The sequence below is a fragment of the Thauera sedimentorum genome (assembly GCF_014489115.1).
GTDB lineage: Bacteria > Pseudomonadota > Gammaproteobacteria > Burkholderiales > Rhodocyclaceae > Pseudothauera > Pseudothauera sedimentorum.
The window spans coordinates 1,414,458-1,870,133 of the sequence record NZ_JACTAH010000001.1; the positions used below are offsets into that span (position 1 = coordinate 1,414,458).

Annotated in this window: 418 protein-coding genes, 10 tRNA genes, 1 pseudogene and 1 riboswitch (2 of these 430 running past the window's edge); of the genes and pseudogenes, 188 read left to right on the top strand and 241 right to left on the bottom strand. The window is 67.3% G+C overall.

Features of this window, described 5'->3' with window-relative positions; genetic code table 11:
- The 8 genes from ggt to IAI53_RS06385 form a co-directional block, all read right to left on the bottom strand.
- Window positions 1-552, bottom strand: partial view of a gamma-glutamyltransferase gene (gene ggt / locus IAI53_RS06350; protein ID WP_187717278.1) — the beginning only. The gene continues 1,188 nt to the left of window position 1, outside the view; only the first 552 of its 1,740 coding nucleotides appear in the window; the start codon lies at window positions 550-552; its stop codon lies off the left edge, out of view.
- A gap of 88 nt (window positions 553-640) precedes the next feature.
- Entirely contained in the window at window positions 641-1,897 is a 1,257-nt protein-coding gene (locus IAI53_RS06355) for a 6-phosphofructokinase (protein ID WP_187717279.1), read from the bottom strand.
- A gap of 96 nt (window positions 1,898-1,993) precedes the next feature.
- Window positions 1,994-2,647 carry an adenylate kinase gene (adk, locus tag IAI53_RS06360; protein ID WP_187717280.1) on the bottom strand — a complete coding sequence of 218 codons (654 nt, stop codon included), beginning with the start codon at window positions 2,645-2,647 and terminating at the stop codon, window positions 1,994-1,996.
- A gap of 57 nt (window positions 2,648-2,704) precedes the next feature.
- Window positions 2,705-3,481, bottom strand: coding sequence for a 3-deoxy-manno-octulosonate cytidylyltransferase (gene kdsB, locus IAI53_RS06365; protein WP_187717281.1), 777 nt, complete (start codon window positions 3,479-3,481; stop codon window positions 2,705-2,707).
- A 46-nt stretch (window positions 3,482-3,527) separates the two neighbouring features.
- Complete coding sequence (locus tag IAI53_RS06370) at window positions 3,528-3,716, bottom strand: Trm112 family protein (protein ID WP_187717282.1); 189 nt, start codon at window positions 3,714-3,716, stop codon at window positions 3,528-3,530.
- Window positions 3,697-4,710, bottom strand: a complete 1,014-nt coding sequence (lpxK, locus tag IAI53_RS06375) for a tetraacyldisaccharide 4'-kinase (RefSeq protein ID WP_187717283.1) — start codon at window positions 4,708-4,710, stop codon at window positions 3,697-3,699. Before lpxK ends, IAI53_RS06370 begins: the two co-directional genes overlap by 20 nt.
- A gap of 36 nt (window positions 4,711-4,746) precedes the next feature.
- Window positions 4,747-5,169 carry an ExbD/TolR family protein gene (locus IAI53_RS06380; protein WP_187717284.1) on the bottom strand — a complete coding sequence of 141 codons (423 nt, stop codon included), beginning with the start codon at window positions 5,167-5,169 and terminating at the stop codon, window positions 4,747-4,749.
- Between the two features lie 10 nt (window positions 5,170-5,179).
- On the bottom strand, window positions 5,180-5,788 hold the full coding sequence (locus tag IAI53_RS06385) for a MotA/TolQ/ExbB proton channel family protein (RefSeq protein ID WP_187717285.1): 609 nt from the start codon (window positions 5,786-5,788) through the stop codon (window positions 5,180-5,182).
- Between the two features lie 328 nt (window positions 5,789-6,116).
- Between IAI53_RS06385 and xseA the strand changes: the two genes are divergently transcribed.
- The 3 genes from xseA (at window position 6,117) to IAI53_RS06400 (ending at window position 10,126) form a co-directional block, all read left to right on the top strand.
- Entirely contained in the window at window positions 6,117-7,475 is a 1,359-nt protein-coding gene (gene xseA, locus IAI53_RS06390; protein ID WP_187717286.1) for an exodeoxyribonuclease VII large subunit, read from the top strand.
- Window positions 7,476-7,626: 151 nt separating this feature from the next.
- Window positions 7,627-8,211 carry a superoxide dismutase gene (locus tag IAI53_RS06395; RefSeq protein WP_187717287.1) on the top strand — a complete coding sequence of 195 codons (585 nt, stop codon included), beginning with the start codon at window positions 7,627-7,629 and terminating at the stop codon, window positions 8,209-8,211.
- A 286-nt stretch (window positions 8,212-8,497) separates the two neighbouring features.
- Complete coding sequence (locus tag IAI53_RS06400; RefSeq protein WP_187717288.1) at window positions 8,498-10,126, top strand: methyl-accepting chemotaxis protein; 1,629 nt, start codon at window positions 8,498-8,500, stop codon at window positions 10,124-10,126.
- Between the two features lies 1 nt (window position 10,127).
- Here IAI53_RS06400 and IAI53_RS06405 read toward each other — a convergent pair whose 3' ends face one another.
- From IAI53_RS06405 to ppx, 8 genes are all read right to left on the bottom strand, one after another.
- Window positions 10,128-10,898 carry a TatD family hydrolase gene (locus IAI53_RS06405; RefSeq protein ID WP_187717289.1) on the bottom strand — a complete coding sequence of 257 codons (771 nt, stop codon included), beginning with the start codon at window positions 10,896-10,898 and terminating at the stop codon, window positions 10,128-10,130.
- Between the two features lie 37 nt (window positions 10,899-10,935).
- Window positions 10,936-11,736, bottom strand: a complete 801-nt coding sequence (locus IAI53_RS06410) for an enoyl-CoA hydratase (protein ID WP_187717290.1) — start codon at window positions 11,734-11,736, stop codon at window positions 10,936-10,938.
- A 94-nt stretch (window positions 11,737-11,830) separates the two neighbouring features.
- Complete coding sequence (locus tag IAI53_RS06415; RefSeq protein WP_187717291.1) at window positions 11,831-13,483, bottom strand: acyl-CoA synthetase; 1,653 nt, start codon at window positions 13,481-13,483, stop codon at window positions 11,831-11,833.
- Between the two features lie 49 nt (window positions 13,484-13,532).
- Window positions 13,533-14,162 (bottom strand): ABC-type transport auxiliary lipoprotein family protein, encoded by a 630-nt coding sequence (locus tag IAI53_RS06420; protein WP_187717292.1) that lies wholly within the window; start codon window positions 14,160-14,162, stop codon window positions 13,533-13,535.
- A gap of 8 nt (window positions 14,163-14,170) precedes the next feature.
- Window positions 14,171-15,127 carry an MlaD family protein gene (locus tag IAI53_RS06425; protein ID WP_187717293.1) on the bottom strand — a complete coding sequence of 319 codons (957 nt, stop codon included), beginning with the start codon at window positions 15,125-15,127 and terminating at the stop codon, window positions 14,171-14,173.
- Window position 15,128: 1 nt separating this feature from the next.
- A complete protein-coding gene (locus IAI53_RS06430; RefSeq protein ID WP_187717294.1) occupies window positions 15,129-15,908 on the bottom strand; it encodes an ABC transporter ATP-binding protein in 780 nt (259 codons plus the stop codon).
- Window positions 15,905-17,017, bottom strand: coding sequence for an MlaE family ABC transporter permease (locus tag IAI53_RS06435; RefSeq protein ID WP_187717295.1), 1,113 nt, complete (start codon window positions 17,015-17,017; stop codon window positions 15,905-15,907). Before IAI53_RS06435 ends, IAI53_RS06430 begins: the two co-directional genes overlap by 4 nt.
- A 1-nt stretch (window position 17,018) precedes the next feature.
- Window positions 17,019-18,518 (bottom strand): exopolyphosphatase, encoded by a 1,500-nt coding sequence (gene ppx / locus IAI53_RS06440; RefSeq protein WP_187717296.1) that lies wholly within the window; start codon window positions 18,516-18,518, stop codon window positions 17,019-17,021.
- Between the two features lie 154 nt (window positions 18,519-18,672).
- Between ppx and ppk1 the strand changes: the two genes are divergently transcribed.
- Window positions 18,673-20,754 (top strand): polyphosphate kinase 1, encoded by a 2,082-nt coding sequence (ppk1, locus tag IAI53_RS06445; protein WP_187717297.1) that lies wholly within the window; start codon window positions 18,673-18,675, stop codon window positions 20,752-20,754.
- A gap of 196 nt (window positions 20,755-20,950) precedes the next feature.
- On the opposite strand, the gene IAI53_RS06450 is transcribed toward ppk1, so the two are convergent.
- Window positions 20,951-23,152: a RelA/SpoT family protein gene (locus IAI53_RS06450; RefSeq protein ID WP_187717298.1), complete on the bottom strand. Its 2,202-nt coding sequence runs from the start codon at window positions 23,150-23,152 to the stop codon at window positions 20,951-20,953.
- A gap of 197 nt (window positions 23,153-23,349) precedes the next feature.
- On the opposite strand from IAI53_RS06450, the gene IAI53_RS06455 reads away from it, so the two are divergent.
- The 3 genes from IAI53_RS06455 to IAI53_RS06465 all read left to right on the top strand — a co-directional run bounded on the left by IAI53_RS06455 (window position 23,350) and on the right by IAI53_RS06465 (window position 25,777).
- On the top strand, window positions 23,350-24,243 hold the full coding sequence (locus tag IAI53_RS06455; RefSeq protein WP_187717299.1) for a DMT family transporter: 894 nt from the start codon (window positions 23,350-23,352) through the stop codon (window positions 24,241-24,243).
- Entirely contained in the window at window positions 24,243-25,013 is a 771-nt protein-coding gene (locus IAI53_RS06460) for a M90 family metallopeptidase (RefSeq protein ID WP_187717300.1), read from the top strand. Before IAI53_RS06455 ends, IAI53_RS06460 begins: the two co-directional genes overlap by 1 nt.
- A gap of 323 nt (window positions 25,014-25,336) precedes the next feature.
- A complete protein-coding gene (locus tag IAI53_RS06465; RefSeq protein ID WP_187717301.1) occupies window positions 25,337-25,777 on the top strand; it encodes a host attachment protein in 441 nt (146 codons plus the stop codon).
- Window positions 25,778-25,868: 91 nt separating this feature from the next.
- Here the strand turns inward: IAI53_RS06465 and IAI53_RS06470 are convergent, their stop codons facing one another.
- From IAI53_RS06470 to ispD, 3 genes are all read right to left on the bottom strand, one after another.
- Entirely contained in the window at window positions 25,869-26,513 is a 645-nt protein-coding gene (locus IAI53_RS06470; RefSeq protein WP_187717302.1) for an Lcl C-terminal domain-containing protein, read from the bottom strand.
- A 79-nt stretch (window positions 26,514-26,592) separates the two neighbouring features.
- Entirely contained in the window at window positions 26,593-27,084 is a 492-nt protein-coding gene (gene ispF / locus IAI53_RS06475; protein ID WP_187717303.1) for a 2-C-methyl-D-erythritol 2,4-cyclodiphosphate synthase, read from the bottom strand.
- A 14-nt stretch (window positions 27,085-27,098) separates the two neighbouring features.
- The gene (gene ispD / locus IAI53_RS06480) at window positions 27,099-27,800 is read right to left on the bottom strand and encodes a 2-C-methyl-D-erythritol 4-phosphate cytidylyltransferase (protein WP_187717304.1); all 702 of its coding nucleotides are present in this window, start codon (window positions 27,798-27,800) and stop codon (window positions 27,099-27,101) included.
- A 124-nt stretch (window positions 27,801-27,924) separates the two neighbouring features.
- On the opposite strand from ispD, the gene IAI53_RS06485 reads away from it, so the two are divergent.
- The 10 genes from IAI53_RS06485 (at window position 27,925) to IAI53_RS06530 (ending at window position 40,035) form a co-directional block, all read left to right on the top strand.
- Entirely contained in the window at window positions 27,925-29,199 is a 1,275-nt protein-coding gene (locus IAI53_RS06485) for an MgtC/SapB family protein (RefSeq protein ID WP_187717305.1), read from the top strand.
- A 51-nt stretch (window positions 29,200-29,250) separates the two neighbouring features.
- Window positions 29,251-30,078 (top strand): AmmeMemoRadiSam system protein B, encoded by an 828-nt coding sequence (gene amrB / locus IAI53_RS06490; protein WP_187717306.1) that lies wholly within the window; start codon window positions 29,251-29,253, stop codon window positions 30,076-30,078.
- Entirely contained in the window at window positions 30,056-30,661 is a 606-nt protein-coding gene (gene amrA, locus IAI53_RS06495) for an AmmeMemoRadiSam system protein A (RefSeq protein WP_187717307.1), read from the top strand. The genes amrB and amrA overlap by 23 nt, the downstream gene beginning before the upstream one ends.
- 376 nt (window positions 30,662-31,037) lie before the next feature.
- A complete protein-coding gene (gene amrS, locus IAI53_RS06500) occupies window positions 31,038-32,108 on the top strand; it encodes an AmmeMemoRadiSam system radical SAM enzyme (protein WP_187717308.1) in 1,071 nt (356 codons plus the stop codon).
- A 78-nt stretch (window positions 32,109-32,186) separates the two neighbouring features.
- Window positions 32,187-32,873 carry a dienelactone hydrolase family protein gene (locus IAI53_RS06505; RefSeq protein WP_187717309.1) on the top strand — a complete coding sequence of 229 codons (687 nt, stop codon included), beginning with the start codon at window positions 32,187-32,189 and terminating at the stop codon, window positions 32,871-32,873.
- A 12-nt stretch (window positions 32,874-32,885) separates the two neighbouring features.
- Window positions 32,886-33,485, top strand: coding sequence for a putative metalloprotease CJM1_0395 family protein (locus tag IAI53_RS06510; protein WP_187717310.1), 600 nt, complete (start codon window positions 32,886-32,888; stop codon window positions 33,483-33,485).
- Between the two features lie 71 nt (window positions 33,486-33,556).
- Window positions 33,557-37,018 (top strand): transcription-repair coupling factor, encoded by a 3,462-nt coding sequence (gene mfd / locus IAI53_RS06515; protein ID WP_187717311.1) that lies wholly within the window; start codon window positions 33,557-33,559, stop codon window positions 37,016-37,018.
- 154 nt (window positions 37,019-37,172) lie between these two features.
- Complete coding sequence (locus IAI53_RS06520; protein WP_187717312.1) at window positions 37,173-37,583, top strand: DUF4332 domain-containing protein; 411 nt, start codon at window positions 37,173-37,175, stop codon at window positions 37,581-37,583.
- 254 nt (window positions 37,584-37,837) lie between these two features.
- Window positions 37,838-38,047, top strand: coding sequence for a transcription antiterminator/RNA stability regulator CspE (cspE, locus tag IAI53_RS06525; protein ID WP_102043175.1), 210 nt, complete (start codon window positions 37,838-37,840; stop codon window positions 38,045-38,047).
- Between the two features lie 119 nt (window positions 38,048-38,166).
- A complete protein-coding gene (locus IAI53_RS06530; protein ID WP_187717313.1) occupies window positions 38,167-40,035 on the top strand; it encodes a DEAD/DEAH box helicase in 1,869 nt (622 codons plus the stop codon).
- 76 nt (window positions 40,036-40,111) lie between these two features.
- On the opposite strand, the gene IAI53_RS06535 is transcribed toward IAI53_RS06530, so the two are convergent.
- The 3 genes from IAI53_RS06535 to yaaA all read right to left on the bottom strand — a co-directional run bounded on the left by IAI53_RS06535 (window position 40,112) and on the right by yaaA (window position 42,574).
- A complete protein-coding gene (locus tag IAI53_RS06535) occupies window positions 40,112-40,408 on the bottom strand; it encodes a hypothetical protein (RefSeq protein ID WP_222948174.1) in 297 nt (98 codons plus the stop codon).
- 231 nt (window positions 40,409-40,639) lie between these two features.
- A complete protein-coding gene (locus IAI53_RS06540) occupies window positions 40,640-41,761 on the bottom strand; it encodes a M14 family metallopeptidase (protein ID WP_187717314.1) in 1,122 nt (373 codons plus the stop codon).
- A gap of 27 nt (window positions 41,762-41,788) precedes the next feature.
- Entirely contained in the window at window positions 41,789-42,574 is a 786-nt protein-coding gene (gene yaaA / locus IAI53_RS06545) for a peroxide stress protein YaaA (RefSeq protein ID WP_187717315.1), read from the bottom strand.
- Between the two features lie 183 nt (window positions 42,575-42,757).
- Here yaaA and IAI53_RS06550 point away from each other — a divergent pair, with 183 nt between their 5' ends.
- The 5 genes from IAI53_RS06550 to bioD are packed head-to-tail and all read left to right on the top strand — an operon-like array spanning window position 42,758 to window position 47,432.
- Window positions 42,758-44,077, top strand: a complete 1,320-nt coding sequence (locus IAI53_RS06550; protein WP_187717316.1) for an adenosylmethionine--8-amino-7-oxononanoate transaminase — start codon at window positions 42,758-42,760, stop codon at window positions 44,075-44,077.
- Window positions 44,078-44,079: 2 nt separating this feature from the next.
- On the top strand, window positions 44,080-45,240 hold the full coding sequence (gene bioF, locus IAI53_RS06555) for an 8-amino-7-oxononanoate synthase (RefSeq protein ID WP_187717317.1): 1,161 nt from the start codon (window positions 44,080-44,082) through the stop codon (window positions 45,238-45,240).
- On the top strand, window positions 45,237-45,977 hold the full coding sequence (gene bioH, locus IAI53_RS06560; protein WP_187717318.1) for a pimeloyl-ACP methyl ester esterase BioH: 741 nt from the start codon (window positions 45,237-45,239) through the stop codon (window positions 45,975-45,977). Before bioF ends, bioH begins: the two co-directional genes overlap by 4 nt.
- Window positions 45,970-46,776, top strand: a complete 807-nt coding sequence (bioC, locus tag IAI53_RS06565; RefSeq protein ID WP_349771894.1) for a malonyl-ACP O-methyltransferase BioC — start codon at window positions 45,970-45,972, stop codon at window positions 46,774-46,776. Before bioH ends, bioC begins: the two co-directional genes overlap by 8 nt.
- A complete protein-coding gene (gene bioD / locus IAI53_RS06570; RefSeq protein WP_187717320.1) occupies window positions 46,749-47,432 on the top strand; it encodes a dethiobiotin synthase in 684 nt (227 codons plus the stop codon). Before bioC ends, bioD begins: the two co-directional genes overlap by 28 nt.
- Window positions 47,433-47,584: 152 nt before the next feature.
- On the opposite strand, the gene IAI53_RS06575 is transcribed toward bioD, so the two are convergent.
- From IAI53_RS06575 to rpsB, 18 genes are all read right to left on the bottom strand, one after another.
- Window positions 47,585-48,079: a hypothetical protein gene (locus IAI53_RS06575; protein ID WP_187717321.1), complete on the bottom strand. Its 495-nt coding sequence runs from the start codon at window positions 48,077-48,079 to the stop codon at window positions 47,585-47,587.
- Window positions 48,080-48,219: 140 nt separating this feature from the next.
- Window positions 48,220-49,008 (bottom strand): TrmH family RNA methyltransferase, encoded by a 789-nt coding sequence (locus tag IAI53_RS06580; protein ID WP_187717322.1) that lies wholly within the window; start codon window positions 49,006-49,008, stop codon window positions 48,220-48,222.
- The gene (locus IAI53_RS06585) at window positions 49,005-49,460 is read right to left on the bottom strand and encodes a CopD family protein (protein WP_187717323.1); all 456 of its coding nucleotides are present in this window, start codon (window positions 49,458-49,460) and stop codon (window positions 49,005-49,007) included. Before IAI53_RS06585 ends, IAI53_RS06580 begins: the two co-directional genes overlap by 4 nt.
- Window positions 49,457-50,068, bottom strand: a complete 612-nt coding sequence (rnhB, locus tag IAI53_RS06590) for a ribonuclease HII (protein ID WP_187717324.1) — start codon at window positions 50,066-50,068, stop codon at window positions 49,457-49,459. Before rnhB ends, IAI53_RS06585 begins: the two co-directional genes overlap by 4 nt.
- Window positions 50,044-51,216 carry a lipid-A-disaccharide synthase gene (gene lpxB / locus IAI53_RS06595; RefSeq protein ID WP_187717325.1) on the bottom strand — a complete coding sequence of 391 codons (1,173 nt, stop codon included), beginning with the start codon at window positions 51,214-51,216 and terminating at the stop codon, window positions 50,044-50,046. The genes rnhB and lpxB overlap by 25 nt, the downstream gene beginning before the upstream one ends.
- A 74-nt stretch (window positions 51,217-51,290) precedes the next feature.
- Complete coding sequence (gene lpxA, locus IAI53_RS06600; RefSeq protein WP_187717326.1) at window positions 51,291-52,061, bottom strand: acyl-ACP--UDP-N-acetylglucosamine O-acyltransferase; 771 nt, start codon at window positions 52,059-52,061, stop codon at window positions 51,291-51,293.
- Window positions 52,058-52,495 carry a 3-hydroxyacyl-ACP dehydratase FabZ gene (gene fabZ / locus IAI53_RS06605; RefSeq protein WP_187717327.1) on the bottom strand — a complete coding sequence of 146 codons (438 nt, stop codon included), beginning with the start codon at window positions 52,493-52,495 and terminating at the stop codon, window positions 52,058-52,060. Before fabZ ends, lpxA begins: the two co-directional genes overlap by 4 nt.
- A 6-nt stretch (window positions 52,496-52,501) precedes the next feature.
- On the bottom strand, window positions 52,502-53,524 hold the full coding sequence (lpxD, locus tag IAI53_RS06610; RefSeq protein WP_187717328.1) for a UDP-3-O-(3-hydroxymyristoyl)glucosamine N-acyltransferase: 1,023 nt from the start codon (window positions 53,522-53,524) through the stop codon (window positions 52,502-52,504).
- Window positions 53,525-53,540: 16 nt separating this feature from the next.
- Window positions 53,541-53,981 (bottom strand): OmpH/Skp family outer membrane protein, encoded by a 441-nt coding sequence (locus IAI53_RS06615; protein ID WP_222948248.1) that lies wholly within the window; start codon window positions 53,979-53,981, stop codon window positions 53,541-53,543.
- Window positions 53,982-54,079: 98 nt separating this feature from the next.
- Window positions 54,080-56,404 (bottom strand): outer membrane protein assembly factor BamA, encoded by a 2,325-nt coding sequence (gene bamA / locus IAI53_RS06620; RefSeq protein WP_187717330.1) that lies wholly within the window; start codon window positions 56,402-56,404, stop codon window positions 54,080-54,082.
- A gap of 6 nt (window positions 56,405-56,410) precedes the next feature.
- A complete protein-coding gene (rseP, locus tag IAI53_RS06625; protein ID WP_187717331.1) occupies window positions 56,411-57,775 on the bottom strand; it encodes an RIP metalloprotease RseP in 1,365 nt (454 codons plus the stop codon).
- On the bottom strand, window positions 57,772-58,962 hold the full coding sequence (ispC, locus tag IAI53_RS06630) for a 1-deoxy-D-xylulose-5-phosphate reductoisomerase (protein ID WP_187717332.1): 1,191 nt from the start codon (window positions 58,960-58,962) through the stop codon (window positions 57,772-57,774). Before ispC ends, rseP begins: the two co-directional genes overlap by 4 nt.
- Before the next feature lie 3 nt (window positions 58,963-58,965).
- On the bottom strand, window positions 58,966-59,793 hold the full coding sequence (locus tag IAI53_RS06635; RefSeq protein ID WP_187717333.1) for a phosphatidate cytidylyltransferase: 828 nt from the start codon (window positions 59,791-59,793) through the stop codon (window positions 58,966-58,968).
- Window positions 59,786-60,583 (bottom strand): undecaprenyl pyrophosphate synthase, encoded by a 798-nt coding sequence (uppS, locus tag IAI53_RS06640; RefSeq protein WP_187717334.1) that lies wholly within the window; start codon window positions 60,581-60,583, stop codon window positions 59,786-59,788. The genes IAI53_RS06635 and uppS overlap by 8 nt, the downstream gene beginning before the upstream one ends.
- 47 nt (window positions 60,584-60,630) lie before the next feature.
- Complete coding sequence (gene frr, locus IAI53_RS06645) at window positions 60,631-61,188, bottom strand: ribosome recycling factor (RefSeq protein ID WP_187717335.1); 558 nt, start codon at window positions 61,186-61,188, stop codon at window positions 60,631-60,633.
- Between the two features lie 10 nt (window positions 61,189-61,198).
- Window positions 61,199-61,915: a UMP kinase gene (gene pyrH, locus IAI53_RS06650; RefSeq protein ID WP_187717336.1), complete on the bottom strand. Its 717-nt coding sequence runs from the start codon at window positions 61,913-61,915 to the stop codon at window positions 61,199-61,201.
- A gap of 11 nt (window positions 61,916-61,926) precedes the next feature.
- Window positions 61,927-62,820: a translation elongation factor Ts gene (tsf, locus tag IAI53_RS06655; RefSeq protein ID WP_187717337.1), complete on the bottom strand. Its 894-nt coding sequence runs from the start codon at window positions 62,818-62,820 to the stop codon at window positions 61,927-61,929.
- A gap of 73 nt (window positions 62,821-62,893) precedes the next feature.
- Window positions 62,894-63,652, bottom strand: coding sequence for a 30S ribosomal protein S2 (gene rpsB / locus IAI53_RS06660; RefSeq protein WP_187717338.1), 759 nt, complete (start codon window positions 63,650-63,652; stop codon window positions 62,894-62,896).
- Between the two features lie 154 nt (window positions 63,653-63,806).
- Here rpsB and map point away from each other — a divergent pair, with 154 nt between their 5' ends.
- Both map and IAI53_RS06670 read left to right on the top strand, forming a co-directional pair.
- Window positions 63,807-64,778 carry a type I methionyl aminopeptidase gene (gene map, locus IAI53_RS06665; protein WP_349771895.1) on the top strand — a complete coding sequence of 324 codons (972 nt, stop codon included), beginning with the start codon at window positions 63,807-63,809 and terminating at the stop codon, window positions 64,776-64,778.
- Window positions 64,779-64,788: 10 nt separating this feature from the next.
- Window positions 64,789-67,377 (top strand): [protein-PII] uridylyltransferase, encoded by a 2,589-nt coding sequence (locus IAI53_RS06670; protein WP_187717340.1) that lies wholly within the window; start codon window positions 64,789-64,791, stop codon window positions 67,375-67,377.
- A gap of 48 nt (window positions 67,378-67,425) precedes the next feature.
- On the opposite strand, the gene IAI53_RS06675 is transcribed toward IAI53_RS06670, so the two are convergent.
- Window positions 67,426-67,941 carry a TIGR00645 family protein gene (locus IAI53_RS06675; RefSeq protein WP_187717341.1) on the bottom strand — a complete coding sequence of 172 codons (516 nt, stop codon included), beginning with the start codon at window positions 67,939-67,941 and terminating at the stop codon, window positions 67,426-67,428.
- Window positions 67,942-68,151: 210 nt separating this feature from the next.
- Between IAI53_RS06675 and IAI53_RS06680 the strand changes: the two genes are divergently transcribed.
- The 7 genes from IAI53_RS06680 to IAI53_RS06710 all read left to right on the top strand — a co-directional run bounded on the left by IAI53_RS06680 (window position 68,152) and on the right by IAI53_RS06710 (window position 74,976).
- The gene (locus tag IAI53_RS06680) at window positions 68,152-70,533 is read left to right on the top strand and encodes a serine/threonine protein kinase (RefSeq protein WP_187717342.1); all 2,382 of its coding nucleotides are present in this window, start codon (window positions 68,152-68,154) and stop codon (window positions 70,531-70,533) included.
- Window positions 70,534-70,703: 170 nt separating this feature from the next.
- Entirely contained in the window at window positions 70,704-71,540 is an 837-nt protein-coding gene (locus IAI53_RS06685; protein WP_187717343.1) for a diguanylate cyclase, read from the top strand.
- Between the two features lie 25 nt (window positions 71,541-71,565).
- Window positions 71,566-72,138, top strand: a complete 573-nt coding sequence (locus IAI53_RS06690) for a slr1658 family protein (RefSeq protein WP_187717344.1) — start codon at window positions 71,566-71,568, stop codon at window positions 72,136-72,138.
- Between the two features lie 14 nt (window positions 72,139-72,152).
- Window positions 72,153-72,497 (top strand): slr1659 superfamily regulator, encoded by a 345-nt coding sequence (locus tag IAI53_RS06695; RefSeq protein WP_187717345.1) that lies wholly within the window; start codon window positions 72,153-72,155, stop codon window positions 72,495-72,497.
- Between the two features lie 21 nt (window positions 72,498-72,518).
- Entirely contained in the window at window positions 72,519-74,081 is a 1,563-nt protein-coding gene (locus IAI53_RS06700) for a PP2C family protein-serine/threonine phosphatase (RefSeq protein ID WP_222948175.1), read from the top strand.
- Between the two features lie 14 nt (window positions 74,082-74,095).
- Window positions 74,096-74,854, top strand: coding sequence for a substrate-binding periplasmic protein (locus tag IAI53_RS06705; RefSeq protein WP_187717346.1), 759 nt, complete (start codon window positions 74,096-74,098; stop codon window positions 74,852-74,854).
- 37 nt (window positions 74,855-74,891) lie between these two features.
- Window positions 74,892-74,976, top strand: a tRNA-Leu gene (locus IAI53_RS06710).
- A gap of 16 nt (window positions 74,977-74,992) precedes the next feature.
- On the opposite strand, the gene IAI53_RS06715 is transcribed toward IAI53_RS06710, so the two are convergent.
- The 3 genes from IAI53_RS06715 to IAI53_RS06725 are packed head-to-tail and all read right to left on the bottom strand — an operon-like array spanning window position 74,993 to window position 79,265.
- Window positions 74,993-76,090 carry a lipocalin-like domain-containing protein gene (locus IAI53_RS06715; RefSeq protein WP_187717976.1) on the bottom strand — a complete coding sequence of 366 codons (1,098 nt, stop codon included), beginning with the start codon at window positions 76,088-76,090 and terminating at the stop codon, window positions 74,993-74,995.
- Entirely contained in the window at window positions 76,090-78,591 is a 2,502-nt protein-coding gene (locus tag IAI53_RS06720) for an FtsX-like permease family protein (protein WP_187717347.1), read from the bottom strand. The genes IAI53_RS06715 and IAI53_RS06720 overlap by 1 nt, the downstream gene beginning before the upstream one ends.
- Window positions 78,588-79,265 (bottom strand): ABC transporter ATP-binding protein, encoded by a 678-nt coding sequence (locus tag IAI53_RS06725; RefSeq protein ID WP_187717348.1) that lies wholly within the window; start codon window positions 79,263-79,265, stop codon window positions 78,588-78,590. The genes IAI53_RS06720 and IAI53_RS06725 overlap by 4 nt, the downstream gene beginning before the upstream one ends.
- 99 nt (window positions 79,266-79,364) lie before the next feature.
- Between IAI53_RS06725 and hpnC the strand changes: the two genes are divergently transcribed.
- The 4 genes from hpnC to IAI53_RS06740 are packed head-to-tail and all read left to right on the top strand — an operon-like array spanning window position 79,365 to window position 83,810.
- Window positions 79,365-80,198 carry a squalene synthase HpnC gene (hpnC, locus tag IAI53_RS06730; RefSeq protein WP_187717349.1) on the top strand — a complete coding sequence of 278 codons (834 nt, stop codon included), beginning with the start codon at window positions 79,365-79,367 and terminating at the stop codon, window positions 80,196-80,198.
- Window positions 80,195-81,028, top strand: coding sequence for a presqualene diphosphate synthase HpnD (gene hpnD / locus IAI53_RS18595; RefSeq protein WP_225433150.1), 834 nt, complete (start codon window positions 80,195-80,197; stop codon window positions 81,026-81,028). Before hpnC ends, hpnD begins: the two co-directional genes overlap by 4 nt.
- An 8-nt stretch (window positions 81,029-81,036) precedes the next feature.
- Window positions 81,037-82,347: a hydroxysqualene dehydroxylase HpnE gene (gene hpnE, locus IAI53_RS06735; protein ID WP_225433151.1), complete on the top strand. Its 1,311-nt coding sequence runs from the start codon at window positions 81,037-81,039 to the stop codon at window positions 82,345-82,347.
- Window positions 82,348-82,397: 50 nt separating this feature from the next.
- The gene (locus IAI53_RS06740; RefSeq protein ID WP_187717350.1) at window positions 82,398-83,810 is read left to right on the top strand and encodes a GGDEF domain-containing protein; all 1,413 of its coding nucleotides are present in this window, start codon (window positions 82,398-82,400) and stop codon (window positions 83,808-83,810) included.
- Window positions 83,811-83,820: 10 nt separating this feature from the next.
- Here IAI53_RS06740 and IAI53_RS06745 read toward each other — a convergent pair whose 3' ends face one another.
- Window positions 83,821-84,318 carry an HAD domain-containing protein gene (locus IAI53_RS06745; RefSeq protein WP_187717351.1) on the bottom strand — a complete coding sequence of 166 codons (498 nt, stop codon included), beginning with the start codon at window positions 84,316-84,318 and terminating at the stop codon, window positions 83,821-83,823.
- A gap of 193 nt (window positions 84,319-84,511) precedes the next feature.
- Between IAI53_RS06745 and fabI (IAI53_RS06750) the strand changes: the two genes are divergently transcribed.
- On the top strand, window positions 84,512-85,291 hold the full coding sequence (fabI, locus tag IAI53_RS06750) for an enoyl-ACP reductase FabI (RefSeq protein WP_187717352.1): 780 nt from the start codon (window positions 84,512-84,514) through the stop codon (window positions 85,289-85,291).
- A gap of 26 nt (window positions 85,292-85,317) precedes the next feature.
- Window positions 85,318-85,914, top strand: coding sequence for a hypothetical protein (locus IAI53_RS06755; protein WP_187717353.1), 597 nt, complete (start codon window positions 85,318-85,320; stop codon window positions 85,912-85,914).
- 94 nt (window positions 85,915-86,008) lie between these two features.
- Here the strand turns inward: IAI53_RS06755 and IAI53_RS06760 are convergent, their stop codons facing one another.
- From IAI53_RS06760 to IAI53_RS06775, 4 genes are all read right to left on the bottom strand, one after another.
- Window positions 86,009-86,338 (bottom strand): DUF3301 domain-containing protein, encoded by a 330-nt coding sequence (locus IAI53_RS06760; RefSeq protein ID WP_187717354.1) that lies wholly within the window; start codon window positions 86,336-86,338, stop codon window positions 86,009-86,011.
- Window positions 86,339-86,399: 61 nt separating this feature from the next.
- Window positions 86,400-87,983, bottom strand: coding sequence for an inorganic phosphate transporter (locus tag IAI53_RS06765; RefSeq protein ID WP_187717355.1), 1,584 nt, complete (start codon window positions 87,981-87,983; stop codon window positions 86,400-86,402).
- A gap of 88 nt (window positions 87,984-88,071) precedes the next feature.
- A complete protein-coding gene (locus IAI53_RS06770) occupies window positions 88,072-88,434 on the bottom strand; it encodes a nucleotide pyrophosphohydrolase (RefSeq protein WP_187717356.1) in 363 nt (120 codons plus the stop codon).
- Window positions 88,431-89,276 carry a 23S rRNA (adenine(2030)-N(6))-methyltransferase RlmJ gene (locus IAI53_RS06775; RefSeq protein WP_187717357.1) on the bottom strand — a complete coding sequence of 282 codons (846 nt, stop codon included), beginning with the start codon at window positions 89,274-89,276 and terminating at the stop codon, window positions 88,431-88,433. The genes IAI53_RS06770 and IAI53_RS06775 overlap by 4 nt, the downstream gene beginning before the upstream one ends.
- Window positions 89,277-89,462: 186 nt before the next feature.
- Between IAI53_RS06775 and IAI53_RS06780 the strand changes: the two genes are divergently transcribed.
- The 4 genes from IAI53_RS06780 to IAI53_RS06795 all read left to right on the top strand — a co-directional run bounded on the left by IAI53_RS06780 (window position 89,463) and on the right by IAI53_RS06795 (window position 92,075).
- Window positions 89,463-90,002, top strand: a complete 540-nt coding sequence (locus IAI53_RS06780) for a gamma carbonic anhydrase family protein (RefSeq protein WP_187717358.1) — start codon at window positions 89,463-89,465, stop codon at window positions 90,000-90,002.
- A gap of 95 nt (window positions 90,003-90,097) precedes the next feature.
- Window positions 90,098-90,802, top strand: a complete 705-nt coding sequence (locus IAI53_RS06785) for an SIMPL domain-containing protein (RefSeq protein ID WP_187717359.1) — start codon at window positions 90,098-90,100, stop codon at window positions 90,800-90,802.
- Window positions 90,803-90,984: 182 nt separating this feature from the next.
- Window positions 90,985-91,527 (top strand): C40 family peptidase, encoded by a 543-nt coding sequence (locus IAI53_RS06790; RefSeq protein ID WP_187717360.1) that lies wholly within the window; start codon window positions 90,985-90,987, stop codon window positions 91,525-91,527.
- Window positions 91,528-91,640: 113 nt separating this feature from the next.
- Window positions 91,641-92,075 (top strand): CBS domain-containing protein, encoded by a 435-nt coding sequence (locus IAI53_RS06795; RefSeq protein ID WP_187717361.1) that lies wholly within the window; start codon window positions 91,641-91,643, stop codon window positions 92,073-92,075.
- A gap of 57 nt (window positions 92,076-92,132) precedes the next feature.
- Here IAI53_RS06795 and ftsB read toward each other — a convergent pair whose 3' ends face one another.
- From ftsB to IAI53_RS18770, 24 genes are all read right to left on the bottom strand, one after another.
- Window positions 92,133-92,453, bottom strand: a complete 321-nt coding sequence (gene ftsB / locus IAI53_RS06800) for a cell division protein FtsB (RefSeq protein ID WP_187717362.1) — start codon at window positions 92,451-92,453, stop codon at window positions 92,133-92,135.
- 121 nt (window positions 92,454-92,574) lie between these two features.
- A complete protein-coding gene (gene eno, locus IAI53_RS06805) occupies window positions 92,575-93,864 on the bottom strand; it encodes a phosphopyruvate hydratase (RefSeq protein WP_187717363.1) in 1,290 nt (429 codons plus the stop codon).
- 33 nt (window positions 93,865-93,897) lie between these two features.
- Entirely contained in the window at window positions 93,898-94,215 is a 318-nt protein-coding gene (locus IAI53_RS06810) for a DUF1330 domain-containing protein (protein ID WP_187717364.1), read from the bottom strand.
- Window positions 94,212-95,051: a 3-deoxy-8-phosphooctulonate synthase gene (gene kdsA, locus IAI53_RS06815; RefSeq protein WP_187717365.1), complete on the bottom strand. Its 840-nt coding sequence runs from the start codon at window positions 95,049-95,051 to the stop codon at window positions 94,212-94,214. The genes IAI53_RS06810 and kdsA overlap by 4 nt, the downstream gene beginning before the upstream one ends.
- Window positions 95,052-95,062: 11 nt before the next feature.
- Window positions 95,063-96,694 carry a CTP synthase gene (gene pyrG / locus IAI53_RS06820; RefSeq protein WP_187717366.1) on the bottom strand — a complete coding sequence of 544 codons (1,632 nt, stop codon included), beginning with the start codon at window positions 96,692-96,694 and terminating at the stop codon, window positions 95,063-95,065.
- Between the two features lie 162 nt (window positions 96,695-96,856).
- The gene (gene rluB / locus IAI53_RS06825) at window positions 96,857-97,843 is read right to left on the bottom strand and encodes a 23S rRNA pseudouridine(2605) synthase RluB (RefSeq protein WP_187717367.1); all 987 of its coding nucleotides are present in this window, start codon (window positions 97,841-97,843) and stop codon (window positions 96,857-96,859) included.
- A gap of 128 nt (window positions 97,844-97,971) precedes the next feature.
- The gene (gene scpB / locus IAI53_RS06830) at window positions 97,972-98,574 is read right to left on the bottom strand and encodes an SMC-Scp complex subunit ScpB (RefSeq protein WP_187717368.1); all 603 of its coding nucleotides are present in this window, start codon (window positions 98,572-98,574) and stop codon (window positions 97,972-97,974) included.
- A complete protein-coding gene (locus IAI53_RS06835) occupies window positions 98,552-99,385 on the bottom strand; it encodes a segregation and condensation protein A (protein ID WP_187717369.1) in 834 nt (277 codons plus the stop codon). Before IAI53_RS06835 ends, scpB begins: the two co-directional genes overlap by 23 nt.
- Before the next feature lie 23 nt (window positions 99,386-99,408).
- Complete coding sequence (locus IAI53_RS06840) at window positions 99,409-100,611, bottom strand: tryptophan--tRNA ligase (protein WP_187717370.1); 1,203 nt, start codon at window positions 100,609-100,611, stop codon at window positions 99,409-99,411.
- A 3-nt stretch (window positions 100,612-100,614) separates the two neighbouring features.
- Entirely contained in the window at window positions 100,615-101,280 is a 666-nt protein-coding gene (locus tag IAI53_RS06845) for a site-2 protease family protein (protein WP_187717371.1), read from the bottom strand.
- Between the two features lie 57 nt (window positions 101,281-101,337).
- Window positions 101,338-101,970 (bottom strand): L-threonylcarbamoyladenylate synthase, encoded by a 633-nt coding sequence (locus IAI53_RS06850; protein ID WP_187717372.1) that lies wholly within the window; start codon window positions 101,968-101,970, stop codon window positions 101,338-101,340.
- A gap of 65 nt (window positions 101,971-102,035) precedes the next feature.
- On the bottom strand, window positions 102,036-102,869 hold the full coding sequence (locus IAI53_RS06855) for a 3',5'-nucleoside bisphosphate phosphatase (RefSeq protein ID WP_225433153.1): 834 nt from the start codon (window positions 102,867-102,869) through the stop codon (window positions 102,036-102,038).
- Window positions 102,870-102,994: 125 nt separating this feature from the next.
- On the bottom strand, window positions 102,995-103,699 hold the full coding sequence (gspN, locus tag IAI53_RS06860; RefSeq protein ID WP_187717374.1) for a type II secretion system protein N: 705 nt from the start codon (window positions 103,697-103,699) through the stop codon (window positions 102,995-102,997).
- Between the two features lie 44 nt (window positions 103,700-103,743).
- Window positions 103,744-104,220: a type II secretion system protein M gene (locus IAI53_RS06865; protein WP_187717375.1), complete on the bottom strand. Its 477-nt coding sequence runs from the start codon at window positions 104,218-104,220 to the stop codon at window positions 103,744-103,746.
- Window positions 104,217-105,422 carry a type II secretion system protein GspL gene (gene gspL / locus IAI53_RS06870; RefSeq protein WP_187717376.1) on the bottom strand — a complete coding sequence of 402 codons (1,206 nt, stop codon included), beginning with the start codon at window positions 105,420-105,422 and terminating at the stop codon, window positions 104,217-104,219. Before gspL ends, IAI53_RS06865 begins: the two co-directional genes overlap by 4 nt.
- Window positions 105,419-106,339, bottom strand: coding sequence for a type II secretion system minor pseudopilin GspK (gene gspK, locus IAI53_RS06875; protein WP_225433155.1), 921 nt, complete (start codon window positions 106,337-106,339; stop codon window positions 105,419-105,421). Before gspK ends, gspL begins: the two co-directional genes overlap by 4 nt.
- A complete protein-coding gene (locus tag IAI53_RS06880) occupies window positions 106,326-106,916 on the bottom strand; it encodes a type II secretion system protein GspJ (protein ID WP_225433273.1) in 591 nt (196 codons plus the stop codon). Before IAI53_RS06880 ends, gspK begins: the two co-directional genes overlap by 14 nt.
- Window positions 106,916-107,281, bottom strand: a complete 366-nt coding sequence (gene gspI / locus IAI53_RS06885; RefSeq protein ID WP_187717379.1) for a type II secretion system minor pseudopilin GspI — start codon at window positions 107,279-107,281, stop codon at window positions 106,916-106,918. Before gspI ends, IAI53_RS06880 begins: the two co-directional genes overlap by 1 nt.
- Window positions 107,278-107,826 carry a prepilin-type N-terminal cleavage/methylation domain-containing protein gene (locus tag IAI53_RS06890; protein WP_349771896.1) on the bottom strand — a complete coding sequence of 183 codons (549 nt, stop codon included), beginning with the start codon at window positions 107,824-107,826 and terminating at the stop codon, window positions 107,278-107,280. The genes gspI and IAI53_RS06890 overlap by 4 nt, the downstream gene beginning before the upstream one ends.
- Window positions 107,771-108,205, bottom strand: coding sequence for a type II secretion system major pseudopilin GspG (gspG, locus tag IAI53_RS06895; protein ID WP_187717381.1), 435 nt, complete (start codon window positions 108,203-108,205; stop codon window positions 107,771-107,773). The genes IAI53_RS06890 and gspG overlap by 56 nt, the downstream gene beginning before the upstream one ends.
- 5 nt (window positions 108,206-108,210) lie before the next feature.
- The gene (gspF, locus tag IAI53_RS06900; RefSeq protein ID WP_187717978.1) at window positions 108,211-109,413 is read right to left on the bottom strand and encodes a type II secretion system inner membrane protein GspF; all 1,203 of its coding nucleotides are present in this window, start codon (window positions 109,411-109,413) and stop codon (window positions 108,211-108,213) included.
- 4 nt (window positions 109,414-109,417) lie between these two features.
- Entirely contained in the window at window positions 109,418-110,887 is a 1,470-nt protein-coding gene (gspE, locus tag IAI53_RS06905) for a type II secretion system ATPase GspE (RefSeq protein ID WP_187717382.1), read from the bottom strand.
- Window positions 110,884-113,022, bottom strand: a complete 2,139-nt coding sequence (gene gspD / locus IAI53_RS06910) for a type II secretion system secretin GspD (protein WP_225433160.1) — start codon at window positions 113,020-113,022, stop codon at window positions 110,884-110,886. The genes gspE and gspD overlap by 4 nt, the downstream gene beginning before the upstream one ends.
- A gap of 7 nt (window positions 113,023-113,029) precedes the next feature.
- A complete protein-coding gene (locus IAI53_RS18770; RefSeq protein WP_187717383.1) occupies window positions 113,030-113,554 on the bottom strand; it encodes a type II secretion system protein N in 525 nt (174 codons plus the stop codon).
- Between the two features lie 162 nt (window positions 113,555-113,716).
- Window positions 113,717-113,802, top strand: a riboswitch (glycine riboswitch).
- A gap of 165 nt (window positions 113,803-113,967) precedes the next feature.
- On the opposite strand from IAI53_RS18770, the gene gcvT reads away from it, so the two are divergent.
- The 4 genes from gcvT (at window position 113,968) to IAI53_RS06935 (ending at window position 120,252) form a co-directional block, all read left to right on the top strand.
- Window positions 113,968-115,071, top strand: coding sequence for a glycine cleavage system aminomethyltransferase GcvT (gene gcvT, locus IAI53_RS06920; protein WP_187717384.1), 1,104 nt, complete (start codon window positions 113,968-113,970; stop codon window positions 115,069-115,071).
- 60 nt (window positions 115,072-115,131) lie between these two features.
- Window positions 115,132-115,512, top strand: coding sequence for a glycine cleavage system protein GcvH (gcvH, locus tag IAI53_RS06925; protein ID WP_187717385.1), 381 nt, complete (start codon window positions 115,132-115,134; stop codon window positions 115,510-115,512).
- Window positions 115,513-115,593: 81 nt separating this feature from the next.
- Window positions 115,594-118,488 carry an aminomethyl-transferring glycine dehydrogenase gene (gcvP, locus tag IAI53_RS06930; protein ID WP_187717386.1) on the top strand — a complete coding sequence of 965 codons (2,895 nt, stop codon included), beginning with the start codon at window positions 115,594-115,596 and terminating at the stop codon, window positions 118,486-118,488.
- 156 nt (window positions 118,489-118,644) lie between these two features.
- Window positions 118,645-120,252, top strand: a complete 1,608-nt coding sequence (locus IAI53_RS06935) for a glycoside hydrolase family 17 protein (protein ID WP_187717387.1) — start codon at window positions 118,645-118,647, stop codon at window positions 120,250-120,252.
- Here the strand turns inward: IAI53_RS06935 and IAI53_RS06940 are convergent.
- Complete coding sequence (locus tag IAI53_RS06940) at window positions 120,151-120,639, bottom strand: hypothetical protein (protein WP_225433162.1); 489 nt, start codon at window positions 120,637-120,639, stop codon at window positions 120,151-120,153. The genes IAI53_RS06935 and IAI53_RS06940 overlap by 102 nt on opposite strands.
- Window positions 120,640-120,854: 215 nt before the next feature.
- Between IAI53_RS06940 and IAI53_RS06945 the strand changes: the two genes are divergently transcribed.
- The gene (locus IAI53_RS06945) at window positions 120,855-123,497 is read left to right on the top strand and encodes a glycosyltransferase family 2 protein (RefSeq protein ID WP_187717388.1); all 2,643 of its coding nucleotides are present in this window, start codon (window positions 120,855-120,857) and stop codon (window positions 123,495-123,497) included.
- A gap of 129 nt (window positions 123,498-123,626) precedes the next feature.
- Here the strand turns inward: IAI53_RS06945 and IAI53_RS06950 are convergent, their stop codons facing one another.
- A complete protein-coding gene (locus IAI53_RS06950) occupies window positions 123,627-124,964 on the bottom strand; it encodes an SLC13 family permease (RefSeq protein ID WP_187717389.1) in 1,338 nt (445 codons plus the stop codon).
- A 19-nt stretch (window positions 124,965-124,983) separates the two neighbouring features.
- Complete coding sequence (locus IAI53_RS06955) at window positions 124,984-125,910, bottom strand: LysR family transcriptional regulator (RefSeq protein WP_187717390.1); 927 nt, start codon at window positions 125,908-125,910, stop codon at window positions 124,984-124,986.
- Between the two features lie 110 nt (window positions 125,911-126,020).
- On the opposite strand from IAI53_RS06955, the gene IAI53_RS06960 reads away from it, so the two are divergent.
- The 4 genes from IAI53_RS06960 to ettA all read left to right on the top strand — a co-directional run bounded on the left by IAI53_RS06960 (window position 126,021) and on the right by ettA (window position 132,354).
- Complete coding sequence (locus IAI53_RS06960) at window positions 126,021-126,824, top strand: ferredoxin--NADP reductase (protein ID WP_187717391.1); 804 nt, start codon at window positions 126,021-126,023, stop codon at window positions 126,822-126,824.
- A gap of 143 nt (window positions 126,825-126,967) precedes the next feature.
- Complete coding sequence (locus IAI53_RS06965; protein ID WP_349771897.1) at window positions 126,968-128,005, top strand: cytochrome-c peroxidase; 1,038 nt, start codon at window positions 126,968-126,970, stop codon at window positions 128,003-128,005.
- Window positions 128,002-130,611 (top strand): EAL domain-containing protein, encoded by a 2,610-nt coding sequence (locus IAI53_RS06970; protein WP_225433164.1) that lies wholly within the window; start codon window positions 128,002-128,004, stop codon window positions 130,609-130,611. Before IAI53_RS06965 ends, IAI53_RS06970 begins: the two co-directional genes overlap by 4 nt.
- A gap of 78 nt (window positions 130,612-130,689) precedes the next feature.
- On the top strand, window positions 130,690-132,354 hold the full coding sequence (gene ettA / locus IAI53_RS06975) for an energy-dependent translational throttle protein EttA (RefSeq protein WP_187717392.1): 1,665 nt from the start codon (window positions 130,690-130,692) through the stop codon (window positions 132,352-132,354).
- 165 nt (window positions 132,355-132,519) lie between these two features.
- On the opposite strand, the gene IAI53_RS06980 is transcribed toward ettA, so the two are convergent.
- Both IAI53_RS06980 and IAI53_RS06985 read right to left on the bottom strand, forming a co-directional pair.
- Complete coding sequence (locus IAI53_RS06980; RefSeq protein ID WP_187717393.1) at window positions 132,520-133,524, bottom strand: M48 family metallopeptidase; 1,005 nt, start codon at window positions 133,522-133,524, stop codon at window positions 132,520-132,522.
- The gene (locus IAI53_RS06985; RefSeq protein WP_187717394.1) at window positions 133,524-134,906 is read right to left on the bottom strand and encodes a YjgN family protein; all 1,383 of its coding nucleotides are present in this window, start codon (window positions 134,904-134,906) and stop codon (window positions 133,524-133,526) included. Before IAI53_RS06985 ends, IAI53_RS06980 begins: the two co-directional genes overlap by 1 nt.
- 267 nt (window positions 134,907-135,173) lie before the next feature.
- Between IAI53_RS06985 and rquA the strand changes: the two genes are divergently transcribed.
- Entirely contained in the window at window positions 135,174-135,890 is a 717-nt protein-coding gene (gene rquA, locus IAI53_RS06990) for a rhodoquinone biosynthesis methyltransferase RquA (protein WP_187717395.1), read from the top strand.
- 6 nt (window positions 135,891-135,896) lie between these two features.
- Here the strand turns inward: rquA and IAI53_RS06995 are convergent, their stop codons facing one another.
- From IAI53_RS06995 to IAI53_RS07020, 6 genes are all read right to left on the bottom strand, one after another.
- A complete protein-coding gene (locus IAI53_RS06995; protein ID WP_187717396.1) occupies window positions 135,897-138,008 on the bottom strand; it encodes a putative bifunctional diguanylate cyclase/phosphodiesterase in 2,112 nt (703 codons plus the stop codon).
- 10 nt (window positions 138,009-138,018) lie between these two features.
- The gene (locus IAI53_RS07000; RefSeq protein ID WP_187717397.1) at window positions 138,019-138,783 is read right to left on the bottom strand and encodes a substrate-binding periplasmic protein; all 765 of its coding nucleotides are present in this window, start codon (window positions 138,781-138,783) and stop codon (window positions 138,019-138,021) included.
- Between the two features lie 49 nt (window positions 138,784-138,832).
- Window positions 138,833-140,473, bottom strand: a complete 1,641-nt coding sequence (locus IAI53_RS07005) for a flagellar assembly protein A (RefSeq protein WP_187717398.1) — start codon at window positions 140,471-140,473, stop codon at window positions 138,833-138,835.
- Between the two features lie 22 nt (window positions 140,474-140,495).
- Complete coding sequence (locus tag IAI53_RS07010) at window positions 140,496-141,356, bottom strand: HDOD domain-containing protein (RefSeq protein WP_187717399.1); 861 nt, start codon at window positions 141,354-141,356, stop codon at window positions 140,496-140,498.
- A gap of 131 nt (window positions 141,357-141,487) precedes the next feature.
- On the bottom strand, window positions 141,488-142,633 hold the full coding sequence (locus IAI53_RS07015; RefSeq protein WP_187717400.1) for a PQQ-dependent sugar dehydrogenase: 1,146 nt from the start codon (window positions 142,631-142,633) through the stop codon (window positions 141,488-141,490).
- A 76-nt stretch (window positions 142,634-142,709) separates the two neighbouring features.
- The gene (locus IAI53_RS07020) at window positions 142,710-144,719 is read right to left on the bottom strand and encodes a sigma-54-dependent Fis family transcriptional regulator (RefSeq protein ID WP_187717401.1); all 2,010 of its coding nucleotides are present in this window, start codon (window positions 144,717-144,719) and stop codon (window positions 142,710-142,712) included.
- Window positions 144,720-145,084: 365 nt separating this feature from the next.
- Between IAI53_RS07020 and pedF the strand changes: the two genes are divergently transcribed.
- From pedF to IAI53_RS07035, 3 genes are all read left to right on the top strand, one after another.
- Entirely contained in the window at window positions 145,085-145,504 is a 420-nt protein-coding gene (gene pedF, locus IAI53_RS07025; protein ID WP_225433165.1) for a cytochrome c-550 PedF, read from the top strand.
- A complete protein-coding gene (locus IAI53_RS07030; protein ID WP_187717402.1) occupies window positions 145,494-146,342 on the top strand; it encodes a substrate-binding periplasmic protein in 849 nt (282 codons plus the stop codon). Before pedF ends, IAI53_RS07030 begins: the two co-directional genes overlap by 11 nt.
- A 164-nt stretch (window positions 146,343-146,506) precedes the next feature.
- Window positions 146,507-147,091: a cytochrome b gene (locus IAI53_RS07035; RefSeq protein ID WP_349771912.1), complete on the top strand. Its 585-nt coding sequence runs from the start codon at window positions 146,507-146,509 to the stop codon at window positions 147,089-147,091.
- Window positions 147,092-147,243: 152 nt separating this feature from the next.
- Here the strand turns inward: IAI53_RS07035 and IAI53_RS07040 are convergent, their stop codons facing one another.
- Both IAI53_RS07040 and exaC read right to left on the bottom strand, forming a co-directional pair.
- A complete protein-coding gene (locus IAI53_RS07040) occupies window positions 147,244-147,612 on the bottom strand; it encodes a DUF779 domain-containing protein (RefSeq protein WP_187717404.1) in 369 nt (122 codons plus the stop codon).
- 159 nt (window positions 147,613-147,771) lie between these two features.
- Window positions 147,772-149,292, bottom strand: coding sequence for an acetaldehyde dehydrogenase ExaC (gene exaC / locus IAI53_RS07045; protein ID WP_187717405.1), 1,521 nt, complete (start codon window positions 149,290-149,292; stop codon window positions 147,772-147,774).
- Between the two features lie 349 nt (window positions 149,293-149,641).
- On the opposite strand from exaC, the gene IAI53_RS07050 reads away from it, so the two are divergent.
- Complete coding sequence (locus tag IAI53_RS07050; protein WP_187717406.1) at window positions 149,642-151,252, top strand: sigma-54-dependent Fis family transcriptional regulator; 1,611 nt, start codon at window positions 149,642-149,644, stop codon at window positions 151,250-151,252.
- Window positions 151,253-151,358: 106 nt separating this feature from the next.
- Here the strand turns inward: IAI53_RS07050 and IAI53_RS07055 are convergent, their stop codons facing one another.
- Complete coding sequence (locus IAI53_RS07055) at window positions 151,359-153,755, bottom strand: TonB-dependent receptor (protein ID WP_187717407.1); 2,397 nt, start codon at window positions 153,753-153,755, stop codon at window positions 151,359-151,361.
- Window positions 153,756-154,214: 459 nt separating this feature from the next.
- Between IAI53_RS07055 and pqqA (IAI53_RS18775) the strand changes: the two genes are divergently transcribed.
- The 6 genes from pqqA (IAI53_RS18775) (at window position 154,215) to IAI53_RS07085 (ending at window position 158,507) form a co-directional block, all read left to right on the top strand.
- Window positions 154,215-154,289, top strand: a complete 75-nt coding sequence (pqqA, locus tag IAI53_RS18775; RefSeq protein ID WP_187717984.1) for a pyrroloquinoline quinone precursor peptide PqqA — start codon at window positions 154,215-154,217, stop codon at window positions 154,287-154,289.
- A gap of 114 nt (window positions 154,290-154,403) precedes the next feature.
- The gene (gene pqqD / locus IAI53_RS07065) at window positions 154,404-154,697 is read left to right on the top strand and encodes a pyrroloquinoline quinone biosynthesis peptide chaperone PqqD (protein WP_187717408.1); all 294 of its coding nucleotides are present in this window, start codon (window positions 154,404-154,406) and stop codon (window positions 154,695-154,697) included.
- Window positions 154,666-155,817, top strand: a complete 1,152-nt coding sequence (gene pqqE, locus IAI53_RS07070; protein WP_187717409.1) for a pyrroloquinoline quinone biosynthesis protein PqqE — start codon at window positions 154,666-154,668, stop codon at window positions 155,815-155,817. Before pqqD (IAI53_RS07065) ends, pqqE (IAI53_RS07070) begins: the two co-directional genes overlap by 32 nt.
- A 120-nt stretch (window positions 155,818-155,937) precedes the next feature.
- Window positions 155,938-156,444, top strand: a complete 507-nt coding sequence (locus tag IAI53_RS07075) for a hypothetical protein (RefSeq protein WP_187717410.1) — start codon at window positions 155,938-155,940, stop codon at window positions 156,442-156,444.
- Window positions 156,422-157,537 carry a 3-phosphoserine/phosphohydroxythreonine transaminase gene (serC, locus tag IAI53_RS07080; RefSeq protein ID WP_187717411.1) on the top strand — a complete coding sequence of 372 codons (1,116 nt, stop codon included), beginning with the start codon at window positions 156,422-156,424 and terminating at the stop codon, window positions 157,535-157,537. The genes IAI53_RS07075 and serC overlap by 23 nt, the downstream gene beginning before the upstream one ends.
- A 97-nt stretch (window positions 157,538-157,634) precedes the next feature.
- Entirely contained in the window at window positions 157,635-158,507 is an 873-nt protein-coding gene (locus tag IAI53_RS07085; RefSeq protein WP_187717412.1) for a beta/alpha barrel domain-containing protein, read from the top strand.
- A 51-nt stretch (window positions 158,508-158,558) separates the two neighbouring features.
- Here the strand turns inward: IAI53_RS07085 and IAI53_RS07090 are convergent, their stop codons facing one another.
- The 3 genes from IAI53_RS07090 to IAI53_RS07100 are packed head-to-tail and all read right to left on the bottom strand — an operon-like array spanning window position 158,559 to window position 161,414.
- Window positions 158,559-159,416 (bottom strand): cache domain-containing protein, encoded by an 858-nt coding sequence (locus IAI53_RS07090; protein WP_187717413.1) that lies wholly within the window; start codon window positions 159,414-159,416, stop codon window positions 158,559-158,561.
- 44 nt (window positions 159,417-159,460) lie between these two features.
- Window positions 159,461-160,117 carry a response regulator gene (locus IAI53_RS07095; RefSeq protein ID WP_187717414.1) on the bottom strand — a complete coding sequence of 219 codons (657 nt, stop codon included), beginning with the start codon at window positions 160,115-160,117 and terminating at the stop codon, window positions 159,461-159,463.
- The gene (locus tag IAI53_RS07100; RefSeq protein ID WP_187717415.1) at window positions 160,050-161,414 is read right to left on the bottom strand and encodes a sensor histidine kinase; all 1,365 of its coding nucleotides are present in this window, start codon (window positions 161,412-161,414) and stop codon (window positions 160,050-160,052) included. The genes IAI53_RS07095 and IAI53_RS07100 overlap by 68 nt, the downstream gene beginning before the upstream one ends.
- Window positions 161,415-161,613: 199 nt before the next feature.
- Here IAI53_RS07100 and IAI53_RS07105 point away from each other — a divergent pair, with 199 nt between their 5' ends.
- The 3 genes from IAI53_RS07105 to IAI53_RS07115 all read left to right on the top strand — a co-directional run bounded on the left by IAI53_RS07105 (window position 161,614) and on the right by IAI53_RS07115 (window position 164,682).
- A complete protein-coding gene (locus IAI53_RS07105) occupies window positions 161,614-163,500 on the top strand; it encodes a methanol/ethanol family PQQ-dependent dehydrogenase (protein ID WP_187717416.1) in 1,887 nt (628 codons plus the stop codon).
- A 56-nt stretch (window positions 163,501-163,556) separates the two neighbouring features.
- A complete protein-coding gene (locus IAI53_RS07110) occupies window positions 163,557-164,156 on the top strand; it encodes a pentapeptide repeat-containing protein (RefSeq protein ID WP_187717417.1) in 600 nt (199 codons plus the stop codon).
- 88 nt (window positions 164,157-164,244) lie between these two features.
- Window positions 164,245-164,682, top strand: coding sequence for a c-type cytochrome (locus IAI53_RS07115; RefSeq protein WP_187717418.1), 438 nt, complete (start codon window positions 164,245-164,247; stop codon window positions 164,680-164,682).
- 107 nt (window positions 164,683-164,789) lie between these two features.
- On the opposite strand, the gene IAI53_RS07120 is transcribed toward IAI53_RS07115, so the two are convergent.
- The gene (locus IAI53_RS07120; protein WP_225433277.1) at window positions 164,790-166,526 is read right to left on the bottom strand and encodes a methanol/ethanol family PQQ-dependent dehydrogenase; all 1,737 of its coding nucleotides are present in this window, start codon (window positions 166,524-166,526) and stop codon (window positions 164,790-164,792) included.
- A 393-nt stretch (window positions 166,527-166,919) separates the two neighbouring features.
- On the opposite strand from IAI53_RS07120, the gene IAI53_RS07125 reads away from it, so the two are divergent.
- Genes IAI53_RS07125 through IAI53_RS07140 form a run of 4 tightly spaced genes read left to right on the top strand, consistent with a single transcriptional unit; the run spans window position 166,920 to window position 170,701 of the window.
- Window positions 166,920-167,687, top strand: a complete 768-nt coding sequence (locus tag IAI53_RS07125; protein ID WP_187717420.1) for a quinoprotein dehydrogenase-associated SoxYZ-like carrier — start codon at window positions 166,920-166,922, stop codon at window positions 167,685-167,687.
- Window positions 167,684-168,634 (top strand): quinoprotein relay system zinc metallohydrolase 1, encoded by a 951-nt coding sequence (locus tag IAI53_RS07130; RefSeq protein WP_187717421.1) that lies wholly within the window; start codon window positions 167,684-167,686, stop codon window positions 168,632-168,634. The genes IAI53_RS07125 and IAI53_RS07130 overlap by 4 nt, the downstream gene beginning before the upstream one ends.
- On the top strand, window positions 168,624-170,003 hold the full coding sequence (locus IAI53_RS07135) for a HAMP domain-containing sensor histidine kinase (protein ID WP_187717422.1): 1,380 nt from the start codon (window positions 168,624-168,626) through the stop codon (window positions 170,001-170,003). The genes IAI53_RS07130 and IAI53_RS07135 overlap by 11 nt, the downstream gene beginning before the upstream one ends.
- A 47-nt stretch (window positions 170,004-170,050) precedes the next feature.
- Complete coding sequence (locus IAI53_RS07140) at window positions 170,051-170,701, top strand: response regulator (protein ID WP_187717423.1); 651 nt, start codon at window positions 170,051-170,053, stop codon at window positions 170,699-170,701.
- 82 nt (window positions 170,702-170,783) lie between these two features.
- On the opposite strand, the gene IAI53_RS07145 is transcribed toward IAI53_RS07140, so the two are convergent.
- The 14 genes from IAI53_RS07145 to IAI53_RS07210 form a co-directional block, all read right to left on the bottom strand.
- A complete protein-coding gene (locus IAI53_RS07145; RefSeq protein ID WP_187717424.1) occupies window positions 170,784-171,950 on the bottom strand; it encodes a porin in 1,167 nt (388 codons plus the stop codon).
- Window positions 171,951-172,646: 696 nt separating this feature from the next.
- Window positions 172,647-173,786, bottom strand: coding sequence for a pyrroloquinoline quinone biosynthesis protein PqqE (gene pqqE / locus IAI53_RS07150; protein ID WP_187717425.1), 1,140 nt, complete (start codon window positions 173,784-173,786; stop codon window positions 172,647-172,649).
- A 165-nt stretch (window positions 173,787-173,951) separates the two neighbouring features.
- Window positions 173,952-174,233: a pyrroloquinoline quinone biosynthesis peptide chaperone PqqD gene (gene pqqD / locus IAI53_RS07155; protein ID WP_187717426.1), complete on the bottom strand. Its 282-nt coding sequence runs from the start codon at window positions 174,231-174,233 to the stop codon at window positions 173,952-173,954.
- Window positions 174,230-174,976, bottom strand: a complete 747-nt coding sequence (pqqC, locus tag IAI53_RS07160) for a pyrroloquinoline-quinone synthase PqqC (RefSeq protein ID WP_349771898.1) — start codon at window positions 174,974-174,976, stop codon at window positions 174,230-174,232. The genes pqqD (IAI53_RS07155) and pqqC overlap by 4 nt, the downstream gene beginning before the upstream one ends.
- A complete protein-coding gene (pqqB, locus tag IAI53_RS07165) occupies window positions 174,973-175,887 on the bottom strand; it encodes a pyrroloquinoline quinone biosynthesis protein PqqB (protein ID WP_187717427.1) in 915 nt (304 codons plus the stop codon). Before pqqB ends, pqqC begins: the two co-directional genes overlap by 4 nt.
- A gap of 70 nt (window positions 175,888-175,957) precedes the next feature.
- Window positions 175,958-176,032: a pyrroloquinoline quinone precursor peptide PqqA gene (gene pqqA, locus IAI53_RS18730; RefSeq protein WP_076601006.1), complete on the bottom strand. Its 75-nt coding sequence runs from the start codon at window positions 176,030-176,032 to the stop codon at window positions 175,958-175,960.
- 195 nt (window positions 176,033-176,227) lie between these two features.
- Window positions 176,228-177,382: a GGDEF domain-containing protein gene (locus tag IAI53_RS07175; RefSeq protein WP_187717428.1), complete on the bottom strand. Its 1,155-nt coding sequence runs from the start codon at window positions 177,380-177,382 to the stop codon at window positions 176,228-176,230.
- A gap of 89 nt (window positions 177,383-177,471) precedes the next feature.
- Entirely contained in the window at window positions 177,472-178,326 is an 855-nt protein-coding gene (locus tag IAI53_RS07180; RefSeq protein ID WP_187717429.1) for an ABC transporter permease, read from the bottom strand.
- Entirely contained in the window at window positions 178,308-179,462 is a 1,155-nt protein-coding gene (locus IAI53_RS07185; RefSeq protein ID WP_187717430.1) for an ABC transporter substrate-binding protein, read from the bottom strand. Before IAI53_RS07185 ends, IAI53_RS07180 begins: the two co-directional genes overlap by 19 nt.
- 3 nt (window positions 179,463-179,465) lie before the next feature.
- The gene (locus IAI53_RS07190) at window positions 179,466-180,446 is read right to left on the bottom strand and encodes a PQQ-dependent catabolism-associated beta-propeller protein (RefSeq protein ID WP_187717431.1); all 981 of its coding nucleotides are present in this window, start codon (window positions 180,444-180,446) and stop codon (window positions 179,466-179,468) included.
- Complete coding sequence (locus tag IAI53_RS07195) at window positions 180,443-181,198, bottom strand: ABC transporter ATP-binding protein (protein ID WP_187717432.1); 756 nt, start codon at window positions 181,196-181,198, stop codon at window positions 180,443-180,445. Before IAI53_RS07195 ends, IAI53_RS07190 begins: the two co-directional genes overlap by 4 nt.
- The gene (locus tag IAI53_RS07200) at window positions 181,192-182,025 is read right to left on the bottom strand and encodes an ABC transporter ATP-binding protein (RefSeq protein WP_225433166.1); all 834 of its coding nucleotides are present in this window, start codon (window positions 182,023-182,025) and stop codon (window positions 181,192-181,194) included. Before IAI53_RS07200 ends, IAI53_RS07195 begins: the two co-directional genes overlap by 7 nt.
- A complete protein-coding gene (locus IAI53_RS07205; protein WP_187717433.1) occupies window positions 182,022-182,792 on the bottom strand; it encodes an ABC transporter permease in 771 nt (256 codons plus the stop codon). The genes IAI53_RS07200 and IAI53_RS07205 overlap by 4 nt, the downstream gene beginning before the upstream one ends.
- The gene (locus IAI53_RS07210; protein ID WP_187717434.1) at window positions 182,792-183,793 is read right to left on the bottom strand and encodes an ABC transporter substrate-binding protein; all 1,002 of its coding nucleotides are present in this window, start codon (window positions 183,791-183,793) and stop codon (window positions 182,792-182,794) included. Before IAI53_RS07210 ends, IAI53_RS07205 begins: the two co-directional genes overlap by 1 nt.
- A 190-nt stretch (window positions 183,794-183,983) precedes the next feature.
- On the opposite strand from IAI53_RS07210, the gene pip reads away from it, so the two are divergent.
- The 25 genes and pseudogenes from pip to IAI53_RS07335 all read left to right on the top strand — a co-directional run bounded on the left by pip (window position 183,984) and on the right by IAI53_RS07335 (window position 202,960).
- A complete protein-coding gene (gene pip, locus IAI53_RS07215) occupies window positions 183,984-185,012 on the top strand; it encodes a prolyl aminopeptidase (protein WP_187717435.1) in 1,029 nt (342 codons plus the stop codon).
- Window positions 185,013-185,102: 90 nt separating this feature from the next.
- On the top strand, window positions 185,103-187,226 hold the full coding sequence (locus IAI53_RS07220; RefSeq protein WP_187717436.1) for a TonB-dependent receptor family protein: 2,124 nt from the start codon (window positions 185,103-185,105) through the stop codon (window positions 187,224-187,226).
- A gap of 7 nt (window positions 187,227-187,233) precedes the next feature.
- Window positions 187,234-187,722, top strand: a complete 489-nt coding sequence (locus IAI53_RS07225; protein ID WP_222948177.1) for a DUF302 domain-containing protein — start codon at window positions 187,234-187,236, stop codon at window positions 187,720-187,722.
- 254 nt (window positions 187,723-187,976) lie between these two features.
- Window positions 187,977-188,273: a hypothetical protein gene (locus tag IAI53_RS07230; RefSeq protein WP_187717437.1), complete on the top strand. Its 297-nt coding sequence runs from the start codon at window positions 187,977-187,979 to the stop codon at window positions 188,271-188,273.
- Window positions 188,274-188,359: 86 nt separating this feature from the next.
- The gene (gene yidD / locus IAI53_RS18780) at window positions 188,360-188,692 is read left to right on the top strand and encodes a membrane protein insertion efficiency factor YidD (protein ID WP_187717438.1); all 333 of its coding nucleotides are present in this window, start codon (window positions 188,360-188,362) and stop codon (window positions 188,690-188,692) included.
- 112 nt (window positions 188,693-188,804) lie between these two features.
- The gene (locus IAI53_RS07240) at window positions 188,805-189,392 is read left to right on the top strand and encodes a DUF8453 domain-containing protein (protein ID WP_187717439.1); all 588 of its coding nucleotides are present in this window, start codon (window positions 188,805-188,807) and stop codon (window positions 189,390-189,392) included.
- Window positions 189,393-189,486: 94 nt separating this feature from the next.
- A complete protein-coding gene (locus tag IAI53_RS07245) occupies window positions 189,487-189,903 on the top strand; it encodes a hypothetical protein (RefSeq protein ID WP_187717440.1) in 417 nt (138 codons plus the stop codon).
- 90 nt (window positions 189,904-189,993) lie between these two features.
- Window positions 189,994-190,485 carry a hypothetical protein gene (locus tag IAI53_RS07250; protein ID WP_187717441.1) on the top strand — a complete coding sequence of 164 codons (492 nt, stop codon included), beginning with the start codon at window positions 189,994-189,996 and terminating at the stop codon, window positions 190,483-190,485.
- A gap of 12 nt (window positions 190,486-190,497) precedes the next feature.
- Entirely contained in the window at window positions 190,498-190,902 is a 405-nt protein-coding gene (locus IAI53_RS07255; protein WP_187717442.1) for a hypothetical protein, read from the top strand.
- A 96-nt stretch (window positions 190,903-190,998) separates the two neighbouring features.
- Entirely contained in the window at window positions 190,999-191,385 is a 387-nt protein-coding gene (locus tag IAI53_RS07260) for a hypothetical protein (RefSeq protein ID WP_187717443.1), read from the top strand.
- A gap of 108 nt (window positions 191,386-191,493) precedes the next feature.
- Window positions 191,494-192,051, top strand: coding sequence for a hypothetical protein (locus IAI53_RS07265; RefSeq protein ID WP_187717444.1), 558 nt, complete (start codon window positions 191,494-191,496; stop codon window positions 192,049-192,051).
- Window positions 192,052-192,147: 96 nt separating this feature from the next.
- Window positions 192,148-192,570: a DUF3010 family protein gene (locus IAI53_RS07270; protein WP_187717445.1), complete on the top strand. Its 423-nt coding sequence runs from the start codon at window positions 192,148-192,150 to the stop codon at window positions 192,568-192,570.
- Window positions 192,567-193,661, top strand: coding sequence for a serine/threonine protein kinase (locus IAI53_RS07275; protein ID WP_187717446.1), 1,095 nt, complete (start codon window positions 192,567-192,569; stop codon window positions 193,659-193,661). Before IAI53_RS07270 ends, IAI53_RS07275 begins: the two co-directional genes overlap by 4 nt.
- A 735-nt stretch (window positions 193,662-194,396) precedes the next feature.
- Window positions 194,397-195,242, top strand: coding sequence for a hypothetical protein (locus IAI53_RS07280; protein WP_187717447.1), 846 nt, complete (start codon window positions 194,397-194,399; stop codon window positions 195,240-195,242).
- Between the two features lie 415 nt (window positions 195,243-195,657).
- Entirely contained in the window at window positions 195,658-196,176 is a 519-nt protein-coding gene (locus IAI53_RS07285; protein ID WP_187717448.1) for a hypothetical protein, read from the top strand.
- Window positions 196,177-196,233: 57 nt separating this feature from the next.
- Window positions 196,234-196,572, top strand: coding sequence for a hypothetical protein (locus IAI53_RS07290; protein WP_222948178.1), 339 nt, complete (start codon window positions 196,234-196,236; stop codon window positions 196,570-196,572).
- 91 nt (window positions 196,573-196,663) lie between these two features.
- Window positions 196,664-196,990: a hypothetical protein gene (locus IAI53_RS07295; protein WP_187717450.1), complete on the top strand. Its 327-nt coding sequence runs from the start codon at window positions 196,664-196,666 to the stop codon at window positions 196,988-196,990.
- Between the two features lie 60 nt (window positions 196,991-197,050).
- Window positions 197,051-197,380, top strand: coding sequence for a hypothetical protein (locus IAI53_RS07300; protein ID WP_187717451.1), 330 nt, complete (start codon window positions 197,051-197,053; stop codon window positions 197,378-197,380).
- A gap of 80 nt (window positions 197,381-197,460) precedes the next feature.
- A complete protein-coding gene (locus tag IAI53_RS07305; RefSeq protein WP_187717452.1) occupies window positions 197,461-198,330 on the top strand; it encodes a transposase in 870 nt (289 codons plus the stop codon).
- Between the two features lie 183 nt (window positions 198,331-198,513).
- Window positions 198,514-198,828, top strand: coding sequence for a hypothetical protein (locus tag IAI53_RS07310; RefSeq protein ID WP_187717453.1), 315 nt, complete (start codon window positions 198,514-198,516; stop codon window positions 198,826-198,828).
- Window positions 198,829-199,518: 690 nt separating this feature from the next.
- On the top strand, window positions 199,519-199,755 hold the full coding sequence (locus IAI53_RS18735; protein WP_187717454.1) for an O-methyltransferase: 237 nt from the start codon (window positions 199,519-199,521) through the stop codon (window positions 199,753-199,755).
- A 149-nt stretch (window positions 199,756-199,904) separates the two neighbouring features.
- The gene (locus IAI53_RS07320; protein ID WP_187717455.1) at window positions 199,905-200,900 is read left to right on the top strand and encodes an NAD(P)-dependent alcohol dehydrogenase; all 996 of its coding nucleotides are present in this window, start codon (window positions 199,905-199,907) and stop codon (window positions 200,898-200,900) included.
- The gene (locus tag IAI53_RS07325) at window positions 200,900-201,595 is read left to right on the top strand and encodes an aspartate/glutamate racemase family protein (RefSeq protein WP_187717456.1); all 696 of its coding nucleotides are present in this window, start codon (window positions 200,900-200,902) and stop codon (window positions 201,593-201,595) included. The genes IAI53_RS07320 and IAI53_RS07325 overlap by 1 nt, the downstream gene beginning before the upstream one ends.
- A gap of 250 nt (window positions 201,596-201,845) precedes the next feature.
- A pseudogene (locus tag IAI53_RS07330) lies at window positions 201,846-202,055 on the top strand (MAPEG family protein); the annotation flags it as partial.
- A 449-nt stretch (window positions 202,056-202,504) separates the two neighbouring features.
- Window positions 202,505-202,960 carry a hypothetical protein gene (locus IAI53_RS07335; RefSeq protein ID WP_187717458.1) on the top strand — a complete coding sequence of 152 codons (456 nt, stop codon included), beginning with the start codon at window positions 202,505-202,507 and terminating at the stop codon, window positions 202,958-202,960.
- Window positions 202,961-203,068: 108 nt separating this feature from the next.
- On the opposite strand, the gene clpB is transcribed toward IAI53_RS07335, so the two are convergent.
- A complete protein-coding gene (clpB, locus tag IAI53_RS07340) occupies window positions 203,069-205,651 on the bottom strand; it encodes an ATP-dependent chaperone ClpB (RefSeq protein WP_187717459.1) in 2,583 nt (860 codons plus the stop codon).
- 180 nt (window positions 205,652-205,831) lie between these two features.
- Between clpB and IAI53_RS07345 the strand changes: the two genes are divergently transcribed.
- From IAI53_RS07345 to IAI53_RS07380, 8 genes are all read left to right on the top strand, one after another.
- On the top strand, window positions 205,832-206,119 hold the full coding sequence (locus IAI53_RS07345; RefSeq protein WP_187717460.1) for a DUF1330 domain-containing protein: 288 nt from the start codon (window positions 205,832-205,834) through the stop codon (window positions 206,117-206,119).
- A gap of 85 nt (window positions 206,120-206,204) precedes the next feature.
- Window positions 206,205-206,444, top strand: a complete 240-nt coding sequence (locus IAI53_RS07350; protein ID WP_187717461.1) for an AbrB/MazE/SpoVT family DNA-binding domain-containing protein — start codon at window positions 206,205-206,207, stop codon at window positions 206,442-206,444.
- Window positions 206,441-206,875 carry a putative toxin-antitoxin system toxin component, PIN family gene (locus tag IAI53_RS07355; protein WP_187717462.1) on the top strand — a complete coding sequence of 145 codons (435 nt, stop codon included), beginning with the start codon at window positions 206,441-206,443 and terminating at the stop codon, window positions 206,873-206,875. The genes IAI53_RS07350 and IAI53_RS07355 overlap by 4 nt, the downstream gene beginning before the upstream one ends.
- A gap of 7 nt (window positions 206,876-206,882) precedes the next feature.
- Entirely contained in the window at window positions 206,883-207,233 is a 351-nt protein-coding gene (gene arsC / locus IAI53_RS07360) for an arsenate reductase (glutaredoxin) (protein ID WP_187717463.1), read from the top strand.
- A gap of 13 nt (window positions 207,234-207,246) precedes the next feature.
- Entirely contained in the window at window positions 207,247-208,665 is a 1,419-nt protein-coding gene (locus tag IAI53_RS07365; RefSeq protein WP_187717464.1) for a sigma-54 interaction domain-containing protein, read from the top strand.
- 276 nt (window positions 208,666-208,941) lie between these two features.
- Window positions 208,942-209,424, top strand: coding sequence for an adenine nucleotide alpha hydrolase family protein (locus tag IAI53_RS07370; RefSeq protein ID WP_187717465.1), 483 nt, complete (start codon window positions 208,942-208,944; stop codon window positions 209,422-209,424).
- Between the two features lie 28 nt (window positions 209,425-209,452).
- Window positions 209,453-211,483 (top strand): acyl CoA:acetate/3-ketoacid CoA transferase, encoded by a 2,031-nt coding sequence (locus IAI53_RS07375; RefSeq protein WP_187717466.1) that lies wholly within the window; start codon window positions 209,453-209,455, stop codon window positions 211,481-211,483.
- A gap of 234 nt (window positions 211,484-211,717) precedes the next feature.
- Complete coding sequence (locus tag IAI53_RS07380) at window positions 211,718-212,230, top strand: phasin family protein (protein WP_187717467.1); 513 nt, start codon at window positions 211,718-211,720, stop codon at window positions 212,228-212,230.
- Between the two features lie 75 nt (window positions 212,231-212,305).
- Here IAI53_RS07380 and moaE read toward each other — a convergent pair whose 3' ends face one another.
- From moaE to IAI53_RS07415, 7 genes are all read right to left on the bottom strand, one after another.
- Complete coding sequence (moaE, locus tag IAI53_RS07385) at window positions 212,306-212,791, bottom strand: molybdopterin synthase catalytic subunit MoaE (protein ID WP_187717468.1); 486 nt, start codon at window positions 212,789-212,791, stop codon at window positions 212,306-212,308.
- Window positions 212,792-212,794: 3 nt separating this feature from the next.
- Window positions 212,795-213,052, bottom strand: coding sequence for a molybdopterin converting factor subunit 1 (moaD, locus tag IAI53_RS07390; RefSeq protein ID WP_187717469.1), 258 nt, complete (start codon window positions 213,050-213,052; stop codon window positions 212,795-212,797).
- 4 nt (window positions 213,053-213,056) lie between these two features.
- On the bottom strand, window positions 213,057-214,262 hold the full coding sequence (locus tag IAI53_RS07395) for a molybdopterin molybdotransferase MoeA (RefSeq protein ID WP_187717470.1): 1,206 nt from the start codon (window positions 214,260-214,262) through the stop codon (window positions 213,057-213,059).
- Entirely contained in the window at window positions 214,259-214,753 is a 495-nt protein-coding gene (gene mobB / locus IAI53_RS07400; protein ID WP_187717471.1) for a molybdopterin-guanine dinucleotide biosynthesis protein B, read from the bottom strand. Before mobB ends, IAI53_RS07395 begins: the two co-directional genes overlap by 4 nt.
- A 290-nt stretch (window positions 214,754-215,043) precedes the next feature.
- Window positions 215,044-216,459 carry an ABC transporter permease gene (locus IAI53_RS07405; protein WP_187717472.1) on the bottom strand — a complete coding sequence of 472 codons (1,416 nt, stop codon included), beginning with the start codon at window positions 216,457-216,459 and terminating at the stop codon, window positions 215,044-215,046.
- Between the two features lie 3 nt (window positions 216,460-216,462).
- Window positions 216,463-217,440 carry an ABC transporter permease gene (locus IAI53_RS07410; protein WP_187717473.1) on the bottom strand — a complete coding sequence of 326 codons (978 nt, stop codon included), beginning with the start codon at window positions 217,438-217,440 and terminating at the stop codon, window positions 216,463-216,465.
- 120 nt (window positions 217,441-217,560) lie between these two features.
- Window positions 217,561-219,729, bottom strand: coding sequence for an ABC transporter substrate-binding protein (locus IAI53_RS07415; RefSeq protein ID WP_187717474.1), 2,169 nt, complete (start codon window positions 219,727-219,729; stop codon window positions 217,561-217,563).
- A gap of 135 nt (window positions 219,730-219,864) precedes the next feature.
- Between IAI53_RS07415 and fabI (IAI53_RS07420) the strand changes: the two genes are divergently transcribed.
- From fabI (IAI53_RS07420) to IAI53_RS07430, 3 genes are all read left to right on the top strand, one after another.
- On the top strand, window positions 219,865-220,656 hold the full coding sequence (fabI, locus tag IAI53_RS07420) for an enoyl-ACP reductase FabI (protein ID WP_187717475.1): 792 nt from the start codon (window positions 219,865-219,867) through the stop codon (window positions 220,654-220,656).
- A gap of 369 nt (window positions 220,657-221,025) precedes the next feature.
- Window positions 221,026-222,357 (top strand): sigma-54 dependent transcriptional regulator, encoded by a 1,332-nt coding sequence (locus tag IAI53_RS07425; protein ID WP_187717476.1) that lies wholly within the window; start codon window positions 221,026-221,028, stop codon window positions 222,355-222,357.
- Between the two features lie 58 nt (window positions 222,358-222,415).
- Window positions 222,416-223,720 carry an acetate kinase gene (locus IAI53_RS07430; RefSeq protein WP_187717477.1) on the top strand — a complete coding sequence of 435 codons (1,305 nt, stop codon included), beginning with the start codon at window positions 222,416-222,418 and terminating at the stop codon, window positions 223,718-223,720.
- Window positions 223,721-223,744: 24 nt separating this feature from the next.
- On the opposite strand, the gene IAI53_RS07435 is transcribed toward IAI53_RS07430, so the two are convergent.
- From IAI53_RS07435 to IAI53_RS07475, 9 genes are all read right to left on the bottom strand, one after another.
- Window positions 223,745-224,833 carry a hypothetical protein gene (locus tag IAI53_RS07435; protein WP_187717478.1) on the bottom strand — a complete coding sequence of 363 codons (1,089 nt, stop codon included), beginning with the start codon at window positions 224,831-224,833 and terminating at the stop codon, window positions 223,745-223,747.
- 23 nt (window positions 224,834-224,856) lie between these two features.
- On the bottom strand, window positions 224,857-225,561 hold the full coding sequence (locus tag IAI53_RS07440) for a C39 family peptidase (protein WP_187717479.1): 705 nt from the start codon (window positions 225,559-225,561) through the stop codon (window positions 224,857-224,859).
- An 11-nt stretch (window positions 225,562-225,572) separates the two neighbouring features.
- Window positions 225,573-225,935 (bottom strand): hypothetical protein, encoded by a 363-nt coding sequence (locus IAI53_RS07445; protein WP_225433169.1) that lies wholly within the window; start codon window positions 225,933-225,935, stop codon window positions 225,573-225,575.
- 84 nt (window positions 225,936-226,019) lie between these two features.
- The gene (locus tag IAI53_RS07450) at window positions 226,020-227,675 is read right to left on the bottom strand and encodes a hypothetical protein (protein ID WP_187717481.1); all 1,656 of its coding nucleotides are present in this window, start codon (window positions 227,673-227,675) and stop codon (window positions 226,020-226,022) included.
- 370 nt (window positions 227,676-228,045) lie between these two features.
- Window positions 228,046-229,758: a hypothetical protein gene (locus IAI53_RS07455; RefSeq protein ID WP_187717482.1), complete on the bottom strand. Its 1,713-nt coding sequence runs from the start codon at window positions 229,756-229,758 to the stop codon at window positions 228,046-228,048.
- 296 nt (window positions 229,759-230,054) lie between these two features.
- Complete coding sequence (locus tag IAI53_RS07460; RefSeq protein ID WP_187717483.1) at window positions 230,055-232,100, bottom strand: hybrid sensor histidine kinase/response regulator; 2,046 nt, start codon at window positions 232,098-232,100, stop codon at window positions 230,055-230,057.
- A 118-nt stretch (window positions 232,101-232,218) separates the two neighbouring features.
- Entirely contained in the window at window positions 232,219-232,869 is a 651-nt protein-coding gene (locus IAI53_RS07465) for a response regulator (RefSeq protein WP_187717484.1), read from the bottom strand.
- Between the two features lie 128 nt (window positions 232,870-232,997).
- Complete coding sequence (locus IAI53_RS07470; protein ID WP_187717485.1) at window positions 232,998-233,342, bottom strand: hypothetical protein; 345 nt, start codon at window positions 233,340-233,342, stop codon at window positions 232,998-233,000.
- 164 nt (window positions 233,343-233,506) lie between these two features.
- Entirely contained in the window at window positions 233,507-235,405 is a 1,899-nt protein-coding gene (locus tag IAI53_RS07475; protein ID WP_187717486.1) for a SurA N-terminal domain-containing protein, read from the bottom strand.
- A 171-nt stretch (window positions 235,406-235,576) separates the two neighbouring features.
- Between IAI53_RS07475 and IAI53_RS07480 the strand changes: the two genes are divergently transcribed.
- Window positions 235,577-238,879, top strand: a complete 3,303-nt coding sequence (locus IAI53_RS07480) for an EAL domain-containing protein (RefSeq protein ID WP_187717487.1) — start codon at window positions 235,577-235,579, stop codon at window positions 238,877-238,879.
- A gap of 41 nt (window positions 238,880-238,920) precedes the next feature.
- On the opposite strand, the gene IAI53_RS07485 is transcribed toward IAI53_RS07480, so the two are convergent.
- From IAI53_RS07485 to IAI53_RS07495, 3 genes are all read right to left on the bottom strand, one after another.
- Entirely contained in the window at window positions 238,921-239,682 is a 762-nt protein-coding gene (locus IAI53_RS07485; RefSeq protein WP_187717488.1) for a hypothetical protein, read from the bottom strand.
- A gap of 178 nt (window positions 239,683-239,860) precedes the next feature.
- The gene (locus IAI53_RS07490; protein ID WP_187717489.1) at window positions 239,861-241,210 is read right to left on the bottom strand and encodes an HD-GYP domain-containing protein; all 1,350 of its coding nucleotides are present in this window, start codon (window positions 241,208-241,210) and stop codon (window positions 239,861-239,863) included.
- A gap of 145 nt (window positions 241,211-241,355) precedes the next feature.
- On the bottom strand, window positions 241,356-242,078 hold the full coding sequence (locus IAI53_RS07495) for an ABC transporter ATP-binding protein (RefSeq protein ID WP_187717490.1): 723 nt from the start codon (window positions 242,076-242,078) through the stop codon (window positions 241,356-241,358).
- Here IAI53_RS07495 and IAI53_RS07500 point away from each other — a divergent pair.
- Window positions 242,062-242,679, top strand: coding sequence for an arylesterase (locus tag IAI53_RS07500; protein WP_187717491.1), 618 nt, complete (start codon window positions 242,062-242,064; stop codon window positions 242,677-242,679). The two genes, IAI53_RS07495 and IAI53_RS07500, sit on opposite strands and share 17 nt — an antisense overlap.
- Here the strand turns inward: IAI53_RS07500 and selD are convergent, their stop codons facing one another.
- Window positions 242,680-243,720: a selenide, water dikinase SelD gene (gene selD / locus IAI53_RS07505; protein ID WP_187717492.1), complete on the bottom strand. Its 1,041-nt coding sequence runs from the start codon at window positions 243,718-243,720 to the stop codon at window positions 242,680-242,682. It lies immediately after the preceding gene.
- A gap of 43 nt (window positions 243,721-243,763) precedes the next feature.
- Between selD and mnmH the strand changes: the two genes are divergently transcribed.
- Entirely contained in the window at window positions 243,764-244,813 is a 1,050-nt protein-coding gene (gene mnmH, locus IAI53_RS07510) for a tRNA 2-selenouridine(34) synthase MnmH (protein ID WP_187717493.1), read from the top strand.
- Window positions 244,814-244,877: 64 nt separating this feature from the next.
- On the opposite strand, the gene IAI53_RS07515 is transcribed toward mnmH, so the two are convergent.
- Together IAI53_RS07515 and IAI53_RS07520 are read right to left on the bottom strand one after the other, a co-directional pair.
- Window positions 244,878-245,423: a class I SAM-dependent methyltransferase gene (locus IAI53_RS07515; protein ID WP_187717494.1), complete on the bottom strand. Its 546-nt coding sequence runs from the start codon at window positions 245,421-245,423 to the stop codon at window positions 244,878-244,880.
- Window positions 245,423-246,883 carry an NAD-dependent succinate-semialdehyde dehydrogenase gene (locus tag IAI53_RS07520; RefSeq protein WP_187717495.1) on the bottom strand — a complete coding sequence of 487 codons (1,461 nt, stop codon included), beginning with the start codon at window positions 246,881-246,883 and terminating at the stop codon, window positions 245,423-245,425. The genes IAI53_RS07515 and IAI53_RS07520 overlap by 1 nt, the downstream gene beginning before the upstream one ends.
- Here IAI53_RS07520 and IAI53_RS07525 point away from each other — a divergent pair.
- From IAI53_RS07525 to IAI53_RS07655, 27 genes are all read left to right on the top strand, one after another.
- On the top strand, window positions 246,873-247,082 hold the full coding sequence (locus tag IAI53_RS07525; RefSeq protein WP_187717496.1) for a hypothetical protein: 210 nt from the start codon (window positions 246,873-246,875) through the stop codon (window positions 247,080-247,082). The genes IAI53_RS07520 and IAI53_RS07525 overlap by 11 nt on opposite strands.
- 170 nt (window positions 247,083-247,252) lie before the next feature.
- Entirely contained in the window at window positions 247,253-248,503 is a 1,251-nt protein-coding gene (locus IAI53_RS07530; RefSeq protein WP_349771901.1) for a sensor histidine kinase, read from the top strand.
- A 193-nt stretch (window positions 248,504-248,696) separates the two neighbouring features.
- Window positions 248,697-251,384 (top strand): bifunctional acetate--CoA ligase family protein/GNAT family N-acetyltransferase, encoded by a 2,688-nt coding sequence (locus IAI53_RS07535; protein WP_187717498.1) that lies wholly within the window; start codon window positions 248,697-248,699, stop codon window positions 251,382-251,384.
- A 142-nt stretch (window positions 251,385-251,526) separates the two neighbouring features.
- Window positions 251,527-252,375 carry a D-hexose-6-phosphate mutarotase gene (locus tag IAI53_RS07540; RefSeq protein WP_187717499.1) on the top strand — a complete coding sequence of 283 codons (849 nt, stop codon included), beginning with the start codon at window positions 251,527-251,529 and terminating at the stop codon, window positions 252,373-252,375.
- 162 nt (window positions 252,376-252,537) lie between these two features.
- Window positions 252,538-254,856 carry a Tex family protein gene (locus IAI53_RS07545; protein WP_187717500.1) on the top strand — a complete coding sequence of 773 codons (2,319 nt, stop codon included), beginning with the start codon at window positions 252,538-252,540 and terminating at the stop codon, window positions 254,854-254,856.
- 88 nt (window positions 254,857-254,944) lie between these two features.
- Window positions 254,945-255,343, top strand: a complete 399-nt coding sequence (locus IAI53_RS07550) for an ArsC family reductase (protein ID WP_187717501.1) — start codon at window positions 254,945-254,947, stop codon at window positions 255,341-255,343.
- Window positions 255,340-256,197, top strand: a complete 858-nt coding sequence (hslO, locus tag IAI53_RS07555) for an Hsp33 family molecular chaperone HslO (protein WP_187717502.1) — start codon at window positions 255,340-255,342, stop codon at window positions 256,195-256,197. Before IAI53_RS07550 ends, hslO begins: the two co-directional genes overlap by 4 nt.
- A gap of 18 nt (window positions 256,198-256,215) precedes the next feature.
- Window positions 256,216-256,614, top strand: a complete 399-nt coding sequence (locus tag IAI53_RS07560) for a DUF4870 family protein (protein ID WP_187717503.1) — start codon at window positions 256,216-256,218, stop codon at window positions 256,612-256,614.
- A gap of 161 nt (window positions 256,615-256,775) precedes the next feature.
- Entirely contained in the window at window positions 256,776-257,549 is a 774-nt protein-coding gene (minC, locus tag IAI53_RS07565; RefSeq protein ID WP_187717504.1) for a septum site-determining protein MinC, read from the top strand.
- Window positions 257,550-257,567: 18 nt separating this feature from the next.
- On the top strand, window positions 257,568-258,380 hold the full coding sequence (minD, locus tag IAI53_RS07570; protein ID WP_187717505.1) for a septum site-determining protein MinD: 813 nt from the start codon (window positions 257,568-257,570) through the stop codon (window positions 258,378-258,380).
- A gap of 1 nt (window position 258,381) precedes the next feature.
- Entirely contained in the window at window positions 258,382-258,642 is a 261-nt protein-coding gene (minE, locus tag IAI53_RS07575) for a cell division topological specificity factor MinE (RefSeq protein ID WP_187717506.1), read from the top strand.
- A gap of 126 nt (window positions 258,643-258,768) precedes the next feature.
- On the top strand, window positions 258,769-259,887 hold the full coding sequence (locus IAI53_RS07580; RefSeq protein WP_187717507.1) for a tyrosine-type recombinase/integrase: 1,119 nt from the start codon (window positions 258,769-258,771) through the stop codon (window positions 259,885-259,887).
- A gap of 100 nt (window positions 259,888-259,987) precedes the next feature.
- Window positions 259,988-260,470: a JAB domain-containing protein gene (locus tag IAI53_RS07585; protein WP_187717508.1), complete on the top strand. Its 483-nt coding sequence runs from the start codon at window positions 259,988-259,990 to the stop codon at window positions 260,468-260,470.
- 353 nt (window positions 260,471-260,823) lie between these two features.
- Window positions 260,824-261,504, top strand: coding sequence for a hypothetical protein (locus IAI53_RS07590; protein ID WP_187717509.1), 681 nt, complete (start codon window positions 260,824-260,826; stop codon window positions 261,502-261,504).
- A gap of 373 nt (window positions 261,505-261,877) precedes the next feature.
- Complete coding sequence (locus IAI53_RS07595; RefSeq protein ID WP_187717510.1) at window positions 261,878-262,093, top strand: hypothetical protein; 216 nt, start codon at window positions 261,878-261,880, stop codon at window positions 262,091-262,093.
- A gap of 77 nt (window positions 262,094-262,170) precedes the next feature.
- Window positions 262,171-262,464, top strand: a complete 294-nt coding sequence (locus IAI53_RS07600) for a hypothetical protein (RefSeq protein WP_187717511.1) — start codon at window positions 262,171-262,173, stop codon at window positions 262,462-262,464.
- Window positions 262,461-263,723: an AAA family ATPase gene (locus IAI53_RS07605; protein ID WP_187717512.1), complete on the top strand. Its 1,263-nt coding sequence runs from the start codon at window positions 262,461-262,463 to the stop codon at window positions 263,721-263,723. The genes IAI53_RS07600 and IAI53_RS07605 overlap by 4 nt, the downstream gene beginning before the upstream one ends.
- 25 nt (window positions 263,724-263,748) lie before the next feature.
- On the top strand, window positions 263,749-264,093 hold the full coding sequence (locus IAI53_RS07610; RefSeq protein ID WP_187717513.1) for a hypothetical protein: 345 nt from the start codon (window positions 263,749-263,751) through the stop codon (window positions 264,091-264,093).
- A 145-nt stretch (window positions 264,094-264,238) separates the two neighbouring features.
- Entirely contained in the window at window positions 264,239-264,736 is a 498-nt protein-coding gene (locus tag IAI53_RS07615) for a hypothetical protein (protein ID WP_187717514.1), read from the top strand.
- Window positions 264,733-265,332, top strand: a complete 600-nt coding sequence (locus IAI53_RS07620; RefSeq protein WP_187717515.1) for a phage tail protein — start codon at window positions 264,733-264,735, stop codon at window positions 265,330-265,332. The genes IAI53_RS07615 and IAI53_RS07620 overlap by 4 nt, the downstream gene beginning before the upstream one ends.
- Window positions 265,332-265,721, top strand: a complete 390-nt coding sequence (locus IAI53_RS07625) for a helix-turn-helix domain-containing protein (RefSeq protein ID WP_187717516.1) — start codon at window positions 265,332-265,334, stop codon at window positions 265,719-265,721. The genes IAI53_RS07620 and IAI53_RS07625 overlap by 1 nt, the downstream gene beginning before the upstream one ends.
- A gap of 75 nt (window positions 265,722-265,796) precedes the next feature.
- The gene (locus IAI53_RS07630) at window positions 265,797-266,006 is read left to right on the top strand and encodes a phage head-tail joining protein (RefSeq protein WP_187717517.1); all 210 of its coding nucleotides are present in this window, start codon (window positions 265,797-265,799) and stop codon (window positions 266,004-266,006) included.
- Complete coding sequence (locus tag IAI53_RS07635) at window positions 266,006-267,481, top strand: phage portal protein (RefSeq protein ID WP_187717518.1); 1,476 nt, start codon at window positions 266,006-266,008, stop codon at window positions 267,479-267,481. Before IAI53_RS07630 ends, IAI53_RS07635 begins: the two co-directional genes overlap by 1 nt.
- Window positions 267,482-267,486: 5 nt before the next feature.
- Window positions 267,487-269,565 (top strand): phage terminase large subunit family protein, encoded by a 2,079-nt coding sequence (locus IAI53_RS07640; RefSeq protein ID WP_222948180.1) that lies wholly within the window; start codon window positions 267,487-267,489, stop codon window positions 269,563-269,565.
- A gap of 165 nt (window positions 269,566-269,730) precedes the next feature.
- A complete protein-coding gene (gene yjjJ, locus IAI53_RS07645) occupies window positions 269,731-271,047 on the top strand; it encodes a type II toxin-antitoxin system HipA family toxin YjjJ (RefSeq protein WP_187717519.1) in 1,317 nt (438 codons plus the stop codon).
- 124 nt (window positions 271,048-271,171) lie between these two features.
- Complete coding sequence (locus IAI53_RS07650; protein WP_187717520.1) at window positions 271,172-272,059, top strand: coiled-coil domain-containing protein; 888 nt, start codon at window positions 271,172-271,174, stop codon at window positions 272,057-272,059.
- A gap of 2 nt (window positions 272,060-272,061) precedes the next feature.
- On the top strand, window positions 272,062-275,964 hold the full coding sequence (locus IAI53_RS07655; protein ID WP_187717521.1) for a tape measure protein: 3,903 nt from the start codon (window positions 272,062-272,064) through the stop codon (window positions 275,962-275,964).
- A gap of 29 nt (window positions 275,965-275,993) precedes the next feature.
- Here the strand turns inward: IAI53_RS07655 and IAI53_RS07660 are convergent, their stop codons facing one another.
- From IAI53_RS07660 to IAI53_RS07680, 5 genes are all read right to left on the bottom strand, one after another.
- Window positions 275,994-276,809: a hypothetical protein gene (locus tag IAI53_RS07660; RefSeq protein WP_187717522.1), complete on the bottom strand. Its 816-nt coding sequence runs from the start codon at window positions 276,807-276,809 to the stop codon at window positions 275,994-275,996.
- Between the two features lie 56 nt (window positions 276,810-276,865).
- A tRNA-Leu gene (locus tag IAI53_RS07665) sits at window positions 276,866-276,950 on the bottom strand.
- A gap of 406 nt (window positions 276,951-277,356) precedes the next feature.
- Window positions 277,357-277,500: a hypothetical protein gene (locus IAI53_RS07670; protein ID WP_187717523.1), complete on the bottom strand. Its 144-nt coding sequence runs from the start codon at window positions 277,498-277,500 to the stop codon at window positions 277,357-277,359.
- 205 nt (window positions 277,501-277,705) lie between these two features.
- Window positions 277,706-278,563: an S-formylglutathione hydrolase gene (gene fghA, locus IAI53_RS07675; RefSeq protein WP_285891453.1), complete on the bottom strand. Its 858-nt coding sequence runs from the start codon at window positions 278,561-278,563 to the stop codon at window positions 277,706-277,708.
- Window positions 278,564-278,565: 2 nt separating this feature from the next.
- Window positions 278,566-279,678 carry an S-(hydroxymethyl)glutathione dehydrogenase/class III alcohol dehydrogenase gene (locus tag IAI53_RS07680; protein WP_187717524.1) on the bottom strand — a complete coding sequence of 371 codons (1,113 nt, stop codon included), beginning with the start codon at window positions 279,676-279,678 and terminating at the stop codon, window positions 278,566-278,568.
- Between the two features lie 113 nt (window positions 279,679-279,791).
- Here IAI53_RS07680 and IAI53_RS07685 point away from each other — a divergent pair, with 113 nt between their 5' ends.
- Together IAI53_RS07685 and IAI53_RS07690 are read left to right on the top strand one after the other, a co-directional pair.
- Window positions 279,792-280,706: a LysR substrate-binding domain-containing protein gene (locus tag IAI53_RS07685; protein ID WP_187717525.1), complete on the top strand. Its 915-nt coding sequence runs from the start codon at window positions 279,792-279,794 to the stop codon at window positions 280,704-280,706.
- Between the two features lie 200 nt (window positions 280,707-280,906).
- The gene (locus IAI53_RS07690; RefSeq protein ID WP_187717526.1) at window positions 280,907-281,371 is read left to right on the top strand and encodes a DUF1178 family protein; all 465 of its coding nucleotides are present in this window, start codon (window positions 280,907-280,909) and stop codon (window positions 281,369-281,371) included.
- Between the two features lie 39 nt (window positions 281,372-281,410).
- Here the strand turns inward: IAI53_RS07690 and IAI53_RS07695 are convergent, their stop codons facing one another.
- Both IAI53_RS07695 and IAI53_RS07700 read right to left on the bottom strand, forming a co-directional pair.
- Window positions 281,411-282,613 carry an alkaline phosphatase family protein gene (locus IAI53_RS07695; protein ID WP_187717527.1) on the bottom strand — a complete coding sequence of 401 codons (1,203 nt, stop codon included), beginning with the start codon at window positions 282,611-282,613 and terminating at the stop codon, window positions 281,411-281,413.
- Window positions 282,614-282,673: 60 nt separating this feature from the next.
- Window positions 282,674-282,749 (bottom strand) — tRNA-Gly (locus IAI53_RS07700).
- Window positions 282,750-282,981: 232 nt separating this feature from the next.
- Here IAI53_RS07700 and def point away from each other — a divergent pair.
- The gene (gene def, locus IAI53_RS07705) at window positions 282,982-283,518 is read left to right on the top strand and encodes a peptide deformylase (protein WP_187717528.1); all 537 of its coding nucleotides are present in this window, start codon (window positions 282,982-282,984) and stop codon (window positions 283,516-283,518) included.
- Window positions 283,519-283,621: 103 nt separating this feature from the next.
- On the opposite strand, the gene IAI53_RS07710 is transcribed toward def, so the two are convergent.
- Window positions 283,622-286,315, bottom strand: a complete 2,694-nt coding sequence (locus IAI53_RS07710; protein WP_225433172.1) for a cation-translocating P-type ATPase — start codon at window positions 286,313-286,315, stop codon at window positions 283,622-283,624.
- Between the two features lie 235 nt (window positions 286,316-286,550).
- Between IAI53_RS07710 and IAI53_RS07715 the strand changes: the two genes are divergently transcribed.
- Together IAI53_RS07715 and IAI53_RS07720 are read left to right on the top strand one after the other, a co-directional pair.
- Window positions 286,551-286,697, top strand: a complete 147-nt coding sequence (locus tag IAI53_RS07715; RefSeq protein ID WP_187717529.1) for a hypothetical protein — start codon at window positions 286,551-286,553, stop codon at window positions 286,695-286,697.
- A gap of 27 nt (window positions 286,698-286,724) precedes the next feature.
- Entirely contained in the window at window positions 286,725-288,128 is a 1,404-nt protein-coding gene (locus tag IAI53_RS07720; RefSeq protein WP_187717530.1) for a 3'-5' exonuclease family protein, read from the top strand.
- A 343-nt stretch (window positions 288,129-288,471) separates the two neighbouring features.
- Here the strand turns inward: IAI53_RS07720 and IAI53_RS07725 are convergent, their stop codons facing one another.
- The 21 genes from IAI53_RS07725 to rpoE all read right to left on the bottom strand — a co-directional run bounded on the left by IAI53_RS07725 (window position 288,472) and on the right by rpoE (window position 309,250).
- A complete protein-coding gene (locus IAI53_RS07725; RefSeq protein WP_187717531.1) occupies window positions 288,472-292,476 on the bottom strand; it encodes a DUF4365 domain-containing protein in 4,005 nt (1,334 codons plus the stop codon).
- Between the two features lie 545 nt (window positions 292,477-293,021).
- Window positions 293,022-294,218 carry an RtcB family protein gene (locus IAI53_RS07730; RefSeq protein WP_187717532.1) on the bottom strand — a complete coding sequence of 399 codons (1,197 nt, stop codon included), beginning with the start codon at window positions 294,216-294,218 and terminating at the stop codon, window positions 293,022-293,024.
- Window positions 294,219-294,449: 231 nt separating this feature from the next.
- Window positions 294,450-294,523: transfer RNA gene (locus tag IAI53_RS07735), tRNA-Cys, on the bottom strand.
- A 74-nt stretch (window positions 294,524-294,597) separates the two neighbouring features.
- Window positions 294,598-294,673 (bottom strand) — tRNA-Gly (locus IAI53_RS07740).
- Between the two features lie 37 nt (window positions 294,674-294,710).
- Complete coding sequence (gene pgsA, locus IAI53_RS07745) at window positions 294,711-295,298, bottom strand: CDP-diacylglycerol--glycerol-3-phosphate 3-phosphatidyltransferase (protein WP_187717533.1); 588 nt, start codon at window positions 295,296-295,298, stop codon at window positions 294,711-294,713.
- Between the two features lie 35 nt (window positions 295,299-295,333).
- Window positions 295,334-297,160, bottom strand: coding sequence for an excinuclease ABC subunit UvrC (uvrC, locus tag IAI53_RS07750; protein ID WP_187717991.1), 1,827 nt, complete (start codon window positions 297,158-297,160; stop codon window positions 295,334-295,336).
- Between the two features lie 136 nt (window positions 297,161-297,296).
- Window positions 297,297-298,403 carry a beta-N-acetylhexosaminidase gene (nagZ, locus tag IAI53_RS07755; protein WP_187717534.1) on the bottom strand — a complete coding sequence of 369 codons (1,107 nt, stop codon included), beginning with the start codon at window positions 298,401-298,403 and terminating at the stop codon, window positions 297,297-297,299.
- Window positions 298,400-298,777, bottom strand: coding sequence for a holo-ACP synthase (gene acpS, locus IAI53_RS07760; RefSeq protein WP_187717535.1), 378 nt, complete (start codon window positions 298,775-298,777; stop codon window positions 298,400-298,402). The genes nagZ and acpS overlap by 4 nt, the downstream gene beginning before the upstream one ends.
- Window positions 298,774-299,517 (bottom strand): pyridoxine 5'-phosphate synthase, encoded by a 744-nt coding sequence (locus IAI53_RS07765; RefSeq protein WP_187717536.1) that lies wholly within the window; start codon window positions 299,515-299,517, stop codon window positions 298,774-298,776. The genes acpS and IAI53_RS07765 overlap by 4 nt, the downstream gene beginning before the upstream one ends.
- Window positions 299,514-300,245: a DNA repair protein RecO gene (recO, locus tag IAI53_RS07770; RefSeq protein ID WP_187717537.1), complete on the bottom strand. Its 732-nt coding sequence runs from the start codon at window positions 300,243-300,245 to the stop codon at window positions 299,514-299,516. The genes IAI53_RS07765 and recO overlap by 4 nt, the downstream gene beginning before the upstream one ends.
- A gap of 18 nt (window positions 300,246-300,263) precedes the next feature.
- Entirely contained in the window at window positions 300,264-301,190 is a 927-nt protein-coding gene (gene era / locus IAI53_RS07775) for a GTPase Era (RefSeq protein WP_187717538.1), read from the bottom strand.
- Entirely contained in the window at window positions 301,187-301,858 is a 672-nt protein-coding gene (rnc, locus tag IAI53_RS07780; protein WP_187717539.1) for a ribonuclease III, read from the bottom strand. Before rnc ends, era begins: the two co-directional genes overlap by 4 nt.
- A gap of 5 nt (window positions 301,859-301,863) precedes the next feature.
- Window positions 301,864-302,220, bottom strand: coding sequence for a DUF4845 domain-containing protein (locus tag IAI53_RS07785; protein WP_187717540.1), 357 nt, complete (start codon window positions 302,218-302,220; stop codon window positions 301,864-301,866).
- 16 nt (window positions 302,221-302,236) lie between these two features.
- The gene (lepB, locus tag IAI53_RS07790; protein ID WP_187717541.1) at window positions 302,237-303,025 is read right to left on the bottom strand and encodes a signal peptidase I; all 789 of its coding nucleotides are present in this window, start codon (window positions 303,023-303,025) and stop codon (window positions 302,237-302,239) included.
- 43 nt (window positions 303,026-303,068) lie between these two features.
- Window positions 303,069-304,868: a translation elongation factor 4 gene (gene lepA, locus IAI53_RS07795; RefSeq protein WP_187717542.1), complete on the bottom strand. Its 1,800-nt coding sequence runs from the start codon at window positions 304,866-304,868 to the stop codon at window positions 303,069-303,071.
- Window positions 304,869-304,962: 94 nt separating this feature from the next.
- Complete coding sequence (locus tag IAI53_RS07800) at window positions 304,963-305,223, bottom strand: glutaredoxin family protein (RefSeq protein ID WP_187717543.1); 261 nt, start codon at window positions 305,221-305,223, stop codon at window positions 304,963-304,965.
- A gap of 4 nt (window positions 305,224-305,227) precedes the next feature.
- A complete protein-coding gene (locus tag IAI53_RS07805) occupies window positions 305,228-306,670 on the bottom strand; it encodes a DegQ family serine endoprotease (protein WP_432813915.1) in 1,443 nt (480 codons plus the stop codon).
- A complete protein-coding gene (locus IAI53_RS07810; RefSeq protein WP_187717544.1) occupies window positions 306,667-307,134 on the bottom strand; it encodes a SoxR reducing system RseC family protein in 468 nt (155 codons plus the stop codon). Before IAI53_RS07810 ends, IAI53_RS07805 begins: the two co-directional genes overlap by 4 nt.
- On the bottom strand, window positions 307,131-308,096 hold the full coding sequence (locus IAI53_RS07815; RefSeq protein WP_187717545.1) for a MucB/RseB C-terminal domain-containing protein: 966 nt from the start codon (window positions 308,094-308,096) through the stop codon (window positions 307,131-307,133). The genes IAI53_RS07810 and IAI53_RS07815 overlap by 4 nt, the downstream gene beginning before the upstream one ends.
- A complete protein-coding gene (locus IAI53_RS07820) occupies window positions 308,093-308,638 on the bottom strand; it encodes a sigma-E factor negative regulatory protein (RefSeq protein WP_187717546.1) in 546 nt (181 codons plus the stop codon). The genes IAI53_RS07815 and IAI53_RS07820 overlap by 4 nt, the downstream gene beginning before the upstream one ends.
- A gap of 12 nt (window positions 308,639-308,650) precedes the next feature.
- Window positions 308,651-309,250 carry an RNA polymerase sigma factor RpoE gene (gene rpoE / locus IAI53_RS07825; protein WP_187717547.1) on the bottom strand — a complete coding sequence of 200 codons (600 nt, stop codon included), beginning with the start codon at window positions 309,248-309,250 and terminating at the stop codon, window positions 308,651-308,653.
- A 214-nt stretch (window positions 309,251-309,464) separates the two neighbouring features.
- Here rpoE and nadB point away from each other — a divergent pair, with 214 nt between their 5' ends.
- Window positions 309,465-311,042: an L-aspartate oxidase gene (gene nadB, locus IAI53_RS07830; RefSeq protein ID WP_187717548.1), complete on the top strand. Its 1,578-nt coding sequence runs from the start codon at window positions 309,465-309,467 to the stop codon at window positions 311,040-311,042.
- Window positions 311,043-311,121: 79 nt separating this feature from the next.
- Here the strand turns inward: nadB and IAI53_RS07835 are convergent, their stop codons facing one another.
- The 9 genes from IAI53_RS07835 to IAI53_RS07875 form a co-directional block, all read right to left on the bottom strand.
- Window positions 311,122-311,535 (bottom strand): protein YgfX, encoded by a 414-nt coding sequence (locus IAI53_RS07835; RefSeq protein WP_187717549.1) that lies wholly within the window; start codon window positions 311,533-311,535, stop codon window positions 311,122-311,124.
- Window positions 311,536-311,566: 31 nt separating this feature from the next.
- Window positions 311,567-312,805 (bottom strand): beta-ketoacyl-ACP synthase II, encoded by a 1,239-nt coding sequence (gene fabF, locus IAI53_RS07840; RefSeq protein ID WP_187717550.1) that lies wholly within the window; start codon window positions 312,803-312,805, stop codon window positions 311,567-311,569.
- Between the two features lie 124 nt (window positions 312,806-312,929).
- Window positions 312,930-313,169, bottom strand: coding sequence for an acyl carrier protein (gene acpP, locus IAI53_RS07845; RefSeq protein WP_102246441.1), 240 nt, complete (start codon window positions 313,167-313,169; stop codon window positions 312,930-312,932).
- A 93-nt stretch (window positions 313,170-313,262) separates the two neighbouring features.
- Window positions 313,263-314,018 carry a 3-oxoacyl-ACP reductase FabG gene (fabG, locus tag IAI53_RS07850; RefSeq protein ID WP_187717551.1) on the bottom strand — a complete coding sequence of 252 codons (756 nt, stop codon included), beginning with the start codon at window positions 314,016-314,018 and terminating at the stop codon, window positions 313,263-313,265.
- Window positions 314,015-314,956: an ACP S-malonyltransferase gene (fabD, locus tag IAI53_RS07855; protein WP_187717552.1), complete on the bottom strand. Its 942-nt coding sequence runs from the start codon at window positions 314,954-314,956 to the stop codon at window positions 314,015-314,017. The genes fabG and fabD overlap by 4 nt, the downstream gene beginning before the upstream one ends.
- Window positions 314,957-315,013: 57 nt before the next feature.
- A complete protein-coding gene (locus IAI53_RS07860) occupies window positions 315,014-315,979 on the bottom strand; it encodes a beta-ketoacyl-ACP synthase III (RefSeq protein ID WP_187717553.1) in 966 nt (321 codons plus the stop codon).
- Window positions 315,976-316,989, bottom strand: a complete 1,014-nt coding sequence (gene plsX / locus IAI53_RS07865; protein ID WP_187717554.1) for a phosphate acyltransferase PlsX — start codon at window positions 316,987-316,989, stop codon at window positions 315,976-315,978. Before plsX ends, IAI53_RS07860 begins: the two co-directional genes overlap by 4 nt.
- Before the next feature lie 94 nt (window positions 316,990-317,083).
- The gene (gene rpmF, locus IAI53_RS07870) at window positions 317,084-317,263 is read right to left on the bottom strand and encodes a 50S ribosomal protein L32 (RefSeq protein ID WP_136346567.1); all 180 of its coding nucleotides are present in this window, start codon (window positions 317,261-317,263) and stop codon (window positions 317,084-317,086) included.
- Window positions 317,264-317,290: 27 nt separating this feature from the next.
- Window positions 317,291-317,806: a YceD family protein gene (locus IAI53_RS07875; RefSeq protein ID WP_187717555.1), complete on the bottom strand. Its 516-nt coding sequence runs from the start codon at window positions 317,804-317,806 to the stop codon at window positions 317,291-317,293.
- A 99-nt stretch (window positions 317,807-317,905) separates the two neighbouring features.
- Here IAI53_RS07875 and IAI53_RS07880 point away from each other — a divergent pair, with 99 nt between their 5' ends.
- Both IAI53_RS07880 and IAI53_RS07885 read left to right on the top strand, forming a co-directional pair.
- Window positions 317,906-318,481 (top strand): Maf family protein, encoded by a 576-nt coding sequence (locus IAI53_RS07880; RefSeq protein WP_187717556.1) that lies wholly within the window; start codon window positions 317,906-317,908, stop codon window positions 318,479-318,481.
- Window positions 318,478-319,194 carry an SAM-dependent methyltransferase gene (locus IAI53_RS07885; protein WP_187717557.1) on the top strand — a complete coding sequence of 239 codons (717 nt, stop codon included), beginning with the start codon at window positions 318,478-318,480 and terminating at the stop codon, window positions 319,192-319,194. The genes IAI53_RS07880 and IAI53_RS07885 overlap by 4 nt, the downstream gene beginning before the upstream one ends.
- Before the next feature lie 113 nt (window positions 319,195-319,307).
- On the opposite strand, the gene IAI53_RS07890 is transcribed toward IAI53_RS07885, so the two are convergent.
- From IAI53_RS07890 to IAI53_RS07900, 3 genes are read right to left on the bottom strand one after another with little or no spacing between them, the layout of a single operon-like run.
- Window positions 319,308-319,691, bottom strand: coding sequence for a Rieske (2Fe-2S) protein (locus IAI53_RS07890; protein ID WP_187717558.1), 384 nt, complete (start codon window positions 319,689-319,691; stop codon window positions 319,308-319,310).
- Window positions 319,670-320,326, bottom strand: coding sequence for an HAD-IA family hydrolase (locus IAI53_RS07895; protein WP_187717559.1), 657 nt, complete (start codon window positions 320,324-320,326; stop codon window positions 319,670-319,672). Before IAI53_RS07895 ends, IAI53_RS07890 begins: the two co-directional genes overlap by 22 nt.
- The gene (locus IAI53_RS07900) at window positions 320,319-321,278 is read right to left on the bottom strand and encodes an RluA family pseudouridine synthase (RefSeq protein WP_187717560.1); all 960 of its coding nucleotides are present in this window, start codon (window positions 321,276-321,278) and stop codon (window positions 320,319-320,321) included. The genes IAI53_RS07895 and IAI53_RS07900 overlap by 8 nt, the downstream gene beginning before the upstream one ends.
- A 410-nt stretch (window positions 321,279-321,688) precedes the next feature.
- Here IAI53_RS07900 and IAI53_RS07905 point away from each other — a divergent pair, with 410 nt between their 5' ends.
- Complete coding sequence (locus IAI53_RS07905) at window positions 321,689-324,610, top strand: Rne/Rng family ribonuclease (protein WP_187717561.1); 2,922 nt, start codon at window positions 321,689-321,691, stop codon at window positions 324,608-324,610.
- A gap of 105 nt (window positions 324,611-324,715) precedes the next feature.
- Window positions 324,716-325,459, top strand: coding sequence for a Mut7-C RNAse domain-containing protein (locus IAI53_RS07910; RefSeq protein WP_187717562.1), 744 nt, complete (start codon window positions 324,716-324,718; stop codon window positions 325,457-325,459).
- A gap of 24 nt (window positions 325,460-325,483) precedes the next feature.
- Here the strand turns inward: IAI53_RS07910 and IAI53_RS07915 are convergent, their stop codons facing one another.
- A complete protein-coding gene (locus IAI53_RS07915) occupies window positions 325,484-325,954 on the bottom strand; it encodes a low molecular weight protein-tyrosine-phosphatase (RefSeq protein WP_187717563.1) in 471 nt (156 codons plus the stop codon).
- Between the two features lie 20 nt (window positions 325,955-325,974).
- The gene (gene uvrB / locus IAI53_RS07920; RefSeq protein ID WP_225433175.1) at window positions 325,975-328,038 is read right to left on the bottom strand and encodes an excinuclease ABC subunit UvrB; all 2,064 of its coding nucleotides are present in this window, start codon (window positions 328,036-328,038) and stop codon (window positions 325,975-325,977) included.
- Window positions 328,039-328,197: 159 nt separating this feature from the next.
- Here uvrB and IAI53_RS07925 point away from each other — a divergent pair, with 159 nt between their 5' ends.
- From IAI53_RS07925 to IAI53_RS07940, 4 genes are all read left to right on the top strand, one after another.
- Entirely contained in the window at window positions 328,198-329,406 is a 1,209-nt protein-coding gene (locus IAI53_RS07925) for an amino acid aminotransferase (RefSeq protein WP_187717564.1), read from the top strand.
- 94 nt (window positions 329,407-329,500) lie between these two features.
- Window positions 329,501-329,576 (top strand) — tRNA-Asn (locus IAI53_RS07930).
- Between the two features lie 61 nt (window positions 329,577-329,637).
- Window positions 329,638-329,713: transfer RNA gene (locus IAI53_RS07935), tRNA-Asn, on the top strand.
- A 156-nt stretch (window positions 329,714-329,869) separates the two neighbouring features.
- Window positions 329,870-333,628 (top strand): EAL domain-containing protein, encoded by a 3,759-nt coding sequence (locus tag IAI53_RS07940; protein ID WP_225433176.1) that lies wholly within the window; start codon window positions 329,870-329,872, stop codon window positions 333,626-333,628.
- Window positions 333,629-333,776: 148 nt separating this feature from the next.
- Here the strand turns inward: IAI53_RS07940 and IAI53_RS07945 are convergent, their stop codons facing one another.
- The 12 genes from IAI53_RS07945 to IAI53_RS08000 form a co-directional block, all read right to left on the bottom strand.
- The gene (locus IAI53_RS07945) at window positions 333,777-335,234 is read right to left on the bottom strand and encodes a hemerythrin domain-containing protein (RefSeq protein WP_187717566.1); all 1,458 of its coding nucleotides are present in this window, start codon (window positions 335,232-335,234) and stop codon (window positions 333,777-333,779) included.
- Window positions 335,231-337,477, bottom strand: coding sequence for an ATPase, T2SS/T4P/T4SS family (locus tag IAI53_RS07950; RefSeq protein WP_187717567.1), 2,247 nt, complete (start codon window positions 337,475-337,477; stop codon window positions 335,231-335,233). The genes IAI53_RS07945 and IAI53_RS07950 overlap by 4 nt, the downstream gene beginning before the upstream one ends.
- A complete protein-coding gene (locus IAI53_RS07955) occupies window positions 337,474-338,706 on the bottom strand; it encodes a sensor histidine kinase (protein WP_187717568.1) in 1,233 nt (410 codons plus the stop codon). Before IAI53_RS07955 ends, IAI53_RS07950 begins: the two co-directional genes overlap by 4 nt.
- A complete protein-coding gene (locus tag IAI53_RS07960; protein WP_187717569.1) occupies window positions 338,703-339,356 on the bottom strand; it encodes a GTP-binding protein in 654 nt (217 codons plus the stop codon). Before IAI53_RS07960 ends, IAI53_RS07955 begins: the two co-directional genes overlap by 4 nt.
- Window positions 339,349-339,939: a response regulator gene (locus tag IAI53_RS07965; RefSeq protein ID WP_187717570.1), complete on the bottom strand. Its 591-nt coding sequence runs from the start codon at window positions 339,937-339,939 to the stop codon at window positions 339,349-339,351. Before IAI53_RS07965 ends, IAI53_RS07960 begins: the two co-directional genes overlap by 8 nt.
- Window positions 339,936-342,197, bottom strand: coding sequence for an ATP-binding protein (locus tag IAI53_RS18450; protein WP_222948182.1), 2,262 nt, complete (start codon window positions 342,195-342,197; stop codon window positions 339,936-339,938). The genes IAI53_RS07965 and IAI53_RS18450 overlap by 4 nt, the downstream gene beginning before the upstream one ends.
- A gap of 1 nt (window position 342,198) precedes the next feature.
- Window positions 342,199-343,491 carry a response regulator c-di-GMP phosphodiesterase, NosR family gene (gene nosR / locus IAI53_RS07975; RefSeq protein WP_349771903.1) on the bottom strand — a complete coding sequence of 431 codons (1,293 nt, stop codon included), beginning with the start codon at window positions 343,489-343,491 and terminating at the stop codon, window positions 342,199-342,201.
- A 27-nt stretch (window positions 343,492-343,518) separates the two neighbouring features.
- A complete protein-coding gene (locus IAI53_RS07980; RefSeq protein WP_187717571.1) occupies window positions 343,519-344,364 on the bottom strand; it encodes an HDOD domain-containing protein in 846 nt (281 codons plus the stop codon).
- Window positions 344,357-344,548, bottom strand: coding sequence for a hypothetical protein (locus IAI53_RS07985; RefSeq protein WP_187717572.1), 192 nt, complete (start codon window positions 344,546-344,548; stop codon window positions 344,357-344,359). Before IAI53_RS07985 ends, IAI53_RS07980 begins: the two co-directional genes overlap by 8 nt.
- Entirely contained in the window at window positions 344,545-345,366 is an 822-nt protein-coding gene (locus tag IAI53_RS07990) for a response regulator (protein ID WP_187717573.1), read from the bottom strand. Before IAI53_RS07990 ends, IAI53_RS07985 begins: the two co-directional genes overlap by 4 nt.
- A 120-nt stretch (window positions 345,367-345,486) precedes the next feature.
- Window positions 345,487-346,026 (bottom strand): response regulator transcription factor, encoded by a 540-nt coding sequence (locus IAI53_RS07995; protein WP_187717574.1) that lies wholly within the window; start codon window positions 346,024-346,026, stop codon window positions 345,487-345,489.
- Entirely contained in the window at window positions 346,023-347,291 is a 1,269-nt protein-coding gene (locus IAI53_RS08000) for an ATP-binding protein (RefSeq protein WP_187717575.1), read from the bottom strand. Before IAI53_RS08000 ends, IAI53_RS07995 begins: the two co-directional genes overlap by 4 nt.
- 228 nt (window positions 347,292-347,519) lie before the next feature.
- On the opposite strand from IAI53_RS08000, the gene nosZ reads away from it, so the two are divergent.
- From nosZ to IAI53_RS08045, 9 genes are all read left to right on the top strand, one after another.
- Window positions 347,520-349,475 (top strand): TAT-dependent nitrous-oxide reductase, encoded by a 1,956-nt coding sequence (gene nosZ, locus IAI53_RS08005; RefSeq protein ID WP_187717576.1) that lies wholly within the window; start codon window positions 347,520-347,522, stop codon window positions 349,473-349,475.
- Between the two features lie 476 nt (window positions 349,476-349,951).
- The gene (locus IAI53_RS08010) at window positions 349,952-352,138 is read left to right on the top strand and encodes a NosR/NirI family protein (RefSeq protein ID WP_187717577.1); all 2,187 of its coding nucleotides are present in this window, start codon (window positions 349,952-349,954) and stop codon (window positions 352,136-352,138) included.
- 21 nt (window positions 352,139-352,159) lie between these two features.
- Window positions 352,160-352,585, top strand: a complete 426-nt coding sequence (locus IAI53_RS08015) for a transcription regulator (RefSeq protein ID WP_187717578.1) — start codon at window positions 352,160-352,162, stop codon at window positions 352,583-352,585.
- 13 nt (window positions 352,586-352,598) lie between these two features.
- Window positions 352,599-353,891, top strand: a complete 1,293-nt coding sequence (locus IAI53_RS08020) for a nitrous oxide reductase family maturation protein NosD (RefSeq protein ID WP_187717579.1) — start codon at window positions 352,599-352,601, stop codon at window positions 353,889-353,891.
- Window positions 353,863-354,831 carry an ABC transporter ATP-binding protein gene (locus IAI53_RS08025; protein WP_432813916.1) on the top strand — a complete coding sequence of 323 codons (969 nt, stop codon included), beginning with the start codon at window positions 353,863-353,865 and terminating at the stop codon, window positions 354,829-354,831. Before IAI53_RS08020 ends, IAI53_RS08025 begins: the two co-directional genes overlap by 29 nt.
- Window positions 354,832-354,844: 13 nt before the next feature.
- Window positions 354,845-355,660: an ABC transporter permease gene (locus tag IAI53_RS08030; RefSeq protein ID WP_187717580.1), complete on the top strand. Its 816-nt coding sequence runs from the start codon at window positions 354,845-354,847 to the stop codon at window positions 355,658-355,660.
- A gap of 38 nt (window positions 355,661-355,698) precedes the next feature.
- Window positions 355,699-356,238, top strand: coding sequence for a nitrous oxide reductase accessory protein NosL (locus IAI53_RS08035; protein ID WP_187717581.1), 540 nt, complete (start codon window positions 355,699-355,701; stop codon window positions 356,236-356,238).
- Between the two features lie 4 nt (window positions 356,239-356,242).
- On the top strand, window positions 356,243-356,896 hold the full coding sequence (locus tag IAI53_RS18610; protein WP_225433179.1) for a toxin-antitoxin system TumE family protein: 654 nt from the start codon (window positions 356,243-356,245) through the stop codon (window positions 356,894-356,896).
- Window positions 356,893-357,519 (top strand): nitrous oxide reductase accessory protein NosL, encoded by a 627-nt coding sequence (locus tag IAI53_RS08045; protein WP_187717582.1) that lies wholly within the window; start codon window positions 356,893-356,895, stop codon window positions 357,517-357,519. The genes IAI53_RS18610 and IAI53_RS08045 overlap by 4 nt, the downstream gene beginning before the upstream one ends.
- 177 nt (window positions 357,520-357,696) lie before the next feature.
- Here the strand turns inward: IAI53_RS08045 and IAI53_RS08050 are convergent, their stop codons facing one another.
- Window positions 357,697-358,104 carry a c-type cytochrome gene (locus IAI53_RS08050; protein WP_187717583.1) on the bottom strand — a complete coding sequence of 136 codons (408 nt, stop codon included), beginning with the start codon at window positions 358,102-358,104 and terminating at the stop codon, window positions 357,697-357,699.
- A 239-nt stretch (window positions 358,105-358,343) separates the two neighbouring features.
- On the opposite strand from IAI53_RS08050, the gene IAI53_RS08055 reads away from it, so the two are divergent.
- Window positions 358,344-358,673, top strand: coding sequence for a c-type cytochrome (locus IAI53_RS08055; RefSeq protein WP_187717584.1), 330 nt, complete (start codon window positions 358,344-358,346; stop codon window positions 358,671-358,673).
- A 24-nt stretch (window positions 358,674-358,697) separates the two neighbouring features.
- Here IAI53_RS08055 and IAI53_RS08060 read toward each other — a convergent pair whose 3' ends face one another.
- The 6 genes from IAI53_RS08060 to IAI53_RS08085 all read right to left on the bottom strand — a co-directional run bounded on the left by IAI53_RS08060 (window position 358,698) and on the right by IAI53_RS08085 (window position 368,070).
- Window positions 358,698-362,072, bottom strand: a complete 3,375-nt coding sequence (locus tag IAI53_RS08060; RefSeq protein ID WP_187717585.1) for an EAL domain-containing protein — start codon at window positions 362,070-362,072, stop codon at window positions 358,698-358,700.
- A gap of 3 nt (window positions 362,073-362,075) precedes the next feature.
- Entirely contained in the window at window positions 362,076-362,468 is a 393-nt protein-coding gene (locus IAI53_RS08065; protein ID WP_187717586.1) for a response regulator, read from the bottom strand.
- A 2-nt stretch (window positions 362,469-362,470) separates the two neighbouring features.
- Entirely contained in the window at window positions 362,471-363,955 is a 1,485-nt protein-coding gene (locus tag IAI53_RS08070; protein WP_187717587.1) for a PAS domain-containing sensor histidine kinase, read from the bottom strand.
- Between the two features lie 178 nt (window positions 363,956-364,133).
- Entirely contained in the window at window positions 364,134-365,141 is a 1,008-nt protein-coding gene (locus IAI53_RS08075; protein WP_187717588.1) for a type I asparaginase, read from the bottom strand.
- Window positions 365,138-366,538 (bottom strand): aspartate ammonia-lyase, encoded by a 1,401-nt coding sequence (locus IAI53_RS08080; protein ID WP_187717589.1) that lies wholly within the window; start codon window positions 366,536-366,538, stop codon window positions 365,138-365,140. The genes IAI53_RS08075 and IAI53_RS08080 overlap by 4 nt, the downstream gene beginning before the upstream one ends.
- Window positions 366,539-366,612: 74 nt before the next feature.
- The gene (locus IAI53_RS08085; RefSeq protein WP_187717590.1) at window positions 366,613-368,070 is read right to left on the bottom strand and encodes an alanine/glycine:cation symporter family protein; all 1,458 of its coding nucleotides are present in this window, start codon (window positions 368,068-368,070) and stop codon (window positions 366,613-366,615) included.
- Window positions 368,071-368,335: 265 nt separating this feature from the next.
- Here IAI53_RS08085 and IAI53_RS08090 point away from each other — a divergent pair, with 265 nt between their 5' ends.
- Window positions 368,336-369,148, top strand: a complete 813-nt coding sequence (locus IAI53_RS08090) for a helix-turn-helix domain-containing protein (RefSeq protein ID WP_187717591.1) — start codon at window positions 368,336-368,338, stop codon at window positions 369,146-369,148.
- 64 nt (window positions 369,149-369,212) lie between these two features.
- Here IAI53_RS08090 and IAI53_RS08095 read toward each other — a convergent pair.
- From IAI53_RS08095 to IAI53_RS08105, 3 genes are all read right to left on the bottom strand, one after another.
- Window positions 369,213-369,288, bottom strand: a tRNA-His gene (locus tag IAI53_RS08095).
- A 49-nt stretch (window positions 369,289-369,337) separates the two neighbouring features.
- Window positions 369,338-369,414, bottom strand: a tRNA-Arg gene (locus tag IAI53_RS08100).
- A gap of 27 nt (window positions 369,415-369,441) precedes the next feature.
- Window positions 369,442-369,518 (bottom strand) — tRNA-Pro (locus IAI53_RS08105).
- A 179-nt stretch (window positions 369,519-369,697) separates the two neighbouring features.
- Here IAI53_RS08105 and dksA point away from each other — a divergent pair.
- On the top strand, window positions 369,698-370,123 hold the full coding sequence (gene dksA, locus IAI53_RS08110) for an RNA polymerase-binding protein DksA (protein WP_187717592.1): 426 nt from the start codon (window positions 369,698-369,700) through the stop codon (window positions 370,121-370,123).
- 94 nt (window positions 370,124-370,217) lie between these two features.
- Here the strand turns inward: dksA and pnp are convergent, their stop codons facing one another.
- The 10 genes from pnp to IAI53_RS08160 all read right to left on the bottom strand — a co-directional run bounded on the left by pnp (window position 370,218) and on the right by IAI53_RS08160 (window position 382,199).
- The gene (pnp, locus tag IAI53_RS08115; protein ID WP_187717593.1) at window positions 370,218-372,320 is read right to left on the bottom strand and encodes a polyribonucleotide nucleotidyltransferase; all 2,103 of its coding nucleotides are present in this window, start codon (window positions 372,318-372,320) and stop codon (window positions 370,218-370,220) included.
- Window positions 372,321-372,484: 164 nt separating this feature from the next.
- A complete protein-coding gene (gene rpsO / locus IAI53_RS08120; RefSeq protein ID WP_187717594.1) occupies window positions 372,485-372,754 on the bottom strand; it encodes a 30S ribosomal protein S15 in 270 nt (89 codons plus the stop codon).
- Between the two features lie 78 nt (window positions 372,755-372,832).
- Entirely contained in the window at window positions 372,833-373,750 is a 918-nt protein-coding gene (gene truB, locus IAI53_RS08125) for a tRNA pseudouridine(55) synthase TruB (RefSeq protein WP_187717595.1), read from the bottom strand.
- Window positions 373,751-373,823: 73 nt separating this feature from the next.
- Window positions 373,824-374,249, bottom strand: coding sequence for a 30S ribosome-binding factor RbfA (gene rbfA / locus IAI53_RS08130; protein WP_187717596.1), 426 nt, complete (start codon window positions 374,247-374,249; stop codon window positions 373,824-373,826).
- 2 nt (window positions 374,250-374,251) lie between these two features.
- A complete protein-coding gene (gene infB / locus IAI53_RS08135) occupies window positions 374,252-377,032 on the bottom strand; it encodes a translation initiation factor IF-2 (RefSeq protein ID WP_187717597.1) in 2,781 nt (926 codons plus the stop codon).
- Window positions 377,033-377,045: 13 nt separating this feature from the next.
- Window positions 377,046-378,521: a transcription termination factor NusA gene (gene nusA / locus IAI53_RS08140; RefSeq protein WP_187717598.1), complete on the bottom strand. Its 1,476-nt coding sequence runs from the start codon at window positions 378,519-378,521 to the stop codon at window positions 377,046-377,048.
- A 27-nt stretch (window positions 378,522-378,548) separates the two neighbouring features.
- On the bottom strand, window positions 378,549-378,977 hold the full coding sequence (gene rimP, locus IAI53_RS08145) for a ribosome maturation factor RimP (RefSeq protein ID WP_187717599.1): 429 nt from the start codon (window positions 378,975-378,977) through the stop codon (window positions 378,549-378,551).
- 178 nt (window positions 378,978-379,155) lie between these two features.
- Window positions 379,156-379,698: an isochorismatase family protein gene (locus IAI53_RS08150; protein WP_187717600.1), complete on the bottom strand. Its 543-nt coding sequence runs from the start codon at window positions 379,696-379,698 to the stop codon at window positions 379,156-379,158.
- Window positions 379,699-379,710: 12 nt separating this feature from the next.
- Window positions 379,711-381,672: an acetoacetate--CoA ligase gene (locus tag IAI53_RS08155; RefSeq protein WP_187717601.1), complete on the bottom strand. Its 1,962-nt coding sequence runs from the start codon at window positions 381,670-381,672 to the stop codon at window positions 379,711-379,713.
- 107 nt (window positions 381,673-381,779) lie between these two features.
- Complete coding sequence (locus IAI53_RS08160) at window positions 381,780-382,199, bottom strand: acyl-CoA thioesterase (protein WP_187717602.1); 420 nt, start codon at window positions 382,197-382,199, stop codon at window positions 381,780-381,782.
- 160 nt (window positions 382,200-382,359) lie between these two features.
- Between IAI53_RS08160 and IAI53_RS08165 the strand changes: the two genes are divergently transcribed.
- Window positions 382,360-383,997 carry an electron transfer flavoprotein-ubiquinone oxidoreductase gene (locus tag IAI53_RS08165; protein ID WP_187717603.1) on the top strand — a complete coding sequence of 546 codons (1,638 nt, stop codon included), beginning with the start codon at window positions 382,360-382,362 and terminating at the stop codon, window positions 383,995-383,997.
- Between the two features lie 55 nt (window positions 383,998-384,052).
- On the opposite strand, the gene IAI53_RS08170 is transcribed toward IAI53_RS08165, so the two are convergent.
- The 15 genes from IAI53_RS08170 to ppsA form a co-directional block, all read right to left on the bottom strand.
- A complete protein-coding gene (locus IAI53_RS08170; RefSeq protein ID WP_225433181.1) occupies window positions 384,053-384,478 on the bottom strand; it encodes an ExbD/TolR family protein in 426 nt (141 codons plus the stop codon).
- Window positions 384,479-384,488: 10 nt separating this feature from the next.
- Window positions 384,489-385,220: a MotA/TolQ/ExbB proton channel family protein gene (locus IAI53_RS08175; RefSeq protein ID WP_349771904.1), complete on the bottom strand. Its 732-nt coding sequence runs from the start codon at window positions 385,218-385,220 to the stop codon at window positions 384,489-384,491.
- Between the two features lie 51 nt (window positions 385,221-385,271).
- Entirely contained in the window at window positions 385,272-386,708 is a 1,437-nt protein-coding gene (locus IAI53_RS08180; protein WP_187717604.1) for a 4Fe-4S binding protein, read from the bottom strand.
- Window positions 386,709-386,725: 17 nt separating this feature from the next.
- On the bottom strand, window positions 386,726-388,621 hold the full coding sequence (locus IAI53_RS08185; protein WP_187717605.1) for a TonB-dependent receptor plug domain-containing protein: 1,896 nt from the start codon (window positions 388,619-388,621) through the stop codon (window positions 386,726-386,728).
- Between the two features lie 65 nt (window positions 388,622-388,686).
- Window positions 388,687-389,439: an energy transducer TonB gene (locus IAI53_RS08190; protein WP_225433183.1), complete on the bottom strand. Its 753-nt coding sequence runs from the start codon at window positions 389,437-389,439 to the stop codon at window positions 388,687-388,689.
- 156 nt (window positions 389,440-389,595) lie between these two features.
- Window positions 389,596-389,952, bottom strand: coding sequence for a DUF2946 domain-containing protein (locus IAI53_RS08195; protein ID WP_187717606.1), 357 nt, complete (start codon window positions 389,950-389,952; stop codon window positions 389,596-389,598).
- A gap of 70 nt (window positions 389,953-390,022) precedes the next feature.
- Window positions 390,023-390,487 carry a copper chaperone PCu(A)C gene (locus tag IAI53_RS08200; RefSeq protein ID WP_187717607.1) on the bottom strand — a complete coding sequence of 155 codons (465 nt, stop codon included), beginning with the start codon at window positions 390,485-390,487 and terminating at the stop codon, window positions 390,023-390,025.
- A gap of 13 nt (window positions 390,488-390,500) precedes the next feature.
- Window positions 390,501-391,106, bottom strand: coding sequence for an SCO family protein (locus IAI53_RS08205; protein ID WP_187717608.1), 606 nt, complete (start codon window positions 391,104-391,106; stop codon window positions 390,501-390,503).
- 17 nt (window positions 391,107-391,123) lie between these two features.
- Window positions 391,124-391,663 carry a Crp/Fnr family transcriptional regulator gene (locus IAI53_RS08210; protein WP_187717609.1) on the bottom strand — a complete coding sequence of 180 codons (540 nt, stop codon included), beginning with the start codon at window positions 391,661-391,663 and terminating at the stop codon, window positions 391,124-391,126.
- A 206-nt stretch (window positions 391,664-391,869) separates the two neighbouring features.
- Window positions 391,870-392,253, bottom strand: a complete 384-nt coding sequence (locus IAI53_RS08215; RefSeq protein WP_187717610.1) for a DUF2946 domain-containing protein — start codon at window positions 392,251-392,253, stop codon at window positions 391,870-391,872.
- A gap of 152 nt (window positions 392,254-392,405) precedes the next feature.
- Window positions 392,406-396,347 (bottom strand): phosphoribosylformylglycinamidine synthase, encoded by a 3,942-nt coding sequence (gene purL, locus IAI53_RS08220; protein ID WP_187717611.1) that lies wholly within the window; start codon window positions 396,345-396,347, stop codon window positions 392,406-392,408.
- A gap of 205 nt (window positions 396,348-396,552) precedes the next feature.
- Window positions 396,553-397,002: a bactofilin family protein gene (locus IAI53_RS08225; protein WP_187717612.1), complete on the bottom strand. Its 450-nt coding sequence runs from the start codon at window positions 397,000-397,002 to the stop codon at window positions 396,553-396,555.
- A 35-nt stretch (window positions 397,003-397,037) separates the two neighbouring features.
- Window positions 397,038-397,397 carry a hypothetical protein gene (locus IAI53_RS08230; protein WP_187717613.1) on the bottom strand — a complete coding sequence of 120 codons (360 nt, stop codon included), beginning with the start codon at window positions 397,395-397,397 and terminating at the stop codon, window positions 397,038-397,040.
- A gap of 7 nt (window positions 397,398-397,404) precedes the next feature.
- Window positions 397,405-398,307 carry a M23 family metallopeptidase gene (locus IAI53_RS08235; protein WP_225433186.1) on the bottom strand — a complete coding sequence of 301 codons (903 nt, stop codon included), beginning with the start codon at window positions 398,305-398,307 and terminating at the stop codon, window positions 397,405-397,407.
- 337 nt (window positions 398,308-398,644) lie between these two features.
- Complete coding sequence (gene ppsA / locus IAI53_RS08240; protein ID WP_187717615.1) at window positions 398,645-401,011, bottom strand: phosphoenolpyruvate synthase; 2,367 nt, start codon at window positions 401,009-401,011, stop codon at window positions 398,645-398,647.
- 134 nt (window positions 401,012-401,145) lie between these two features.
- On the opposite strand from ppsA, the gene ppsR reads away from it, so the two are divergent.
- The 3 genes from ppsR (at window position 401,146) to msrB (ending at window position 403,814) form a co-directional block, all read left to right on the top strand.
- Window positions 401,146-401,979: a posphoenolpyruvate synthetase regulatory kinase/phosphorylase PpsR gene (gene ppsR, locus IAI53_RS08245; protein ID WP_187717616.1), complete on the top strand. Its 834-nt coding sequence runs from the start codon at window positions 401,146-401,148 to the stop codon at window positions 401,977-401,979.
- A gap of 35 nt (window positions 401,980-402,014) precedes the next feature.
- The gene (locus IAI53_RS08250) at window positions 402,015-403,184 is read left to right on the top strand and encodes a DUF2863 family protein (protein WP_187717617.1); all 1,170 of its coding nucleotides are present in this window, start codon (window positions 402,015-402,017) and stop codon (window positions 403,182-403,184) included.
- Window positions 403,185-403,406: 222 nt separating this feature from the next.
- Window positions 403,407-403,814 carry a peptide-methionine (R)-S-oxide reductase MsrB gene (msrB, locus tag IAI53_RS08255; protein WP_187717618.1) on the top strand — a complete coding sequence of 136 codons (408 nt, stop codon included), beginning with the start codon at window positions 403,407-403,409 and terminating at the stop codon, window positions 403,812-403,814.
- A gap of 12 nt (window positions 403,815-403,826) precedes the next feature.
- Here msrB and IAI53_RS08260 read toward each other — a convergent pair whose 3' ends face one another.
- Both IAI53_RS08260 and IAI53_RS08265 read right to left on the bottom strand, forming a co-directional pair.
- Window positions 403,827-404,753, bottom strand: coding sequence for an alpha/beta fold hydrolase (locus tag IAI53_RS08260; RefSeq protein WP_187717619.1), 927 nt, complete (start codon window positions 404,751-404,753; stop codon window positions 403,827-403,829).
- 34 nt (window positions 404,754-404,787) lie between these two features.
- On the bottom strand, window positions 404,788-407,115 hold the full coding sequence (locus tag IAI53_RS08265) for a DNA internalization-related competence protein ComEC/Rec2 (protein ID WP_187717620.1): 2,328 nt from the start codon (window positions 407,113-407,115) through the stop codon (window positions 404,788-404,790).
- A gap of 156 nt (window positions 407,116-407,271) precedes the next feature.
- On the opposite strand from IAI53_RS08265, the gene IAI53_RS08270 reads away from it, so the two are divergent.
- A complete protein-coding gene (locus IAI53_RS08270) occupies window positions 407,272-407,805 on the top strand; it encodes a DUF2062 domain-containing protein (protein ID WP_187717621.1) in 534 nt (177 codons plus the stop codon).
- On the opposite strand, the gene gtfA is transcribed toward IAI53_RS08270, so the two are convergent.
- The 11 genes from gtfA to IAI53_RS08325 form a co-directional block, all read right to left on the bottom strand.
- Window positions 407,793-409,235: a sucrose phosphorylase gene (gene gtfA / locus IAI53_RS08275; protein WP_187717622.1), complete on the bottom strand. Its 1,443-nt coding sequence runs from the start codon at window positions 409,233-409,235 to the stop codon at window positions 407,793-407,795. The two genes, IAI53_RS08270 and gtfA, sit on opposite strands and share 13 nt — an antisense overlap.
- A 19-nt stretch (window positions 409,236-409,254) precedes the next feature.
- Window positions 409,255-411,297 carry a methyl-accepting chemotaxis protein gene (locus IAI53_RS08280; RefSeq protein WP_187717623.1) on the bottom strand — a complete coding sequence of 681 codons (2,043 nt, stop codon included), beginning with the start codon at window positions 411,295-411,297 and terminating at the stop codon, window positions 409,255-409,257.
- Window positions 411,298-411,481: 184 nt separating this feature from the next.
- Window positions 411,482-416,314, bottom strand: coding sequence for an NAD-glutamate dehydrogenase (locus IAI53_RS08285; protein ID WP_187717624.1), 4,833 nt, complete (start codon window positions 416,312-416,314; stop codon window positions 411,482-411,484).
- 176 nt (window positions 416,315-416,490) lie between these two features.
- Entirely contained in the window at window positions 416,491-417,192 is a 702-nt protein-coding gene (gene lolD, locus IAI53_RS08290) for a lipoprotein-releasing ABC transporter ATP-binding protein LolD (RefSeq protein WP_187717625.1), read from the bottom strand.
- The gene (locus tag IAI53_RS08295; RefSeq protein WP_187717626.1) at window positions 417,185-418,438 is read right to left on the bottom strand and encodes a lipoprotein-releasing ABC transporter permease subunit; all 1,254 of its coding nucleotides are present in this window, start codon (window positions 418,436-418,438) and stop codon (window positions 417,185-417,187) included. The genes lolD and IAI53_RS08295 overlap by 8 nt, the downstream gene beginning before the upstream one ends.
- Before the next feature lie 138 nt (window positions 418,439-418,576).
- Window positions 418,577-419,524 (bottom strand): phosphatidate cytidylyltransferase, encoded by a 948-nt coding sequence (locus tag IAI53_RS08300; protein WP_187717627.1) that lies wholly within the window; start codon window positions 419,522-419,524, stop codon window positions 418,577-418,579.
- Window positions 419,525-419,526: 2 nt separating this feature from the next.
- Window positions 419,527-420,147, bottom strand: a complete 621-nt coding sequence (locus IAI53_RS08305; protein ID WP_187717628.1) for a lysophospholipid acyltransferase family protein — start codon at window positions 420,145-420,147, stop codon at window positions 419,527-419,529.
- A gap of 37 nt (window positions 420,148-420,184) precedes the next feature.
- Window positions 420,185-420,622, bottom strand: a complete 438-nt coding sequence (locus IAI53_RS08310) for a hypothetical protein (protein WP_187717629.1) — start codon at window positions 420,620-420,622, stop codon at window positions 420,185-420,187.
- Window positions 420,619-421,989: a phosphatase PAP2/dual specificity phosphatase family protein gene (locus IAI53_RS08315; protein WP_187717630.1), complete on the bottom strand. Its 1,371-nt coding sequence runs from the start codon at window positions 421,987-421,989 to the stop codon at window positions 420,619-420,621. Before IAI53_RS08315 ends, IAI53_RS08310 begins: the two co-directional genes overlap by 4 nt.
- Entirely contained in the window at window positions 421,986-423,740 is a 1,755-nt protein-coding gene (locus tag IAI53_RS08320) for a bifunctional alpha/beta hydrolase/class I SAM-dependent methyltransferase (RefSeq protein WP_187717631.1), read from the bottom strand. The genes IAI53_RS08315 and IAI53_RS08320 overlap by 4 nt, the downstream gene beginning before the upstream one ends.
- 4 nt (window positions 423,741-423,744) lie before the next feature.
- Window positions 423,745-424,365 carry a CDP-alcohol phosphatidyltransferase family protein gene (locus IAI53_RS08325; protein ID WP_187717632.1) on the bottom strand — a complete coding sequence of 207 codons (621 nt, stop codon included), beginning with the start codon at window positions 424,363-424,365 and terminating at the stop codon, window positions 423,745-423,747.
- 153 nt (window positions 424,366-424,518) lie between these two features.
- On the opposite strand from IAI53_RS08325, the gene IAI53_RS08330 reads away from it, so the two are divergent.
- From IAI53_RS08330 to IAI53_RS08355, 6 genes are all read left to right on the top strand, one after another.
- Window positions 424,519-425,529, top strand: a complete 1,011-nt coding sequence (locus IAI53_RS08330; RefSeq protein ID WP_187717633.1) for a hypothetical protein — start codon at window positions 424,519-424,521, stop codon at window positions 425,527-425,529.
- An 8-nt stretch (window positions 425,530-425,537) separates the two neighbouring features.
- A complete protein-coding gene (recJ, locus tag IAI53_RS08335; RefSeq protein WP_187717634.1) occupies window positions 425,538-427,238 on the top strand; it encodes a single-stranded-DNA-specific exonuclease RecJ in 1,701 nt (566 codons plus the stop codon).
- Between the two features lie 336 nt (window positions 427,239-427,574).
- Window positions 427,575-428,679 (top strand): peptide chain release factor 2 gene (gene prfB / locus IAI53_RS08340; RefSeq protein ID WP_187717635.1). Its coding sequence is split into 2 segments (ribosomal slippage): window positions 427,575-427,655 and window positions 427,657-428,679, totalling 1,104 coding nucleotides; the frame shifts between segments, so codons are not numbered across the junction.
- 201 nt (window positions 428,680-428,880) lie between these two features.
- Complete coding sequence (locus IAI53_RS08345) at window positions 428,881-430,194, top strand: hypothetical protein (protein ID WP_187717636.1); 1,314 nt, start codon at window positions 428,881-428,883, stop codon at window positions 430,192-430,194.
- Complete coding sequence (locus IAI53_RS08350; protein ID WP_187717637.1) at window positions 430,194-430,901, top strand: hypothetical protein; 708 nt, start codon at window positions 430,194-430,196, stop codon at window positions 430,899-430,901. The genes IAI53_RS08345 and IAI53_RS08350 overlap by 1 nt, the downstream gene beginning before the upstream one ends.
- A 1-nt stretch (window position 430,902) precedes the next feature.
- Window positions 430,903-433,692: an AAA family ATPase gene (locus IAI53_RS08355; protein WP_187717638.1), complete on the top strand. Its 2,790-nt coding sequence runs from the start codon at window positions 430,903-430,905 to the stop codon at window positions 433,690-433,692.
- Between the two features lie 307 nt (window positions 433,693-433,999).
- Here IAI53_RS08355 and IAI53_RS08360 read toward each other — a convergent pair whose 3' ends face one another.
- On the bottom strand, window positions 434,000-434,998 hold the full coding sequence (locus tag IAI53_RS08360) for an integron integrase (RefSeq protein ID WP_187717639.1): 999 nt from the start codon (window positions 434,996-434,998) through the stop codon (window positions 434,000-434,002).
- 172 nt (window positions 434,999-435,170) lie between these two features.
- Between IAI53_RS08360 and IAI53_RS08365 the strand changes: the two genes are divergently transcribed.
- The 5 genes from IAI53_RS08365 (at window position 435,171) to IAI53_RS08385 (ending at window position 438,439) form a co-directional block, all read left to right on the top strand.
- Window positions 435,171-435,743, top strand: coding sequence for a hypothetical protein (locus IAI53_RS08365; protein WP_187717640.1), 573 nt, complete (start codon window positions 435,171-435,173; stop codon window positions 435,741-435,743).
- A 76-nt stretch (window positions 435,744-435,819) separates the two neighbouring features.
- Complete coding sequence (locus IAI53_RS08370) at window positions 435,820-436,290, top strand: hypothetical protein (protein WP_187717641.1); 471 nt, start codon at window positions 435,820-435,822, stop codon at window positions 436,288-436,290.
- Between the two features lie 122 nt (window positions 436,291-436,412).
- Window positions 436,413-436,736 (top strand): membrane protein insertion efficiency factor YidD, encoded by a 324-nt coding sequence (gene yidD, locus IAI53_RS18785; RefSeq protein ID WP_187717642.1) that lies wholly within the window; start codon window positions 436,413-436,415, stop codon window positions 436,734-436,736.
- Between the two features lie 124 nt (window positions 436,737-436,860).
- Window positions 436,861-437,607 (top strand): SAM-dependent methyltransferase, encoded by a 747-nt coding sequence (locus tag IAI53_RS08380; RefSeq protein WP_187717643.1) that lies wholly within the window; start codon window positions 436,861-436,863, stop codon window positions 437,605-437,607.
- 217 nt (window positions 437,608-437,824) lie between these two features.
- A complete protein-coding gene (locus IAI53_RS08385; RefSeq protein ID WP_187717644.1) occupies window positions 437,825-438,439 on the top strand; it encodes a LysE family translocator in 615 nt (204 codons plus the stop codon).
- Between the two features lie 84 nt (window positions 438,440-438,523).
- Here IAI53_RS08385 and IAI53_RS08390 read toward each other — a convergent pair whose 3' ends face one another.
- The 3 genes from IAI53_RS08390 to IAI53_RS08400 form a co-directional block, all read right to left on the bottom strand.
- Window positions 438,524-438,976 (bottom strand): hypothetical protein, encoded by a 453-nt coding sequence (locus IAI53_RS08390; protein ID WP_187717645.1) that lies wholly within the window; start codon window positions 438,974-438,976, stop codon window positions 438,524-438,526.
- The gene (locus tag IAI53_RS08395) at window positions 438,969-439,511 is read right to left on the bottom strand and encodes a hypothetical protein (RefSeq protein ID WP_222948183.1); all 543 of its coding nucleotides are present in this window, start codon (window positions 439,509-439,511) and stop codon (window positions 438,969-438,971) included. Before IAI53_RS08395 ends, IAI53_RS08390 begins: the two co-directional genes overlap by 8 nt.
- Before the next feature lie 83 nt (window positions 439,512-439,594).
- A complete protein-coding gene (locus tag IAI53_RS08400; RefSeq protein ID WP_187717647.1) occupies window positions 439,595-440,767 on the bottom strand; it encodes an MFS transporter in 1,173 nt (390 codons plus the stop codon).
- 127 nt (window positions 440,768-440,894) lie between these two features.
- On the opposite strand from IAI53_RS08400, the gene IAI53_RS08405 reads away from it, so the two are divergent.
- The 6 genes from IAI53_RS08405 (at window position 440,895) to IAI53_RS08430 (ending at window position 444,790) form a co-directional block, all read left to right on the top strand.
- The gene (locus IAI53_RS08405) at window positions 440,895-441,854 is read left to right on the top strand and encodes a LysR family transcriptional regulator (RefSeq protein WP_187717648.1); all 960 of its coding nucleotides are present in this window, start codon (window positions 440,895-440,897) and stop codon (window positions 441,852-441,854) included.
- 62 nt (window positions 441,855-441,916) lie between these two features.
- The gene (locus IAI53_RS08410; RefSeq protein WP_187717649.1) at window positions 441,917-442,315 is read left to right on the top strand and encodes a putative signal transducing protein; all 399 of its coding nucleotides are present in this window, start codon (window positions 441,917-441,919) and stop codon (window positions 442,313-442,315) included.
- A gap of 66 nt (window positions 442,316-442,381) precedes the next feature.
- Window positions 442,382-443,137: a class I SAM-dependent methyltransferase gene (locus IAI53_RS08415; protein ID WP_187717650.1), complete on the top strand. Its 756-nt coding sequence runs from the start codon at window positions 442,382-442,384 to the stop codon at window positions 443,135-443,137.
- Window positions 443,138-443,176: 39 nt separating this feature from the next.
- Window positions 443,177-443,806 (top strand): class I SAM-dependent methyltransferase, encoded by a 630-nt coding sequence (locus tag IAI53_RS08420; RefSeq protein ID WP_187717651.1) that lies wholly within the window; start codon window positions 443,177-443,179, stop codon window positions 443,804-443,806.
- A 34-nt stretch (window positions 443,807-443,840) separates the two neighbouring features.
- Complete coding sequence (locus tag IAI53_RS08425) at window positions 443,841-444,458, top strand: LysE family translocator (RefSeq protein ID WP_187717652.1); 618 nt, start codon at window positions 443,841-443,843, stop codon at window positions 444,456-444,458.
- A 68-nt stretch (window positions 444,459-444,526) separates the two neighbouring features.
- On the top strand, window positions 444,527-444,790 hold the full coding sequence (locus IAI53_RS08430) for a hypothetical protein (protein WP_187717653.1): 264 nt from the start codon (window positions 444,527-444,529) through the stop codon (window positions 444,788-444,790).
- Window positions 444,791-444,832: 42 nt separating this feature from the next.
- Here IAI53_RS08430 and IAI53_RS08435 read toward each other — a convergent pair whose 3' ends face one another.
- Both IAI53_RS08435 and IAI53_RS08440 read right to left on the bottom strand, forming a co-directional pair.
- Entirely contained in the window at window positions 444,833-445,420 is a 588-nt protein-coding gene (locus IAI53_RS08435; protein WP_187717654.1) for a DUF937 domain-containing protein, read from the bottom strand.
- Window positions 445,421-445,449: 29 nt separating this feature from the next.
- On the bottom strand, window positions 445,450-445,848 hold the full coding sequence (locus IAI53_RS08440) for a DUF3597 domain-containing protein (RefSeq protein WP_187717655.1): 399 nt from the start codon (window positions 445,846-445,848) through the stop codon (window positions 445,450-445,452).
- Between the two features lie 247 nt (window positions 445,849-446,095).
- Here IAI53_RS08440 and IAI53_RS08445 point away from each other — a divergent pair, with 247 nt between their 5' ends.
- Window positions 446,096-446,434, top strand: a complete 339-nt coding sequence (locus tag IAI53_RS08445; protein WP_187717656.1) for an antibiotic biosynthesis monooxygenase family protein — start codon at window positions 446,096-446,098, stop codon at window positions 446,432-446,434.
- A 31-nt stretch (window positions 446,435-446,465) separates the two neighbouring features.
- Window positions 446,466-447,158, top strand: coding sequence for a type 1 glutamine amidotransferase (locus IAI53_RS08450; RefSeq protein ID WP_187717657.1), 693 nt, complete (start codon window positions 446,466-446,468; stop codon window positions 447,156-447,158).
- Here the strand turns inward: IAI53_RS08450 and IAI53_RS08455 are convergent.
- On the bottom strand, window positions 447,112-448,254 hold the full coding sequence (locus IAI53_RS08455; RefSeq protein ID WP_187717658.1) for a polysaccharide pyruvyl transferase family protein: 1,143 nt from the start codon (window positions 448,252-448,254) through the stop codon (window positions 447,112-447,114). The two genes, IAI53_RS08450 and IAI53_RS08455, sit on opposite strands and share 47 nt — an antisense overlap.
- Before the next feature lie 136 nt (window positions 448,255-448,390).
- Between IAI53_RS08455 and IAI53_RS08460 the strand changes: the two genes are divergently transcribed.
- Both IAI53_RS08460 and IAI53_RS08465 read left to right on the top strand, forming a co-directional pair.
- The gene (locus IAI53_RS08460; RefSeq protein ID WP_187717659.1) at window positions 448,391-448,906 is read left to right on the top strand and encodes an O-acetyl-ADP-ribose deacetylase; all 516 of its coding nucleotides are present in this window, start codon (window positions 448,391-448,393) and stop codon (window positions 448,904-448,906) included.
- Window positions 448,907-448,925: 19 nt separating this feature from the next.
- Window positions 448,926-449,600, top strand: a complete 675-nt coding sequence (locus IAI53_RS08465) for a GDSL-type esterase/lipase family protein (RefSeq protein WP_222948185.1) — start codon at window positions 448,926-448,928, stop codon at window positions 449,598-449,600.
- Window positions 449,601-450,093: 493 nt separating this feature from the next.
- Here the strand turns inward: IAI53_RS08465 and IAI53_RS08470 are convergent, their stop codons facing one another.
- Complete coding sequence (locus IAI53_RS08470; RefSeq protein ID WP_187717661.1) at window positions 450,094-450,693, bottom strand: LysE family translocator; 600 nt, start codon at window positions 450,691-450,693, stop codon at window positions 450,094-450,096.
- Window positions 450,694-450,841: 148 nt separating this feature from the next.
- On the opposite strand from IAI53_RS08470, the gene IAI53_RS08475 reads away from it, so the two are divergent.
- Entirely contained in the window at window positions 450,842-452,281 is a 1,440-nt protein-coding gene (locus IAI53_RS08475; protein ID WP_187717662.1) for an aminotransferase-like domain-containing protein, read from the top strand.
- 10 nt (window positions 452,282-452,291) lie between these two features.
- Here IAI53_RS08475 and IAI53_RS08480 read toward each other — a convergent pair whose 3' ends face one another.
- The gene (locus IAI53_RS08480; protein ID WP_187717663.1) at window positions 452,292-454,088 is read right to left on the bottom strand and encodes a methyl-accepting chemotaxis protein; all 1,797 of its coding nucleotides are present in this window, start codon (window positions 454,086-454,088) and stop codon (window positions 452,292-452,294) included.
- A gap of 271 nt (window positions 454,089-454,359) precedes the next feature.
- Between IAI53_RS08480 and lysS the strand changes: the two genes are divergently transcribed.
- On the top strand, window positions 454,360-455,676 hold the 5' portion of the coding sequence (gene lysS / locus IAI53_RS08485; RefSeq protein WP_187717664.1) for a lysine--tRNA ligase. The gene runs 186 nt beyond the window's last position; only the first 1,317 of its 1,503 coding nucleotides appear in the window; it begins with the start codon at window positions 454,360-454,362; its stop codon lies off the right edge, out of view.

Here is a 455,676-nt window from a genome sequence, read left to right on the forward strand (position 1 = left end):
CGGGGAAACCGCGAAGCCGTCCTCCGCCAGTCGCACCGCCGGCATCACCAGGCGCGACCACGGCAGGCGGCCGTGCTCGGCGTGAACCGCGGCAAGCATGCGCAGCAGGCCGGGCACGCCGACCGCGCGCCCACCGACCGCAGCATCGTGGAAACCCATGCGCCCGCCGTCGGGCCGGAGAAAGAGGCCCTCGTCGACCGCGGCCGGGGCGGCTTCCCGCCCGTCCCAGGCCTGAACGCTGCGATCCTGCGCGCGGTAATGCAGCAGAAAGGCGCCGCCACCGATCCCGGAAGACTGCGGCTCCACCACGTTGAGCACCAGCGCCGCGGCAATGGCGGCATCCACCGCGCTGCCGCCGGCACGAAGCACCTCGAGCGCGACCGCGGTGGCGTGCGGGTTGGCGGTCACCGCCATGGCTTCGCGCGCGTGGACCGCCGCGCGGGGGACGAAGCCGGAGGACGCCTCCGGCTGATCCGGTGTCTGTGCGGCCGCCGGCAGCAGCCACAGGGCGGTCAGCAGAGCGCCGAGGCGCAGGAAGGAGAAAGCGGGCATGATGGCCTCCCGGCGGGCGGTGGAGCCGTCATTATGTAGCCGTGATGAGGCGAAGCGGAACCCATGCCGCCCCCGGGCGGAATGGGCGTCAGCGCTGCGGCGGAAGCTTGCGCGCCACCGGGGGCAGTTCGGGCTGAGGATAGTCAGGCAGGCCGCCGCGCCAGGGTCGCGGCACCTCCCCTTCGATCAGTGGCTGCAGGTAGCGCAGGGCCGCCTCGGTGACATGCAGGCCATCGGCACGGATGTAGTGCGCCGGCACGCAGCGCTCCAGGTTGGCGATTGCGCGCACGTCCACCGCTTCGACCCTCCAGCGATAGGGTTCGTCCGACTCGCGCACGATCGCCGGCATCACCGCGTCGCGTCCGTGCACCGCGTATTCCACCGCTGCGCTGCCGACTGCACGCGCCTGGGCAAGATCGGTGGCGGACACCAGATGCCCCGCGGCACGCTGCAGATAGTCCGGGATCGCCCAGTGGTGCTTGTAACCCAGGCGGGCGTGGATCAGCCGCGCGATGCACTGCCCGGCACCGCCCAGTTGCACATGCCCCTTGGTATCGTGATCCTGCTCCATGACCAGGCTGCCGTCGGCGCGCCGGATGCCCTCGGATACGGTGATGGTGCAATAGCCGAGCCGTTCGACGGTTTCGCGCACGCGGGCGAGGAAGACCTCGTCCTCGAACGGCACTTCGGGCAGCAGGATGATATGTGGCGGGGCGTCCTCGCGCCCGCGCGCGGCGAGCGCGGTGGCCGCGGCCAGCCAGCCGGCATTGCGCCCCATCACCTCCATGACGAACACCCGCCCCTTGCGGCCCGACATCGAGGCCAGGTCCATCCCCGCCTCCAGCATCGCAGTGGCCACGTACTTGGCGGCCGACCCGAAGCCGGGCGAGCAGTCGCTGCCCTCCAGGTCGTTGTCCACGGTCTTGGGCACGCCGATGGCGACCAGCGGGTAGCCCCGCTGCTGTGCGGCCGCCGAGATCTTGGCCACCGTATCCATGGAACCGTTGCCGCCGTTGTACAGAAGAAAGCCGATGTCGTGCGCCGCCAGCACCGCGAACAGGCGGTCGTACTGTGCGGGGTTGTCCTCGGGCGAGTCGAGATCGAAGCGGCAGGAGCCGAAGGCGCCACCCGGGGTGAGCGCGAGCGCGGCGAGTGCCGCATCGTCCAGCACGGCGGTATCGACCAGATCCTCCGCCAGGGCGCCGAGGATGCCGTGACGCGCGCCATAAACCGAGCCGATGGCCTGCGGATGGCGGCGGGCGGCTTCGATCACCGCTGCAGCGGTGGCGTTGATCACTGCGGTCACACCGCCGGATTGTGCGTAGAGCAGGTTGCGCCGGGTCATGCGGGGGATTCCGGTTCGAGCAAGGGAATGTTCAAAAGCGCACGGCCGGCACGGGCACTTGCCCGCCACCGGCCGTGAGATGCCGCATCGGGCGGATTACTTCAGCGCGTCGAAAGCGCGGGCGGTGATCTCGTCCACCGCGCCCAGACCGGCAATCTTGCGCACCTTGGGCGCCTTGGCGTCGCCGGAAGCGGCCCAGTCGCTGTAGTACTTGACCAGCGGCTTGGTCTGCGCGTGGTAGACCTCCAGGCGCTTCTTCACGGTCTCTTCACGGTCGTCGTCACGCTGGATCAGGTCCTCGCCGGTGACGTCGTCCTTGCCCTCGACCTTGGGCGGGTTGTACTTGACGTGGTAGGTGCGGCCCGAAGCCACGTGCACCCGGCGCCCGCTCATGCGCTCGACGATCTCGCTGTCGGGCACGTCGATCTCCAGCACGAAGTCGATCGGCACGCCGGCGTCCTTCATCGCGTCGGCCTGCGGGATGGTGCGCGGGAAGCCGTCGAACATGTAGCCGCTCTTGCAGTCGTCCTGCTGCAGGCGGTCCTTCACCAGGCCGATGATGATGTCGTCGGAGACCAGGCCGCCGGCGTCCATCACCTTCTTGGCCTCGATACCGAGCGGGGTGCCGGCCTTGACCGCGGCGCGCAGCATGTCGCCGGTGGAAATCTGCGGAATGCCGAACTTTTCCTTGATGAAGTTGGCCTGGGTTCCCTTGCCCGCGCCCGGCGGTCCCAACAGAATGAGTCGCATACACCCTCCCGGTGATGTCGGCCGTGTTGCCGGCCGGTTTATTGAAGAGACGGAAACTTACTCGACTGGCCCCACCCGGTCAAACGCGCGGCGCACCCGTTCCAGGTCCTCCGGGGTATCCACCCCGGCCGGCGGCGCCTCGTCCACATGGAGCACCTGGATGCGGTAACCGTGCCACATCGCGCGCAGCTGCTCCAGCGCTTCCCACTGCTCCAGCGGCGAGGCCGCGAGCCCGGCGTAGCGGCGCAGGAAGGCGACACGGTAGGCGTAGATGCCGACGTGGCGCAGCACCGGCAGGCCTTGCGGCAGGCGGCTGCGGTCGGCCGCAAAGGCATCGCGCGCCCAGGGAATGGACGCGCGGGAAAAATACATGGCCTGGCCGGCGGCATTGCACACCACCTTGACCACGTTGGGGTTGAAGACCTCGGCCGGATCGGTGAGCGGATGCGCGGCGGTGGCGATCGAAGCGTCCAGGTCGGAGGCCAGCGCACGGGCCACCGCACCGATCAGCGCCGGATCGATCAGCGGTTCGTCACCCTGCACGTTCACCACGATTTCGTCATCCGCCCAGCCCAGCTGCTCGACCACCTCGGCCAGACGGTCGGTGCCGCTCGGATGGTCGGCATGGGTCATCAGCACCTGGCCGCCGGCGGAGTGGACCGCGTCGAACACGCCCTGGTGGTCGGTGGCGACCCAGACCTCGCTCGCGCCGGAGATCTGCGCACGCTCCACCACCCGCATCACCATCGGCTTGCCGGCGATGTCGGCGAGCGGTTTGCCCGGCAGCCGGGTCGAGGCGAAGCGGGCCGGAATGATGACGCGGAAGGCAGTCATGGCAGGACGCTCCTTGCGGCGCGCGGATCTGGCGAACGGCCGCGCCTCAGCGCAGCGCGTCCACTTCCTCGGCGGACAACTGCAGCGCCTCGTCCTCCAGCATCACCGGGATGCCGTCGCGGATCGGGAAGGCCAGGCGGTCCGCCTTGCAGACCAGGTCCTGCTTGTCCTTGCGGTAATCGAGCGGCCCCTTGCAGATCGGGCACACGAGGATGTCAAGCAGTCTGGCGTCCATGCGACAGTTTCTCCAGGATACGTTCGGCCGCGCCCGCGGGGATTTCGGCGACCACCGGCAGTTCCCAGCAGTCCTCGGGCGCGAAAGGCGCGCATTTTACCGCATCCTTGCTGGTCAGGACCTTCGGCATGCCCTCGCCCGCTTGCAGGTCCGCCGCACTGTAGGCGTGGTGATCGGGGAAGGCGTGCCCCACCACCTCCAGCCCGAGGGCGCGCAGATGATCGAAGAAGCGCGCGGGCCGGCCGATGCCGGCGAAGGCGTGCACGGTGCGCCCCGCGAAATGCGCCGCGTCCACCACCTGCGCGGGCTTGCGCAGCGAACGGAAGGACTCGCCCGCCAGGCGCATCGGGAACACCGCCAGGCCCTCAAGCGCTTGCCGCAACACCGGTGACAGCTGGCCGTGCGCGAGCACCAGATCCGCATCGCGCAGCCTGCCCAGGCCTTCGCGCAGTGGCCCGGCCGGCAGGCGCCAGCGGTTGCCCAGGGTCGCCTCGTCGAGCACCACGAGTTCCACGTCGCGCGCCAGGCGGTAGTGCTGCAGACCGTCGTCGCAGACGATCACGTCGCATTCGGGATGGGCCGCCAGCAGTGCGCGCGCCGCGGCCGGGCGGTCGGCACCGACCGCGACCGGCACACCGGTGAGCCGCGCGAGCAGCACCGGCTCGTCGCCATACAGGGCCGGGTCGGCATCGCCAGGCAGCAGCGCCACGCCGGAAACCTGGCCGCCGTAGCCGCGGCTGACGATGCCCGGCCGCCAGCCCGCCGCGCGCAGCCGGCGCACCAGCCAGTCGGCGACCGGCGTCTTGCCGCTGCCGCCCACCGCGATGTTGCCGACCACGACCACCGGCACCGGGAGACGCTCCACCTTTAGCAGCCCGCTGCGGTACAGGCGGCGACGCAGGCCGGCGAGCCCCTGGAACAGGAACGAAAGCGGCAGCAGGAGCGCCGCCCTGAGGCCGCGAACGGCCCAGAATGCCGGTGCCTGGCCCGCCAACTCAGCGCACCGCGAGGCGGATGCCGGCGCCTGACATCAGTTGTCCGGCGACTGGATGGCGAAGGTGATGTGCGCGAGCCCGGCGCGCTGCGCCGCCTGCATGACGTCGACCACGCGCTGGTGCGCGGCCTTGGCATCGGCGTTGATGATCACCACCGGCTGCTCTCCGCCCTGCGGCGCGGCATTGGACAGTGCGGCAACCAGCGGTTCCAGCCCGCGCGCGCCGACCGGCACGCGATTGACCAGCACCTCGCCGGCCGCGGTGATCGCCACCACGATCTCGTTGGGCTGGGTTTCGGAGGCCGGCGCGTCGGCGGTCGGCAGGTTGATCTCCAGGCCGGACACCTTGGAGAAGGTGGTGGTGAGCATCAGGAAGATGATGATCACCAGGACCACGTCGATCAGCGGGATCAGGCTGACCTCGGGCTCCTCGTGACGGGCGCTGCGGCGGAAGTCCATCGAATCGCTCTCAGCCGCGCCGCTCGCCGTGCACCACTTCCACCAGCTTGATCGCCTGCTGCTCCATGTCGATCACGAAGCTGTCGATCAGCGCGCGGAAGTGACGCCAGAAGATGGTGGCGGGAATGGCGATGATCAGGCCCAGGCCGGTGGTGTACAGGGCAATCGAGATGCCCTGCGCGAGCTGCTGCGGATTCGCGCCACCCACGCCCTGGGAGGCGAAGATGTCGATCATGCCGACGATGGTGCCGAACAGGCCGAGCAGCGGGCTGATTGCCGCGATGGTGCCCAGCGTGGTGAGGAAGCGCTCGAGCTCGTGCAGCACTGCGCGCCCGCAGTCCTCGATGGACTCCTTCATCACCTCGCGCGAGCTGTTCACGTTGCGCAGGCCGGCGGCCAGCACCCTGCCCAGCGGCGAATGGCTGGCCACCCGGGCGATCATGTCGCCGGAGGCGCCATGCTGCTGCAGGTCGGCCAGCACCTTGTCCAGCAGGTCGCCAGGCACCACACGGGAGCGCCGCAGGCTCACCGAGCGTTCGATGATCAGCGCCACGGCGATGACGGATGCCAGCAACAACGGCCAGATCGGCCAGCCCACGGCCTGGATGATCGCGAACACGCCCTGAGACTCCCGGTTTGGAAAGGCGAAACTCTAGCCTCCCGCCACCCCGCAGGGCAAGCCGAAGTCATGCTGCAAGCGCAAAATCCTGCTGTAACAAGGGCTTCTCCGAGTCGTCCACAGAATCTGTGGATAACTTTGTGGACTACTCGTCCAAAGCGACCGGAATCGGCGTCGTTAAAGGCGCCGGGCTCCTCTGATCAAAAATTAGGCAACATTTTTCTTCTTACTTTTCAATCACTTGAATAAATCACTTATGTACTGATGGTTTCGCCCAAAAACACTTGACAAGATTTTGCGCCTGTGGAAATCCGCTACAATCCGCGCCATGTCAGAGCCCGATTTCCCGCCTTCCAGCGGCCCCGGCGGCATTCTGCCGGTGTCCACCCTGAACCGTCTCGTGCGCGAGACGCTAGAACGCAGCTTCCCGCTGATGTGGGTCGGCGGCGAGATATCGAATCTCACCCGCGCATCCTCCGGTCACCTGTACTTCACCCTCAAGGATGCGCAGGCGCAGGTCCGCTGCACCATGTGGCGCAATCGCGCGCAGCTTCTGCCCTTCCGCCCGGAGAACGGCATGCGCGTGGAAGCGCGCGCGCTGGTCACCCTGTATGAGCTGCGCGGCGACTTCCAGCTTTCGGTCGAGAACCTTAGGCGTGCCGGGGTCGGCAACCTGTTCGAAGCCTTCACCCGGTTGAAGGAACGGCTCGCCGCCGAAGGCCTGTTCGACCCGGCCGCCAGGCGGCCCCTGCCGCGCTTTCCACGCGCGGTCGGCGTCGTCACCTCTCCCGCCGCCGCCGCGCTGCGCGACGTGCTCGCCACCCTGGCGCGCCGCGCGCCCAACCTGCCGGTGGTGATCTATCCCGCGCCGGTCCAGGGCGCGGACGCGGGCGCGGCGCTGACCGGCGCGCTGGCCAAGGCCGGCGGGCGCGCGGCGGCCGACGGGGTCGACCTGATCCTGCTGGTGCGCGGCGGCGGCAGCATGGAAGACCTGTGGGCCTTCAACGACGAGGCGCTGGCGCGGGCGATCCGCGCCTGCCCGGTACCGGTGGTCAGCGGCGTCGGCCACGAGACCGACTTCACAATCGCCGATTTCGCCGCCGATCTGCGGGCGGCCACGCCCACCGTGGCTGCCGAACTGGCCAGCGCCGGCTACCATGCCGCCGCGGCCGAGCTGTCCTCGCTTGCGCGCCACCTGCAGCGCAGCCTGCAGCGCAAGATCGAGACCTGCAGCCAGCGCCTGGACCGCGCGGCCTTTCGCCTGGTGCACCCGCGCGAGCGGCTGCTGCGCACCCACAGCGGGCTCGAGTCATTGCGCGAGCGGCTCACCCGCCATGCCCGCCTGGGCGTCGAACGCCGGCAGCAGCAGGTGTCGCGGCTCGCCTTGCGGCTGCAGGCCTGCCGACCGCAACTGTCGGCGCCGCAGCGCCAGGTGGATCAGCTTGCACGGGATCTCGCACGCGGGCTGGACGCCTTCGTCACCGCCCACCGCAGCCGGCTCGCGAACCTGGAAAGCCATCTGCAGCACCTCGCGCCGCAGGCGGTGCTGGCACGCGGCTACAGCATCGCCCGCAATGCGGAAGGCCACATCCTGCGCAGCGGCGGCGAGCTCAGGCCGGGAGAGCTCGTCTCGGTGGAACTGAGCGAAGGCGGCTTCGATGCGGAAGTGCTCGACAGCCATCCCTGAGCCCGCCGCCACGCGGTTTCCAGGCCCGCCGAATATGCTTAACATTGGCGGCTGCGATTTGCGCCCGGCGCATAAACCCGACTAGAATACTCGGTCTTAGAAGAGCAATATCAACCCAACACCCGCTTCCGATCCGATACAGGAGAGACTCATGGAACACGTACTGCCCCCCTTGCCCTACGCCAAGGATGCCCTGGCCCCGCACATCTCCGCTGAGACGCTGGAGTTCCACTACGGCAAGCACCACCAGGCCTACGTCACCAACCTCAACAACCTGATCAAGGGCACCGAGTACGAGAACCTCGACCTCGAAGCCATCGTCAAGAAGGCGCCGGCCGGCGGCATCTACAACAACTCCGCCCAGGTGTGGAACCACACCTTCTTCTGGAACAGCATGAAGCCCAACGGCGGCGGCGAACCCAGCGGCGCGCTGGGCGACGCGATCAAGGCCAAGTGGGGCTCCTTCGACGACTTCAAGAAGGCTTTCCAGGCCTCCGCGGTCGGCAACTTCGGTTCCGGCTGGACCTGGCTGGTGAAGAAGGCCGACGGCTCGGTCGACATCGTGAACATGGGCGCCGCCGGCACCCCGCTGACCACCGGTGACAAGGCCCTGCTCTGTATCGACGTGTGGGAACACGCCTACTACATCGACTACCGCAACCGCCGTCCCGACTTCGTCGCCACCTTCCTCGACAAGCTGGCCAACTGGGACTTCGCGGCGCAGAACTTCGCCTGAGCCAAGAGCAAGCCAGTAATGAAGAAAGGCACCTTCGGGTGCCTTTCTTTTTTCTCCGGTGCGTCCCGCGCAGGGTCGTCATCACATCGGCATCAAGTTGTTTCGCGGATCTCCGTTATCCATAGTTCACCGATCGGCATCGCACGCCGGCACCCATCGCGGCGGTGCGGGACGATGCCAGGCAAACCGGCGCGGGCGTAGCTTCAGCGGACGCCCGGACATAAGAACCGCGAGGTCCGGACGGGACGCACGCTCGCGCAGTAGTGGAGCCATGGGGGAAACGGGCATGACACTCTTCGACAACCTTGGCATGCGGGCCAAGCTCTTCTGCTTCTCCACGCTGAGTGGCGGCATCCTGCTGCTGGCCATCGCCTTCACCCTCTGGCAGGTGCGCGCCATCGACGCCGAGACCCGATTCATGGCCGAAGAATCGCTGCCCGGCGTGGAAGCGGCGGCGGCGATGAGTCAGCTGCGCCTGCGCTACCGCGTGCGCAGCCTGGAATACCTGCTGCCCGACCCGCCCGAGAACGCAGCGCGCATAGAAAAGTCGCTCGACAAGCTCAACGAGGAACTCGGCCAGGCCATTGCCCATTACCGCAGCCTCGCCAGGACGCAGCAGGAGATCGCCATGCTCGACGCGGTGGTCGCCCGCGCCAAGGGCTACCACGAGGCGGTAAGCCAGGCGCGCGAGCGGGTGCGGGCGGGCGATCCGGATGGCGCCCAGGCGCTGCGGCGCACGGTCTGGGTCGAACAGGCCAACGCCCTGCGCGATGCCATCGACGCGCTGGTGGATCTCAACGCCGAAGAGGCCCGCGCAGCGGCCGAACGTGCAGATCAGTACGCGGAAGTGACCATGCGCTGGGGCCTCGTCGCCGCGGCGCTGGCAGCCGTGCTCACCATCGTGCTGACACTGGCTTTCGCCGCCAGCGTCAGCCGGCGACTGGAGTCGGCGGTCGGCGGGCTGCGGGCAATTGCCGATGGCAACCTCCAGGTTTCCCTGCCGCCGGCGAGCAAGGATGAGATCGGCGCCCTCGTCCGCGCGATGGGCGAGATGCAACGGGCGCTGCGTGAGACCATCTCGCGTACCAGCGAGTGCGCGACCCAGGTCGCCGGGGCGGCCCGGGAGCTGAAGGACGGGGCCGTACAGGTCGGCACCAGCACGCAGGTGCAGAGCGGCGCCGCCTCGGCCATCGCGGCCAGCGTTGAGGAACTGACCGTCTCGATTGCCCACGTCTCCGACCGCACCGCCGACGCCAGCCGTCTTGCCGGAGAGTCCGGCCGGCAGGCGCGTAACGGGCGTCAGACGGTGGACAAGCTGGTCGGCGAGATGGGCCGCGCCGGCGAGGTGGTCGGCGCCGCGGCCCAGAAGGTCGCTGCCCTGGAAACGCAGTCACGCGACATTGCGCAGATCGTCGGGGTGATCCGCGACATCGCCGAGCAGACCAACCTGCTCGCCCTCAACGCCGCAATCGAAGCGGCCCGCGCCGGCGACACCGGACGCGGCTTCGCCGTGGTGGCCGACGAGGTGCGCAAGCTCTCCGAACGCACCGCGACCGCCACCGGCGAGATCGCCACGGTGGTGCAGCAGGTACAGAGCTCGACGCAGGAAGCGGTAGCCGGCATCGAACAGGGCGTGCAGGTCGTCGAGCACAGTAGCGGCGAAGCGCGCGAGGCTGGCGCCATCATCGGTCATCTGCAGGAAATATCGCAGCAGGTGGCGGAGATCGTCGAAGAACTGGACAACGCGGTGCGCGAACAGTCGTCCGCCTCCTCCGAGGTGGCGCGCCGTATCGAGGAGATCGCCCAGCAGGCCGAGGAAACCAACGCCGCATCCGAGCACACCGCCTCGGCCGCCGGCGAACTGGACGCGGTTGCCGGGCAGATGTTGCAGGCCGTGGGGCGCTTCCGCGTCTGAATCAGCGAAGCGGGAGGCGCGGCAAGGCCGCCCGTGCATTGGCGGTGGTGACGGCGATCAGTTCGTCGACCGCCATGCCGCGCAGCTCGGCGAGCAGCGTCGCGTAGCGCGCGACGTTGGCCGGCTCGTTGCGCTGCCCCGCCGCCCACGCGGGCGGCATGTCGGGCGCGTCGGTTTCCAGCACGATGGCCTCCAGCGGCAGCGTGGCGGCCAATTCGCGGATACGCCGCGAACCCTCGTAACTCATCGCCCCGCCGAAGCCGAGCTTGAAGCCCAGCGCGATGAACATCTCTGCCTGCTGGCGGCTGCCATTGAAGGCGTGGGCAATGCCGCCGGGCACCTCGATGCGGCGCAGCTGCTTGAGGATGGCGTCCTGCGCACGGCGGATGTGCAGGATGACCGGGAGCCCGAAGCGCCGGGCGAGCTTGAGCTGCTCGACGTAGAAATAACCCTGGCGCACCGGGTCGGCGTCGGCCACGAAATTGTCCAGGCCGATCTCGCCCACCGCCACGGCGCCGCCCGCGGCGAGGCGCCCGGTGAGCAGTTCGAGATCGGACTCGAGCGCACGGTCCACGTACAGCGGATGGATGCCGAAGGCGCAGTGGACCTCCGGGTGGGCCGCCGCCAGCGCCTCGACTCGCGCGAAGCTGTCCGCGTCGACCGCAGGGACGACCAGCCCCCCTACCCCGGCGGCACGCGCCGCGGCCAGCACGGCGTCGCGATCCGGGTCGAACTCGGCGGCATCCAGGTGGCAGTGGGTGTCGATCAGCATGGCCGGGGGCGCCTCGCCGAAACGCCCCGCACGCTGCTCAGCGGCCGCGCCACTCCGGCTTGCGCTTGGCGATGAAGGCATCGATGCCCTCGGCGGCGTCCTCGGTCATCATGTTGCAGGCCATGGTCTCCGCCGCCATCTGGTAGGCAGCGTCCAGGCCCATCTCCAGCTGCTTGTAGAACATCTGCTTGCCCATCTGGATGGCCATCGGCGACTTGGCGACGATGGCCGCAGCCAGCTTGCCGACTTCCGCATCGAGTTCTTCCAGGGGCACCACGCGATTCACCAGTCCACGGCGCTGCGCTTCCGGCGCGTCGATGAAGTCGCCGGTGACCAGCATCTCGAAGGCCTCCTTGCGCCCCATATTGCGCGACAGGCCCACGCTGGGCGTGGCGCAGAACAGGCCCACGTTGATGCCCGATACGGCGAAGCGCGCCACGTCGGCGGCCACCGCGAGGTCGCACATCGACACCAGCTGGCAGCCCGCCGCGGTGGCGATGCCGTGCACCCGCGCGATCACCGGCTGCGGCAGCTCGGTGAGCTTCATCATGAACTTGCCGCACAGGCGGAAGAGATCCTGCTGGAAGGCCAGGTTGTGGTTGCCGCGCATCTCCTTCAGGTCGTGCCCGGCGCAGAAGGCCTTGCCCTCGCCGGCCAGCACCACGACGCGCACGCTGCGGTCGGCGGCGATCTCGTCGACCGCGGCGATCAGGCTCTCCAGCATGGCGCGCGACAGGGAATTGAACTGGCCGGGGCGGTTCAACGTCAGCCAGGCCACGCCGTCCTGGTCGCGGCGCAGCAGCATGGGTTCGTCGGCGGCAGTGGGTAGGGCGCTCATCGTGTCTCCTCCTGGATGTTGTTTACGTTCACGTCAACGGCAATTCATCATAACGCGCTGCCGGGGCTGCCCACCAGCCCCCGGGGCACGCCGCTCACTCGATCGCCGCTGTCGATCGTGCCTGCTCGCGCAGCACGAACTTCTGGATCTTGCCGGTCGAGGTCTTGGGCAGTTCGGTGAACACCACCTTCTTGGGAATCTTGAAACCGGCAAGGTGTTCGCGGCAATGGGTGACGATCTCTTCGGCCGTGGCGCTGGCGCCGTCGCGCAGTTCGACGAAGGCGCAAGGCACCTCGCCCCACTTGTCGTCCGGTGCGGCGACCACCGCGGCGGCCATCACCGCCGGGTGCTTGTAGAGCGCATCCTCGACCTCGATCGAGGAAATGTTCTCCCCACCGGAAATGATGATGTCCTTGGAGCGGTCCTTGATCTTCACATAGCCGTCGGGCTGCATCACCGCCAGATCGCCGGTGTGGTACCAGCCGCCGGCAAAGGCCTCGGCGCTGGCTTTTTCGTTCTTCAGGTAGCCCTTCATCACCAGGTTGCCGCGGAACATGATCTCGCCCATGGTCTCGCCGTCCCAGGGCACCGGCTGCATGGTGTTCGGATCGAGCACGGTGATCGCTTCCTGGGCGTGGTAGCGCACCCCCTGGCGGCCGTTCTTGCTCACCTGCTCGGCCAGCGGCAGTGCGGCCCATTCATCGTGCTTGGCACATACCGAGGCAGGACCATAGGTCTCGGTGAGCCCGTAGACGTGGGTGATGTCGATGCCGATCTTCGCCATGCCTTCGATGACCGCGGCCGGCGGCGGTGCGGCGGCGACCAGGCCGGACACCTTGTGGGTGATGCCCTTGCGCCATTCGGCCGGCGCGTTGGCGAGCAGGGAGTGCACGATGGGCGCACCGCAGTAGTGGGTGACGCCGTGCTCGCGGATGGCGTCGAAGATCAGCCTGGGGTCGACCCGGCGCAGGCAGATGTTCACCCCGGCGTTGGCCGCCATCGTCCATGCGAAGCACCAGCCGTTGCAGTGGAACATCGGCAGCGTCCACAGGTACACCGAATGCGGCGGCATGCCCCAGGAGACGATGTTGCTCATTGCGTTCAGGTAGGCCCCGCGGTGGTGGTACACCACGCCCTTGGGGTTGCCGGTGGTGCCCGAGGTGTAGTTCAGCGAGATGGCGTCCCACTCGTCGGCCGGGTACTCGAAGGCGAAATCCGCGCTGCCGCTCTCCAGCAAGGCTTCGTAGTCCATCTGTCCGAGGCGCTCGCCCGGGCCGGTGTATTCCGGGTCGTCCACGTCGATCACGATCATCCCCGGACGCTGGGCCAGTTCCAGGGCGCGCGCCACGCTGCGGGCGTACTCGCGGTCGGTGATCAGCACCTTCGCTTCGCCGTGATTGAGGATGAAGGCGATGGTCTCCGCGTCCAGGCGGGTATTGATGGTGTTGGCCACCGCACCGCAGGCCGGGATGCCGAAGTGGCATTCGTACATCTCGGGGGTGTTGTTCAGGATCACCGCGACCGTGTCGTTGCGCCCCACGCCGAGCTGTTTCAGGGCCGAGGCCAGCCGCCGGCTGCGCGTGTAGACCTCCCGCCAGTTGTAGCGCCGCGCGCCGTGGACCACCGCCACCCGCTCGGGGTAGATGTAGGCGCTGCGCTCCAGGAAGGTGAGCGGCGTCAGCGGCACGTAGTTGGCGGCGTTGCGTTCCAGGCCCTGCTCGTACGGCGAGTTCTTGCGCTCGGTCATGGTGTCTCCACGGTCTGGTTGAACGGGCAGCGCGCTGGCGGCCGCGGCTTCACCGTTCCGGCCGGCACCCTGCTCCGCCATTCAAACGCTGCCCGTCCGACGGGTCAAGCGTCGTGATCCAGGCAGCCAGCTCTCCGGCCAGCCGATGCACCGCCTCGCGCGTGGCCGCCACACCGCCCGGTGCGTCGGCCGACGGGGCTGCCACCTGCACGGCGACATCCCGCCCGGCCACCGGCGTCTCGCCGCGCTGGGGCAACAGGCTGGCGCGGGCGGAGATCAGCACGCGGCTCCGGGCCTCGGTATCGAACACCTGCACCAGCTCGTCGATCTGTACACGCAGCCGGCAACCGCTGCCGCCGTTGCCCGGCGCCAGCAGCGCACGGTCGAGCGCCAGTGCGAGCATCTCGGCCGGCGGCGCCACCCAGCGGCTCTCGCCGTATGCCAGGCGACGCTGCGGGTCCGCGTAGCCCAGGCGGTACTGCATGGCGCTGGTGGTCAGCCAGGACGGCGCCCGCACCTCGACCGAAACCGGACGCTGTCCGGCATCCATCGCGACCGCGTCGACCGCACCGAGATCGAACAGCGCCTGGGCCACCGGCGGCGTGCCCAGGGCACCGCAGCCGGCCAACAGCAGGGAGAACGCAGCGAGCGCCGAGAGACGCGTCAGACTTCGGAACATGGCCATCCTCATTGATGTTGGGAGGCGACCGGCGCCTCGAATCCGTTCTCGCCCGGGCCGGGCTGGCGCGCGCCGCGGCCCACCACCAGCATCTGCGGGGCGGCCTCGAGTTCGTCGATCAGCCGCCCCATGCGCCGCGAGGTGCTGACCAGCTCGGCGAGCAGTTCGTTGAGTTGCGGCAGGGTGTCGTCCAATACGCCGTCGCTGGCCGCGACCGCCGCCCGGTCGAGCCGCTCGGCCATGCCGGAGACACGCGCCATCAGGCCGCGCAGCTCGGTCATCGCCGGTCCGCTTTCCGCGCTGGCGCGTTCGAGGTTCTCCAGCGTGGCCGCGAGGCGGCGCATGTTCTGCGGGTTGAAGGTGTCGCGCACCGCGGCAAAGGCGTCGGGCGCGACCTTGAAGGTGCGATCCACGCCCACCGCCGCCGACTCCAGGCGGCTCAGGGTCTGGCTGAAGCGCTCGATGTTTTCTTCGTCGAAGAAGGCTGCGGTACGCTCGGCCACCTCGCTGAATCGCTTCACCGCCAGCAGCGCGGCGTCGGTGACCTGGTCGAGCAAGCCCGCCTGCAGAGCGATGCGCGGCAGCTTGCCATCCTCGGCACGCAGCGGCTGCGGGTCCTCCCCGGTGTCTTCGAGCTGGACGTAGGCCAGGCCGGTCACGCCCTGGTAACCCAGGCTGGCGCGCGTGCCGCGGGTCACCGGCAGTTCCTCGCGGATGCGGATGGTCACCAGGATGTGCCGCGGATCGGCCGGATCGACGCGGATGTCGACGACCTTGCCGGCCGAGATGCCGCGGTAGCGCACCTGGGCCTGCACGTTGAGCCCGGTGACGTTGCCGTTGGACACCAGCAGGTAGTCGCGGGTGGCCTCGCGTCCGTCGGAGAACCACCACAGCGCGGCGACCAGCGCGGTGCCCAGCACCAGCGCGAAGATGCCCGCCGCGAGCGCGTGAGCACGGTTTTCCATGTCAGTCTCCTCCGTTGGCGCGGGCCAGTGCCCGACGCCCGTGTTCGCCCAGGAAGAATCGCCGGACGAAGGGATGTTCCACCTTCAGCGTCTCAGCCAGCGTGGCGTAGCTGAGGATGCGCCGCTCGCCGAGCACGGCCACCCGGGACGCCAGCGCGGCGAGCGTGTCCACGTCATGGGTGACCAGCACCACGGTCAGGCCAAGGCGTTGCTGCAGCGAGCGGATGAGCGCGACGAAGGCCGCGCTGCGGTCGGGATCCAGGCCGGCGGTCGGCTCGTCGAGCAGCAGCAGTTCAGGCTCCAGCGCCAGTGCGCGCGCCAGCGCCACCCGCTTGACCATGCCGCCGGACAGCTCCGACGGCATCAGCAGCGCATGGGCCGGCTCAAGTTCCACCATCGCCAGCTTGAGCGCGACCAGGTCGCGGATCTCCGCCTCGCTCGCCACCCTGGACTCGCGCAGCGGAAAGGCGATGTTCTCGGCAACGTTGAAGGCGGAGAACAGCGCCCCCTGCTGGAACAGCACGCCGAAGCGACGCTGCAGGGCGCGCACCTGCTCCGCCGTGCCGGCCCCGAGCCGTTCGCCGAACAACCTGACCTCGCCGGCCTGAGGCCGGGTGAGGCCGATGATGTGGCGCAGCAGCGTGGTCTTGCCGCTGCCCGATCCACCGACCAGGGCGACAATCTCGCCCTGCCCGATCGCCAGATCCACGCCGTCGTGCACCAGGTTGTCACCGAAGCGGGTAACCACGCCGCGCAGCTCGATCAGCGGCGCCGCACTCATATCGGCACCCCCACCGAGCGGGTGGCAATGGCGAACACCGCGTCCACCAGGATCACCAGGGTAATCGCCGAGACCACCGACGCGGTGGTGTTGGCCGACAGGCTTTCGGTATTGGGCGCCACGCGCAGGCCGAAGTGGCAGGCCACCAGCGCAATCAGCAGACCGAACACCGCCCCCTTGGCGAGGCCGATGTACAGGTTGGCGATCGGCACCACCCGCGGCAGGGTCTCGAGGAAGAAGCCGAAGGACAGGTCCAGCTGTATCCAGGCCGACACCATGCCGCCGAACAAGGCCACGCCGGAGGTCCACAGCACCAGCAGCGGCATCGCCAGGGTGAGCGCCACCACCTTGGGCAGCACCAGGCGGATGGTGCGCGAGATGCCCATGGCCGCGAGCGCGTCGATCTCCTCGGTGACCCGCATCACGCCCAGCTGGGCGGTCATCGCCGAGCCGGAACGCCCCGCCACCAGCACCGAGACCAGCACCGGACCGAGTTCCCGGATGACCCCGAGGCCGAGGATGTTGACGATGAAGATGTCCGCGCCGAAAGCCTTCAACTGCAGCGCGGACAGATAGGACAGCACCACGCCGATCAGGAAACCGACCAGCGCGGTCACCGGCATGGCCTTGACGCCGACCTTGTGCAGGTTGGCGGAGATTTCCAGCAGGGGCCATTCGCGCGGCCGGCGGAACAGGGTCGTCAGGTCCAGCAGCAACTGCCCGAGCAGGCGCACGAAGTCGGCAAGATGCGCTGCCAGGGCGAGCACCGCGACGCCAAGCTTGACCAGCGCATCCACCACGCCGAAGCGCGGCGGCACCGGCAGCGGCCGGGATGCGGCCCGGGCGACGTCCTCGATCAGGTTGCGGTGCCCGGCGGCAAGCTCCAGCCGTTCGGGAAGGCGGCGCCCCCAGGCCTGCCAGAGCAGCGTGGCGCCGAAGCTGTCCAGCCGTTCGAGGCCGCCCAGCTGCCAGCGCGCCGAAGGCGGCACGGCGGCCAGACGCCGGCGGAGGTCGGCGAGTCCGGGGGTCAGCGCACGCAGGGTCCACTCGCCGCGGACTTCCGCCACGCCGGCGGAGCCATCGACATGCAGGAGCGGCGGCGCCCCCATCTCAGGCGGCAACCGACCCCGGCGCCGAACGCACCGCCAGCCCCCGGCCCACCGACAGCCACTGGCGCTGCTCCTCTTCCAGCGCGGCCGCGGTCAGCGGCAACTGCTTGAGCCAGCCCTGGGCCGCGACCACGACGAAGCTGCGCCCTTCCCGGCTGACGCGCAGCGGCGGAATGCCGCGCCCGTCGCGTGCACGGTGCACCACCACGGCGAGGCGCAGGCAGGCGATCAGCAGCCAGTCCGGGCTGGCCGCGTCGAGGGCGGCGACGCGCTCCAGCTTGCCGCGGTGGGCCAGCACGATGCGCGCCAGACGGCCTTGGTCCATGCGCGAGAAACCCGGCATGTCCGCGTTGCCCAGGATGTAGGCGCTGTGCTTGTGGTAGCTGGAATGCGCCACCGAGATGCCGATCTCGTGCAGCATGGCCGCCCAGCGCAGGAAACGTCCGTCGGGGTGGTCGGGCTGGGCGCGCTCCGCGTCGAGCTGCGCGAGCAGATGCAGCGCGGTGTCGGCCACCTCGCCGGCGTGGCGGCGGTCCACCCCGTAACGGGCCACGAAGGCCTCCACGGTGGCGTCGCGCAGGTCGTGGTGGTGGTAGCGGCCGAGCAGGTCGTAGAGCACGCCCTGGCGCAGCGCGCCTTCGGAGAACACCATCTGCTCCAGGCCGAACTCCTTGAATACCGCGCTCATGATGGAGAAGCCGCCCAGCAGCACCGGCAGGCGGTCGGCGCGCAGGCCCGCCAGGTCCAGCTTGTCCACGCTGCCCGCGCGTAGCAGCGCGGTGCGCAGGCGGTCGAGCCCTTCGCGGGTGATGCCGCCGTCGGAAAAACCGTTCTGCACCAGGATCTCGACCAGGGCCTTGGCCGAGCCGCTGGAGCCGACCGCCTCCTCCCAGCCCGCCTCGCGGTAGGGGTGGGCGATGGCCTGGAGCTCGCGGCGCGCGGCCATCTCGGCTTCCTTGAGGCTGCGCTTGTCGATGCGCCCGTCGGGAAAGAAGTTGAGGCTGTAGCTCACGCAGCCCATGTACAGCGACTCGAGCAGCACCGGCTCGAAGCTCTTGCCGATGATGAATTCGGTGGAGCCGCCGCCGATGTCCACCACCAGCTGGCGCTTGTGCGGGTCCGGCAGGCTGTGGGCAACGCCGACGTAGATCAGGCGGGCTTCCTCGCGGCCGGCGATGACCTCGATCGGAAAACCCAGGGCCTCCTCGGCGTGGCGCAGGAAGGACGGCGCGTTCTTCGCCACCCGCAAGGTGTTGGTGGCCACCGCGCGCACCGAATCGCCGGAGAAGCCGCTCAGGCGTTCGTTGAAGCGGCGCAGGGCGTTGATGCCGCGCAGCTGGGCGGCCTCGTCGAGCAGCTTGTCGGCCCCCAGGCCGGCCGCCAGCCGGACCGACTCCTTGAGGCCGTCCAGCGGGTAGATCTGGTCGTTCACGATGCGTCCGACCTGCAGTCGGAAGCTGTTGGAGCCGAGGTCGATCGCGGCGATCAGTTCTTGCATCATTTTCCAGGTCCGGCATTGCCCGCGGCAATCGAAGTCCGGCGCATTCTACCCTACCCGCCTTGCGCGCCGTTCGTGCACGACGCGCTTGCCCCCGTCATCCTTTTGCAACACGTTTGTCACATAATGGCAGTTCCACTGCGCTCCCGGACGAGACATGTACGCCCCGTCGAACAAGAAACGCTATCCCACCGAACACTTCTTCAACCGCGAACTGTCCCTGCTGCAGTTCCAGCGTCGCGTGCTCGCCCAGGCCGCGGACCGCGAAGTGCCGCTGCTCGAGCGCCTGCGCTTCCTGTGCATCGTGTCGAGCAACCTGGACGAGTTCTTCGAGATCCGCGTCTCCGGCATCAAGGAGCAGATCCGCCTGGGCAGCCGTGCGGCCGGCAACGACGGCCTGCCGCCCACCGAGCTGCTCGAGCGCGTCAGCAAGGAAGTGCATGACATCATCTCCGAGCAGTACGAACTGCTCAACGACGACATCCTGCCGGCGCTGGAAGCCGAAGGGGTCATCTTCCTGCGTCGCAGCCTGTGGTCCGACGCCCAGCGCGACTGGATCCGCGACTACTTCCAGCGCGAGGTCATGCCGGTGCTCACCCCGATCGGGCTGGACCCGGCCCATCCCTTCCCGCGCGTGCTCAACAAGAGCCTGAACTTCGCCATCGAACTCAAGGGCCGCGACGCCTTCGGGCGCGACTCGGGAGCCGCCATCGTGCAGGCCCCGCGCGCCCTGCCCCGCGTCATTCGCCTGCCGCGCGAGATCTGCGAGCAGGAATACACCTTCGTCTTCCTCTCCTCGGTCCTCCATGCCCATGTGGAGGAGTTGTTCTCCGGTATGGAGGTGCTGGGCTGCTACCAGTTCCGCGTCACCCGCAACTCCGACCTGTTCGTGGACGAGGAAGAGGTCAAGGACCTGCGCGCCTCGCTCAAGGGCGAGCTGCAGCAACGCCACTTCGGCGACGCGGTGCGCCTGGAGGTGGCCGACAACTGCTCGGACGAGATGTCCGACTTCCTGCTGCAGCACTTCCGCCTCGGCCGCAACGACCTCTATCGCACCCCCGGCATCGTCAACCTGGTACGCCTGATGCAGGTGCCCGACTGGGTGGACCGTCCCGAGCTGAAATACACCCCCTTCCTGCCGGGTGTTCCCAAGGCGCTGGACAAGCGGCGCGACATCTTCGTCGCCATCCGCAACAGCGACATCCTGCTGCACCACCCCTTCCAGAGCTTCAACCCGGTGATCGACCTGCTGCGCGCGGCCGCCGACGACCCTCAGGTAGTGGCGATCAAGATGACGGTGTACCGCACCGGCACCGATTCGGTGCTGATGGAGCACCTCGCCCGCGCCGCGCAGAAGGGCAAGGAAGTCACCGTGGTGCTGGAACTGATGGCGCGCTTCGACGAGGAAGCCAACATCAGCTGGGCGAACCGTCTGGAGGAAGTCGGCGTGCATGTGGTGTACGGCGTGTTCGGCTACAAGACCCACGCCAAACTGCTGATGCTGGTGCGCCGCGAGGACCAGGGCCTGCGCCGATACGTGCACCTTGGCACCGGCAACTACCACCCGCGCACCACCCGCTTCTACACCGACTTCGGCCTGCTGACCTGCAACGAGGCGATTGGCGAGGACGTCGCCGAGGTCTTCAAGCAGCTCACCGGCCTGGGCAAGGCCAGCTCCCTCAAGCACCTGTGGCAGGCGCCGTTCGCGCTGCAACCCAACGTTGTGGCGGCGATCAACGCCGAAGCCGAGATCGCGCGCGCCGGTCGCAAGGGCCGCATCATCGCCAAGATGAACGCGCTGCTGGAACCGGAGGTCATCGAGGCGCTCTACGAGGCCTCGCAGGCCGGCGTGGAGATCGACCTCATCGTGCGCGGCCCCTGCGCGCTCAAGCCGCGTGTGCCGGGCCTGTCGGACAACATCCGGGTGCGCTCGGTGATCGGCCGCTTCCTCGAGCACCACCGCATCTTCTACTTCCACGCCGACGGCAAGGACAAGATGTACCTGTCCAGCGCCGACTGGATGGACCGCAACTTCTTCCGCCGCATCGAGATCGCCTTCCCGGTGCTCGACCCGCGTCTCAAGCGCCGGGTCATGAAGGAAGGCCTGCGCGCCTACCTGCTGGACAACTGCCAGGCCTGGGAGATGCAGCCGGACGGCAGCTACCGCCGCAAGCACCCGCGCGGCGTGCGGCGCACGGCGCAGATGATCCTGCTGGGAGAACTGGTCGGGGCAACCTGAGCCCGCTGCAACGCAGGATCGCGGCCAAGGCCGCTCCTACCCGTCCCGGAACGTGCGTAGGAGCGGCCTTGGCCGCGATTCACCATCGTTCGGAAAACCAACGACCCGCACGACCCTTGTCGCCGTTGTGGGAGCGTGCTTGCCCGCGATGCGGCCTGCGCCGAACCGACGGCCGCGATCGCAACCAAGCCCGCGCCTAGCGGCGCTGCGCGTCGATCACCCCGGACACCTCGCGGATCAGCGTGATCGCACGCTGCATCTGGGTGACGCCGCCCACCTCCATGGTAAAGCGCATGTGGGCGGTGCCTTTCTTGGTGAGCGTATTCACCGCGGTGACGTTGAGCTTCTCCCGCGACAGCACTTCCGAGATGTCGCGCAGCAGGCCCTGGCGGTCGATGGCCTGTACCGCGATGTCCACCGGGAACAGCGCCTGGCGGTTGTTGTAGGCCTGGTCGCCCCACTCGGCCTCGATCACCCTTTCCGGGTGCTGCTTGGCCAGTTGCTGGAAATCATGGCAATCCACCCGGTGGATGGAGATGCCGCGCCCGCGCGTGACGAAACCTTCGATGGCATCCGGCGGTGCCGGTTTGCAGCAGCGTGACAGCGAGGTGAGCAGCTTGCCCACCCCGACGATCAGCACCTTGTCGCTGGTGTCGCCCGAGCGGCTGCGGCCGACGACGATTTCCGGCTCGGCCGGCGCTTCCGGGGCGGCTTCGGCCTCGCGCAGGGCTACCTGCACCGCACGCGGGCCGACCTCGCCGCGCCCGGCGGCAACGAACATCGCATCGGCGTTCTTGAAGCCCAGCTTGCCGGCCAGTCCCTCGATATTGGCCTGGGCGTGGCCGTCGCGCTGCATCTCGCGGGTGACGAAGCTGCGCCCGCGGGCGAGCAGGTCTTCTTCTTCCTGCTGGCTGAAGTACTGCTTGATCTTGTTGCGCGCGCGGCTGGTGGCCACGTAGCCCTGGCGCGGGTCCAGCCAGTCGCGCGAGGGGCCGCCCTCCTTGGCCGCGGTGATCTCCACCGTCTGGCCGTTGTCCAGCGCGGTGTTGAGCGGCACCAGGTGGCCGTCGACCTTGGCGCCGCGGCAGCGGTGGCCCAGGTCGGTATGCACCCGGTAGGCGAAATCCACCGGCGTGGCGCCGCGCGGCAGGTCCACCACCCTGCCCTGCGGGGTCAGCACATAGAGGGTGTCGTCCAGCGAGGCGCGCTTGAAGCGCTCCACCCAGTCGGCCGAGTCGGCCACCTCGTCGCGCCAGGACAGCAGGCTCCTCAGCAGGGCGATCTTCTCGTCGTAGTCGCCGCCGTGCTTGGCGCCTTCCTTGTAGCGCCAGTGCGCGGCCACACCGAGTTCCGCGTGGCGGTGCATCTCGTGGGTGCGGATCTGCACCTCCACCGCGCGACCGTCGCCGGCCAGCACCGCGGTGTGCAGCGACTGGTAGTTGTTGCCCTTGGGCTTGGAGATGTAGTCGTCGTATTCCTTGCTGATCGGCTGCCAGATCTGGTGCACGATGCCCAGCACGGTGTAGCAGTCGCGCACCTCGTCCACCAGCACGCGCAGCGCGCGGATGTCATAGACCTCGGAGAAGTCGAGGTGCTTCTTGCGCATCTTGTTGTAGATGCTGTAGATGTGCTTGGGCCGGCCATAGACCTCGGCCTGGATGCCCACCGCGGCGATCTCGTTGCGCAGGCGCTCGATCGCCTTGTCGATGAAGCCCTCGCGTTCCACCCGGCGCTCGTCGAGCATCTTGGCGATGCGCTTGTAGGTGTCGGGCTCGAGGAAGCGGAAGGACAGATCCTCCAGCTCCCACTTGAGCTGCCACACGCCCAGCCGGTTGGCGAGCGGCGCGTAGATGTCCAGGCTTTCGCGTGCCACGTCCAGGCGGGCGTCGTCCGGCTCGTCGGTGTAGTAGCGCAGGGTCTGGGTACGCGAGGCGAGTCGCAGCAGCACCACGCGGATGTCCTGCACCATGGCGAGCAGCATCTTGCGCAGCACCTCGGCCTGGGTGCGGATCTCCGGCGCACTGGCGGTGGCGGTCATGCGGGTGATGACGCGCAGGCCGTTGAGCTTGCGCAGGCCGTCGACCAGTTGCGCCACCGGGCCGCCGAAGTCGCGCACCAGGGTGTCGACGCCGTCGTCCAGGTAGTCGCAGGCGGCGAACAGCAGCGCGGCGATGCGGGTTTCGGCATCGAGCCGCAAGGACGCGCAGATCAGCGACATGCCCAGGGCGTGCGGCCAGACCGGCTCGCCACTGCCCAGCAGGCGGTCCTCGTAGAGGTCGAGCGCTAGGGTGACCGCCTTTTCGATCAGCGCGCGCTCGCCGGCGCTCAGGCCTTCGGCCAACGTGTCGATCGGCGGCGGTGCGTCGTCCTTGGGGAGGGCATGGGTCACGGAAACCATGGCGCGGATTATCCCATAACGGCCGCCCGTCATGATGCGCCTCCCGCAGCTAGGAGCGGCCTTGGCCGCGATGCGGCCTGCGGTGAAGCGTACGGCGCAATCGCGGGCAAGCCCGCTCCCACAGGAACGCCTCGCGCCCCAAAGGCAATGCGCTGTGCCATCATCGGCGGCTCAAAAAATAAACGGCATCCCGCGCAATGAAGCGACCCTTCGCCAACCCCTACCTGCTGCTCACCCTCACCGCGCTGTTCTGGTCCGGCAACATGGTCATCGGCCGCGGCCTGCGCGAGGCGGTGCCGCCGATCTCGCTGGCCTTCTGGCGCTGGACGATCGCGCTGGCGCTGGTGCTGCCCTTCGCCCTGCCCAAGCTGCGCGAGCAGTGGCCGACCCTGGTCCGCCACTGGCGGCCGATGCTGGTGCTGGGCGTGCTCGGCGTCGGCAGCTACAACACCTTCGCCTACATCGCGCTGCAATACACCACGGCCACCAATGCCACGCTGCTCAACTCCTTCATCCCGATCGCCACCATCGCGCTGGCCTTCGTGCTGCTGGGCAAGCGGTTGAACCGGATGGAGGCGTTCGGCGTGCTGGTCTCGCTCGCCGGGGTGATCACCATCGTCGGCCGTGGCGACCTCGGCACCCTGCTCGCCTTGAGCCTGAACACCGGCGACCTGTGGATGCTGGGCGCGGTGCTGGTCTGGGGCCTGTACACCGTGGGCCTGCAGTGGCGCCCTCAGGGCCTGGACCCGATGGTGATGCTGTTCGCCTTCACCGTGGTCGGGCTGGCGGCGCTGACGCCGTTCTACGCCTGGGAACTGGGCAGCGGACGCAGCATCGACCTGCACACCGGCTCCTTCATCGGCATCCTGTACACCGGCATCTTCCCGGGCTTTCTCGGCTATGTGTTCTACAACGCCGGCGTGGCCGCGGTGGGGCCGGCGCGCGGCTCGCTGTTCATCCACCTGATGCCGGTGTTCGGCACCATCCTGGCGGCCGTCTTCCTCGGCGAGCGGCCTCAGTGGTACCACTTTGCCGGCATCGGCCTGGTGTTCGCCGGCATCTTCCTGACCATGCGCAAACGGGCGGCCTGATGTTCGGTTGGCTCCGCCGCCTGCTCGCACGCCCGCAGCCGCAGGCCACGGTGCCGGAGCGGCTGTGGCAGCGCGTCGAGCGCCGCCTGCCCTTCCTCGACTTCCTGCCGGCCGCCGATCGCCAGCGCCTGCGGGACATGGCGATCGAGTTCCTGCGCGACAAGCAGTTCCACGGCGCGCACGGCTTCGCCGTTACCGACGAGATCATGCTGGGGATTGCGCTGCAGGCCTGCCTGCCGGTGCTCAACATCGGCCTGCAGGCCTACCGCGGCTGGGTGGGCATCGTGGTTTATCCGGGTGATTTCGTCATTCCCCGCCAGGTGATGGACGAAGACGGGGTGATGCACGAGTACGACGACGAGGTGCTCGGCGAGGCCTGGGAGGGCGGCCCGGTGCTGGTGTCGTGGTTCGACGAGGACGAGGCGCCGGAAGGCGTGAACGTGGTGATCCACGAGTTCGCCCACAAGCTGGACATGGAGAACGGCGGCGTGGACGGCTTCCCGCCGCTGCCGGCGCACATGTCGCGCAAGGCCTGGAGCGAGGCCTTCGGCAACGCCTACGAGCGCTTCTGCGAGCAGGTGGACGAGGACGAGGACACCGTGCTCGACCCTTACGCCGCGGAACACCCGGGCGAGTTCTTCGCCGTGGCCTCGGAAAGCTTCTTCCTCGATCCGCACGGCCTTCTCGAGACCTTCCCCGAGGTCTATCGCCAACTGGCCGCCTACTATCGCCTGGACCCGGCGCACGCTGGCGAGCAAACAGGACGGTAGGAGCGGCCTTGGCCGCGATGCGATCTACGGGAACCCAACGCCGCAATCGCGGCCAAAGCCGCTCCTACCGGGGTACCGCTGCGAATACCCAGCGCATAAGCGCCGGACCACCCCCTCCCGCTCGACAAGGGCCGGCGCGGGTTTGCCGCAGGGCGTCGCGGATTCTGCGATTACATTTCGCCGAATGAAACATCCCGCCCTTTGCAGCCGCGAAACCGCCTGTCTAAGCTTGAAACACCGCTGGCCCACAGCGCTCTCGAAGGCTGCGAGAACTGCGGGCTGACGGCAGGAACGCGGATCAGCCAATACTCGGAGGATGTCCCATGGCTATTACCTGGATTCTGGTTGCCAACGCCAGCTTGTGCAGACTGTACGAGAACCTGGGCCCCAACAAGGGCCTCAAGCTGGTCAAGGAACTGATCCATCCGGAGAGCAGGCAGAAGAACTCCGAACTCGTTACCGACCGCCCCGGCAGCATGGCGGTCAACGGTTCGGGCAGCGGTTCCAAGCAGCCGCAAACCCTTCCCAAGCAGCACGAGGCAAAGGTATTCGCTCAGGAGATTGCACAGGAACTGTACAAGGGACGCTCCACCAACGCTTTCCGGCGCGCCATCCTGGTCGCGCCGCCCGCCTTCATGGGCATGCTCAACTCGGTCATGGACGGACCGACCGCGCAACTGGTCTCCGACCGCTTCGAAAAGGACTACACCAAGACTCCCGAACCGCTGCTGGCCGAACGCCTGGCCGGTTGCATCTATCTGTAGGACCGTTTCTTCGAGCGTCTCCCTTCAGGAGACGATGGGACCGCCGTAGTGGCGGCCCCGAAGAGCCGCGGGGCGCTTGGCGCCCCGCTTTTCATTTGGCGGCCGGCTGGTACTGGGCGCCGCGCACCAGGCGCAGGTGTTCGCTGTCGCGCCGGTTGCCCGCGCCGGTGACCGCCGTGCTGAAGGCCACCCCCCAGGCGGTAAAGCTCATGGTGCCCGGCGTCGCGCTCCAGAACTTGAGCGCCGGCGTGGCCGGGAAGACGGCCGACAGGATGGCCGGCTGGCGGAAGCTGCCCGCGCAGGCCCCGCCCGCCCCGTCGGCATCGGTCGCAAAGCGGTGGCCGGAGGAGCACCAGGTGATGGTCAGCAGCTCGTCGCGCGTCGGCAGGCGCCAGTCGGCGTGTCCGGCGTACTCGAACGCGTCGGCGAGGGCGACCGCGGCGTCCCAGTCATGACGCTCGGCCTCGCCCGCGCAGGTCTCGCCGGTCCATTCCTGGCCGATGCTGCAGCGCATCCAGGTGAGACCGGTCGCACGATCGAGCACCAAGGCGCCGTCGCCCTGCGGTTCGAAGCGTGCGATGGCCGCACGCTCGCGCTCGGACGGTTCCGCCGCCACCGGCTCGGCCGGCGCCGGGGCGGGCGCGGCCACCTGAACGGGGGCTGCCGCTTCCTGTCCGCAGCCTGCCAGGACGAGCGCGGCGATGGAGACCGGCAGCAGATTTCTGCGAAGGCTCATTGAAAATCCATGGTTTGCAGTTCGACGGGCGGCCATTCTGGCGGTTTTCCGCCCGTGTGCCAAACCGGTTGCCGCCGCCTCACCCATCGCTGCGCGCCAGCATGGCCACCACCTGTGCGGCGATGCCCTCGCCGCGGCCGGTGAAGCCGAGCTTCTCGGTGGTCTTGCCCTTGATGTTGACGGCCTCGGGCGCACAGCCCAGGTCGGCGGCGATGTTGGCGGCCATCGCCGGCACGTGCGGCAGGATCTTCGGCGCGCGGCAGATCACTGTGGCGTCCACGTTCACCACCAGCCAGCCCGCCGCCCGCACCCGCGCCCAGGCTTCGCGCAGCAGCACACGGCTGTCGGCCCCGGCATGCGCGGGGTCGGTGTCGGGGAACAGCCTGCCGATGTCGCCCAGGCCGGCGGCACCGAGCAGTGCGTCGGTCAGCGCATGCAGCAGCACGTCGGCGTCGGAATGACCGAACAGCCCGCGCTCGAAGGGAATGGTGACGCCGCCGATGATCAGCGGCCGCCCGGGTACCAGGGCATGCACGTCGAAACCCTGGCCAATGCGGAATGGAAAGCTCACGAGCGCGGGTCCTCCTACTTGTCGCGGTTCTGCAGGATCCACTCGGCCAGATGCAGGTCGAGCGGATAGGTCACCTTGAGGTTGGTAGCGTCGCCTTCGATCAGGCGCGGATGCAGGCCCGCGGCCTCGATCGCGCTGGCCTCGTCGGTGACGCCGTGGGCCGACTCCAGCGCGCGGCGCAGCATCACGTAGCGGAACATCTGCGGCGTCTGCGCCTGCCACAGGCTGTCGCGCGGCACGGTGCGCTGCACCCGGCGCTGGCCGTCGGCCTGCTTGAGCGTGTCGGCCACCGGCACCGCGAGCAGCCCGCCGACCTCGTCGTGCGCCAGTTCGCGCACCAGCTTGTCGATGTGCCAGGGCGCCAGGCAGGGACGTGCGGCATCATGGACCAGCACCCAGTCCGACTGTGCTGCTTCGCCGGCGATCGCGCGCAGCCCGCCCAGCACGCTGTCCGCGCGGGTCGCGCCGCCGCAGAACAGCGGCACCAGTTTGGGGCCGAGCGCGGACCAGTCGTGGCGCGCCCACTCCGCATCGCCCACCGAGAGCACGACGAAGACCTTGTCGATCTCCGGTGCGGCGCACAGCACCGCCAACGAGTGGTGGATGAGCGGACGGCCGAGCAGGGGAAGATACTGCTTGGGCTTCTCGGCCCCCATACGGCTGCCGCTGCCGGCGGCGGGAACGATGGCGAAATGGCGTGGATGAAAGGTCTGCATGGCGCGCGATTCTAGCCCGGAATCGCCGCGCCGCAGCACGGCGCGGCGTCGACGGCCCACGCATCATGCATTAGAGTTGGCGACATTAGCCCAGCACCCGGCCATCTTCGCTCGCCCAACAAGCATGCCTTTCTCCGTTCCGTTCGACTCCGCGCAAGGCCAGGCTTTTCTGATCGCCATCGGCATCGGCCTGCTGATCGGCCTGGAGCGCGAGCGGGTCGCCTCGGCGCGCGCCGGACTGCGCACCTTCGGGCTGGTCGGGATGTTCGGCGCCCTGGCCGGGCTGCTGGGCCAGCATCTGGAGAGCATCGCGCCGTTGGTCGTGGGTCTGGCACTGGTGGGCATCATGATCATCGCCGCCTACCTGCGCCACCCGGACCCCACGGACCCCGGCACCACCTCGGTGGCCGCCTTGCTGGTGTGCTTCTGCCTGGGGGCCGCGGTGTGGTACGGCTACGCGCAGATCGCGGTGATGCTGGCGGTGGGCACCACCGTGCTGCTGTACTTCAAGGCGCAGCTGCGCGGCATCGCGACCCGCCTGGGGCCCAAGGACTGGATCTCCATCCTGCAGTTCGGCGTGCTCTCGCTGGTCATCCTGCCCATCCTGCCCAACGAGGAGTTCGGCCCCTACGAGGCGCTCAACCCTTATCAGGTCTGGTGGATGGTGGTGCTGATCTCCGGCGTCAGCCTGGCCGGCTACGCCGCGCTGCAGCTGGTGGGCGCCCGTTACGGCGCGGCCTTCGTCGGCATTTTCGGCGGCCTGGCCTCCAGCACCGCCACCACCATGGTGTATGCACGCAATGCCCGCTCTGCGCCCGCGATGGCGCCGATGGCGGCACTAGTGATCGTGCTGGCCAACCTGGTGATGGTGGTGCGCGTGGGCATCATTGCGCTGGTGGTCGCGCCGGGTGTGATCGTGCAGTTGCTGGCAGTCATCGTCCCGGCCCTGTTGCTCGGCCTGATCGCCCTGGTCTGGAACTGGCGACGGCTCACCGAGCGCGGCGAGGTCCTGCTGCCGGCGACCTCCAACCCCACCGAACTGCGCACCGCGCTCGGCTTCGGTGCGCTCTACGCGGTGGTGCTGTTCATCGCCGCGTGGCTCACCGAGATCGCGGGCAACCGCGGGCTCTACGTGCTCGCCGTGGTCACCGGCCTGACCGACATCGACGCCATCGCGCTGACCAGCCTGCGGTTGTTCGGACTCGAGAAGCTGGCGCTGTCGCCCACGGTGATCGTCATCGGCCTGGGCATGCTGGCGAACCTGGTCTTCAAGACCGGTCTCGCCGTGGCCATCGGCGGCCATGCGCTGGGCTCAAAGGTGATGGGCGGCATGGGTGCGGTGGCACTGGGACTGATCGGCGGCATCGCCTGGAGCGCCGTCGGGGCACAAAGCCTATAATTCACCGGTCGAAGGATAGTCGTCCCCGACTTCCCCAAACGGACCTCTCTCATGGCCAATGCTTCAGTCAGACCCCCTGCGGTCGCCGGCCAGTTCTACCCCGGCGACCCGCTGGTGCTCAGCGCCCAGCTGAGCGAGATGCTGTCCACCGCGGTCGCCCTCGAAGCCGTTCGTCCGCCCAAGGCGGTGATCGTGCCGCACGCGGGCTACATCTACTCCGGACCGGTGGCGGCAACCGCCTATAACGCGCTGGCCCCGCTGCGCGACGTGGTGCGCAAGGTGGTGATGCTCGGCCCGACCCACCGCATGGCAGTCAACGGCTTCGCCCTGCCCGCCACGCAGGCCTTCTCGACACCCTTCGGCGAGGTGCCGCTGTGCCGCAGCGACTGGGAGGCCCTGCAGCGCCGCACGGATGTGGTGGTCGATGACCGCCCGCATGCCCAAGAACACTGCCTGGAGGTGCAACTTCCCTTCCTGCAGACCGTGCTGGGTGCCTTCGAGCTGGTGCCGATACTGGTCGGCATGGCCGGCACCGAAGCGGTGGCCGATCTGATCGAGAGCCTGTGGGGCGGCCCCGAAACCCTGATCGTGATCAGTTCGGATCTCTCGCATTACCTGAGCTACGAACAGGCGCGCCATTGCGACCGCGCCACGGTGGCACAGCTCATCCGCCTGCAGGACGGCCTCAAGCACGAGCAGGCCTGCGGTGCCACGCCGATCAACGGACTGTTGCGCGCCGCTGCGCGTCACGGTCTCGAACCTCATCTGCTCGACCTGCGCAACTCCGGCGATACCGCCGGCGACCGCGGACGGGTGGTGGGCTATGCCAGCATCGCCTTCTGCGAATCGCCCGACCATGCCGCAGCCGCCCGCCACTGAGGACGACGCCCTCGGCAAGATACTCCTGATCCGCGCCCGGGCGGCCATCGCACAGGCGCTGGGCCGCGAGGACGCGGGCGCCGAGGAATCGGACCATCCCGCCCTCGCCCGCCGCGGCGCGAGCTTCGTCACGCTGAAGAAGAATGGCGAACTGCGCGGTTGCATCGGCAGCCTGCGCGCCCAGCGCCCGCTGGCCGAGGACGTCGCCAGCAACGCGGTGGCTGCAGCCACCCGCGACCCGCGCTTTCCGCCCTTGGGCGCCGACGAGCTGGCCGGGGTGGACATCGAGGTCTCCCTGCTCTCGGAGCCGGAATTCCTCGACTTCGACGACGAGCACCACCTGCTCGGCCAGCTGCGCCCCGGCACCGACGGACTGATCCTCTTCTCCGGCTGCCGCAGCGCGACCTTCCTGCCCCAGGTCTGGGAACAACTGCCCGACCCGCGAGGTTTCCTCGCCGCCCTGAAGCAGAAGGCCGGGCTCCCGCCGGAGCGGCCCGCCGCCAACCTGATGGCCGCCCGCTACCAGGTCCGCAAGTGGCGCGAGAAGCAGGCCCGAACCTCGTCCCCGGAACACGACACCTGATCCCTAGGAGCGCCTTGGCCGCGATGGCAGCGTGCGGATCGACGAAAGCCGCATCGCGGCCAAGGCCGCTCCTACACGCGCGCTGAGCTTCATTCCGGCGTCACGCGGCGATGATGCCAGCCCAAATGCCAGACGTCCCGTTTGCTCTGCGCCATGCCCTTTGCCGGCGGCTCAGCCCTCCCCCGCCCTTTCGGCCGGCGGTATCGGCTCCTGCAGGAGCGGCCTTGGCCGCGATCCGCCCGGCGAAAAATGGCCGGGCGGCACGTCCCCGGGACCACTCCCGCGAACCTGCCTCGTCGCCCCGGCTTTCCGACCCGGCGAGTGCTACGCTGAAAGCAGGCAGGACGATTGCTGCCGCCCCTGCGGGAGTACTCTCATGAACCATCCGGGACGTTACTGGCACATGCTCGACGACGGTCGCATCCAGTGCGATCTCTGTCCGCGCTACTGCAAGCTGCACGACGACCAGCGCGGTGCCTGTTTCGTGCGCATGCGCGAACACGACGCCATCGTGCTCACCACCTATGGACGCAGTTCCGGCTTCTGCATCGACCCGGTGGAGAAGAAGCCGCTCAACCACTTCTACCCCGGCACCTCCGTGTTCTCTTTTGGCACCGCCGGCTGCAACCTCGCCTGCAAGTTCTGCCAGAACTGGGACATCTCCAAGTCGCGCGACATGGACCGGCTGATGGACGCCGCCTCGCCCGCCGAGATCGCCCGCACCGCCGCGCACTGGGGTTGCCGCAGCGTGGCCTACACCTACAACGACCCGGTGATCTTCCTCGAGTACGCGGTCGACACCGCCGAGGCCTGCCACGCTGAGGGTGTGCAGAACATCGCGGTCACCGCCGGCTACATCAGCGAAGCGGCGCGTGCCGAGTTCTTCGCACCGATGGATGCGGCCAATGTCGACCTGAAGGCCTTCACCGACGACTTCTACGTGCAGCTCTGCGGCGCCCGGCTGCAGCCGGTGCTCGACACCCTGGTGTGGCTGGTGCACGAAAGCACGGTATGGGTCGAGATCACCACCCTGCTGATCCCCGGCAAGAACGATACGGACGCCGAACTGAGCGCCATGTCGCAATGGATCGCCCGCGAACTGGGCCCCACCGTTCCGCTGCACTTCACCGCCTTCCACCCCGACTTCAAGCTCACCGACATCGCGGCCACCCCGGCCGCCACCCTGCAACGTGCCCGCCGGATCGCCCTGGATGCGGGCCTGCGACACGTGTATACCGGCAACGTCCATGACCGCGACGGCGGCACCACCCGCTGCACCGGCTGCGGCGAGCCGCTGATCGTGCGCGACTGGTACGAGATCATCGACTACCGCCTCACGCCCGACGGTGCCTGCCCGGCATGTGGCACTGCGCTCGCCGGGCGGTTCGGCGCCTACGGCAAGCCTTTCGGCTCGCGGCGGATACCGGTGGCGATCCACCGCAGCTGAGGCTTGGCGTGACATGCGCGACTTGTTGCCCGACGCCACCCGTGCAATCCTCGTTCGTCCTCCCCAAGGATCGCCAACGTGAAACTGCGCCACTCGCTGATCAGCATTCCAAGCGCCCAGGTCTGGCTCGAGGCCCTGCTCTGCCACGCCCCGGACGTGCGCGGCCTTGCGCTGATCGTCCAGCCGCTGGCCACCCCGCCGGGTGCGGAGCGCGAGGACGATGTCGCCCGTATGCTGCAGGCGGCCGGCTTCGCCACGCTGACCGTGGACCTGCTCACCGACTACGAGGAAACCCGCGACCCGGACACCCGCTTCAACGTGCCGCAACTGGCGCTGCGCATCGAGGGCGTGCGCGACTGGATCGCGCATCAACCCAACCTCGGCGCCTTGCAGGTCGGCCTGCTGGCCTCGGGCACCGCGTGCGGCGCGGCCATTCGGGCCGCGGCGCGCGCCCCCGAACACTACAACGCACTGATATGCCGCGGCGGGCGCCCCGACCTAGCGGGCGCAAAGCCGCTGGCCTCGCTCACCACGCCGACCCTCTTCGCGGTCGGCGGCCAGGACCCCGGCCTGCCCATGCTGCGCCAGGCTTACGACCATCTCGTCACGCAACGAAGCTGGCAGCTCGTGCCCGAAGCCGACGACCGCTTCGACGCTCCCGGCGCCACCGCGAGCTTTGCCCGCCTGGCGAAGGACTGGCTGCTGCTTTATCCCTACGCGCCGGCCCCGACGGCGGTCGGCGAGGCGGCCACTGCCGAGCGTTGACGCCACACTGCCATGATCGCCCCGGCCAACCCTGCCAGCTACGCCTACCTCCCGCCCGGCAGGGCTACCACGGCCGATTCGCATAGCGCTCGCGCCGACGACGCCAGCCCGGCCACCGGGCCGGCATCGAACACACTGCCCCCGGAAGAGCGGCGCGAGGTCGCCGAACTGCAGAAGCGCGACCGCGAGGTCCGCGCCCATGAACTCGCTCACGTCGCCGCCGGTGCCGGCCTGGTCACCCGTGGCGCCAGCTTCACCTACGAAACCGGACCCGACGGCCAGCGCTACGCAGTGGCCGGCGAAGTCGGCATCGACACCTCCCCGGGGCGCACGCCGGAAGAGACACTGCAGCGGGCCGAACAGGTGCGCTCAGCCGCGCTCGCGCCCGCCGACCCGTCGCCGCAGGATCTCGCGGTCGCCGCCGCTGCGGCGCGCATGGCGCTGGAGGCCAGGCTGGAGATCGCCACCGAGCGCCAGAATGGCGAGACGGCGGACGCACCCGGCGCCACGCCTGCGACCGAGGCCGAACGCAGCGCCGCCACGGCCGCGCGCTTCGCGCCGGATGCGCTCAGCCCCGCGGAAACCGGGCGACTCATCGACCTGTTCGCCTGACCGGCGACTGCCCATCCCCTATAATTCAGCCCCTTCACGCGCCCCCGGCGCGGTTCTGCCGTTCACCTGCCATGCCTGCCAACGACTCCACGCCCCGTCCGCCTGCCGCCCCGATCACGCTGCTGCCTGCAGTTCCGCCGGCGCGCGCCGGCCAACGCGTGGAACTGCCCGCGCTCGCCGGCTCGGCCGACGCGCTGGCCATCGCCCAGCTGGGCGGACGCGAAGACATGCTGCTGGTGGTCACCGCCGACCCGATCGATGCCCAGCGCCTGCAGGACGAGATCGCCTGGCTGGCCCCGCAGCTGCGCCTGCACCTGCTGCCCGACTGGGAGACCCTGCCCTACGACAGTTTCTCGCCGCACCAGGACCTGATCTCCGAGCGCCTCTCGACGCTCTACGCCATCGGCCGCGGCGAGGCCGACGTGGTGCTGGTGCCGGCTACCACTGCGCTCTACCGCATGGCCCCGCCGGCCTTCCTGGCCGCCTACACCTTCTTCCTCAAGCAGGGCGAGAAGCTCGACGTGGACCAGCTGCGCGCGCAGATGGCGCTGGCCGGCTACGCCCACGTCACCCAGGTGGTGAGCCCGGGCGAATTCTCGGTACGCGGCGGGCTGATCGACCTCTACCCGATGGGTTCGCCGCTGCCCTACCGCATCGACCTGTTCGACGACGAGGTCGAGAGCATCAAGACCTTCGACCCGGACACCCAGCGCACCGTCTATCCGGTCAAGGAGATCCGCCTGCTGCCGGCGCGCGAGTTCCCGCTCGACGACAAGGGCCGCGCGCGCTTCCGCAGCCGCTTCCGCGAGACCTTCGAAGGCGACCCGACGCGCAGCCCGGTGTACAAGGACGTGTCCAACGGCATCGCCCCTGCCGGCATCGAGTACTACCTGCCGCTGTTCTTCGACGACACCGCGACCATCTTCGACTACCTGCCGGCCGACACCCCTGTGCTGCTGCACCACGACGTGCCGGCGGCGATCGCCGAGTTCTGGAGCGACACCCGCTCCCGTCATGACCTGCTCAAGGGCGACCGCACCCGCCCGGTGCTCGCGCCCGAAGCGCTGTTCCTCACCGACGAGGCCTTCTTCCTCGCACTCAAGGACCGCGCCCGCTTCCTGCTGCCCGCAGGAGTCGAGGACGGCGCACCGGCCCAGCCGTTGCCGCCTGTGGCGGTCGAAGGCAAGGCCACCGACCCGCTGCACCGCCTGAAGGCTTTCTGCGCCGGCTTCGACGGCCGCGTGCTGGTGCTCGCCGACTCCGCCGGGCGGCGCGAGACCATGGCCGAGTACTTCAACGAGTACGGCCTGCCCTTCGCGCCCAGCGCCGACTTCGCCGGCTTCGTGGACGCGGACGCCCCGCTCGCCCTCGGCACCGGTCCGCTCGCCACCGGCTTCATCCTGCCCCAGGCCCGCCTCGCGGTCGTCACCGAGGCCGAGCTCTACGCCGCCACCGCCCGCACCCGCGGCCGCCGCGACACCCGCCGCGCCTCCACCATGGAAGGCTGGCTGCGCGACCTCTCCGAGCTCAAGCCGGGCGACCCGGTGGTGCATGTCTCGCACGGCGTCGGCCGCTACATGGGCCTGGTGCACATGAACCTGGGCGAAGGCGACACCGAGTTCCTGCACCTAGAATACAACGGCGGCGACAAGCTCTATGTGCCGGTCTCGCAGCTGCACGTCATCACCCGCTACGCCGGCGCCGACCCGGAAGCGGTGGACCTGCACCGCCTGGGCTCCGGCCAGTGGGAGAAGGCCAAGCGCAAGGCCGCCCAGCAGGTGCGCGACACCGCCGCCGAGCTGCTCGCGCTCTATGCCCAGCGCGCCGCGCGCCCGGGCCACCGCTTCGACTTCAAGCAGCACGACCTCGACGCCTTTGCCGAGGGCTTCGGCTTCGAGACCACGCCCGACCAACAGGCCGCCATCGACGCGGTGATCGCCGACATGAAGGCGGGCCGCCCGATGGACCGCCTGGTATGCGGCGACGTCGGCTTCGGCAAGACCGAGGTCGCGCTGCGCGCGGCCTTCGTCGCCGTGGCCGACGGCAAGCAGGTCGCGGTGCTGTGCCCCACCACCCTGCTCGCCGAGCAGCACTGGCAGACCTTCTCCGACCGCTTCGCCGACTGGCCCATCAAGGTCGCCGAGCTGTCGCGCTTTCGCAGCGCCAAGGAGCAGAACGAAGCGCTCGCACAACTGGCCGATGGCAAGGTGGACATCATCATCGGCACCCACCGCCTGCTGCAGAAGGACGTCAAGTTCAAGCGCCTGGGGCTGGTGATCATCGACGAGGAGCACCGCTTCGGCGTGCGCCAGAAGGAGGCGCTGAAGACGCTGCGCAGCGAGGTCGACATCCTCACCCTCACCGCCACGCCCATCCCGCGCACCCTCGGCCTGTCGCTGGAAGGCCTGCGCGAGTTCTCGGTGATCGCCACCGCGCCCTCGCGCCGGCTGGCGATCAAGACCTTCGTGCAGCGCTGGTCCAAGGGCATCGTGCGCGAGGCGGTGCTGCGCGAGTTCAAGCGCGGCGGGCAGGTGTATTTCCTGCACAACGAGGTCGACACCATCGAGAACATGCGCAACAGCCTGGCCGAGATGCTGCCCGAGGCGCGCATCGTGGTCGGCCACGGGCAGATGCCGGAACGCGAGCTCGAACGGGTAATGCGCGACTTCACCCAGAAGCGCGCCAACCTGCTGTTGTGCACGACGATCATCGAAACCGGCATCGACATTCCCACCGCCAACACCATCATCATCAACCGCGCGGACCGCTTCGGCCTCGCCCAGCTGCACCAGCTGCGCGGCCGGGTCGGGCGCAGCCACCACCAGGCCTACGCCTACCTGCTCACCGACGCCGAAGCCAAGCCGACCTCGCAGGCGCAGAAGCGCCTGGAGGCGATCACCATGATGGAAGAGCTGGGCTCCGGCTTTTACCTGGCGATGCACGACCTGGAGATCCGCGGCGCCGGCGAGGTGCTGGGCGAGAACCAGTCCGGCGAGATCCAGCAGGTCGGCTTCAGCCTGTACACCGAGATGCTCAAGCGCGCGGTGCACGACCTGCAGGCCGGCCGCGAGCCGGATCTCTCCCAGCCGCTGGAAGTGGTCTCCGAAATCAACCTGCACACCCCGGCGCTGCTGCCCTCGGACTACTGCCCCGATGTGCAGGAACGCCTGACGCTCTACAAGCGCCTGGCCAACTGCGACAACGACGACGATCTGCGTGCCCTGCAGGAAGAGCTCATCGACCGCTTCGGCGAGCTGCCGCCGCAGACCCAGGCCTTGATCGAGACCCACCGCCTGCGCCTGCTGGTCAAGCCTTACGGCGTCGCCAAGCTCGACGCCTCGGAGGCACAGATCAGCGTGCAGTTCGGCCCCAACCCGGCGATCGACCCGGGCAAGGTCATCCTGCTCATCCAGCGCGACCGCAACACCCGCATGGCAGGCCCGGATCGCCTGATCCGCAAGGTGGCGGTACCGCAGCTGCGCCAGCGTGCGCAGGCGGTGAAGGAACTGCTGGAATCGGTGCGGGCAGGCTGAGCGCGGGCATAGCCCACTTTTTCACAATCCGCCACACAGCCAAGGCAGACGTCATCGTCCGGGTTCGCTAGAGTTAAGCGGCCGGCGTAGTGCGCCGGCAACTACCGGCGCACCCGCGCCGGCATCACTGCGAACGAAACCCGTGGAGGTCGAGATGGCGAACAAGAAGATCGAGGATGTCGAGGGGATTGGCGAGGCGATCGGCGCAAAACTGCGTGCCGCCGGTGTCAAGGACACCGATTCCATGCTGGCGGCGTGTACGACACCGGCACAACGCAAGCAACTGGCCGAAAAGGCCGGCCTGACCGACAAGCAGGTGCTGAAGTTCGCCAACATGGTCGATCTCTACCGCATCAACGGCGTCGGGTCGGAGTATGCCGAGCTGCTGGAGGCGGCCGGCGTCGATACGGTGCCGGAGCTGGCCCAACGCAACGCCGGCAATCTTGCCGCCGCGATGTCGAAGCTCAACGAAGAAAAGAAACTCACCCGCAGGCCGCCGAGTGAAACCGAAGTCGCCAAGTGGGTGGAGCAGGCCAAGGGGCTTCCGCGCATGCTGCAATACTGATCTCCACGCCCTCCCCGGGATCGAGGATCGCGGGGAGGGATGCGCACGGCTTTGCGATACGGGTCAAAAAAAACCCCACACCCGCTCGAAACCGTGTATTGTGCGCCCTGCAGTCGATTCAAGCAGTATGTCCTAGCGGTTTTCTGGCAGTACGTTCATCACTGAACGGTTTCGGTTCGAATTCCCTCGCACGATTCTTGATCGTTCCTGCGCCCGGGCGCCTTTGCCCACAATCTTCATATGGAACGCTAAAAATGAGCACCAAGACCGGTACCGTCAAGTGGTTCAACGACTCCAAGGGCTTCGGCTTCATCACCCCGGAAGGCGGTGGTGACGACCTGTTCGCCCACTTCAGCGAAATTCAAGGCTCGGGCTTCAAGACCCTGGCCGAGAACCAGCGCGTCGAGTTCGAAGTCAAGACCGGCCCGAAGGGCCTGCAGGCTGCGAACATCCGCGCCATCTAAGCTTCACCGCTTAGCGCAAGAACGCGGCTTCGGCCGCGTTTTTTGTTTTGGGCTGCCGATATGGATATCCCCCGCACCGGCTGCCACACTGAACCATTCTCCCGTCCGCCCCTGCTGCCATGACCGCTCCGATCGAAAGCTTCCGCGACCTCGACCTGCCCGCACCGCTGCTCACCGCACTGGCCGAGGTCGGCTACGAGACCCCGTCGCCCATCCAGGCCGCCTGCATCCCGCACCTGCTCGCGGGGCGCGACCTGCTCGGCGAGGCGCAGACCGGCACCGGCAAGACCGCCGCGTTTGCCCTGCCCGCGCTGGCGCGCCTGGAGATTGGTCTGTATCGCCCGCAGGTGCTGGTGCTTACCCCGACCCGCGAACTGGCCATCCAGGTCGCCGAAGCCTTCCAGAAGTACGCCCATCACCTGCCCGGCTTCCACGTGCTGCCGGTGTATGGCGGGCAGAGCATGGTGGTGCAGTTGCGCCAGCTCAAGCGCGGCGCGCACGTCATCGTCGGCACCCCAGGGCGGGTCATGGACCACCTGGAGCGCGGCAGCCTGGTGCTGGACGATCTGCGCACCCTGGTGCTGGACGAAGCCGACGAAATGCTGCGCATGGGCTTCATCGACGACGTCGAATGGATCCTCGAGCACACCCCGGCCGAGCGCCAGACCGCGCTGTTTTCCGCGACCATGCCGGACGCCATCCGCCGTGTGGCCCACCGCCACCTGCGCGAGCCGCAGGAAGTGAAGATCCGCGCCGCGACCGCCACCGTGGCGGCGATCCGCCAGCGCTACTGGCAGGTGCGCGGGGTGGACAAGCTCGACGCGCTGACCCGCATCCTGGAAGTCGAGGACGACTTCGACGCTGCCATCGTCTTCGTACGCACCAAGACCGCAACGGTGGAACTGGCCGAACGCCTCGAAGCCCGCGGCTACGCGGCCGCGGCGCTCAACGGCGACATGACCCAGGGCCTGCGCGAGCAGGTCATCGAGCGGCTGAAGAACGGCTCGCTCGACATCGTGGTGGCCACCGACGTGGCCGCGCGCGGCATCGACGTGCCGCGCATCAGCCATGTGATCAACTACGACATTCCGTACGACACCGAAGCCTATGTGCACCGCATCGGCCGCACCGGCCGTGCCGGTCGCCAGGGCACCGCGATCCTCTTCGTCGCGCCGCGCGAGACGCGCATGCTCAAGGCCATCGAGCGCGCCACCCGCCAGCCGATCGAAGCCATCGCGCTACCCACCCGCGAGACGGTAGCCGGGCGCCGGGTGGCGCAGTTCCGCCAGCAGATCGCCGACACGCTCGAGAAGGAGGATCTCGCCTTCTTCATGGACGTGATCAACCGCATCGAAGAGGAAGAGTGCTTCAAGGCGCATGAGATCGCCGCAGCGCTGGCTTTCCTCGCCACCCGCGAACGTCCGCTGCAGGTCGAGGAGACCGGCAAGGGCTGGGATCTCGCCACGGCCGCACCGACGCAGGCCGCCAAGGGCGAACGCCCGCCGCGCGAGAACCGCGACGAGATCCTCACCCGCCGCCGCGCCTTCTCCGAGGGCCTGTTGACCCGCTACCGCATCGAGGTCGGCCGCATGCACGGCGTCACGCCCAAGGAGATCGTCGGCGCGATCGCCAACGAGGGCGGCATCGAAGGCCGTTACATCGGCCAGATCCATCTCTTCGATGACTACAGCACCGTGGAGTTGCCCAAGGCGCTGCCGGGCGAACTGATCGGCCTGCTCAAGCGCATCCGCGTGCGCCAGCGTCCGCTGGCGATCAGGGAGCTCAGTGCCAGCGAAGCGGATCAGCTTCCGGAACGCCGTCGCCCGCCGCGTCCGGCCGGTGATCGCGACATGCAGGGCCGCGGCGAGGCGCCGCGCAAGTGGGGCGGCACCAAGCGCCCTGAGCACGGCAATGCCGACAAGCACGAGCACCGCGGACCGCCCAAGACCTACGCGGACAAGCCGGGCAAGCGCTTCCGCAAGGATTGAACCGGTACGCGCAATGAACAACGCCGGCCCTCGGGCCGGCGTTGTTCATTCTGGGGCGGCGTTCCGCCAGACCGGGTCAGTATCGCCCGCTGCCGCGGCGCTGGTGCTCGTCGCCCCAGCGGAACTCACGCGGTTCCTTCTCGAACTCGGGGAAGTGGCGATCGTGCTCCATCAGCAGGCTCATGATCGTCAGCGCATGCTCGCGCGGAAAGCCCTGGCGCGTTCCGCCGCGGGTATCCGTCATGAGTCGAAAGACATAGTCCCGGCACTCACGGGTACCCCAGATCAGATCGATCTTGCGCAGATGCGGAAAACGCTCGTAGAGCGCCCGCGTATCCGTCTCGGTCATGCCGCCGCGGGTGATTGCGTTCATCTCCGGAATATCCTTCAAAATCCATTACCTGCACCTCTGACTTATAACGCAAGTAATAGTTCTTGAAAACTGCGGATAGTACGGAGCAAACCTGCACCCACCTGCCATGCGGGACGTCGGGCGCAGGTGGAGGCTTCGCCCCTGCCTCACCGGTGCAGAAGCGGCCTTGGTCGTGATGCGTCCGCTGACAACACGACTCCGCCATCGCGGCCAAGGCCGCTCCTACACGTTCTATCCTTCGAGGTGACGTAGCAGGGGATTGAGGATCGCCGCTCCCAGCCGCTTGCTGCGCATGGCGCTCCAGCCGGTCTGCCCGTCGGGCATGTTGGCGTTGTCCTTGAACGGCATCTCCAGGGTCAGCGACAGGCAGGCGAAGTGATTGGCCACCCACTTGCTCGCCAGGCTGAGCAGTTCCTCACCGAAGCGGCCGGGCTTGTAGCCGTGCTCGGTCTGGAAATCCGGACTGGCCGCCTTGAACGCTTCCATGAAGCGCCGCTGGCTCGCCGCCAGTTCCGCGGTGAAGGCCGGCACCTCGTCGGCGGTGGAGAAGAACACGTAGGGCAGTTCCTCGTCGCCGTGGACATCGAGGAAGAGCGCGCATCCGCTGTCCATCATCGCCTGGCGGACCAGCGCGACCTCGGGCGCGGTGGCGGGATCGGGATCGCGCCATTCACGGTTCAGGTTGCGCCCCGCGGCATTGGTGCGCAGGTTGCCGCGGATCGCGCCGTCCGGGTTCATATTGGGCACGATGTAGAGCACCGCATGTTCGCGCACCCTGCGCGCCACCGGATCGGCGTTGTCCAGCAGGCGCTCGAGCAGGCCTTCCACGAACCATTCGCCCATGGTCTCGCCCGGATGCTGACGGGCGATGATCCAGACCGGCTGGCGTGCCGAACCGGGCCTGCCGACCACCACCACGTCAAGGTCGCGGCCTTCGACCGTGGCGCCGAGGTTGCGCACCTGGGCATAGGGCGACATCTCGGCCCAGCCCAGCAGGTCGAGGTGACGCTCATGCGAGTACGGCTCGAAGAAGGCGTAGTAGACGCTGTCGCGCTCGGGCGTGTGCTCGACGATCAGGCGCCCGCCCTCGAAGCAGGTGCCCGGCACCCTGAACCAGTTGCGCCGGTCGTAGGAGGCCACGCAGCGATAGCCTTCCCAGTTCGGGTAGGCTGCCTCGGCGGCGTTGTCGAACACCATCCGCAGCGCCTTGCCAGCGCCGCCCTGCAGGCGGAAGTAGAACCACTGGCGGAACTCCGCCGCGTTGTCGCTCGGCAGGCGCAGGCGGATGTCCTGCGGATCGTCGAGGGCGAGCACCTCGATGGCGCCGGCGTCGAAGTTATGGCTGACTCTCATGGCCGTCCTCTGCAATGGTGCGCGGTATCAGTCCATCCGCCGGCGGAACACCAGCGTGTCGTCACCGGAGGCTTCGGCCGCAAAGGCATAGCCCTCGCTGTCAAAGGCCTTGAGCGCGTCGACATCGGTCAGCCGATGGGTGATCGCATAGCGGCTCATCAATCCGCGCGCCCGCTTGGCGTAGAAGCTGATGATCTTGTAGCGCCCGCCCTTCCAGTCCTCGAACACCGGCGTCACCACCCGCGCGCCAAGCTTGTCCGCCTTGACCGACTTGAAGTACTCCTCGGAACCGAGATTCACCAGTACCGGCGTCTCGCCCGCCTCGCGCTGCTCGGCCAGCGTGCGCTTGAGGGCGTCGGTGATGATGTTGCCCCACCAGGCGTACAGGTTGCGGCCGCGTTCGGTGGCCAGTCGCGTGCCCATCTCCAGGCGATAGGCCTGCATCAGGTCCAGCGGACGCAGCACGCCGTACAGGCCGGAGAGGATGCGCAAGTGGTCCTGCGCCCAGGCCAGGTCGTCCTCGGACAGGCTGCCGGCGTCCAGCCCCTCGTACACGTCGCCGTTGAAGGCCAGCACCGCCTGCTTGGCGTTCGACGGATCGAAGGGGCGCGACCAGCTCGCATAGCGTGCCACGTTGAGCGTGGCCAACTGATCGGACAGATCCATCAGTTTGGCCACGTCCTGAGGCGCCAGTTCGCGCAACACGCGGATCAGCGCCTCGGCCTCGTCGAGGTGATCCGGCTGGGTGAAACGCTTGGTGGAGGGCGGGGTTTCGAAGTCGAGCGCCTTGGCGGGCGAGATGACGAACAGCATGATGGGGCGATTCCTTGTTTGCTCTTGCGGATGGAGTCTGCCGGAGATGGTAGCAAACCGGCAGGCTCAAGCGGCGGCACGGACGAAGCGCAAGGCGCGCTTTTGCGAGCGGTCTTTGGTTTGACAGCCCCCCGGCGTTTGCGCACCATTGTCCGGTTTCGCTGCTTCCATCCCGGCCGTCCCATGCCCCACCCCGACCTGCTCCAACGTTCGCTCGCCGCCGTGTGGCACCCATGCACCCAGATGAAGCGCCACGAGAGCCTGCCGCTGGTGCCCATCGTGCGCGGCGAAGGCGCCTGGCTGGTGGATGCCGACGGCCGCCGCCTGCTCGACGGCGTGAGCTCCTGGTGGGTGAATCTCTTCGGCCACTGCAACCCGCGTATCAACGCCGCGCTGCGCGCGCAGCTCGACACCCTGGAGCACGTGATGCTCGCCGGCTTCACCCACGAGCCGGTGGTGGCGCTGTCCGAACGCCTCGCCGCCCTAACCGGTCATCGCCTGGGCCACGCCTTCTACGCCTCCGACGGCGCATCGGCCACCGAGATCGCGCTGAAGATGAGCGCCCACTACTGGCGCAACCACGGCCAGCCCGCCAAGCACCGCTTCGTGAGCCTCGCCGGCAGCTACCACGGCGAAACCGTCGGCGCGCTGGCGGTGACCGACGTGGCGATCTTCCGCGACGCCTACGCCGACCTGGTCAAGCCCGGCAGCACCGTACCCTGCCCCGACGCCCGCCTCGCCGAACCCGGCGAGACGCCAGCCGACGTCGCCCGCCGCGCGGCGGCCGCGCTAGAGGCCCACCTGGCCGAACATCACGCGACCACCGCCGCGTTGATCGTCGAACCGCTGGTGCAGGGTGCGGCCGGCATGGTGATGTACGACCCCGAATACCTGCGCCTGGCACGCGACCTGTGCGACCGCTACCGGGTGCATCTGGTGGCCGACGAAATCGCTGTGGGCTGCGGGCGCACCGGTACGTTCTTCGCCTGCGAGCAGGCCGGCATCTGGCCGGATTTCCTGTGCCTGTCGAAGGGCATCTCGGGCGGCTACCTGCCGCTGTCGCTGGTGCTGTCCACCGACGACATCTACGCCGCCTTCTACGCCGACGACGCGGCGCGCGGCTTCCTGCACTCGCACTCCTATACCGGCAACCCGCTGGCCTGCCGCGCGGCGCTGGCCACGCTGGACATCTTCGCCGAGGACGACGTGCTGGCCGCCAACCAGGTGCGTGCGGCGGCCCTGCGCCGGGCGCTGGACGCGGCCTTCGCCGGGCACCCGGCGGTGCGCCACCTGCGCAGCCGCGGCATGATCCTGGCCTTCGACGTGGACGGCGCCGGGCCCGATTTCGCGCGCCGCTTCTTCAGCGCCGCACTGACCCACGGCGTGCTGCTGCGCCCGATCGGCAACACGGTGTACTTCATGCCGCCCTACATCGTCGATGAGGCCGAGATCGACCAGCTGATGCGCGGCGCCCGCGCGGCGCTGGACGAGGCGCTGGCCTGAGCATGCTGCTCGATCGGCTGCAGGCGGAGCTCGCCGCCCTCGACGACCAGGCGCTGCGCCGCACCCGACGCACGCTCGACACCCCCTGCGGCCCGCACGCCACGGTGGACGGCCGCTCCATGCTGGCCTTCTGCAGCAACGACTACCTGGGGCTGGCCGGCGATCCGCAGCTTGCCCGCGCGCTGGCCGAAGGCGCCGCGCGCTGGGGTGCGGGCTCCGGCGCCTCCCACCTGGTCAGCGGCCACTACCGGGTGCACGACGAACTGGAAGCCCGCCTCGCGGCCTTCGTCGGCATGGAGTCGGCGCTCTACCTGTCGACCGGCTACATGGCCAACCTCGGCGTAGTGCCGGCGCTGCTCGGGCGCGGCGACGCGATCTTCGCCGACCGCCTCAACCACGCCTCGCTGGTCGACGGCGCCCTGCTCTCGCGCGCCAGCTTGCAGCGCTATCCGCACCGCGACCTCGGCGCTCTGGCCCGGCTGCTGGAAGCGAGCGACGCGCCGCGCAAGGCCATCGTCACCGACAGCGTGTTCAGCATGGACGGCGACCTCGCCCCGTTGGCCGAGCTGCTGACACTGGCCGAACGGCACGACTGCTGGCTGGTCGTGGACGACGCCCACGGCTTCGGTGTGCTCGGCCCGCAGGGGCGCGGCGCGCTGGCCGCGGCCGGGCTGACAAGCTGGCGGCTGATCTATGTCGGCACCCTGGGCAAAGCCGCTGGCGTGGCGGGCGCCTTCGTCGCCGGCCAGCGCGACGTGGTCACCTGGCTGCTGCAGAAGATGCGCACCTACATCTTCACCACCGGCGCCCCGCCAGCGCTTGCCCAGGCGCTGCTCGCCAGCCTCGAGCTGATCGAACACGGCGACGAACGCCGTGCGCGGCTGAACGCCCTCATCGAACAATTCCGCGCCGAACTACAGCTCACCCGCTGGCACCTGCTGCCCTCCACCACCGCCATCCTGCCGGTGCAGGTCGGCGACAACGCCGAGACCCTGGCGCTCGCCCGCGCGCTGTGGGACGAAGGCCTGTGGGTGCCGGCGATCCGCCCGCCCACCGTGCCGCTGGGCACCGCCCGCCTGCGTGTGTCGCTCACCGCCGCGCACAGCGCGGAGGACGTGCGCCGCCTGACCGCGGCGCTGAACCGTTTGGAGTGCAGACTGTGAGCCGGCCGCTGGTGCTGCTGCACGGCTGGGGGCTGAGCGCGCGGGTGTGGACGCCTCTGCGTGCCGGACTCGGCGGCCTCGACATCCACACTCCCGACCTGCCCGGGCACGGCGCAGCACCCGCCGCCGACAACGCGACGCTCGCCGACTGGAGCGACCGTCTGGCCGCCAACCTGCCCGACGGCGCCGTAGTCTGCGGTTGGTCGCTCGGCGGCCTGATCGCGCTCGATCTGGCCGCGCGCCATCCGGCCAAAGTATCCCGGCTGGTGCTGATCGGCAGCACGCCGCGCTTCGTCGCCGGCACCGACTGGGCGCACGGACTGGCGGCCGACACCGTGGACGCCTTCCGCCGCGAATTCGCCACCGCGCCGGCCGCGGTGCTGCGCCGCTTCGTTGCGCTGCAGGCGCTGGGCGACGCACGACGGCGCGAGCTCACCCGAACGCTGGACGGTGCCCTGACTGCCACCGACCCTACCCCCATGCAGGCCGATGCACTGGCCGACGGTCTCGCCCTGCTGGCCGATACCGACCTGCGCGCAGCCATCGCGGACGTCCGGCAGCCCGCCCTGCTGATCCACGGCGAGCGCGACGCGCTGATACCGGTGGCCGCAGGCCGCTGGCTGGCCGCGACGCTGCCGGAGGCAAGGCTTGAAGTGCTCGCCGACACCGGGCATGCCCCCTTCCTGTCGCACCCCACTGAATGCGCGGCCTTGCTGGAGCGCTTCGTCCGTGCCTGAGACGCCCGACGCCAAGGCCCGCGTCCGGCAGGCCTTCCACCGCGCCGCGGGCACCTATGACCAGGCGGCCGTGGTGCAACGCGAGATCTGCCGGCACCTGGCCGACTTTGCCGCGGCGCATCCGTGTGGCCGCACGCTCGACCGCGTGCTCGATGCCGGCTGCGGCACCGGCCATGCGCTCGACCTGCTCGCAGCGACCCACCCGGGAGCGGAAGTGCTCGCGCTCGACTTCGCTCCCGGCATGCTGGCACGTGTCACCGGTCACCCGCGCGTGTGCGGCGACCTCGAGCACCTGCCGCTGGCCACCGCTTGCATGGATGCGGTGTGGTCCAGCCTCGCCGTGCAATGGTGCCGGCCCGCCGCCATGTTCGCCGAGCTCGCGCGGGTTCTGCGCCCGCAGGGAATCGCGTGGATCGCCACGCTGGGGCCGGCGACCTTGCACGAACTGCGCGACGCCTTCCGTACGGTGGACGACGCACCCCACGTCATCGATTTCCATCCGCCGGAAACCTGGCAGGCCGCCGCTGAGCGGGCTGGCCTGAAGGTCCGCGCACTCCGGCGCCGGCCCTGCGCCGCGCTGGCGCCCGACCTGCGCGGCCTGCTGCGCCACATCAAGGCGATCGGCGCCCACACCGTGAGCAACACTCCCCGGGCGCCGCTCGGCCGCGACGCCTGGCGCCGCCTTCAGGCCCGTTACGAGATCTGGCGCCGTGACGACGGCCAGTTGCCCGCCACCTACGACGTCATCCTCCTCGCAGTGGAACGCATCGAATGCAGACAGCATCCGCCTGGTTCGTGACCGGCACCGACACCGAAGTCGGCAAGACCTACGCCACCTGCGCCCTGCTGCATGCCGCGCGACGCGCGGGGCTGCGGGCGTTGGGAATGAAGCCGGTGGCCGCTGGCGCGGAACTGGTCGACGGCCGGCTGGCCAACGAGGATGCGCTGCGCCTGCTGGCCGCAGGCAGTTTCGATCCCGGGCTGGACACGCTGAACCCATACTGCCTGGCAAGCCCGATCGCGCCCCACATCGCCGCCGGCGAGGAAGGCGTGATCATCGAGACCGCACCGATCCGCGATGCGCTGGCCTGCCTGCGGGCGCAAGCCGATTGCGTGTTCGTGGAGGGCGCCGGAGGGTTTCGCGTGCCGCTTGGCCCGGACTACGACATGGCCATGCTGGCGCGAGACCTCGAGCTGCCGGTGATCCTGGTGGTCGGCATGCGGCTGGGATGCATCAACCATGCACTGCTCACCGCCGAGGCGATTGCCGCGCGCGACCTTCCGCTGGCCGGCTGGATCGCCAACCATGTCGATCCGCAGATGCTGCGGGTGGACGAAAATCTCGCGGCCCTGAGGGAACGCCTGCCCGCACCGCTACTCGGCGTGCTGCCCTTCGACCCGGGCGGCAATCCGGCCGCCGCCAGCATGGCGCTCGAACTGCCGGCCGTTCGTTGAGTCGCCGTGGCGCGTGACGTGCAGTGAAACGCTTGCCGTACGCCGGTGCGCGCCGCGTTTCCAGTAGGAGCGGCCTTGGCCGCGATAAGGTCTGTGAAGTAACAACGACCGTACGCGGCCAAGGCCGCTCCTACATACCCGACTTGAACGCGCTAGAGTACGGCCAGCAGCCGCCCTTTGAGCTCCACCGCGCGCAGCTTGCCCATCTTGGTGAGCGAAATCGACTCGAACCAGTCGTCGACCAGCGCATGCAATTCGCTCGCGCTGCGGCTGTCGTTGATGCGAGTCATCAGGTCGATGTTGCCGTAGGGTCCGTTGAAGGTGCGCAAGGAGTTGAGCATGAAGTTGCGTGCCATCTCCAGTTGCTTCGGATCGACCGGGGCGGCCGGCGCCTCGGCTTCCACACTGGCTTCGACCGGCAGCTCGGGGGCGGACGCCGCACCGCCGACCTGCTCCACGTAGCCATCCTGCAACAGCAAGTCCAGCGTCTCGTCGAGACGGGGGTCGGGCATCAGCGCGCGCACCTCGTCCAGTGGGCGCTTGCCATCAAAAAGAATCAACAGTCTTCGCGCACGGGGGCCCAGGCCTCCGCTGCGTTGTTCGATTTCTTCCTGCCCTTTGCGGGTCTTGGCGAAAATCGCGGTCATTTTGTCTCCTCGGTGCGGAATGCCTGCTTTCCGGTGCCGTCGTGCTCCTCGTTTACTTTCTTGTCAGATCCGGACGTCCGCGGACGTACCGATCGCGGAATTCTGCGCCCATATCGGCCAATGTCAATAGACTGCGCGGCTCATGACGAGCGCTGTCCCTGGCGCACCTGCTCGAACAGGCAAACCGCAGCCGCGGCCCCCACATTGAGCGACTCGATCGCGCCCTGCATCGGGATGATCACCGTCTCGCTCGCCAGCGCGGCCACCTCAGCGGAAAGCCCCTGCCCCTCCGCGCCGAACAACCACGCAACCGGCCGGGCAAGATCGGTCTGGTACAGGTTCCGCGCCCCGGCGGCCAGGGCCGTGGCGATCACCGGGCCGGGGAAGGCGGCCAGGCGCTCGGCGGCATCGACGCCCTCGTGGATGCGCAGCACGAAGTGCGCCCCCATGCCGGCGCGCAGCACGCGAGGCGCCCAGGCCTGGGCGCAGCCGGGGGTCAGCAACACGTCGGCCACACCCGCTGCGGCCGCGGTGCGCAGGATGGTGCCGAGATTGCCGGTATCCTGAACGCCGTCGAGCAGCACCACCGTGTCGCGCAAGGTTTTCACCGGCGGCGGCGCGGGCAGGTCGATCACTGCGAGCACGCCGGACGGGCTGTCGACCGGACTGACGTGAGCGAACAGCCGATCGGGTAGATGCAGGACCGGAACGCCCGCCGCACGTTCGAGCAGGCTTGCGATATCCGCCTGCGCCAGCCCATGGTCGCTGACCACCACTTCCTTGAGCGGCCACCCGACCTGGAGTGCGGCGGTCAGCAGATGGGCGCCGTCCAGCAGCGTCTCACCGTGCTTGCGGCGTTCGCGCGCCGAGCCGGCCAGGGCATGCAGGCGGCGGACCGCCGGATTGTCGCGCGAGCTGATCGCCTTCACAGGCCGAGGCCGAGCGTGGCGACGGCGATCGTCACCACCCCCAGCGCAAGGTTGAAGGCCACCCGCTGGCGGATGGCGTTGAGCGCCACCGCGCCGCTCGCCCAGTCCTCGACGCGCACCGCGCGCTGCAGGCGCACCCAGGGCCCGAACCAGATGCTGGCGAACACGCCCATCATCACCGCACCGGTGAGCAGCATCGCGTGCCAGGCGCGCGGCGCGCGCGCGAAACCGGTCTCCAGCAGCATGAAGATGCCCGACAGCGCGATCAGCGCCACCGCAGCCCAGACCAGCGGAAAGAAGCGTGAGAAGCTGGCCGCCCACAGGGGCAGGCGCTGCGCCGGCGGTAACTGCATCGCCGCCGGCCGCAGGCAGCCCCAGGCGAAGGCCATGCCGCCGACCCACACGGTCACGCCCAGCACATGCAGGAACAGCATCAGGTGGTGCACGGTCATTGCTCGCCCTCCTCGGCCCACAGCGGCGGGTTCTCCAGGATCGCCCGCACCGGGGCGAAGCTCCGCCGGTAGAAGGGCGCGACCCCGTGGCAGCGGATGGCCGCCAGGTGCGCGGCGGTGGGATAGCCCTTGTGGCCGGCCAGGCCATAGTGCGGGAACTCGGCGTCCAGCGCCACCATGGTCGCATCGCGCGCGGTTTTGGCGAGGATGGACGCGGCGGAGATCGCCGGCTCCAGCGCATCGCCCTTGACGATGGCGCGCACCGGCACGCTGAGTTGCGGGCAGCGGTTGCCGTCGACCAGCACCTCGTCCGGCACCTGGGTCAGCGCTTCGACTGCGCGGCGCATCGCCAGCATGGTGGCGTGCAGGATGTTCAGGCGGTCGATTTCCTCGACGCTGGCTTGGGCCACCGCCCAGGCCAGCGCCTGTTCGCGGATCACCGGCGCGAGCCGCTCGCGCGCCTTCTCGCTGAGCTTCTTGGAATCTGCCAGGCCGGCAATCGGCCGCGCCGGATCAAGGATCACTGCGGCGGCGACCACCGGGCCGCACAGCGGGCCGCGGCCGGCCTCGTCCACCCCGCAGATCAGGAGACCGCGCGCAGCCTGCATTCTTCGGCTCCGACCAGGTAGGGCAGGATCGCGCCGGCGGCCTTGTCGGCGGTGCCCTGGCGCAGGCTGTGGTGCAGCTCGGTGAAGCGTTCGGCCAGCGCCCGGCAGGCCGCCGGGTCGTTCAGCCAGTGCTCCAGCGCGTCGGCCAGCTTCTCCGGCGTGGCGTCGTCCTGCAGCAGCTCGGGGACCAGTGAATCCTTGCACAGGATGTTGGGCAAACCCACCCAGGGCAGGTAGGCCATGCGCTTCATCAGGCGATACTGCCACTTGCCGATGCGGTAGCTGATCACCATCGGGCGCTTGAGCAGTGCCGCCTCCAGGCTGGCGGTGCCGCTGGCCACGAGCACCGCGTCCGCGGCGGTCATGGCATCGACCGCGTGACCGAACAGCATGCGGATCGGCAGGTCCGCGGCCTGGTTGCGGTAGATCGCCTCGTCGAACAACTGCCGCGTCTCCCGGGTGGCCAGCGGCACGAGAAAGACCAGCTCGGGCTGGCGCTCGTGCAACAGGCGTGCGGTAGCGATGAAGGTGTCGGCCAGGTTGCGCACCTCGGACTGCCGGCTGCCCGGCAGCATCGCCAGCGCCCGCGCGCCCTTGGGCAGGTTCAATGTTTCACGCGCCTGCTGCCTGTTGGGCTCCAGCGGGAAGACGTCGGCCAGCGGATGGCCGACGTAGGTGACCGGCACCCCGGCCTTCTCGTAGAGCGGCGGCTCGAAGGGGAACATGCACAGCATGTGCGAGACCGAGCGGGCGATCTTGCGGATCCGTCCGCCCCGCCAGGCCCAGATCGACGGGCTGACGAAGTGGATGGCGGGCATGCCGGCGGCCTTTACCTTGCCTTCCAGCCACAGGTTGAAGTCGGGCGCGTCGACCCCGATGAAGGCGTCCGGACGCTCGCGGCGGATTCGCGCGAGCAGCGACTTGCGTATGCCCGACAGCTCACGGTAGCGCTTGAGCGCGTCCACGTAACCATGCACCGCGAGCAGTTCGCAGGGCCACAGCACCTCGAAGCCTTCGGCCTGCATCTTCGGGCCGCCGATGCCAAAGAACTGGGCATCCGGCAGATGGCGACGGATGGCGCGGATCAAATGGCTGGCGAGCAGATCCCCGGAGGCTTCCCCGGCGACCATGGCAATTCTCGGCGGCATGTGGAACTCGGACGCGGAAAAAGGAAGAAGGCGATCTGCCGGCCGGGGGCCGCGCCGCGGACCCCGAGCCGGTGCTAGCGGACGATGCCGCGCGGACTGTGGGCGATGAAATCGCGGAAGAGTTCGACTTCCGGGTGCTCCGCAGCGATCCCGCCGATTTTCTCGCGCGCTTCGTCCAGCTTGAGGCCGCTGCGGTACAGCGCGCGGTAGGCACGCTTGATCGCCATGATGCCCTCGGACGAGTAGCCGCGGCGCTTGAGCCCTTCGCTGTTGATGCCGTGCGGTTGCGCCGGATTGCCGGACACCGTGACATAGGGCGGCAGATCCTGCAGCAGTACGGTACCCACACCGCAGAAGCTGTGTGCACCGACGCGCACGAACTGGTGCACGCCGGTGAACCCGCCGAGGATCGCCCAGTCGCCGACATGGACGTGCCCCGCCAGCGTGGCGTTGTTGGCGAAGATGGTGTGGTTGCCAACCTGGCAGTCGTGCGCGACGTGCACGTAGGCCATCACCCAGTTGTCGTCGCCCATGCGGGTTACACCGGCATCCTGGCTGGTGCCGACGTTGAACGAACAGAACTCGCGGATGGTGTTGCGGTCGCCGATTTCCAACCGGGTCGGCTCCGCATCGTACTTCTTGTCCTGGGGCTGCGCGCCGATCGAGCAGAACTGGAAGATCTCGTTGTCGCGGCCGATACGGGTGTGGCCTTCGATGACCACGTGCGGACCGATACGCGTGTTGTCGCCGATCTCGACATGCTCGCCGACGATCGAGTACGGACCGATCTCGACGTTGACGCCGAGCTTCGCCCCGGGATGAACGATTGCGCTGGGATGAATCATGACTTGGTCTTGAGCGCGCACATCAGTTCGGCTTCGGTGGCGATCTGGTCGCCCACGCGAGCGACACCCTTGTACTTGTATATGTTGCGCTTGCCCTGCAGGATCTCGACGTCGAACATCAGCTGGTCGCCCGGCACCACCTGGCGCTTGAAGCGCACGTTGTCGATGCCGGCGAACAGCACCACCGAGTTCTCGTCCGGCTTCACGCCCATGGTCTTGAAGGACAGCAGTGCGGCGGCCTGCGCCATCGCCTCGACGATCAGCACGCCGGGCATTACCGGATGGTTGGGAAAGTGGCCAGGGAAGAAGGGCTCGTTCATCGTGACGTTCTTCAACGCCAGGATGCGCTTGCCTTCTTCGATCTCCAGCACCCGATCCACCAGCAGGAAGGGGTAGCGGTGCGGGAGGTATTGCAGGATTTCGTTGATGTCCATGGCGTATCAGGCAGGATCTATCTTGTCTAGGCGTTGTTCGAGGGCGCGTATTCTAGCCGCCATGTCATCCAGGTGGCGAAGATGCGCGAAGTTTTTCACCCAGTCGAGGTGGCTCTGTACCGGCAGGTTTCCGGTGTAGACACCCGCTCGGCGGATGGACTTGGTCACCAGCGTTCCGGCGGACACCACCACGTCGTCGGCGATCACCAGATGACCGATGATGCCGGCCTGCCCGCCTATCATGCAGCGCGCGCCGATCGTGGTACTGCCGGCGATCCCCACGCAACCGGCCACCGCGGTCTTGTCGCCGATGCGCACGTTGTGGGCGATCTGGATCTGATTGTCCAGCTTGACGCCGTTACCGATCACGGTGTCGTCCAGCGCGCCGCGGTCGATGGTGGTGTTTGCGCCGACCTCGACATCGTCGCCGATCACCACCCGTCCGGTTTGCGGGATCTTCACCCAGCTGCCGTCGCGTTCGCGTGCGAAGCCGAAGCCGTCTGCGCCGATCACCGCGCCGGCATGCAGGACGCAGTCCCTGCCGATCACGCAGCCGTGATAGATGGTCACGGCGGCATGCAGACGGCTGCCGTCGCCGATGACGACGTCACGCCCGACATGGCAACCGGGGCCGATGACGACGTTCTCGCCGATGCGTGCACCGGCCTCGATCGTGGAGCCCGGACCGATGCTGACCGAAGCCGGCACGGACACATCAACCACCGCAGTCTGATGCAAGCCGGCCGGCGGGTTGTCCGGCGGGCTGAAGAGTTGCGCCACACGGGCGAAGTAGACGTAGGGGTCCGCGGTGACGATACGCGGCAAGGTCGTCAGCTCACGTGCGTCAGGTGCGACGATCACCGCCGAGGCCTGGCAGTCGCCCAGGCGCGAAGCGTATTTTCGATTGGCGAGAAAGGCGAGGTCGCCCTCGCCCGCCTGATCCAGCGTCGCCACCCGGCGCACGATCACGGCGGGGTCGCCGAGCAGATCGCCACCCAACCGGGCAACCAGTTCATCTAGACGGAGCATCGACCGGCCTGTCCGCCTACTTGCCTTCGGCGAGCGCCTTGATCACCTTGTCGGTGATGTCGATGCGCGGATTCGCGTACACCGCTTCCTGGAAGATGATGTCGTAGTTCTCGCTCTCGGCGATGCGCTTGACCGCGGCGTTGGCCTTGTCGAGCACGGTGGCGAGTTCCTCGTTGCGGCGCTGGTTGAGATCCTCGCGGAATTCCCGCTGCTTGCGCTGGAAGTCACGATTCAGATCGTTGAACGCGCGCTCCTTGTTGCGGCGGTCGCCTTCGGCCATGGTCAGGCCGTTGCGCTCCAGGTCTTCCTGCATGGCCTGCAGATCCGCCGCCATGCGCTGCAGTTCCTGGTCACGGCGCTCGAACTCCTTCTCCAGGCGCTGCTGGGCACGCACCGCAGGGGCGGCCTCGCGCATCACGCGGTCGGAGTTGACGAAACCGATCTTCGATTCGGCCATCGCGCTCTGCGCCGCGAGCCCGAGGAACACTGCGGCGAGAACGGAAACGGTACGGAATTTCACTTATGCCTCCAACAAAACCGGGCCTCGCGGCCTGATCAGAATACCGAGCCCAACTGGAACTGGAAGCGCTGCACCTCGTCGCCGTCGTCCTTCTTGAGCGGGAAGCCAAGACTGAACTTGAGCGGCCCGATGGGCGAGCTCCAGGCAAAGGCAAGACCGGTACTGTAACGCAGATCGCTGAAGTTCATCTTCTGCTGTCGCCCGTTGACATCCTCGCCCCAGACATAGCCCGCGTCGAGGAAGGCCGACATGCGGAAGGAACGGTCGGTACCCGAACCCGGCAGCGGGAAGTAGAACTCCGCATTGGCGACCAGCTTGCGGGTACCGCCCAAGGCGTCGCCCTCGGCATCCTTCGGACCGATGGAGCTCTGCTCGAAACCACGCACCGAGCCCAGGCCACCGACGTAGAAGTTCTTGTAGAACGGCATCTGCTTGCCGCTCAGACCTTTGGCCCAGCCGATCTCTCCATTGAGCATCAGCGCATAGTCACGGCCAATCGGAAACCAGTGCTGATACTGATATCCCGCCTTCACGTACTCCAGTTTGCCAGGCGGAATCGCAACTTCTGCGTACACATTCTGATAGACGCCGCGCCGAGGGTGGAGAAAACTGTCGCGCCCGTCGCGCGACCATCCCGCCGATGCGACAAGACTATTTACGGTCACGGTACCGACGCCGCTTGGATCACTGCAGCCGAAATCGATGCAGAAGTCTTTGTACCGCAGCGTACTGTCGTCGTAAGTGGTGATCTCCGTACGATCGGCAGCAAGCCCGAAATTGATACGGTCATCTTCCGCGATCGGATAGCCGATGCGCAGTCCTGCACCAGTGGCCACCGTTTTATAGCGCGATACCGAGTATGACTCCGACGGATCGTAGGTTCGATGGTAGACGTCCCAGCCCAGGCTCACACCATCCACGGTGTAATAGGGATTGGTAAACGACAGCGCGTAGGTTCTATTGGTCTTGCTGGTGTTCAGGCCCAGCGTCATTGCGTTGCCGCTGCCGAACAGGTTCTGCTGCGAGACCGACGCCGACAGGGTGATCTTTTCCGAACTGGAGAACCCCGCGCCGAGCATCAGGTTGCCGGTGGCGCGCTCCTTGACGGTGAAGTCGACATCGACCTGGTCGGTGCTGCCAGGGACCGGCGGCGTCTCCACGCTCACCTCCTCGAAGAAGCCCAGGCGGTCGATCCGGTTGCGCGATTTGTTGATCGACTCGGCGTCATACCACGCACCTTCCATCTGCCGCATCTCGCGCCGCACGACCTCGTCACGCGTCTTGGTGTTGCCCCCGACGTTGATGCGGCGGACATACACCCGGCGACCCGGATCGACGATGATGGTGAACGCCACTTCACGCTTTTCCTTGTCGACCTCGGGTGCGGCATTCACGTTGGCGAAGGCGTAACCCTCGTTGCCCAACAGATCGCTGATCGCCTTGGTGGTTTCGGTAAGCCGTTCGCGCGAGAACACGTCGCCCGGGCGCAGTTTGGTGACCTCGCGATACTGAGCTTCGTCCAGCACCAGGTCGCCGGTATAGCGCACTCCGGTGACGGTATACATCTCGCCTTCGGTGATGCTGACGGTGATGTAGATGTCCTTCTTGTCCGGCGTGATCGACACCTGAGTGGAATCGATATTGAAGTCGAGATAGCCGCGGTCGAGGTAATAGGAGCGCAGCGTTTCCAGATCGGCCGACAGCTTCTGACGGGAATACTGGTCGTTCTTGGTGTACCAGGTCAGCCAGCCGGGCGTGCGCAGCTGGAGCAAGTCGAGCAGATCGTCCTGATCGAAGGCCTTCGCGCCGATGATGTTGATCTGGCGAATCTTCGCCACCTCGCCCTCATCGACGGTGAAATTCACCGCCACGCGGTTGCGCTCCAGCGGTGTGACCGTGGTGGTGATCACCGCCGAATACTTGCCGCGCGACAGATACTGGCGCTTGAGCTCCTGCTCCGCGCGCTCGACCAGGGAGCGGTCGAAGATGCGCGCTTCGGCCAGTCCCACTTCGCGCAGCCCCTTCTTGAGCGCCTCCTTGTCGAACTCCTTGACGCCGACGAAATCGATCTGTGCGATCGCCGGACGCTCGTCGATCAGCACGACCAGGACATCGTTTTCGACCTCGATGCGGACGTCGCGGAAGAAGCCGGTCGCGAACAGCGCGCGGATGGCCTCCGCGGCCTGCGCCTCGGTGAAGGTGTCGCCGACGCGCACCGGCAAGTAGTTGAAGACGGTACCGGCCTCGGTACGCTGAATGCCCTCGACGCGGATGTCCTTGACCACGAATGGATCGAACGCCATGGCCGGCGCGGACGCAAAAAGGGCCACCATCAGCCCGGAAAGGAGCTTGCGATTCATCGGGTTTCAGCCGGAAATGAGACGGGATATGTCGTTGTAGAAGGCGAACGCCATGAGCATTGCGAGCATGACAAGGCCAATCTGCTGGCCGATCTCCATCACGCGCTCGGGAACCGGGCCGCCTTTGAAAATTTCGATCGTATAGTACATCAAATGCCCACCGTCCAGCACCGGAATGGGCAGCAGGTTCAGCACCCCCAGGCTTATGCTGATCAGGGCCACGAACTTGAGGTACTGCCCCCAGCCGAGCTGCGCGGTCTGCCCCGCGTAGTCGGCGATCGTCACCGGCCCAGAGAGGTTCTTCCACGACACCTCGCCGGTAATCATCCGGCCTATCATGCGCAGGCTCAGCACACTGGTCTCCCAGGTCTGCCGCAAGGCCTTGGCGAAGCTCTCCAGCGGCCCATAGCGCACGACGGCGAACATCGCATCGTGGTCCCCGGCCGGCGGACGCGCGACCGCAACGCCGATGCGGCCGATGCGTTCGCCGCCTTCATCGGCCAGTTCCGGCACCAGGGTCACCTCGACACGGGCCTCGTCGCGTTCGAGCACCGCCGGCAGTGGTTTTCCGCCCGCAACCCGCACTCTCGCCACCAGTTCGCTCCACGAATCCAGCGGCTCGCCGCCGAGCGCAAGGAAACGGTCGCCCTCACGCACGCCGGCGCGAGCCGCCGGACCGCCATCGACCAGCTGGCCGACCACCGGATCGATGCGCGGACGCCAGGGCCGCAGACCGATACGAACGACGAGATCCTCATCCGCATCGATGGCGGTTCCCGACAGGTCGAGCGGCCGATACGCTTCCACGCCTTCGCGCGTGCGGACCTGGAGGGTTACCTGGCGCGCATCCAGCGCATGGCGCAGCAACACCCAGCGCAGCTCCTGCCAGCTCTGCACGCCCTCCCCGTCCACTGCCGTAACCAGGTCGCCGTCACGCATGCCCGCGGCGGCGGCAACCGATACGCCCTCGACGAGAGCCACCCGCGGGCGCAGTTCCTCCACGCCTGTAGCGAAGAGACCCCAGTACATGACGATCGCCAAGAGGAAGTTAGCCAGCGGCCCCGCCGCCACGATGGCGAACCGGCGGTACACCGACTGGCAGTTGAAGGCCCGATGCAACTCGTGCTGTGCGACCTCGCCCTCGCGCTCGTCCAGCATCTTCACGTAACCGCCCAGCGGGAACGCGGCCAGCGCCCACTCGGTGCGGTCGCGCCCGGCGCGCCAGGCGAGCAGCGGCTTGCCGAAACCGATCGAGAAACGCAGCACCTTCACCCCGCACCAGCGTGCGACGAGGTAATGCCCCAGCTCATGCACCAGGATGAGCAGGCCAAGCGCGGCGGCAAAGGGAATGAGGTAGTGGAGCAGGTTCATCGGCAGTTCCGGATTTCCTCTCTGGCGATCTCTCGCGCACGCTCGTCGGTCGCGAGCACTTCGTCGAGGGAGTCGACCGACAAGCCGTGCGCACGTTCCAGGGTGGCGGCGATCACGTCGGCGATTCGCCTGAACGCGAGGCCACGGTCGAGGAAGGCGGCCACCGCTTCCTCGTTGGCGGCATTGAGCACCGCGGCCGCGGCACCGCCTTCGCGCAGCGCACGATAGGCCAGCGCGAGGCAGGGGAAGCGCTCGAAATCCGGGCGCTCGAAGGTCAGGCGGGCAATCTCGAACAGATCCAGCGAGCGCACCCCGGCCTCGATGCGCTCGGGCCAGGCCAGCGCATGGGCGATAGGCGTGCGCATGTCGGGGTTGCCCAACTGGGCGAGCACCGATCCGTCCGCGTATTCCACCATCGAGTGGATCACGCTCTGCGGATGGACAACCACATCGATGCGCTCTGCCGGGGCGCCGAACAACCAGTGCGCCTCGATGACTTCCAGGCCCTTGTTCATCATGGTCGCGGAATCGACCGAGATCTTCCGCCCCATCACCCAGTTCGGATGCGCACAGGCCTGCTCGGGCGTCACCGCGTCGAGTTCCGCGAGCTTGGCGCTGCGGAACGGTCCGCCCGACGCGGTCAGCAGAATGCGGCGCACCCCGCAGGCGTCCGGATCACGCCGGTAGTCGGCGGGCAAGGCCTGGAACACGGCGTTGTGCTCGCTGTCGATCGGCAGCAGCAGCGCGCCGCTGGCCGCCACCGCATCCATGAACAGCCGCCCCGAGAGCACCAGCGCCTCCTTGTTGGCCAGCAACACCTTCTTGCCGGCACGGGCGGCAGCCAGCGCAGGCTGCAGGCCCGCCGCGCCGACAATGGCCGCCATCACCACGTCGACCTCCGGATGCTCGGCCACTTCGGCAAGCGCCCGACTGCCGGCCAGCACCTCGACGCTGCTACCGGCTTCGCGCAGACGGCTGCGCAGCAAGCCCGCAGCATTGTCATCGCCAAGCACCGCGAAACGCGGAGAGAAGCGCAGACATTGCTCGAACAAGGCATCGATCTGACGATGCGCTGTCAGCGCGAAGATCTCGAAGCGGTCCGGATGACGCTCCGCCACATCCAGGGTGGACATGCCGATCGAACCGGTGGCACCGAGTACCGTGAGGCGCTGGACGGAAGTGGTCATGACTCAGCGTACAAACCAGAGGGCCGCCAGTCCCACCAGCGGCAAGGTGGATGTGAGGCTGTCGATGCGGTCGAGCACGCCGCCGTGACCGGGCAGCAGCTTGCCGCTGTCCTTGAGGCCCGCCTGGCGCTTGAGCAGCGACTCGAACAGGTCGCCGACGACGCTGAGCCCGGTGAGGGCCACCAGCGCGACAGTTAGGAGCAGCAGGCCCGCCGGCGTCCAGGCGGGTGCGAACAGCCAGGTGATTGCGATGAATCCGTAAACGAGCACGCCGGCCACGGCACCGTAGACACCCTCCCAGGTCTTGCCCGGACTGATGCCCGGCGCAAGCTTGCGCCGCCCGAACGCCCTGCCCGAAAAGTAGGCGGCAATGTCGGCCACCCAGCAGATCGCCAGCGCCGCCAGCAGCAGCCAGGGGCCCAGCTGCCGCAGATGGGCCAGCGCCAGCGCGGGCGGGAGCAGAACGATCAGCCCCACCGCGGCAGCGGCGCCCAGACCCGAGACCTGCCACTTTCGCCGCAGCCACAGCGGCAAGGCGATGAGCCAGAACGAGGCGCTGAGCAGGTAGAGGCCGGCCAATGGCCAGGGGGCCCGCATCTGCCCGCCGCCCAGTCCGGTAGCGAGTCCCACCAACAGGCAGGCCGCACCCAGGAAAAGCGCGAGGGCCACGCGCTGGGCACGGGGCAGCCGGGTCAGCGCCCCCCACTCCCAGGCCGCCGCGACGCACACTACCGCGCAGAACAGCAGCCAGCCGGCCGGGGACAGATAGAACACGGCGCCCAACAGGGCGCCCAGCAACAGTACTGCGGTGATGATGCGCGTCTTAAGCATGCTCTCCCGGCTTTGCCGGCGACGCGCCGGCGGAGGTCTGCTGCAACTGCTCGCTGGTTCGCCCGAAGCGCCGCTCGCGCTGGCGGTACGAGGCGATCGCCTCGTCCAGCGCCTTGGCGTCGAAGTCCGGCCACAGGGTGTCGGTGAAATACAACTCAGCGTAGGCGAGCTGCCAGAGCAGGAAATTGCTGATGCGCTTCTCGCCGCCGGTGCGGATGAACAGATCCGGCTCCGGGCCGTAGTTCATCGCCAGTTCGGCGGCCAGTTCGTCCTCGGTGAAATCGCCGCGACGCTCCGGGTGACGCACCATCATGCGGTTGACCGCCTGCATGATGTCCCAGCGCCCGCCATAGTTGGCCGCCACGCTGAGAGTGAGGCCGGTGTTGCCGGCGGTCAGCGCCTCGGCACTGCGGATCATGTCGACCAGCTTGGCGTCGAAGCGCGACAGATCGCCGATGACGCGGAAACGGATGCCGTTCTTGTGCAGACGCTCGACTTCCTTCTGCAGCGAACGCATGAACAACTGCATCAGGAAGGACACCTCGTCCGCGGGACGGCGCCAGTTCTCGGAACTGAAGGCGAACAGGGTCAGGTAGGAGACGCCGCGCTCCATGCAGGCGCGGATCACCCCGCGCACCGCCTCCACCCCGCGGGCGTGGCCGGCTACCCGCGGCATCAGGCGCTTGCGCGCCCAGCGCCCGTTGCCATCCATGATGACGGCGATATGGCGCGGCACCGCGCTCACCTCGGGAATGCTGCGGGTGGAACTGACGAAGGAAGAGTCGGCCATGAGTTGCGCGCCGCGGGCCAGGAAACGATGCAGACGATCCTTGCGGATCAGATCTGCATCAGCTCCTGTTCCTTCTGCGCGAGCAGCTTGTCGATCTCGGCGACGGCACGGTCGGTCAGCTTCTGGATCTCGTCCTCGGCGCGACGCTCCTCGTCCTCGGAGATGAGCTTGTCCTTGACCGCATCCTTGAGTTGCTGGTTGGCGTCGCGGCGCAGGTTGCGCACTGCGACCTTGGCGGTTTCGCCTTCGTGACGCACGACCTTGGTCAGATCGCGACGGCGCTCTTCGGTGAGCGCAGGCATCGGTACGCGGATGATCTCGCCCTGCGTGGCCGGATTGAGTCCCAGGTCACAGTCGCGAATCGCCTTCTCGACCTTGCCGACCATGTTCTTCTCCCACGGCTGCACACCGATGGTGCGGGCGTCGATCAGGGTCACGTTGGCGACCTGATTCACCGGCACCATGGAGCCGTAGTATTCAACCATCACGTGATCGAGCAGGCCGGTATGAGCGCGGCCGGTACGCACCTTGGCCAGGTCGGCCTTGAGTACCTCGATCGACTTCTGCATCTTCTGCTCGGTCGTTTTCTTGAGTTCGGGGATCATGCTCGAGTCCTCAGGAATGAACCAGGGTGCCCTCGTCCTCGCCCATCACCACGCGCCGCAGCGCGCCGGGCTTGAAGATCGAGAACACGTTGATCGGCAGCTTCTGGTCGCGACACAGCGCGAACGCGGTAGCGTCCATCACCGCCAGGTTGCGGCCGATGGCCTCGTCGAAGCTGATGCGGTGGTAGCGCTGGGCATCCGGATCCTTCTTCGGGTCGGCGGTATACACGCCGTCCACCTTGGTGGCCTTCAGCACGATCTGCGCGCCGATTTCCGAACCGCGCAGGGCCGCTGCGGTGTCGGTGGTGAAGAAGGGATTGCCGGTGCCGGCGGCGAAGATCACCACCCGTCCCTCTTCCAGGTGACGGATGGCGCGACCGCGGATGTAGGGCTCGACCACCTGGTCGATGCGCAGCGCAGACTGCACGCGCGCCTCGAGATCGGCTCGGCGCATCGCGTCGGCAAGCGCCATGGCGTTCATCACCGTGGCCAGCATGCCCATGTAGTCCGCGGTGGCGCGGTCCATGCCGCTGGCCGCGCCCTTCATGCCGCGGAAGATGTTGCCGCCGCCGATCACCACCCCGACCTGGACCCCCAGGCGAACCACGTCACCGATCTCGGCAACGATACGACTGACGACGTCCTCGTTGATGCCGTAGGCGTCGTCGCCCATCAGGGCTTCGCCCGAGAGCTTCAGCAGGATGCGCTTGTAGGCGGCGGCACTCATGCGCACTCCTCTTACTTCTGCGCGGCAGCAGCCTGGGCGGCCACTTCGGCGGCGAAGTCGTTCACCTTCTTCTCGATACCCTCACCAACCAGGTACAGCGAGAAGCTGGCAACCGAGGCGTTGCGCGCCTTGAGCAATTGCTCGATGGTCTGCTTGCCGTCCTCGGCCTTGACGAAGACCTGGGCCAGCAGCGTCACTTCCTTGAGGAACTTCTGCACCGTGCCGTCGGCGATCTTCTCGAGCATGGCTTCCGGCTTGTTGTCGGCACGGGCCTTCTCGATGGCGACGCGGCGCTCGGTGTCGATCAGGTCCTGGGACACGCCGGAAGCATCCAGCGCCTTCGGCTTGGACGCGGCGATATGCATCGCGATGTCCTTGCCCAGCTGCTCGTCGCCGCCGACCAGATCCAGCAGCACGCCGACCTTGGCGCCGCCGTGGATGTAGGAATACAGCTGACCCTTGGCTTCGAAACGGTTGAAGCGGCGGATCGACATGTTCTCGCCGATCTTGCCGACCAGCGCGGCGCGGGTGGATTCGACGGTGCCTTCACCGAAGGGCAGCGCGGACAGCGCGGCGACGTCGGCGGGGTTCTGCGTGGTCACCAGCCCGGCGCAACCATTGACCAGCGCCAGGAAGTCGTCGTTCTTGGCGACGAAGTCGGTCTCGCAGTTGACCTCGATGATCGCACCCTGCTTGCCGTCGGCCGACACATTGACCGCGACGATGCCTTCCGCGGCCACGCGGGCGGCGGCCTTGGAGGCCTTGTTGCCCAGCTTGACGCGCAGGATTTCCTCGGCCTTGGCCATGTCGCCTGCGGCTTCGGTCAGCGCCTTCTTGCACTCCATCATCGGTGCATCGGTCTTCTCGCGCAGTTCCTTGACCATGCTTGCGGTGATTTCCGCCATGCTAACTCCTGAAATTCCGGTTAAAACCATCGCCCCGCCTGGACGGCGGGGCGTTCAATCCTTGCAGCCGTCCTCAGGCCTGCTCGCCTTCGCCGGCTTCTTCCTCGACCTCGACGAACTCGTCGCTGCCGGCGGCCACGACTTCCTGCAGGGACTGGCTACGGCCTTCCAGCACCGCATCGGCCACGCCACGGGCGTACAGGCGGATGGCGCGGGAGGAGTCGTCGTTACCCGGGATGACGTAGTCGATGCCTTCCGGCGAGTGGTTGGTGTCGACCACGGCGACGACCGGGATACCCAGCTTCTGGGCTTCGGTCACGGCGATCTTGTGGTAGCCGACGTCGATCACGAACAGCGCGTCCGGCAGGCCGCCCATTTCCTTGATGCCGCCAATCGACTTCTGCAGCTTCTCCAGCTCGCGGGAGGTCATCAGCGCTTCCTTCTTGGACAGGCGCTCGATGGAGCCGTCCTCGACCATGGCTTCCATGTCCTTCAGGCGCTTGATCGACTGCTTGACGGTCTTGAAGTTGGTCAGCATGCCGCCCAGCCAGCGCTCATCGACGAAAGGCATGCCGGCGCGAGCCGCTTCCTCGGCGACGATCTCGCGGGCCTGGCGCTTGGTGCCGACGAACATGATGTTGCCGCGGTTGGCGGCGAGCTTGCGCACGAAAGCCATGGCTTCGAGATACTTGCCCATGGTCTTTTCGAGGTTGACGATGTGGATCTTGTTGCGCTGGCCGAAGATATAGGGGGCCATGCGCGGATTCCAGAAACGGGTCTGGTGGCCGAAGTGGACGCCCGCTTCGAGCATCTGACGCATCGTGACAGTCATGGTGAAACTCCGAATTTAAGGGTTGAACCTCCGCCCGACACGGCTGCCGAACACCTGCATTGAGCACGGCGTCCGCAGCCCGAACCGTCATGGAAGTACAGCTCCCTGATGACGGACCCTTTCGGCAAGCCTTTCGACCCCCTTTGCCGGGCGTGTGGATTTTGCCTGCCAAGACGGCAGACAAGCCCGTGATGATAGCACTTGTTCATTGCCATACTCAAGGCGCAAGACGGCGGCGCATTTGCCCGCAGACCGCGCATGCGCTAGCCTTCACTCCTTTAACGGTTACGCCCCCGACCAGATGAGCATCACCATAAAGACCCCCGAAGATATCGAAAAAATGCGCGTAGCCTGCCGCCTGGCCGCCGAGGTACTCGACTACATCGAGCCCTTCGTCAAGCCCGGAGTCACCACCGGCGAACTCGACCGCCTGTGCCATGAATACATGGTCAACGTGCAGCACACCATCCCGGCACCGCTCAATTATGCGCCGCCGGGCTATACGCCCTACCCCAAGGCCATCTGCACCTCGGTCAACCATCAGGTCTGCCACGGCGTACCCGGCGACAAGGCGCTCAAGAAGGGCGACATCGTCAACCTCGACATCACCGTCATCAAGGACGGTTACCACGGCGACACCAGCCGCATGTTCATCGTCGGCGGCGACGGCCCCATCCTCGCCAAGCGACTGTGCCAGGTCACCTATGAATGCCTGTGGCTGGGCATCGCCGCGGTGCGCCCCGGCGCGCGCCTGGGCGACATCGGCCACGCCATCCAGAAGCACGCCGAGGGCAACGGCTTCTCGGTGGTGCGGGAGTTCTGCGGCCACGGCATCGGCCTGAAGTTCCACGAGGAGCCGCAGGTGCTGCACTACGGCAAGCCCGGCACCGGCGTCGCCCTGCAGCCCGGCATGATCTTCACCATCGAGCCGATGATCAACGCCGGCAAGGCGGCGATCTCCGAGCTGCCCGACGGCTGGACCATCGTCACCAAGGACCGCAGCCTGTCGGCACAGTGGGAGCACACCATTGTGGTCACCGAGACCGGCGTCGAGGTGCTCACCCTGTCGGCCAAGTGCCCGCCGCCGCCCGCCTTCGCCGCGCACCTCGTCCCAGCCGCAGCCTGATCCGGCGCCGATGAACGCGCCCGCGATCTCCATCGACGCCCTGCGCGACGCGATCGCGCAGACCCGCGAGAGCCTTGCCCAGGGCGGCGCCGCGCTGCGTGCGGCGTACGAAGCCCATCCGCGCACCGCTACCGTGCTCAAGGGCCGTGCGCGTCTGGTCGACGAGGCGATCGTGCGCCTCTGGCAGATCTGCGGCATGCCCGCGGACGCGGCCCTGGTGGCCGTCGGCGGTTACGGGCGCGGCGAGCTGTTTCCGTGCTCGGACGTCGATCTGCTGATCCTGTTGCCTGCACCGGCCGCCGGCGACCTGCAGGCCCGTCTGTCCACCCTGGTCGGGGCGCTGTGGGACGTCGGCCTGGAGATCGGTCACAGCGTCCGCACGGTCGAGGAGTGCCTGGACGCCGCGGCGCAGGACATCACCGTACAGACCAACCTGCTCGAAGCCCGCCTGCTCACCGGCGACGCTCCGCTGTTCGCCGACTTTTCCGCGCGCTACCGCGAGATGCTCGACGTGCGCGCCTTCTTCAAGGCCAAGCAGCTCGAGCAGGAACAGCGCTACGCGCGCTACAACGACACCCCTTACAGCCTGGAACCGAACTGCAAGGAAAGCCCCGGCGGCCTGCGCGACCTGCAGATGCTCGGCTGGATCTCGCGTGCGGCCGGCCTCGGACGCAGCTGGCGCGATCTCGCACGTCGACGCCTGATCACCGGCGAGGAGGCCTCGGACCTGCGCAGCGTCGAACGCTTCCTGCAGCATCTGCGCATCCGCCTGCACTACCTGACCGGCCGCGCGGAAGACCGCCTGCTCTTCGACCACCAGGAAAAGCTCGCCCGCATCCTCGGCATCGAGGCCACCGCCGCCAAGCGTGCCTCCGAAGTGCTGATGCAGCGCTACTACCTGATCGCGAAGAAGGTCACGCAGATCAACACCATCCTGCTGCAGAACTACGGCACCGAGATCTTCCCCGACCGCGGCGGCCCGGCCATCGTCATCAATCCGCGCTTCCAGGCGGTGCGCGAACTGCTCGACATCCGCCACGAACAGGTCTTCGAACAGCACCCCTCGGCGCTGCTCGAATGCTTCCTGATCCTGCAGCAGCGCTCCGAACTCAAGGGCATGACCGCGCGCACCCTGCGCGCGCTGTGGCTGGCGCGCAAGCAGATCAATGCCGCATACCGCGCCAACCCGGCCAACCGCGCACTCTTCCTGGAGATCCTCCAGCAGAAGCGCGGCATCGTGCACGAGTTCCGGCGCATGAACCAGTACGGCATCCTCAGCCGTTACCTGCCGCCCTGGCGGCGCATCATCGGCCAGATGCAGCACGACCTGTTCCACGTCTACACGGTGGATCAGCACATCCTGATGGTGCTGCGCAACGTGCGCCGCTTCACCATGGGCGAGCATGCCCACGAATACCCGCTGATGACCCGCCTGATGCTCGGTTTCGAGCGCCACTGGCTGCTCTACGTCGCGGCACTGTTCCACGACATCGCCAAGGGCCGCGGCGGCGACCACTCGCGCCTGGGCATGGTGGACGCGCGTGAATTCTGCGAACAGCACGGCCTGGCGGCCGAGGATACCGATCTGGTGATCTGGCTGGTCGAGCACCACCTGACCATGAGCCATGTCGCGCAGAAGGAAGACACCTCCGACCCCGAGGTCGTTGGCCGTTTCGCCCGCACGGTCGGCAGCGAGCGCCGCCTGACCGCCCTCTACCTGCTCACCCATGCCGATATCCGCGGCACCAGCCCCAAGGTGTGGAACGGCTGGAAGGGCAAGCTGCTGGAAGACCTCTTCTTCGCCACCCAGCGCCTGCTGCGCGGCGCCACCCCCCAGCAGGCGCTCGGTCTGGACGACCGCCAGGAAGACGCTCGCCGCCTGCTGCGCTTCCACGGTCTGCGCCCGGGCACCGAGGACGCGCTGTGGGAACAGCTCGATGCGGTCTACTTCATGCGCCACTCGCCGGAAGAGATCGCCTGGCACACCCGGGTGCTCTACTACCGCACCGATGCCGACGAGGCCGTGGTCAAGGCCCGCGTGGCCGAGGACGAGGACGGCATCCAGGTCATGGTGTTCACCCGCGACCAGGCCGATCTGTTCGTACGCCTGACCGGCTTCTTCGGACGCATGGGCTTCAGCATCCTGGACGCGAAGGTGCACACCACCCGCCACGGCTACGCGCTGGACAGCTTCATGCTGCAGAGCGCCGGGCATGACGCCCACTACCGCGACGTGGTGATCCTCATCGAGCACGAACTGACCGAACGCCTGAATCGCCCGGATGCCCCGGTCGAGCGCCCGGCGGAAGGCCGGCTGTCGCGCCAGGTCAGGCATTTTCCGATCACGCCGCAGGTCAGCATCCGCGCCGACGACGCCGGGCGCCACTACATCCTGTCGCTCACCGCCGCCGACCGCCCCGGGCTGCTGTTCGGCGTCGCCGAGGTGCTGGCCCGGTACGGCATCAGCGTGCAGACCGCCAAGATCGCCACGCTCGGCGAGCGCGTGGAGGACACCTTCCTGCTCAACGGCGGCGGCCTCTCACAGGACGCCCAGGTGGTCCGCATCGAGCGCGAGCTGCTCGACAGACTGCAGGTCTGAGACCCCGCGGGGCGCGCACAAAGGCTCGCCCCCGCAATGGCTCCCGCGTCAGTGCGCCTCGCCGCCGCCGCGCTGCAGGCGGTCCATGACCGCGTAGAGCAGACCGGAGACCACGAAGGTGACGTGGATGCCCACCATCCACGCGAGCTCACGGTCGTCGAGCTTGCCGACATCCATGAAACCCTTGAGCAGCTCGATCCCCGAGATGGCCACGATGGAGCCGATCAGCTTGATCTTCAGGTCGCTGAAGCCGATATGGCCCATCCAGTCCGGCCGATCCTTGTGGCCGTGCAGGTCTTCCATCTTCGAGACGAAGTTCTCGTAGCCGCTGAAGATGATGATGATCAGCAGGTTCATGATCAGCGCGATGTCCACCAGGGTCAGCACACCGACGATCACTTCGGACCCGGTCGCGCTGAACAGATGGCTCAGCAGCTCCCACGCCTGCTTGCCGAACTTCACCAGCAGCACCAGCATGGCCAGGATCAGGCCGAGATACACCGGCGCCATCAGCCAGCGGCTGGAGAACAGCAGGTGTTCGAAGGCGGTTTCAAATCGCTTCATCAACGGAATTCCAGTCAGATTCTGAGCGGCGGAATTCTATCCCGGAAGTGCGCTGCCCGCGCCCTGCCAGGTGCAAAGTCACCACCGCGCGGGATTCCATCGACGACAGGGAATAATGCCCGATTCGTGCGGTTTGCGCTGGACCGGCTGACACTTTTGTAATACGTTGCGCGACAGCGGCAACGCTTCATCAAACTATAAAAGAGCATCATGGGCGAACGTATCGGCCGGTTCGACATCCGGGGGGAATTGGGGCGCGGCGCCCAGAGCGTGGTCTATCTCGCCTTCGATCCGCACCTCGAGCGCGAAGTCGCGGTCAAGACCATGCACTTTTCCGCCGCCAACGACCGGCAGAACGTCGATCTGCTCGGCGAGGCCCGCATCGTCAGCAAGCTCCGCCACCCGGGCATCGTGCCGATCTTCGAAGCCGGCGAGCAGGACGGCGATCTCTATCTGGTGTTCGAGTACGTCCAGGGCGAGAGCCTCGCGAAGCTGATGAAGCGCGAGGCGCCGCTTCCCGCGGCACGCGCGGCCAGCCTGATGTCCGCCATCCTCGCCGCCATTGCCCACGCGCACAAGGAAGGCGTCATCCACCGCGACCTGAAGCCGTCGAACGTGCTGATCGACGACAGCGGCACCCCACGGGTGATGGATTTCGGCATTGCCAGGCGGGTCGACGGCGGCAGTCCGTCGAGCGGCGAACTGTCCGGCACACCGGCCTACATGGCGCCCGAATACGTAAGCGGCCGCGCGGTGAGCGAACAGACCGACGTGTTCGCAGCGGGCCTGATCCTGCTGGAGATGCTCACCGGCCGCCGCGTGTTCCAGGGCGACAACGTCCAGGCCATCATGGATCGGGTGGCCAAGGAAGCGGTTGCGCTGCCGGCCGGCGTGCATGTGGACGAGCGCCTCGGCGCGATCGCCCTGCGCGCGGTGGCGCACGATCCGGTCGACCGCTTTCGCAGCGCGGATGAGTTCCGCAAGGCACTGGAGGCTTTTCTCGCCCCGCCGGAAGAAGAGAGCGTGGACCGCGAGGCCGCCCAGAGCACGGTGGAGTTCCTGCTGCGCCGCATGCGCCACAAGAGCGACTTCCCCGCGCTGTCCGAATCGGTCAGCGCCATCAACCGCATCGCGTCGAGCGAGTCGGAATCGGTCAACAAGCTGTCGCTGTCCATCCTGCGCGACTTCTCGCTGACCAACAAGATCCTGCGACTGGTCAATTCGGTCCATTACCGCCAGGCCGGCGGCGGCAACATCAGCACCATCTCGCGCGCGGTGATCGTGCTGGGCTTCGATGCGGTACGCAACATCGCCATCACGGTACTGCTCTTCGAACACCTTCAGGACAAGGCCAACGCCAACGTGCTGAAGGAAGAGTTCCTGCGCGCCAATCTCGCCGGCATCCTCGCCAAGGACGTCACCGGCCAGCTCAAGGCGCGCGACCTGGAGCAGGCCTTCATCTGCTCGGTGTTCCACAACCTGGGACGACTGCTGGCGCAGTTTTACTTCCCCGAGGAAACCGAGGAAATCCGCAACCTGATGACGCAGAAGTCCTGCAGCGAAGCGGTGGCCGCGCAGCGCGTGCTGGGCATCGGTTTCGAGGAACTCGGCATCGGCATCGCCCGCAGCTGGGGCTTTCCGCCGCTGATCGTGAACAGCATGGAAAGACTGCCGCCGGGCGCAGTGCGCCGGCCGCGCTCGCCGGAAGAACGGCTGCGCGCGCTGTCTTCCTACTCCAACGATCTCTGCCAGGCGATCGCCACCCTGGAACCCGCCGAACGCGAGAAGGAACTCGTCCGCATCAAGGCACGCTACGGCGACACCGTGCCGCTGGACGACAAGAGCGTGCACGAGGTCATCCAGCGTTCCATCGAGGAAGTCACCGATTTCGCCCGCATCATCCGCATCAACCTCGGCCAGACCCAGTTCGGCCAGCAACTGCGGCGATACGCGCGCGGCGGCGGCGGCGCCGAGGCGCAGGACGCCGATGACACTGCGCTGGGTGGCGCGGTGCTCGAGCGCGAGTCCTCGGTCGGGCTGGATACCGGCAATTTCCCCGCCGAGGGACAGAAGGCGGCCGACGCGCAGGCGGTGCTCACCGCCGGCATCCAGGACATCAGCAACACGCTGGTGTCCGACTTCAAGCTCAACGACATCCTGCGCATCATCCTCGAGACGATGTACCGCGCCATGGGCTTCCGTCGCGTGCTGCTATGCATCAAGGACGCGCGCGCCAACACCATGCAGGGCCGTTTCGGCTTCGGTCCCGAGGCCAACGAGCTCGCACGCGCCTTCCGCTTCACGCTCAAGTTCACCCCGGACATCTTTCACGCCGCCACGTCCAAGGGCGTGGACATCCTGATCAGCGACATCGACGACGAGAAGATCGCCGAGCGCATCCCGGACTGGTACCGCAAGGCCTCGACCGCCAAGACCTTCGTGCTCTTTCCGCTCACGGTCAAGTCGAATCCGGTGGCGCTGATCTACGCCGACAAGCCGCATGCCGGCGAGATCGAGATAACCGAAAAAGAACTTCAGCTGCTGCGCACCCTGCGCAACCAGGCCCTGCTCGCGATCAAGCAGGCCACTTAACCGCCTGCGCTGCAAGCCGGCTACGAAATGTAACGGCGTAATGCTCGTCGCTTGCGGCATGGCTGCTTGTCATGGAGAATCCGCTGTTCCGACAGCCGGTTAGTCCCGGACGACGCGGCCCTGGATGCAGGCCGCAGCGCCCGGCACGTCCATCGATACCCCATCGTTCCATGCCTGGCAAGAACCCCTATGTGAAGGTCCTCGACCTCGAACAGACCCTTACGGATCTGCACGAGACGGTCGAGCGTCTTCAGCAGGAACGCAACGATCTGGAGATCGCGCTGACCACCGCCATCGAGCACGGCGACGCGATCGAATCCCAGCTGGAGATGGCCAACCGCCAGCTCCAGCAGGAGGTGCGCGAGCGCCTCACCGTGGAAAAACAGCTGCGCGATCTCGTTGCCACCATCACGCAGAAGAGCCGCGACCTGGAAGTGGTGCTGCAGACCATCACCGAGCACGCCGACCAGATCGACCTGCAGTGGCTGGGACGCTACATCGAGTCCGAAAATGCCGCCAGGCAGGATTCGCTCACCGGCCTGGCCAACCGCCGCCAGCTGGACGAAGCGATCAGCCACGAGTGGAAGCGCGCCCGCCGCGAGAACCAGCCCTTGTGCATGATCATGTGCGATGTGGACCACTTCAAGGCCTACAACGACCTCTACGGTCATCCCACCGGAGACGAATGCCTGCGGCGGCTGGCCGATCTGCTGCGCTGCGTGCTGCGCCGCGAGGGCGATCTCGCGGCCCGCTACGGCGGCGAAGAGTTCGTGCTGCTGCTGCCCAATACCGACGCCGAAGGCGGTCGGCAGGTGGCCGAGCACATCAGCCGCCTGCTCGAGGAGGCCGCCCACGCACACGACGGCTCGCCCACCGGACAGATCACCGTGAGCATGGGGCTGGCCGCCATGGTGCCCGAGGACGACAAGCAGGACCGGCTGTTCATCGAAGCCGACCGCCTGCTCTACCTGGCCAAGCAACAGGGCCGTAACCGGATCTCGGAATAATCGAGCGCATTCCAGGAGACCGCATATGACCGAAGACTTCGGCCGGATCGTCGAAATACGCCACGGGCGGGATGCCGAATCGCTCAACCTGTCGTTCTGGCCCGGCCGCGTCCCGCTCAAGCAGCGCTGGCGCAACAACGGGCTGTCGGCCGACTTCCTCGGCGACTACGTCACCACCTTCTTCCCGCTCGACGACGCGATTCCCGACACCCAGCTTCGACAGGCGGAAATCCGCGGCGCAGTCAGCTTCATCGCCAACGAACTGCTGGAGAACGCGATGAAGTACCACGACCCTGCCCTGCCCGAACCGGTCACCATACAGCTCGGACTGGACAGCAAACAGATCGTGTTTCACGCCAGCAATGGTGCCGGCGAGCAGGCCGCCGGGCGCTTCCGCGAATTCATCGCCCGCCTGCTGGACGGCGATCCGGGCGAACTCTACCTGCAGCAACTCGAGGACAACGCCCTCGCCGAACAGAGCGCGGGGCTGGGCTATCTCACCATGATCAACGACTACGGTGCCGAACTGGCATGGCGTTTCCAGGCGGGCGAAGGCGGCGGATACCGCGTCACCACCCAGGTCACGCTGACACTTTGACGGAGCATGTGCAGATGAAGTCACTCCAGGGCGAGGGCTACCAGGTCGAACTCGACGATGCGGACAACCGCGTCAGCCTGCGCGGCTCGCTGCGTCTGGGCGGCCTGACCGAGTACGCGCCGATCTCGCAGCTGCTGGACGAGGCACTCGAGGGCCGCAGCAGTCTCACGGTGGACCTGAGCGGACTCGAATTCCTCAACAGTTCCGGCATCGCCACGCTGTCCAGGTTCGTGATCAGTGCGCGCAACCGCAAGGACTGCGCGCTGGTCATCCGCGGCTCCAGCACGATCCCGTGGCAGGGCAAGTCGCTCAACAACCTCAAGCGCCTGATGCCGGCGCTCGAGCTGAACTTCGACTGAGCACCCGCACGGCCCTCGTCCATGACCGCTCCCTTGCCCGAGACCCTAGAGATGGACGAAGCCCGGGCAATGGCCGTGCGTGTTCCGCTGCTCCGCGGGATGACCTTCCGCCAGGCCGCGGTCACGCTGCTGATCGCCTTGCTGCTGGGGGTCGTCGCCGCCGCGGTCGAACTCTACGCAGACTGGCAGGCGATGCGCGGCGAGATCCGCGCGCAGACCGAACGCATCCTCAACCTGGTGCACGGGCCTTCGGCCCAGGCCGCATTCCAGTTCAATGACGAGCTTGCCATCCAGGTGGCCGACGGCCTGTTCGCCCGCCCGGAAACCCGCCAGGTGATCCTGCGCGACAACTTCGGCCGCACGATCGCGCGCCGCGAGCGTGCGGATGCGGGGCAGTCGGGACAACTCGCGGACCGCCTGTTCGGCGATCTCACCCACTACGTGCTCGATCTCAATCACGACACCGCAGCCGGTCAGCGTATCGAAGTCGGCAGCCTGGAACTCCGCCTGTCGGCCACCGAGATCGCCGCCAGCTTCTACCAGCGCGGCCGCCTGCTGGTCATCGTCGGCCTGGTCAAGGCGCTGGCGATCTCCGCCCTGGTCGTGCTGATCTTCTATTTCATCGTCACCCGCCCGCTGCTGACACTGCACTCGGCGATCACCCGCATCGACCCCACCCGCCCCGGAGGCTGGCCGCGCCCCGAGCTGCGTTTCCACCGCAAGGACGAGCTGGGGCAGATCGTGAACGGTCTGGACGAGCTCATGCGCGCCTTCCAGCGCGGGCTGGACCAGCGCGACCAGGCGCGCGACGAGAACCTCCGCCTTGGCGCCGAACTCGACGTCTCGCGCCGCATCCAGCAGATGGTCCTGCCCTCGCAGGCAGAGCTGCAGGCCGTGCCCACGCTGGATATCGCCGCCCACATGGAACCCGCGGGCGAGGTCGGCGGCGACTACTACGACATACTGCCGCACGCCGGCGGCCTGCGCATCGGCATCGGCGACGTAACCGGCCACGGGCTGGAAAGCGGCGTGGTCATGCTGATGACGCAAAGCGCGGTCCGCACCATGCTGACAGCGCAGGAAGCCGACATGGTGCGGATCATGGAAGCGCTCAACGGCACCATCTACCACAACGTCCAGCGCATGGGCTGCGGCAAGAACCTCACCCTGGCGCTGCTCGACCACCACCCGGTGGACCAAGGCACGGTGCGCGGCTGCCTGCGCATCGCCGGCCAGCATGAATCGGTGATCGTCGTGCGTACCGACGGCAGGGTGGAACTCATCGATACCGACGAGCTCGGCTTCCCGATCGGGCTGGTGGAGGAAGTGGGCGAATTCGTCGGCCAGGTGGCCATCGACCTGCACCGCGACGACGTGGTGGTGCTGTACACCGACGGCATCACCGAGGCCGCCGACGAATCGCAGCGTCTCTACGGTCTCGACCGCCTTGTCGAACTGGCCGTCGCGCACCGCCACGAAGATGCGGAGGCGATCAAGGACGCCATCGTGCGCGACGTCAAGCGACATATCGCCACCCAGACACTGTACGACGACCTCACCCTGGTGGTCCTCAAGCAGCGCTGAGCGCGGGCCCGACCATGAACGCCCGACACGGTTTCCGCCTGCTCCTGCTGTCCGCCCTCGCCTGGGCGGCGCCGTCCGGCGCCCAGGCGCAAGCCATCGACAGCCTGCTCTGGGTCAGCGAGGAGGCGCCGCCCTACCATTACCTGAAGGATGGCGTCCCCACCGGCATTGCAGTGGACGTCCTCGCACGGATGCAAGACCTGCTCGGCAGCCAGCAATCGCCACCGGACATCCGTTTCCTGCCCTGGGCACGCGCCCGCTACATGGCACTCCACCAGCCGGGCACCTGCCTGTTCGCCCAGCCCGCCTCCGACGAAGAGCGCCAAGGCCTCGCCTACGTCGGCCCGCTGCTCGACACCCGCATCGCCATCATCGTCCCCACCCAGCGGGCGGACGACGTCTCGGGTCCGCGCGACCTCGCCGCGCTGACCGTGGGCGTGGTCCGCGACAGCGCCGCCGAAGAGCTGCTCACCGCGACCGGGGTTCCGGCCAGGATCATCCGCACCGATTCGCCACGCACCCTGGTCCGCATGCTCGCCGGCGGACGTTTCGACGCCATCGCCTACCTGCCGCAGGCCGCCGCCCGCAGCCTGCAGCAGGAAGGCATCGTCACCACCGCCTATCGACCTGTATTCACGCTGCACGAAGGCACCATCGGCTACGCCTGCCACCGCGACACCGATCCGGCCCTGATCGCACGGATGCGCAATGCACTAGAACGCCTGCACACCGATGGCACGGTCGAGAACATCCGCCGGCACTACGAGCGCTGAACGCCCCGGCCGCGCGTGTATAATCCGCCGCGCCGGCGCGAGGGTGGCGGAATTGGTAGACGCACTGGATTTAGGTTCCAGCGCCGCAAGGCGTGAGAGTTCGAGTCTCTTCCCTCGCACCAACAAGCGGCCGCAACACTACATGCGCAGCCGTTCGGCGTAGCCGGTCATCTCCAGGTAGCCACGGCCGATCTCGCGGCCGTCCTCCAGCAGGCGCACCGCACCTTCCCAGTACACCGCGCCGGTCGAACGCCGGCTGTCGAGCTCCTGGTCGTCCATCAAGGGCACCACCTTCAGGGTGCGCGGCTCGCCGCCCTCGGGCGCCGCGATGTCTAGTGTCCATTCGACCGGATAATCCGCACCGGTGCGCGGCGAACGCCAGCGCCGGCCGGCTGCGAAGCGCACATCCTCCGCTCCGAAGCTGTGCAGTGCGCCGTCCGCCCCGCGCAGGCTGCCGCCGGCCCACAATGGCTGCCCGGCCTCGTCGCGCATGCGGAAGGCCATCAGGGCACCGCCCTCATGCAGGTTGATGCCGATCCAGTCCCAGCCGCGCGCGCCGGGCGGCATCAACTCGCTGGACCACTCGTGGTCCAGCCAGGCCCGCCCGCGCACCCGATGCGTGGCCTCGCGCACGCGCAGATGCCCCTCCACCGCCAGTTGCGGGCGGCTGTAGTAGTAGCTGGCGTGCTTGGGATCTGCGGCCTTGCGGCTGTAACCGCCCTCGCCGTTGATCATCGGCGGCGCCTGCGGTGCGAACCGCAGGTCGAAGGCAAAGTCCTCCGCCCTCACCTGGGTGCGGTAGCCCCCCTGCTCCAGCATCAGCGACCAGTCGCCGGTCCAGGCATGCGTGCGCCCGGTCTCGAAGCCGGCCAGCGGCGCCAGCACGCGCGCGGCGCGTTCGTCGTGCAGCAGGCGGCCCTCCTGCGGATCGGCCACCGCGGCATGTGCAAGCACCAGCTGACGGGGGGCGAAGCGGCTCGGGTTGTCCTCGCCCACGCCGGTACGCACCCGGAAGAAGGTCACCTGAAAGCCGCGCTCGGCGCCCTCCTCGTCCTCCAGCCAGCCGGTGACGTACCACCACTCGGTGCGGAATGCGGGGTGTGCCCCGGTATCCTCGGGGAAGGCCAGAGCGACGCCGGGCACGACCGGCGGATACGCGACCTCCGCCGTCCACGCGAGAGCGCCCTGCAGCATCAGCAGTGCGGCGAAAAGACTGCGCAGGCAGGCGGCCAGCATCACCAGTCCTCCCGCACCGCCAGCACCGCGGACTGGCGCATCGCCCGTGCACCGGCCAGGCGGGCGGCGAGCGCGGCCAGCGCCACCAGCGTGGCGGCGAACAGCGCCAGCCCGCCCCATGGCAGGCTCATGTCCATGCTCCAGTGGAAACTCTGGCGGTTGACCACCTCGACCAGCACCCAGGCCACCGCAGCGCCGGCTAGCAGGCCCAGGGCCACCCCCAGCGCGGCCGCCAGCGCGCCCTCGATCGCCAGCAGCCGACCGATCTCCGCGCGGGTGAGGCCGAGGTGGCGCAGCATGCCGAACTCCCGCCGCCGCGCGGTCGCCAGCGCGGCGAAGCTGGTGGCCACGCCGAACAGGCCGATCAGCACCGCCACGCCTTCCATCAGGTAGGTCACCAGGAAGCTGCGATCGAAGATCTCCAGGCTGCGCGCGCGGATTTCGCCGGGCGTGGCGACCCGCAGGGTGCGCTCGCCCAGGGTCGCGTACAAGGCCGCTGTCACGGCAGCGGGGTCCGCATCCGACTGCAGGCGGATCGCCAGGTCGTTGGTCCGCTGGTCGCCGGTCAGCGCACGGTAACGCTCGATGTCTATCGCCACCGCACCATGCTGGCGGACGTAGTCGCGCCACACGCCGGCGATGCGGAAGCGCCGCAGCTCGCCGGCCAGCGGCAGCGCCAACTCGTCGCCGGTGCGCAGGCCGTAGAGATCGACGATGGCCTCCGAGACCCATGCCGGCGGCAACGCATCGGACGCCAGATCGACGATCCGTCCTTCGACCAGCGGCAGGTCGCCCGCTGCCCGGATCTCGCGCGCCAGCAGGGTCGCCGGCGGCCGGTCGTCGGCCAGGCGCAGCTGATCGCTGCGCACCGGCGCCACCGCCGCCACCCCGGGCAGGGCCGCCACCATCGCCACCTCGTCGGGGCCCAGGTAGCCGCTGGCCGAGGATGACGAGGCCTGCAGGTAGAGGTCCGCGGGCAGCACGCGCGCCAGCCAGTCATCGACCGAGCCGCGGAAGGAGCTGACCATGATGGCCATGGCCGCGGCCAGCGCCACGCTGGCCACCACGCCGGCGCCGGCCACCACGGTCTGGCCCGGCGCCGCGCCCAGACGCGCATGCGCCAGGCGCCACAGCACCGAACGGCCTCGCGCCGGCAGGCGGGCAAGCCCCGCCGTGATGCCGGGCAGCGCCAGCACCGCTGCAGCCAGCAGGCTGGCCACCGCCGCGTAGCCCGCCAGCGGCACGCCATCGGCCGGCGGCAGCAGGCTCAGCCCGGCGGCAGCCAGCAGGCAGACAGCGGCCATGGCCCAGCGCGGACGGGTGTCCAGCGCCCCGGCATCGGCCGCGCGCAAGGCGCGGGCCGGCACCAGCGCAGCCGCCTCGCGCGCCGGCAGCCAGCTGCCCGCCAGGCCCGCAGCCGCGCCCGACAGGGCGTAAGCGGCGGTCAGCCAGGGGTGGAAACGCAGCGCGGGTTGCAGTCCCTCGAAGTAGCCCGCCCCCAGGTCGCCTCCTGCAAGGTACAAGGCGAAGGCAGCCAGCCCGTAGCCCAGGGCCACGCCGCACAGACCGCCCACCAGCCCCAGCGCGGCGCCTTCCGCCAGCAGGGCACGGCGCAGCTCGCCGCGGGTCAGGCCCAGCGCGCGCAGGAAGGCAAACTCCTGCCGGCGGCGCACCACCGACAGCAACTGAGTGGAAAAGACCAGGAAGCCACCGGTCAGCAGCGCGATCGCCGCCAGCATGCCGAGATTGACCCGGTAGGCGCGCGACAGCCCGGCCACCTGTGCCTCTGCGGCCTCCGGCGCCAGCACGCTCACCCCGGCCGGCAGCAAGGCGGCCAGCGCGCGGCGTGCCTCGTCCCGCCCGGCGCCGGGCGCCAGACGCAGGTCGATACGGCTGAGCCGGCCGATGCGGCCGAAGAGCTCCTGCGCGGCGGCGATGTCCATCACCGCCAGGCGCTGGCCGGCCCCGGCGCCCGGCACCCGTCCGACCACGGTCAGCGCGTGCTCGCCAACCCCGCTCTGTACGATCAGCGGCCCGCCCTCGGGCAGTGCCAGCGCGGCTGCCGCCGCGGTGCTGAGGAAGATCCGCCCGGGTCGCAGGGCCGCGAGCTGCTCCGCACCATCGTCGGCCACCGGCAGCAAGGCCGGCTGCACGCCGGCCAGGCGGAACACGTCCACGCCCAGCACGCGCAGCGTGTCCTCGCGACCCGGCAGGCTCGCCTGCACCTCCAGCACCGGGCTGGCCTCGGCAATCTCCGGCCGCGCGGCGATACGCGCGTACAGCGCGTCGTCGAAGCCCTCGCGCGGTCCGAGCACCTGCAGGTCGGCCTCCCCCGTCAGCACGCGCAGCCCGCGGCCGAACTCGTCCAGCGCCGCGTCGTGGATCAGATGCACCGCCAGCCCGAGCGCCACGCCGAGGGCGATGGCCAGCAGCGACAGCGCGGTGCCCAGCGGCCGGCGCCGCAGGCTGGCGAGGAAGACCCGGCGCAGCACCGCGCTCATCGCGCCACGGGCTCCGGCGCCAGCCCCGCCGAGGTGAGCCGCAGCACCCGGTCGGCGCGCGCCGCGGCCGCCGCGGAATGGGTGACCAGCACCCCGGCGGCACCGGCCTCGCGCACCGCGTCCAGCAGGAGCGCCAGCACCGCCGTGGCATGCGCCGGATCGAGGTTGCCGGTCGGCTCGTCGGCCAGGACCACCGCCGGGCGATGCACCAGCGCGCGGGCAATCGCCACGCGCTGCAGCTCACCGCCCGACAGCGTGCGCGGCCAGCCGGTGGCACGCGCGGCCAGCCCCACCCGGGCCAGCATGTCGCGCGCCCGCGCCTCGGCCTCGCCATCGGCCACGCCCTGCAGCCACAGCGGCAGGGCGACGTTCTGCACCACGGTGAGATGGGGCAGGATGTGGAAGGCCTGGAACACGAAGCCGTAGCGGCTGCGGCGCAGGCGGGCGAAGGCGTCGTCGTCCAGCCCGGCAAGCTCCTGCCCTTGCAGGCGGATGCTGCCGCCATCGACCGGCTCCAGCCCGGCGATGCAGTTGAGCAGCGTGGATTTGCCCACGCCGGATTCGCCGACGATGGCCACGCACTCGCCGGCGGCGATGTCGAGCCGCACCCCCTCGAACAGCGCCGCCGGCGCGCGAGGGTCGAAGCGTTTCGCAAGATCACGGATTTCAAGCATGCGGAATGGACCGGGAAGGACGGCGGGAAGTGCCCGACAGGCGGTTTCGCTTATACTCCGGGCGGCCCTGCGGGCCAAGCCTGCCGGACCCCTCGCCCCATGCCCGTCGATCACTACGAGAACTTCCCCGTCGCCTCCGTCCTGCTGCCGGCCCGCCTGCGCGAACCGGTGGAGGCGATCTACGCCTTTGCGCGCGGCGCCGACGACGTGGCCGACGAAGGCGAGGCGCCGCCCGCCGAACGCCTGGCGCAACTGGACGACTACCGCGCCGGCCTGGACGCCATCGAGCGCAATGAGCCGCCCCCCGCCGGACCGCTGGCGCCGATGTTCGAGCGCCTGGCGCGCAACATCCGCGCGCACGGCTTGCCGCCGCAGCTGTTCCGCGACCTGCTCGACGCCTTCAGCCAGGACGTGGTGAAGACCCGCTACGCCGACTTCACCGAGCTCACCGACTACTGCCGGCGCTCGGCCAACCCGGTCGGCCGCCTGCTGCTGCATCTCTATGACGCCACCGACGACGACAATCCCGCCTGTTCGGACAGGATCTGCACCAGCCTGCAACTGATCAACTTCTGGCAGGATGTCGCGCTGGACCGCGAAAAGCGGCGCATCTACCTGCCGGCCGAGGAGATGGCGCGCTTCGGCGTCGGCGAGGACCACATCGAACACGGCCGGGTGGACGCCGCCTGGTGCGCGCTGATGGATTTCCAGGTGCAACGTGCGCGCGCGATGATGCGCGCCGGCGCCCCGCTCGCCCGCCGCCTGCCGGGGCGCATCGGCTGGGAGCTGCGCCTGATGGTGCTGGGCGGGCTGCGCATCCTGGAGCGAATCGAGGCGGTCGGCTACGACGTCTTCAGGCACCGACCGACCCTGGGCAAGACAGACTGGCCGCTGCTCGCGTGGCGCGCCCTGAACTACGACAAGAACACATGAATCCGCACGCCTACTGCCAGGACAAGGCCGCCAAGAGCGGCTCCAGCTTCTACTACAGCTTCCTCTTCCTGCCGGCCGAGCGCCGCCAGGCGATCACCGCGCTGTACGCCTTCTGCCGCGAGGTGGACGACGTGGTCGACGAATGCCACGACCTGTCGCTGGCGCAGACCAAGCTCGAGTGGTGGCGACAGGAAGTGGCGCGCATCTACGACGGCCAGCCCACCCATCCGGTCGGCCTTGCCCTGCAGGACGTGCTCAAGGGCTTCGACCTGCCGCGCGAGCAGTTGCTGGAGATCATCGACGGCATGGCGATGGACCTGCAGCAAACCCGCTACCTCGACTTCAAGGGCCTGCAGCTCTACTGCTACCGCGTGGCCAGCGTGGTCGGCCTGCTGGCCGCGGAGATCTTCGGCTACAGCGACCGCGCCACGCTCAAGTACGCGCACGACCTGGGCATGGCCTTCCAGCTCACCAACATCATCCGCGACGTCGGCGAAGACGCCCGCCGCGGACGCATCTACCTGCCGATCGAAGACCTGCAGCGCTTCAATGTGCCGGCCGCCGAGATCCTCGAAGCGCGCTACAGCGACAACTTCCGCGCGCTGATGGAGTTTCAGGCCGAGCGCGCGCGCCAGTTCTATACCCAGGCCTTCGCCCATCTGCCCGCCATCGACCGCAAGTCCCAGCGCCCGGGGCTGGTGATGGCGGCGATCTACCGCACCCTGCTGGAAGAAATCGCCCGCGACGGCTTCCACGTGCTCGACCGCCGCACCTCGCTCACCCCGATCCGCAAGCTGTGGATCGCCTGGCGCACCTGGATCAAGGCCTGAGACGGCGCATGGTCCCGCATCAGGTCGCGATCATCGGCGCCGGCTATGCCGGGCTGGCCTGCGCAGTGGAGCTTGCCCGCCGCGGCGTGCAGGTCACCGTGTTCGAGCGCTCGCACACCTTGGGCGGGCGCGCCCGCGTGGTGGCCAAGGACGGCCACCGGGTGGACAACGGCCAGCACATCCTGCTCGGCGCCTACACCGAGCTCACCCGCCTGCTGCGCACCACCGGCGTGTCGCCCAAGACGCTCGCGCACCTGCCGCTGCTGCTGCACGTACCCGGCGCCCTTCACCTGCAGGCGGCGCGCCTGCCGGCCCCTTTCCACCTGCTGGTTGGCCTGTTGCGTGCGCGCGGCCTGGGCTGGACCGACAAGCTGGCGATGATGCGACTGATGCGCACGCTCAAGAAGCGCGCCTGGCGGGTCGACGCCACGCACACCGTGGCCGATCTGCTGCGGCTCAACCGCCAGACCGAGCAGCTGATCCGCCTGGTCTGGGAGCCCCTGTGCGTGGCCGCGCTCAACACCCCGGTGGCCGAAGCCTCCGCGCAGGTGTTCGCCAACGTGCTGCGCGACAGCCTGGCGGCGGACGCCACCGCCAGTGAGCTGCTGATCCCGCGGGTGGACCTGTCCGAACTCTTCCCGGTGCCGGCCGCACGCTTCCTGGCGGTGCGCCGAGGAAAGCTGCGCACCGGCACTGCGGTGGAAGGCATCCGCCGTGAACAGGGGCGCTTCTTCCTCGACGGCGATCCGGGCCGTGCCGGCTACCAGCAGGTGGTCATCGCCACCGCCCCGCATCACGCCGGCGCCCTGCTCGCCTCGGTGGGAGACTGCGAACGCCTGGCCGCGCAAATCGACGCCCTGCCCACCGAACCCATCGTCAGCGTCTACCTGGCCCTGGGCGACGGCGTGCGCCTGCCCCATCCGATGATCGGGCTGGCCAACGGTCCCGCCCAATGGGCCTTCGACCGCGGCCAGCTGGGCGGGCGTGCCGGGCTGCTGGTCTGCGTGATCAGCGCCCACGGCGCGCACGAGGCTCTGTCGCGCGAGGAGCTGATCCTGGCGGTGCACAAGCAGCTCGAGGACGAACTCGGGCGCCGCCTGCCGGCACCCGAATGGAGCCAGGCGATCACCGAGAAACGCGCCACCTTCGCCTGCCGCCCCGGCCTGCTGCGCCCCGGCTGCCGCACGCCGGTGCCCGGCCTGTGGCTGGCCGGCGACTACATCGAATCCGACTACCCGGCGACCCTGGAATCCGCCGCACGCTCCGGCGTTGCCGCCGCGGAGCAGGTGCTGCGCCTCGCGGCCCTGCCGAAAGGCTGACACCGAGTGGGTTCTGGCGCACAATCGTGCAGCCCCTCACGAACGCATCGATGAAGCTCACCGATTCCGCTCAGGCCGCCGCCGACTCTGCGCATCTCCAGCCCATCCCTCCACCTGTGGACCGGGGTGCCCTGCGCCTGACCCGCAGCTATGAAGCGCTGCTGCGCGTGCTGTTCGGGCTCACGCCACTCGTCGGGATCGTCTACCTGCAGCTGTTCCAGAGCCCGACGCTCACCTTCGAGCATCATCTCGCACATGAACTGGCGATTGCCGCGGCTACCGGCGTGTCGGCCTTCGTCTGCTGGGTCACTTGGCGCTGCTACCTGAGCTCCGGCGAACCCTTCCTGCGCTGGCTCACCCTCGGCTTTCTCGGCTTCACCCTGATCTACGCGCCGCACGGCCTGCTCACCCGCCTGGCCGACCACAACCTGTCGCTGTTCCTCAACTTCGGCCCGAGCTCGCGCCTGGTCATGGTGGCCTGCCTGCTCTACGGCCTGCTGCAGTACGGCAAGCCCGCCGAACGCCCGGCGGAGATCCAGGCAAGCGGCTTCTGGCGACGCTGGATAGCAGTCTTTGTGCTGATCGACCTGCTGGTGATCGCCACGGCCATGCTGCCCGCTTCGGCAGGCCAGTGGATCAGGCTGCCGCAAGAAGCCGCGGCGCTGGCGCTGGCGCTGGCCGCCATCGCGCTGATGCTGTGGCGGCGCATCGACTCGCCGCTGATGACCATCTACACCATCGCGCTGGCCTTCTTCGCCCAGTCCTCGCTGGCCTTCTTCCTCGCCCGGCCCTGGAACCACCAGTGGTGGATGGCGCACACGGTGTTCGCCGCCGGCTTCTTCGTACTCAGCTTCGGGGTGACCCGGGCCTTCCATACGACTCGCGCGTTCTCGTTGGTCTATGGCCAGGAGGAGATGATCCGCCGACTCGAGGAAGCCAATGCGCAGTTGCGCCGGCTCGCCGCCACCGACTCGCTGACCGGCGCCAGCAACCGCCGTCACTTCATGGAGCGCCTGGCCATTGAATGGGAGCGGGCGCGACGCGAGGGTATTCCGCTGTCGCTGCTGGCGATCGATCTCGACCATTTCAAGGATGTGAACGACGAGCACGGCCACCAGGCCGGCGACGAGGTGCTGCGACGTTTCGTCGCCGAAGCGCGGACCGTGCTGCGACCGGCCGACCTGCTGGGCCGCACCGGCGGCGAGGAATTCGCTGTTCTGCTGCCCGACAGCGACGCCGAACGGGCCACGGCGGTGGCCGAGCGCCTGCGCGCACGGATGGCCGACACGGTACAGAAGGTCAGGACGGAGAAACCGCTGCGGGTGACCGCGAGCATCGGCGTGGCCAGCTTCGGCCCGGATGGCGAGAGCGGCGACAAGGTCTTCCGTGCCGCCGACAAGCGCCTCTACAAGGCCAAGAACCAGGGACGCAACCGGGTAGTCGGGCCCGACGGCCCGGCCTGAGTCAGGTGGTTCAGGCCCAGCGCAGCGCGGGCTTGGGCGGCTCGATGGCCGGCGTACCGGAACGGAAGGCGGTCAACATGCGGCGCAGCGCCCCGGCGTCCTCTTCGTTGAAGCCGCGCTTGAAGTCGGTAAGGATCAACCGCGAGCGCGTGAGCCAGTTGCCTGGCGCATCGTCCAGCGCACACCAGGCCGCGGTGGCGATGTCGGCCTCGTGCTGGCCCAGCCACAGCATCGCCTCGCGCTCGCGCAGGCCGTGCAGTTCCGCGCCCTTCTTGGGGATCACGTGCGGCGTGGCGCCGACCACGCGGGGGCGGATGTCCTCCGCGAAGCGCGCGACCAGCTTGGACATGGAGAACAGCATGCGCCAATCGGAAGCGATGACGATGCGCGCCTCTTCGAAGTCGCGCACCACCGCCTCGATGGCCGGCAGACAGCGGAAGTCCTCCACCTCGCCCCAGGGGTGGGTGACGCCGTCAAAATCCATGAAGATGTAAGCGTGCTTGCTCATTGCCTGTGTGCTCGCTCCCGGAAAGACCTGACCGGAAGTACGGGTTCATCGATGCTGCAATGCAGAATATACTGTTATCACTCGCGGCGAAAGCCTTTCGCAATGCGCCGGAATGACGCGCTTTTTCTGCACTGTAATATCACCATGGTCCAATAGTGCAGCGCACACAGAACAATCCATACAGGAGCCGTCCATGAACCCGATCATCAATCTCGAAGGCAAGGTGGGCCTGATCACCGGCATCGCCAACGAAAAGTCCATCTCCACCGGCGTCGCCGAAGCCTGCGTGCAGGCCGGCGCCAAACTGGTCATCACCTACCAGAACGACAAGACCCGCGCCTTCATCGAGCCGATCATCAACCGCCTCGGCGTCGAGGACGTCTACCTGATGGACGTCACCCGCCCGGAGACCATGCAGGAGGTGTTCGCGCAGATCGACGCCCGCCACGGCAAGCTGGACTTCGCCATCCACAGCATGGCCTTCGCCAAGCGCGACGACCTGCACGGCCGCGTGGTAGACACCTCGGCCGACGGTTTCGCGCTGGCCATGGACGTGTCCACCCACTCCTTCGTGCGTCTGGCCAAGTACGCCGAACCGCTGCTGGTCAAGGCCGGCGGCGGCTCGCTGGTGACCATGACCTACCTGGGTTCCGAAAAGGTCATCCCCAACTACGGCGTCATGGGCCTGTGCAAGGCCGCGCTGGAAGCGGCCACCCGCTACCTGGCCGCCGAACTGGGCGAGAAGGCCATCCGCGTGAATGCGGTTTCGCCCGGCCCGCTGATGACCCGTGCGGCCTCCGGCATCGCCGGCTTCGACGGCCTGATGGCCGCCGCGGTGGACCGTTCGCCGATGCACAGCCTGGTCACGCCCGAGGACATCGGTGCGCTGACCGCCTTCCTGGTGTCCGACGCCGGCCGGCTGATCAGCGGCGGCGTGCACTTCGTGGACGCCGGCTACAACATCATGGGCTGACCGGCCCAAGCACGGAGCAAGCGCCGATGATCGATCTCGCCGAAGCACGCGCACGGCTGGGCCGCGAGTCCGTGGTCCTGCCCGACCCGGTGCCCGAGCACCCGCTGCTCGCCGGCAAGCGGGAGATCGGTCGCGGCGAGTACTCCATCGTGCTGGACAAGGGCGACGGCGAGCGGGTCTACAAGGTGATCAGCTCGCCGGCCGACTACTTCCTGTACACCGCGGAAGACCGCCCGCGCGGCAAGCATTTCCCGGTGATCCACGCCGATCACGGCATCATCGGGCGGGCCAGTTCCGGCTACCCCTTCCACCTGATCGAGATGGAGCGCCTCTACCCGCTGCAGCAGGACACCCCGGCGGCGGACCTCGCTTCACGGCTGATCGAGTTCTACTGGTCGGCCTGCCAGCAGTGGAGCCGGCTGGGCATGGACATGGGGCGGATCGCCCTCTACCACATGACGGTCAATCCGCTGGACGTCTCCGACAGCCTGCAGCAGGCGATCAAGGCCCTGTCGGACTTCGTCGAGGAATACCAGGTGCTGCCGGACATCCTCAACGCCAACAACCTGATGATGCGCAAGGACGGCACCCTGGTCTTCTCGGACCCGGTCTTCATCGCCTGAGCCCGAACACACCTCCCCGCGCCACCGTAGGAGCGGCCTTGGCCGCGATGCGGACTACGGAAAGATGGCGGCCGTGTCGCGGCCAAGGCCGCACCTACAATGCGGGACGCCCTGCACGGTGGTGTGCGCCCACGTCCAGCATTACCACCTCGCGCCCCTGCAGCATCAGCGAGCCGCGGTAGCGGTCGTCGCCGCTGCCGGAATACTCGAACTCGTACACCCGCAGCAGCGCGATGCGCCCATTGTCGTCGCGCGCCAAGCGCAGCGAGCGGCACACCACGGTCTCGTCGAGCAGCTGCACCGCCTCGCGCCGGCAGGCGGCGCGTGCGCCGGCCATGCCGGCCTCACGGGCCTGCAGGCTGTCGAACCAGAACCAGGCGAGTGCGACGAGCAGCAGGAGGAAGAAGAGCTCGAACCCGGACATGAGTCGGATGAGGGATGCTGGCGCGCCGGCCGCGGCATGGCGCCGCACCCGGCAGCAAGGCTCAGCCCACCATCATGCCCCGGATCATGAAGAACAGCATGGCCGCGATCAGGGCCGAGGCCGGCACGGTGATGATCCACGCCGCGGCGATGCGCATCAGGTGCGAACGCTTGACCAGCTCGCGCTTGTACACCTTGCGCAGGCCCTTGCGCTCGCCCTTGGACAGATGCAGCGGGTCCTCATGCAGCTTGGCCTTGCGCTTGAGCTCGCGCAGCATCTCGCCCTTGCGCTCCACCGAGGCCTTGGCAAACTCGGCCAGGTAGGCGTCCAGCACCTCCTGGTTGTCTTCCGGGTGGTGGGCCTTGATCTCCGCCACCATGCGGTCGTAGTTGCGCTTGAGGTATTCGCGCAGGAAGCCCACGCCGAATACCCCGCCCACCGCGATGTGGGTGGAGCTCACCGGCAGGCCGAGCTGGCTGGCGACGATCACCGTCAGCGTGGCCGCCATGGCGATGCAGTAAGCGCGCATCTGGTCGAGCTCGGTGATCTCGGAACCCACCGTACGGATCAGCTTCGGCCCGTAGAGCGCCAGGCCGAGCGCGATGCCCACCGCGCCGACCATCATCACCCACACCGGAATCGCCGCGGCGCCGCCGATCTGCGCACCTTCGTGGGTGACGATGTCGACGATGGCCGCCAGCGGACCGACCGCATTGGCCACGTCGTTGGAACCGTGGGCGAAACTCAGCAGACCGGCCGCGAAGATCAGCGGCACCGTCAGCAGGCTGTTCACGCTCTGCTTGGAGTTGCTGATCTGGCGCGAACGGCGGTCGATGATCGGCTTGACGATCAGGAACACCAGCACCGCGAACACCAGGCCGATCAGCACCGCGCCGACGAAGCTCGTCTTCCACAGCTTGCTGACGCCCTTGAGCAGGATGTAGGCACCGAAGGCCCAGGCCATGAAGGCCACCAGCAGCGGCACCATCTTGCGCGCCGCGGCCACCATGTCGGCCTTGTAGGTGATGCTGCGCTTGATCAGGTACAGGAAGCCCGCGGCGATCAGCCCCCCCATCAGCGGCGAGATCACCCAGCTGGCGGCGATGGAACTCATCACCTTCCAGTTCACCACGTCGAAGCCGCTGGCCGCGATGCCCGCGCCGAGCACCGCACCGACGATGGAATGGGTGGTGGACACCGGCGCGCCGACCGCGGTGGCGATGTTCAGCCACAAGGCGCCCGCCAGCAGCGCCGCCAGCATCAGCCAGACGAAGGTGTCGCTGTCGGGGATGCGGCTGGGGTCGATGATGCCGCTGCGGATAGTGCCGACCACCTCGCCACCGGCAATCAATGCGCCGGCCGCTTCGAAGACGGCGGCGATCAGCAGCGCCCCGCCCATGGTCAGCGCCTTGGAGCCGACCGCCGGGCCAACGTTGTTGGCCACGTCGTTGGCGCCGATGTTCATCGCCATGTAGCCGCCGATCATCGCCGCGATGACCAGCACCAGACTGGTCTGCTCGCCGCCGCGCATCGCGGCGTAGAGCATGACGCCGACCAGGAAGATCAGGCCGAGGCCCAGCCTGAAGAGTTCGGAACGACCCCGCTCGGTTGCTCGCTCGATCTCGTTGATGTGTTGGAGTTCCACGCGCTGAAGCCCGCTTTTCGCAAAAGCGCGTATTGTTTCAGAAATGCGGTGTTAACCCAAACGTAACAGCAACTTCCGCGGGCACCGCCTATTGCTTGAGGCGGTCGTACTTGTCCGCCCTGCCGCGTGCCGCCTCGGCCGGATAGCGTTGCTCGTTGATCGCCAGCTTGCGCTGCGCCGCCTGCGCAAGATCGACGTCGAGGACATCTGCAAGACGCACCAGGTAAAGCAGCACATCGGCCAGCTCCAGCGCAACCGCCTCGCGCGTCTCCTCGGGCAGCGCCGCGGACTGTTCGGGCGACAGCCACTGGAAGTGCTCGATCACCTCCCCCGCCTCGCCGGCCAGGGCCATGGCCAGGTTCTTCGGGGTATGGAACGGCTCCCACTCCCGCGCGGCGGCGAAATCGCGCAGCGCGCCGCGCAGTGCCTCCAGACTGTCCGGTTTGCTCATTCGATGTGATGCTCCAGATCGAAGCCCGCGCCATCGTCCTCCGCCAGGCGGGCGACCAGCCAGGGCATCACCGCCTCCAGGCGCTCGGGCAGCACCCAGGGCGGATTGACCACGAACATGCCGCTGCCGAACATGCCGAAGCCGTCGCGCGGTGGCGTGCGCACCATCAGGCGCACGTCCAGCCAGCTCTCGGCGCCCAGTGCGGCGAGCCGCTCGGGCAGCTGTCGCGCCTCGGGGCGGGCCAGCATCGGATACCACACCGCAAAGCAGCCGGTGGGAAACCGGCGCAGCGCATCGGCCAGGGTATCGACGGTGCGGCGGTAGTCGTCCTTGACCTCGTAGGGCGGATCGATCAGCACCAGCGCCCGGCGGCTCGGCGGCGGCAGCAGCGAGCGCAGCGCGGAGAAGCCATCGGCCTTGCGCACCGCAACGCGTTCCTGCTCACCGGCGAATGTCTTCTGCAGCAGTTCGACGTCGGCCGGATGCAGCTCGAACAGGCGCATGCGGTCCTGGGCGCGCAGGCGGGTCATCGCCAGCGCCGGCGATCCGGGGTAGAAGGTCAGCCCGCCGTGCGGGTTGAACTGCCGCACCGCCTCCACGTAAGGCCGGAGCGCCTCGGGCAGGTCCTCGCGCTGCCACAGGCGCCCGATGCCCGCGGCGTGCTCGGCGGTCTTGGCCGCATGCTCGCTGTCCAGTGCGTAGCAGCCGGCACCGGCATGGGTGTCGATGTACCACCAGGGTTTGTCCTTGCGGTTGAGGTAGTCGAGCAGTTCGACGAGCAGGAAATGCTTGAGAACGTCGGCGTGGTTGCCGGCGTGGAAGGCGTGGCGGTAGCTGAGCATCTGGGTATTGCGGCGGCTGCGATGGAGCGATCCTACCACCTGCCCCCGCAGGCCAACGGAAGTGCTTGATGCATAGGCGCCTTTTGACGCTACGGCAGGTTTTCACGCGGCGCAGCAATTGCTATGATTGCGCCCCTTTCAGCCGGCGACCCGCTGGCCGCACCCGAGAACAGAGAGACACAGACAATGGCAATCTATGCACTGGGCGACAAGGTTCCGCAGTTCGGCGAGGGCTGCTGGATCGCCGACAATGCCACGGTGATCGGCCAGGTGAATGCGGGGCGTAACGTCAACATCTGGTACAACGTGGTGATCCGCGGCGACAACGACCCGATCACCATCGGCGACGACACCAACATCCAGGACGGCTCCATCCTCCACAACGACGACGGCGTGCCGCTGGTCATCGGCTCGGAGGTGACCATCGGCCACATGGTGATGCTGCACGGCTGCACCGTGGGCGACGGCAGCCTGATCGGCATCAACGCGGTGGTGCTCAACCATGCGGTGATCGGCAAGAACTGCATCATCGGCGCCAATGCGCTGATCCCCGAAGGCAAGGTGATCCCCGACCGCTCGCTGGTGGTCGGCTCGCCCGGGCGCATCATCCGCGAGCTCACCGACGAGGACATCGCAGGCCTCAGGGCCAACGCCGCCCACTACGTGGACAACGCCCGGCTGTATGCCGCCGAACTGCGCCATATCGATCCGTTCAACGGCCGCTGAGCCGCGCGTTCACACCTCTTTACAAGCACAGGGGCCATTTCCGGGCAGGCATGCGGTATAACTTGCCGCTTCTTCCCTGTCCGGAAAAGGCCACCATGCTACCGACCTCCCGCTACCTGACGGCGCTGTTCCTTGCCGGCGCACTGATCGCCGGCCACGCCAGCGCGGAAGAAGCCGTCGCCACGCGCAGCACCACCATCGACCTGAACGCCGAGGCGCTGCGCGCCGCACCGAACGACCTCGCGGTCGCCACCGCCTACATCGAGATCACCGACATCAGCCCCGCCGCAGTCGCACGCGACGTGAACAAGGTGATCGCCGCCGCGCTCGACACCGCCGGGCGCTACGACCAGGTCAAGACGCAGTCCGGCAATACGCAGACCTGGCCGGTGTACGGCAAGAACGGCCGCCAGATCGAAGGCTGGCGGATGCGTTCCGAACTGCGCCTGGAAAGTCGCGACGTCGCCGCCATGTCCGAGCTGCTGGGCAAGCTGCAGGCCACCATGGCGGTGTCGCAGATCGGCATGGAGCCGGCCCCCGAGACCCGCCGCAAGGCGCTCGACGAAGCCACCGTGGACGCCATCCGCGCCTTCGAGCAGCGCGCGAAGCTCGTCTCTGCCACCCTCGGCAAGTCCTACCGCATCCGCCACCTGGGCATCGGTGAATCGGGCTTCCGTCCGCAGCCCATGCCGCGCATGCGCGCAGCGGTGATGTCCGCCGAGGCCGCTCCCGCGCCGCTGGAAGCGGGCGAAAGCGAGGTCGGGGTGAGCGTCAGCGGCACGATCGAACTGCTCGACTGAGGGCAGCCACTACGCTGCCTGCGGCATGGTTTCAAGCTTGGCCGTATCGCGGCCCAGGCCGCTCCTACGAGGGATGCCGTGCCCAGGCGCAAGGATCGCCTCCGCGGCATCGCGGCAACCGCGGATACGGCGAACCCGCCCCGGACTGGACGCGAGGCGCAAGGCTGGATAAGGTTCGGCCCATGCGCTTCGCCCATGCCCTCTCCGCCCGAACGCTCCTGGCCCTGCTCGCACCGCTCCTGCTGGCGGCATGCGGCACCACGCCGACGCCGCCGCCTGCAGTCAGCGCGCCGGCTCCCGCAACAACCGCCACGACCCGCTACTTTTCCCTCGACGACCCCATGCAGAGCCGCGAGGTGGTGCTCTATGCGCTCGGGCTGCTCGACATCGGCTACCGCTTCGGCGGTCGCAACCCGGAGGCAGGCCTGGACTGCAGCGGCATGGTGAGCTACGTCGTCGAACAGGTCTCCGGCCGGCGCCTGCCGCACAATGCCGCGCAGATCGCCGCCCGCACACGACCGATCGAGGTAGACGAACTGCAGCCCGGCGACCTGGTGTTCTTCAACACCCTCAACCGCCGCCACTCCCACATGGGCGTGTACATGGGCGACGGGCGCTTCATCCACGCCCCCTCCAGCCGCGGCCGCATCCGTATCGAACGGCTCGACAACCCCTACTTCGCAAAGCGCATCGACGGCGCCCGCAGCCTGCTGGCCAGCAACTGATCCGTGCCGGAAGTTGCACGACTGCGGGACAACCCTGCTTGCATGCATCGATTCCGGCGCCTAGTCTGAACGGGCCTGAAGACCAGTACGCACCTGCCTGGAGGAATCCGCACATGCCGACACGCAAGATCAGCGAGGTAGTACGCAACCAGCGCATCCTGACCACCACCGGAACCATCACGGTACGCGAGGCCTGCCGCCAGATGGCGGAGAATCGCGTCGGATCGGTGATGATCGTCGACCGGGATGGACGCCTGGCCGGCATCTTCACCGAGCGCGATGCACTCACCCGGGTGCTGGCGACGGGGCTGGACCCGGACACCACCCGGCTGGACAGCGTTATGACCGCCGATCCCTCCACCATTTCCGTCACCCTACCCCTGGGCCATGCCCTGCACCTGATGTACGACGGTGGCTTCCGCCACGTGCCGGTCGTGCAGGACGGCAAGCCGGTGGGCATGGTCTCGGCGCGGGACGCGCTCGGGCCCGAGATGGTCGCCTTCGAGGAAGAACTCGAACAGCGCGAGGTCATCACCGAGCTGCTGTAGACGGACAAGGCGGGTGCGTTCACCGCACCCGCCCTGCAAGCCAGCCAAGGGAAAGAACTACTGCCCCGGGGCTTCGCTGCCGGTCGGCTCTTCTGCCGGCTTGTCGGCGCGCCTGGGCACATGCACGTAGATCTCGCCCGGCCGGGTCAGGCCCAGTTCATAGCGCGCACGCTCTTCCACCGCCTCGTTGCCGGACTTGAGATCCTGCACTTCGGCTGCGAGCGCGGCGTTGCGCTGCTCGAGCTGATGGTTGGTGGCACGCTGCGCCTGCAGCTGCCCGTCCACCTCCCATACCCGCAGCCACCCCCCCTTGCCCAGCCAGAGCGGGTATTGCAGCGCCAGCACCAGCAGCGCGAGGATGATTACCGGCCAACGCATGTTGCGTGTTCGAGTCCCAATGCACGGAAGGCCGGCGGACTGATCCGCCGGCCTTCCATCAATCTACGCTGCGGCCGGCCATCGAGAAAGCTCAAGCCGCCGCAGCCTCACCGTCTCCGGCTCAGCGCGCCCGCAGGTTGAAGAACGCGCGACGGCCCGGGTAGCTGGCGGTATCGCCGAGATCTTCCTCGATGCGCAGCAGCTGGTTGTACTTGGAGATGCGATCCGAGCGCGACAGCGAACCGGTCTTGATCTGCATGGCGTTCAGGCCCACCGCGATGTCGGCGATGGTGGCGTCGTCGGTCTCGCCCGAGCGGTGGGAGATCACCGAGGTGTAGCCGGCGCGCTTGGCCATCTCGACCGCGGCGAAGGTCTCGGACAGGGTGCCGATCTGGTTGATCTTGATGAGGATGGAGTTGGCGATGCCCTGCTCGATGCCCTGCTCCAGGATCCTGGTGTTGGTGACGAAGAGATCGTCGCCCACCAGCTGCACCTTCTTGCCCAGCTTGTCGGTCAGGGTCTTCCAGCCGGCCCAGTCGCCTTCGGCCATGCCGTCCTCGATGGAGACGATGGGGAACTTGTCGGCCAGGGTCGCCAGGTAGTCGGCAAAGCCCTCGGCGGTCAGGCTCAGGCCTTCACCCACCAGCTCGTACTTGCCGTTCTTGTAGAACTCGCTGGAGGCGCAATCGAGCGCCAGCAGCACGTCACGGCCCGGCTCGTAGCCGGCGGCGGCGATGGCGTCCTGGATCATGTTCAGCGCCTCTTCGGTGCCGGACACGTTGGGCGCGAAGCCGCCCTCGTCACCCACGGTGGTGGGGTAGCCCTTCTTGTCGGTGAGCTTCTTCAGGTGGTGGAAGATCTCCGCGCCGCAACGCAGGGCTTCGCGGAAGCTGGTCATGGACACCGGCATGATCATGCATTCCTGGATGTCCAGGCTGTTGTTGGCGTGTGCGCCGCCGTTGATGACGTTCATCATCGGCACCGGCATGGTCATCGGGCCGGAGCCGCCGAAGTAGCGGTACAGCGGCAGGCCGGCTTCCTCGGAAGCGGCCTTGGCCACCGCCATCGACACCGCCAGCATGGCGTTGGCGCCCAGGCGGGACTTGTTCTCGGTGCCGTCCAGCTCGATCAGGGTACGGTCGATGAAGGCCTGCTCTTCGGCGTCCAGGCCGATGATGGCTTCCGAAATCTCGGTGTTCACGTTCTCGACCGCGCGCAGCACGCCCTTGCCCAGGTAGCGGCCGGCGTCGCCGTCGCGCAGCTCAATGGCCTCGCGCGAGCCGGTGGAGGCGCCGGACGGCACCGCGGCACGGCCCATCACGCCGGATTCCAGCAGCACGTCGGCTTCGACGGTGGGATTGCCGCGGGAATCCAGAATCTCGCGGGCGATCACATCAACGATTGCACTCATGGTTCTTCCTGTATCGATCGAAAACGGGGTGAATCAAACGCTGGTCGCGGGCGCTTCTTCCAGCCCTTCGCCCAGCAGCATGTCGAAGTCGGCAATCCCGGCACGCGCTTCGCGCGCGGCCCGGTATTCCGGCGAATCATAGAAACGACGGGCGGCGTCCATGGACGGAAAGGCCACGATCACCAGGCGCTGCGGCGCCCATTCGCCTTCCAGCGTCTCGGTGGCGCCGCCGCGCACCAGGTAGCGCCCGCCGAAGCGCGCCACGGCGATCTCCGCCAGTTCGCGGTAGCGCGTGATGCGCTCGGCGTCGTGCACACGGGCATCGACCACCAGGTAGGCCGGCTTGCTCATGGCTGCAGTTCGGTAAACCCGCTGGCTTTCACCAGCCGGTCGATGTCGCGCAGCACGCCGAGCAGCGCCTTCATCTTCGGCAGCGGCCAGGCGTTGGGGCCGTCGGACAGAGCCTTGGCGGGGTCAGGGTGGGTTTCCATGAAGAGGCCCGCCACGCCCGCGGCCACCGCGGCGCGCGCCAGCACCGGCACGAATTCGCGTTGCCCGCCCGAGGCGGTGCCCTGCCCGCCCGGCAGCTGCACCGAGTGGGTGGCGTCGAACACCACCGGGCAACCGGTGTCGCGCATGATCGCCAGCGAGCGCATGTCGGACACCAGGTTGTTGTAGCCGAAGGAGGCGCCGCGCTCGCACACCATGATGGTGTCCGCCCCGCCGTTGGCTTCCTTCGCCTTGTCGACCACGTTCTTCATGTCGCCCGGGGCGAGGAACTGGCCCTTCTTGATGTTCACCGGCTTGCCGGAAGCGGCCACCGCGTGGATGAAATCGGTCTGCCTGCACAGGAAGGCAGGCGTCTGCAGCACATCCACCACCGCGGCCACCTCGGGGATCTCTTCCACGGTATGCACGTCGGTAAGCACCGGCAGGCCGAGCTGGGCCTTCACCGCCGCGAGCATCTTCAGCCCGGCGTCGATGCCGTGGCCGCGAAAGCTCCTGCCGGAGCTGCGGTTGGCCTTGTCGTAGGAGGCCTTGAAGATGTACGGGATGCCCAGCTCGCCGCAGATCTCCTTCATCTGACCGGCGATGTCCAGGCACATCTGCTCGGACTCGGCCACGCAGGGCCCGGCAATCAGGAACAGCGGCCGGTCCAGGCCGGCCTCGAAACCGCACAGCTTCATCGTCAGACTCCTCAGCCCGCCTTGCGCGCCAGCGCCGCCTTCACGTAGGCGGTGAACAGCGGGTGGCCCTTGCGCGGGTTGGAGGTGAATTCCGGATGGAACTGGCAGCCGACGAACCACGGGTGCACGTCGGTGGGCAGTTCCACCATCTCGCACAGGTCGGTGACCGGCGCACGGCCGGAGACCACCAGACCCTTCTCTTCGAGTTGCGCGAGCAGGGTGTTGTTCACTTCGTAGCGGTGGCGGTGGCGCTCGATGATGTCGGCCGCGCCGTAGACCTCGCGCGCCAGCGAGCCTTCCTTGAGATGGCAGGTCTGGCCGCCCAGGCGCATGGTGCCGCCCAGGTCGGAATCCTCGCTGCGCTTCTCGATCTTGCCGCTGCGGTCCTTCCATTCGGTGATCAGGCCGATCACCGGGAAGGGGCTGGCCTTCTCGAACTCGGTCGAATGCGCGCCTTCCATGCCGGCGACGTCACGGGCGAACTCCACCACGGCGAGCTGCATCCCCAGGCAGATGCCCAGGTAGGGCACCTTGTTCTCGCGCGCAAAACGGATCGCGGCGATCTTGCCCTCGGTACCGCGCTTGCCGAAGCCGCCGGGCACCAGGATGGCGTCCATCTTCTCGAGCACCGCGCAGCCTTCCTGCTCGATGTCCTCGGAGTCGATGTAGTGGATGTTCACCTTGGAGCGGGTGTGCATGCCGGCGTGGTTGAGCGCCTCGATCAGCGACTTGTAGGACTCGGTGAGATCGACGTACTTGCCGACGAAGGCGATGTCCACCTCGCGCTGCGGATTCTCCAGCGCGAAGATCAGTTTCTCCCACACGGTGAGGTCGGCCGCGCGCGCCAGGATGCCCAGCTTGTGGCAGACGATCTCGTCGAGCATCTGGTCGTGCAGTGCCGCCGGGATCTTGTAGATGGAGTCCGCGTCCAGGCACTCGATGACCGCTTCCGGCATGACGTTGCAGAACAGCGCGATCTTGCGGCGCTCGTCGGCGGGGATGGAGCGGTCGGCACGACACAGCAGGATGTCGGGCTGGATGCCGATCTCGCGCAGTTCCTTGACCGAGTGCTGGGTCGGCTTGGTCTTCAGCTCGCCCGCGGTCGGAATGTAGGGCAGCAGCGTGAGGTGGATGAAGCAGGTGGCGTTGCGGCCTTCCTCGATGCCCATCTGGCGGATGGCTTCAAGGAAGGGCAGCGATTCGATGTCGCCCACGGTGCCGCCGACTTCGACGATGGCCACGTCGGCGCCTTCCGCGCCACGCTTGATGAAGTGCTTGATCTCGTCGGTGATGTGCGGGATCACCTGCACGGTCTTGCCGAGGTACTCGCCGCGGCGCTCCTTCTTCAGCACCGACTCGTAGATCTGGCCGGTGGTGAAGTTGTTGCGCTTGCTCATCTTGGCGCTGGTGAAGCGCTCGTAATGGCCGAGATCGAGGTCGGTCTCCGCACCGTCTTCGGTGACGAACACCTCGCCGTGCTGGAACGGGCTCATGGTGCCCGGATCGACGTTGATGTAGGGATCCAGCTTGAGGTGCGTGACCTTGATGCCGCGGGATTCCAGGATGGCCCCCAAAGAGGCCGCTGCGATGCCCTTGCCCAGGGAGGACACGACACCGCCGGTAACGAAGACGTATTTGGTCATGGGAATGCAACTGCGGGAAAGCGCGATGATAACCGATCTGCCCCTGCCGCCGGAAGCGGGCGACACCCTGTTACCGGTTGCGCGACAAGGTCCATTCGCGGCCAAGGCCGCTCCTACCAGCATGTAGGAGCGGCCTTGGCCGCGATCACGCAGTTCCCTGGATCAAGCCCGCGGGGTGGTGCGATGCACCCGCACTTCGCGCTTGCGCTCGCCGGGCTTGACCACCGGCGGCGGCAGGCCGGCGAGCTTGCAGGCGTCGGCGTCGGACATCTCCATCCACATGCCGCGCTTCAGGCGCGAGGGCAGCTCCACCGTGCCGTAGCGCACCCGGATCAGCCGACTCACGGTGAGCCCGACCGCCTCGAACATGCGCCGCACCTCGCGGTTTCGGCCTTCGGATATGGTCACCCGGTACCAGTGGTTCACCCCTTCCCCGCCAGCGTCGGAGAGGCTGTTGAAATGCGCTTCGCCGTCCTCCAGCTGAATGCCCGCCTTGAGCGATTCGATCTGCTCGTCCTCCAGCGAACCGAGCAGGCGCACCGCGTACTCGCGCTCCAGCTCGTAGCGCGGGTGCATCAGCTTGTTGGCCAGGTCGCCGTCGTTGGTGAACAGCAACAGGCCGGAGGTGTTGAAGTCCAGCCGCCCGACCGCGATCCAGCGCCCCCGGCGCAGGATGGGCAGGCGCTCGAACACCGTCGGGCGGCCGTCCGGATCCTCGCGCGAGACGATCTCGCCTTCCGGCTTGTGGTAGATCAGCACCCGCGGTGTGCGCTGGGCGTAGCGCAGCGGCACCAGCTTGCCGTTGACCTTGACCCGGTCGCCCGGACCGATCTTCTGCCCCGGCAGCGCCGGCGTGCCATTCACCTCGATGCGCCCGGCCTCGACCATGGCCTCGATCTCGCGCCGCGAACCGACGCCGGCCGCGGCCAGCACCTTCTGCAGGCGCTCGGGCTCGACCTGCGCTTCGGCCGGTTTGCCGCGTCCGGCCGGCGCACGGCCGCGCGGCGGACGCGCAGCTTCCGTGCGGGCGACCGGCTCCTCGCCCTCCTCGGCTGCCCGGGGGCGGCGCACGGGCGCCGCGGCTTCATTGCGCGTTTTCTTCTGGGTGGACGGCCGCAGCGGGCTGCGATTCTTGCGGGGTGTGGACAAGGGGGTACTTCCTGAAAGATTGGATTGCCCGCCTGCCCGGTCGGGCGGCGGTCGATGAGCGGATTATAGCGGTCGTACCTCGCCTCGACCCGGGGGACGCGCACGCCGTGGCACTTGCCCGGCATCGCTCAGGATTCGCCGTCTTCCGCCGGAGCGGCCTCCACGGCATCCACCAGGCCCGGCAGCTCCACCAGTTCCATGATGCGCTCGATCTCGGTGAGCGCCGGCAGTTCGGTGAGGCTGCGCAGCCCGAGATCGTCAAGGAAACGCCGGGTGGTGGCGAACAAGGCCGGGCGGCCGGGGGTGTCGCGGTGGCCGACTTCGTCGATCCAGCCGCGCGACTCCAGCGTTTTCAGCACGTTGGGCGACACCGCGACACCGCGGATCTCCTCGATATCCCCACGGGTCACCGGCTGGCGGTAGGCGATGATCGCCAGGGTTTCCAGCACCGCACGCGAGTACTTGGGCGGCTTCTCGTCCTTGAGCCGGTCGAGGAAGACCTGGTACTCGGGGCGGGTCTGGAAGCGCCAGCCGCCGGCGGTCTGCACCAGCTCGATGCCGCGCCCGTCCCAGTCGGCGCGCAGCTCGTCGAGCAGGCGGCGGACGAAATCGGCACCGGGGTCGTCCTCGAACAGCCGGCGCAGGGTGGTCACCGGCAGAGGCGCGGCGGCGGCCAGCAGCGCGGTCTCGATGACGCGCTTGAACTCTTCAGGCGTGCTCGGTGCTTGCATCGGCGAGCTTCACATAGATCGGGGCAAAGGCGTCGTTCTGGGTGACCTGCACCAGCTTCTCCTTGACCAGCTCCAGCATGGCGAGAAAGCTCACCACCAGCCCGGCCGGACCCAGCTTGGGATCGAACAGGCTGTCGAAGACGACAAAGGCGCCATCCGACAGCTTGCGCAGGATCTCGGTCATGTGCTCGCGCACCGAAAGCTCCTCGCGCTGGATGCGGTGATGCTGGTTGAGCCGCGCCTTCTTCATGATCTTCAGCCAGGCATGCTGCAGGTCGTGCAGGGTCACGTCGGGCAGGCGCTCGACCACCTTCTCGGCAACGAACACGCTCACCCATTCGAAGTCGCGGGCCACCCGCGGCATGGCGTCCAGGCGCGCCGCGGCCTGCTTCATCTGCTCGTATTCCAGCAGGCGGCGGACCAGTTCGGCGCGCGGATCGCCCTCCTCGCCTTCGGCCTCGCGCGGCGGGCGCGGCAGCAGCATGCGCGACTTGATCTCCAGCAGCATGGCGGCCATCAGCAGGTAGTCGGCGGCGAGTTCGAGGTTGGAGGCGCGCATCGCCTCGACGTACTCCAGGTACTGCACCGTGAGCGGCGCCATGGGGATGTCGAGGATGTCGATGTTGGACTTGCGGATCAGGTAGAGCAGCAGATCCAGCGGGCCTTCGAAGGCCTCCAGAAAGACTTCCAGCGCATGCGGCGGGATGTAGAGATCCTTGGGCAACTCCAGCATCGGCTCGCCGTACAGACGAGCCACAGCCGCCGCCTCGCGGGCGGTTTCGGCCGGCGCGAGGTCCAGCGGCATGTTCATCCTGCTTGCAGCCCCGGAGCGGCTCAGCCGTAGGACAGGCCCATGGATTCGCGCACGTCGCGCATGGTTTCCTGCGCCAGCTTGCGTGCGCGCTCGCAACCGTCGGCGATGATGTTGCGCACCAGGGTGGGGTCCTCGACGTAGGGGCGGGCGCGCTCGCGCATCTCGCCCTGTTCCTTGAGCACCGCCTCGATCACCGGTTGCTTGCACTCGATACAGCCGATGCCGGCACTGCGGCAGCCCTGCTGTACCCATTCGCGGGTGCCGTCGTCCGAGTAGATGACGTGGAACTGCCACACCGGGCACTTCTCCGGATCGCCCGGATCGGTGCGCCGCACCCGTGCCGGGTCGGTCTGCATGGTGCGGATCTTCTTGGTGACCGATTCGTCGTCCTCACGCAGGAAGATGGTGTTGCCGTAGCTCTTGGACATCTTCTGGCCGTCCAGGCCGGGCATGCGCGAGGCCTCGGTGAGCAGGGATTCCGGCTCGACCAGGATCATCTTGCCGCCGCCTTCCAGATAGCCATAGAGCCGTTCGCGGTCGCCCAGGCTGAGGTTCTGCGCTTCCTCTAGCATGGCGTGGGCCTGCTCGACCGCCGCGTCGTCGCCTTCCTGCTGGAAGCGGGTACGCAGCTCCTCGTACAGACGGGCACGCTTGGAACCGAGCTTCTTGACCGCCTCGCGCGCCTTGTCCTCGAAGCCGGGCTCACGGCCGTAGAGGTGGTTGAAACGCCGGGCGATCTCGCGGGTGAACTCGATGTGCGGGATCTGGTCCTCGCCCACCGGCACCTTGTCGGCGCGGTAGATCAGGATGTCGGCCGACTGCAGCAGCGGATAGCCGAGGAAGCCGTAGGTGGACAAATCCTTTTCCGACAGCTTTTCCTGCTGGTCCTTGTAGGTGGGCACGCGCTCCAGCCAGCCCAGCGGGCACATCATGGACAGCAGCAGGTGCAGTTCGGCGTGTTCGGGCACGCGCGACTGGATGAACAGCGTGGCCTGGGCCGGATCGACCCCGGCGGCGAGCCAGTCGATGAGCATGTCCCAGATGCTCTCCTCGATGACCTGCGGGCTGTCGTAGGCGGTGGTCAGCGCATGCCAGTCGGCGACGAAGAACAGGCAGGGGTATTCCTCCTGCAGCTTCACCCAGTTTTTCAGCACGCCATGGTAGTGGCCCAGATGCAGGCGGCCGGTCGGCCGCATGCCGGAGAGAACGCGTTCTGCGTACATGTCTTACCCGTAAAACCCGAAGATCGTTGCGAGGACAAAGCGGAACACCGCGATCAGCGGCCACAGGATGGCCCCCAGCACGCCGGTGAACAGCAGGATGAGAAGAATCGGAAAACCGTAGGGTTCCAGCCGCGCGAACTGCCAGGCCATGCGCCCGGGCAGCAGGCTGACCGCGATGCGCCCGCCGTCCAGCGGCGGAATCGGCAGCAGGTTGAGGAACATCAGCACCGCGTTGATCGTCATGCCGGCCTCGGCCATCAGCTCCAGCGGCAGGGTGTAGGCGGTCTGCGGCGTGGCGGTGGCGAACTTGAACACGATGGCCCAGCCGATGGCCATGACCAGGTTCATGAACGGCCCGGCTGCGGCGACCCACAGCATGTCGGCCTTGGGCTTGCGCAGGCGGCCGAAATCCACCGGCACCGGCTTGGCCCAGCCGAAGAGGATGCCACCACCGCCGAACAGGGTGCTGAGTGCGAGGATACCGATCGGCACCAGCACGGTGCCCACCGGGTCGATGTGCTTGAAGGGATTGAGGGTGATCCGCCCCGCCAGATGCGCCGTCGGGTCGCCGAAGTGGCGCGCCACATAGCCGTGCGCCGCCTCGTGCAAGGTGATGGCCAGCAGCACCGGCAATGCCCAGATGGCAAGCGTGGGGATCAGCGATTCCATGGATGTTCGGCTCGGAAAGCGGGCATTCTAGCAGAGCGGGATGAAGCCCCCCGCGGCTCAGTCCGCTTCCAGCCCGAAGGGCGCCAGGTCGCCGCGCCCGGCGCGCACCAGTTCCGGTGCGCCCGAGGTGAGGTCGATCACCGAGGTGGCTTCCGGCCCGCAGTAGCCGGCTTCGATGATCAGCTCCACCTGCTTCTCCAGGCGGTCGCGGATTTCCTCAGGATCGGTCAGCGGCAGATCCTCGTCCGGCAGCAGCAGGGTCGAGGTGAGCATGGGCTCGTTCAGTTCCTCGAGCAGCGCGGAGACCACCGGATGGTCCGGCACCCGCAAACCGATGGTCTTGCGCTTGGGATGCAGCACGCGGCGCGGCAGCTCCTTGGTGCCCTCCAGGATGAAGGTATAGGCGCCCGGCGTGGTCGCCTTGAGCAAGCGGTACTGGGCGTTGTCCACCCGCGCGTAGGTGGCGATCTCGGAAAGATCCCGGCACATGAGCGTGAAGTGATGGCGCTCGTCTACGCCGCGGATCTGGCGGATGCGTGCGAGCACGCTGGCGTCGCCGGTCAGCGCCGCCAGCGCATAGGCCGAGTCGGTGGGCAGGGCCACCAGGCCGCCGCCGCGCATGATCTCCGCCGCCTGGCGGATCAGGCGCGGCTGGGGGTGTTCCGGGTGCAGGGAAAAGTACTGGGCCATGATCTCGAGTGTCTTTGTTGTTTTGTCTTGCCGGGCTTGCGAACCCGCGTTCGCGTCAGCGCCCGTTACTGCAGCAGGCGCGACCACACCGGGGTCAGATCGGGCGGCAAGGGATTGCAGCGCCCCAGGTCGACCGCGCTTTCCTTCTCGCCATGGAAGTCGGAAGCGCGCGAGGCCAGCAGGCCGCGACGGCGTGCCTCGCTGGCGAAACGGGCCGCCTCCTCCGGCGTGTGGGCGCCGGACACCACCTCCACCGCCTCGCCGCCGGCCGCCTGGAAGCGGTCGAAGAGCCGCTTCATGTCGGCGGTGGACAGACGGTAGCGCGCCGGATGGGCCACCACCGCGATGCCGCCCGCGGCGCGAATCCAGCCCACCGCCTCTTCCAGTTGCGCCCATTCGTGCTCGACGAAGCCGGGCTTGCCGCGCACCAGGTAATGGTCGAAAACCGTCTTCACGTCCGGCATCACCCCGCTGGTCACCAGGAAGCGGGCGAAATGCGCGCGACTGACCAGGGCCGGATTGCCGGCAAAGCCGCGCGCGCCTTCCAGCGCGCCGCGAATGCCCACACGGGCGAGTTCCTCGCCGATGCGCGCGGCGCGGGCATCGCGCCCCTCGCGCACCTGACGCAGCCCGGCAACCAGTTCCGGGTGGCGATGATCGATGCCGAGACCGACGATATGGATGGTCTCGCCGGCAAAGGACACCGAGATCTCCACCCCCGGCACGAAGCCCAGGCCGAGCTCGGCGGCAACCGCCTGCGCCTCGTCGATGCCGCCCACTTCGTCGTGGTCGGTGAGCGCGAGCAGGTCCACCCCGTTGGCATGCGCGCGGCGCGCCACGTCGGCGGGGCTCAGCAAGCCGTCGGAGACGGTGGAATGGCAATGCAGATCAGCGTTCATCGGCTCATGGGGCATGGACTGGACACTCATTCTAACCGCTAGACCGGCATTGAATCCGGCGACTCCAGTGTATGAGACCACAGGCCACGAGGGATGATCCTCACTCATCGCCGGCACGATTGCCGCTAAGGAAGGCGCAGGCGTACCTGGCCAGGCTCCCCGGTCAATCGGGCGTGGCCGTCCATGACGTTGGGCAGCCGCCCCACCAGCTCGGGCGGACCGCTGAACAGCAGGTCGAGCGCAACCAATCGGCCGTCGGTAATCTTGCCGCCGCCATCGACACGCACATTGCCATCGAGTGTATTCACGGCAACATCGAAACTCCGCCCCATGGCGGCAAGCACTGCACGGTGCGTACCCAGCTGGTGGCCGGGGAGCAGATTCACGCCGGCATCATGCCATTCCATGGTCATTTTTCCCGCACAGACGGCATGAGCATCACAGACCAGACCGCTCGAATCGACCAGGAACCTGCCTCGCCAGCCAGCGCGTGCCGCAGGATGCCTGATCGCAGCCGACACCAGCGACGCGGGCAGGTCCAGCCCCAGCTTCTCGATCGCCAGTCCGGTTGGCGCGACCGTCAGGACAAGCTGCTCCCGACCATGCTCGGAGAGCCTCAGCCGCACGGCAAGGCGATACAACTCCAGTTCAGTACGCCATGCCACCTGCCGCGCAGCAGTCAGCCGCGGACTTACCTCCGAGGAGGCGAGCACGCCCTGACCACGCCAGACGCTGCCTTGTGTCTGAACGACTCTCAACTGCCCGTCGGTAAGATGGCGAACGCCATAGTCCACCAGCCCGGCGGGCAGCCGCACGATCACCAGCGCCATGAGTCCAAGAAGCGCAAGCGCCACAACGACCGCAGCAGACAGCCTCAAGGCAACAACACCGCGTCGAAGCGCACCGAGCGATCTTCTTTCGCCAGCGTCATACGGTTCGGACGCAAACGGCTCTCCGCCTGCACGCCGGCCAGCCACTCCATCACCGCCGGGAAACTACCGCTCCCGCTAACCTGGACACCACCGGAGACGGGCTGAACATCTACCGTAAGGCCCCGGACCCGCGCGGCGGTCTCGACCGACAGCGCCAGCGCCGCCGGATCGACCTGAGGAAGCGCGCCCCGTTCTCGATCGAGTTGCGCCAACTCAGCGGCATCATCCTGCATCTGCAACAACTGCGCCCTCGCTCTCGGGAGTTCCTGATCGAGCCTGGCGCGTTCGCGCAAAACCCACTCTACCGCAGTAGCCATGAGCGCCAAACCCACGACTGCCACCGCGGCAAGGACAAGCCGACGCTCACGCGCGGACATGACCGAAAACTTTGTACGCATCTGCTGCACCAGGCTGCTCATCGTCCGCTTCCCCGCACAATCAGCAAGGCGCCTTCCTCATCTTGCCGCAAGTGATAGCCCATCACGCCAAGCCGGCCCTCAAGGTAAGTCGAATCGAGTTGCTGCGCGTCCATCAGCCTGAGCTTGAGCTGGCCGGCTTCATACTCGATCTTCGATACCGCTCCCTTGGCACCGCTCCCGGCGCCGTCAACGAAGGCGACGAGCAAGGTCAGCAGATCGTCCTGCCTCAACAGACCCTTTCGGGAACGCGCATCATCAAGGTGGCGGCGGATCTGCAATGGCGGAGCCACCGCGGGCGTGTTCGGTACCGCAGTCTCGAAAAGCCGATGCATGCGCTGCTCTACTGCGTCGAGCTCCTGCCTTTTCCACAGAATCTCGACGATGCTCGCGAACAAGAGCATCAGGATTGCCGCGCCGGCCACCAAGGCGGGCACACGAAGCGGGCGCAACAGCCCTCCCCGCCGGCTCGCTGGCTGGAACTCGCCGTGCAAGAGATCGACTGCAGCCGGCTGGCATAACCACCAGCAGTAAGGTGCGCCTTCGACGACCGGCAGTGCAAGACGCTGTGCCAGGGCTCCCAGGTCGACGGCCGTCGCACCAACCTGGCACCGGAGTTCCAGCTTAGCCGGCGCCTTGCCTTCACGCCGGGCCTTGTCCACCAGGTGTTCGAGCAGCGGCTCGCACACCTCCTTGTCCAACGCCACGGCCGCCACGCTGCCGGGATGCAGGATGCAGTGAGCGCTACTGCCCACGGCAAGCGTCCAGCTGTCCGGCTCGGACCGATCGCCCTGCAGTTCGGAATACATCCGCGTCAGCGGACGGCCGCAGCCTTGTAGCGCTGTCACGACCGCGCGAAGGCGCGACCGGTCGCAGACCAGCACCGAGGCGACCGTACCGCCATCGGTTCTGGTCTGGCCGATCTCGGTCAGATGCTGATGATCGATATCCCCGGCAATGTGATCCTCGACCGCATAGCGCAACAGGCGTTGATGTTCGCGCCTTCCCCCTTCGGGTACCGCCACCTCGATCCAGGCACATTGCGGTGCCGACAGCACGGCTTCGCACACTTCTGCGGCAGGCCAGTATCTTGGGTCGGATTCACCCTGCTCGGCAACCTGCCCCTTGGCATCCAGTACCACCCACGGTGCGGATGGCTGGGCCGGCCAGTTCTCACCGATATAGACAATCAGTCGTTTACTCATGGGGTCCTTAGCCAAACGATCTCGGGCCACGTATCCACGCGCTCCAACAATGCCTCAACCTTTATCATCGCCCTGCCGTACCGCGCTCGACCGGTCACAAGGAAATGGGTACTCCGAACGTCCACACCGGACGCCGCGCTCAGACTGGCTCCTGCCGGCAGACGTCCTTGCAGATCCCCCAGGTTGCGAAACCATGCACGCTCCCGCTCCGCCACCAGCGCACCTGCAGTCGCAAGATCCAAGCCGGTGGTCACGGCATGGAGCACTTCAGCCGACGCAGTGTTCACATTGATCCTGCTCGGCGCCCGAACTGCTACGACAACGGGCCTCAGGCGCTCAACGATGGCGGCATCGAAACCCGGTACCGCATGCAGTTCGGCCAAGTCCAGCAGCGGTCCTCTCTCTGCGTACCCCATCCCCTGAAGGCTCGCGGTACTGGCGGACGGCGATTCTCTGACCGTTACCAGGCGCGCCAGTAGGGCACGACTCATGGCCGCCGCCCTGCCGGGCTCAATGCCCAGGGCGGCAAGCAACCGCTCAAACTGACCGGCCGCAGTGTAATCGGCCTTGCCACGAGGCGCGAGGTTGTTGAGATTAAAGCGTCCCGACCAGTCTACGATTTCACCCGAAACCTCCCCATCCTCAACGGGAATCGGGGGTACCGGCGTCGCCCACAACTCCCCGGCATGATCCACCGAGGTCCGCTTCTTGTCGTCCGCGAGTACGTTGCGCGCCCAGTCCACCGCATCGCGTGCCAGCTGGCGAGCCTGCGCCTGATCAGAAAGACCGCTACTGCCATCGATCGTACGACCAAGATCCGCGAGCAGGCTGGCTGCGATACCCGCAACCAGAAATACCGCCAGCATCGCAACGACGATCGCAGCACCACGTTGACTAGGGTGTCTAACGCAGCGCATAGATCCGGCTCACGGCACCGAGGCCGACAAGATTCAAGCGGAGTTCCACGCCGGCAGGCAATTCATCGATCGCAAGCCCCTCCGGGGGCCAAGCGGACACCCAGCCATCCGTGCCGAGAAAGCGCCAGCTCACCGTTTTCACGCCGGAAAGCAGGACGTCGGACTCTTCTCCCTGCTGCGCCTCCGGTGACTGAATGTCGTCCGAACGCCTGATCCACATCCACTGATCGCCTGCCAATCGAAAGGACACGCGCTGGACACCGGCATCGCCACTCAAGGTCCGGAAAGTCAATTCTGCCCCCCTCGGCCCATCAATCAGCGCGAACGCGGGGGCAGCCATCGCGCCCTCGGTCGCCGGGCGGGCGACCGCCTGAATCAGGTTCAGCTCCATGATCTGCAAGGCTCGATTGATCGCCCGCCAATGCTCCAGGTCCTGCGAAACCATTCGATTGGTATCGATCATCTGGCTGCTGCCGCGCCAGGTCAGCGTCCCGAGCACCGCAAACACCGCCAGAGCGACCAGTAACTCGATCAGCGTAAGCCCGGCCACTCGTCGGCGTACAAAGGCGCTCTGCATCACCGCAGCGGTCTCGCAAGAAAACCCGTCATCGTGATCAGGGGGCGCTGCTCTTGGTCGAACACCTGGACGTCCACCCGGCGGAACAGCGGGTTAGGTGTCGGCTGAACCCGCTCCCGCCATGCGAAACCCCGTCCCCCTTGCTCCGCCTGTCCTTCTCTTTGCCCAAGAGAGGGCCAGGCGCCGGTGGCGCGCAACTCCGCGAGCCGGTTCTGTGCGACCCAGCTCGCGAGCGTGCGGGTCTTCAGGGCATCCGTCGAGTTGGCCACACTACCCGCCGCGCGCAGGGACGACGTCATGGCCACGGCGAGAATTGCCAAGGCGACGACGCATTCAAGCAGTGTGAAACCCCGGTTGGTCATCATCGCGCAAGCCGCTCGATTTCCTGCAGCACTACCGCGCCGGTGACTTGGCCGAGCAGACGCACGGCGCCGTCGGGTGTATCGACGACCAGTTCAAAGCGCGGTGAGAAACTGCCGAACTTGATTCGCCCCGCCTCGGCAGACGGCTGCACGAGCGCGCCCCAGCGCACGGCGGGCGGCAACTCCCGCTCCACGAAGAGCGGCGCCTCATGAAACGGCACCCAGCGACCATCCGTGTCCAGCATATTGAATCGATAGCCGTCCGGAAGGATCTCAAACTCGATACTCTGGCCCAGCGTTCGGGCACGTTCTGCGGTCGCCTCCAAAACCATCTGCAGCCGCCGTACCGCCAGATCGGTGTCGCGACGATGGATTGCATCAAGGCCAAGACTGGCGCCGGACACGGCAACGCCCAGAATCAGCAGCACCACCAGCACTTCGATGAGCGTAAAGCCCTTTGGCGCTGCCTGCCTTCGACGGAGCGCGGCTGCGCTACAGATTCCAGGAGCCGATATCGGCATCGAAACTCTCGCCCCCTGACTTGCCATCGGCGCCAAAACTCATCACGTCCACTTCGCCTTGCAGACCCGGGTTGAGATACTGGTACGGCTTGCCCCAAGGATCCAAAGGCAGGCGCTCCAGATAGCGCTTCCAGTTCTCAGGCGTTGGGTTCCCGGCCGGACGCTCCAGCAAGGCCGACAGCCCCTGTGCGTTGCTCGGGTAATGTCGGTTATCGAGCTTGTATAGCTTCAGGGCCTGCATGATGGTCGCGATATCCTGCTTCGCAGCGACTACTCGCGCTTCGTCCGGTCGGCTCATGATGCGTGGCACCACGAGCGCAGCCAGGACACCGAGGATGACGATCACGACCATCACCTCGATCAAGGTGAAGCCGCGCTGACGTTGTACGGCAGACAAAGCAATCATTTCAACTACCTGAGCATAGTGTTGATTTCGACAATCGGCTGCATCACCGCAAGCACGATGAGTAGCACCACGCCACCCATGACCAGCAACAGTACCGGCTCCAGAAGACTGGTCAGCACTGCGACACGGTTCTCCAGTTCCTGCTGCTGCAACCGGGCGGCGCGTTCCAGCAGTTCATCCAGGCGCCCGGTGGCCTCGCCGCTTGCGATCATGTGGATCAGCAGCGGTGGAAAAACCTGCACCGATGCCAACGCCTTCGACAAGGACTGGCCTTCGCGTACGCGCTCGGTGGCATCGCGAATCGCATCCTGAACGGGCAAGCGCTCGGTCACCTCACGCCCCGCTTCCAGGGCGGCCAGCAAAGGCACCCCACTACCCGCGAGGATCGATAACGTGCTGGCAAAGCGTGTGGCATCGAGCACCCGCAAATGGCGGCCGATCAGCGGCAAGCGCAGAAGGAGTGCATGCCAGCCGCGCCTCACTGCCTTGTCTCGCAGCAACATGGCGAACCCCAGCCCACTTCCGGCGAGCACTATCAATACGGCCCAGCCCCAATCACGCAAGAAACTGGAGAAATGGATCATCAGTCGCGTCAGAAGCGGAAGCTCCTGCCGCCCTTGCTGGAAGACCGTGACGACCTGCGGAACCACGTAAGTCATCAACCCAACGACCACCAGCAATGCCACGCACGCAACGATGGCCGGATACAAGAACGCATGCTGTGTCTTCTGTCGAAGCGCAAGACGACGTTCCAGGTAACCCGCAAGCTGCTCCATCACAAGTGCCAGTTGTCCGGATTTTTCGCCCGCGGCAACAGACGCCCGGTAGATGGCGGGAAACGCAATCGGGAAACGGTCCAGCGCTGCTCGTAACGAATGACCTGCCAGGATTTCCGAACGCACGCCGGACAGCAACTGCCGTGTCGACTCGTGCTCAGCCTGCTCGATCAGTGCCACCAACGCCTGCTCAACGGTCATTCCCGCAGCCAGGAGCGTAGCCCACTGACGTGACAGCAGTACGAGTTCCATCTCCTTGAGGCGCTGACGGGCCGACGAAGCACTCGTCACGCCCCCCATGCTCGCCACCTCGAGCGGGAAGAGCTTGCGCTCGCGCAGCAAGGCCCTTGCTCCGCGCGAGGAATCGGCCTCGATCACCCCGGCAGTTTCACGCCCTTCGGCGTCCAGCGCCCGATAACGAAAAGCCGCCATGGGATCAGTCGCGGGTGACCCGTAGCAGTTCTTCAAGCGAACTGCGTCCGTCCCGGATATACCTCACACCGTCCTCACGCAAGCTCGGCGCACCGCTGCGTCTGGCATGCGCGCGCAAGGTGCTTTCGTCCGCACCGTCATGAATATGCTTCACCAGCGTTTCGTCGGGGATCATCAGCTCGTAAATTCCACTTCGCCCGTGGTATCCCGTTCCGCTGCATACGGGACAGCCCACCGGGGCCCACAGTCGCTGGATACCGGGATCTTCCAGACATTCACGTTCGGCCTGCGTAACCGGGCGATCGACGCGGCACTCCACGCAGAGACAGCGCACCAGACGCTGAGCCAACACCCCGCGCAGAGTGGAGGCCAGCAAGAACGGTTCGACCCCCATGTCAACCAACCGGGTGACGGCCGATGCTGCATCGTTGGTATGCAGTGTCGCCAGCACCAGGTGTCCCGTCAGGCTCGCCTGTACCGCAATCTGGGCTGTCTCCAGATCACGGATCTCACCGATCATGATCACGTCAGGATCCTGACGCAGGATGGAGCGGAGCGTCTTGGCAAAGCTCAGCCCGATCTGCGAGTTGACCTGAATCTGACCGACACCGGGGAGATCGTACTCCACCGGATCTTCAACGGTAACGATGTTGAGATGGGCGACGTCCATGCCCTTGAGCGCAGCGTAAAGGGTCGTACTCTTGCCGGAACCGGTAGGCCCGGTCACCAGCAGGATGCCGTGAGGTTGACGCAGCAACTCCGCAAATCGCGCCTGCGTTTCGCCTGACATCCCGATCGCATTCAACCCGAGTACGCCGCCGGCCTTGTCGAGCAGACGCAGCACCAAGCGTTCACCGTGCGTGGTCGGCAATGTAGAGACCCGCACGTCGACCTGTCTGCCAGCTATCCTCAGGCCGATTCGGCCATCCTGCGGCAGACGCTTCTCGGCGATATCAAGATTGGCCATGATCTTGATGCGCGACACCATCGCGGCGTGGAGCCCCCGGTGCGGCTGCGCGACGTCATGAAGAATCCCGTCGCGCCGAAAACGCACCATCGAGTACCGCTCGTAGGGTTCGACATGAATGTCCGATGCACCGTCGCGAAGGGCCTGGGTGAACAAAGCGTTGATCATGCGGATGATCGGCGCCTCGTCCTGGGTTTCCAGCAAATCGGCCACGGTCGGCAGATCGGTCATCAGCCGGGACAGATCCATATCCTGCCCTGCATCGGCCATGACTTCGGCCGCGGTTCCTTCGCCACCACTGTAGAGTTCCGAGAGGCGGGCCTCGAACAGTTCACGCGGAGCACGCTGCAGGCGTATTGCGCAACCCAGCTGACGCCGAACCTCCGCAATCGCCTCGGCGCCGGCGTCCTCCCTCAGCAGCAGCTCTGCGTACTCGTCACCGATGCTGGTGACCAGCACCCCATGGCTGCGGGCGAAGGCATAGGGGAGGGAAAACGCAACGCTCATTCGTCGGCTCTACCCGCCAAGCGCACCAGATCGATCTCCTGAACCGGCGCGGGAGACTGCGTCGCGGCGGGAACGGCGGGAACGGCCCCTTCACGCTCGGCCGGGGGAAGCGCCTTGAGCTTTGGCAGTTCGGGGGCGGCCGGTTCGTTCCTGAGCATCCGCACCGGCTCGGAGATCTCACGCTGCTGTCCGATCACATAGTCGTAACGCGAGCGCGACATCTCCGCATAGTCGTCCTGATCCCGGATGATCTGGGGTCGGAGAAACACGACCAGGTTGGTCTTGGCCCGTTTTCTTGAGGTGTACTTGAACAGCTCGCCCGCGAACGGAATGTCGCCCAGCAGGGGGACTTTTTCCTCACCGGCACTCATGCTGTCCTCCATCAGCCCCCCGAGCGCGATGATCGCGCCATCATCCACCAGCACGGTGGATTTGATCGACCGCTTGTTGGTCGTCGGCCCGGCCGTCGCATCGACGGTGGGCAGCACGGACGACGCCTCCTGATAGATTTCCAGCTTGATCGCCCCACCTTCCGAGATCTGCGGGCGCACCTCCAGCGTCAGGCCCACATCGCGCCGCTCAATGGTCTGGAAAGGGTTCACCGGCGTTGTTCCACCACCGGTGTTGGTATATTGCCCGGTCACGAACGGCAGGTTGCGACCCACAACGATCTTTGCTTCCTCGTTGTCCAGGGTGACGATGTTGGGAGTGGACAGGATGTTGGTCCGGCTGTCCGTTTCGAGAAAACGCGCCAGCACTCCGAGACTGAACACCTCTACCAACTCGCCATTGATCGGCACCTTGACCGTACCCTTGCCGAAGAGCAGGTTAAGCCCCTTTCCGACACTGGTAATGTCTCCCATCGCGCCAATGAGATTCTGCCCCGATCCACCGAAGTTGGTTCCACCGAACACCCCCGAACCGGACACTGGCAGGTTCGCGTTCTGCCACTGAATGCCGAACTCCGCGGCACGGTCGGATGACACTTCGGCAATCAGCGCTTCGATATAGACCTGCGCCCGGCGTCGATCGAGCTTGTCGATGACATGTCGCAGGTTGCGATACACAGCATCGGGCGCAACGATGATAAGAGCATTATTTATCGGGTCAGCCTGGATCATCCCACTACCACCATCCACGCTCACCGCTTGATCTGTCGACAATCGCGAGGAAGACGAGGACGTGGACGAGACTTCGTCGGTCTGGCTTCCGAGCGGAGCCTTGGCGCTATGGGTATTGCCCACGGATGTCGCGCCATCCTGCGACAACGCGCCGTTCAGGGTCTCCGCAACCTTGATCGCCTCGGCGTTACGGAGGTAGACGACATGGATGTTTCCGCCAGCACCCGGCTTGTCCAGCGACGCGACCAGTTGCCGCACTGCTCGCAGCCGCGCCGGATTCTCGGAGCGGACGAGCAAGCTGTTGGTTCTCGGCTCCGGCAGGACCTGCACACGCAACGCGGCGTCTCCCGGAGCACCGTTCGCAGGCGTGTTGCCGGCGTTCAGCAACTTGCCAACGGTCGTCGCAAGGTCCACTGCAATGGCATGCTTCAACTCAATGACCGCAACATCACCCTGGGGCACATCCACCGATTCGATGATGCGCGCAATGCGGTTTATGTTTTCCGCATAGTCGGTCACCACCAGCACGTTGTTTGCTGGAAAGGCGGTCACCGTATTGTTGGGCGACACCAGCGGACGCACGACCGTCAGCATCTGGGCGGCCGATTCGTGCTGCATGGGAAAAACCTGCGTCACGAGTCTGTCGCCACCGTCGACCGTTCGCCCCGAACTGACCGGCACGCCGTGCAGTTTCGCGTCCGCCTCGGGCACGATCTTGACGATGCCACCCCCTTCTACCGCCGCTATTCCCTGCATTCTCAGGGCAGACAGAAGGATCTGGTACGACAGGTCACGGCTCACGGGCGTGTTGGTGACGATATTGAGCGTACCTTTTACGCGTGGATCGACCAGGAAATTGGTGCCGGTGATCCGCCCTATCGCATCGATGACGGCGTGAATGTCAGCATTGACGAAATTGAGCGATACATCCTTGTCTTCCGTTGCCATCGCGGGCAGGATCACCGCACACGCGCCGCAAAGCAGGACACGCCTCATCCACAGGTCAAGCTTCATTCGCACGTTATCTCGGACTAGCTGAAACGGCGGGAGCGTAACCCGCCGAATGTGAAATCGAGGTTACAGGTGTGCCGGCGGGGTGCCTGCTCAACATGAGAGCCTCGCTCGTTCCGCCGTTTCCCAGTTCAACCCGATCCGCATGGATGGCGAGGACCTCCAGACCGGAAGGCAGTCGGTCACCGACCAGGAAGGGTCGCGCAGCGTCGCCGCGCTGCTGTATCAAGGCGAACGCAGTACCACCGGCAAAGCCGGTGGCGACACCGACCAGCTGCAAACCCGCAAAGCCTCCCCCCGCTTGCGCGACGGGTACCGCAGAACCGGCCACCGAGCGCATAGGTTCTGCATCCGCCAATCTCTGCGCTGCGATTCGCGGATCCGTCAGGCTGTCCGGCAGCGCGACGAGCGGCTCGGGGGTCAGGTAACGGACAAGCAACTCGGCACAAACAGCAACGAGAAGCAGCAGCGAAAGCCCCCACGCAAGCAGCGGCAGAAACCTTGCAGACTGTTCGGTCAATCGACGCATCTTCATCCAGCGGATCGGGGCGCGGCGCAATGCAAAGTGCGCATGGTACTACTGAACCTCGTCGCAGCCGACAACAAAAACCGCTCCTGCCCAGCAGGCTGCGCTGCCATCTTCGACGATTCCATCGTCCTCGGCCTTGCAGCAGCCGCAGTCGGAATGCTATCGTCCGCCCGTCGCGCGGGAGAGAACTCCCTTTGAGTCGCCGAAGGCGTAACCCCCCGGAACCGCTCAGGCAAAAGGACCGCGCACGGCAATTCAAGTCTGGAGAGCGATGCGGGCGCAAGCTGCGCCGGCGCATCCACCGAAGGGGCACCCGGCGCCATCCGCCGGAATCTCTCAGGTACAAGGGACAGATGGGGCGATGCAGGCCAGGCGGCCGGTCTCGCCCCATTTTTCGTCCACCTGCCGGAGCCCCACCGATGAGCAACGCCCAGACCACCCCCGCCAAGCGCACCGCGCTGTATCCCGCCCACCTCGCCGCCGGCGCCCGCATGGTGGACTTCGCCGGCTGGGACATGCCGGTCAACTACGGCTCGCAGATCGAGGAACACCACGCGGTGCGCCGCGACGCCGGCATGTTCGACGTTTCCCACATGCTCGGCCTGGACCTGACAGGCGCCGGGGCCACCGATTTCCTGCGCGGCCTGCTGGCCAATGACGTGGCGCGCCTGAAGACGCCTGGCAAGGCGCTCTACAGCTGCATGCTCGATGAGACCGGCGGCGTCATCGACGACCTCATCGTCTACCGCATGTCGGAGGCCGAGTATCGCGTCGTGGTCAATGCCGGCACCGCGGACAAGGACGTGGCCTGGATGCGCAAGCGCATCGCCGCCACCGGCGCCAACGTCACCCTGGACGCCCGCCGCGACCTGGCCATGATCGCAGTGCAGGGCCCCAACGCGCTGGCGCGCGCCGCGCAGGCGATTCCCGAACTCAACACCGCCAACGGCATTCCCGCCCCCTTCTCCGCAGTGCGCCTGGGCGACCTCTTCGTCGGCCGCACCGGCTACACCGGCGAAGACGGTTTCGAAGTCGCAGTCCCGGCCGGACGCGCCGTCGCCCTGTGGGATGCGCTGGCCGCCGCCGGGGTGCGCCCCTGCGGCCTGGGCGCGCGCGACACCCTGCGCCTGGAGGCGGGCATGAACCTCTACGGCCAGGACATGGACGAAACCGTCTGCCCGCTGGATGCCGGACTGGCGTGGACCATAGACCTGCGCGACGAAACGCGCGACTTCGTCGGCCGGGCAGCCCTGGAGGCCCACGGCGAGCGCAAGGCCTTCCTCGGCCTGATCCTGGAAGACCGCGGCGTGCTGCGCGCCCACATGAAGGTCGCCACCGCCCGCGGCGAGGGCGAGACCACCAGCGGCAGCTTCTCGCCCACGCTGGAGAAATCCATCGCCTTCGCCCGCCTGCCGGCCGGCACCGAGCCCGGCGAAGAGGTGCAGGTCGAGGTGCGCGGCAAGGCGCTGGCCGCCCGCACCGTGAAACTGCCCTTCGTGCGCAACGGCAAGGCGCTGGTCTGAGCGCCGCCCGCGGAATTCCCTTTACACCCGATCGCCCACTTACACGAACCGGAGCCCCTCATGAGCAACATTCCCGCCGACCTCAAGTACACCTCGTCCCACGAATGGATCCGCGTCGAAGCCGACGGCACGCTGACCATCGGCGTCACCGACCATGCCCAGGAAGCGCTGGGCGACGTGGTCTTCCTGGAACTGCCGGAAGCCGGCCGTACCGTCGCTGCCGGTGAGGCCTGCGCGGTGATCGAATCGGTCAAGGCCGCCTCCGACATCTACGCCCCGGTCGCCGGCGAGATCGTCGAGTCCAACCAGGCCGCGGTGGATGCGCCCGAGAGCGTGAACGCCGACGCCTACGGCAACTGGCTGTTCAAGCTGCGCCCGGCCGCCGGCGCCGACCTCGGTGGCCTGCTCGACGCCGCCGGCTACGCCGACGCGATCGCCTGAGCGCCGACGCCTGACGCCCGACCGACGCCGCCTGCGGGCGGCGTCACACCTTTTCCCGACCCCACGGCCCGGACCACGACCATGCAGGAACTCCTCACCGCCCCGCTCGCCCGCCTCGAACAGCGCGACGCCTTCCTTGAACGCCACATCGGCCCCAGCCCGGCCGAGATCGCCACCATGCTGGCCGCGCTTGGCGCCCCCAGCCTGGACGCGCTGATCGACCAGACCGTGCCCGCGGCGATCCGTCTGGAAAAGCCGCTGCCGCTGGCCGGCAGCCGCCCGGAACACGAGGCGCTTGCCGCGCTGGCCGCCATCGCGGCGAAGAACGTGGTGAAGAAGTCCTTCATCGGCCTGGGCTACTACGGCACCCACACCCCGGCGGTGATCCTGCGCAACGTCATGGAGAACCCGGGCTGGTACACCGCCTACACGCCCTACCAGGCCGAGATCGCCCAGGGCCGCCTGGAAGCCCTGCTCAACTTCCAGCAGATGGTGATCGACCTCACCGGCCTGGAACTGGCCAACGCCTCGCTGCTGGACGAAGCCACCGCCGCCGCCGAAGCCATGGCGATGGCGCGCCGCGTGTCCAAGGCCAAGTCCAACGCCTACTTCGTCGATGAGGCCTGCTTCCCGCAGACGCTCGACGTGGTCCGCACCCGCGCGCACTACTTCGGCTTCGAGCTGATCCTGGGGCCGGCGGCCGAAGCCGCCAGCCATGACGTGTTCGGCGCACTGCTGCAATACCCGGACGTGAATGGCGAGGTGCGCGACCTCGCCGCCCCGCTCGCCGCGCTGAAGGCCAAGGGCGCGATCAGCGCGGTGGCCTGCGACCTGATGGCCCTGCTGCTGCTCAAATCGCCCGGCGAGATGGGCGCGGACATCGCGCTCGGCTCGGCCCAGCGCTTTGGCGTGCCGATGGGCTTCGGTGGCCCGCACGCCGCCTTCTTCGCCACGCGCGAGCACTACGTGCGCGCCATGCCGGGCCGCATCATCGGCGTCTCCAAGGACCGCCACGGCAAGACCGCGCTGCGCATGACGCTGCAGACCCGCGAGCAGCACATCCGCCGCGAGAAGGCCAACTCCAACATCTGCACCTCCCAGGTGCTGCTGGCCAACATGGCGGGTTTCTACGCGGTCTATCACGGCCCGCAGGGCCTGAAGACGATCGCCGCGCGCATCCACCGCCTGGCGGCGATCTTCGCCGAAGGCCTGCGCCAGGCCGGCATCAAGGTGCTCACCGGGCAGTTCTTCGACACGGTGCTGGTGCACACCGGCGCGCGTACCGCACAACTGCTGGCCGCCGCCGAGGCCGCCGGCTTCAACCTGCGCCGCGCGGCGGACGACGCGGTCGGCGTGGCGATGGACGAGACCACCACCGCGGACGACGTCGCCGCGCTGCTCGCCCTGTTCGGCGCCGGCAGCGATCTGGCCGCGCTGGATGGTGCCGTAATCGCCGCGGGCGGCGCCCTGCCGGCCGGCCTGCTGCGCGGCGACGCGGTGCTCGCCCACCCGGTGTTCAACACCCACCACACCGAGCACGAGATGCTGCGCTATCTGAAGAAGCTGCAGAACCGCGACCTCGCGCTCGACCATTCGATGATCTCGCTGGGCAGCTGCACCATGAAGCTCAACGCCACCAGCGAGATGATCCCGGTGACCTGGCCGGCATTCGCCAACCTGCACCCCTTCGCGCCGCGCGAGCAGGCCCAGGGCTACATCGAGATGATCGACGGGCTGACCGACTACCTCAAGGCGGTCACCGGCTTCGACGCCATCAGCATGCAGCCCAACTCCGGCGCGCAGGGCGAGTACGCCGGCCTGGTGGCCATCCAGCGCTACCACGCCTCGCGCGGCGAGCACCAGCGCGAGGTCTGCCTGATCCCCAAGAGCGCCCACGGCACCAACCCGGCCACCGCGCAGATGTGCGGCATGGACGTGGTGGTGGTCAATTGCGACGACAACGGCAACGTCGACCTCGACGACCTCAAGGCCAAGGCCGCGCTGCACGGCGAACGCCTGGCCGCGCTGATGATCACCTACCCGTCCACCCACGGCGTGTTCGAGGAGAACATCCGCGAGATCTGCGCCGCGGTGCACGCCCACGGCGGGCAGGTATACATGGACGGCGCCAACCTCAACGCCCAGGTCGGCCTCACCTCGCCGGCAACCATCGGTGCGGACGTCTCGCACATGAACCTGCACAAGACCTTCTGCATCCCCCACGGCGGCGGCGGCCCGGGCATGGGCCCGATCGGCCTCAAGGCGCACCTCGCGCCCTTCATGGCCGACCACGTGGTCGCACCCACCGGCGCGCCGGATCGCGCCAACAAGGGCCAGGGCGCGGTGTCCGCCGCACCGTTCGGCTCGGCCAGCATCCTGCCGATCTCGTGGATGTACATCGCCATGATGGGCGGCGAAGGCCTCAAGCGCGCCACCGAAGTCGCCATCCTCAACGCCAACTACGTGGCGACGAAGCTCGCGCCGCACTACCCGGTGCTGTACACCGGCAGCAAGGGCCGGGTGGCGCACGAGTGCATCCTCGACATCCGCCCGCTCAAGGCCACCACCGGGGTGAGCGAGGTGGACATCGCCAAGCGCCTGATGGACTACGGCTTCCACGCCCCGACCATGTCCTTCCCGGTACCCGGCACCATCATGGTGGAGCCGACCGAATCCGAAGACCTCGCAGAGCTGGACCGCTTCATCGCCGCGATGGTCGCGATCCGCGAAGAAATCGCCCGCATCGAGCGCGGCGAGCTGCCGGCCGAGGACAACCCGCTGAAGAACGCCCCGCACACCCAGTTCGAGGTGTCGGCGGCGGAGTGGAACCACGCCTACAGCCGCGAGGAAGCCGCCTTCCCGCTGCCCTGGGTGGCAGAGAACAAGTTCTGGCCCAGCGTGGGACGCATCGACGACGTGTATGGCGACCGGAATCTGTTCTGCGCCTGCGTGCCGATGTCGGAGTACGCCGACTGAAGCAGGCCCACAGGCATCGCGGGCTATCTGATACGGGCCGACCCGCACACGGTCGGCCCGTGTTGCGTAAACCGCGCGCTGCTCGCGGCACCGCAGACAGCGCCTGAGCTAGAATCCGCGCGCGAATCTCTCCCTCCTGACGCGGGCTCCTTTCCGATGCGCCGATTGTTCGACACCCCGCCCGCGCGCTGGCGCGCGCTGCTCGCCCTCAACTTCGCCGCACTTGCCGGCCTGCTCGCCCTGATCGTGTGGCAGAGTCGCCCGGTGGCCATGCACGACCTGCATCTGGCCGAGGGCGAGAAGCTGCAGTGCGTGTCCTACGCGCCCTTCCATCTGCCCGGCCAGACGCCCTTCGACCCGGACATCCACATTCCGCGCGAGCAGATCGCCGCCGACCTCGCCGCGCTGGCGAAGATCACCGAATGCGTGCGCCTGTATTCGGTAGACCAGGGTCTGGCCGCGGTTCCTGCGGTCGCCCGCGAACTGGGCCTGAAGGTGCTGCTGGGCGCCTGGATCGGCCATGACAAGGCCAGGAACGCGGTCGAACTCGACAACGCAATCCGCCTCGCCAACGAACACCCCGACGTGGTGAGCATGCTGATCGTGGGCAACGAGGTGCTGCTGCGCCGTGAGCGCACGCCCGACGAGATGCGCGAACTGATCGCCTATGCCCAGGCGCGCACCGAAGTGCCGGTGACCTACGCCGACGTCTGGGAGTTCTGGCTGCAGAACCGCGAGCTGGCCGCCGGGGTGGACCGGGTCACGGTACACATCCTGCCCTTCTGGGAAGACGAGCCGGTACACATCGAGCATGCGGTGGAGCACGTCGGCCGCGTGCTGGAGGAAGTCAGCGCGGTGTTCGACAAGCCGGTGATGATCGGCGAGACCGGCTGGCCGAGCGCCGGCCGCCAGCGCGAGGAGTCCCTGCCCTCGCGGGTGAACCAGGCGCGCTACGTGCGCGAGTTCGTGCATCGCGCGCACGAGGAAGGCTGGCACTACAACCTGATCGAGGCCATCGACCAGCCCTGGAAGCGCGCGCTGGAGGGCACGGTGGGCGGCCACTGGGGCATGCTCGACGCCGAACTCGGCGCCAAGTTTCCGCTCGCCGGCCCGGTGGCCGAACGTGAAGACCTGCGCGCACCGCTCGCCGGCATGCTGGCCGGCGCCCTGCTCTGCCTGTGGCTGGCGCGCGGCATGCGTGCCGGCGCGCTGCACCGTGCCGCGGCAATCAGCGGCGGCGCGGTAGGCGGACTGGTCAGCTCGCTCCACCTGGAGCACGCCCTGCTCGCCTACCGCAGTCCGCTGGAATGGGGCGTGCTGGGCGTGGTGGCGCTCGCGGGTGCGCTGCTTCCGCTTACCCTTGCGCGCTGGCGGGCCGACACCCGGGTGCCGGCGGCCGCCCGCGCGTGGCGCGACATCCGCTCGGCAGCGGGCAGGGGGGATGCCGGTCCGTTGCTTGGCCTGCTGCGCGGCGTGCTGCTGTTCGCCGCAGCGGTGGCCGCCCTGCTGCTGGCGGTCGATCCGCGCTATCGCGACTTTCCGCTGGCGCTCTACCTGCTGCCGGCGCTGTATGTCGGCTTGTTCGCCTGGACCGGCGCAGACAACGGCAACGAGGAACGCCTCTGCGCTGCGGTGATCGTGCTGGCCTGCATCGCGCGCTGGTCAAGCGAGCCGGCCAACCCCCAGGCCATCGCCTGGCTTGCTACCGGACTCGCGCTCGGTCTGCCCGCGCTCGTCGTCCGCGCTGCGCCCCAGCGCCAGTAGGCTCAACATCGCCCCCACTGCGGCCGGGTCGAAGCTGTACAGCACCAGTCCGGCCATGCCGCACAACCAACCGATCCAGGCTGCCGCGCGTCGTCCTGTAACAAAACCCAAGGCACCGAAACCCAACGCCACCCAGCCCAGGCGCTGGTCCACGAAGGCTTGCACCAGCACCCATTTCAACCCGCACAAGCCGCCCAGGCCTTCGGCCACACTACCGCCGCAGTCACGCGGCAACAGGCCCGCCTCCAGCATTCCGTAACGCAAACCCAGGGACGCGCCCGGCACCGCAAGGCTCGCCACAACGAATGCTGCGCCACCGCATTTCTGCAAAATGTTTCGTCTCACCCTGCTTTTTTCCTTACGAATCAGACCTGCATCGAACGGCATACTTCCTGTTGCAAAACCAGCCGCAAAATCACTCCCAAACCCTTGAATTCAGGCGTAGACTCCGCTCCGCCGATACTGGACCTCAGCCCGCGCGCATTCTTGCACAAAGTCTCCACGCAAGGATGTTGCAGCGCGAAACGTCCCAGGCCGGCACGACGCCCACAAGGCATTGCGTACCGCAACCGGTACAACCCTGGTGACAGACAGAGGACTAGATGAAACAGACCGCATCGCTGATCTACCGACTGGTGGTCGCGTCTGCGATTGCTGCCCTGGTGGCCTATGCGCAGTACGGCCTGTGGCAGCATTTCAACCGCGGCGCCGAGCTCATCGGTACCGCGCAGAGCATCAAGGGTTTTGCCTACACCGGCTTCCAGCGCGACCAGAGCCCGCTGACCGCCACCTACCCCACCACCGAGCAGGTCGGCGCCGACATGGACCTGCTGGCCACCTCGGCCGACGCCATCCGCACCTATAGCGTGCGCGACATTCCCGCGCAGCTCACCGAAGCCGGCAAACGCGACCTGCTGGTCACCGCCGGCGCCTGGATCTCGCCGGACGAGGCGGAGAACAAGGCCGAGGTCGACGCCCTGATCGACGCCGCGCGCAAGATGCGCCACATCGAGCGCGTCATCGTCGGCAACGAAGTCCTGCTGCGCGGCGACCTGGAACTCGACCAGCTGATCGTCCACCTCGACCGCACCCGCAAGGCGCTTAAGAAGCCGGTTTCCACCGCCGAACCCTGGCACGTGTGGCTGAAGAACCCCGAGCTGGTCCGCCATGTGGACTACATCGCGGTGCACCTGCTGCCCTATCACGAAGGCATCCCGGTCGAATCCGCGCTCGACTACGCGCTGATGCGCTACGACGAACTGGCGCGCACCTTCCCCAACAAGCGCATCGTGGTCGGCGAAATCGGCTGGCCCAGCCGCGGCCCGACGCTGAAGAGCTTCGATGGCGCCACCGAGGCGGTGGCCTCGGCCGAGAACCAGGCGCGCTTCATCCGCGAACTGCTTGCCCACCCGCGCACCCCGCGCCTGGACTACTACCTGATGGAAGCCATCGACCAGCCCTGGAAGGTCGAGGTGGAAGGCTGGGCGGGCGCCTACTGGGGCCTGTACAACGCCGACCGCCAGCAGAAGTACGCACTCGAAGGCGTGGTGGTGCGCGACCCGCACTGGCAGAAGAAGGCCAGCACCGCCGCCGCGCTGGCGCTGCTGCCGATGCTGCTGATGGCCTTCTTCCTCGCCGACTGGAACGTCTTCGGCCGCGTCTTCCTCGCCGGCCTGATCCAGGCCTGCGTGTCGACGCTGATCATCGGCATCAACGTGCCGGTGGACTACTACCTCAACCAGCGCGACCTGGTCGGGCTCACCTTGCTGATCGCCGCCACCGTGCTCACCGCCGCGGTGCTGCTGTCGCACGGCTTCGAGTTCGGCGAGGTGCTGTTCAAGCGCCGCTGGCAGCGCCGCTTCATGCCGCTGCCGCCGCACGCGCCGGAGAACCAGCCCTTCGTCTCCATCCACCTGGCCTGCCACAACGAGCCGCCCGAGATGGTGATCGCCACCATCGACAGCCTGGCCAAGCTCAACTACGCCAACTTCGAAGTCCTGATCCTGGACAACAACACCAAGGACGAGGCCAAGTGGAAGCCGCTGGAAGTGCGCTGCGCCGAGCTCGGCCCGCGCTTCCGCTTCTTCCACCTGATGGACTGGCCAGGTTTCAAGGCCGGCGCGCTGAACTACGGCCTGCAGGTCACCGATCCGCGTGCCGAGGTGGTCGGCGTGGTCGATGCCGACTATGTGGTCGACCCGGACTGGCTTGCCGGCCTGATCCCGCACTTCGACAAGCCGGACGTCGCCGTGGTGCAGGCCCCGCAGGCCCACCGCGACTGGGAGACCCAGCCTTTCCGCCGCATGTGCAACTGGGAGTTCGACGGCTTCTTCCGCATCGGCATGCACCACCGCAACGAGCGCAACGCGCTGATCCAGCACGGCACCATGACCCTGGTGCGCCGCCTGGCGCTCGAAGAAGTCGGCGGCTGGTCCGAGTGGTGCATCTGCGAAGACACCGAACTCGGCCTGCGCCTGATCGAGAAGGGCTACGACACCCGCTACGTGGACCACATCTACGGCCGCGGCCTCACGCCCTCGGACTTCGCCGCGATCAAGAGCCAGCGCTTCCGCTGGGCCTTCGGCGCGATGCAGATCCTCAAGCACCACGTGCCGCAGATGGTCGGACGCAGCCGGCTCAACCTCGCACAGCGCTACCACTTCCTGACCGGCTGGTTTGCCTGGCTGGGCGATGCGCTGCAGCTGGTGTTCGCCTTTGCCAGCCTGGCGTGGACCCTGGGCATCCTGCTGTTCCCCAAGGCCTTCGGCCTGCCGGTCACCGCGCTGGCGCTGCCGGTGCTGGCCTTCATGATCTTCAAGGCGGCGCTGGGCCCCATCCTCTACCGGCGCACCATGGCGTGCCCGTGGCGCGACATCCTGGGTGCCTCCATCCTCTCGGTAGGTTTGGCGCACGCGATCGCCCGCGGCGTGTTCGCCGGCCTGTGGAAGAAGCACGGCACCTTCGTGGTCACCCCCAAGGGCTGGAAGGCCAAGGGTGCGCTGGCCTTCTTCGGCCCGATCCGCGAGGAACTCGGCCTGCTCGGCGCCCTGCTGCTGGGCATCGCCGCCATGCTGTCGATGCACGGTCTGGACCAGATCGAGACCCGTCTGTGGGTAGGCATCCTGGCATTGCAGTGCATTCCCTACGTCGCCTCGATCGCCTGCCAGGTGGCGGCCTACATGCCGGAGCGCAGCGCCCCGCAGGCCAAGACGGAAGCCAAGGGCGCCCCCGCGCTGCAGGGCTGAGCGACCGCCGGCAGGCGGTGTGTAGGAGCGGCCTTGGCCGCGATGGGGCCATCGAGGAAACCACCGCCGCATCGCGGCCAAGGCCGCTCCTACAGGTCCGGTGACGTAACCCGGAGGCAGGCCAGGCGGTCAATCCAGCCACAGGGCCAGCGCCGCAGCCGCCACCAGCACCGGGAAGGCGGCCGCAGTCAGCCCCAGGCCGCCCTTGATCATCGCGCGTTGCGGCACCCTGCCGCTGCCGAAGATGATCGCGTTGGGAGGTGTGGCCACCGGCAGCAGGAAGGCGCAGGAGGTGGCCACCGCCACCAGCACTGCCAGCGGCACGGCGTCGATCTGCGGGGCCATGCCGACGAACAGCGGGATCAGCAGCGCCGCGCTGGCGGTGTTGCTGGTGAACTCGGTCAGCGCCATCGCGAACAGCACCATCAGTGCCAGGCTCACCAATACCGGAAGCGCGGCCATCGGCTCGCCCAGTTGCAGCGCCAGCCATTCGCCCGCCCCGCTGTCGCCCAGCGCGCGGCTCAGCGTGAGGCCGCCGCCGAACAGCAGCAGCACGCCCCAGTCGGCGCTGCGCTCGATGTCCTTCCAGCTCGCCAGGTGCAGGGTATGCAGCAGCACCAGCGCCAGCAGCGCCACCGCCGCATCGTAGCCGCGGGTGAGCCCGATCGCCTTGCCGAGCGGCGCGCCGAACACCCACAGCAGCACGGTGAGCAGAAACACCAGCCCCATCGCCAGATGGGCTCCGTTCCAGCTCACCGCCACATCCGGCGGGCAGACCTCGACGTCCAGCGTCGGGCGCAGGGTGTAGCGCAGCGCCAGTTCCATCAGCGGCATCAGCACCAGTACCAACGGCAAGCCCCAGAGCATCCACTGCGCGAAGCTCAGACCGACATTGGACGCTGCAATCGCGTTCGGCGGGCTGCCCACCAGGGTGCCGATGCCGCCGATGTTGGCGGAGAAGGCCACGCCTAGCAGCACGTAGGCCCAGGTGCGGCGGTTGCGCTCGAAATCCAGCGGCGACAGCAGGCCGAGCGCCAAGGGCAGCATCATCGCCGCGGTGGCGGTGTTGCTGATCCACATCGACAGCCCGGCGGTGAGCCAGAACAGCCAGCGCGCCGCGCGGTCCAGGCGATCGCCGGCGCGGCGGATCACCCAGGCCGCCACCCACTGGTCCAGCCCCTGGCGCTGCAGGCCGGCGGCCAGCGCGAAGCCGCCGAGGAACAGGAAAATGATCGGATCGGCAAACTGGCGCACCGCCTCGTCGAAGCTGAAGATACCCAGCGCGGTGGCGAGCAGGGGCACCAGCAGCGCGGTGACGCTGACATGCAGGGCCTCGCTGATCCACAGCCAGGCGATGGTGGCCAGCAGCGCGAGTCCGGCGCCGGGCGCGCCGAGTTGCCCGCCGAGCCAGCGCTCCAGGCCGATGAACAGGGCGGCGGCAACCGCCAGATTGATGATGCGCAACACGCTCGTGTTTCCCCTCTTGCTATTTGACCGGCGGCAAGGCGATCTCGTGGCTGCGCCGCGCGCCCGCGGTCATCCGCCGGCAGGCCGCAAGAAATGCGCGGATCGCCGCGGTGTGGTACTTGCCGCGATGCCAGGCGAACTGGAAGCGGCGGCTCAGGTCCAGGCCGGGCACTTCCAGCGGCACCAGACTGCCGCGCCGGAAGGCGTCGCGCAGCGCCAGGCGGGAGATGCAGCCAATGCCCAGGCCGTTCTCCACCGCGCGCTTGACCGCCTCGGTATGCTCGAGCTCCAGCCGGACCCGCAGCCCCTCCGGCCGGTGCCGTAGCGCCCGCTCCAGGGTTTCGCGCGTGCCGGAACCCCGTTCGCGCAGGATCCACCATTCCGGTGTCAGTTCGTCGAGGCTCACCGTCTTGTGCCCGGCCAGCGGATGGGTCGGTGCGCAGAACGGCACCAGCTCGTCCTCCACCCAGGGCTCGACCTCCACCTCGGGATCGTCGGCACGGCCCTCGATCAACCCGAGGTCGATCTCGTAACGCGCCACCTGGGCGAGGATGGTGGTGGTGTTGTGCACGGTGAGCGCCACCTGCCCGGTCGGATGCTGCTGCAGGTAGTCGGCCATGATCAGCGGCGCCAGGTAGTTGCCTATGGTGAGCGTGGCGCCCACCTTCAGGCTCCCCGGGGTGTCATCCTCGCGCAGGCGCGCTTCGAGCTCCTGCGCGCGGTCGAGCAGTTCCACCGCCTGCGGCAGCAGCAGCCGGCCATGCTCGTTCAGCCGCAGGCGCTTGCCCACGCGGTCGAACAGCGGACGGTCGAACTGATGCTCCAGGTCCGCGAGCGCCGCACTGGTGGCCGACTGCGACAGCGACAGCGCCTCGGCCGCGCGCGAGACGTTCTCGCCACGGGCGATGGCGACGAAGACCTCGATCTGGCGCAGCGTGAATCGCATATCGATTTGGCAAATATGGGATAGATGGATTATCCATCAAACAGATATGCAAGGCGACCTAGAATGGTCCCCACAACAAGCCCCCCGGCCCCGCCAGACAGAGAACCGCCATGAGCAACGTCGCCCCCCAACGCATCGTCAGCAACCTAGCCACCGAGCAAGTAATCAGCGTGCATCACTGGAACGACACCCTGTTCAGCTTCCGCACCACCCGCAACCCGGGCCTGCGTTTCATCAACGGCCAGTTCGTCATGATCGGCCTGGAAACCGACGGCCGGCCGCTGACCCGCGCCTACAGCATCGCCAGCCCGAACTACGAGGAACACCTCGAGTTCTTCAGCATCAAGGTGCCCGACGGCCCGCTCACCTCGCGCCTGCAGCACCTGCGCCCGGGCGACCCCATCGTGGTCAGCAGAAAGCCCACCGGCACCCTGGTGCTCGACGACGTCCGCCCCGGCCGCAACCTCTACCTGCTGTCCACCGGCACCGGCCTGGCCCCCTTCATGAGCGTGATCCAGGACCCCGAGACCTACGAACGCTTCGAGCGCGTGATCCTCACCCACGGGGTGCGCCACGTATCGGAACTGGCCTACGCCGACTTCATCACCCGCGAGCTGCCCGAGAACGAGTTCTTCGGCGACGTGGTGCGCGAGAAGCTGCTCTATTTTCCGACCGTGACCCGCGAACCCTTCCGCAACCAGGGCCGCATCACCGACCTGCTGGACAGCGGCCGCCTGACCGAGACGCTGGGCCTGCCCCCGCTCGACCCCGAGCACGACCGCGCGATGATCTGCGGCAGCCCGGCCATGCTGCGCGACTGCCGCGCCCTGCTCGACCGCCGCGGCTTCGCGGTTTCGCGGCGCATCGGCGAGCGCGGCGATTACACCATAGAGCACGCCTTCGTCGAGCGCTGAACCCGCCTGTTACTGGCGCCGTTGCCCATTCCGGGCAACGCCGCCGGTCTTCCAAGGGCTCTGCAGGCCACCAACACGGCCTCGTGAGCAATTTCCTTGATGCGCCTCAAAATTTGCGCTTTGTCGGGCGATATCATTCGGCGGTGACTCCACGCACCATCCATCTCGCCATTCCCGCCCTGCTGTCCGCGTTTGCCGCGGCCCTGGTTTTCATGACCTGGCGCGATGCCCCGCCCGCCCCCCAGGTCGCGCCACCCAGCATCCCCATGTCGGAGGCCGTCCGCCGGCTCGAACCGATCACCCCGCTGCCGCAGGGTGCCGACCAGCTCGACGCCGGCCGCGCCGCACTGGGCGAACGGCTCTTCCACGACCCCATCCTGTCGCACGACCGCAGCATCTCCTGTGCAAGCTGCCATCCGCTCGATCGCGGGGGCATGGACGGGCTTGCGCGCTCGCGCGGCGTGGGCGACGCGCTCGGCCAGGTCAACGCCCCCACCATCTTCAACGCCCGCTTCAACTTCGCCCAGTTCTGGGACGGCCGCGCCGCGACGCTGGAAGCACAGGTGGCGGGACCGATCCACAACCCGGTCGAGATGGCCTCCGACTGGAAGGAAGTCGTCGCCCGCCTGTCGGCCGACGACACCTACCGCGAGGCCTTTGCGCGCGAGTACCCCGAGCAGGGCATCACGCCGGACACCATCGCACGCGCCATCAGCGCGTTCGAGCGCACCCTGACCACCCCGGATTCGCGCCTCGACCGCTACCTGCGCGGCGAAACGCAGGCCTTGTCGGATGACGAAAAGGAAGGCTACGCGCGCTTCAAGGCGCTGGGCTGCGCAAGCTGCCACCAGGGCGTGAACATCGGCGGCAACCTGTACCAGCGCTTCGGCGTCCTCGGCGACTACTTCGCGGATCGCGGCGAGCAGACCACGGCCGACCTGGGCCGCTTCAACGTCACCGGCGAGGAGGCGGACCGCCACGTATTCAAGGTGCCCAGCCTGCGCAACGTGGCGCTGACCGCGCCCTACTTCCACGACGCCGGGGCCGACACGCTGGAGGACGCGGTCGACATCATGGCGCGCTACCAGCTCGGCCGCAGCCTCTCGGACGAGGACAGACGCCTGCTGGTGGCCTTCCTGCACACGCTCACCGGCAACTTCCGCGGCAAGGCGCTGGAATGATGCGCCCTCCCCCCGAGCGCTTCATCCTCGGCGTCGCGCGCGCCCGCTTCCTGTGGACCCTGGCGGGCATCGCCCTGGCGGCCAGCGTGCTCAGCTGGCTGTTCCTGCAGGCGGACGCCATCGACGCACGCGCCCACCAGCTCTACAGCCGCGAACTGCGCCTGCTGCGCCAGGCCGACGCCGAACTGAACGCCGCCCTGCTCGCCAGCCGGGTGGGGCTGCAGCTCGACTTCGACTCCATCGTCACCGCCGCCGCCACGCTGGAATCCATCACTGCCAGCCTCGAGGACGTCCCTGCCTTCCTGCCCGGCGGCGACCGTCGTCACCTGCTCGAGGAGATCGCCAGTTTCCGCGCCGCACTGGCGCACAAGATGCGCCGCATCGATCTCTTCAAGCGCGAGAATGCAGTGCTGCGCAACTCGCTCGCCTACCTGCCGCAGGCCACCGACATGGTGATCGACGACCCGCAGGCCACGGTCATGGAGACCCGGCCGGTCGGCATCTTCGTGCGTGGCGTGATGACCCACGCCCATAGCGGCGATCCGGTACTGGCCGGCGAGCTCGCCGCGCGCCTCGCCGCGCTGGAGACCCGGGCCGCCGCACTGCAGGGCCCGGCGCGGCAGCGGCTGGACAGCGTGCTGCTGCACGGCCGGGTGGTGCTGGAACGCAAGCCGGTGATCGACGCCCTGACCCGCGAGATCCTCGCCATCCCCACCGCCTCGCTCGGCGAGTACCTCAACCTCGCCTACGCGCTCGGCTACGAGCGCGCCTCCAGCCACGCGCACAACTACCGCGCGGTGCTCTACGTGCTTGCCCTGGTGCTGGCCGGCTGGCTGGCCCTCACCATGCTGCGGGTGGGACGCACCTCGCGCGAACTGGCGCAGGCCAACCGCGACCTTGAGGAGCGTGTCGATGCCCTGCACCGCGCGCGCGACGACCTCAACCTGTATGCCACCGTGTTCACCAATGCCGCCGAAGGCATGACGATCACCGACGAGCGCTCGCGCATCATCGCGGTCAATCCGGCTTTCAGCCAGATCACCGGCTACACGCTGGAGGACATCGCCGGCAGCACGCCGGCGGTACTCGGTTCCGGCCGCCAGAGCGCCAGCTTCTACCGCGAGATGTGGGCGACGCTGGAGCGCGAAGGCCAGTGGCAGGGCGAGATCTGGAACCGCCGCAAGGACGGCGAGGTGTACCCGGAATGGCTGTCGATCACCGCGGTACGCAACGCGGCCGGCGAATCCAGCCACTACATCGGCATCTTCTCGGACATCACCGACCGCAAGGCCGCCGAAGCGCGCATCCACCATCTTGCGCACCACGACGCGCTCACCAACCTGCCCAACCGCACGCTGCTGCAGGACCGCCTCGAGCAGGCCATCCTGCAGTCGCGGCGCAACCGCCGCCATGCGGCGGTGCTGTTCATCGACCTCGACCGCTTCAAGCTGATCAACGACACCCTCGGCCACGACGTCGGCGACGGCTTGCTCGCCCAGGTGGCGCAGCGCTGCCTGGCCTGCGTGCGCGACACCGACACGGTCGCGCGCCAGGGCGGCGACGAGTTCGTCATCGTGCTGCCGGAGCTGGAACAGGCGCAGGACGCCGCGATGGTGGCGCGCAAGCTGGTCAGCGAGCTGGGCAAGCCCTACCTGCTGGGGGTTCATGAGCTGACCGTCACCGCCAGCGTCGGCATCGCCATCTACCCCGACGACGGGCGCAATGCCTCGATGCTGCTGCGCAATGCGGATGCCGCGATGTACGGCGCCAAGAGCGACGGCCGCAACGCCTACCAGTTCTATTCCAGCGAGCTGAACACCGCCTCGCTGGGCGAGTTGCTGCTGGAGAACCAGCTGCGCGGCGCGCTGGACCGCGGCGAGCTGCTGCTCTACTACCAGCCCAAGGTCAGCGCCGCCAGCGGCAGGATCGACGGCGCCGAAGCCCTGCTGCGCTGGCACCACCCGGAACTCGGCATGCTCGCACCCGGCCGCTTCGTGCCGGCCGCGGAGGAAGCCGGGCTGATCGTGCCGATCGGCGAATGGGTGCTGCGCACCGCCTGCCGCCAGCTGCGCGCCTGGCTGGACGCCGGCATCGAGCCGGTGAGCGTCGCCGTCAACCTCTCCGCCCAGCAGTTCGCCCACCAGGACCTCGTCGGCCTGGTGGAGAGTGTGCTGGCCGAGACCGGCCTGCCCGCCGGGCTGCTGGAACTGGAGCTCACCGAGACCATGCTGATGCGCGACGTCGACCGCGCCACCGAGGTGCTGAGCCGGCTGCGCGCGCTGGGCGTCAGGCTGTCGATCGACGACTTCGGCACCGGCTACTCCTCGCTGGCCTATCTGAAGCGCTTCGAGGTGGACGTGCTGAAGATCGACCGCAGCTTCGTGCATGACATCCGCAGCGACGGCGCGGACGGCAAGATCGCCGCGGCGGTCATCGCGCTGGCCCACAGCCTGGGCCAGCAGGTGGTGGCCGAAGGCGTCGAGACCGAATACCAGCGCGACTACCTCGCCCGCCACCGCTGCGACGTGTTCCAGGGCTACCTCTTCGGCCGGCCGATGCCGGGCGAGGATCTCTTCGCCCGCCTGGAGGCGGAGCAGCCCGCCTGAAGGCCGGGCCGCATTCGCGGCCGGCATGGCGGCGATGGTATCCTCCCGCCTTTCGTTTCACGCTCCGGATTGCCCACTATGGCCCAGTACGTCATGTCGATGCTGCGGGTGAACAAGATCGTTCCCCCGAAGCGCCAGATCATCAAGGACATCTCCCTTTCCTTCTTCCCCGGCGCCAAGATCGGCCTGCTCGGCCTCAACGGCTCGGGCAAGTCCACCGTGCTGCGCATCATGGCCGGCGCGGACAAGGAGTACGACGGCGAAGTGCAGTGGCAACCCGGCGTGCGCATCGGCTACCTGGCGCAGGAGCCCGAGCTCGACCCCGCCAAGACGGTCAAGGAAGAGGTCGAATCCGGCCTTGGCGAAATCGTCGAAGCCCGCCAGAAGCTGGAAGAGATCTACGCCGCCTACGCCGAGCCCGATGCCGACTTCGACAAGCTGGCCGAAGAACAGGCGAAGTACGAGAACATCCTGTCCACCGCCGGCGGCGACATCGAAACCCAGATGGAGATCGCCGCCGACGCGCTGCGCCTGCCGCCCTGGGACGCGGTGATCGGCAATCTCTCCGGCGGCGAGAAGCGCCGCGTGGCGCTGTGCAAGCTGTTGCTCTCGCGCCCCGACATGCTGCTGCTGGACGAACCCACCAACCACCTCGACGCCGAATCGGTCGAATGGCTGGAGCAGTTCCTAACCCGCTTCCCCGGCACCGTGGTGGCGGTGACCCACGACCGCTACTTCCTCGACAACGCCGCCGAATGGATCCTGGAACTGGACCGCGGCCACGGCATCCCCTGGAAGGGCAACTACTCCTCGTGGCTGGAGCAGAAGGGCGAGCGCCTGGCGCAGGAAGCCAAGCAGGAAGCCGCCCACATGAAGGCGATGAAGACCGAGCTGGAATGGGCGCGCTCCAACCCCAAGGCCCGCCAGGCCAAGTCCAAGGCCCGTCTGGCGCGCTACGAGGAAATGGCCAGCGTCGAATACCAGCGCCGCAACGAGACCCAGGAGATCTTCATCCCGCCGGGCGAGCGCCTGGGCGACAAGGTCATCGAATTCCACAACGTGTCCAAGGCCTTCGGCGACAAGCTGCTGATGGACAACGTGAACTTCGCCATCCCGCCGGGCGCCATCGTCGGCGTCATCGGCCCCAACGGCGCGGGTAAATCGACCCTGTTCAAGATGATCGAAGGGCGCGATACGCCGGACGCCGGCGAGGTGGTGATCGGTTCCACGGTCAAGCTCGCCGCGGTGGACCAGAGCCGCGAGGGCCTGGCCAACGACAAGACGGTGTTCGAAGCCATCGCCGACGGCGCCGACGTGCTCACCGTGGGCCGCTTCGAGATGCCCAGCCGCGCCTACATCGGCCGCTTCAACTTCAAGGGCGGCGACCAGCAGAAGATCGTCGGCAACCTCTCCGGCGGCGAGCGCGGGCGCCTGCACCTGGCCAAGACGCTGATCCAGGGCGGCAACGTGCTGCTGCTCGACGAACCGTCCAACGACCTCGACGTGGAGACCCTGCGCGCGCTGGAAGACGCGCTGCTGGAATTTGCCGGCTGCGCGCTGATCATCTCGCACGACCGCTGGTTCCTCGACCGCATCTGCACCCACATCCTGGCGGCCGAAGGCGATTCGCAATGGACCTTCTTCGCCGGCAACTACCAGGAATACGAGGAAGACAAGAAGAAGCGCCTGGGCGAGGAAGGCGCCAAGCCCAAGCGCATCCGCTACAAGCCGATCACGCGCTGAGTGACGATGCGCCCCGCAGGCGTGTAGGAGCGGCCTTGGCCGCGATGCAGCCTGCGGGGAAACGACGCCGCATCGCGGCCAAGGCTGCTCCTACGCGCGAGGATCGCGCCGCCGGCGGACGGTCGATCCACCCTGCGCTGCCTTGGTGGATCGACACCGTCCCGCTTATTGCCCCAGGATCGCGCGCACCCGTTCCGGGGTAGGTGGATGCGTGGCCAGGTAGGCGCCGTCCTCGTCCTGCAAGGGGTCCAGGCGCTGCAGGATGTCCGCGAAGCGCTGCGGCGGAATGCCCTGGGTTTGCAGCGTCTCCACCGCATGGGCATCGGCCTCGCGCTCGAAGGCCCGTGAGTAGCCCAGTTCGGTAAGGATCAGCGGCAAGGCGGTGATGGCCGAGGACACCGAGGACACGTCGCCGACCACCAGCGCGGCCAGCAGGCCCATGACCGAAGCCTGGATGGAGCCGCGCATCGCGTGGCGATGGACCACATGGCCGATCTCGTGGGCGAGCACGCCGACCAGTTCCTCGTCGTGCTGCGCAAGCTGCACCAGCTGGTCGGTGAACACGATGGTGCCGGCCGGCAGGGCCATGGCGTTGGCGCCGAGGGTGTCGCCGGCATCGCGGAACAGCACGCGTATCGCCTGAGGCCCGCCAGCCTCCTCGACCAGCGGATGGAAGACCTGCAGCAGACGCTCCTGCTCCGCCACCGACAGGCGGCTCGGCTTCAGCAGGCGGCGGTCGAGGAACTCCAGCACCAGGCGGTCGGCATGCGCGTTGACGTCGGCAGGCAGCGAGAAAGCGGCCACCCGTGCCAGGGCCGGCACGCCCCACTGCACGCTGCCCCAGACGAAGGCGATGGCCACCACCAGGCCGACGAGCACGTAGCGCAGCCTGGATTCCAGCCGGTGGGCCAGGCCGCTGACCGGGGAGCGCTGCGAGGCCAGGCGATCGACCGCGTCGTTGTCCGCGGTCTCGAAGCTCTCCCCGCCCGGAAAACGCAGGAAGCGCGGCGTATTGCCGACCCGCGAGGAGAACTTCAGCTCCGCCAGCGCTACGGCGGCGAGCACCTCGCCGCCCTCGCCTTCGACGGTGATCGAGGAGCCGTCGACCACCGCGGAGGCCGCCCGGCTGCGCGAACTGGCGCCGTCGAAGAAGCGCCCTGCAATACGCATCAGATGCCCAGATCCACGTCGAACACGTCGCCGATCTCGCCACCCAGCGCGGACACCCCGTCACGCTGGCCTGCTGCGAACTCGTCGAGATCGCCCTCGGCCACCACGCCGATGTGCTCCGCCGCATAGCGCGCGCTGCGTACCTTGGCCCACGGGTAGAACAGGCCCAGGGTCAGGGCGATGGCCAGCGTGTTGGTGATCATCAGCGCCGCATACGAGCCGAGGCGGTAGTCGGCACGCAGGCCGTGCGCGCCCAGCGCGGTGTTGTTGTAGCAGAGGTTGGTCATCATCACGTTGCCGAGCGCGAAGATGGTCAGGTAGGTGGCGATCATCACCGGCAGGCTGATCACCGGCAGCACCATGCCCACCAGGAAGGCGGCGATGCCGCCGCCGATGCCGACGCCGATGATGGCCAGCGCGATCATGTAGAAACCACCGGCGCGCCCACCGAAGCTGAATGGCGTGGTGCCGTAGCGGCTGTTGCCGATGATGAACTGCTGCTGGCGATAGATGGCGTAGGGGAACAGCAGGCCGACGGTGAGCAGGCCCAGCAGCGGCCACAGCAGGAAGACCTTGTAGGCCTCACCGATGCGCCCGTCGAAGCCGAAGCGCACGCCGCGCCAGGCCGAGTAGTAATTGCGGAAGGCCAGCCCGCGCACCATGATCCACGGGAAGGCGCAGAAGAAGACCAGCATCAGCACGGCGCCGAGCAGGGGCACGAACTGGTCGGCCAGCATGTAAAGCAACAGCAGGGCGAAGGCCACCAACCGCCCCTTGAGGATCTGCAGCGGCTCGGCGAGGTATTCGAAGCTGGCGCCGTCCAGGCTGGTGTTGCCGTAGAAGTAACGCAGCGTGCGCACCTTGGCCCAGGCCGAGTAGATGCCCAGGGTGACGATGCCGAGCAGGATGTTGACGATCCAGATGCGGAAGAACTCGAAGCCGTTGCCGGAGAACTCGAAACCCAGGTCGCGGCGCTCATCCACCGCTGCGGCGAAGGACGTGCTGCCGGACGCCGCACCGGCGCCGCCGGTGGCGGCTGCCGCGGGGGCGACGGCGTCGACCGGCGCTGCGGCCTGCGTCGCTTCCGATGTCGCCGTTCCGGCGGCGGGGGTGGCGAGCGGCTCGAGCGCCAGGGCTGCGGCCGGGGCATGCAGGGCATCGAGGCTGACCGCCATGCCGATGCCGGTCAGCCGATCCACATAGGCATCGGCGGCCGCCTGGTCGAGATTGCGCTTGAGCACCACGCGCGGGTGCCCGAAAATCTTCTCGACGTCCTCGACGCTCAGGCCGAACAGCTCGCCGAAGCGCTGCATCACCTGCTCGCGCTCGAACCCCGCCAGAATGTCGCCCTGGAAGACCAGCGCGTAACTCGCCTCAGCCATCACACCTCCGAACAATATTGAAACGCCGCGAACGGCGTTGAAACGCCGCGAACGGCGTTGAAACGCCGCGAACGGCGCGGATCTGCGGACGCCTCCGGCAGCAGCCGAGGCGCTGCGCGGAGCGGCCGGGCAGAATGACAAGATGGTAACATCCGCTTACGTTCCGTCGCCAGCGGCCGATCATGCCGGTGTCACGCGACGGGCACCGCTACCAGCATCCGACTCGCACCCGATCCACCCGCAAGCACAAGAAGGATCCCTGCCCCGATGAGCAGCCCCGATCCCGCGACCGAGACGGCGCCCAGCGCCCCGCTCCTCCCGGACTACCTCCAGCGCACCTATAGCTGGGCCTACCTGGACCGCCGCACCCTGCCCTGGCTGGACCGCCACCTGGTGGTCAACGCCATCCTGTGGGGCAATGCCGGGCGCCTGATGCGCGCGGCCTGCGCGGAGTTCACCCCCGGCCAGCGCGTGCTGCAGGCCGCCTGCGTGTACGGGCGCTTCTCGCCCATGCTGGCCCGCCGGGTCGGTCCGCAGGGCGCGCTCGACGTGGTCGATGTGGCCGAGCTGCAACTGGCCAACGCGCGACGCAAGCTCGCCGGCTTCCCGCAGGCGGGCGTGCGCCGGGCCGACCTGTGCCAGCCGCTCCACACGCACTACGACGGAGTCTGCGCCTTCTTCCTGCTGCACGAAGTACCCGCCCACCAGCGCCGGCTGATCGTGGACAACCTGCTGGCCGCGGTCGCGCCCGGCGGCAAGGCGGTGTTCGTGGACTACCACCGCCCGCGACGCTGGCATCCGCTGCGGCCGGTGATGCACTGGGTCTTCCGCCTGCTCGAACCCTACGCGCCCTCGCTGCTCGCCACCCCGATCGCCTCGCTGTCGCCGCAGGCGGCGGCGTTCGACTGGCAGGCGACGACGCTGTTCGGCGGGCTCTACCAGCATGTGGTCGCGGTGCGCCGCCCGCAGCGCCCGAAAGACTGATCCGCCTCAGCCTTGACCGGGGGGTGAGGCCGGCGCGTGCTGATGTTCCAGCAGCACCACGAAGGCGCCGGCCGGCATCGGGCGATGGAAGTGGTAGCCCTGCAGCAGGTCGCAGCCCAGTTCGCACAGGAAGGCGTGCTGGGCACCGCTCTCCACGCCCTCGGCAACCAGTTCCAGGCGCAGGCTGTGCGCCAGGCCGACGGTGGCCGCGCAGATCATGGCGTCGTTAGGGTCGCTCTCGATGTCGCTGACGAAGCCGCGATCCAGCTTCAGGCGGTCGAGCGGAAAGAGCTTGAGATAGGACAGCGACGAATAGCCGGTGCCGAAGTCGTCGATCGCCAGCGACACGCCCAGCGCCTTGAGCGCCTGCAGGTTGCCGATGGTGACCTCCGGCTGCTCCATGGCCACGCTCTCGGTCACTTCCAGTTCCAGCAAGGCCGGATCGAGCCGGTGCTGTGCCAGCAGGTGTTCGACCTCCCCCGGCAGCTGCGGGTCGCGCAACTGGCGCGCGGACAGGTTCACCGCCAGGCGGATGTTGCGGAAGCCGCGGGTCTGCCAGTCCGCCAGCTGTTCGCAGGCCGAACGCAGCACCCATGCGCCGATGGCGCTGATCAGCTCGCTCTCCTCGGCAATCGGGATGAAGGCCGCCGGCGAGATCAGCGTGCCGTCCTCTCGCTGCCAGCGGATCAGCGCCTCGGCAGCCACGATGCGCAGGCCATCCGGCGCCATCTGCGGCTGGAAGTAGAGGCGGAACTCGTTGCGCTCCAGGGCCTGGCGCAGCTCCGACTCGATGCGCAGGCGCTGGACCACCGCCTCGTTCATCGCCGCCTCGAAGAAACGGAACTGCGCCCGCCCCGCGGCCTTGGCCTGGTACATGGCGATGTCGGCATGCTTCATCAGCGTGCCGCCGTCCTGCCCGTCGTCGGGGAACAAGCAGATGCCGATCGACACCGAGGAGCGCAGTTCCAGCCCCTCGATGCGCACCGGGCGGGCGGCCGCTTCGAGCAGCTTGCGCGCCACCAGACCCGCATCCGCGCTGCCATTGATGTCGCCGAGCAGGACGACGAATTCATCCCCGCCCAGGCGTGCCACCAGATCCGCCTCACGCAGGCAGCCGGAAAGCCGGTCGGCGATGATGCGCAGCAGCGCGTCGCCGCTGGCATGGCCGAGCGAGTCGTTCACCGACTTGAAGCGGTCCAGGTCGAGGAACATCAGCGCCAGCTGCCGGCTCTGGCGGCGAGCCTGGCCGATGGCCTGCTCCAGGCGGGCCTCCAGCCCGTAGCGGTTGGACAGGCCGGTGAGCGCGTCGTACAGCGCGGCACGCTCCAGCGCCCGCTGGGTGGCGGACAGGCGGCCCACCGCCTCGACCACTTCGCCCAGCTCCTCGCTGTGCACGGTCGGCAGATTGCCCTCCACGTCCTTGCCACGACGCAGGTCGGCAAGCACGTCGGAGACCTTGAGCAGCGGCGCAAGCAGATGGCGGCGCATCAGTACCACCAGCGCCCCGCCGCCCAGGACGGCGACCAGCGCCCCGCCCAGGGTCACGGCCAGCACCACCCGCGTACCGCGCGAGATCTCGTTCGCCGCCTGCGAGATCTCGCGCACGATGCTGGCGGCCACCCGGTCCGCCGCCTCTTCCAACTGCGCGCGACGGGCCAGCCAGAACGCTTCCCTGCGTTCGGCCATGCGCGCAAGCTCGTCCGGCACCCGCGGCCGGGCGATCTCGGCCTCGCGCATGGCCAGCAGCTCGGTGGCCGTGTCGAAGGCGGTGGTGGCGCCGCCGACCTCGTCAACCAGGTCGCCCAGCGAGGGATGCAGGGCCAGGGCCTGCATGGTCAGCGCCAGCTTGCGCCAGCGCAGCGGCTCGGTCTCGGTCTGGAACTGGTCGCCCAGCGCGATCATGCGCTCCAGGTTGCCCACCGCGCGGAGCTCTTCCATGCGTGCGGTGGCAGTGTTCTGCCCGCCACGCTCGGCCAGCTCGAGCGTCGATCCGGCGATGGTGGCCACCACCCCGACGCCCAGCAGCAGCGCAAGCGCTGCCCCCAGCGCCAGCCATAGCGACAGCCGCCGTAGCGAGAGGCGGCGGACCGGCTGCGCGTCGGTGGGCGGCCTGCTCACCGGCTTCCGCTCAGAGAATGCTGAAGGGGAAGTAACGACGGGCCATGCGCTCGTGCTCGCCGGTGGCGATCAGGTGCTGCAGCGCGCGGTCGATGGCCTCACGCAGCGCGTCGTCGCCGGGGCGCACCGCCATGTGCACCGTACCGCCCAGCCCCGGCTCGCGCAGGGGGGCGCCCAGGAATGCCAGCTCCGCGCCGCGAGGGGTCTGCATGAAGGGCAGCGCCTGCATCGCGGGCAACAGCGCCACCGGACAGTCGCCGGACAACAGCGCCTCCATGACTTCCTGGTTGGAAGGCAGGTCGCGCACATTGGCGGCATGCTCGCCGGCCTGCTCCAGCAGATAGCGGTGCTGGCCGCTGGCGCCGATGGCGCACACCGGGGTGTCGCGCAGCAGTTCGCGCACCGCCTTCATCGCGAACTCCCGTTTGCCGACGAAGGCCGAAGTGGACCGCCAGTACGGCACGGTGAAGGCCACCAGGCGCTCGCGTTCGGGGGTGCGGAGAAAATTCGCGACGCCGAGATCGAAGCGCCCGGCGGCAACCGCAGGCAGGATCTCGGGGAATGGCAGCACCTCCAGCCGGCAGCTGCGCTCCAGCCGGGCACAGATGGCGCGGACGATGTCGACGTTGAAGCCGACCAGTTCGCCCTTTTCATCGAGGTAGGAAAACGGCACCGAGCGCGGCGTCAGGACCACATTGAGCACCTCGGCTTGCGCAGCGCCGCCCAGCAGGAGCCAGGACAGCGCCACTCTTGCAAGCAAAGCCCGCAATCTCATGAATTCTCCTCCATCGTGTGTTTCTGCACTTTCACGGCCGGACCGGCCGTCAGCGTGCGGCCGGGGGGGCTTCCGGCGGCAGCAGGTCGAGCGTGCCACCCACCAGGCCGATCTGCGCCGGCCCCTGGTCGCGGGCGAGCCGGTAGCGATGCGTGCCCATCAACACCGTGACCCCTTCGTACATGGCTTGTTCGGCGATCACCCGAGCCTGCTGCGAGAGCATGACGAGATCGTTCAGGCGCTGCTCCTCGTCGCGCAGCGCTTCGATCTCCGCCGACAGGTTCTTCGCCGTGGCACATGCCCGCTCGACCATCTTCGGGTCGACGCGCGACGGGTTGCGGTCGGCGAATACGAGCAGCTTGCTGATGTCCAGCAGCTGCTTCTCGTGCGCATCGCGCTCGTGGGCCAGTTCCTGCATGCGACGGTTCATCGCCGGGCTCACGCCGACCTCGAAGGCGGTGGCGATACGGTTGGGCGAGCCGAGCACCTTGCCGGTGATCGACAGCGTGGCCAGCGCCTGGCCACCGATGATGTGCCCGCGCCTTTTGTTGCCCACCCGGATGTGATTGCCGGCGGCCAGTTCGCACTGCATGGCCATGTCGTCGATGAAAATGCTGTCGCCCGCCTCCACGCGCGCCTGCTGCGCATAGCCCGCGGTGAAGCTGCCGCCGCAGCGGATCAGGCTGTCGGTGTGCTCCTTGCGCCCCACCCCGCCCAGCGCGCCGCCCTTGACGACGATGTTGCCGCCGGCCTCCAGCATGCAGGGGTCGGCGGTGCCGCCGATCTCGATGTCGCCGGTGGCCTTGATGGTCATGCCCGCGGCCACGTCGCCGCGAACCACCACGCTGCCGTCGAAGCTCACGTTGCCGCTGGCCATGTTCACCGCAGGCACGGTATACACCGGCTCGACAATCATGCCGCCGGCCACCACTACCGGCTGGCCGGCGATCTCCGCCAGCAGGCGGTTGGGGTCTGCCGGGTCGATGACCGCGCCGGCGAGCTTGCTGGCGAACATCACTTCCTTGCCGGCCACCGCCGGAATCGGCGTCCCCAGCACGGTGATGCCTTCCATCCCTGCGGTCGCCGGCACGCGGCGCATCAGCGGCTGCCCCGGGCTGACGGTGAGGATGTCGCCCAGATCGCGGAAATCGGTCTGGCCGGTCTCGGTCAGGCGCGGCACGCGCGAGCGCGCCGCCGGCAGCAGGCTTTCCAGGCGGCCATCCGCGCCATGGACCGCGGGCTTCGCGCGCGCGATCACCACGTTCTGCGCTGCGCCTGCGGCAATCGCCCGGTTGATGTCGTCCAGCAGGATGCCTTCGGTGACGCCCTTCTCGGTCAACTGGTCGAGCACATCGGCCTTGCTCACTGCCTTGCCGCCTTGCGCGGGGACGATGTTGAGCACCGCGAACATGCCGTCGCCCGAGATGGTGATCGACAGCTCTGCATCGACCACCTCGGCGATCTTCAGCGCCTCCACCGCGTTGCCCGAGTTGTATTGCGCCAGCAGGCCGGTGATCGCCATCGGCAGGTAGCGCAGCTTGTCGTAGCCTTCATCGGCCAGGTGCGCATGCAGCCAGGGTTCGTCGACCGGTTCGGCCTGCGGGTCGGGCACAACGCTGGCGAACAGTGCGGCGGCCGCGCGATCGAGCCGGAAGCTCAGGCCGGCGCCCTTGTTCGGGCTCACGTCCATGCCGTTCTCCATGTCGACGCCTTCAACCCCGCACCGCGGCGAGGATCTCCTCGCGCTCGGCGTGCGAGGCCTCCAGCAGCGCGGAAAGCTCGGCGGCATCGATGCCGAAGGCGGTACCCGCCGCCGGGCCGCGCACCGGACTGCGCCCCAGCAGGCCGTCGAAGGGATTGGGCACCTCGGACACCAGCGAGGCCAGCAGCACCACGTGGCCGAGATCGCTCGGCGGCCATTCGCCGTCGTAGGCCTGCTCGATCTCCAGGCTGTCGAGTATGGATTCCGGCATGTCGAACACTTCCAGCACCGCCACGCCCACGCTGTGGTGCAGTTCGCCCACCAGGGCTGCGAAGCGGTCGATGTTGGCCTCCATCGCCGGGTAGTCGGAGGCGCGGGCAAGCAGGAAGAACTGGCCGATGTGGGTCATCATGCCGGCCAGCAGGGCGGCGTCGGGGTTGGCCGCACGGGTCTGACGGGCGAGCGCGAAGCACCACGAGGCCACGTCCACCGATCGCCGCCACAGGCCGTAGGCCAGGGTACGCATGTTGGGCGAACGGTGGTCACCGGCCAGCTGCTCGCTGGCCACCGCCAGCGCCAGGCTGCGCAGCGAGGACAGGCCGATGCGCCGCACCGCGTCGCGCACCGTGTCGATCTGCGCGCGATACGGGTTGAGCGCCACCGTGTTGGCCATGCGGATGGTCTTGGCGCTGAGCACCGGCTCGGCCTGCACCACCGTGGCGATCTGGTCCAGCGTGGCATCCGGGTCGTCGGCCAGGCGCTTGATGCGCAGCGACACCTCCATCGACACCGGGAAGTTCAGCCGCCGTTCGGCAAGCTCGCCGGCGATGCGCTCGGCAAATGCCGCCGACTGTTCCTCGAAGCCTTGCATGACGCCTCCTCGCTTCCGTCCGGGCCGGAAGGCCCTCACGGACTTGTCGTTCTATTTATAACTAACGGCCGAGTGTAGCGCGCCCTGAAGGTCATTTGGAATACGCGGATGCCCTGAACCGGCTCGCCGGCTCAGCCGCCGGGCTCGAGACGCAGGATGTGGCCGTCGCTTTCGTCGAGCAGGTAAAGGAGTCCGTCGGGGCCCTGACGCACGTCGCGGATGCGCTGCCCCAGCTCGCGCAGCAGCCTCTCCTCACCGGCGATCCGGTTGCCGTCCAGGCTCAGGCGCACCAGCATGCTGCCGCGCAGCGCGCCGACGAACAGGCTGCCCCGCCATTGCGGGAAGGCGTCGCCGGTATAGAAGGCCATGCCGGAGGGCGCGATCGAGGGCGTCCACTGGGTGAGCGGCGGCTCGACGTCGGCGCGCGCGCTGCCTTCGCCGATGCGAAAGCCGGTGATGTACTCGCGCCCGTAGGTGATCACCGGCCAACCGTAGTTGCGCCCCGCCAGGGTGAGGTTCACCTCGTCACCGCCCTGCGGACCGTGTTCGTGGGTCCACAACGCGCCGCTCTGCGGATGCAGCGCCGCACCCTGCACGTTGCGATGGCCGTAGGACCAGATCTCGGGCATCGCCCCGGCGCGGCCGACGAAGGGATTGTCCGGCGGCACGCTGCCGTCCGCGGCGATGCGCACCACCTTGCCGAGATGGCTGCCGAGGTCCTGCGCCTGGTCGCGATAGCTGTAGCGGTCGCCGAGGGTAACGAACAGCGTGCCGTCGCGCCCGAACACCAGCCGCGAACCCCAGTGCGCGCCACCGCCGGGGTCCTCGTTCTGCGCGAACAGGCGCTCGACCCCGGTAAGGCGCAAGCCGTCGGCATCGAGCACCGCGCGCGCCACCGCAGTACGCGCCCCGCCGGGCGTGGGTTCCGCATAGGAGAAGTAGATGCGCCGGTCGCGGGCGAAGTCCGGGCCGAGCACCACGTCGAGCAGGCCGGCCTGGGAGCGCGCATGCACCGCCGGCACCCCGGCGACGGGCGCGGAGACCTGACCGTCCGGCGAGACGATGCGCATCCGCCCGGGGCGCTCGGTGACCAGCATCCGTCCGTCGGGCAGGAAGGCCAGCGACCAGGGGGTCTCCAGGCCGGCAGCCACCTCCACCACCTTCACCGCACCGGCTGCGCTACGGACGGTGGCAAGGGTGTCGCCAGGCGCGGCAGCGGCCGGAAGGCCGAGGACGGCCACCGTCAGGACAAGGGCAAGGCGCGAAATGGCGGGCATGGTGTGACCTCGATGACAAGCCGATCATGTCGGACAGACCCGCGGGCACGCGGCCTGGTTCAATCCCGCGCGGTATTCAGCTCATCCGGCCGAGCTTGCGATACAGGGTGTTGCGACTGATCCCCAGGCGTCGGGCGGCGGCGGACACGTTGCCGCCGGTATCGCGCATCGCCTGCGAGATGGCCTGCAGCTCGATCTCGTCCAGGCTGGCGGTCGCCGGCACGCCGTGGCCGCCGGCCGCGGGCCAGGATGCTTCGCGTCGCGTGTCGTCCGCCACCCCCTTGGCGCCGTCGAACTCGTCGGTGCCGAACAGGTCCTCGGGCAAATGCCTGGGCAGGATCAAGGCCTCGTCCTCGTCGAGCAGGGCCACCGCGACCCGGATCACGTTCTGCAGCTGGCGCACGTTGCCCGGCCAGGGGTAGCGCTCGAAGAAGCTCATGACCTCCTCGCTGATGCCGACCTCCCGCTCGCCCTCGCCGCCCGCTTCACAGGCCAGCAGGGACATGACGATGCGGCGGATGTCGCTGCGCTCGCGCAGCGCCGGCAGGGTTACGGTGAGGCCATTGACGCGGTAGTACAGGTCTTCGCGGAAACTGCCCTCGCGCACCAGCTCGCGCAGGGTGCGGTGGGTGGCGCAGACCAGCGAGATGTCCACCGCCACCTGGGCGCTGCCGCCCACCGGCGTGACGCTGCGCTCCTGCAACACCCGCAGCAGGCGCGCCTGCATGCCCAGCGGCATGTCGCCGATCTCGTCGAGAAAGAGCGTGCCGCCGTGTGCCTGCTGGATCTTGCCCACCGCTCCCTCGCGCCGCGCGCCGGTGAAGGCGCCGCCGCTGTAGCCGAACAGTTCGGACTCGATCAGGTTTTCGGGAATGGCCGCGCAGTTCAGCGCGACGAAGGGTCCGTCGCGGCGCGGGCCGCTGTGGTGGAAGGCGCGCGCGAACAACTCCTTGCCCACGCCCGACTCGCCCTGGATCAGCAGCGGGATGTCCTTGCCCAGGATGCGCGCACCGCGGTCCAGCGCCAGCTGCAGCTGGGCATCGCCGGTGGCCAGGTCGTCCAGCGTTACCCCTTGACACGGCTTCGCCGCGCTGCGCGGCCGTGCCGCCGGCGCGTCGGCCGCCCGCGCCGGCGCGGCCTCGACCCGCATCGGCACGGAGGTCTTGAGCCGCATGTATACCTGCTGGCCGTTGCGCAGCTCCACCGCAAGCAGCGATGCGGGATCGCGCCCCGCGCGGTCGAGCAGGGTGCCGAAGGAAAGACGGAACAGGTTGTCGAGCGTCCGCCCCGGCGACTCACCCACCGCACCGCCCAGGCATTCGCGCGCCGCACCGTTCATGCCGAGCAGCTGGCCGTCGCACGACACGGCGATCAAGCCCTCCTGCAGGCTGCCGACGTACTCGGGGCGCGTGTGGAAGGCGAGCACCAGATCGCGCGCGAAGCGGTGTTCGAACAGACGCTTCTCCAGCAACTGTACCGACAGGCGCACCAGCGCCAGCGTGTGCGGCTGGTAGTTGCGGTAGTCGCCGGAGATATCCAGCACGCCGGCCAGCCGTCCGTGGGGGTCGAACACCGGTGAGGCGCTGCAGGTCAGGAAGCCGTTGCGGTCCAGGAAGTGCTCGCCGCCGCACACTTCGATCGGAGTCTGCTCGACCAGCGCGGTGCCGATGGCGTTGGTGCCGCGCACCGCCTCACCCCAGGTGGCCCCGGGCTGCAGGGCCACGCGCTGCGCGCGGCCGACGAAATCGGGGTCGCCGAGGCTGTGCAGGATCACCCCCTCCGCGTCGGCCAGGATCACCATGCTGCCCGAGGCGCGGATCTGCTCGAACACGTGCTCCATGATGCCGCCGGCCTGCCCGAGCAGGTCGCCGCTGCGCTCGCGCAGTTCGGCCAGCATGGCGCGCCCGGCCGGGTCGCGGTCGACCGCGGCGCGGAAATCGATACCGCCCTCGGCGCACCGTGACCAGGAGCGCAGCACGAGCGAGGCCACCCCATCGACCGCATCGTCACCGCGTACGAAGAATCGCTCGCGCGCCGAGCGAACACGCGCTTCGTGCGCTTCGCGCACCACAGCCCTGCCTTCCATTCCTCTCCTCCGTGCCTGCCCCGTTCAGGTTCTTTTTTATTACTGCTTTTTTTCGGGTTGTCTCAGAACGTAGCACCTGCCACGTCTTGCAGCAATCGGGCATTTTCCCGACTGTCGAGAAATCCATGCAATTTCCTTACCAGTTTGTTACGCCCACGCGACAGGCGTGCGCTTGCACAGCATCGCACCCATCCACCGGCCGGGTGGCACACCCCTTGCAGAAGGGGCAGCGCACCGGCGACGAATCCCCGGCAAGGCGCAAGCCGCACGCACGAGGGGTTCCCGACCGGAAAGACCTGGACTTCCCCAGATGAACCAACCTGCAAGAGGAAAACAAGGTGGCTGAGATGAACCACATGGAGACAATGACCCGCAATCTTCGCTCGCTGCTGGCGGCCGCCGTGCTTGGCGGCACCGCGGTCACGGCGATTGCCCACGGCGACGTAACGCCCCAGGCGGTGGACGTATCCACGCTGAAGGCGCTCGGCGAGGAATGGCAGGCGGAGAACCCCTACCGCGGCGACAAGGAGGCGATCCGCGTCGGCGACTCGGCCTACAACCAGAACTGCGCCCGCTGTCACGGCCTGGGCGCGGTGTCAGGCGGCATCGCCCCGGACCTGCGCTACCTGCCGATCGACGCGGAGACCGACGAATACTTCATCGGCCGCGTGCGCAACGGCGTGACCCGCAACGGCGCGGTCTACATGCCGCCGTTCGAGGGCATGCTGTCGCAGGAGGCGATGTGGGCAATCCGCGCATGGCTGGACACCGTCCATGAAGAATGACCGCCGCCACTTCCTGCTCGCGGCCGGCGCGCTCTACCTCGGCAGCCTGCTGCCGGCACGCGCCGCCGCGCAACTCGAGACGCAGCAGGCCGGTGCCCTGCGCATCGCCGTGTATGCCGACTTCGCACCCTGGTCGGCGCGCGGCAAGGGCATCGACATCGCAATCGGACAGGCGCTGGCCGAGCGCCTCGGCCTGCGCGCGGAATTCGTCGAATTCATCGCCGACGAGGACATGAACGACGACCTGCGCAACATGGTGTGGCGCGGACACTACCTGGGCACCCGCCCGGCCGACGTCATGCTCCACGTGCCGGTCGATGCAAACCTCGCGCGCCGCAACGACAAGGTGAAGATCTTCGGCCCCTACCACCTGGAAACCATGGCCTTGGCGCGCGACACCGCGCGCCTGCCCGAGCCCGCGGGCTCCGCGTCCGGCCTGGAAGTGTTCACCAGCGAGAAGATCGGTGCGGAGCTGGACACCCACGCGAGCGACTTCCTGCTGCACGTGCTGGGCGGCCGCTTGCGCAACAACGTGGTCCATTTCCGCAGCACCGAACAGGCGGTGCAGGCCATGCGACAGGGCGAGATGGCCGCGGTGATGGGTTCGCGCGCGCAGCTGGAGGCCGCGCTCGGCAAGGCCGACGGCTTTGCGCTCGATCCGCTTCACATGCCGGAGATGCGCCTGCGCGGCTGGTCGGTCGGCATGGCGGTCAAGGCCGAGCACGAGACCCTCGCCGCCGCCCTTGGTGAGGCGCTGGCCGAACTGCAGCGCTCCGGCGAACTCGGCCGCATCTTCGCGCAGCACGGCGTCACCCACCAGGTCCCGGGGAGCAACTGAGCACCTTGTCCCAGGATGGCACACCTGCTCCGTAAGGGAGCAGGTGTGCGCCATCGGCAGCGGACCGGAACGAAGCGTGGGGAGCCGCGACGAAGTCGAGCCTCCCCCCGAGACATCGACCAGGAAGGGCATGCAACGTGGATGAGAGAACACGCTTGCCGGCCATTGCCCGCAAGCAGCACAGCAGGCCGCACCCTCCCGCGAACCCGCCAGACGGGCATCCACCGCGCTACGACCGCGGCGCGATGGCCCTGCACTGGGGGCATGCGGCCCTGGTGCTGGGTCTGCTCGGCTTGGGGCTGTACATGGTCGACCTGCCCAAGGGTGCCGGACGCAGCTCCGCCATCGCCTGGCACAAGTCCTTCGGCATCCTCGCCCTGCTGCTGGTGGCCGCCCGCATCGCCTGGCGCCGTTTGCACCCGCCGCCGGAGGATGCGCGGCTGGATGGCACCCAACGCCGCCTGGCCGACGCCGGCCACCGCCTGCTCTGCCTGCTGCTGGTGCTCACCCCGCTGGCGGGTTACCTGTCGAGCAGTTTCACCAAGTACCCGATGCGCGCCTTCGGCCTGTCCATACCCAAGGCAGGCTGGCCCGACGAGGCCATCAACGCATTCTTCAACGGCGCGCACGCCGTGCTTGCCTGGAGTCTTGCCGCGCTGATCGCCGCGCACATCGCGGCGGTCGTGCTGCACGCCTTGCAGGGCAGGACGGTGCTCCATCGCATGCTCCCGGGACATCGCCCGGACTGAGCGTCCATCGCAGCTGTATCGTTTCGGCACACCTGCTCCATTCCGGAGCAGGTGCGTGATCCCTCGTCTTTTCCGGAACCCCGGCGAGAGGGAGCGCGCATCTTCCGCGCCATCGCGCAGCTGATCATGCTGCGCAGCCCTTCGAACCGGCCTCAGACGAGGCCGGCGGCTTCCAGAGCCGCCCATTCGTCATCGGTGAACAGCCGTGAACTGGCATGGAAGGCCATGCCTTCCGGCCCCTCCAACGAGAAGTTGTCGCCGACGCCGGGGCGCGCATCGATGATCAGCTGGGTGTGCTTGACGTAGTCGTAGTGCGAACCCCCAACATAGACCGGACTGCCGCCGATTTCGCCGAGCAACACGTCGGTCGGCGCCACGGCGAACTCGCCGCGCGCGAAGCAATTGGGCGCACTGCCGTCGCAGCAGCCGCCCGACTGGATGAACAGCACCGGCCCGTGCTTGGCGACCAGCCGCTCGATCAGGGCCAGCGCTGCCGGCGTGGCAAGGACACGTTCGACCATGGGAACTCTCCTGCGCTTTGCGCGGCGCGGAGCCGCGCAAACCAAAAAAAATGGGCGGCCCCATCAGGCCGCCCGTGAAATCTCCCACGAGGAGGGAGAGGGAGAACAACCGTGGCCCGCAGCGGCCGCCGTGGTCCGCTGCGGACTGCCGTCACCGGCTCAGAAGAAGCCGAGCGCGTTCGGGCTGTAGCTGACCAGCAGGTTCTTGGTCTGCTGGTAGTGGTCGAGCATGACCTTGTGCGTCTCGCGGCCGATGCCCGACTCCTTGTAGCCACCGAAGGCGGCGTGCGCCGGGTAGGCGTGATAGCAGTTGGTCCACACCCGGCCGGCCTGGATGGCGCGGCCCATGCGGTAGGCGCGACTGCCGTCGCGGGTCCACACCCCGGCGCCCAGGCCGTACAGGGTGTCGTTGGCAATGGCCAGCGCTTCGGCCTCGTCCTTGAAGGTGGTCACCGCCAGCACCGGGCCGAAGATCTCCTCCTGGAAGATGCGCATCTTGTTGTGACCCTTGAACAGGGTCGGCTCGATGTAGTAGCCCTCGGCCAGTTCACCGGCCATCTTCGCGCGCTCGCCACCGATCAGCACCTGGGCGCCCTCTTCCTTGCCCAGCGCGAGATAGGTCTGGATCTTGTCCATCTGCATCTGCGAGGCCTGCGCGCCCATCATGCTGTCGGTGTCCAGCGGGCTGCCGCGCTTGATCGCCGCGACGCGGGGCAGCGCACGCTCCATGAACTTCTCGTACACCGACTCCTGGATCAGCGCGCGCGACGGGCAGGTGCACACCTCGCCCTGGTTGAAGGCGAACAGCACCAGGCCTTCGATGGCCTTGTCGAAGAACTCGTCGTCGGCGTTGGCGATGTCCTCGAAGAACACGTTGGGCGACTTGCCGCCGAGTTCCAGGGTAGCCGGAATCAGGTTGTTGGCTGCGGCCTGGGCGATCACCCGGCCGGTGGCGGTGGAGCCGGTGAAGGCGATCTTGGCGATGCGCTTGCTGGTCGCCAGCGGCATGCCGGCCTCGCGGCCGTAGCCGTTGACCACGTTGAGCACGCCCGGGGGCAGCAGGTCGGCGATCAGCTCGACCAGCACCAGGATGCTCACCGGGGTGGATTCGGCCGGCTTGAGCACCACGCAGTTGCCCGCACCCAGCGCCGGCGCCAGCTTCCACGCGGCCATCAGGATGGGGAAGTTCCACGGGATGATCTGGCCGACTACGCCCAGCGGCTCATGGAAGTGATAGGCGATGGTGTTGTGGTCGATCTCCGACAGGCTGCCTTCCTGCGAGCGCAGGCAACCGGCGAAGTAGCGGAAGTGGTCCACCGACAGCGGGATGTCGGCGTTCAGGGTTTCGCGGATCGCCTTGCCGTTATCCACGGTCTCGGCGTAGGCCAGCATCTCCAGGTTCTGTTCGATGCGGTCGGCGATCTTGAGCAGGATGTTGGCACGCTCGGCGGCGGGCGTCTTGGCCCAGCCGTCGGCGGCGGCGTGCGCGGCGTCCAGCGCCAGCTCGACGTCTTCCTCGGTCGAGCGCGCGGCCTGGGTGTACGGCTTGCCGGTGATCGGAGTGACTACGTCGAAATACTGACCTTTCACCGGCGCGACGAACTTGCCGTTGATGAAGTTGTCGTAGCGGGTCTTGTATTGAACCTTGGCGCCTGCAGTGCCGGGCAATTCGTACAGCATGAGATCTCCTCCTGTTCCGGTTTATCATGACGTCAAACGCGTCGCAGCCTCTTCTGCATATGCCGTGCCAGCACCGCCAGCGGCTTCGCCCCATGAAGCACCAATCCTTCCTCATCAATGATTTGCGCACCCATGGCGGCCACTGCCGCTCGGCCGGCCGGCCTCGCACGGGAACCGGGGTGTCACGTTTTTGCACACCTGCCCCGACGGCCGCTGCTCCGTATCACGACAAGGGCCCGGCAGGCGCAGCGCAAGGGGGCCGCAACACCGCGCCGGGCGGGCGTTTGCAGCCCGCAACGGAACCGGCGGGCGGGGATCTCCTCGGCATGATTCATGCATCGGTTTCGTCATGAACCCCGCACTACCCCGTGACCCCCCCGGGCGCGAGCTGCTCGCCTCCTGGGAACGCAGCAAGGCGTACGGCCTCACCGCCGACCAGCCCCTGCCCGACGCCACCCTGGCGCGCGTGGCGCTGGATGAACGACTGGAGGCGAACGCCCGCCTGCTGACCTTTTCCCGTCCGGTTCTGGAGAACCTCTACCGCCAGATCGGCAGCCCGGCCTCGACCGTGCTGCTCGCGGACCAGGAAGGCATGATCCTGTCCGCAGTGGGCGACACCGCCTTCCTCGACCGTGCCGCGCGCGTGGCGCTCGGCCCCGGCGCATGCTGGAGCGAGGCCGAGAAGGGCACCAACGCCATCGGCACCGCGCTGCAAGCGGGCCGCACGGTGGCCGTGCTCGGCGAGGAGCACTTCCTGCGGCGCAACCACTTCCTGAACTGCGTGGCCACCCCCATCCTCGCCCCGGGCGGTGGCGTGCTGGGCATCCTCGACGTGTCCACCGACGCGCGCGCCGACATCTCGCATGCGGACGCCCTGCTGCGCACCACCGCCGAACTCATCGAGCACCAGCTGATCCAGAGCCTGGACGACGGCTTCATGATCCTGCGTTTCCATCACCGCGCGGAGCTGCTCGGCAGCCCGCTAGAGGCGCTGATGGTGTTCGACGAGGACGGCTGCCTGATCGCCAGCAACCGCGCCGCGCGCAGCCTGCTGGCACTGGACCCCGCCCATCCGGTGGCCTTCAGTGACGACTGCTTCGCCACGCCGTGGCCGGGGCTGGTGGGCTGGGCGGCGCTGCAGCAGAACACCCCGTTTCCGCTGCGCAGCCTGCGCGGCCACACCTATGTTTCGCGCGCCACCCTGGCCCAGCGCCGCCCGCGCATGGCGAGCCGCCCCATCGTCAAGGACAGCGCGCGACTGTCGCAGCTCGACGCGATGCGCCTGGGCGACGCCCGGCTGGCAGCTGTGCTCGACCATGTCGCAGGCACCGCCCGCGAGCGCACGCCGCTGCTCATCGAAGGCGAAACCGGGAGCGGCAAGACCCATCTCGCGCGCGCCGTTCACCACGATCACGACGGCGCCGATGTGCCGCTGGTCACCCTCGACTGCCCCACGCTGGCCACCGGCGAGGCAGGCAGGCGGGAGGCGACGGCCGCCATCGCCCAGGCCGCGGGCGGCACCTTGCTGCTGAAGGAGATCGGCGCCCTGCCCGTCGCCCTGCAGGCCATGCTGGTCCGGCGTAGCGCCGACACCGACGGCGCGCGCCTGGTGGCCACCACCACCACGCCGGTGCACGATCTGGAGGCGCGGCAAGCGTTCGCCCGCGCCGACTTCGACGCCCACCGCGGCAGCACGGTCACGATCCCGCCACTGCGCGCGCGCAGCGACTTCGACGCGCTGGTGCGCCTGTTCGTGCGCGAATCCAGCACCGAGCGCAACATCTACGTCTGCCCCGACGCCCTCGCCCGCCTGCGCCAGCACGCCTGGCCGGGCAACCTGCGCGAGCTGCGCAACCAGTTGCGCCTGATCCTCGCGCTGATGGGCGACGAGGCCAACCAGCTGTGCCCCGAGGACATCCCCCCCGAGCTGTTCGACGAGGACGCACCGGGCAAGGGCTGACCTCGCCCGGCGCCGCGCCCTGCCGGTCGTGCCGCACAGGGCGTCGGCGCGAAAACGCCCTCGGCAGAGGGCGCGGGGCGGAAAGTCCGGGGCTTCCGGAGAACGCTCAGAACCGCCCGCCCGCCTTGCCGAACTCGTAGCGCACGCCGATCCACGCCGCACGGGGCGCGCCCGGAGCGACCAGCGCGGAGAACTCGTCGTCGCCGCCCATGAAGGTGCCGTCGGCTTCGAAGAAGGTCTCGCCCAGCATGCCAACGGTGTGGTACTTCCTGTCGAACAGGTTGTTGACCCGGGCGAACAGCTGCCAGCCGGTCTTGCCGAAGCTGTAGCGCGTATCCAGGTTCACAACCGTGTAGCCGCTCACCTTGCCGCCGGCGCCCTGGTGGTCGTTGTTCTCGTTGCCGTGCGAATACTGGCTGGAGAAGGCCACGATGTTGGCGCCGATGGTCCAATGCGGCAGCGCCTGCCATTCGCCGCGCAGCTTGAACTGATGACGCGGGATGCCGGGGATGCTGTCGCCCTTGCCGACGAGTATGGTGTCCCCCTCGCCGTCGCTGTCGGTATCCACCGCGCTGGAATTGACCTCGTTGGCGATCGAGAAGGCGGACTGGTAGGTGGCCTCGATGTAGCTGTAGCCGGCGAACCAGCGGAACTTGCCGATCTCGCCATTCACGCCCAGATCGATCCCCTGGCGGCGCGTCTTGCCGACGTTGGAGAAGTAGCCGGCGCCGGTTGAATTGGCGGCGATGAACTGGATGTCGTCGGTGTTCTGGGTACGGTACAGGCTGAGGCTGTAGCCGAACCGGTCCGCGACCTTGCCGCGCACGCCGCCCTCGAAGGTCTTGGACACCACCATGTCGAGCGGCGGATCGCCGGCCATGGCGTTGGGCAGCTTGCACGGCTGGTCCGGATTGGCACAGCCCAGCTCGATGGCGGTCGGCGCGCGGCTGGCTTCGTTGTAGCTGGCGTACAACGACAGCTTCCTGTTCGGGGTGATCGCCAGGCCGATCGCCGGATTGAAGCGGTGGAAGCTGTGGTCGCCGGTCAGGGATTCGGGATTTCCGGGGTCCGGGATCAGCTGGTCGCGGTTCTCCACCCGGGTGTGGTTGTAGCGCCCCGACAGGGTCAGGTGGTAGACCTCGTTGAACGAGAAGGTATCGGTCAGGAAGAAGCTCCAGCTGCGATTGACCCCGCGCAACTCGACTTCGCCCTCGTCTCCGAACACGCCGATGCCGTCCACGCCGCGGCCGGCGTTGATGGTGCCGAACTCGGTGCCCTGCTCGAAATCGGTGCGGCTGCGGTCATAGCCCAGCCCGACGATGAACAGGTTCTGGCGGCCCCACAGGTCCTGGTTGAAGTTGAGCTGCGCGCTGGCCCCGTAGCCCACGCGCCTGGACTTGCTGCGATTGAGCGCCCCGCTGCAGGAGATCTCGGCGTCGTCCTCGTCCGCCCCGGGCACGCAATCGTCCAGATCGAAACCCGGGTCGTCCGGATCGATGTCGTCGTTGGCATCGCCATTGAGGGTGCGGGTGCGCGCATTGCGGTAGTAGGCATTGCCGCTGATCATGGTGTCGTCATTGATCCAGTGGCTGGCGTTGAAGTTGAGGAAGGCGAGCTTGTTCGCGGTCTGGTCCGGCTTGGTGTTGATCGCATCCCAGCCCTGGGCGTGCAGGAACTCCCTCTGCACCAGGCCATTGCCGATCAGGTCGTTGTCGGCCAGGGACAGGCTCAGGCTGAGGTCGGTGCTGTCGTTGCGCCAGCCCAGCTGGCCGAACAGCTGGCGCACGTCGGAGGGCGAGGCATCGCGCCAGCCATCCTCCTCGAACCAGTTGCCGGCGATGAAGTAGTCCACCCCGTTGGCGGCCACCCCGCCGTACTCGGCCTGGGCGTTGTAGCGCCCCCAGGAGCCACCGGACAGCTCCACCGCAGCGCCGCGGTGGGTATGGCCGCGCTTGGTCTGCAGCGAAATGGCGCCGCCCAGGGTGTTGAGGCCGAACAGCGGGTTGGAGCCCGGAATCAAGGACATGTCGGCCAGCGCGTTGGTCGGGATCAGGTCCCAGCTCACCACGTCGCCGAACGGTTCGTTCACGCGCACGCCATCCTGGTACACCGACAGGCCCTGGGGGGTGCCGAGCAGCGGCGAGGCGGTGAAGCCGCGGAAGTTCACGTTGGGCTGGAAGGGATTGTTCTGGGTCTCATTGACGTTCACCCCGGTCATGTTCTGCGCCATGTAGTCCGCGATGGTCAGGCTGTGCTGCTCCTGCAGGGCCTCGCCCTCGACCGTCTGCACGTTGGCCGGCACCTTGCCGACGGGAAGGCCGATGCCCGGCAGCGGCGTGGTGCCGATCACGGTCACCGTCGGCGCGACATGAACGTCACCGTGCTCCTGCGCACCGGCGGCGCCGGCGCCCGCCGCGGCAACGAAGGCGATGAGCGAGAAGCGCGCGAGCGGACGGTATGCCGCCCGGGGCAAGGGTGAAAATGCGCAGGTGGAACGGATCATCGCAGCCTGTCTCCTCTGGTCTTGTCGGGGCTTGCCGATGCGCGGGGGCAGGATGCGCCCTGCACCGGTACAGCCTTCGATTCTAGGAAGCTGACGGCGCCGGAACCCGGGAAAGCGGCAACACGGACCCGGGAATTCTTCCCGAGTCCGCAGCCATGAAGACGGCCCTGAATGAACAGGTGCGTCCCCGTACCGACAGGGTCGGCAGCCGTGCCGGCCTCGGGCCCGAGCAGCCCTTCCGTAGCGGCAAGCCATCGCCAGCCGCCGCTGTCCTTAGCCTGGATCAAGAACGGCGGAGCCCGCCGCCGAATCATGATTGTCGCCATGTGCCGATCACGATTCCGTCGACGTCCGGCTCGACATCCCACGGACGGACGACAGGCGCCTTGCGGCGATCATGACCACGGACCACGCGCCTGCACCGGTCCGTTCCCACACCATCAATTGAGGAGTCTCACCATGCAATGGATTGAACCTGCCTACTGCGATATCCGCCTCGGCTTCGAAGTCACCGCTTACGTGTACGTGCGCTGAGCGTCGCCGGGCGCCCCGGGCACGGCGCTCCGCTTGCGGGGAAGTGCCCGGGGCGGTGCAACGAGCGCGGCCGGCAGCCTGCATCGCCGCCCGCGCCCAGCAAGGAGAGCAAGCATGAGCGACGCAACCCTGCCTGCGGCGCAGGACCGTTACGAGATCAATCCGATGTATCTCTTCCGCTGGGAAGACTCCCAGCAGGCCTACGTCCTTCTCTACCCGGAGGGCATCGTCAAGCTCAACCTGACGGCGGGCGAGATCATCAAGCGCTGCGACGGCCTGCGCACCGTCGGCGAGCTGGTGGCCGAACTGCAGGCCCTGTTCACCGGCGACGCGGAGAGTGTCGCCGAAGGCGTATACAAGTTTCTGGAGGTGTTCCGTGCCAAAGGATGGATCCGTCGTCAGGCTTGACGGCCAGGGCAAGCCCTTGTGGCTGGTGCTCGAGCTGACCTACCGCTGTCCCCTGAAGTGCCCCTGGTGCAGCAACCCGGTGGATTACGAGCACTGTCACGACAAGGAGCTCTCCACCGAGGAGTGGAAGCGCGTGTTGCGCGAAGGCCGCGAGCTCGGTGCCCTGCAGCTGGGCTTCACCGGCGGCGAGCCCATGCTGCGCGACGACCTGGAGGAACTCGTGGGCGAGGCCAACCGCCTCGGCTACTACACCAACCTCATCACCTCCGGCGTCGGCCTCACCGAAGAGCGCCTGGTCGCGCTCAAGGCCGCGGGGCTCAAGCAGATCCAGCTCTCGCTGCAGTCGAGCGACCGCGAACTCACCGACAGTCTGGTCGGCGCCCGCGCCTTCGACCTCAAGATCAAGGTCGCACGCATGATCAAGGCGCACGGCTTCCCGATGGTGCTCAACGTACCGGTGTTCCGCCACAACGCCGACCAGACCGCCGACATCCTGGCGCTCGCCGAGGACATCGGCGTCGACTATCTGGAGTTCGCCAACATCCAGTACTACAACTGGGCGATGGCCAACCGGGACGAGTTGCTGCCCACCCGCCAGCAGCTGGAAGCGGCGGAGCGCGGGGTCCAGGTGGCGCGCGAGCGCATCGGTGACCGCATGACGATCTACTTCGTCATTCCCGACTACTACGAGGAGCGGCCCAAGGCGTGCATGAACGGCTGGGGCTCCATCCACCTCACCGTCGCCCCCGACGGTGCCGCCCTGCCCTGCCAGGAAGCCCGCCTCATCCAGGGGCTCGATTTCCCGACGGTACGCGAGAGGAGCCTCGCCTGGCTGTGGAACGAATCGCCCACCTTCCGCAAGTTCCGCGGCGACGAATGGATGCGCGAGCCGTGCCGCTCCTGCAGCGAGAAGGAGAAGGACTTCGGCGGCTGCCGCTGTCAGGCCTTCCTCCTCACCGGCGACGCGGCCAACACCGACCCTGCCTGCGGCAGATCGCCCGCTCATCACCTCATCGGCGAGGCCGTGGCGCGCGCCCACGCACCGGGGCGCACAGTCAAGCCGCTGGTGATGCGCACCGAACGTGCCGCGCGGGAAGTGCTGGAGGCGGATCGTGGCTAGTCGTCTGCTCGACTCGGCATTGCGCACCGTGCTCCTCGGCGTCGGACTGACCGCCGTCCTCGCCCTGGCGCTGCGGCTCGCCGCCTGATCCCACCCCACCGGAAGAAGCGGGAAACGCGAATGGAAGGCATCCTCCTCGAAGTGCTGGCCCGCTGGCTGCACTTTCTCGGCGCCATCGTCTGGATCGGCCACAACTATGCCACCGCGGTGAACCGGCCACGCTACGAGCCGCTCACCGCGGCCGACCTCGCCGACCCGGACAGCCCGCGTCAGCAGGCCCTGCTCGCCCGCGAGCATGGCACCTTCCGCTACGCGTCGCTGGTTACCCTGGGCAGCGGCCTCGTCATCCTCTGGCAGCGGGGCTGGCTCGGCGACGCGCTGAGCCTGCAGGGCGGCCTCGCGCCGCTGGGCGTCGGCATATGGCTCGGCATCGCGATGGTGCTCAACCTGTGGTTGGTGCTGTGGCCCAACCAGAAACGGGTTCTCGGCTTCGTTCGCGCCCCCTTGGAAGACCGCCTGCGTGCGTCGCGGATGACCTTCCTGTCGGCGCGGGTGAACACCCTGCTGTCGATCCCCGTGCTGTTCCTGATGGCCGCCGGCGCCCATGGACTCGCCCTGTTCAGCTGAACTGCACGCCGCCGCCCGCCCGCAGCCGGCCACCGGCTACAGCTTCTCGGCCGCGAGCGGGCCGTTGCCAGCCGAGGTGCGGGCGGCGGTCGCCGAGGCTTGCATGCCACCTAACGGCGGCCGCTCCATCCTGAGCCTGCCGTTCACCTCCGACGCCTACCGCAGGCTGCAGGACGAAACCGAGGCCTGCCTGCGTCGCCTGCTCGACATCCCCGACGAGTTCCGTGTGCTCTTCCTGCAGGGCGGGGCCACGCTGCAGTTCGCCATGCTGCCCCTCAACCTGCTCGGCGGGGCGCGCCTGGCGGCCTACGTGGACACCGGCCACTGGTCGCGCCGGGCGATCGAGGAAGCCGGCCGCTACGCCGATCCCGACATCGTCGCGCGCGCCGTGGGGCACATCCCCCACGAGCACGACTGGCAACTCGACCCGCGCGCCGCCTATTGCCACATCACCACCAACGAGACCGCCGACGGCCTCCAGTTCGACCGCTTGCCGGCGATCCCCGTGCCGCTCGTCGCCGACATGAGCTCGGACCTGCTCACCAGGCCGCTCGATTTCACGCGTCTCGCGCTCGGCTACGCCGCCACCCAGAAGACCATCGGCGTGCCGGGGCTGACGGTGCTCATCCTGCGCGCCGACCTCCTCGGACGCGCCCACCCCGCCACGCCGCGGGCGATGAACTACACGGCCCAGGCCGAGGCCGCGTCGCGGGTGAACACGCCGCCGGTGTTCCCGGTGCTGGTCGCACACCGCATGCTTCACTGGATCGAGCGGCAAGGCGGAGTGGCCGCGATGGCTGCGGCCGTCGAGCGGCGCAGCGCTGCCGTCTACGCCGTCCTCGACGACAGCGGGGGCTTCTATCGCAACACGATCGCCCGAGCCCACCGGTCGCGCGTGAATCCGTGCTTCCACCTCGCCGACCAGGGTCTCACCGAGCGCTTCCTCGACGCGGCGCAGCGGGCGGGGCTGCACGACCTGCGCGGCCACCCGCGGACCGGCGGCATCCGGGTGAGTCTCTACAACGGCGTCGAGGACGAGGCGGTCGCGGCCCTGGCCGGATTCATGCGCGAGTTCGCGCGCACCCAGGGCTGACAGGCATGGCCTCCTCTCTTCGCCAAAGACCACTCGGCAGTCCGGCCGCACGCGGCCGCGCCGGGCGGCCCGGGCACCCGCCGCTGCGAGCCTTGTCATGAGCGCGACACCGAGCCCACGCGCGCTGCGCACCCGCCGGGCCCTGGCCGCGCTGCGGCGAGCAGCGGCGTCGGCGGGCAAGGACGGTGGAGGTAAGGTGTATGCGTACGCCGGCGCACCGGTTCATGCGATGGGTCTTGCCTTTCCGGGACCGCTCGGGCTGGCTGCGGGCTTCGACCGCTTCGGTCTCCTCGCCCGTACGGCACCACGACTCGGTCTGGGAGCGGTCGAGGCGGGCACCTTTTTCGGCGGCAGCGCGGGAGAGCTTGCGGTGCTGGGCAGCGGCACCGCTCGACACGGTTCGAACGCGGCGATCCGGGGCGTCAGCATCGGCAAGCGCCCTGCCACGCCCTGGTCGCGTGCCGAGGACGACTTCCTCGACGCCCTGTTCGCCTTCCACCGCGGCGCGGACTACCTCACGCTCAACCCCGGGCGCGACCACCCGCGGCCGGAACGCTTTGCCATCGTGCTGCGGGAGGTCGTCCGCGCCCGTGACGCCCTCGGCGGACGCCGGGACAGGCGGATTCCCCTGGTCGCCAAACTGCCGTTCGCCTGGACGGCCGGCCCGGAGGGGGTGGCCATCGCCACGGCCTTCGTCGCCGCGGGCGCCGACGGCTTGCTGCTCTCGGCCGAAGGCGCCGCCTGCCCTCGCCATGCCCGCGAAATCCTGCGGCGGATCGCCACGGCACTCGGACGCGAGGCGTGCATCGTCAGCGTCGGCGGCATCGACGGCGCGCGCGAAGCACGCGCGCGAATGGATGCCGGCGCGCACCTGATCCAGGTGCACCGTGGCGCCGCCGCGGGCGGCGCCCGCTTCACCCGTGCGCTCGCGCTCGAACTTTCGCTCCGGCGCTTCGGCGAGCGGCCATGATCCCGGCCTGCAAGTCCGTTCCCGGACAACAGGACCGGGCGCCGCGGGACATCACTCGAGGTAGTGACCGACACCGATCAGCGAGCCGCCGACCTTGCGCACGTAGGAACGCTTCTTCTCCACCGCGTTGGTCACCGGGTTGCGCCACACGTAGTCGACGCTCGCCTCGTCGGCGCCCTTGAGCTTCTCCACCATCTCCGCCACCAGCGCGTGGCCGGCCGCATCGTGCAGGCCGAGCGCGTCGGTGTCGGCCAGCGCCGGATTCATGCCCATGGCCTGGAAGCGGCCGCTCGCCAGGTCGACCATGAACACGTAGAGATCGTCCTTGACGAATTCGCCGCCGCGGTCATTGAAGGCTTCCGCCGCCTTGCCCACGCCTTCCGCCCCGGCGAAGGCGACTGCCCGCTCGAGCATCGCGCGGGCGTCGTCGGCGCTGGCGCGCGGCGCCGAATAGCCCACGCCGAGCACGTAACTGCCGACCTTGCGCACATAGCTCACCTTGGGCTCGACCTTGTTGGTCACCCGGTTCAGCCACATGTAGCGCACGGTGGCTTCCTGCGTCCTGCGGGTGGAGTCGATCATCTCGCGGAACAGCGGGTTGCCGGCCGCGTCGGTGGTGTTGAGCACGGTCAGGCCGACCAGCGCCTCGGGGGCGGCGCCGCTGGCGTGATAGACACCCTTGTCGTCGATCACGAACACATACAGGTCCTTGCGGACGAACTTGCCCTTCTGGTTGTTGAAGGCCGCAAAGGCGCGCTCGGCGCCGTTCTCCTGCATGTACTGCACTGCCTGCTCGAACAGGCTGCGCGCCTCGCGCGGGGTGGCACGGTCGACCGCCGCGGCCGGCAGCGCGAGCCCCGCCGCCAGCAGGGTGGCGAACACGGCCTTGGACTGGAATACGCGTTTCATTGGTTCATCTCCTCGGGTCAACAACGGATCGGCTGTCGGTCCGCCTACGCGTGGCAGGCGGCCGCGGCCGGAAAATCCACCAGGCCGTGGCGCACCGCGAGCCTGAGCAGCTTGAAATCGTTGTCGGCGTCGAGCTTCTGGCGGATCGCCGACATGTGGTTGAGCACGGTCTTCTGGCTCAGGTGCATGCACTGGGCGATGGCCGCGGCCGAATCGCCGCCGGCGGCCATGCGCAGCACCTCGAATTCGCGCGGGGTCAGGCGCGCGAGGCCTTGCTCGCCGTCGAGCGTGGCGGTGGCGAGCGACTGGGCCACCTCGGCCGACAGCGTCCGCCGCCCGCCCGCCGCGGCGCGGATGGCGTCGAACATTTCGGTGGGCTCGCAGTTCTTGGTCAGGTAGCCGAGCGCACCGGCACGCGTCGCCTGGGTAACGTAGCCGGGGTTGTCGTGCATCGACAGCACCAGCACACGCAGCTCGGGCACGCGCGCGAGCATGCGGCGGATGGCCTCGATGCCGCTGCTGCCGCGCAGGCTGATGTCCACCACCGCCACGTCCACGCCGCCGCGCTGCAGGCAGGCGTAGGCCTCGTCGCCGGTCGCCGCTTCGCCTACCACCTCGAAGCCGGGCTCGGCGTCAAGCAAGCGCCGGTAGCCATTGCGCACCACCGCATGATCGTCGAGCAGCAGGATGCGTATCGTCATTGTTGTCTCCCTCCTTCTTCAATCCGGGCAGCCACAGTTCGAGCCGCAAGCCGCCCTCGACCGCGTTGCCGAGCACCAGGCGCCCGCCGGCCATCTCGACGCGTTCGCGCATGCCCAACAGGCCGCCGCCGGGGTGGACCCGGGCGGCACGCCCGCAGCCGTCGTCGCACACCGCCAGGCACACGCCGCCCGCCTGCGCGCTCACCCGCACCCACGCGCGCCGCGCGCCGCTGTGACGCAACACGTTGGTGAGCGCTTCCTGCAAAGTGCGGTACAAGGCCAGGCCGGCGTTCGGCGCCAGGCCGGGCAGCACCTCGGGCAGGCGCGCCTCCAGGGCGATGCCGGTTTCGCGCTGGCGCCAGGCGGCGAGAACCTCGGCCAGCGCATCGACCATGCCCAGCCCCTCCAGCCCGTGGGGGCGCAATTCGGTAAGCAGCCCGCGCACATGTGCGGACATCTGCGCCACCTGGCCGCGGATGTCGCGCGCACAAGCAGTCAGGCTGCCAGGGTCGGCGCTGCCGGCATGGCGTTCGACGAAGGCCGCGGCCGCACCGATCGCGGTCAGCGACTGGCCGAATTCGTCGTGCAACTCACGTGCCAGATGGCGCCGTTCGGTCTCCTGCAGGTCGATCAGGCGTCGCGCCAGCGTGCGCTCGGCCGCGCGCGAATCGGCGAGGCTGGCGGCCAGCCGCTCGATGGCTTGTGCGATGCGGCGGAACTCGCGCAGTTCGAACTGCGGCAGCGCGGCCTGCGAGGCGCCCTGCGCGAGCTGCTGCAGACCGTCTTCCAGCGCACGCACCGGGCGCAGCGCGCGATCCACCGCGAACCACGCCGCCGTACCGCCGGCCAGCACGAAGGCCAGCAGGGCTGCGAGCATGAACACCGCGTCGCGCAGGATCTCCAGCATCTCGCTGCGCGGATTGGCGCTCACCAGCAGCACGTCCCGGCCCAGCGGAATCCGCAGCTCGGGGGCCTCGACGCCGGGCAGGCGGTCGGCCAGCCAGTCGAGGACACCGGCTGCACCTGATGCGCTCTGGAGCGACTGTTCCATTTCGGGACGCTCCAGGGATACACGCACATGACGCAGCCCGCCGTCGGCGAGCAGGCGGTCGAGCGCCGCGCGCGAGCCTTCGCGCGCCTCGTGCACCGCGAGCATCAGCTCGGCCAGACGCGTCGAGGCCTCCACCTCCTCGGCCACGTCCTCCCGCAATGCGAGTCCCACCAGCAGCACCGCGGCCGCCAGCAACGCGACCGAGAAGGCGGACAACCAGGCCACCAGGCGCCAGCGCAGATCCATGGAGCATTCCTCCGTCAGACATCCACGCTTCCCATAGCAACGCACGTGCCACGGCTCCCGGCGACGACGGGAATTCCACCCGGTACGGCCGGGGGAGCTTCCCGCGACCGCTCACCGCGCTCCGCCGGATACTGGCCTCGGCCCCGGACACGCCCCTGGCATGACCGCCGGCCGACCAGACAACGAACGGAGACATGAGATGCCTCAGAAAACCCCCAAGACGGCCAAGCCGTTGCTGAGCCTGGCGGCAATCGCGGTCGCGACCGCCTGCGCCCTCCCGGCCTCGGCCGTCACCCCGGTCACCTGGAACGACATCGCCAGCGACGGCAAGAACCCGAACAGCGTGCTGATGTACGGCATGGGCCTGAAGGGCCAGCGCTTCAGCCCGCTGACCCAGATCAACGCCAAGACGGTGGCCGGACTGGTGCCGGCGTGGTCCTTCTCCTTCGGCGGCGAGAAACAGCGCGGCCAGGAGGCCCAGCCCCTGGTCCATGACGGGGTGATCTACGTCACCTCCTCCTACTCGCGCATGTTCGCGCTCGACGCCAGGACCGGCAAGCAGCTGTGGGCCTACGAGCACCGCCTGCCCGACGACATCCGCCCGTGCTGCGACGTGATCAACCGCGGCGCCGCGATCTATGGCGACAAGGTGTTCTTCGGTACGCTGGACGCGGCCATCGTCGCGCTCGACCGCAAGACCGGCAAGGTGGTGTGGAAGGAGAAGTTCGGCGACCACAAGGTCGGCTACACCATGACCGGCGCGCCCACCATCGTGAAGGACCAGAAGACCGGCAGGATGCTGCTGGTGCACGGCAGCTCCGGCGACGAGTTCGGCGTGGTCGGCTACCTGTTCGCGCGTGACCCGGACACCGGCAAGGAAGTGTGGGCGCGTCCGCTGGTCGAAGGCCACATGGGCCGCCTCAACGGCAAGGACAGCACACCCACCGGCGACGTCAAGGCGCCCTCGTGGCCCAACGACCCGACCCGCCAGACCGGCAAGGTCGAACCCTGGAGCCATGGCGGCGGCGCCCCCTGGCAGAGCGCCACCTTCGACGCCGAGACCAACACCATCGTCATCGGCGCGGGCAACCCGGCGCCATGGAACACCTGGGCACGAACCGCCCCGGGCGACGATCCACTCAACTGGGACAGCCTGTTCACCTCCGGCCAGGCCTATGTCGACGCCAGCACCGGCGAGCTCAAGGGCTTCTACCAGCACACCCCGAACGACGCCTGGGACTTCTCGGGCAACAACGAGATCGTGCTCTTCGAGTACAAGGACCCGAAGACCGGCAAGATGGTCAAGGCCGGCGCGCACGCCGATCGCAACGGCTTCTTCTTCGTCACCGACCGCGAGAAGCTCGCCAACGGCTCGGGCTATCCCAACCGCCCGACCGCGCTGATCGCCGCCTACCCCTTCGTCGAGGGCATCACCTGGGCCAAGGGCTTCGACCTCAAGACCGGCAAGCCGATCGAGACCGGCAACCGTCCGCCGCTGCCCAAGGACGGTGCGGAGAAAGGTGAATCGGTGTTCGTCTCGCCGCCTTTCCTCGGCGGCAAGAACTGGAACCCGATGTCCTACAGCCCGGATACCGGCCTGTTCTACATCGCCGCCAACCACTGGGCGATGGACTACTGGACCGAGAAGGTGAACTACAAGGCCGGCTCCGCCTACCTCGGCCAGGGCTTCCGCATCAAGCGCCTGTTCAAGGACCACGTCGGCACGCTGCGCGCGCTCGATCCGGTGACCGGCAAGATCGTCTGGGAGAACAAGGAGGAGTTCCCGCTGTGGGCCGGCACCCTCGCCACCGCCGGCGGCCTGGTGTTCACCGGCACCTCCGACGGCTTCGTGAAGGCGCTCGACGCCAAGACGGGCAAGGAGCTGTGGAAGTTCCAGACCGGCTCCGGCATCGTCTCGGCACCGATCACCTGGGAGATGGACGGCGAGCAGTACATCGGCCTGTCCAGCGGCTACGGCGGTGCGGTACCGCTGTGGGGCGGCGACATGGCCGACCTCACCAAGCAGGTGACGCAGGGCGGTTCGTTCTGGGTCTTCAAGCTGCCCAAGCAGCTGGCGAGCCGCTGAGGAGGCTGGCGGGGCGCGCCGTCGGCGTCGCCCCGCCGCGCAAGGAGCACCAAGCCATGCGAAGAAACCGACTCATTCCCACCGCCCTGCTCGCCACCGCGCTCGCCTGCAGCGCAAAGGCCGGCACCGGCGCCACGCCGGAAGCCTCCGCGGCCGTGCCGGACATCATCAACGGCTGCGGCATCTGGCCCTACACCCGCTGTCCCGGGGTGGATCTCTCCGGCGCCTCGCTGGTGGGCCGCAATCTCGCCGGCGCCGACCTGCGCGGCGCCAATCTGCGCGGCGCGGACCTGCGCGCCGCCAACCTGGCCGGCGCCAAGCTCGACGGCGCCGACCTCGGGGGCGCCCGCCTGGACAAGGTCAATGCGCCGGTCGCGCTGTTCCGCGGCGCCAACTTCGCCGGCGCAAGCATGGAGTTCGCCCGCCTCATGCGTTCCGACTTCAGCGGCGCGGACTTCACCGGCACGACGCTCGAGGCGGCGCGCGCCAACTACGCCCGCTTCGCGAACGCCCGCTTCGTCGACACGAACCTGCAGGAGGCCAAGTTCAACAATGCCAACCTCGCCAATGCCACCATGGAGCGCTGCGTGCTGCGCTTCGCCATTTTCCCCGACGCCAACCTGGACGGCTGCAAGGGCTGTCCGGAAGGCTGGTGAGCCGGAGCACTCGTCGATGCAGCGGCCGTCCCCCGCCTCGCCCGCCACACGGCCACGCCGCGACCGGCTCCGGGGCTCCGCCGCGGCGTTGACGCTCGCCCTGCTGCTCGCCTTGCCCGGTGCCGAAGCCGCCACGCCCCTGGCGCCGACCGTCGACCTGTCCGGCCTGCCCGCCCTGGGCGACGCCTGGCGCGAGGAGAACCCTTACCGCGGCAACGCCCAGGCGATCGAGACCGGCCGCTCGCTCTACGCCCAGGCCTGCGCGCGCTGCCACGGTGCCGAGTCGCTCGAACCCGGCCCGGCCGCCAACCTGCGTCTGGTCGGGCTGTACTGCCAGCGCCTAGCCGACCCGGAGCTCGCCAGCCGCTGCACGCGCGACGCGGACTACTACTTCCGCACCACGGTACTGGAAGGCAAGGTGCGTCTCGGGGTGGAGCACATGCCACCCTGGACGGGCGTGCTGTCGCAGGAAGCGATCTGGGCGCTGCGCAGCTTCATCGAAGCCCAGCGCGGGGCCAAGCCGTGAGCGCCAGCCGGCGCGGGCAGCGGCGTATCAACGCGACGCGGCCCGGGTGCGCGAACACCCGGGCCGCGATGGCCGGATTCAGCCCCGCCGCAGCGGGGCCGGCATGCTCAGCTCTTGTGCAGCTTGAACACCCACACGGAACCGCCCTGCTCCAGGAAGTTCACGCGCTTGGCCACTTCGCCGCCCCACAGCGGCACCGCACCGCCCCAGCCGGACACCACGGCGACGAACTGCTCGCCGTTGTCCTCCCAGGTGATCGGCGGGGCGATGACGCCGGAGCCGGTCTGGAACTGCCACAACTCGTCGCCGCTCTGCGCATCGATCGCCTTGAGGTAGCCCTCGGGCGTGCCGTAGAACACCAGGTCGCCGGCGGTGGTGAGCACCCCGCCCCACAAGGGCGCGCTGTTCTTCACTTCCCAGACGATCTTGCCATTGACCGGATCGACCGCGCGCAGGGCGCCGATGTAGTCCTCGTAGAGCGGCTTGATGGTGAAGCCCGCGCCCAGGTAGGCGGCGCCGCGCTTGTAGGACACCGGCTCGTTCCAGATGTCCATGCCCCACTCGTTGGCCGGCACGTAGAAGTAGCCGGTCTTCGGGCTGTAGGCCATCGGCATCTGGTTCTTGCCACCCAGGAAGGACGGCGCGTTGAACACCACCTCGCCCTTCTTGCCGTCGCCGCCGGCGTCCTCGAAGGGGCTGCCCGGACGGTTCTGGTCCTTGTAGATCGGCCGGCCGGTCTTCAGGTCGATGCCCGAGGCCCAGTCGGTGCGGGTGACGAAGGGGAAGGCGTTGAGCAGTTTGCCGTTGGTACGGTCATTGACGAAGAAGAAGCCGTTGCGGTCGGCCTTGCCGCCGGCCTTGACCGTCTTCCCGCTCTTCGGATCCCTGTACTCGAAGGAGACGAACTCGTTCACCCCGTCGAAGTCCCAGCCGTCGTGCGGCGTGGTCTGGTAGTGCCATTCGATCTTGCCGCTGTCCGGGTCGATCGCCACGGTGGAGGACGAATACAGGTTGTCGCCCGGGCGCAGGTGGCTGTTCCACGGCGCCGGGTTGCCGGTGCCGATGAAGATCAGGTCCACCTCGGGATCGTAGTAGGCCGACAGCCAGGGGGCCGCGCCGCCGGTCTTCCAAAGGTCGCCCGGCCAGCTGGCGTTGGTCTTGCCGGTGATGCCGTTTTCGACCTGCTTGCCGTCCTTGTCGTACTTGTAGCCCATGTGGCCTTCGACCACCGGACGGGTCCACACCAGCTTGCCGGTCCTGGCGTCGCGCGCGTCCACGCGGCCGACGATGCCGAACTCGCCGCCGGAGTTGCCGGTGATCACCAGGCCCTTGACGATCTGCGGCGCCGCGGTCATCGAGTAGCCGGCCTTGTAGTCCTCGATCTTCTCCTTCCACACGACCTTGCCGGTGTCCTTGTCCAGGGCCACCAGCTGGGCGTCCAGGGTGCCGAAGATCACCAGGTTGCCGTAGATCGCCGCGCCGCGGTTGATCACGTCGCAGCAGGGCATGATGCCGTCGGGCAGGCGGTGCTCGTACTTCCACAGCTTCTCGCCGGTCTTCACGTCGAGCGCGAAGATGCGGCTGTAGGAGGCGGTGACGAACATCTTGCCGTCATGGACCAGCGGCTGCGACTGCTGGCCGCGCTGCTTCTCGCCGCCGAAGGAAAAGGACCACACCGGCACCAGGTCCTTGACGGTCTGGCGATTGACCTGCGTCAGCGGGCTGAAGCGCTGCCCCTTGGTGCCAAGGCCGTGCGTCACCACCTGGGTGGTGTCGGTGGCATCGTTCAGGATGTCGGCGTCGGTCACTTCCTTGGCCTGTACCTGTACGCTGCCCAGCGCCATCACGGCCGCGGCGATGATGCCCGGCACAATGTGGCGGCGCTTCAATGCATGGATCTGCTCCATTAGATTTTTCCTCCTTGGTCTCAGGGTGTCTTGTCCGTGGGTTGTTCTCGCCCCGGCCCACGGGGTGAGCCGGTTGGCGCACCCCCTGTCTGCAAGGCTCATGCCATCGTCCGGTCACCTGCGCTTCCCGGCACTTGCGGCCCGGTTCGCGACCGCTCATGTCGTGCGGATGGCGCAACTCGGGTGCTCCACATGTCAGCACCTGTCCCGAATCGATACACCGCGGAGCACCTTCGCCCCGTGACAACCCGGCCGGGCGCGATGGCACGCCCTTTGCAAGCTCCTGGGCAACAAATGCGCGGCAAGGACCGCGCACCAGGAGGAGACAAGATGCGCATCGTCAACACGATCGCCACCGTATTGCTGGCCGGCGCCACCGGACTGGCCACCGCCGCAGGCGCCGATCCGCTCGATTCGGCCCGCTGGCAGGACATGCGCGCGGCCTTCTTCGCCGACGCCGCGGTGGCGTTCGACGAGCGCGTGCAGGTCAGCGCCCCGGCGACCGCCGAGAACCCGCTCGACGTCCCGGTGCTGGTCGACGCCACCCGCCTGCCCGGCGTGGTGGAAGAGATCGTCGTGTTCGCCGACTTCAACCCCATCGTCAAGGTGCTCGACTTCCGCCCGCTCGGCGCGCGCGCCAGCCTGGGTTTCCGCCTCAAGCTGCAGCAGTCCTCGCCGGTGCGCGCCGCCGCCCGCACCGCGGACGGCCGCTGGCATGTGGGCGGCACCTGGGTGAACACCACCGGCGGCGGCTGCACCCTGCCCTCCACCGGCTCGGGCTCGGCCGAATGGCAGGATCGCCTCAACGAAGTGAGCGCCCGCGTATGGCCGCGCATCGACGGCGGCCAGCGCCTGCGCCTGCGCATCATCCACCCGATGGACACCGGCCTGGCCGCAGGCGTACCGGTCTTCCACATCGACACCCTCACCCTGCGCGACGCCGCCGGCACCGACCTGATGCGCATCCACCCGGCCGAGCCGGTGGCCGAGAACCCGGTGTTCACCATCGACCTGCCGCCCGGTGTCGCCGCCGGCCCGCTCGCCCTCGTCGGACGGGACAACAACGGCAACCGCATTGCCGCCGAGGTGGCGCGATGAATCGCCTCGCACGCACGCTGGCGTCCTGGGCATTCATGATGCTGTCCGTCGGCAGTGCGCCCGCCGCCGGCTTCGACTACCGCCTCGAACCGCACGCGGTGGCCGACGGCGTCTATGTGCTCACCGGCCTTCTGCAGGACTTCTCCACCAGCAACGGCGGCAACATCGTCAACACCGGCTTCATCGTCGGCCCGCGCGGCGTGGTGGTGATCGACAGCGGCCCGTCGCGGCGCTACGGCGAACAGCTACGCGCGGCCATCGCCCGCGTCACCCCGCTGCCGGTGGTGCTGGTGATCAACACCCACCACCATCCCGACCATTTCCTCGGCAACCAGGCCTTCGAGCGCGCCACGCTGGCCGCCCTGCCCGGCACCCGCGCGGGCATCGAGCGCGAGGGCGAGGCCTTCAACACCAACATGTACCGCCTGGCCGGCGACTGGATGCGCGACACCGTCGTCGCCGCGCCTACCATGGACGTCGCCCCCGGCCGCCTGGAAGCCGGCGGGCGCAGCCTGGAGCTGTTCGCCCTCGACGGCCACACCGGCGCCGACCTCGCGGTGCTCGACCGCGCCACCGGCACGCTGTTCGCCGGCGACCTGGTGTTCCACGAGCGCAGCCCGACCACCCCGCACGCCCGCATCGAAGGCTGGCTGGCCAGCCTGGACGTGCTCGAAGCCATCCCCTTCAGGGTGCTGGTGCCCGGCCATGGCGCGGTGGCGCAGGATGCCGCCCCGCTGCGCCAGACCCGCGACTACCTGCGCTGGCTCGACGACCTGCTGCGTCGCAGCGCCGCCGCCGGGCTGGACATGGCCGAGGTGCTCACCCTGCCGCTGCCGCGCATGTTCGCCCGCCTGGCGGTGGCCGAGGACGAGTATGTGCGCTCGGTCGGACACCTCTACCCCGCCATCGAGCAGGCCGTGCTGGAGGAAGGCAGTCATGCCCGCTAAGCGCACGCCGCGCCTGCGCGACCGCATCTGCCTGCTGGTCACCGCGGTCGCCGCGCTCCTGCTGCTGCTCTCCAGCCTGGGCTGGGCGCGCGCCACCCGCGAGGCCATCCACGAGGAAGTGGAAGCCGCCACCCGGGTGGCCGAGCAGTGGCTGACGGTGCTCGCCGCCGAAGGCGAGGCCGACCCCGACGGGCTCGCCGCCCGCCTGGTCGCGGTCGGCCGGCTGCGCGCCAACACGCTCGATGTGCTGGACGCCGACGGCACGCTGCTCTACCGCTCGCCCGAACCCACCTACAAGGCCGGGCGCCACGCCCCGGCGTGGTTCGCCACCCTGCTCGCTCCCGAATTCGGCGAGCGCCGCCTGCAGGCCGGCGCGCGCACCCTGGTGCTGCGCCCGGACACTTCGCGCAGCGTGCTCGACGCCTGGGACGAACTGATGCTGATCGCCGGCTGGGCCTTCGGCCTGCTGCTCCTGCTGTGGCTGGGTGCGGGCCGCGCCATCGAGCGCATGCTGGCCCCGCTCGCCGCGCTGGAAGAAGCGCTGGCGCGCGGCGCAGACGGCGCCTTCGACACCCGCCTGCCGCGCCACGGCGTGGCCGAGCTCGACCGCCTGGCCGCCAGCTACAACCGCCTCGCCACCCAGCTCGACCGCAGCCTGCTGCGCAACGCCCGCCTGGAAGAAGACCAGGCCTTTGCCCACGCGCTCAACGCCCGGCTTGAAGAAGAACGCCGCCAGCTCGCCCGCGAACTGCACGATGAACTCGGCCAGAGCGTCACCGCGGTGCGCGCGATCGCCGGCGCCATCGTCCAGCGCAGCGCCGGACAGCCCGGCCTGCACGGCAACGCCCAGGCCATCCTGGCGATGACCGGGCAGCTGCAGGACGGCGTGCGCGCCATCCTGCAGCGCCTGCGCCGCCCGGACGCGCAGCCGGTCGGCCGCCTGGGCGAGGCGCTGGCCGACTACTGCGCGCACTGGGCCGGGCTGTACCCGGCGATCACCGTCAGCCCGCAGATCGACGTGGTGGACCGCGTCCTGCGCGAGGACTACTGCCTCACCGTGCTGCGCCTGCTGCAGGAGAGCCTGACCAACGTCGCCCGCCACGCCGAGGCCGACCAGGTGGACGTCGCCCTGAGCACCGACGTCGATGGCCTGCGGCTCAGCGTGCGCGACAACGGCCGCGGCTTCGACCCCGCGCTGCGCACCGACCGCTTTGGCCTGGCCGGCATGCGCGAGCGCGTGGCGCAGTGGCACGGCGAACTGGCCATCGAGACCCTGCCCGCCGGCGGCACCCTGGTACAGGTGCGCCTGCCCTGGCCGCAGTTGGCCGATGCCACCGCAGCTCGCACCGAAACATCCGCCCACCCCTGACACTGAACTCCGCCGGCAGCGCGCCGGCCCCGACGAGGCCAACCGCCATGAACCAGCTCCCCCTCAACGGCAAACGCATCCTGATCGCCGACGACCACGCCGTGGTACGCATGGGCTTTCGCCTGCTGCTCGAAGGCGGCGGCGCCATCGTGGTGGCCGAGGCCGACAGCGGCGAGGCGGCCATCGCGCTGTACGCCGAGCACCGCCCGGACGCGCTGATGATGGACGTCACCATGCCCGGCCTGGGCGGCCTGGGCGCGCTCGAGCGCCTGCTTGCCCACCACCCGGACGCACGCGTGCTGATGCTCTCCGCGCACGAGGACGTGCAGATCCCGGGCCGGGCGCTGAAGGCCGGCGCCACCGGCTATCTCTCCAAGCGCGCCGAACCGGCCGAGATGCTGCGCGCGCTCGCCCAGGTGGCCCGCGGCCAGCGCTACATCGACCCCGCGCTCGCCCCGCAGCTCGCGCTCGCCCAACTGGGCGGCGCCAGCCACCCGGGCGACGCGCTTACCGACAAGGAGTTCGCGGTCTTCCTGCAGCTCGCGCGCGGCCGCTCGGTGAATGAAGTCGCCACCACCCAGCACCTGAGCCCGAGCACCGTGGGGACCCACCTCTACCACATCAAGCAGAAGCTCAATGCCGGCAACGCCGCGGAACTCGCGCTGATCGCGGTGCGTTCCGGGCTGATCGAGGTCTAGGGAGCACGCTTTCCCTGCAGGCGCGACACGGAAGAAGAAAGGGGCGGCCATCGGCCGCCCCTTTCGCTTCGCAGAGCGTCGATCAGAAGAAGATGATGCCGCCCAGCGACACGGTACGGGTCTTGAGATCGCCGTTGCCGCCCGAGTTGATCGCGTCGGCGCCGGTGGCGCGCTCGGTGTTGAACTCACCGACCAGGGTGACGTACTTGTTGAGCGTGTGATAGACGCCGAAGGTCACCGACTTGAACTTGTTGGTATCGGTCAGCGTACCGCCCTTGTCGCGGTTCTCGCCGTAGTTCAGGCCCACCTTGGTCTTGCCGAACTTGTAGGTGCCCTGCAGGAAGTGACCACGGCTGTCGGTTTCGCCGTTCGGCGAATGGAACAGCGCCCCCACCGTGGACAGGCCCAGGCCCTTGCCCTTGAACGCGTAAGCCACCGCCTCGAAGTTGCCGATGCCCAGCTTGGCGCCCAGTTCCAGGCCGCGCGCGCTGAAGGTGCGCACGTTGTTCAGGCCGCTGTCGGTGCGCTGGTGGATCAGGCCGCCCCACACCGAGCCGGGCATGTCGCCCTCCCAGTCGTAGCTGCCGATCGCCTGCAGGCCGGGGGTCTTGGTCTCGCCGCTGCCGATGAAATCGCTCGGCTGGAAGATGCCGACCGAGGCGGAGAAGCCGTCCATCGGCGCCGTGGTGTAGGTGATCTGCGGCTGGAAGCCGGTGTACATGTAGCCGTGGCCGATCATGCCGAAGGTGGTGTTGAACGGGGTAGCCGCATAGCTGTTGCCGCCCACGCCCAGCAGGGTCATGTCGGACAGTATGATCTTCTGGCCGAACAGGCCGATGTCGCGCCCGAATTTCAGCGTGCCCCAGTCGGCATTGCCGAACTGGAAGTACAGGTTGCGGGTGTCGATCTGGCTGTACGGTTCGCCGCCGCCGCCGATCGGCAGGCCGACCACCGAGGAGTCGTTGTTGATGCCGGGCGCGAAGCCGACGTGCGCCTTGATGTCCAGGCCCTCGACCTTGGTGGTGAACACGAAGTTGATCCAGCCCGGCAGCAGGCCGTTGGCCAAGGCCGAGTTGGTGGTCGAGCCGCGATCGTCCTTGGCATGGCGATTGACGTAAAAGCCGTTGATGGTGCCATTGATGTCCAGCGTGGCGTCCCCGTGGGTGAAGCTCACCGCCTGGGCGCTGCCGACGGTGGATGCGCAGAGCGCTGCCGCGATCGCCGTCCGCTTCAAAGAAACCTTGTGCATCGTGATCCTCCTGAGATGTGATTTGTTGTTGCGTCCGCCCGCGCTAGGCGTTCTCCATCGCTGCCCGCGGGTGGTGCTCCGTACGGCCGGCCGCAAGGCCGTCGACGACGCCGCACACCTCTTTGCAAGGTCCGGACCAGAAACGCTCCGAACAAGCTTTTCGCTACATGTTTGGCAATTTTCGTCTCACGTTAAGCGACGTTGACGTCAACTGCTGCGCCACAGCGTGACACTCCGGGCAATCCTCATTGCAGATGTGTTGCAAGTCGTGACACCGTCTGCGACCACAGAAGCATGGCGGCGCATGGCAGGACGGAGGGGTTTGGTCGCCGCGATGGCGCACCGCCAGGAGCGACCGACGCCTGGGCTCGGGCAGCGCGAGGGTGTGCGGCCTACCACGGCGAGCGCTCGTGGCACCTGCATCGGGGAGCGTCAGAAAGGTGGATAGGAAACCTGGCACGCTACCTGCATTGGATGCAGCGCCGGCGGCACGGGGGCGAGACGGGCGGATCGCCGCCGCCGGCGAATGCGTGTTTGTCTCCTCTTCCCCGGAATGCGCACCGGGACGGGGGCGCGGCGGCCGCGAGGTCGCCGCGCCCCCAACTTTTTCCAGGAGAGCGGGAATCCGCCGGCCCGGCACAGGCCGCGAAGGCGATACGGCGCGTTGCGCCCGATGCCGCGACGGCAGGAGAAAACTCAGTCCGCGCAGCCGGCCTGGCGGCGCGATTCGCGCGGGTCGCGGAAGATCAGCGGCGCGCCCGGCGTGCCGGGCTGCTGTGCGCGCGCGACCGCCGCGCTCACCTTGTCATGGGCGGGCGACTTGTCGCACACCGGATCGGCCGCGGCCGGGTCGCCGGCCAGCATGTAGGCCTGGCAGCGGCAGCCGCCGAGGTCCTTTTCCTTGTCTGGGCAGCTCCGGCAAGGGTCCTTCATCCAGGCGTCGCCGCGGTAGCGGCTGAAGCCTTCGGATTCGTACCAGATCTCGCGCAAGCCCATCTCGCGCACGTTCGGGAATGCCAGCCCGGGCAGCATCTTCGCGGTATGGCAGGGCAGCGCGGTGCCGTCCGGGGTGACGGTGAGGAAGACGTTGCCCCAGCCGTTCATGCACTTCTTCGGCCGCGTCTCGTAGTAGTCCGGCACCACGAAGAAGATCTTGATCCTGTCGCCGAGGCGCTCACGGTATTCGTTGGTGATGCGCTCGGCGCGCTGCAGTTGTTCGCGCGAGGGCAGCAGCTGGTCGCGGTTCAAGAGCGCCCAGGAGTAGTACTGGCTGTTGGCCAGTTCCAGGTATTCGGCGCCCAGCGCCACCGCCATGTCGATGATCTGGCCGATGTAGTCGATGTTGAGCCGGTGCACGACCACGTTCATCACCATCGGCCAGCCCTGCTCCTTGATGCGCGCCGCGACCTGCTGCTTGAGCTCGAAGGTGCGGGTGTGGGAGAGGAAGTCGTTGAGCTCCCTGGTCGAGTCCTGGAAGGACAGCTGGATGTGGTCCAGCCCGGCGGCCTTGAGCGCTGCGGCACGCTCCGCGCTGAGGCCCACGCCAGAGGTCAGCAGGTTGGTGTAGTAGCCCAGGCGGTGCGCTTCGGCGACCAGCACTTCGAGGTCCTCGCGCATCATCGGCTCGCCACCGGAGAAGCCGCACTGCACGCTGCCCGCGGCGCGTGCCTCGCGCAGCACGCGCAGCCAGTCGTCGGTGGACAGTTCGGTGTCGTCACGGGCGAAATCCACCGGGTTGTAGCAGAACGCGCAGTGCAGCGGGCAGCGGTAGGTGAGCTCGGCCAGCAGCCACAGCGGCGGGCCGGGTTGCGCTACGGAGGAGGAAAGCGGGTTCATCGATCGTACCTCTCGGCCCGCGCGCAGGCGGCCCGGAATCCGTGCCGATCGCGGGCAAGCCCGCTCCTACAGGTCGCGCCGAGCGCCCGGGCAGGTTCGCGACCAGATCGCGCGAAGACTGTCCTGTAGGAGCGGCCTTGGCCGCGATCGAAGCGCGCAGCCATGTCAGACCTCGATCCAGCGCTGCTTGCGCGCCATGTCGAGGAAGGCCAGCACGTCGGCCTGCAGGCCCGTCGCGCCGAAGGCCTCCTCCAGTTCGGTGACCAGCGCCGGCACGCTGCGCGAGCCGTCGCAGCGCTTCATGATCTCGCCGGCGCTGGCATTGAGCTTCACCATGCCCTCCGGGTAGAGCAGTACCCAGGCCTGCTGCGCCTCTTCCCACTGCAGGCGAAAGAGGCGCGCCACCTGCGGGCGGGCAGCGAGCAGCTCGGCTTCTTCGGCGGTCATGCCTTCGGCCCGGTGATGGCGATCTCGCACTGCTGCAGCATGATCGCGTCGGCCAGCGCCCACAGCAGGTCGAGCTTGAACTGCAGGATCTCCAGCGCGCGTTCCTGCAGCGCGCGGCTCTGGCTGAAGTAGTCGAGCGTGAAGCGCAGGCCGTGGGCGACGTCGCGGCGCGCCTGGGTGAGGCGGTTGCGGAAATACTGCAGGCCGGCCGGATCGACCCAGGGGTACATCTGCGGCCAGGTGTCCAGGCGCTGCTGGTGGATGTGCGGGGCGAACAGCTCGGTGAGGCTGGAGGCCACCGCCTCCTGCCAGGGGCGCTGGCGGGCAAAGTTCACATAGGCATCGACCGCGAAGCGCGCCGCCGGCGACACCAGGCGCTGCGAGGTGACGTCCTCGCGGCTGAGACCGACCGCCTCGCCGAGGCGGATCCAGGCCTCGATGCCGCCGTCGTCCTTGATGCCGCCGATGTCGTAGCCGTCGTGGTCGAGCACGCGCTGGATCCACTCGCGGCGCAGTTCGCGGTCCGGGCAGTTGGACATGATGGCCGCGTCCTTCACGGGAATCGCGACCTGGTAGAGATAGCGGTTGGCCACCCAGCCCTGCAGCTGCGCCTTGGTGAGCCGGCCCTCGGCCATCATCACGTGGAAGGGGTGATGGATGTGATAGCTCGCGCTCTTGCCGCGCAGGCGGGCTTCGAACTCCTCGCGGCTCAGCGGCGCGGCCAGCTTTTCCGGTGCATTCACGGGACGATCTCCATACCGTCGAAGGAAACCTCGATGCCGTGGGCGGCGAGCGTGGCACGCTCGGCGCTGTCCTCGTCGAGGATGGGGTTGGTGTTGTTGATGTGGATGAGCACCTTGCGGGTGTCCTGCGGCAGGCGGTCGAGCCACTCGATCATGCCGCCCTCGCCGCTTTGCGGCAGATGGCCCATGGCGCGCGAGGTCTTCTGCGAGGCGCCCAGGCGGATCATCTCGTCGTCGGTCCACAAGGTGCCGTCGACCAGCACGCAGTCGGCCGCCTGCATCGCCGCCCACACGTGCGGCTCCATCTCGCCCAGGCCGGGGGCGTAGAACAGGCTGCGGCCGGAGCGCGTGTCGGTAATGGTGACGCCTATGTTGTCGCCCGGCTGCGGACAGTCGCGGTGCGGCGAATACGGCGGCGCGTTGGAAATCAGCGGCAGCGCGGCAAAGCGCAGACCGGGTACGCCGGGAATCTCGAAATCCTCGCCGAGCGGCAGCGCGTGCCAGTTCACCCCGCAGTAATGGCCGAGCAGGTTCAGCAGCGGGTTGCCGCGGGTGAGGTCTTCGTGCACATGCGGGGTGCACCACAGCTCCAGCGGCTGGCGGTGCTCGCGCAGCATGTAGAGCCCGGTGGTGTGGTCGATCTGTGCGTCGATCAGCACGATGGCGGCGATCGCGGTGTCGCGCAGCGCGCGTGCCGGCTGCAGTTCGGGAAAGCTGCGGATCTGCTGCAGCACGTCGGGCGAGGCGTTGAACAGCACCCAGCGCTCGCCGTCGCCGCTCACCGCGATCGACGACTGGGTGCGCGCACGGGCGCGGATGGTGCCGCGGCGCACACCGTCGCAGCGCGGGCAGTTGCAGTTCCACTGCGGAAAACCGCCGCCGGCCGCGGAACCGAGGACTCGGACTTTCATGACGGATCTCGCACGCTATTTGATCGGGTTCGGCGGGCGCCCGGCCGCAGCGCGGGCGCCCCGGCCACGTTCAGCGCGTGGCGATGTACATGGTGATTTCGAAGCCGAAGCGGAAATCGCAGGCGCTCGGGGTTTCCCATTTCATGGTGTCTCTCCTTGTGGCGTTTCGATGGGTGATGGAGGCGATGCCCCACTGCCGGCGGCGGAATGCGGATGCGCCGCCACCGTCGTCAGATTGCCGGTCGACGGCGCGCGGCGCATCGCGGAATCCGGCCGAACGCGATAGAGAAATTCATGAGACGGGCGACCGCCCGCCAAGACCAGGCGCGTGCGGCGCACCTCAGGCGACCCTTGCGGCCGCCTCCATATCACCGCCCTGCGGCGCCGGCTGCTCGACCACCACGCGGTTGCGCCCCTGCGCCTTGGCCGCATACATCGCATGGTCCGCCCGCCGCATGAAGGACGACAGCGTCTCGGTCGGGCCCGTGCACATCGCCACGCCGATGCTCACCGTGGGCACGACCGTGCCGCCGGGCAGCTCGCAGCGCAGCCCCGCGACCGACTCGCGCAGGCGCTCGGCGGCGGCGAAGGCCTGCGCCAGCGCGGTCTCGGGCATCAGCACGGCGAACTCCTCGCCGCCCAGGCGGGCCAGGCAATCCTCGCCGCGCACCGTCTGCGCGCAAACCCCGGCCACCGCCTTGAGCACCTCGTCGCCGGCCAGGTGACCGTGGGTGTCGTTGATCGGCTTGAAGTGGTCGATGTCGAGCATCAGCAGGGCCAGCGGGTGGCGGTAGCGCGCGGCGCGCTGCAACTCGGCCTGGGCCGCCGCGATGAAGTGGCGGCGGTTGAAGAGGCCGGTGAGCGGATCGCGCGTGACCTGCCGTTCGAGTTCGCGGATCAGCTCGGCATTTCGCTCGCGCAGTACCAGCGCCTCGGTGGTGCTGGCGTGGATCTTCAACCCCACCAACAGCATCAGCGCGATGAAGAGCAGCCCGAGCATGGTGAGCCCGAGGTAGAACAGCCCACCGCCGAGCAGCGGTGGCGCCACCAGCGCGACCGCCGGCGGCACCAGGTCGCCGAGCAGCAGGCGGCGGTGCGGATTGCTCATCGCCACGGTCAGCGAGATCAGCCCGACATGGATCAGCATCGTGAACATCAGGCTGTTGAAGTTGCCCGGCTGCCAGCCCCACACGATGATCGAGGACCACGACACCATGTGCGCGCCGTGCGCCAGGGCGATGCGCCGCGCCCACAGGCGTTCGTCCTGCGGCCCCGGCGCCGCGCGCCGAAAGCGCGTGTAGACGCCGATATACACCGCGATCACGACGAGTTCGATCGCCGCCCACAGCGCGGCCTTCCACGGCGCGACCCAGGTCGTCAGCAGCGCGGCGGTCACCACCGTCAGCAACGGTGCGAGGTATTTGTCGTGGATATGGTTGTCGACGTAGAGCCCGAGCTGGCTCAAGCGGACGCCGGCGTTGCGCGCGTGGTCCATGCCTTTTCCTGGAGGAGGCCGAGGCGGAATGCGGCCGCTGTCGCCCGCCCCGCAAAGCGGAGCATGTTAGCGTATGCCGATCGGCTGATTCAACCGCGTTTCGCCAGTTGCCCGAAGCCGCGCTGCGGATCGTAGCCCCAGCAGGCCAGGGTGAAGCAGGCCAGCGCGGTGCCGCACACGATCCACGGCGCCCAGCCCGGGTCTTGGCCGTAGAGCGCGAAGCGCAGCCATTCCACCGCGTAGGTGAAGGGGTTGCCCTGCGCGGCGAGGAACACCCAGCGCGCGCCCGCCTCCTCCAGCTTCCACAGCGGATAGAGCGCGGTGGAGATGAAGTACATCGGGAAGATGACGAAGTTCATCGCCCCGGCGAAGTTCTCCAGCTGGCGCACATGCACCGACAGCAGCAGGCCGAGCGCACCCAGCATCAGCGCGCCGCCCACCGCGGCGGCGAGCACCTGCGGGGTGTGCGCGCCCCACAGCGGCAGCGTGGTGCCGAGCAGCGCGGCGATGGCGACGAAGGCCACCGCCTGCAGCAAGGAGAGCACCGCGGTGGCGGCCAACTTGGCGAACAGCACCCACGCGCGCGGCAGCGGCGCGGTGAGCAGCAGGCGCATCATGCCCATCTCGCGGTCGTACACCATGGCCAGCGAGGACTGCATGCCATTGAACAGCATCACCATGCCGATCAGGCCCGGGGCGATATACTCGTCGTAGGTGATGTAGGTCTCGTAGGGCGGCACGATGGCCACCCCGAACACGTTGCGGAAACCCGCGGCGAACACCGCCAGCCACAGCACCGGGCGCACCAGCGCGGACACCAGGCGGCCGTACTGGCGGGCGAACTTGAACAGCTCGCGCGCGACGATCGCCCACAGCGCCTGCAATGCGTGGCGCAGCGGGCCGCGGGCGGGGGCATCGGCCGCGCTCAGTGCGGGCGCGCGCATCGCTTCTCGGCCTCGTCCGCGCCCAGGGTGTCGAGCGCGTTCTTCGGATGCAGGATGCCGTCGACCGGCGCGCTCGCCACCACCCCTTGGCCGTCGCTCAGCAGCAGGGTCTGGCGCAGCTGGCCGTCCCAGGGGCGGAAGGCCAGCGCCACGCCTTTGGAGCCGTCGAGCGCGAGGCCGGTCAGTTTCGCCGGCCCCTTGCCGTCCGCAGCCAGCACCGCACCCACCGCCGCCTTGCCGGCCAGCCAGGCCGCCCAGTCCTGCGCCACCATCGGCCGCCCGGCGGCCTTCTGGAAGCGGCGGCTTACCTGCGGCGCGCCGAAGCGTTCGAACTGCGCGTGCCAGGCCAGCGCCACCAAGCCCGCATCGCCCACCACCGGGCGCGGCCGGGCGGTGCGATAGGGCAAGGCGCGGGAGAACTCGCCGTCGCTATCGACCACCCACACCACGTCGTAGTCGTTGCCGCCGGTGAGCAGCTGCGGGTTGGCCAGATCGCGCTCGCGCGGATCGGCCGAGGGCTTGAACGGCTTCTTCGCCACCAGCTTGAGCCCGTAGCGCTTGGCCGCCGCTTCCACCACCGCGCCGCGCGCCGCATCGGCCGGCGTGCTGCCGACCAGCAGCAGCACCTTGCGCCAGCGCCGCTCGACCAGGGTCTGCGCCAGGGCGTCGGCACGCATGCGTTCGCTCGGCAGGGTATGGAACAGGTTGGCGCGGCAGTCGGCCTCGCGCAGCGCATCGGCGGCCTCGCCGACGTTGATCACCGGCACGCGCACTGCGTCGGCCACCGCCAGCACCCAGGGCGCGGGCAGATCCACCACCAGCAGCGCGGCGCCCTCCTTCACGCTGCGCGCGGCGGCTTCGCGCGCCGCTTCGGCTGACGCGGCTTCGGCCTCGGCGAGTGCCAGGCGGTGGCCGGCCGCTTCGAGCTCGAAAGCGGCATCGTCCAGCGCCAGCTTCAGCCCATCGGCGGCCGATCCGCCCGGATGACCCAGGTAAGCCCGCTCCAGGCGGTCGCGGTCCAGACGCGGGTCGTCCTCCACTGCGATCAGCGCAACGCGGAAGTCCGCCGCATGAGCGCCGAAGGCCAGCACCAGCCCGGCGAGAAGGCCTGTGAACGGGCCCAGGGTCCGGCGCATGGCTTACTCCACCACCACCGCGGTGTGCGGCACGCGGCCCACCGGGATGGTCTTGACCGCCTTGGCCGCGGCCACGTCGACCACGGTGAGGTCGTCCGACAGGCCATTGACCACGAACAGGCGCGACTCGTCGCCGTTGAGCGCCACGCTCCAGGCGCGCTTGCCCACCAGTACCAGCTGCTGCACCTTGCGGCTGGCGACATCGACGAAGGCCACGTGGTTGGCCTTGCCCAGGCCGACGAAGGCGCGCTTGCCGTCGCGGCTGAAGGTCAGGCCCACCGGGGTGATGTCCTCGCTGCGCGCGCCCTTGAGCTCGAAGCGCAGGGTGTCGACCACTTCCAGCTTGGCGGTATCGATCACGCTGACGCTGGCATCGAGTTCGTTGCTGACCCACAGCTCGGCGCCGTCCGGGCTGATGGCGAAGCGGCGCGGGCGCTTGCCGACCTTGATGTTCTTCACCACCTTGCCGCTGGCCGCATCGACCACGTGCACCATGCTGGCCACCTCCGAAGTGACGAACACCGTCTTGCCGTCCGGCGACACCTTCACCCCTTCCGGCTCCTGCCCCACCTTCACCGCGCCGGTGCGCTTGCCGCTGGCGACATCGATCACCCCCATCTCGCCGTCGTCCTCGTTGGAGACGTAGAGCGTCTTGCCGTCGGGCGACAGGTCGAAGATCTCCGGGTCGTCGCCCAGGTCGATGCGGCGCACCGACTTGCCGCTCGCCAGGTCGATGACGTCGGCCTTGCCGGACTCGGTGCATGCGACCACCAGCTGCTTGCCGCCGGCGGCGAGCTGCATGTGGCGCGGGCGCTTGCAGGTGGCCACGGTGCCGGTGACCTGGAGTGTGGCGACGTCGATCATGGTGAGCGCATCGTCCTTCTCGCTGGACACATACAGCGTGGCGGCTTGCGCGGCGCCGGCGGCGCAGGCCAGGGCCAGCGCGGCGAGCGCGTGGCGGGCGGGGATGGTCGTCGGGGTCATGACAGGGCTCCTTGGGGATTATTGGTATGGGTGGCGGCCAGGCCGGCCGCCTTGAAGAATCCTTGTTCCAGCGTCGGCTCGCCGAGCGCCGCGATCACCGCCTGCTGCGAGCCGTCGGCCAGCACGCGGCCGCGGTGCAGCACCACCACCTGGCCGGCGTCCTCGATCTCCTCGATCCAGTGGGTGGCCCACAGCACCGCCATCGGGCGCTGCTGCATGCAGTGGGAAATGTGGCTGCGCAGCGCGCGGCGCGAGGGCAGGTCCAGGCCGACGGTAGCCTCGTCCATCAGCAGCACCGCCGGGCGATGCAGCATGGCGCGGATCAGCTCCACCCGCCGGCGGTTGCCGCCGGACAGTTCGCGCACCTTGCGTCCGCCGTGCGCGGCGAGGTCGAACTGCACCAGCCCTTCCTCGATGCGCTGGCGCGCCAGCGCGCGGGGCATGCCGTGCAGGTCGGCGTGCAGCAGCAGGTTGCGCGCGATCGACAGGTCGAGATCCAGCGCCTGCTGCTGGAACACCACCCCCAGGCGGGCCAGCGCGCGCGCCGGCTGGCGACGCACCGGGATGCCGTCGATGAAGATCTCGCCGCCGTCCGGCACGAATAGCCCGGAGAGCAGCTGGAACAGCGTGGACTTGCCGGCCCCGTTGGGCCCCAGCAGCACGCAGAAGCTGCCGGCCGCCACCTCCAGGCTGACCCGGTCGAGCGCCTTCACCGCGCCGTAGGACTTGCTCACCTCGCGCACGCTCAGCATGCCGGATGCTCCATCAGAAAGGGTTTCGGCATCGCGCCGTCTCCCAGGCACCTCACCCCCTCCGCGCCCTCTTCCGCCACCCCCGCGAGCAGGTCGCGGTGGCGGGCGAGCAAGGCGCGACGGAAGTCCTCGCAGGCGGCGTCCTCGGCGCGGCGCGGGCGCGGCAGGTCCACCGCCACGTCGAGGATCACCTGCGAGGGCGCGCGCGACAGGAAGAGGATGCGGTCTGCGAGCTGGATCGCTTCGCGCAGGTCGTGGGTGACGAACAGCACCGTGGTCGGATGGCGCTGCCACAGCTCCAGCAGCATGTCGCGCAGATGCTCGGCGACCGGATGGTCGAGCGACACGAAGGGTTCGTCGAGCAGCAACAGGCGCGGCTCGATGGCGAAGGCGCGCGCCAGCGCCACCCGGCGCTGCATGCCGCCGGAGAGCTGGCCGGGGTAGGCGTCGAGGCAGGTGCCCAGGCCCATCTCGTCGAGGAGTTGCTCGGCGCGCCCGGCAGCCACCGCTTGCGCATCGAGCACCACCCGCACGTTGTCGCGCACCGTGCGCCAGGGCAGCAGGCGCGGGGTCTGGAACATGTAGCCGATCGGCGCCGCGGCCGGGGTGCTGCCGTCGCCGAAGCGCACCTCGGCACGCGCCGCGCGGTCCAGCCCGGCGAGGATGTTGAGCAGCGAGGTCTTGCCGCAGCCGGACGGGCCGACGATGCAGCAGAACTGGCGCGCCGGCAGTTCGAAGGCGAGCTCGGCGATCGCCGGCTGCGCCGCGCCGGGGTAGCGCTTCTCGGCCACCCGCACCGCGAGGTCGGCAAGCATCGTGCCGTTCATGCCCGCCACCGCGTCAGCCGGCGCTCGAGCGGCGCGAGCACCGCCATCTCGATGGTCAGCATCACCGCGACGAAGGCCAGCGTATAGGCCAGGATGCCGGCGATGTCGAAGAGCTGAAAGAACACCGAGAGCTGGAAGCCCACGCCGTCGCTGCGCCCGAGCAGTTCGACCACCAGCACGATCTTCCAGATCAGCGCGATGCCGTTGCGCGCCGCGGCCATGATGTAGGGGTAGAGCTGGGGCAGGAAGAACACCAGGAAGCGGCGCAGCGGCGGCACGTGAAAGACCTGCGCCACCTGCAGCAGTTCGCGCCCGGCGGCGCGCGTGCCTTCGCGCATCACCACCACCACGTTGGGGATCTTGTTCACCGCCACCGCCAAGATGGCCGCGGTCTCGTTGAGCCCGAACCACACGTAGCACAGGATGATCACCACCAGCGCCGGCAGGTTGAGGAAGAGGATCAGCCCGCCGTCGAGCAGCTGGTTCACCCGCTCGCGCGCGCCCATCAGCATGCCCAGAGCGATGCCGGCCGCCATCGCCAGGACGAAAGCCACCGCCACGCGGGTCAGCGTGATGCCAAGATCGGCGAGCAGCGTGCCGTGGGCGAGGTGCTCGCCCATGCTCGCCGCCACCGCCCAGGGGGTGGGCAGCACGCGGCTTTCGGTCACCACCGCCACCAGCGCCCAGGCGCCAAGGAAGACCGCCAGCGAGACGCCGCGCAGCCAGGGCGTCGGAGGGGCAGCGGCAAGTGCGGGCGCGCCGTTCATCACCAGCCCTGCCACACCGTACCGCGCGCCAGCCCGGCGGACTCGCCCACCAGCACTGCCCCGCCGGTCTCGGCCAGCACGCGGTAGGCGGCGGCGATCGCCGCCTGGTGCTCGGCTGCGCTGCCCGACGGGATGCCGCGGCGAAAGCCGTCGCGCAGCGCGGCCAGCGTGGCCGCGTCCTTGGCGCCGGTGAGCGGCTGCAGGCGGGTCCATTCGGCGTCGGAGTCGCGCAGCACGGCCTGCGCCGCGCGCGAGGCGGCGATGAAGCCGCGCACCGCATCCGGCTGCGCGGCGGCGAAGCGCTCGGAGAACACGTAGCCGATCAGCGGCAGGCGCCCCGGCACGCCCAGCCCGGCGAGCAGGTCCTGCACCTGGATCAGCGGCACCATGCCCTGCGCCTCCAGGCGCGCGGCGTACTGCCAGAAGTTGAGCACCGCATCGAGCTCGCCCTGCAGGAACTTCTCGTTGAGCAGCGGCGGTGCGGCGTAGGCCGGGCGCGCGCTGTCCTTGAGGTCGCGCCCGGTGCTGCGCAGCGCATGCGCGCGCAGCAGCAGCCAACTCTTGTCGAGCGCGCTGCCAGCCACGCCGATGCGCTTGCCGGCCAGGTCGGCCAGCGAGCGGATGCCGCCGTCCGGGCGCACCATCACCGCGCCCGAGGCTTCCGAGTAGGCGACGAAGGTGTAGTCCGCGCCGGCGTCGCGCTGGCGCGAGACCCACAGCCAGTCGGTGACGATCATGTCCACCGCGCCGCCCTGCAGCGCGATCGCGGTGGCGTCCTTGTTGGCCAGTTCCACCACTTCCAGCGCCACGCCGTGCTTGCGGTCCAGGCCGTGGTGGCGGATCACGTCCAGCTCCCAGCTCACCGTGCCGAACTTCAGCACGCCCACGCGCAGCTTGGCCGGCTCGGCGGCCGCGGTGGCGCCGACCAGCCCCAACAGCACGCAGGCCAGCAGCAGGCGCAGCCGGGCGGCGAGCGGGAAGCGGAAGGTCGGGCGAGGCATGGGCGAGGTCTCCGGGGGTGGCGAGCGGTCCGCGCTCCATGACGGAGTGGCCGCATCGTTTGTCGTTGGTCCCAGTGTCCGCAGATGCGCCGCGCGGCGCCTCGTCAAAACCGTCGGCCGCGGCTCATGATTTTCTGTATTCGCCCCACCCGTACGACGCGTGCCCGGCCGCTCTGCTAACTTGCCGGACATGGACACCACAGCCCTCTGCGCGCCCTGGGACGAAGGCCTGCTCGACACCGGCGACGGCCACCGCATCCGCTTCGAACAGAGCGGCAACCCGCTCGGCCTGCCGGTGCTGTCGCTGCACGGCGGCCCGGGCAGTGGCGCACGGCCGCGGCTGCGCACGTTCTTCGATCCGGCGCGCTATCGCATCGTGCTGTTCGACCAACGCGGCTGCGGGCGCAGCGCGCCGCTGGGACGCATCGAGCACAACACGCTCGCCCACCTGGTGGCCGACATCGAAGCCCTGCGCCGCCACCTGGGCATCGCGCGCTGGCTGGTGTGCGGCGGCTCCTGGGGTGCCTGCCTGGCGCTGGCCTACGCCACCGCCCACCGCAACACCTGCCTGGGCCTGCTGCTGCGCAGCGTGTTTCTCGGCACGCGCGAGGAGATCGACTGGTTCTTCCACGGCGCACGGCGCGTGCGGCCGGCCGCCTGGGAGGCCTTCGCCGCCCCGGCGCCCCCGGCACGGCGTGGCGACCTGCTGGCGTGTTATGCGGAGGCGGTGAATGATCCCGACCCGGCCCGCGCGCTGACCGCCGCACAGCGCTGGCGCCGCTGGGAGACCGCGCTCGGCCAGCCCGACGCCGCGCCGCCCGACTTGCCGGCAGCCGGCTCGCCCGAAGCCACCGCCCTGATCGCCCGCTACCGCGTGCAGGCCCACTACCTGCGCCACGACTGCTTCATTGCCGCCGGCGGCGTGCTCGCCGATGCCGGGCGGCTCGCCGGCCTGCCGGTCGCACTGGTGCATGGCCGCGCCGACCAGGTGTGCCGGCTGCAGGCCGCCCGCCGGGTGCACGCCGCCCTGCCCGGCAGCCGGCTGTACGAAGTGCCGGACGCCGGCCACGACCCCTTCGCGCACGGCATGTTTGCCGCACTCTACGAGGCGGCCGCGCACTTTTACGTGCATGGTGACTTTCGCGGCTGGGACACGGACGACGAAGACGTACCATCAGCTACCGGCACCCCCCGATGCCAGGTTCATGGTTTTCGCTAGCCCCTTGCCATTCGCTCGTGGACGACCGCCCTCCCCGCCAAGCGTGACACTGTGCCCACCAAGCATTCAGCCGCACAGGACTCAGCCATCATGAACCGCCGCAAATTCGCCTCCCGATCCCGCCCCGCCCTCGCCCCGCTCGCCGCCATAGTCGCCGCGCTCGTCCCCACGGCTGCACAGGCCGCCGACCCCGCCCCCACGCTCAGCCCGGTAGTGGTCACCGGCAGCCGCGCCGAGGCCGAGAGCTTCGAGCAGCCTTTCTCGGTGGACGTGGTCGACATGCAGGCGGTGCAGGCCGGCAACCTCAACGTGAATGCCTCCGAGGCGCTTGCCGCGGTGCCCGGCCTGGTGGTGCAGAACCGCCAGAACTACGCGCAGGACCTGCAGATCTCGGTACGCGGCTTCGGCGCGCGCGCGGCCTTCGGGGTGCGCGGGGTCAAGCTGATCGCCGACGGCATCCCGGCCAGCAACCCGGACGGCCAGGGCCAGGCCGCCACCTTCAACCTCGACACCGCCGAGCGTATAGAGGTACTGCGCGGCCCGATCGCCACGGTGTACGGCAACCACTCCGGCGGCGTCATCCAGCTGTTCTCGCGCGACGGCGCGGGCGACCCGCAGGTGCATGGCGGCGCCATCGCCGGCGCCTGGGGCACGCGCAAGTATTCGCTGGGTGCGGAAGGCGAAACCGGCGGCGTCGGCTACCTGGTGAATGGCTCACGCTTCACCACCGACGGCTACCGCGAGCACAGCGCCGCCACCCGCGACCAGGCCTTCGCCAAGGTGAACCTCAAGCCCAACGCCGACGGCAAGCTCACCCTGGTGGTCAGCGGCCTGCGCCAGCGCGACACCGAGGACCCGCTCGGCCTCACCTGGGACACCTACAAGCGCGACCCGCGCGCAGTGGAGGACCCCGCGCTCAACTTCAACACCCGCAAGCACATCGACCACAAGCAGGCCGGCGCCACCTGGGACCAGCGCTTCGGCAGCGGCCGCCTGCAACTGGTGGCTTACGGCGGCACGCGCGCGGTCACCCAGTACCAGTCCATCCCCACCTTCGTGCAGGCCAATCCGCGCCACTCCGGCGGCGTGGTGAACTTCGACCGCGAATTCCATGGCCTGGGCGCGCGCTGGATCCAGGTCTTCGGCCTGGGCGGCGGCGCGCTCACCGTCACCGGCGGGGTCGACTACGACCGCTCGCAGGACGACCGCCGCGGCTACGAGAACTTCGTCGGCGCCACGCTGGGCGTCAAGGGCGCGCTGCGCCGCGACGAGACCGACACCGTCACCAGCGTCGACCCCTATGTGCAGGCGAGCTGGGAGACCGGCGACTGGACCGTGCAGGCCGGCCTGCGCCACAGCCGGGTCAAGTTCGAGGTGGACGACGACTACATCACCGGCACCAACCCGGACGACAGCGGCAGCCTGCGCTTCAGCGAAACCACCCCGGCCTTCGGCATCGCCTGGCGGCCGATGGAAACCCTGAGCCTGTACGCCAGCGCCGCGCGCGGCTTCGAGACCCCGACGATGAACGAGCTGTCCTACTCCGGCCTCACCGGCACCGACGGCTTCAACTTCGACCTCAAGCCCTCGCGCAGCACCCAGTACGAAATCGGCGCCAAGGCCTTCATCGGCGACGGCACCACGCTCAACGCCGCGCTCTTCCACATCCGCAGCACCGACGAGCTGGTCGTGCTAGCCAGCGGCGGCGGGCGCACCGTGTTCCAGAACGCCGCCCGCACCCGGCGCGACGGCATCGAACTCGCGCTCGACAGCGAATTCACCAGCCAGTGGCGTGGCAAGCTCGTCCTCACCCACCTGCGCGCCATCTACGACAGCAGCTTCGACAGCCGTGGTGAAACCATCGAGTCCGGCAACCGCCTGCCTGGCATCCCCGCCACCAGCGCCTACGCCGAACTCGCCTGGACCCCGCGCACCGGCCTCACCCTGGCGGCTGAGGCGCTCTACCGCAGCAAGGTGTACGTGGAAGACACCAACACCGAACGCACCGCACCCGCGCACACCCTTGTCAACCTGCGCCTGAACGCCGAACGCCGCTACGGCAACTGGACCCTGGCCGGCCTGCTGCGCCTGGACAACCTCTTCGACCGCGAGCACATCGCCTCGGTCATCGTCGGCGACGGCAACGGCCGCTACTACGAACCCGGCCCCGAGCGCAGCTGGTACGCCGGCGCACGGCTGAGCTACCACTTCTAGCCAAGCGATGCTGAAGCACGCCGCCCGCCCACTGCGCCACCTCACCGCCGCCGCCCTGCTCGCCGCCTGCGGCGTGGCGGCCCAGGCGCAGGCGCAGATCGTCGAGCACGTGCTCCACCCCACCGACTTCGCCAGCGCCCGCACCGCGCTGGAAGACAGCATCGCCGCCGAAGGCCTCGCCCCGCCCACGGTCAGCGAATTCGGCAACATGCTCCAACGCACCGCCCCCACCCTCGGCCACCCGGCAGACACCTACCGCGAGGCGGTCATCTTCACCTTCTGCAGCGCCCACGTCGCCGGTCGCATGACCGCCGAAACCCCGCGCCACATCGCGCTGTGTCCGCTCAGCATGGCGCTCTACACACTGCCTGCAGAGCCCCGCCGGGTGCATCTCACTTACCGCTTGCCGGCCACCGCCACGCCAGGCGGCGAACTGGCCGAAGCCCTGCTCGCACGCATCGCGCGGCGCACCGCCGACACCCTCGGTCTGCACTGATCCGCTAGACGACCACCTCACATGTCTGCGGGATGGATGAATCCCGTTCGGATGTTGTATTGTTCATGCCATTCGAGATCGGCGTTTCGCAGGCAGTAGAACGATACCGAACGCGATAGGCGTCACAAAGGGTTCAACCCCGTACGCCGTGTCTCGTTAAATCCACTACTTGTGCAAGATTGAGGTGTTATCCGACATGACGCATAACGCCTTTACGCCGTCACTTGTCGTCTACTAAACGTTGGGGGGCTTGAATGCATAGCGCCGCGAAGAAAGTTGCAAAGTGGTACGGGGCTTGGGCTCTTGCGCTGCTCGCAATCGCCGCTCTCGGCAACTCCTTCAGTGGTCACGGCGAGTACGGCGTTTCCACCCATCTCTGGCTTACGATCACCGGCCTCCCACTCTCTCTTCTCTCGTGGCACGTCCAGAACGGCACCGTCCTGGGCGTTCTGGTCGCCGGTCTCATTGGCACAGCGCAATGGACTGCTGTCGCCGAGGCTAATGCCCGCTGGGAAGCATGGCGCCAAACACGAGAGGTGAAAAACCAATGATTTTTCTTGGCCTGCCCCCCAACCCAGCAGTCGAGCGGACCTGCGCAAAAAGCCGCGCTGTCCGCTCACTTCTACGTTAGAGCGCTATGGTTCTTCGCTACGCATTAGCCGGAGCAATCAGCGGATACCAAAGGCTCCTGTCTCCGCATAAAGGGTTTCGGTGTGCGCATCGTGCGCTTCATGGCGGCTGGTCTTGTTCTGAGTTTGGCCGCCGCGCAGTGCTTCGCTTCGGTGTGCTGCGGTTCCTGCTTCTTCAGCGCAGACGGTTTGTTCGTTGTGCTAGTGCGTACGCTGTGCTTCAGAACCACGCAGCTGAGCCCGAGACAGAATACAAAGACTTTCCGTGGAAACAGTGTCTCAAGAGCAAGGAGTTCGATTGTGCAGCTACTGGCTGTTGTTTCTGCTTTCCGTGGTGGTAATACACCGCGCTCTAACCCGCCGCTCCAGAGGGACGCTACGCCGGCAAGCCGGCTTCGCGCCCCTGAGCTAGCACGTTAGAGCTTTCTGACTGCTATGCCAACATTTCCAACGATGACAAATACCGACTGGCTGACACTTGCTCTTGTCCTCATCACAGCGTTCTATGCTTGGGCGACACTCCAAATCCTTCGTGCAAACCAAGCCATGGTTTCAACGATGAGAGAACAACAAAACGCTGCAATGCGCCCATACATACTCGTATCAACGAGCGTTAGAACAGGGACACAGCTTTTATATCTTTCTATCAAAAACGTGGGAAAAACAGCAGCTCTGAACTTGAAGCTATCCCTAGACAAAAGCTTTTACCAACTTGGCGAGAAACGTGAGGAGCGCAATATTGCCAACAGCGCTGCGTTTTCGCGTGCCATCGATAGCTTGCCACCCGACGGGCAACTCCTTTTTCTGTTGGGTAATGGGCCTACGCTTTACGGTGGCTCGAATACTGAAGAACTCTCTCCACTGCAATTTCAAGTTACCGCCAATTACACATCAGGCTCCGAGCCAATATCAGAGACTTCGATTGTTGATCTCCGTCCATACATCAACACAGACGTTCCGCATGACCCCATCGTCGAAGAACTCGGAAAGCTGCGTGAAGAATTCAAGAAGCTGTCCAAGGCACTGGAGAAAGCGCTCTAACATGGCACTCAACCTCGCTCCCTTCGGTCGCTGGACGCTGCGCGATAAAGCCGCGCAGCGCCGGTTAGCTCTACGTTAGGCATCTATGAGTTGCATGCTCCGAGCTGGTGGTGAAAATTTCAACGTAGATGGCTTCATCGCCAGCGTTCCGCTCCCCATTGATTCCCTATGGCGCAAGGGTGAGAGGCGCTTTCCGAACAGCACTAAAAATGAAAAAATCAATGAAACCTCGGGTATTCGAATCGTGGCCAGTGAAGCCAGCTTCTCCCAATTTCAGCGGCAAATCGAAGATGTAATTTCGTTCCTCCAAGCTAACCTTGAAAACGTAAAGCGCCTGAGTTCGTTCCCTGGGGTTGAGTGGTTGGCTCTTGATTTCGGGGCTGAAATATATCCGCCGGGTTGGTCCTCATTCACATTTCCGCCTGAATTGTTGTTTTTGTCAGGTCAGGCTGGCGTCTCTCTGTGTCTGTCGGTGTACCCAACCGAAAACGAGGTAGAAGCCGATGCCTAACATTCCGGTCAAGGTCGCTCCCTCCGGTCGCTGGACGCTGCGCGATAAAGCTCCGCGCAGCGCCCCTTACCTAAAACGTTGGGCCCCTAGATGAAAGCCCTTGCATTTGTGGCCGTTGTTGCCGCGCTAATTGTCGCGGGAGTGCTGATGCTCAAGAGTAGGTCCGCCAAGGCGGCACAACCCAATGCAGCAGGTTTCCCGCCAGAGGTCGTCAAACGCATCGAGCAGGAACGTATAGCACGTCAGCAAGTGCAAGCTGCTGACCCAGAATTCTTTGCCGCCGTGTCGAAGCTGATGTTTGAGCACGATCCAATTTCAATCAACTTTGGCGAAAACACTGACGAATATGAGGCCGAGGCGGGGAGCGTACTTCCGCGGCTAAAGAGTTGTGCGTCCGCCGACGATGTAACCACCATTGTTCACGAGGAGTTTCAACGCTGGTTTGGCAAAGACACTGCCGGCGACCGCAGTCATTACGCCAGCCTTGCAAAAGACATCTGGGGTCTCTGGCAGCGCCGGGGGCCCAACCCTGCGGTCGAGGGGACGCTGCGCGATAAAGCCGCGCAGCGCCCCTCACCTTGAACGTTAGGGCACATGAGCCTCGACTACTTCACCTCTCGTCTCGCACCGGTCGCATCCGTCGCGTACCAACGCAAGTTCGGCGTTTCCGGAACGGCCGCCGAATACATCATCGCCAGCGAGTTACTTCAGGGTGCATGGGAGTGCATCGAAAGATTGGAAGGGCACTTCCCGCAAGCCGCAGCGCTCAATGGCCAAGCTCAGTCCTTTGGCGCGCCAGTGAAAGCTGAGTTGCGTTGCATTGGCGACTTGTTGCGCTCGCCAGAGTCGCAAGATCTGGAGATATTGTCCTGGGCTGCACTACTGCAAAATCCAACATGGCAGAAACTGTCGTTACATGCACGTTTTGCGCTATCGGCACTCGGCTTCGACCTTACTGCATGGGAGCAATCTGAGGTTGGAGAGTACCGTGTGCCCTAACCATCGCTTCGAGAGGGACCGCCTGCAAGCTGCGCTTGCAGGTACCCTCCGCGGCTTCGCCGCTCCGGCGGCCCCTCAAGCTAAACGTTAGCCACCATGTCTGTTCAGCGTAACGTTGCCGAGCAAAACGCCGAAACCTTGTCCGAAATTCGCCACGCGGGGGGCCTCATGGCGGAAGGTGCCATTCAATGGCTTCCCAACATTCTGCGTAGCCACAATATAGAGCCAAGTCTTGGCGTCTTGGTTCGCGTGGCATCGGTGACAGAGCAAGAGGGTGAAAGCTATGGTTGTGTTTGGCTCACATCTTCAGGCCAGTTCTGGAAGATCGACGCTATGATTTCCCGGGAGAACGGTGAGGTGATTGAGCTCGAAAGCGTCGACGATATTTCCGCGGATATCGTCGTGTCGTCGCACTTGCGAGGCACCGGCAAATCGTTCGGTTTCTTGGCTCACCAAGTTCTCAGAGAGGTGCTTGGTGGCTAACCCTGGAGTCGAGCGGGACAGCCAACAAGCTGCGCTTGTTGGTTCCCTCCGTGCTTCGCACTCCGGCTGCCCCTCACTTCCACGTTATGCGTCTTGGAGCGTTTGCCTGTGAGTAATGACGTAATTTTCTGGACTCAAATCGCGTCAATTGTGGCCTTTGTATTTTCGGTCTTCGGGCTTTACCGCCTCCTCGTAGATCAAAAAGACGCCACGATTCAATTGCTAAAAGAAACGGTCAACACGCTGAAAGACCAGTTGGCCGAAGCACGTAATTCCACGCCTGACGTTCTTGCTCAGTCATTGTCCGGGCGGGTCAAATTGCTCGAAGGCGAGTTGGAACGCCTCTCACAGGACAAGAACGCAAATCAAGAGCTCGTGCACCGCAAAGAAGAGGAACTACGTGCAACTCGCCAAAAAGCTGAAGAACTTACAAAGCAAGTTTCGCTTGCGCGAGAGCTGCTAAATGACTTCCTTTGCCCACACTGCGGCTCTGCTCTAACCGCCCGCGAGTTTCATTCTGAATCGGTTGAATACCAAGGGCGCGAACTGGACGTTGACCACGAATATTCAGAATACGAGTGCGGCTACTCTGTCCTAGACGGAAAGCCTCACAGTCCGTGTGCATCAGGTCAAGGGCGAAACGCCAGTGCAATCACAAACGCATAACACTACGGTCGAGGCGCGGCTTCGCCGCTGGGACGCCGTGCCGGCGATGCCGGCCCGTCGCCCCTCACCTTCACGTTATGCCTTTACGGAGCCAATATGAAAGTTTGCGGCGTTGATATCAAAGGTAGCGAGGCAATCCTAGCCGTTGCGCACCTAGCAAAAGGCCAGCTAAGCCATATTGCGACCGATACAAAGAAGATCGCTCTGGCTGATGATGATGAGTCAGCCAACGTCAAATCCTTCTTTGAATTGGTTGCCGGCTTTATTCGAGACAATGGCATCAAACATATGGCCATCAAGAAGCGTGGGAAGAAGGGTGAATACGCAGGTGGCCCCACCACATTCAAGATCGAAGGTCTACTCCAAATGCTTGGTAACTGCGACGTGACATTGGTTTCTCCGCAAACAATCGGTGCACACGTAAAGAAGCACGCCTTTGTTATGCCGGCTACGCTGAACAAGTATCAACATGACGCCTACTGCACCGCTTGCACCGCAATTCTGAAGGCATCCGAGTGAGCGCACTGTGTATAGAAGGCACCAGTGCGCCGCCTGAGATCAAAAAGGCGTTACGCGAGTTATCGAAAAATATTGCCTTCACAAAAGAGGACATCAAGGCGTCAAACGGTTATGTTTTCTTCGGCACCAATCGGATAACGGAAAAAAGTGTCGCAGTAAAGTTCTATTACTGGGGAGGCAAAGCAGAGTTCCACGCTGAACCGAAACAACTAGCCCAGATTGAAGCCGACAGTGTTCTAAAGATTCACGATGCAGCACTCTTAGACGCCAAATGGGCGTATTTCGTTACTCCCAACTGTACAAACGGTGACTTGGACGAAGTACTTGAGGCTACGTCGCTGGGGAACCTGGCAGCGATCGATTACACGTACCAGATTCTCTCTGGCCTAAGCCATCTGCATGCGAAGCGATTCATTCACCGCGACATCAAGCCTGCAAACATCTACATCTCAGATGACAACAAGGCAGTGATCGGTGATTTTGGGTCCGTAAAGCGAATTCCGGAAGGCGCATCATCGATTCCCGCTTCCAGTCATTCCCTTCTATATCGTCCTCCAGAAAGCATTACCAAGAACTCGTATGGTGTCGTTGGCGATATCTACCAAGCAGGCATAGTTCTGTATCAGCTTCTTGGAGGACCACTTCCTTACGACAGCCGTGCTTGGCTCTCACGTAGGGAAATCGAACACTATGAGTCGATTACGTTGCCGAACGACCAGCGAGAGTTTGTTGACCAATGCATTCGTTCCCGAATCGTCTCAGGCAAAGTGCTAAGTCTCTCGGCATTGCCTCCCTGGGTTCCACCCAATTTGAAGCGACTTATACGAAAAGCGTGCCATCTGGAAAGTGCACAGCGTTTTGGCAATGCGTCTTCCTTCATGGCGAAGCTGCATGACCTTCGGCCATCGATACTGGACTGGCAGATCGTCGATGGCGTCCCCGTCCTGAATGGAGTAATTAGTTATCGGATAGTCGAGACGCCAAATGGCCTTGGTGTTCAAAAACGCGTCAAAGGTGATTGGAGATACGACAATGGCTTCGAGGGGGTGACAATGGAGGAGCTAGTTGATGAAATATCGCAGCGGGCATAACCCGGCGGTCCATCCCGAAGTGACATCCTGAAACCTATAGTCATGTCAAATCAAATACTGTCCGAGAGCTTTGGGTTTATTAGCGCCCCAAAAACAGAAGAGGAAAGAAGCTGGCAATGTCGCTTCGTTAGCGAGGTTGAGTCAGAAACCGTGAGGGGAGCCGTCTTAAACATCACGTCGTTCATCGACGAACTTCTCATCAAGTTGTTGCAAAGTTTCTTCCCGAATGAGAACAAAGCAACAGACCTTCTATCTTCCCTTGATAGTTGCATGAGTACATTAATGCATCGCGCCAATGTGGCTCACGCATTGGCCCTGATCCGAGACAGCGAATTCGAGGCAATTAGAGTAGTCGCAAGAATCAGGAATGAGTTTGCCCACAAGTGGGATGGTTCCAACTTTGAGAGCCATGAAATATCTAAACTAGTCCGGAAGATTCCGAAGCAGTACTTTGAGCATCTCGATGGAACGAATAGGGCAAAGTTTATGTTCATCTGCTCACAACTAATTCAAGAGCTTCTGGACCGACATCATTATGCAGCCCGTCTTAGAAAAGGGCTTCCAGAAAGGTATAGGGACAACTTTGATCTTTCGTTGGAAGAACGGCAGAGGCTGCTACGGCCATGACGGCGCATAACATGGCGCTCAACCTCGCTCCCTTCGGTCGCTGGACGCTGCGCCATAAAGCGGCGCAGCGCCGGTTAGCTCTACGTTATGCCTCAACAAGGAAAACACATGGATCAAGAAAAGGGTAAAGCAGGTTTGTGGGATTGGGTCAAAGCAATTTCTACCATCGTCTTGGTCGCTGTGTGCGCATACAAAATCTATTCGACACCGACCACATTGACCGTGGATTTTCCTACGCTGCTGTCTCTCCTCTTAGCTCTATTCTCAGTTGGATTAGCCGCTCTTTTCTATTTCAAGGCAACAGAAACAAGCAATACCTTCTATGACAACACCTACAAGTTCACGAAAGATATTGCCGAGTTACTAGTAAAAATCGAGAGTGGCTTTGGGGAGCGCCTGAGGAATCTTGATGAAGGCTATTCATCAATGCGTACCTACTTGCAGAATATTCCTACCAAGCAAAACGATGCCGTCGAAAAAACAAAACAAAAGCTTGAGACAGAGCAACAAGAAATTGAAAAGGTTCTCGCCGAAAGAAATGAGATTGTTCAGCACTTAGTAGAACGATCGCACCTTCAAGAGGAAGAAAAGGAGAAAGTTCTAGCGCAACTCAAAGCGAAGGAGGATGAGTTGGCTGAAGCGCAACGGGAGGTATCGAAACTAAACAAGCGGCTGTTTATGGAGCGAATGGAAAAGAAGCGGGAACGAAATAATCCGCTTGATGATAGAGGAATGGCCGACTTTACTCAGTCCCATGTCGTGGAAAAGATTGGGCTAGAGAGAATCCTTGCGGGCAGCCATTCAACTCTTCGGAGAGAGTTTGACGATATTGCCAATCGCTTGCCACGGCAGTACTTGGACGACCTAGAACGGCATGGGCTATTTGATAGTGGCTTAACCCAATCGGGTGCGCGTTTTTTGCGGGAACTCGCAATGAAGCACCACAATGCATAACATGGCGCTCAACCTCGCTCCCTTCGGTCGCTGGACGCTGCGCGATAAAACCGCGCAGCGCCGGTTAGCTCTACGTTAGCTCTACTTAACTCACGCCTATGTACGCACTGAAAGTCACGGTAAATGATGGTCCGCCGGTCATCGGCGGCACCGAGGATCTTGGCGTTCTCTCCGCAATACTTACCTGTGCGGGAAAGCTTGGTTCTCAATCCCATCCGTCCCGAGACGATGAAACTCAGGATTTCACTTTTCGTCTTGGCGGCCTTACTTCGCGTGGTCCCGGTGCTAGCGACGAACATCTAGGGTGGCTGTCGCTTTGGGAACTAAAAGTCGGAGACAAAATTACGGTCGAGATTGCCGGCGATGCCAGCCCGTCGCCCCTCAATTCCACGTTAGGGCACACAGGGAGATAATCGTGAGCCGAGAAGATTTTGTCGCAGTAGCTGTCCGACTATTCGCCATCTACCTATTGATAGGCATTCTTAAGCACGTACCGGGCGCAGTTCAGCTCTTTTCGCAACCGCAAGGGATTGGTTGGGCCATCGCTTATGTAGTGATGCTTTCTATTGCTCTGCTCGTTTGCGCCCTGCTCTGGCGTTTCCCGGTTACGGTGGCACGGAATTTCCTTCCAGTCATGCGTGAACCGCGCTCTGAGCGCTCCCTCGATTCTTCAGTGGCGATGTCCGTTGGCTTAACCTTGATTGGCGTTTGGGTGATGGCTTACGGCATCAGTGATGCAATCTACTGGCTTACCTTGTTTGCGCGTTCAAGGCAGATCGGCGTCGGTGTTCTTGAGTGGCAGCCTGACCAGATCGCTGACATGGCCGCCACCGCCGTTGAGCTTGCTCTGGCAACCTGGCTCATCTTTGGCAGCACTGGCATCAAGCGGCTGATCTATAGGTACAGATTCGAGGAGCCGCCGGGTGCCCCCTAACAATCCATTCAAGCCGACGCCGCTCCGCGGCGCGGTTTAAATCCACCGTTGGGCGTCATGGTGAATAGCGATATGGACGATTGGCAGCCGTACTTCGACGACGAAGAGGCTAAAGCCCTCATCGGCAAACATCTTCTCGTTGGCGTAACACACCGCAATCATGCTGACGAGATCATCGGCATGGAGCAGTTTCACGGAGAAATTGTTCGTGCTACACGAGACGAGGGGATTGTTCTCCGTCTCGAAGCCTCCGGCGAAGAGCGTCTGTTGCCGCCAGATCTGTCGCGCCTCGAACAAGCAGCCCCTGGCAATTTCAGGCTCAAGGCGTCGGGCGAGGTGGTTGAAAACCCGGACTTTGTTTCTACTTGGACGGTGTACCCACCTAAGGAACATTAATGCTTCAAAGTTCGCCGCCCAACAAAGCGCTCCAGCCGACCTGCAGAATGCGATGCATTTCGCGGTCGGCTGAGCTATGTCGTTATGTGCCATGAAAAATAACCAGCTCACGAAGGGCAACCAACGACGCGTCATGTACATCGAAAACAAAGATGGAGAAATTGACGGCGCAGCAGCAAGGATTGGGTGGCTCGAGTTTTCAAAGTCAGGCCTTAGTGTCTATTACCGGGGAAGAACGCTGTCCAGAGCAAAAGGTAGTGGCGTGGCAGGCAACCACTTTGACGCAGAAACCGGCGAAGAATACTGGATATCCGGGATTAAAAAGAAAGGCTCCAATACACATTGGGCCGAATCAGTGAAGGTGGTTGTTGATGAAGACGCCAAAGATGAATATCAACGAATCAAAGAAAGCATATAACACGGCGCTCCAGCCGATGTCGGCCCTGTCGGGCCTCCTCGGCTGAGTTCGGCGTTAGGCATGTATATGCTCGGAATTGAAACCGCAGCGAACTGGATTGCCATATCTGCCAATGTTGGTATTGCAGTCTACATTTTAGCTAAGGTTCATCGATTATCGGGTTTGCTATTAGTCGCCTGGTTCACGGCCCTTGCAATTCAGTTTGTATTGTTAACTGAGACATCAGAGATCATCAAATTCGAAATAGCTAACGGGGAAGCAATTTTGATTGCTCCGTTATGGTACAAAATATTTATTGCAGCGCGCTCAATTCTGGCTTTACTGTCACCAGTCGCTTTATATCTCTTAGCCACGCAAGCCTTGGCTTCAAAGGATAGAACAAATGACTGACAGGTTGATGCAGAACCCAGCGAACGAACCAGAAAGTCATTTGTCATAGAAACATTCCCAGAACTCCAGTCCTGACGGCGATGCGCGGCCAACTCGACCCCCAGTCCTCGATGTTCCATTACTTCTCTCACGAGTCGCGCGTGCCGGCGGACCATCCGCTGCGGCGGGTGAAGAAGCTCGCCGATCGGGCGCTCGCTGCCATTTCGGCGGACCTGAATGCGCTGTATTCGAGTGTTGGGCGCCCGTCGATCCCGCCCGAGCCCCTGCTCAAGGGCCAATTGCTGATCGCGCTGTACACGATTCGCTCGGACCGGCAGTTTTGCGAGCAGCTCGACTACAACATCCTCTTTCACTGGTTTCTCGACATGAACCTGGAGAGCGCCAGCCTCGATCGGTCGAACTTCAGCCGATTGCGCGAACGCCTGGTGGCCACCGACGTGGCGCGGCGCTCTTTCGATGAAGTGGTGTGCCTCGCCCGCCGGCAGCAACTGTTGTCTTCGGACCATTTCACGGTCGACGGCACGCTGATCGACGCCTGGGCCTCGTTCAAGAGCTTCAGGCGCAAAGACGGCGAGCCGCCGAAGGATGGCGGCGACGGCACCGGAATGGTCGACTTCAAGGGCGAGAAGCGCGCCACCGACAAGGGTTACCACGTAAAGGACTTCGTGGGGCATCTGCGAGAGCACCGAATCCGTCAGCGCATTGCGCGCGTTGAGGGGCGCAAGACACCAGGGCTCGACAGGCGCACTACGCGGACCGAGGCTTACCAGATCAGCCAACGCAAGCGCAAACGGGTGGAAGAAATCTTCGGCTGGCTCAAGACGGTCGGAGGAATGCGCAAGAGCCGATTCATCGGACAGGCGAAGACCCAGATGGCGGCCTTCATTTCCGGCGCCGAATACAACCTACTGAGGATCGCAGAATTGAGCGGCTCGGAGGTGAAGGCGTGAACCGGGGGGCGAAAAGGGCCGACGCGGTGCACGCCGGCAACCGCATCGGCAATTCGAAGCGAATTGAGAATCCAATCCCTGCGAAGAAGTCGCCATGAGAATCAAACCGAACAACCCCGCCGGTGCCATTTCGACCGGTTTTGCATCACCCTTTTAGGGATATGGACCCTCATCTCTGAACACATGAAGAGCCAAGAAAAGAAATATTCTTCTAAAAATTTCTGGTTTATCCTTGCCGCCATCATCTCTGTAGGCTGCCTTTGGCTTTTAATTGATAGACCTGTCTCCCAAGACCTTGTCAGGGCCGTAGTAACCCAAGGCGTCTGGAAGATTCAACGTTACAGCAACACCACCTATCAAGGTGTCGCAAGAGTAGAGGACGGTGCCACTATTCACTTCACAACCTATCGCTCCGTCCCGGTTGGCACACAGATTTATGTTTATCGTTATCGCCGGCCCATCAGCGGGATAACCACCTATGCGTACAATGGTCCTTAACACCCCTTGCCTGCACTTTGAATCGACTTTTCTTCATGTGCGTCCTCGTCTCGCCTGACGGACTATACAGCTTCGCGTGCTACGGCTCAGTTTGGGCAGCTCAGCATGAGCAGCATCGCAGCTCTAACACAGGGCTCCAAATGGACGCCAATGCCGCTGCGCTCTATTGATACTCTTTATCTCCGCGATGAATAAGCTGGCACTGATCACTCTGTACATTGTCTCGATTGTCCTAGCATTTCTTGCAGGAGGTCAGCTGTCGTACAAGCACAGCCTTGAAGGATTCAGCGTTGCTCTTGACGAAACCCAAGCCATGCTTTGGTTCAATCATTTACTTCAGTTCCGTGAAATTGAGGCAGATCTTGAAATTAGGGGATGCGAAGAGGTCGCTCTTGAGAAAACCAGGATTGCGATTGATGGTGAATTGAGACTACTGTCGTCGTTCCATCAAGAATATCCAGACTCCTCTCTTAACAAGTACATCACAGACAGAGATGCCAAGTTGCTTGATCAACTCAAGAGCTTCACGAGCAAGTATGGTGACTCATGGACAGTACCTCAGTGTCGAACGGTAAATACGTGCGCAAACTAACCCCAACCCGACGCTCATCCGTACAGTGCTTGCTGGTTCCCTCCGCGCTTCGAGCGCCGGCGGCCGGATAGCTTTATGCTGGACGTCAGGAGAGTAAGGTGACCGATTCCCCAAAGAAGCTGTTACTCGAACTCGAGCGGTTTGGCCTGAAAAACGATGGCGGCATCGTCGATCGGCCTCGGCGCATGCTGAACATCACCCGAGACACCGGAGAGTTTCTTTCGGTGCTCGTGCAGGCCATGAATGCTCAACGTGTGCTTGGGATAAGCACCTCCAACGGCTACTCGACTCTCTGGCTTGCTATGGCGGCAAAGGCTACCTGTCGGAAATGGTGAATTTCTGGCCACGCGGCTTTCTCCGTAGCCATACCGCCCAACCCGTCATTTCACCGGACGTCCGCAAAGCGCCGCGCTGGCCCGGATCCTTCAGACGTGGGCCAACGCGAAAGCGCGCGGGTCAAAGTAACTTTCGAAGGCGATAGCGCATGAAAGGAATCGTGTATGAAAGATACGGACCGCCCGAAGTACTTCAGTTGAGGGAAGTCGAAAAGCCCGCCCCCAAGAACAACGAAGTCCTGATAAGAACGCATGCCGCAACGGTCACATCCGGGGACTGCCGTGTGCGGAGTCTCAATGTCCCCTCCGGTTTCAGACTCCTCACACGTTTGGCGTTTGGAATCTCACGGCCAAAGCAACCCATACTGGGGTCGGAGTTGGCTGGGGTGATTGATGCGGTCGGCAAGGACGTAAGCAGATTCAAGCCTAGTGACGAGGTTTTCGCTTCCAGCGACACCGCCATGGGTTGCCATGCGGAGTACAAGTGCATGGCCGAAGACGGGGCTGTGGCTCCCAAACCGTCCACTCTGACTTTTGAAGAAGCCGCAGCGCTGTCTTCTGGTGGGACAACGGCCTTGGATTTTCTCAGAAGAGCCAAAGTTCAGCGCGGAGAAAGCGTGCTCGTCATTGGCGCATCCGGCGCGGTGGGCGCTGCGGCGGTGCAGCTTGCCAGGCATTTCGGGGCAATTGTCACCGGGGTATGCAGTACCGCGAACGTGGAGCTGGTGAGGTCTCTGGGCACCACACAGGTCATCGACTACACCCGGCAGGATTTCACCCGAGATGGCGAGATCTACGATGTCATTGTCGATACCGTCGGTACGACGCCGATCTCCCGCCGCGTGGCGTCGTTGAAGGATGGCGGACGCCTTCTGATGATTGTGGCCGGGCTGCCGGACATGCTCCGTGGTTTGTGGGTGTCGATGACGAGCGGCAAGAAAGTCATCGCCGGGCCGGCCACGGTGCGCGTTGCGGATTTGCAGCTTCTTGCGGAGCTGGCCGAAGCGGGAGAATTCAAGCCGGTCATCGATCGGCGCTATCCGTTCGAACAGACGGCCGAGGCGCACCGCTACGTCGACACCGGCCGCAAGAAAGGAAATGTCGTCATCACTTTCGAGCTTGGCGCTCGAACACCGGAGCCTTAATGAAAACCATCGGCCTGATCGGCGGCATGAGCTGGGAATCAACCATTCCCTACTATCGGCAAATCAACGAGACCATCAAGGCGCGCCTCGGCGGATTGCATTCGGCCAGGATCGTGCTCTACAGCGTGGACTTCCACGAGATCGAGCGGCTTCAACATACTGGAAACTGGGAAGCCGCCGGCGCCATGCTGGCCGATGCGGCGCGCGCGCTCGAAGGGGCCGGCGCGGCATTCCTGGTCTTGTGCACCAACACCATGCACAAGGTCGCGCCGAGCATTGAAGCCGCCGTCCGCATTCCGCTGCTTCACATCGCCGACCCCACGGCGGCCGAGATCAAGCGGGCGGGCCATTCATGCGTTGGCCTGCTCGGCACGCGATTCACCATGGAGCAGGATTTCTACCGCACCCGGCTGAGTGAGCGCCACGGCCTGCAAGTCATCGTGCCGGACCAGGAAGACCGCGAGACCATTCACCGCATCATTTTCGAAGAGTTGTGCCTGGGGGTCATCAAGCCCGAATCCCGCAGCGCGTATCGAACGGTCATGGGCAAGCTTGCAGCCCAGGGCGCGGAGGCCATCATTCTTGGGTGCACCGAGATATCGCTGCTGGTGGATCAGCAGGATTCCGACGTGCCGCTGTTCGATACCACGGCGATCCACGCGCGCATGGCCGCCGAAGCGGCGCTTGCCTCCTGACGCCCAACCCCGAATCGCCAGACCTGCACTGCAGATTCGGGGCAGCGCATCGCAACCTATCCATTTCACTTTTTTGCGCCCGCCATGACTTCAACTGACCACTCAAGTTACAAGGTTTCGGTAATGCCCCCGAGGAGGTGTGCACGGCGATTTCGTGGGCGCAAGAGGAAGGCTGGAACCCGGGGCATGGTGATGCGGCCGCTTTCTACGCGGCGGATGCGAGCGGCTTTCTGGCAGGGAGGCGCCGGTTCTTTTCTACGCTTGCGTGCTCATTGCCCACGTAACGGGCACCGTGTCGCAGCTGGCGGTCTACCTTGCCTGGGCGTACGTGGGCTTGCGCGTTGCGCACAGCCTGATCTTTTTCATCTACAACCACCTGATCCTCCGGTTCGCGGTCTTTGCGACCAGCAATCTCGTCTTGCTGGTGCTCATTCTTTACACCGCCGCGCCGCTGCTGTGAGCCGCTGACGGCGTACGGTCTCCGCCCTGCCCGGTTTACCGCAAGGGTGAGCATGAGCCGGCTGCACGCCGCCAGCATGCGGGTGGCAGAAAGAGTGCCGCAGGACAAGTGCCAGGTGGCTATGCGGTAGAGTTCGCACCCATTCGCCATATGAACTGGCACCGGTCGCCTTGTCCAGCCACGCGGGCGCTCGTTGTGTGTTGCTCACGGTGCGCTGCCCGCCGGCGCCGCACTGCTTTGACACCGCCTGCCCCTGGCCAGTCGCTATTTTTCCGTTGGAGAACCGGGTCAAAACACATCATCGCTCACGCGTTCATGCGTTTTATCCACCCTCCGCCCAACACCCGAACGACTGGGTCCGCAGCACAACGCTCCGGTGCCGGTTGTTTAATCACCTGCCTTGAGAGTCGGCCAAAAGGAAACCTATGAAACCTCGCCAAGTATCGCTCATGACCGTTGCTGCCTTCGTTGCCACCGTCTTCGGTACGAGCAGCCACGCACAGCAGAGCTATTCGGACGCCCAGCTGCATGGCAACTGGAACTGCAAGCTTTCCGCCGAGGAAAATGGCACCCGGATTCAGCTTGAATACATTGCGAGTTATGCGCGCGACGGCAAGTCGAACAATTTCGGCACGCTCAAGCTCAAGGCTGCCAACGCGCCAGAGATGGTGTACTCGACCGCCTCCAGCGCCAAGTGGAAGCTCAAGGGCCGTTCCATTGAAGAAACCATCGAGGACACCAGGATCTCCAGCATTAGCCATCCTGAGTCCAGCAAGACGCCCAACCTGCCGGGACTCTTTCCGAAGAGCGGCACCAAGTCGTCGGAGATTCTTGAACTGAGTGCATCGACGATGAAGCTACGGTCGGGCACAGATGGGTCGGTCATCGCCTGCAGCAAGCGCTAGCGCGCTGCTCGGACTCCCTCTTCTTCGGACCGTTCGAAAACGAAAACCCCGGCTCAAGGCCGGGGTTTGTCTTTTGCTGAACCGGATCGGCGCTGATCCGGGGCGTACTTACTCTGCCCGCGCAAAGCTCAGCTTGCCGCCGGCCGCATCGACCTTGATGCAGTCCTTGGCGGCGAACTGTCCTTCCAGAATGGCCTTGGCGAGCGGGTTTTCGATGCGCTCCTGGATGGCGCGCTTCAGCGGCCGCGCACCGAACACAGGATCGAAGCCGGCAGAGGCGATCTCGGCCAGCGCGGCGTCGCTCACCTCCATGCTCATCTCCAGGCGTGCCAGGCGCTTTTCCAGGTACTTCAGCTGGATGCGGGCGATGCCGGCGATGTGCTTTTCGTCCAGCGCGTGGAAGACCACCACCTCGTCGATGCGGTTGATGAACTCGGGGCGGAAGTAGGTCTTCACCTCGGCCATCACCGCCAGCTTGATCACCCCGTAGTCGTCGCCGGCCATCTGCTGGATCATCTGGCTGCCCAGGTTGCTGGTCATGACGATGACGGTGTTCTTGAAGTCCACGGTGCGGCCCTGCCCGTCGGTCATGCGGCCGTCGTCGAGCACCTGCAGCAGCACGTTGAAGACGTCCGGGTGGGCCTTCTCGACCTCGTCGAAGAGGATCACGCTGTAGGGTTTGCGGCGCACCTGTTCGGTGAGATAGCCGCCTTCCTCGTAGCCGACGTAGCCCGGGGGCGCGCCGATCAGGCGGGCGACCGAGTGCTTCTCCATGAACTCGCTCATGTCGATGCGGATGAGGTGCTCTTCCGAATCGAAGAGGAATTCCGCCAGGGTCTTGCACAGCTCGGTCTTGCCCACGCCGGTGGGGCCGAGGAAGAGGAACGAACCATACGGCCGGTTCTCGTCGGAGAGCCCGGCGCGCGAGCGGCGGATGGCGTCCGACACCAGGCGCACCGCCTCGTCCTGCCCGACCACGCGGCCGTGCAGACGCTCTTCCATCTTCAAGAGCTTGTCGCGCTCGCCCTGCATCATCTTGCTCACCGGAATGCCGGTGGCGCGCGAGACGACTTCGGCGATCTCCTCGGCGCCGACCTGGGTGCGCAGCAGCTTGAACTGGCGCTCGCCGCTGCCAGCGGTTTCGGCGGCCTTCAGCTGCGCCTCCAGCTCCGGCAGCTTGCCGTACTGCAGCTCGGCGAGCTTGTCGAACTGGCCCTTGCGCTGCATTTCGGCCATCTGCGCGCGCAGCTTCTCGATCTCTTCCTTGATGTGCTGGCTGCCCTGCACGCTGGCCTTCTCGGAACGCCAGATCTCGTCCAGGTTGGCGTACTCGCGCTCCAGCTTGTCGATCTCGTCGCGGATCAGCAGCAGGCGCTTCTGCGAGGCCTCGTCGGTTTCGCGCTTCACCGCCTCCTGCTCGATCTTGAGCTGGATGAGGCGGCGTTCGAGCTTGTCCATCGACTCCGGCTTGGAGTCGATCTCCATCTTGATGCGCGCGGCGGCCTCGTCGATCAGGTCGATGGCCTTGTCCGGCAGGAAGCGGTCGGTGATGTAGCGGTGCGAGAGTTCCGCCGCGGCGACGATGGCCGGGTCGGTGATGTCCACGCCGTGGTGCACCTCGTACTTCTCCTGCAGGCCGCGCAGGATGGCGATGGTGGATTCCACCGTCGGTTCGTCCACCAGCACCTTCTGGAAGCGGCGCTCCAGTGCGGCGTCCTTTTCGATGTACTTGCGGTATTCGTCCAGCGTGGTGGCGCCGATGCAGTGCAGCTCGCCGCGCGCGAGCGCGGGCTTGAGCATGTTGCCGGCGTCCATCGCGCCTTCGGCCTTGCCGGCGCCCACCATGGTGTGGATTTCGTCGATGAAGACGATGATGCGCCCCTCTTCCTGGGCGATGTCCTTCAGCACCGCCTTCAGGCGTTCCTCGAACTCGCCGCGGTACTTGGCACCGGCCAGCAGCGCGGCCATGTCGAGCGAGAGCACCTTCTTGCCCTTGAGCGTCTCCGGCACCTCGTCATTGACGATGCGCTGGGCCAGGCCTTCGACGATGGCGGTCTTGCCCACGCCCGGCTCGCCGATCAGCACCGGGTTGTTCTTGGTGCGGCGCTGCAGGATCTGGATGGCGCGGCGGATTTCGTCGTCGCGGCCGATCACCGGGTCGAGCTTGCCCTGGCGGGCGCGCTCGGTGAGGTCCAGGCAATACTTCTTCAGCGCCTCGCGCTGGCTCTCGGCATCCTGGCTGCCGACGTTCTGCCCGCCGCGCACCGCATCCACCGCTGCCTCCAGCGCCTTGCGGGCAAGTCCGTGCTCCTTGAGCAGGCGGCCGGTCTCGCCCTTGTCGTCGGCCAGCGCCAGCAGGAACATCTCGCTGGCAATGAACTGGTCGCCGCGCTTCTGGGCTTCCTTGTCGGTCAGGTTGAGCAGGTTGGTCAGGTCACGCCCCACCTGCACCTCGCCGCCGTGGCCTTCCACCTTGGGCAGACGCTCGATGGCGCGCTGCAGCGCGGCCTTGAGCGGCGGCACGTTCACCCCGGCACGCTGCAGCAGCGAGACGGTGCCGCCGTCGTCCTGGCCGATCATCGCGGCCAGCAGGTGCAGCGGCTCGATGAACTGCTGGTCGTTGCCCACCGCGATGCTCTGCGCATCAGCGAGGGCCTGCTGGAACTTGGTGGTGAGCTTGTCGAAGCGCATGGCGGGCATTTCCTGAAGGATTGGACTGAGCTCTATGTGGGGTGGGTTTCGGTGCGTTCAAGGGGCCGATGATCCACCGTAGCCCGAATCGAGCACAGCGCAATCCTGGCGCGCCCTTCACCCGGCCCTGTTAGCCGCTAAACTGTGCGCTCCCGACAAACACCCGGTAGCAGGACGCACATGGCAGGCGCTTACGTGATTGGCCACATCACCGTGAAGGACGAGGACAAGTGGGCCGAGTACCGCAGCAAGGTGCCGGCCACGCTGCAGCCCTGGAACGCCGAACTGGTGATGCGCGGCAGCCTGGCCGCGGTGCTGGCCGGCGAGCACGCGCATGCCGACGTGGTGGTGATCCGTTTCCCCACGCTGGAAGCCGCGCAGGCCTGGTACGCATCCCCCGCCTACCAGGCGCTGATCCCGCTGCGCGAGGCGGCGGCCGATCTGGTACTGACCTGCCACACGGCCTGATTCGGCCGCTTGCACTGCGCCCGCTTGCCCGGGCAGGGGCGACAGACCTATAGTAAGGAATCCTTACCATCTACCGGAGGCGGACATGCTCGCCAAGATGACCGCAAAGAACCAGCTCACCCTGCCCAAGAGCGTGACCAAGGCCATCGGCCCGGTGGAGTATTTCGACATCGAGACGCGTGACGGACAGATCATCCTCACCCCGGTGCGCATCCAGCGCGCCGACGCCGTGCGCGCCAAGCTGGCGGCGCTGGAACTCGACGAGCAGGACATCCAGGACGCCGTGAGCTGGGCGCGCGAAGGAAGCGACCGGGCCGCTCAATGAGGCCGCCGCGCGTGGTGCTGGACACCAACCTGGTGCTCTCCGCGCTGGTGTTTGCCAACGGGCGCCTGAGCGCTCTGCGTCATGCCTGGCAGGCCGGGCGCTTCATCCCGCTGGTTTCCCGCCCCACCACCGCAGAACTGATGCGCGTGCTGGCCTACCCGAAGTTCCGCCTGAGCGCGGATGAACAGCAGGACCTGCTGGCCGACTACCTGCCGTGGTGCGAGACCGTCCGCATCCCGTCGCCGCCGCCCGCAACACCGCCTTGTCGCGACTGTTTCGACGAACCCTTCCTGCAACTGGCACTCGCCGGCCGCGCAGACTGCCTGGTTAGCGGGGACCGCGACCTGCTGGTCCTCGACGGCACCCTGCCCTGCCCAATCCTGACTGCCGATATCTTCCTGACACGCCATTGCACATCCGCCGAGGAATGAGCCGACCATGACCGCACCCGTCCGCATCTACCACAACCCGCGCTGCTCCAAGAGCCGTTCCGCCTGCACCATCCTGGCCGAGAAGGGTGTCGAGGCCGAAGTGATCGAGTACCTCAAGACCCCGCCCGACCGCGCCACGCTGAGCGCCCTGCTCGCCAAGCTGGGCCTGCGCGCCGAGGAACTGGTGCGCAAGGGCGAAGCCATCGTCAAGACCGAATACGCCGGCCGCACGATGAGCGACGAGGACTGGCTGGAAGCCATGCTCGCCCACCCCATCCTGATCGAGCGTCCCATCGTCGTGGTCGGCGAGCGCGCCGTGGTGGCCCGCCCGCCCGAGCGCGTGCTGGAACTGCTGTAAGGGGCCGCCCGCGATGCCGCGCAGCGCGCCCTTCGACTACGAGGACATCCGCCGCCGGGCGATGCAGTCGCTGTTCGAGAGCTTCGACAGCCTGTGCGAAGGCACCATCGTGGTGGACGGCGCGGCGCGCATCGTGTGGATCAACGAGCGTTATGCGCAGCGCTTTGGCCTGGCGCACGCCGACGAGGCGATCGGCCGCGAGGTCGAGGAGATCATCCCCAGCTCGCTGATGCGCGAGGTGGTGCGCACCGGCCAGCCCATCCTGCTCGACATCCTGGAGGTGGGCAGCGAGTCCTTCGTCGTCACCCGCATCCCGCTCAAGGACGACAGCGGCCAGGTGATCGGCGCGGTGGGCTTTGCGCTCTACGACCAGCTCCAGCCGCTCAAACCCTTCTACGCGCGCCTGGGCCGCCTGCAGCAGGAACTCGCCCAGACCCGCAAGCGCCTGGCCGAAGAGCGCCGGGCAAAGTACACCTTCTCCAACTTCGTCGGCACCAGCCCGGCGGCAATGGAGATCAAGCGCCAGGCGCGCCGTGCGGCGACGCTGGAGTCGCCGGTGCTGCTGCTGGGCGAAACCGGCACCGGCAAGGAGCTGATCGCCCACGCCATCCACGCCGCCTCGCCGCGCGCCGACCGCCCCTTCATCGGGGTGAACGTCGCCGCCATCCCCGAATCCCTGCTGGAAGCCGAATTCTTCGGCACCACTGCGGGCGCCTACACCGGCGCCGACCGCAAGGGCCGCCTGGGCAAGTTCCAGGCCGCCGACGGCGGCACGCTGTTCCTCGACGAAGTGGGCGACATGCCGCTGCCGCTGCAGGCCAAGCTGCTGCGCGTGCTGCAGGAGCAGGAGGTGGAGCCGCTGGGTTCGGACCGCGTGATCCAGGTGGACGTGCGCATCATCGCCGCCACCAGCGTGGATCTCGCCGCGCGCGTGGCCGACGGGCGTTTCCGCGCCGACCTCTTCTACCGCCTCAACGTGCTGCCGCTCAACCTGCCGCCGCTGCGCGAACGCCTGGCCGACATCGAGGCGCTGTGCGAGCACATCCTCGAGGACATCGCGCGGCGCACCGGCCTGCCGCAGCGCGAGCTGGACGCCGACGCCATCGCGCTGTTCCGCCGCTGCGCCTGGAGCGGCAATATCCGCGAACTGCGCAATGTGCTGGAGCAGGTGTCCATGCTCTCGGACGAAGCACGCCTGTTCGCCGCGGACTTCGCCCACATCCTCACGCCCACCCTGCCGCAGGCGCCTGCGACGCAGCCGACCCGGACGCTGGACGACGCGCTGGCCGAACACGAGCGCGGGCTGATCCTCGACGCGCTCGCCGCCTGTGCCGGCAAAGTGCCGGAGGCCGCATCCCGGCTGGGGATCGGCCGCGCCACGCTGTACAAGAAGATGGCCGCGCACAAGCTGACGTCTCGAAAAAGAGACTAGTCCACACTCGTAGACTTTGCGTCATTGCGCGGCATTGACGACCATTCGGCCGAATCTGTCTCCATATTGAGACAAATCCGCCCACCACCCAATCGAGTCGATCCGATTTTTCCTTTGCTTTCAATACCTTCCTTCTCTGGCACGCGGCCTGCTTTGTAGCTGTCGGCGGACGCAGAGCCGCCCACCGGAACGCGCAGCACGCCAGAACCGCTGCCGAACAGAGGAGGAGACGATGGACCAGCCCCATACCCACCGGGCCGCAGGAGGCGCCGCGCGATGCGCCCGATGATCCTGCCGCTCGACCCGCCGCGGCGTTTCTTCACCCCCGCGCACCGCCGCCCGCACCCCTACGGAATCGGCCGCCGGTTGCAGTATCGCCATGTGTTGCTGGCGACCGACTTCGCCGCCACCACCGACATCTATCACCGCCATCTGCACTGCCTGGCCCGCGCCATCGGCGGCCGTACCAGTCTGCTGCACCTGCCCGCCGACACGCAGGCCGACGACCCCTGCGCCAGCATCCTGCTCGACGGCCTGGTGGCCCGCCTGGGGCTGACCCCGGGCGCCGCATGGATCGCCCGAACGGGCGAGTTGCGCTCTACGCTGGAAGAAGCGGCCATCGGTCACGGCGTGGACCTGGTGATTGCCGGCGCATGGTCGGCCGCCATCGAATGCGGCCCCTGCCGCGAGGTCGCACGCATCGCCCCCATGCTGGGCTGCGACGTGATGACGCTGGATGACGGCCCCGAGTGGCTGTAGCACCCACAAGAACAAACGGAGACAGACCATGACCATCGCCCGCAAGGCCTCCCCCATCCCGCCGGTCAGCCATCCGGTCCTCACCGGCAGCGACCTGCCCCGCCGCAGCAAGGTGGTGAGCGCCGCCGACGCGGTGCGCCTGATCCGTCCCGGCGACACGGTCGCCACCAGCGGCTTCGTCGGCATCGGCTTTGCCGAAGGCATCGCCTGCGCGCTGGAGGAACTGTATCTCGACCCCGCCCCCGGCCACTTCGACCGCCCGCGCGACCTCACCCTGATCTACGCCGCCGGCCAGGGCGACGGCAAGAGCCGCGGGCTGAACCACCTCGGCCACGAAGGCCTGGTGCGCCGCGTGATCGGCGGCCACTGGGGGCTGGTGCCGACGCTGCAGAAGCTCGCCATCGAGGACCGCATCGAGGCCTACAACCTGCCGCAGGGGGTGATCACCCATCTGTTCCGCGACATCGCCGCAGGCAAGCCGGGCACGCTGTCGCGCGTCGGCCTGGGCACCTTCGTGGACCCGCGCCACGGCGGCGGCAAGATCAACGCCCGCACCACCGAGGACCTGGTCAGCCTGATGGAGATCGGCGGCGAGGAATACCTGTTCTACAAGGCCCTGCCGATCAAGGTGGGCATCATCCGCGGCACCACCGCGGACACCGACGGCAATGTGACCATGGAGAAGGAGGCGCTGACCCTCGAGGCGCTGGCCATCGCCATGGCCGCGCACAACTCCGGCGGCATCGTCATCGTGCAGGTGGAGCGCATCGCCGAGCGCGGCAGCCTGAACCCGCGCCAGGTGAAGATCCCCGGCGTGCTGGTGGACTGCGTGGTGGTGGCGGAGAAGCCCGAACACCACATGCAGACCTTCGTCGAGCAGTACAACCCGGCCTTCTCCGGCGAGATCCGCATCCCCTCTTCCTCGCTGGCGCCGATGCCGATGAGCGAGCGCAAGATCATCGCCCGCCGCGCCGCGCTGGAACTGGCCGCCAACAGCGTGGTGAACCTGGGCATCGGCATGCCGGAGGGCGTGGGCTCGGTGGCCGCCGAGGAAAAGGTCATCGACCTGCTGACGCTGACCGCTGAGCCCGGCGTGATCGGCGGCATCCCGGCCTCGGGGCTCAACTTCGGCGCCGCGGTGAACACCGACGCCATCATCGACCAGCCCTACCAGTTCGACTTCTACGACGGCGGCGGGCTGGACGTGGCCTTCCTCGGCCTGGCGCAGGCCGACCGCGAAGGCAACCTCAACGTCAGCCGCTTCGGCCCGCGCCTGGCCGGCGCCGGCGGCTTCATCAACATCAGCCAGAACGCCAAGAAGGTGGTGTTCGTCGGCACCTTTACCGCCGGCGACCTGCAGGTGGCGCTCAAGGACGGCCAGCTCGCCATCGAGCGCGAGGGCGGCACGCGCAAGTTTGTCGAAGCGGTGGAGCATCGCACCTTCAGCGGCGACTATGCGCGCCGCCGCGGCCAGCCGGTGCTCTACATCACCGAGCGCTGCGTGTTCCGCCTGGGCGACGAAGGCCTGGAGCTCACCGAGATCGCCCCCGGCGTCGACCTGGAGCGCGACATCCTCGCCCACATGGATTTCCGCCCCACCATCTCGCCCGCGCTGCGCACCATGGACGAACGCATCTTCCGCGACGAGCCGATGGACCTGCGTACCGCCCTGCTCTCACTGCCGCTGGAGCAGCGCCTGAGCTACGACGCCGCGCACGACCTGTTCTTCGTGAACTTCGAAGGCCTGGCGATCCGCGAGCGCAGCCAGATCGCCCGCATCGAGGCCTTGATCGACAGCCGCCTGGCCCCGCTCGGCCACCGCGTGCCGGCCATCGTCAACTACGACAATTTCTCCATCACCCCGGAGTTGCTGGAGCCCTATGTGGATATGGTGCGCGGCGTGGTCGAACGCTACTACTCGCGCGTCACCCGCTACACCACCAGCACCTTCCTGCGCGCGCGCCTGGGCGACGCTCTGGCGCACCGCGAACTCGCACCGCATATTTTCGCGGACCCGGCCAGCGCGCTGGCCCATCTGGATGCACTGCAGGAGAGCTGAGCCGCCCACCGTTACAAACAATTGCACTGCGGCGGAATCCTAGTCGCCGCAGTGCAGCATTTCACGGCACCGGCACGCAAATCGGTTCGGTCGACAACAGCAGCGCATTTCGGTGTGCTATGTTTGTCAGCGAGGCCGAGGGAGCGGCATTCATATGCCGACCGGCGTCATCGCTGTCCGAACATGGCGCATCCGCGCCTTCATCGACACCAACGCGCGCGTGGAGAAGAAGATATGGCTACCAAGCAAGACCAGATGAACGAACTGCAGAAGAAGAACCTCGAAGCGGCGATGCGCCTGGCGCAGATGTCCATCGAGAATTCCCAGCGCATCATGGAGCTGCAGGTTTCGACCGCCAAGACCCTGTTCGAGGACGGCGTGAAGAATGCCAAGGCCATGACTGCGGTGAAGGACCCGAAGGAGCTGATGGACCTGCGCACCCAGTTCGCCCAGGCCACCACCGAGAAGATGCTCTCCTGCGCCCGCGAGATCGCCGAGATCACCGCCCGCACCCAGAACGAAGTCGGCAAGCTGGTCGGCGAGCAACTGTCCACCGGCAGCAACGACATGTTCGACGCCATGCAGAAGCTGTTCAAGGGCATGCCGATCACCGACCAGAACGCCATGACCGCCATCCAGACCGCGATGGACACCACCCGCAGCGCCTTCGAGCAGATGACCCGTGCATCGGCCGAAGCCTTCCAGGCCTTCAGCAACATGACCCAGCCGCCGAAGGGCCGCCGCTGAGCACCTTCCGCCGCAAATGAACAAGGGCGCCGCTGGCGCCCTTGTGCGTTCACACCCGCTGAAACCGGCGGATGCTTAGCGCCGCTGGTCGATCGCGTCCCAGGATTCCTCGTCGCCCCAGCGCGCCGCGGCCTCGTCGTCGCTCTCGCGCGCATCGACCCAGTGCGCCCCTTCCGGCGTTTCCTCGCGCTTCCAGAACGGCGCGCGGGTCTTGAGGTAGTCCATGATGAACTCGCAGGCCGCGAAGGCGTCGCCGCGGTGCGCGCTGGCGACGCCGACGAAGACGATGCGGTCGCAGGGCAGCAGACGGCCGTAGCGATGGATGACCCGCACGCCCAGCAGCCGCCAGCGCTGACCGGCCTGGGCGACGATCTCGGCGAGCGAGGCTTCGGTCATGCCCGGGTAGTGCTCCAGGGTCATCGCCTGGACCGCTTTGCCGTACCCGCTGTCGCGCACCAGGCCGACGAAGCTCGCCACCGCCCCCACCTCCGGACGCCCGGCGGACAGCGCGGCGATCTCCGCACCGACGTCGAAATCCGCTTCCTGAACGCTCACCGACATGGTTCAGCCCCCGGTCACCGGCGGAAAGAAGGCGATCTCGTCGCCCGCCGCCAGCGGCGCGTCGCCACCGGCCATGCGCTGGTTCACCGCAGCCCGCACGTTGCGGCCGGCGGCCAGCGCGACCCAGCCCTCGCCACGCGCGGCCAGGTGTTCGCGCAGCGCACCCACCGTGTTCACGCCTTCGGGCAGGGGCAGGCTTTCGCTGGCGCGGCCGACCGCTTCGCGCAGGCTGGCGAAATAGAGGATGTTCAGTTCTTTCATGGCTTCAGGATAGCAAGTCGCCGAAGGGCAGGAAGCGCACCAGGTCGCCGCGTGCCACGGTCTGTTCCGGGGCAATGTCCACCAGGCCGTTGGCCCAGGCGGTCGACTGCAGCGCGGCCGCGCCCTGGTTGCCGAACAATTCCACGGTACCGGCTTCGGTCATGCGCGCGCGCAGGAACTCGCGGCGGCGGTCCGGACGGGTCCAGTCGAAGTCCGCACGCAGGCTCACGCTCTGTGGCGCCACCTCTGTGACCCCCTGGGAGGCGAGGATGAAGGGCCGCACCATCATCAGGAAGGTGACGAAGCTCGACACCGGGTTGCCCGGCAGGCCGATGAAGGCCGCGCCGTGCACCCGCCCGTAGGCCAGCGGCTTGCCCGGCTTCATGGCGATCTTCCACATCACCAGGCTGCCCTCGGCCTCCACCGCCGGCTTGACGTGGTCTTCCTCACCCACCGACACGCCGCCGCTGGTGAGGATCAGGTCGTGGCCCTCGGCCGCATCGCGCAAGGTCTTGCGGGTGGCCTCCAGGTTGTCCGGGACGATGCCCAGGTCGACGAACTCGCAGCCCAGCCCGGTGAGCAGCGCACGCAGCAGGTAGCGGTTGGAGTTGTAGATGCCGCCCGGCGGCAGCGGCTCGCCCGGCATTACCAGTTCGCTGCCGGTGGAGAAAACCGCCACCCGCAGGCGGCGGTACACCGGCAGCTGCGCCAGGCCGACCGAGGCGGCCAGGGCAATTTCCTGCGGACGCAGGCGGATGCCGGCGGGCAGCACCTGCTGGCCGCGGGCGATGTCCTCGCCGGCACGGCGGATCGCGTCGCCGACGCGCGGCTGGTGGTTGATGACCACCGATTCGCCGCGATGCTCGCACAGCTCCTGCATCACCACCGTGTCGGCGCCCGGCGGCACCGGCGCGCCGGTGAAGATGCGCGCCGCGGTGCCCGGAGCCAGCTCGTGCCCCACGCTGCCCGCCGGGATGCGCTGCGACACCGGCAGGCAGGCACCCGGTGCGGGCACATCCGCCGCACGCAGGGCGTAGCCATCCATCGCGGAGTTGTCCATCGGCGGCAGGGCGATGGTGGAGTGCTGCGAACTGGCCAGCACGCGGCCGGCGGCAGTCAGGGTATCGACCTGATCCACCTCGCGGACCGGGCGAACCTCGGCCAGCAGCCTTTCCAGGGCTTCGTCGAAGGACAGGAGCTTGTCGTTCATGCGCTCTCCAGATGCTTGAGGATGAAATCGGCCACCACGGCCGGTTCGTTGAGCGGCAGCAGCGGTAGCGGGCAGTCCAGCACCGCGTCGCTCGCCACCGCCACCACGTGTTCGTTCTCCGGCCACAGCGGCGGCTTGCCGTGCGCCGGGCGGTGGATCTCGATCTTGGGCACCGCCGCGGCCTTGTAGCCTTCGATCAGCACCAGGTCGGTGGGTTCGAGCACGCGCAACTGCTCTTCCAGCGTCGGTTCGGGGGCGCCGCGCAGCTCGTGCATCAGCACCCAGCGGTCGTTGGACAGCATCAGCACCTGGGTGGCACCGGCCTCGCGGTGGCGCCAGGAGTCCTTGCCCGGCTTGTCGAGGTCGAAACCGTGGTGGGCGTGCTTGATCACCGACACGGTCAGGCCGCGGCCGGTGAACTCCGGGATCAGTTTCTCCACCAGGGTGGTCTTGCCGGAGCCGGACCAGCCGGCGATGCCGAACACTTTCATTGCGGGTTGCCGTGCGATGCCAAGGAGAGCCGGAGAATACTACAGGCGGGCAGAGACCGGACTTGACCGCAGTCAGGCGCTGCGGATGCCCCGTAGGAGCGGCCTTGGCCGCGATGCAGCCTGCGGGGAACCACCGCCGCAATCGCGGCCAAGGCCGCTCCTACCTGCAAAGAACCGGCTGCGGCGATCGACCTGACGGTAGGAGCGGGCTTGCCCGCGATGCGGCCGTTGTGAAACCACCGCCGCAATCGCGGCCAAGGCCGCTCCTACACGGGCCGTCGCCGATGCCCTCACCCGCGGCGCGGATCGAAGGCGTCGCGCACCACGTCGGCGAACAGGTTGGCCGCCAGCACCAGCACGAACATGAAGCAGAAGGCGGCGAGCAGCGACCACCATACCATCGGCTCGCGGGCCAGTTCGGCGCGCGCCATGTTGATCATGGTGCCGAAGCTGATCATCGTCGGATCGACGCCGATGCCGATGTAGGACAGCACCGCCTCGGCCAGCACCAGCCCGGAGAAGTCCATCACCAGCGCGATCAGCACGATGTGCATGACGTTGGGCAGCACGTGGCGGCGCAGGATGGCCGGGGTGCGCACCCCGAAGGCACGCGCCGCCTGCACGTATTCCAGCTCGCGCAGTTTGAGCGTTTCGCCGCGCAGCAGTCGGCACAGGCCGGTCCAGCTGGTGATGCCGAGGATCAGGCACAGCGCCAGCAGGCGCGCATCCGCCCGCTCGGCGGCGGTGGCGAACCATTGCGGATGGGTGTCGATGACCACCTGCATCATCAGCACCGCGGCGGCGATCAGCAGCACGCCCGGGATGGCGTTGAGCACGGTGTACAGGTACTGGATGACATCGTCCACCCAGCCGCCCAGGTAGCCGGCCATGACGCCCAGGGCCACCGCGAAGGGCAGCATAACCAGGGTGGTCAGGGTGCCGATCACCAGCGCGGTGCGCACGCTCTTGAGCGCCAGGTAGAGCACGTCCTGGCCCACCTTGTCGGTACCGAAAACGTGGTAGACCGGCGCGAGCGCGGCGACGATGCCCCCGAGCACGAGGATCGCGCCCAAAGTGGCCAGCGCCGCCCGCCAGGCAAGTACGGTGTCGCCACGCACCAGCTTGCCGAGCGCGACGCCCGGCGACAGCTTCGCGCTGCGCGATACGCCCACGGCGACCAGCATCACCGGCAGCAGCCACAGCAGCGCGCCGCCCACCGCGCCGACTGCCGCACGCGCGGCGACGTCACCGGCTCGTTCGGCCTCCGGGTCGGCAAGGTGCGCCGCGCCCCAGACAAGCCGCGGATGAATGCGCGCCTGCCCGCCTTCAGGCAGCTCTACCGTCTCGCGCACGTAAAGGGTATCGGCGAAAGGCGCGGAATAGGTCTTCTCGGTGCGGGTGCGCAGCGGCTCGAGCAACACGTCGAGCGCCGACAACACCTCGGAGGAATAGACCGCCGGCGCATCCGCCGCAGCGCCTTCCACCGCCGGCAACTGCGGACGGTAATGCAGGCTGTCGACGACGCCGACCAGCAGGAAGGCCAGCAGCACGGTGGCCGCGGCCATGCCGGTGGGCCTGCGGCCGACCTTGCGCCAGGCAGCCCGCAGTGGCTCGCTGGCGCGCACATGCAGCACCGTGGCCACGCCGACCAGCAGCAGGGCGAAGAACAGCAGGTCGGTCCACAGCAGGACGGGCTGGAAGTCCATGCGCTACTCCAGCCGTACCCTGGGGTCGACCAGGGTGTAGGACAGGTCGGTGAGGATCAGGCCGACGATGTAGAGCACCGAGCCGATGAACACCATGGCGCGTACCACCGCGAAATCCTGCGCGTTGATCGCGTCGATGGTGTAGCTGCCCAGGCCGGGCACGCCAAAGAAGGACTCCACCAGCAGGCTGCCCATGAACAGCAGCGGAATCACCACCACCACCCCGGTGAGGATGGGGATCATGGCGTTCTTGAGCACGTGGCGGAACAGCACCGCGAGTTCCGACAGGCCCTTGGCGCGCGCGGTGCGCACGTAGTCGCGCGAGATCTCCTCGAGGAAGATGGTGCGGTACCAGCGCACGCTGGAACCCACCCCGGCGAGCACGCTGATCAGCACCGGCAGCACCAGAAAGCGCGCCGCGTCCAGGCCCGGGGCGTAGCCCGAGATGGGGACCAGCGCCCACGCCTTGGACACCAGCCACTGCCCGCCGATGATGTAGAACAGGCTGGAGATCGACATCATCGCCACGCAGATCACCACCCCCCAGAAGTCCAGATAGGTGGCACGGAAGAACACCAGCAGCAGCGCGAAGGAAACGGCGACGAACAGCCCGAGCAGGAAGGTGGGCAGCGCGATCGCCAGCGACGGCCCCATGCGGTCGCGGATCTCGCGGCCGATGTCGCGCCCGTCGTCGGCGCTACCGAAATCGAAGGCGAACATGCGCAGCGACTTGTCGAAGAAGATGGTCTCGGTGAGCCGCCCTGCCCCATCCGCGTCGGCGTTCCAGAAGGTGGGCTTGTCGTAGCCGCGCTCGGCCTTCCAGCGCTCGATACCCTCCTCGGTCGCATGGCGTGCGCCCAGGTGCATGCGTGCCATGTCGTCGGGCGAGTTGACCACGAAGAAGAGCAGGAAGGTAAGCAGGTTCACGCCGATCAGGATGGGCACGGCGTAGACCAGGCGGCGGATGACGTAGGCGAACATCTCAGCCCCCGCCCGGCCGTTCCGGCCACCTGTAGGAGCGGCCTTGGCCGCGATGCAGCGCGTGGCAGGAGCACAGGACGTAATCGCGGCCAAGGCCGCTCCTACGGCACATGGTGAGTCTCATCGCGCTCCCCCCGCAGCCGTCGCGCGCTCGTGCCGGCGCCAATGCACCACCGCAGGCGCCACCATCGCCGCGAGCAGCAGCGCCACCACCGCGAGCGGCCACAGCACCGGGCGGTTCCACGCCGCGCGCGCGGCCTCGCGCGCGGCCACGTCCACGCGCTGGTACTTGAGCGTGCCGCGCACGATGTTGCCCGGCTTGCGGTTATGCACCCAGCCGTGCTGCAGCGAGTAGGACTTGGGGTGGAAGCCGAAGATCCACGGCGCGTCGTGCTGCAGGATGGCCACCATGCGGTCGATGATGGCCTGCCGGGCCGGACCGTCGGGCATGGCCTTCATACGCTCGAACAGACGGTCGTACTCGGCGTTCTGGTAGTTGGCGGCATTCTGCCCGGTGTGCTTGACCTTGCCCTGCGCGCCGTGCAGCAGGAAGAGCAGGTTCTCCGGGTCCGGGTAGTCCGCGTTCCAGCCCATGAAGAAGAGCTGCAGGTTGCCGGTGCGCATCTTTTCCTGGAAGCGGTTCCAGTCGGTGGCACGCACCACGAACTGCACGCCGAGGTCGCGGAACTGCTTGCTCAGCCAGTCCGAGCGCGCCTTGTCGCCCAGCCCGCCCGGGGTGGTGTCGAGGTTGATGATCAGCGCCTCGCCGGTCTGGGGATTACGTCCGTTGGGCCAGCCGGCCTCGGCCAGCAGGCGGCGGGCGACCTCCTTGCTGCGGCGCTGCGGGGCACCGTTGCGCCATTCGTAGACCACCGGGTTGATGCCCGCCTCGCCCTCGCGCGCGCCGAAGATACCCGGCGGGATCGGGTGCATGGCCGGCACCCCGCGGCCGTTGATGAAGATGGAGACGAACTCTTCCATGTCGAGCGCGATCGAGATCGCCTGGCGCAGCTTGCGCGCACGCTCGGCGCCGGCCGGCGTGCCGTCGCCGCCGACCAGCGGGTCGAGCATGTTGAAGCCGAGATAGAAGATCGACGGCGACACCGAGGTGATCAGCTCGATGCCGCGTGCGCTCATCTCGTCCGAGAGCGTGACCTCGCCCTGGCTGGTCAGGCTCACCGCCTGGTCGAAGTTGTCCGAGGACACCCCGGAGGCGTCGTAGTAGCCCTGCAGGAACTTGTTCCAGTAAGGGATGCCTTCGCGCTCGCGGGTGAATACCACGCGGTCGATGAAGGGCAGCGGCTTGCCGCAGTCGGCCAGCAGGCCGGCGGCCGCGTCGCCCGGTTCGCCCTCGCAGGGGTAGGTGTCGCCGCGGTAGTTGGGGTTGCGGGCGAGCACCATGCGCGCGTTCGGGTTGTTCTCCGCCAGCATGTAAGGGCCGGTGCCCACCGGCCACCAGTCCAGCGTCAGGTTACGCTCGGCCATGCCCGGCTGGCCGAAGAAACGGTCGGCTTCCGGCGGCACCGGGGAGAAGAAGGGCATGGTGAGCCAGTAGATGAACTGCGGGTAGCTGCCCTGCAGGGTGATGCGGTAGGTGTGCTCATCGACCACCTCCACGCCGGGCAGCTCGAAGCGGGTAAGGTCCAGCCAGCCGGGCTCGTCGCGCGCGGCCTCGGCCAGCTGCGCCTGCAGGGTCTTGAGCCCCGGCAGGTACTGCGCCATCAGCTCGAAGATCGGCGAATGCAGGCGCGGATGGGCGAGGCGCTTGATCTGGTGCACGAAATCCGCCGCCACCAGTTCGCGGGTGCCGGTTTCGGCAAAGTCCCCTACACCGCGCACCCCGTCCAGCTCGCCGGGCGCCAGATCGAGATAGCGCGGCGAGCCGTCGGGCCGTCGCGCGAAGGCCGGATGAGGCTGGTAGAGGATGCCCGGCAATACGCGGATCTCGTAGACGCTGGTGGCGACCCGGGCGGGGTCGGCGTCTTCCGGCAGCAGCCGGCCGGCAGCATCGAAACGGCGCAGCACCGGCATCTGCGCGGAACCCTCGCGCAGCTCGTAGGGACGTTTCAGGTAGTGGTACTCGAGCGGCGGCTCGACGATCTGGTACAGGAATACAGCCTCGTCCTCGCTGTAGGACTGCACCGGATCGAGATGCTTGGGACGCTGGGTGAAGGCGGAATACAGCACGTTCTGCCCGCGTTCGGCCGCCGGATAGGGATCGTTCCACGCCCCGCCGCAAGCGGACAGGAGCACGGCACAGAACAGGAGCGGACCGGCACGGCGGAACATGGCGCGATTCTAGCCCGCATTTGCCGCGCCGCGACCCAGCTTGCCCCGAGCGTGGAACTTGTCCGCAGCACGACCATTTCCATACTCGCGCATCGGCTATAATCCGCCGCTTGAACCAATGGAGAACATCGAACAATGGGCTTTCTAGCTGGCAAACGCATCCTGATCACCGGGCTGCTGAGCAATCGCTCGATTGCTTACGGCATTGCCAAGGCCATGCACCGCGAAGGCGCAGAGCTGGCCTTCACGTACCAGAACGAGCGCTTCGAGGAACGCGTGGCCAAGATGGCCGCCGACTTCGGCAGCAATCTCGTGCTGCCGTGCGACGTGCAGGATGACGCGCAGATCACCGCACTGTTCGAACGGCTGGGCGAAACCTGGGACGGCCTGGACGGCCTGGTCCACTCCATCGCCTATGCGCCCACCGACGCGCTGGAAGGCGATTTTCTCGACGGCTTCTCGCGCGAGGCCTTCCGCGTTTCGCAGGAAGTGTCGGCCTACAGCTTCCCGGCGCTGGCCAAGGCCGCACGGCCGATGATGAAGGGCCGCAACGGCGCCCTGCTCACCCTGTCCTACCTGGGCGCGGTGCGCACCATGCCCAACTACAACATCATGGGCCTGGCCAAGGCCAGCCTGGAAGCCTCGGTGCGCTACCTGGCGGTCTGCCTCGGACCGGAAGGCATCCGCGCGAACGCGATCTCCGCCGGCCCGATCAAGACCCTGGCCGCCTCGGGCATCGGCAGCTTCGGCAAACTGCTGTCCTTCAACGAGCGCAACGCCCCGCTGCGCCGCAACGTCACCATCGAGGAAGTCGGCAACGCCGCAGCCTTCATGTGCTCGGATCTGGCGAGCGGCATCACCGGCGAAGTCATGTACGTGGACGGCGGTTTCAATACCACCGCGCTGGGGAACCCGGACCAGGGCTGATCCCCGGTCCTCCGCCCCGCCTCGAGACGCCCGGCCCCGCGCCGGGCGTTGTCCTTTCTGCGGCCGTGAATTTGTCACGGTATTACGGCGAACTGCCGAAAGGCAGTATCCAAAATACCTCCCCCCGGGTATGCGAATCCCCATGGCGGCAACCTAGGATTGAACACGAAGAGTCCGATGACCCGGGCGCATTTCGCGCCTTGCGGAATCCTCGGACCTGCCGTCAGCGCTTGAATTCCCGCCCCTCGGCACGGGCGGGAGCGCCTGCGGTGCAGTCCAGTTGAGTATTCCGGCGAGGCAAAGCAGGAGAAGAACGACGGCCACGGGCCGTCCCGTCCCGTGGGCGGTAAGGCAATAAGGGGCTTGCCAATGTCGAAGCGCAAGGGTTTGCTGCTTGACCAGCAGGGCACGATAAGTGCCGCTGTGCAGAGACTAGGGTTCACCGATTGGGATTTCCTCACACTCGACAATCTCGATGCCGCGCGCAAGGCGCTCTCCGGGCGCCCGCCGCTGGTCGGACTGGTGGTTTTCGACTCTGCACGCAGCTGGCCGGCACGCCAGCTGGAATCCCTGATCTCGCGCCACCAGATCGAGTGGATCGCGATCCTCGAACGTTCGCTGATGCAGGACGGCGATCTGGCACCGCTGGTCGCGCGCAGCTTCCACGATTTCCACACCCTGCCGCTTGACCGCGAACGCCTGCGCATGACCCTCGGGCATGCGCACGGCAAGGCGGTGATCTCGCGTGCCGCGGCGGAGTTCCCGCAACACCCCGGCCGCTTCGGCATGACCGGCAGCAGCGACAGGATGCAGGCACTCTTCCGGCAGATCGAGCGTATCTCCACGGTGGATGCACCGGTGCTGATCGGTGGCGAGTCCGGCAGCGGCAAGGAACTGGTCGCGCGCGCCATCCATTCGCATTCGGATCGCAAGAACGGCCCCTTCATTGCCATGAACTGCGGCGCGATCCCGCCCAACCTGATCCAGTCCGAGCTCTTCGGCCACGAGCGCGGCGCCTTCAGCGGCGCCCACCAGCGCAAGATCGGCAACATCGAGGCGGCCAACGACGGCGTGCTCTTCCTCGACGAGATCGGCGACCTGCCACTGGATCTGCAGGCCAACTTCCTGCGCTTCCTGCAGGAGCACACCATCGTGCGGGTAGGCTCGACCGAACGCGTGCGGGTCAACGTGCGCATCCTCGCGGCGACCCATGTCGACCTGCATCGTGCGGTGGGCGAAGGCCGCTTCCGCGAAGACCTCTTCTACCGGCTCAACGTGGTCCATCTCAAGGTGCCGGCGCTGCGCGAACGCAGCGACGACATCACCCTGCTCGCCGATACGATCTTCAACGACAACATCCACCAGAAGGCACCGCAGGTGCGGGGCTTCAGTTCGGAAGCGCTGCGCGCCATGCAGGAATACCCCTGGCCGGGCAACGTGCGCGAGCTGATCAACCGCATCCAGCACGCGATGATCATGAGCGAAAACCGCCTGATCACCTCGGCCGACCTGGGCCTGCCACAGGCACAGCAGGAACCCGACACCCCCACGCTGGACGAGGCGCGGGCCTCGGTGGAGAAGGAGATCATCGTCAGCAACCTGCGCAAGTACCGCAACAACGTCTCCGAAGTCGCCCGCCAGCTGGGCGTCTCGCGCGTCACCCTGTACCGCATGATCGACCGCCTCAACATCGTTCTCTAGGGCCACGCCCGGCCCCTGCGCCGGCCGCCCCGTTCTAACAACAAGGGGAGAAACGAACATGACGAAGCCGGCACACAGCAACATCAACCATCTCGGCGGGGGGCTCGCGGGCGTCGCCCTGCTCGTTTGCGGCACTGCCGCCCTGGCGGCCGACAGCGACCCGGCCGCCGAATCTCCCGGCCTGCAGCGCCAGCTCGACGAACAGGCCGAGCAGATCCGTCTGCTCAGGGAGAACCTGCTGCGCCAGAGTCTGGCCATTACCGAACTGCGGCGCATGGTACAGATCGACCGGATCTCCGGCCGCGGCAGCGCGCCGGGCGATGCGGCGCGCGCCGCCCGCTACGACCTGGTCGCCCAGGCCTCGCCCGAGCAGCAGCAACCGGTCGGCCAGGCGCCCGAGCGCCGCGATGAGCGTCCGCCGGAAGTGGCGCCGATCTTCGAGCAACCCGGCGTGCTCACCCCGCCGGGCACCTGGATCCTGGAACCATCCTTCCAGTACAGCTATTCGTCCAGCAACCGCATCGCGCTGGTCGGGTACACGGTGATCCCGGCCATCCTCATCGGCCTGATCGACGTGCGCGAGGTCAAGAGCAATTCCTTTGTCGCCGCGCTGACCGTGCGTCGCGGCATCACCAATCGCTTCGAGCTGGAGGCGAAGGTGCCGTACGTCTATCGCACCGACACCAGCGTGAGCCGGGAAATCGCCGACGGGTCGGCGGTGGACCGGGTGTTCGACTCCGACGGCAAGGGCCTCGGCGACATCGAGATCACCGGCCGCTACCAGCTCAACGACGGCGGTTTCGACAAGCCCTACTACATCGCCTCGCTGCGGCTGAAAACGCGCACCGGCAAGGACCCGTTCGAGGTCGAGACCAACCGCACCCTGCCGGGCGGGCGCGGCACCGGGCTGATGACCGAACAGCCGACCGGGTCCGGCTTCTACACCCTGACGCCGGGCCTGACCGTGCTGCTGCCTTCGGACCCGGTGGTGTTCTTCGGCGGCATCAGCTACCAGTACAGCTTCAAGCGCTCCAACGTGTCGCGCAAGACCGACTCCGAGGAGGGTTCCGAGTTTCTCGGCGACGTCCAGCCCGGTGGCGCCTTCGGCTTCAACTTCGGCATGGGGCTGGCGCTCAACGAGCGCTCCTCGTTCAGCATCGGCTACGACCACCTGTCGGTGGGCAAGGTGAAGATCAACGGCAGCACCGCACCGACTTCGGTGCGGGTGCAACTCGGCACCCTGCTCCTCGGCTACTCCTACCGGATGCGCGACGGCCAGACCCTGAACCTGTCGCTCGGCGCGGGGCTGACCCGCGACACGCCGGACCTGCAACTCACCCTGCGGATGCCGCTGACGCTCTGAACTGGCGACGTGGTACGCCTGCGCTCAGCGCAGGCGCATTACGTCGCGCATCGATTCGCCCAGGCGCTGGGCGCGCAGCAGTTCCATGCTGTTGACGGTGACGTCTATCGTGGTGACGGTGCGGATCTGCTGGTTGTCCAGCGAGTTCTGGATCACCGTAGCCAGCGCCGAAGTGGACAAGGCGTTGCCCACCAGGGTGTTGTTGGGGCCGTTCTGGATCACCGCCAGCGTGCTGCCCAGGGCAGGCAGGGCGGCCGCATCGATGCTGCCGCCGGTGAGCTTGCCCAGGTCCGCCACGGTAAGCCGGGTGGCGTTGGCCAGTTCGCCGTTGATATACACCAGCCGCTCCAGGCCGAAGCTGAGCTTCAAGCCTCCCGGCATCTCGAAGCCGCCGCGCATCTCGTCCAGGGCATGCTCGTCGACCGCCTTGAGCGCCACCCCCGCCACCTGCACCGGCTCGCCGCCACCGGCCTGCATCCCCGCCCAGGGGTCGCCCACCGGCCGTTCGGCGTGATCGACCGACAGGTCGCCATACCAGTAGGACACCGCATCCGCCCCTTCAATCTCGTCCGTCGGCCCCGGCCAGGTCTCGCGCGCGTGCTGCGCCATCCGCTCCACGTAGGCGGCCAGTTCCGCGTCCCGCGCGAGAACCGGATGCACCTGCAGGCGGTGCTCTGCATTGTCCGCAGAGGCCACGGCCGTCGCAGCCGGGGCCAGATCGGCCCACTCGCGTTCGACCACTTCGGCGGGCGGACCCTCGCGCCCGGAGAGCTCGGACCAGCTCCGCTCCACCACCTGTGCCGGCGGGTCGCTCCGCCCGGCAAACTCCGACCAGCTGCGCTCGACCACCTCGACTGCGCGCACGGTGAAATCCGACCAGCTCAACTCCACGACCGGCGTGCCGCCATCATTCGCCAGCACCTCACCACGCGGCACGTCGCAGCCGTGGCTGCTCATGTCCAGCGGCCAGTCGGCAATGGCCAGCAACTCGGCCGGCGGCGACTGCTCGCACAGGGCAGGGTTGAACGGCGGCGTGGCGACATCGCCCCGCGACACGCCGAGACCTGCCAGCGAGAGCGCGATCAATCCGGCCAGTGAGCTGTATCGGGGCATGATCGGTTCGTCCTGTGCGCGCGTCAGAAATCCATCGGGCCACGGCGGAACAGCAGCACGTCGGCCAGTCCGCCGCCACGTCCTGCGTTGCTCCCGATCGGCGCGCGGGGACGGATGGCCCAGTCCTCCTCGCGGTTGAACTGGGCGAGCTCCACTCTGCCCATGACCACCAGCAGGATGCCGTTGGTCCAGAACCTGCCGAAGTCCTCCCTCGACAGCACGCGCGTGCCGACGGCCGGATCGCCGAGCACCACGGTGTCCTCGCGTACGCCCTTGATGACGACGAAGTGCGAGTAGCCGTTCTCGTTGATCAGCGCGATGGCCGGCACGTTCGCCTGCACCAGTTGATCCAGCCCGGCCTCGACACCGGCGGCCGGGAAGCCCATGTTGTCCAGGTACTGCTTCATGTCCAGCATGGAGAAGCCCTCCTGGCGGATCTTCGCCTGGTTGCCACGCTCGAACATGTGCTGAAAGACCTGCTCTTCGCCGACCTTGAAGCCGTAGTGATGGGTCAGCAAGGTGGCCACCGCCGCGGAGCCGCAACTGAAGTCGTACTGCTGGTGCATGGTATGCACGTAGCGCGCGCCCTTCATGGTGGTCACCGGCACCGCATACGCCACGCCTGCCGGCGAGAGGAGCTGGGGCGATTCGGCGTGAACCGCCCCGCCCGACAGAACGAACACCACACAGCCGGCGATCGCGGAACAGGTGCGCTGGATCGCTCTCATGGCCGCTTTCCTCAGTTCAACTCGACATTGAGGATCACCGCGTTCTGGATCAGCACGCCATTGCCGGTGTTCTGGATAAGCATCGGCATGCCGGCGGTGTTGCCGAACGACCCGTCCGACACGATGTTGTGCCCGGTCACCAGATCCGAGGCGCTGACCTCGCTCACCGTGCCGGAAGCAATGATCTTGCTCAGTGTGCTGTCGGCACCGCCGCGCAGGCCGTCCAGCCTGGCATCGTCGATTGCGGCCTGGGCGGCAAACACACCGGTCGTACTGCCCACTACCTTGTCCGCCTGCACGAACTCGTCCGTCTCGGCCCACGCAGGCACGCTGTGCACCACCAGCCCGCTTATCGCAACGGCCAGCGTCAGCATCGGAATAATCCCTTTCATGGCGCCACTCCCGCGCTGGTTGCACCGCACGCCGGGGGGCGGATGCCCCCCGGTTCGAGCTACGGCTTACCTGACGTTCAGGTTCGCCTGCACGTTGGCGCTTTGCTGGACCAGCGAACCGATGCCGGTGTTCTGGGCATTGATGATGATGCCCGCACCGTTGGTGAAGCTGCCGCTGATGGTGTTGGACATGTTGAAATGCCCCGCATCCACCGTGACGGTTCCGCCTGCACCACCGGCACCGCCGGTACCGCCCTGGCCCGCACCACCGGTTGCGTTGCCGGCGGTGTTGGTACCACCATCACCACCGTTGCCCGCGGTGTTGCCGCCACCACCCGCGCCGCCGGCGCCACCGGCACCGCCGGTCGCGTTGCCGTTGGTCGCGTCGCCGGTGGTCGCAGAGCCGCCTGCACCGCCGTCACCGGCGTTGTTGGTCGCCGCACCGCCGTCGCCAGCGCTCGCAGTGGCCATGCCGCCAGTCGAGTTGGCATCGCCGGTGGTGGCTGCGCCGCCGTTGGCGGTGCCGGCTCCGCCGGTACCCGTACCTGCGCCAGCCGTCGAGTTGGCGCCGCCGGAGGTGGCCGCACCACCGGTCGCAGTGCCCGCGCCACTGGTCGCGGTGGCGGCCTGGGTGTTGCTGCCGCTGGTGGCACTGGCCGCACCGGAAGTGCCGCCGGTCACCGTACCGGCGTCGCCATTGCCGGCCGCACCAGCGGTCGCCGTTCCGGTGTTGGAACCTGCGGTTGCAGTAGCAGCACCGCCACTCGACTCAGGGTCGTCGCAGCAGGCATTGCTAGTAGCGTTCCCCCCCATGGCTGCAGCACCGGCCATACCGCCATCCCCGCCACTACCATCGGATTTCGCTCCGCCAGCCTTGCTAGCGGCGTCAACGGAACCGCTCGTAGCCTTGTCCGATGCGTATGCACTCCCGCCATCTGCGCCTGCTTTGCCGCCGGAGGCATAGTCTTTCGAGAAGGCGTCACCGCCGGAACCCTTGGCGTTGCCGCCGTCCGCCCCGGCCTTGCCACCATCCGCGTAGTTCTTCGAGTAGGCATCGCCGGCATAGGCTTTCGCATCGCCACCATCGGCACCCTTGGCCTTGCTGGCGTTGCCACCATCACCGCCGTTGGCGCCCTTGGCCTTGCCGGTCGTCGCGTCGCCGACCTTGGCCCAGCCGCCGTCATCACCATCACCGCCATTGCCACCATGAGCGTGACCACCGTCACCACCGGAGCCGCTGGCATCGCCACCATAAGCGTTACCGCCGTCGCCGCCATAGGCCTTGCCGCCGTCGCCGCCGTTGGCATCCCCCTTGTTGAACGCGCTGTTGCCCAGGCCGTGGACATAGATCTTGGTCACCATGCCTTCGAGCTTGGACAGCGCCACCACCGAGGTCTTGTTGAAGGCATCGGTCACGCTGCTCGACGCGGTCGCACCGTTGTTCGCCGCGGCCGAGCCCAGCGCCCAGGCGGCGGCCTCGCCATTGTTGTCGCGGTTGTCGCCCGCGCTGCTGTTGTTGCCTTGGTCGGAGTTGTTGTTCTGGTTGATGGTGGAGTACTCGTTGGCCTGCGGACTGCCGTCTCCACTCATGGTGTTTTCCGCGGTCGCCGTCTGGTTGTTGGTATCAACCACCTCGAGCACGGTATTGGTGGGGTTCGCCAACGCCTGGCCGGACAGGCCGAACGCGAGCGCCACCGCACTGGAAATCAAGGTCCGTTTCATCTCTCGTTCCCCTTCAGATCCTGGGACGGACACCACGCCCCTCCCGGTCCCGCTTTACCGCAAGCACCATGCCAAACCGGAAAAGTGGATATAAGTATCTGTTTTTTCGTCACTTCTTTGAATTCAGCAATGTAAGGCGAACGCCCTGAACCGGGTATCTGTACAGATTGCGTACACCACGCCCTGCATCGCTCACCGAACCGCGTACGGGAGTCTTATTTTTTCGCGTTTATTCAGTAACTTGCGCCACCAAATGGGTACACGGGGGTGCTTCCGATCTGATACAGATGCACCGCATCGTGCGGACGGCAGGGACAAAAAAAGAGGCAGGCCTTGGGCCTGCCTTGAAGCGGCACTTGGTTCCCTTCGGTTACTGGGTCACGGGCCCTGCCGTGCTGCGGATCGCCAGGTTGGCCTGGACGTTCGCGCTCTGCTGGACCATCGCCCCCATCGCGGTGTTCTGCGCGTTGATCAGGATGCCCGCACCGTTGGTGAAACTCGCGCTGGAGCTGTTGGACATGTTGAAGTGCCCGGCCGTGGCCATCACGCTGCCGCCGTTGCCACCGGCACCGCCTGTACCGCCCTGGCCGCTTCCGCCGGTCGCGGCGCCTGCGGTGTTCATGCCGCCGCTACCGCCGGCACCGCCGACATTGTCGCCACCACCTGCACCGCCGGCACCGCCGGCACCCGCCATCGCGTCGCCGTTGGTGGCATTGCCGGACGTCGCCACGCCACCGGCGCCGCCTGCACCCGCGGTATTGGTCGCACTGCCACCGGCGCCGCCGGTGGAGTCGGCATTGCCCGCACTGGCGGTCGCCGCACCGGTTGTCGCCGCGCCAGCGGTCGAGCTGGCTTCACCGCCGGTACCGTTGCCGTCGCCCGCATTTGCAGTGGCGCCGGCCGAGCTGGCCGCACCGCCGGTGGCGCTGGCCTCACCGCCGGTTGCCTCGGCCGTCTGGCTGTTGCCGCCGCTCGTGCTGGTGGCATCGCCCGCGGTGCCGCCGACCACGTTGCCGCCGTTGCCGGCACCGCCCGCTCCGCCACTGGCCATGGCGTCGTTGGTGCCGCCCATGGCATCGGCCGCGCCGCCGTTGCTCAGTACCGCCGGCGTCTCACCGTTGGTCGGCGTTTCGGGCGTGCAGCAGCCGCTCGCGTCGGCATTGGCGCCCTTGGCCTTGGCCCAGGCGCTGCCACCGTCTCCACCGCTGCCGTCGCTATAGCCTCCGCCGGCGTAGGAGCCTGCCTTGGCCCCGCCGGTATAGGCTTGCTCGTAGGCCTTGGCATTGCCGCCGTCGGCATAGCCATTACCGCCATCGGCCGCATCCGCAGCCTTGGCGTCGCCACCGTAGCCGCCGCCGTAACCACCGTCGGAGTAGGCATTGCCGCCATCGGCCGAGTTGCCGGCCTTGGCATCGCCGCCGGCTGACATGGCGTTGCCGCCTTCACCGCCGGACGCCTTGCGCGCATTGCCGCCATCGCCGCCATTGGCACCCTTGGCGTAGCCGGTCTTGGCATCATCGACCCAGGCCTTGCCACCCTCACCGCCATCACCGCCATTGCCGCCATGGGCATGGGCGCCATTGCCGCCGTAACCGTCGGCATCGCCACCCGCAGCCTTGCCACCGTCACCGCCTACCGCCGTTCCACCATCGCCACCGTTTGCATTACCGTAGTTCCGTACGCTGTTGCCGAGGTCATTGGCCTTGATCCGGGTCACCACGCCATGGAGCTTGGACACCGCCACGGCCTTGGAGGTGTTGAACACGTCGCTGAGCGAGGCGGTGGCCATGCCGCCGTTGTTCGCTGCGGCCGCTCCCTTGCCCTCTGCGAGCGCCTTGCCGAGATTGTCGCGGTTGCTGCCGGTGCTGCTGTCGTTGTTCTGGTTCGAGTTGTCGTCGGCATGGATCTGCGAAAACTCATTGGCCTGCGGACTGTTGTTGCCCGTCATCGAAGAGACGGCCGAGGCTTCCTGAGTATTCGCCCCCCCAACCGAACTGACCGTATTGGTCGGGTTCGCCCACACCTGGCTGCCGGCCATGCCGAAAGCCAATGCGAGCGCACTTGAGAGTAGCGTGCGTTTCATAGCGTCTTCCCCTTCAGAGATCGGAACCGGACGCCGTGCCCAGCCCGGTGACGCCCCGCCGCAAGCCTTGTGCCATCTCGACCGAAATGGCCGTATCGATATGTTTTTTCGAGAGTTTTCCGAAGACAGCATTTTGCCGACGGTGCGCTTCGCGCTGGTGCCTGTACAGATTCGTTACAGGCCTGGGCGTCGACGACCCACCGACAGCCCTGTCGCGCCGATAAACTCTTTTCGATTCATGGAATTAGAGGATTCACACCCGAACCAGCCGCTGACTCGTGCGTGAAACAGGGGGCTCAGTTCGTGCGGCGCTCGGTCAGCAAGGCGATGCACGACGCCAGGCGCTCCGGCGCGACCGGGGTGCATTGCACGACCACCCCGCGGTCGGCCAGGCTGCGCTGAAGGCCGCCGTCCTGCCCGTCGGTCAGCAGCACGGCCGGCAACTGCTCACCGAAACGCAGGCGCATTGCGCCGATGGCATCGAAGCCGTCCGCCACGCCCTGTGGTCCACAAGCCGCAACGACGACATCCGGCACCCAGTTGCCGGACGGCGGCAGCAAGGACGCGGCATCGGGTGCAGCCTCCACCTGGTGCCCATAGCTGCGCAGCGCCTCGCCGACGCCCCGACTGGCCGCGGTGTCGATGCCGGTCAGCGCGATGCGCACCTTGCGCAGCGGCGGCTCGCCGTCGCCGTCACTGCGGCATGCCCGCCCGGGCGGCATCTCCACCGCGAACATGGACCCCTTGCCCGGAACCGAGTGCACCCGTATCCGCAGGCCGAGCAGGCGTGCCAGCTTGTCGGCGATCGCCAGTCCCAGGCCGCTGCCGCGCGTGCGGTCGGCGTTGTCGAGCTGACGGTACTCGTCGAATATCTCGCGGATGCTCTCCTGCGCGATGCCCACGCCGCTGTCCCAGACCTCCAGCCATCGACGCCCCTGGGCCCGCCGGCAGCCGATCAGCACGCCGCCGCGGTCGGTGTAGCGCACCGCGTTGGAGACCAGGTTGTCGAGGATGCGGGCGAACAGCACCGGATCGGTACGTACCGTCCACCCGGCGGGACAGTGTGCGCGGCGTAGCGACAGGCGCTTGAGCATGGCCTCGGGCGCATTGACCGACACCACCCTGTCGAGCAGCTCATTCACCGGGACGTCGCGCACCTTGGGTTTGAGCGCCCCGGCCTCCAGCCGGCCGAGGTCGAGCACGTCGGTGAGCAAGGCGCTCAGGCTGGCCACGCAATCGTTCATGCTGCGCACCAACGAGGCCTCGCGCCCGTCGCATTCCTGCTGCAGCAGCCCGACATAGAGCCCCAATGCCGCGAGCGGCTGGCGCAGGTCGTGGCTGACCGCCGCCAGCAGGCGCGATTTGGCGTTGTTCGCCCGCTCGGCCTGCTGCCTGGCCTCGTCCAGGGACAGCTCGGCCAGCTTGCGCGCGGTGATGTCGCAATGCGCCACCACCACGCCGGGACGCGCAGACAGCAGCGGGGAGGCGGTCAGCTCGAACCAGCGCAGACGGTCGGGCGCATGGCAGCTGTACTCGAGGGTGAAGCGCTCCACCTCGCCGCGGAAGACGCGTTCGATGCCCATCCACGCCTCGCGCGCCTGCTCCGCGCTCGGATCGCTGTCGAGCAGGCGGCAGGCCTGCCGGTAGCTCATGCCGATCGAATTGAGCGCCAGCCACTCCGCGCCACTTTCGATGGCGAAACGCTGCCAGGCGGTATTGACCGCGCGGATCACCCCTTCCTGGTCGATCACGGCGATGTGCCATGGCAGGGAGTTGAGCACGCCGATGCTGAAGGCCTCGAGTTCGTCGAGGACGCCGCCCATCCGCCGGCGCTCGGTCATGTCGGTGAGCAGGAGAATGCAGTGGTGGCTGCCGTCGCCACGCGACACCTCGGCCAGCACGGTCCGTTCCCTGCCATCGGCACGCCCCGCCAGGCGGAGTTCCTGGCCATCGACATGCCCGCGGGAAAAGGCGGAAGCGAGCAGGTAGGCGAAGGCGGTCCGGTGTTCGGCGCACAGGTAGTCGGCGAAATTCGCGCCCGCGAGCCCGTCGGTGCAGGTGGCGAGCAGGCGGGCGGCGGGCGGATTGCTCCGCCGGATTACCCCTTCGCGACCGATGGTCAGGCAGGCGGTCGGCGAAAGACGGTAGAAGCGCCGCAGGCCGTCCAGATCCTCCGGGGCATCGTCGGGCGGGCTGGTGCTCGGGTCATCCGGCAGTCGACCGGGTCCGCCACTTCCGTAGCGGCGGGCGCCACCCTCCTCCACCGCGTAAACGAGCGGGCGGATGTCGGTGGACGGCACGTCGGGCCCATCCACACTGTCGTCAGCGGATTTCCATTGCATGGCCAACCTTTCCGAGCCGCAGGCCGTCCTCTATTCATAGACCATGGCAAGCATATGCTGCCATCGCCCGGACCTGCCGGTCACCGGGATGCGGACTCGACAACCAGGGAAAAGGCACTCAGTCGGTGGCCGACGTGAGCCCGCTGCGGATCGCAAACTTGGTCAGTGACGCCACGCTGTGCAGATCGAGCTTGCGCATGATGTTGCGGCGGTGGACCTCCACGGTGGATACCGCGAGATGCAGGCGCTCGGCGATGCCGCCCGAGGTATGCCCCTCGGCGATGAGCTGCAGGATCTGGCGCTCGCGGGCGGTGATGCGCCCCGAGCCGGCGGCATTGCCCGACGACTGTTCGCACAAGGCATTCTTGATCGCCTCGGCCACTTCCGGGCACAGGTAGGTCCGCCCGCGCACCACAGTGCGGATGGCGCGCAACAGTTCCTCACCCGGCTCCGTCTTGGTGACGTAGCCCTTGGCGCCCGCATTGAGCATGTCGAGGACGATCTGGCGGTCGGCAAAGGCCGACAGACCCACCACCTTGGTATCCGGCCGAAGCGTCAGCAGGCGTCGCGTCGCCTCGACGCCGTTCATGCCCGGCATGGCCACGTCGATGCACACCAACTCCGCGGCCTCCCGTACCGCGACGCTCAGCAGTTCGTCACCATTGCATGCCTCGCCGACGACTTGCAGATCGCCCTCGCGCTCCAGCAAGGCCTTGAGCGCATGACGGAATATCTGGTGATCGTCTGCCAGCACGACGCGCATGGTCATCCTCCTCCCCGAGCCGCCCTCCAGGGCAGTCCCTTGATTATGGCTTGCAGTGCATGACAGGCAAGCGGGAGGGGTCGGCGTCAGCGCCCGACTCCGCCCCTTTCCGCCGCCGACTGTGCAGTATTCCGCTACAGCCAGGCGTCCGGACCGGTCGCAAACCAGGCATCGATCGAGCGCTGCATCACGCGGTGGCCGGCACGCAGGACGCCGAGATCCTCTTTCGCCTTGCGCAGGGAATCCTCGGCATCGCTCAGCTTTTGCCTGAGCAGCCGGTTCTCGTGAAACACGCTCTCGAGTCTTCCGAACTCGAAATCCGCACGTCGTGCGGCGCCCGCGGGGACGAAGCTTCCAGCCGCGGCGCACGCAGTTCCGAAACCGGCCCCGAACCGGGCACCGCCGGCCTTGACCTGCTCCATGCTCGCCTTCGCATTGACCATCGTCTCCTCCTTCGTCCCCGGCTGCGGCATGCTCATCCTGGGATCATAAGAAAGCGCGGGTCCGGGGCGGAATACAGCGATCACGGTATCTTCGCTTGAATCCGCAGCCGAAAGCAGTCCGCCCGGGGAAGCGGTCCGCACAGGGACCGCCCGCCCCGGGCGGACGAGCACACGGCGGCGCCTTGCCGCCGGTCGATTCCTTACTGCTGCGGCGGAACGATCGCCGACTCGTTGATCACCACTTCGTAGCGCTCGCGCAGCAGGCTGAGGTAGGCGCTGAAATCACGCTCGGCCATCAGCTGTGCGTACTGGCGCGACATGGCGCTCACCCGGGGATCGTCGGCCGCCAGTTCCGGCCGTTCGACCGACTCGATGCGATAGACCGCATAAGCCTGCGGACCCAGCGAGACGCCGGCATGTGCCGGCAGGCTGGCAGTAGGTGCGGCGAATACCGCCCGCAGCGCGGCCTGCGGCAGCACCGTGGCGTTGCGCTGCACCTTCAGCGCCTGGCCCCACTGGCCCTCCACCGCCTCGCCCTTCTGCGCCGCGGCCAGCGCGGCTTCGCCGGCGGCCGTCGCCAGGCGGGCGGCTTCCTCGCTGCGCAGGTCCGCGACGATGGCGTCCTTCACCTCGTCGAAGGGCAGCGTCTGGGCCGGCTGGTGGTCCACCACCCGGGCGGCCACCAGAGTGCCGCTGCCGACCTCTACGACCTCGGTGTTGCGGCGTTTCTCCAGGGCCTCCTCGGAGAACAGCGCGGCAACCAGATCCGGGTTGGTGTAGGGCCCCACGGCGACCGCGTTGCGGTCGATCCAGTCGGTGCTGCGCACCTCGAGCTTGAGCAGCTCGGCGGCAGGCGCCAGGCTGTCGGCCTGCTCGTAGACGGTGTTGGCGAACAGTTCGGCCAGTTCGGCGTGGCGCTGTCCAGCCCGCTGGCTCTTGAGCTCGGCCTCGATTTCGCCGCGCACTTCCTCAAAGGGCCGCAGGCTCGCCGGCTTGATGTCGGTGAGCTGGATGACGTGATAGCCGAACTCCGAGCGCACCGGATCGACGATCTCGTCCTTGGCCGCCGCGAACACCGCATCCTCGAAGGGCTTGACCATCACGCCACGGCCGAAGAAGCCGAGATCGCCACCGCGGGAGGACGAACCCGGATCGGACGAGCGCTCGCGCGCCAGCGCCGGAAAGCTGTCCGGCTTGTCCTTGAGCGTGGCCACCAGGGCCTCGGCCTCGGCCCGCACCTTCTGCACCTCGTCCTCGCCGGCATCGGCGGCGAGTTCGAGCAGGATGTGGCGCGCGCGACGCTCCTCGGCCACCCCGAAACGCTCCGGGCTGCCTTCATAGACCTGGCGCAGCTCGTCCTCGGACACGCTGACCTGGCCGAGCAGCGCGTTCTCGTCGAACACGAGGTACTCCGCCTTGACGCGTGCCGGACGGGCAAAGCGGTCGGGGTTGGCCTCGTAGAAACGCTGCGCGGCGTCCTCGGCCAGCTGCACCTTGGGCAGGTAGTCGGCCGCGGAGAAGCGCAGCTCGCGCACCTGGCGCTCCTCGAGCTGGGCGGCCAGGAAGCGGCGCGGCGATTCGCTGGCGGCAAAGGCCGCATCGCCCACCGCAAGCGCAATCTGCTGGATGCGGATGTCCTGGCTCAGGCGGGCCTCGAAGCTGGACGGGGTCATGCCCTGGGCACTCAGCAGCGCCTCGTAGCGCTGCATGGAGAACTGGCCGTTGTCCTGGAAGGCGGGCACCTCGGCGATCGCCTCCTGCAGCTGCGCCTGGGTGACCACGAAGCGGTTCTCGGCCGCATGCAGCGCGAGCACGCGCTGGTTGATCAGGTTGTCGAGCACCGCGCGGCGCAGTTCCGGCGAATCGAGCAGCGCGCGGTCGACCTGGTTGCCCATCGACTGGCGCAGGCGGTCCTGCTGGTCGCGCAAGGCCTCGTCGAATTCGAACGCGCTGATGCGGCTACCACCCACGGTCGCCACCTCGGTGCTGCCGGGGCCGTCGGAGAAGTACGCATCCATGCCGAAGAACGCGAAGGGGACGATCAGGATCGCCAGAATGATCTGGGCGAAACGTTTGTTGTTGCGTACAGCCTCGAACATCGTGATTTCCGTGGAAGACGAAGGGGGTGCGCAGCCCGACGCGATGCGGGAAGCAAAGTGGGCGATTATGGCATCGGCCGCGGCGTGAGGCCAGAACGGCAGACAACACGGGCCCCGGGACTCCAGTGCGGGTGGCAGGCAGGGCGGAAGGCACGTCTATAATCCTTCGCCATGCGCCACGCTCTCACCATTTCCGGCTTGATCGCCCTGGGCTACGCCCTGGTGGGCTGGCTCTCCATTCAGTTTGCGGTACCGCCCGGTTACTCGGCGCCCTTCTTTCCGCCTGCGGGCATCGCGCTGGCCGCGCTGCTGATCTTCGGCAAGCGCCACGTCGGCGGCGTGATCGCCGGCTCCCTGGCGGTGCAGCTTTTCGCCGCTGCGCAGGCCGGACAGGCGCCCGGCTCGGCCTGGGAGCCGCTGGCCATTCCCTTTTTTGCCGGCCTGCAGGCGCTGGTCGGGGTGTGGCTCGCCCGCCGCCTGGTCGGCGTCCCCAACGCGCTCGACACCCCCACTCCCATCCTGCGCTTCATGATCCTGGTGGCGCCGCTGGGTTGCCTGGTCAATGCCAGCATCGCAGTACCACTGCTGGTGAGCAGCGGGCTGATCTCACCCGACGAGGCGCTGTTCAACTGGTGGAACTGGTGGGTGGGCGACACCCTCGGCGTGCTCGTCGCCTGCCCGCTGATGTTCGTCTTCTTCGGCCGCCCGGCCGAAGACTGGCGGCCGCGCCGGATGGCCGTCGCGGTGCCGATGCTGATCGCCATCGCGCTCACCGGCGCCGCACTCTACCAGGTCAGCCACTGGGAAGCCCTGCGGGTACAGACCCAGTTCAACCGCGACACCGAACACGTCATCAGCCTGGTGCGCAAGCGCCTGGACGCGCAGATCGACATGGTGCTGGCGGTGGACAACTTCATGGCGATTTCCGAGGAAGTCACCCGGCGCGACTTCCGCGAGTTCGTCACACCCTGGCTCGAACGCTACCCCGGCACGCAGAACTTCGGCTGGAACCCGCTGATCCGCCGTGAGGAACGTGTGGCATTCGAGAGTACGGTACGCACCGCACACGGCGACGACTTCCGCATCCTCGACCGTGCGCCGGACGGCCGCACCTTCCCGGCGAACGACGCGGATATCTACCTGCCGATCACCTACGTCGAACCCTTTGCCTCCAACACCACGGTGTACGGACTCAACCCACTGTCGCTGCCCGCCACCGCCCTTGCTATTGAGCGCTCCAAACTGGCGCGGGCACCGGTGGCCTCAGCCGGCATCCGTCTGGTGCAGGAACGTGCCACGCAGCGCGGCGTGGTGGTCTACCAGGCGGTGTTCGACCGCCCGGCCGACGAACGCACCCCGCCGACCATGATCGGCGCCATCTCGGCGGTCTTCCGCATGGACGACACCTTCGCCGCGATCCTGGGCGACAGCCGGGCGACCGAGCTGGACTTGTGCCTGGTGGACCTGGCCGGCGCGCCCGACAACCGCCGCCTGTTCGGCCCGGCCGGATGCGAAGAGGACGGCTGGCTCACCGCCCACGTGGGGCGTGCGCTGCCGATCGCCTTTGCCGAACGCGAGTGGCAGATCCGTCTGCGCGGCACCCCGACCTACGTGCGGGAGCTGCGCAGCTGGGCGGCCTGGACCACGATCGCCTTCGGCCTGGCCACCCTCGGCATGCTCGGTGCCTTCTTGCTGGTCAGCAGCGGCCAGACCCGGCGCATCTCGCGGCTGGTCGAGCAGCGCACCACCGAACTGGCCCACGCCACCCAGGAGCTGGAAGCTCAGCGCGAGGCGCTCAACCGCGCGCAGCGCACCGCACGTATGGGCAGCTGGGAATGTGCGCCGGACGGCTCCGCGCTGGCGTGCTCGGACGCACTGATCGCACTGCTACGCCTGCCCGAGGAGCGCGCACCGACGCTGGACGACATCTGCGCCGCGGTCGATACCGACGACCGCCCCGCCCTGCGCGAAGCCATGGCCGCCGCGGCGACCGAACCGCGTGAGCAGGTCCTGGACTGTCGCCTTGCCGGCGCCAGCGGGCAGATTGTGTACTTCATGATCGAAGCCGAGCGGCTCGACGGCCATCCGGTACGTCTGCGCGGCACCGTGCAGGACGTCAGCGCCGCCCGCCAGGCCGAAGCGCACATCCAGTACCTCGCCCACTACGACGCGCTGACCGGCCTGCCCAACCGCCGCCTGTGGCTCACCCGCGCCCAGGCCGCCATCCATGCCGCCCAGCGCCATGGCGACACCCTCGCAGTGCTGTTCATGGACCTGGACCAGTTCAAGACCGTCAATGATTCGCTCGGCCACCCGGCCGGCGACCTGCTGCTGGCCACCGTCGCCAACCGCCTGTCCGCCTGCCTGCGCGAGGAGGACGTGCTCGCCCGCCTGGGCGGCGACGAATTCGTCGCCCTGCTGCCGCGCCTGGCCCACGCCGAGGACGCCGCCACCGTGGCGCGCAAGATGCTGGCCGCCATGCGCGCGCCCATGGACATCGACGGCCAGGAGCTGCGCCCCTCGGTGAGCATCGGCATCGCCCTGCACCCGAACGACGGTGACGACGTCGACACCCTGCTCAAGCATGCCGATACCGCCATGTACGGCGCCAAGGAGGCCGGGCGCAACAACTACCAGTTCTTCGTCCCGGAGATGAACGCCCGCGCCCTGGAACGCCTGATGCTGGAAAACGCCCTGCGCCGCGCCATCGAAGGCGGGGAGCTGAAGCTCCACTTCCAGCCCCAGCTGAACGCGCAGGACGGCGCACTGACCGGCTGCGAGGCGCTGCTGCGCTGGAACCACCCCGAGATCGGCGCCATCGGCCCGGCGCAGTTCATCCCGGTAGCCGAGGAATCCGGCCTGATCGTCCCCCTGGGCGAATGGGTGCTGCACGGAGCCTGCCGGCAGCAGGTGGCCTGGGCGCGCGCCGGCCACCGGGAACTGATGGTGGCGATCAACATCTCCGCGCTGCAGTTCCGCCGCGAGGATTTCGCCGACGTGGTCACCCGCATTCTTGCGGAAACCGGTGCCGACCCGGCCTGCATCGAACTGGAGATCACCGAGACCGCGCTGATGCAGCCTTCCGAAGCGCTGTACGAGCGCCTCGTCGCCCTCGGCCGGCTGGGCCTGACCCTGGCGCTGGACGATTTCGGCACCGGCTACTCCAGCCTGTCCTACCTCAAGCGCCTGCCGATCAGCCGCCTGAAGCTGGACTACTCCTTCGTCCGCGACCTGCCGGGCGACCAGGAAGACGCCGCGGTGGCTTCGGCCACGCTGTCGCTGGCCCGCGACCTGGGGCTGGAAGTGGTGGCCGAAGGCGTGGAGGTGATCGAACAGTTCGCCTGGCTCAAGGCCCGCGGCTGCAGCAAGATGCAGGGTTACCTGTTCGGCCGGCCGATGCCGCCGGAGGAGTTCGAGCGCTGGATGGCGGCGCACGACCCGGCCAGAGTGATCGGCAGCCCGGATACGGTGTGAACTACGCGCAGATCCGGACGCGGGGCTGAACGCCCCGCCGCTCAATGCGGGCGCTTGGCCTGTCGCCAGCCGGCTACCGCCTGGGCGGTGTAGGCCATCACCGCATCGCGGCTGTCGTCCGGCAGCTCGCGTGCCAGCGCGGCAAACAGCGCCTCGGTGGCCTCGCGCCCCGGGCCATCGGCCGCCAGGCCATGCGCCAGGCACTGGATCTGGATATGCGCCAGCGCGTCGGCCACCAGCCGCCAGCCGAGCAGCGGCATCTCGCGCGCTACCGCCAGCATGGTGCCGCCCAGCTCGCCCGCCAGGCGCAGCGCCTCGTCGCGGTTGTCCGCCGCAATCGCGCCGTGCCACAAGGCCAGGTGGAGCGCACGACGCAGTTCGATCTTGAAGTCGACCGCGTTCTCTTCCGCTGCCGCAAGCGCCTCGAACTGGGCCAGGAAACGGGCTTCCGCACGCTCGTCCAGTCCGGTCCGCAGCGCGCCGACCAGCGCGCTCAACGCCGGCAGCGCGGTAAGACCGAAGGCGCGGCTGTAGGCCAAGCCCCATTGATCGAGACCGGAGAGCAGCATCGCCATGCGCAGTGCGGCGCCCTCCTCGCCGGCGCCCGCCGCCGCCCAGTTGCCCAGCGCCTCGCGCAGCGCGCCAACACCCTCGGCGCAGGCGTTCTCGTCCGCCTCCAGGGTCAGCCGGAACACCTGGGCGAAGGCGTCCTGCGCCATGCGCGCGGCGCGACGCTGCTCCTCGGGCGAGGAGACCTGCGCGAGCGGGTCGGCGGGTACGGGCGAAGCGGCGGCCTGGTTCATGTGCGGCATTCCTGTGCGAAAGGCCGCCATTGTGCCGGCTGGCGGCGCGGCAGGGCAAACCGCCCGCAGGAGCGGCCTTGGCCGCGATGCTCAGTGTTCGGGCAGGCAGGACCGCTGCATCGCGGCCAAGACCGCTCCTACAGGCCCTGCGCTACCCGACAATCAGGGGCGGAACGATTCACGCCACCGCTTCGGGCACGCGCTGCAGCACCTTGCGCAGCGCATCGAAGCAGTGCGCATCGATGGCACTGCCGACATGCTCGGCCATGATCTCCAGCGCCTTGTCCACCGGCGTCGCGCCGCGGTAGGGACGTTCGGCGGTGATCGCATCGAAGATGTCGGCCACGGTGATGATCCGGGTCTCCAGCGCGATATGCTCCGCGCGGATGCCACGCGGATAGCCCTTGCCGTCCAGGCGCTCGTGATGCGCCCCGGCCACCCGGGCCAGCTCCTCGAAGTGGGCGATGCGCGCGAGGATGGATTCGGTGTACGCGGCGTGGCGTTTCACCGCCTCCCACTCGGAATCATCCAGTTTGCCGGGCTTGTCGAGCACCATGTTGCTCACCCCGAGCTTGCCCACGTCGTGCAGCAGCGCGCCGCGGCGCAGCCAGCGCCGGCGCGCCGGGTCGATGCCGACCTCCTCGGCGACCAGGTCGGTGTACAGCGCCACCCGCACGCTGTGACCGGCGGTATAGGGGCTCTTGGCATCGACCACCTGGCCGAAGGCGGCAGCGATCTCGTCCAGATAGTCGTCGTCCAGCGGCATCTCGTAACGCCCCGGTTCCAGCGCGAACACCGCCTCGGGCAGGGACTCGGAGGCGAGCGTCTGCCAGAAGCCCGGGCGGGCGCAGACGCGCTCGAAGATACCGGTCATGCGCGGGTCGAACCAGGTGCCGCTGCGCTGGCGCAACTCCTCCAGCGCAGCGCTGGGGCCGCCCACCGAATGGAACACGTCCACCACCTGGGCCAGCAACGCGATGCGCGCATACACCGGGATGGCATCGCCTTTCAGCCCTTCCGGGCGGCCGCTGCCGTCCCAGTGCTCGTCGAGCGCATGAATGCCGCGCGCCACGCCCTCCGAGAAGCGCAACTGCCTGGCGATCTCCGCGCCGCGCTGGCAGCGCGTCTGGATGAGTTCCTGCGCCACCTCCTCGCCATTGCGCATGATGCCCAGCAGCGCCCTGAAGCGCTCGGCCAGCCCGGCCTCCAGGCCGGTGTGGTCGACCACGAAGCGCATCACCTGGGCGAGGCTGCCGTCCACCCACTTGAAGTCGCGCTTGAAGGCGAGATCGTCGGTGAGGTAAAGCTCGCAGATGCGCGCAGCGTTGCTGCTGCAGCCGAGGTCCTTGAGCAGCAGCGTGTAGTAGAGCTCCCACTGCGCATGCTCCGACAGGCCGAGTTCGCGCCCGAGGTTCATGCCGATCCAGCAGCAGCGCACGCAATGGCCTTCCGGCTGGCCCTCGGTGATGTCCAGCGCGTGACTGAGCGCGCCGATCAGTTCGGATAGTTTCAGCCCCGCAAGCGCCATGGCCCTCTCCCCCTGTCACCGTGTCCCACAGTATGCACGCCTTGTCGCTTACGCAAGAACCGTAGGAGCGGCCTTGGCCGCGATGCGGTCTTCGATGGAACAACCGCTGTATCGCGGCCAAGGCCGCTCCTACCGAAGAACGCTCTCAGGCGCCGGCCAGGCTGGCCGCGCCTTCTTCCAGGTGCCCGGCCTGCATGCGCAGCTTACGCCCGCAGCGCGAGGCCAGGGCTTCGTCGTGGGTGACCAGGATCAGCGTGGTGCCGGCCTCGCGGTTGAGCGCGAACATCAGCTCGATGACCGCCGCACCGGTGGCGGCATCGAGGTTGCCGGTCGGCTCATCGGCCAGCAGCAGGCGCGGGTTGGGCGCGAAGGCGCGGGCCAGCGCCACGCGCTGCTGCTCGCCGCCGGAGAGATGCTTGGGATAGTGACCGGTGCGCCCGCCGAGGCCCACCCGCTCCAGCCACTGCTGCGCCACCTCGCGCGCATCGTTCTGCCCGGCCAGTTCCAGGGGCAGCATGACGTTCTCCAGCGCGGTGAGCGCAGGCAGGAGCTGGAAGGACTGGAACACGAAGCCCACCGCCTCGCCACGCAAGGCCGCACGCGCATCCTCGTCCAGCGCGAACAGATCCTTGCCCAGGATGCGCACCGCGCCTGTGCTGGGAACATCCAGCCCGGCGAGCAATCCCAGCAGCGTGGATTTGCCCGAGCCGGAGGCGCCGACGATGGCGACCGACTCGCCCGGCCCCACCGAGAATGCGATATCGCTCAGAATATCCAGCCTGCCCTCGCCGCCGGCCAGCGGCACCGACTTGGACAGGGCTTCGACTTCAATCACAGGGAGAGGAATTTCGATGCCGCTTCGATCCATGGTGACCTTCTTGTTCGTCCTGTTCGCGGGCACCGCGCAGGCGGCGACCATCCTGGTGTGGGGCGACAGCCTGTCCGCCGGCTACGGGCTGCGCCAGGGCGAGGCCTGGCCCACCCTGTTGCAGACGCGGCTCGCGCGCGAAGGGTTCCCGCACGAGGTGGTCAACGCCAGCGTCAGCGGAGAGACCTCGGCCGGCGGCCGCTCGCGCCTGCCCGCCGCGCTGGAGCGCCACCGCCCCACGCTGGTGATCCTGGAACTGGGCGCCAACGACGGCCTGCGCGGCCTGCCGCCCCAGTTGCTGGCCGACAACCTCGGCGCCATGGTGTCCGCCGCGCGCGAAGCCGGCGCCAACGTATTGCTGGTCGGCATGCAGATGCCGCCCAACTATGGCCCGGCCTACACGCGGCGCTTCGCCGAAACCTTCGAACAGGTCGCCCAGGCCCAGAAGGTGGCGCTGCTGCCCTTCCTGCTCGACGGCTTCGCCGAACGCAAGGAGCTCTTCCAGTCCGACGGCATCCACCCCACCGCCGAAGCGCAGAGCCTCATCCTCGACAACGTGTGGACGCGGCTCGCGCCGCTGCTCGGCCAGCGCGCACGCTGATCAGAGCACCCGCACGCCGGCCGCGCCGGCCAGCAGGCGGCCGATGACCCGCGCTTCGGAACCCTGCACCTCGCGCACCGTCTCCAGCACCGCATCGACCGCATTCGGCGCGCAGGCCACCAGCAGGCCGCCGCTGGTCTGCGGGTCGGTGATCAGCTTGCGCTGCCACTCGGGCGCGTCCGTCGCCAGTTGCACCGCCTCGCCGTAGCTCGCCCAATTGCGCGTGGAGGCCCCGGTGGCCAAGCCGTCCTTCACCAGCGCGGCCGCTTCGTCGATCAGCGGCAGGTCATCGAAGCGCAGTTCCGCGCCCAGTTGCGAAGCACGACACACTTCCAGCAGGTGACCGGCGAGGCCGAAGCCGGTGACGTCGGTCATCGCGTGCACGCCGGGCAGCTCCGCCAGGCGCTCGCCGGCGCGGTTCAGCGTGGTGGTCCAGCGCACCATCTCGGCGTAGCCGTCGGCCGACAGCACGCCCTTCTTCAGCCCGGCGGAGAGGATGCCCACGCCCAGCGGCTTGGTGAGAATGAGCACGTCGCCCGCCAGCGCGCCGGCGTTGGTCTTGACCCTGGCCGGATCGACCACGCCCAGGCCGACCAGGCCGTAGATCGGTTCCAGCACGTCGATCGAATGCCCGCCGGCAAGCGGGATGGCGGCATCGCGACACACCGAGGCGCCGCCTTCCAGGATGCGGCCGATGACCTCCGCCGGCAGCTTGTCGATCGGCATGCCGACCACCGCCAGTGCGAGGATGGGCCGCGCGCCCATGGCATAGACGTCGGACAGCGCGTTGGTCGCAGCGATGCGGCCGAAGTCGAAGGGGTCATCGACGATGGGGGTGAAGAAATCGGTGGTCGCCACCACCGCCTGGCGGTCGTTGAGGCGGTACACCGCGGCGTCGTCGGCGTGCTCGGTGCCGACCAGCAACTCTGGCGGCAGCAGGCCCGCGGGCATCTTGCCGAGCAGGCCGCTCAGCACGGCCGGCGCGATTTTGCAGCCACATCCGCCGCCGTGGGAGAATTGGGTCAGTCTGATCTGGTCCATGAAACTCTAGGAATGAAGGGCGTCGCAAAAGGCGCCGCACACAATGAAAAAAGGCCTCGCGACCGTAGCACAGCACACCGACTTTGACGAGATCATCGACGCCCGCACCCCGGCGGAGTTCGCCGAGGACCGCCTGCCCGGCGCATTGAACCTGCCGGTGCTCGACAACGAGCAGCGCATCGTCGTCGGCACCACCTACAAGCAGCGCTCGGCCTTCGAGGCGCGGCGCATCGGCGGCGCGATGGTGGCGGAGAACATCGCCCGCCACCTCGCCGGCCCGCTCGCCGACAAGCCCAGGAACTGGCGCCCGCTGGTGTACTGCTGGCGCGGCGGCCAGCGCAGCGGCTCCTTCGTCACCTGGCTGCGCATGGTGGGCTGGGACGCCCACCAGCTGGAAGGCGGCTACAAGGCCTGGCGGCGCATGGTGGTGGCCGAGCTGGAACGCCTGCCCGCCGGCCTGCAGTTTCGCGTGGTGTGCGGCCCTACCGGCAGCGCCAAGACCCGCGTACTGGAAGCACTCGCCGCGCGCGGCGCGCAGGTGCTCGACCTGGAGGGCCTGGCCGCGCACCGCGGTTCGGTGCTCGGCGCCCTCCCCGGCCGCCCGCAGCCGACGCAGAAATCATTCGAGACCGGCCTGTTCGGCGTGCTGCGCGGCCTGGACCCCGACCGCCCGGTGTATGTGGAGGCCGAGAGCCGCAAGATCGGTTCGGTGCACGTACCCGAGGCGCTGATCACGAAGGTGCGCACCAGCCCCTGCGTGACCATCGAGGCCAGCCGTGCGGCCCGCCTGGACTTCCTGCTGCGCGACTATGCCTGGCTGGGCGACGACCCCGCGCGGCTGCAGGCCAGCCTCGCCCGCCTCAAGGGCCTGCAGAGCAACGAGACCCTGGCGCGCTGGCATGACTGGGCCGGCGCCGGGGCGCTGGCGGAACTCTTCGCCGAACTGATAGACCTGCACTACGACCCGCTCTACCGCCGCTCGCAGGGGCAGAACTACACCCGCCTGGACGCCGCCCGGCACCTGGAGACCGACCGCCTGGACGACGCCGGCATCGACGAACTGGCCGCAGCCATCCTCGCGTCGCAACGGTAGGAGCGGCCTTGGCCGCGATGCGGCTGGCGGGAAAACAAACGCCGCATCGCGGCCAAGGCCGCTCCTACGGGAGCTTCACCACCTGCCGGGTCCCGCGCAGCGCGCACACGCGCTGGACGACCGCGGGGCGCGATGCGGTGATTTCGCCCTGCTCGAAGGCAACGATGCTGCAGCCTTCGGCCAGCCGTTCCAGCAGCTCGCCAGGGCGCAGCAGGAAGTCCGGATTGGACGGCTTGCCGAAGCGCTCGTTGCCGAGCATGAAGGTCTCGTAGATCAGCACACCGTCCGGCGCGAGGCAGGCGAGCAGTTCGGCGAAGCGCGGACGGTACAGGTAGTTGGTGACCACGATGCCGTCGAAGCGCGCGCCGACATAGGGCCAGGGGCCGTCCTCCAGCTCGGCCTGCCGGGGCGTGACGCCGGGCACATCCCGCAGACCCGCCAGCGCCGCCGCGTCGCGGTCCACCGCCTCGACCGCGTAGCCGCGCGCGGCCAGCCAGCGCGCGTGGCGGCCGCCGCCGCAGGCCAGGTCCAGCACCCGCCCGCCGGCACGCACCAGCGGGGCGAAGCGGGTCACCCAGGCGGATGGCGCGGGGCTTGCGGCGTGCTCCATCAGCGGTCGATGCCCGCGAGGTGGATGGCCTTGATCTCAAGGTATTCGTCGATGCCGTGGGTGGAACCTTCCCGCCCCAGGCCGGACTGCTTGACCCCGCCGAAGGGCGAGACCTCGTTGGACAGGATGCCGGTATTCACCCCCACCATGCCGTACTCCAGTTCCTCGGCGACGCGGAAGATGCGCCCCACGTCGCGCGAATAGAAGTAGGCCGCCAGACCGAACTCGGTGTCGTTGGCCATGCGGATCGCATCCTCTTCGGTATCGAAGCGGAAGATCGGCGCCACCGGGCCGAAGATCTCCTCGCGCGCCACCCGCATCGCCGCGGTGGCGCCGGCCAGCACGGTGGGCTGATAGAAGGTGCCGCCCAGCGCGTGGCGCGCGCCGCCGGCCAGCGCGCGGGCGCCTTTGGCCACCGCGTCGGCGACCAGCTCCTCGACCTTGGCGATCGCTGCGTCGTCGATCAGCGGGCCGATGGTCACGCCCTCCTCCACCCCGCGGCCAACCTTGAAGCGGCTCATCGCCGCAGCCAGCTTCTCGGCGAAGGCGTCATGGATGCCGGCCTGCACCAGCAGGCGGTTGGCGCACACGCAGGTCTGCCCGGCGTTGCGGTACTTGGAGGCCAGCGCGCCTTCGACCGCGGCATCCAGGTCGGCGTCGTCGAACACGATGAAGGGCGCATTGCCGCCCAGTTCCAGCGACAGCTTCTTGATGGTGGGGGCGCTCTGCGCCATCAGCAGCCGGCCCACCTCGGTGGAGCCGGTAAAGGACAGCTTGCGCACCACCGGGCTGGCGGTGAGCGCGCCGCCGATCGCCACCGGATCGCCGGTGAGCACGTTGAACACGCCCGGCGGAATGCCCGCCTGCTCGGCCAGCACGGCCAGCGCCAGCGCGCAGTAGGGCGTCTGCTCGGCCGGCTTGATCACCACCGTACAACCCGCGGCGAGCGCCGGCGCGGCCTTGCGGGTGATCATCGCCGCAGGGAAGTTCCACGGCGTGATCATCGCGCACACCCCCACCGGCTGGCGGATGGCGAACAGCCGGCGGTCGGCGCCGGTGGTGGGGATCACCTCGCCGCCGGCGCGCTTGGCTTCTTCGGCATACCACTCGACGAAGGAGGCGGCATACATGATTTCGCCGCGCGCCTCGGTCAGCGGCTTCCCCTGCTCGCGGGTCATCAGCAGCGCCAGCTCGTCGGCATGGGCGACGATCAGCTCGAACCAGCGGCGCAACAAGGCGGCACGCTCCTTTGCCGGGCGTTTGCGCCAGCTGCCCCAGGCCGCATCCGCGGCGGCGATGGCGCGCTGCGTTTCGGCCGCCCCCATGTCGGGCACCCGGCCGAGCGTCTCGCCGGTCGCCGGGTCGTTGACGGCAAAGCTCGCGCCGCCGTCGGCGTCGACCCAGGCGCCATTGACGAAGGCCTGCTGACGGAAAAGAGAGGATTCGGTGATGTTCTGCATGGTCACGTTCCGCTTGATGGTGGGCGGCGCCGGCGACGGCATCCGCCAGCGGGAGCCGATGATTCTAGCCCGCATCCCGATGCACTTCACCCCCGGCGGGGGCTTGGCGGCGGCATGCGCCCTGCTACGCCGGATGGCATATCCGGGGATTTTCCCCAGGACACCCATGGAAAGGGTCGAAGCGCCCGACGATATGTGATATAGAAGTGCCACCATGCGACATAGGAGGCGTCGTCCAGCGACGGATGCCTTGTGAAGCGGCACGCCCCCCTTCTCCCGGGCGCAGCACTGGTGGTTGCGTCGTACCCCGCACCGCTCCGCGCGGCGGACGGCACACTACCCGCCGATTCGTGGATCGCCGCCGCGCTGGTGTTAGCCGCCCTCATCCTTGCGGTGCCGCTCAGCCTGCGAATCCTGCGCGACTGGCAGATCGCCCGCGTGCAACACGCCGCGCAGGACGCCGAACGCCTGGCCACCGAGCGCGCCCTGCGCGAGAGCCAGGCCCGCTACCGCGAGGTGGTCGAGTCGGTGAACGAAGTGATCTTCCGCACCGACGCCGCCGGCCGCCTGACCTTTCTGAACGGCGCCTGGAAGAACATCAGCGGCTTTCCGGTCGCCGAGAGCCTGGGCCAGGAGCTGTGCGCCTTCCTCCATGCGGACGACGTCCCGGCCGCAAAGGAGAATCTTGCCGATGTGGCCGCGGGCAGGCGCGTCTCGTGCCAGTGCGAGCTGCGCCTGCGCACCCGCAGTGGCGAGATACGCTGGATAGAGGCCACCGGTCGCGCCGTGCGGGAAGGCGACAGCGGGCCGCCGGGCCTGGCCGGTACGCTCGATGACATCTCGGCGCGCAAGGTCGCAGAACTGACCCTGGTCAACATCAACCAGGAGCTGGAATACCGGGTACGGGTACGCACCGCCGAACTGGAGAACTCCAACCGCGAACTGGAGGCCTTCTCCTACTCCGTGTCCCACGACCTGCGCGCACCGCTGCGGGCGATCGACGGCTTTGCCCGCATCCTCGAGGAAGAGCTGGACGACAAGCTGGAGCCCTCCTCGCGCGCGCATCTCGAACGCATCCGCAAGGCCACCGACCGGATGTCGCGACTCATCGACGACCTGATCGACCTCGCCCGCCTGACTCGCCAGCCGCTGACCCGCGAAACCGTTGACCTCTCCGAGATCGCCGCACAGATCGTCGACGAATTGCGTGCCGAAGACCCCGGGCGCCGGGTGGAGGTGCAGATCACCCAGCGCATGCTGGTCAATGCCGACCGCAACCTGATGCGCATCGTGCTGGAGAACCTGCTGCGCAACGCCTGGAAGTTCTCCGCCCGCCGGCCGGTAGCGCACATCGTCTTCCGCGCTGAACGCGACCGCGACCGCAGGGTCTTCTGTATCAGCGACGACGGCGCGGGATTCGACATGGCCTTCGCCGCCAACCTGTTCCGTCCCTTCCACCGGCTGCACACCGACCAGGAGTTTTCCGGCACCGGCATCGGACTGGCCACCGTGCAGCGGATCATCGCCCGCCACGGCGGGGTGATCTGGGCGCATTCGCGGCCGGGACAGGGCGCACAGTTCTATTTCACGCTGGACAGCCCGGGAGCGGCCGGGCAATGAACGCCAACTGCTTCACGTGGCAATTGCGCAACGGGAGCGGTCGTGGATTTGACTTGTGTCACAATTCGTCATTGTGCACTGCACTATCCTTGCGGGCGCACGCGGCCACCCACCAGGCTGAACGCCGCCCGGCCCGGCCCAACACCCGTCGGCCGGCACGACAACACGAATACACCGTAGCAGGTACCGCACCATGAAAGAAAAGCACTATCTAACGCCGCTGATGGAACCGCGCTCGGTCGGCGTCATCGGCGCCAGCGAGCGCGAATCCTCGCTCGGCAACGTGCTGATCCGCAACATGCTGGACTCGGCCTTCAAGGGCCGGCTGTTCGCCATCAACCCCAAGCACGAATCCGTGCTCGGCGTGCCTTGCTACAAGTCGGTGGAAGACGTGCCCCACCGCCTCGACCTCGCGGTGATCGCCGTCCGCGCCGACAAGACGCCGGCCCTGGTGGACGCCTGTGGCCGCGCCGGCGTGAAGGCGGTGATCGTGCTCTCCGCCGGCTTCTCCGAGACCGGCCCGCGCGGCGCCAAGCTGGAACGCCAGGTGGTGGAAGCCGCCCGCCGCCACCGCATCCGCCTGCTCGGCCCCAACTGCCTGGGCATCATGCGCCCGGAACTGGGGCTCAACGCCACCTTCGCCCACGCCAGCGCCAACAAGGGCAGCATTGGCCTCATTTCGCAGTCCGGCGCGCTGTGCGCGGCCATCCTGGACTGGGCCAAGCCCAATAACGTGGGCTTCTCCGCGGTGGTGTCGCTGGGCTCCTCGTCGGACATCGACTTCGGCGAAGTGCTCGAATACATGATCTCGGACCCGCGCACCGAGAGCATCTTCCTGTACGTGGAAGGCATCCGCGACGCCCGCCGTTTCATGAGCGCGCTGCGGGGTGCAGCGCGCGTGAAGCCGGTGCTGCTGATCAAGGTCGGCCGCCACCCGGACGCCTCCAAGGCGGTGCTGCAGCACACCGGCGCGCAGGTCGGCGAAGATGCGGTGTTCGACGCCGCACTGCGCCGCGCCGGCGTGATCCGCCTGTACAACATGGGCCAGCTGTTCGCCGCTGCCAACGCGCTGTTCTCCCACTTCCGCCCGCGCGGCAACCGCCTGGCCATCATCACCAACGGCGGCGGCCCGGGCGTGATGGCTGCCGACCGCTGCACCGACCTCGGCATTCCGCTGTCCGAGTTCTCCGAAGGCACCACCGAGAAGCTCAACGCCGCCCTGCCCGCCGGCTGGTCGCACGGCAACCCGGTGGACATCCTCGGTGACGCCGACGTGGAGCGCTACCGCAAGACGGTGCAGGCCGTGCTGGAAGGCCCCAATGTGGACGGCGTGCTGGTCATGCTGACCCCGCAAGCGATGACCAAGCCCACTGAAGTCGCCCAGGCCATCATCGACCTGGAGAAGCACGCCGACAAGCCGGTGGTGACCTGCTGGATGGGCGAGAACCTGGTGATGGACGCCCGCCACATGTTCATCGAGGCCGGCATCCCCACCTTCCGCACGCCCGAGCCGGCGGTGGAGCTGTTCAGCCACATCTCGGCCTACTACCGCAACCAGAAGCTGCTGATGCAGACGCCGGCCTCGCTGTCGCATCTGAACCCGCCGTCCATCGAGAGCGCCCGCCTGGTCATCGAGACCGCGCTGGCCGAACGCCGCAAGGCGCTCAACGAGATGGAATCCAAGGCGCTGCTGGCCGCCTTCCGCATCCCCATCGCGCAGACCGTGGTGGCGCGCTCGGCCACCGAGGCCATGGTGCTGGCCGAGGAGATCGGCCTGCCGGTGGTGATGAAGATCGACTCGCCCAGCATCATCCACAAGAGCGACTCCGGCGGCGTGCGCCTGAACCTCGGCAGCCTGGCCGCGGTACGCACCGCCTACCAGGAAATCCTGGATGAAGTGCGCAAAAACAAGCCGGACGCGATGATCAACGGCGTGGCCATCGAGCCGATGATCCTCAAGCGCAACGGCCGCGAGCTGGTGGTCGGCGTCAAGCGCGACCCGGTGTTCGGCCCGGTGATCACCTTCGGCGAAGGCGGCAACCGCGTGGAGGCCAACCGCGACCTCGCGGTGACCCTGCCGCCGCTCAACAACTTCCTGGTGCGCGACCTGATCCGCTCCAGCCGCGTCGCCCCGCTGCTCGACGAGTTCCGCAACATGCCGGCGGTGGACATGGACGCGCTGGAACTGGTGATGCTGCGCGTCTCCGAGATGGTCTGCGAGCTGCCGTGGATCCAGCAGATGGAGATCAACCCGCTGATCGTCGACGAGAACGGCGCGGTCGCGGTCGATTGCCGAATCATCGTGGACAACGTCTCGCCCGCGGCGGACCAGTACGACCACATGGCGATCCACCCCTATCCGTCGCACCTGATCCGCAAGTGGACGGTGCCGGACGGCACCGAGGTCACCATCCGCCCGATCAAGCCGGAAGACGCGGAGCTGGAGATCGAGTTCGTACGCAAGCTCTCGCCCGAGACCAAGTACTACCGCTTCATGAACACCATGCGCGAGCTGCCGCCCGCCATGGTCGCCCGCCTCACCCAGATCGACTACGACCGCGAGATGGCCTTCGTCGCCACCATGCTGGAGAACGGCACCGAGGTGGAGATCGGCGTGTGCCGCTACGCGGTGAACCCGGACGGCGAGTCCTGCGAGTTCGCCGTGGTGGTGGCCGACGAGTGGCAGCACCGCGGCCTGGCCCGCCGCCTGATGGGCGTGCTCATCGAGACCGCGCGCAACAAGGGCCTCGCCTACATGAACGGCGTCTTCCTGTCGAACAACGAGCGTATGCTGAAGTTCGTCCAGGGCCTGGGCTTCGTGCTCTCCAACGACCCCGAGGACAACACCGTCAAGCTCGGCGTGCTCTCGCTGCAGGACTGAACGCACGAATCGCGGCCAAGGCCGCTCCTACCGGTCCCCGGCCCCAATTGCCAGCCGTAGGAGCGGCCTCGGCCGCGATCTGCAGTCCCCAACACGCCAGCCGCGGTATCATCCCGGCATTCAACCAGCGACCCACAAGAGCATGCCCGGCAACATCGAAACCATCGACTTCCAGGGCCTGCCGGCCCTGCGCCTGAGCACCTCCGCCGGCGCCAGCGCGGTCGTCGCGCTGCACGGTGGCCAGGTGCTCTCCTGGGTGCCTGCGCGCGGACGCGAGCGTCTGTACCTGAGCGAACGCGCCGCCTACGACGGCGCCAGCCCCATCCGGGGCGGCGTGCCGGTGTGCTTTCCGCAGTTCTCCACCCTGGGCAAGCTGCCGCGCCACGGCTTCGCTCGCACTGCGAACTGGTCGGTCACCGAACAGCGCACCGGCGACGACTACGCCCTGACCACCCTGGAACTCTCGGACAACGCGGACACCCGCGCACTGTGGCCGCACCCCTTCACCCTGGAACTGACGGTCGCCATCGAAGGCGGCCGGCTGGACCTCGAGCTGGAAGTCATCAACAGCGGCCACGCCCCCTTTGCCTTCAGCGGCGCGCTGCATACCTACCTGCGGGTGCCGGAAGTGGAAGAATGCCGGCTGGAAGGCCTCTACGGCTTCGAGTACCGCGACGCGCTGGACGACAACGCGATACGGCGCGAATCCGGCGATGTACTGCGGGTGGAGTCGGCCATCGACCGCGTCTACCACGACGTAACCCGCCCGCTGCTGCTGCGCGAGGACGGCCGTGCCCTGGGCATCAATGCCGACGGCTTCCCCGACGTGGTGGTGTGGAACCTCTGGGAAGACGGCATCGCGCAGTTCGCCGACATGGCCCCGACCGATTTCCGCCGCATGCTGTGCGTGGAAGCCGCCGCCGCGCGCCAGCGCATCGAACTGGCTGCCGGCGAATCCTGGGTGGGCCGCCAGACCCTGGTCACCCTGTAGGAGCGGCCTTGGCCGCGATGCGGCTTGCGGGAGAATGAACACCGCATCGCAGGCCGCTCCTGCAATCCGAAGACCGCCCCGGGGCCGCCGGCGAGCGGCCTTGCCTCCGCCGCGCCATCTGGTGCACCATCGCCGCCCCGTTTCCGCTTCACCCGTCCTCGCATGCTGCCACCCATCGAACACCGCATCGCCACCGAACTCGGCGTCCAGCCCCGCCAGGTCTTTGCCGCCGTCGCCCTGCTCGACGAGGGCGCCACCGTGCCCTTCGTCGCCCGCTACCGCAAGGAAGCCACCGGCGGCCTGGACGACACCCAGCTGCGCAACCTGGAAGAGCGCCTGGGCTACCTGCGCGAGCTGGAGGACCGCCGCGCCACGGTGATCGCCTCCATCGAGGAACAGGGCAAGCTCACCGACGCGCTGCGCGCCGAGGTCGAGAACGCCGACACCAAGCAGCGCCTGGAAGACCTCTACCTGCCCTACAAGCCGAAGCGCCGTACCAAGGCGCAGATCGCCCGCGAGGCCGGCATCGGCCCGCTGGCCGAGGCCCTGCTGGCCGACCCGACGCTGAACCCGGAGGCCGAAGCGGCCGCCTATCTCAACGAGGAAACCGGCTTCGCCGACACCAAGAGCGTGCTCGACGGCGCCCGCCAGATTCTCATCGAGCAGTTCGCCGAAGACGCCGAGCTGCTCGGCACGTTGCGCGGCCTGCTCGCCGACGAGGGCGAGGTGGTGTCCACCGTGGTCGAAGGCAAGGAGAACGAAGGCGCGAAGTTCCGCGACTGGTTCGACTTCCGCGAACCGATCGCCAAGATCCCCTCGCACCGCGCGCTGGCCCTGCTGCGCGGGCGCAACGAAGGCGTACTGCGCCTGGCGCTCGCCCTGCCCCACGACCCGGAAGCCGGCCCGCACCCCTGCGAGCGCCGCATCGCCGCGCGCTTCCAGATCCGCGACCAGGGCCGCGCCGCCGACCGCTGGCTGGCCGACACGGTGCGCTGGACGTGGAACGTGAAGATCTCGCTGCACCTGGAGCTGGAACTCATGAACCTGCTGCGCGAGCGCGCCGAGGAAGAAGCCATCCACGTCTTCGCCCGCAACCTCAAGGACCTGCTGCTCGCCGCCCCGGCCGGCGCGCGCCCCACCATGGGCCTGGACCCGGGCATCCGCACCGGCGTCAAGGTCGCGGTGGTCGACACCACCGGCAAGCTGCTCGATACCGCCACCGTCTATCCCTTCGAGCCGCGCCGCGACGTCGAAGGCGCGCTCGCCACCTTGGCCGCGCTCGCCAAGCGCCACGGTGTGGAACTGGTCGCCATCGGCAACGGCACCGCCTCGCGTGAAACCGATGCGCTCACCGCCGAACTGATCCGCCGCCACCCGGAACTGCGCCTCACCAAGGTCATGGTGTCGGAAGCCGGCGCCTCGGTGTACTCGGCGTCCGAGCTGGCCGCGCGCGAATTCCCCGACGTGGACGTCTCGCTGCGCGGCGCCGTCTCGATCGCCCGCCGCCTGCAGGACCCGCTGGCCGAGCTGGTGAAGATCGACCCGAAATCCATCGGCGTGGGCCAGTACCAGCACGACGTGAACCAGTCGCGCCTGGCCCGGAGCCTGGACGCGGTGGTCGAGGACTGCGTGAACGCGGTCGGCGTGGACGTGAATACCGCCTCCGCCCCGCTGCTCGCGCGTATCTCGGGCCTGAACGGCACGCTCGCCGCCAACATCGTCGAGCACCGCAACGCCAACGGCCCGTTCAGGAGCCGCGACGCGCTCAAGGCGGTGGCGCGCCTGGGGCCCAAGACCTTCGAACAAGCCGCCGGCTTCCTGCGCATTCCCGCCGGGGACAACCCGCTGGACGCCTCCGCGGTGCACCCGGAAGCCTACCCGGTGGTCGAGCGCATCCTCGCCCGGGTGCAGAAGGGTGTGCGCGAGCTGATGGGTAACGGCGGCTTCCTCAAGAGCCTGAAACCCGCCGAATTCACCGACGAGCGCTTCGGCCTGCCCACGGTGCAGGACATCCTCGCCGAACTGGAAAAACCCGGCCGCGACCCGCGCCCGGAATTCCGCACCGCCACCTTCCGCGAAGGCGTGGAAACCCTCAAGGACCTGGTGCCGGGCATGATGCTGGAAGGCGTGGTGACCAACGTCACCAACTTCGGCGCCTTCGTCGATATCGGCGTGCATCAGGATGGCCTGGTGCATGTCTCCGCGCTCGCCGACCGCTTCGTCAAGGACCCGCACAGCGTGGTCAAGGCCGGCCAAGTGGTGAAGGTCAAGGTGCTGGAAGTCGACCTGCCGCGCCAGCGCATCGCGCTGACCATGCGCATGGGCGACGAGGCCGCGCCCAAGGCGCGCACCGAACGCAACGACCGGGGCAACGACCGCCGCCCCGATCGCGCCCAGGGTTCCCGCCAGCACGGACGCGAGCGCGAACCCGCCGCCAACAACGCCCTGGCCGCCGCCTTCGCGCGCGCCAAACAGAAGTGAGCCCGGGAGCACGAGCGATGAAACCGGTGATCTACGGCATCAAGAACTGAGTTAACGATATTAAATATGGCCTAACTGGACATCTAAAATGCCTACCACAAAGTTAGCAAATAATCAATATTTAATATCGGTGTACGGGATTAAGAACTGCGACACGATGAAGAAGGCCTTCGCCTGGCTCGACGAGCACGGCATCGCCTATGATTTCCATGACTACAAGAAGGCCGGCATCGCCAGCGGGAAACTGCACGCCTGGTCCAAGGCGCTGGGCTGGCGCACCCTGGTCAACACCCGCGGCACCACCTGGCGCAAGCTCAGCCCCGAACAGCAGGCCATCGACACCCAGAGCGCGGCGGTGCAACTGATGGTCGAGCACCCCAGTCTGATCAAGCGCCCGGTGGTGGAAACCACCTCCGGCCACCTGCTGGTCGGCTTCGATCCGGACACCTTCTCCAGCTTCATCAAACCCGAGGATTGCGCATCGTGAGCACCCCGAACAGCTACGTGCAACGCTTCCTGCTCGAGAACCTCGACATCCGCGGCGCCGTGGTGCGCCTGGACGACGTCTGGCAGGCGCTGCAGCAAGGGCGCGACTACCCGCCCGCGGTCGCCGCCCTGCTCGGCCAGCTGAGTGCGGTGTCCGCGCTGATCACCGGCAACCTCAAGCAGCCCGGCCGGCTCACCTTCCAGATCCAGGGCCACGGCCCGGTGGGCCTGCTGGTGGTCGACTGCAACGAGGAACTCAACCTGCGCGGCTACGCCCGGGTCGACGCCCCGGCCACCGGCGAGCATCTTGCCGAACTGGTGGGCGACGGCCGCCTGCAGCTCACCCTGGACGTCGAAGGCCTGGACCAGCCCTACCAGAGCGTGGTGCCGCTGGAAGGCGACGACATCGCCGCCACCTTCGAGCACTACCTGGCCCAGTCCGAGCAACAACCTGCCGGCCTGTGGCTGGCCAGCGACGGCCAGGCCGCCGTGGCGCTCTTCCTGCAGAAGCTGCCGGGCGCCGACGACAAGGACGCCGACGGCTGGGACCGCGCCCACCACCTGGCACAGACCGTGCGCAGCGACGAGCTGCTCGGCCTGTCGCCCGCCGATCTGCTGGGCCGCCTGTTCGCCGAGGAGGACGTCCGCCTGTTCGAGCCCCGCCCCGTCATCCACCACTGGCCGCCCGACCGCGACAAGGTGGCCGGCATGCTGCAGGGCCTGGGCGAAGAGCAGGTCCGCGCAATACTGGACGAACACGGTGAAGTCGAGGTCCGCGACGACCTCTCCAATTGCCGCTACCGCTTCGACAAGGCCGACGTGGACGCGCTGTTCCGCCCGCCTACCCTGCACTGACCCCGCCAGGAGCCGACGATGTACGCCGACCGCAGCCCCACGTCCGGGATGATCCGCCTCACCCACCTGATCTACGCCCTGCACGCCTTCGCGGTGTTCTCCGGGGTGATCGGCTCGGCCACCATCATCGGCAGCTTCGTCGCCAGCATTCCCTCGCTCGCGGCCATCGTGCTCAACTACTGGAACCGCGGTGCGGTGCGCGGCACCTGGCTGGACAGCCATTTCGACTGGCAGATCCGTACCTTCTGGTACACCCTGGCCTGGGTGGTCATCTCGGTCCTGCTGGCCGTGACCCTCATCGGCATTCCCTTCGCGCTGGTCGCGCTGGCAATCGTCTCGCTGTGGGTGATCTACCGCGTGGTGCGCGGCTGGTGGCGCCTGTCCGGCGGATTGCGCATGCCGATGCCGCCCGCGTAGGCGCGGGCTTGCCCGCGATGCGGTATCCGATTTCCCGCAGGCTGCACCGCGGCCAAGGCCACTCCTACAGGCGGTCGGTGTCCCCACGCCGTCATACGGCTGCCTTGCCGGAAACCCGGCCGCTCAGTAGACTTCACGGATTTTGAGGCCGCCTTCAGCCGATGACCACCGCCCCTTCCGCCAGCCGCGCCATCGAGTTCCGCAACGCCGCGCTCGGCGCCACCATCGCCGTCCTGCGTGAGACCGAACCCGCGGCCCTGGCCGACGACCTGCACAAGATGCTGGGCGGCATGCCGGACTTCTTCAGCGGCGAAGCAGCCGTACTCGATTTCGCCGGCCTCGCGAACCAGCCGGCACGCGTGGACTGGGCCGGCCTGCTGAGCCTGCTGCGCCGCTACCAGCTACAACCGGTGGGCGTGCGCAACCTGTCCCCGGATCTCGCCGACGGTGCCCGCCGCGCCGGCCTGGCGCTGCTCGACGGTGCCGAACTGCGCGACCGCCAGTCAGCGCCGCCCGCTGCGCCCGCGCCGAAGCGTGCCGAAGCGCCTGCTCCCGCCCCTGCGCCGGCACCCGCGCCGATCAGCGCCGGCACCATGTTCATCGACCGTCCGCTGCGCTCCGGCCAGCAGATCTACGCGCGTGGCGGCGATCTCGTCGTGCTCGCGGGCGTGAGCAACGGCGCAGAAGTCATCGCCGACGGCAGCATCCACTGCTACGGCCCGCTGCGCGGGCGCGCGCTGGCCGGCGCCCAGGGCGACAGCGCCGCACGCATCATCGCCACCAACTTCGGCCCGGAGCTGGTTTCGATCGCCGGCGTGTACCGCACCTTCGAGAAAGGCATTCCCGAACAGCTCGCCGGCCGCGCCGCCCTGGTGCGTCTGAGCGGTCCGGCCAACGAACACAAACTCGACCTCCAGCCGCTGCAGCTGGATTAAATCAGACAAGGGGAACCCGTGAGAGTCATCGTCGTAACTTCCGGCAAGGGCGGCGTGGGCAAGACCACGACCAGCGCGGCATTCTCGTCCGGCCTGGCACTGCGCGGCTTCAAGACCGCAGTCATCGACTTCGACGTCGGCCTGCGCAACCTGGACCTCATCATGGGCTGCGAACGCCGCGTGGTGTATGACCTGGTCAACGTCATCAACGGCGAAGCCAAGCTCAACCAGGCGCTGATCAAGGACAAGCACTGCGAGAACCTCTTCGTGCTGCCCGCCTCGCAGACCCGCGACAAGGACGCGCTCACCGAGGAAGGCGTCGAGACCGTGCTCAAGGAGCTCGAGCACCTCGGCTTCGACTACGTGGTATGCGACTCGCCCGCCGGCATCGAGCGCGGCGCGGTGATGGCGCTGACCTTCGCCGACGAAGCCATCGTCACCACCAACCCGGAAGTCTCCTCGGTGCGTGACTCCGACCGCATCCTGGGCATCCTGCAGTCCAAGAGCCGCCGCGCATCCGAAGGGCGCGAGCCGGTCAAGGAGCACCTGCTGCTCACCCGCTATTCGCCCAAGCGCGTCGAGGAAGGCGAGATGCTCTCCTACAAGGACGTGCAGGAACTGCTGCGCGTGCCGCTGATCGGCGTGATCCCGGAATCCGAATCGGTGCTGCACGCCTCCAACCAGGGCACTCCGGCGATCCACCTCAAGGGCACCGACGTCTCCGAGGCCTACCACGACGTGGTTGCGCGTTTCCTCGGCGAAGAGCGCGAACTGCGCTTCGTGAACTACGAGAAACCGGGCCTGATCAAGCGCCTGTTCGGAGGCAAGTGAGATGTCCCTGCTCGCCCGCCTCTTCGGCGAAAAGAAGAAGACTGCGGAAATCGCCAAGAACCGCTTGTCGCTGCTGATCGCCCACGAACGCAGCGGCTCGTCCGGCGCTGCCGACTTCCTGCCTGCGCTGCAGCAGGAACTCATCCAGGTGATCTCCAAGTACGTCGCCGTGAACCCCGACGACATCAAGGTGCAGTTGGAAAAGCAGGACAACTACGAGGTCCTGGAAGTCAACATCGTGCTGCCGGAGCAGGGCCGCTGAACACCCGCCCGGGTGATGAAATTGGTAACCATAGCGGACTTAAAAACTTTTCAGAGCCTATAATCTTCAACATCTTAGCGCCCGATGCGTAGTGTCGTGCGTAATTGTTGAAGAAGAGGCCTGCAAATGGGTTCCGTTGTCGAGCACAAGCGCACTGACAAGCGCACCGGGAAGACCGTCACGCAGTACCGCGCCCACATCCGCCGCGTGGGCTTCGGAAGCCGGTCCAAGGTCTTCGCAACCAAGCGCGAGGCCTTGGACTGGATTCGCAACAACGAATCCGACAACGCGCTGACCAAGCGGGCCTCGGCCGGCGGCAAGACCCTGGCAAGCCTGATCGAGGATTTCATCGCGGCCGGCGTGTGCCAATACGCCAGCCAGGCGCACCTTGCGTACTGGTGCGACCAACTCGGCAACAAGCTCGTCTCAGAGATCACCCACGGCGACATCAATGGCGCTCTGCTGTCACTGCGAACCCGCGGCGGCCGCCGCTTCACACCTGACGGCATCAAGCCATCCGGCAAGCCGCTGACCCCTGCGACGATCAATCGCTACGCCGCCGCGCTGTCCGCGGTCTTCAACTTCGCCCAGGCGCATGGGGTCATCGACGCCCACCCGATGAAGGGCGGGAAGGTCAAGAAGCTCAAGGAAGGCCCCGGCCGCCAGCGCATTCTCACGCCGGAAGAGGAAACGCGCCTTCTCGAGACCGCGCGGGCAGCCCGATGGGACGGCATGTATCTCTTCGTGCTGATGCTGCTCACCACCGCGGCCCGCAAATCCGAAGTGCTCAATCTGCGCTGGCGCGACCTCGACCTAGGCCGCGGCATCGCCGTACTCGGCAAGACGAAGAACGGCGCGGCGCGGGCGCTTCCGCTCGTCGCGGAAGTCCGCAAGGGCCTCGCCGAGCTTTCCAAGGTCCGCCCCATCAACAGCGACTTCGTCTTCTACGACCCCAAACAGCCGGGGCGCCCGAAGAACGTCGACACGGCCTGGCAGTTCGTTCGCGAGCGCGCCGGTCTGAACGATTCCGACGACCCGGTGCATCGCGTCGTGCTCCACACCACCCGGCATACCGGCGTCACCAAGATCATCCGCAACGGCGCCAACCTGGCGCAGGCCGCGTTGATCTCCGGCCACAAGACCCTGGCGATGCTGAAGCGCTACGAGCACCTAGCCGCAGACGACGTGTTGCAACTCGCGGAGCATGCGCTCGGCAAGGTCGGAACCGGATCGTCGAAAGGATAGGCACCACCGCGCCGGCCGGTTGCCGGCAAGAAGCGGGGCATGCGTGGTGCTACCAACACCGCGCCGCCCCTGACCACAACGTGAAATAGGAGTTCACGCCATGGCTACCGCCGATTGTACCGCCCGCCGCGAGCGCGAAGACCGCACTATTGCCCGCGCCCTGCGCATCCTCGAAAAGCGCGCCAAGTACCGTATAACGGGTGCGAGCTACGTATCGTCACCCGATGACGTTCGCCACTTCCTGCGATTGCGCCTGAATGACCTGGAACGCGAAGAGTTTTGGACGGTGTGGCTGGACGCGAGAAACTGCGTCATTGAAGCGGAGTGCATGTTTGTCGGCTCGCTGACGCAGACCGCCGTCTATCCGCGCGAAGTAGTCCGGCGGGCACTGCACCATAACGCCGCGGCCGTCATCTTTGCCCACAATCACCCAAGCGGCGCATGCGTGCCGAGCGAGGCGGACAAGGCGCTGACCGCCAAACTCAAAGCCGCGCTGAATCTCGTCGACGTGCGAACGCTTGACCACATGATTGTCGGAAATGCTCCAATCCCCCTATCCTTCGCCGAGAAGGGCTTACTCTGACGGCATGGACCAAACACAGCGAACAATTGCGCAAGACCGGGCAATGACCGCTTGACACGGCTCCGCTGCGCCTAGGTCGGCCAACCGAAAACGGGGACACCCTGCCCCGCTGGCGCAGCAACCTTCTTCAGGGATCGCCACATGGGTGGGCGATGTTTCAACCTCCTGCGCACCTTCCCGGGTGGGCGCACTTCCACTGGTGGAAATGGATCTCCGGTCCGGTATGGGACCGCCCTGAGCGCGTCGACGCTGCTCGGGGGCTGCTCACTGAACGCGGTCGACTTGGCACGTTCTGGCGAAAACTTTCGCAGTTTGACACGACCAGCCCGGGGGATGGCTTCGAGATCCGCCGCTTGTTCGTCGAACACCTGATCATGGGTGTCGATGTAGTTCTGACGCCACGTCGATTCTCTGCGTTGCATCGCTATACCACATCCCCGATGCATGGCCGCCGCACACCGCTTCAGACCCGCGCTCTTTGGCTTCTCCGCGACCTGTATCGCCTTTGGTGGTTCGCGCCGCCGGCTGTTCTCGGCATGCCCTGCTACGCCCTGGTCTGTGACGCACGAGAACCGCTGTGTGCCTTCTTCGACCTAAATCCGCAGTTCGACTTCTACGCTGAAGCCAATCTGATGGGCCTGCAGTGGATCGAGTCAAACCTGAAGCCGGGAACCATCGAGCGTGCTCGGGCAACCCACCGAATAGCGCTCAGGGCCCGCAAGCGTATCGAGGAGCTTGAACGCCTTGTCATAGCCGACGACCGGCATTCATGGATTCTCGGCGTTCTGTCGCCTCTGTGCTGCCAGCTGGCGTTCTGGCCATCACTCGAAGCGCTGCGCGCTACAGACCCGGAATTATTTTCTAACAAGTACGGATGGCCTGATTGGCTGAGGCATGTGACGCGCGACCTTGATTTGTACTTTCACCCGCTCGACTTCAAGCAAGTTCTCTCCGCCACCGATTGGGCCGCACTCGTGGATGTCCTGTTTGACGAGTCCGTCAGCGAACAGCGGATCCTGCAAGTAATCAGATAAGCACTCCGCACTCCCTTTGGCGTCGCCCTGTGCGGCATGGCGCAAATCTTTCCTAGAATCCTTGTCGGCCTCCATTGCCACCAAGCCATAGAGTGCGCGCACCGCAACGCAACACAGGTACGCGCTATGGAACACATCGCACAACCCGCGATCGCCTTAAGCGATCTGCGCACAATTGAGCAACTTGCCAGACAGCACCCCGGCGTACTCTCGGTCAATACCCTTCGATGGCAACTTCGCCACCGCGACCAAAATGGGCTCGCTGCAGCTTGCGTGAGCGTCGGCAAGAAGCTTCTCATCAGCCAGCGGGGCTATGAACAGTGGCTAAGCGATCAGCGCGCCAAAGGCGCAGTTCAGCGTGGGGGGCGTACGCATGGCGCATGACTCCTACCCCAAGGGCGCTGACCTCGGCCATTCTGGAGACCCGCGCCAGCTCGGCACGTTCGACATCACCTTCATCGCCGAGAACGGCAGCCGCGCGCAACGCCGCCAGGCAAAGCGCCAGCTCGAACGAATGGCCGCAGCCGGCAATGAGGATGCGGCAAGATCGCTGCGCTACCTCGAAAAGCACATGAGGAAGAAGCGGTGACCCGGCGCTTGCCCGCATATGCCGGCGAGCTTGCCGCCGGCCGCAGAGCCGGAATGGTGCCGGTCCCGAACGAGGTCATGCTCGCACTCGACGTTTGGGCCTGGGGTAAGCAGCCAGGCGGCGGGCGAGCACGCTGCTTGGTTCCAGAAGACCGAGAGATCGAGGAAATCGACTTCTGGTTTCTGGCCGGTATCGACGTATTGGTTGCCTGGTCATCGGCTGTTACTGCGGGCAGCAGGCTTATGGCGCTGGTCAAGGCACTGCTGGCGGTAGAACCGCAGCGACTGCTCTTGCTGGACATGGCGGCCGAACCGTGCCCCGCCTGGCAATGGATCAAGTCCGTGGAGCGTGGAATCGAGGTGCAGCCTTGACGACATTCGTTGCGGAAACGAAGGAACAGGCAGCAACCCTTGCGAAGGTAAAGAACCTGCCGACCACGCCCGCCGCGCCGTCTGCGCTGCCAGTCCGGGTTCCGATCGCCGACCTCTTCGACGTTGCACCGCCGACGCCGCAATGCTGGATCGATCCGCTAGTCCCTGAGCGCAACGTCACCTTGCTCGGCGCGCACGGCGGTGTCGGCAAGACAAACCTTGCCCTCCAGATGGGGGTGTGTATTGCGGCGGAACTACCGTTCATGGGAAAGCCGACGCGTCGGGGACGGGTCGTGTTCTATAGCGGGGAAGATCCCAAGGAAGTCATCCGCTGGCGCCTCGCAACGATCTGCCGGCATCTCGCCGTTGATCCTCGCGACCTGGAGGACTGGTTGATTGTCCTTGATGCGACCGAGGCCGACCCGACGCTCTATACGGAGCTGTTCGACGCCGGGCTGCGCGTTGGCCTAACCACGGCCGCGTACACCCACCTGCAGAGCTTCGAGGCGGACGTATTTATCATCGACAACGCGAGCGACGCGTTCGACGCCGACGAGAACTCTCGCGCCAGGGTACGTGGCTTCATCCGCGCGCTGAGCAACCTTGTGAGGAAGCGGGCCGGCGCCGTCATCCTGCTCGCCCACATCGACAAGGCGGCGGCCCGGGGTTTCGCCGGCAGTGAGGGCTACAGCGGATCGACAGCCTGGCACAACAGCGTCCGCTCGCGCTTGTTGCTCTCGGAGCAGGAAGGCGACCTCGTGCTTGAGCACCCGAAGTTCAACCTGGGCAAGAAGGCTGATCCGATCAGGATGGAATGGGCTTCCGGTGGCGTGTTGCAGTTGGTGGATCCTGCCGCATCAGTTGCCGGATTGGTGGGTTCGGCAGACCGTGACGCCGTGCTCAGCCTCATCCGGGAGTTCTACGACCGTGGCGAGTACTTGCCCACAAGCGCCAATGCCCCGGGCAACGCGTTCAAGGTATTGAGCACCGATCCCGGTTTCCCCAAACGCATGGACCGATCGAAGTTCTTCCGCGTGCTCCGTGAAGCCGAGCGCAGCGGGCTGATTCTCCGCGAAAGCTACCTGACTGCCGGCAGAAAGGAGCGCGAGCGGTGGAAGCCTGCGCCAAGTGCGCCGAGTGCGCGACAAGTTCAACCCGGAACACCCGTCAGGAGTGGCGCGCCAACTGCGCCAACTCCTAGGGGGGGTGTGGGGGGGAGAGAGCGCACAGAAGTCGGCGCATCGGAGTCCAGTCGATGACCACCCAGTTTTCAAGGCGACCGTGATGACCAAATCCATTGACATGACACCCTTCTCCGTCCTCGTTGCGGCATTCGATGTACTGCCGCCGCCTGAGCGCTCAATGCTTCAAGGCTTCCTTCTCGGCTGGAACGGGCCCGAGGCCGCCAACGTGCAGGAGCTGCCCAAGTACGTTGACTGGCTCATGCCACTCACGCAGGGCGGCGAAATGGTTCGCGCGTTGATGATCGCGAAGAGGGCGAATGACGCTGAGGCGGTCGAGCGTCTCAGCGACATGATCTACGACCACGGACTCTGGCCGGTCTATCAGGCGATGCTGGAAGGCACGACGAAGGTCCGGCGCGAGTTCGAGAATCGGTCCACGCATTGACTCCGCCGCCACACGCCCCCTTCGCCGGGGCCCCAGTGCCTGAAGCGCACACGGGTAGTCGTCGACTGCGATCCTTTCCTAGCCGCTGAATTCTGAAATCGGGAAACCGGAAACCCTTGATATGCCTGACTTTGCAGCCGAATCAATGACCCTAACCGAGCTTGGCAATGCCCTTGGAATAAGCAAAGGACAGGTCAGCAAGCTGGCCGACCGCGGCATGCCGACGGACAGCGTCGAGGCGGCGCGTGCGTGGCGGGCGAAGAACCTGCACCCGAGCTGGTCCGAGGAGGCCCGCGCCGCTGGAGAAGGTGCCGCAGCCGGCGCCGGCAACTCCTCGGCGTTCTGGGCAGCGAAGACACGGAAGGAGGCCGCGCAGGCCGAGCTCGCCGAGATCGAGCTCGCCCGCGAGAAGCGAGCGCTCTGCGAGATCGAGAAAGTGCACCGCGCCCTGTACGCGGCGCATCGCGTCCTGCGCGATCAACTGCTGAGCGTGCCCAACCGGCTGGCGGCGCAGGTGGTCGGCGTCACGCCGCAGGCCGCGGCCGAACTGATGCGCGGCGAGATCCGCCGCTGCCTCGACGAATTCAGCCAGTTGAACGACCAGGCGCTTGGGCAGTTGGTCGGCGAAGGAGAAGAGCAATGAAGGCCGGCATCCGCGGTATCGAGAACCTGCGCAAGACTGCCGCCCTGGTGGCGACGATCCCCGAGCAGATGCAGCGCTCGGCGGTGAGCGCCATCAACCGCGCCGCGACCCGGATCGAGGCCGCGGCAAGCCGCGAGATGCAGGGTCGGGTGAATCTGCCGCCGGGCTACATCCGCGGCAAGCTGCGCATCGTGCGTGCGAGCATGGCCAAGCCGGTCGGCGCGATTGCGATCCAACGACGCGCGGTGCCCCTGGCCCGCTTCGGGGCGCAGCAGCTCTCCGCCCCGGCGCCGCGCGCTAGGGGCGACCGCATGCGCCGCATCGCCAAGGGGCACAAGCAGGCCGGCGTCTCGGTGCAGGTCAAGCGAGGCCGAAAGGTCGCGCGGCGGGCCTTCCTGATGCCGCTGCTCGGCGGCAACGGCATGGGCGTGTTCGTGCGCTTCGGCCCGGACCGCAGAGACGTTGAGCACCTGTACGGCCCGAGTCCCGATCAGCTCTTTCGGGCATGGCGCGACGACAACCTCCGGCGGGTGCAGGACGAGCTCAGCAGCGCGTTCGGCGATGAGATCCGCCGCAACCTGGGGAGCCGTCGCTGATGCTGCCCGGCGAGAAGGAAAACGGCATGCTGGAGGATCTCGGAGCCGTCATGGGCACGGAGGCCTCCGTTCGTCTGGTGGCGGTCTTTGGTGGTGCGACCTTGTACGTGCCGCAGGTCGCCGAGGGCGGTCATCCGATCGAGCATGTCGTCGGTCGCCGACCCTATCAGCGGCTGGTTGATGCCTTCGGCGGCGAAACCATCTGGATACCCGGAGGAAGCGACTTCCTTCGCTTGCGGCGAATGCGCCAGGTGGTGCGCCTGCTATCGGAAGGCATGAGTGTCGAAGAACTGTCGCAGCGCTTCAACTACTCGATTCGACAGATCCGCAACATCGGGCACCAGGCCGCCCGCATGGGGCTCGACGGCCGTCGCCTTCCGCAGGACTGAGCGCGCGGAAATTCGTCTACAGGCGCCGCCCTGCACCACCTGCGATCCTGCATCCGACCAACAGAGGATGCAGCCATGGCCATCAGCCAAACCGACATCGACAACCTGAACGAGGCCATCGCCCTGGGCGAGCGCTCGGTGAGCATGAGCGACGGCCGCCGCGTCGAATACCGTTCCGTCGCGGAACTGATCATGGCTCGCGACGATCTGCAGCGCCAACTGGCGGCCTCGCAGCAGCAGCGCCGCCGACAGGTGTATCTGGTGCAGGGCGGGAGGGGCTTCTGATGGCTCGCAAGCGCGCCCGCCGGCAGACCACGCAACGGGCCGAGGCACGCGCCCCGGTCGCCACGACCGCACAAACCGGCTTTGCCGCCCTCGCCCAGTACGACGCAGCCAGGCACGGCCGGCGCATGCGCGGCTGGTCAGCGCCTGGTAGCGGGCCGAACCGCGCGACCAAGGGGCATGAGACCATCCGCAACCGCACCCGGGATGCTGCCCGCAACGACTGGAGCGCAGCGGCCGGGGTGCGCTCATGGGTGACAAACCTGATCGGCAGCGGCATCGTGCCGCGCCCCAAGACGGGGAATGCCAAGCTCAAGGACCGATTGATCCAGCTGTGGGACGAATGGGCGCCGTACGCGGATGCCGATGGCGTGCTCGACTTCTACGGACTGCAGACCCTTGCCGCCCGCAGCTGGATCACCGATGGCGAAGTGTTCATGCGCTTGCGTGTCCGCCGCCTCGAGGACGGTCTACCGGTTCCCCTGCAGGTCCAGTTGCTCGAATCCGACATGGTGCCCATGCTGGACGCGGACACCTGGCCCGGCATGCCCGAAGGCAATACCATCCGCAGCGGCATCGAACGCAACCGCATCGGACAGCGTGTGGCCTACTGGTGTTACCGCAACCACCCCGGTGACGGTTCGACGCTGGCCGTAAGCTCCGCCGACCTGGTGCGCGTGCCCGCCGAGCAGATGCGCCACATGTTCGAGCCTACCCGGCCCGGCCAACTGCGCGGGGTCTCCGATCTCGCACCGGTACTGACCAAACTGCGTGGGGTCATGGACTTTGATGATGCGGTGCTCGAACGCCAACGCCTGAGCAATCTCTTCGCGCTCTTCATCACCCGCGCAGTGCCGAATGGGCCGCTGCCCGTGGAGATGCTCACCACCATGCAGGGCGAATCGGCGGCCGGAGATCTGCCCATGGTCGCTATCGAGCCTGGCCTGGTGCAGGAACTCGCCCCGGGCGAGGATGTGAAGTTCTCCGAGCCGCCCGACTCCGGGGCCAACTACAGCGAGTTCATGCGCGAGCAGCATGTCGGCATCGCCGCCGGTCAGGGTCTGCCGCATGAGTTGCTGACCGGCGATCTGCGGGACGTGTCCGACCGGACGCTACGCATCATCCTCAACGAATTCCGCCGGCACTGTGGGCAACGCCAGTGGCAGATCATCATCCCGATGATGTGCCAACCGATCCGCGACGCCTGGGCGGTCGCCGCAGCAATGGGCGGCGCAATCCGGCCGAGCGAAATTCCCGAGGCCAAACGCGTGACCTGGGCGCCCGAGGCATGGGCCTACATTCACCCGGTGCAGGACGTGCAGGCGAAGAAGATCGAGGTGGAGGCCGGCTTCCGCGCCCGCAGCCAGGTCATCGCTGCCACCGGCGAAGACCCGGACGAAGTCGACCAGCTCCGCAAGCAGGACGCCGAACGCGAGAAGGGCCTGCGCCCGGCCGGCGCACAGACTCGCGGGGCCTGATCCACGTGGACGGGCTGTCGCACGGCGGGTTGATCGCCTTGCGGGCGGCGCAAGCCGGTCTCGCGCCGGATTCCGACCTGCCGGTGGACCGCTGGGCGGATGCGCACATGATCCTGCCGCAAGGCAAGAGCGCCGAGCCCGGCCGCTACCGCACCGAGCGCACCCCGTTCGCCCGGCAGATCATGCGCAGCCTGTCGCCCTCCCACCCCTGCCGGCGGGTGGTGGTCAACGGCCCGTCGCAGTTGCTCAAGACGCAGACCGCGCTCAACTGGATCGGCTCGATCATCTGCCAGGCGCCCGCAAACGTGCTGGTGCTTCTACCCACAGCCAACATCGCCAAGCGCGTCTCCGCGCGGATCTCGGACGCCATCAAGCTGGTGCCCGAACTGCGCGAGCGGGTCGCGGCCCCGCGTAGCCGCGACAGCCGCAACACCACCGACACCAAGGAATTCGACGGCGGCACGCTCTACATCACCACCGCGGGCAGCGCCTCGAACCTGGCCGAGATCCCGGCCCGCTACGTCTATGGCGACGAGATCGACCGCTGGGAGGGCAACGTCGGCGGCGAAGGCGACCCGGTGGAACTGGCGGAGACCCGCACCAGCACCTTCGAATACAACGCGAAGGTGCTGCTCACCAGCTCACCCACCATCGAAGGGCTGAGCCGCATCGATGCCCTGTACAACGCCGGCACGCGTAACCGCTACTGGGTGGCCTGCCCGCACTGCGACACGCACCAGGTGCTCGAATGGAGCGTGGAGGTTCGCCAGCAGGACGGCTCCACCGCCTTCGGCGGCATGCGCTGGGACAACGACGAGCGCCCGACGCGCGCCTGGTATGTGTGCCCGCACTGCGGCTGCGAGATTGACGAGGCCGACAAGGCCCGCTTCCTGCCCGACCGGGAAATGGGCGGCAGCGCAGAATGGCGCCCGGAGCAGCTCGGCGACGGCCAGACCGAGAGCTTCCACCTGAACGCCCTGTATGCCCCGCTCGGTTTCCTGTCCTGGCTATCGCTGGCCCGCCAGTACCTGAAGGCGAAGAAGCGGCTCGACCAGGGCGACCCGGAACCGATGCAGGTCTTCTACAACACCCGGCTTGCAAAGGTATGGGATGCGGCCGTGGCCTCAACCAAGGCCGAGGAGCTCCGCTCGCGGGCCGAGGCCTATCCACTCGGTATCGTGCCGCGCGGCGGCCTGGTGCTGACCGCCGCCGTCGATACCCAGCCTAGTCGCCTAGAGCTTGAGATCAAGGCCTGGGGCGAAGGGCTCGAGAACTGGGTCGTCGCCTACCGCGTACTGTGGGGCAACCCGGCGCAGGATGCGGTCTGGAAGCAACTCGACGAGATCCTGAACGCCCCCATCCTCAACCATCGCGGCGTGCCCATGCGCATCGTCGCCTGCTGCATCGACACCGGCGGCAGCAACACACAGGACGTCTACAACTTCGTGCGCAACCGCCGGCACCGCAACATCCTCGGTATCAAGGGCGCCTCCAAACCGAACTACCCGGTGATGGCACAGCGCCCGCGCAAGGTCGACGTGTCCTGGCGAGGAAGCACCATCAGCGACGGCGCCGAACTGTGGTTCGTCGGCACCGATACGGCGAAGGACTGGATTCACGGCCGCCTGTCTCTGAACTCCGGCCCTGGTGCGTGCCACTTCTCCAAGGATCTGCCCGACGACTACTTCGACCAGGTCGTCGCAGAGAAAAAGCTGGCGCGCTACGTGAAGGGGCATGTGAAGTCCGAGTGGGTGAAGAAGCCCGGCGACCGTAACGAGGCCCTCGATACCTTCGTCTACAACCTGGCCGGCGCGTATTACCTGGGCCTCCACGCATACAGCGCTGCCGAGTGGGAGCGCGTGCGGCAGAAGGTCGAACCGGTGCAGAACGATCTGTTCTTCACTCCACCGCCAGACGCCACCGCCCCGCCGGCCAAACCGGCCACGGGTGAGCCGGCCCCGCAAGCGCCCGAGCCGCCGCCTGATCAACCCGCGCCCGTGCATCGGCCCGCCTCCCCGCCGCCGCCCGCAGCCCTGCCGCGCATGCAGCGGCGTGCGGGCCGCAGCGCTTACCTTTCCCGCTAGGAAATGCCCGAGAGATAACACCACCACCCGCCTCGACTCATGCGCATGGGCAGAGAACATTCGACGGCGCGATGCCATGCCGCCCGCACTTCGTGACGTGATCGATTACAGAGATCGCACCGTGCCGTATAATTCAAAATTCTATTCAACAATCGATTCACGAACATGTCCGCTCATGCCGAAAATCTCCGCCTGCTCCTGAGACAAGGCCCACTGAGGGCACGGCAACTTATTGAAAAGCTTTGCGTAAGCCAGCCAACGGTGTCGCGCGCCGTGAACGAGCTCGGCGACGACGTTGTGCGTATTGAAGCAGGCAGATCAATTCAGTACGCTTTGCGCGACTTCGATCGGGAGTTGAGTGACATTCCGGTCTATCGCGTCACTGCGGACGGCAAGCTTCGCCGTCTTGGCGTACTGATCCCAGTGCGGCCAGAAGGGTTCGTCATGCGCCAAGAAGACGGCCGCACCCTGCACAGCGACGGCTTGCCCTGGTGGATACTGGATATGTGCCCACAGGGATTCCTTGGTCGCGCCTTCGCAGAACATCATGCCGACAGACTGGGATTGCCGCCACGGCTATCCGAATGGTCCGATGCGCACATGTTGCGTGCGCTCTTGGCACACGGTGAAGACGTCGTGGGGAATCTCCTGTTAGGTGACGTCGCGCGCGACCGCTTCATCAATGCTCCGGAGCCAACCCCTGTGGCCCCGGAACAGTTTCCGGCTCTTGCGGAGGCAGCTGAGCGAGGCGATTTGCCCGGATCCTCTGCCGGCGGCGAGCAACCAAAGTTTCTGGCGTTCACGTCGCAGCACGTACTCGTCAAGTTCACCTCTTCGGAGGACAACCCTGTCGCGCGCCGCTGGAGCGATCTCCTCGCAGCAGAGCATGTCGCTGCACAAGTGTTAGCTGACGCGGGGGTTCAAGCATCTCACTCTCGCTTGATCGATGTGGGGGGCCGGCGTTTTCTTGAGATCGAACGGTTTGACCGGGTGGGTTCCCTGGGCCGTCGCGCCCTTCACTCACTTGCGTCCGTCGAAGCCGAGTTCATTGGAGACGCCCGCTCGCCGTGGCCTCTCTTAACCACGCGGCTCGCGGCGCAAGGCACTATCACGGCCGAAGCGGCGGCCGGCGCTGCCTTGCTGTATGCCTACGGAACATTGATTGGCAACACTGACATGCACAACGGCAACCTCTCGTTCGTCAGCGAGCATGGGCGGCCATATCACCTCGCGCCAGCGTATGACATGCTGCCGATGGCGTTCCAGCCACGTAACAGCGGAGCATTGCCGGATCAGCTGCAGCCAGCACGATTACATCCAGACGTCCCGCCTGACACATGGCGTCGGGCGCTCTTGCTCGCCGAAAGATTCGTCGACGCGATGGACGGTGATCGCCGGTTTTCCGATGATTGGCGCCAGTGTCGTGACGCTCTTGTTCGCCACATGGAAGACGCACGTTTGAAGATCGACCGACTCGGCTAGCGACTATCAGCCGAACTCGAGTATGCGTATTGCAGCGCCAAGTAGGCGCGAGAAGGAAATTCGTCTACAGGCGACAACCTCCCCACCCCGCCATGATGCACTTACCAACAATGAGGACATCGACATGGCGACATCCATCAAGACCCGCATCGAAGCCCTGCAGCGCGAACACGACGCGGCAGTGGCCGAGGTGGCCGACCTCGAAGCGAAGATCTCCGCGCTGGAAGCCGAGCGGGCCAGCATCAAACTTCCGACGGGCGGCCACACCTCGCAGGTCACCGAACCTGAGCGGCGCTTCTCGGCACTGGGCGGGCAGATCGAGACTGCGCGTTCGCGTGTCAATGATCTGACCCGGGACACGATCGCGGGTCTGCAAAAGCGCATGGCGTACCTTCGCAAGGTCGAGTCGTGCGGCCGCGACATGGACGCCGCCCGCACTGATTACGCGGCAGCAAAGAGTGAGATCGCCACCATCGCAGCGCGCCACACTCAGGTTCAGAACCGGCTGGCGGCGATGCAGGCGGAACAGGACACGGCTGCCGCACAGTTTGACGAAGCCGAACAGATCGCCGCGCAGGCCTACGCGCAAAGCGTCGCCGAAGGCAACGAGCGCGCGATGCAGGAAGCCGACGCCCGCCTGAAGGACGCTCAAGAGGCGCGCGCCGTCTTCGATCAGCAGGTCCGCCGCCAGCAGGCGGTGATCGACGCACTGAACGCCGAACTCACCCGACTCGAAGGCGATGAACGTGAAGCTGAGGCCCGCGCGGACGACGCCCGCAAGGCATTCGGCGCCGCGGTTCAACTCAGGTACGCCGCGCAGTGGGACGCCGCTGTCGATCAACTCGAGATTGCGGGTGCCCGGCTTGCCGCCGCCGTAAGCCTCGCAGGCGGCAGCACCTACTATCTGTTCCGCGAGCTCAAGGTTCAGCGCCGGGAGCCCGGTATGCCTGATCTGTACGGCGAGCGCATCCTTCGCCAGGGCGAAGAGCTCGAACTGCCCGAGTCGCTCTGACCATGGCGCTGGTCAGCACCAATGAAGTCGGACTGGCGCTCTCGGCGAAAGTCGAGGGCACCAGTTCGATTCGCTCGCTCTCCGAACAACTGGCCGCCGCGGCCGAGCACGCCGGTGAAGCCTCCCCCCAGCTGAAGGCACTTGCCGCAGAAGTCGCCGCGCTCGATTCCCAGCAGGGCGCCGTCGAAACGCTCATCGCCTTGAAGCGCGAAACGGCCGTGCTCGGGCGCGAGATGGGGGCGGCGCAGGGCAACATCGATGCGCTGGCGACGAGCCTCGACGAGGCACGGACCAATGCGGCCGCGGCCGCCGAAGGGCAGGCCGATGCCGCCGCCCGGCTGGCCTCGGCGCGTAGCCGCTACGCCGAACTGAAGGACGCGGTTGCCGGCGCCAAGGCCGAGCTCAAAACGGCCCGCGCCAAGTTCCGTGAAAGCGGTGGTGCCACGGACGAGTACGCCCAGCAGGTACTGGCCGCGCGAGACAAACTCGCCAGCTATCGCGCCGAACTGAAGACTGCCCGCACCAGTGTCGGTGAGCTGTCGGCCGAGCATCGCGCCGCCGGCAAGGCCGCCCGGGAAGCGGCCAGCGTCGAAAAGACGCTCGCGCGCGAGTACGACCAGACCATCGCCGGCGCGCGGCGCCTGTCGGCCGAACTCGGCGCGAAGAACCGCGTCATGCAGGCGACGAGCAGTTTCCTGAAGGAAGCCGGCGTGAACACCCGAGCGCTGGGCGACGAGCAGAAGCGCCTTGCGGCTGCGGCCGACGACCTGAGCGGCCGGATCACCAACATCCAGCGAGCCGCATCCCGCGGCGCCCAAGGCATCGATGCCATGGGCCGCGAAGCGCAGGAAGCACAGGGGGCGATGACCGCCCTGGGCGGCGCAACCGACAGCCTGCAGATCAAGCTCTCGGGCGTCGCAAAGGCGGTGGCGGGCGTGTTCGCCATCGGCCAGGTGAAGGGCTACATCGGCGACATGATTGGCGTGGCCGACGCCTACGGTCAGATGGCCGAGCGCATCGGCATGGCCACCGCCAGCAGCGAAGAGTACGACCTGGTGCAGCGGCGCCTGCTCGACACCGCGAACACCGTCTATCGCCCGCTCGCCGAAGCGCAGGAACTCTACATCCGCACGGCCGACGCCCTGCGCAGCATGCACTACAGCACCGAGCAGGCGCTGGACATCACCGATTCGTTCTCCTACCTGCTCGCCACCAACGCCGCCAACGCTGAGAAGGCCGCCTCGGCGGTCAATGCCTACTCGAAGGCGGTGCAGTCGGGCAAGATCGACGCCGACGCTTGGCAGAGCATCCTCGCCTCGATGCCCACGGTCGTCGATGCGGTCGCCACCGCCACCGGCAAGAGCGCCGAGGAAATCCGCAAGCTCGGCGTGACCGGAAAGCTGGCGCTGGCCGACCTGAACGAAGGCTTGCGCCAGACGGTGGACACCAACCGCCAGGCCACCGAGGGCATGAGTACGACCGTCACCGATGCGCTCACCAAGCTGAGCAACACCTGGCAGGTGTACATCGGCGAGGCCAACCGGGCGAGCGGCGCAACCGAGCAGATCGCGGGGCTGATCGACATGGTCAGCGACAACCTCGACGAGCTGGTCACGGTGGCTACCCGTGCCGGGGAGGTCATGGTGGCGGTGTTCGCCATGAAGGCCGTGCGCGCGGTGCAGGCCTTCGGCGCGGCGCAGCTTGCCGCCGTGGGCACGGTTCAGGCTCTCACCACCGCCACGAATGCGCAGGCAGCCGCTGCGGCTTCCTCCGCCCGAGGGCTGAATCTGGCCGCGGCTGCGACAGGCCTGCTCGCTGGCGCAGGCAAGGCTGCCACCGCCCCGATGATTGCCCTGACTGGCACCATCACGACCGCCACCGCGGCGATCTGGGCCAAGGTGCGTGCGCTGGGCGCGCTGCGCGTGGCGATGATCAGTTCCGGGGTGGGCGCCCTGGTGGTCGGGATTGGCACTCTCATCGGCAAGTTCACCGAAGGCAAGGCCCATGCTGATGAGCTCGGCGCGGCGGTAGACCAGGCGCTCGACCAGCCCGAGGACAAGGTCACCCCACAACTGCGCCTGCTCGCCACCGAGGCGGAAGGCGCCCGCTTCCAGCTCGCCGAGGTGCAACGGCAGTTTCAAGGCATCAACACCGATGCCGCCAGCACGGCTTCGGAGCTCAAGAAGGTCGTCGAGGCCGCGGACATTGGCAGTGCGGACGGCATCAGCAGGCTGTCGGCCGACCTCGCGCTGCTGAAGGAGTCCGCGTACGCCACCGGCGAGCAAATCGACTCGGCCCTGCGTGATCGCCTTGCCCAGCTCACGACCAAGGAATTGCGCGAGTTCGCCATTCAGGCCGAGATGGCCTTCAGCCAGGGTCACTTCGGCGCCGAGGCACTGGCCCGCATCAACGACCAGGTGCTCGCGGCGAGCTTCGCCCGGCTGGGCATCAACGCCGCGCAGGCGCTGGGGCAAGTCAGCCCGGCCGCGCAGGAAGCGATCGACGGGGTCGACGGCATCGTCCTGGCCTTGGAGCGCACCGGCGCCAGCGCCGAGCAGACAGGCGCGGCCGTCGAGGCTGCCATCGGGCAGGCGCTGGCCAAGGCCGATAGCACTGCGGCGCTCGACGCCCTCATTGCCAAGGTCGAGGCGATGGGCCGCGCCGGCATCCTCTCCGCCGACCAGGTAGCCACCGCGCTGGACCGGATCAAGGGCAAGTCCGACGAGCTGACGCCCGGCATCAACAGCGTGGGCGAAGCACTCAAGCGCCTGGGCATCACCTCCGACGCCGAACTGAAGAAGACCGCCGCGGGCCTGCGCGAAGCCTATGAGGCGGTCGTGAAGCTCGGTGGCTCCACCCGCGAGCAGGCCGATGCCTTCCGCCACTACGCGGAAGCGGCCATTGCCGCCAACGGTGGTGTAGCCGACAGCGCCCTTGCGGCACAAGCTGCGCAACATGGGCTCAGCATCAAGGCGAACGAATCGGGCAAGGCGATCGTCAGCAGCATGACCGAGGCGGCCAGGGCCACCAGCGAGGTGGGCGACGCTGGCACGGAAGTAGCGGCCGGGTTGAGCGAAGCCGCCGCCGCAGCCAAGTCGATCGCCACCGAGGCTAAGGCCGCCGCAACCGCCGCCAAAGATGCCGCCGAATCGTTGGTCGACGCCGCCCGGCGTCACAACGACGCTGTGAGCGGTGTATCGGTGCCCTGGCTACAGGGCGCTGCAGCGGCCAGCCGATATGCCGACGAGGCGGGCCGCGCCGCACAGCGAGCAGCGGATGCGGCCAGCGCCACTGGGCTGGGAATGCGCTCTGTCGCCCATTCGATCCAGATGGGCCGACTGGCCGCACAAGAGTTCATCGAGACGATGGAGACGCTTGATCGCCGCCAGGCCGATCTCACCCAAGGCGCCAGCGACGGCGTCGAGGATCTGCGCCTGCGCCTGCTCGAACTGGAAGGAACCGAAGAGGAAGTCGACCGCGCCCGAGCTGAACGTGACAGGGCCGCACGGGAACGGCAGATCGCCCTGCTACAGATCGAAATCGAAAGGGCGAAGGTGCGGGGCGACACTGAGGAAGCGGCACGCCTTCAGCGCGATATCGGCTACCTGAAGGAACAGATCGCCCTGCTGGGCAAGATCGAGGCCGCAGAAACGCGGCGCCGGGTCGCGGCGCAGAAGCGCCAGGCTACGGAGTCCGGCAGTTCCGCGATCTCTGACGCCCCGCGGAGCGGCAACTCCGGTTCGACCTCGCCCGGGGCGATCTCCACGGCTCCTGCTTCAGTGCACCGAGTTTCAATCACGCTGGGCAGGAGAAGTGTCGGAGTCGATACTGTCTCTTTAAGAGACGCCAACACCCTTGTCGATATTCTGAAGGAACTAGAGGGCGCCGCAGCGGTGGCTTCATAGCCGCACGCGAACGCCGGACTTCACACCGACTACTCACTAACTACTTCGCCGCTTCTGGGCTTCGCAGCTTCTGAGATGCGATTGACCAAGCGCAGAAACCTCTCGAGCGCATCGGCCGCAAAGGACTGGACTTGGTCGTACGGAAGAATGAGAAGTGCCGTTTTCAGGATCATGAAAACTCGTCGCTGACGGTCGGCAAGGAACTCATGGTTCAAAGTGCTGACTCGCGGATATCCCTTCTCTCCGGCGTAGAGAATCCGATTCCTCAAGTTCGCTTCGGCCTTCAAGAACCGCAGCGTGTCTGAATAGCCCGTTGATTGCAGCAGCATCTGAATGCTACGCGACAAATCTGGAAATCCTTCCCCTTCACCTTCACGCAGCTGAAACTCAAGCGGCGGGACGGGCGCCGCAACTAGTTGCTCAGCGTCGCCATCTAGCAGGATCCCGACGACAAGACGATCCACTCCATCGACCTTCTTGATCGCCAGGCCGATCCTACGAACGCCGTCGAATTTGAATTCAGCCATGTGGTGCAAGAGAATCCGTAGAAACGGCGTGACAGCTTGCTTCTGCACATGATCGCGTGGGTTCAGAAAGTGCGCATTCGGGTAGTGCTTCGCTAAGAGCGCCCGCATCAACCCTGAGGCCGCCTCCTCTTCTGCTGTTATTCCTCGGAACATCGCCATTGCTGGATCCAAGTCCTGAATCAGCAATGCGCGTCTAAGATGCTCGATAGCGGATCGGAAGCAATGCCGAGCGAAACTTGGTGGCGCGGCATCGAGAAGCGCGAGTACCTTACGTTCATCCTCGGTCAGCCGCAGTTCTGGAAGGTTCGTGGAGCTCATGCAACGAGATTAACGTTAGCCGCGAACTATGACCACTCCATGCACCGTAATAGCGCTGGTGCCCGGGACGGGACTCGAACCCGTAAGCCTATCGGCGGTGGATTTTAAGTCCACTATGGTTACCAATTTCATCACCCGGGCGGCGTCGGGATTGTACCTTCCCACCTTCCGCCACGTGCGTAAATCGTGCGTAACATCTGACCACGCCGCGGCACCTTGAGTCACACAAGAGCGCAACCGCACACCACGCAAGATGATGATTCGTATGGTGTGGCGTTGTGTGTTCGCGTGCTGTATCGTGCGCCCCTTGACTTAAAATCCGCCGGCGCAAGCCTTACGGGTTCGAGTCCCGTCCCGGGCACCATCGCTCAGCGAGCGCACCAACGAACCACGCCTAGCGCGTGGTTTTCTTCTTGCTGGCCGGCTGTGGTCCGGGCGCATCCGCCTCGCCATCACGCCCGCGGGATGATCGGCCGGTGTTCATCCGGTCAACCAGCACCTTCTCGCACAGCTTGAAGCCCAGGTAGAACGCCGCGGCCAGGTACCCCTACAACGCCAGGCCGGCGAGCTGGTGCAGGGCGCCCTCGGCGACGACCGTAACGCCGCAGCGGTTGAGTAACTCGAAATTCGCCATCAGCGTCTGCACGAGGTCGACCGACACCAGGCCGAAGAGCACGAAGAAGACGTCCATCAGCACAAAGGTCAGCAGCCAGCATCCACACAGGAAACGATAGCGCCGGCTGGGGCCATGCCGCATGGAGTCCGGAGAGTTTCCTCGCCCAGATCTAGTTTTGCCCGCCGGGCCCGTCGGTCGGGATGCGCCGCGGTGGATACCGCGGGTAGACGACGCTGTCGCCACCCGCGGAACGTGCAGGTCGAAGGGCTCGACCTTCCGCCTAGCCGATGAGGGCCGCGGCATGATGGCGCAGATGGTCCTCGATGAAGCTCGCGATGAAGTAGTAGCTGTGGTCGTACCCGGGCTGCAGGCGCAAGTTCAGCGGATGTCCCGCAGCCTCGCAGGTGCGGGCCAGGACCTCGGGTTTCAGTTGCTCGTCGAGGAAGGAGTCGGCAGTTCCCTGGTCGACCAGGATCGGCAGCACCTCGCCCTGCCCTGCATTGCGGGTAATCAGCTCGCAGGCATCCCAATCGCGCCACGCGGCCTGATCCTCACCGAGATAACGTGAAAACGCCTTGTGTCCCCACGGGCAGCTGGTCGGGTTGCCAATCGGCGCGAAAACCGACACCGACCGGTAGCGCCCCGGATTGCGCAGCGCGCAGATCAGCGCGCCGTGTCCGCCCATCGAATGGCCGGAGATGCCGCGCCGCTCATCGACCGGCAGGTGCGCCTCGACCAGCGCCGGCAACTCACAGGTAACGTAGGTGTACATGCGGTAGTGGCGGTCGTAGGGCGCCTGCGTGGCGTCCACGTAGAAGCCGGCACCGTGGCCGAAATCCCACGCGCCCTCGGGGTCGCCGGGCACATCATCGCCACGCGGACTGGTATCGGGCGCAACCAGCGCCATGCCGAGCTCGGCCGCCACGCGCTGCGCGCCGGCCTTCTGCATGAAGTTCTCGTCCGTGCAGGTGAGCCCCGACAGCCAGTAGAGCGCCGGTACCGGGCCGTGTTCGGCCTGCGGCGGCAGGTAGACGGCAAAGACCATGTCGCAGCCGAGCGTCTGCGAGCGGTGCCGGTAGCGGCGGTGCCAGCCGCCGAACGCCCGGTTCGCGGCAATCTGTTCCAGAATCGCGCTCATGGTCAGAAGCTGATCACGGTACGGATGCTCTTGCCCTCGTGCATCAGCTCGAAGGCTTCGTTGATCTGCTCCAGCGGCAGCTTGTGGGTGATGAAGGTGTCGAGCGGAATCTCCCCACGCTGCGCCTTCTGCACATAGCTCGGCAACTCGGTGCGCCCCTTCACGCCGCCAAACGCACTGCCGCGCCAGACCCGCCCGGTGACGAGCTGGAAAGGCCGCGTGCTGATCTCCTGGCCCGCACCAGCCACGCCGATGATGGTCGATTCGCCCCAGCCCTTGTGGCAGCACTCCAGCGCCGCGCGCATCAGCTTGACGTTGCCCACGCACTCGAAGGAGTAATCGACGCCGCCGTCGGTCATGTCGACGATCACCTCCTGGATCGGCTTGTCGTGATCCTGCGGATTCACGAACTCGGTCGCGCCCAGTTGCCGGGCGATCTCGAATTTGGCCGGATTGATGTCGACGCCGATGATGCGCGAAGCCTTGGCCATCTTGGCGCCGATGATCGCCGCCAGGCCAATGCCGCCCAGGCCGAAGATCGCAACCGTCGCGCCTTCCTCGACCTTGGCGGTATTGAGCACCGCGCCAATACCGGTGGTGACCCCGCAGCCCAGCAGGCAAACCTTTTCGAGCGGCGCATCCTTGGGGATCTTGGCGAGCGAGATCTCCGGCACCACGGTGTATTCGGAGAAGGTCGACGTGCCCATGTAGTGGTAGATAGGCTGGCCCTGGTAGGAGAAGCGCGTGGTGCCATCGGGCATCAGCCCCTTGCCCTGGGTCGCACGCACCGCCTGGCACAGGTTGGTCTTCCCCGACTTGCAGAACTTGCATTCGCGGCATTCGGCCGTGTACAGCGGGATGACGTGGTCGCCGACTTCGAGCGAGCTCACGCCCTCACCCACTGCTTCGACAATGCCGCCGCCCTCGTGGCCGAGGATCGCCGGAAAGATGCCTTCCGGATCGTCCCCGGACAACGTGAACGCATCGGTGTGACACACGCCAGTGGCAACGATGCGCACCAGCACCTCGCCCTTCTTCGGCGGCTCGACGTCGACTTCGACGATGCGGAGCGGTTCTTTCGGCCCAAAGGCCACGGCGGCACGCGACTTGATCATGAGGAGGCTCTCTGCAGGAGGGGGAATCGTCCTATTGTAGGAAATTCGTGCGCACGGATAATTGCCATCCGTGCAATTCATTACTGCCATTCGGCAACAATCGGACGCTTCAGATGAACCGTTGGGAGGGCATCGACGCCTTTGTCTCCGTGGCCGAAAGCGGCCGCTTCGCCACCGCGGCCGCCCTGCTGGGGGTATCGACCTCGCACGTCAGCCGCCTCATCGCCCGCCTGGAAGAGCGCCTGCAGACCCGCCTGTTCTACCGCAGCACGCGGCAGGTCCGGCTCACCGAGACCGGACGCACCTTCCTCGCCCACTGCCAGCGCCTGCAGGACGGCTTCGACGAGGCGCTGCATGCGGTGCAGGATCTGGAGGGCGCGCCCAAGGGGCTGTTGCGCATGACTTGCGCGCTCACCTATGGCGAGCGCTTCGTCGTGCCGCTGGTGAATGAATTCATCGCCCGCCATCCCCAGTTGCGCGTCGAGATCGAACTCACCAACCGTACGCTGGACATCGTGCAGGAAGGCTTCGATCTGGCGGTGCGACTGGGTCGCCTTTCCGACTCGCGTCTGACGGCCACACGCCTGGCGCCACGTGTCATGCACCTGTGCGCGGCCCCCGCCTACCTGGCCCGGCGAGGAGTCCCGACGACCCTGGACGATCTCACCCAGCACGACTGCCTGATCGGCACCTCCGACACGTGGGCGTTCCAGTCGGAGGGCAGCGTAAGGACGCTGCGCGTCAGCGGGCGCTGGCGCTGCAACAGCGGCCAGGCGGTGCTCGACGCGGCCTTGCGCGGCTTCGGCCTGTGCCAGTTACCCGATTACTACGTGCGCGAACCGCTCGGCGACGGCCGTCTCCAGGCGCTGCTGCCCGACCTGCAACCGCCGGACACCGCCGTGTGGGCCGTGTTTCCGGCCCAGCGCCACCGCTCCCCCAAAGTACGCCTGCTCGTCGACCATCTGCGTGACGGACTGGCCAAGCGCCAGGAATACCAGGGGCGCGCGACCCCACATTCGCCGGAGTGATCGTCGGCACGGACAAGCCTTGTCACTGCAACCCTCCGGATACCCACGTAAGCGCACACTTTCAACACCCTCTGCCGGGTTCCCACGGCAGGCTATAATCCGCCGCCTTGGCCGCCCCGTCTGCAGCGGTCGTGCGGAAACCGGGCACCCGGCGGATGAACGCCGGTCTGAGAGGAAGCGGACGTTCTGGAGGCAGACGCGTGATTGTGTTCAATCTGGGTTGCGACAAGGACCACCGGTTCGAGGGCTGGTTCGCATCGGCAGACGCCTTCGACAACCAGCGCGCGCGCGGTCTGGTGACGTGCCCGGTCTGCGGCTCCTCGGCGGTCTCTCGGCTGCCATCCGCACCCTACGTGGTCACCCGCCAGCAACAGCGGGCGAACGACGCCGAGAACACGGCAACGGCTCCGACCATCGCCCCTGCCACCCCACCAGCGCCCTCGTCCGTGACCCCCGAGGCGGCGGCAGTGATGGCGCTGCTGCGCCGCATGGCGCGCGAATCCGAAGACGTGGGCGAACGCTTCCCCGAAGAAGCGCGCCGCATCCATTACGGCGATGCGGAATCCCGCAGCATCCGTGGACAGGCCGACCGCAACGACCTTGAAGAGCTGATCGAGGAAGGGATCATGGTGCTGCCGGTGCCCGACGAGGAAGACCTGCACTGAGGCGATCCGCCGCCGCGCCCTTGCCCGTCTCGCAGCGCTTCAGGCGCAACGAGCCCGGATCAGCGGTATCCACATCTCATCCGCACTCAGGCCGCCATGCACACCGATCAGTTCGTGCGCGCTCTCGCCCGGCACGCGGTCGGACACCGTCCAGCCGCGCTCCATCAGCAAGGCATGCGTCCCCACCCGCTCGGCCAGGCGCTTGTGGCGCGCGCCATGGCCGAACAACCCCTCCTCCACCAACTCGGCAGAGCGGCGCAGCACGCCCCTGCCCGGCAGCGCCTCGCGCGCCCAGGCCTCGAACTCCGCCTCCGCGCCCGCCCGCACCTGGCAGAAGGCGGCCCGCCGTTCGCCGAACAGCGGCGCGGCCAGCATGGCCGCGACTCGCGGGCTGGCGTCGATGCGCATGCGGCGCTCGCGGGGGTTGTCGATGAATCCGTGGTCGGCGCTCACCAGCACCTCGGTACCGCTGCCGGCTAGGCCGTCCAGCAGCTTGCCGAAGGCCTTGTCGATGCGGGCGAACTCTTCGAGCACCGGCGCCGACCGGGAGCCGTAGCGGTGGCTGAGTCCGTCGAAGCGGTCGTGGTAGGCATAGACATATCCGCCACCGGCGCGCCGCAAGGCGTGCGCTGCATCGACCGCATGCGCCGCCAGTTCGTCCGCACCGCGATGCGCCACGATGCGTGCGCCGCGCGCGTGCCGCTGCGAGAACTCCGACCAGGCGATATGCCGCGGCGCGAGCACGACACAAGGCTTGCGGGCCTGCTGATACAGGTTGGGATAGGGAAACAGCCGGGACTGCAGATAGGGGCCGCGCAAGGCGCCACCGTCACGCCGCTCCAGCGGCAAGGGGGCCAGAACGCCGCCGAAGCGCGGCTCGTGGATGAACCAGCCGGTCAGGCCGTGGGCGCGGGGTGCCAACCCGGTCATCACCGTGGTGATTGCGCTGGCGGTGGTTGAGGGGAACACGCTGGTCAGCCGCCCCCTGCGATGGGCCAGCAAGGCGCTGCCGGCGCCGAAGCGCTGCAGGAAGCCGTCGCCCAGCCCATCCACCAGCCAGAACACCAGCACGTCGCCGGGGCGCTGCGGGGCCTCGTCCGCCCCCAGCCAGGGCAGGCCGTCATGGCTGCCGGCCAGCCAGCGCCGCACGCCGGCGATCAGGCCATGGAGCCCGCCCCGGCCGTAGTCGGGACGCACGGCCCCGGCGGGCAGCTTGCGGAAGGAACGCAGGTCACCGGACATGATGGGCGTCGTCCAAAGCAATCGGGGGCAAGGTGTAGTCACCTTGCCCCCGATCATGTCTGGAGCGGGAAACGAGTCTCGAACTCGCGACCTCAACCTTGGCAAGGTTGCGCTCTACCAACTGAGCTATTCCCGCGTTGTCTGTCGTGCGGTGCGTTGCGCGACGGGGGCGAACTATACCGCTGTTCGCGGGGCGATGCAACAGCCCGGAGGGGCTTATTCGATGCTTTTCGCGCGGATGGTCGACGGCCCGTCCGGCGCCGCAATTCGCAGACCGCTTTTCGCCCGCCGGACGATCATGTACAAAGCACTGCCGGCGCCGGAACGTGCGCGCCTCGAAGCTCGGCACTGCGGGAGGAGGTGAAACCATGGCCGTCAGAACCTTGTTGAAGATGGGCGATCCGCGCCTGCTGCTGCCGGCCGAGCCGGTGCGCGATTTCGGCTCGCCGGCACTGGCCGACCTGCTTGCCGACATGTTCGACACCATGGCCGCTGCCGGCGGTGTGGGCCTGGCTGCACCGCAGATCGGCGTGGGGCTGCAGGTGGTGATCTTCGGCTTCGAGCGCAGCGAGCGCTACCCCGACGCCCCGCCGGTGCCCCGCACGGTGCTGCTGAACCCCGAGATCACCCCGCTTGAGGACACGCTGGAAGACGGCTGGGAAGGCTGCCTCTCGGTGCCCGGCCTGCGCGGCGTGGTGCCGCGCTATCGGCGCATCCGCTACCGCGGCTTCGATGCCGCGGGCCAGGCGCTGGAACGCGAGGCGGAAGGCTTCCACGCCCGCGTGGTGCAGCACGAATGCGATCACCTGAACGGCCTGCTCTACCCCATGCGCATCAGCGACATGAGCCGCTTCGGCTTCACCGATGCGCTGTTTCCGGAAATCGAGTCCGGGGCGGCCGGGTAGCGGGCAGGCTTGTCCGCCCCTGACGGCGGCATGTGCGTGGGGGCGCCCTGGCCGCGATGCGTTCCGCGGGGAAATGGTCGCCGTATCGCGGCCAAGGCCGCTCCTACAGGAAGGGCGTGCGGGACTCGCGCCGGACGAAGAACCTGACCAGCAGCTTGCGCAATTCCTCCAGCAGCAGCACGCTGGAAGCCACCGCGGTGGCCACCAGCCAGTCCAGTGGGGTGAGCGCCACGGTGTCGAACACCGCCTGGGCCGGCGTCCAATGGACCACCACCACCTGCAGCAGCACCACCCCCAACAGGGCGAGCCAGAGCTTGCCGTTGCTGAAGAACTGCCGGTTGAAGGCGCTGCGCTGCTCGTTGCGGGCGTTGAAGATGTTGAAGAACTGGAACAGCACGAAGGTGGTGAAGGCCAGCGTCATCGCCCGTGCGGCGTCTCCGGCGCCGAGCGCCCACGCATACGCGCCCAGCGTGCCGGCGGCCATGGTCAGGCCGTAGAGGGCGATGCGCCACATGCGCTGCCAGGACAGGATGGCCTCATCCCCGGCGCGCGGCGGCTGGCGCATGATGCCGGGACGCGCAGGCTCCGCGCCCAGCGTCATGGCAGGCGGACCGTCCATGATGATGTTGACCCACAGGATCTGCACCGCGGTGAACGGCGTAGCCAGCCCGAGGAAGGGTGCACCCAGCACGGTGAGGATGGCGCCGATGTTGGTGGACAGCTGGAAGCGCACGAACTTGACGATGTTCTCGTAGATCGTCCGCCCCTCGCGCACCGCGCGCACGATGGAGGCAAAGTTGTCGTCGGTGAGCACCAGCGTGGCCGCCTCCTTGGTGACCTCGGTGCCGGTGATGCCCATGGCCACGCCGATGTCGGCGCTCTTGAGGGCCGGCGCGTCGTTGACGCCGTCGCCGGTCATCGCCACCACGTGGCCGCGACGCTGCAGCGACTCGACGATGCGCAGCTTGTGTTCCGGGGCTACGCGTGCGAACACCGCGCTGCGCTCGACCAACGCGGCGGTGGCCTCGGGGTCGAGCCCGTCCAGTTCGCGCCCTTCGTGCACTTCGCCGGCCAGCCCCAGTTCGCGGCCGATCGCCGCGGCGGTCAGCGGATGGTCGCCGGTGATCATCTTCACCCGCAGCCCGGCTCCATGGCACTGCGCGATCGCCTCGCGCGCCTCCGGGCGCGGCGGATCGATGATGCCGACCAGCCCGCACAGCGTGAGCGCCTGCACCCAGTCCATCAGCTCGCCCTCGGGGTCGAACTGCTCCGCGGGGATGCGCCGCCCGGCCAGCGCCAGCACGCGCATCGCTTCGCCGGCCAGCGCGCGGTTCTCGTCCAGCAGACGCTCGCGTGCTGGCGCATCGAGCGCAGTCTCGCCCTCCCCGCCCAGCACACCGGTAGCGCGGGCAAGCAGCACGTCCGGCGCGCCCTTGACGCACATTTGCACCACGCCGCCGTCGTGGTGGAAGGTGGCCATGAACTTGTGCGCCGAATCGAAGGGGATCTCGGCGATCCGCGGGGTACGCGCCGCCTGCCGCGCCGGGTCGATGCCGCCCTTGACGGCCAGCGCCAGCAGCGCGCCTTCGGTCGGGTCGCCGACGAGTTCGCCGTCGCGCAGGCGCGCATCGGCACACAGCGCGGCGGTCAGCAGCACCGGCCGCAGATCGCCCGTTTCGCCGCCGTCGGCAGCAAGGATGCGCCCGGCCGCAGCGTAGCCTTCGCCTTCCACAGCCAGGCGCCGGCCGCGGGCGTAGAGGGCGCGCGCGGTCATCTGGTTGAGGGTCAGGGTGCCGGTCTTGTCCGAGCAGATCACCGTGGTGCAGCCCAGGGTTTCCACCGCGGCCAGCTTCTTGACGATCACGTTGCGCCGGGCCATGCGGTGCATGCCCAGCGCCAGGGTCACGGTCACCACCGCCGGCAGGCCTTCCGGGATGGCGGCCACGGCCAGCGCGATCGCGGTCATCGCGGTGGTGAGCAGGTCGTCGCCGCGCATCACTCCGGCCACGAACATCAGCCCGACGACGACCGCCGCGATCAGCGCCAGCCGCTTACCCAGCACGTCGAGCTGCTGCTGCAGCGGCGTTGCGGACTCCGCGGTTTCCGCCAGCAGGCCAGCCAGCCGCCCCATCTCGGTCGCCATGCCGGTGGCGGTCACCACCGCCTCGATCCGCCCGCGGGTGACTACGGTGTTCATGAACATCATGTCGTCGCGTTCGGCCAGCGGCGCATCCTCAGGCACCGCCCGGGGCGTCTTGCCCACCGCCTGCGACTCGCCGGTCAGCGCCGCTTCGGCCACCTCGGCGCCGTGCGCCTGGATGACCCGCGCATCGGCCGGAACGCGGTCGCCCGCCTCCAGCAGCAGCACGTCGCCCGGTACGAGCTCTTCGACCGGCACCACCCTGGGTTCGCCCGTGCGGCGCACCCGCGCGCTGGGTGCGAGCATGTTCCTGAGGGCGGCCAGCGCGTTCTCCGCGCGATGCTCCTGAAAGAAGCCGAGCGCCGCGTTGAGCAGCACCACGCAGGCGATCACCGCGGCATCCTTGAGATCGCCGATCAAACCGGCAAGCAGCGCCGCGCCCAGCAGGATGACGATCAGCACGCTGCGGAACTGGTCCAGGAACTTCAGCCACGCCGGCCGCCTGGGTTTCTCCGCCAGGCGGTTTGGTCCGTGCTGCTGGAGGCGAACAGCCACCTGCGCATCGTCCAGGCCCCGCGACGGTTCGACATCCAGCGCCGCGCAGGACTGTTCGACGGATTCGGCGTGCCAGTTTACGGTGATCGACATCTTGCTCATGACCGAATTGTCTCAGGCTCCCATCGGGCAATGTAAGCCTTGCCCGCACGCGAGCGCGAGACTGGAGTTTGAGTAAGCATGAGAACTATAATTACGTACAGTTTTGTGCGCCCATCCTGCCTCCATGACCGCTCCCTACCGCATCCGCCCTGCACTCGTTGAGTTTGCCGCGCCGGCCCGTTCGGCATTGTGTGCATCCTTGCAGGCACGGTTGCCACTTCTGGAACTCAAGCGCGTGCCTGCGCGTCTGGAGACGGTGCTCGATGAGCTCGGTGCCTTGTGTCAGACGCGCGGCGACGGCGCGCTGATGCTCTCGATTCCGCTGGCAAACGACGACGAGCTGCATGCCCTGGTGCGCCCGGGTGCCTGGGCCTGGCGCTAGTACGACTGCGTTCTCCGACCTACGACCATGTTCCACGGCTGCACCTGCCTGTCCGACGGCCTGGCCTTTGTCGACATCGAAACCACGGGCGGCCCGGCACAGCGGGCCTCGATCACCGAAATTGCCGTGGTGGAGGTCGACGATAGTGGCGTGCGCCAGTGGTCCACCCTGGTGCAGCCGCAGATGCGTATCCCGGAGCACATCGAGCGCCTGACGGGTATCAGCAATGCCATGGTAGCGAACGCGCCCCGCTTCGAAGCCATTGCCGACGAGCTCTTCGACCGCCTCGATGGCCGCATTTTCGTGGCCCACAACGCGCGCTTCGATCACGGCCACATCAAGGCGGCCTTCCGGCGCATGGGGGTCACCCTGCGCCCGCGGGTGCTTTGCACCGTGAAGCTCTCACGGCGACTCTTCCCGCAGGAGCGTCGCCACAGTCTGGACCACCTGATTGCCCGCCATCGGCTGGAGGTGTTGAGCCGTCATCGGGCACTGGGCGATGCCCTGGCCCTGTGGCAGTTCTGGCAGCGGCTGCATGATCACTTTCCGGCGGGGCAGATCGAGGCCGTTGCCCGGGAGCTCATCGGTCGCCCCGCCCTGCCCCCGTATCTCGATCCGGCCGAGGTCGATGCCCTGCCCGATGCGCCCGGGGTGTACCTGTTCTACGGCGAGAACGACATCCCGCTCTACATCGGCAAGAGCACGCGGCTGCGCAGCCGCGTGCTCTCCCATTTCAGTGCCGACCATGAGAGCGACCGCGAGCTGAGCCTGAGCCAGCAGGTTCGCCGCATCGACCATGTGCGCACCGCGGGCGAGTTTGGCGCATTACTGGAAGAGGCCCGCCTCATCAAACGCCTGCAACCCATCCTCAACCGCCAGCTGCGCCGCAACCGCGAACTCTGTGCCTGGCGCTTCGAGCAGGATCTGGCCGGCGACGCCGGTTTGAGTCTGGTGCAAGCGAGCGAGATCGATTTCCGGGCGCCGGGACGGCTCTACGGGTTCTTCCGCAACCGGCGCGACGCCCAGCAGCGCCTGCGCAGCCTGTGCGCCGAACACGCCCTGTGCCCGCCACTGCTCGGTCTGGAAAAACACACCCCCGGACGCTGCTTCACCCACCAGCTCAAACGCTGCCACGGTGCCTGCCTGGGCCTGGAGTCGTACGAGAAACATGTGGCGCGCATGGAGACTGCGCTGGCAAGCCTCAGGATCGAAGCCTGGCCCTACGCGGGGCCAATCGGGCTACGCGAAGGCGAGGTGCTGCATGTCGTGCAGGACTGGGGGTACTACGGCACGGTTAATAGCCCTGCGGAAGTGCCGGCACTCATCGCCCAGGGGCGTGCGGCGTTTGACTTCGATATCTACAAGCTGCTGGTACGCGGGGTGAAGCGCTTGCCGGTCGTGGTACCGGCAGAGATCATCGAGAAAGGTTGATCGGGTGAAGCATGCGGCGGCTCCTCGGCCGGAGCGGCCGGCCAGAGGCCGCCAAATGAGCGGCGGCAATGCACCTTGCACCGGCCATTGCGGTTACGCGGAATGATCGGCAGCAATCGGTCGCCGTCGAGAGACGCCCATACCGCCCGATTGCGGCCGCACGCCGCCCCGTACTGAACTGACGCAGCCCCAACTGCATGCGAACCAGCTGCATTCGGACCTTCTCGGTATCGTGACCAGCTAGCACGCTGTTCATGTTGTCGCGCGCCGGCGGTGGCTAACGCAAGAGCTTAGCGGTGCGTCGCCCACGCGGCGGCACACGCGCCGGACAACATAGAAGGTGTCACGTTCTTGGTCGCTCAGCGCGCACGGCTAACTCGGTATATGCCGCGTTGTATGCATCGGAGAAGGTGTCATACGGCGCGGTTCCCGCCTCGAATCCCGCCAGGATCCACGCGCGTAGCGGCGACTGTTTTTCCATCACTTTCGCGTCGATCTCGACCGAGCGACGCGCGAGTTCGCGATAGGCCTGTGTCTCGGCCGCTTCGTCCATGCGATCACCGAACTCCAGCTCGACTAGTTGCACGAAAACCTGTATCAACCGGCGGTGAGCCTCCGGCTTCGCCTTGGCGCCGGATCCCACCCAATTCGCGGCCACAGCCAGCGTGAGAGCGACCAACAGCGTGAGCGGCGGACGCGGTGCATCGTGGCGGATTTTCGCCTTCAAGAACCACACGCCCGCGAAAGAGGCCACGACCACGGCGGGAACGGACGGCTCATTGACTAAGTCTCGCAGTACGGCGGCGACGTGGTTGAAATTGCGGTTGAAGTCTGCACGGAAATCCCACATGCCGGAGGCGATTGACATGAAGTCCTCGTCGCCCTGCAGTCTCCCGACCCCCTCGAAGATGTTTCGGGCTGCGATGGCGCCTTGCGGAACGATCGCAAGCTGGTGTTTTAGCAGAATCACTGCTCCGACGTTCCAAGCGCACAGCTTCGCGACGGCTCTTGCAGCCCTCGCCCGATCAATGATCTCTCTTTCTTCCAGCGCTTCGAGCAGATCGAGTGTGCTCATGGAGTCCCGCGCCGCGGTTTCCCCTAGGCTCCAGACGCGGAAGATGAGATCGTCTGAATACAGGAAGTAACCACCTGCGGTGCACAGGGCCTTGATTTCTTGTCCCGATACCGGGATGCCTTTCCCGGCTTCGACCTCTTCCTCATCATGCGACTGCACGATGGGCTGCGCAATCTGCCTGAGCTTCTCGCGCAGCCGGCTTTGAAGATCCAAGCACTTGTCTCGCGAGGGACAGCCCGAGAACACTTGGCAAAGCGTCCAAAGCTCCGCAAGAGTGCTCTGCGCAATCGCGACTGTCGTAAACTGCGCAAAGAGGGCGTCGAGTAGGTCCAAGTCGAGCAAAACGAACAGCGTTGTCAAGTCGACCAACGGGGTCTTGCCCCGCAGATCGGCCGCGCGCTTGGGTTTCCAATCTGCGGTTTCCATGACGAGATGAAACTGCTTGTCGTCGGCGGTGACCCGCTTCGACACTTCCCACAAGTGCAGCTGATCTCTTATGTTCGGAAATGCGATTTTCGCGCGCCAAGCAAAAGGAATAGGCAGCTTCCCGTCCCGCATCTCGCGCTCCATGCGCACCTGCGCCCGCTGCCTGTCATCCGTGACGCCGCTGATCTCTTTGAGCCGCTGCAACAGTTCGTCCGCTGAGGCGTTGCCGACGTCGATTCGCCGCAAGACCTTGGAATCCGGAAATCGCTCGAAGAAAGCGTTCGTGCGCTCGCCAATCTCCTTCTGTTTGTCGGGGCTCAGAGCGCCGTTGCTGGTGCTTGTTCCAACAAGCATCATTGCGAGAAACAAGCCTTCCTCGACCTCATTGTTGGGATCGACGAGTTCGCCCATCCGAACGGCCAAGTCGACCAAGCGTGGATCGTGCGGACTCTTGGTTTGCACCAGGTTGAACAGGAGGCGGATGCAATCGCGCCTCTGCGCGTCGGAGCCCGCGGTGTCGAGAATCTGCTCGGCCGCAACGAGCGCTTCGTCGAAGAGACCGCAGCGGAGCATGATGTTCACATATGTATTGAGTGCAAGGCTGTCGGCGATGCCGCCTTCAAGCATGCGCTTTAGGACGTGCCGAGCGCCCTCGGTGTTGCCAAGGCGGTCCAGCGCGAGGCCCCTAAACGCTACCAAGCGAGGATTGCCATCGAACTCGCGATCAGCTTCATCGCAGAGCTGCAGAAGCTCGTTCCATTTTCTGAGCGTGATCAGTGCCATGCCAAGGCGCACCGACATGCCTGGTGCCAACCGGCTATGTGTCCTCAGCTCCCTGGCCACATCGAGAAGCATGGGCGCTTGCGTCTCATTAGCCGGATCGATCTCCTCGAAGAGGGTGATCGCCGTCGGCATCGGCCTTCCGAGATCCTCGTGGCGCTTCGCCAGCGTGTTCAGAGCATCGGTGGCGCTTAGAGGGCTCTTCGCGACGGATAGGTGGTAATCGAGGACTGCGGCGTGAGGGCGCAGGTTATCGTCGGATTCGAGCAGCTGCGACCACGACTTCACAAGGTCTTCGCGAGCCATGTCGTGTGCCGCCCGCGCGGCAAGCACCAGAACCGCTCCGAAAAGCTGGTGGTCGCGGGACAGCGTGGGGAGCTCCTGCTCCGTCAGCGCGACGCATCCGCGCCGCTGTTTCCCCACCTCGTAGAGGAACGCGATCCTGCGCAAGATCTGCGTGTCGCTGCGTTCCAGCCTTCTGTTGGCTTCCAGCGCGACATCGAACTGCCCGCACTGAGCAGCGATTACTTCCAAAGAAGCGTTCAAAGCCTGCGACGCCGGTTGCTTCTGTACCGCTGAGTGCAGGATCGTCAACGCTTCCTTCTGCCTGCCCAGCATGGCCGCGCACGCGGCCAGTATATCGGCGACAAACTCAGAGTTGCTCGCCCAGCCGATCTCGTCCATCGACCCGACTGCCGCGAGGATGTCGCTCCATGCTTGCCTCAGGAGCCCAGCATCCACACCGGGCGGACCGGAAGACGGAACGATCTCCCCCTCGATCTCTCTGGTTGCTGCCCCAAGAGCCTTATGACAATTGCCGCGGGCCTTGAGGATCTGAAACAGCAGGCGCGACGAATCGGAGCACTGCGGGTCCGCCAGCCCCGCATCACAGGCCGCCAACGCAGCGTCCCACTTGCCGTTCATGGTCTCGACCACCGCAAGTCCGGCCATGCTCTCGGCGCCGGAGAATTGCGCCAGTACAGCGCGAGCTTCGTCGGGCTTGTGGCTGGCAGCTAGCAGCCTCGCCTTGGCGGCGGCGAGCACCGCATCCATGGCTTCCGGCAACTGCGCAAGCGCGTCGGAAAAGTCGAGAACTGTGATGTTTGCGTCGTTCGGGTCGTAGCGTCGGCGTATCTCGCTCTCGGCCCAGCCTGCCCAGTGCTTGCTCTGACCAGTCGTCTGCGCAGCGATTAGCAAAGCCGCGCTGGCAGCCTCGTCGTTGCCGCTCAGCATAGCCTGACGGCCCCTGAGAAAGTAATACTCGCCCAGCTCGAGGTCCACAGCCCCCTCCAGCTTCGCCTCCGCGCGATTCAAAACGGCGATTGCTTTGTCCACTTTCCCGGTTTTCAGCAGCCTGGCTGCGTCCATCAAGTCCGCGGCTAACGTGCCCGCCTCCGGCTTCGGCCAATGTTCGCTCGCCGGCGCCGCTACCGCTTCCAAAAAGGCGGCGCTGCGTTTGTTGAAGCCTTCGGCTAGATCGTGCACGACCTCGACGCGTTGCTCGGGCTCCAGTTCTGGGCGCAAGTCGGCGACCCGCACATCCAACGCGTGCCCAGCTTCTGCCAACTCATTGGCGTTCCGGACGTCCGGCAGTAAGTCCAGCTCGTAGGAGAGTTGATTGGCAGTGGGAACTCGCAGGCTGGCCTTCTCCTGCTCGAGATCCAAGCTGTCGACGTCGATGCGTCGAAGTTCCTCGCGTACCCAAACGTAGTAGAGCGGACACTGGCGAGGGTCTGAGTTCGCGCTGAGGTCGCAGACGACCAGCAGAATCGGTTCCGCGATGTTGCGGTAGTAGCGCAAGGTAGAGGCGGATAAGGGGATGGAGATGGATTTGTCGGCGTCGATGAGCGTCGGGCTCTTGGTTCCTTTCAGCTGCAATCGGAAGATCGCGGCTGCTTGGCTCTGAACTTTCAGCTGAATCTGAAAATCGAGGCCATAGTCGTCGGTTCCTCCCAAGTCCTTGGGTGTAACCCAGTTCTTCGGGGCATTCGTATGCAGGCATCGAGTTGCGTCCTGTCCGATCTCTTGCGACTCTCCGATTCCCGGAAGCCCCTCCTCGTGCGCCATTGCGGCCCCCTATTTATTGCTACACGTTTCGCCACATGCATTCCGGCGCATCAACTCAGCCGCGGCACTTCTGCCCTAGTGCCGCTTCGGTCGGGCTGTGTTAGCGCGGCCGGTACACGGCGGTTTCATGTAGGCGCTTCAGGCGGCCGCCGCGTGGCTATGATACCCGTCGTCTCAGCTATCCGGTCCTGGCCGATAGTACGCGGTGAGCATTCTTCCGGAAAGCGGTCCATGGCCGTGGAACAACTATCAGACTCCGACCAAGAGCACCAAGGAGTCTGATACGAAGCCCTGCGAGAATCGGGAGCCCGGGAACGAGGGCAAGCTCATCAGCCAAAACGCGCCGCTGGAATAATTGAGGTCCGCTCAGGGTCAAGTCGTGCTCTATTGCCCGAGTGAGCGCCGCCGTTGAGGGCCGAAGCGCACTAGACGACAGCAGTAGAGCAGACCGCAGCCCTTCGGCCTGCTGGACCTGAACGGCCGCTCAGGCCGATCAGCCGCCATCAGAGCTTCCGTGACACAGCCGACCTTGACCTCGCAGCCCCCTACCCCTTGACGCACACCACCTGCTTCAAGGTATGCAGGATCTCGGTCAGATCGCGCTGGTTGGCCATCACTTCATCGATGTCCTTGTACGCACCCGGAATCTCATCGACCACACCTTTGTCCTTACGGCAGATCACCCCTTCGGTCTGCCGCGCGAGATCGGCCTCGGTGAAGCGTTTGGTCGCCGCCGTGCGGCTCATCCGCCGGCCCGCCCCGTGCGCGCTGGAACAAAAGCTCTCGGGATTGCCCTTGCCGCGCACGATATAGCTGCATGCGCCCATGCTGCCGGGGACGATGCCCAGGTCGCCCTGCCCTGCGCGGATCGCTCCCTTGCGCGTCACCCACACGTCGGCACCGAAGTGGTGCTCGCGGGCAACGTAGTTGTGGTGGCAGTTCACCGCTTCGGTGGTGACGGAGAACGCCGGCAGATGGCGCGCCAGTCCCGCGAGCACCAGATCGAGCATGGCCTGGCGGTTGGCCATCGCGTACGCCTGCGCCCAGTGCACCGCTTCGACGTAGTCGGCAAAGTATTCGCTGCCTTCCCGGAAGTAGGCCAGATCACGATCCGGTAGCTGGATCATGTGGCGCGCCATGTCCTTCCTCGCCAACTCGATGAAATAGCTGGCGATGGCGTTGCCAATACCCCGGCTGCCCGAATGCAGCATCACCCAGACCTGATTCGCTTCATCCAGGCAAACCTCGATGAAGTGATTGCCACCGCCGAGCGTGCCCATCTGGTTCGCCCACCTGGAGAACTTGCCGAAGGTCTTGAGCAGTTGCGGATGACGCTCCGTCAGAGCCTTGAGGCCGGGCTCGAAGGGGCGTACCGCCTCGACCAGAACGCGATTGTCGTCATGCTGAGCGCGGCCGACCGGTACATCACGGGTAATCTGGTCGAACACCTTCCTTAGGCGCTTCTCATCGATGTCGTTCGCGGTGAGCGACAGGCGCGCGGCGACCATGCCACAGCCGATGTCGACGCCGACTGCGGCCGGGATGATGGCCTGATGGGTGGCGATGACCGAACCGATGGTGGCGCCAATGCCCAGATGCACGTCGGGCATGGCGGCAACGTGGTGATGGACGAATGGCAAGCTGGCAATGTTCGCCAGCTGCGCCTTCGAGCCTTCGTCGATGTCGTCGGTCCAGATCCTGACCGGTACATTCGGGGAATGGAGCTCCTGCCTGATCGGCATTGCGTCACCTTCTTGGGCAGCCAGCCTACTGCCCCACCATGTCAATGATGAATTTGGCGCCGCAACAACCGCGTCCTCAGGGGCATGCAGACACATGCGTGGAGACGGCCGTTCCGGCCTTTCGGGCCAAGCCAGGCCGGTACAGATCAGCCTCTTGAGACCCCATTAGAGCGGATTTCGGACAACAAAAAACCCGCCGGAGCGGGTTTCTGAAGTTGCTGCTTGTCTTCTTGGAGGCGCGACTCGGAATCGAACCGGGGTACACGGCTTTGCAGGCCGCTGCATAACCACTCTGCCATCGCGCCGTTGTACTGGACGGCTGGCCCGACTGCCTCCATCGGGTCGTGCCGGATCCGGCAAATCGCCAGACCCTGGAATCTGGAGCGGGAAACGAGTCTCGAACTCGCGACCTCAACCTTGGCAAGGTTGCGCTCTACCAACTGAGCTATTCCCGCTGGAAAGACCGCCATTATAGACGGCGAATTCATTCTGTCAACCGCCTTTCTGCTCTCCACCGTGGGCCCGCAGCAAGGGCATGGCCCGGTGCAGATAATAGCCCATGGACCACAGGGTCAGGGCCGCAGCCACGTAGATCAGCACACGACCGAGGCCGTTCATGTCGATACCCAGGAAGGGCGCGTTGAACAGCAGCATGGGAATCGCGGTCATCTGCGCGGCGGTCTTGAGCTTGCCGACGTAGGCCACCGCGACGCTGGCCGACTGGCCGACCTGCGCCATCCATTCCCTGAGCGCCGAGATGGTGATCTCCCGGCCGATGATGATGACCGCGATCAGCGCGTCTACGCGGCCGAGTTGTACCAGCAGGATCAGCGCGGCGGCCACCATGAGCTTGTCGGCCACCGGGTCGAGGAAGGCGCCGAAGGCGGAGGTCTGCTGCAGGCTGCGCGCGAGGTAGCCGTCGAACCAGTCGGTGACCGCGGCGATGATGAAGATCGCGGTGGACACGAGATTCTTCTGCCCGACCGAAAACACGCTGTCCGGCAGGTAGAACACGCCGACGAACAACGGAATGAGCGCGATGCGCCCCCAGGTGAGGGTGTTGGGTATGTTGAAAGGCATGAAATCCGGCCGTCGGCCGCTGCTGTATCGGTGCGTCAGTGCAGTGCCGAGTATATCTGTTCGGCAAGCTTTCGGCTGACGCCGTCGACCCGGCACAGATCCTCCACCGTGGCCTTGCGCACCCCGTCCAGGCCGCCGAAGGTGGCCAGCAGGTTGCGCCGCCGGGAGGGGCCGACGCCGGGGATGTCTTCCAGCTTCGAGCCGATGCGCGCCTTGGCACGGCGCGCGCGGTGGCCGGTGATGGCGAAGCGGTGGGCCTCGTCGCGGATCTCCTGGATCAGGTGCAGCGCCGGCGCATCCGGGGCAAGATGCAGCGGCTCGCGCCCGTCGGGGAAGATCAGCGATTCCAGCCCGGGCTTGCGGCCTTCGCCCTTGGCCACACCGACCATGGCCACCGATTCGAGGCCGACTTCGGCCAGGATCGCGCGCGCCGCGCTCACCTGTCCGCGGCCGCCGTCGATCAGGATCAGGTCGGGGCACAGGCCCTCGCCCGCCGCCACCTTGCCGTAGCGGCGCTCCAGCACCTGGCGCATGGCGGCGAAGTCGTCGCCGGCGGTGATGCCGGCGATGTTGTAGCGCCGGTAGTCGGCATTCTTCATCTGTCCGTCCACGCACACCACGCAGGAGGCGACGGTGGCCTCGCCCATGGTGTGGCTGATGTCGAAGCACTCGATACGCCGCGGCGGCTCGGCCAAGTCGAGGGCCTCGCGCAGCGCTTCCAGGCGCTGTTCGCTGCGCCCGGTGTCGCGCGCGCGCGCCTGGATGGCGAGCCGGGCGTTCTTCTGCGCCATCTCCATCCACGCCTTCTCCGCGGCGAAGCGCGGCGCGACCAGCGCACAGGGGGTATCCGACAGTTCGGCCAGCAGTTCGCGCAGTGCCGCCGAGGGTGCCTCGACCAGCAGGCGCGCGGGCATCGGATGCATCGCGTAGTGCTGCTCGATGAAGGCCTGCAGCGCGTCCTCCGCGCTGCAGCCCGCGGCGTTGCCGGGGAACTGCGGGCGGTCGCCCAGATGGCGGCCGCCGCGCACCATGGCGATGTTCACGCAGGCCACGCCGCCCTCCTCGACCGCCGCGACGATGTCCACGTCCTCGTCCTTGCGGCTGTCGACGAACTGGCGGTGCAGCACCGCCTGCAGCACGCGCACCTGGTCGCGGCAGGCGGCGGCCTGCTCGAAGTCGAGCCGCTCGGCGGCCGCGTTCATGCGCGCGGTGAGGTCGTCGATCACCTCGCTGGCGCGCCCGTCGAGGAAGCGCGCGGCGAGCCTGACGTCGGCGGCGTAGGCCTCCTCGTCGATCAGCCCCACACAGGGCGCGGTGCAGCGCTTGATCTGGTGCAGCAAACAGGGCCGCGAGCGATTCTGGAATACCGAGTTCTCGCAGGTGCGCAGCTGGAAAGTCTTCTGCAGCAGGTGGATGCTCTCGCGCACCGCCCAGGCGTTGGGGAAAGGGCCGAAGTAGCGCGCGCCCTTGGCGAAGGCGCCCCGATGGTAGGCCAGGCGCGGAAACCCGTCGGCAGAGAGCTCGATGTAGGGGTAGGACTTGTCGTCGCGGAAGAGGATGTTGTAGCGCGGCGCCAGGCTCTTGATGAGATTGTTCTCGAGCAGCAGCGCCTCGGCCTCGGAGCGGGTCGGGGTAACGTCCACGCGCATGATCTGCGCCACCATCATGGCGATGCGCGGGCTGGAGAGCGTCTTCTGGAAGTAGCTGGAGACACGGCGCTTGAGGTTCTTGGCCTTGCCGACGTAAAGCACGCGGTCTTCGGCGCCGATCATGCGATAGACGCCGGGCTCCTCGGGCACGGCCTTGAGGAAGGCGCGCGCGTCGAAAGCGGGCGCCGCCGATGCGCCTTGTTCCTGCGGCACGGAAGGCTCGCTCACCAGCCCCTCCGGTAGGAGCGGCCTTGGCCGCGATGCGGCGTCATTGATACCCGCAACCGCCTTATCGCGGCCAAGGCAGCTCCTACGGGGGGAATCGAGGACATCATGGGCCCGCCTCCGCTCAAGCCGCCGGAGCGTCGCCGCTGGTGCCGGCGGCCATCATCGGCGCGGCGGCGTCGCGCTCGGCCAGCGCGCACACCGCTTCGCGCGCGTGAAGGTAGCGTGGGGCAAGTTCCAGCGCGAACGGGTCGGCATGGCGCGGCTGGCCGCGCAGCGCGGCGATGCGCCGGCGCCCGGCCTCGTCCGGCGCGGGCGCCCAGCGATCGAGCAACTCGTCGGCCAGATCGGGGCGGTTGCACACCAACACCATGTCGCAGCCCGCATCATGCGCCGCGCGTGCGCGGCCGACGATGTCGCCGGCCACCATCGCACCCTCCATGTTTAGATCGTCACTGAAGATCGTGCCGGCGAAACCCACCCGGCCGCGCAGCACGTCCTGCAGCCAGAAGCGCGAGAAGCCGGCCGGGTTCGGATCGGCCGCCGGGTAGATGACATGCGCCGGCATCACCCCGCCGAGCTGCCGTCCCAGACGGTGGCGATAGGGCGCGATGTCCTGCTCCCAGATATCTTCGAAGCTGCGTTCATCGACCGGGATGTCCACATGGGAATCGGCCTCCACGTAGCCGTGCCCGGGAAAATGCTTGCCGACGCTCTTCATCCCGGCCTCCGCCATGCCGGCCACCAGCGCCTGGGCGAGCGCGGCGGTGACCGTCGGGTCACGGTGCAAGGCACGATTGCCGATCGCCCGGCTGCAGCCGTAGTCCAGGTCCAGCACCGGGGCAAAGCTGAGATCCACCCCATGGGCGAGCAGTTCGGCGGCCAGCACATAGCCGGTGTCGCGCGCCGCATCCAGCGCGGCCAGGTGATCCTGCTCCCACAAGGTGCCCAGGGTGCGCATCGCCGGCAGGCGGGTAAAGCCGTCGCTGCGGAAACGCTGCACCCGTCCGCCTTCGTGGTCTACCGCGATCAGCAAGGTCGGCGAGCGCAGCGCGCGGATCTCGGCGGTGAGCGCGGCGAGCTGTTCGGAGCCGCTGAAATTGCGCGCGAACAGGATCACCCCACCGACCAGCGGGTCCTGCAGGCGGATACGCTCGGCGTCGGTGAGCGTGGTGCCGGCGACGTCCACCATGACCGGGCCGAGGGGCAGATTGATGGGCGAAGCGTTCATGCGCGTTCGATCAGGGCAAAGGCCACCACGTGGTCCACCTCGTCGGCCAGGCTGAGGTGGGCGGAAAGGCCGTGCTCGGCCATGTGCGCGGCCAGGCGTTCGTCGTACTCGAAATGCGGCTTGCCCAAACCGTCATGGCCCACCGCCACCGCATGCAGGGTGGCCGGAACCGCCACGCCGGTGCCGAGCGCCTTGCCGAAGGCTTCCTTGGCGGCGAAGCGCTTGGCGAGAAAGCGCGCCGGGTCGCGGCTGGCGGCCCAGGCGGCGCGCTCGCTTTCGGCGAGGATGCGTGCGGCGAAGCGTTCGCCGTGGCGTTCCAGCGCATCGCGCATGCGCGCCACGGCGACGATGTCGGTGCCGATGCCGTGAATCATGCCGGCTGGCGCATCAGGCGCTTCATCTCCGCCACCGCCTCGCGCAGGCCGACGAACACCGCGCGGCTGACGATGGCGTGGCCGATGTGCAACTCGCGCACGCCGGGCAGGCGGGCGATGGGCTGCACGTTGTAGTAGTTGAGCGCGTGGCCGGCATTGAAGCGCATGCCCAGCGCGCGAATCGCCGCCCCCGCGGCAGTCACGCGCTGCAGTTCGGCCAGCACCGCCGGCGCCTCGGCATCGCGCCCGGCGCTGTGGAAGGCGTGCGCGTAGGGGCCGGTATGCACCTCGCACACCCGCGCGCCGATGCGTGCAGCAGCATCGATCTGCACCGGGTCGGCGTCGATGAACACGCTGGTGACGATGCCGGCATCCGCCAGACGGGCGATCACATCCTTGAGCGCGGCCTCGTTGGCGACGATGTCCAGACCGCCTTCGGTGGTGACTTCCTGGCGCCCCTCGGGCACCAGCATGGCCATCTCCGGCTTGACCCGGCAGGCGATGCCGACCATCTCGTCGGTGGCCGCCATCTCCAGGTTGAGCTTGACCTGGGTGAGCTCGCGCAGGCGACGCACGTCCTCGTCGTTGATGTGGCGGCGGTCTTCGCGCAGATGAATGGTGATACCGTCCGCGCCGCCCAGATGGGCTTCCACCGCGGCCCACACCGGATCCGGTTCCCAGGTCCGCCGCGCCTGGCGCAGCGTGGCCACGTGGTCGATATTGACGCCGAGTTCGATCACAGTTCCTGCAACTCCTTCAGTACCCGGCGCGACTGCAGCGGCTGCCCGCCCAGGTAGTGGTTGATGACTGCGCGCAGCAGGTTCTTGCTCTGCGCCAGGGTCTCGGAGGCGGAGAAATCGCCGCTCGCCATCGCCAGCAGGCTGCGCCCGCTGATCAGCGGCGCCTCGCCCGCGGGCGGCAGATCGCCGGTAACCGGCACCGGACCGCGTTCGATTATATAGAGGTAGTCCAGCGCGGGCCGCACCGGCTCGCCGCTGTCGGCCTCGGCGTCCAGCCCGGCGCCGTAGCCGAGTTCGTGCAGCAGCGCGAGTTCGAAGCGGCGCAGCAAGGGCGCGAAGGCGTCACCGCGGGCGAGTTCGCGCAGCGCCTCGGCGTAGGCGGCGAACAGCGCCGGATGGGCGTCCTCGCGCGCGGTCAGGCGCACCAGAAGTTCGTTGAGATAGTAGCCGCACAGCAGCGCACGGCCGGTGAGCAGCGGCTGGCCGCCCTGCCATTCGGCGCGCACCAGGGTCTTGACCTCACCGCCGCCGGACCAGTCGACCAGCAGCGGCTGGAAGGCCATCAGCACCCCGCGCAACGGCGACTGCGGGCGGCGCGCGCCCTTGGCCACCAGCGCGACGCGGCCATGGTCGCGCGAGAGGATCTCGGCGATCAGGCTGGTCTCACGCCAGGGATAGGTGTGCAGCACGAAGGACGGCTGCTGTTCGATGCGCTGCTTCTGGCTCACGCCGCACCGCCAGATGGCTTATTCGTAACCGAGGCTCTTGAGCGCGCGCTCGTCGTCGGCCCAGCCGCTCTTGACCTTGACCCAAACCTCGAGGAAGACCTTGCCGTCGAAGAGCTTTTCGAGCTCCACGCGCGCCTCGGAGGCGATGCGCTTGAGCCGCTCGCCGCCCTTGCCGATGACGATGCCCTTGTGGCCGGGCTTGTCGACGATCACCGCGGCGTGGATGCGGCGCAGCCGGCCTTCGACCTCGAACTTCTCGATCTCCACCGCCATGCCGTAGGGCAACTCGTCGCCGAGCAGGCGGAAGAGCTTCTCGCGCAGGAATTCGGAGGCCAGGAAGCGCTCGCTGCGGTCGGTGATCTCGTCCTCGTCGTACATCGCCGTGCCTTCCGGCAGCAGCGGGGTGGCGGCGCGGATCAGCGCGTCCACGTTGGTGCCGCGCTCGGCCGACAGCGGCACGATCTCGGCAAAGGGGTAGACCGCGCTCATCTGCTCGATGAAGGGCAGCAGACTGCGCTTGTCGTCGAGGCGGTCGACCTTGTTGATCACCAGCACCACGCGCGCGCCTTCGGGCAGCACCTCGACCACCTTGCGGTCGTCCTCGCCGAAGCGCCCGGCCTCGACCAGGAAGAACACCAGGTCGACGTCGCTCAGCACCTGGGTGACGGTGCGGTTCATCGAGCGGTTCAGCGCGTTGCGGTGATGGGTCTGGAAACCCGGGGTGTCCACGAAGACGAACTGCGCGCCGGCATCGGTACGAATGCCGGTCACCCGGTGGCGGGTGGTCTGCGCCTTGCTGGAGACGATGCTGATCTTCTGCCCGATCAGGCGGTTGAGCAGCGTGGACTTGCCGACGTTGGGGCGCCCGACGATGGCGACGAAGCCGGTGCGGAAACCGGCCGCATCGGCCTGCTGGCCACCGGCCGTGGGAGTGGAATCGCTCATTTCTTTCTCAGTTGGCTCAGGGCCAGTTCGGCCGACTGCTGCTCGGCGGCCCGCCGGCTGGCGCCGCGGCCCACGGTACGCAGCTGCAGCGATTCGATCACGCAGGCCACTTCGAACTCCTGCGCGTGCGCCTCGCCCAGAACATTGACCATCTCGTAGCGCGGCAGGTTCAGCTTGCGCCCTTGCAGCCATTCCTGCAGCGCGGTCTTGGGGTCCTTGGTCGGCGCCCGCGGATCGAGATCGGCGAGCACCGGCAGGTAGAGCCGGTCGATCACCGTCTTGGCCGCCGGGAAGCCCGCGTCGAGGAAGACCGCGGCGAACAGCGCTTCCAGCGCGTCGGCGAGGATGGACGGACGGCGGGAGCCACCGGATTTCATCTCGCCTTCGCCCAGGCGCAGGTTGTCGCCCACTTCAAGCTGGAGCGCGATGCGGTGCAGCGCTTCCTGGCGGACCAGGGAGGCGCGCAGGCGCGACAGTTCGCCTTCGCGCAGTTCATCGAAGCGCTCGTAGAGCGCCATCGACACGACGCAGTTGAGGATGCTGTCGCCGAGGAATTCCAGCCGCTCGTTGTTAGGCTGGCCGAAGCTGCGGTGAGTGAGCGCCTGCTGCAGGAGCGCGGGGTCGGAGAACGCGTGGCCGAGTTCGCGTTGCAGGCGGGGCAGACTCATCCGGCTCAGTTCGCGGACGAGGCGTCGAAGGCGATCAGCAGGCTGACGTTGCCGGCGATCGGCACGGTGCGGTCATACTCGATCTCGATCAGCACACGGCCGCCCTGCTTGGTGATGATCAGGTCCTCACCCCGTACCGACTCGATGTTGTCGATCTGCGCACGACGGTTGAAGCTGCCGCGCATCTGCGACATCGACGCACCGTTGTCGCCTTCTTCGGCGACCAGCGGCAGGATGCGCTTGATGGACATGTACTCGTTGACCGCAGGCACGGTGCGGAAACCGAGCAGGAGGAAAAATGCAGCAAACGCGCCGACGATCAGGACGCTGATCAGGCTGAGGCCGCTCTGCTTGTTCTTCATTCGACGCACTCCCCGTTCAGTTGAAACTGCCGATGCGTTTCATGTCGTTGAAATTGAACCAGATGAAGAATGCCCGGCCGACGATGTTCTCGTCCGGCACGAAACCCCATACCCGGCTGTCGCTGCTTGCGTCGCGGTTGTCGCCCATCACGAAGTAATGCCCTTCGGGTACGAGGCAGCGCACGCCCGCGCTAGTATAGGTGCAGTGGTCGCGAAAGGGGAAATCCATGACCTGCGGCAGATAGGCCGGCGCGTCGTCCTCGATGAGCAGGCGGTGTTCGGTGTCGCCCAGCTTCTCGACATAACGCGGCGAGTAGTACAGGCGGTCGGTGTGCAGGTACTGTCCGTCGGTCTCGATCCTGACCGGCTCGCCGTTGATCGTCAGCCGCTTGTTCAGGTACTCCACCTTGTCGCCCGGCAGGCCCACCACCCGCTTGATGTAGTCCAGCGAGGGGTCGGCCGGATAGCGGAACACCATCACGTCGCCGCGCTGCGGGTCATTGACCGGGACGATCTTCTTGTTGATCACCGGCAGGCGGATGCCGTAGGTCCATTTGTTGACCAGGATGAAGTCGCCCACCAGCAGGGTGGGAATCATCGAACCGGACGGGATCTTGAACGGCTCGACCAGGAAGGAACGCAGCACGAAGACGATCAGGATGACCGGAAAGAAGCTGGCGCCGTACTCGACCCACCAGGGCGACGGCGCCCCGGGAGCGCGGCGCTTGCGTGCGAAGAAGCGGTCGACCACCCACAGCGCCGCGGTGGCGACCAGCAACAGGAACAGAACCAGGGCGAAATTCACGCGGACTCCATGATCAGTCGTCGGGGGTGCTGCCGCGGCAGGCTCACTTGCCGTCCTCGACGCGCAGCACGGCGAGGAAGGCCTCCTGCGGAATCTCGACGTTGCCGACCTGTTTCATCCGCTTCTTGCCTTCCTTCTGCTTCTCCAGCAGCTTCTTCTTGCGGGTGATGTCGCCGCCGTAGCACTTGGCCAGCACGTTCTTGCGCAGCGCCTTGATGGTCTCGCGCGCGATGATGTGCGAACCGATCGCCGCCTGCACCGCCACGTCGAACATCTGCCGCGGGATCAGCCCGCGCAGCTTGGAGGCCAGTTCGCGGCCGCGGTACTGGGCGCTGGCGCGGTGCACGATGACCGACAGCGCATCGACCTTCTCGCCGCCCACCATCATGTCGAGCTTGACCAGGTCGGCGCCGCGGTACTCCTTGAACTCGTAGTCGAGCGAGGCGTAGCCGCGCGACACCGACTTGAGCTTGTCGAAGAAGTCCATCACCACTTCGTTCATCGGCAGGTCGTAGATCAGCTGCACCTGGCGGCCGTGGTAGCGCATGTCCACCTGGATGCCGCGCTTCTGGTTGCACAGCGTGATCACCGGGCCGACGTAGTCCTGCGGCAGGAAGATGGTGGCGGTGATGATCGGTTCGCGGATCTCCTGGAACTTGCCCACTTCCGGCAGCTTGGAGGGGTTCTCGACGTGGATCACTTCGCCGTCGTTGAGCACCACTTCGTACACCACCGTCGGGGCGGTGGTGATCAGGTCCATGTCGAACTCGCGTTCCAGGCGCTCCTGCACGATGTCCATGTGCAGCAGGCCGAGGAAGCCGCAGCGGAAGCCGAAGCCCAGCGCCTGCGAGACTTCCGGCTCGAACTGCAGCGAGGCGTCGTTCAGGCGCAGTTTCTCCAGCGAGTCGCGCAGCTGGTCGTATTCGGACGATTCCACCGGATACAGGCCGGCGAACACCTGCGGCTTGATCTCCTTGAAGCCGGGCAGCGGCTCCGCGGCCGGCCTGGACACCAGGGTGATGGTGTCGCCCACCTTGGCCGCATCGATCTCCTTGATGCCGGCGATCACGAAGCCCACCCCGCCGGTTGGCAACTCCTCGCGCGCCACCGACTTCGGTGTAAACACCCCGACCTGCTCGCACAGGTATTGCGAGCCGGAGGACATGAAGCGGATCTTGTCCTTGGGCTTGAGCACGCCATCGACCACCCGCACCAGCATGACCACGCCGACGTAGTTGTCGAACCAGGAATCGATGATCAGCGCCTTCAGCGGCGCGTCCGGGTTGCCCTTGGGCGGCGGCATGCGCGCAACGATGGCTTCCAGCACTTCCTCGATGCCCAGGCCGGTCTTGGCCGAGCACAGGATGGCGTTGGAGGCATCGACGCCGATCACGTCCTCGATCTCGGCGCGCGCGTTGTCCGGGTCGGCCGCCGGCAGGTCGATCTTGTTCAGCACCGGCACCACCTCGACGTCCTGATCGAGCGCGGTGTAGCAGTTGGCCACGGTCTGCGCCTCGACGCCCTGCGAGGCATCCACTACCAGCAGCGCGCCTTCGCAGGCGGCCAGCGAACGGCTGACCTCGTAGGAGAAGTCCACATGCCCCGGGGTGTCGATCAGGTTCAGGTTGTAGACCTGCCCATCCTTGGCCTTGTACTGCAGCGCCGCGGTCTGCGCCTTGATGGTGATGCCGCGCTCGCGCTCGAGGTCCATGGAGTCGAGCACCTGCTGCTCCATCTCGCGGTCGGACAGTCCGCCGCAGAAGTGGATCAGCCGGTCCGCGAGCGTGGACTTGCCGTGGTCGATGTGGGCGATGATGGAGAAGTTGCGCGTATGTTGTTGCATGGATGACAACAGAAAGGGCGCCTCGCGGCACCCTGTTGGATTGGAAGGCCGGACACGGCCACCCGCTAGGAATGATCGGCTGCCAGACGCAGCGCTAAGGGGCGGATTCTAACGGAAAACCGCTGCAATAGGCACGAACCGCGGCCTCGTCGAGATGGTAATGGCACAGCTCCTGCTCGCCGGCGAGGACCACCGGCACCAGCTCGTCCCAGCGCGCTTCCAGCTCCGGATGCCGGTCGACGTCGATCACCTTCACCGTCCAGCCCAGTTCGCGCGCCACGGGCTCGAGCTGCTCCACGAGTTCATGGCACAGATGGCACCACTCGCGGCTGAGCACGGTCAGTTCACGCTGCATCGCTTCACTCCCCCGTCTTGAGGCTCAGATAGCTTTCGATTTCCCCGCGCAGCACCAGCACGGTGATGCTGCGGCCATCCTTGAGCTCCGCCTGCGCACGCTCGAAGTCGGCGAGCTTGTGCAAGGGCTGGTGTTTGCCGCCTCGAACCGTCGCCAGGACCACATCGCCCGCGCGGATGCCGGCGAGCGCCGCAACGCCCTGGGCGCGCTCGACCACCAGTCCGTACTCGAGCCGGCGCTCGCGGCGCTGGGCGGCGGTCGGCTCGGCCAGCACCAGTCCAACGCCTCCGGCCCGTTCATCCTTCCTTGCGGACATCCGCACCGGCGGGGCTTCCTCCGCCCACTCGCCGACCACGACCGCCAAGTGCCGCTCGGCACCGCCGCGGATCACCGCAAGCTCGACCCGTTCTCCCGGCCGGCTGGCGGCGACGACGCGCGGCAGGTCGGTGGAGTTCGCCACCGACCTGCCCGCGAAACGAACGATCACGTCGCCCTGCTCCACGCCGGCCCGCGCCGCCGGACCGTCCGGCTCCACCGTACTCACCAGCGCACCCTCTGCACGTGCCAGGCCGAAACCTTCCGCCAGCTCGCGCGATACTTCCTGGATGGCCACGCCGATGCGCCCGCGCCTCACCCGGCCCTCGTCGCGCAACTGCGCCTGCACATCCATGGCCACATCGATCGGGATGGCGAAGGACACCCCCATGAAGCCGCCGGTGCGGCTGTAGATCTGCGAATTGATGCCCACCACTTCGCCGCGCAGGTTGAACAGCGGACCACCGGAATTGCCGGGGTTGATCGCCACGTCGGTCTGGATGAAGGGCACGAAATTCTCGTCCGGCAGCGAGCGCCCCTTGGCACTGACGATGCCGGCGGTCACCGAATGATCGAAGCCGAAGGGCGAGCCGATCGCCACCACCCACTCGCCCACCTTCAGCGCCCCGGGATCACCGAGCACCACCTGCGGCAGGCCGCGGGCCTCGATCTTGATCAGCGCCACGTCGCTGCGCTCATCCGCGCCGACGACCCGCGCGGGCAGTTCGCGCTTGTCGGCCAGCCGGACGAGGATCTCGTCCGCACCGTCGATCACGTGTGCATTGGTGAGGATGTAGCCGTCCGCACTGATGATGAAGCCGGAGCCGAGCGACTCGTCATCCGGCTCGGATTCCGGCTCCGGCAGGCGCGGATGCGGCGGAACGAAACGACGGAAAAAGTCGAACATCCGCTCGCCTTCCCCGAGCCCGGGAAAACCGGATCCGCGCTCGCGAACCTGCTGCGTGGTGCTGATATTCACCACCGCCGCACCCTGCCCTGCAACCAGTGCGGTGAAATCCGGCAGTTCGGCGGCCGCCGCGGCCTGCACCACGGCAAGCAGCAATGCGGTGTGCACGAGCGCGAGCACCCGCCGCAGCGGACCGCTGCAAACCCTGGCAAGGAACACGCTCAATGCCCCTCGTCCGCTGCGTGCCCACACGACGGCGCGGCGCCGAGCACCGCCATGCTCAGACTGCTGCGCCAGCGCCTGCTGCGCAGCAGTACGCGATTGGACAGCCAAGCGAGCAGCAATCCACCTAGGGCACCGGCCAGCACGCCCGCATCACCACCGCCACCGCCCAGCGCGCCTGCAGCCCCGCCGGCGACCATCAGCACAGCGCCCAGCGCATAGCTGGCCAGCGCGGCACGCAGCGGCGCACCATCGTCGATACAGACCCGCACGCTGTCTCCCGGCCGGGCACCGATAGGATTGGGCAGGCGGAAGGTTTCGGTAGGCGGCTTGAACAAGTTGGAAATCTTTACCGAGCGGCAACCGCCGGGCTCGTCGCAACGGCCGCAACCTCCGGCCTGCTCGCTCACCTGCACCCAGGCATGCTCGCCCTCGAGGCGCACGACGACCGCACGCGCTTCGATCATCGCGCGACGGCCTCGATCGCGTCGCCGATGCGCCGGACCGCGCGGGACGGCACTTCTCCCAGTGCGGTGACCAGATGGCCATCCACACGCCGCTTGTAGATATTGATCGAACCGGCCTTGAACGGCGACTCCTCGCCCACCGGCTGGCCGGGCTCCACCGGCTCGATGAACACCGAGATGGTCGCCAGCCCGTCGCTGAAGAGCATATGCACGACCTCTCCACGCCCCTCGCCCAGCGGGCGGCGAACGACCGAGTCGAGCGAGAAACCGGGAAGCGCGTCCTTGAGCACCCACCCGGCCTCGTCCTGGGTCACCGCGCTGCCACGCGTATTGACCACGCGCCAGTCGTCGTTCTTGCGGTAACGCGGCGACAGCGAGTCGCGGTCCACATCGCCGATCCGAACTTCGCTGAAGGTAAACTGCTCGATGATCTCGCCACCCTCGTCGACCATGCGCGCCTTGAGCAACAGCCCGGACTTCCGTTCCGCCCAGAGCATGTGGCCGTAGCGCAGGTCGTCGCGCGGATCGAGGATGATCAACTGGCTGTCATGGCCCGCCACCCGCGCGGTCTCGCCCTTGCGGATGCGGTAGTTCTCGGCAAGTCCGGCAAAGGACGCCGGGATGCGCGCCGGAAACGCGCGACGCCCGCCCGGTTCGTCGATGATCACGACCTTCTGCTCGGGCAGCACGCAGCGCACCGCGCTGTTGGAGCGGATCACCTCGCGCGGGCTGCCGTCGAGCACCTCGAGCCGCTCGTGCTCGCCGGTGGCGTCCACGAGATGGGCGATGCGCGACGTTTCGAACTGGCGTCCGGCCTGGTAAATAAAGGTGCCGGAATAATTGAGTTGCCTGGACGCGGAGGCGATACGCCCGAGCCAGGACAGCGGATCGTCGGGTGCTTCGGCGCGGACCGGCATCGCCATTGCCGCACCGAGGCAGAACACAGCAAGCAGACGCCTCATCGACCAGCTTCCGGCTGGAGTTCCGACACGGTGCGCACATACTGCACCGCACCCGGCAGAGGTCCGCCGCTCATGGCCTGGTGGGCAAACACGTATTCGCGATGCGGATCGGGCGTCGTTGCGCGAGCGTCCTGCCGCAGACCCACCACGCTGGCCTGCTGCTCGACCACCGGTGCCGAGACCGCCGCAAGTTCCACTCCGCCGGTGTCCTGCGACGAGATGGTATGCGCCACCCAGCCGACCGCCGCCACCCCCATCAGCGATGCGGCCACCGGCATCACCGACTGCCAGACCGACCTGCGCGCCCCGCTGGCCGCCGCCCGGGCCGGTGCGAACACCACCGGCTCCCGTTCGACCTCGGCCATCACACGCGACACGAAGTCCTGCGAACCACCCTGCTCTCCGCGCAGCACGTCGCCGATCAGGCACCAGGTATCCCAATCCCTGCGCGCAGACGGATCGCGCTTCAGGGTATCGAACATGGCCGCCATCGAATGTTCGTCCAGGCTGCCGTCGAGCAGGGTCGACAATTTGTCCTTCATGAGTACCACCCACTACCAACGTTTGTCAGGAGCCGTATCCAGCAACGGCCGCAGTCTTTCTGCAATCGCCTCGCGCGCACGGAAGATCCGCGAGCGCACCGTCCCGATGGGACAATCCATGATGCCGGCGATCTCCTCGTAGCTCAGCCCCTCGATCTCGCGCAGCATTATCGCCGTGCGCAATTCCTCGGGCAGCGCTGCCATCGCCTCTTCAACCGTCTCGCCGATCTGGCGCGTCATCATCAGCCGCTCGGGCGTGTTGATGTCACGCAACTGATCGCCTTCCTCGAAGGTTTCTGCCTCCTCCGAATCGAACTCCGTAGAGGTCGGCGCACGCCGCCCCTGCGACACCAGGAAGTTCTTCGCCGTATTGATGCCGATGCGATACAACCAGGTGTAAAACGCACTATCGCCCCGAAACGAACCCAAGGCACGATAGGCCTTGATGAAGGTTTCCTGCGCGACATCTTCCACTTCGGCCGGATCGCGGATCAGGCGCGACAACAGCCTGTGCAGCTTGCGCTGGTACTTTGACACCAGCAAGCCGAAGGCTTGCTTGTCGCCGCGCTGTACGCGTTCGACAAGCAACTGATCGATTTCGCGATCGCTCATGAGCAGGTCGTTGTTATACGTTGGGGATCAAACCGCCGAAGTATAAGCGACCCGCCACATGCACGGCAAAACCGCGGCCTAACCGAGAGACAGGACGCCCCATGAATAGTTCAGACGCCGCAAGGGCTTTGTCCGCCGCAGACCGCTGAATCGGCCAGACACCGCGTCCGTGCTATATTTCGCCGGTCCACAGCCTGCCTGGAAGCAACCGATCTTGCTCAAACAATTCGATGCCCTGATTCTCGGCAGCGGCACTGCCGGTCAGTCCCTCGCCCTGCGCCTGGCCGAACGCAAGCAACGCGTCGCGCTGGTCACCAAGCGCAGCCTGGCCGACAGCGCCAGCGCGTGGGCGCAAGGCGGCATTGCCGCAGTGCTCGACAGCACCGACAGCATCGAGGCGCATATCCAGGACACCTTCACGGCGGGCGCCGGCCTGTGCGACCCGGTCGCCACGCGCTTCGTGGTCGAACACGGCAAGGCCGCCATCGACTGGCTGATCGCCCGCGGCGTCCCCTTCACCCGTGAGGACGCCTCCACCGTCGGCTACCACCTGACCCGCGAGGGCGGACATTCGCACCGGCGCATCATTCACGCCGCCGACGCCACCGGCGCCGCGGTGCAGGCCACGCTGACCGACCAGGTTCTGGCCCACCCGAACATCACCATCTTCGAGAATCACATTGCCGTCGACCTGGTGCTGGGCGACAAGGTCGGCCATCCCGGCAAGGGCTGCCTGGGCGCCTACGTGCTGGATCTGAACAGCGGACGGGTGGTCACCTTCAGCGCGCCCAGCACCGTGCTCGCCACCGGCGGTGCCGGCAAGGTTTACCTGTACACCACCAACCCGGACGTCGCCACCGGCGACGGCATCGCCATGGCCTGGCGAGCAGGCTGCCGGGTGGCGAACATGGAATTCATCCAGTTCCACCCGACCTGCCTTTACCACCCCCAGGCCAAGTCCTTCCTGATCTCCGAAGCGGTGCGCGGCGAAGGCGGCGTACTGCGCCTGCCCGACGGCACGCGCTTCATGCCCGAGCACGACGAGCGCGCGGAACTCGCGCCACGCGACGTGGTGGCCCGCGCGATCGACTTCGAAATGAAGAAACGCGGCCTCGACTGCGTCTACCTGGACATCAGTCACAAGCCTGCCGACTGGCTGCGCGGCCACTTCCCCAACATCCACGCGCGCTGCCTGGAATTGGGCATCGACATCACCCGCGAGCCCATCCCGGTGGTGCCCGCCGCGCACTACACCTGCGGCGGCATCGTCACCGACCTGTCGGCCCGCACCGATGTCCCCAACCTCTACGCGGTGGGCGAATCGGCCTGCACCGGCCTGCACGGCGCCAACCGCCTGGCCAGCAACTCCTTGCTGGAGTGCCTGGTGTTCGGCGAGGCCGCCGCACAGGACATCCTCGCCAAGCCGCGCACTCCCCACCCGGCCCTGCCGGCCTGGGACGAGAGCCGGGTCACCGACGCCGACGAGGAAGTGGTCATCTCGCACAACTGGGCGGAACTGCGCCGCGCCATGTGGGACTACGTGGGCATCGTGCGCACCAACAAGCGCCTGCGCCGCGCACGTCACCGCATCCGCCTGCTGGAGCGCGAGATCCACGAGTTCTACTCGAACTTCCGCGTCAGCAACGACCTGATCGAACTGCGCAACCTGGTGGTCACCGCCGACCTGATCGTGCGCTGCGCCCTGCGCCGCAAGGAAAGCCGCGGCCTGCATCACTCGCGGGACTATCCCGACCTGCTGCCGAAGGCGCGGGACACCATCCTCCGTCCGTAGGCCGCCCCCTGTAGGAGCGGGCTTGCCCGCGATAGAGCGGTTGATTCTCCCATGCACCGCATCGCGGGCAAGCCCGCTCCTACATGCCGTGACCGGACGATGCTCCGGCCTTGTGCCGCAGCCAGATGCGCAGGCGGCGCCAGCCTCCGGCCGGCAGCGAATCGGGCGCCAGCATCAGGGCGCCACGCCGTCCCTCATCGCTTACCCAGTGCAGCCAGATGGCCCAACCGAAATCGGTCGTGGATGCAAGCACGCGCAGCCTGCCGTCCTCGCCAAGCTCGAACCACCCGTCATCACCTAGCAACAGCGAACCGGCAGCCTGCCGCCGCAGCACGAGCCATAGCGAGACAAGCACCGCCGCGACCATCGCGGCCGAGAGCACAAGAGGCAGCGCGGAAAACAACAACGCCGATGCCGCGATGCCATGCATCGCGAACATCAGCGTCTGTATGCGGACCGAAGGCCGCAGAGTCAGCCTGAGCGGGTAACGCATCGCGCGCGGCACCCGCTTCAGGCTGGCGGACTTACTTCACCCGGCGGAACACCAGCGTGCCGTTGGTGCCGCCGAAACCGAAGTTGTTCTTCAGCGCAACATCGATCTGCATCGGGCGGGCGACGTTGGCGCAGTAGTCCAGATCGCACTCCGGGTCCTGCTCGAAGATGTTGATCGTCGGCGGCGAAATCTGGTGATGCACCGCCAGCGCGGTGAACACCGACTCCAGTCCGCCGGCACCACCCAGCAGGTGACCGGTCATCGACTTGGTGGAGTTCACCACCAGCTTCTTGGCGTTATCCACGCCGAAGGCCAGCTTGATCGCCTCGGTCTCGTTCTTGTCGCCGAGCGGCGTCGAGGTGCCGTGGGCGTTCAGGTACTGCACCTCGTCCGGATTCACGCCGGCATTCTTCATGGCGTTGGCCATGCTGCGGCGCGGACCGTCGGTGTCCGGCGCGGTCATGTGGAAGGCGTCGCCGCTCATGCCGAAGCCGGCAATCTCGGCGTAGATCTTCGCGCCACGCTTGACCGCATGTTCGTACTCTTCGAGCACCATCACGCCAGCGCCTTCGCCGAGCACGAAGCCGTCGCGGTCCTTGTCCCACGGACGGCTGGCGGTTGCCGGGTCGTCGTTGCGGGTGGACAGCGCCTTGGCCGACGAGAAGCCGCCGATGGCCAGGTTGGTGACGGTGGATTCGGCACCGCCGCACACCATCACGTCGGCGTCGCCGTATTCGATCATGCGCGCGCTGGAGCCAATGGCGTGCAGGCCGGTGGTGCACGCGGTGACCACCGCGAGGTTGGGCCCCTTCATGCTGAACATGATCGACAGGTTGCCGGAGATCATGTTGATGATGGTGCCGGGAATGAAGAAGGGCGAGATCTTGCGCGGACCGCCGGCAAGATAGTCGTCGTGGGTTTCTTCGATCATCGGCAGGCCGCCGATGCCCGAGCCGATATTCACGCCGATGCGCTCGGCGTTGGCCTCGGTGACCTCGATCCCCGAATCGCGGATCGCCTGGATGCCCGCCGCCATACCGTAGTGGATGAACACGTCCATGCGACGCGCTTCCTTGGGCGACAGGTACTCCGAAACGTCAAAGCCCTTCACTTCGCCGGCGATGCGCGCGGCGAAGGCGCTGGCATCGAAACGGGTGATGGGACCGATGCCGCTCTTGCCGGCGATCAGGTTGTCCCAGGCTTCGGGAACGGTATTGCCGACCGGCGAGATCACTCCCAGGCCGGTTACGACGACTCTACGACGCGACACAGGCAGCTCCGTAAGCAAACAATGCGGAGAATTCGGAACGTATCAATGGAACGTTTCAAGACCAGTCCGGGCCCCGCAGCTGCGGGGCCCGGACGGCTGGCGGCTGGTGAGCCGCGATGAGGCTTTACTTCTTCAGATGGGCGTTGACGTAGTCGATCGCCTGCTGAACGTTGGTGATCTTCTCGGCTTCCTCGTCCGGAATCTCGCACTCGAACTCTTCTTCCAGCGCCATGACCAGTTCCACGGTGTCCAGCGAATCCGCGCCCAGATCGTCCACGAACGAAGACTCGTTCTTGATCTCCGATTCGTTCACGCCAAGTTGCTCAGCGACGATCTTCTTGACGCGCTGTTCGATGTTCTCCATGAACAAACTCCTTCCCTGAAAGATGCAGGTGTATAAGAAAAAAAGCCGGCGTATTCTACCAAAAAGCGCCGGAACCGCTATCGCGGCGTACGATTACGACATGTACATGCCGCCGTTGACATGCAGGGTCGTGCCGGTAACGTAAGCGGCGGCCGGCGAGGCCAGGAAGGCCACCGCGGCGGCGATCTCCTCGGGCTTGCCCAGACGGCCGAGCGCGATGTTGCCCAGCAGCGCGTCGCGGGCGGCATCCGGCAGCGCGCGGGTCATGTCGGTGTCGATGAAGCCGGGCGCCACACAGTTGACCGTGATGTTACGGCTGCCGAGTTCGCGCGCCAGCGCGCGGCTCATGCCGGCCACGCCGGCCTTCGCTGCAGCATAGTTCGCCTGGCCGGGATTGCCCGCACTTCCCACCACCGAGGTGATGCTGACGATGCGCCCGTAGCGCGCCTTCATCATGCCGCGCATCACCAGCCGGCTCATGCGGAAGACCGCCTTGAGGTTGGTGTCGAGCACCGCATCCCACTCTTCGTCCTTCATGCGCATGGCGATGTTGTCGCGGGTGATGCCGGCGTTGTTCACCAGCACCGCCACCGCACCGAAACGCTTCTCGACCTCGCCGACCAGCGCCTCGCAGGCGGCCGCGTCGGTGACGTTGAGCACCATGCCCGCACCCTTCAGCCCTGCCTCATTGATCGCCTTGTCGATGTCGGCCGCGCCACCTTCCGAGGTGGCGGTGCCGACCACCGTGGCGCCCAGGCGGCCGAGTTCCATCAGCACGGCGCGGCCGATGCCGCGCGATGCGCCGGTAACCAGGGTAACCTGCCCTTCCATGCTGAACACATTGCTCATTGTGCTTGCCCCTTCACGGCCGCGATGGCCTGTTCCAGACTGGCGGCGTCGTGTGCCGAACCGCCTTCCACTTCCTTGGCGATGCGCTTGCTCATGCCGGCCAGCACCTTGCCCGGGCCGCACTCGATGACATGGCTCATGCCGCGCCGCCCCATCTCCTGCACGGTCTCGATCCAGCGCACCGGCGAGAAGGCCTGGCGCACCAGCGCGTCGCGGATCTTCTCGGGCTCGTCATAGACGGCCACGTCGACGTTGTTCAGCACGGCGATCTGCGGCTTGGCGATGGCCACCCCGGCCAGGCGCTCGGCCAGGCGCTCGGCGGCGGGCTTCATCAGCGCGCAATGGAAAGGCGCGGACACCGGCAGCAACACCGCGCGCTTGGCGCCCTTGGCCTTGGCCAGTTCGACCGCACGCTCGACCGCCGCCTTGGCGCCGGCGATGACGATCTGGCCCGGCGCGTTCAGGTTGGCCGCTTCGACCACTTCACCTTGCGCAGCTTCGGCGCAGGCCTCGCGCACCGCATCGGCCTCCAGGCCGAGCAGTGCAGCCATCGCGCCCTCGCCGGCCGGCACCGCCTCCTGCATGGCCTGGGCGCGGAAACGCACCAGCGGCACCGCATCGGCAAAGGCCAGCGCACCGGCAGCGACCAGCGCGGAATATTCGCCCAGGCTGTGGCCGGCCACCATCGCGGGCAGCGGACCGCCCGCGGCCTGCCAGGCGCGCCAGGCGGCCACGCCGGCGGTCAGCATCAGCGGCTGGGTGTTAACAGTGAGCGCCAGGCGCTCGGCCGGGCCATCGCACACCATCTGCCAGAGATCTTCGCCCAGGGCCTCGGAGGCCTCGGCAAAGGTGGCGCGGATCACCGCGCTTTCGCCGTAGCCGGCCATCATGCCGACCGACTGGGAACCCTGTCCCGGGAAAACCAGCGCAAAGCTCATCTTGCCTCCCACGTTTCGCCACGGCGCAGCGCCGCGGCGTCATTCACAAAGGATCAATCAGAAATCGAGCAGGGCCGCGCCCCAGGTGAAGCCGCCACCCACGCCTTCGAGGATCACCCGATGACCCGGGCGGATACGCCCGTCGCGCACCGCGAGGTCGAGCGCGAGCGGAATCGAGGCGGCCGAGGTGTTGCCGTGGCGGTCAACCGTGGTGATCACCCGGTCCATAGACATGCCCAGACGCTTGGCGGTGGCCTGCAGGATGCGGATGTTGGCCTGATGCGGGATCAGCCAGTCCACCTGGGCGGGCAGCGCGCCGGCCTGCTCCAGCACTTCGAGCGCGACGTCGCCCAGCACCTTGACCGCAAACTTGAATACCGACTGGCCGTCCATGCGCAGGAAGGGGTCACCGATCACCTGGCCGGAGGCCACGCCGCCGGGCACGCACAGGATGGGGTGGTGGCTGCCGTCCGCATGCAGCGCACTGGCGCGGATGCCCGGCGCCTCGCTGGCTTCGAGCACTACCGCGCCGGCGCCATCACCGAACAGCACGCAGGTGCCGCGATCGGACCAGTCGAGGATGCGCGAGAACACTTCCGCGCCAACCACCAGCGCGCGCTTGTGGCTACCGGAACGGATGAACTTCTCGGCCACGGTGAGCGCATAGACGAAACCACTGCACACCGCCTGCACGTCGAAGGCCGCCCCGCCGTTGCGGATGCCCAGCTTGGACTGCAGCAGCGCCGCGGTGCTCGGGAAGATGTAGTCCGGCGTCGAGGTGGCGACGATGATCAGATCGATGTCGTCCGCATTGCAGCCGGCCGCCTCGATCGCGCGCTCGCAGGCGATGCGCGCCAGCTCGCTGGAACCGACCTCGGCCGGCGCCAGGTGGCGACTGCGGATGCCGGTGCGCTCGACGATCCATTCGTCCGAGGTATCCACCCCGCGTGCGACCAGGTCGTTGTTGGTGACCGGTTCGCCGGGCAGATAGCTGCCGGTGCCGGCAATGCGTGCGTAGATCATGCTGTTTCCCCGTGGCTCATCGCCGCCATGCGTCCGCCGATGCGTTCGATCAACTGGTTGGCGGCCGCTTCGGCCGCGCGGTGGATCGCCTGCTCGAAGCCGTAGGCATCCGCCGATCCGTGACTCTTGACCACGACGCCGCGCAGACCCAGCAGCGTGGCGCCGTTGTAGCTGCGGTGATCGACCCGGCGCTTGAAGGCCTTGAGCGCCGGCAGGGCCACCAGCGCCATCAGCTTGGTCAGCAGGTTGCGGCCGAACTCCTGCTTGAGGAAGGCGGTGAGCATCTGCGCCAGACCTTCCGAAGTCTTCAGCGCAACGTTGCCGACGAAACCGTCGCACACCACCACATCGGCCGAGCCCCTGTAGATGTCCTCGACGTTGCCGCAGAAGTTGAGCCCGCTGTCGCGCAGCAGCGCAGAAGCCTGCTTGACGACCTCGTTGCCCTTGATCTCTTCCTCGCCGATGTTCAGCAGGCCGACGCGCGGACGCTCGACATGCTCTACCGCCGACACGAGCTGCGAGCCCATGATGCCGAACTGCAGCAGGTGCTCGGCACTGCAATCGACGTTGGCGCCCAGGTCGAGCACGTAGATCTGGCCCTTCATGGAGGGCAGCACGGTGGCGATCGCCGGCCGGTCGATGCCCGGCAGCGTCTTCAGCACGAAGCGCGAAATCGCCATCAGCGCGCCGGTATTGCCGGCGGACACGGCCGCCTGGGCCTCGCCTTGCTTGACCAGATTGATGGCGACCCGCATCGACGAGTCTTTCTTGTTCTTCATGGCGGTCTGCGGCGCTTCGTCCATGCCCACCACCTGGGAGGCAGGATGAACGCGCAGGCGCTCGCCAAAGGAGGTGGCGGCATCGCCCAAGGCCGGGCCGAGCGCGTCGGGCTGGCCGACGAGCACGACACGGGCATCGGGATGGCTACGCAGGAAGGCCAGCGCGGCCGGCACGGTCACGTCAGGACCGTGATCGCCACCCATGCAGTCGATTGCAACGGTGACACCCATCGGCTTCTCGCGTGGAATCAAACTGAAAATTCAGGACGAAAAAACGGCGCATGCGCCCGAGGCGCTGCGCCGCCTTGTTCGTGAGGACGGGCGTTTATTCGCCCTTGACCTTGACGACCTTCTTGCCGCGGTAGAAACCGTTCGGGCTGATGTGGTGACGCAGATGCACTTCGCCGGTGGTGGCTTCGACAGCCAGCGGCGGGGTGGTCAGGAAGTCGTGCGCACGATGCATGCCACGCTTGGACGGGGACTTCTTGTTTTGCTGAACGGCCATGAATTGCTCCTAAACAATATCTCGCGCCTACCGCGGGCCCGAACCGGCCTTCAATCCGGCGAGCACCGCAAAAGGCGATTTCTTTTCGCCCCCGCCCTCAGGGCGCGGAACCTCACAATCATCGTGTCGCGGCGCAATCGGCAAGGCCAGCAGGATCTCGTCCTCGACCAGGGCCAGGACATCGAAGTCCGCACCTGCCTCGACCGCATCCTGCTCGTCGTCTTCCAGCTCGTCGTCGGGAATCTCCTGACCCACCGGCACGATCAGCAAGCGGGAAGCCAGCGCCAGCGGCCATTCCATTCCGTCGAGACAGCGCTGGCAGCGCAGCTTCAACGTACCGGAAGCCGTCAGCAGCAGACGCGGCTTGCGATCCTCGCCCACCTCGCCGACCAACTCCCAGGCCACTGCACCGGACTCGTCGAACAGCTGATCGACGAGCCGCCCCATACCGGCCACCGCCACCTCGCCACGCAGCACGCGCGCATCCCGCGCGAACTTGAATGGATCGGCCAGCACGACCGGTTTGGCGCCTTGTTGCGACATAAGAGGCGCATGATATTATTTTCGGCTTCCCCTGTCAAAGCAGGCGCTCACCTTGCCACCATGCCGGTCGCAAAGGTTTTCCTGCCGTCCAATCCCCAGATGAAACTCGTCCTCGCCTCCACCTCGGCCTACCGCCGGATGCTGCTCGAACGCTTCGGCACCCCTTTCGAAACCGCCCGCCCGGACGTGGATGAGGCGCCGCTGCCCGGCGAAGCGCCGCCGCAGACCGCCGAACGCCTGGCCGTCGAGAAGGCGCGCGCGGTCGCCGCCGCCCATCCGGACGCATTGATCATCGGCAGCGACCAGGTCGCCCACCTCGGCGACGAGGTGTTCGGCAAACCGGGCACGGTCGAGCGCGCCATCGCTCAGCTGCAGCGCATGCGCGGCCAGACCGTGGTGTTCCACACCGCGCTGGCGGTGCTCAATACCGCCAGCGGACGCGTGCAGTGCGAAGGCGTTCCCACCGTAGTGCGCTTTCGCGACCTGTCCGACGCCGAGATCGTCCGCTACGTCGAGAAGGAACGCCCGCTCGACTGCGCCGGTAGCGCCAAGTCCGAAGGACTGGGCATCACCTTGCTCGAGGCCCTGTCCGGCGACGACCCCACCGCACTGATCGGCCTGCCGCTGATCGCACTCTCCCGCATGCTGCGCACGGAAGGCGTCGAACTGCCATGAGCACGCCTCGCGGCACGCTGTACCTCATTCCGGTCAGCCTCGGCCCGGTGCCCTGGCAGCACTTCCTGCCGCAGCAGGTCCAGCACACCGCCGCCGGGCTTGCCCACTTCGTGGTCGAGAACGCCAAGACCGCGCGCGCGCAATTGAAGTTGCTGGACTTCCCCGGTGCGCTGCGCGACACCGAGATCCACGAACTGCCGCGCGAGGACACGCCCGCGGCGCTCGACGCCCTGCTCGCCCCGGCGCTGGCCGGCCACGACATCGGCCTGATGTCGGAAGCCGGCTGCCCGGCGGTGGCCGACCCCGGCGCCCGCCTGGTGGCGCGTGCGCACGCGCTCGGCCTGCGGGTCGTGCCCCTGGTCGGCCCCTCGTCCATCCTGCTCGCGCTGATGGCCTCGGGCCTCAACGGCCAGAGCTTCGCCTTCCACGGCTACCTGCCGGTCAATGATGCCGAGCGCGACAACCGCCTGCGCGCCCTGGAGGACGAGTCGCGGCGCGCACAGCGCACGCAGATCTTCATCGAGACACCGTATCGCAACGAGCGCATGCTCGACGCCCTGCTGCGGGTGTGCCGCCCGGAGACCCGGCTGTGCGTGGCGCGCGATCTGACCACCGCGGACGAATGGATCTGCAGCCAGACCGTCGCGCAATGGCGCAAGGCACCGCGCCCCGACCTGACACGCCGGCCCGCGCTGTTCCTGATCCTCACCTGATCGCGGGCCAGTCCGCGTCCGCCCGGCGATAACGGCCGGACGGGCGTAGGAAGGGCCTTGCCCGCGATGCAACGTTCGCCCTGCCACAGGCCGTATCGCGGCCAAGGCCGCTCCTACATGCAAACCTCGGGCCGTCCGTTCGCGCCGTCCTCATGCTCGCACACGAACACCGATCCGTCGCGCTCGAAGACCTCCACCGCCTGCAGGCGCGCGCCCTTGCACGGCCCCATTTCGCAACGCCCGCCGCGCACGTCGTAGTGCGCGCCGTGCGACGAGCAGATCAGGTAGTGCCCGGTCAGATCGAAGAAGCGCCCGGGTTGCCAGTCGAGTTCGATCGGCACATGGGCACAACGGTTGAGATAGGCGTACACCTTGCCGAAATAACGCACCGCAAAGGCCGCCTGCCGCTCGCCGTGGCGCAGCACTTCGAAACGCACCCCGTCGCCGCCATCCAGCAGATCGGCGGACGCACAGATCAGGCGTTCTCGTGCAGCCATGAGGACAGCGCCTGCGGGGTGTGCACACAGGCCAGGGGGCGCTCGGCCTCCAGCACCTCGCGCGGATGCGCGCCGAAGCTCACCGCCAGCCCGGCCACCCCGGCGTTCTTCGCCATCTGCAGGTCGTGAGTGGTGTCGCCCACCATCAGCGCGCGCTCCGGCACCACCCCGAGTTCGTCCATCAACTGCTCGAGCATCGCCGGATGCGGCTTGGAAAAGCACTCGTCGGCGCAGCGGGTGGCATGAAAGTAAGGACCGAGCCTGGAATGCTCGAGCGCCCGATTAAGCCCGATCCGGCTCTTGCCGGTCGCCACCGCGAGCATGCGCCCGCGCCCGGCTAGGGATTCGATCATCTCGAAAGCACCGGGGAACAGGGTGAGTTCGTGGTCGCGCGACAGGTAATGATGGCGATAACGCTCCACCATGCGCGGATAGTCGCTCTCCGGCAGTTCCGGCACCGCGTGGCGCAGCGCGTCGCCCAGCCCCAGGCCGATGACGTGCCGGGCACGCGACTCCGGCGGCTCGGGCAGGCCGAGATCCCGGCAGGCGGCCAAGATGGACGAAACGATGGCCGCCGCCGAGTCGAGCAGCGTGCCGTCCCAGTCGAAAACGATGAGTTCGAAACGTTCAGCCATTTTCCGGGGCGTCCTCGGCATCCAGGTGATCGATGAAGGCTTGCAGGTCGTCCGGCAGCGGCGAGCTCAGTTCCAGCTCCTCGCCGCTGAGCGGATGACGGAAGCGCAGGCTGGCCGCATGCAGGAACATGCGTTTCAGGCCCTCGCCTTCCAGCTTCTTGTTGAGCGCGAAGTCGCCGTACTTGTCGTCGCCGCAAAGGGGAAAGCCGAGGTGCGCCAGATGCACCCTGATCTGATGTGTGCGCCCGGTCTTCAGTTCCACCTCGAGCAGACTGAAGCGCGCCCAGCGCCGCAGCAGGCGTACGATCGAGTGCGAAGGCTTGCCTTCCTCGCTCACCCGCACCCGTCGTTCGCCATCGGGCGTCAGATACTTGAACAGCGGCACCTTGATGTGCTGCAGCGGGTTGTTCCAGCGCCCCGGCACCAGGGTTAGATAGCGCTTCTCCATGCGCCCTTCGCGCATCATGTCGTGCAGCGCGGTGAGCGCGGAGCGCTTCTTGGCGATGATCAGCAGGCCGGAGGTCTCGCGGTCGAGGCGGTGGGCGAGCTCCAGCATGCGCGCCTCCGGGCGCTGGCTGCGCAGCTGTTCGATGACCCCGTAGCTCACCCCGCTGCCGCCATGCACCGCCTTGCCCGCGGGCTTGTCCACCACCACCAGCGCGTCGTCCTCCCACGCCACCGGCAGCGGCTTGCCGGCCGGCGCCGGGGCGCTGGCGGTGGGCTGGGCGACCCGGATCGGCGGGATGCGCACCTCGTCGCCTTCGACCAGGCGGTAGGTCTGCTGCACCCGACGGCCGTTCACCCGCACTTCGCCGCCGCGCAGGATGCGGTAGATATGACTCTTGGGCACCCCCTTGGCGAGCCGCATCAGGAAATTGTCGATGCGCTGGCCAGCCGCGGCCTCGTCGATCCGCTCGTGCCGTACCGCAATCGCTTTGCCTTGTATCGTCATCCTGAAATATACTTGCCGCTCGGTTTGTTCCGGTTGCGTCGACGCCCCTGCCGCAAGAAGCGCAGGCGGTCGGACGACGATGAGCCCTACAGGTGTGCTCCCGGACTGCCGAAGCGCCACACCGGCGCCCAAAAAGGCGTCGATGGTAACGCAAACCGCAATCTTCGACACACTCCAGCTTCACCGCTGGACCTTGACGCGTCACTCACACGCAGGAATCAAATGTTTCCGCGCGACAGCCGACAACACGGCTGTGCCGGGGAAACAAGAGAGTATCGACCAGCCGACCCATCACAGCCTGAAACCAGACGGATGCAAGTAGCCCTACCCAACCGCTCCTGATCCCGTAAAGCGCGATGGTGCGCGCCGTTCGTCCTGCCCGTGGGTGTTTCGCGGGAGAACGATCAAAAATGAAGCGCATGCTTTTCAATGCGACGCAGGCCGAGGAACTGCGCGTCGCGATCGTGGATGGTCAGAAACTGATCGACCTCGATATCGAATCGGCCGCCAAGGAACAACGCAAGAGCAACATCTACAAGGCAGTCATCACCCGCCTCGAGCCCAGCCTCGAAGCCGCCTTCGTGGACTACGGCGCGGACCGCCACGGCTTCCTGCCGTTCAAGGAAATCTCGCGCAGCTACTACCAGCCCGGCGCGGACGGCAAGTCCAGCATCAAGGAAGCCCTGCGCGAAGGCCAGGAACTGATCGTCCAGGTCGAGAAGGACGAGCGCGGCAACAAGGGCGCGGCGCTGACCACCTACATCTCGCTGGCCGGCCGCTACCTGGTGCTGATGCCCAACAACCCGCGCGGTGGCGGCGTTTCCCGTCGCGTCGAGGGTGACGAGCGCGCCGAGCTGCGCGAGGTCATGGACCAGCTCGAAGTGCCCTCCGGCATGAGCCTGATCGCCCGCACCGCCGCCATCGGCCGCAGCGCCGAAGAGCTGCAGTGGGACCTCAACTACCTGCTGCAGCTGTGGCGCGCGATCGACGGCGCGGCCCAGTCGCAGGCCGGCGCCTTCCTGATCTACCAGGAAGGCAGCCTGGTGATCCGTGCCATCCGCGACTACTTCCAGCCCGACATCGGCGAGATCCTGATCGACACCGATGACGTGTACGAGCAGGCGCGCCAGTTCATGGCGCACGTGATGCCGAACAACGTCAATCGCGTGAAGCGCTACCACGACGACGTGCCGCTGTTCTCTCGCTTCCAGATCGAGCACCAGATCGAGTCGGCCTATTCCCGCCAGGTGAACCTGCCTTCCGGCGGCGCCGTGGTCATCGACCACACCGAGGCGCTGGTTTCCATCGACGTGAACTCCGGCCGCGCCACCAAGGGCGCGGACATCGAGGAAACCGCCTTCCGCACCAACCTGGAAGCGGCCGACGAGATCGCCCGCCAGCTGCGCCTGCGCGACCTGGGCGGCCTGATCGTCATCGACTTCATCGACATGGAGTCGCAGAAGAACCAGCGCGAGGTGGAGAACCGCCTGCGCGATGCGCTGCGTCACGACCGCGCCCGCGTGCAGACCGGCAAGATCAGCCGTTTCGGCCTGCTGGAGCTGTCCCGCCAGCGCCTGCGCCCGGCGCTCGCCGAGACCAGCTACATCCCCTGCCCGCGCTGCAACGGCACCGGCCACATCCGCAGCACCGAATCCTCCGCGCTGCACATCCTGCGCATCCTCGAAGAGGAAGCGATGAAGGAGAACACCGGCGCGGTGCACCTGCAGGTGCCGGTCGACGTCGGCACCTTCCTGCTCAATGAGAAGCGGGTGGACATCGCGCGCATCGAGATGCGCCACAAGATCCAGCTGATCATCGTGCCGAACCGCCACCTGGAAACCCCGCAGCACGAGATCATCCGCCTGCGCCACGACCAGCTGAACCAGGAAGACATCGCCCTGGCCAGCTACCAGATGGCCGCCAAGCCGGAAGAGACCAACGAGCGCCTGCCGGCCAAGCCGGGCGAAGGCAAGCCTGCCCGCGCGGAAGCTGCGGTCAAGGGCATCTCGCCCGAGCAGCCCGCCCCCACCGTCGAACCCAAGCCCGCCGCGCCGGCCGCAGCCCCGGCAGCCGCCGCCCAGCCCGGCCTGTTCGGCCGGCTGATGGCCTGGCTGCGTGGCGAGCGCGCTGCACCGGCCGCCGCTGCCGAACCGCCTGCCGCCACCACCGAACGCACGACCAAGCGCGAAGGCCGCGGTCGCGGCGACAACCGCCGCGGCGGCCGCAATCGCCGTGATGGCCAGCGCGAGGAAGGCGCAAACCAGCGTGGCAACCGCGCCGAGAAGGCCGAAGCGGGCGAGCGCGAAAAGCCGCAGCGCCAGGAGCGCCCTGAGCGTGCCGAGCGCACCGAACGAGCCGAGCGCGGTGAGCGCGCCGAAGGCGGCCGCAGCCGCCAGGGTCGCGGACGCGGTCAGCAGCGTGCAGCGGAGGCAGTAGCCGAGAAGCCCGCCAGCGAAACGCCGGCGCTCGAAGCCGAGCAGGCCGCCGTCGTGGCCGCCACTGCCGAGGCCGCGGGCGCCAGCGCAGCGGCCGCCGGCGAGGAAGGCGCGCCCGAGAAGCGTCGCCGCCGCAGCCGCGGCCGTCGCGACCGCCGCGGCGGTGCCGAGCAGGCCGCAGGCGTGGTGGCCGGTGATCAGGCCGTCGACGCCGCAGCGAGCGCTGAAGGGGCAAGCGACGACACTTCCACTCCGGCCGTCACCGAGAGCACGGTGTCCGAGCGCACCCCGCAAGCGACCGCCGAACTGCCGGTAGTGGCCAGCACCGCCGAAGCCGTGGCGCCGCAGCATGAAGAAGCCGCGCTGCCGCTGCCGGTCGCCGGCAAACCGGAGGAAGCCGAAGCAGTCGAGCCGGTGGAGGCCGAACCGGCGACTGCCGACACGATCCCTGCCAGCGAACAGCCGGCCGAAGCGCAGAGCGCGGAAGCCGCTGTCGAGGTGGTGGCTGAGCCCGTCGCCCAGGCGACCGAAGCCGCGGCCGCGGAAGTGACCGAGCCGGTCGCTGCGGTCGAAGCGGAAGCCGTCGCCGCCGAGGCGCCTGTCGAGCAGGTCGCAGCGGAAGCAGAGGCTCCGGCCGAACCGGCAGCCGCGCCGGCCGTCATGGCCGAAGCCGTCGCCGCCGACACCGAGCAGTCCCGCTCGCCGGCCGCGCCGATCGACCTGGGCGAAACCCTGGCGCAGAGCGGCCTGGTGATGATCGAGACCAGCCGCGACAAGGTCGAGGCCTTCCAGAGCCAGCCCGACGAACCTGCTCGCCCGCTGGGCCGTCGCCCGCGCCCGGCCGTGCAGGTGTCGAACGAGCCCCTGCAACAGGTGGAAACCGTGCGCAAGGACTGAGCGCGCGCTTGCACCGCGAGCAGTAGTACCCGAAGAGGCGGCGCCGCGAGGCGCCGCCTCTTTTCTTTGCCCGGCGCGGGCCGCGGCCGGTGCCATACTGATTTCATGGCCACTGCCACCTTCCGCTTCTATGAGGAGCTGAACGACTTCCTCGTGCCTGCGCGGCGCCGGCAGAGCTTCAGCTGCACACTCGCGCGGGCAGCCGCCACCAAGCACATGATCGAGGCACTGGGCGTTCCCCACACCGAGGTCGAGCTGGTGCTGGTCAATGGCGAATCCTGCGACTTCGACCGCCAGTTGCGCGACGGCGACCGCGTGGCGGTCTATCCGAAATTCGAGGCGCTGGACATCACGCCGCTACTGCGGGTGCGCGAACATCCCTTGCGGACCGTGCGCTTCGTTGCGGACGCCCACCTCGGCGGGCTGGCCCGGCTGCTGCGCATGAGCGGTTTCGACACCTTGTACGACAACCACTTCGAGGACCGGGCGATCGCGGAGATCGCAGCCACCGAGCAGCGCATCGTGCTCAGCCGCGACCGCGAACTGCTCAAGCGCCGCGAGATCACCCACGGCTGCTATGTGCACGCACAACGCTCGGCCCTGCAGCTGCGCGAGATCTTCGAGCGCCTGGATCTCGCCCGCAGCGCCCGCCCGCTGACCCTGTGCCTGCACTGCAACACGCCCTTGCGTCCATTGGACGCTGCGCTCGCAGGCGCGCGCGTCCCACCCGCGGTGGCGAGCCGCTACAGGCGATTCAGCACTTGCGACAGTTGCGGCCGGATCTACTGGGAAGGGTCGCACTGGCGGCGCATGCGCGCGATGCTTGCGCCCCTGCTGCCGGCCAGCTGAACCCGGCCGGCAGCATGTCGACGCTCAGCGGCCCAGTTCCAGCGACGCGAACAAGCCGTCCACCGCGTCCTCGCACATGTCCAGCACGGCCTCGAAACCGTTCTCACCGCCGTAGTAGGGGTCCGGCACCTCGTCGATGTCGAAGCTGCGCGCATAGCGCATGAACAGATCCACTTTCGGGTGGTACACCTGCGGGCTCATCCTCAGCATGCTTTCGTAGTGCCCGCGGTCCATGGCCAGCAGCAGGTCGAAACGCTGGAAATCGGCAATCTCCAGCCGGCGGGCGACCAGCTTGTCGAGATGATAGCCACGCCGCGCCGCGGCCTTGCGGGTACGCGGATCGGGCGCCTCACCGACGTGGTAGCCATGCGTGCCGGCCGAATCGACCTCGACCAGGGCATGCAGGCCGGACGTGTCGATCACATGGCGCGCCACACCCTCGGCGGTCGGCGAACGACAGATGTTGCCGGTGCATACGAACAGGATTCTCGTCATTCTCCCCCCTCTCTCCATGCTCAGGCGCTGCCGTGCTGGTCCGCGCCGAAGGCCTGCCGGCGCAGGCGGAACAGTTCGTCGCGGGCCGCGGCGGCCTTTTCGAATTCCAGGTTGCGGGCGTGCTCCTGCATGGCCTTTTCCAGCTTCTTGATTGCGCGCGCCAGCCCCTTTTCGTCCATCGCCTCGTAGTCGGCGCCGGGCTCGGCCACCCGCGCGCTGTCGCGCGCAGAGCCGTCGCCACTGCTGTAGACCCCGTCGATGATGTCCTTGATCCGCTTCACCACGGTCTTCGGCGTGATGCCGTTGGCCTCGTTGAAGGCAATCTGCTTGTTGCGCCGCCGCTCGGTCTCGCCGATCGCCGCCTTCATCGAGTCGGTCATGTTGTCGGCGTACAGGATGGCGGTGCCGTGGATGTGGCGCGCCGCCCGGCCGATGGTCTGGATCAGCGAGCGCACCGAACGCAGGAAGCCCTCCTTGTCCGCGTCGAGGATGGCCACCAGCGACACCTCGGGGATGTCCAGGCCCTCGCGCAGCAGGTTGATGCCGACCAGCACGTCGAACTCGCCCAGGCGCAGGTCGCGGATGATCTCCACCCGCTCCACGGTGTCGATGTCCGAGTGCAGGTAGCGCACCCGCACGCCGTTGTCGGCGAGGTAGTCGGTGAGGTCCTCTGCCATGCGCTTGGTGAGCACGGTGACCAGCACGCGCTCCTGGACGCCCACCCGGCGGCGGATCTCGCCCAGCAGGTCGTCCACCTGGGTGATCGCCGGGCGCACCTCGACCACCGGGTCGATCAGCCCGGTCGGACGCACCACCTGCTCCACCACCTGCCCCTGGTGCTGCTCCTCGTAGGCCGCCGGGGTGGCGGAGACGAACACGGTCTGCGGCATCAGGCGCTCGAACTCGTCGAACTTGAGCGGCCGGTTGTCGAGTGCCGAGGGCAGGCGGAAGCCGTATTCCACCAGGTTGTCTTTGCGCGAGCGGTCGCCCTTGTACATGCCGCCCACCTGCGGAATGCTGACGTGCGATTCGTCCACGAAGAGCAGCGCGTCGGCCGGCAGGTAGTCGATCAGTGTGGGCGGCGGCTCGCCCGGCGCGCGGCCCGAGAGGTGGCGCGAGTAGTTCTCGATACCCTTGCAGAAGCCCATCTCGTTGAGCATCTCGAGGTCGAAGCGGGTGCGCTGCTCGATGCGCTGCGCCTCGACCAGCTTGCCGGCGTGCTGGAAGATCTTGACCCGCTCGGTGAGCTCCTCCTTGATCGCCTCGATGGCCTTGAGCACCGTGGCGCGCGGGGTCACGTAGTGGCTGGACGGATACACCGTGAAGCGCACCAGCTTCTGCTTGAGGTGGCCGGTGAGCGGGTCGAACAGGGTGAGGTGTTCGATCTCGTCGTCGAACATCTCGATGCGCACCGCCAGCTCGGCGTTCTCCGACGGGAACACGTCGATCACGTCGCCACGCACCCGGAAGGTACCGCGGCGGAAATCGATGTCGGCACGGGTGTACTGCATCGCCACCAGGCGGGCGATCAGCTCGCGATGGCCGATGCGCTCGCCCTCGCGCAGGTGCAGCACCATGCTGTGGTAATCGACCGGGTCGCCGATGCCGTAGATGCACGACACGGTGGCCACGATCACCACGTCGCGGCGCTCCATCAGGCTCTTGGTGGCGCTCAAGCGCATCTGCTCGATGTGCTCGTTGATGCTGGAATCCTTCTCGATGAAGAGATCGCGCGACGGTACGTAGGCTTCCGGCTGGTAGTAGTCGTAGTAGGAGACGAAGTACTCCACCGCGTTTTCGGGCAGGAACTCCTTGAACTCGGAGTACAACTGCGCTGCCAGCGTCTTGTTGGGCGCCAGCACCAGGGCCGGACGGCCGCACTGGGCGATGACGTTGGCCATGGTGTAGGTCTTGCCGGAGCCGGTCACCCCGAGCAGGGTCTGGAACATCAGGCCGTCCTGCACGCCTTCGACCAGCTGCGCGATCGCCGTGGGCTGGTCGCCCGCCGGCGGAAAGGGCTGGTGCAGGCGGAACGGACTGCCCTCGTAGGTGATCACGCGGGCAGTGTCGGCAGGATTCGTCATGCTAGAATTTCCGTTTGCTTTCGGGTGCCTGCAGCAGCCTTCCGGCGCGGCGGCAAACGAAGATTATTGATCATTTTGCGTGCCAAGGCACGGCACTCCGACCGCCGCAACACGGCGCGGTTCGCCGGCCGGCACACCCCACCCTGACCTGGAGCCCACATGTCCGCCTCGATCTTCGCCGCCGTCGAAATGGCGCCCCGTGACCCGATCCTTGGCCTGAACGAGGCCTTCGCCGCCGACACCCGTGCCGAGAAGGTGAACCTCGGCGTCGGCGTGTACTACGACGACAACGGCAAGATCCCGCTGCTGGGTGCGGTCAAGGCCGCCGAGAAGGCCCGCCTGGAAGCCATGCCGCCGCGCGGCTACCAGCCGATCGAAGGCCCGGCCGCCTACAACAACGCGGTGCAGAACCTGCTGCTGGGCAAGGACTCCGCGCTGATCGCCAACGGCCAGGTCATCACCGTCGAGGCCCTGGGCGGCACCGGCGCGCTGAAGGTCGGCGCCGACTACCTCAAGCGCCTGCTGCCGGGCGCCACCGTGTACATCTCCGACCCGAGCTGGGAAAACCACCGCGCGCTGTTCGAGTCCGCCGGCTTCCCGGTGGAGAACTACCCCTACTACGACGCCGCGACCCGCGGGGTGAACTTCGCCGGCATGAAGGCCAAGCTGGAGCAGCTCGCACCGGGCTCCATCGTCGTGCTGCACGCCTGCTGCCACAACCCGACCGGCGCCGACCTCTCCGACGCGCAGTGGAACGACGTGGTCGAGGCCTGCCGTTCGCGCGGCCTGGTGCCCTTCCTCGACATGGCCTACCAGGGCTTTGCCGACGGCATCGACGCCGACGCCGTCGCGGTGCGCGCCTTCTCGGCCAGCGGCCTGCAGTTCTTCGTCTCCAGCTCCTTCTCCAAGAGCTTCTCGCTGTACGGCGAGCGCGTCGGCGCGCTGTCCATCGTCACCGCCGGCAAGGACGAATCCGCGCGCGTGCTCTCCCAGGTCAAGCGCGTGATCCGCACCAACTACTCGAACCCGCCGATCCACGGCGGCGCCATCGTCGCCGCGGTGCTCAGCTCGCCCGAACTGCGCCAGATGTGGGAAGACGAACTGGCCGGCATGCGCGAGCGCATCCGCGCCATGCGCACCGGCCTGGTCGAGCAGCTCAAGGCCGAAGGCGTGGCGCAGGACTTCTCCTTCGTCATCAAGCAGCGCGGCATGTTCTCCTACACCGGGCTGACCGCCGACCAGGTCGAGCGCCTGAAGAGCGAGTTCGGCATCTACGCGGTGTCCACCGGTCGCATCTGCCTGGCTGCGCTCAACAGCAAGAACATCGGCTACGTCGCCAAGGCGATTGCCGCCGTGGTCAAGGGCTGAACGCAGCATGCAAGGCGAGGACGGCGAAATGCAGAAAAATCGCCGTCCTCGCCTTGACGCAAACCCGCGCCTTGCCTAGAATGCGCGGCTCTGTTCCCCGATAGCTCAGTCGGTAGAGCGACGGACTGTTAATCCGCAGGTCCCTGGTTCGAGCCCAGGTCGGGGAGCCAAGAATTCGAAGATGCCGTCCCGCGCCCGCGACGACGGCACGCAGCAGCAAACCCGTTTTATTCCCCGATAGCTCAGTCGGTAGAGCGACGGACTGTTAATCCGCAGGTCCCTGGTTCGAGCCCAGGTCGGGGAGCCAGATTCACGAAGGCCGGTCAGATGACCGGCCTTCGTGCGTTTACGCCCCGGTCCGCCCTCTTGCAGGCTTGTGGCTGCGGGGGAATTCGCTCAACATGCCGCAATGGATGGCGACCGCTCCCTTCCCGGTCCGCCGAGCACTCCCCCTACGGCGACCATGCGCGTTCTATACGTTGAAGACTCCCGCGTCGACGCGGACCTGACCCGACATGCCCTCGCGCGACAAGCGCCCGAGATCGCCCTCGACATAGCCGGCACCCTGAGCGACGCACGCCAGCGGCTGGCGGATGGCACCTACGACCTGGTGCTGACCGACCTGAAGCTGCCCGACGGCACCGGCCTGGAGCTGCTCGGCAGCATCCGCAGCGCCGGCCTGGGCGTGCCGGTGGTCCTGGTCACCGGACAAGGCGACATGGCCACCGCGGTCAACGCCCTGAAGGCCGGCGCGCAGGATTACCTGGTCAAGGGCGACGACTACCTCGACGGCATGGCCCCCCTGCTGCGCGACGTGCTGGCGCGCTCACGCCGCCATGCGGTGCGCGGCCGGCCCTTGCGCGTGCTCTACGCGGAACCCAATCCCGCCGACGCCGAACTCGCACGCCACCATCTGGCCAGGCATGCGCCACACCTGGCGCTCACCGTGGTCGACAGCGCCGAGGCGGTGCTGGCGGAGCTGTCTCCCCGGGACGACGGACCGGAAGGCCACGACGTACTCTTGCTCGACTACCGCCTGCCCGGCATGAACGGCCTGGAGTTGCTCCGCCTGCTGCGCCGGCAGTACGAGGCCGCGCTGCCCATCGTGCTCACCACCGCCCAGGGCAGCGAAGCGGTAGCCGCGCAGGCCCTGCATCTCGGCGTGGACGACTTCCTGCCCAAGCACGAAGGTTACCTGTTCGCCCTGCCCGCCACGCTGGAAAAGGTGCACCGCGAGAACGAGCTGATGCGCGAGCACGACGCCCTGCGGGCGCTGGCCGAGCGCCACGAACAGCTGCTGGCCGCCAGCCCCACCCTCACCTACCGCCTGCGCCTGGAAGACGGGCAGCGGGTGCCGGTGTGGGTGAGCGAGAACATCGAACGCATGCTCGGCTATCGCGTGGAAGAGGTCCTGCCGGTCGAATGGTGGTGGACGCACCTGTGCGCCGACGACCGCGAGCGGGTCTCGGCGACGCAGCAACAGCTGGAAACCAGCGGTAGTCTCGACGTCACCTATCGCTTCCGCCACAAGAACGGCCACCTGCTGTGGATACGCGACCAGCAGCGCCTGCTGCGCGATGCCCAGGGCCGCCCCAGCGAGATCGTCGGCAGCTGGAACGACGTCACCGAAGAGACCATCGCCACCCATGTGCATGCCGCGCGCATGGAACTTCGCGAACTGATGTTCGACGGTCGTCCGCTCGCCGACATCCTCGCCTGTTGCGTGCGGCGGATCGAGGACTGCTGCGTGGGCCACCGCGCCGCCATCCTGCTGGCCGATGCGCTCGGCCAGGACATCCAGCCGACCGTCACCGGCAGCCTGGACGACGCCTACCGCGCCTGCGTGCGGGCGCAGTCGACCCGACTGCTCGCCGGCCTGCGCGACGCATCGCCGGTCGCGGCCTTCACGGCGGCGGTCGACGGGGTCACGGACGCGGACGACTGCTGGCAGGCACTGACCCGCGCCGCCGGCGAGCGCGGCGCCACCCATCTGCCGCTCACCGGCAGCAACGGCCGGGTGCTGGGCGTGCTCGCCGTCTACGGCGCGCCGCTCTCGCCACAGGGCACGGACGTGCGCAACCGCCGGCTCGCCGAGTTCGCGCAGCTCGCGGTACTGGCCGCGGAGCGCTCCGAGCAGGAACAGGTCCGCCGCCAGGCCTTCACCGCGCTGGCCGACACGCGCGACGGCATCGTCATCACCGATCTCGGCCCGGCCATCGTGTCGATCAACAGCGCATGGACCGAGATCACCGGCTACACCGAGGACGAGGTGCTGGGCCGGAACCCCTCGCTGCTCAAGTCCGGCATGGAAGCGCCGGAGCGCTACCAGGAGATGTGGCAGACGCTGCTGCAGACCGGCTCGTGGCAGGGGGAGATCTGGAACCGGCGCAAGAGCGGCGAGACCTATCCGCAACTGCTCAGCATCAGCACGGTGCGCGATGCCGCCGGCACGCCCACCCACTATGTCGGCGTGATGACCGACATGAGCCGCCTGCGGCGCAGCGAGGAGGAGAAGGAACGCCTCACCCACTACGATCCGCTCACCCACCTGCCCAACCGCCTGCTCGCCATGTCGCGCCTGCAACATGCCATCGAGCAGGCCGGCCGCCAGCACGAGAGCATCGCGGTGCTCTACCTGGATCTCGACCTCTTCAAGCACATCAACGACAGCCTCGGGCCGGTGGCCGGCGACCACGTGCTGGCCTGCGTGGGCGAGCGCCTGCGCAGCCACCTACGCCATGAGGAAACGCTCGCCCGTCTGGGCGGCGACGAGTTCCTGATCATCGTCGAACGCCTGGAGATTGCCGACGACGCGGCCCGCCTGGCCCGCGAACTGCTCGAAGCCCTGCGCGAGCCCATCCTGCTGGACGGCGAGCAGACCGTGTTCACCGCCGGCAGCATCGGCATCAGCATCTACCCGGACGACGCCAGCGAAGCGCACGCCCTGGTCCAGCACGCCGACACCGCGCTCAACGAAGCCAAGACCCTGGGGCGCGACCAGTACTGCTTCTACACCCAGAGCCTGGGCGACCGCGTCCGCCAGCGCCTGCAGCTGGAAAACCATCTGCGCCTCGCGCTGGAACGCGGCGAACTGTCGCTGCACTACCAGCCGCAGGTGGACATCCGCAGCGGGCGGATCAACGGCATCGAGGCGCTGATGCGCTGGCGCAGCCCGGCGCTGGGCGACGTGCCGCCGGCCGAGTTCATTCCGGTGGCCGAACAGAGCGGGCTGATCTTCCCGATGGGGCGCTGGGCGCTGGAGGAAGCCTGCCGGCAGAACAAGCGCTGGCAGGACGAAGGCCTGACCCAGCTGTGCGTGGCGGTGAACGTGTCGGTGCGCCAGTTCCGCGACCCCAACCTGCTCGCCACGGTGCGCAACGCGCTGGACAGCAGCGGGCTGCCGCCGCGCTGCCTGGAGATCGAGCTCACCGAAAGCGCCTTCGTCGACGACGCGGAAACCGCCATCCGCACCAGTCAGCAACTGCACGAACTGGGCGTGAAGCTGTCGCTGGACGATTTCGGCACCGGCTACTCATCGCTCGCCTACCTGTCGCGCTTCCCCTTCGACAAGATCAAGATCGACCAGTCCTTCGTGCAGGACATCACCTCCAACCCGACCAACGCGGCGATCGCCAACGCCACCATCGCGCTGGCCGACAGCCTGCACATGTCGGTGCTCGCGGAAGGGGTGGAAACCGAAAGCCAGCTCGGCTTCCTGCGCCAGCGCGGCTGCAACTCGATGCAGGGCTACCTGTTCAGCCGTCCGCTGCCGGCCGACGAACTGGCCACCCTGCTGCGCGAGGCCCGCACCCTGCCCGCGGCGCCGTCGGCGCAGGACGCGCCCCGCACCCTACTGCTGCTCGACGACGAACTCAACATCCTGCGCGCCCTGCAGCGCCTGCTGCGCCAGGACGGCTATCGCATCCTGGCCACCACCAGCGCGGCCGAAGCCTTCGAGCTGCTGGCGCAGAACACCGTGCAGGTCATCGTCTCCGATCAGCGCATGCCGGAGATGAACGGCACCGAGTTCCTGTCGCGGGTCAAGGAGCTGTATCCGCACACCGTCCGCATCGTGCTGTCCGGCTACTCGGAGGTGGAGACCATCACCCAGGCGGTCAACCGCGGCGCGATCTACAAGTTCTTCACCAAGCCCTGGGACGACATGCAGCTGCGCGAGGAACTGCGCGAAGCCTTCCGGGCGGCGGAGAAGGCGCGCGGCTGAGCCGCTATTCGCGCAACAGACCTGGCCGAGTCGACCGTAGGAGCGGCCTTGGCCGCGATGCGTCCGCCGTCCTGCCACACACCGCATCGCGGCCAAGGCCGCTCCTACAGGGGATGCCGGACGGCGTTCGGACAGGACCAGTCCGCGTTCAGCCCGCCTCCGGCGGTTCGGCCGGCAGGCGCACGGTGAAGCGCGACCCCTCGCCCGGCCGGCTGTCCACCCGGATCTCGCCGCCGTGGCGCTTGACGATCTCGTAGGAGATCGACATGCCCAGCCCGGTGCCCTTGCCCACCGGCTTGGTGGTGAAGAAGGGTTCGAAGATGCGCCGGGCGACGTCCTCGCTCATCCCCTTGCCGTTGTCCTCGATCACCAGCTCCACGCCCCCGGCATGCGGACGGGTGGCCAGCACGATGCGTCCCGGGCTGCGTTCGATGGCCTGCGCGGCATTGACCAGGATGTTCATCAGCACCTGGCTCAGCTGCGCGGGCAGGCAGCGCACCCGCGGCAGCTCGCCGTACTGGCGCACCACCTCGGCCTTGTACTTGAGCTCGTGCCAGACCACGGTGAGCGTGCTCTCCAGCACCTCGTTGAGGTCCGCCTCCTGCCATTCGGCGTGGTCCACATGCGAGAAAGTCTTCATGTCGCGCACGATCTTCTTCACCCGGTCCAGGCCTTCCATCGATTCGGCGAGCAGATCGCCGATGTCGCTACGCAGGAAGTCCAGGTCCGCCTGCTTCTTGAGCTGGCGGATCTCCTCGCGCACCGCCTCGGGCGGGTTCAGCGCGGCGAGCCGGGCGTCGTAGCGGTCGATCAGGTCGGTGAGCTTGCCAACGTACTGCTGCAGGCTGCCGAGGTTGGAGCTGACGAAGCCCACCGGGTTGTTGATCTCGTGCGCCACGCCTGCGGCCAGCTGGCCGATGGCGGACATCTTCTCGGACTGCAGCAGTTGCTCGCGGGTGCGCTCGACCTCGGCCAGCGCCTTCTGCAGTTCGGCGGTGCGCTCGGCCACGCGCTGCTCCAGATGGGCGTTGAGCTCGGCCAGCTCGTCGCGCGCGGCGGCCAGCGCCAGGTTGCGCTCGGCCATCAGTTCGTACAGCCGCCCGATGGCTTCGACCAGGATGCGGGTCGCGCCGCCTTCCTGATCGTGCTCCGGCAGGCTGCGCCGCTCGGCCGGCTGGCCGGCCTTGATGCGGGCGATCTGCCCGGCCATGTCGCGGTCGGAACCGAGGATGTGGAAGGACAGCCAGGTGGTGACGAAGCTCGCCAGCAGCTCCAGGATGTCGCGCGGCCGTCCGGCGGCCAGGTACTCGCCGCGCGCCACGCGGATTTGCTCGGCAAAGATCTGGTGCTGGCGGGTGTGGGCGGCGACGTGGCGCGGGTCGCAGCCCCAGTCGGCCATCAGCATTTCCTCGTCGGAGAAGTGCTCGCGCGCGTAGGCTTCGAGCCCGTCGAGCAGGTCGAGGATCTCCTCATCGCTGGCGTGGCGCTGCTCGGTGACCACCTCCACCAGCGCGTTGAGCATGTCCACCAGGCGATGGTGCTGGGCGTCGACCTGCTCCAGGCCGAGCTCGTAGCGGCGATCCCACTTGAAGGCTTCCAGCATCATGCGTTCTCCGTGGCAACCGGGCCCAGGACCCGGAGTACTTCCGACAGGCTGGTGCGCCCCTCGGCAACCTTTCCGTAGGCATCCTCGGCCAAGGAACCCATGCCGGCCTGCCGGGCCTGGACGCCGATCTCCAGCAGGCTGCCACCGCGTGCGATCGTCTCACGGATCGCGTCGCTCATGACAAGCAGTTCGTACAGGCCGATGCGCCCCTTGTAGCCGCTGCCGTGGCAGATCTGGCAGCCGCGACCGACAAAGGCCGGCGGCGGCTCGCTGGCGAAGCGTCCGCCCAGGCGCTGGAGCAGCGCGGCATCGGGCCTGGCCTCCTCGCGGCAGGCCGGGCAGATGCCGCGGACCAGTCGCTGGGCGAGCACCGCCTCCAGCGCCGAGGCCACCACATAGGGCTTCAGGCCCAGGTCGAGCAGGCGGGCGATGGTGGCCACCGCCGAGTTGGTGTGCAGGGTGGAGAACACCTGGTGGCCGGTGAGCGCGGCGTGGAAGGCGACCTCGGCGGTGTCGAAGTCGCGGATCTCGCCGAGCAGGATGACGTCCGGGTCCTGGCGCAGCATGGCGCGCAGCACCGAGGGGAAGGTCAGCCCGATCTTCTCCTTGATCAGCACCTGGCCGGCCATGTCGAGGTAGTACTCCACCGGGTCTTCGATGGTGACGTAGTTCTTGCCCGGGTCGGCGTTGGCCTGCAGCAGCGAGTACAGTGTGGTGGTCTTGCCGCTGCCGGTCGGCCCGGTGGCCAGGATGATGCCCTGCGGACGGTCGATGCTGGCGCGCAGGTGGCCGAGATCGACCGGGTTGAAGCCGAGCTGGTCCAGCGAGGGCACTGCGGCGTTGCGGTCGAGCAGGCGCATCACCACCTTCTCGCCGTTGATCGTGGGCAGCGTGGAGATGCGCAGGTCCACCACCTTGAGCGGCGACTTGACGGTGAGCCGGCCGTCCTGCGGGCGGCGGCGCTCGGCGATGTCCAGTTCGGCCATGATCTTGAAGCGCGACACCAGCGAGCCGTGCAGGTGGTGCGGGATCTGGATCTTGTCCTGGAGCACGCCGTCGATGCGGTAGCGCACCACCACCGCCTTGGCGCGCGGCTGCAGGTGGATGTCGGAAGCGCCCAGGCGGATCGCTTCCAGCACCACCGCGTTGGCCAGACGGATCGCCGGCGGCGCGTCGCTTTCGGTGAGCAGGGTGTCGAGCGAGGCCTGGTCGTCCTCGTCGATGACGATCTCGATGCCCTCGTAGGGGTCGGGCCCGCCGATGATGGTCTCCAGCTCGCGGAAATCCACCTCCTCGCCGTACAGCGCGCCGATGCGCTCGCGGATCGCGGCGACGTCGGCCATCACCACCTTGAGCTCCAGGCCGGCGGTGAAGCGGATCTCGTCGGTCAGCGCGGTGTCCATCGGGTCGGCCATCGCCAGGGTGAGGCGGCGCCCTTCCAGCGCGATCGGCACCACCAGCTGGCGCTCGCACAGGCTGTGCGGCAAGAGGTCGGCGAGCGCCTTCTGCACCGGGATCTCGGTGAGCGCCACCTCCTCCATCAGCAGGTCCTTGCGCAGGAAGGCGCGCACCTGCGCCTCGGTGAGCCAGCCCTTCTCCAGCAGCAGGGCGATCAGCGGCTCGCGCCGCGCCTGCTGCTGGCGGTGCAGCTCCTGCAGTTGCGCATCGGTGATCAGGCCCTTCTTGTTGAGCGCGATGCCCAGGCGGCTGGCATGACCCGCGGTGATGCGCGCGAGGGCTTCGATCTCCTTGCTCTTGCGACTGTTCTCGCTGGCCAGCGCGCGGTTGCGGCGCACCAGGTCGAACTGCTCCAGGGCCAGGGCGACGGTGACGCGCAGGTCGTCGTCGTTCCAGGGCTTGAGGATGAACTTGTACACCGCGCCATCGTTGATCGCGCCCATCACCGCGCCGGTGTCCGCGTGGCCGGTGAGCATGATGCGCAGGGTGTCCGGGCTGAGCGCCTTGACCTGCTTGAGGAACTCGGCGCCGTTCATGCCCGGCATCATGTAGTCGCTGATCACCAGGTGGATGGTCTGCTCGCGCAGGCGGGCCAGGCCCTCGGCGGCGTCGGCCGCGGTGAGCACCTGGTAGGCCTCCTGGCGGAACACCCGGGTCAGCGCCTTGAGCACGCCGGGCTCGTCATCCACCAGCAGCAGGCGATAGGGTTCGCGCGCCTCGGCGGTGGCGGGTTCCGGGGTGGCGCCCGAGGGCTGGCCGGTGAAGTAGCGGGCGAACTGGCTCATCCTTGCGTTTCCAGAGGCAGGCGGACATCCACCCGGGTGCCCGCGCCGGGCTGGCTGTGCAGCTCGATGCGACCGCCCTGGGCGAGGATCACGTCGCGCGCGAGCGTCAGGCCGAGACCGATGCCGGCGCCCACCGCGCGGGTGGTGAAGAAGGGGTCGAACACCCGCGGCAGGTCCGCAGCAGCGATGCCACAGCCGTCGTCGATCACCTCGATGCGCTGGCTGCCGGCCTCCAGGCTGCAGCGCAGCACGATGCGCCCGCCGGGCCCGATGGCCTTGATCGCGTTGTCGAGGATGTTGAACAGCGCCTGCTGCAGGTGGCCGGGACGGCACGGAAACTGGCGTGCGGCCTCGCCCTCGCCGGTGAGTTGCGCATCGCGCGGCAGGCGCGGCCCAAGCAGCCGGCACAGCTCGTCCAGGCTGGCGCGCAGGTCGATCACCGCCTGCTCGTCGCGGTCGACGTTGGAGAAGCCCTTGAGGTCGCGCACGATCGCCGCCACCCGGTCCACGCCGTCGATGCTGTCCTTGAGCAGGTCGGCGAAGTCGGCCAGCAGGAACTCGGCGTCAATCTTCTTCAGGGCCTGCGCGTCGCCGCCTTCGGCCGCCTGCAGCGCCTCTCCCAGCTGGCGCAGGTAGCCGCGCGCGGAATTGAGGTTGCTGCGCACGAAGCCGATCGGATTGTTGATCTCGTGCGCCATGCCGGCCGCCAGCTGGGCGATGCCGGCCAGGCGCTCGGCCTGGTAGAGCTGGCGCTGGCGGGTCTCGATCACCCCCACCTGCTCGGCCACCCGCGCCTCCAGCTGGGCGGCCAGTTCGCGGTAGCGCGCTTCGGATTTTTCCAGCGCGCGGTGCTTCTCGCGCAGGGCGTCGAAATCCGCCTGCACGCTCTGCACATGCAGCGCCGAGGCCATGTGGTAGCGCTGGCGGGCCAGCAGGATCTGGCGCAGCAGGCCGGCCGCGCCGGCAAGCGCCGCGGCATGCTCGGGCGGGCCGAGCAGCCAGCCCAGCGCTTCGATGTCCACCGCCACCGCGACCGCATGCCGGCCCGGTTCCGCCGGCGGTGCGTCGCCATCGACCAGTTCCAGCGGCGCGCCGACCAGCGGCGCGAGCATGTCGAGCAGGCGCGCGCGCTCGCCCGCGGGCAGCAGCTCGGCCAGCGTCCAGTCGTGGTCGAAAGCGGCCTGTGCGGCCGGGCTCACCGCCATCACCGGATCATGTTTGTCGGTCATGTCGCCGCTCCGCGCAGCGCGGCGGCGAAGCCGGCCGCGCTCAGGCCGTGTTCGCGCTCGAGCCCGTAGCTGTCGGCAATCCGCGGGTAGAGCGCGTCAAGCAGGGTGGAGAAGGTCTCCAGCACGCCCGGCCCGGTGAGTGCGCTGGCGAAGGTCATCGGCCAGGGCGCGCCGGCCCAGCGTTCGGCGATCTCGGCCTCGCTGAGGATGTCGGCCAGGTCGCGCTTGTTGAACTGCACCACCAGCGGCAGGCGGTCGAAGTCCAGCCCCACGCGCGCGGCATTGTCGGCCAGGTTCTCGAAGGACAGGCCGTTGTTGGCCGCTTGCGTGCGCTGCGAGTCGGCCACGAACACCACCCCGTCGGCGCGCGACAGCACTGCCTTGCGGGTGCCGTCATGGGCCACCTGGCCGGGCACGGTGAACAGTTTGAACTTGACCAGCAGCCCGGAAGGCGCACGGATGCCCAGCGGCAGCAGGTCGAAGAACAGGGTGCGGTCGTTCTGCGTCTCCAGCGTCATGATCTCGCCCTTGAGTTCGGGCTGCAGCATGTCGTGCAGGCGCATCAGGTTGGTGGTCTTGCCGCTCGCGGCCGGACCGTAATAGACCAGCTTCAGGGTAAGCCGCCGGGCGGCTTCGTCGAACTCAGCCATTCGGATGCCGGCGCTCGTACTCGGCCTGCAGGTCGGGGTCGAGGATCACCGAACCGTCGTCGCCCCAGCGCACGTCGGTGATGCCGGGCTCCTCGGCTTCCAGGCGCTTGCGCTCGATCTCTTCCGGCGTGGCCAGCTGGCGCTCCAGGCGCTTCTCGTCGGCCAGGCGCTCGGTCTCCACCTGCAGCGCGCGCCAGGCCAGGCCCTGGGCGATGGCGGACACCAGCTCGTAGTCGTTCCACGGCTTGCCGATGAAGCGGCTGATCTGCGCCTCGTTGATCGCGCCTATCAGGGCCTGCAGGTCGGCATAGCCGGAGAGGATGAAGCGCACCGCATGGGGCTGGATCTCGCGCACCGCCTTGAGCAGCTGCACCCCGTCCATGCCCGGCATGCGGAAATCGGAGATCACCATCTCGTAGGGCGTGCCGCGCACCGCGCGCAGCGCATCCTCCGGGCAGGAGCAGCAATCGACCTGCAGCCGGAAAGTTTCGCCGTTGAAGGTGCAGGGCGTGAGCACCAGCAGGCGCTTGAGCGCCTTCAGGATGCCGGGTTCGTCGTCGACGATGAGGATACGGTGGGTCATGCTTGCTCCTTGCACGGGGCGTTCGCGTCTTCGGTCGGCGCCGGCGCTTCAGGGGGCACTCGCGGCAGCACGACGCGGAAGGCCGCGCCCTGCCCCGGTTCGCTGCGCACGTCGATGCGCCCGCCGTGCTTGCGGACGATGGAGAAGGCCAGCGACAGGCCCAGCCCGGTGCCCTGGCCGACCGGCTTGGTGGTGAAGAAGGGGTCGAACAGTCGGCCCAGGTGTTCCGGCGCGATGCCGCGGCCGGTGTCGGCCACCTCCACCCAGACCGTGTCCGCGTCGCTGCCGGTGCGCACGGTGATCACGCCCTTGTCGGCGATCGCGTGCGCGGCATTGACCAGCAGGTTGAGGAAGACCTGATTGAGTTGGGACGGCAGGCACCAGATCTCCGGCAAGTCGCCGTACTGCCGTTCCAGCGTGGCCTTGTACTTGATCTCGTTCCACACGATGTTGATCGTGCTGTCCAGCCCGCCGTGCAGGTCGGCCCACTGCCAGTTGCTCTCGCCGACCCGGGAGAAATCCTTCAGGTCCTGCACGATCTTGCGTACCCGGGCGATGCCTTCCTGCGATTCGCTCACCAGCGCCGGGGCGTCTTCGCGGATGTAGGCCATGTCGCGCTCTGCCATCAGCGCGCGCAGGCCGGCGTCGTCACCGAAGCGCCGCTCGAACTCCGCCACCACCGCGAGGAGATCCTGCAGGTACTGGTTCAGCGTGCCCAGGTTGGAGCTGACGAAGCCGACCGGGTTGTTGATCTCGTGCGCCACGCCGGCGGCGAGCTGGCCGATGGAGGCCATCTTCTCCGACTGCAGCAGCTGGTTCTGCGCCTCTTCCAGCCGGCGGTTGAGTTCGATCTGCTCGGCCAGCGCGCTGCGCAGCCTGGCCTCGGCCTCCTCGCGCTGGCTGATGTCGCGCACGATGCTCTGCCGGTAGCGCCGCCCCTGGTGCTCGAAGCTGCCCGAACTCACCTCCACCGGAAAAACCTCGCCGCTGCGCCGGCGGTGGATGGTCTTGAAGGTCACGCCCTGCTCGCCGCCCGCCGCAGCGAGTTGCGCGGACAGGCTGGTCAGCGTCTCGGGCGCGCGCAGTTCGGCGATGTTGCGCCCGACCAGTTCGTCGCGCGCATAGCCATAGGCGCGGCTGGCCGCCTCGTTGGCCTCCAGGAGGTTGCCCTGCTCGTCCATCAGCAGGACGATGTCGTGGGCGTAATGGACCAGAAAGTCGAACTGCTTCTCGCGGCGGGCGTGCTCCAGGTCGCGCGAAACCCGTTCGAAGTCGCTCTGCACCCGCAGGTAGCGCAGCGCCACCCACAGCAGCAGGATCAGCATGACGCCCAGCCCCCCCAGACGCAGCGCCAGGCTGGCGAATTCGGCGTGCGCGGCGGCATAGACCGCGTCGCGGTCCATCTTGGTGACCAGGATCCAGTTCATCTCGCGCACGTGGTGCACCACGCCGAGCACCGGCTCGCCGCGGTAGTCCACGCCCTCGATCACCAGGCCGTCGGCCTCGCCCGGGCGCAGCGCGAGCAGGCGGCCGGAAGGCTCCTCGATGCGCAGTTCGAGCGGCGCCTGACCCTGCGCCAGCGGGTTGAGATAACGCACCGCCCCGCCCTCGCGACGGGCGAGAAAGGTTTCCATCTCCACCCCCACCGGAAAACCACGCTGCAGCATCGGATACAGGGTGTAGGCCGGGTCGATGGCGATCACCAGGAAGCCGGCCAGCGCGGGCCCCTCGGGGGTATCGACCAGCAGGGAGGAAACGCTGGCCAACCTCGCCGCCCCGCTGTCGTTCAGATAAAAGTCGCGCACCACCATGTCACCACTGCGCGCCGCCCTTTGCAGCAGTTCGGGCGATATCCCGGGTGCGCTTCCGCCGCCCACGCCGGCGATTTCGCGACCCGCTGGATCGAGCAGCCAGGCTGCGCTGAACTCATACGAGCGGTTGACCATCCAGGCCAGACGGTCGTTGACCGCGGACAGCGTGCCCCTGTCCCGGGCCAGGTCGGCCAAGCTGAGCGACAGGTTCCCACCGGTCGGCAGGTTGTTCTTGACGTGAAGGTCCTCCAGCCAGTGCTCGACCTCCGCGTGGCGGATCTTCGCCAAGCCCGCCAGGGTGTGTTCGGCCTGTTGGCGGGCCTGCGACAGCAGGCGTTCGCGGGTGCCGTAACCGACGGCCAGCATCATCAGCACCACGAGCAGCACGACCAGCGCGAAGCTGAAGTCGCGGCCCGGCGGCGTGGAGGAGCTGGCCTTTGCGCTCATCTCAGGCCCGCCGGTTGCGCACGTAGAGGATCAGCCGCCCGCCCTCGCTGCGCTCGTAGTCGCGGATCTGGCGGATCAGCTTGTCGTCCAGCATGTAGTCGGTGGCCAGCAGCAGCACCCCTTCGGGGCTGATCAGGTCGCGCGCGAGGAACATGCCGGGTTTCAGGTCGGCCGGGGTCACGGCGATCTCGTCGGCCGGCGGCTCGGGCGGTGCGCCGACGATGCTGAGGAAGGCGTCGACCACCGCGGGGTCGTAACGCTTGCCGCGCCCCTGCACGATGGCCTGCTTGGCGTCGTCCTCGTTGAGCCGCTTGCCGGTGAGCGTGCCCTGCAGGTGGCCGTCGTACTCGTTGGCCAGCGCCAGGATGCGCGCACCCTGCGGAATCGCCATGCCGGCCAGCCCGTCGGGATAGCCCTGGCCGTCGAAGCGCTCGTGGTGGCTGCGGATCAGGTGCGCCGCGCCGCGCAGTTCCTCCAGCGCCATCAGGGCCTGCTCGCCCTTGGCCGGATGCTTGCGCCACACCCCCAGCTCCTCGCCGCTCATCTTGGCCGGCGGCTTGGCGAGCAGCGCATCGGGCAGGCCGATCTTGCCGATGTCGTGCAGCAGGCCGGCCAGGAACACGTCGTTGCACTGCCGCCCGTCCAGGCCCAGGCCGGCGGCGATCTTGCGCGCCAGGTCGGCCACCCGGCGCGAATGGCCGGCCATGCTGCCGCCACGCAGTTCGATGAGGTTGGCGAAGACCTGGATGGAGGTGAAGAAGCTGCGCTTGAGCCGCTCGTGCGCCAGGCGCAGTTCCTCGGTGCGCTCGCGCACCTTCTCCTCCAGGCCGGCGTTGAGGATCTTGAGCTCCTCGTTCTGGCGCGCGGTCAGCGCCTCCAGGCGCGCCTTCTCGTGCAGCAGGGCCTGGCGCTCGAGCGCCTCGCGCACGGTCAGCAGCACCTCGCCGTCGTTCCACGGCTTGGAGATGTAACGGTAGATCTGCCCTTCGTTGATCGCCGCGATCGTCGACTCGATGTCGGCATAGCCGGTGAGCAGGATGCGCAGGATGCCCGGCCAGCGCTGGCGGACCTCGGCGAGGAAGTGCGCACCGTCCATCGCCGGCATGCGCATGTCGGAGATCACCAGGTCGACCGCGCCCTGCTCGGCCTCCAGCATCTCCAGCCCGGCGGCGCCGCTTTCGGCCACCAGCACGCGGTAGCCCGCGGGGCGGAACAGCCGGCGCAGCGACGAGAGGATGTTGGCTTCGTCGTCGACGCAGAGGATGGTGGGGGGTGGCGGCAGGTCGGTGCTCACGTATGGTCTTCCTTGCTCATCGGGCCTTCAGGACAGCAACGCATTGCGGGTTTCCTCGAAATCGCGCTCGATCTGCGGGAACAGCGGCAGCAGCGTCGCCGCATCCACGCCGAGCCGCTCGCACACGCCCTCGTCCATGGGCGGCACGGTCGGTGCGCTTTCGCAGCCCAGCTCCAGCGCATGCGCGAGCACGTCCGCAAAATGTATCAGGTCGGCGGCAGCATCGCCGGCAGGCGCATGATGCCCGCGGATCTCGCTCACCAGCGGACCGGGCAGGCCCCAGGCGAGCGCCAGCTCGGCCCCGGCCTGCACGTGGTCGATGCCCAGTACTGCCTGCTCGGCGCTCAGGTGCGGGCAGCCGTGCGCCTGCTGGTAGTGCAACACCGCCTCGTACTGCACCGGGAAGCACAGGGCCAGCACGTAGCGGCCGATGTCGTGCAGCAGGCCGGCGGTGAAGGCCGATTCGGCATTCGCCCGGGTGACCCGCGCCAGCGTCCGCGCACAGACCGCCACGGCCAGCGAATGACGCCAGAACCGGTCGGACACGAAACCCTTGCAGGCGCAGTGGTTGAACACGCCCACCATCGCCGCGCCGAGCACCAGCGAGCGCACGGTGCGAAAGCCCAGCACCAGGATGGCGTCATCCACGCTGAGCACCTGCCCGGCCAGGCCGTAGAACGGCGAATTGGCCACCCGCAGGGTGCGCACCAGCAGGCCCTGGTCGGCCGCGATGCGCCGCCCCAGCGTGGCCGCGTCGAGATTGTCCTGCTGCAGGCTGGCGAGCAGGTCGACGACCAGCGGCGGCAGCGCCGGCAGGCCCGTCACCTGCTCGTGCAGCATGGCCGGAGTGATGGCATGCAGGTTCTCAGCCATCTCCGTTCTCCGCCGACGGTGCGCCGGACGCCGCCCGTTCGCGGCGATGGCGCAGCACGAGCTCGCGCAGCATGCGGGCTTCCGCGTGCTCGCCCGCGTGACGAAAGAGCTGCGCCACCTGCATGGCGAGATCGTCCTGCGATGCCCCGTCCGGCATCGTCGCACGCCGCTCGTCGTCGCTCATTGCCCGACCTCCCGCTCGAAGATGAAGAGACGTCCGCTGGCCTGCGAGTCCGCACCCAGCACACGGCAGGTGATGCGGTAGGTGGCGCCGCCGATGCCCGCGCTCAGTTCGCCCTCGCCCATGCCCGCCAGGCGGGCCGCCAGCGCAGGCGGCAGCGCACGCCCCAGGTCGGAACCCAGCGTCGTGCCGGACACCCCGAGCAGCTCCGCTGCGGCGCCGTTGGCCGCCACCACCATGCCGAAATCGTCAACGCCGAGCAGCGGCCAGGGCAACAGCTGCAACACCTCGTGCAGCACGCCCATCGCCCGCCGGTCACGCACGATCTGCGCCTGCTGCTCGGCGAGCAGGTGCTCTAGACGCCGGTTGGCGTCGCCAAGCTGCACCGACAGGCGGCGATTGTCGTCGGCCAGGCGCTTGTACTGCACGGCCTCGGCGATGTTGGCGCGCAGTTGCTCGTCGTCCCAGGGCTTGGTGAGGAACTTGAAGATCGCCCCTTCGTTGATCGCATCGGTGATGGACTGCAGTTCGGTGTAGCCGGAGAGCACCAGGCGCACGGTCTCGGGGCGGCGGGCGCGCGCCTCGCGCAGGAACTCCACGCCGCTCATGCCCGGCATGCGCTGGTCGGAGAGGATCACGTCCACCGGATGGGCGTCGAGCTGCTGCAGCCCTTCCTCGCCGCTGGCGGCGGTGATCAGGGTGTAGCCGTCGCGCCGCAACAGCCTGCGCAGCGCGGCGAGGATGTTGGCCTCGTCGTCGACCAGCAGCAGGGTGCCGCTGAGCGGCCCCGGCGTCGCCTCGGTCTGTCCTGCCTCGCTCATGCGCCTCGTCCCCGCATCGTATTCATGCGTCGCGTCTGTGCGCGTCCTGGCCCAATGATCCGCCCGCGCGGCGCTCCCGCGCAAGTCCGCGCGCCTGCCCGCCTTGCGCCAACCCCTGGTTCAGGGGCGTGCCGGTGGCCGGGCGAGCTTGCGTTGCAGGGTGCGCCGGTGCATGTTCAGCGCCCGCGCGGTGGCCGAGATGTTGCCGGCATGCTCGGTGAGTACGCGCTGGATGTGCTCCCACTCGACCTGATCCACCGACAGCGGCCGGCTGTCGATCTCGTCCTCCAGCACCAGCTCGTCGGCCTGCAGCGCATTGACGATGGCATCGACATCGGCCGGCTTGGCGAGATACTGCACCGCCCCCAGCTTGACCGCGTTCACCGCGGTGGCGATGCTCGCGTAGCCGGTCAGCACCAGGATGCGGGCGTTGGGGTTGATGCCCAGCAGGGGCGCGATCAGCTTGAGCCCGGACTCGCCGTCGAGGTTGAGGTCCAGCACGACGAACTCGGGTTCGTGGGTGTCGGCCAGCTGCAGCGCCTCGGCCTGGCTGTGCGCGCTGTAGACGCTGAACCCGCGCTGCGTCAGGGCGCGCGACAGCACGCGGTTGAACACGGCGTCGTCATCGATGACGAGCAGATGCGGATGGATTTCGCTCATGCGCGGATTCGCTCCAGCGGAACACACAGGCGGGCGATCGTACCACCGCCCTCGCGCGGCAACAGCGCCAGCGATCCGCCCAGCCGGGCGAGCGCGGCACGCGCCAGAAAAAGCCCGATCCCCATGCCGCCGTCACGCGCACCCAGCGGCGCACGCCCCAGCTCGGCCTGCAGCGCGGGCGCGATGCCGGGGCCGCGGTCGCGCACCGCGACGCACAGCGCGCCGTCGGCCAGTCCGGCATGAAGTTCGACATCGTCCGGGCTGGCGTCCGCGGCGTTGTTGATCAGGGTGTGCAGCGCTTCGCCCAGCGTGGCGTCGGCGACGATGTTCAGCTCGGTCAGGGCCGGCTCGCACACCAGCCGTGCCTCGGCGTGCGGACGCAGCGCCTGCCAGCGGTCCACCACGGTCCTCACCCAGGCATCCGCCGGCTGTGCGCCGCCGCCTTCGGCGCGCAACGCGCCGGCATCGGCGGTGAGGCCGCCGAGGATGCGCTTGCAGTGTTCGATCTGCTCGCGCATCAGCGCGAGATCCTCGCGCATCTCGCCCGGCGGTGCGCTGCGCGCCAGCTCGTCGGCGAGGATGCGCAGCGTGCCCAGCGGCGTGCCCAGCTTGTGGGCCGCGCCCGCGGCGAGGTTGGCGAGCGCGACGATCTGCTCGTCGCGCGCCTGCGCCTCGCGCGCCGCGGCCAGCTCGCGCTCGCGGCGGCGCAGCGCGGCAGTGGCACGCGCGACGAACCACACTACCGCCAGCGCCGACAGCACGAAGGTGATCCACATGCCGGCCAGGTGCCAGTGCATGGCGTCCGCGCTGGCGTGAAAGACGATGGGCTGATGGAAATGCCACAGCACGGAATAGGCGGCCACCGCCAGCGCGGCCAGCAGCCATCCCTGCAGCGCCGGCAGGATGGCGGCGCCGATGGCCACCAGCGGCAGGAACAGCGAGATCAGCGGATTGGTGGCCCCGCCGCTCAGGTACAGGAAGGCGCTCCAGCCGGCGAGATCGGCCAGCAGCTGGGAGAACAGGGCCCACGATCCCGGCGGTGCGGCACGCCCGGTGAACCAGGCCAGCGCGCCGAGATTGCAGCCGGCCAGCACCACCGCCACCGCCAGCATGCGGGCCTGCGGCAGGGCCACGTCCAGCAGCGGCGGCAGCGCGAGCGTCGCCACCCCCATGCACGCCACCGACAGCCAGCGCAGCACGACCAGGCGGGCGAGCTGAGTGCTGCCGAGCGGCGGAGGCGGCGAGGCGGTGAACGTCCGGAACATGGCGTCATTATGCGCAGCCCCTCGCCGGCCGGCGAGCCCGCGGCGCGCCTATTCCGATCAAATTTTCGTTTTTGTCTTAAATCAAGGACTGCCCCCCTGTGCCTATCTAGAGTGCGACTGCGACAAATCGTCGCAGCGTCAAAAGGACGCAGGCGCCAGCTCCGGAAGCGACCGGCGCAGCGCCGGGACGATCACCGATCACCTCTGGAAGAAGGGAGCCGCGAAACCATGAAGCACGATGAAACCAACAACACGCTCGATGCACAGCCCGATCCCGGTCGACGCAAATTCCTGAACACCGCCGCCTTTGCCGGTCTGGCCGGTGCCGGCCTGTCGGTCGGCCTGTCCGCCTGCAAGCAGGAACAGGCCGCCGCCCCCGCGGCCGCCCCCGCGGCCGCACCCGCCGCCAAGGCCGCCGCCAGCGGCAGCCACAGCAACATCCACCTCGCCCCGGGCGAACTGGATACCTACTACGGCCTGTGGTCCGGTGGTCACACCGGCGACTTCCGCGTGCTCGGCCTGCCGTCCGGCCGCGAACTGCATCGTGTGCCGTGCTTCGTGCCGGACGCGCTGGTCGGCTGGGGCCACACCAACGAATCCAAGGCGATCATGGGCACCAAGGCCGACGGCAGCCTGAAGTACACCGTCGGCGACACCCACCACACCCACGCCTCCTACAAGGACGGCAACTACGACGGCCGCTACGCCTGGATCAACGACAAGATCAACAGCCGTATCGCGCGTATCCGCCTGGATTACTTCATCTGCGACAAGATCACCGAGATCCCGAACATCCAGGGCTTCCACGGCATCTTCCCGGACAAGCGCGACCCGGTCGACCAGTCGATCAACTACACCACCCGCGTGTTCTGCGGCGCAGAGTTCCACCTGCCGATGCCCAACGACGGCCGCGACCTGGAGAGCCCGGAGAAGTACCGCGCGCTGTTCAGCTGCGTCGATGCCGAGACCATGGAACTGCGCTGGCAGGTGCTGATCGACGGCAACTGCGACCTGGTGGCCACCTCCTTCGACGGCAAGCTGGCGGCCTCCAACCAGTACAACACCGAGGGCGGCCACCACTATGAAGGCATGATGTCCGCCGAGCGCGACGCGTGCATCTTCTTCAACATCGCCCGCATCGAGCAGGCAGTGAAGGACGGCAAGTTCACCACCATCGGCGACTCCAAGGTTCCGGTGGTCGATGGCACCAAGGCCGCCAACACCGATCCGAAGACCGCGCTGGTGGCCTACGTCACCGTGCCGAAGAACCCGCACGGCGTGAATGCCTCGCCGGACGGCAAGTACTTCATCTGCGCGGGCAAGCTGTCGCCCACCGCCACCGTGATCGAGCTGGCCAAGGTGCTGGAGTGGTTCGAAGGCAACCTGGACGACCTCGAAAAGTCCATCGTCGCCGAAGTCGAACTGGGCCTGGGCCCCCTGCACACCGCCTTCGACGGCCGCGGCAACGCCTACACCACGCTCTTCCTGGACAGCCAGATCGTCAAGTGGAACGTGGATGCGGCGATCAAGTTCCATGCCGGCGACACCAGCGCACAGTACGTGGTCGACCGCCTGGACGTGCATTACCAGCCGGGCCACATCAACGCCACCCAGTCGGAAACCATGTTCGCCGACGGCAAGTGGCTGATGGTGGGCTGCAAGTTCTCCAAGGACCGCTTCCTGCCGGTCGGCCCGCTGCACGCCGAAACCGAGCAGCTGGTGGACATCTCCGGCGAGAAGATGGTGCTGGTGGCCGACCACCCGGTACGCCCCGAGCCGCACGACTTCATCATGTTCAAGCGCGAGCTGCTGAGCCCGAAGCAGGTCTACGACATCAACGACTTCCCGCTCGCCACCAAGGACCCGAAGGAAGGCGGCGTGACCCGCAACGGCAACAAGGTCACGGTGCGCATCACCTCGCTGGCGCCGGCCTTCGATCCGCGCGAGTTCAAGGTCAAGCGCGGCGACGAGGTCACCATCATCCTGACCAACCTGGACAAGATCGAGGACTTGACGCACGGCTTCGCGGTGCCCAAGTACAACATCAACTTCATCGTCAATCCGCAGGAAACCGCGTCGGTCACCTTCAAGGCCGACAAGCCGGGCGTGTATTGGTACTACTGCACCCACTTCTGCCACGCCCTGCACCTGGAAATGCGCGGCCGGATGATCGTGGAGGCCTGACAAGGCGCCACTTTCCAACCGACCACGTCACCAGGCACCCGGCCGGGGCTCGCGCCCCGGCCTGTGCAAACCGCTCCCGCAAGGAGCGGGTCGATCGGGTGATCTCTTCGAGGGGCTGCGTGCCCCTCGTTTTTTTGCTCCGCGCCGGCAGCTCTGCTCCGCTTCGCGGAATTGATACGGGACAAATACAGTTCCGTACCCGGCTTCTAAAGTGTGTCCGCCGCTCTCGCAAGGAGCGGGTCGATCGGGTGATCTTCAGGAGGGGCTCCGCGCCCCTCCATTTTTTTGTCCGCAGCACGCCTCCGGCCGCATGCCGCTGGCACGCAGAACCTGCGGAAATCCGCATGGCACAACGCCGGCCGGGCCAAATTGATTCGGAACAAGTACAAATTCAGCATTCGCTTCTAGAGTGCGTCACAACGTCGCACCCACAGCACGGCGACCCCGAATCCCGACCCCAGCAAGACGATTCCAAGATGAACATTCCGGCCCTATTCAGAAAACTGCTGACCGGCGCAGCCCTGGCGCTGCTGTCCGCCACCGCCATGGCGGACGCCTACAACGCCCAACTGCCGGAAGACATCAACACCGCCCCGGACCTGTGCAGCCTGGTCTCCTGTACCGAGGTGCTGCCGGGCGCCACCGAATTCTCCGAGCGCAAGGGGCGGCCGTACTACGTCGAAGGCTATGCGCAGAAGGACGGGCAGCGCGAGCTGGTCGGCTACGTCATGCTGTCGACCGACATCACCGACATCCCCGCCTATTCCGGCAAGCCGGTGATCACCCTGATCGGCATGGACAAGGGCGGCCGCTTCGCGGGCGTGAAGATCCTCAAGCACTCCGAGCCCATCCTGCTGCTGGGCATTCCGGAGTCGGCGCTGATCAAGTTCAACGACCAGTACCTGGGCAAGTTCGTGGGCGACAACATCGAGGTCGGCCGCACCCGCCCGGAAGAGAACATCATCGGCCTGGACGCCATCTCCGGCGCCACGGTGACGGTGATCGCGCAGAACCAGGTGATGATGACCTCCGGCGCCTCGGTGGCGCGCCAGGTCGGCATCCTGGAGCCGGTGGTGCGCGAACCGGCGCGCTTCATCGAGACCGGTGGCAAGCCCGACTGGAACACCCTGGTCGAGGAAGGCAGCATCCAGCGCCTCACCGTGCGCCCCGAGCAGGTCGGCCTGGAGCGCAGCGGCGAGCCCTTCATCGACCTGTGGTTCGGCTACCTCAACCAGCCCGACGTCGGCCGTGCGGTGCTGGGCGATGCGGCCTGGCGCAACCTGATGAGCCGCCTGGGCGAGACCGAACACGCCATCTTCGTGATCCGCAGCGGCGGCAAGGAGTCGTTCAAGGGCTCGGGCTTCGTGCGCGGCGGCCTGTACGACCGCGTGCAGATCCGCCAGGGCGCTGACACCTTCACCTTCCGCGACCTCGACTACCTCAACCTCTACAGCCTGGCCGCCGCCGGTGCGCCGGCCTACGACGAATCGGCGATCTTCATCGTCCGCCCGGAACACCAGGGCGCGAGCTTCTCCGGCGCCTATCCGTGGAAGTTCGTGTTCCTCGGCAACCGCGTGGACCGCGCCACCGGCCAGCGCAGCTTCGCCAACTTCGACACCGAGTACTGGATTCCCGCCAAGTACCTGGAAGGCGGCCGCCCGCACATCGAGCGCCCGGTGCCGCCCTGGCTGCGCGTATGGAAGACCCGCGCACTGGAGATCGGCCTGTTTGCCGCACTGCTGGTGGCGGTGGGCATCGTGTATGCGAACCGTGACCGCCTGACCCGCGCATCCACCCACAAGAACAAGTGGCCGGTGAATGCCTTCAAGTACACCGCCTGGCTCATCAGCATCGGCTACGTCGGCTTCTACCTGCTGGCGCAGCCCTCCATTACCCAGGTGCTGACCTGGTTCCATGCCCTGCTCTTCCAGTGGAAGTGGGAGCTCTTCCTCACCGACCCCTTCATCTTCCTGTTCTGGATCTTCATCATCGTCACCGTCTTCCTGTGGGGTCGCGGACTGTTCTGCGGCTGGCTGTGCCCCTTCGGCTCGCTGTCCGAGCTGCTCTACAAGATCGGCGGGGCGATCGGCCTGAAGCGCTTCCAGTTCAAGCTCTCCAAGCCCCTGCACGACAAGCTCAAGTGGGTGAAGTACGCGGTGTTCTTCGGCCTGCTCGGGGTCTCGGTGTTCTCGATGACGCTGGCCGAGATGCTGGCCGAGGTCGAGCCCTTCAAGACCACCTTCCTGGTGGGCCTGTTCAACCGCAGCTGGCCCTACACCCTGTTCGCCGCCGGCCTGCTGGGACTGTCGATCTTCATCGAGCGCCCCTTCTGCAAGTACCTGTGCCCGCTCGGCGCCTCGCTGGCCATGCCCAGCACCTTCCGCTGGTTCGGCCTGAAGCGCAAACAGGAATGCGACTCCTGCAAGGCCTGCGCGGTGGGCTGCGGCTCGCTCGCCATCGACAAGGACGGCCGCATCGACCAGCGCGAATGCCTGCTGTGCCTGGACTGCATGGTGCTCTATACCGACGACCACGGCTGCCCGCCGCTGGCCAAGGAACGCAAGCGCCGCAGCAAGGCCGGCCTGCCGCTGACCCCGATCGGCGCGGACGGCTACTTCATCCCCATCAAGCCGGTGCCGGCCGACAAGCCGGTCACCGCCTGAAGACGACTAGGAGAACCCGACATGGTCAACCCGACGATGCCCACCGATCCGGTCGAACCGCCCTACGCCGGCCACGGCACCCTGGGCCTGATCGCCGCGGAAGTGTGGGACCACCTGTGGCCGTGGAGCCGGGCCGGCTTCGCGCGCCAGAAGGCCATTCAGGCCGCCGGGCTGGCGCTGGCCGCCGGCGCCACGGTGATGTGGATCCTCGCGGCGATGGGCCGCATGGATGCCGGCGCCATCATCGGCTGGTGGGTCAGCTGGAGCGTGTTCGAAGTGCTGGTGCGCCTGGGCTCCAAGCCCTATGTGAAGGAAGGCCCGTGGTGGGGCCGGCGCTACCGCAAGGCCTCGCTGATGGACATGGTGTGCTACGTGGGCTTCAAGAACCTGCTGATCGGCGCCAGCCTGTTCATCGCGCTGAAGTCCGCCGGCATCCTGGTGATCTGAGGCGAGCCGCACGATGACACCGCTCCCGGGTGCCTTCGCCCTGCTCCGCCTGTTCGCCGCCGCGCTGGCGGTCGCCCTGCTGCCTGGGCTGGCCGCCGCCAGCCTGCAGGTTCACCCCGGCGACTCCATCCAGGCCGCCATCGACCGCGCCGCCCCCGGCGACGTGATCGAGATCCACCGCGGACGCTACGTCGAGAACCTGCTGATCGAGAAGACCCTCACCCTGCGCGGCATCGACCGCCCGACGGTGAGCGGCGGCCTCAAGGGCGACACCATCCGCATCACCGCCGAGGACGTGGTGATCGACGGGCTGATCGTCAGCGATTCCGGCGACAGCCTGCTCGAGCAGAACTCGGGCATCTACATCTGGCCGGGCGCGCATCGCGCAGTGGTGCGCAACTGCGACCTCACCTACAACCTGTTCGGCCTGTGGGTGGAACAGGCCAACGACGTGCTGATCGAGAACAACGTGATCACCGGCAAGCGCGAATACCGCTCGCCGATGCGCGGCAACGGCATCCAGCTCTACAACACGCGGCGCGCACGGGTGTTCAACAACGAGGTCAGCTTCGTGCGCGACGCGCTCTACGTGGACGTCACCCACGACGCGGTCTTCCGCGGCAACAAGCTGCACCACAGCCGCTACGGCACCCACTACATGAACTCCTACCGCAACCTGTGGGAGGACAACGACGTGTGGATGAACCGCGGCGGCCTGGCGCTGATGGAAACGCGCAACCAGGTGGTGCGCAACAACCGCGTATGGGCCAATTCGGACCACGGCATCATGCTGCGCACCATCCAGGACTCCAAGGTGGAAGGCAACGTGCTGGCCGGCAACTCGCGCGGCTTCTTCATCTACGACGCCGAGTACAACACCCTGCGCGACAACCTGATCACCGACAACATCGTCGGCGTGCACCTGTGGGCCGGTTCCAAGAACAACGTGGTCGAAGGCAACGACTTCGTCGCCAACCGCGAGCAGGTGCGCTACGTGGGCGCCCGCGACATGGTGTGGGGCGAGGAGTCCGGCAACCACTGGAGCAACTACCTGGGCTGGGACCGCAACGGCGACGGCCTGGGCGACGTGCGCTACGAGGCCAACGACCTGGTCGACCGCCTGTCCTGGCGCCACCCCATGATGAAGCTGCTGCTTGCCAGCCCCGCAGTGCAGACACTGCGCCTGGTCGGCCAGCAGTTCCCCCTGCTGCGTGCACCCAGCGTGGTCGACCCGAACCCGCGCATGCAGCCAAATAACGATAACTGGAGAAACTGGCGTGGAAAGCACTACCCCGGCAGCCGCTGAGGCCATTGGCCAGGCCGCCGCCCGCGCGCCTCAGGACGCGGTGATCGAAGTGCGCGGCGTGGCGCGCCACTACGGCGCGGTGCGCGCGGTGGACGGCGTGGACCTGACCGTGGGCCGCGGTGAACTCTTCGGCCTGATCGGCCACAACGGCGCAGGCAAGAGCACCCTGTTCAAGATGATGCTCGGCCTGGTGCCGCCGAGCGCGGGCGAGATCCGCATCGACGGCGCAGCGGTCGGCGGGCGCGACTTCCGTGCCGTGCGACGCAAGATCGGCTACCTGCCGGAGAACGTCGTGCTCTACGACAACCTCACCGGCCTGGAGACGCTGCACTTCTTCGCCCGCCTCAAGGGCGTGCAGACCGGCGGCTGCGGCGCGGTGCTGGAGCGCGTCGGCCTCGCCCATGCCGCCGCCCGCCGGGTGCGCGAGTACTCCAAGGGCATGCGCCAGCGCCTGGGTTTCGCCCAGGCCCTGCTCGGCCATCCGCAGATCCTCTTCCTCGACGAGCCGACCACCGGCCTGGACCCGGAGGCGATCCGCGAGTTCTACCTCATCCTGCGCGGCCTGCGTGCCGAGGGCGTGACCGTGGTGATCACCTCGCACATCCTCGCCGAGATCCAGGAACGGGTCGACCGCCTGGCGATCATGGCCGCCGGCAAGGTGCAGGCGCTCGGCACGGTGCAGGACCTGCGCGAGCAGATGGACCTGCCGCTGTGGTTCGACGTCCACGTGGCCGAGGCCGACTTCACCGCGGTGCGCGACGCCCTCGGCAGCCTGCCGGTGGCCGCCATCGAGGCGCGCGACGGCCATGTGGCGGTACAGGTACGCCGCGAATCGAAGATGGCGGTGTTCGCCGCGCTCGCCACCCTGGGCGATCGCGTGCTCGACCTGCATGTGCGCGAACCGTCGCTGGAAGACGTGTTCTTCGGCTTTTCCGACTGAAGGGGCGGACATCATGGAAATCTCGCAAGTCGCCACCATCGCCGGCAAGGAATTCTGGGACCGCATCCGCAACCGCTGGGTGCTGGCCGTGGCCCTGGTGTTCACCGCCTTCGCGCTGGTCATCGCCTACTTCGGCGCCGCCCAGCAGGGCACGGTGGGCTTCCGCTCGATCGACGTCACCATCGCCAGCCTGGTCAGCCTGGTGATCTACCTGATCCCGCTGATCGCCCTGGTGCTGGGCTTCGACGCCATCGTCGGCGAACGCGAACGCGGCTCGCTCGACCTGCTGCTGTCGATGCCGATCACCCGCTTCGAGCTCATCCTCGGCAAGTACCTGGGGCTGGCCGCCGCGCTGGCCTTCTCCACCGTAGCCGGCTTCGGCCTGGTGGCGGTGGTGCTCTCCGCGCAGCTCGACCTCAACGCGCTGTTCCACTACTTCGGCTTCATGGCCAGCTCGGTGCTGCTCGGCATGGCCTTCCTCAGCCTGGCGGTGATGCTCTCGGTGTTCGCTGCCGACCGCACCCGCGCCTCGGGCCTGGCGATCGCCATGTGGTTCTTCTTCGTGCTGGTGTTCGACCTGCTGCTGCTCGGCGCGCTGGTGTTCACCGGTGGCCAGACCGGCGGCGAAGCGCTGCCCTGGCTGCTGCTGCTCAACCCGGCGGACGTGTTCCGCATCCTCAACATCTTCAGCATGGACGACGTGCGCACCCTGTACGGCCTGGCTACGGTTTTCCCGCCCACCCTGGCCGAACCCTGGCTGCTCACCCTCGTCATGCTGGGCTGGATCGCCGCGCCGCTGGGCGTGGCGAGCTGGCGCTTCGGCAAGTGAAGGCCGGCACAAGACCGGCGCAAACCTGGAGAAAACCCATGTGCAACCATCACCGCTGCATCAGCCGCCGCCGCTTCCTGGCGGCAGCGGCCGCCTCGGGCCTGCTGGCCGCGTGCGGGCAGTCATCGACGGACGGTGGCGCGCTGGTGCCGGTCGAGATCGACCGCGGCACCGCCTGCGCGCTCGACGGCATGCTGCTCGCCGACTATCCCGGCCCCAAGGCGCAGATCCACTACCAGGGCCGCGCAGAGCCCGACTTCTTCTGCGATACCGTGGAGATGTTCTCCATCTACCTCAATCCCGAGCAGGTGCGCGCGGTGCGCGGCCTGTTCGTGCAGGACATGGGCAAGGCCAACTGGGACGCGCCGGTCGGTCACTGGATCGACGCGCGCGGTGCCTGGTACGTGGTCGGCTCCAAGCGACTCGGCTCGATGGGCCCGACCATCGGCGCCTTCGCCCAGGAAACCGATGCCAAGAAGTTCGCCGAGGAGTTCGGCGGCAAGGTAATGCGATTTGCCGACGTCACGCCCGACATGGTGGTGCTGGACGGCGGCGCCCTCCACGACCAGAGGATGTAAGCACATGGAACCCTTGTACGACGCCCTGGAGCCGGAGCAGGCAACCGAGATCGAGCAGCTCGCCCGCGTGATGTACGAAGCGCGCGAACACCGGCGCATGATCCTGGAGCAGTACCATACCGACGACCCGGCCGAGGTGCTCGCGCGCATCGCCGCCATGACCGCCGCCGGTGAATGCGAACATCCGGCCTACGAGCACTATCTTGCCGTCTGCATCCTGGACGAGACCCGCAACGCCGCACGCAGCCTGATGGCGGCCCGCCTCAAGGAGGACGAGCCGGAGATCGACGTCCCCGCCGCCCCCCATCTGGTGCTGCACGAAGCGCTCGCCAAGCAGGTCGGCAAGATGCTCTCCGACCCGCCCGAACTGCGCCAGGATGCGCTCCTGCTGCGGCTGGGCAACGGGGTCGAACTCACCGTCCACTATGCCTCGCCCACCGCGTACTCGCTGCGCTGGAAGACCGCCGACGGCCAGCAACTGGGCATCGACACCGCGCCGGGACACCGCAGCATCGAGACCGGCCCGCACCACCTGCACCAGCCCGACGGCCGCGTCACCGACGATCCGCTGACCCGCCCCGGCCAGCCGCCCTGGGACAACCTGCAAGCGGTGATCGGCGCGCTGCTCGACGATCCGCTGCTCACCGCGCTGACATGAGCCCGCTGCTGAAGTCGCCGCGCGTGCTCGGCACCGTGGCCGTGGCCTGCTTCGGCCTCGGCGTGGTGCTGGCGATGCTGCCCCAGGGCAAGTCGCGCGCGGTCGACTTCATGCCGCCGGCCGAGGACCTCTGCATCGTGCCATCGGCGCGCATCGCCGCCGCGCTGCCGTGGGACCCCGCCTCGGGCCTGCACATCCACGCCGCCCGCCCGGTTCCGGCGCAGGCACGCTGCCCGGTATGCGGCATGTATCCGTCGCGCTACCCGCGCTGGGCGGCACAACTCATCTTCGAGGATGGCGCGGCGCATTTCTTCGATTCGCCGGTCGACCTGTTCATCTTCCTGGAAGACACCGCGCGCTACGACCCGGAGCGCGCCGGCGACGCGGTAGCCGCACACTACGTGACCGACTTCGACACCGGCCACTGGATCGCCGCGGGCGAAGCCTATTTCGTCATCGGCTCGGCGGCACGCGGGCCGATGCGCGGTGCCGACCTGCCCGCCTTCGCCAGCCGCGACGCGGCCGCCGCCTTCTCCACGGCGAATGGTGGCGAAGTCGCCGCCTTCGCCGACATCACCCCGGCGCGCGTCGCCAACCTGCGCACCGCCAACCACTCGCACTGAGCACCACCCACGCCTGTAACATGCGGTAGGAGCGGCCTTGGCCGCGATGCAGCCCGCGGAAAACCACCGCCGCAATCGCGGCCAAGGCCGCTCCTACAGCAATACAAAAAACGGGGAGCCACTTGGGCTCCCCGTTTGCATGGCGTGCGGCCGGCATCATGCCGGCCGAGGACGCGATTACTGCGCCTTGGCGACCATGTAGTCCACCGCTGCCTTGACCTCATCGTCGGTCAGCGAGGCGCCGCCGCCGCGCGGGGGCATCATGCCCTTCTCGCCGGTGAAGCCTTCGATGGCGTGCTTGTAGACCGTGTCGATGCCCTGGGCAAGGCGCGGACCCCAGTCGGCCTTGTCGCCGAGCTTGGGTGCACCGGCCACGCCAGCGGCGTGACAGAGCGCGCAGGTCTTCTTGTAGACGCTCTCACCGACCGCATTCACCGGCGCGGCGGGTGCCGGCGCGGGTGCGGGAGCCGGCGCGGCGGCCACCGGGGCGGGCGCACTGGCCGGTGCCGGCGGCGGGGCATCCTGGCCGCACGCAGCCAACAGCACGGCGAGCGATGCAGCGATACCAAGGGTCTTGATCTTCATCGGGGGGTCTCCTGATCTGTAGGGGATGGCCTTCGGAATTGGGCCAACGGTGGCAATGCTAGCGACGACCACTCACGATGTGATTGACCCTCATCAAGTCGGTCGCCGCGTACCTGCGCGCCATGCCGAATCGGGCGGAGGTGCCGTGCCGTATGGCTTCCAGAACGGCTTTGAATATGACAAAAAGAATAGACCTCGTCTAAACTCCGGACTCCCGATCATCCTTGTGGAGTCGCTCCATGCGTCGCATCATCGCCACCCTGGCCATCGCCGCCTGTACCCTGCCGCCGGCCGCCCTTGCCAACCCGCCGGCCGAGATCGCCGCCATCTTCAAGGCGAACAACTGCACGGTCTGCCACCTGCTGAGCGGCCGCACCGTGGTCGGTCCGGCCTATGCGGAGATCGCCGCGCGCTATGCGGACGACAAGGCGGGCGCGCTGCCGGTGCTGATCGAGCGCGTACGCAAGGGCTCGGACGCCAAGCTCTGGGGCCAGGCGCCGATGCCGCCCTCGCCCAAGCTCAGCGAGGCGGAGGCCGACGCGGCGGTGCGCTGGATTCTCGGCATGTGATGCCCGGGCCGACCGCCCCGGGCATCAGCCGGCGGCGGTCAGCGAACGGACGAAGGCGGGCACCTGGTCGGGCGGCAGCGGCCGGCTGATCAGGAAGCCCTGCAGCATGTCGCACTTGAGCAGCCGGAGCAGCCTGGCCTGCTCCGCGTTCTCCACGCCTTCGGCCACCACCTTCAGGTCGAGCGCGTGCGCCAGCGAGATGATGGTGTTCACGATGGTCATGCTCTCGGGCGCTGCGGTCATGGTGGCGACGAAGGAGCGATCGACCTTCAGCGCGCTCACCGGCAGCCGGGCCAGATAGGCCAGCGAGGAGTAGCCGGTACCGAAGTCATCCACCGCGATCTCCAGCCCCATGTCGCGCAGTTCGGTCAGGCGTGCAACATTGCCCTCCATGTCGCTCATGATCATGCTCTCGGTGATCTCCAGGTCCAGCGGCGGAACGCCGAGCTTGTGCTCGTCGAAGATCTGCCGCAGCGAGGCGACAAAGTCCGGCCGTTGAAGCTGCAGCGGCGACACGTTGACCGCGACCCGCTGCAGTTCCAGCCCTTCCGCCTGCCAGGCGGCGATGTCGGTCAGCGCACGGCGTATGGCCAGCAGGCCGGCCGGGATGATCAGGCCGGTCTCTTCCAGGATGGGGATGAAGCGCGCCGGCGGCACCAGGCCGTTGCCCGGCTCCTGCCAACGCAGCAGGGCCTCGAAGCCGCGCAGCCTGCCGGTGTTGCCGCAGACCTTGGGCTGATAGTGCAGAAGCAGCTCGTCGTTCTCCAGCGCGCGTCTGAGCTTGTTCTCCAGCAACAGCGTCTCGGCGATCTGCGCGTTCATCTCCGGTCCGTAGAACAGATAGCCGGCACCCGAAGCCCTTGCCTTGCGCAAGGCTGCCTCCGCGTTGCTGAGCATGGCATCCGCGTCGTCGCCGCGCTGTCGGCACAGGAGGGAGACGCCGGCGGTGAGCGCGATGCGCAACTCCTCCCCGGCAAGGACGAAGGGACGGTCGAGCACCGCCGCCGTGGTGCGCTCCACCAGATGGGCGATGTCGGCCGGCTCGAAGGCGCCGCCTAGCAAGGCACCGAACTGGTCCACGGACAGTCGCGCCACATCGCCTTCGTCCGGCCAGGCCGCGCGCAGCCGGCGCGCCAGCTCGCGCAGCACGCTGTCGCCGACCTGCCGGCCGAAGGTGTCGTTGATGTTGCGGAAGCGGTCGATGTCCCACAGCACGACAGCAATGCAGTCGTCCCGGTGGTGGCGCGCCACCTGCCGCACCACCGCCAGACGATCCAGCAGATGGGCGCGGTTGGGCAGCCCGGTGAGCACGTCGTGGTAGGCGAGATAGGCGAGCAGGTCCTGCTTGGCGATGTACTCGAGCGCAAACGAGACGTCGTTGGCGAGCTCGGTGAGCAGTTCCTGCTCCTCCTCGTTGAAGAAGCCGGGTTCGCGGGCATAGAGCACCAGCACGCCGACCACCCGCCCATCGACGATCAGCGGCAGGGCGATCAGCGACCGGTATCCCCGCCGCAGCGCTTCTTCCCTGCGCTTGCCGACCGCGCCGAGCTCGTCGAGTTCGTCGATCACGCAGGGTTCGGCCGAGCGCACCGCCTCGCCCACCGCGCCCTGCCCCAGCTCCAGATCGCTGCGCACGGACAGGGGTTCGGCGCCGATGTCGTCGTCGACGCCGGCCCAGGCCACCGGCTTCACCTCTTCGGTGGATGCATCGACCTCGCCGATCCAGGCGATGCCGAACTCGCCCTCCTTCACCGCGATACGGCAGGCTTCACGGAAGAGCCGGGCCCGGTCATGAATGCGCACGATGGCCGAGTTGATGCCGCTCAGCACCGCATAGACCCGGGTCAGCCGCAGGATGCGCTGCTGCTGTGCGATGCGCTCCAGGAACTGGCCGATCTGCACGGCCAGGGTGGACAGCGTGTCGGCCAGTCTTTCGTCCAGTTCGCAACGCCTGCGCGAGAACACGTCGACCACGCCGATGACCCGCCCGCCGACCATGATCGGCACCGCACCGCCCGACACCAGCCCGGCCTTGCGCGCGGCCTCGGCGCGCAGGAAGCCCGGATGCAGCCGCAGGTCCGCGAACCACAGCGGCTGGCCCGACGCCCAGGCCGCACCGGGCACCCCCATGTCGCGCACCAGGGACATCCGCCGCGACTGCTCGACGAAGGCGCGGCAGGACTCGTCCGCATACGACCACACGTCCACGCAGCGCAGGTGCTCGCCATGTTCGTCGACCCGCCACAGGGTCGCCGCCTCCATGCCCAGTTCGCTGCCGATGGCCTGCAGCAGCAAGGGGGTCGCCGCCTCCAGGCAGGATGCTTCGTTCAGCACCCGGGTGACCGCGAACTGCGCGGCAAGATGGCGGTGCGCGCGGTCGCGTTCAACGATGCCGCGCTCCAGCTCCTGGGCGTACTGGCGCAGGCGCGCATACAGGCTGCCGTTCTCGTAGATCCTTCCCGACTGGGCGGCGAGGATCTGCAGCAGCGCCGCATCGCCCTCGGTGAAACCACCCGGCTCCCGCTTGTTGGCAAGGCAGATCCAGCCATAGGTGGCGGCCAGCGACTTCACCGGGGCGACGAGCAGGTTGCGCACCTGCGGATAACCGCTCGGCAGGCCCGCGGCGGCCTGGCGGTCCGGCCGGATGTTCAGGCGCAGGGTCTGCGCCTCGCGATAGACAGGACGGAAGGACTCGCAGTCGAGCCGGATCGGCCCCATCTGCGCGACCAGCGCCGGATCGATGCCGCAGTGCTTCACGAAGGCCAGGCTCTCGCTGTCGGCCTCGCGCACCGCCACGGTGCCGAACTCCGAACCGATGAGCTGGCGCGCGCCCACGCAGATGTGGGCGAGCAGGCTGCCCTTGTTGCGCTCCGAGGCCAGCTGCAGGTTCAGCTCGATCAGCGCTTCGAGCTTGTCATTGACCGACTGCAGCTCGGTGACCTTCTGCGACAGCTTGTCGCTGATCAGCTGCAGGTGCTGGCGGTCGAAGTCGCGGTCGATGACCGGCTCGCCGTCCGGGGGCGCCTGCGGGGCACCGGCAAGAACCCCGCGCACCGTCTGCAGGGCATGCTGCGGCTCGATCGGCTTGGTCAGCACCGCGCGGACGCCGCAGGCCTCGGCCAGCTCCTGCGCTTCCTTCTCCAGGAAGTGGGCGGTGCAGAAGATCACCGGAATGCCGGCCAGGAAAGGATCGGCGCGCAGCGTGCGGACGAAGTCGTAGCCGTCCATCTCCGGCATGACGATGTCGCAGATGATCAGGTCGGGCCGGGTACGGCGCACCAGCTCCAGCCCCTGGCTGCCGCTGTCGGCCTCGTCGATGACATGGCCGAACTGCTTGAGGATGACGGCGAACAGTTCCCGGTTGACCGCGACGTCGTCGACCACCGCTATCCTGGCCATCGCTCAAGCCTCCCCGCCGGGACCACGCGGCGGACGCAGGTAGGCTTCGAGTTGCGCGACGAAACGCTCCACCTCGATGGGCTTGGAGAAATAGCCGTCGAAACCCGCCGCCAGGATGCGCTCGCGGTCGCCCAGCATGGAAAAGGCGGTGACCGCGATCAGCGGCACGTGCCGCAGGTTCTCGTCCTCCTTCAGCGCGCGGGCGACCTGATAGCCGTCCAGGCCGGGCATCTGCAGATCGCAGACGATCAGGTCGGGGCGCTGCTCACGCGCCATCGCCAGCGCGGTTTCGCCGTCCGCCGCCGAGAGCGTGCGGTAGTCGTGCGCCTGCAGCAGGTAGCACATCAGCGCCATGCTGTCCGGGTGGTCCTCGGCAATCAGGATGCGAACGGCCACGATCAGCCCCCCGGCAGCACCAGCACGAAGGTGCTGCCCTCTCCCGGCGCGCTGCGGCAGTTCAGCTCGCCGCCGAGCAGTTCGGCCAGCTTGCGGCTGAGGTAGAGCCCGAGGCCGCTGCCCTCGTCCACCCCGCGGCGCCCCGCCTTGCCCTGGACGAAGGCCTCGAACAGCATGGCCAGCTCCTCCTTGGCGATGCCCGGCCCGGTGTCCTGCACGACGAACTCCAGCGTCCGCCCGTCATCGCGCGCATGCCCGGCAAGCGACACCGTCACCCGGCCGCTACGGGTGAACTTGATCGCGTTGCCGGTCAGGTTGAGCAGGATCTGGCTCAGTGCACGCCTGTCGGTATCGAGCATCACCGGCTGCCCGGGCAGCTGCAGTTCGAAACCGAGCCCCTTCGCCTGCGCCTGTGGTTGCAGCGAGGCGGCGATCTCGCGCAGCAGCTCGCCGCAATCGACCGGCTCCTGGCGCAACTCGATCTTGCCGGCCTCGATCTTGGCGAGGTTGAGCAGGTCGTTGATCAGCGCCAGCAGGTGGCGGGCGTTGCTGCGCACGATCTCCAGCTGCCTGGCCTGCTCGTCATTGAGTTCGCCGGGCAGCCTCATCAGCAATGTCCCGGTGAAGCCGATCACCGCATTGAGCGGGGTGCGCAGCTCATGGCTCATGCTGGCCAGGAAGTGATCCTTGGCGCGGTTGGCCTTCTCCAGCTCGAGGTTCTTCTCCTGCAGCGCACGCTCGAAACGCTTGCGCTCGCTGACGTCGCGGATGGCGCTCATCACCATCTGGGTTTCGTTGATGCGCAGCGGACTGAGGCTGATCTCCACCGGAAACTCGGTGCCGTCCTTGCGGAGACCGAACAGCTCCAGCCCGGCGCCCATCGCCCGGGTGCGCGGTTGTGCGAAGTAGTTCGAGCGGTGCCCCTTGTGCGGGGCGCGAAAACGCTCGGGCAGCAGGCGCTCGACCGGGCAGGCATGCAGTTCGCCCGGCGCATAGCCGAACAGCGACTCGGCCTGTGCGTTGGCGATCAGGATGTGCCCGGTGGGATTGACGATGACGATACCGTCGGGCGTGGAGTCGATCAGTTCGCGGAAGCGCGCCTCCAGCGCCCTGCTGTCGCGCTGGACCTTGAGCGAGGTGACATCCTTCTCGGAGAACAGCACCAGCGGCCCCGACTCGCCCCCCTCGCCCGCGAGGCGCCGGCCGGTGATGTCCACGTAGATCAGGGTGCCGTCCTTGCGCCGGCGCAAGGCCTCGAAGGTAGCCGTCGTGTCGCGCAAAGTCTGCTCGATGAAAGCGCGCTGTTCCGCGCTGCGATCGGCCAGCACGATGAGCGTGTCGAGCATGCGCCCGCAGGCCTCCTCCGCGCCATAGCCGAACAAGGACCGTGCACCGGCGCTCCAGTGCACCACGCGCCCCGCATGGTCGATCGCCATCAAGGCATCGGGACACTCATGCAACCACCGGAGATCCTCGCTTTCGGGCATTCGCTACACCTCCGCAAGCCGCCGCGCCGGATGTGGACGCTCTCAGGATAGCTCCCCAAGGCGGGTATAAACATACTTCCCAAGTAGGGTGATTTGCCCGTGACATGCCCCCGGTGGCGGGCGCCCCGGGCCGGCCCAGCACCTGCGCGGCGCACTGACGCGAACGACGCGGGCAGGCTCAGCCCAGCTCGCCGCACAGGGTGCGGCCGAAGTGCGCGCGGATCTCCTCCGCATCGAGCCCGCGCGCGATCAGCACGTGCAGTTTGGCGAAAGCCGCTTCCAGCGTGAGGTCGCCGCCCGCCACCACGCCGATGCGCGCCAGCGCCGCGCCGGTGGCGTAGCTGCCCTGCACCACGCTGCCGGTCACGCACTGGGTGATGTTCACCACCACCACGCCGCGCGCGACCGCCGCGCCCAGCGCGGCCAGCAGTTGCGCGTCGGCGTCCGGCGCATTGCCCACGCCGTAGCTGCACAGCACCAGGCCGCGCACCGCCGGGTCGCCGAGCAGCGCCTCGACCGCAGGCGCCGACAGCCCCGGATGGACGGTCAGCACCGCCACTGCGGCCCGGTCGAACGCCGGCAGCGCGAAGTCCCGCGCCGCTGGACGCAACAGGCGATCGTCATGCACGACGATGCCGATGCCCGCTTCGGCAAGCGGCAGACAGTTGGGCGAATCGAAGGCAGCGAAACGGTCGGCGTGCGCCTTGCTGCTGCGGTTGCCGCGCAGCAGGCGGCCGCCGAAGTAGATCGCCACCTCGCGGATGCGCGGATCGGCGGCCAGCGCGAGCGCACCCTGCAGGTTGGCCGCCGCGTCGCTGCGCGGCTGGCCGAGCGGGATCTGCGCGCCGCTGAGGATCACCGGCTTGTCGGCGCCGAGCAGCATGAAGGACAGCGCCGAAGCGGTCCACGCCATGGTGTCGGTGCCGTGCAGCACCACGAAACCGTCCCACTCGTCCCAGCGCGCCACCAGTTCGGCCGCGATGGCCCGCCAGTGCGCGGGCTGCAGGTTGGCGCTGTCGATCGGCTCGGCCATCTCGACGATCTCGCAGGCCGGCAGCCCTGCGCAGGCGGCAAACTGGCGGCGCAGCACCCCGGCGAAGTCCGCCATCGGCCGGTAGCCCTGCGCCGACGGCGCCATGCCGATGGTGCCGCCGACGTACAGCACCAGGACGCGGCGCTGCGTCACGTCGCGACCTGCGGAGCCAGCATGGCCTGCGGGCTGAGCAGGCGGTCGAGCTGCTCGGCCGAGAGCAGGCCCTCGGCGATCACCAGCTCGCGCACCGTGGCCTGCGTGGTGAGCGCCTGCGCGGCGATGCGCGAGGCGTTGGCGTAGCCGATGTGCGGCACCAGCGCGGTGATCACGCCGATGCTGCGCTCGACGTGGCTACGGCACTGCGCGCGATCGGCGCGGATGCCGCGGATGCAGCGCTCCTCCAGCATGCGGCAGGCGGTGCCGAGCATCTTCAGCGAAGAGAGCAGGTTGTAGACGATCAGCGGCTCCATGGCGTTGAGCTGCAACTGGCCGGCTTCGGCCGCCATGGTTACCGCCAGGTCGTTGCCGATGACCTGGAAGGCGGTCTGGTTCACCGCCTCCGGGATCACCGGATTGACCTTGCCCGGCATGATCGACGAGCCCGGCTGCATCGGCGGCAGGTGGATCTCGCCGAAGCCGGTGCGCGGCCCGCTGGAGAGCAGGCGCAGGTCGTTGGCGAGCTTGGAGAGTTTGATCGCCAGGCGCTTCAACACCCCGGAGAACAGCACGAAGGCGCCCATGTCCGAGGTGGCCTCCACCAGGTTGGCGGCCGGCACGATGGGCTTGCCGGAGAGTTCGGCGAGGTGATGCACCGCCAGCCGGGCGTAGTCCGGATGGGTGTTGATGCCGGTGCCGATCGCGGTGCCGCCGAGGTTCACCTCGCACAGCAGCAGGCACACTTCGCGCAGGCGGTCGATGTCCTCCCCCAGGTTCACCGCGAAGGCGTCGAACTCCTGGCCGAGGGTCATCGGCACCGCATCCTGCAGCTGGGTGCGACCCATCTTAAGCACATCGGCGAACTCGCGGCCCTTCTCTTCCAGCGCCGTCTTCAGGCTGGCGATCGCCTCGACCAGCGGTTCGGTGGCGAACTGCAGGCCGACGCACGCCGCGGTCGGATAGGCGTCGTTGGTGGACTGCGAGCGGTTCACGTCGTCGTTGGGATGCAGGTGCTGGTAGGCGCCCTTGGGCTGGCCGAGCTTTTCCAGCGCGAGGTTGGCGATCACCTCGTTGGCGTTCATGTTGGTCGAGGTGCCTGCGCCGCCCTGGATCAGGTCCACCACGAAGGCCTCATGCAGCCGCCCGCCGACGATGTCCTCGCAGGCGGCGACGATGGCCTCGGCCTTGTGCGGGGCGAGCAGGCCGAGCTCGCGGTTGGCGCGCGCGGCGGCGGCCTTGACCATCGCCAGCGCGTTGATGAAGTGGGGGAAATGGCTGATCGGCACGCCGGTGATGGCAAAGTTGTCGACCGCGCGCTGGGTCTGGATGCCGTGCCAGCAATCGGCGGGCAGCGCCATGTCGCCGAGCAGGTCGTGTTCGACGCGGGTATTCATCGTGGTTTTCGTCCGCAGGAGATCGGGAGGGGCCCGCCGGGGCCTTGTGGGCTCCGGCGGGTGGAAGCACGGGTTCAGGCGGTACGAACCCGGGCGGAAACGGTGCGCGGCTCGTCTTCCTCTTCGAGCTTCCAGGCGTCCGGGTCGATGCCCAGATCGGCGAACTTGGCCGCGTCGAACACCGGCTCTTCGACACCGGCGGCGATCTGCTCGTCGAAATCGCGCATCAGGCGCAGGCCGCGCTTGAACAGCATGGCCAGCGCGAACAGGTTGGCCAGCGCCAGGAAGCCCATGGTGACGTCGGCAAAGGCGAAGGCGGTGCCCAGGTCGGTGGTCGCGCCCCAGCCGCACAGGCCGATCACCACCACGCGGTACACCGCGATCAGCAGCGGGTTGCGGTCGCTGAAGAAGGCCAGGCTGTTCTCGCCGAGGTAGTAGTTGTAGATGATGGTGGTGAAACCGAAGAGCATCAGCGCAACACTGACGAAAACCCGTCCCCACTCGCCCACATGGCCGGCCAGCGAGGCCTGGGTGAGCGCCACGCCGCCGATTTCGCTGGCCGCGCCGGGCTGGTACACCGAGCCGAGCAGCACGATGAAGGCGGTGCAGGAGCACAGGATCAGCGTGTCGATGAACACCGAGAAGGCCTGCACCACGCCCTGGCTGGCCGGATGCGGCACGTAGGCCACCGCGGCCACGTTGGGCGCGCTGCCCAGCCCGGCCTCGTTGGAGAACAGGCCGCGCTTGACCCCCATCATGATGGCCGCACCGATGCCGCCGCCGATCGCCGGCTCCAGGCCGAAGGCGCTCTTGACGATCAGCGAAAACACCGCGGGGATGGCGTCCAGGTTGAGCGCCACCACCGCCAGCGCGATCGCCAGGTAGCCGATCGCCATCACCGGCACCAGCACCTCGGCGACCACCGCGATGCGCTTGACGCCGCCAACCACGATAGCGGCCACCACCACTGCCAGGCCGATGCCGGTGGCAAGCACCGGAATACCGAACGCGTCCTCGAAGGAGGTGGCCACCGAGTACGACTGCAGCGCGTTGAAACCGAAGCCGAAGGTCACCAGCAGCAGCACCGAATACAACCCGGCCAGCCACTTCCAGTTCGCCCCCATGCCGCGCGCGATGTAGTGCGCCGGCCCGCCGCGGTAGGTGCCGTCCGGCTCGGCCTGCTTGTAGGCCTGCGCCAGCGTGCATTCGAAGAAGCTGGTCGCCATGCCGATCAGGCCGACCACCCACATCCAGAAGATCGACCCCGGCCCGCCGAGGGTGATCGCCACCGCCACGCCGGCGATGTTGCCGCCGCCCACCCGGCCGGCGACCGACAGCATCAGCGCCTGGAAGGAGGACAGGTGGCCATGCTTGTCGCGCGAGAACGCCTGGTTGGCGCCGAGGATGCGGAACATGCGGCCAAAGTGGCGGAACTGCACGAAGCGCGAACCGATGGTGAACACCAGGCCCAGGCCGATCAGCACGACGATCAGCACCTTGCCCCACAGGAGGTCGTTGAGCAGGTCAAGCATGGCGGCACCCTCCCGATCTGCGGCAGGAGGAGCCGGTCGGCGCGCCCGCAGGACGCGGCGGATTCGAGATGCTGTGCATATGGGTCTCCATTGCGGCGCGGGGCCGCTGTTGTCGTTTGATAGAGCCCGTGCATTTGACCAAGCGTGCGGCGCGGATTGAATTTGCCGATCTGGTTCATTCTGTCGCTCACTGACGCTCGAACTGCGCCATACTGCGCCACTTTCTTCGAACGAATCCGCTGCCGCCGCCGCGGAGATGCCAGCCATGAACGAGGACTTCGCCCGCAACCTGCGCCTGCTGTGCAGCTACTACCGCTCGATCGCCGAGGTCTGCCGCCGCCTCGGCATCAATCGCCCGCAGTTCAACCGCTACCTGAGCGGACGCTACCTGCCGGCGGCGAACACCCTGCGCCGTTTCTGCGACTTCTTCGGCGTCGAGGAACACGAGATCATGCTGCCCAGCGCGCAGTTCGAGCGCCTGGTGCAGGTGCGTCCGCGCAGCAGCGCGGCGCCGGCCACCGGCGCGCCGGAAGCGCCTCATCTTGCGCGGCTGCGCGAGATCGGCAGCGCCGGGCTGGACAAGTATCTCGGCTACTACTTCGAGACCTATCTGTCGATGGCCTGTCCGGGGCGCATCTTGCGCACCCTGGTATGCCTGGAACGGCGCGAGGAAGGAATCTACTACCAGCGCACCGAGCGGCTGATCGAGCATCCGCGCGAGAAGGCCTATCACGGCATCTACCTGGGCACCGCGCATTTCCTCACCGACCGCATCTTCCTCACCGACTACGAGACGCTGACCGGCCTGGAGATCACCCAGACCATTCTCTTTCCCTCGTTCAAGAACCGGGTGACCCGCCTCACCGGGCTCAAGCTGGGGGTGTCGGGCAGCGGGGAGCGCATGCCGTGCTGCACGCGGGTGGTGTATGAGTATCTCGGCCCGCGCATCGACGTGCGTCGCGCCCTGCGGCTGTGCGGGCTCTACGAGATGGACGATCCGCAGATCGACGAGGCGACCCGCAATGCGGTCACCAACACATCCGCCGAGGGAGAGTGGCACTTCCGCGCGCGCTTCTGACGCGATGCGGCGCGCAAAAAGCAAAACGCCAGCCCGAGGGCTGGCGTTTTGCTTGCATGATGCTTGGGGCGACATACCGGTTTCGAACCGGTGACCTTTGGAGCCACAATCCAACGCTCTACCAACTGAGCTAATGCCGCCACCATCAGGACCTCGGCAAACGCCGCGGCCCGGAAAACTTTTTCACTCTGGCCTGCCCGGCAGGGATCGAACCTGCAACCCCCGGCTTAGAAGGCCGGTGCTCTATCCAATTGAGCTACGGGCAGATTCCACGCGGGCATCCGGGGGTGAGCTGGTCGGGGTGGAGGGATTCGAACCCCCGACATCTTGCTCCCAAAGCAAGCGCGCTACCGGACTGCGCTACACCCCGAGAGCGGCGAATCATACACACTAGCCCCGGGGGCGTCAAACATCTGTGCAGGAATTTCGCGCACGCCCCAAAGGCATATTCCGGCACCGCGCGCAGGCTGCTCGATGCCGCGCTTTGCTTGCCCGCGCAGGGGGTTTCTGCTATTAAATCGCTTCCCTCAAACAACGGAAGTCGTAGTCATGGCAGAAGACACCCTGCACAAGCAGTTTCCGCCCTATGTTCCCGCCAAGGGCGAGGATTACATGAGCGAGAAGCAGTTGGCACACTTCCGCAACATCCTCGACACCCTCAAGCGCGAACTGATGGAAGACATCGAGCGCACGGTACACACGCTGCAGGACGAGGCCACCGTGTTCGCCGACCCCAACGACCGCGCCAGCCAGGAGTCCGACATCGCCCTGGAACTGCGCAACCGCGACCGCGAACGCAAGCTGATCAAGAAGATCGACGAGGCGCTCGGGCGCATCAACGACGGCGAGTACGGCTACTGTGACAGCTGCGGCGTGGAGATCGGCCTCAAGCGCCTGGAGGCGCGCCCCACCGCCACGCTGTGCATCGACTGCAAGACGCTGGAGGAAATGCGCGAACGCCAGGTCGCCAAGTAGGCCCTCCTCCGCTTCGCAGCGCAGGCCGCTGCAGGAAGCGCGGACAAAAAAAGGGACGCCGCAGCGTCCCTTTCTTATTGGGCCGAAGACCCGATCAGCCGGCGCTCTGCGGTTCCAGCAGCGCCTTCATGGACAGGCGGATCTTGCCACGCTCGTCGGTTTCCAGCACCTTCACGCGCACAGCCTGGCCTTCCTTGACGTAGTCGGACACGTTGTTCACGCGCTCGTTGGCGATCTGCGAGACGTGCAGCAGGCCGTCACGACCCGGCATGATGTTCACGATGGCGCCGAAGTCCAGCAGGCGCACCACGGTGCCCTCGTAGACCTTGCCCACCTCGACTTCGGCGGTGATCGCCTCGATCTTTTCCTTGGCGGCCTGGGCGCTTTCCGAGCTCACCGAGGAGATGGTGACGGTGCCGTCGTCCTCGATCTCGATGACCGCGCCGGTCTCTTCCTGCAGGCCGCGGATCACCGCGCCGCCCTTGCCGATCACGTCGCGGATCTTCTCGGGGTTGATCTTCATGGTGATCATGCGCGGGGCGAACTCGGAGACCTCGCCGCGTGCCGCGCTCAGCGCCGACTTCATCTTCTCCAGGATGTGGAGGCGGCCCTCGCCGGCCTGGGCCAGCGCAACCTGCATGATCTCCTTGGTGATGCCCTGGATCTTGATGTCCATCTGCAGCGCGGTGACGCCGTTCTCGGTACCCGCGACCTTGAAGTCCATGTCGCCGAGGTGATCCTCGTCGCCCAGGATGTCGGTCAGCACCGCGAAGCGGTTGCCTTCCTTGATCAGGCCCATGGCGATGCCGGCGACGTGCGCCTTCATCGGCACGCCGGCATCCATCAGCGCGAGCGAGCCGCCGCACACCGAGGCCATCGAGCTGGAGCCGTTGGATTCGGTGATCTCGGACACCAGGCGGATGGTGTAGCTGAAGTCCTCGTCGGCGGGCAGCGCGGCGATCAGCGCGCGCTTGGCCAGGCGGCCGTGGCCGACTTCGCGGCGCTTGGTGATGCCGAAGCGGCCGGTCTCGCCGGTGCAGAACGGCGGGAAGTTGTAGTGCAGCATGAAGTTTTCACGGTACTCGCCGGCGATCGCGTCGATGATCTGCTCGTCGCGGCCGGTGCCCAGGGTGGCGACCACCATGGCCTGGGTCTCGCCGCGGGTGAACAGCGCGGAACCGTGGGTACGCGGCAGCACGCCGACGCGGATGTCGATCGGGCGCACGGTGCGGGTGTCGCGACCGTCGATACGCGGCTCGCCGTTGAGGATGCGGCTGCGCACGATGCCGGACTCGAGGTTGAAGAAGATGTCCTTCACCTCGTTGGCCGTCGGCGGGTTGTCCACGCCTTCGGTCACCGCGGCGATCACGCTCTTGCGGATCTCGGCCAGACGCTCGCTGCGTGCCTGTTTGCTGGTGATGTTGAAGGCCTGCTCAAGGTCGGCCTTCGCCAGCTCGGTGATGCGGGCGATCAGCGGCTCGTTGGCGGCCGGCGGCTGCCAGTTCCATTCGGGCTTGCCGGCGACTTCCACCAGCTCGTTGATCGCACGGATGGCGTGCTGCATCTGGTCGTGGCCGTAGACCACCGCACCCAGCATCACTTCTTCGGACAGCTCCTTGGCTTCGGACTCGACCATCAGCACCGCGGTCTCGGTACCGGCCACAACCAGGTTCAGCTCGCTGGTCTTGAGCTGTTCGGCGGTCGGGTTGAGCAGGTACTGGCCGTCCAGGTAGCCCACGCGCGCGGCGCCGATCGGGCCGTTGAACGGGATGCCGGACAGCGCCAGCGCGGCCGAGGCACCGATCATCGCCGGGATGTCGGAGTCGACTTCCGGATTCAGCGACAGCACCGTGGCGATGACCTGCACTTCGTTGTAGAAGCCGTCCGGGAAGAGCGGACGGATCGGGCGGTCGATCAGGCGGGAGGTGAGGATTTCCTTCTCGGTCGGACGGCCTTCGCGCTTGAAGAAGCCGCCGGGGATACGGCCCGCGGCGTAGAACTTCTCGACGTAATCGACGGTGAGCGGGAAGAAGTCCTGGCCCGGCTTGGCGTCCTTGGCGGCGACCACGGTGGCGAGCACCACGGTGTCGTCCATGTTGACGATGACGGCGCCGCCGGCCTGGCGAGCAACCTCGCCGGTTTCGAGCGTGACGGTGTGGGCGCCGTAGGCAAAGGTTTTCTTGATGGCGTTAGGCAAGGGAAATTCCTTTTTTTAAGTGCAGCGAACTACAACTGCTTGGAGGGATGTCCGCGGCGCAGAAGCGACAAAGCCGGGCCGGCCCGCGTGGGCACGTCCCGGCTTTGCTTGATCAGCTTGCCGTATTCGGCTTCGGCGCTGTCGGACGCGTCACGACCGGCGGCTTACTTGCGCAGGCCCAGACGCTCGATCAGGTTGCGATAGCTGTCGGCGTTGGTGCGCTTCAGGTAGTCCAGCAGCTTGCGACGGCGGCTGACCATCTTGAGCAGGCCACGGCGGGAGTGATGATCCTTGGCGTTGGCCTTGAAGTGGCCGGTCAGGCCGTTGATGCGCGTGGTGAGCAGGGCCACCTGGACTTCGGGAGAGCCGGTGTCGCCCTTGGCGCGCTGATAATCGGCAACGACTTGCGCCTTGGTAGTGGTATCGAGAGCCATGTGCGTTTTTACTCTGTTGTTTCTGTCAATCAGAAGCGGCGAATTATAACGGACGCCGCGCGAAAATTTCAATCGAATTCATGTATTACCGTTGCCATCGCCGGTCGCGACGAGGCGTTTGGGCAACAGGCGCCCCTCCCCGTTGGTTTCTCCAAGCCCGAGAAAGCGCCCTGCAGCATACAGCCGCAGCAGTCCGGGCGCAGTACCCGGCAAGGGCAACTGACGGCCTTGCAGGATGGCGGCGGCAGCGGCGGGGTCGAGCTCGATCGCAGGCAGATGCGCGACCAGCGCGTCTGCCGGCGCCAGCAGGGCGTCGCGCGCCTCGCCTTCGGCCGCGGCCTCGAGCGCCTCGAGCGTGACCGCCCCGGATGCCGTGAACGGACCGATCCGTGTCCGGCGCAGCGCTGCCAGATGGGCGCCGCAACCCAGTGCGCGACCGAGGTCGATGGCCAGCGTGCGGATGTAGGTCCCCTTGCTGCAATCCACCCGGATACTGAACGTCTCGCCGTCGAAGTCCAGCAGTTCGAGCGCGTGGATGCTCACCACGCGCGCCTTGCGCTCGACCTCGATGCCGGCGCGTGCGTACTCGTAGAGCGGCTTGCCATCGCGCTTGAGCGCCGAGTACATCGGCGGTACCTGCTCGATCTCGCCGCGAAAGCGCGCCAGCGCGGCCTCCACCTTGACCCGGTCGACGGCCACCTCGGCGGTGGCGATGACCTGTCCTTCGGCATCGCCGGTATCGGTCTCGACCCCGAGCCGCACGACCGCCTCGTAGCCCTTGTCGGCGTCGAGCAGCATCTGCGAGAACTTGGTGGCTTCACCGAAGGTCAGCGGCAACAGGCCGGTGGCCATGGGGTCCAGCGTGCCGGTATGCCCGGCCTTGGCGGCGTTGAGCAGACGGCGGGCGCGCTGCAGCGCGGTGTTGGAACTCAGCCCCTGGGGCTTGTCGAGCAGCAGCACGCCGTCGACCGGACGGCGTTTGTGGCGGAATTGCATGGAGTGCGTCGAAGTATGAAGCAGGAGGGCGGGATGCAGCACCGGCGCGACCACGGGTCGCGCCGGCTTGCCGTCAATCGTCTTTCTTGTCAGCGCCCCCGTCCGGAAGGTCGGGGCCAGCGCTCGACTCGTGGTCGTGGCGCGCTTCATCCTCGCGCACGGCATCGTCGATCAGGCGCGACAGCCGGCTGCCCTGCTCCAGCGACTTGTCGTAGTGGAAGTGCAGTTCCGGCGTGGTGTGGATGCGCACCCGCCGGCCCAATTCACGGCGCAGGAAGCCGCTCGCGCGGCGCAGGCCGGCGAGGATCTCGTCCAGCCCTTCCTCTCCGGTCATGGAGGTGAAAAACACCTTGGCATGCGCGTAATCCGGCGTGACCTCCACGTCGGTCAGCGAGATCATGCCGATGCGCGGATCCTTCACCTCCAGCCGGATCAGCTCGGCCAGCTCGCGGCGGATCTGCTCCGCCACGCGCTGGCTGCGTGAGTACTCCTTGGGCATGGTCAGAGCGTCCGGGCCACTTCGCGGATCTCGAAGATCTCGAGCTGGTCGCCTTCCTGGATGTCGTTGAAGTTCTTCAGCTGCAGGCCGCATTCGTAGCCCGACTTGACTTCCTTCACGTCATCCTTGAAGCGCTTGAGCGAATCGAGCTCCCCGGTCCACACCACCACGTTGTTGCGCAGCAGGCGGGCGGACGAACCGCGCTTGACCACGCCTTCGAGCACGTAGCAACCGGCCACCGAGCCCACCCTGGAGATGGTGAACACCTGGCGGATTTCGACCAGACCGATGATCTCCTCGCGCTTCTCGGGCGCCAGCATGCCGGACAGCGCAGCCTTCACCTCATCCACTGCGTCGTAGATGATGTTGTAGTAGCGGATGTCCACGCCGAAGCTCTCGGCCAGCTTGCGCGCACCTGCGTCCGCCCGGGTGTTGAAGCCCAGGATGACCGCGCCGGAGGCCTGCGCCAGGTTGACGTCGGATTCGGAGATGCCGCCGACCGCACCGTGGATGACGTTGACTCGCACCTCGTCGGTGGACAGCTTCTGCAGCGCCTGCACCAGGGCTTCCTGCGAACCCTGCACGTCGGCCTTGATGATCAGCGGCAGGGTCTTGACCTCGCCCTCGGCCATCTGCTCGAGCATGTTCTCCAGCTTGGCGGCCTGCTGCTTGGCGAGCTTGACGTCGCGGAACTTGCCCTGGCGGAACAGCGCGATCTCGCGTGCCTTCTTCTCGTCGAGCAGCACGATGGCCTCGTCGCCCGCGCCCGGCACGTCCGACAGGCCGAGGATCTCGACCGGAATCGAGGGGCCGGCCTCGTCGATCGGCTTGCCGTTTTCGTCCAGCATCGCGCGGATGCGGCCGAAGGTGGCGCCGACCAGCAGCACGTCGCCCTTCCTCAGCGTACCCGACTGCACCAGCAGGGATGCGACCGGGCCGCGGCCCTTGTCCAGGCGGGCTTCGATGATCAGGCCCTTGGCCGGGGTATCGTCCGGCGCGGTCAGTTCCAGCACTTCGGCCTGCAGCAGGATGGCTTCGAGCAGGTCGTCGACACCCTGGCCGCTCTTCGCCGAGACCGGCACGAACATCACGTCGCCGCCATATTCCTCGGGAATGACGCTCTCGGCGACCAGTTCCTGCTTGACGCGATCGGGGCTGGCTTCCGGCTTGTCGATCTTGGTGATCGCCACCACGATGGGAACGTTGGCTGCCTTGGCGTGGTGGATGGCCTCGCGGGTCTGCGGCATCACGCCGTCGTCGGCCGCGCACACCAGAATGACGATGTCGGTCGCCTTCGCGCCGCGCGCTCGCATCGCGGTAAAGGCCTCGTGGCCCGGAGTGTCGAGGAAGGTGATCATGCCCCGCGCAGTCTCGACGTGATACGCGCCGATGTGCTGTGTAATGCCGCCGTGCTCGCCCGCGGCCACCTTGGCGCGACGGATGTAGTCGAGCAGCGAGGTCTTGCCGTGGTCGACGTGACCCATGACCGTCACCACCGGGGCGCGCGGCTTGAGTTCGGCGTCCTTGTGCTCGGCGCTTTCCTCCAGGAAGGCGTCCGGATCGTCGAGCTTGGCCGCAAGCGCCTTGTGGCCCATCTCCTCGACGATGATCATCGCCGTATCCTGGTCCAGCACCTGGTTGATGGTAACCATGGTGCCCATCTTCATCAGCGCCTTGATGACCTCGGTGGCCTTGATCGCCATCTTGTGGGCCAGATCGCCCACGGTGATGGTTTCGGGGACGTGCACCTCGCGCACCACCGGTTCGGTCGGCGCCTGGAAGCTGGAGCGGTCATCGGAATGATGGCGACCACCATGCCGGCCGCCACCCTTGGCGCCCTTCCATCCGCCACCGCCGCCGATCTCGCCGCGGGTCTTCAGACCGCCGCGGCGCTTGGCATTTTCGGCCTCGCGGGTATCGCGACCGGTGCCACGCTTGACGTCCTTGCCACCCTTGTCGTCAGCCTTGGCCGGACGATGCAGGGTGCCGCTCGGCCCCTTGGCGGCGGTCTTCGGCTGTTCTGCCTTCTGCGCTTCGGCACGGACGCGGGCCTCTTCTTCCAGCTTGCGCGCTTCGGCTGCGGCTCGCGCGGCAGCCTCGCGCTCCTGACGGGCACGGATGTCGGCGGCCTGGCGTTCCAGCAGTTCGCGCTGGCGACGGGTTTCGCGCTCACGGGAGGCAAGTTCTTCCTCGCTGAGCAGCGAGGTGATCGACACCGGTGCCGCAGGCTTCGGCGCGGCAACCGGCGCTTCGGCTGCGGCTTCCACGGCCGGGACTTCGGGTTCGGGTTCGGCGGCAGGCTCGGCCTGCGGCGCTTCGGCCACAGGCTCGGGGACCGGCTCGGCAGCAGGTTCCGGCTCGGGCGCGGCAGCCACCGTTTCGGGTACAGCCTCGATCTCGACGACCGGTTCGCTCACCGGCGCTTCCTCCGGCTCGGCGGCAGCGGCCACCTCTTCCGTTTCGGCTTGCAGGTCGGCGAGCAGTTCGTCGCGCTTGACGAAGGTGCGCTTCTTGCGCACTTCGACCTGCACGGTGCGCGCGCGGCCGGTAGAGTCGGTCGCGCGGATCTCGGTGGTCTGCTTGCGGGTCAGGGTGATCTTGCCCTTCGGTTCGGTATCGCCGTGCGACCGACGAAGGTATTCAAGCAGCCGCGCCTTGTCCTGTTCGCTCAACAGGTCATCTGCGCCGGACTTGTCAACGCCGGCCTTCTGCAGCTGCTCGAGCAGTACCGCAGCCGGCATTTTCAGTTCGCCGGCAAACTGGGTCACGCTCATCTGTTCCATCAATGCCCTCCCGTCATTCTTCGAACCAATGGGCGCGGGCGGTCGAAATCAGCGCCTTGGCTCGTTCTTCGTCAATCCCGGCAAGTTCGACCAGCTCGTCCACTGCGAGATCGGCCAGCTCGTCACGGGTACGAATGCCCTTCTGGGCCAGTTCCGCGGCAAGTGACTTGTCCATGCCTTCGAGGCCGAGCAGGTCGTCGGAGACCTTTTCCAGCTGCTCCTCGGTGACGATCGCCTCGGTGAGCAGCACGTTGCGCGCACGATTGCGCAACTCGTTCACCGTGTCCTCGTCGAAGGCTTCGATTTCAAGCATTTCCGCCAGCGGAACGTAGGCGATCTCCTCCAGCGAGGAGAAGCCTTCGTCGATGAGGATGTCGGCCACCTCATCGTCCACGTCCAGCTTGGTCATGAACAGGGTGCGCAGGCCCTCGCGCTCGCGCTCGGACTTCTCGGCCGACTCTTCTTCGCTCATCAGGTTGATCGTCCAGCCGGTGAGCTCGGAGGCGAGCTTGACGTTCTGGCCGCTGCGACCGATGGCGATGGCGAGGTTGTTCTCGTCGACCACCACGTCCATGGCGTGGGACTCCTCGTCGACCACGATGGACACCACCTCGGCCGGCTGCAGCGCGGCGATGACGAACTGGGCCGGGTCCTGTGCCCATACGATGATGTCGATCTGTTCGCCGCCGATCTCGTTGCGCACCGCGGTGACGCGCGAGCCGCGCAGGCCGACGCAGGTACCGATCGGGTCGATGCGCGGATCGTTGGACTTGACCGCGATCTTGGCACGCAGCCCGGGGTCACGGGCGCAGGCCTTGATCTCCAGCAGGCCGTCCTCGATCTCCGGCACCTCGAGCTCGAACAGCTTCATCAGGAACTCGGGCGCAGTGCGCGACAGGATCAGCTGCGGGCCGCGGGCACCGCGGTCGATGCGCAGCAGGAAGGCCTTGACGCGGTCACCCACGCGCAGGTTTTCCTTGGGGATCATCTGGTCGCGCGGCAGCACCGCTTCCATGCGGCCGACCTCGATGATCGCGTTGCCGCGCTCCATGCGCTTGATGGAACCGGAGACCAGGAATTCCTTGCGCTCCAGGAAGTCGTTGAGCACCTGCTCGCGCTCGGCGTCGCGGATTTTCTGCAGGATGACCTGCTTGGCGGCCTGCGCGCCGATACGACCGAAGTCGATCGGCTCGAGCGGCTCCTCGATGTACTCGCCGAGCTCGATGTCGGCATTGACCTCGCGCGCATCGATGATGCCCATCTCGGCTTCGTCGTTGCTCACTTCCTCGTCGAGCATGACCAGCCAGCGGCGGGCGGACTCGTAGTCGCCTGTCTCGCGGTCGATGCGGACCACCACATCGGCGTCGTCATGGATGCGCTTCTTGGTCGCGGAAGCGAGCGCCGACTCCAGCGCAGCGAACACGATGTCCTTTGCGACGTTCTTTTCGCGCGCCAGGGCATCCACAAGCAGCAGAATTTCGCGGCTCATTTCCTCAAAACCTCCACATCCGAATGCTCAAAACTTGGGAACAAGACGTACCTTTTCGATCTCGTCGAAGGGAAAGGCGAATTCGCCCTTCTCGGTGCTCAATACGACCGCACCGTCCTTCACACCACCGAGCACGCCGATGAAATTTCGTTGATTGCCGACCGGCATCTGCAGTCTCACCTGGGCCTCCTGCCCGGCGAAACGCTCGAAGTCGGCCAGCTTCTTGAGCGGCCGATCCAGCCCGGGGGACGACACTTCCAGCCGGTCGTAGTCGACGTTCTCGACCTCGAACACCCGGGTCAGCTGATTGCTGACCGTGGCGCAGTCATCCACCGTGACGCCCCGCTCGATATCGATGAACACGCGCAGCAGACGCCCCTTCGGGGACATCTCGAGATCCACCAGCTCGAACCCGAGCCCGCTGACCACCTGCCCGACCAGACCTTCCAGATTCATTTACCCGCCCACAAATAAAAAATGGGCGAAACGCCCATCCCTGTTGAACTCAACCGGAAACAGCCGGACCCGCCCCACAGGACGGGTCTGAAAAAAGCTTTTGGATTATAACCGTTTGGCGCGCTTCCAGCAATGCAAGCTACCCAGCGCAGCTCATACCCTGCGCCACCGAGGGCGCTCAGCGGATGAACTCGCGGTTGATCTCTGAGAACAGCGCCGTTCCCCCGCGCTGCAGCCATTCGAAGGCGACCATCTCCCGCGAGACGATCTCGATGCCGTGCTGGCGCATGCGCTCGAAGGCCAGATCGCGGTTGACCGGGTCGCGCGAACCCGCGGCGTCGGCCACCACGAAGACCTCCTTGCCCGCCCAGCGCAGGTCCAGCGCGGTCTGCTGCACGCAAACATGCGCCTCGGTGCCGCACACCACCACCTGGCGCCGACGATCGACCTCGGTCGCCGCCAGGCAGCCGTCCGCCTGCGCGGAGAAGGCTTCCTTGCTGACGAAACGCGCGGAGGCGGCCGCCGCCTTGAGCGCCTCCACCGTGGCGCCGATTTTCGCCGGGCAGTGCTCAGTCACCACCACCGGCACGCCGATGCGCGCGGCCACCCGGGCCAGCCAGATGCAGTTGTCCACGATCCTCTGGCCTTCATGGATCGCCGGCGCCAGTCGACTCTGGACGTCGACGATCAACAGGCTGCACTTGTCCGCGCTCATCAACATGCCTTGCCCTCCTCAGCCGGCCAGTTCGGCGCGGTCGCGGAAATGCGCCAGCGCCTCGGGGTTGGCCAGCGCCTCGATGTTCTTCACCGGCTGGCCATGGACCACGTTGCGCACCGCCAGTTCGACGATCTTGCCGCTCTTGGTACGCGGGATGTCAGCCACCTGCAGCACCTTGGCCGGCACATGGCGCGGCGTGGTGTTGTCGCGGATGGTCTGGCGGATGCGGCGCACCAGCTCATCGTCCAGCACGAGTCCCTCGCGCAGCTTGACGAACAAGACCACGCGCACATCGCCCTGCCAGTCCTGGCCGATGACCAGCGACTCGACCACCTCTTCGAGCTTCTCGACCTGGCGGTAGATCTCCGCGGTGCCGATGCGCACCCCGCCCGGGTTGAGGGTGGCGTCCGAGCGTCCGTAGATGATCAGGCCGCCGTGCGCGGTGATCTCGCAGAAGTCGCCGTGGCACCAGACGTTCTCGAAACGCTCGAAGTAGGCGGCGCGGTATTTGGCGCCGTCGGCGTCGTTCCAGAAGCCGATCGGCATCACCGGGAAGGGTTTGGTGCACACCAGCTCGCCCTTCTCGCCGCGTACCGGACGGCCTTCGTCGTCCCATACGTCGACCGCCATGCCCAGGCCACGGCACTGGATCTCGCCGCGCCACACCGGCAGCACCGGGCAGCCGAGCACGAAGCAGGAGATGATGTCGGTGCCGCCCGAGATCGACGACAACTGCAGGTCGGCCTTGATCTCGCGGTACACGTAGTCGAAGCCTTCGGGCACCAGCGGGCTGCCGGTGCTCATCAGCGCACGCACGCTGGCGAGGCTGTGGGTCTCGCGCGGCTTGAGGTCGAACTTGGCGCAGGCATCGATGAACTTGGCCGAGGTACCGAAGTGGGTCATGCCTTCGGCGTCGGCGTAGTCGAACAGCACGCGGTTGCCGCCGGCGAAGGGCGAGCCGTCGTAGAGCAGCAGCGTGGCTTCGGCCGCCAGGCCGGAGACCAGCCAGTTCCACATCATCCAGCCGCAGGTGGTGAAGTAGAACACCCGGTCGCCCGGCTTCACGTCGCCGTGCAGCTTGTGCTCCTTGAGGTGCTGCAACAGCGCGCCGCCGGCGCAATGCACGATGCACTTCGGGACCCCGGTGGTGCCCGAGGAATACATGATGTAGAGCGGGTGATCGAAGGGCAGCGGCTCGAAGGCAATCTCGGTTTCCGCGTGATGCGGCGCGACGAAGTCCGCCAGCATGCGCGCATGGGCGATGGCGGAAAGCTCGTGCTGTGCATGCACGTAGGGCACCACCACCACACGCTTGAGCGAAGGCAGGCGCGCGGCGACCTCGGCCAGCTTGTCCAGGCAGTCGACGACCTTGCCGTTGTAGTAATAGCCGTCGCAGGCAATCAGCACCTTGGGTTCGGTCTGGCCGAAACGGTCGAGCACGCCCTGCACGCCGAAATCCGGCGAGGCGGAGGTGAAGATCGCGCCGATGCTCGCCGCGGCCAGCATGGCCACCACGGTCTCGGGCATATTGGGCATGTAGGCGGCCACGCGGTCGCCCTTGCCCACCCCCTGCTCGCGCAGCGCGGCAGCGAACTGCGCCACGCGGCGGTAGAGTTCGCCATGGCTCATGCGGTTCTTGACCCGGTCCTCGCCCCAGAACACCAGCGCGTCACGCTCGTCGCGCGAACGCAGCAGATTCTGCGCAAAGTTCAGTCGCGCCTCGGGAAACCACTTCGCCCCGGGCATGCGCTCGCCATCGACCAGCACCGTCTCGCCACGCTCGCCGATCACCCCGCCGTATTCCCAGACACTGGTCCAGAACTGTTCAGGGTGCTCAACCGACCAGCCGTGCAGCGCCTCGTAGTCCGGCAGCGACAGCCCCCAGCGCGCTTCGGCGCGACGGGCGAAATCGGTGATGTTGGCGGCAGCGATGCGCTCGGCCGATGGCTGCCAGAGCGGCTGGTCCTTGTTGCTCATACGGGTCTCCTCACTCGTTTGGTCTGAATTATTTTCTGATTTCTGATCATTCGCCTGTAGGAGCGGGCTTGCCCGCGATCGGCGGCGTATCGCGGCCAAGGCCGCTCCTACATGGTCGGCTGTTCGAACACGGCCCGCAGTGTATCCGGCAGCGGAACCGACTTGCCAGTGCGCGTATCCATCCACACCACCTTGGCAGCGCCTTCGGCGTAGAGCCTGTCATCGCCTTCCACGCGCAGCTCGTACCAGGTCATCACGCTGCTGCGCCCCGGATTGCCGGCAAACAGGCGAACCTCGACCGTGGCCGGATAGTTCACCGGGATCATGAAGGTACAACTGGCGTTGATGATCACCGGCGCATCGGCCTGGTCGGGCCGTACCGGAAACGCCATCGCTTCCAGCCACTCCACCCGGGCCTGCTCGAAGTAGCGGAAGTACACGGTGTTGTTGACGTGATTGTAGGCATCCATGTCACCCCAACGCACAGGGATGCGGGTGGTGAGCAGGAGCTTGCGCTCGGCGTGCATGGTGTCGTCCCCTCTATTGGTTCTTGGTGCCGCGGTAATGTAACATACGCCACCGTATGTTCAACCTGCCCCGCCCCCGCGGCGAGGACAGCGTATTACACTGCCGCGTGCGGCACGGCAGCCCAGACCAACAAGCACGCGAGAGACCGAGGAGAAGAGGATGGAACGCGAATCCATGGAGTTTGACGTCCTGATCGTGGGCGGCGGCCCGGCGGGCCTGGCCGCGGCGATCCGGCTCAAGCAGCTGGCGCAGGACAAGGGCACGGACGTGTCGGTGTGCCTGATCGAGAAAGGTGCCGAGATCGGCGCGCACATCCTCTCGGGCGCCGTCATGGACCCACGCGCGCTCAACGAGCTGATCCCCGACTGGCAGGAACAGGGCGCGCCGATCAAGACCGCGGTCACCGAGGACCGGGTGGTCTTCCTGTCCGAAACCGGTGGCCGGCAGATCCCCAACGCGCTGCTGCCCGACAGTTTCCACAACGACGGCAACTACATCGTACGCCTGGGCCACGTGGCCAAGTGGCTGGGCGAGCAGGCCGAGGCGCTGGGCGTCGAGGTCTATCCTGGCTTTGCCGGCGCCGAGGTGCTGTTCGACGAGGCGGGTGCGGTCAAGGGCGTAGCCACCGGCGACATGGGCCTCACGCGCGAAGGCGAGCCCGGCCCCAACTACCAGCCGGGCATGGAGCTGCACGCCAAGTACACCCTGTTCGCCGAAGGCTGCCGCGGCCACCTCGGCAAGCAGCTCGAAGCCAAGTACAAGCTGCGCGAGGACGCCGACCCGCAGACCTACGGCATCGGCATCAAGGAGCTGTGGGAAGTGCCCGCCGAGCGCCATGTGCCCGGCCTGGTGGTGCACACCGCCGGCTGGCCGATGGACTCGGCCACCTATGGCGGCGGCTTCGTCTACCACCTGGAAGACAATCTGGTGTCCATCGGCTTCGTGGTCGGCCTGAACTACACCAATCCGCATCTCTCGCCCTTCGAGGAGATGCAGCGCTACAAGACCCACCCGGAGATCCGCAAGTACATCGAAGGCGGCAAGCGCCTGGCCTACGGCGCGCGGGCGATCGCCGCCGGCGGCCTGCAGAGCCAGCCCAAGCTGGTGTTCCCGGGCGGCGCGCTGATCGGCGACGACGCCGGCTTCCTCAACGCCGCGCGCATCAAGGGCAGCCATGCGGCGATCAAGAGCGGCATGCTGGCCGCCGAAGCCGCCTTCGACGCGCTCGGCGCCGAGCGCAGCCGCGACGAACTCGCCGCCTTCCCGCAAGCCTTCCGCGCCTCCTGGCTGCACACCGAGCTGCACAAGACGCGCAACTTCAAGCCCTACATGAAGAGGGGCCTGTGGCTGGGCTCCTTGCTGTTCGGCATCGACCAGAAGCTCTTTGGCGGCAAGGTGCCGTGGACGCTGCACAACAGCGCCGACCACACCACGCTCAAGCCCGCGGCCGAGTGCGCGAAGATCGCCTATCCCAAGCCGGACGGCGTGCTCACCTTCGACCGCCTGTCCTCGGTGTTCCTGTCGAACACCAACCACGAGGAAGAGCAGCCCTGTCACCTGCAGCTGAAGGACGCGGGGGTGCCGATCAGCGTGAATCTCGCCCAGTACGACGCCCCCGAGCAACGCTACTGCCCGGCCGGGGTGTACGAGATCGTCCAGGAAGAAGCCGGTCCGCGCCTGCAGATCAACGCGCAGAACTGCGTGCACTGCAAGACCTGCGACATCAAGGACCCCACCCAGAACATCAACTGGGTGGTCCCGCAGGGCGGCGAAGGGCCGATCTACCAGGGCATGTAAGCCCCCTTGCTCCACCGTACAACGCCCCGGCTGCCGAAAGGCCCCGGGGCGTTGTTCATGGGTTTGCCAACGGCTCGGTGACGAAGGCGATGCGCGCCAACCCGGCGTCCTGCGCGGCGGCGATCAGGCGCGCCACCTGCTCGTAGGCGGTGCGCCGGTCGGCGTAGAGCTGCAGTTCGGGGTCGGCCCCATCCGCCGCTGCAGCGCGCAGCACGGTCGGTACTTCCTCCCAGCCCACTGCCTGCTCGTCCACCTGCACCGCCCCGCCCGCATCGAGCGCCACGCGCAGCACGCGCGGCTTGTCCTCCAGCGCGGAAGCGGACACCTGCGGCAGATCGACCGGCGCCGCCTGCTGCATCAGCGGCGCGGTGATGATGAAGATCACCAGCAGCACCAGCATCACGTCCACCAGCGGGATCATGTTGATCTCGGCCATCGGCTGGGGCTGTGACACCGGCCCCTGCCTCATGCTGAATCCCATGCTGTCCTCCTCAGGCTGCCTTCGCCGCACGCAGCGGGGCGACGCGTCCATGCTCCTGGGCTCCCAGGCGAACACCCGCCACGAGATAGGCATGAAGGCTGTGCGCAAAGCCGTCCAACTGCGCCAGCACCAGCCGGTTCGCACGGGTGAAGGCGTTGTAGGCGAGCACCGCCGGAATGGCGACGAACAGCCCCGCCGCGGTCATGATCAGCGCTTCGCCGACCGGGCCCGCGACCTGATCCAGCACCACGGTCGAACGGCCCGACAAGCCGCTCAGTGCATGGTAGATGCCCCACACCGTGCCGAGCAGGCCGACGAAGGGCGCGGTGGCGCCGACCGAAGCGAGCAAGGTCAGGCCGCGTTCGACGCGAGCCTGGGCAAACACGGTCGACTGCTGCAGGCTGCGGCCGATGAACTCGCCCGCGTCTACGCCGGCCCCGATACCGTCGGCGCTACGCGACTCGAAGGCACGGGCGGCGTCCAGCGCGCTGCTTGCCACGGCTGCAAAGACGCCGCTGGCGTCCTCGCGCCGCATGGCATCGAGCGCCTCCTCCCTTGAAGGCGCCGACCAGAACGCCTGCTGCGCCCGCAGCAGACCGCGGCGCATGCGTAGCTGCGTGACACCCTTGCCGACGATGACGCTCCAGCTGGCCACCGACATGAGGCCGAGCAGCAAGGCCACCGTGATGCCCACCCCGTCCGCTTGCGCAATCAGTTGCGCGATGCCCGTGTTATCGATCACTGTCGAATCTCCTCTGAGTTCTGGTGAGTGCCATCCGATGACGGCGCTCGCCTAGTGAACATGCGCTGCCGGCGCCATCCAAAGCATCGCACCCAGCTTGATCACCATGACTGACGCATACAGCCACACCGGAGCGCTGCCGTAGGCCCACACCCGCCACTGCAGCCGGTGCGTCGACACCAGCAAGCCGGCGCGCTGCCAGACGAGCCACAGCGTCCAGGCGATGGCGACATAGGGCAGCAGGTTCAGCCATCCGAGCCATGCGTCGCCACGCTGCGCAAGCGGCTGGACCTGCCAGGACTGTCCCAGCAGAACGCCGGCCTCGTTTGCCAGGGCATGCGCGTTGCGCATGGCGAACATCATCACGGCGTGCGGGATCAGGCCGATGATGGCAAGCGGTGCGAGCGCGCACGCCAGGCTGTTCGCGGTTTCCCGCCATTCCCGCCCCGCAAGCCGCGCCGCCCGCCGGTAAGCCCACCAACCGGTCGCGAGGGTCAGCGCCAGCGCAAGGACGAGGGCGAACAATCCGCCCATGCGGAACACCTCTGCATCGAAAGGCAGGTAGCCCTGCACCCAGTTTCCGGCGACATTCCATGGCAGATGCTCCTTGAGCGGGGTGTGCTGCAATCCGTGGAGGAACTGCACACCGACCCCGGCGACCGCGAGGATCACCAGGAACACCCACATCTCGTCCCGATCCGCGCCGACGATATTGCGCCCGAGCGCTCGCCCCGGCGGCCGGACCACCAGGTGCGCGCTATCGCACGCGGCAACGCAGTCCAGGCAGAGCGTGCACTGGTCCATGTTGTTGCGCTGCTGAAAACGGAATGGGGAAAGATGCCAGGCACAGCTCCTGGCGCACTCGAAGCTCCTGCAGTTGCTGCAGTCCTGGCGGTCGGTGTCGATCTGCAGCACGCCGACCTTGCCATGCGTCGCAAGCAGCCTGCCCAGCGGACACAGGTGCTTGCACCACGCCATGTCCTTGAATACATAGAAGAAGGCAAAGGCGGCAAGGCTGAAAGTCAGGAAGTACCACGCCGTCGTCCGGGTGGATGCCGACAGCGCCCCCGGCATGGCATAGGCGATCACCCAGTAGCACAGCACCAGGGAGAGCAGCCCTATCCACACGCCGCGCAGGTGGGCGGGGAAACTGCGCCGCAAACCGATCCGGTTCAGCCACTTGCCGACGAAGCCATGCGGGCAGATCCCACACCATGCATTACCCAGCGTCGGCGTCAGCACGCTGGTCAGCAAGGGCCAGAAGATGCCCCACAGCAGCAGCACGGTCAGTCCGGTACGGGCGTCCTCGGCGAGCAGGCCGGCCAGTACCGCGACGCCGAACAAGGACAGGACGACGACGCGCAGCCCGGTCATCAGGTAGCCGCGGCGCAGGGCATGACCCAGCAGCGGCCAGCGCGTCAAGACGTTCGCAGCAGGCCGGCGGGAGGCCGCGGCCTGCTGCGAAACGATCGCAATCGGCTTGTTCATCGACGGCCTCCTTCGCTTCAGAACTCGAAACGCGCGCTGGCGTACACGTAGCGAGCGTCCGGATCGTTGCGCTGGGTACCGGTCGACGTCACCGAGAAGTTGTCCGGATCACGCCTGTCGAACAGGTTGTCGACCCCGAAGCTGAACACCATGCCCGGCCGGTATGCGTAGTGCGCAGACAGGTCGACACGGGTGAGATCGGTGTTGTAGGGCGCGCTGCCGCGCGGCGCGTCGATGCCGGTCGCAAGATAGTCGACCATATGGCGCGCCCGCGCATTCAGCTGCCAGGCACCGATCCGGTAACTGCTCTCGAGTCGCCAGACCTGACGGGCCCGCCCGCTCAAGCGGTCGCCGGAGCGCACATCGCGCGCGTCGATGAGGTCCAGCCCGGCCGACAGCTCCCAGGCCGCGGTCGGCCGGAACACCGCACTCAGTTCGGCGCCGTCGATGCGAGCCTCGTTGATGTTGCGATACTCCACCACGGCCAGCGACCCGACCCGCTCGGTGGTGGTGAAGGACTCGATCAGCTGCTCGACGGTATTGCGGTGGATGGCAAGTTCGACATGGCCGCGCGCAAACTCCCTGCGCACCATGGCCTCCCAGCTCTCCGACTCCTCGGGCTGGAGCTCGGGGTTGCCCCGGATCAGCAGGCGACCGCGCACGAAGCTCGAATACTGCTCCAGCAGCGACGGCGCCCTGAATGCCGTCCCGTAGCCCAGACGCGCGCTCCAGCCCGCATCGCTCCAGCCCAGCGAAACGCGCGGGTTGGTCGTGCTGCCGAAATCGTCGAAACGGTCGAAGCGCAGGCCGGCCACCAGTTGCCAGGCCGCATCGATTTGCCATTGATCCTGCAGCAAGGCGAAGCGGTTGTTGCGCACCGCACGCCGGCTGTTGATGCTGACGTCCAGATCGTCGCGCAGCGCGCCGATACCGAACGACACCGCATGCGCATCGTGCGGATAGAACTGATAGACCGCGTCCCCCTGGGCCTGCCGGTAGAGCGTCGTCTCGACGGTCGGGTAGGCGCGGTTGGTCGCCCCCTTGCTCCGCCCGAAGCCACCGCGCACGGTCAGCTCCCCTGGACCCACTTCGCCGACGTAGGCCAGGCTGCCGAAATAGCGGCGCTCGTCCTCGAAACGGGTATAGGGGCCGCTAGTGCCGACGCTGCTCGCCCGGCTGTCGCGGTCGAACGCCTCCAGCGCCCAATCCACCCGGTTGGCAGCATCCGGTTGCCAGCGCCCACGGTAGCTGGCGGCCCAGTTGTCGAGACGTCCGAAGTCGTCGCTCTCCGACTCACGGTGGCGCAGGCTGCCGCGGTAGTTCTGCTCGATCGTGAAGCTGTGCCCGAGCACCTCGTTACCGGTACGCAGATTGACACCGGACTGGAAAGTCTCCCGCCCGCCTTCGGCCGAGCCCGCGTTGAGCAGGATGCTCGCGCCGGGATCGGCGCCCGGATGCCGGGTAATCACGTTCACCACGCCACCCAGCGCCTCGGAGCCGTACAAGGAGGACAGGGGCCCGCGGACGATCTCGATGCGCTCGACATCGACCAGGCCAATCTGCGCCGGGTTGTTGCTGCCGTAGTTGTTGGTCCGGCGCAGGCCATCGACCAGCATCAGCGTGTGCGCACGGTTGAAGCCCCGGATCGCCACATCGCCGGTCGCACCGCCGTTCGAGGCCTGCACGCCCGCGGCATGCATCAGAAGCTGCGGTACGTTGCCGTCTGCGTAGCGATCGATGCGTTCGCGGTCGATCACCTCCACACTGGCCTGCACGTCGCGCACCGCCTCGCTCTGCCCGGTCGCGGTCACCACTACGGAATCGAGCACCCGGCTGCCACCCTCACCCGCCATCGCGGAGAGGTTCACCAAGGCCGCGAGCGCGCCCACCACACCAACTTTCATCGATCTCATTTCTGTCCTTGTCTCGTAAGACTGGTTCTCTGCCAGGGACCGGCTATCCGCGGCGCGTCTGCCGCTCAACGCCCCCCTGCCTCCAGTCTGAAAATGATCGGCACCACGACCTGGGCCGCTACCGGCCTGCCTTCCCGCTGCGCCGGCACGAAACGCCAGCGCCGGACTGCTTGCAGGGCCGCTTCGTCCAGCCGGCGAAAGCCGCTGCTCTCATGGATCTCGACCTGCTCGGCCGCCCCTTCGACACCAACAGACACGGCCAGCAGAACCTGCCCCTCCTCCCGGCGGCGCCGCGACATCGGCGGATAGGCCGGTGCCGGGTTGCTCAGGTAGTCGGCATCGAAGCGCGCCGCGACGAATTCGGGCAACGCCGGGGCCACATTCGCAATCGCCGGCGCACCGGCCGCTGCCGGCGGCGCGATGGCGGGCGCCACATCGCTGGCAGTGCCCGCGGCTTCCGGCACCGCCGGCTCCGCCGCCCGGACTTGTGGCTGAGGTTCAGGCCGTCGCCTTTCCGGCAGTTCTGCGACCGGCCGCGCGGATGGCCTCGGAGCGGGCGGCAAAGGTGGCTGCACCGCCTGCGCGGGCTGCACGACCGGGGCTGCGGCAGGTTCCGGCGCGGGCATCTCGCTCTTGGGCGGCGCGCTGTGCCGGATCAGCCGCACATCCATGCGTACCGCTCCCGCCGGCACGACGGCCGCCGGCGCGAGCGCCAGCAACCAAGCCGCAAGCAGCAGGTGTGCGAGGAGTACGACACCCAGCGTTGCCAGCCGCGGCAACAGCGGTGTGTCGGCAGGACCGAAGCCAGTCATCGCCATCGAAGGTTGCAGATCCTTGGAGCACGGATAGCGGAACGGCGGCACCGCCCCGCAGCGGGGCCGGAATGCCGGACGCAGGGATGCACATCCGGCGGCTGGGCCGGATGGGCCGGGGCGTGCGCTCGGCGCACGCCACATTGATTCAACGGATACGGATCAGAGACGAGCCGGCGGCGCGCGCGGGCGCGACGCGGTCGTGAAGAACTGCGGACTCGGTGAGTCGCAGGGCGCGCCGACCGGAGAACGGCCGGAGTCGGCCACGATCAGCAACAAGCCGGTCATGCCGCCCGGAGGCGGGGCGCCGTGCGCATGGAGGTGGCACCAGACACAGCCCTGACTGGCCATGGGCGTGTCGGAATCGCCGGTATCGGGCAAATCGCTCAGGGCAATCCGCTCGATGCCGTAGGCCGTGCAGACCTCCAGCCACCCCTGGTCACCGGATGCGCTCGCCGCCATCTGCCCGAAGGCGGGCAGCAGGCAGGCCGCGAGGATCGCCAGCACGGCGAGCCACACGGCCGATCTGCTGATGCGAAGCGATGAGCGCATGCGGGGTGACCGGGACAGAAAAGCCTGAGGCTGGCGCTCAGTGCTTCATCGGTTGATGGCCATGCTGCTGCATGGCCTGGTTCAACGGCTTGACCGGGGCATTCAGTTCAAGCGTCTGGCGCTTGCCGTCCTTGCCCTCGACCACCAACGTCAGCGGCACGACCTCGCCCTCCTTCACCTGGGCATTCAGGTCGATCAGCATGACGTGATATCCACCCGGTTTGAGCTCCACCGCCTTGCCTGCCGGCAGGTCCAGGCCTTGTATGGCACGCATCTTCATCACGTCGCCCTCCATCTTCATCTCGTGGATCTCGACGATCTTGGCGGCTGGCGACTGCGCCTCGACCAGACGTGCGTCCTGCTCGGCGGTCAGGCGCATGAAGGCGCCGGTGGAGCGTTGCTGGGCGACGGTGGCGCGCACCCAGGGGTCGGCGACCTGCACCTGTGCGAACACGGAGGACGCGGCAAGGGCGAACAGCGAAGCGATGGCAATACGTTTCATCTCGGGTATCTCCTCAACGGACGGGGAAGGACTGCAGCAGGGTCTGCAGGTCGGCGGCAACCGACGCTGCATCCTGCGCATGGGGAACGGCCAGGCGTAATGCCCCGGCCGGGTCGTACACATAGCTGGTGGCGGTGTGGTCCATGGTGTAGGAGCCGCCAGTGGGCACCTTGCGGTAGAAGATGCGGAACTCGTCGGCCAGGCTGCGGGTGTCCTCCAGCGTGGTGTACAGCCCGAGGAAATCGGCGCCGAACGCGGTGGTGTACTCGCGCAGCACGGCGGGCGTGTCGCGCTCCGGGTCCAGGGTGACGAAGATCACCTGCAGCCGGCCGGCCTGATCGCCCAGCAAGTGCTTGACCTCGGCGGCGCGTATCAGCGCGGTGGGGCAGACGTCCGGGCACTGGGTGAAGCCGAAGAACACCATCACCGCCTTGCCGCGGAAATCCGCCAGGCTGCGGGGCTGACCGTCAGGGTCGTTCAGCCGGAAATCCTGGCCGAAGCCGGCGCCGGTGATGTCGGTGCTGTGAAAGCTTGGTCCGCTGTCGCAGGCGGCGAGCCCCGCCGCCAGCAGCAGCGCGGCGGCCAGGCGCTGTATCCGGTTCATGAGGGTTCGTGACATCGATATCCTCCCTCGCCTCATTCGGGCGCGTAGTTCAACTGCACGTAGCGGCGCGCCCGCGGCGCGATCTCGCCGTGTTCGCTCAACTGGCTGATCGTGCGCGAAACGGTCTCCACCTGCAGGCCGGTGATGTCGGCGATGTCGCGCAGGCGCGGCATTGGAATGCAGGGAGCGTCCGCGTCGCGGCTGCCCATCGCCCCGGCGATGAAGCCGAACAGGCGGCGGATGCGCTCGGCCGCGCGGCCACCGCGCAGTGCGAGCACGTCGGCCATGCGGCGTTCGCTGCGGGCGAGCGCGAGCAGCAAGCCTTGCTCGCGCTCGCCTGCGGTGCCGTGGCACCAGGCTTCTATGGTGAGCGGCAGCAGGGCAACCGCGGTGTAGGTGTAGCGGTCGAACATCATGGTCTCTGCGCCGATCACGTCACCCACCCGGGCCAGCCCGCCGAACTCGGGCCCTTCCAGGCCCTCGCGGTCAAGACGCACCAGCCCGTCCACGACCCGCCACGGGCTGCCCGGCATTCCCGCGACGAAGACCGTCGCGCCGCGCTCGAACTGCATCCGGGAGGCCATTCCGGTACCGACGGACGGCGCCGGCGCGCCGCCTTCGCGGACTGCGTCCGCTGCGATGCATGCATCCATTGCTGAGATATCCCCTGTTCAATGCCTGGCTACCGCGCGGCCGAACGGCCGGACGGCGTGACACCGGCGCCGCGGCTCAGTGCCGCATGCGGAGGTGCCGGGCCGGGGCAAGGACCCCGGCGTGATCAGGCAAGCGCGGGAGGTGCGCGGGGACTGGAGATGCCGTAGACGGCAAGGGCGAGCGGGCCGGACGGCACCGCCAGCGAGACGACGAACCGGCCGGCCGGCGCGTCGATGAGCACCGGCATCGCGGCCGCGAGGCCGAAGGAACCGGCGTTGGTGAAGCAGTAGGCACAGGCGGCCGCCGACACATGCTGAGCGCCGCCATCGTCCGAATCGGGCGCGGCGTCGACCGGCAGGTACATCACGCCGCTGGCGGAACAGACCTCGATCCAGCCGCCGTCACCGGCGGCGAGCACCCTGCTCACCGTCGGCGCCAAAGCGCCGATCAGCATTGCGAACAATGCGATCCAGACGACACGGCGAAGACGGTTGGCAGAGAAGCTCATTGATCTCGGACGCAGGTTGAGCGCGGCGGTTACGCCCCGGTGGATACGCCACCGGATGGCAGCCGACAGAATGTGAGCAATTCTATGCGGGCGCGCAAGCCCGCCATATGACGTCGATCAATTCGTGCGGGCTTGCCACAGCGGAACATCGCTCAGCCCAGCCACACCCTGGCGTTGCGGAACATGCGCTGCCAGGGCGAAGCGTCCGGGCTGGCATTCACCAGCGCCTGCGGCGCCCAGGACATCTGCACGGTGCGTGCGGTGCGCTCCGGGTGCGGCATCATGATGGTGAAGCGCCCGTCCGCGGTGGTGAAACCGGTCAGCCCGTCCGGCGAGCCGTTGGGGTTGAACGGGTAGCTCGCCGCCGGCGCGCCGTGGTTGTCCACGTAGCGCAGCGCGGCCAGCGCCTGCTGGCGGGCAGCCTCGTCCGCGAACACCGCCCTGCCCTCGCCATGGCTGACCACGATGGGCATGCGGCTGCCGGCCATGCCGGCGAGCAGGATGGAGGGCGACTCGGTGACCTCGACCATCACGAAGCGCGCTTCGAACTGCTCGCTGCGGTTGCGGTGGAAGGTGGGCCAGTGCTGGGCCCCCGGGATGATGGGCGCGAGGTGGGCCATCATCTGGCAGCCGTTGCACACCCCCAGCGCGAAGGTGTCGGTGCGCGCGAAGAAGGTCTCGAACTGGCTGCGCAGCGCGTCGTTGAACAGGATGGACTTGGCCCAGCCCTGCCCCGCACCGAGCACGTCGCCGTAGGAGAAGCCGCCGCACGCGGCCAGGCCGTGGAAGTCGGCCAGCTGCACGCGTCCGGCCTGCAGGTCGGACATGTGCACGTCGAAGGGCGCGAAGCCGGCACGCTCGAAGGCGGCGGCCATCTCGGCGTGGGAGTTCACCCCCTGCTCGCGCAGGATCACCACCCGCGGACGGGCGCCGCTGTTGATGAAGGGGGCGGCCACATCTTCGGTGACGTCAAAGCTGGTATGCACCGACAGGCCCGGGTTGGCGGCATCGGCCAGGGCGTCGAACTCCTCCTGCGCGCAAACGGCGTCGTCGCGCAAGCGGGCGATGCGGTAGCTGGTCTCGCTCCAGGTCTGCAGCAGTTCGGCGCGCGGCGCGGCGAACAGCAGCTTGCCGTTGCGCCACAGGCGGATCTCGTCGCGCTCGTTGGGTTCGCCGATGAAGTGGTAGCTGAGGCCGGCGCTGCGCAAGGTTTCGGTGATGCGGCTGCGCTCGTCGCGGCGGATCTGCACCACGGCGCCGAGTTCCTCGGCGAACAGGGCGGCCAGCGCGCCGTCGATGAAGCGTCCGCGCAGGGTGTCGGGCTTCTTCTCGAGACCGTCGACATCGTTCATCTGCGCGTCGTAGCTCACCGTGTCCAGGGTGAGCGACACCCCGCAGCGCCCGGCGAAGGCCATCTCGGCGACGGTGGCGAACAGGCCGCCGTCGGAGCGGTCGTGGTAAGCGAGCAGCAGGCCGTCGCGCCGCAGTTGCTGGACGGCGCCGAAGAAGGCTTTGAGCTGGGCGGCATCGACGTCCGGGGCGTGCTCGGCCACCGAGTTCCAGGCCTGCGCCAGCACCGAGCCGCCGAGGCGGTTCTTGCCGTTGCCCAGGTCGATCAGCAGCAGCTCGGTCTCAACACCTTCAGGCAGTTGCAGCTGCGGGGTGAGCGTGTTGCGGATGTCGCGCACCGGGGCAAAGGCGGTGGCGATCAGCGACAGCGGCGCGACCACCTGCTTGTCTTCACCCTCGTCCTGCCAGGCGGTGCGCATGGACAGCGAATCCTTGCCCACCGGAATGGACAGGCCGGCGGTGATGCAGAACTCGGATACCGCCTTGACGGTGTCGTAGAGCTTGGCGTCCTCGCCGCGGTGGCCGGCGGCCGCCATCCAGTTGGCGGAGAGCTTGACCTCGCCCAGTTCATTGATGTCGGCGGCGGCGATGTTGGTGATCGCCTCGCCGATCGCCATGCGCCCGGAGGCCGGTGCATCGACGCAGGCCAGCGGGGTCCGCTCGCCCATGGCGAAGGCTTCGCCATTGAAGCCGTGGAAGCTCATCGCGGTGACCGCGACGTCGGCCACCGGCACCTGCCAGGGGCCGACCATCTGGTCGCGCGCGGTCATGCCGCCCACCGAACGGTCGCCGATGGTGATCAGGAAGTTCTTGCTCGCCACCGCAGGCATGCGCAGCACGCGGCGGCAGGCCTCGCCGACGTCGATGTCGGTGAGGTCGAAAGGCGGTAGGTGCACCGCGCGGCGCGACACGTTGCGGGTCATCTTCGGCGGCTTGCCGAGCAGCACCTGCATGTCCATGTCGACCGGCTTGTTGCCGAAGTGCTGGTCGCTCACGGTCAGGTGGCCGTCGGCGGTGGCGGTGCCGAGCACCGCGAAGGGACAGCGCTCGCGTTCGCAGAAGGCGCGGAACTGCTCCAGCGACTCCGGCGCGATCGCCAGCACGTAGCGCTCCTGCGATTCGTTCGACCAGATCTCGCGCGGGCTCATGCCCGGCTCCTCGATATGCACCTCGCGCAGCTCGAAATGCGCGCCCAGGCCGGCGTGGTCGGCCAGCTCCGGCATGGCATTCGACAGGCCGCCGGCGCCCACGTCATGGATGGCGATGATCGGGTTCTTGTCGCCCTGTTGCCAGCAGGCGTCGATGACTTCCTGGCAGCGGCGCTGGATTTCCGGGTTGCCACGCTGCACCGAGGCGAAGTCCAGATCCGCCGCATTGGTGCCGGTGGCCATCGACGAGGCGGCGCCGCCGCCCAGGCCGATCAGCATGCCCGGGCCGCCGAGCTGGATCAGCAGCGTGCCCGGCGGGAAGGTGGGCTTCTCCGATTGCTGAGCCTGGATGTTGCCGACGCCGCCGGCGATCATGATCGGCTTGTGGTAGCCGCGCACCTCGCCCTGCACCGCCTGCTGAAAGGTGCGGAAGTAGCCGGCAAGGTTGGGCCGGCCGAATTCGTTGTTGAAGGCCGCCGCGCCGATCGGCCCCTCGATCATGATGTCGAGCGCCGAGGCGATGCGCTCCGGCTTGCCGTAGGCCTGTTCCCAGGGCTGGGCGAAACCCGGGATCTCCAGGTTGGACACCGAGAAGCCGGCCAGACCCGCCTTGGGCTTGGAGCCGCGCCCGGTGGCACCCTCGTCGCGGATCTCGCCGCCCGCGCCGGTGGCCGCGCCCGGGAAGGGGGAGATCGCGGTCGGGTGGTTGTGGGTTTCGACCTTGGCGAGGATGTGGGTGGTCTCCTCGCGGAAACGCCACTGGCCGTCGGCGTCCGGGTAGAAGCGGTCGACGGTGGCACCCTCGATCACCGAGGCATTGTCCGAATAGGCCACCACGGTGCCCTGCGGGTGGGCCTTGTGGGTGTCCTTGATCATGCCGAACAGGCTCTTGTCCATGATCCGGGCGTCGATCACCCAGTCGGCGTTGAAGATCTTGTGGCGGCAGTGCTCGGAGTTGGCCTGGGCGAACATCATCAGTTCGACGTCGGTGGGGTTGCGCCCCATGCGCACGAAGTTGTCCACCAGATAGTCGATCTCATCCTCGGACAGCGCCAGGCCGAGCTCGCCGTTGGCGCCCTCCAGGGCCGGGCGTCCGCCGCCCAGGATGTCCACGGTGGTCAGCGGCTGCGGTTCGTAGTGGTGGAACAGCGCCTCGGCCGCATCCACGGCGGGCAGCACCGATTCGGTCATGCGGTCGTGCAGCAGCGGCAGCACCGCCGCGCGCTGGCGTTCGTCCAGTTCCTTGTGCGACAGCGTGAACGCGGTGCCACGCTCGATGCGCACGACTTTCTCGAAACCGCACTGGCGGGCGATGTCGGTTGCCTTGGAGGACCACGGCGAGATGGTGCCCAGGCGCGGCACCACCAGCAGCAACTGGCCGAGCGGCGGTTCGGCCGTAGCCGGGCGGGCACCCAGCAGATCCACCAGGCGCTCCTGCTCCGCCGCGGTGAGCGGCGCGGAGAGTTCGACGAAGTACCAGTGTTCGGCGCTGACACCCTTGCACTTGGGCAGGGCGTCGAGGAGCGGGCGCTTGAGACGTTCGAGGCGGGATTCGGACAGCGCCGCAGCGCCACGCAGCTTGAGGATTTCGGTCATTTGATCGACTGGGCAGGGTGAACGCCGGGGCCGGACGAAAACCGCTGCGACCCCTGGAACGAAACGCTGGATTATACCCGAGCGGACCCGCTTACCCGCTCCGCTGCGCGGCTGCGCACGCCTTCATGCCGCACGCGAGGGCCGGCGCCTCGCACGTGAGGCGACGGGCCGGCGCAAAACGCTTGCCGATCGCGACGATCCGCGTTCAGCGCATGCCGGAGGCGTGCTGGGAACTGCCGATCTCGACGACCTTGGCGTCCTCGTCCTTGTCTTCTTCGCGAACGCCGTCTTCACCCACGCGCTCGATGCTGCCGGTGATGGTGGCGCCGCATTCCATTTGCAGCTGACGGTAGCTGATGTTGCCCGATACTCGCGCCTTGGCCTGGAGTTCGAGGAAGTGCTCGACTTCGAGATCGCCCGAGATGCTGCCGTTGACGACTGCGTCGTACACCCGCACCTCGCCCTTGATGCTTCCCTTGTCGCTCAGCACCAGCAGGCCGTGGGCGCCACCCTTGTTGATGACATTGCCTTCGATGCGGCCATCGACCCGCAGTCCGCCCGAGAAGACGACGTCGCCGACGATGTGAACATTGTCGGCAATCAGGCTGGAGAGCTTGGTGACTTCAATCGACTTGCTGTGCTTCTTGCGAAACATCCTGCGCTTCCCCCGGTTGTACCGGCCAGCCCGAACTACCTCGGACTCTTGGCCTGCGAGTTGAAGAATTCCAGCTGATGCGTGAGCTGGCTCACCTGCTCGTTCAGTTCGCCCACCTGGCGCTTGAGTTCCGCGCGGGTGGCACGCTCCATCTCGAGTTCGATTCTGGCGGCGTCGGCCTCGGCACGCAGCCGCACATTCTCCGCCTCGAGCTGCGCCAGACGAGCGAGCGGCGCCAGCCGTTGTTCAAAGTAGCGCCAGCCCGCGCCGGCCAGCACCGAGACGACCAGCACCGCAAGCACGACGAGCAGGCCATGCCGCCAGCGGTGGTCGGAGGTGAGTTCGAAACTGCTGCCTGTCAGCCGGCGGGTCGGCGAACGTTTCAGGAGACTCATGCGCCCGTCAATCGGCCAGACTGCGCGCGAGGTAAAGCTTGGGGTCGGTGTACACGCCGTTGCGGATCACCTCGAAATGCAGATGAGGGCCGGTGGAACGGCCGGTCGAACCGACCAGCGCGATGCGCTGCTGCGGCATCACCAGTTCGCCGGTGCGCACCAGCAGCTTGGAAGCATGGGCGTAACGCGTTACCAGTCCGTTGCCGTGGTCGATCTCGACCATGTAGCCGTAGTCGCGATTGTAACCGGCACGCTGGACACGGCCGCCGGCGCTGGCAAGGATGGGCGTACCCTTCGGAGCCGGAAAGTCCAGACCGGTGTGGCGCGCCAGGCGCCGGGTGAAGGGGTCGAGACGGTTACCGAAACCCGAGGCCACCGGGCGGTCGACCACCGGCAGCCGGCTCGGAAACGCCATGTTCTGCAGATTGCGCTCGGTGGTGACCCGGTCGACCAAGGCAAACGCGGCATCGATCCGGTCGAGCTGCAGTTCCAGGCCGGCGAGTCCGGTGCCGAAGTCGTCACCGTGCGCACTCGCGGCGCCCGAGACGTTCAAGGCGTCCGAGGCGGCCGTACCAACGGCCGGCACCAGCGGGCCGCCGCTCGGGGCGCTTGCTCCTTCGCGGGGTTTGGCGGTACGCGAGGTCTTGCCGGGAGTGCCCGCCTGTTCCTCGAAGTCCTTGAGGACGCCCACCCGCTTGGCCAGGGTCAGCGCTTCGCTCTCCAGCCGGATCAGACGACCGGTCAGTTCGCCGACGCGATCGACCAGCGCACGCCCCTCGGGTTGATCCAGGGTCAGGGCGACGCTCGTTTCGCCGACCGGCTCGGGCAATTCGGCCTGCCCCATGCGGTAGCCCATGACGCCGCCCGCCGCGATGGCGGATGCCAGCACCAGGGAGAAGAGGAACAGCAAGGTCCGCGTCCGCACGGTATGCAGTCGGGATTCAGTCAAGCCGCCGGTCGACAGAATGACAAACGCCACTCTTTAACCCTCCTTGCTTGCGGGACGATGATGCAACGGCAAACCGCCGGCACCCGCCTGTCCGCATGTGTCTCGTTGGCGAACGCGTCGCGAACCGCCTCCAGCCGATACAGAAAATCGCCGCAGGCATGGGTTCGAGCGCATTTCATTTGCTCAAACACAAAAAAATCTGCGCGAGTGTAACATTTTCCGACGCGTGCAATATGACTCGCGTCAACAAAAAAAGGCGGCGACCTCGGTCGCCGCCTTCCTTACCAGCGGTTTACGCTCAAGCCTTGCCGTGGGCGGCCAGCTTGAGCCAGGTATCGACCACGGTATCCGGATTCAGGGAAATCGTCTGGATACCCTCGTCCATCAGCCACTCGGCGAAGTCGGCGTGGTCCGACGGGCCCTGCCCGCAGATACCGACGTACTTGCCGAGCTTGTTGGCGCTCTGGATGGCCATGGACAGCAACTGCTTGACCGCCGGGTCGCGCTCGTCGAAGGCGTGCGCCACCAGGCCGGAGTCGCGGTCCAGGCCCAGGGTGAGCTGGGTCAGGTCGTTGGAGCCGATCGAGAAGCCGTCGAAGTGCTGCAGGAACTGGTCGGCCAGCAGCGCGTTGGACGGGATCTCGCACATCATGATCAGCTTGAGATCGTTCTCGCCGCGCTTCAGGCCGTGCTGGGCAAGCAGATCGACCACGCCGGCAGCCTCTTCGAGGTTGCGCACGAAGGGGATCATGATCTGCACGTTGGTCAGGCCGAGCTCGTTGCGCACCTTCTTCATCGCCGCCACTTCCATCTCGAAGCAGTCGCGGAAGCTGTGCGCGATGTAGCGCGAGGCGCCACGGAAGCCCAGCATCGGGTTCTCTTCCTCGGGCTCGTAGATCTCGCCGCCGAGCAGCTTGCGGTACTCGTTGGACTTGAAGTCCGACATGCGCACGATCACCGGCTTCGGATAGAAGGCCGCGGCGATGGTGGCCACGCCTTCGACCAGCTTCTCGATGAAGAACTGCTTGGGCGTGGCGTAGCCGCGCGAGCGGCGGTTGATCTCGTCGCGCAGGCTGGCCGGCACCTGGCCCAGGTCGAGGATGGCCTTGGGGTGGATGCCGATCATGTTGTTGATGACGAACTCCAGGCGCGCCAGGCCGACGCCGCCGTTGGGGATCTGCGCGAACTCGAAGGCGAGTTCCGGGTTGCCCACGTTCATCATGATCTTCACCGGGATCTCGGGCAGGTTGCCCATGTCGGTGGTGATGACCTCGAACTCCAGCTTGCCGCGGTACACATAGCCGGTGTCGCCTTCGGCGCAGGACACGGTGACCGAATCGCCCTCCTCCAGCACCTCGGTGGCGTTGCCGCAGCCGACGATGGCCGGGATGCCCAGCTCACGCGCGATGATCGCCGCGTGGCAGGTGCGCCCGCCGCGGTTGGTGACGATGGCGGACGCGCGCTTCATCACCGGCTCCCAGTTGGGGTCGGTCATGTCGGTGACCAGGATGTCGCCGGCCAGCACGCGGTTCATCTCGGAGGCGTCCTTGACCACGCGCACCGTGCCGGCGCCGATCTTCTGGCCGATCGCGCGGCCGTGGGTGAGCGCCTTGCCGTACTGCTTGAGGCGGTACTTCTCCATCACGTGACCACTGGACTGGCTCTTCACCGTCTCCGGGCGGGCCTGCAGGATGTAGAGCTTGCCGTCCTCGCCATCCTTGGCCCACTCGATGTCCATCGGGCGGCCGTAGTGCTGCTCGATGATCACCGCGTAGCGGGCGAGTTCCAGCACGTCCTCGTCGGTCAGCGAGAAGCGGTTGCGGTCGGCTTCCGGCACGTCCACGGTGCGCACCGACTTGCCGGCCACCGCCTTGTCGGCGAACACCATCTTGATCAGCTTGGAGCCCAGGTTACGGCGCACCACCGCGCGGCGGCCGAGCGCCAGGGTGGGCTTGTGCACATAGAACTCGTCCGGATTCACCGCGCCCTGCACCACGGTCTCGCCCAGGCCGTAGGAAGCGGTGATGAACACCACGTCGGAGAAACCGGATTCGGTGTCGATGGTGAACATCACGCCCGAGGCGCCGGTATCCGAGCGCACCATGCGCTGCACGCCGGCGGAGAGCGCGACGTCGGCGTGGGCGAAGCCCTTGTGCACGCGGTAGGAAATCGCGCGGTCGTTGTACAGCGAGGCGAACACTTCCTTCATCGCGTGAAGGATGTTCTCGTAGCCGTGGATGTTGAGGAAGGTCTCCTGCTGGCCGGCGAAGGAGGCGTCCGGCAGGTCCTCGGCGGTGGCCGAGGAACGCACCGCGAAGCTGCCCTCGCCTTCCGCGGTGATCTGCTCGTAGGCCGTGCGGATCTCGTTTTCCAGCTGGGCCGGGAACGGCGTATCCACGATCCACTGGCGGATCTGCGCGCCGGTGGTGGCCAGTGCGTCCACGTCATCCACGTCCAGCGCGTCGAGCGCAGCGTTGATCCGCTCGGCCAGGCCGTTGTGGGCCAGGAACTCGCGGTAGGCCGCTGCGGTGGTGGCAAAACCGCCAGGCACGCGCACGCTGGACGGCAGCTGGCTGATCATTTCACCCAGGCTGGCGTTCTTGCCGCCCACCTGTTCCACGTCGGTCATGCGCAGTTCGGTGAAGGGGATGACGTAACGGGTCATTGAGATTGGCCTTCCGAAATTGTTGGGGAGAAAGCAAAATAGGATTCTAACGAATTTTGCTGCTCTGCCGCACGAGCGGGTTTGCCCGTATATGGGCGTCTCCTGATCAATCGTTCACGTCCCCGCCCCACACCATGACAGACACTCCCGTTCGCACCGTCTTCTTCATCTCGGACGGCACCGGCATCACCTCGGAAACCCTGGGCCACAGCCTGCTGGCGCAGTTCCCCGACGCGCGCTTCCGCCAGGTGCGCATCCCCTTCGTCGACGATCTGGACAAGGCCATCGACTGCGCCAACCAGATCCGCGAGGCCGCCCGCCGCGACGGCGTGCGCCCCATCGTGTTCAGCACCCTGGTCAATCCCGAGACGGTCGGCGGCCTGCGCCAGGCCGACGCGCTGTTCATCGATCTCTTCGAGCAGTTCATCGGCCCGCTGGAAACCGAACTCGGCCAGCGCTCCACCCACGCGGTGGGCCGCTTCCACGGCATCGCCGACAGCCTTGACTACAAGAACCGCATCGAGGCGATCAACTTCGCCATGGCGCACGACGACGGCGTCTCCTCCGACGGCGAACTGGCCGAGGCGGACGTGATCCTGGTCGGCGTGTCGCGTTCGGGCAAGACCCCGACCAGCCTCTACCTGGCGATGCAGTTCGGCGTGAAGGCGGCCAACTATCCGCTGATCCCCGAGGACTTCGAGCGCAACAAGCTGCCGGGCGAACTGCACAACTACCGCGCCAAGCTGTTCGGCCTCACCATCGCGCCGGAACGCCTGTCGCAGATCCGCCAGGAGCGCCGGCCGAACAGCCGCTACGCCTCGCTGGAGAACTGCCGCTACGAGATCGACGCCGCGCAGAAGCTGATGCGGCGCGAGAACATCCGCTGGCTGGATTCGACCGCCAAGTCCATCGAGGAGATCTCCGCCACCATCCTCCAGGCGGTGCGACTCAACCGGCCGGCGTACTGAAGCACCCCACATCCCCAACGTCCACGGAAAGCAACATGAAGAGAACGCGCACCAAGCGCCGCGGCGGCCTCGCCCGCGCGGCCGAGCAACTGGTCTGGCTGGCCACCGGGCTCGCCCTGTCCGGTTGCCGCGCCGAGGATCGCTACTGGGAAAACCTGCTCGCCGAGGCCATCGACACCCTGCTCGACGAGGGCGACGAGGACACCTTCAATGACGCCCTGGATCATCTCTACGGCGTCGACCTGCGCGCCTACGACGAGCTGGCCGACTTCATCGAATCGCGCGCCGAGACCGCCGCGGCGGCGGCTCCCGAGCACGACATCCTGCTGATTGCCGCGCCGGTGCTGGCGTGGTCGCGCTACCAGATCCCGGCCTGCAGCATCCCCCAGGCGGTGCTCGCCAACCTGCGGGTGCACATGCAGGCCCATGTGCTGGCCGACGGCGTCAAGCTCGCGCTGGCCGATTTCCTGTTCAGCCCGGACCAGTTGCCGCAGGGCTACTGTGCCACCTCGCAATTCGCCACCGAGCTGGGCCATGCGGCGCTGGCCGGCGCGGACCTGCGCATCGCCACCGACGGCATGCCGGAGACCGCCCACTTCCTATCCGACACCCGCTACCTGCTCGGCGCAATCGCCGTGCCGCGCGGCAAGGCGCTGTTCCGCTGGCAGGAGCGCGACGGCAACCGTGACCAGTCGATGACGCAATGGCGCACCCAGGGTGGCGCCTGCCTGGCGCCCTTGCTGCCCGGCTGCGCGCTCGAAGTCGTGCTGCCCGAAGCCTACTTCGCCGCCAGCCGGCAGGCCGACAAGGCCAGCCGGCCCTACGCGGTGCGCGCCTCGGTGGCCTTCCTGGGCACCGCGCTCGACACCCCGGCAATGCGTCTGCGCGCCGTCATCGCGCCGTTCTACGACCAGGAGCTGGAGGAGTTCCGCATCGGCTTCACCACCCAGGGCAGCGAGCGCGTGGTGCATGGCGTGGTCTGGCCCCTGCTCGGCGCGGAAGACGAAAACAGCGACTGCGCGGTACAGATCGAGACCGTGCTGCGCGAATGCGGCGTCACCGACATCGTGAACCTCGATCACCGCTTCCCGCTCGAATACTGCGACGACTGCGGCGCTCCGATGTACCCCTCGCCCGAAGGCGAAGTCGTGCATGCGGAGATGCCCGAGGACCAGGGCGAACACGTTCCGCGGCATCTGCACTGAGGCCCGCCGCCCGGCCTGGGGCGCCCGCCCCCAGGACAGCGCAGATCGGCCCAAGAGGGCGTGTAGGAGCGGCCTTGGCCGCGATACGGCCGCCGAGCAAACGATGCCGCAATCGCGGCCAAGGCCGCTCCTACGGGCGGTGTCGCACCCCGTAGGGGCGCCACGCATCGTGCGGGTGATGGTCCATCAGGAACACAGCCCTACCCAGGCAGGAGACCGACCATGAGCCGAAAGATCAGCAAGCCCGACGAGCAGTGGCGTGCGCAGCTCACCCCGGAGCAGTACCGGGTGACGCGCGAGAAAGGTACCGAGCGCCCATTCACCGGCGAATACTGGGACCGCTGGGACGACGGCACCTACGCCTGCGTGTGCTGTGGCGCACCGCTGTTCCACTCCGGGCACAAGTTCGACGCCGGCTGCGGCTGGCCGAGCTTCTGGACCGCGGCCGAGCCGGCCAACATCGAGGCGGTCGACGACTACAGCCACGCCATGCACCGCACAGAGGTGCTGTGCCACGAGTGCGGCGCCCACCTCGGCCATGTGTTCGAAGACGGCCCGCAGCCCACCGGCCTGCGCTACTGCATCAACTCCGCGTCCATCCGCCTGCAGCCCGACAAGGAGGGCGACTGAAGCGCGGGCCGCTCAGGCCGTTTCGGCGCCTTCGAGCAGGAAGTCGCGCACCAGACCGATCTGGGCCGTATCCATCAGCGTCGGCGCATGGCCCACGCCGTCGATCTCGACGATGCGCGCACGCGGACCGCGCTCGGCCATCGCACGGTGCACCGCCGGTTCCAGCAGGTCCGATTCCGCACCGCGGATCGCCAGGGTCGGGCAGGAAACGGCCTCATATACCTGCCACAGGTCCACATCCATCACCAGCGGGTTGAGCCGGAAGGCATCGCCGATGCCCGGATCGTAGATCATCGCGAATCCGCCCTCGACCGGGCGCACGCTGTGCACCGTCAGGTGGTGCCACTGCGCGTCGGTGAGCTTGCCGAAGGGCTCGCTGACCGTGCGGATGTAGGTCTCGGCCTCCGCCATCGAGGCGAACCTGGGCGCCGTGCCGACATACTGGCCGATGCGCCGCAAGGAGGCGGCGGTGATCACCGGCCCCACGTCGTTGAGCACCAGCCGGGTAATCGGCGTATGCGGCTGGCTGGCGATCAGCATGCCGATGATGCCGCCCATCGAGGTACCCACCCATTGCACCGTCTCCACGTCGAGCCGGGCGAGCAGCGTGATCATGTCGGAGACATAAAGCGGAAAGCCGTAGTCGGCCTTCACTCCCAGCCAGTCGCTGCGCCCGCGCCCGGGCACGTCCGGGCAGACCACCCGGTAGTCGTCGGCCAGCGCCTGGGCGAGGAAGTCGAAGTCCCGCCCGTTGCGGGTCAGCCCGTGCGCGCAGACCACCACGCGCGGGTTGTCGGGGTCGCCCCACTCGGTGTAGGCCATGCGGTGCAGGCCGTGCGGACCGATGCACTGCACCGAGCGCTCGCGCATGCCGTGGTAGGGCCGCAGCGGTTGCGGGACGGGGGCGAACAACTTTTTCAGCGAATCGAACAGGCTCATGGTCGGCGTAGAGATGACAATTGACCGGAGTCTATCAGCGTCCGTGCCAGTAGCGCGGTTGCCGCTCGCGCTCGGCCTCGATCCGCACGCCCTGCCCGTCCGCCACCACCCGCAGCGCGCCCTGGCTGTCGGTACGCCAGGCCCGCGCGCCGGACGCGGTCCAGCGCGCCCACACCTCGGGATGCGGGTGGCCGAAGGGATTGCGGTAGCCCACCGAGTACAACACCTCGCGCGGGCGCACCGCCTGGACCAGCGCCGCGGTGGACGAACTGCGGCTGCCATGGTGGGGCGCCACCAGCACGGTGCTCGCCAGCCCCTCCGTGCCACGCGCCAGCAGCGCGCGTTCGGCGGCCTTTTCGATGTCGCTCGCCACCAGCATGGCCCCGCCGTCCGCCTCGATGCGCAGCACGCAGGCACGGTCGTTGTCCCTGCGCAATCCGGCATCCTCTGCCGCAGGGTGCAGCACGCGGAAGCGCACGCCGTCCCAGGTCCACGCCTCACCGGCCCGGCAGCGGCGCCGTGAGCCATCGGTCGCGGGCACGGCTTCGTCGCCGGTCATCACCGCCGATACCGGGATACCATCGAGGACGGACGCCGCCCCGCCGGCATGGTCGGCGTCGCCGTGGGTGAGCACCAGCAGATCCAGGCGCTGCACACCGGCCGCGCGCAGATAGGGCAACACCACCCGCTCGCCGGCATCGGCCACCGGACCGTAGGGCGGTCCGGCATCGATCAACAGGTCGCGTCCGGTGGTCTGCACATGCACCGCCTGCCCTTGTCCGACGTCCAGCACCGTTGCCACAAAGGCCCCGGCAGGCGGACGCGGTGGCGCCCACATGAGCAGCGGCACCACCGCCAGCGCCGCAGCCGGGCGCGCAGGCGTGCCACGCGGCAGGAGCAGCCAGGCCAGCCCGGCGCAGGCCGCCGCCACCGCCACCACAGGCGGCGCAGCCTGCTGCCACAAGGCAAAGTCCCGCGCCCCCAGCCACTCCAGCGCACCCATCATCGTTCCGGCAACCCAGTGGGCGAGATGCAGCGGCGCCTCCAGCGGGACCAGCACCGCAACCAGCACGAGTGGGGTGATCACCAAACTGACCAGCGGAATGGCCAGCGCATTGGCCAGCGGCGAGACCAGCGAGAAGCCCTGGAACAGCACCAGCAGCGCCGGCACCAGCGCCACGGTGATGGCCAGTTGCACACGCAGCGCGGCCCGCCAGCCGGTAAGCGCCTGCAACCGCCCGGCGAGCATCAGCAGGATCACCCCGACCGCAGCGAAGGACAGCCAGAAACCGGCCGACAGCACCGCCCACGGATCGACCACCAGCACCGCCAGCAAGGCCAGCGCCAGCACCCTGCTGCCCGCCAGCTCACGCCCGCCATGCAAGGCCGCGGCCGCCACCACCAGCATGATCAGCGCCCGCTGCACCGGAATCCCCATCCCGGCCAGCAGGGCATAGCAGGTAGCGGCCAGTACCGCCGCCAGCAGCGCCACGCGACGCACCGGCACATGCAGCAGCAGGCGCGGCACCCGTCGCCACAGCCACCCGGCCAGGCCACCCGCGCACAAGGCCACCAGCGACACGTGCAGCCCCGAGATGGCGACCAGGTGATTGACGCCGGTGCGGCGGAACACCTCCCACTGCGCCGGCGCGATCGCACGCTGGTCGCCGATCGCCAGCGCGGTGAGGATGCCGGCCTGCGCGCCCTCGCCCAGCACCGTGGCGAAGCGCTCGCGGACCGACTCGCGCAGGCGGTGCACCCGCAGCATCGGCTGCCCGCCCGCTTCCGCCAGGCGGCGGTTGCCTTCGGCCTTGCGCACATAGCCGGTGGCGCGCAGGCCACGCTCCAGCAGCCAGGCCTCGTAGTCGAAGCCGTGCGGATTGCTGAAACCGTGCGGCCGCTTGAGGCGCAGCGTGAGCCGCCAGCGCTCGCCTGCATGCACCGGCGGCGGCAGCTCGCCGCTGCGCCGGTCGGCATACCAGGACAGCAGCAGCCGCACGGGCACCGCCGCATCGGCCGATTCGACTTCGAACACGAAGCGCACACTGTCGCCCAGGGCCTGCGGCAGACCGGCAACCACACCGCTGACCACCACATCCCGCCCTTCCACCGCCATCGGCAGTTCGTCGGCCAGGCGCCATTCCGCCCGCCAGCCGGCCCACAGCAGACCGGCCGACAAGGCCAGCAGGCCGGGCAGCACCCATCTCCAGCGGACCGACAGGCGCTCGCGGGCAAGAAACCCGGCCACGGCTGCAGCGGTCAACGCCAGCGTGCCCAGCAGCATCCATTCCGCCGGCGGCACCGAGGGCAGTTGCTGGAAGATCCACACGCCGAGGGCGAACAGGATGACGGCATATCGCATACCCATTCATCATGATCGGTACTTTCGGCGGCGGCAAGTTCCGCTGCGCTAGCCCGCGTTTCTCACACTGGCGTGCCACGGCGGCGTATCGGCACCCGCAGTAGGGGCAATGTGAGAAATGCGGGCTAGAATTCGCCTCCCCTGCCCGAGTCGCCCATGCGCAAGACACTGAAGCGGATCCTGCCGAATCACGAGAGCGTGCACAACAACCGCTGGCTGCGCCCGTTCGCCAATACGCTGCTGCACCCGCGCTTGTGGCACCTCAACCGCCACTCGGCGGCCGGCGCGGTGGCGGTGGGCCTGTTCTGCGGGCTGGTGCCGGGCCCGCTGCAGATGCTGAGCGCGGCGGTGGCCTGCGTGCTGTTGCGGGTGAACCTGCCGCTGGCGCTGATCACCACCCTGTACTCCAATCCGTTCACCATCGTGCCGCTCTACCTGGTGGCCTACGCGATCGGTTCGCTGGCCACCAACGGCACGGTGGACGGCTTCGTCGAGCCGCCGGAACTGAGCGGGATGAACATCGCCGCGTGGGCGGGCGAACTGCTGGACTGGATGGGCGGGCTGGGCAAACCCCTGGCGGTAGGCCTGGTGCTGCTCGCCTCGGGGCTGTCGGCGGCGGGCTACTTCGGGGTCAAGGCCGCCTGGCGGGTATGGCTGATCCGCGCCTGGCGGCGCCGTCAGCAGCGATAGCTCACTTCGCCACCGCCCTCGGGGTCGGTGCAGGTCACCGTGGCGGTGCGGAAGTTCAGGTCCACGAAGACATGGCAGCGCTGCATGCCCGCGCGCCAGCCCATGGACACGCTCGAATCGTTGGAATACTCCAGCTCGAACGCCCCGCCGAAGGCCGGATGGGTGGAACGCAGTTCCATCAGGCGCAGCAGGCGCTGCGCGACCGGCGCCGCCAGCGCTTCCTCGGCCTCGGCCATCGTGTAGTAGTGGCGGTTGATGTCGCGCGCCTCGCCGGTGCGCTGCATCAGCTCGGCGTCGTTGCTGCCGGCCAGCAGGCCGACGTAGTACACCTGCGGGATGCCCGGGGCGAAGAACTGGATGGCCCGCGCGCAGATGTAGGCGTCCTCGTTGCGCTGCAGGGCGTCGAACAGGGTGCAGGTGAGCTGGTAGATCGCCCCCACGCTGTGGGCGTTGGCCGCCGAGCGGCGCAGGATGGGGTCGGCGCTGCGCTCGGAGACGTTCGCGATCAGCGCCTCGATGTGGTAGCGCGGCAGGATGTCCTCCACGTCCGGGATGCAGATGCCGTCGTGGGTGTCGAGCACGGTCACCTGGTTGTGCGGACACATCCGCAGCCAGGCCTTGAGGTAGTGGCTGTTGGTGTCGAGCAGCGAATACAGCACCAGCGGCGGCAGCGCGAAGGCGTAGGACCACATGCCGCGGCGGGCGATGGCGTACTGCCAGCTCGGGTGGTCATGTACCTCGGGCAGCAGTTCCACGCCATGCTGCGCGGCGGTCTCGCGGAACCATTCGAGGATCTGCCACACCTCGGGCTCCACCAGGAAGCAGCTGGTGCCGATCTTCTTGGTGGTGTAGCCGAAGGCGTCCAGGCGCAGCAGCCTGGCGCCGTGCGCGGCCAGCGCGGCGATGTTGTCGGCCATCAGCCGGTAGGTCTGCGCCGAGCCGTAGTTGAGGTCGACCTGGCGCTCGGTGAAGGTGCACCACACCCGCCCGCGCGTGCCGTCGGCAAACACCACCTCGCGGAAGGGCTCCTTTTCCTTGCGGATGTGGATCTTGGCGAGGTCGTCCGGGCCGATTTCGCCCAGCGCATCCACGTCCACGAACAGCCCGGCATGCACCGAGGCCTTGCCGTGGCGCAGGTAGTCCTGGAACTCCGGCGCCTCGTCGGCGATATGGTTGAGCACCAGGTCCAGGCACAGGTCGTAGCGCGCGGCCAGGCGCTCGATGTCGGCCCACTCGCCGTAGGCCGGATCGATGCGGGTATGGGTGATCGGCGAGAAGCCGCCGTCGGCATTGGAAGGGAACGGCGGCAGGATGTGCAGGCCGCCCACCGCCGCACCCAGATGCCGCTCCACGAAGGCCGCCAGGTCGCGCAGGCCGTTTCCGATACGGTTGGGATAGGCGATCAGCTGGACGGCGTTGGCGAGCGGCATGCGGGGGCCTTACTCCTGGTCAGAGGCGGAAGTGTCCCACTTCCTTGCGCAGCACTTCGGCGAGCTGCTCCAGGCGGCCGGCGGTGCTGGCGGCCTCGCCCACCGCGGCGTTGTTCTCCTCGGCCATCTGGGCGATCTGCTCGACGTTGCGCGCAATGTCGTTGCTGGCGGCGCTCTGTTCCTTGAGCGCCATCGAAATGTCGCTGACCGACTGTACCACCGTCTGCGCACCGCTGCGGATCTCGTCCATGGCCGCGCCGGCGCGCTGGGTCAGCTCCACGCCTTCGCGCACGCGCTTGACGCCGCGGTTCATGGATTCGACCGCCTCGCCGGTGCCGCTCTGGATGGCCTGCACCATGGTGGAGATCTCCTGCGTGGCGCCGCTGGTGCGCTCGGCGAGCTTGCGCACCTCGTCGGCGACCACCGCGAAGCCGCGGCCGGTCTCGCCCGCGCGCGCCGCCTCGATGGCGGCATTGAGTGCCAGCAGGTTGGTCTGGTCGGCGATCTCGCGGATCACGTTGACGATGCTGCTGATCTCCTCGGACTTCTTGCCCAGCACCTCGATGGTGGTGGCGGTGGCATCGACCTCGCGGGCGATCAGTTCCATCTCGGCGGCGGTCTGCTGCACCACCTGGGCGCCGCTCTCGGAGATCTCGCCGGAACGGCTGGAGATGCTCTCGGCCTCGTTGGCGTGACGACCGATCTCGTCGATGCCCACGGTCATCTCCTCCACCGCGGCGGCCATGCTGGAGGCGGCCTCGCTCTGGTGGGCCGAGCTGCGGCTCACCTGGGTGGAAGAGGTCGCCATCGCCGCAGCCGCCTGGCTGACTTCGTCCGCGCTGCGCTGCACGCGCTGCATCACCTCGGAGAAGGAAGCGGCCATGGCGTTGAAACGGTCGGCGGCGACGCTCAGTTCGTCCCGTGCCGTGAGCACGATGCGGCTGGTCAGGTCGCCCTTGCCCAGCCGCTCGGCACCGGCGCCGAGTTCCTGCAGCGAGCGCTCGATGGCCAGGTACAGGGCGATCAGGAAGTAGGCCAGCACCGCCACTGCCGCGGCGGAGATCACCACCAGGATGGTGGCGGTCCGCATCAGGCCCTCGCGCCGCTCGACCAGCAGGGCATCGATGGTCGGCACGATCATCGTGGCCGCCTTGTCGAAGGCCACCTTCAGCGTGCCGGAGGCGGCATCGAAGTACTCGATCGGGCTTTGCGAGAAGAACTCGGTAAGGATGTCGTCGATCACCCGCCCGCGCACCGCCTCGACGGTTACCGCCAGCTCGATCTGCAGGTCCTCCAGATCGGTCTTGCGATCCGGGTTGGCCAGTGCGGCGCGCTGCAGCATCTCCTCGGCGGCCTGCATGGAATGGTCCAGCTCGCCCACCTGCAGGGTCAGGCGCTGGCGCAGCGGACCGCTGAGATAGCGTTCGGCCAGGACCGAGGCCCCCAGGCCGCGCAGGCGGCCGATGCGCTCGGTGGCGTCGGGAATGGTGTCGGTGACCAGGGAGATCAGGAAGGCGGTGTTGGCCTCCGGGTCGAGGGAAAGCCCGGTGTGCTCGGCCAGATCGTGCAGCACCAGGGTGACGTTCTTGATCACCAGGGTGTGGCCGTCGAACACCCACTGCACGGTGGCATTGTTGTTGGGCGTCTTGAGGCTGGCGTACATCTCCGCCGCCTCGTTCCACTGCTCGCGCCAGTCGGTACCCTCGCCGCCGTAGCTTGGTTCGAGCTTGGCGAGCACGCGCTCGGCCTCCGCCCAGGCCTGGTCCAGCGCCTGGGTCGCGTCGGGCAGGCGCTGCTTCATGGTGTCGTCGGAATTGTCCAGCGCGCCGGCAGCCAGGCCGCGACGCATCTGCGCCGCCTGGATCACCTTGAGCAGCGGCACCACCATCTCCAGGCCTTCGCGCTCGTGGTCGACGATATCGATGTCCCGCCCGAGCGACATGACCAGCGCGGTCAGCAGATAGGCAATCGTGGCCGCCGACACCAGGCCGAGCAGCACGAATTTCCAGCGGAAGCGCAGGCGGTTCAAGACCGCGATGGCGGGGGCAAACAGGAACGACATGGAGTTCTCCTCGTACGGCCGGCTCGCACGTCTCCCTCGGGGTATGGGGCCGCCGGCACTTGTTGGTATGGTCTTGAACGGACGCCGGCGGTAAATCTTTAGCGATACCTGGCCGCGTCCGCGAAGTGCGCAGATTACCGCACCTGACCGGCAGGCTCACATTACGGATTGTGCGAAGCGGCGTTCAGCCCACTGCACGCGGCGCCAGGGCGCGCAACTCGCGCAGCGCCACCGACACCATGGGCATGTCGAGGCTGCCGGCCGCCTGCAGTTCGGCGCGCACCTGCTCCCAGCGGCCGAGCTGGCTGGCGGTCTGCTGCGCCCAGCGCGCCAGCAGCTCCTCGCTGCCGGCCTCGGCCGCCGCGCTGCGGAACACGCCGGCGGTGAGCTCGCGCATGCAGCGCGCCACGTCGTCCAGCATGGCCTTGCGCGCCATGCCCTGCCAGTGGCTGTCGGCCGGCAGCGCGGCGATCTGGCGCCACAGCCAGTGCAGGTTGAGCCGTGCGTCGAGCGCGGCATAGACCTCGGCCACCGCCTCGGGCTCGCGCCCCACCGCTTCGGCCAGCTCCACGATGTCGAGCGCGCTGTGCAGCGCATCCAGGCAGGCCGCGCGGCGGGCGAGTTCGTCCGGCACGCCCAGCTCGCCCAAACGCGCGGCTTCCGCCTCCATGTCCTGCAGGTAGTCGGGCGCCAGCAGGTGCGGCAGGCTGCGGGCGAGTTGCCCCACCCCCGGGGCGAAGCGCCCGAGCAGCACGGCCAGGTCGCAAAGCTCCGCGCGGCGCTGCAGGAACCACAGCGTACCGTGCAGGATGAGCTGCTGCACGGCGACCAGCATCATCGTCTGGGTCTCGTCGGCCACCTTGTTGTCCAGCGCCTCGACCTGCTTCCAGAAGCCCACCAGGCCGAAGGCCTCGCGGGTGGCGAGGTAGGCGCGCACCACCTCGGTGGCGCTCGCACCCGATTCCTCCCGCACGCGGAACACGAAGCTCGCGCCGACCCGGTTGATCATGCTGTTCACCACGTGGGTGGCGATGATCTCGCGGCGCAGCGGGTGGCGGGCGATCTCCGCCGCAAAGCGCTCGCGCAGCGGTTTGGGGAAGTAGCGCACCAGGGCGGTGGCGATCCACGGGTCTTCCGGCGCGTCGGAGGCGAGCACCGCCTCGTAGAGCTCCATCTTGCTGTAGGCCAGCAGCACCGCGATCTCCGGCGCGGTGAGGCCGATGCCGCGCGCCTTGCGCTCGGCGATCTCCTCGTCGAAGGGCAGGTTCTCCAGCTTGCGGTTGAGCCGTCCGCTGTTGCCCAGGTGGCGGAGATAACGCGCCTGCTTGTCGAGCAGTTCCACCCCGCGCGCCGCCGTCACCGAGATCACCTGGCCCTGGAAGTAGTTGTCGCGCAGCACCAGGGCGGCAACCTCGTCGGTCATCTCCACCAGCAGGGCGTCGCGCTGCTTGGGCGTGAGATCGCCGGCGGCCACCACCGCGTCGAGCAGGATCTTGATGTTCACCTCGTGGTCCGAACAATCCACCCCGCCGGAGTTGTCGATGGCGTCGGTGTAGATCCTGCCGCCCTTCAGCGCGTATTCGATGCGCCCGCGTTGCGTCACCCCGAGGTTGCCGCCCTCGCCCACCACCTTGACCCGCAGGTCGGCGGCATCCACCCGCACTGCGTCGTTGGCGCGGTCGCCCACCTCGGCGTTGTTCTCGGCGCTGGCCTTCACGTAAGTGCCGATGCCGCCGCAGTACAGCAGGTCGGCCGGGGCGAGCAGGATGGCGCGGATCAGCTCCTGCGGGGTCAGCGTCTCGGCGGATATGCCCAGCGCCGCGCGTGCCGGCGCCGGCAGGCTGATCGACTTGGCGCTGCGCGGCCACACGCCGCCGCCCTTGGAGATCAGCTCCGGCTTGTAGTCCGCCCAGGACGAGCGCGGCAGCGCAAAGAGGCGCTTGCGCTCCTCGTAGCTCGCCGCCGCGTCCGGGTTGGGGTCGATGAAAATGTGGCGGTGGTCGAAGGCCGCCACCAGGCGGATGTGCGGCGACAGCAGCATGCCGTTGCCGAACACGTCGCCGCTCATGTCGCCGACCCCCACCACGGTGAAGTCCTGGCTCTGGGTGTCGCGCCCGAGTTCGCGGAAGTGGCGCTTGACCGACTCCCACGCGCCGCGTGCGGTGATGCCCATCTTCTTGTGGTCGTAGCCGGCCGAGCCGCCCGATGCGAAGGCGTCGCCCAGCCAGAAGCGGTATTCGTGCGCCACCTCGTTGGCGTAGTCGGAGAAGGTTGCGGTGCCCTTGTCGGCGGCCACCACCAGGTAGGGGTCGTCGCCGTCGCGGCGCACGAGGTCGGGCGGCGGCACCACCTTGTCGCCCACGCGGTTGTCGGTGAGGTCCAGCATGCCGCGCAGGAAGGTTCGGTAGCAGGCCAGGCCCTCCTGCAGGATCGCTTCGCGCTCGCCGCCGGGCGGCGGGTTGCGCACCACGAAGCCGCCCTTGGAACCCATCGGCACGATCACCGCGTTCTTCACCATCTGCGCCTTCACCAGGCCCAGCACCTCGGTGCGGTAGTCCTCCATGCGGTCAGACCAGCGCAGCCCGCCACGCGCCACCGCGCCGCCGCGCAGGTGCACGCCTTCCATGCGCGGCGAGTACACGAAGATCTCGAAGGCCGGCCGCGGTTCGGGCAGGCCGGGAATGCCGGACGGATCGAACTTGAAGGAGATCCAGGCCTTGGGCTGGCCGTCCGCGTCGCGCTGGAAGTAGTTGGTGCGCAGGGTGGCATCGATCAGCGCGAGGAACTGGCGCAGGATGCGGTCCTCGTCGAGATTGGCCACCGCGTCCAGGCCGCCGCGGATGCGTTCGAGCAGGGCCTGCTCGCGCTCCCCGCCGCGCTCGCCGCCGGCCGGATCGAAGCGCAGGCGGAACAGCTCGACCAGCGCACGGGCCAGGCCCGCATGCGCGCTCAGGGTCTGCTCCATGTAGGCCTGGCTGAAGGCCACACCGGCCTGGCGCATGTAGCGCGCATAGGCGCGCAGCAGGGCCACTTCGCGCCAGCTCAGCAGGGCACGCGGCACCAGGCGGTTGAAGTCGTCCTTCTCGGCATCGCCCCGCCACACCCGGCGGAAGGTTTCCTGGAAGACCTCGCGCAGGCGTTCCAGCGGAACCTCGGCGAGCTCGCCGAGTTGCAGGCCGAAGTCGTGTATCCATGCCGCCTTGCCGTCCGCGGCGACGATCTCGTAGGGCTGCTCGTCGTGCACCTTGGCGCCCATGCACTCGAGCATGGGCAGGCTGGCCGACAGCGGCACCGGCTCGTCCGCGTGCACGATCTTGAAGCGCAGCTGCCCCGGTCCGGCCTCCAGCGGCAGGTAGAGGCTGAGCGCCAGGCCCTCGCCGGTCGCGAGCTTCTCGATGAGTTCGATGTCCTGCGCCGCGCTGCGGGCGTCGTGCTCTTCCCGGTAGCCGGCGGGAAAGGCCGCGCGATAGCGCACGAACAGGCCGTTGCCGCGCTCCTCGCCGCAGCACTCGACCAGGGCTTCGCGCAGGTCGTCCTCCCAGCGCCGCGAGGCCCGCACCAGGCGGGCTTCGATCTCGCGCACGTCGTAATCCACCGGCGCCGCATCCGGGCGGGTGCGCACCACGATCAGGATGCGCGCCAGCGCCGACTGCGAGAGCTGCACCTCGTAGTCGGACGAGTGGCCGTCGAAGACCTGCATCAGGATGGCCTGGAAGCGCTGGCGCAGTTCGGTGTTGTAGTTGTCGCGCGGCGCGTAGATCAGGCAGGAGAAGAAGCGCCCGTAGGGGTCGCGGCGCACGAACAGGCGGGTTCGCTGGCGTTCGCCCAGGTGCAGGATGCCGGTGACGATGCGGGATAGCTCGTCGGCCTCGATCTGGAACAGTTCGTCGCGCGGGTACTGCTGCAGGAGGGTGCTCAGCGTCTTGGCGCCGTGGCTGCGGGGCAGGTAGCCGGAACCGGCCATCACATGGGCCACCTTGCGGCGCAGCAGCGGGATGTCGGCCGGATCGCTGTGGTAGGCCGCCGAGGTGTACAGCCCCAGGAAGCGCCGCTCGCCCACCACCCGGCCCTCGCCGTCGAAGCGCTTCACGCCCACGTAGTCGAGGTAGCCGGGGCGGTGCACCGTGGCCGGGGTGTTGGACTTGGTGAGGATCAGCACGCTGGGTTCGCGGGCGCGCTCGCGCACTTCCTGCGGCAGCGCCGAGAAGCCGCTGGAGCGGTCGCTGCCGAGTTCGCGCAGGATGCCCAGCCCGCTGCCGGACACCACGCGCAGCTGCGTCTCGCCCTCTTCCTCGACCAGCTGGTATTCGCGGTAGCCCAGGAAGGTGAAGTTGTCGGCCGCCATCCACTGCAGGAAGGCGCGCTCCTCGGCGGTGTCGGCGGTACCGGGCGGCGGGTTCTGTTCGAGTTCTGCAGCCGCCTCGGTCACCCGGTGGAGCATCTTGCGCCAGTCCTCCACCGCGGCGGCCACGTCGGCCAGCACCCGCAGGATGCCCTGCTCCAGCGCCTGCAGGTCGGCCGCCTCGGTACGGCGGTCGACCTCGATGTGGATGATGGACTCGAAACGCCCCTCGCCCTCGTCGCGGTTCGCCGCAATCGCCAGCAGCTGGCCTTCGGCGTCGCGGTGGATCTTCATCACCGGATGGATGATGAGGTGCTGGGTCATGCCCTGGCGGTTCACTTCCAGGGTGATCGAATCGACCAGGAAGGGCATGTCGTCTTGGACGATTTCGATCACCGTGTGGGTGGACTGCCAGCCATGCTCTTCCAGGCGCGGGTTGTACACGCGCAGCCGCGGGCTGCCGCGCTGGATGTGGCGAACGAAGTTGAAATGGCTGAGCGCCACGCCGTAAAGGTCGGCCGCCGCGTACTCGCGCAGATCCTCCGGATCGACCTGGGCGAAGTAGTGCCGGGCGAAGGTCTGGGCCACTTCGGCCTGCTCCGCCGGGAGCTTGTGACGCAACTGGTCGATGACCTCGTCAACCAGCTCTGCCTTGGCTGCTTCTTCCTTGTTCATTGTCGCCTCCCCTTCTTTTTGTAGCGTCCGCGACCGACACTGCAAGCCCGCCGGCAAACGGGCGCGGCCCGCATCCAGGAGGATGCAGGCCTCGAATGTTGACAAGTGAATGGACAAGCGCCCGGGGTGCGAGTTCGCCCCGCCTCACCCTGCGGGGCGAACACAGGACAGGGGAATCAGGCGAACTGCCCGTCCTGCAGGCGCAGCGTGCGCTGCGCGCGCGCGGCCAGCGTCTCGTCGTGGGTGACGATGACGAAGCTGGTCGCCAGACGCTCGTTGAGCGAGAGCATCAGGTCGAACACCGTCTCGGCGGTGCGCCGGTCGAGGTTGCCGGTGGGCTCGTCGGCCAGCACGCAGGCCGGCTGGGTGACCAGCGCACGGGCGATCGCCGCGCGCTGGCGTTCGCCGCCGGAGAGTTCGCCCGGGGCGTGATCCAGGCGGTGGCCGAGACCGACTTCCTTGAGCATCGCCGCGGCGCGCTCGTCGGCCTCCGCCCGCGGCATGCGGCGGATGTAGAGCGGCATGGCGACGTTCTCCAGCGCGGAGAACTCGGCCAGCAGATGGTGGAACTGGTACACGAAGCCCAGCGCGGCGTTGCGCGCGCGCCCGCGCTCGGCGTCCGACATGCGCGAGAAATCACGCCCCTGCAGGCGCACCGCGCCGGCACTGGGCACGTCCAGCCCGCCGAGCAGATGCAGCAGCGTGCTCTTGCCCGAGCCCGAGGCGCCGACGATGGCGATGCGCTCGCCGCGCGCCACACTCAGGTCGATGCCGCGCAGCACCTCCACCGCGTCCGCGCCTTCGCGGAAGGACTTCGACAGGCCCTCGCAGGCCAGCACCGGGCCGTCCGATCCCTGGCTCATCGTCACCTCACTCATAGCGCAGCGCCTCCGCCGGATTCACCCGCGAGGCGCGCCAGCTCGGGTAGAGCGTGGCCACCAGGGTAAGCACGAAGGACACCGAGACTATGGTGCTCACGTCGCTCGCCAGCACCTTGGAGGGCAGCTCGCTGATGTAGTAGATCTCCTTGTTCCACAGCGTGGCGCCGGTGATCTTCTCCAGGAAGGGGATCACCACGTCCAGGTTGTTGGCCAGCAGCAGGCCGGCCGCCACCCCGCCAGCCAGGCCCACCAGGCCGATGATCGCGCCCTGCAGCACGAACACCGACATGATCGACCCGGGGCTCGCCCCCAGCGTGCGCAGGATGGCGATGTCGGCCTGCTTCTCCTGCACCGCCATCACCAGCGTGGACACGATGTTGAACGCCGCCACCGCGACGATCAGGAACAGGATGATGGTCATCATCGTCTTCTCCAGTGCCACCGCGCGGAAGAAGTTGGCGTGGCTGCGCGTCCAGTCGGTGACGATCACCCGGTCGTCGATGTAGCCCGCCAGCTCACGCGCCACCCGCGGCGCGGAGAACAGGTCACCGAGTTTCAGGCGCACCCCGCTCACCGCCTCGTCCAGGCGGTAGAGCACCTGGGCGTCGCGCAGGTGGATCAGCGCCAGGCCGGAGTCGTACTCGTACATGCCGGCCTCGAAGATGCCCACCACCTCGAACTGGCGCACCCGCGGCAGCACCGCGGCCGGCGTCACCAGCCCCTGCGGGGCGATCAGCGTGACCTTGTCGCCCAGATGCACCCGCAAGGAGAGCGCCAGATCGCGCCCCAGCACGATGCCGAAGCGCTCGGCCTGCAGCGCATCCAGGCTGCCCGCCTTCATGTAGCGCGCGAAGTCGGCCACCCCCTCCTCCTCGGCCGGCAGCACGCCGCGCACCAGGGTGCCGCGCACCACCTGGTCGAAGGACAGCATGCCCTGCTCCTGCACATAGGGCGCAGCAGCCAGCACCTCCGGGTGCTGCCCGGCCTGATCGGCCACCCGCTGCCAGGATTCGAGCTCGCCGCCGAAGGTGGTCACCTGCACGTGGGAAGCCACGCCCAGGATGCGGGTGCGCAGTTCTTCCTGAAAGCCGTTCATCACCGACAGAACGACGATCAACGCCGCCACGCCCAGCGCGGTGCCCAGCATGGACACCGCCGAGATGAAGGAGATGAAACGGTTGCGCCCCTGCGCACGGCGGCGCGAGCGGGTGTAACGCAGACCGACGAGGAATTCGTATCGCATCGAGCGCAAGCCGCCCCGGTATCCAAAGGGCGCCATTGTGCCGCAAGGCGACGCACGGCGGGGCATTGCGGCAGGCTTGTGTTGTGAGCCCCTGTTACACCACCCCCGCGCGCTCGTCGGCCCGGCCTGTGGAACCGGTCAGGGCACCCACCAGTAGCGGACGATATGAAAGAGGATGGGTGCCGAGAAGCTCAGCGAATCGACACGGTCGAGCATGCCGCCGTGGCCCTCGATCATGCATCCCCAGTCCTTGGCGCCGAGATCGCGCTTGATCGCCGACAGCACGAAACCACCGAAGAAGCCGAGGACATTGATGGTGAGCGCAATCGCGGCGGCCTGCAGTGGAGTGAACGGAGTGATCCACCACATCGCCGCTCCCACCAAGGTGGCGCTCAGTACGCCGCCAACCAGCCCCTCAAGCGTTTTCGACGGCGAGATGGACGGTGCAATCAGGCGTTTGCCGAAGAGTTTCCCCCATACGTACTGAAAGACATCGCTGGACTGCACGGTGAGGATGAGAAAGACGATCAGCAGGGTGTTGCGCCCCTCGAAACCGGGCACTTCAAGGAGCAGCAGCGCCGGCACGTGGGACAGGCAATACACGCAGATCATCAGTCCCCACTGCACCTTGGCCGCGCGCTCCAGGAAACGCGTCGTGTCGGCTCCCAATGCCGCGGAGATCGGCAGCAACAGGAACGCGTAGACCGGTATGAGGATGGAGAACAGGCCGTACCACGAGATCGAGATCAGGTAGTACTGCAAGGGCAGGAAAACGAAGAAGCACCAGATCAATGCGCGGTGATCGCCACGGCGCGTATGGGTGAGCGAGACGAACTCGCGCAGGCATTGGAAGGATATGAAGGCGAACAGCACGATGACCCCGCCCTGCCCCGCCCAGATTGCGGCGCCGATGAGCAGGATCATCGCCCACCAGGCCTTGAGGCGGGAATTGAGGTTGTCGATCGTCCCCTGGAGGTCTCCGTCGGCGAGGCGCCACTTGAGCACCGCGCCGATCGCGCTGGCAATGGCCAGCACCGCGAAGATGCCGCCGAAGACCTGGAACAGGGTCTGGTCGAGGCTGGCCATGCTCAAGCTCCTGCAGGCGCGAGCGCGGTCAGGGCGGCACGCGCGCGGTTCAGGAAGTCAGCCTTGCTCTCTCCCTCGCTGAGGTTCATCGCAGGGCCGAAACTCAGTGTGCACAGCAGCGGCACCGGAACGATGCTGCCCTTGGGCATGACGCGACCGAGATTCTCGATCCACACCGGGACGAAGTGGAGTTGCGGCTGGGCACACGCAAGCCGGTACATGCCGCTCTTGAACGGCAACAGGCCGTCACCGAGATTGCGCGTACCCTCGGGAAAGACGATCAGCGAATCCCCGCACGCGAGGGCGGCTTCCATCTTGCCGACCGGATCGGCGGCCGGCGGGCGCCCGTTGCGTTCGATCAGCACCCCGCGAAACACCGACTGCGCAACATAACGACGCACCGCGCCGCGCAACCAGTAGTCGGCCCCCGCCACCGGGCGGGTCCGGAGGCGCATCGCGGCCGGCAGCGCCGCCCAGATCAGCAGGAAATCACCATGGCTGCGATGGTTGGCAAAGTACACGCACTGTCCGGCCGGCGGCGCACCGACCCATGTCGGCCTCACTCCGGTGAGCAGCTTGGCAAAACTGCACAGTGCCGCACCGGTCAATCTGGCAATGCTCATTCCCGTCCTGTCTCCTCGATGATCATAAGGACGCCCGCTACCGTGCTTCGAGGATCGCCGCCGTCGCCACGCAGGCGGTCTGAAGCAAGACCAGCGCCCCCTGGCGCCACAAGAGTCGCCGCGCTCCGGCGCAGCGCTGCTCCAGCGACCGTGCCGCACCCCGGAAACCTCGCGCACGATCGAAGGCACCCATGTCGCGCAGCGGATCGGCAACCCCGGCAAGGACCCACGCCTGCCCCCAACGTCGGAAAACAGCTTCGTCGACCCGCACACGCAGGCCGTAGCCCTGCGCAGCCAGGGCGGCCACCAGACTGCCCGAAAGCCAGGGCCTGCCGGCCGCATCAACGAACAGTCCGACCAGCGCGAACAGGGCCAGCATGGCCGACCACCTGCCCAGCGGGCGGCCCAGCATCAGCAGATCGGCGCACCAGGCCGACAATGCGGCAGCATCCGCTCGTGCCGCGTCGACGCTCAAGGCTGTTCCTCCGCGCCGATCAGGACCAGGCATGCCGCCAGCGCGCGGCGATGAGCTGCCCCCAGCACCACGCCAGGGCGCGCCCGTTCGACCTGCGCCACGGCATCATCGACGCCGTCCGCCCGCGCGCTGAGCAACAGCCACGCGGCCACCGCGCAGGCGCTGCGCGAGAAACCCAGTGCGCAGCACACCAGCACGGGCCCCTCGGCGCTCAGGGTTTCGATGTGCCGGGCGACCGCCAGCAGCGCACGGGCGTCGGGCGCCACCAGATCCAGCCAGGGCAGCCCCACGTAGCGCCAGTTGCCGCGCGGCGCAGGCAATTCGGCGGTAAGGTCGACCAGGCTACCGAAACGCCCCGCACGCAGGTCGGCCGCCGACGGCATGCGCCCCAGCCAGACCTCACCCGCCACACGATCCGCGCGTCGCCGCCCGCGCGTCCACCAACGCGAGTTGAGCCATGCCCCCAACATGTAAGGCGCGAGCAGGCAGCGTGCGGCGACGCCCGGTCGTCCATCATGCTTCTGGAAGCCGCGCGCACCCGGTCCTAAATGGATCAGGGCCACCAGCAGCAGCGCCACGGCCGGCCAAAGCAGCCACAGCGCTGCGCCACCGCCGAGAAGCGCGATCGCTCCCAGCAAGGACGCGGCACCCAGGTAGATGGCACCCAGCCGCCGGCGGGTGGAATCCCGGGTCCATCGCCAGCCCGCCAGCGGCGAGGCTCCGCGGTCGGGCCACAGCCATACGCACAGCAGGCCGGCCAGTGCGCCGGTGGGCACGTCGATGAAGTGATGCTGGTAGGTCGTCAGGACGGACAGGGCGATCAGCGCAGCCCAGCCATGCACCACGAGACGAGCGAGCCCTTGCGTTCCCAGTGCGAAGCGGATCCAGATCACCACCAATAGGCCGATGTGCAGCGAAGGCGCCTGGTTGTACGGTTGGTCGAAGTCCATCAGGACATCGAAGAGCAGGCCGAACAGCCCGTCGGTGTCGGGACGCGCGAACGAGAAGCGCAGGGGAAACGCAAGAAAGCAGGCCACTGACAGCACCTGTACGCTGAGCAGGCGCAAGGCATGCCGGTCGACCGTGAAACGATCGCGGCAGTATAGGAAGGACAGACCGTAGAGCAGATCGATGGACCAGTAGGGCACGATGGTCCACGCCCAGAATGGAAGTTGCCGCTCCCAGGCGAAGACCACCGCCGTACCGATCTCCCTGTCGGCGGCCACCGCATTCGCGTAGCCGTAGCTCAGGAAGAAGAACGGCCCGAGCAGCAGCAGCCAGCCGATGCTGCGCCGCCAGCATATGCGCCCGGCGGTCCCGCCCCAGTCTGCGGGCAGCGTGGCAACGGCTCCCGACTGCGCAGTCATGCAGGCCGCCGCCGGGCCAGCAAGACGGTGAAGATCCCCCACTCGTCGATGCGCTGCGTCAACTTCTCGAAACCGGCGGCGGCGACCAACTGATCCATCTCGGCCTGCGTCCGGCGGCGCATGACCCACGCTGCCCCGCCACGGTGGCTGGTCAGCGCGCGGGCGATCATCTCCAGTTGCGGATGCCAGGGCTGTCCAGTGTAAATCAGGTATCCCCCCTCCTCCAGGCCCGCAGCGAGACCTGCCAGCGAACGGCCTACGAGCTCATTGTCCGCGAACAATTCATAGAGCCCAGAGACGATGCCCAGCGTGGGCTTCGGAGACAGGGACGCGAGGCTGTCGCAATCGAAGGCGTCGCCCTTCTCGAAACGGGCCACCCCTTCAAGGCCGCGCTGAGCGATCAGAGCCGCACCGTCGCGCACGTTGAGGTCGCTGAAATCGCGTAGCACGACGCTCTGCGGACGAAGCTCCGCGCGGGCGAGACCGTCGAGCACATAGCGGCCGTGACCGGCAGCCACGTCCACAAGCCGCAGTGGTCTGCCTTCGCGGTGAAGGCGCTCGAGAGCGTGCTGCAGGAGTTCCTCCACGTGCAACTTGCGCTGGCGGATGCCGCGCCAGCCGACCGCGTCGAGATAACTGCGATCGATCAGGCGCCCCAGCGGCCCGCGGCCGGTAGGCGTGTTTCGATACACGTAATCCAGCGTACTGCCCGAATCGAAGCCGGTACGATGCCCCAGCCGCACTCCCGCTGACAGCAAGCCACCGAGCTTGAGGCCGAGCCGGTAACACGCCCAGTACAACGCGCGCGGCGACCACGCCGGCAGCGGGGCTGCCAGCGCGCGGGCCTCCTCGTGGCTCGCTCCGGCGAGGTGGGCTGCGCGCAGGTCGACCTGCTCGTAGGGCTTGTCGAACTGGCGCAGGATGAACCCGCGGACCTTGTCCACCGCAATCCGGCGGTCGCGCTCGCCGAGAGTGTCGTGAAAGAAGCCGGGCAGCACGTGCTTCTCCTTGTCGGGAGCACCGAGACGCTCGAAGAAGGCGTGCTGCGGGCCTTGATGCACCACCCAATCCGCACCCGAGATCAACAGTTGCGTAGGTATTGTGATGGCCTGCGCATCGGCCACCACACGCTCCCCCGCTTCATAGAGGGCGAGCAGGATGTTCACCGATATCGCGCGGGCGATCAGCGGATCCTTGTCATATGAATCCTGGCGCGCTGGATCGTGGGTGAGGAACTTGGCCTTGACGTAGCTGTTGACGAAGAAATTGCCGCGCAAGCGGCGCATCAATGCCAGGCCGCTGCGCGCAAAGGGCACGTAGAGCTTGACCTTGAAGGCAGGCGAAGCCAGCACCAGGCAACGCACGTGAGGGGCGTAGTCATGCGCCCAGGTGGAGATCAGTACGGCGCCGACGCTCTGTGCCAGCACCGCCATGTCCTGCGGAGCGATTCCCCACTGTTGCTCGATGTGCTCGATGAAGGTCTGCACGTCGCGCACCGAGGTACCGAAACTTGGCGAGTCGCCGCGTGCTCCAGGCGAGTGACCGTGCCCGCGCGCATCCCAGGCGAAGAGATCGAAGGCGCGCAGATCGAGCTCGTCCACCAGATGGGCCATGCGCAGGGAGTGCTCGTGGCCCCGATGGAACATCACCACGCACCCCCGGCGCCGCTCGACTGCGGGCCAGTGCCGGTAGAACAACTGCTCGCCATCGTGGGTGGTGAAGGCGTACGACTGATGAGGGCGATCGGTCATGGAATTATCCCTTAGGGTGGGGGCGGACGGCCTGGCGCACGCCGCTGCGCACGCGATTGATGATGCTGGCGCCGATGGCGAGCGCGATGGCGGGCATGGACCAGGCGAGCCAGTCGGGAAGCCCTCCGGCCAACCCGACCCACAAGCCGAGAGCGCCGAAAACCAAGGCGCGGTCGCTCTTGCCCATCGGGCCGTCATAGCACCGGGGAGCCCCGACCATCGGCGCCATGGCGCCGGCCATCTCGGCGATGACCGACAGCAGGATCACCGCGCCGACCGACAAGCAGCCAAACGGGGCGATCAATGCAAAGGGCAGGTATAGCGCGGCATCAGATACGACGTCGGCAAGCTCATTGAGATAGGCTCCGAGCGCGCTCTGCTGGCCGAACTCCCGCGCGAGCATGCCGTCGACGGCGTTGAGGCCCATGCGCAGCAGCATCCACACTGGCAGCAACAGGAAGAGCGCCGTCTGCCCGGAAAAGAAGAGCGCGCATCCCAGCGCGACGGACCCCGCGAGCGCGGCGACTGTGACGGCGTTGGCGGTAACGCCTGCCCGGGCCAGTCGTTTCACCAACGGACGAAGGAGCGCCTGAAAGGCAGGCTTCAACCGATAGACTGATGTCATTTTCGAATGCCATATAAATTGGATGCGGATTATCCGACCATTCTCATGGCATTTCCAGTCCTTTGACTCAGCAGGCTGCGTGACGACTGTCCCGGATGCGTCAAACGTCCTTCGACTGCTAGACTTGCGCCCTTCCGGAGCAGCTCTCCCGCCATGCACCTTCACCTCGTCCTGCCCGGCCTGTTGTGGCCCGGCGCGCAGACCGCCGATCCAGCGGCCGGGCTCGCCCTGCCCGCGCTCGAACGCCTGCTCGGCCACGCCCGCGTTCGCGCGGCCGCAGCATCGTCGGCGGAGCACTGGTTGCTGCGCCACTTCGGCCTGGACCCGCAAGCCGTCTCCGCAGCCGCGCTGCGCCGCCTTGGCGAAGAACTGCCGGCCGGGCGCGCGGACGCCGGCTGGCTGTGCGCCGACCCGGTGAACCTGCGCTTCGCGCGCGAGCATCTGATCCTCGCCGACGCCGCCACGCTGGCGATCACCGCCGAGGAGGCCGCGGCGCTGGTCGCCACGCTCAACGAAACATTCGCCGACATCGGCCGCTTCGAGGCGCCCACCCCGGAACGCTGGTATCTGCTGCCCAACACCCCGGCGCAGGCGCGTTTCGTGCCGCTCGCCGAGGCGGTCGGCCGCCCGGTGGCGCGTTGCCTGCCCGAAGGCGAGGACGCGCGCGATTGGCAGCGCCTGGCCAACGAGGCCCAGGTGGTGCTGCACAACCACCCGGTCAACCGCGCCCGCGAGGACGCCGGCCAGCCTCTGGTGAACAGCCTGTGGCTGTGGGGCAACGGCACGGCGCCGGAAGGGGCGCGCGCGCCGCTCGCCGTGGTGCAGGCCGCCACGCCGGAAACGCGCGGCCTGGTGCGTGCCGCCGGCGTGGAGCCGCAAGCCCCGGCGCCGCTGCTGACCGCCCCCACCCTGACGGTGCTGGAAACGCTCGCCCGCCCCGCCCTGCACCTGGACCTCGACGGCTGGCGCAACGCGCTGGTGGCGCTGGAGCGCGACTGGTGCGCGCCGCTGCTCGAGGCCCTGCGCGCCGGCCGCCTGAAGACCCTGCAGATCAGCGCCCCCGGCGAGCGCGCCACGTTGGAACTCGGGGTCGCCGCGCGCGATCTGTGGAAGTTCTGGCAGCGCCCGCGCAGCCTGGACGCCCTGCACAAGACCCTGCCCTGAGCGACTCGATGACCGTACAGCCTCACATCCACACCCGCCCGGTACCGCAGCGCGCCTTCGCCACCCTCACCCAGGCCGGCATCCACCCGCTGCTCGCCCGCCTGTACGCCGCGCGCGGCGCCAGCGCGCCGTCCGACCTCGACTATTCGCTGGGCGCCCTGCTGCCGCCGGCCGCGCTCCGCGGCACCCGCGAAGCGGCCGAACTGCTGGCGGATGCCATCGAGGCCGGCGCGCGCATGGTCATCGTCGCCGACTACGACTGCGACGGCGCCACCGCCTGCGCAGTCGGCGTGCGGGCGCTGCGCGCCTTCGGCGCCGACGTGCATTACCTGGTGCCGGATCGCGTGACCATGGGCTACGGCCTCACCCCGGCGATGGTGGAACTGGCCGCGCGCACGGAGCCGGACCTGCTGATCACCGTGGACAACGGCATCGCCAGCGTCGAAGGCGTCGCCGCCGCGCGCGCCCACGGCATGGCCACGCTGATCACCGACCACCACCTGCCGGGCGATGTGCTGCCCGAGGCCGACGTGATCGTGAACCCCAACCAGCCCGGCTGCGACTTCCCCAGCAAGTCACTCGCCGGGGTCGGCGTGATGTTCTACGTCATGCTGGCGCTGCGCGCCGAGCTGCGCGAGCGCGGCGCCTTCGCCGGCCAGGCCGAGCCCAACCTCGCCAGCCTGCTCGATCTGGTGGCGCTCGGCACCGTGGCCGACGTGGTCCAACTCGACCACAACAACCGCATCCTGGTCTCGCAAGGCCTGCAGCGCATGCGCGCCGGGCGCCTGCAGCCGGGCGTGCGCGCGCTGTTCGCCGCCGCCGGGCGCGACCCGGCGCGCGCCGCCAGCACCGACCTCGGTTTCCTGATCGGCCCGCGGCTGAATGCCGCCGGGCGCCTGTCGGACATGAGCCTGGGCATCGAATGCCTGATCACCGACGACGCCGGCCGCGCGCTCAACATCGCCCAGGAGCTCGACCGCCTCAACCGCGAGCGCCGCGCCATCGAGGCCGACATGCAGGAAGGCGCGCTCGCCCGCCTGGAAGGCTTCGACGCCGCCGAGTCGGCCAGCATCAGCCTCTACCAGCCGGACTGGCACCAGGGCGTGATCGGCATCGTCGCCGGGCGCATCAAGGAACGCCTGCACCGCCCCACCATCGCCTTCGCCCCCGGCACCGACGGCGAGATCAAGGGCTCCGGGCGCTCGATTCCCGGCCTGCACCTGCGCGACGCGCTGGACCTGGTGAGCAAGCGCGAACCCGAGCTGATCCTGCGCTTCGGCGGCCACGCCATGGCCGCCGGGCTGGCGATCCGCGAGGCGGACTACGAGCGCTTCAGCCAGGTGTTCGAGGAAGTGGTCGCCGGCCTGGTCAGCCCGGCCGACCTCACCCGCCGCATGGACACCGACGGCGCGCTCGAATCCGGCTGGATGAGCCTGGAAGGCGCACGCCTGATCGAGCAGGACATCTGGGGCCAGGGCTTCCCCGCACCGCTCTTCGACGACGTCTTCCGCGTCGAGAACCAGCGCCTGCTCAAGGAGCGCCACCTCAAGCTGCAGCTCACCAAGGGCAGCACGCGCTATGACGCGATCCGCTTCAACCACGCCGACGGCGCCCCGCCCGACCTGCGCGCCGCCTTCCGCCTGGGCATCAACGAGTACAACGGGGTCTCCAGCGTGCAGCTGATGCTGGAGCACTTCGAGGCGGTTTGAGCCTGAACGCATCGCGGCCAAGGCCGCTCCTGCGCCAGCGCCGTGCCCGTGTAGGAGCGGCCTTGGCCGCGATACGACGGTGGTTTCCTCGCCGACCGCATCGCGGGCAAGCCCGCTCCTACGCTCCGCTGGCCGGAGGCGGGCCGCGATACTGAAGCGGTGCGCGTGTGCTGTAGGAGCGGCCTTGGCCGCGATACGGCTTTCCGGTTCGACCAAGCACCGGCCAGTGATCCGCTTCCGTGCCATGTGCCAGACCCGCCTGATCGCCAATCCGCGAGCGCGCCGTCCATCCCCGGTATAATCCCCGGTTTTCCGAAATTCGCCCGGAGCAGCACCATGGAAGCCGAACGCCTCAACGCCATCGCCGAAAAACTGGCCGACCTCGCCGCGCGCGGCCGCGAACTGCGGAGGTATCTTTGACTACGATGCCAAGGCATCGAAGCTCGAAGAGGTAAACCGCGCGCTGGAAGACCCGGCGGTGTGGAACAACGCCGAACGCGCGCAGGAACTCGGCAAGGAGAAGCGCACGCTGGAAGACGTGGTGCTGACCCTGCAGCACATCGACCAGCAGTCCACCGACCTGAAGGATCTCTACGACCTGGCCGAGGCCGAGGACGACGAGGACACCCTGGTGGCGGTCGAGACCGACCTGGGCGAGCTGGAAGCGAGCGTGCACAAGCTCGAATTCCGCCGCATGTTCTCCAACCCGATGGACCCCAACGCCTGCTTCATCGAGATCCAGGCCGGCGCGGGCGGCACCGAAGCGCAGGACTGGGCAGGCATGCTGCTGCGCATGTATTTGCGCTATTGCGAACGCAAGGGCTTCGCCACAGAACTGCTGGAAGAGTCCGAAGGCGAGGTGGCCGGCATCAAGGGCGCCACCATCAAGGTCAATGGCGACTACGCCTACGGCTTCCTGCGCACGGAAACCGGCATCCACCGCCTGGTGCGCAAGAGCCCGTTCGACTCCAACGCCCGCCGCCACACCAGCTTCACCTCGGTGTTCGTATATCCGGAGGTCGACGAGTCGATCGAAGTGGAGATCAACCCGGCGGACCTGCGCATCGACACTTACCGCGCCTCCGGCGCCGGCGGCCAGCACATCAACAAGACCGACTCCGCGGTGCGCATCACCCACGAGCCCAGCGGCATCGTCGTGCAGTGCCAGAACGACCGCTCGCAGCACAAGAACAAGGCCGAGGCCATGTCCATGCTGAAGGCGCGTCTGTACGAGGCCGAACTGCGCAAGCGCCAGTCCGAGCAGCAGAAGCTGGAAGACAGCAAGAGCGACATCGGCTGGGGCCACCAGATCCGCAGCTACGTGCTCGACCAGTCGCGCATCAAGGACCTGCGCACCAACTACGAAGTCGGCAACACCCAGGGCGTGCTCGACGGCGACCTGGACGACTTCATCGCTGCGAGTCTGAAGCAGGGCGTTTGATCCAGGCGCCCGGAACACAAAGAACGCTCCTCCCCCTTCAAGGGGGAGGCTGGGAGGGGGATGGGTTTCCTTCGGGATCGACCGGCGCCCTTGTGAACCTGATCCGAAACCCATCCCCACCCCGGCCCTCCCCTTGAAGGGGAGGGGGAACACCGACGGCTTATCCGCACCAGCATTGGCCTTCAACGAAGTCCGACGACCTTGACCCAGCCCCTCGACCTCGCCGAATTCCTCGCCCCCGGCGTGGCCGCCGACGACGTGCCTGAACTGGCCTCGCTGGCCGCCGCGCGGCCGCTGCTCGACGCCTTCATCACGCTCTTCCGCGGCTCCGAGGCCGAGGTGCTGATGCGCCTGCTGGTGCTGCGCGAGATCGGCCGCGAGTCCGACGCCCCGCGCTGGTCGCCGGAAGCCCTGCGCGCGCGCTTCACCTATCTCGACCCGGTGAAGCTGGAAACGGTGCTCAAGCGCCTGCGCGACAACGCCCTGCTCGCCTTCGCCGACGACGGCCTCTATCACCTGTCCGACATCGGCCGCAACGCGGTGGCGGCGCTCGCCATGCTGCTGCGTTTTGCGGAAGAGGAAGACGCCGAACTCGGCTTTCTCACCGCGCAACTGGCCGGCCTGCAGGCGGTGGGCAGCCTCACCCCGGAAGCGCTCGGCCACCTGCTCAGCAAGCTCAACGACCTCACCTGGCACTTCGAAGAGGCGATCGCCTCCGGCTCGGAGTTCAACATCGTCGCCGCGCGGCGGCGCCTGTCCGCCAACGAGAAATGGCTGGCGCGCGGTACCGAGATCCTGCGCGAACTGCTCGCCGACCCGGAAGTACCTTTCGAGGTCGCCCATGTCGCCCAGCGCATCGGCCTGGCGCAGTCGCGCCTGGCGCGCGCGGACGCCAGCTTCCAGCGCGCACTCAACAAGATCGAGGCGCAGCGCGTCACCCTGGGCGCCTCCGGCATCTCCTCGTCGGATGTGTCCGCCTGGCTGCGCACGCTCACCGCCGACAAGCTCGCCGCCTTTGCCGACGGCGCCTTCGCGCTGGTGCCGGAGATCCCGCTGCTGGCCGGCGGGCACGAACTGCTCGACCGCGCCGAGGCGGTGCTCTCCGACGAGGTCCGCGCGCAGGAGGTCGATGCCGCCCTGCCCCCGCCGGACGCCGCCGAGGTCAACACCGCGCCGGAAACCGAAGACCTCGCCCTGCTGCAGCACTTTGCCCGTCGCCTCGGCGGCGTATCGCAGTCCGCCAGCCTGGCCGACGTGGTGGCCGGCGGCGGCTTCGCCCCGGCCTCCTACCGCCTGTCGCTGCTGGCGCTGCTCGCCGATGGCGAATCGGCCGGCCCGGCCGACGGCCCGGTGGGCGAGTTCATGCGCCTGCCGCTCGACGTGCTGTTCGGCGACACCCTGGAAGCGGTGGAAGAAGACGAGATCGCGCTGATCTCAGCCGGCCGCGTCACCCCGCGCGGCACGGCACCCGCCACCGACACCCCATCCGCCACCACGCTGGAAGACATCCGCTGATGGAACAGGACATCAAGACCCTCACCGCCCGCCTGCTGGCCAACCGCTGGCTGCCGCGCAACGACCGCCTGGTGCGCCGCGCGCTGGTGGACGAAACCTTCCGCGTCGAACTCGACCACCGCCTCGCCGCCGTCGGCCTGCAACTGCAGGACAACCCCTACGCCGGCCACGTCGCCGCCGCGCTGGTGCCCGAGATGATCGAACCGGTGTTCGGCGCCAAGCGCGAATACGCCGCCAGCAACGTCGGCCTCACCCGCGACGAGATCGCCCTGCTGGTGGTGATCTGGTCGCTCATCGTGCTGCCCAAGCGCGAGCGTCAGGTCACCCGGCGCGAAGTGGCCGACGACGGCCAAGGCGACATGTTCGGCACGGAAAAACCGGTGGAGCACGGCGATACCGTGTCCGCCGGCATCTCGGAAGCCTCGCTGATCGCCGACTTCGGCCCGCTGCTCGGCGGACGCAGCCGGGTCAAGAACTTCATGCTCGGCAAGCTCGCCCGCCTGGGCTTCATCGAACGCCGCAACGGCATCGTGCTGGAAGGCCCGCTGCTCGACGTCGCGCTCGACTACCGCGTGATGGCCGACCGCATCATCCACGGCACGCTCGCCGAGGTGATCGCCCGCGCCGGCCATCCGCTGCCCGAGACCAACGCCTTCGAAGTCGCCGACGTGCTGCCCGACGAGGACGACGTAGAGGAAGACGCCTGACATGTTCCACATCAAGCAACTCGAACTCGTCCACTGGGACTACTGGCGCCGCTTCTCGCTGCCGCTGGACGCGCAGATCATCACCATCGTCGGCCCCAACGGCTCGGGCAAGACCACCCTGCTCGACGCGCTGCGCACGCTCTTCGCGCTGCGCTGCTCGGGCAAGCGCGACTTCCGCCGCTACGTGCGCCGCGCCGACCGCAGCTTTGCGTGGATTCGCGCGGTGGTCGCCAACCAGCCCGGCAGCACCGGGCGGCGCCCCTTCTTCCCCTGCCTGCACGACGAAGTCACCCTGGCCTGCCGCATCCGCCGCGCCGGCGGCGAATGGACACGCGACTACACCATCGTCGATGGCGACGTGGCCATCGAGGAACTGGAACGCACCGAAGACTGGGTCGGCCTGCGCGATTACCAGAGCCGGCTCGCCTGGGGTGGGCTGACCCCGGCCATCGCCAAGGTGCTGGCCCTGGAGCAGGGCGACACCGACAAGCTCTGCGAATACTCCCCCAAGGCCCTGCTGGAACTGGTTTTCGACGTGTTCGGAGACAAGGAGGTGCTGGACAACTACGAGGCCGCGCGCGAAGAGCAGAAGAGCGCCGAGCGCGAACTCGACGACCTCGGCCTGGATCTGGACCGCCTGCGCGCCCAGGCCGAAGCGCGCCGCCTGGAAGCCGACAACTACCTGCAGTGGAAGCAGCTTGCCGACGAGGTGCAGGCGCTGGACGCCGAGATCGTACCGCGCCTGGAAGCCGCCGAACTGGCCCGCGACGCCAGCGCCGAACGCCAGCAACTGGCCGCCGAAAAGAGCGAGCGCGCCGCCCGTCACGCCGAACGCCGCCACGCCCAGCAGCGCCTGGAAGAAGTGCACGGCGAGAAGACCACGGCCGAAGCCGAACGCGCCCGCCTCAAGGACGACAGCCACGGCATCGAGGCCGCCTACCTCGCCGCGCGCGACCGCGTGCGCGACCTGGAGAAACTGCTCGCCGAACGCGACGCCCTGCGCGCCCAGCTCGCCACCGAACACGGCGCCGATGCGGTGGAACTGGAACGCGAGCACGAAGCGGCGGAAGCCGCCCTCGCCCGCCTGCGCGCGCAGGAGCGCGAGCTGGTGGCGAAGTTCGAGGAGCGTTCCGACAGCCTGCGCGCCGCCAAGAGCCGCAGCGGCCCGCCGGGCGAGCCGGACGTCACCCGTTTCCGCGCACTCCTCGACGAGCAGGGCATCGCCCACCGCGGGCTGGCCGAAGTGGTCGAAGTCACCGACGTCGCCTGGCAGGCCGCGCTGGAAGCGGTGCTGCGCCCCTACCGCCACGTCATCCTGCTGGAACGCGAATCCGACCGTCACGCCGCCTGGGCGCTGGGCGAGCGCGAACGCTTCCGCCACTTCGTCGTGCCGGAACGCGAAACCGCCCCGCCGCCGCGCCCGCAGAGCCTGGCCGAGGTGGTGAACTTCTCCGCCCCGGTGCCGCGCTGGCTCACCGACCTGCTCAACCGCATCCGCCGCGTGGATAGCGTCGACGCCGCCCGCGACCTGCCGCGCGACATCGAATGGATCACCCGCGACGCCTACCACCGCGAACGCCGCGGCGCCCGCCACCTGGGCCGCCCGGCAGACTTCCACTTCGGCGAACTCGCCCGCCAGGCGCGCATCGCCCAGCTGGAAGACGACATCCGCGCGCTCGACCGTCAGCTCGCCACGCTGCGCCCGCAGGTGCAGGACGCCGCCGACCAGCTCACCACCTTGCGCGGCCGCCTGCTCGGCCTGCAGTCCGCCCAGCTGCTCGCCGCCAAGGCGGAAACCTACGCCGCGGCAGAAACCGAACTGCCACAGGCGCGCGCCGCGCTCGCCACCGCCGACGAACAGCGCAGCCAGATGCAGGCCCGCCAGGAACAGATCTCCGGCAAGCTCGCCGGCATCGGCATCGAGCTCGAACGCCGCGAGCGCGAACTGAAGTTCATCGACCACCGCCTGCTCGAACTCGACCAGACCACCGCCCCGCGCCGCCACGCCCAGGCCCAACGCCTCAAGCGCCTGCGCAGCCTGCGCCGCGGCATGCCCGCGCACTGGCGCGACCCGGCCGACATCGCCCTGCTCGCAGAAAAATACGGCGACGCCCGCGGCGCCCGCCTGCAGGCCGAACGCCTGCGCCGCCACCTGGACGAAGGCGACTGGATCACCGACCCCGCCGTGCTCACGCTCTCCGAACGCCTCAAGGCCGACGTCGCCAAGCGCGAGCAGGACTACCGCGAACGCCAGGGCTACTGCGCCACCACCCGCCGGCTCACCGAGGAGGCGCGCAACGCCTATATTGCCAAGCTGCGCGCCACCGTGCGCCAGTACGGCAAGAACCTGAAAGCCCTGGGAGAGCTGGCCGGCGTGGGCGTGGACTGCCCGGCGCCCGCACTGGGCGCGGACGACCTCTCGCTCGCCCAGGCCGGCCTGGAAGTGCGCTTCGACTTCGACCGCAAGGGCGCGGTGGGCCTCAACGACGGCGAAGCCTCCGGCGGCCAGCAGGTGATGAAATCACTGATCCTGCTCATCGCCCTGCTGATGGACGACGCCCGCCCCGGCGGCTTCGTCTTCATCGACGAGCCCTTCGCCCACCTGGATGTGGCCAACATCGACCGCGTCGGCACCTTCCTGCGCGCCACCCGCGCGCAATACCTGATCACCACCCCGGTCACCCACAACGCCAACGTCTTCGCCCCCGCCCAGCTCACCCTGGTCACGCGCAAGAAGAAGCCCGGCGACGACTGGGCACCAACCATCGGCGTGCTGGCCCGCGCCGTGTAGGAGCGGCCTTGGCCGCGATGCGGCGTTCGTTTCCCCACAGGCCGCATCGCGGCCAAGGCCGCTCCTACGCCACACGCGCCGCCACGGAGAGGCGACGACATCGATCCGGCCGCCCTTCGTGCCGCCAAGCTGCAGCTTGTCCGCAGAGTGATTACACTGCGGACAGCAACCCGAAGGAGTCCCCGGCATGACCACCCTTGAACAGCTCAATCGCCATCGCGCCGCACTCATGCGCATGGCGTCCGCTCACAAGGCCCGCACGCTGAGCGTCTTCGGCTCGGTCGCGCGCGGCTGAATACGCCCCCCTTCACCCCGCAACCATCCCATCCAGCGGACTGCGCACCCCGCGGCCACCCCGATTGAGCACGTGCGTGTAGATCATCGTCGTCGACACGTCCGCATGCCCCAGCAGCTCCTGCACCGTGCGGATGTCGTAACCGCTCTCCAGCAGGTGGGTCGCGAACGAGTGGCGCAAGGTGTGCGGGCTGGCCGGTTTGTTGATTCCCGCACTCGCCGCAGCGCGCCTCACCGCCCGCTGCACCTGCCGCTCGTCAATGTGGTGGCGGCGCACCACCCCCGAACGCGGATCGGTCGACAAGCCCGCCGCCGGAAACACGTACTGCCAGCTGAAGGCGCGCGGCGCCGCCGGATACTTCACCGCCAGCGCGTTCGGCAGCCAGACCTCGCCCCTCCCCAAGGCCAGATCGGCGTCGTGCTGCGCCTTCACCTTGGCCACCTGGGCGCGCAGCGGCTGCATCAACGATTCGGGAAGCATGGTGATCCGGTCCTTGGCCCCCTTGCCTTCCCGCACCAGGATCTCGCGCCGGCAGAAATCCACATCCTTCACCCGCAACCTGAGCCCTTCCAGCAGCCGCATCCCGGTGCCGTACAGCAGACGCAGCACCAGCGCCATATCGGGATTCCCAACCGCCGCCAGCAAGCGCTGCACTTCATCCACCGCCAGCACCACCGGCAGGCGCGCAGGCCGCTTCGCCCGCGTCACCTCGTCCAGCCAGGGTAGCGGCGGCTCAAGCACTTCCCGGTAGAGAAACAGGATTGCCGACAGCGCCTGTGACTGCGTCGCCGCACTTACATCGCGATCGACAGCCAGCGACGTGAGAAACGACTCGACCTCCACCTTGCCCATCTCCCGGGGATGGCGCTTGCCGTGGTGGATGATGTATCGTCTGACCCACCCGACATATGCCTGCTCGGTACGTATGCTGAGGTGCTTGAGCCGAATCCGCTCGCGCAGCAGATCAAGCAGCCGCGGGGAAGAACTTGCAGTAGCGGAGACCGTGTCCATGACAGACGTCACGTTGCATCTGTCATGACCTGATCATAGATGCAGGATCAATTACTTACCAGACAGAGTGGTGTTATCCGACATGACGCATAACACCTTTACGCCGACATCTGTCGTCCACTAAACGTTATGCAATAAGAACATCAATCCATTACAAATGGTTAGGGCATGTATGTCTTCTTACAAGGCTAGATTTGTTTCGGCACTTAAATACACAGAAAAATTAGGTCTCGACCCCGGAGAAAAACCAGTTCCTTGGCGCGGCAAAATATCTTTAAAAAAAGCGCGGGATGTACTCCTTTTATCACGAGAGGTGTTAGATGCTGCGGGAATGCGACAATCATCAGATCTCGCAATGAATTGTGTAGCCGTACACCTTAAGCTTCAGAGTGCCATCTATCACTATTTGAAAATGAAAACCTACATAACAATAGGCGATATATTTTGGTCGGATTATGTGTATTGTGAAATGTCACATGAAGCAATTGAAAAAGAGCTAAATAATCCAATGCTGGGAGAGCCAATCAAATCTCATGTATGGCTAACCCTACAAGACGGTAGTATTTTAGACTGCACTGGAGAAGCACACTTGGATTTGATATTTGGCAGAGAGGAACACCCACTAGAACAATGCCTTACTTTCATACCGCCTGACAAAAATATAGAAGACGGATATCGCAGGCCTTTTCTTGTGGGTCCAGAGTTTCTGGTTAAAGCTGGCGTATTCACAAATCCAAATGCATAACACGGCGCTCAAAATGGACGCAAATTCCGCTGCGCTCCATTTGCGCCCTTTAGCTTGGCGTTAGGCAATCCTCGTGATGATCACTGAAATCCTCACTTCCTACATCAAGCTGTTCGAGCTGCTATTTCAAGCGCTTGAGCGCTTATATACGCACGTCGATAAACGCCATCGGCGAATACAAATCGTTAAAAGTCCTCTTGGTGAAACCATCGAGAAAGTAGAGATTGCACAGAACCATCTTTCTGACGCAATTGAGGCAATCAGCCTCATCAAGGAACAAGCCATTGATGAGCGCCATAAACTCGATACCTTGCTTGAAGAAGTAAAGAAGAAGCACGACGAGCATACTCAGGCAGTACAAGAGCTAGAGACGGCACAGGACCTACTAAGTCAAAACAAAGAGAATTTGCGCTCTGTTCTAGGAATCAGCCCGGCGCGAGAGCGAATCATCGGTTTTTTCAGTGGTGTGGCAGCGTCCATTGTCGCGTCTGGGCTGTGGTTGTTTGGCGGCTTTTTACTTGAGAAGGTAAAGAGTCTTCTTGGTTGAAATGCATGCCCCGAAGTTTGCCTAACAATTCCGTCGAGAGGGACCGCCCACAAGCTGCGCTTGTGGGTTCCCTTCGCGGCTTCGCCGCTACGGCGGCCCCTCACGTCAATCGTTAGAGCGCAATGGTTCTCCGATACGCAATCGCAGGTGCCATCACCGGCTATCAGAAGCACTTTTCCCCGCGCAAGGGGTATTGTTGCGCGTATCGCGCGCTCCACGGCGGCCCATCATGCTCTGAGTTTGGTCGCCGTGTCGTGCTTCGTTATGGAGTCCTGCGCTTCTTTGTTCTCCAAGTTCGTCGGTTCGCTCGCTGCTCCAATGCGTTTGCCGCGCTCCAAGCGAAAGAACACAAGGGAAAGGAGTACTCAAACTTCCCTTGGAAAGCCTGCCTTAAGAACAAGAAAGTTGATGAGGCTGGCACCTGCTGTTGCATGTTTCCGTTGTAGTGACAGCAGGTACGTGAGCATTAGAACTGCGCCCAATCGGGCCCGTCCGCCTACGGCTGCCGGTCTCCTACCTTCACGTTAAGCCTCTACAAGATTTATTCGCACTCGTAAGGAAATTCACCAAATGGACATCCCGCGGATATTCAACATCACGGAAAGTGCGCACCGCATCCATAACCCATTCACACCCGACAAACTCGCTACTCTCGGCGCGGCATTGCGTCTGGAGCCAGGGGCACGTGTTCTTGACCTTGGCAGCGGTTCGGGGGAGATGTTGTGCACCTGGGCACGCGACCACGGAATTATCGGCACCGGCATCGACATGAGCAGGTTGTTTACCGAACAGGCGAAACAGCGTGCGGAAGAACTCGGTGTTGCCCGTCAAGTCCAGTTCATTCATGGCGATGCGGCAGGTTACGTCTCTGATGAGAAGGCCGACGTAGTAGCTTGTGTCGGTGCTACATGGATTGGCGGAAGCGTTGCCGGCACCATCGAGCTTCTGGCGCGCAGCCTGCGCGCCGGCGGAGTCATCCTGATCGGTGAGCCCTATTGGCGGCAATTGCCGCCAACGGAAGACATTGCCAAGGGATGTCTTGCCAACTCGATCTCCGACTTCCTCATTCTTCCAGAACTTATCGCGTCTTTCGGCAAGCTCGGCTACGACGTTGTTGAAATGGTTCTGGCCAATCAAGATGGCTGGGACAGGTACGAGGCCGCCAAATGGCTCACCATGCGTCGATGGCTTGAAGCCAATCCCGACGACGAGTTAGGGGAAGAGGTTCGAACCAAACTGAGCTCGGAGCCTGAGCGCCATGCCGCTTACACGCGCGAGTACCTGGGCTGGGGTGTGTTCGCGCTCATGCCGCGATGAGTATTGGTGGTTTGGTCGCCGTCTCGCCAACGCCTATTGCTTGCGCTTTGGGCTATCGGTCTGCCCCACTGCGAGCACTTGCTTGCATTTTTTACGCGTATGGCCTGGCCAAGCCACTATAGATCTTCTACAAACGATGAGGCCGGCGCGCCTTGATGACCCGCCGCACATGCGCGCGTCACCCATCCGCATACCCAAACCTTTCCCGGAGCCGCCCATGATCACCCCCGAGTTCCTCCTCACCTCGCTGATCGTCGTCCTGATCCCGGGAACGGGTGTCATCTACACGGTTTCCACCGGCCTCACCCAGGGCCGGCGCGCCAGTGTTCTGGCGGCGGCGGGCTGCACTGCGGGGATTCTTCCCCACCTGCTGGCGACGGTGCTCGGGCTGGCTGCCGTGCTGCACACCAGTGCGCTGGCCTTTCAGGCGCTCAAATACGCCGGGGCGGCTTACCTGTTCTATCTGGCGGTCGCCACCTGGCGGGACCGCTCCGCGTTCTCGGTGGATGACGGCGTTTCCAGGGTTTCCGCGGCCGGTCTGGTGGCGCGGGCCTTCCTGCTGAACATCCTCAATCCCAAGCTGACGATCTTCTTCCTGGCCTTCCTGCCGCAGTTCGTCGATCCGGCCTCCGCGCGGCCGGTGGGCGATCTGCTGGTGCTGAGCCTGGTGTTCATGGCGATGACCTTCCTGGTGTTCGTGGTCTACGGTTTCCTTGCGCACGCGTTCCGTCGGTTCGTGATCGAATCCGCCAGGGTGCAGAACGCGCTTCGCTACGGCTTTGCAGCGGCGTTCGCGGCGCTTGGGGCGCGACTGGCGGCGAGCGAGCGGTAAGGGGCATCCGGGACGTCCGGCACGGGACGGCAAGGCGAATCTACCACCGTGGAGGCGCCTTCGATGGATTGCCAGCCTGTCGCGTCACCTGGCCTCAGGGTGAGCGGGGACACCGGCGGCCTTGCGATGAGCCTTGCTGCCCCCTCGCCGCAGTCGATAGTGACCATAAACCAGGCCCAGACAGATCAGTGCAGGTAGGGTCACCCCGGCAAAGTCCACAAGCAGGTATACGGGCCCGCACAGGCCCACGGCGACTTCCAGGACATGGAAAACCGCGTGGCCGACCAACCAGGTGGTGGGCAGCCACCACAGCAGCAGCCGATGCTGGCTGTTGAGGGCGCCGTAGGCAAAGGCCACGCCCATCAGCAGGTACTGGATGCCGATGTCGCGCACAAAGTGCTGATTGAACGCTCCCCGCACCGGTACGCCGGGCAGGGTCCAGTACCAGGTTTCGGGCGCCACCAGCATGAACACGCCGTTGGCGAACAGGCCCAGCCCGATGACAGACGCCATTACGGTGATCAGTTGCCTAGCCATGTTGCGCCTCCGCTGAGCGGGTGGGGACCAGTGTGTGTTCATTGATCTGGACGCGGCTGCAGGCGTGTCCATACCCCAGGGCGTATTTCAGCGCCGGGTAGACCCGGGAGGAACTGATGCTGTAGGCGATGGCGATCAGTCCTTTGCTACCCCACAAGGCGCGGATCCGCTCCCGAAGCTCATCCGCGTCCGGGTCATGAGCCAGCACCAGCTCCGTGAAACGGGCCACCAGGGCGGTGCCTTCCGGCAGTTTTGCCAGATCCATGTCCACCATGGCCCTAACCCGGTCCGGACTGACCTTGGCTTCCAGCGCCATGTTCACCACCAGTTGCGTGCAGGGGCCGCAATCGTCCCAGATGATCGCCCTTACCCTGGCGGCAAACAGCGGTTCCGCAGGTACTTTCGCCGAGTGGGCCGCCATCATCTGAAAGCCGAGGTATTTCAGGAAGGCCGGGAGGTCGGTCTGCAGGATCTCCTGCATGTAGCGAACGTCATAGTCGTATCGCCGGCGCATGGCCACCAGCATCTTGTTCAAGAGATATCGGATCATGTTGCTACCTTCCGTGAGCTAGGGTGTCGATGTAGGCAATGGCGAATCAGGGCTCGGCCTGTGACCGCTTATCGGGAAAACGATAAGGCGCCCACTGGAGAGTCCTGGGCCTGAACGGGGCGTAACAGCAGCAGAAAGCTCGTGAAGAAAAGGCCTGCACAGCTGTAGAGCATTGCCGGGAAGCCGTCGTGATCGAGCAGGCTGGCTGCGAGCAGGGGACCGGACGCCAGTCCGACGTAGACGGTGAGGCCGGCCATGGCCGAGAGTCGCCCGCTGCGGTCCATGTCTGCGGTAACCGCCAGCAGGAACGACTGCACCGCGGGCCAGGCGAAGAACAGCAGCGCCATCGCCGCCACATACAGGACGGTGTGTTGGGCGTGGTTCAGCAGGACCGCGGCAAGCATCGACATGACCAGGCCGGTGCTCACCCAGAACAGGCGACCAAGGCGTTTGCCATTGATCACCGGCAGCATGGCGCCCAGCAGTCCCAGCAAACCCGTCGCGGCGATGTACTGGCTGACCGGTTCGGCGGCCATGCCCGCATCACGGCCGATCAGCCCCACGTAGGCCCAGATCCCGCTGGCCGCAAGCTGGTAGCCGAGGATTGCCAGCAGCAGCAGCGTCGTGTTGGCAGGCAAGGGCGCGGATGGTTCGACTGGACTGCGATCGAGCCTCAGCGTGGGCAGGAACGGCAGCAAGATCAGGCTCAGGGCCGCCAGGGCGGCCATCACGTAGAACACGGCGTGGGGGCCAAGGACGGTTTCCAGCCCCGGCAGCAGATAGATGACCACGGAGCCCAGGCTGAACTGCACGAACATCAACAGGCCGAAGGCCCGGTCGGGGTCGTTCAAACGCGCCAGCGCCGCAAGCCCGATTCCGACACAGAGTCCGCCCAGCAAGCCGGCGCCAAAGCGCCAGCCGAGCAGCAACGGGTAGTGCTCCACCCAGGCGGTGGCCAGGTCGACGATGCTCAGCAGCGCCAGGAAGGTCAGCATGGCGTATTGCCATTGCACCCGGCGTATCAGGGCGACCGCAATGGCGCTGCCGAGCAAGCCGCCGTAGCCGTTGAGCGCAACGATATGCCCGGCCTGGGCGTCACTGAAGCCGATGTTTCCCGCAAGCGCGTTGACGACTCCGGGCAGGAAGTTGATATAGGCAAGGCCTGTCATGGCTACAAACGCCAGAAGGCAATAGGCCAGAGTGCCGGTGGCGGGTATTGGATTTGGATGACGGTATTTCAAGGGTTTTTCCCGGACAGGTGCGTGCTTGGTTGGCGAATTCTAGGCACCTGAAAAATCGGGAAAATCGGCTTGTCATCCCAAACAGTCGTGAATATCGTTCATGATTCTTTGTTGCTACACTGGGTCGATGGACAAGCTACGGTCACTGGAAATCTTTATCGCCACCTGTGATGGCGGCAGTTTCGCAGCGGCAGCCAGGTTGTGTGGCAGCGATCCATCCACCGTCAGCAAGGCCATTGGCCGCCTGGAGGCCCAGTTGGGGCTGACGCTCTTTCAGCGCTCGACCCGCCAGTTGCGGATTACCAGCGCCGGCGAGCGTTACGCCGGCACCGTACGCAAGATGATGCGGGAGCTCTCCGGTTGCGAAGAGGAGCTCAAGCAGATCAACCGCTCACCCAGCGGCACCCTGCGCATCAATTCCGCCGTCTGCTACGGACACCTCTATCTGCGCCCCTTGTTGCGGGCGTTCTGCCTTCGGTATCCGGATATCCGTCTGGAGCTCGAGATCAATGACCTGCATGTGGATATCATCGACAACGACATCGATGTGGCACTGCGAACCGGCTACGTGAAGGACAGCCGTCTGGTGGCCCGGCGCCTCAGCCCGATGGACTTTCTCGTCTGCGCCTCGCCCCGGTATCTGGAGGAGTTCGGCACGCCCCGCCGTCGCGAAGACTTTCACTCGCACGCCTGGATTGGTTTTCGCATCAAGGAAACCCAGCAACTACAGCCGATTTTCCTGCCCGACGAGTCAGGGGAGTATCTGCCCTATGATCTGGAACGGCGTTATCTCACGGATGATGGCGAAGCGATGGCGTACATGTGTGCAGATGGTCTCGGCTTTGCACAGTTGCCTCACTTTCTCGCCAAGGAAGGACTGGACAGCGGAGCCCTGGTGTCGCTTTACCCGTATTTCCGCCCTCCCGATCCCGGTAGCGGTGTCTTCGCCATCTACCCCAAACGTGATTTTCTGCCCGCCAAGGTTCGGGTGTTCATCGACTTTCTGAACGACGCCCTGGCGGCCCGGGGCGAAAGTGCCAACCATACCTGGGCGGAGAACTGGGCGCCGCTTGTGCCTCGCGTTTGAAGAGAAGGACACGCGTTGTCCGCCAGTACAACAATCCTCGATCCCAGCAAAGGACACCCGGGATGGCCGGCACCGGGGAGCAAGGAGAATCTGCAAGCGTGGAAGCGTCCTCGATGGATTTCCAGCCTGTCGCGTCGCCACAGACGGAGTCCGAGCTGGCGGTGATGGTGAGCGTGCTGGAAGCCTACGGTATCCCGCACTTCGTACTGAATCGCGGTTTTGGCGGACTGTACCCCGGGATGAAGGTGCCCTTGCTCAATGGCCAGCGCATCCTCGTTCCCGCAGAGCGGGCCGCGGAGGCGAAGGAACTGCTGAGCGGTTTCGACCAGCCCGAGGAGGCTGTCGAAGCCGAGGCAAAGCTCTCGCTGGCGGACAGGCTGCGGGTCATTGCCGAGTTGCTGATCGGCGGTTGGGCGGTTCCGGTGAAGCGGCGACGCCCGGACGATGACCCGGAAGCCTGAGGCGCCGGGCCCGCGCTCCCTCACTCTCCACCCATACCGGCCCACCGAGCCGGCAAGGACCACCCGATGGACGAACTCCAGATCCTGATCGACCTTCACAAGCACGCCGACCGCCAGGGACCGGGCGGGGACGCCGAAACGGCGCTAGCGCTCGACCTGGCCGGGGTGGACCGCGCTGCGCCCCTGGCGGTTGCGGACATCGGCTGCGGCACCGGCGCATCCGCCCTGCTCCTCGCCCGTCTGTTGCCCAATGCGCGGATCACCGCGGTGGATTTTCTGGCGGATTTTCTCGACGTGCTGCAGGCGCGGGCCGCACGGGCGGGCGTGGCGGAGCGGATTACGCCCCTGGCCTGCTCGATGGACGAGCTGCCCTTTGCCGACGGCCAGTTCGACCTGATCTGGTCCGAAGGCGCGATCTACAACATCGGCTTCGAAGCGGGCGTGGCCGGCTGGCGGCGTTTCCTGAAACCGGGGGGATTGCTGGTGGTGTCCGAGATCACCTGGACCACCGCCTCCCGCCCGGCGGAACTCCAGGCCCATTGGGACGGCGAGTACCCGGAGATCGCCCCGGCCTCGGCCAAGATCGGCGTGCTGGAACAGCAGGCCTACTCGCCCGTCGCCTACTTCACGCTGCCCGAGCACTGCTGGCTGGAGAACTACTACCGGCCGATGCAGGCGCGCTTTGCGGACTTTCTGGCACGCCAGGACCACAGCGCGGCGGCACGCGCGGTCGTGGCCGCGGAGCAGCGGGAGATCGACCTGTATGAACGCTACAAGGACCATGTGAGCTACGGGGTGTATGTCGCCCGGAAACTGGGGTAGAACTGCGGGGAGGCATCGAACCGCCAGCGAGGCAGGCCAGTGAAGAACGCCCGGGATTTCTGGAACAAGTCGGCGCCGCGCTACGCGCGCAGCCCGATCAAGGACGAGAAGACCTACCAGCAGAAGCTGGCGATCACGCGCGAGTACCTGCGCCCGGATTCCGACGTGCTGGAGTTCGGCTGCGGCACCGGGGGCACGGCAATAGCCCATGCGCCCTATGTGCGCAGCATCGTCGCCACCGACATTTCCGACCGCATGCTGGAGATCGCCCGCGGCAAGGCCGACCAGGCGGGGGTCGGCAACATCGCCTTCCGCCAGGGCACGCTGGATACGCTGGACCTGCCGGCCGGGCATTTCGATGCGGTGCTGGGGCTCAACGTGCTGCACCTCATCGAGGACGTGGACGCGGCGGTCGCGCGGGTGAGCGACTTGCTGAAGCCGGGCGGGGTGTTCGTTTCCAGCACCTCGCTGGTCGGCGAGATCAGCTTCCTGTGGCGCTGGTTGATCGCCGCCATGCAGGCGCTCGGCCTGGCGCCCCATGTGAGCCGGCTCGACAGGCAGGGGCTGCTGTCCATCCTGGCCGGCGCCGGCTTTGCGGTGGACCACACCTGGCAGCCGACCCGGGAGTCCATCTTCATCGTCGCCAGAAAGCCGGGCCCGCCCGCATGACCCGCTTCCGGCAGCTTCGGCGGGCAGCAGGCCGATGAGCGCCGCGCAGGCCCTGGCGCTGTTCCTGGTAATGCTGCCACTGGCGGCGATGCCGAGCGCCAGCGTGGCGCTGGTGGTGGCCAGATCGGGCAGCGGCGGCCGCGCGAGCGGCGCCTTCTGCGCGCTGGGCATCGTCGCGGGCGACCTGCTGTTCGTCGCCATCGCGCTGTTCGGCATGAGCCTGCTGGCGCAGTGGATGGGGGCGCTGTTCGGGGTACTCAGGTTCTGCGGCGCCGCCTACCTGATCTGGCAGGGCATCCGCCTGCTTCGCCAGCGCGATGGGACGCCAACCAGGGCGCCGGCAGCGGGCACGGCCTCGCCGGCCGGGGACTTCCTCGCCGGGCTGGCGCTGACGCTGGGCGACGCCAAGGCTATTTTGTTCTACGCCAGCCTGTTCCCGGCCCTGGTGGACATCGAGCACATCGGCCCGGGCGATGCCGCGCTGATCGCGGCGATCACGGCGGTCACCGTCGGCGGCGTGAAGCTGGCCTATGCCTTGCTGGCCGAGCGCATCGTCCGCCGCCTGCGGGCCGGGGCGGAAACCGGCCCGCTGCGGGGGCTCGCGGGTGTGGTGATGATCGGCTGCGGATCGGCGCTGGCGCTCAAGGCATGAGCCGCTGCCCGGCCCGGCGGTGTAGAGTTTCGCCATAGAACGGAACAGGCCAGGACGGAGCGGACCTCATGCGTGTTTTCATCGGCAAGAGCCTGATGGTGGTGGGATGGGCCGCGCTGGCCTGGGTGGTGATGGCCGGCGGCAGCTTCTCGGCGGTTTTCCTGATGGGCTTCGTGGGCACCGGCGGACGCGAAGCCGGCGGCGAACTGGCCGTCATGCTGGGCCTCACCTTGGCGGGCGCGCTGGTGGCGTATGCCGTCGCCCGCTTCGGCCGCTGGCTGGCGCGCAGCGCCCCTGCTCCATCCGCGCAGGCGGATGAGGACGCGCCCTGAGCGCTCGGCGATTCGCCACCACCCCCGAACCGCCCCGCAGCCCTAGCGCATCACCTTGCCGACCATCTGCAGGATGTCGTCGAACGGGTTGCCGTCGCCATCCATGTCGAGCATGGACGCAATGCCCTGCAAGCCCGAGGCCTGGCTGCCGGACTGCCCGCCGAGCAGGCCGCCCAGGGCGCCCAGACCGCCAAGCGCGCTGCCGGGGGCGGCCTGTGCCGCGCCCTCGCCGCCCTGCTTCTGCATGTAGCCGGTGACCAGCATCGCCACCATGGGCAGCATCTTCTTGAGCAGCGAGGCATCCAGCCCGGACTGCGCGGCGGCCTTGTCGGCCACCGCGCGACTGACGTCCTTGGAGCCGAAGATCTGCCCGAGCACCGCATCGCCCCGCTCCACGTGGGTCGGCTGCGGCGCCAGCACATCGTCCAGCAGTCCGCCACCGAACTGCCCGAGCAGGCCGCCAAGGGCGTCCGCCCCCGCCGGCTGACCCTGCGCCTGCCGCTTGAATCCGCCGAGGATGGCGGGAATCAGCGCGTCGGCGCCGGTGGCGACCTGGGATTCATTGACGCCCAGTTCGCGCGCCACCGACTGAAGCCCGCCCATCTGGGCGAGGATGTCCGTGATCTGCATGTCTTGCCTCCGCGCTGTAGCGCCCGACCTCAGTCGAGCAGGTCCTGCGGCACCTTGCCGCCGTTGGCGGCGACGCGGGCGAGCACGGTCTTGTGCAACCAGATGTTCATCCGCGCCGAATCGCCCATCATCTCGGCCGGGCAGCCCAGCTCGGTGGCCAGCTCCTTGCGGGCGGCCAGGCTGCTGTCGATGTCGAGCAGCTTCAGCAGGTCCACGATGGACGTCCGCCAGTTCAGCTTCTGCGGATTCGCCGCTGCCAGACGCTCCATCTGCGCCTCGACGTCCACCGCCGCCATCGGCGCCGGCGCAGCGGCCGCTGCGGCAGCGGCCTGCGCGGGCGCCGCGGGTGCGGCAGCCTGCGCGGGGGCGGAAGCCGCCTTGGCCTCGCCAAGGCCGAGCTTTGCAAGAATGGTGCTGAAGAAACCCATGATCATCTCCCTGTGCTGGATGCTGTGGTCGCAAGCCGCTGCCCTGGCCGTGCGCGCCCGGCGGCGGGCGTAAGTACGTTATAGACCCATTTCATGCCGCCGATATGTCAGCCCGGCACGGACGACCGCGCCGCCCCAATGACGCAGCACGGCAGGTTTGCGGTATCTTGCGCCGTGGCACGACGACGGGTGTCCGCCTTGCCCGCCGCGATGCCCGCCCTGCCATCCACTGCCGAGCCCGCCGCCGATGAGCGATCCGCAATTCGCCACCACCCCCGAGCCGCCCTACTACGCGGTGGTGTTCTCCTCGCGCCGCACGCCCGGCGACCATGGCTACGAGCAAACCGCCCAGCGCATGGTGGAACTCGCCGCCCGCCAGCCGGGCTTCCTGGGTGTGGAAAGCGCGCGCGGCGAGGACGGCTTCGGCATCACCGTGTCCTACTGGGCCAGCACCGAGGCCATCGCCGCCTGGAAGGCCGACATGGAACACGCCGCGGCGCAGGCGAAGGGACGCGCGCAGTGGTACGAGCACTACGAACTGCGCATCGCCCGCGTCGAGCGCGCCTACGGGAAGACCCGGCCCTGACCCCCCGCTAGCGCTCCTGCGCCACACCGCCATGAACCGACGCGCCCACATCCTGCAGCACGTACCCTTCGAAGGCCCCGGCAGCATCGCATCCTGGCTGGATGCGGGCGGCTGGCGGGTCACCCGTACCGCCTTCTTCGAATCCGCCGACCTGCCCGCACCGGAAGACATCGACCTGCTGGTGGTGATGGGCGGGCCGATGAGTGTGAACGACGGGGACCGCCATCCCTGGCTGGCCGCGGAAAAGCGCTTCGTGCGCGCGGCGGTCGAGGCCGGCAAACCGGTACTGGGCATCTGCCTGGGCGCCCAGCTGATTGCCGCCGCGCTCGGCGCGCGGGTGTATCCGAATGCGGAAAAGGAAATCGGCTGGCTGCCGGTGCGCGCGGTGGCCGAGGGTGCCGGTCTGTTCCGTTTTCCCGCGCAGGTCGAGGTCTTCCACTGGCACGGCGAGACCTTCGACCTGCCGCCCGGCGCCACCCGCCTGGCGGAAAGCGCCGGCTGCGCCAACCAGGCCTTCCAGCTCGGCGAGCGGGTGATCGGCCTGCAGTTCCACCTGGAAACCACGCCCGACACCGCGCGCGCGATCGTCGCCCACTGTCGCGACGAGCTGAGTCCGGCGCGCTACGTGCAGGACGAGGCGCAGATCCTCGCCGCGCCGCCGGAGCGCTACGCCGGCATCAATCGCCTGATGGCGCAGGTGCTGGACTGGCTGACGCGGAACTGAACAGCTCGCCGCAGCGCGCCGAGTCCTCGCGCGCCACCCAGCGGCGCGGTTCGGCGTGCCAGGTATCGAGATAGGCCGCTGCCTTGGCCGTGCCGTCGTTCACCAGGCACACCGCCGGCACGCGGAAGCTGCGCGCGACGATGAAGGCGTGCAGGCTGGTGCCGATGCAGCCGGCGGCACCGGCCAGCAGGGCGCAGATGTCGAAGACGTGTGCCGAGCGGAACGCTGTGACGGCGATCCGCGGGTTGCAGTCGCGGACCTGCGCAGCCAGCCGGGCCAGCACCCCGGCGTCGTCATGCCAGGGCGCCAGCCCTGCGCGGAACAGCACTACCCCGGCATCGAGCGCTGCGGCGCTGGCGGCCACCCCCTGCGCGACACCGGACAAGGTCGCATCGTCACCCCATTCCGCCGCCACTTGCACCGCCAGCCTGCGCGGCATGGCCGCCGCCACCCGCGCGGGCTCGCCGGCCCTTGCCCGCCCTGCCACCCGCGGGCCGAACAGCGCGGCGCAGTCCTCGGCCGGATCGCGGGCGATGGGCAGGTCCAGGCCGGCGCCCGCCAGCGCATCCCGGGTCGCGGCGTCGCGCACGCTGCCTGCGGCGGCTTGGCGCAGCGCACGCACAGCTTCGGCACGGGCCTCGTCCGGCAACTGCCCGAACCCGACTCCGCCCACCGCCTCGAAACACACCCGCCAGGCGCGCGGCAGGTCGCCGGCCGCCCGCACATAGGGCAGCGGCGCCTCGTCGCCCAGCACGCGCGCCGCCCAGTCGCGGCCGGCGGACGGATCGGCACGGAAGCGCGCAATGATGCGTGCCGCCTCGGCGGGCGTCTGCAGCATCACCGCCGCCTCCCAGGCGGTGGTGGTGAGGATCTCTCCGCCCACATGGACGAAATCCGCCGCCTGCCCGCCGAACTCGCGCACCACCCCGGCCAGCGGGCGCACGCGGTGGCCGCCGTAGCGCCGCAGGTCGCGCGCGGCCAGACCGGCGGCAAGCACCCGGCGCCCGGGATGCCGCGCCGCCGCGCAGCGCGCGAGCAGCAGGTCGCCGAAGTTGTGGCGGTCGAAGGCGCCGAACAGGATCAGGGGACGGGACATGGCCGGACAGCGCAGCGCAAAGGAGCATCCGCATCCATCACAGCACGGGCGGACAGCGCGCGCAATGCAGGCCGTGGGAAACTGTCACGCCCGCCCACGCTCTCAACCCCTGACCCATTCGCTGCGGAGACCGCCCATGAACGCCCGCCTGCAGGCCCGCCAGGCCGACATCACCACGCTGGCGCTGGATGCCATCGTCAATGCCGCCAACAGCACCCTGCTGGGCGGCGGCGGGGTGGACGGCGCCATCCACCGCGCCGCCGGCCCGGAGCTGCTGGCCGAATGCCGCGACCTGGGCGGCTGCCCCACCGGCGAGGCGCGCATCACTGGCGGCCATCGCTTGCCGGCGCGCCACGTGATCCATACCGTGGGACCGGTGTGGCATGGCGGCGCGGACGGCGAGGCGGAACTGCTGGCCTCCTGTTACCGCCGCTCGCTGGAGATCGCCGCCGGGCACGGCCTGCGCTCCATCGCCTTTCCGTGCATCAGCACCGGCGTCTACGGCTATCCGTCGGACGAAGCGGCGCAGGTGGCGGTGAGCACGGTGCGCAGCACGCTGGCGCGGCTGCCCGGCATCGAACAGGTGGTGTTCTGCTGCTTCTCGGCCGACGACCTGGCGCGCTATGAGATATTGTTGGCCGATCCGTCCTGATTCATCGAGCACCTTCGCCGTGAGCACCTACTACCCCCGCAGCGCCTCGTTTCCCCTTCAGCTCGGCCGCGCGATCCTGCTGGTCTGCGCCGCCTTGCTGCTGGCCGCCTGCGGCGACCGGGGCCCTGCCCGCGCCAGCGCCCTGCCCTCCGGTGCCACCGTGCTGGTGATCGGCGACAGCCTGGTCGCCGGCACCGGGGCCAGCCGGGCGCAGTCCTGGCCGGCGGTGCTGGCCGAGACGACCGGCTGGTCGGTGGTCAATGCCGGCGTGCCGGGGCACACCTCGGCCGACGCGCGCGGACGCCTGGAGGGCCTGCTGTCCGAACTTCGCCCGGACGCGGTGATCATCGCCATCGGCGGCAACGACTTCCTGCGCCGTGTCGGCGAGGACACCACGCGCGGCAACATCGAGGCCATGCTGACCGCCAGCAAGGCCGCCGCCACGCACGTGGCCCTGGTGGCGATTCCGGAACCGTCGATGGGCGGGCAGATGCTGGGCATGCTGTCCGACCACGCGCTTTACGAGCGCCTGGCCGACGAGCACCAGGTGGCGCTGGTGGCCGATGCGGTATCCGAAACCCTCTCGCAAGAGAACTACCGCGCCGACCGCATCCACGCCAACGCCGACGGCTACGCCTACATGGCCGGCCGGGTGGCCGAGACGCTCGCCGAGGCGGGCTGGCTGAACCGTTAACGAGGCTTCCCGAGCAGGAACGGCCTTGGCCGCGATCCACCTACCGGGAAAACGACGCCGCCATCGCGGCCAAGGCCGCTCCTACGGGCGCTGTCTCGCCCGGCGGGGTTCCTGGTGGCCGATTCGTCTCAGCTGGCGGTCGAGGCGCCGACCGAGGCAGACTGCCCGAACCGCTGTTCAGCCTCCCCTGTAGGAGCGGCCTTGGCCGCGATCCGCCCACCGGGAAAGCGACCCCGCAATCGCGGCCAAGGCTGCTCCTACGGGCGCTGTCTCGCCCGGCAGGGTTCCTGGTGGCCGATTCGTCCCAGCTGGTGGTCGAGGCGCCGGCCGAGGCAGACTGCCCGAACCGCTGCACAGCCTCCCCTGTAGGAGCGGCCTTGGCCGCGATCCGCCCGCCGGGAAAGCGACCCCGCCATCGCGGCCAAGGCCGCTCCTGCAGGCGCTGTCTCGGCCGAGAGCGTGAGGGGCGACCTCCCGGCAGGTGCGCCGTCCCTCAGCCGAGCAAGCCCTCTTCCACCACGATCCACAGCGCGGTCGCCGCGAGCAGCGTGGCCATGGTGTAGTTGAACAGCGCCAGCAGGCGCGGCTCGCGCAGGCGGTCGCGCAGGCGGTCGCCGGCCGCGGCCCACAGCGCGATGCAGGGGAGGTTCACCAGCGCGCACAGCAGCGCCAGCATGGCCGCGGCGCTCCAGCCGGCGCCCGTGGGCAGGAACAACAGAGCCACATTGAGCACCATCATCCAGCCCTTGGGATTGACCCACTGGAACAGCGCGGCGCCGATGAAGCCCAGCGGCTGCCCCTGCCCGCCCGCGCCCGGCTGGCCGGCATGCGCCTGTCGCCACGCCAGCCACAGCAGGTAGCTGCAGCCCACTGCGACCAGCGCCGGACGCAGCGAGTCCAGCCAGGCCATCACCCAGGCCAGCGCGCCGCCGACCAGCAGCACCTGCACGCCATGGCCGACGCTGATGCCCAGCATGTGCGGCAGCGTGCGGCGAAAGCCGAAGTTCACCCCGCTGGCGGCGAGCATCAGGTTGTTGGGTCCGGGGGTCACGGACATGGTGGCCACGTAGGTCATCAAGGGCAGGTCGATCATGGCGGCGGGCTCCGGTGGCGGTATTGCGAGCCTCCATTCTGGTCGGGTCCCGCGGAAGGTTACAGAGCCAGAATGCGTCGTCTATACTGGCAACAGTTTGCCGATATCACGACTGTACCCTCAACGCCCGAGACACTCTGTATCCGCCATGGAAGCCGTCCAGACCCCGCTGTATCAATCCCTTGCCGACGAACTGCGCGGCGCCATGGGCGACGGCCGCCTGCCGGCCGGCGCGCGCCTGCCCTCTGTGCGCGAGGCCGCGCGCAGCCGCGGCCTGAGCATCAACACGGTGCTGGCAGCCTACCGCCACCTGGAGGCGCGCGGGCTGGTGGAGGCGCGTCCGCAGTCCGGCTACTTCGTGCGCTCGCGCCTGCAGGCGCCGCCCGCGCCGCGTTTCACCGCCCGCCCGGCGCAGGCCCGGCCGGCGGAGACTTCGGTGCTGAACCGCATCGCCACGGTGGTGTCGGCACAGTCGAACGCCGACAACGTGGACCTGTCGCTGGCCTGCCCGAAAGGCAGCGACTTCTACCCGGGCGAGAAGCTCGCGCGCATCATCGCCGACACCGCGCGCCGCCACCCGGAACTGCTCACCGACTACGCGCTGCCGCCCGGCTCGCTGCGCCTGCGCCGCGAGATCGCCCGCCATGCGCTGGACCTGGGCGTGACCATGGCGGCGGAGGACGTGATCCTGACCAACGGCTGCATGGAAGCCCTGCAGTTCGCGCTGCGCACCGTCACCCGCCCGGGCGACGCGATCGCGATGGAGTCGCCCACCTACTTCAACCTGATCCCGCTGGCCGAGGCGCTGGGCCTGCGCACCATCGAAGTGCCCACCCACCCGGGCAGCGGCATGTCGATGGATGCGCTGGAGCTGCTGCTGTCCGAGAAGCGGGTGAAGGCGGTGGTGGCCATGCCCAATGTGCACAACCCGCTGGGCACCAGCATGCCGGTGGAGGCCAAGCGCCGGCTGGCGGCGCTGGCGGCCGAGTACCGCGTGCCGGTGATCGAGGACGCGCTGTATGCCGAACTGCAGTACGCGGTGCCGCTGCAGCCGGCGGTGAAGGCCTTCGACCGGGATGGCTGGGTGATCCTGTGCGCGTCCTACAGCAAGACCCTGGTGCCGGGCATCCGCGCCGGCTGGATGGAGGCCGGACGCTTCCAGCGCGAGGTGGCGGATCTCAAGTTCTGCTCGTCGGTGGCGCAGCCGGCGGTGACCTGCGAGGCGCTCGGGGTGTTCCTGGAAAACGGCGGCTACGCCCAGCACCTGCGCCGCCTGCGGCGCACCTACGCCGGGCAGATCGACCGCCTGCGCGGCCTGATCGACGAGGTGTTTCCGGCCGGCACCCTGGCCACCGAACCGACCGGCGGCTTCCTGGTATGGGTGGAACTGCCCGAGGGCTGCAACGCCAACCGCCTGTTCGACGACGCGCTGGCGCGCGGCATCAGCATCACCCCGGGCACGCTGTTCTCGCCCTCGGGGCGCTACACCCGGCACATCCGCCTGTCCGGCTGCTATCCGTTCTCCGAGCGCCACATCCACGCGCTGGTGACGCTCGGCCAGCTCGCCGCCCGACAGCTGGGCGGCTGAAGCACGCGGATCAGCTGTCGATCAAGGCATCGACCGGCACGCCCACACGCACGTTACCCCAGTGCCGTCCACCCACGTGGATGGGCATGGCGATGTCGCACAGCACTTCGCCGGTGTCGCGCAGGAAGGTCTGCAGCAGCATGGGCGCGGCATTGCGCGCGGCGCGCAACTCGGCCGGCGCTTCGAATTTGCGGCAGGTGCGGTTGCCGATCAGGTCGACGTCGTAGTCGCCGGTCAGCGGCTTGGAATACTTGCTGTTGTGCGCCGACAGGTAGCTGTCGGTGTTCACCCCGCAGGCATAGACCGCGCCCTTGATCTTGCCCAGGGTGTCGTCCAGCAGGGCCTGGCAGCGCCGGCCGTATTCGTCGCCCCAGGACACCTTGAACTTCTGCGGGTTGGTGTTGGGGATGGGCTGGTAGCGGCGGTCGAAGACGTCGACCCGGTTGGCGACCATCTCCTCGAGCTGCTGCTGGATGAGATCGCGGAAGGTGTGCGCTTCGTTCACCACGTGGTCGAAGGCGCCCTTGCCGATCTTGAAGCGCGCCACCAGCTCCTGCACCGCCTCGGTGGCACGCGAGAGCTCGACGGTGCGCTTCTCCGACTCTTCCATGTCGCGCGCCACCGAGGTGGACAGCTCGTGGATGACGTTCACGTTCTCGTGCACCTGGCCGTTGGTGGCGGTGAGCTGTTCCATGGCCGCAGCGATCTGCAGCAGCTGCTCGCCGGTGCGCTCGAAGTCGCCCACCATGTTGCCGAACTGCTCGGCAGAACGCCCCACCACCTCGCGGGTGCGCAGCACGTCGGCGTTGATGACCTCGTTCTCGGCGCGGGTGTTGGCCACCAGCGAGATCATGCCGCCGATGTTGCCGTGGATCTCCTCGGTGGCCTGGTTGACCCGCTCGGCAAGCTTGCGCACCTCGTCGGCCACCACCGCGAAACCGCGGCCGGCCTCGCCGGCGCGCGCCGCCTCGATGGCGGCATTGAGCGCCAGCAAATTGGTCTGGTCGGCGATCTCGCGGATCAGCGAAGCGATCTTCTTGACGCTCTCGGAACGCTTGGAGAGCTCGTCCACCGTGTGGTTGAACTGCTCGACCTTGTCGCTCACCGCGTTGATCTTGCCGGCGATGTCGCGCATCTCGTGCAGCGACTCGCGGGCGATGTCGAGGTTGGCATTGGTGGACGCGGAGATGTTCTGCGTGCTGCCGGAGACTTCCTCGATGGCCTTGGTGGATTCGGTGCTCGCGGTGAATACGACCTCGGTCATGCGCCCCTGCTCGGTGGCGTCGCGCGCCGAGCTCTCGACCTTGCTCTTCACCTGCACCGCCTCGCGGGCGATGCTCACGCTCATGTTGCGCACTTCGCTGATGATCTGCCGCATCTTGTCGGCGAAGCGGTTGTAGCTCTGGGCGAGCTCGCGCAGTTCGTCGTGCGTGGTCATCGGCAGGTCGCGCGAGAAATCGCCTTCGCCGCGGGCGATCTCGTTGAAGATGCGGGTGATCACCTTGACCGGACGCACGATCAGGTGACGGATGTAGAGGATCTGCCCGACGTTGATCAACAGCGCCAGCGCGGTGAGCCCGAGCATGGCGTACAGGCCGGCGTCGAGCGAGGCGCCGATGGCCGACACCGTCTCCGGCGCAACCTGCCCGGAAGCCAGCAGATTGGCGACTTCGCCCTTCTGCCGCAGATAGATGCCCAGGTAGAAGACGTCGATGAAGAACAGCAGCAGGAAGCTGCACAGCTTCTTCGTCAGCGAGTTCCAGAACGTCTTCTCCACCGATTCGTAGAGCCGCCAGAACGTGCTCATCGAAGCCTCCTCTCTCTATGTTTTGTATATTGCTTTGGCTGTAACGGAATCGTAACGGCGGACTTTAGCCCAGCAAACGGGTAACGCAAGCCGGCCGGCGCCCCAATCCGGGCAGCACGCCCCCCACAGGCGCGATGCACGCGGATTTGCCCGGATCATGCACCCCTGCGACAATTGCGTCCTTGATTCCGACGAACTTCCGCAAGCGCGCCGCCGCGGGCGCAAGTCCGGCACGAAACGCCAAATTCACGACCAAGCCCAAATCCAGACCATGTCCGACCAGAACAACACCACGCCGCCGCAGGACGAGAACCACATCATCGCCGAGCGGCGCGAGAAACTCGCCCAGTGGCGCAGCACCGGCCGCGCCTATCCCAACGACTTCTCGCGCGAGAACACCGCGGGCAAGCTCGACGAACTCTACGGCGAGAAGGACGGCGAAGCGCTGGAGGCCAACCCGGTGCAGGTGCGGGTGGCCGGCCGGATCATGCTCAAGCGCGTGATGGGCAAGGCCAGCTTCATCACCATCCAGGACCTCTCCGGGCGCATCCAGCTCTACGTGAAGCGCGACGAGGTGGGCGAGGACGTGTACGCCGACTTCAAGCACTGGGACATCGGCGACATCGTCGGCTGCGTGGGCACCCTGTTCAAGACCAAGACCGGCGAGCTGACCGTGCAGGCCAGCGAGATCCGCCTGCTGACCAAGAGCCTGCGCCCGCTGCCGGACAAGTTCCACGGCCTCACCGACCAGGAGCAGAAGTACCGCCAGCGCTACGTCGACCTGATCATGAGCGAGGAGGCGCGCTTCACCTTCGTGGCGCGCAGCCGCATGGTGCAGTCGATCCGCAACTACATGGTCAATCACGGCTTCCTGGAAGTGGAAACGCCGATGATGCACCCCATCCCCGGCGGTGCGGCGGCCAAGCCCTTCGTCACCCACCACAACGCGCTCGACATGGAGCTCTTCCTGCGCATCGCGCCCGAGCTCTACCTCAAGCGCCTGGTGGTGGGCGGCATGGAGAAGGTCTTCGAGGTCAACCGCAACTTCCGCAACGAAGGCCTGAGCACCCGCCACAACCCCGAGTTCACCATGATGGAGTTCTACGAGGCGTACGCGAACTACCGCACGCTGATGGACTTCACCGAAGGGCTGATCCGCCACTCTGCGCGCGAGGCGCTGGGCACCGAGTCCTTCGTCTACCAGGGTCGCGAGCTCGACCTGTCCAAGCCCTTCCACCGCCTGACCATCGTCGAGGCGATCCGCAAGTATCACCCGGGCTTCAGCCTGGAGCAGCTGGCCGACGTCGAGTGGCTGAAGCAGAAGATCAAGGACTTCGGCGAGAAGGTGAAGCCTGGCGGCCTGGGCAGCCTGCAGTTGCAGCTCTTCGAAGCCTGCGCCGAAGCCGAGCTGTGGGAGCCGACCTTCATCATCGACTACCCGGTGGAAGTCTCGCCGCTGGCACGCGCCTCGGACGCCGACCCGGAGATCACCGAGCGCTTCGAGCTGTTCATCGTCGGCCGCGAGATCGCCAACGGTTTCTCCGAGCTCAACGACCCGGAAGATCAGGCCGCGCGCTTCATGGCGCAG

Bases quoted from the DNA above. Each gene is read 5' to 3' on its own strand.
- pyrH (WP_187717336.1), bottom strand. From the start codon at position 61,915: ATGAGTGCCGCCGCCTACAAGCGCATCCTGCTGAAGCTCTCGGGCGAA.
- IAI53_RS08280 (WP_187717623.1), bottom strand. From the start codon at position 411,297: ATGTCGTTCCTGTTTGCCCCCGCCATCGCGGTCTTGAACCGCCTGCGC.
- IAI53_RS08455 (WP_187717658.1), bottom strand. From the start codon at position 448,254: ATGTCCCGTCCCCTGATCCTGTTCGGCGCCTTCGACCGCCACAACTTC.
- lpxA (WP_187717326.1), bottom strand. From the start codon at position 52,061: ATGATTCATCCCAGCGCAATCGTTCATCCCGGGGCGAAGCTCGGCGTC.
- IAI53_RS08325 (WP_187717632.1), bottom strand. From the start codon at position 424,365: ATGACATCAGTCTATCGGTTGAAGCCTGCCTTTCAGGCGCTCCTTCGT.
- plsX (WP_187717554.1), bottom strand. From the start codon at position 316,989: ATGGGTGTCACCGTTGCAATCGACTGCATGGGTGGCGATCACGGTCCT.
- IAI53_RS08055 (WP_187717584.1), top strand. From the start codon at position 358,344: ATGCGTCGCATCATCGCCACCCTGGCCATCGCCGCCTGTACCCTGCCG.
- IAI53_RS07785 (WP_187717540.1), bottom strand. From the start codon at position 302,220: ATGAAGAACAAGCAGAGCGGCCTCAGCCTGATCAGCGTCCTGATCGTC.
- amrA (WP_187717307.1), top strand. From the start codon at position 30,056: ATGCCGCAGCCGCCCGCCACTGAGGACGACGCCCTCGGCAAGATACTC.
- IAI53_RS06785 (WP_187717359.1), top strand. From the start codon at position 90,098: ATGCTACCGACCTCCCGCTACCTGACGGCGCTGTTCCTTGCCGGCGCA.
- IAI53_RS07480 (WP_187717487.1), top strand. From the start codon at position 235,577: ATGCGCCACGCTCTCACCATTTCCGGCTTGATCGCCCTGGGCTACGCC.
- fabZ (WP_187717327.1), bottom strand. From the start codon at position 52,495: ATGGACATCAACGAAATCCTGCAATACCTCCCGCACCGCTACCCCTTC.
- IAI53_RS08480 (WP_187717663.1), bottom strand. From the start codon at position 454,088: ATGAGCACGTTCTGGCGGCTCTACGAATCGGTGGAGAAGACGTTCTGG.
- rnc (WP_187717539.1), bottom strand. From the start codon at position 301,858: ATGAGTCTGCCCCGCCTGCAACGCGAACTCGGCCACGCGTTCTCCGAC.
- IAI53_RS06935 (WP_187717387.1), top strand. From the start codon at position 118,645: ATGCGCCGATTGTTCGACACCCCGCCCGCGCGCTGGCGCGCGCTGCTC.
- IAI53_RS08360 (WP_187717639.1), bottom strand. From the start codon at position 434,998: ATGGACACGGTCTCCGCTACTGCAAGTTCTTCCCCGCGGCTGCTTGAT.
- IAI53_RS07180 (WP_187717429.1), bottom strand. From the start codon at position 178,326: ATGCGCGCGCCCGCACTGAGCGCGGCCGATGCCCCCGCCCGCGGCCCG.
- IAI53_RS06720 (WP_187717347.1), bottom strand. From the start codon at position 78,591: ATGAGCGCGGTGCTGCGCCGGGTCTTCCTCGCCAGCCTGCGGCGCCGG.
- gspI (WP_187717379.1), bottom strand. From the start codon at position 107,281: ATGATGACCAACCGGGGTTTCACACTGCTTGAATGCGTCGTCGCCTTG.
- clpB (WP_187717459.1), bottom strand. From the start codon at position 205,651: ATGCGCTTCGACAAGCTCACCACCAAGTTCCAGCAGGCCCTCGCTGAT.
- IAI53_RS08430 (WP_187717653.1), top strand. From the start codon at position 444,527: ATGCGTGTTTTCATCGGCAAGAGCCTGATGGTGGTGGGATGGGCCGCG.
- IAI53_RS07660 (WP_187717522.1), bottom strand. From the start codon at position 276,809: ATGAGCTCCACGAACCTTCCAGAACTGCGGCTGACCGAGGATGAACGT.
- gspF (WP_187717978.1), bottom strand. From the start codon at position 109,413: ATGGCGGCTTTTCGTTATCGGGCGCTGGACGCCGAAGGGCGTGAAACT.
- IAI53_RS07195 (WP_187717432.1), bottom strand. From the start codon at position 181,198: ATGCTGAGCGTGCGCGAGGTGAGCAAGTCCTACGGCGCGGTGAAGGCG.
- IAI53_RS07305 (WP_187717452.1), top strand. From the start codon at position 197,461: ATGCGCGGCCAACTCGACCCCCAGTCCTCGATGTTCCATTACTTCTCT.
- IAI53_RS06960 (WP_187717391.1), top strand. From the start codon at position 126,021: ATGAGCAACGTCGCCCCCCAACGCATCGTCAGCAACCTAGCCACCGAG.
- IAI53_RS08370 (WP_187717641.1), top strand. From the start codon at position 435,820: ATGATCACTGAAATCCTCACTTCCTACATCAAGCTGTTCGAGCTGCTA.
- eno (WP_187717363.1), bottom strand. From the start codon at position 93,864: ATGAGTGCAATCGTTGATGTGATCGCCCGCGAGATTCTGGATTCCCGC.
- gcvP (WP_187717386.1), top strand. From the start codon at position 115,594: ATGCAGGAACTCCTCACCGCCCCGCTCGCCCGCCTCGAACAGCGCGAC.
- IAI53_RS08330 (WP_187717633.1), top strand. From the start codon at position 424,519: ATGCACCTTCACCTCGTCCTGCCCGGCCTGTTGTGGCCCGGCGCGCAG.
- IAI53_RS08425 (WP_187717652.1), top strand. From the start codon at position 443,841: ATGAGCGCCGCGCAGGCCCTGGCGCTGTTCCTGGTAATGCTGCCACTG.
- xseA (WP_187717286.1), top strand. From the start codon at position 6,117: ATGTCAGAGCCCGATTTCCCGCCTTCCAGCGGCCCCGGCGGCATTCTG.
- IAI53_RS07955 (WP_187717568.1), bottom strand. From the start codon at position 338,706: ATGACCGACAAACATGATCCGGTGATGGCGGTGAGCCCGGCCGCACAG.
- IAI53_RS06585 (WP_187717323.1), bottom strand. From the start codon at position 49,460: ATGACCGTGCACCACCTGATGCTGTTCCTGCATGTGCTGGGCGTGACC.
- IAI53_RS07540 (WP_187717499.1), top strand. From the start codon at position 251,527: ATGCCCGGCAACATCGAAACCATCGACTTCCAGGGCCTGCCGGCCCTG.
- IAI53_RS06530 (WP_187717313.1), top strand. From the start codon at position 38,167: ATGACCGCTCCGATCGAAAGCTTCCGCGACCTCGACCTGCCCGCACCG.
- IAI53_RS06970 (WP_225433164.1), top strand. From the start codon at position 128,002: ATGATGCGCCCTCCCCCCGAGCGCTTCATCCTCGGCGTCGCGCGCGCC.
- minE (WP_187717506.1), top strand. From the start codon at position 258,382: ATGTCCCTGCTCGCCCGCCTCTTCGGCGAAAAGAAGAAGACTGCGGAA.
- IAI53_RS07730 (WP_187717532.1), bottom strand. From the start codon at position 294,218: ATGCCGATCAGGCAGGAGCTCCATTCCCCGAATGTACCGGTCAGGATC.
- IAI53_RS07455 (WP_187717482.1), bottom strand. From the start codon at position 229,758: ATGAAACGCACGCTACTCTCAAGTGCGCTCGCATTGGCTTTCGGCATG.
- ppx (WP_187717296.1), bottom strand. From the start codon at position 18,518: ATGATGCAAGAACTGATCGCCGCGATCGACCTCGGCTCCAACAGCTTC.
- def (WP_187717528.1), top strand. From the start codon at position 282,982: ATGGCCGTCAGAACCTTGTTGAAGATGGGCGATCCGCGCCTGCTGCTG.
- IAI53_RS06450 (WP_187717298.1), bottom strand. From the start codon at position 23,152: ATGGTTTCCGTGACCCATGCCCTCCCCAAGGACGACGCACCGCCGCCG.
- IAI53_RS06955 (WP_187717390.1), bottom strand. From the start codon at position 125,910: ATGCGATTCACGCTGCGCCAGATCGAGGTCTTCGTCGCCATCGCCCGT.
- IAI53_RS07925 (WP_187717564.1), top strand. From the start codon at position 328,198: ATGTCCGCCTCGATCTTCGCCGCCGTCGAAATGGCGCCCCGTGACCCG.
- gspD (WP_225433160.1), bottom strand. From the start codon at position 113,022: ATGAAGCTTGACCTGTGGATGAGGCGTGTCCTGCTTTGCGGCGCGTGT.
- IAI53_RS08190 (WP_225433183.1), bottom strand. From the start codon at position 389,439: ATGGCGATGACTGGCTTCGGTCCTGCCGACACACCGCTGTTGCCGCGG.
- selD (WP_187717492.1), bottom strand. From the start codon at position 243,720: ATGGACCAGATCAGACTGACCCAATTCTCCCACGGCGGCGGATGTGGC.
- acpS (WP_187717535.1), bottom strand. From the start codon at position 298,777: ATGATTCACGGCATCGGCACCGACATCGTCGCCGTGGCGCGCATGCGC.
- rpsB (WP_187717338.1), bottom strand. From the start codon at position 63,652: ATGACTGTCACGATGCGTCAGATGCTCGAAGCGGGCGTCCACTTCGGC.
- IAI53_RS06980 (WP_187717393.1), bottom strand. From the start codon at position 133,524: ATGCGTATTGCAGGGCGCTTCTTCGACGGCGCCAGTTCGCGCAGCCGG.
- IAI53_RS07140 (WP_187717423.1), top strand. From the start codon at position 170,051: ATGAACCAGCTCCCCCTCAACGGCAAACGCATCCTGATCGCCGACGAC.
- mnmH (WP_187717493.1), top strand. From the start codon at position 243,764: ATGAAAAAAGGCCTCGCGACCGTAGCACAGCACACCGACTTTGACGAG.
- IAI53_RS08150 (WP_187717600.1), bottom strand. From the start codon at position 379,698: ATGTTGATGAGCGCGGACAAGTGCAGCCTGTTGATCGTCGACGTCCAG.
- IAI53_RS07885 (WP_187717557.1), top strand. From the start codon at position 318,478: ATGAGCACGCCTCGCGGCACGCTGTACCTCATTCCGGTCAGCCTCGGC.
- IAI53_RS06835 (WP_187717369.1), bottom strand. From the start codon at position 99,385: ATGAACATGCCGCTGGACCTCGCGCCGGCCGAAACCGCCCGCGAGGCG.
- IAI53_RS07300 (WP_187717451.1), top strand. From the start codon at position 197,051: ATGTATATGCTCGGAATTGAAACCGCAGCGAACTGGATTGCCATATCT.
- IAI53_RS07130 (WP_187717421.1), top strand. From the start codon at position 167,684: ATGAATCGCCTCGCACGCACGCTGGCGTCCTGGGCATTCATGATGCTG.
- gspK (WP_225433155.1), bottom strand. From the start codon at position 106,339: ATGCGCTGCGTTAGACACCCTAGTCAACGTGGTGCTGCGATCGTCGTT.
- IAI53_RS06770 (WP_187717356.1), bottom strand. From the start codon at position 88,434: ATGAGCAAACCGGACAGTCTGGAGGCACTGCGCGGCGCGCTGCGCGAT.
- cspE (WP_102043175.1), top strand. From the start codon at position 37,838: ATGAGCACCAAGACCGGTACCGTCAAGTGGTTCAACGACTCCAAGGGC.
- gspE (WP_187717382.1), bottom strand. From the start codon at position 110,887: ATGAGCGTTGCGTTTTCCCTCCCCTATGCCTTCGCCCGCAGCCATGGG.
- arsC (WP_187717463.1), top strand. From the start codon at position 206,883: ATGACCGCACCCGTCCGCATCTACCACAACCCGCGCTGCTCCAAGAGC.
- IAI53_RS07580 (WP_187717507.1), top strand. From the start codon at position 258,769: ATGGGTTCCGTTGTCGAGCACAAGCGCACTGACAAGCGCACCGGGAAG.
- gspL (WP_187717376.1), bottom strand. From the start codon at position 105,422: ATGAGTAAACGACTGATTGTCTATATCGGTGAGAACTGGCCGGCCCAG.
- IAI53_RS07895 (WP_187717559.1), bottom strand. From the start codon at position 320,326: ATGGCTGAACGTTTCGAACTCATCGTTTTCGACTGGGACGGCACGCTG.
- IAI53_RS07680 (WP_187717524.1), bottom strand. From the start codon at position 279,678: ATGATCAAGTCGCGTGCCGCCGTGGCCTTTGGGCCGAAAGAACCGCTC.
- rpmF (WP_136346567.1), bottom strand. From the start codon at position 317,263: ATGGCCGTTCAGCAAAACAAGAAGTCCCCGTCCAAGCGTGGCATGCAT.
- IAI53_RS06540 (WP_187717314.1), bottom strand. From the start codon at position 41,761: ATGAGAGTCAGCCATAACTTCGACGCCGGCGCCATCGAGGTGCTCGCC.
- IAI53_RS08445 (WP_187717656.1), top strand. From the start codon at position 446,096: ATGAGCGATCCGCAATTCGCCACCACCCCCGAGCCGCCCTACTACGCG.
- IAI53_RS06985 (WP_187717394.1), bottom strand. From the start codon at position 134,906: ATGGCTGAGGCGAGTTACGCGCTGGTCTTCCAGGGCGACATTCTGGCG.
- moaD (WP_187717469.1), bottom strand. From the start codon at position 213,052: ATGAAAGAACTGAACATCCTCTATTTCGCCAGCCTGCGCGAAGCGGTC.
- IAI53_RS06395 (WP_187717287.1), top strand. From the start codon at position 7,627: ATGGAACACGTACTGCCCCCCTTGCCCTACGCCAAGGATGCCCTGGCC.
- ppsR (WP_187717616.1), top strand. From the start codon at position 401,146: ATGACAGACACTCCCGTTCGCACCGTCTTCTTCATCTCGGACGGCACC.
- IAI53_RS07410 (WP_187717473.1), bottom strand. From the start codon at position 217,440: ATGTTCGCCTACGTCATCCGCCGCCTGGTCTACGCCGTGCCCATCCTG.
- IAI53_RS08415 (WP_187717650.1), top strand. From the start codon at position 442,382: ATGGACGAACTCCAGATCCTGATCGACCTTCACAAGCACGCCGACCGC.
- IAI53_RS07635 (WP_187717518.1), top strand. From the start codon at position 266,006: ATGGCTCGCAAGCGCGCCCGCCGGCAGACCACGCAACGGGCCGAGGCA.
- IAI53_RS07185 (WP_187717430.1), bottom strand. From the start codon at position 179,462: ATGCGCCGGACCCTGGGCCCGTTCACAGGCCTTCTCGCCGGGCTGGTG.
- IAI53_RS08475 (WP_187717662.1), top strand. From the start codon at position 450,842: ATGGAAGCCGTCCAGACCCCGCTGTATCAATCCCTTGCCGACGAACTG.
- IAI53_RS07900 (WP_187717560.1), bottom strand. From the start codon at position 321,278: ATGACGATACAAGGCAAAGCGATTGCGGTACGGCACGAGCGGATCGAC.
- adk (WP_187717280.1), bottom strand. From the start codon at position 2,647: ATGCGACTCATTCTGTTGGGACCGCCGGGCGCGGGCAAGGGAACCCAG.
- IAI53_RS07135 (WP_187717422.1), top strand. From the start codon at position 168,624: ATGCCCGCTAAGCGCACGCCGCGCCTGCGCGACCGCATCTGCCTGCTG.
- amrB (WP_187717306.1), top strand. From the start codon at position 29,251: ATGGCCAATGCTTCAGTCAGACCCCCTGCGGTCGCCGGCCAGTTCTAC.
- scpB (WP_187717368.1), bottom strand. From the start codon at position 98,574: ATGCAAGCACCGAGCACGCCTGAAGAGTTCAAGCGCGTCATCGAGACC.
- IAI53_RS08300 (WP_187717627.1), bottom strand. From the start codon at position 419,524: ATGGCCAGCCTCGACCAGACCCTGTTCCAGGTCTTCGGCGGCATCTTC.
- gspG (WP_187717381.1), bottom strand. From the start codon at position 108,205: ATGATTGCTTTGTCTGCCGTACAACGTCAGCGCGGCTTCACCTTGATC.
- IAI53_RS06760 (WP_187717354.1), bottom strand. From the start codon at position 86,338: ATGTCCGGGTTCGAGCTCTTCTTCCTCCTGCTGCTCGTCGCACTCGCC.
- IAI53_RS06715 (WP_187717976.1), bottom strand. From the start codon at position 76,090: ATGCTGGCCGCCTGCCTGCGCAGTCTTTTCGCCGCACTGCTGATGCTG.
- mfd (WP_187717311.1), top strand. From the start codon at position 33,557: ATGCCTGCCAACGACTCCACGCCCCGTCCGCCTGCCGCCCCGATCACG.
- IAI53_RS06855 (WP_225433153.1), bottom strand. From the start codon at position 102,869: ATGAACGCTGATCTGCATTGCCATTCCACCGTCTCCGACGGCTTGCTG.
- yjjJ (WP_187717519.1), top strand. From the start codon at position 269,731: ATGTCCGCTCATGCCGAAAATCTCCGCCTGCTCCTGAGACAAGGCCCA.
- IAI53_RS07210 (WP_187717434.1), bottom strand. From the start codon at position 183,793: ATGCCTCGCCCGACCTTCCGCTTCCCGCTCGCCGCCCGGCTGCGCCTG.
- IAI53_RS06780 (WP_187717358.1), top strand. From the start codon at position 89,463: ATGGCAATCTATGCACTGGGCGACAAGGTTCCGCAGTTCGGCGAGGGC.
- IAI53_RS06945 (WP_187717388.1), top strand. From the start codon at position 120,855: ATGAAACAGACCGCATCGCTGATCTACCGACTGGTGGTCGCGTCTGCG.
- IAI53_RS08185 (WP_187717605.1), bottom strand. From the start codon at position 388,621: ATGAGATCGATGAAAGTTGGTGTGGTGGGCGCGCTCGCGGCCTTGGTG.
- IAI53_RS07460 (WP_187717483.1), bottom strand. From the start codon at position 232,100: ATGCAATGGAAATCCGCTGACGACAGTGTGGATGGGCCCGACGTGCCG.
- IAI53_RS08410 (WP_187717649.1), top strand. From the start codon at position 441,917: ATGGCCGGCACCGGGGAGCAAGGAGAATCTGCAAGCGTGGAAGCGTCC.
- IAI53_RS08090 (WP_187717591.1), top strand. From the start codon at position 368,336: ATGAACGAGGACTTCGCCCGCAACCTGCGCCTGCTGTGCAGCTACTAC.
- ppsA (WP_187717615.1), bottom strand. From the start codon at position 401,011: ATGACCCGTTACGTCATCCCCTTCACCGAACTGCGCATGACCGACGTG.
- hpnC (WP_187717349.1), top strand. From the start codon at position 79,365: ATGCCCGTCGATCACTACGAGAACTTCCCCGTCGCCTCCGTCCTGCTG.
- IAI53_RS07820 (WP_187717546.1), bottom strand. From the start codon at position 308,638: ATGAAGGACAAATTGTCGACCCTGCTCGACGGCAGCCTGGACGAACAT.
- IAI53_RS07430 (WP_187717477.1), top strand. From the start codon at position 222,416: ATGACGAAGCCGGCACACAGCAACATCAACCATCTCGGCGGGGGGCTC.
- IAI53_RS08165 (WP_187717603.1), top strand. From the start codon at position 382,360: ATGGAACGCGAATCCATGGAGTTTGACGTCCTGATCGTGGGCGGCGGC.
- fabI (WP_187717352.1), top strand. From the start codon at position 84,512: ATGAACCCGATCATCAATCTCGAAGGCAAGGTGGGCCTGATCACCGGC.
- IAI53_RS08180 (WP_187717604.1), bottom strand. From the start codon at position 386,708: ATGAACAAGCCGATTGCGATCGTTTCGCAGCAGGCCGCGGCCTCCCGC.
- IAI53_RS07005 (WP_187717398.1), bottom strand. From the start codon at position 140,473: ATGGACGTGAGCCCGAACAAGGGCGCCGGCCTGAGCTTCCGGCTCGAT.
- IAI53_RS06890 (WP_349771896.1), bottom strand. From the start codon at position 107,826: ATGGCAAGTCAGGGGGCGAGAGTTTCGATGCCGATATCGGCTCCTGGA.
- kdsB (WP_187717281.1), bottom strand. From the start codon at position 3,481: ATGACTGCCTTCCGCGTCATCATTCCGGCCCGCTTCGCCTCGACCCGG.
- IAI53_RS08170 (WP_225433181.1), bottom strand. From the start codon at position 384,478: ATGGGATTCAGCATGAGGCAGGGGCCGGTGTCACAGCCCCAGCCGATG.
- pyrG (WP_187717366.1), bottom strand. From the start codon at position 96,694: ATGACCAAATACGTCTTCGTTACCGGCGGTGTCGTGTCCTCCCTGGGC.
- IAI53_RS08390 (WP_187717645.1), bottom strand. From the start codon at position 438,976: ATGGCTAGGCAACTGATCACCGTAATGGCGTCTGTCATCGGGCTGGGC.
- IAI53_RS08210 (WP_187717609.1), bottom strand. From the start codon at position 391,663: ATGCAGTTCGAGCGCGGCGCGACGGTCTTCGTCGCGGGAATGCCGGGC.
- IAI53_RS08250 (WP_187717617.1), top strand. From the start codon at position 402,015: ATGAAGAGAACGCGCACCAAGCGCCGCGGCGGCCTCGCCCGCGCGGCC.
- rnhB (WP_187717324.1), bottom strand. From the start codon at position 50,068: ATGCAGGCTGCGCGCGGTCTCCTGATCTGCGGGGTGGACGAGGCCGGC.
- IAI53_RS06690 (WP_187717344.1), top strand. From the start codon at position 71,566: ATGACCGAAGACTTCGGCCGGATCGTCGAAATACGCCACGGGCGGGAT.
- IAI53_RS07290 (WP_222948178.1), top strand. From the start codon at position 196,234: ATGGTGAATAGCGATATGGACGATTGGCAGCCGTACTTCGACGACGAA.
- IAI53_RS07320 (WP_187717455.1), top strand. From the start codon at position 199,905: ATGAAAGGAATCGTGTATGAAAGATACGGACCGCCCGAAGTACTTCAG.
- IAI53_RS08315 (WP_187717630.1), bottom strand. From the start codon at position 421,989: ATGACTGCGCAGTCGGGAGCCGTTGCCACGCTGCCCGCAGACTGGGGC.
- IAI53_RS06380 (WP_187717284.1), bottom strand. From the start codon at position 5,169: ATGGACTTCCGCCGCAGCGCCCGTCACGAGGAGCCCGAGGTCAGCCTG.
- IAI53_RS07240 (WP_187717439.1), top strand. From the start codon at position 188,805: ATGACAAATACCGACTGGCTGACACTTGCTCTTGTCCTCATCACAGCG.
- IAI53_RS07610 (WP_187717513.1), top strand. From the start codon at position 263,749: ATGACCAAATCCATTGACATGACACCCTTCTCCGTCCTCGTTGCGGCA.
- IAI53_RS08365 (WP_187717640.1), top strand. From the start codon at position 435,171: ATGTCTTCTTACAAGGCTAGATTTGTTTCGGCACTTAAATACACAGAA.
- lolD (WP_187717625.1), bottom strand. From the start codon at position 417,192: ATGAGTGAGGTGACGATGAGCCAGGGATCGGACGGCCCGGTGCTGGCC.
- IAI53_RS08030 (WP_187717580.1), top strand. From the start codon at position 354,845: ATGGAAATCTCGCAAGTCGCCACCATCGCCGGCAAGGAATTCTGGGAC.
- yidD (WP_187717438.1), top strand. From the start codon at position 188,360: ATGGTTCTTCGCTACGCATTAGCCGGAGCAATCAGCGGATACCAAAGG.
- IAI53_RS06460 (WP_187717300.1), top strand. From the start codon at position 24,243: ATGTTCGGTTGGCTCCGCCGCCTGCTCGCACGCCCGCAGCCGCAGGCC.
- IAI53_RS08460 (WP_187717659.1), top strand. From the start codon at position 448,391: ATGAACGCCCGCCTGCAGGCCCGCCAGGCCGACATCACCACGCTGGCG.
- IAI53_RS07650 (WP_187717520.1), top strand. From the start codon at position 271,172: ATGGCGACATCCATCAAGACCCGCATCGAAGCCCTGCAGCGCGAACAC.
- IAI53_RS08285 (WP_187717624.1), bottom strand. From the start codon at position 416,314: ATGAACAAGGAAGAAGCAGCCAAGGCAGAGCTGGTTGACGAGGTCATC.
- IAI53_RS07810 (WP_187717544.1), bottom strand. From the start codon at position 307,134: ATGATCGAAGCGCGTGCGGTCGTCGTGCGCCTCGAGGGCGAGCATGCC.
- IAI53_RS08320 (WP_187717631.1), bottom strand. From the start codon at position 423,740: ATGACCGATCGCCCTCATCAGTCGTACGCCTTCACCACCCACGATGGC.
- IAI53_RS06405 (WP_187717289.1), bottom strand. From the start codon at position 10,898: ATGCTGATCGACACCCACTGCCACCTGGATGCCGCCGAGTTCGACCCG.
- bioF (WP_187717317.1), top strand. From the start codon at position 44,080: ATGCTGCTCGATCGGCTGCAGGCGGAGCTCGCCGCCCTCGACGACCAG.
- uvrB (WP_225433175.1), bottom strand. From the start codon at position 328,038: ATGACGAATCCTGCCGACACTGCCCGCGTGATCACCTACGAGGGCAGT.
- IAI53_RS06575 (WP_187717321.1), bottom strand. From the start codon at position 48,079: ATGACCGCGATTTTCGCCAAGACCCGCAAAGGGCAGGAAGAAATCGAA.
- IAI53_RS07270 (WP_187717445.1), top strand. From the start codon at position 192,148: ATGAAAGTTTGCGGCGTTGATATCAAAGGTAGCGAGGCAATCCTAGCC.
- IAI53_RS07370 (WP_187717465.1), top strand. From the start codon at position 208,942: ATGCGCCCGATGATCCTGCCGCTCGACCCGCCGCGGCGTTTCTTCACC.
- IAI53_RS08000 (WP_187717575.1), bottom strand. From the start codon at position 347,291: ATGTTCCGGACGTTCACCGCCTCGCCGCCTCCGCCGCTCGGCAGCACT.
- exaC (WP_187717405.1), bottom strand. From the start codon at position 149,292: ATGCTGTACGAATTGCCCGGCACTGCAGGCGCCAAGGTTCAATACAAG.
- nosZ (WP_187717576.1), top strand. From the start codon at position 347,520: ATGAAGCACGATGAAACCAACAACACGCTCGATGCACAGCCCGATCCC.
- IAI53_RS07995 (WP_187717574.1), bottom strand. From the start codon at position 346,026: ATGAGCGAAATCCATCCGCATCTGCTCGTCATCGATGACGACGCCGTG.
- IAI53_RS06425 (WP_187717293.1), bottom strand. From the start codon at position 15,127: ATGGAAAACCGTGCTCACGCGCTCGCGGCGGGCATCTTCGCGCTGGTG.
- minC (WP_187717504.1), top strand. From the start codon at position 256,776: ATGACCACCGCCCCTTCCGCCAGCCGCGCCATCGAGTTCCGCAACGCC.
- ppk1 (WP_187717297.1), top strand. From the start codon at position 18,673: ATGTACGCCCCGTCGAACAAGAAACGCTATCCCACCGAACACTTCTTC.
- IAI53_RS06850 (WP_187717372.1), bottom strand. From the start codon at position 101,970: ATGGCCCAGTACTTTTCCCTGCACCCGGAACACCCCCAGCCGCGCCTG.
- lpxD (WP_187717328.1), bottom strand. From the start codon at position 53,524: ATGCTCCGTCTAGATGAACTGGTTGCCCGGTTGGGTGGCGATCTGCTC.
- IAI53_RS08035 (WP_187717581.1), top strand. From the start codon at position 355,699: ATGTGCAACCATCACCGCTGCATCAGCCGCCGCCGCTTCCTGGCGGCA.
- IAI53_RS07595 (WP_187717510.1), top strand. From the start codon at position 261,878: ATGGCGCATGACTCCTACCCCAAGGGCGCTGACCTCGGCCATTCTGGA.
- IAI53_RS07415 (WP_187717474.1), bottom strand. From the start codon at position 219,729: ATGTTCCGCCGTGCCGGTCCGCTCCTGTTCTGTGCCGTGCTCCTGTCC.
- IAI53_RS07075 (WP_187717410.1), top strand. From the start codon at position 155,938: ATGGAAGGCATCCTCCTCGAAGTGCTGGCCCGCTGGCTGCACTTTCTC.
- IAI53_RS07940 (WP_225433176.1), top strand. From the start codon at position 329,870: ATGCGCGTTCTATACGTTGAAGACTCCCGCGTCGACGCGGACCTGACC.
- IAI53_RS07585 (WP_187717508.1), top strand. From the start codon at position 259,988: ATGGCTACCGCCGATTGTACCGCCCGCCGCGAGCGCGAAGACCGCACT.
- IAI53_RS07525 (WP_187717496.1), top strand. From the start codon at position 246,873: ATGTTCTGCATGGTCACGTTCCGCTTGATGGTGGGCGGCGCCGGCGAC.
- rpsO (WP_187717594.1), bottom strand. From the start codon at position 372,754: ATGGCTCTCGATACCACTACCAAGGCGCAAGTCGTTGCCGATTATCAG.
- IAI53_RS06355 (WP_187717279.1), bottom strand. From the start codon at position 1,897: ATGACCCGGCGCAACCTGCTCTACGCACAATCCGGCGGTGTGACCGCA.
- infB (WP_187717597.1), bottom strand. From the start codon at position 377,032: ATGGAACAGATGAGCGTGACCCAGTTTGCCGGCGAACTGAAAATGCCG.
- era (WP_187717538.1), bottom strand. From the start codon at position 301,190: ATGAGCGATTCCACTCCCACGGCCGGTGGCCAGCAGGCCGATGCGGCC.
- IAI53_RS08270 (WP_187717621.1), top strand. From the start codon at position 407,272: ATGCGCAAGACACTGAAGCGGATCCTGCCGAATCACGAGAGCGTGCAC.
- IAI53_RS07620 (WP_187717515.1), top strand. From the start codon at position 264,733: ATGAAGGCCGGCATCCGCGGTATCGAGAACCTGCGCAAGACTGCCGCC.
- IAI53_RS07050 (WP_187717406.1), top strand. From the start codon at position 149,642: ATGAACCCCGCACTACCCCGTGACCCCCCCGGGCGCGAGCTGCTCGCC.
- IAI53_RS08385 (WP_187717644.1), top strand. From the start codon at position 437,825: ATGATCACCCCCGAGTTCCTCCTCACCTCGCTGATCGTCGTCCTGATC.
- IAI53_RS08045 (WP_187717582.1), top strand. From the start codon at position 356,893: ATGAGCCCGCTGCTGAAGTCGCCGCGCGTGCTCGGCACCGTGGCCGTG.
- IAI53_RS06415 (WP_187717291.1), bottom strand. From the start codon at position 13,483: ATGACCGAGCGCAAGAACTCGCCGTACGAGCAGGGCCTGGAACGCAAC.
- IAI53_RS06810 (WP_187717364.1), bottom strand. From the start codon at position 94,215: ATGAGCAAGCCGGCCTACCTGGTGGTCGATGCCCGTGTGCACGACGCC.
- IAI53_RS07110 (WP_187717417.1), top strand. From the start codon at position 163,557: ATGCGAAGAAACCGACTCATTCCCACCGCCCTGCTCGCCACCGCGCTC.
- IAI53_RS06840 (WP_187717370.1), bottom strand. From the start codon at position 100,611: ATGTACGCAGAACGCGTTCTCTCCGGCATGCGGCCGACCGGCCGCCTG.
- IAI53_RS06420 (WP_187717292.1), bottom strand. From the start codon at position 14,162: ATGTTCCGAAGTCTGACGCGTCTCTCGGCGCTCGCTGCGTTCTCCCTG.
- IAI53_RS07875 (WP_187717555.1), bottom strand. From the start codon at position 317,806: ATGTCGCAACAAGGCGCCAAACCGGTCGTGCTGGCCGATCCATTCAAG.
- IAI53_RS07255 (WP_187717442.1), top strand. From the start codon at position 190,498: ATGAGCCTCGACTACTTCACCTCTCGTCTCGCACCGGTCGCATCCGTC.
- gcvT (WP_187717384.1), top strand. From the start codon at position 113,968: ATGAGCAACGCCCAGACCACCCCCGCCAAGCGCACCGCGCTGTATCCC.
- rquA (WP_187717395.1), top strand. From the start codon at position 135,174: ATGAGCAGCCCCGATCCCGCGACCGAGACGGCGCCCAGCGCCCCGCTC.
- IAI53_RS06615 (WP_222948248.1), bottom strand. From the start codon at position 53,981: ATGGCCGAATCGAAGATCGGTTTCGTCAACTCCGACCGCGTGATGCGC.
- mobB (WP_187717471.1), bottom strand. From the start codon at position 214,753: ATGAAAGTGTTCGGCATCGCCGGCTGGTCCGGCTCCGGCAAGACCACC.
- IAI53_RS07145 (WP_187717424.1), bottom strand. From the start codon at position 171,950: ATGCACAAGGTTTCTTTGAAGCGGACGGCGATCGCGGCAGCGCTCTGC.
- IAI53_RS07880 (WP_187717556.1), top strand. From the start codon at position 317,906: ATGAAACTCGTCCTCGCCTCCACCTCGGCCTACCGCCGGATGCTGCTC.
- IAI53_RS06675 (WP_187717341.1), bottom strand. From the start codon at position 67,941: ATGAAGCGATTTGAAACCGCCTTCGAACACCTGCTGTTCTCCAGCCGC.
- IAI53_RS08225 (WP_187717612.1), bottom strand. From the start codon at position 397,002: ATGTTTCGCAAGAAGCACAGCAAGTCGATTGAAGTCACCAAGCTCTCC.
- amrS (WP_187717308.1), top strand. From the start codon at position 31,038: ATGAACCATCCGGGACGTTACTGGCACATGCTCGACGACGGTCGCATC.
- IAI53_RS07440 (WP_187717479.1), bottom strand. From the start codon at position 225,561: ATGAGAGCGATCCAGCGCACCTGTTCCGCGATCGCCGGCTGTGTGGTG.
- IAI53_RS07220 (WP_187717436.1), top strand. From the start codon at position 185,103: ATGAACCGCCGCAAATTCGCCTCCCGATCCCGCCCCGCCCTCGCCCCG.
- IAI53_RS07295 (WP_187717450.1), top strand. From the start codon at position 196,664: ATGAAAAATAACCAGCTCACGAAGGGCAACCAACGACGCGTCATGTAC.
- IAI53_RS18610 (WP_225433179.1), top strand. From the start codon at position 356,243: ATGGAACCCTTGTACGACGCCCTGGAGCCGGAGCAGGCAACCGAGATC.
- IAI53_RS07990 (WP_187717573.1), bottom strand. From the start codon at position 345,366: ATGAGCGAGGCAGGACAGACCGAGGCGACGCCGGGGCCGCTCAGCGGC.
- IAI53_RS08060 (WP_187717585.1), bottom strand. From the start codon at position 362,072: ATGGCCAGGATAGCGGTGGTCGACGACGTCGCGGTCAACCGGGAACTG.
- IAI53_RS07200 (WP_225433166.1), bottom strand. From the start codon at position 182,025: ATGAACGGCACGATGCTTGCCGACCTCGCGGTGCGGGTGGCCGAGAAG.
- IAI53_RS07630 (WP_187717517.1), top strand. From the start codon at position 265,797: ATGGCCATCAGCCAAACCGACATCGACAACCTGAACGAGGCCATCGCC.
- IAI53_RS07085 (WP_187717412.1), top strand. From the start codon at position 157,635: ATGAGCGCGACACCGAGCCCACGCGCGCTGCGCACCCGCCGGGCCCTG.
- hpnD (WP_225433150.1), top strand. From the start codon at position 80,195: ATGAATCCGCACGCCTACTGCCAGGACAAGGCCGCCAAGAGCGGCTCC.
- IAI53_RS07545 (WP_187717500.1), top strand. From the start codon at position 252,538: ATGCTGCCACCCATCGAACACCGCATCGCCACCGAACTCGGCGTCCAG.
- gspN (WP_187717374.1), bottom strand. From the start codon at position 103,699: ATGGCGCTGGTGATCGTGCGGCTGCCCGCCGGGCTGGTGGACTATGGC.
- bamA (WP_187717330.1), bottom strand. From the start codon at position 56,404: ATGAATCGCAAGCTCCTTTCCGGGCTGATGGTGGCCCTTTTTGCGTCC.
- pqqB (WP_187717427.1), bottom strand. From the start codon at position 175,887: ATGAAAGTCCGAGTCCTCGGTTCCGCGGCCGGCGGCGGTTTTCCGCAG.
- IAI53_RS07335 (WP_187717458.1), top strand. From the start codon at position 202,505: ATGACCGTTGCTGCCTTCGTTGCCACCGTCTTCGGTACGAGCAGCCAC.
- IAI53_RS07655 (WP_187717521.1), top strand. From the start codon at position 272,062: ATGGCGCTGGTCAGCACCAATGAAGTCGGACTGGCGCTCTCGGCGAAA.
- IAI53_RS06940 (WP_225433162.1), bottom strand. From the start codon at position 120,639: ATGCCGTTCGATGCAGGTCTGATTCGTAAGGAAAAAAGCAGGGTGAGA.
- IAI53_RS06400 (WP_187717288.1), top strand. From the start codon at position 8,498: ATGACACTCTTCGACAACCTTGGCATGCGGGCCAAGCTCTTCTGCTTC.
- IAI53_RS06880 (WP_225433273.1), bottom strand. From the start codon at position 106,916: ATGCAGAGCGCCTTTGTACGCCGACGAGTGGCCGGGCTTACGCTGATC.
- IAI53_RS07965 (WP_187717570.1), bottom strand. From the start codon at position 339,939: ATGACCCACCGTATCCTCATCGTCGACGACGAACCCGGCATCCTGAAG.
- rimP (WP_187717599.1), bottom strand. From the start codon at position 378,977: ATGAATCTGGAAGGTCTGGTCGGGCAGGTGGTCAGCGGGCTCGGGTTC.
- IAI53_RS06370 (WP_187717282.1), bottom strand. From the start codon at position 3,716: ATGGACGCCAGACTGCTTGACATCCTCGTGTGCCCGATCTGCAAGGGG.
- IAI53_RS06485 (WP_187717305.1), top strand. From the start codon at position 27,925: ATGCCTTTCTCCGTTCCGTTCGACTCCGCGCAAGGCCAGGCTTTTCTG.
- IAI53_RS07405 (WP_187717472.1), bottom strand. From the start codon at position 216,459: ATGGACTTCCAGCCCGTCCTGCTGTGGACCGACCTGCTGTTCTTCGCC.
- fabD (WP_187717552.1), bottom strand. From the start codon at position 314,956: ATGAGCTTTGCGCTGGTTTTCCCGGGACAGGGTTCCCAGTCGGTCGGC.
- IAI53_RS06535 (WP_222948174.1), bottom strand. From the start codon at position 40,408: ATGAACGCAATCACCCGCGGCGGCATGACCGAGACGGATACGCGGGCG.
- rbfA (WP_187717596.1), bottom strand. From the start codon at position 374,249: ATGCCCAAGGAGTACTCACGCAGCCAGCGCGTGGCGGAGCAGATCCGC.
- IAI53_RS07520 (WP_187717495.1), bottom strand. From the start codon at position 246,883: ATGCAGAACATCACCGAATCCTCTCTTTTCCGTCAGCAGGCCTTCGTC.
- IAI53_RS07890 (WP_187717558.1), bottom strand. From the start codon at position 319,691: ATGGCTGCACGAGAACGCCTGATCTGTGCGTCCGCCGATCTGCTGGAT.
- IAI53_RS07355 (WP_187717462.1), top strand. From the start codon at position 206,441: ATGAGGCCGCCGCGCGTGGTGCTGGACACCAACCTGGTGCTCTCCGCG.
- IAI53_RS07485 (WP_187717488.1), bottom strand. From the start codon at position 239,682: ATGAACCAGGCCGCCGCTTCGCCCGTACCCGCCGACCCGCTCGCGCAG.
- IAI53_RS08020 (WP_187717579.1), top strand. From the start codon at position 352,599: ATGACACCGCTCCCGGGTGCCTTCGCCCTGCTCCGCCTGTTCGCCGCC.
- IAI53_RS08215 (WP_187717610.1), bottom strand. From the start codon at position 392,253: ATGAGCTTCTCTGCCAACCGTCTTCGCCGTGTCGTCTGGATCGCATTG.
- IAI53_RS08200 (WP_187717607.1), bottom strand. From the start codon at position 390,487: ATGAAACGTATTGCCATCGCTTCGCTGTTCGCCCTTGCCGCGTCCTCC.
- IAI53_RS07375 (WP_187717466.1), top strand. From the start codon at position 209,453: ATGACCATCGCCCGCAAGGCCTCCCCCATCCCGCCGGTCAGCCATCCG.
- IAI53_RS07395 (WP_187717470.1), bottom strand. From the start codon at position 214,262: ATGAACGACAAGCTCCTGTCCTTCGACGAAGCCCTGGAAAGGCTGCTG.
- IAI53_RS07445 (WP_225433169.1), bottom strand. From the start codon at position 225,935: ATGCTGACGCTGGCCGTTGCGATAAGCGGGCTGGTGGTGCACAGCGTG.
- pgsA (WP_187717533.1), bottom strand. From the start codon at position 295,298: ATGCCTTTCAACATACCCAACACCCTCACCTGGGGGCGCATCGCGCTC.
- recJ (WP_187717634.1), top strand. From the start codon at position 425,538: ATGACCGTACAGCCTCACATCCACACCCGCCCGGTACCGCAGCGCGCC.
- IAI53_RS08050 (WP_187717583.1), bottom strand. From the start codon at position 358,104: ATGAAGATCAAGACCCTTGGTATCGCTGCATCGCTCGCCGTGCTGTTG.
- IAI53_RS08205 (WP_187717608.1), bottom strand. From the start codon at position 391,106: ATGTCACGAACCCTCATGAACCGGATACAGCGCCTGGCCGCCGCGCTG.
- IAI53_RS06510 (WP_187717310.1), top strand. From the start codon at position 32,886: ATGATCGCCCCGGCCAACCCTGCCAGCTACGCCTACCTCCCGCCCGGC.
- IAI53_RS06755 (WP_187717353.1), top strand. From the start codon at position 85,318: ATGATCGATCTCGCCGAAGCACGCGCACGGCTGGGCCGCGAGTCCGTG.
- IAI53_RS08405 (WP_187717648.1), top strand. From the start codon at position 440,895: ATGGACAAGCTACGGTCACTGGAAATCTTTATCGCCACCTGTGATGGC.
- pqqE (WP_187717425.1), bottom strand. From the start codon at position 173,786: ATGAACCCGCTTTCCTCCTCCGTAGCGCAACCCGGCCCGCCGCTGTGG.
- pedF (WP_225433165.1), top strand. From the start codon at position 145,085: ATGACCCGCAATCTTCGCTCGCTGCTGGCGGCCGCCGTGCTTGGCGGC.
- IAI53_RS06670 (WP_187717340.1), top strand. From the start codon at position 64,789: ATGAACGCGCCCGCGATCTCCATCGACGCCCTGCGCGACGCGATCGCG.
- IAI53_RS07560 (WP_187717503.1), top strand. From the start codon at position 256,216: ATGTACGCCGACCGCAGCCCCACGTCCGGGATGATCCGCCTCACCCAC.
- IAI53_RS06455 (WP_187717299.1), top strand. From the start codon at position 23,350: ATGAAGCGACCCTTCGCCAACCCCTACCTGCTGCTCACCCTCACCGCG.
- IAI53_RS08355 (WP_187717638.1), top strand. From the start codon at position 430,903: ATGTTCCACATCAAGCAACTCGAACTCGTCCACTGGGACTACTGGCGC.
- IAI53_RS07120 (WP_225433277.1), bottom strand. From the start codon at position 166,526: ATGGCGCTGGGCAGCGTACAGGTACAGGCCAAGGAAGTGACCGACGCC.
- IAI53_RS06685 (WP_187717343.1), top strand. From the start codon at position 70,704: ATGCCTGGCAAGAACCCCTATGTGAAGGTCCTCGACCTCGAACAGACC.
- yidD (WP_187717642.1), top strand. From the start codon at position 436,413: ATGGTTCTCCGATACGCAATCGCAGGTGCCATCACCGGCTATCAGAAG.
- fabG (WP_187717551.1), bottom strand. From the start codon at position 314,018: ATGAGCAATGTGTTCAGCATGGAAGGGCAGGTTACCCTGGTTACCGGC.
- IAI53_RS07350 (WP_187717461.1), top strand. From the start codon at position 206,205: ATGCTCGCCAAGATGACCGCAAAGAACCAGCTCACCCTGCCCAAGAGC.
- fghA (WP_285891453.1), bottom strand. From the start codon at position 278,563: ATGAGCGCGATTCTGGAACAGATTGCCGCGAACCGGGCGTTCGGCGGC.
- IAI53_RS08295 (WP_187717626.1), bottom strand. From the start codon at position 418,438: ATGCGATACGAATTCCTCGTCGGTCTGCGTTACACCCGCTCGCGCCGC.
- IAI53_RS06705 (WP_187717346.1), top strand. From the start codon at position 74,096: ATGAACGCCCGACACGGTTTCCGCCTGCTCCTGCTGTCCGCCCTCGCC.
- IAI53_RS07250 (WP_187717441.1), top strand. From the start codon at position 189,994: ATGAAAGCCCTTGCATTTGTGGCCGTTGTTGCCGCGCTAATTGTCGCG.
- IAI53_RS07095 (WP_187717414.1), bottom strand. From the start codon at position 160,117: ATGACGATACGCATCCTGCTGCTCGACGATCATGCGGTGGTGCGCAAT.
- IAI53_RS06700 (WP_222948175.1), top strand. From the start codon at position 72,519: ATGACCGCTCCCTTGCCCGAGACCCTAGAGATGGACGAAGCCCGGGCA.
- IAI53_RS07030 (WP_187717402.1), top strand. From the start codon at position 145,494: ATGAAGAATGACCGCCGCCACTTCCTGCTCGCGGCCGGCGCGCTCTAC.
- IAI53_RS07695 (WP_187717527.1), bottom strand. From the start codon at position 282,613: ATGTCCGGTGACCTGCGTTCCTTCCGCAAGCTGCCCGCCGGGGCCGTG.
- IAI53_RS08265 (WP_187717620.1), bottom strand. From the start codon at position 407,115: ATGCGATATGCCGTCATCCTGTTCGCCCTCGGCGTGTGGATCTTCCAG.
- fabI (WP_187717475.1), top strand. From the start codon at position 219,865: ATGGGCTTTCTAGCTGGCAAACGCATCCTGATCACCGGGCTGCTGAGC.
- IAI53_RS07550 (WP_187717501.1), top strand. From the start codon at position 254,945: ATGCCTACCACAAAGTTAGCAAATAATCAATATTTAATATCGGTGTAC.
- hpnE (WP_225433151.1), top strand. From the start codon at position 81,037: ATGGTCCCGCATCAGGTCGCGATCATCGGCGCCGGCTATGCCGGGCTG.
- IAI53_RS08230 (WP_187717613.1), bottom strand. From the start codon at position 397,397: ATGAGTCTCCTGAAACGTTCGCCGACCCGCCGGCTGACAGGCAGCAGT.
- IAI53_RS08010 (WP_187717577.1), top strand. From the start codon at position 349,952: ATGAACATTCCGGCCCTATTCAGAAAACTGCTGACCGGCGCAGCCCTG.
- IAI53_RS07835 (WP_187717549.1), bottom strand. From the start codon at position 311,535: ATGCGTTACCCGCTCAGGCTGACTCTGCGGCCTTCGGTCCGCATACAG.
- IAI53_RS07720 (WP_187717530.1), top strand. From the start codon at position 286,725: ATGTTCCACGGCTGCACCTGCCTGTCCGACGGCCTGGCCTTTGTCGAC.
- IAI53_RS07495 (WP_187717490.1), bottom strand. From the start codon at position 242,078: ATGGATCGAAGCGGCATCGAAATTCCTCTCCCTGTGATTGAAGTCGAA.
- rpoE (WP_187717547.1), bottom strand. From the start codon at position 309,250: ATGAGCGATCGCGAAATCGATCAGTTGCTTGTCGAACGCGTACAGCGC.
- IAI53_RS08085 (WP_187717590.1), bottom strand. From the start codon at position 368,070: ATGCTTGACCTGCTCAACGACCTCCTGTGGGGCAAGGTGCTGATCGTC.
- IAI53_RS07960 (WP_187717569.1), bottom strand. From the start codon at position 339,356: ATGGCTGAGTTCGACGAAGCCGCCCGGCGGCTTACCCTGAAGCTGGTC.
- ispD (WP_187717304.1), bottom strand. From the start codon at position 27,800: ATGCAGACCTTTCATCCACGCCATTTCGCCATCGTTCCCGCCGCCGGC.
- IAI53_RS06410 (WP_187717290.1), bottom strand. From the start codon at position 11,736: ATGAGCGCCCTACCCACTGCCGCCGACGAACCCATGCTGCTGCGCCGC.
- IAI53_RS06745 (WP_187717351.1), bottom strand. From the start codon at position 84,318: ATGAGCAAGCACGCTTACATCTTCATGGATTTTGACGGCGTCACCCAC.
- IAI53_RS07190 (WP_187717431.1), bottom strand. From the start codon at position 180,446: ATGACCCCGACGACCATCCCCGCCCGCCACGCGCTCGCCGCGCTGGCC.
- IAI53_RS08155 (WP_187717601.1), bottom strand. From the start codon at position 381,672: ATGAGCAACAAGGACCAGCCGCTCTGGCAGCCATCGGCCGAGCGCATC.
- lepA (WP_187717542.1), bottom strand. From the start codon at position 304,868: ATGCAACAACATACGCGCAACTTCTCCATCATCGCCCACATCGACCAC.
- IAI53_RS06435 (WP_187717295.1), bottom strand. From the start codon at position 17,017: ATGGGGGCGCCGCCGCTCCTGCATGTCGATGGCTCCGCCGGCGTGGCG.
- IAI53_RS07365 (WP_187717464.1), top strand. From the start codon at position 207,247: ATGCCGCGCAGCGCGCCCTTCGACTACGAGGACATCCGCCGCCGGGCG.
- IAI53_RS07475 (WP_187717486.1), bottom strand. From the start codon at position 235,405: ATGTTCGAGGCTGTACGCAACAACAAACGTTTCGCCCAGATCATTCTG.
- IAI53_RS07225 (WP_222948177.1), top strand. From the start codon at position 187,234: ATGCTGAAGCACGCCGCCCGCCCACTGCGCCACCTCACCGCCGCCGCC.
- ftsB (WP_187717362.1), bottom strand. From the start codon at position 92,453: ATGCGTTGGCCGGTAATCATCCTCGCGCTGCTGGTGCTGGCGCTGCAA.
- IAI53_RS07685 (WP_187717525.1), top strand. From the start codon at position 279,792: ATGAACCGTTGGGAGGGCATCGACGCCTTTGTCTCCGTGGCCGAAAGC.
- IAI53_RS08260 (WP_187717619.1), bottom strand. From the start codon at position 404,753: ATGAGCCTGTTCGATTCGCTGAAAAAGTTGTTCGCCCCCGTCCCGCAA.
- kdsA (WP_187717365.1), bottom strand. From the start codon at position 95,051: ATGAAGCTGTGCGGTTTCGAGGCCGGCCTGGACCGGCCGCTGTTCCTG.
- dksA (WP_187717592.1), top strand. From the start codon at position 369,698: ATGGCAGAAGACACCCTGCACAAGCAGTTTCCGCCCTATGTTCCCGCC.
- IAI53_RS08440 (WP_187717655.1), bottom strand. From the start codon at position 445,848: ATGGGTTTCTTCAGCACCATTCTTGCAAAGCTCGGCCTTGGCGAGGCC.
- IAI53_RS07260 (WP_187717443.1), top strand. From the start codon at position 190,999: ATGTCTGTTCAGCGTAACGTTGCCGAGCAAAACGCCGAAACCTTGTCC.
- IAI53_RS07175 (WP_187717428.1), bottom strand. From the start codon at position 177,382: ATGGACCACGCGCGCAACGCCGGCGTCCGCTTGAGCCAGCTCGGGCTC.
- serC (WP_187717411.1), top strand. From the start codon at position 156,422: ATGGACTCGCCCTGTTCAGCTGAACTGCACGCCGCCGCCCGCCCGCAG.
- IAI53_RS07015 (WP_187717400.1), bottom strand. From the start codon at position 142,633: ATGCCCGCCATTTCGCGCCTTGCCCTTGTCCTGACGGTGGCCGTCCTC.
- IAI53_RS07470 (WP_187717485.1), bottom strand. From the start codon at position 233,342: ATGAGCATGCCGCAGCCGGGGACGAAGGAGGAGACGATGGTCAATGCG.
- IAI53_RS07535 (WP_187717498.1), top strand. From the start codon at position 248,697: ATGAAAGAAAAGCACTATCTAACGCCGCTGATGGAACCGCGCTCGGTC.
- IAI53_RS07945 (WP_187717566.1), bottom strand. From the start codon at position 335,234: ATGATGCTGGAAGCCTTCAAGTGGGATCGCCGCTACGAGCTCGGCCTG.
- IAI53_RS07090 (WP_187717413.1), bottom strand. From the start codon at position 159,416: ATGAAACGCGTATTCCAGTCCAAGGCCGTGTTCGCCACCCTGCTGGCG.
- IAI53_RS07985 (WP_187717572.1), bottom strand. From the start codon at position 344,548: ATGAGCGACGACGAGCGGCGTGCGACGATGCCGGACGGGGCATCGCAG.
- IAI53_RS07915 (WP_187717563.1), bottom strand. From the start codon at position 325,954: ATGACGAGAATCCTGTTCGTATGCACCGGCAACATCTGTCGTTCGCCG.
- IAI53_RS07815 (WP_187717545.1), bottom strand. From the start codon at position 308,096: ATGAGGCGTCTGCTTGCTGTGTTCTGCCTCGGTGCGGCAATGGCGATG.
- IAI53_RS07450 (WP_187717481.1), bottom strand. From the start codon at position 227,675: ATGAAACGGACCTTGATTTCCAGTGCGGTGGCGCTCGCGTTCGGCCTG.
- IAI53_RS06740 (WP_187717350.1), top strand. From the start codon at position 82,398: ATGAAGCTCACCGATTCCGCTCAGGCCGCCGCCGACTCTGCGCATCTC.
- gcvH (WP_187717385.1), top strand. From the start codon at position 115,132: ATGAGCAACATTCCCGCCGACCTCAAGTACACCTCGTCCCACGAATGG.
- IAI53_RS06520 (WP_187717312.1), top strand. From the start codon at position 37,173: ATGGCGAACAAGAAGATCGAGGATGTCGAGGGGATTGGCGAGGCGATC.
- frr (WP_187717335.1), bottom strand. From the start codon at position 61,188: ATGATCCCCGAACTCAAGAAAACGACCGAGCAGAAGATGCAGAAGTCG.
- IAI53_RS07205 (WP_187717433.1), bottom strand. From the start codon at position 182,792: ATGAACGGCGCGCCCGCACTTGCCGCTGCCCCTCCGACGCCCTGGCTG.
- IAI53_RS06470 (WP_187717302.1), bottom strand. From the start codon at position 26,513: ATGAGCCTTCGCAGAAATCTGCTGCCGGTCTCCATCGCCGCGCTCGTC.
- IAI53_RS07325 (WP_187717456.1), top strand. From the start codon at position 200,900: ATGAAAACCATCGGCCTGATCGGCGGCATGAGCTGGGAATCAACCATT.
- IAI53_RS07860 (WP_187717553.1), bottom strand. From the start codon at position 315,979: ATGATCTACGCACGCATTGCCGGCACCGGCAGCTATCTGCCCGGCGAA.
- nusA (WP_187717598.1), bottom strand. From the start codon at position 378,521: ATGAGCCGCGAAATTCTGCTGCTTGTGGATGCCCTGGCGCGCGAAAAG.
- IAI53_RS06635 (WP_187717333.1), bottom strand. From the start codon at position 59,793: ATGCTTAAGACGCGCATCATCACCGCAGTACTGTTGCTGGGCGCCCTG.
- IAI53_RS07010 (WP_187717399.1), bottom strand. From the start codon at position 141,356: ATGCAAGGCTTCGAGGAACAGTCGGCGGCATTTGCCGAGCGCATCGCC.
- IAI53_RS06775 (WP_187717357.1), bottom strand. From the start codon at position 89,276: ATGCTCAGCTACCGCCACGCCTTCCACGCCGGCAACCACGCCGACGTT.
- IAI53_RS07100 (WP_187717415.1), bottom strand. From the start codon at position 161,414: ATGGATCTGCGCTGGCGCCTGGTGGCCTGGTTGTCCGCCTTCTCGGTC.
- IAI53_RS07905 (WP_187717561.1), top strand. From the start codon at position 321,689: ATGAAGCGCATGCTTTTCAATGCGACGCAGGCCGAGGAACTGCGCGTC.
- IAI53_RS18450 (WP_222948182.1), bottom strand. From the start codon at position 342,197: ATGAGCGCAAAGGCCAGCTCCTCCACGCCGCCGGGCCGCGACTTCAGC.
- IAI53_RS07245 (WP_187717440.1), top strand. From the start codon at position 189,487: ATGCTCCGAGCTGGTGGTGAAAATTTCAACGTAGATGGCTTCATCGCC.
- IAI53_RS07725 (WP_187717531.1), bottom strand. From the start codon at position 292,476: ATGGCGCACGAGGAGGGGCTTCCGGGAATCGGAGAGTCGCAAGAGATC.
- uppS (WP_187717334.1), bottom strand. From the start codon at position 60,583: ATGGCCGACTCTTCCTTCGTCAGTTCCACCCGCAGCATTCCCGAGGTG.
- IAI53_RS06795 (WP_187717361.1), top strand. From the start codon at position 91,641: ATGCCGACACGCAAGATCAGCGAGGTAGTACGCAACCAGCGCATCCTG.
- tsf (WP_187717337.1), bottom strand. From the start codon at position 62,820: ATGGCGGAAATCACCGCAAGCATGGTCAAGGAACTGCGCGAGAAGACC.
- yaaA (WP_187717315.1), bottom strand. From the start codon at position 42,574: ATGCTGTTCGTCATCTCGCCCGCCAAGGCGCTCGACTTCGAAACCCCG.
- IAI53_RS07950 (WP_187717567.1), bottom strand. From the start codon at position 337,477: ATGAGCCAGTTCGCCCGCTACTTCACCGGCCAGCCCTCGGGCGCCACC.
- IAI53_RS06430 (WP_187717294.1), bottom strand. From the start codon at position 15,908: ATGAGTGCGGCGCCGCTGATCGAGCTGCGCGGCGTGGTTACCCGCTTC.
- IAI53_RS06695 (WP_187717345.1), top strand. From the start codon at position 72,153: ATGAAGTCACTCCAGGGCGAGGGCTACCAGGTCGAACTCGACGATGCG.
- pqqD (WP_187717426.1), bottom strand. From the start codon at position 174,233: ATGACCGCCGAAGAAGCCGAGCTGCTCGCTGCCCGCCCGCAGGTGGCG.
- IAI53_RS06790 (WP_187717360.1), top strand. From the start codon at position 90,985: ATGCGCTTCGCCCATGCCCTCTCCGCCCGAACGCTCCTGGCCCTGCTC.
- msrB (WP_187717618.1), top strand. From the start codon at position 403,407: ATGAGCCGAAAGATCAGCAAGCCCGACGAGCAGTGGCGTGCGCAGCTC.
- IAI53_RS07380 (WP_187717467.1), top strand. From the start codon at position 211,718: ATGGCTACCAAGCAAGACCAGATGAACGAACTGCAGAAGAAGAACCTC.
- acpP (WP_102246441.1), bottom strand. From the start codon at position 313,169: ATGGAGAACATCGAACAGCGCGTCAAGAAGATCGTCGCTGAGCAACTT.
- IAI53_RS07055 (WP_187717407.1), bottom strand. From the start codon at position 153,755: ATGATCCGTTCCACCTGCGCATTTTCACCCTTGCCCCGGGCGGCATAC.
- IAI53_RS08435 (WP_187717654.1), bottom strand. From the start codon at position 445,420: ATGCAGATCACGGACATCCTCGCCCAGATGGGCGGGCTTCAGTCGGTG.
- IAI53_RS07230 (WP_187717437.1), top strand. From the start codon at position 187,977: ATGCATAGCGCCGCGAAGAAAGTTGCAAAGTGGTACGGGGCTTGGGCT.
- IAI53_RS07625 (WP_187717516.1), top strand. From the start codon at position 265,332: ATGCTGCCCGGCGAGAAGGAAAACGGCATGCTGGAGGATCTCGGAGCC.
- IAI53_RS08160 (WP_187717602.1), bottom strand. From the start codon at position 382,199: ATGCACGCCGAGCGCAAGCTCCTGCTCACCACCCGCATCCCTGTGCGT.
- IAI53_RS06845 (WP_187717371.1), bottom strand. From the start codon at position 101,280: ATGGAATCGCTGATCCCCACGCTTGCCATCTGGGCATTGCCGGTGCTG.
- IAI53_RS07465 (WP_187717484.1), bottom strand. From the start codon at position 232,869: ATGACCATGCGCGTCGTGCTGGCAGACGATCACCAGATATTCCGTCAT.
- IAI53_RS07020 (WP_187717401.1), bottom strand. From the start codon at position 144,719: ATGGAAGGCAGGGCTGTGGTGCGCGAAGCGCACGAAGCGCGTGTTCGC.
- IAI53_RS07435 (WP_187717478.1), bottom strand. From the start codon at position 224,833: ATGCCCCGATACAGCTCACTGGCCGGATTGATCGCGCTCTCGCTGGCA.
- IAI53_RS07670 (WP_187717523.1), bottom strand. From the start codon at position 277,500: ATGGACGTCTTCTTCGTGCTCTTCGGCCTGGTGTCGGTCGACCTCGTG.
- IAI53_RS07500 (WP_187717491.1), top strand. From the start codon at position 242,062: ATGCCGCTTCGATCCATGGTGACCTTCTTGTTCGTCCTGTTCGCGGGC.
- IAI53_RS07425 (WP_187717476.1), top strand. From the start codon at position 221,026: ATGTCGAAGCGCAAGGGTTTGCTGCTTGACCAGCAGGGCACGATAAGT.
- rseP (WP_187717331.1), bottom strand. From the start codon at position 57,775: ATGAACCTGCTCCACTACCTCATTCCCTTTGCCGCCGCGCTTGGCCTG.
- IAI53_RS07125 (WP_187717420.1), top strand. From the start codon at position 166,920: ATGCGCATCGTCAACACGATCGCCACCGTATTGCTGGCCGGCGCCACC.
- bioD (WP_187717320.1), top strand. From the start codon at position 46,749: ATGCAGACAGCATCCGCCTGGTTCGTGACCGGCACCGACACCGAAGTC.
- gtfA (WP_187717622.1), bottom strand. From the start codon at position 409,235: ATGCCGCTCGCCAACGCCGTCCAGCTGATCGCCTATCCCAACCGTATC.
- IAI53_RS08380 (WP_187717643.1), top strand. From the start codon at position 436,861: ATGGACATCCCGCGGATATTCAACATCACGGAAAGTGCGCACCGCATC.
- IAI53_RS07280 (WP_187717447.1), top strand. From the start codon at position 194,397: ATGGATCAAGAAAAGGGTAAAGCAGGTTTGTGGGATTGGGTCAAAGCA.
- IAI53_RS07345 (WP_187717460.1), top strand. From the start codon at position 205,832: ATGGCAGGCGCTTACGTGATTGGCCACATCACCGTGAAGGACGAGGAC.
- IAI53_RS08470 (WP_187717661.1), bottom strand. From the start codon at position 450,693: ATGATCGACCTGCCCTTGATGACCTACGTGGCCACCATGTCCGTGACC.
- pqqD (WP_187717408.1), top strand. From the start codon at position 154,404: ATGAGCGACGCAACCCTGCCTGCGGCGCAGGACCGTTACGAGATCAAT.
- IAI53_RS07800 (WP_187717543.1), bottom strand. From the start codon at position 305,223: ATGCAGCGTGAACTGACCGTGCTCAGCCGCGAGTGGTGCCATCTGTGC.
- IAI53_RS07600 (WP_187717511.1), top strand. From the start codon at position 262,171: ATGCTCGCACTCGACGTTTGGGCCTGGGGTAAGCAGCCAGGCGGCGGG.
- lpxB (WP_187717325.1), bottom strand. From the start codon at position 51,216: ATGCCGCCGAGAATTGCCATGGTCGCCGGGGAAGCCTCCGGGGATCTG.
- IAI53_RS07980 (WP_187717571.1), bottom strand. From the start codon at position 344,364: ATGGCTGAGAACCTGCATGCCATCACTCCGGCCATGCTGCACGAGCAG.
- ispC (WP_187717332.1), bottom strand. From the start codon at position 58,962: ATGACCACTTCCGTCCAGCGCCTCACGGTACTCGGTGCCACCGGTTCG.
- IAI53_RS06865 (WP_187717375.1), bottom strand. From the start codon at position 104,220: ATGAGCAGCCTGGTGCAGCAGATGCGTACAAAGTTTTCGGTCATGTCC.
- IAI53_RS07040 (WP_187717404.1), bottom strand. From the start codon at position 147,612: ATGGTCGAACGTGTCCTTGCCACGCCGGCAGCGCTGGCCCTGATCGAG.
- ettA (WP_187717392.1), top strand. From the start codon at position 130,690: ATGGCCCAGTACGTCATGTCGATGCTGCGGGTGAACAAGATCGTTCCC.
- IAI53_RS08015 (WP_187717578.1), top strand. From the start codon at position 352,160: ATGGTCAACCCGACGATGCCCACCGATCCGGTCGAACCGCCCTACGCC.
- IAI53_RS07000 (WP_187717397.1), bottom strand. From the start codon at position 138,783: ATGAGATTGCGGGCTTTGCTTGCAAGAGTGGCGCTGTCCTGGCTCCTG.
- IAI53_RS08070 (WP_187717587.1), bottom strand. From the start codon at position 363,955: ATGCCCGAAAGCGAGGATCTCCGGTGGTTGCATGAGTGTCCCGATGCC.
- IAI53_RS07515 (WP_187717494.1), bottom strand. From the start codon at position 245,423: ATGGAGCACGCCGCAAGCCCCGCGCCATCCGCCTGGGTGACCCGCTTC.
- truB (WP_187717595.1), bottom strand. From the start codon at position 373,750: ATGCAATTCCGCCACAAACGCCGTCCGGTCGACGGCGTGCTGCTGCTC.
- IAI53_RS08305 (WP_187717628.1), bottom strand. From the start codon at position 420,147: ATGAGCATTGCCAGATTGACCGGTGCGGCACTGTGCAGTTTTGCCAAG.
- IAI53_RS07710 (WP_225433172.1), bottom strand. From the start codon at position 286,315: ATGAGCAAGATGTCGATCACCGTAAACTGGCACGCCGAATCCGTCGAA.
- IAI53_RS07910 (WP_187717562.1), top strand. From the start codon at position 324,716: ATGGCCACTGCCACCTTCCGCTTCTATGAGGAGCTGAACGACTTCCTC.
- IAI53_RS06550 (WP_187717316.1), top strand. From the start codon at position 42,758: ATGCCCCACCCCGACCTGCTCCAACGTTCGCTCGCCGCCGTGTGGCAC.
- IAI53_RS08350 (WP_187717637.1), top strand. From the start codon at position 430,194: ATGGAACAGGACATCAAGACCCTCACCGCCCGCCTGCTGGCCAACCGC.
- IAI53_RS07310 (WP_187717453.1), top strand. From the start codon at position 198,514: ATGAAGAGCCAAGAAAAGAAATATTCTTCTAAAAATTTCTGGTTTATC.
- IAI53_RS08450 (WP_187717657.1), top strand. From the start codon at position 446,466: ATGAACCGACGCGCCCACATCCTGCAGCACGTACCCTTCGAAGGCCCC.
- IAI53_RS07105 (WP_187717416.1), top strand. From the start codon at position 161,614: ATGCCTCAGAAAACCCCCAAGACGGCCAAGCCGTTGCTGAGCCTGGCG.
- nagZ (WP_187717534.1), bottom strand. From the start codon at position 298,403: ATGAACGCTTCGCCCATCAATCTGCCCCTCGGCCCGGTCATGGTGGAC.
- pip (WP_187717435.1), top strand. From the start codon at position 183,984: ATGGACACCACAGCCCTCTGCGCGCCCTGGGACGAAGGCCTGCTCGAC.
- purL (WP_187717611.1), bottom strand. From the start codon at position 396,347: ATGACCGAAATCCTCAAGCTGCGTGGCGCTGCGGCGCTGTCCGAATCC.
- IAI53_RS06725 (WP_187717348.1), bottom strand. From the start codon at position 79,265: ATGCTTGAAATCCGTGATCTTGCGAAACGCTTCGACCCTCGCGCGCCG.
- IAI53_RS06680 (WP_187717342.1), top strand. From the start codon at position 68,152: ATGGGCGAACGTATCGGCCGGTTCGACATCCGGGGGGAATTGGGGCGC.
- IAI53_RS07490 (WP_187717489.1), bottom strand. From the start codon at position 241,210: ATGGCGCTTGCGGGGCTGAAACTATCCGAACTGATCGGCGCGCTCAGT.
- IAI53_RS07615 (WP_187717514.1), top strand. From the start codon at position 264,239: ATGACCCTAACCGAGCTTGGCAATGCCCTTGGAATAAGCAAAGGACAG.
- IAI53_RS18770 (WP_187717383.1), bottom strand. From the start codon at position 113,554: ATGAAGATGCGTCGATTGACCGAACAGTCTGCAAGGTTTCTGCCGCTG.
- IAI53_RS06465 (WP_187717301.1), top strand. From the start codon at position 25,337: ATGGCTATTACCTGGATTCTGGTTGCCAACGCCAGCTTGTGCAGACTG.
- IAI53_RS08080 (WP_187717589.1), bottom strand. From the start codon at position 366,538: ATGAATACCCGCGTCGAACACGACCTGCTCGGCGACATGGCGCTGCCC.
- moaE (WP_187717468.1), bottom strand. From the start codon at position 212,791: ATGTCGGTGAGCGTTCAGGAAGCGGATTTCGACGTCGGTGCGGAGATC.